This is a genomic window from Streptomyces sp. NBC_00663, assembly GCF_036226885.1.
GTDB lineage: Bacteria > Actinomycetota > Actinomycetes > Streptomycetales > Streptomycetaceae > Streptomyces.
On sequence record NZ_CP109027.1, the window covers coordinates 4,448,076 to 4,904,554 of the forward strand.

Genomic DNA, 456,479 nt, shown 5'->3' on the forward strand with positions numbered 1-456,479 from the left:
GAGTTGGCGGCGGGCCAGCAGCGCTCCGAAGCTGTCGGCGCCCCAGTGCTCGCGTGAGAAGTCCACCAGCTCCTCGGCCGCCGTGACGGCCCGTTCCACGTCACCTGTCGCGAGCCTCACGGCCACGAGCTCCCACATGAAATCCGCCGTCGTCATCACGTGCTCGGCCTGGAGCTTGTCGCGGGCGAGGGCCAGATACCTCTCGATGGCTTCGACGGCGCCCGCGCCATGGCTCTCCGGGGCGGCCTCGGCCAGCATCCGGTACCGCTTCAGGAGCGGCCTCATGGCGTTCAGCAGGACCGGATGTTCCGGTCCCAGTACCCGCTCGACGTGCTTCAGATGGTCCGCGAGCCGGTGGAGGCCCGTCTCCAGGTCGGGACCGTCCAGCCTGATGCCGATGAGCCGACCGCGGGCGTCGATGGTCTCTGTGTGGTCGGCGCCCAGCGTCGCCTCGCACTCCGCCAGCACCTCCTCGTACAGCGCGATGGCCCTGTCCCGTCGTCCGCTCGCCTCACAGGCGGCGGCAAGAGCCCTGCGCAGGTTCAGATAGCGGGTGTCGTCAGGGCCGTACGTACGAGCCGCGAGGGCCACCGCCCGCTCGACGAGAGCCAGGCTGCGTTCGTGGGCGGTGGCGACCCCCAGCAGCGTCCCGGCCATGCCCAGCACCGTCGGGAGGATGTCGTCGTCGCAGTCCTCGCCCACGTGCGCCGCCAGCGCTTCGGCGTGCTCGGCGTACCGTCGCCCCGAGGCCACCCCGCCCCCCTCCCCGGGCGGACGGGACATCGCGTCGCCGAGCAGCGCCACGGCCATCCGCCGGGCCTCCGCGACCGTCCGCTCGCTCGCCTCCCGGGCCCGCTCGTCCGGGGTCCGCGCGACCGCCTGCACCAGCCGGTGCACGGAGACCGTGCCGCCGTGCAGCCTGATCATGCTGTGCGCCGCCAGCCGCCGCAGCACGTCCGCAAGGGTGAGGGGGTCGGCCAGCGGGGCCAGCAGGTCGCGTGGGACACCGTCGGAGCCGTACCAGGCGATGATCCGCAGAAACACCTCCGCCAGCGGGGTGTCCGCCAGCCGGTCGATGGTCATCCGCCAGACACGGGCGACGGTCCGCTCGGCGTCGCCGCCCTCCGCGGTGGCCGCGTGCAGGCGCGCCGGGTAGGTGGCGAGCCATTCCCGGTACGCGCGCGGCGTGACGGCCGCCTCCCGGCAGTACGCGGCGGCCTGGTCGACGGCCAGCGGCAGAAAGCCCAGTTCGGCGCAGAGCTCCTCCACGCCGACGTCGGGGCCGTCGTAGATCTGGGTGAACAGCCGGACCGCCTCGGCGGGTTCGAGGACGTCGAGGTCCATCGACTCCGCGGTGCCGCGCCAACTCGCGGCGCCGCAGCGGCTGGTGATCAGAAAGCGGCCGTTCGGGGTGCGGTCCAGCAGCCAGGTGACGTCCGCCGGATCCATGACGTTGTCCAGCACGAGCAGCCAGCCCTCACTGCCGGCCAGCCACTGCAACGTGGCCTCCCGCAGGGCCTCTTCCGGCACCGTGCCGACCAGTGCCGGATACAGCGCCCGGGCCAGCGCCGCGAGCCCGGTGTCAAGGTCGGCGCGGGTCTCGGCGGTGATCCACCACACCGGGTTGAAGTCCGCCGCCCGTCGCCCGGCCCAGTGCGCCGCCAGCGTCGACTTGCCGATGCCGCCCAGGCCGTGGACGGCGTGCACCACGACGCCGCCGGTGCGTAGGAACGCCTCGTCCAGGCGGGCCAGTTCGGGCTCCCGGCCGACGAACAGGCTTCCCGCCCGGTCCGGCAGGTTCAGCGTGCGCGGCACGCGGGCCGGCAGCGACACCGCGTCCGGCGGTACGGTCACCGCCTTCTCGACGTGCTGGTACGGCCCGATGTGCTGCGTCCCGACCGCACCCGCGCCGGTCACGGCCACCCCGATGTCACGGCCCGCAGCGACCGCTTCGTCTCCTGAGGCGGCCACCTCGGGCCGGTGCTCGAACACGCCGCTCATGGGTCACATGATGACGTCCAGGGCGGGCGATCGTCAGGAAACCGACCAGAGTTGAGGTGCGGCCGGCCGGGCGGTCACTTCGCCGGACGCATCCCCAGCGGTCCCGCGATCTCCTCCACCATCACCGCGCCCGCCTCGAACTCCAGCGTCTCGTCGCCCATCGCCGCCTGGTCGGTGTCGAGTCCGTCCAGTTCCTCCAGGGGCTGGTTCAGGCGGACGTGCGCCAGGACCGAGTGGAGGGCGCGCAGTGTCGCGGACGCCGTCGTGCCCCAGTTGGAGAAGTAGGAGAACTGCCACCACCACAGCGCCTCGGAGGTGCGGCCCGCGCGGTAGTGGGCCATGCCGTGGCGGAGGTCGGTGATGACGTCGGTGAGGTCGTCGGAGATCCGGGCCGGGACCGGTGACTTGCGCGGCTCGTAGGGGTCGAAGACCTCCGAGTACACGTCGATCGGGTCCAGGAGGCGGGCCAGGTTCTCGCGGAGATCGTCCACGTCGGCGTCCGGGCCTGTGTCGGGCTCGTACCGCTCGTCCGGCACGATGTCCTCGTGCGCGCCCAGGCGGCCGCCCGCCAGCAGGAGCTGGGAGACCTCCAGGAGGAGGAAGGGGACGGCCGAGTCGGGCTCGTCGCCCTTCGCCACCTCGGCCACCGCCACCAGGAAGCTCTCGATCTGGTCGGCGATCTGGACGGCGAAGTCGTCGGGGTTCTGGGCAGTCGCGTGCAGTGTGGCGTCAGACATCTAGGAGTCGTCTCCCCTCGAAGGCGCGGCCGAGGGTCACCTCGTCCGCGTATTCCAGGTCGCCACCCACCGGGAGGCCGCTGGCCAGGCGGGTGACCTTGAGGCCCATGGGCTTGATCATGCGGGCGAGGTAGGTGGCGGTGGCCTCGCCCTCCAGGTTGGGGTCCGTGGCCAGGATCAGTTCCGTGACCGTCCCGTCGGCCAACCTGGCGAGAAGTTCTCGTATACGCAGGTCGTCCGGTCCGACGCCCTCGATCGGGCTGATCGCGCCGCCCAGGACGTGGTACTTGCCCCGGAACTCCCGGGTGCGCTCGATCGCCACCACGTCCTTCGGCTCCTCCACCACACAGATGACGGTGGGGTCGCGGCGGGGGTCACGGCAGATGCCGCACAGCTCCTCCTGTGCCACGTTGCCGCAGGTCGCGCAGAAGCGGACCTTCGCCTTGACCTCCATCAGCGCCTGCGCGAGCCGCCGCACGTCCGTCGGTTCCGCCTGGAGGATGTGGAAGGCGATCCGCTGCGCGCTCTTGGGACCGACGCCGGGCAGCCGCCCCAGTTCGTCGATGAGGTCCTGGACCACGCCTTCGTACAACGGACTGCCGTCCTTCCTGGGGTTCCTTAACGTACGTACGGTAGTTGGCGGACCGCCTCCTTAGAAAGGCGGGCCCGTCCTGGAAAGGCGGGCCCGTCCTAGAAGGGCAGGCCCGGGATGCCGCCGCCCAGGCCCTGGGCCAGCGGGCCCAGCTTCTGCTGCTGGAGCGTCTGGGCGTTCTCGTTGGCCGCCTGCACGGCCGCCACGATCAGGTCGGCGAGGGTCTCGGTGTCGTCCGGGTCCACGGCCTTCGGGTCGATCTTGAGGGCGCGCAGCTCACCGGAGCCGGTGACCGTCGCCTTGACCAGGCCGCCGCCGGCCTGGCCGTCGACCTCGGTCCGCGCCAGCTCCTCCTGCGCGTTCGCCAGATCCTGCTGCATCTTCTGGGCCTGCTGGAGCAGCTGCTGCATATTGGGCTGGCCACCACCGGGGATCACGATCAGCTCCCGCTCTTAGGTCTGTGTCTTGTCCTCTGTCATGAGCCTACGTGCTCCACGCAGCCATCGCCCCAGCACTCTTTCGAGTGAGATGACGTCGAGTCCTATACCTGATCAAGCCCCACTTCCGGGCGGAAAAGAGGTGAAAGCCATCCCTTCGCCACCCATTGGGAGGTAGGAAAGGTCCGGCACGTCGGCATCATGCGTCACACGTGCATTACGCAGCGTGATCGGTCGTGGTCATGGAGGGAGTCCGGGTGGGTCAGCCGGAGATGCAGCCCGAGGGTCCGCCTCAGGACGGTCGGGGCGAGGGGGCGGCCGGACTGCGGCCGGGCGATCTGACGGGACGCTCCTTCCCGCTCGGCGACTGGGGCGAGCCCGCGCTGCGGCTGGACGAGCTGTACCGGTGGGTGGAGCGCGGGGCGCTCGACACCGCCGCCTGGTACCTCATCGACCGGGTGTGGAAGCGGCGCGGGGCGCGGGCACTGCGGGCCGGGGCCGCGACGGGGGCGGTGGCCGGGGCGGCGCTGCCGCTCCTCGACCTCACCGGGGTCGTCGGCGGGGGCGCGCCCTGGGGGTATCTGGCGCTGCTGCTCGCCGGCGCGTGCATGGCCGTCGACCGGTTCTTCGGGGTGACGTCCGGGTGGATAAGGGATGTGGCCACCGCGCAGGCAGTGCAGCGGCGGCTTCAGGTGCTCCAGTTCGACTGGGCCGCGGAGAGTGTGCGGGAGGTGCTCGGTCCCACGGAGGGGACGGCCGGGGAGGCCGCCGAGCGGTGTCTGGGGGTGCTGCGGCGTTTCTCGGAGGACGTGACCGAGCTGGTGCGGGTGGAGACGGCCGACTGGATGGTGGAGTTCCGGACCGGGCCGGCGCCGCTCGGGATCCAGTCGGCGGTGGCGGCCGTACCGCGGCAGGACGGGGGCGGGGGGCAGGGGCGGTTTCCATTGCCGCCGGGGAACGGGGCTCGGCCGAATATGCCCCGGCAGCGGCCGCCGGAACCCAGGTGACGGGGTTGTCGGTGATTCGGGTGCGGGTGCGTGGGGGCTGAGCGCGCAGTTCCCCGCGCCCCTGGGACGTTTCAGCGAACGGCGCTCACAATGGCCCCGTGGAGGATCCTGGGGCGGGACTCGGCGGCTTTCGGCGGTACACCTGGTGGGCCGTGCCCGGGACTGTGGTGGGTGTGCTCGTCGTGGCCTATGGGAGCTGGGCGCTCGACGGTGATGTGCCCCTGTCGGCTCGGGTTTCGGTCGTGCCCGCCCTCTTCGTGGCGGCGACCGCCGCCGGTGTGCTGCTCAGTCGGTGGCTCGCTGCTTCCTCCGACGACCGGGCGTCCGCCGGGTGGCTGGTGGCCGCGGGCCTCTGCGCACCGATGCCGCTCCGGTGGGTCAACTCCCCCACACCGACGACCACTTGCTCGGTATGGCCGTACGCGAGGCCACCACCAACGTCCTGCGGCACAGCCGGGCCCGGCACGCCGAGGTCGAGTGCCGTGTCGCCGACGGACACGTACTGCTCCGGGTCGGCAACGACGGTGCCGGGACTGCGCCGTCGGCATCCGGCGACGGAACGGGACTCGCGGGTCTCGGCGAGAGACTGCGGCGCGGACTTCGGGTTACTGCTTGGTGTACGCCAGCTTCTCCCCGTTGCTCGTGTTCACTCGCTCCAGGGTGCCGTCCGTGCGCAGGATGATCTCGGTGGCCGCGCCCGGGGTGCAGGAGGAGGCGGGCTGGCCCACGGACACCGTGGACGGGCCGATCTCCAACGGGCCGTCGCTGCCCGGCGCTTCGGTGAGGGCGGCCCGGAAGACACAGTGGTAGTCGGGGCCGTCGGCGACGAGGGAGAGGACGGTGTCACCCACCTCGCCTTCCTGGATGGTGAGTTGGCGGGTGTGCTGCCCCTCGGCGTTGTCGATGGTCGCGGTCCAGGTCCCGAGGTATCCGGCGGGGACCGTGCCGTCGGCCGGGGCGGAGGTGGTGGCCGACGGGGAGGGTGAGGGGGCGTCGGTGGTCGGGCCGGGTGTGGTGGGCGCGGTCGCCGTGGGCGTACCGCCGTCGCCTCCGCCCTTGTCGTCCGCGTCGCCGCCGTTGCTCATCAGCGCGTAGACCGAGCCGCCGGCGCCGAGCGCGACGACCAGCGCGACGGCGACGAGCGCGATGGTGGAGCGGCCGTTGCGACGCGGGGGTTCCTGCTGGGGGTGCGGTCGCGGCGGGTAAGGGGTGGCGGCGGGACCGTACGGCGGGGTCGCACCCGGGCCGTAGGGCGGGGTCGCACCGGGGGTGCCGGGGGCGCCGCTGTACGGGTTGTACGGCGCCGGAGCTCCGGGCGTCCAGGGCTGCTGCGGGTGGCCGTAGGCGGGCGTGGGTGCGGGCGCCTGCGGGTGGTGCTGGGGCTGCTGGGGGTAGCCGTAGGCGGGGTGGGCGGGCGGCGGGGTCTGCGCGTGGCCCGCATGGCTCGCGTAACCCGCAGGGGTGGCCGGGGACGGAGGAGCCACGTCCCCCTGCTGCCCGACGACCGTCGGCAGATGATTCAGCGGGCGCGCCCCCGACTGACCGGGCTGCCCCGGCGAGGGCGGCGCGGAGGCGTCCTCGCCGGCGGCCGGAGCGTGCTCCAAAGGCACCTCACCGGTCGCACCCTCCCCGCTCTCCGGGTCCTCCGTGTCCAGCAACTGCACGGCATGCCGCCCGAGTTGGGCCACCAGCGCGCTCGGCAGCCACGGGTCGCGGGAGCGTCCGCCGGACACCGTGTCCTCGGCGCCGGTGCGGTCGAGGACCTGGTCCAGGCTGGGCCGGGCGGCCGGGTCCTTCCTCAGACAGTCCCGTACGAGATCGGCGAGGCCCTCCGGCACCCCCTCCAGGTCGGGTTCCTCCTGGGCGATCCGGAACATCAGGGCGTGCACCCCGCTGCCCCCGGCACCGAAGGGAAGCGTGCCGGTGGCGGCGTACGCGAGCACGGAGCCGAGGCAGAAGACGTCGCACGCGGGCGTGATCCGGTCGCCCCGCACCTGCTCGGGCGCCATGAAGCCGGGCGAGCCGACCAGTGCGCCGGTCCTGGTCAGGCCGCCGTCGGTCACCGTCTCCAGGGCCCGCGCGATGCCGAAGTCGATGACCCGCGGCCCGTCGATGGTCACCAGCACGTTGGAGGGCTTCAGGTCCCGGTGGATGATCCCGGCGGCGTGGATGTCCTTCAGCGCGTGGGCGAGCCCGGCGGCGAGGATCCTCACCGACCGCTCGGGCAGCGCGCCGTGATCATGACCGACGACCTGCTGGAGGCTGGGCCCGGCGACGTACCCGGTGGCGAGCCAGGGCACGGCGGCCTCGGTGTCGGCGTCGAGGACGGGCGCGGTCCAGTGTCCGCCGACCTGCCGGGCGGCCTGCACCTCCTGCCGGAACCGGCCCCGGAACTCCTCCTGCTGGGCCAGCTCCTCGCGCACCAGCTTCACGGCGACGGTACGCCCCCGGTCCGACCGGGCGAGGTACACCTGCCCCATGCCCCCGGCCCCGAGCCGCGCCAGCAGCCGATATGCCCCGATCCGGTGCGGATCCCCGGCCCCCAGCTTCTCCATCGCAGGCCCTCCCCCGACGTCCCCCGTTGTGCGCCTGTGCAACAGCCCCACGATAGTGCGGGGGCGGGGGGAGGCGAGCGGACCGGGTTCGACGGTTCCGTAACGCCGGGCCCGCGCCGAACAGGCCCCAAGCCCGACAACCTGTCGCGGAAACCCCCTGTCCACAGACAGGACGCCGATACCGCTTCCGCATCGCGGACATTTACGCTCGATCGCATGACCCCTCAGCCCAACCCCGAGGTCGGCGCCGCCGTGAAGGCCGCGGACCGTGCTCATGTGTTCCACTCCTGGTCCGCGCAGGAGCTCATCGACCCGCTCGCCGTCGCCGGCGCGGAGGGGTCGTACTTCTGGGACTACGACGGCAAGCGGTACCTGGACTTCACCAGTGGCCTCGTCTACACCAACATCGGCTACCAGCACCCGAAGGTCGTCGCCGCGATCCAGGAACAGGCCGCAACCCTGTCCACGTTCGCGCCCGCCTTCGCGATCGAGGCCCGCTCGGAGGCGGCCCGGCTGATCGCCGAACGGACGCCCGGCGACCTGGACAAGATCTTCTTCACCAACGGCGGGGCGGACGCCGTGGAGCACGCGGTGCGGATGGCCCGGCTGCACACCGGGCGGACCAAGGTGCTCTCCGCGTACCGCTCGTACCACGGCGGCACCCAGCAGGCGATCAACCTCACCGGTGACCCGCGCCGCTGGGCCTCCGACAGCGCCTCCGCCGGTGTCGTGCACTTCTGGGCGCCCTACCTCTACCGCTCCCGTTTCTACGCGGAGACGGAGGAGCAGGAGTGCGCGCGAGCGCTGGAGCACCTGGAGACCACGATCGCCTTCGAGGGCCCGGCGACCGTCGCCGCGATCATCCTGGAGACGATCCCCGGCACGGCCGGGATCATGGTGCCGCCGCCCGGCTATCTCGCCGGGGTGCGCGAGATCTGCGACAAGTACGGGATCGTCTTCGTCCTGGACGAGGTCATGGCCGGGTTCGGGCGTACCGGTGAGTGGTTCGCGGCCGACCTGTTCGGCGTCGTACCGGACCTGATGACCTTCGCCAAGGGCGTGAACAGCGGATATGTGCCGCTCGGCGGTGTCGCCATCTCCGGCGCCATCGCGGAGACCTTCGGGAAGCGGCCGTACCCCGGCGGTCTGACGTACTCCGGGCACCCGCTGGCCTGTGCCGCCGCCGTCGCGACGATCAACGTCATGGCGGAGGAGGGTGTCGTCGAGAACGCCAGGAACCTGGGGGCGACCGTCGTCGAGCCCGCCCTGCGCGAGCTCGCCGAGCGGCACCCCTCCGTCGGCGAGGTGCGCGGCGTCGGCATGTTCTGGGCGCTGGACCTGGTGAAGAACAAGGAGACCCGCGAGCCGCTGGTGGCGTACAACGCGGCGGGCGAGGCGAACGCCCCGATGGCCGCGTTCGGCGCCGCCGCCAAGAAGCACGGCATCTGGCCGTTCATCAACATGAACCGCACCCATGTGGTGCCGCCGTGCAACGTGTCCGAGGCCGAGCTCAAGGAAGGCCTGTCCGCGCTGGACGCGGCGCTCTCCGTGGCGGACGAGTACACGGAGTAGCCGTTGGGGGCGGCGTTGTGACGCTCGCTACGCGGGTAAACACGGGAAACCCGAACGCGTAAGGTGGCGTGCTCGTAGACATGTACGTGCACGCCACCCGAACGCCCCCAGGGAGAGGCCCGACCATGCCCGGCAGCAGCGGCAACGGCGCCGTGACCCGCAACACCCTGCGGCAGCAGATCGCCGACGCGCTTCGCGACGAGGTGCTGGGCGGTCGGCTCCAGCCGGGGCAGGAGTTCACGGTCAAGGAGATCGCCGAGCAGTACGGGGTGTCCGCCACCCCGGTGCGCGAGGCGCTCGTCGATCTCGCCGCTCAAGGACTGCTGGAGGCCGACCAGCATCGCGGCTTCCGGGTCCACGAGTACTCGGTCGAGGACTACCGCGGCATCATCGAGGCCCGCAGCCTCGTCATCGACGGCATGTTCCAGGCCCTGGACCGCGGTCACAAGGGCTTTGTGAACGACCCCGACGGCACCCGCGTCCTCGCCGTCCTCACCGGGGTGCGGCGCCGGGGCGAGGAGGCGCAGCGGGCGGCCACGGCCGGTGACCTCACCGTGCTGATCGGCTATGACCTGCGGTTCTGGCGCGAGTTGAGCTCGATCTTCGGCAACCCCTACCTCGCCGACTTCCTGCACCGGCTGCGGGTGCAGTCCTGGGTGTGCGCGGTGCAGCATCTGCGCCGGCTGACCGATCTGCGCGGACAGCTGTGGGCCGACCACACCGAGCTGGTCGACGCCCTGGTCCGCCGTGACACCGCCGCCGCCCGGGAGATCGTAGGCGCTTACAACGCGCAGTCCCTCGCGGTCATCGAGCGCCTGGCCGGGGAATGAGCACCACCGAATGAGCGCTGCCCCCGGGGTGTGGGTATGGGACGTTCACGACTACTCTTCCCTGACCACTCCGCTACACGGAGCTATCCGAGGAGCTCTCTTTGGCCTGTGATCTGTGGCTGGTACCGCTCGTCGACGTGTTGTGCCACACGCCCGACAACCCGTTCGCCGAGGAACTCGCGCAGTACAACAAGGTGCTGGCCGAGGCCGGCCTGCCGCCGGTACCGGTGTACCAGTACATGCCGGGTCTGTCCGGCGAGGTCGCCCCGGTGGCCGGCTTCGACTATGACGCCCTGCACTTCCTGCGCCGCGCGTATCTGCTCCAGGTCTGCGGCCTGCCCGTCACCCCGGTCGACGAACTGGGCGGGGACTACGAGCAGTTGCTGGAGATGTTCGAGACGACCGCCCAGCAGTCGCACCTGGTCTGGCACTACGACCACGCGGGCGCGTACGTCCCCGTCGACTTCCCGCACCCGCTGGCCAACGACGAACTCCTCGCGGGCGGCGGCCCCTTGGGTTCCGCGCAGACCCTGCTGCGGGAGCTGCAACTGGTCGCCCCGTCGATCGGCATAGACCCGGCCAACCCTCCGGCGGCCCCGCAGCCGCCCCTGGGCCCCACGGAGTTGGAGGAGCCGGCGGTCCCCGCGCCGTACGATCCCAGCCCGTTCTCCCGTGAACGGCACGTCTGGCTGGGCCTGCACGCGGCGGCGACCCGGAGCCTGGCACAGGGCTCGATGATCATCTTCAGCTAGGCCTGTCCGGTGGCGGTCACCGCAGTTGGGACAATCCCTTCTGGAGGTCCTCGGCGTTCATGACCGGTGTCATGGTCAGCTCGGCGTCGAGGTCCATGAGGAAGGGCTCGCCCTTCGGCGGCATCTCGGAGCTGTCCTGCATGTCGAAGACCATGTAACAGGTGCGGACCCCGTGGTCGAGGGTGAAGTAGGCGGCCTCGGGCTTGATGTTCTCCATGGTCTCCTGCATCAGCTGGGGCAGCTTGCCGGTGCGGATCAGCTCGTTCGCCTTCTCGGTGTTCAGGGACGCCTTGAGCAGAACGCGCATCGCCCTCACCTTCTTCCGTCGGTGGACACGCGCATGTTTACAGCGTAGATGCGTACGCCCGATATGTCCCGTCCTCGCTGGGCCCCTACTCCTCCGGGAGACCCCGGGAAGCCTCCCGCGGTGCGACGCGCGCCGAGCCGTCCGGGAGCACGCTGAAGCCGTACCCGAAGGGAGATACGGCGATGATCCTGGTGACCGGTGCGACAGGACACCTGGGCGGCGAGCTCGTACGACGGCTGGCGGCGTCCGGCGAGCCCGTACGGGCCATGACGCGGCGCCCGGACGAGGCCCGCTTCCCGACAGGCGTGGAGCCGGTGTACGGCGACGCGGCCGACCCGGCGAGTCTGACGGCGGCGTTCACGGGCATCTCCGCGGCCTTCCTGATGTCGGCCCAGCCGGTGGGCACGGCCCCGGCCCCGACCCACGACCTGGCCCTGGCGGAGGCGGCGCGAGAGGCGGGCGTACGACGCCTGGTGAAACTGTCGGTGCTGGACGGCGGCGGCACGGGCGGCGACCGCGATCCGATCGTCCGCTGGCACGCGGCGGCGGAGGCCTCGGTCGTCGGCCGGTTCCCCGCCTGGACCCTCCTGCGCCCCGGCCGCTTCATGTCCAACGCCCTGCAATGGGCACCCCAGTTGCGGACCGGCGACGAGGTGGCGATCCCCTTCGCCGACCGCCCGGCGGCGAGCATCGACCCGGCGGACCTGGCGGAGATCGCGGCCCTGGCCCTGACGACCGACGAACACGCCGGTATGACCTACGAGTTGAGCGGCCCCGAGTCCCTCACCCCCACCGAGGAACTCTCACTGCTCGGCCGCGCCCTCTCCCGCGACCTGCGCGTCCGCCCCGTACCGCCCGAGGCGGCCCGCGCGGGCATGGAGCGCTACGGCTTCCCGCCCGACGTCGTCGACGCGATCCTGCACCACACCCTCGACGACGACCGGGGCACGGAGGTCCTCCCGACGGCGGCGAAGGTACTGGGCCGCCCGGCGCGGACGTTCGCGCAGTGGGCGGGGACGCATGCGGAGGCGTTCCGGCGATGATCGGGGCACTGTTTGTTGACTGCCGGCGCACCCGGAAGGCCCGACGGCGGCACGCCTTACGCGGTACGGAACGCCCGGCTGAAGTCGGCGGGTTGGGCGAAGCCCCAGCAGGCCGCGATGACATGCACCGACACATGGGCCAGGCGGACGTCGGCCAGGTCGCGACGGCAGCGCTCCAGCCGCTGCGCCTTGATCCAGACGGCCACGGTCAGTCCCTGCCGCTGGAAGAGCCGGTGCAGATAGCGGGTGGAGATGTGGGGCGCGGCGGCGACGTCGTCGGGGGTCAGCCGGCCGTCGCCGAGGTGCGGGAGGACGTACGCCTGGATGCGCGGCAGCAGCGGATCCGGGCGCCGCGCCTCCGGGTGCCGGGCCCCTGACGGCCCCACATCCAGTAACGCACCGGCGAGTTCGAGGACAGCCGGCCCCAGCCGCAGCGCGTCCACCGGCCGGTACGGCGTCGTGTCCCGCGCCTCCCCCGTCACCAGCCCGGCGAGCGGCGGGGCCAGGTGACCGCCCCCGCCGAACATCCGGTTGACGTCCCGTCCCGAAACCGCTGTCAGAACGGTCAGAACACGGGGGTTCCGGCCTGCGTCAGCTTCCAGTTCGTCGCCGCGAAGTCCGCCGGGTCCAGCGTTCCCTTCGCCGTCACGTAGTCGATCATCAGCTGGCGGATCTCGTTCGTGGAGCTGTACGCGATGTCGGCGGTCGCGATGTGCGGGTACCCCGAACCCCCGTTGGCCCGGTAGTTGTTGACGGCGACGACGAAGACCTGGTCGTCGGCGACGGCCGTACCGCCGTAGGTCAGGTTCTTGATCCTTGACCCCTCCGCCGCGGCGATGTCGATCTCGTAGGAGACCCCCGCGGCCGTGTCGTACATGTAGTCCCAGAAGCTGTTGGCGTTGGTGAGCGTGGCGGTGTCCACGGCCGTGCCGGCCGGGACCTGGTGGTAGTACTTCGCCGCGTACTCCAGGTAGTCCCTGAGCTGGGCGCCGGTGAGCTTCTTGCCGTACAGGGTGTTGTCGTAGATGTAGAGCCCGGCGATGTCCTTGATGGTGACGCTGCCGGCCGGGATGTCGGCGGTGCGGGAGAAGGGCGCGGCGACGGAGATGAGCGGCAGCGCGGCGTCGGACGTCGACAGGCCCGCCTTCACCGTGTCCATCTGCACCTGGTGGATGAAGTCCATGATCGGGACGTCCTTCCAGCAGGAGTCCGCGGCGGACAGATCCTGCGTGCACGTGCCCACGGCCGTGTTGACGTACTTGACCACGAGTTCGTGGTCGGCCTCCAGCAGCTTCTTGATCTCCGGGTCCTCGTCGACGCCCTTCGGGTCGAGGGTCTGCGCGGTCTTCTTGGTGACCTTCCAACGCCCGTGCTGCAACTCGACCTCGAAGTCGAAGACGCTGAGCCGGTAGCCCCAGCAGTACGGTTCGGAAAGGAGCACCTCCTCACCCGTCTCCGCGTTCTTCACGGTGTACGACGGGACCTCGACATGCGTGTGGCCGACCAGGATCGCGTCGATGCCGGGGACCTGCTCGGCGACGAGGTTGGAGGCGTTCTCGACGTACGGGAGCGCGTCGCCGTACGAGGTCGACCCGTCGAGACCGGAGTGGTCGGTCAGGAAGACCACGTCACAGCCCAGCGCCCGCAGCCTCGGCACATACTTCTTCGCCTGCTCGACCAGCCCCGGGAAGACCATCTTCCCGCTCACGTTGTCCTTGTCCCACAGGGCGATCCCGGGGTTGGTGAGCCCGAGGATGCCGACCTTGATGTCCGGCGCGCCCGGCACACAGATCCGCTTCACGGTGTACGGCGGGAAGGCGGGCCTCAGCGTCTTGGCGTCCAGCGCGTTGGCGCCGAGGAGGGGGAAGCGACACTGCTCCTCGAACTTCCTCAGCACCTCGATGCCGTAGTTGAACTCGTGGTTGCCGAGGGCGGCGGCGTCGTAGCGCATGTGGTTCATGGCGACGGCCATCGGATGCTTCGGCGCGCCCTTGTCGGTGATGGGCTGCACGCGCGCGAAGTAGTAGGCCAGCGAGGTGCCCTGGATGATGTCACCGGCGTCGACGAGCAGGACCCGGTGCTCGCCCTTGGCCGCGCGCTGCTGCTTGATGAGCGTGGCGACCCGGGCGACCCCGACGGAGTTCCCCTTGGCGTCGCTGTAGGCGGCGTCCTTGTAGTAATCCCAGTCGAAGACGTGACTGTGCAGGTCGGTGGTGCCGAGGACGGAGAACGACCAGGTCTTGGGGGCCTTCCCGCCGGGTCGGTGTTCGGCGGCCTGGGCCTCACCGGTGGCGAGCGTTCCGGCGACGGCGACGGCCGCGCCGGTGACGGCCGACTTCTGCACGAACTCACGGCGGTTCATGGGCGGGACGGGCATGGAGGACTCCTGGGACGGGGAGAGGGAGGAGGGGACAACTACCCGCGTAGATAGTTGCCTTCCGCCACTTCCCGACGGAACCAGGAAAAGGCCATGGGCCGGTCAAGGAAATCCTTGACCGGCCCACGACCGAAGGTACGTCCTACAGGAACGAGTTGATCTCGATCGTCTCGTCCCGGCCCGGACCCACGCCGATCGCGGAGATCGGGGCGCCCGACATCTCCTCCAGCGCCTTGACGTAGTTCTGCGCGTTCTTCGGCAGGTCGGAGAAGGACTTCGCCTTGGTGATGTCCTCGGACCAGCCGGGCAGGGTCTCGTAGACCGGCTTCGCGTGGTGGAAGTCGGTCTGCGAGTACGGCAGCTCCTCGACGCGCTTGCCGTCGATCTCGTAGGCGACACAGACCGGGATCTGCTCCCAGCCGGTGAGGACGTCGAGCTTGGTGAGGAAGAAGTCCGTGAGGCCGTTCACGCGGGTCGCGTAGCGGGCGATCACCGCGTCGAACCAGCCGCAGCGCCGGTCACGACCGGTGGTGACACCCCGCTCGCCACCGATCCTGCGCAGCGCCTCGCCGTCCTCGTCGAACAGCTCGGTCGGGAACGGGCCCGAGCCGACACGGGTCGTGTACGCCTTCAGGATGCCGATGACCCGGCTGATCTTCGTCGGGCCGACACCGGCACCGGTGCAGGCACCGCCGGCCGTCGGGTTCGACGAGGTCACGAAGGGGTACGTGCCGTGGTCGATGTCGAGGAGCGTGCCCTGGCCGCCCTCGAAGAGGACGACCTTGTCGGCCTCCAGCGCCTGGTTCAGGACCAGGACCGTGTCCGAGACGTACGGCTTCAGCCGGTCCGCGTAGGACAGCAGCTCCTCGACGACCTGGCCGACCTCGATGGCCCGCCGGTTGAAGACCTTGGTCAGCAGCTGGTTCTTGCCGTCGAGCGCCGCCTCGACCTTCTGGGTGAGGATCGACTCGTCGTACAGGTCCTGGATCCGGATCCCGACACGGTTGATCTTGTCGGCATACGTCGGGCCGATGCCGCGCCCGGTCGTGCCGATCTTCCGCTTCCCGAGGAAGCGTTCCGTCACCTTGTCGACACTCACGTTGTACGAGGTGATGAGGTGGGCATTACCGCTGATCAGGAGCTTGGACGTGTCGACGCCTCGCTCGTTCAGCCCGTTCAGCTCGGAGAACAGGACCGACGGGTCGATGACGACGCCGTTGCCGATGACCGGAGTGCAATCCGGGGACAGGATTCCGGAAGGGAGCAGGTGCAGGGCATACTTCTGGTCGCCCACGACTACCGTGTGGCCGGCGTTGTTGCCGCCCTGGTAGCGCACCACATAGTCAACGGATCCGCCTAGCAGGTCCGTCGCCTTTCCCTTGCCTTCGTCACCCCACTGAGCACCGAGCAGCACAAGTGCGGGCACGCGCGTACACCCCTTCCGGGCGGGGCATGTCCAAGGTCAGGGGCGTACGCGGCACGGCCTTGTGCCTCGTACACCGGCGACCTTCTTCGGCCACCGTCGGCCGTGGTCGGCCGCGAACCCGTCGGACCCGGATGCCCCGGAATAGACGAAGCCCCTGGCGCAATAGCGCAAGGGGCTCTTGCACAAAGATGCTACCCGAGGAAGCGAGGCAGGACCGAGGTGGCGACTTCAGCGACTTCCGATCAGCTGCTGGTGGTCATCGATCCGGTCGCCCGGAGGACCGACGGCGAGTCCGTCCGCATCGCGAAAGACGTGCTCAGCGCGGGTGCGACCACCAAGGTCTGCATGCCGGAGGGGCCCGAGGAATTCGCCCGGGCGCTGGCCCGCAGGGGCTCGCGGCGGCCGGTGGTGGTCGGCGACGACCGGGCGCTGGTGCGCGCGGTGTCCCTGTTGCACCGGCAGCGGGAGCTGGCCGGATGTGCACTGTCCTTCGTGCCGGTGGGCGGTGCGCTCTCGGTCGCCCGCTCGCTCGGCGTGCCGACCGGCACGGTGGCTGCCGCGCGGACCGTCCTGGACGGGGTGGAACGCCGCCTGGACCTGCTTGTCGACGACAGCGACGGGGTGGTGCTGGGCGCGCTGCGGATCCCGCCGCTGTACGGGCCTACGGCACCGCAGGAGGTGACCTCGGTGGGCACCCGGCCCTGGCTGCGGACCTGCCAGTCCCTTGTCCGCACCCTGGTCCCGGCCCGCCCCGCCCGCGAGCCCGCGCCGCCCGCGCCCGGCCCCTCCCGGCTCCGGGTGGAGGTGGACGGGGTGACCCTGGTCGACCTGGGCCAGCCGGTGGAGGCGGTCTCGGTGACCCCGGGCGCCTCGGGCTTCGCCGAGGTCGAGGTGCGGCCGGTGTCGGTGGGCGCGGAGGCCTCTCCCCTACGGGTCAGCGGCCGCACGGTGACGGTCACCGGCACGGACTTCCGCTACCGCGCCGACGCGGGCGTGGCGGGCCCGGTACGGCGCCGTACCTGGACGGTGTGGGAGGGGGCACTGGGCCTGACGCTGCCGGGGCGGTGACAGCAGTGGCACATGGGGTGGTTGTTACCGTGCCGGTCCGTCGATCGCACCCGGGAGGACCGCGGGCCATGAGCCAGTACTTCGACATAGGTCACCAGACCCTGTGGAACCCCTCCAACGGGGCCGCCCGCCTGTTCCTGCGCCATGTCCGGCTGTACGAGGAGGAGCTGGGCGTGCCCTCCGGGTTCGGGCCCATGGAGAACGACGAGTGCAAGATCGACCCGGCCGTCTTCGAGACGTACGTCAACGCCGTCCTCGACCTCCACGACCGCACCCGGCACTCGATCATCGACGCGCTCTCCGAGGGCTTCGTCGCCACCGTGCTGGTGCTCGCCGAGCGGGCCGGCATCGAGGTACGGCGCCCCGTGGTCACCGACCGGCTCACGGGTCGGACCGACGTCCAGGTGCCGCTGCCCGACGCCCAGGACCGGATCGAACGCCTGCGCGAACGGGCGGATCTCCTGCGGCGCGGGATGCCCGTCTAGGGCCCTTCTGATGGATCTCCGTGCCGCGGAGCTCCATCAGAAGGGCCCTGGGGCTGTCCGGCTCAGGCCGGCAGCGCGTCCGACTCGTCCTTCAGTGCCACCCCGGTCGCGCCCAGCTCCCGGGCCCGCCCCATCAGCGCCGTCAGCTTCGCCGCCGCGCCCTCGTACGACAGGCCCAGTGGCGGTCTGATGTTGGACAGGCAGTTGCGGTCGGCGTCCGTCGTCACCCCCGGCACCGGGCGGCACGTCAGATACGCGCCCAGCGAGTCCGCCGCCGACATGCCGGGGCGTTCGCCGATCAGGACGACCACCATCGCCGCGCCCATGGCCGCCGCCACCTCGTCCCCCAGCGCCACCCGCGCCTGCTCGGCCAGCACCACGGGGGCGATCCGCCAGTCGGGAAGCCGGCCTGCCGTCTCCGCCACCACCGCCGCCGCGTGTTCGTGCACCGCCCGGCTGGACAGCCCGTCCGCGACGACGAACACCACGTCCCACTCCCCCACCGGAAGATGCGCCCGGTCGGTCGCGTCCAGCCGGCGTCCCAGATCGGGGCGTTGGAGATACGTCAGCCGGTCACCGGCCGCGCTGCGGACCCGTACCGTCGCCAGCCCCGGCAGCCCCGCCGCCACCGTGTCCGGCTCGAACGGCGAGTGCACCGCGTCCCGGGCGGCGGCATGCGCGGCCTGGAGTTCCAGCCGGTGCCGGGTGGGCAGCCCCGTCCCGGCCCGGCCGAGGCCGATGCGGGCCTGCGTACGGCGACGCAGGGATGTCCACAACTCGCCCTCGCTCAGCGTCGGTCGGTTCATGCCGCGAGCTCCCTTCCGGCGATCTCCGTCAGCGGGTGGGCGCCGACCTCGCGGATGCCGCCGCGCTCGTCCAGCAGTCCGGCCGACGCGAGCCACGCCTCGAACTCCGGTGCCGGGCGCAGGCCGAGGACCTCGCGCAGGTACAACGCGTCGTGGTACGAGGCGGATTGGTAGTTGAGCATGATGTCGTCGCCGCCCGGCGTGCAGATCACGAAGGACGCCCCGGCCACGCCGAGCATGGTCAGCATGGTCGCGATGTCGTCGTCATCGGCGTCCGCGTGGTTGGTGTAGCAGATGTCCAGGCCCATGGGCAGGCCGAGCAGCTTGCCGCAGAAGTGGTCCTCCAGGGCGGCGCGGAGGATCTGGCGGCCGTCGTAGAGGTACTCCGGGCCGATGAAGCCCACGACCGTGTTCACGAGCAAGGGCTGGTATCTCCGCGCCACCGCGTAGGCCCTCGCCTCCACCGTCTGCTGGTCCACCCCGTGGTGCGCGCCGGCCGACAGGGCGCTGCCCTGCCCGGTCTCGAAGTACATGACGTTCCGTCCGACCGTGCCGCGCTCCAGTTCGAGGGCCGCCTCGTACGCCTCGTCGAGCAGCCCGAGCGTGACGCCGAAGGAGGCGTTCGCGGCCTGTGTACCGGCGATCGACTGGAAGACCAGGTCGACGGGGGCGCCGCGTTCCATCAGGTCCACGCTCGTCGTGACATGGCACAGCACGCAGGACTGGGTGGGGATGCCGTACCGCTGGATGACCCCGTCGAGGAGGTCCAGCAGGTCCCGTACCGCCTTCGGGCTGTCCGTCGCCGGGTTGATGCCGATGACCGCGTCGCCGGAGCCGAGCAGCAGCCCGTCCAGCAGGGCCGCCGCGACTCCCGCCGGGTCGTCGGTGGGGTGGTTGGGCTGGAGGCGGGTGGCCAGGCGCCCCGGCAGGCCGATCGTGGAGCGGAAGGCGGTGACGACCTGGATCCTCCGCGCCACCGCCACGAGATCCGCGTTCCCCATGAGCTTCGAGACGGCCGCGGCCATCTCGGGCGTGAGCCCGGCGGCCACGGCGGCCAGAGCCGGACCGTCCGCCGCCAGCAGCCACTCCCTGAACTCCCCCACCGTCATCCCCGCCACCGGCGCGAAGGCCGCCGCGTCATGCGTGTCCAGGATCAGCCGGGTGACGTCGTCGCTCTCGTACGGGATCAGCGGCTCGGTCAGAAAGGCCGTCAGCGGCACGTCCGCCAACGCCCAGCGCGCCGCGACCCGTTGGCGCTCCGACTCGGCGGCGAGCCCGGCGAGCCGGTCACCGGAACGTTCCGGGCTCGCGGCGGCCAGCAGCCGGGCGAGGGACGCGAAGCGGTGGCGCTCGCCGCCGAGGGTGGACGTGTAGACGCTCATGGCGGCGACCGTACGAGCCGCGTGTTGCGAGCAGATTGCCGCAGATTTCCTCGGACTTCTAAAGGTCTGGTTGACAAACATTTAACGCCCCGAGACCCTTGCCCGACTCATTCCGCCGACAGAGTCCAGCCCGGTACAACAGCACGTCAGCAGGAGAGGGGCCAGCCCGATGGCAGTGGAAGAGGGAGTCGCCCCAGCGGCGAGAACAGACGAGACAGGCACGGTTCACCGGCTGAAGCCCAACGCCATCGGCCTGCTGGGCGTGGTCTTCATGGCCGTCGCGACCGCCGCGCCGATCACCGCGATGACCGGCAACGTGCCCTTCATGGTGTCCGCCGGCAACGGCATCGGCGCCCCGGCGAGCTACCTCGTCGCAATGGTCGTACTGGCAATCTTTTCCGTCGGCTTCACCTCGATGGCGAAGCACATCACCTCCACCGGCGCCTTCTACGGCTTCATCTCCTACGGCCTCGGACGCACCGTGGGCCTCGCCTCCGGACTGCTCGCCACGTTCGCCTACGTCGTCTTCGAGCCGGCCCTGATCGGCATCTTCTCGACCTTCGCGACGGAGACGCTGAAGGACCAGACGGGTACCGACGTGCCCTGGTGGGCGTTCGCGGTGCTGATGCTGGCGATCAACGCGACCGGCACCTGGTTCGGCATCTCGGTCGCCGAGAAGCTGCTGGTCGTACTCCTGGCCACCGAGGTCACGATCCTCGCCGCGATGGCGATCTCCGTCGCCTTCCACGGCGGCGGCCCGGACGGCTTCAGCATCGACCCCGTGAACCCGGTCAACGCCTTCAAGGGCACCTCGGCCGGCCTCGGACTCTTCTTCGCCTTCTGGTCGTGGGTCGGCTTCGAGTCGACGGCGATGTACGGCGAGGAGTCCCGCAACCCGAAGAAGATCATCCCCAAGGCGACGATGATCTCGGTCCTCGGCGTCGGTGTCTTCTACGTCTTCGTCTCCTGGATGGCGATCACGGGCACCGGAGAGTCGAAGGCGGTGGAGGTCGCCACGGCCAACCCCCTACAGCTCTTCTTCGGCCCCACCGAGCAGTACGTCGGCCACTGGGCGGTCGTCGTCATGCAGTGGCTGATGATCACCGGCTCGCTGGCCTGCGGCATGGCCTTCCACAACTGCGCCGCCCGCTACATGTACGCGCTCGGCCGCGAGGGCGTCCTGCCGTCCCTGAAGAACACCGTCGGCCGCACCCATGACCGGCACGGCTCCCCGCACATCGCGGGCCTGGTCCAGACGATCGTGACCGCCCTGCTCCTGCTGGCGTTCGCCGCGGCGGGCAAGGACCCGTACGCCGGTACGTACGTCCTGCTCGCGATCCTCGGCACCATGGCGATCCTGGTCGTGCAGGCGGTCTGCTCCTTCGCGGTGCTGGCCTACTTCCGGCGCCACCACCCCGAGAGCCGGCACTGGTTCCGCACCTTCACCGCCCCGCTGGTCGGCGGTGTGGCGATGCTCGCGGTGGTGGCGCTGCTGGTCTCCAACATGGGCGCGGCGGCCGGCACGGAGTCCGGCTCACTGGTGCTGAAGGCGACACCGTGGCTGGTGGCGTTGGTGGCGGCGACGGGGATCGGGTACGCGCAGTATCTGAAGCGCCGGGACCCGGCTAGGTATCAGCTTCTCGGCCGGACGGTCCTGGAGGAGACCAGGGAAAGGTGACCAGGCGAAGGTGACCAGGAAAAGGTGACCGCCTACGGGTCGCCGAAGAGCCGGGCTACGGGGCGCCGAAGAGCCGGGCGCGGTGGGTCTGCCACCGTTCCATCATCTCGGCCACGTCCTTCTCGATGAACTCGAAGAACGCGAGGGTCTCGGCCAGTCTGTGGCCCGCCGGAGTCTCGGCGCCCAGGCTGGCCACGCCTTCGCGCAGGGCGTCCTCCCAGCGCCTGATGATCGCCTCGCGGTTGGTGAGCGCCTGGTACCACTGGTCGGAGTGGACCCGGTACCGCTCCCGCCGCGAGCCGGGCTCCCGCTCGCGCGACAGCATGTGCACCTGCGACAGATAGCGCACCGCCCCGGACACGGCCGCCGGACTGATCCGGAGCTGCTCGCTCAGCTGGGCCGAGGTGAGGGCCCCGCTGTCGGAGGAGAGCAGCGCGGAGAACACCCGGGCCGGCATCCGCGGCAGCCCCGCCTCGACGAGCTGCGCCGCGAAGCGCTCCACGAACCGGGAGACCGCCTCCGGGTCCCGCCCCACCGCGTCCATCATGGTCACCACCCTAACCGGGGGTTTATACGCTTCCTTAACTTCACAAATTTCTGAAAGAAGCGTACGTTCAAAAACATGGCGAAGGCAATCAGCGTCTCGGGGCTCCACAAGGCGTTCGGCAGGACGCACGCACTCGACGGACTCGACCTGGATGTCGAGGTCGGCGAGGTGCACGGCTTCCTCGGCCCGAACGGCGCCGGCAAGTCCACCACCATCCGCGTCCTGCTCGGCCTCCTGCGCGCCGACTCCGGCGCCGCCCAGGTCCTGGGCCGCGACCCCTGGGCGGACGCGGTCGAGGTGCACCGCCGGATCGCCTACGTCCCCGGCGACGTGACGCTGTGGCGCAACCTGTCCGGCGGCGAGGTCATCGACCTGATGGGCCGCCTCCGCGGCGGCCTCGACACCGAGCGGCGCGCCGACCTGATCGACCGCTTCGAACTCGACCCCACGAAGAAGGGCCGCACCTACTCCAAGGGCAACCGGCAGAAGGTCGCCCTCGTCGCCGCGTTCGCCTCGGACGTCGACCTGCTGATCCTGGACGAACCGACCTCGGGCCTGGACCCCCTGATGGAGGAGGTCTTCCAGCGCTGCGTCGAGGAGGAGCGCGACCGCGGCCGTACGGTCCTCCTGTCCTCCCACATCCTCAGCGAGGTCGAGGAGTTGTGCGACCGCGTCAGCATCATCCGCAACGGCCGTACGGTCGAGACGGGTTCGCTCGCCGACCTGCGCCACCTGACCCGCACCAGCGTCGCGGCCGAACTGGCCGGCGCCCCCAACGGGTTGGCGTCGCTCCCTGGCGTCCATGACCTCGACATCCAGGGCAACCGGGTCCGCCTCCAGGTCGACACGGACAAACTCGACGCCGTGCTGCGGCAGTTGAGCGCGTCCGGGGTGCGCTCGCTGACCTCCACACCGCCCACGCTGGAGGAGCTGTTCCTGCGCCACTACCAGGAGGCCGCCTCGTGATGACCTCGCTGGCGGGCACGGGCGTACTCCTCCGCTTCTCTCTGCGCCGCGACCGGCTGCTGATCCCCGTCTGGGTCGCGGTGAACGCGCTGATGGTCCTCTCCATGCCGAGCAGCATCAAGTCGCTGTACGGCACGGCCGCCGAACGCGCCGACCTGGTCCACCAGGTGGAGACCAACGCGTCCTTCCGTGCCCTGATCGGCCCGGTCTTCGACACCTCGACCGGCGCGCTGGCGGCCTGGCGCGTGGGGGTCTACGCGGGACTGCTGGCAGCCGTCATGAGCCTCCTGGTCGTCGTACGGCACACCCGGGACGAGGAGGAGAGCGGGCGCCAGGAGCTGGTGGCGTCCGGGACGGTGGGCCGCCGGGCGGCACTGACGGCGGCGCTGCTGGCGGCGGGCGTCGCGAACGCGGTCCTCGCGCTGCTGGTGACGGCGGGCCTGGCCGGCCAGGGGGCCGTGGGCGCCCTGGCACTCGGCCTCGGGGTGGCCGCGGTCGGCATGCTCTTCGCCACGATGGCGGCGATCGTCGCCCAGCTCACCGAGAGCGCACGGCTGGCACGGGGCCTGACGTCGGGGGTGCTCGGCGTGGCATTCGTGCTGCGTGCGGCGGGCGACTCGGCGTCGGACGACGGCAGTTCGGTCCTGACCTGGCTCTCCCCGCTGGGCTGGCTGGAGAACCTGCGCCCGTACGCCGATGAACGCTGGTGGGTGCTGGGCCTGTTCGCGGCGGCCGTGCTGCTCCAGGCGGGGCTGGCCTACGAGTTGGCGGGCCGCAGGGACGTCGGCATGAGCTTCTTCCCGACCCGCCCGGGCCCGGCGACAGGACGGCTCGGCACGGCGGCGGCACTGGCCTGGCGGTTGCAGCGGGGCAGCGTCTACGGCTGGAGCGTCGCCTTCTTCGTCGTAGGCGTGATCTACGGCGGTCTGACGGACGGCGTGGCGGACCTGGTCGGCGACAACGAGAACGCGCGCGAGATCTTCGAGCGCATGGGCGGCCAGAACGGCCTGGAGGACGCGTTCCTGGCGTCGATGGTCGGGATGATGGGCCTGATCGCGGCGCTGTACGTCGTACAGAGTGTGCTGCGCCTGCACGGCGAGGAGACGTCGGGGCGCGCGGAGCCGGTGCTGGCGAACGCGGTCGGACGTTTGCGCTGGGCCGCCGGCCACCTGGCGATCGCCTTCGGCGGCGCGGTCCTGCTGATGCTGCTCACCGGTCTCGGCTTCGCCGTGGGCTACGGCAAGGAGGTCGGGCCCATCCTCGGGGCGTGCCTGGTGCAGGTGGCCGCGGTGTGGGTGATCGGCGGACTGGCGGTCGCGCTGTACGGGCTGCTGCCGCGGGCGGCGATGGCGGCATGGGGTGTCGCCGGGGCCGTACTGCTCATCGGCTGGGTGGGCCCGGCCCTGGACGCGCCACAGGCGGTGCTCGACCTGTCCCCGTTCGGACATCTGCCGAAGTTGCCGGGCGGGGAGATGAGTTGGGGTCCGGTGCTGGTCCTGCTCGGGCTGGCGGTGGTGTGGGTGGCCGGGGGGCTGGCGGGGTTGCGGCGGCGGGACATGGCGAGCTGACCGGGGGCGCGGGGAACCTCTTCGCCGCCCGCTCGCGTCCGTCCTGAGCATGGGACAACGTGCGCAGGCCGCGGCCGGTTGCCTGACCGCGGCCGTCGGCGCCGGTGTGGGACTGGCGGTGTGGGCCGTCGACGTCCGCTCCCGGCTCTGGCGGTTCGAGCAGAGCCCGGACTGGAGTGTGCTCTATGCCGAGTTGCCGCTCGCGGTCCTCGGCGGAACCGCCGCCGCGCTTGTGGTCTGGGCTCTGGCCCGGCGGATCGGACGGTGACGGAGATTCCCCGCACGCTGCGACCATCCGGTGGCCGAGCGAGTCTTCCCCCTTGCTGCTCGTCGCGGACCGGGGAGCCGCGTCGCAGGGAGGGATGCCAGATGGCACGCCCGAGGGCAGAACGCGGTACTCCGGAGGGCGAGAGACAGCGGCGGACCCGCCGGGCCATGCTGTCCGGCGGTTTCACGGCCGTCTGCCTCGGGGGTGGGATCGTCGCCACTCAGGACTTCGGCTCCGCCCCTTGGTGGCTCGTCGTGCCGCTGACCGCCCTGTCCGGCGCCTTCGCCGGCTGGGCGGGGGCGCCGACGGGTCGTGAGACGGGTCAGCCCAACTCCACCCGGAGCCCCTCCAGCCCCCTGATGACGAAGTTCGGCTTCCGCCCGGGCTCGGTGGCCAGGGTGAGCGTGGGGGCCTTTCGCAGCAGGGCCGTCATGGAGGCGGCCAGCTCGATACGGGCCAGGGGGGCGCCGATGCAGTAGTGGATGCCGGCGCTGAAGGAGATGTGGGGGTTGTCGGCGCGGGTGAGGTCGAGGCGCTCGGGGTGGGGGAAGACGGCCGGGTCATGGTTGGCGGAGCCGAAGAGCATCGCGATCTCCGCGCCCCTCGGGATGGTGGTGCCGTCGATCTCGATGTCGTCCAGGACCCAGCGTTCGAAGAGCTGGAGCGGGGTGTCGTAGCGCATCAGTTCTTCGACGGCCGTGGGGACGAGGGAGTGATCGGCGCGGAGCCTTTCCAACTCCCCCGGGTTGCGGAACAGCGCGTACCAGCCGTTGACGGTGGCGTTGACCGTCGCCTCATGCCCGGCGTTGAGCAGCAGCACGCAGGTCGAGATCATCTCCTGCTCGGTGAGCCGGTCCCCCTCGTCGTGGGCGGCGATGAGACCGGAGATGAGGTCGTCGCCGGGTCGCGTGCGGCGCTCGGCGATGAGTTCGCGCAGGTAGTCGGAGAACTCGACGGAGGCCTGTACGGCTTTCCGCGCCACGTCCTCCGGTGGGTTCAGCTCGTACATCCCGCAGATGTCGGCTGACCAGGGCCGCAGCGGCGCCCGGTCGGCCTCCGGGATGCCCAGCATCTCCGCGATGACGGCGACGGGCAGCGGCTCGGCGACATCGCTGAGCAGATCGCCTCCGCCCTTCTCCACGAGCTGCTCCACCAGCTCCCCGGCGAGCTGATCGACATACGGCTTGAGCCGCTCGACGGTACGCGGAGTGAACGCCTTCGACACCAGGCGGCGGATCCGGGTGTGGTCCGGCGGCTCCAGATCCAGCATCCCGTGGTCGTTGAGCGTGTGGAACGGCTCGTGCTCGGCGGGAGGCGGGGTGCGGTGGAAGTCCTCGTGCGAGAACCGGTGCTGATACGTCCGCCCCAGCCGCCGCTCCCGCAGCAGCGCCGACACATCGGCGTGGTGCGGGACGAGCCACTGGTCGGTGGGCTCGTAGTAGTGCACGCGGCCCTTGGCACGCAGGTCGGCGTAGGAGGGATAGGGGTCGGCGAGAAAGTCCGGGTCCCACGGGTCGAAGGCTGCCATGACCGGACGCTAGCCCGACCCTCCCCCTCCTGACCAGGGGTGTCAGACCCAGACCGGGACGTGTTCCGCGGAGTAGCGGGCACCGAAACCGCCGTGGGGGAGGATCTCGGCGATCGCTTCGAGGTCGGCGTCGGTCAGGGTGAGGTCCGCGGCGCCCGCGTTCTCCTCGATGCGCCGCACGCTGCGGGTACCGGGGATGGGCACGATGTGCTCGCCGCGGGTGAGGAGCCAGGCCAGGGCCAGCTGGGAGACGGTGGCGCCCTTGGCCGCGGCGAGAGCGGCGAGGCGCTCGACGGCCTCCACGTTCTTCTCGAAGTTGCCGGGCTGCCAGCGCGGGTCGCCCCGGCGCATGTCGCTCGCGTCGTACTCACCGGCGGGCTTGGCCGTCCCGGTGATGAAGCCGCGGCCGAGCGGGGAGTAGGCGACGAAACCGATGCCGAGTTCATCGAGGACCGGGAAGAGCCGCTCGACGTCCCGCTCGAAGAGGCTGTACTCGGTCTGGAGCACCGACACCGGCTGTACGGCGTGGGCGCGGCGGATGGTCTGCGGCCCCGCCTCGCTGAGCCCGAAGTACTTCACCTTGCCCGCGTCGATCAGCTCCTTGACCGTCCCGGCGACCTCCTCGATCGGTACGTCCGGGTCGACGCGGTGCTGGTAGAAGACGTCGATCTGGTCGACGCCCAGGTAGCGCAGGCTGTTGTCGGCGACCTTGCGGATGTTGTCGGGGCGGCTGTTCAGGCCGAAGCCCTTCGACAGGTCGGACAGGTCGAAGCCGAACTTCGTGGCCAGCACGACCTCGTCCCGGAAGCCCTTGACCGCCTTGCCGACCAGGGTCTCGTTGGAGCCCGTGCCCCAGCCGTAGAGCTCGGCGGTGTCGATGAAGGTGACGCCCAGCTCGTGGGCGCGCTGGATGGCCGCGACACCTTCCTTCTCGTCGCCGGGCCCGTAGGCCATGGTCAGGCCCATCGAGCCGTAACCGAGCGCCGAGACGGTGAGGCCCTGGCTGCCGAGTGTCCGCTGCTGCATGGCGTACTCCTGCCCATCAAGTAAAACCAAAACGTTTGCTTTGACCGAGTGTATGCCCGGAGGGCGCCCCTAGCCAAACAGAACGTTTTGGCTGGGTAACCTCAGAACATGACCTCTTCGTCGACCGCGGACTCGACCCGCGACCGCATCGTCACCGCGGCGCGGGCCGAGTTCGCCCGGTACGGGATCGCCGGCGCCCGCATCACCCGTATCGCCAAGGCCGCGAAGACCAGCACGGAACGGCTCTACGCGTACTTCCGCAGCAAGGAAGAGCTCTACGCCTTCATCGCCCAACGGGAGATGGCCGCGGTCTCCGAGGCGACCCGCCTGGACCCGACCAACCTGCCCGAGTACGCCGGCCGCGTGCACGACTACTTCATCCGGCACCCCGACCGCTACCGGCTCATGAGCTGGGGCCGGCTGGAACTGGCCGGCGCCACCGCCGACCCCGTGACCAGGGAGACCATCCGCCGCAAGACCGAGCAGCTCCGCAAGGCACAGGAGGCGGGCCGGCTGGACCCCTCCTGGGAGCCCATCGACATCCTCGTCTTCCTCAACCAGATCGCCATGGCCTGGGCGGGCCAGCTCGACCTGGTGGACGCGGTGGCGGACCAGATCCACGACCCGTCCCTGACGGCCCGCAGGGCGGCGGTGGTGAGGGCGGTGGAACGCCTGTTCCCGGCGACGGGGGCATAGCCGGCCAGGCCGCTGTGTGGGTCACGGCTGGCCGAAGTCCGGCAGCGTGACCGTGCCGTCCTCGGCGAGGGGGAAGCCGGGGTTGTGGGCGATCTCCCAGGCGTGGCCGTCGGGATCGGTGAAAGCGGAGGAGTAGAAGCCGATCTCATTGAGGGCGGCGGGCTTGGTGACGGTGCCTCCGGCCCGCGCCGCCGCGGCGAGCAGCGCGTCGACCTCGGCCGCGGACCGCACGTTGTGCGCGAGGACGATGCCGCCGAAGGCGGGGGGTTCCTTGCCGGCCTCCAGACCGCAGTCCGCGGCGAGCTTCTCCCGGCCCCAGAGGACCAGTCCGAGACCGCCGGCCTGGAAGAAGACGGTCTCCTGGACCTCCTGGCCCCGCCAGCCGAGGACTTCGTAGAAGGCTTTGCTGCGGGCCAGGTCGGAGACGCCGAGGGTGATCAGGGTGACTCGCTGTTCCATGGGGCGGCTTCTTCCGCTGGTCCGAGTCGGAGCAGATCAGCGGACCACGTCGAAGACGTTCTTCTGCAGGCCGTTGGCGTACGCCTCGTGCTCGACCAGCTTCAGCTGCTGCTTGTCCTTGTCCGTGGTGGAGAAGAGGCGCTTTCCGGCGCCGAGGAGGACCGGGAAGACCAGGAGGTGGTAGCGGTCGATGAGGTCGGCGTCAGCGAGGGCCCGGTTCAGGGTGGCGCTGCCGTGGATGATGATCGGGCCGCCCTCCGTCTTCTTCAGCTCGGCGACCTCGTCGAGGGAGCGCAGGATCGTCGTGTCGCCCCAGTTCGAGACCAGGTCGCCCTCGGTGAGGGTCGTCGAGACCACGTACTTCGGCATCACCTTGTAGTCCGCGAACTCCTCCATGCCGGGCCACACCGGGCTGAACGCCTCGTAGCTGGTCCGGCCCAGCATCATCGCGCTCGCCTCCTTCTGCTCACGGCCCTTGATCTCGAACGCCTCGGGGAGGAACTCGATGTCCTTGAAGGTCCAGCCGGCGTTCCGGTAACCCGGCTCGCCGCCCGGGGCCTCCACGACGCCGTCGAGCGAGATGAACGCGGTGCTGATGAGGGTGCGCATGGTGGTTCCTCCGTGTCTCGTATCCGTCTGTGATCTATGACCGTCGAGAATGGAGAAACTCATCGGCCCACGTCTCCCCCTTTTTACGCGGCCCCCTACCCCGGCGTCACCAACCGCGCCTCGTACGCGAACACCGCCGCCTGCGTCCGGTCCCGCAGCCCCAGTTTCACCAGGACCCGGCTGACGTGCGTCTTGATCGTCGACTCCGCCACCACCAGCCTCCCCGCTATCTCCGCGTTCGACAGGCCCTGCGCGATGAGGACCAGGACCTCCGTCTCGCGTTCGGTGAGGTCGCCGTAGGCCGCGTGGGCGGAGGGCATCAGACGGGGGGCGTCGGAGAGTTTCGAGAACTCCGTGATCAGGCGTTTGGTCACGGAGGGCGCCAGCAGGGCCTCCCCCGAGGCCACCACCCGGACCCCGTCGGCCAGTTGGCGGGCCGAGGCGTCCTTCAGGAGGAAGCCCGAGGCTCCTGCCTTCAGGGCTTGGTACACGTACTCGTCGAGGTCGAAGGTGGTCAGGACGAGGACCTTCGCCGTGCCGTCCGCCGCCACGATCTCGCGCGTCGCCTCGATGCCGTTCAGCTCCGGCATCCGGATGTCCATCAGGACCACGTCCGGGCTCAGCTCACGGACCTTCGCCACCGCCTCACGGCCGTTGACCGCCTCGCCGACGACCTCGATGTCCGGCATCGCGTTGAGGAGCACCGAGAAGCCCTCGCGCACCATCATCTGGTCGTCCGCGATCATCACGCGGATCGTCATGCGTCACCCTCGCTCGCACGCGGCACCGGCAGATACACCGCCACCTCGTAGCCTCCCTCGTCCGTCGCGCCCGCCGTCATCTCGCCGTCCAGCATCGAGACCCGCTCCCGCATCCCCGTGACCCCATGGCCGGCGCCGGGCGACGGCTTCAGCAGGGCCCCCGCCGGTGCCGGGCCGTTGACTATCCGCAGGCCCAGGCCGCCCAGGACGTAACCGATCTCCACCTGCGCGGTGGCGCCCGGCGCGTGGCGCAGGGTGTTGCTCAGCGCCTCCTGGACTATGCGGTACGCCGACAGCTCCACCCCCTGCGGCAGCTCACGCACCGCGCCCGTCACCGTCTTCTGCACGGACAGACCCGTGTCCCGCACATTGGCCAGCAGCCCGTCGAGGTCGGCGAGCGTGGGCTGCGGGGCGTCCGGGGCCTCGTAGTCCTCGGCGCGCACCACGCCCAGCACCCGGCGCAGTTCGGTGAGCGCCGCCACCGCGTTCTCACGGATCGTCGCGAAGGCGCGCTCCAGCTCCGGCGGCGGGTTCTCCACCCGGTAGGGGGCCGCCTCGGCCTGGATGGCGACGACCGACATGTGGTGCGCCACCACGTCGTGCAGCTCGCGGGCGATCGTCGAACGCTCCTCCAGCAAGGTGCGCTTGGAGCGCTCGTGCGCCGTGACGGTCTGCTGGGCGGTCACCTCCTGGCGGGCCTCGCGGCGGGTGTGCCAGACGGCGACGACGAGCAGGACCAGCGCGGAGAGGACCAGCATGGGGGCGGTGTCGTCGCTGTAGTAGTAGCTGGGCCCGAGGATCACGTCCGCCACGAAGCCGTAAGCCGCGGTGACGGCCCACATGTACGCCGCCGTACGCGGCTTGGTGCGTATCGCCACGACCGTCAGCACGGTGAGATGGCAGGCGAAGCTCGCGGGCAGCCAGGGATAGCCGTCCATGTAGCTGCCGAAGACCTGGCTGACCGGGGTGGCCGCCATCGACAGCCAGAATGCCGCGATCGGCCGGAGCATGGTCAGCAGGATCGGGAGCACGGCGAGCGGAACGAGCACCACGGCCGTATCGCTGCTGTCGACCGCGGCCATCAGCAGCGTGATCACGGCCGCCGCGGAGACCACGGCATGGGGTGTCCAGGTCGCGTACTCCCGCAGGGGGCCGGGCAGCCGCCGGGTCAGCGGGCCGTCGACCCGCATCCGGGGCAGCGGGCGGTAGGCGAAGGCGTCGTGGAACAGGTCCTGCCGGAGCCCGCGCAGGGCGTTCGCGGCGAGCCGGTACTCCGGGCTGCGCGGCTTGGCCCCGTCCGCCGCCGGCGGTGTCTGCATGTGGGTCGTCTCGGTCACATACAGAACCGTAGGCCGAGGCCCGGGTCGCGGTCGTCACCAGTGAGAGGGGTCCTTCGGCATCCGTCTCAGGTACTACGGGTCCCGCCCGGGCCACGGGGCCACCGCCCTCGACGGCCCACCCGGTTCAATAGCCGGACGGCCGCACCAGCCCCGACTCGTAGGCGAACACCGCCGCCTGCGTGCGGTCCCGCAGCCCCAGTTTCACCAGGATGCGGCCCACATGCGTCTTCACCGTCTGCTCGGCCACCACCAGCCGCTGCGCGATCTCCGCGTTCGACAGACCCTGCGCGATCAGCGAGAGCACCTCCGTCTCCCGCTCGGTCAGATCACCGACCCGTTCCTTCAGCGGGGCCCGGGGGCGGTTGTCGAGGCGGGAGAACTCGGTGATCAGGCGCCGGGTGATGCCGGGCGCGAGCAGCGCGTCGCCGGCCGCCACCACCCGCACCGCCTCGGCGAGCTGGTCGGCGGAGGCGTCCTTCAGCAGAAAGCCCGAGGCGCCCGCACGCAGCGCCTCGTACACGTACTCGTCGAGATCGAAGGTCGTCAGCACCAGCACTCTGATCTGCGGTGTCGCCTCGGTGATACGGCGGGTGGCCTCGATCCCGCCGAGCTCCGGCATCCGGATGTCCATCAGCACGACGTCCGGGGCCAGCTCGGCGACCCTCGCCACCGCGTCCAGACCGTCGACCGCCTGCCCCACCACGTCGATGTCCGGCTGGGTGTTGAGCAGCACGGTGAAGCCCTGCCGGACCATCTGCTGGTCGTCGGCGATCAGTACACGGATGGGGCCGCTGGGGCTGCTCGTCATACGGAGCCGTCCTTGGAGTCGGGGGCGGTGTCGGAGGGAGTGGAAGCGGAGCCCGAGGAGGCGGGGGCCCCGGCCCACGGAGGTGACGTCGGCAGGTACGCGGCCACCTCGAAGCCGCCGTCGGGCGCCGGTCCGGCGCGCAGGGTGCCGCCGAGCATCGCCGCCCGCTCCCGCATGCCGAGCAGACCGTGCCCGGCGCCGTGGGAGAGCGGGGCCGGGCGGGTGGGCGGCGAGTTGGTGACCCGCACGTCCACGCCGTGCCGGTGGTGGACGAGCCGGACCGTGGCCGTCGCGCCGGGCGCGTGGCGCAGGACATTGCTCAGCGCCTCCTGCACGATCCGGTACGCCGACAACTCCACGCCCGGTGGCCGCGGCAGCCGCTCGCCCGCCACATCGACCCGGACGGTCAGTCCGGCCGCCCGGGTGTTCTCCACCAGTGCGTCGAGCCGGTCGAGAGTGGGCTGCGGAGTGTGCGGGGCGGCGCCGGTACCGGTGCCGGTGCCGCCGCCAGGGCCGTCGGCCGGGTCCGCGGTGTCGGCGTGTTCCGAACGCAACACCCCGAGCACGCGGCGCAGTTCGGTCAACGCCTCCAGCGCGTTCTCCCGGATGCCCTCCAGGTTCTCCTTGAGCTCGTCGGACGGGTTCTCCACCAAGTGCGGGGCGACCTGGGCCTGTATGGAGATCACGGACATGTGGTGGGCCACCACGTCGTGCAGCTCGCGGGCGATACGGCTGCGCTCCTCCAACAGCGTGCGCCTGGCCCGCTCCTCGGCGGTGAGGGAGGTCTGCTCGACGAGCTGTGCCTTGGCCTCGCGACGGCCGCGCAGGGCCGCGCCGAGGAGCACGACGATCCCGGAGAGGACGACCGCGATCACACCGGTGGGCGTGTAGTCCGGGCCGCCCCACAGCCCTTGCAGGACGTAGGTGACGAGCGCGGTCAGCGCCAGCGCCTCCACGGCGGCCCGGGTGCGGACGCGCAGGGAGAGCAGCAGGAGCACGAGCAGGTGGGCGATGATCCCGGCCGCCGTCCAGGGCCAGGTGAAGCCCCCCGCCGGCCCGCCGAGCTTGCCGTGCACGGCCAGGGCTCCCACCACGGTGGCCACCATGGACAGCCACCACCCCGCGACCGGCCGCCACATCGCCAGCACCACCGCGCCGCCCTGGGCGAGCCCGATGAGGAACGCCCAGGAGGACCGCAGCGATCCTTGGTCCCCGAGCTGGGCGACGGCGCCGAGCGTGACGCCGAACGCGGCCAGGCACAGCAGCCCGTGCGGCAGCCAGCGCATCCAGACCGACGGCGGCAGCGGATCCACGCGGACCGTCCACAGGTCGTCGCGCAGTGCGCGCAGCCAGCGCAGCGCCCAGCCTCTGGCCATGTGCTGGATCCCCGTTTCCGTCACGCGCCCCACCCTAGACACGCTCCACCTCCCCGGACCTCGTCCTTTCGGCCGGCCGATGCCTCAGGACGACCCGTGAGGCCACGTCCCGGCGACCGCCCTGCTCGTAGCAGCGGAACGCCGTCCAGCAGACGGCGAGGGCCAGGGCGAACACCGGTAGCCAGGCCAGGCGGGCCGCCACCCAGCCGAGGCCGTCGGGGACGGTGTGCAGGCCCGGGAGGTGGCCGGCGAGGAGGCCCATGGCCGTGGTCGCCATCAGTGCCGTCTGATGCCAGAGGAAGACTGTCATCGCGGAGAGGTTCACCAGGGCGACCGCCGCCCAGACCAGAGGGCGGCGCATCGCCCCGCGCAGCCGGTCGCGCAGCAGCAGCGCCAGACCGCACTGGGCCAGGCCGAAGGTGACCGCGGCCAGCGTCGGCGGGTTCAGGTTGGACACCGCGGCGCCGGGGACGCCGACCATCGACGCCGGATAGCCGGCCCACGCGACGAGTGCCGCCGTCGCCACCGCACCGCCCGTCAGCAGGATCCAGCCCGCCCGCCGACGCTCCAGCTCACCGCGCGTCCAAGCCGAGCCCAGCGTGTACGGCACGAGCCAGCCCGCGGCCACGTTGACCCAGCCGAGCCAGTCCGGGCCGCCGAGGCCGAAGCGGATCAGGTCGACATGGAGGACGACGGCGAGCGGCCACAGCGGGCTCAGGCGGGTCAGCAGCGGGGTGGCCGCCGTCAGCGCGGCGAACACCATGAGGAACCACATGGGCGACAACGCCAGCTTGACCAGCGTGCGGACCGTGCCGAACTCCGCGCCCGTCAGGAGCAGTCCGGCCGCCGCCACCGTCCACAGGGTGAGGACGGCCGCGACCGGTTTGAACAGCCGGGACAGGCGCGCGGCCAGCCATGCGCCGTACGTCGTCCCGCGGGCCCGCGCGGAGGTGTAGCTCCGCGTCGCCACATGACCGCCCACCAGGAAGAACACGGCGAGGGTCTGGAACGCCCAGGAGATCGGGGCCAGCCACGGCATGTGCTGCAACGGGCTCGCGGTGTGCAGAGCACCGCCGTCCGCCACGAGGGCGGTCACCAGCCAGTGGCCGAGGACCACGCCGAGGGTGGCGAAGGCCCGCAGGGCGTCCACGGCCCTGTCCCGGTCGGCGGGCGTCGCCGCGTCCAGGCGGGCGGCGCCCTCACGTATGCGCTCTCGGGCTGAACGCGGGGCCGAATGCGAGGTCGGATGCGGGGTCGGATGCGGGGTCGGTTCACGCATGGGTGACCTCCGAGGTCCTGCCCAGGACGATCCGGGCCAGGTTCGTCAGGGAGACCGAGCCGGGGTCGAAGTAGCCGCTGTGGCCGCCGTCGCCCGCCGCGAAGCGGCTCGCGCCGAAGGACGGGGACATGGGGTCGGTGCCGAAGCCGACGGTCGTACCGAACAGGTCCGTCTTGATGTGCGGTACCTCCGCCACCCAGTCGTCGGTGCCGCGGCCGGCCCAGACGCGGGCGCGGGTGTGCAGGGCCGTGGCGGTGTCCTCGCCGGTGCCGGGGCTGCCGAGCAGCACGAGGTCGGTCGCGTCCAGGTGGGATGCGGCGCGGGCGCAGACGACCGAGCCGTAGGAGTGGCAGAGGAGGGAGACGGTCGGGGTCGGGCCGACGATGCCTCGGAGTTGGCGTATGAACTGCCGTAGGTGCGGGGCAGCTTGGTCCGCCCTGCCGGTGGTGGTGACCGTCGTACTGATGGTGTCCGGCGTCTTGTAGCCGAGCCAGGCGATGACCGCTGTGCGGGGCTCTGTGTGGTTCAGCTCGCGTCGGAGGGCGGTCGCGTCGGCGCGGAAGCGGGCGTAGGTGTCGAGGGAGGTGTCGGAGCCGGGGACCAGGACGGCGATGTGGTCGGCGTGCGCCAAGTCGCCGAAGACCTCGGTGGCTTGGCCTTCGCCTCGGCCGTCGAAGTGGAGGAGGTCGCGGGTGGGGGTGGCCAGGGCCCGGTCGGCCGTGGCTCGGTGTGTGTCGCCGTGGGCGGCTGCCATGCGGGAGGCTTCGGCGGCGTTTTCTCTGTTCGCCGCGTAGGCCTTGTCCAGGGTGGCCGCAGTCAGGTGGGGCAGCGTGGCTGGGGCCGGAGCCGGTATCTCCGGGCGGGCTGCGGCGGAGAGGGGGAGTACTACCGCGGTGGTGATGAGGGTGGCGAGGGTGGCTCGGCGCCATGTGTGGGTGCGGCGGGGTGGGGGTTCGGGCTGGGGCGTTTCGCTTGCCCGCGCTGGCGGGGTGCCGCCTGCGCCCACCCGTGCCGCCCCAGCGGCACGACTGCCCGCAGGCTGCGCTGACATACGGTGGATCGAAAACCCCATGTCCGTCTCCCCCTCCCAGTCCGCCCGTCCATCGGGCCTGTCTGAGTGGGAAATTACGGATCCGGACGCCTCGTCCGCGTCCCGCCGGGGAGCTCACATCCGCCGTAGCTCTCAGGTATTACGGGTATGAAAGGGGCCCGCCCTCAAAGCCCCTCACCACACCCTCAACCGCCCCGCACCACGCCCCCCAACCGCTGCCGTCACCACACCCCAACCGCCCCTCACCAAGCCAACTGCGCAAGCTCCTCCACCACCACCGCACACGCGTCCGCCGCCGGATCGATCAGCGGGAAATGGCCCACGTCCTCCAGCAACGTCACCCCCACCACCTCCCCCGCCTTCGCCGCCGCGTCCGCGTACGCGTCGGCGACCGCCTGCGGCACCACGTCGTCCGTACGCCCCTGCACCAGCGTCGTCGCGATCCCCGTCGGCAGCAGCAACGCAGGGTCGGCGTACGACTGCCGGGACGCGAAGTGCTCCTCGCCGCCCAGGAGTTGCAGTGCCGCGCCCCCGCACACCCCCAGCTTCTCCGCCACCGCGAAGTCGGCGATGGGGGCCAGCGCCACCACACCCCGCAGTGGTGGGGGCCGGTCCACGCGCCAGCCGGAATCAGCCGGCAGCATGTGCCGGGCCGCGGCCCACAGCGCCAGGTGCCCGCCCGCCGAGTGCCCGGTGACCACCGTGCGGCGCGGGTCGGCCTGCGGAAGAGCCGCTCGTACCAGCGCCGGCAACGCGTCCATCGCCGCCGCCACGTCGTCGAAGGTGTCCGGCCAACGCCCGGCGACCGGCCCGCCGGACGCGTCCTGCCCCGGCAGCAGCGCCCCCCGCCGGTACTCCACGTTGGCCACGGCGAAGCCCCGCCGCGCCAGAAAGTCCGCGAACGGCGTGATGTGCCGTCGGTCGTACGGCGCCCGCCACGCACCCCCGTGCAGGACGACCACCAGCGGAGTGAGAGCACCCGCCGGGATCTCACCCTTCGGAGCGTAGAAGTCGATCACCTGGTCGGGGTGGTCGCCGTACGCGGAACTGACGTCGGGGTCGACGGGCGGGTGGGAGAACGCCGACTCCTCCTCGGCGGCGGCCCGGGCTGCTGCGGAGTCGTCGGGCATGCTCCAACCTCTCAGCGTTGAAACGCAATTGGATGAGAATTCGCGAGAAACTTCGACTGCTGGCGGGGACGGTATCAGGCCCGTGACGTGCGCGGACACAGGGATGTCACGCTCGGTGAGGGTTAAACGGTTCTGCTGTTTCGTTACGCTGGGCCCGTCGGAGCCCGCGTCGAAGCCCGTCTCGTACGACAGTCCCCCACAACCGTCCCCATGGAGGCCGATATGTCCGCCGAACCCGGCACCGTACGTCCCGGAGGGCGTACCGCCCGTGTCCGCGCGGCCGTGCTCCAGGCGGCCGGTGACGTCCTCGCCGAGCACGGTTTCGCGCATCTCGACCTGGCCGACGTGGCCCGCCGCGCCGAGGTCGGCAAGACCACCGTCTACCGGCGCTGGGGCTCGGTGACCGGTCTGGTCGCCGACCTCCTCGCCGACATGGCCGAGCAGTCGCTGCCGCGCGAGGAGACCGGCACCGTGCTGGGCGACCTCCGCGCCAACGCCCGCCTCGTGCAGCGCACCCTCGCCGATCCCCGCCAAGGCGCCCTGTTCCGCGCGGTGATCGCCGCGGCCACCTGCGACGAACGCACGGCGGACGCCCTGCGACGGTTCTACGACATCCGGGTCGCCGAGTGGGCCCCCTGCGTCCAACAGGGCGTCGAACGCGGGGAGTTGCCACGGGGGACGGACGCCGAGGAGGTCGTACGAGCCGTGTCGGCACCGCTCTACTACGCCCTGCTCACCACCGGAACGCCCCCGACCCCCGCCGCCGCGGACCGTGCGGCACAGGCCGCCCACGCGGCCGCGACAGCCGGGGCCTACACACAGGGCTAACCCCCCAGCACCGCCCCCAACACCCGAGCAGCCCGCTCCACATCCGCGAACCCGACGTACAACGGCGTGAATCCGAACCGCAGCACGTCCGGGTGCCGGAAGTCGCCGACCACGCCCCGCGCGATCAGCTCCTTCATGACCTCCCCGGCGTCGTCGCACCGCAACGCGACCTGGCTGCCGCGCTCCGCGTGGGCCACCGGCGTCACCGACTCCACGCGTCCCGCGGGCACGTACGCGGCCACGCACTCCAGGAAGAAGTCGGTCAGGGCAAGGGACTTGGCCCGTACCGCCTCGATGGAGACACCGTCCCAGACCTCAAGTGCCGCCTCCAGGGCCAGCATCGACAGGATGTCCGGCGTACCGACGCGACCGCGCACGGCACCCGCCGCCGGTGCGTACGCGGGCCGCATGCCGAAGGGCTCCGCGTGCGAGTTCCAGCCGGGCAGCGGGGAGTCGAAACGGTCCTGAAGGCCGGACCGCACATACAGGTACGCCGGTGAACCCGGGCCGCCGTTCAGGTACTTGTAGGTGCAGCCGACCGCCAGGTCGACCCCGTGCTCGTCCAGCCCGACCGGCAGCGCGCCCGCGCTGTGGCACAGGTCCCAGACCGCCACCGCGCCCGCCGCGTGCACGGCGGCGGTCAGCGACGGCAGATCGTGCAGCCGGCCCGTGCGGTAGTCGACGTGGTTCAGCAGCACGGCCGCCGTGCGGTCGCCCAGTACTCCGGGCACCTCCGCCGGTGTCACCGGGATCAGCGTGCACCCGGTCATCCGCGCCGCCGACTCGGCGATGTACCCGTCCGTGGGGAAGGTCGTCGCGTCGACGACGATCTCGTCCCGGCCCGCGGAAGGCCCGCCGGTCATTCGTACCGCGCCCACAACTGCCTTGAAGACATTGACACTTGTCGAGTCGCCGACCACGATCTGCCCGGCCGCCGCGCCCACCAGCGGAGCGATCCGGTCGCCGATCCGCTCGGGCGCCGTCCACCAGCCGCTCTCGTCCCAGGACCGGATCCGCAGCTCGCCCCACTGGCGTCGTACGACATCCTCCACGCGCCCCGGGACGGCGGCCGGGAGCGCGCCGAGCGAGTTGCCGTCCAGGTAGACGACCTCGTCGAGCACGAACTTCCCGCGCACACCCGCCAGTTCGTCACCGGCGTCCAGTTTCCCGGCCCTCGTCGCGAACTCAGACATGCGACCGCGCCGTCCACAGCTCGGGGAACACGTTCTTCTGCGCCCGCTTCTCCAGCCACGCCACCCCGGCGGAGCCGCCCGTGCCCGCCTTGGCGCCCATCGCACGCCGGGTGGCCACCAGATGGTCGTTGCGCCAGCGCCACACCAGCTCGGCGACGTCCGTCAACGCCTCGCCCAACCGGGCGAGTTCAGCGCTGCCGTCCCCGGAGTAGAGGGCGGTCCAGACGGCCTCCACCTCCGCCGACGGCTCGTACCGCAGCGACACGTCACGCTCCAGCACGGCGGCCGGGATCGCGTGCCCGCGGCGCGCCAGCAGCCGCAGCACCTCGTCGTACAGGCTCGGCTCGTGCAGCGCCTTCTCCAGCTCGGCGTGCACGCGCGGGGCGCCCCGGTGCGGCACGAGCATGGACGCCGACTTCTCGCCGAGCAGGAACTCCATCCGCCGGTACATCGCCGACTGGAAGCCGGATCCCTCGCCCAGAGCGGCCCGGTACGAGTTGAACTGGGCCGGGGTGAGCTGGCCGAGCGGCCGCCAGGAGGCGTTCAGCGCCTCCAGTTCCCGTACGGAACGCTTCAGCGCGTCGACCGCGACGGGCACGTCGTCGGAGCGCAGCGCCCGGGCCGCGGTCTCCCACTCATGGACGATGACCGTGAACCACAGCTCCATCACCTGGGTCGTGACCAGGAAGACCATCTCTCCGGGATCGTCGGAGAGGGTGTGCTGGAGGTGGGTGAGCACGTCCGCCTTGACGTAGTCCTCGTACGGCGTCGTGCCTTCGAAGTCGAGATGCGGGGTCTCGGGCTCCTGCGTTTCGTGAGCCTCGTGGGACATCGCTGTCTCCTGTTGTGTACTCCGGGTAGCGGTCCGCCCCTGCCGTTACCGACACGGGGGCCCCGGTCCCCACCCGAATCCTCAGCCGTCACCCCCGAGGTGCGCAAGGCCCGACTGGATCACAGCCGGGCCCGCACCGGACAGAAGGCCTAGCCCAGCGTCTGTGCCGCCGTCGGCGAGGAGTCCTTCAGGAACTGCGAGCAGCGCTCGTACTCCTCCTGCTCACCGATCGACCCGGCGGCGCGGGCGAGGGCGTGCAGGGCGCGCAGGAAGCCGCGGTTGGGCTCGTGCTCCCAGGGGACCGGGCCGTGGCCCTTCCAGCCGCTGCGGCGCAGCGCGTCCAGGCCGCGGTGGTAGCCCGTACGGGCGTAGGCGTACGACTCCACGACGCTGCCCCGCTCGAAGGCCTCGTCGGCCAGCTGGGCCCAGGCCAGCGAGGAGGTGGGGTACTTCGCGGCGACGTCCGCGGGGGCCGTGCCGTTGGCCAGGAGCTCGCGGGGCTCCGGGTCGTCGGGGAGGTGGGTCGGGGGCGGGCCCCCGAGGAGGTTCTCGTGAATCGACATGAGGACAGTCTCTCTCGCCGGTTGTCTGCGGGCGCATTGTGGCTGGTCGCGCTCACGCGGCGGAGCCGCATATCGACGCAGCCCCGCGCCCCTGAAAGCCAAAAGCCCTCAGCCCAGCCGCCCCTTGGACCGCTCGCCTTCCAAGGGAGGCGCGGTGATCGAACCGTGTGTGATGCACTCCGGCCTTCTGCAATCCGGCGGCAGTGCCCGCACCGTCGTGAAGGCGACCGCCGCTCCCACGATCAGCACCCCCGCGCAGACCACCATCGCCCGCCCGAACGCGTCGTCGAAGGCGGCCGGTGTGCGGTACGCCTCCTCGCCCATCCCGGCGATCAGCGGGAGCGCGGCGACCGCGATGAGGCCGGCCGCGCGGGCCGCCGCGTTGTTGATGCCGCTGGCCAGGCCCGCCCGGGCCACGTCCACGGAGGCGAGGACGGTCGCGGTGAGCGGGGCGACCAGGGTGACCATGCCGAGGCCGAGTACCAGCAGGGCGGGCAGGACGTCGGCGAAGTAGTTCGCGTCCGGCCCGACCCTCAGCATCAGCAGCATCCCGAGCGCGCACAGCAGGGGCCCGACCGTGAGCGGGATGCGCGGGCCGATGCGGGCCGCCAGCTCGCCGGACCGGGCGGAGAACAGCAGCATCAACGCGGTCGTCGGCAGCAGGGCCGTACCGGCGCCGAGGGCCGAGTAACCGGCGACGACCTGGAGCTGGAGCGCGGCCAGGAAGAAGAAGCCGCCGAAGGCCGCGTAGACGCAGAGGGTGACCAGGTTGACGGCGGTGAACTGTCTCGACGCGAAGATCCCGAGCGGCATCATCGGGTCGGGACGCCGCTTCTCGACGTACACGAAGGCGACTCCGGCGAGCACGCCGAGCACCGCCGTGATCCAGTCCTCCTCGATCAGCGCGTACGTCACCAGCGCCAGCGCGAGCGCGCCCAGCAGGGCGCCCAGGACGTCGAAGCCGGTGTGCTTGCGGCCGTCGCCGGACTCGGGGACGTGCCGTACGGCGATCGGGGCGCACAGCAGCGCGACCGGGACGTTCAGCAGGAACACCCAGCGCCAGCCGGGCCCGTCCACCAGCCAGCCGCCCAGGAACGGCCCCACGGCCGCCCCGATGCCGCCGAAGCCGGACCACAGGCCGACCGCCCGCCCCCGGTCGTCGGGGTGGAAGGAGGCCTGGATGAGGGCCAGGGACCCGGGCGTGAGGAGCGCGCCGCCCACGCCTTGCAGCGCCCGCGCCCCGATGAGCACGCCGGCGTTCGGGGCGAGCCCGCACAGCAGGGAGGCCGCGGCGAACCACACCACACCTACGACGAAGATCTTCCGCCGCCCGTACCGGTCCCCCAGCGAGCCGCCGAGCAGGATCAGCCCGGCCAGCGTCAGCATGTACGCGTTGATCGTCCACTGGAGCGCGGCGAGGTCGGCGTCGAGATCCCGGCCGATCCGGGGAAGCGCCACGTTGACGACGGTCGAGTCCAGCATCGCCATGCTGGAGCCGAGCACGGTGGTGAGCAGGATCCACTTGCCCTGCGGTGAGGCCAGCCGGACATCGGGCATGACCCCAGTAAACAGCCCGCCCCGGCCAAACAGTGAGCCCGGCGCCGAAGCACCGGGCCCACCAGGTACTACGGGGGTTACTTGATCTTCGTACCCGTCGAACGCAGGTCGGCACAGGCCTGCGTCACGCGCGCGGCCATGCTGCCCTCGGCGAGCTTGCCCCAGGTGCGCGGGTCGTAGGTCTTCTTGTTGCCGACCTCGCCGTCGATCTTCAGGACGCCGTCGTAGTTCTGGAACATGTGGGCCGCCACCGGACGCGTGAACGCGTACTGGGTGTCGGTGTCGATGTTCATCTTGACGACGCCGTTGTCCAGCGCGGTCGCGATCTCCTCGGCGGTGGAGCCGGAGCCGCCGTGGAAGACGAAGTCGAACGGGGAGGTCTTGCCGTACTTGGCACCGACACCCTCGTTGAGGTCCTTCAGCAGCTCGGGGCGGAGGACGACGTTGCCCGGCTTGTAGACGCCGTGCACGTTGCCGAAGGACGCGGCCAGCAGGTAGCGGCCCTTCTCACCGAGGCCGAGGGCCTCGGCCGTGCGGATGGCGTCGTCAACCGTGGTGTAGAGGGAGTCGTTGATCTCGTGCGAGACACCGTCCTCCTCGCCGCCGGTCGGGGTGATCTCGACCTCAAGGATGATCTTCGCGGCGGCGGCGCGGGCCAGCAGCTCCTGCGCGATCGCCAGGTTGTCGGCGAGGGTCTCGGCCGAGCCGTCCCACATGTGCGACTGGAAGAGCGGGTTCTCGCCGCGGGCGACGCGCTCCTCGGAGACCGCGATCAGAGGACGTACGTACCCGTCGAGCTTGTCCTTGGGGCAGTGGTCCGTGTGCAGCGCGACGGTGATGTCGTACTTCTTGGCGACGATGTGCGCGAACTCGGCCAGGGCGACGGCGCCGGTGACCATGTCCTTGTTGTGCTGACCGCCCAGGAACTCGGCGCCACCGGTCGAGATCTGGATGATGCCGTCACTCTCGGCCTCGGCGAAGCCGCGCAGTGCCGCGTGCAGGGTCTGCGTCGAGGTGACGTTGATGGCCGGGTAGGCGAACTTGCCTGCCTTCGCCCGGTCGAGCATCTCGTTGTAGACCTCGGGGGTTGCGATGGGCATCTGTCCGCTCCTTGGAGTGTGCGGGTTGGCGTACTACGTGCTTACGGCCCTGACCTAGACCTTGGTGTGGGGGTTGCGACGTCGTCGTCGGGCCCCATCTTTCCAGACGAACCGGGATGCTCCGAGCGGCTGGAAGCCCTGGTTGTCAGGCCTCTTCAGTCCAGGCCCAACTCGTCCTTGGAGAAGGCGAAGCGGTACGGCACCCCGGCACCCTGTTCGATCTTCTCGGCGGCGCCGGTGGCCCGGTCGACGATCGTGGCGACGGCGACGACCTCGGCCCCCGCCTCCCGCACGGCCTCCACGGCGGTCAGCGGAGACCCGCCGGTGGTGGAGGTGTCCTCCACGACGATGACGCGTCGGCCCGCGATGTCCGGGCCCTCGACGCGCCGCTGCATACCGTGCGCCTTGGCGGCCTTGCGGACGACGAAGGCGTCGAGCCGCTGCCCCCGCGCGGCGGCGGCGTGCAGCATCGCGGCGGCGACCGGGTCGGCGCCCATCGTCAGCCCGCCGACCGCGTCGAACTCCAGGTCGGCGGTCAGGTCGAGCAGCACCTGCCCGACCAGCGGGGCCGCCTCCCCGTCCAGGGTGACGCGTCGCAGGTCGACGTAGTAGTCCGCCTCCAGACCCGACGACAGGGTCACCTTGCCGTGCACCACGGCCTTGTCCTTGATCTGTTGCAGCAGCGCGCCGCGTACGTCCGTCATGCCGCCCAGCTTAGAGGCGCCGCCAGCTCCAGACGGTCGAGGCTTCCAGCGGCTCCAGGGGCGTGACCAGGCGAGGGAGGGTGTTCAGCCCGTTGGGCGGCCCGGTCTGCGGCTCCACGCACACGGCCTCGGCCTGCTCGTCGTAGACCACGACCCACTCCTCGCGGGAGGCGACCTTCAGCTCCAGCTGCCCCGGCCAGGTCAGTGTCACATCGACACCGCCGGGCATGCCGAAGCAGTCGTCCCAGGGCCCGGGCCGCGGATCGACGCGCCGCCCGGTGGGCAGATGGTCGTCCCCGCGCTCCTCCTGCCATCCGGCCTCGAAGGCCACCCGCACGTCCTCGCCGCCGAGGCTGCGGTGGAACCACGGGTGCCAGCCGATCTGGGCCGGGAAGGAGGTGTCGTACGTCTCCACGGACATGGTCAGCGTGACGGAGTCGGGCGTCAGGGCGACGGCCTGGGTGACGCGGCCGGAATAGGGCCACGGCTCGACCAGGTCGTACGTGATGACGGCCTCGTCGGCCGAGGTGCGCGCGACGCGCCAGGCGCCGTCGCGGGTGGTGCCGTGGATGGCGTGCGGCGGGGAGTTCAGCGGCAGCTGGTGCAGGGTGGCACCGTTGCGGAACTGTCCGTCCCTGATCCGCCCGCACCAGGGCACCATCGGGAAGCAGCCGAATCGGTCGCCCTGCCGCAGCAGTTCGACCCCGTCGACGCGCAGCCCGCCGATCCGTCCGCCGTTGTCCGGCAGTACGGTCACCTCCGCGTCACCCGCGGTCAGCGTGATGGGTTCGTTACTCACGGGACGACCCTACTGGGGCGATCAAGAGGGCGATCGCGCCACCACCCCGGCGGCCCGTCAGCGCCGCTTGCGCAGCACCCGCCCCACCACGATCGCCGACGCCAGCACCACCGCCGCGGCGGGCGCGGCCCATCGCAGCGCCGGGTTCGGGGCGATGGTCTGCGGCGCGGGGACGGGCGCGTACCGGCCACGCGGCGGCGCGTGATCGACCTCCTCCGCACTCCGCCCGATCATCGTCCGCCGGGCGTGCGCGGCTTCGGCGGGGAGGTCGCGGGGGGCGGTGAAGTCCTGGTCGGGGGTGGGGACTTCGGAGGGGGTGGGAACTTCGGAGGGGGCGGGGGGCTCAGGCTCTTCCGAGGTTTCCGCCGCTTCCGAGGTTTCCGGCACTTCCGAGGCTTCCGACGCCTCGGGGGCTTCGGGACGCTCGGGGGCTTCGGGACGCTCGGGGGCTTCCGGTGATTCGGGCGCCACGGGAGCCTCGGGCACTTCAGTCGCCTCAGCGACTTCAGGGACCTCAGCGGCGGCCTCGGGCGCCCGTCCCTGTGCCGCGTTCCCCAGGTTCTCCGCGAAACGGTTCAGCAACCGCCCCACAGCCGAGGTCACCGCGTCCCCCGGCAGCTCCGCGATCCGCCCGTCCGCCGAGGCGGTCCCCGTGAAGGTGAGGGTCGAGCCCTTCTCGGCGCCGGCGAGCCGCAGCACCAGCGCGAGCTTCACCGCACCGGTGCCACGCGCCTCGACCGCGTCGCCTTCGAGGCCGTACGTCCCGTCGTCCCGTACGGAGATCCGGGCGGACCCCCGATAGGTGATGGTGTGACCCCCGACGCGTACTTTCAGCCGCCCGGTGACGGGCTCGGCGCCGGCGTCCTGTTGGAGCCCGGGAACGGCCCGGGCGACCCGTAGGGGATCGGCCAGCGCCTCCCTGAGCCGCTCGGCCGGAACCGGAACGAACACCTCATGCTCCATGGTCCGCGAGCCTACCCAGAGGACCGCCGAGTGCACCCCCGTTGGTCGAAAGTGACCGCGCGTCGGAGGACACCCGCTCCTCGGCGGTCCCGTCAGTACCGCGGATGCACCAACGTCGACACCGCCGGCCCGGCCCCCCGCGTCCGCATCCGCTCCGCCGCCCTTCCGTCGGCTTCCAGGTCCTTCTGGGTCAGGGTCTTCAGTGGCGGCTCATGAGGGTCGAGGCGCAGGGATGGGTGGTGGTTCGCGGCGGCGAGGACGAAGCCCCAGTCGCGAGGGGCGCGGCTGGCGGCCGTCGTGCGGTCGGGGCCGGCCGCGAAGCCCTCGTCACGGCCGCCGACACAGTAGGGGGCGGTGTGCAGGCCCGCCGCGCGGACGGTCGCCTCGACCGTCCAGAAGACGCGGGGCCGGGAGGAGACCGGACCGGCGTGCACCACCAGGCGTCCGTCGGGGGCGAGGGCGCGGTGGGCGAGGCCGTAGAACTCCTGGGAGTAGAGCTTGGTGCTGGCGGTGATGCCCGGGTCGGGCAGATCGGCGATCACCACGTCGTACGCCGCCGGCCGCACCCCGCGCAGCCAGCCGAAGGCGTCGCCGGTGGTGACATGGAGGCGCGGGTCGGCGTACGCGTGGTCGTTGAGGGCGGCGAGGGCGGGGTCGGTGCGGGCCAGCCGGACCACTCCGGCGTCGAGTTCGACGACGTCGACCCGGCGTACGTCGGGGTGGCGCAGCACCTCACGGGCCGCGAGTCCGTCGCCGCCGCCGAGGATGAGCACGCGCGTGTGCGGGCCGTTCATCGCGGGGTGGACGAGCGCCTCGTGGTAGCTGCGTTCGTCGCGGCCGCTGACGCGGAGGCGGCCGTCGAGGAAGAGGTCGAGGGGGCGGCCGTCGGTGCCGCCGGTGAGGACGACCTCCTGGACGTCGGTCTGGAGGGCCACCCGGACGTCGTCGCCGTAGACCGCGTGGCGCGCGGCGCGCTCGAAGTCGTCGACGAGGACGGCGGCCGCGGCGAGGATGCCGAGCACGGCGAGGTTGGCGATCACCAGCAGCCAGCGGGCCCGGCGGGTGAGGTCGCGGCGGAACAGGCCGAGGACGAGGGCGCCGCCGACGATCGCGTTGACGGTGCCGGTGATCAGGGCGCCGGTCAGCTGGCCGAGCAGGGGGAGGAGAAGGAACGGGAAGGCGAGGCCGCCGACCAGGCCGCCGACGTAGTCCGCCGCGAAGAGGTCGGCGACCGCGCCGCCCGCGTCCTGGCGGCGGATGCGCTGGATCAGCTCCATCAGCAGGGGGACCTCGGCGCCGATGAGGAGACCGATCGCGAGGGAGAACGCGACGAGGAGGCAGCGCGGTCCGTGGGCCCACAGGCCGCCCCAGTCGCCGGTCCAGGCGAAGACGGCGTACAGCGCCATCGCGCTGCACCCGCCGACGAGGGCGAGCGCGGCCTCGATCGCGCCGAAGCCGGCCGCGGCGCGCCACCGCAGCCGCTTGGCGAGGAGCGAGCCGACACCCATCGCGAAGACCATCACGGACAGCACGACGGAGGCCTGGGTGACCGAGTCGCCGATCAAGTACGAGGCGAGGGCGACCAGTTCGAGTTCGTACACCAGTCCGCAGGCGGCGCAGACGAAGACACCCGCGAGGACGAGGAACCGCCCGACCGCCGGCCGCACCGGAAGCCGCACGGGACCGGCCCAGGGCGGCGGTGTGCCGGGTGGGGCGGGCGCGTGCGGTTCGATCACGTTGCGACGGTACGTCACTGAAACGGGACGCTTCGTCACCCACACGTGTGGAACTCACGCGCGGAGCGCCGACAGGGGTTTGCGCGGCCGACGGGGCGACTCAACCACTAGAGCGCGGCGGGGACCTTGACCCCGACCCGGGTCCGGGTGGCGACCAACTGGCCGTCCTGCGGGTACGCGTGCCAGGTCCGCCACAGGACCTGCCCCTCGTGATGCTGGGCGAGGAGGGCCGTGAACGCGTGCGGGCTGCCGGGGAAGACGCCCACGAGGCCGTGCGGATGGTCGGAGACCAGGGCCAGCAACTCCTGGGCGCGGCCCGCGAACTGGCCCGGGGACAGGACCTCCACCCGGGCCGCGAACTCGTACTCCCAGTCGCCGACCCGCTTGGCGACGCCGAGGGGCAGGGGTGTGCTGCTGCCCGGGATGCACGCCACCGTCTCCGAACAGGTGCCCCGCTCCTCCTCCAGGAGCACTTGGTGGGACGCGCCGAGGAGTCTCAACTGGAGCTTTGTCCCGGTCAGTTCCAGGTCGAGCGTGGCCAGCGCCGGAAGCGGCTCGCGTCCCAGGGCCCAGGCGAGGTCGGCCGCGCGCGTGTCGGTGTAGGAGGTGTTCAGGGTCGTGAGCATGGATCGGCTCCGCAAGCACGCAAAGAAAGGGCGGTGTGGGGGGGCGCCGGCGCACCCGGGTCGACACCGGCGGGGATTCGGCCCGGTCGGCCCGGTCGGGAGGTCACAGCTGAAGTGTCCGGAGGACGGCCGAGGGCCCGCGTTGGTGATTTAGAGGGAATCATGAACTGTGGCGCCGCCACAGCGTTTTTACCCAACTTCGTGGCGTTTCCATCCCTCAGAGGGCCCCACAGTTCAACTGTTCAACTACGGCGCACGCCGGGCCCGCCAGGGCGCACGCCGGGGCACCCGCGCGCCGGGCGCGAAAAGCCGGGCCCCACCCCCGTGCGGGCCCGGCTCGTCCGGATGCGATGCGGATGCCGTACGGAGCTCAGCAGCCCCGTATCAGCCACTTCGGGTCAGCCGCCTCCGCCACCGCATCCGCCCCCACCGCCTCCTCCGCAGGACGACCCGCCGCCACACGACGAGCCGCCACTGTCCCCGCCTCCCCCTCCGTCCGCCCAGCTGTTGCCGCTGGTGTCGCCACCGCCGCCGGCGCTGCCGAAGCGGTAGGTCCGCCGGCCCGCCGTGCGGTTCCGGCGCACGGACCATCTGATCAACCACAGGATCAGGGCCCAGTACAGGGCCACCAGGATGATGACGAGCGCTGTGATCACGGCGTCACCCTCCTTCCGTCCCCCCGAGGCCCCGGCTCAGCTGCCGCCGCCGCAACCGCCGCCGCCCCCGCAGGACGACCCGCCGCCACACGACGAGCCACCCCCGCACGACGACGAGGAGGAACCACAGGACGACGACGAGGACGAGCCGCACGACGAACCGCCGCCGCTGCTGCTGGACCCCCCGTCGGCCCACCAGCTGCTGCCACTGCCGCTGCCGCCGCGCCGACCCGCCCGCACCCCGTGTGAGCTGCCACTGCTGGCCCTCGCGATGACCAGGACCACGAACCCGATGAACACCACTGCCAGGATGATGCCGAGAACCATGACGTCACCCTCCTTCCGTGTCCCCCGAGACGACCCCCCGTGGGCGCCTCGGGTCTTGCGTGGGAGGGAGATGCCCCGGCGTCTCATCAGCCAAAGCAGAGTTGAGCGAATCCAGAGCTTGGGCGCAGGATGACGGGCATGACCTCCACCGCACGCCCGCACCTCAACCGCCGGCTCGCCGAGTTCGGGACGACGATCTTCGCCGAGATGTCGGCCCTGGCCGTGCAGACCGGCTCGATCAATCTCGGCCAGGGTTTCCCCGACACGGACGGCCCCGAGGAGATCCGGGAGGCGGCCGTGCGGGCGCTGCGCGACGGGCGCGGCAACCAGTACCCGCCGGGTCCCGGCGTCCCCGAGCTGCGCACCGCGATCGCCGCGCACCAGCAACGGCGGTACGAACTGTCGTACGACCCCGATACAGAGGTCCTGGTCACGGCGGGCGCCACCGAGGCGATCGCCGCCGCGCTCCTCGCCCTCCTCGAACCCGGCGACGAGGTCATCGCCTTCGAGCCGTACTACGACTCCTACGCGGCCTGCATCGCCATGGCGGGCGGCACCCGCGTCCCGGTCACCCTGCGCCCGGACGGCGACAGCTTCCGCCTCGACCTCGACGAGCTGCGCGCGGCGGTGACGGACAAGACCCGCCTCCTGCTGATCAACACACCCCACAACCCCACCGGCACGGTCCTCACCCACGAGGAGCTCACCGCGATCGCCGAGCTGGCGGTCGAGCGGGACCTCCTGGTCGTCACCGACGAGGTGTACGAGCACCTGGTCTTCGACGCCGCCGAGCACATCCCGCTCGCGACCTTCCCCGGCATGCGCGACCGTACGGTCACGATCGGCTCGGCCGGCAAGACCTTCTCCTTCACCGGCTGGAAGGTCGGCTGGGTGACCGGTTCGCCGTCGCTGGTCAGCGCGGTGCGGTCGGCGAAGCAGTTCCTGACGTATGTGGCCTCGGGCCCCTTCCAGTACGCCGTCGCCGAGGCGCTCGCGCTGCCGGACAGCTATTTCGAGGCGTTCCGCGCGGACATGCGTACCAAGCGTGATCTGCTCGCGAACGGGCTGGCGGAGGCCGGCTTCGGGGTGTTCCGGACCGCCGGCACCTACTTCATCACCACCGACATCCGCCCCCTGGGAGAGACCGACGGCTTCGCCTTCTGCCGCTCGCTGCCGGAACGCGCCGGTGTCGTCGCCATCCCCAACGCGGTCTTCTACGACCACCGGGAGGCGGGCGCCCCCTTCGTACGGTTCGCGTTCTGCAAGCAGACGGGGGTACTGGAGGAGGCGGCGAAGCGGCTGAAGGCGCTGGCGGGCTGACGCGGGCCCGGCGACCAGACACCGGGCGCATGATGCTCGCTTATGCCTGAGTTCTTATGCAATGTGCTGATGTGACCCATGTCAGCACGCTCGCGCCGCCCTCCGTCACACAGCCCGGCACCGCCGAACGCACCAGGTCGCGCCACCCCCTGGCGGTGGCGCTCGGCCTGTTCGCCCTCGCGCGGCTCACCGGTCTGGCCGTGCTCGCCGCGACCGCCTGGGCCACCGGCCACCATCCGCTCACCCTGCTCGGCCGGTCCTGGGACTCCCGCTGGTACCTGGGCATCGCCACGCACGGATACGGCCACACCCTCCACATCCGCCCCGGCGTCGTCTACAGCGACCTCGCCTTCTTCCCCCTCTACCCGGCGCTGGTGCGCGCCGTGACCGAGGTCAGCCCGCTGGGCGGCGGCGCGGCGGGCCTGCTGGTCTCCTGGACGGCGGCCGTGGCGGCGGCCTGCGGCATCTACGCGATCGGCGCCCGCCTGCACGGGCGGGCGGTGGGCACCGCGCTCGTACTCCTCTGGGCCCTGCTGCCGCATTCGGTCGTGCTGTCGATGGCGTACACGGAACCCGTCCTGACCGCGTTCGCCGCCTGGTCGCTGTACGCCGTGCTCACCCGCCGCTGGCTGTGGGCGGGCGCGCTGGCCGCGTTCGCGGGGCTCGCCCGGCCGAACGGTTTCGCGGTGGCGGCGGCGGTGCTGGCGACGGCGGCGTACGAGATCTTCCGGACCCTGCGGCGGCGCGGAAAAGTTACCCACAGCCTGTGGACGGGCGCGGCGATCGCCCCGCTCGGCTGGCTGGCGTACGTCGTCTGGGTCGGCCACCGCACGGGCGACCTGCTGGGCGGCTACTTCGCGGTGCAGCGCGGCTGGGGCTCCAGCTTCGACCTCGGCCGCGGCTCCCTCCGCTTCGCCCGCCACCTGGTCCTCCACGGCGACCGCCTGGTCTTCCCGATGACGCTGCTGATCGTCGCCGCGGCGGCCCTCCTCTACGCCCTGCTCCTCCTGGACCGCCCCCCGCTCCCGCTGGCCGTCTACACCGCCGTACTCCTGCTGATCACCCTCGGCGGCTCCGGCTTCTTCGGGTCCAAGCCCCGCTTTCTGCTCCCCGCGTTCCCGCTGCTGCTCCCGCTCGCCCAAGCCCTCGTCCGCACGGCGAGAGCCCGGCCCTGGCACGCGGTCGTGGTGACCGGTGCCCTGGCCGGGCTCTCGTTCGCCTACGGGGCGTATCTGGTCGTGCTCGCGGATACGCCGCTGTAGAAGACGTTCAGGTCCTACTCGTCGCCGTCGGCGTCACCCTCGGGCTGCTCGGCGTCGTTGACCTCCCGCTCCAGGCCGAGCTGCTCCACGAGCCACTTGTCGAACTCGATCGCGGCCCGCACCCAGCTGACCGTCGACGACACGAAGTGCTCCAGGGCCACCCCGGTGCCGATCAGCATCTGCGCCTCACCGATGAGGCGGACGGTGCCGTCGTCGTGGGTGTGCGTGTAGACCTTCGGCCACAGGGTGCGCCGGTTCCAGTCGTCGATGGACTCGAGCAGCTGCGGCTTCTCGTCGATCTTGTGGGGCCGGTCGTAGAACGTCCGGACGGAGAAGACCTGCTGGTCCCCCTCACCCCGGAACATGAAATACGTACGGAACTGCTCCCACGGCGCCGCGAGGTCACCCTCTTCGTCAACGACGTACTTCAGCTCCATCTGCTCCAGGAGCTGCTTCACGAGGTCCTGATCCGGGACGACGGGGCCCGCCGGTCCTTGGGGCTGCGGCTCGGGCTGGCCCCCGAAGTTCGGAATCGAGGACGGGTCGATGCTCACCGTGTTTTTCCCTTCGTACGGATTCCGCCATCCTCCCCCATGCGGGGAGGGGGGTGGCAACCCCCGGCGGGGCCTGTCAGCCGTGGGCTGACTTGATCCCACCGCCGGGAGTCCGGGTACCCCCGATCAGAGCGTCTTGCCCGTGGTCGGGCCGACGATCAGGCCGTCTTCGAAGGTGTCGACGCGGATCGTGTCGCCGTCCTTGATCTCGCCCGCCAGGATCTCCTTGGCGAGGCGGTCGCCGATGGCGGTCTGGACCAGGCGGCGCAGGGGGCGGGCGCCGTAGGCCGGGTCGTTGCCCTCGTGGGCGAGCCAGGCCAGGGCCTCGTCGGTGATCTCCAGGGTGAGGCGGCGTTCGGCCAGACGGGCCGCGAGACGGTTGATCTGGAGGCGGGCGATCCGGCTCAGCTCGTCCTTCGACAGGGCCGAGAAGACGACCAGGTCGTCGAGGCGGTTGAGGAACTCCGGCTTGAAGGCGGTGCGGACCACCTCCAGGACCTGTTCCTTCTTCTCCTGCTCGGTGGTGATCGGGTCGACCAGGAACTGACTGCCCAGGTTGGAGGTCAGGACGAGGATCGTGTTGCGGAAGTCGACCGTGCGGCCCTGGCCGTCGGTGAGACGTCCGTCGTCCAGGACCTGGAGCAGGATGTCGAAGACCTCCGGGTGGGCCTTCTCGACCTCGTCCAGCAGCACCACGCTGTACGGGCGCCTGCGGACGGCCTCGGTCAGCTGGCCGCCCTCCTCGTAGCCGATGTAGCCGGGGGGCGCGCCGACCAGGCGGGCGACGCTGTGCTTCTCGCCGTACTCCGACATGTCGATGCGGATCATGGCGCGTTCGTCGTCGAAGAGGAAGTCGGCCAGAGCCTTGGCCAGTTCGGTCTTGCCCACGCCCGTGGGGCCGAGGAAGAGGAAGGAGCCGGTGGGGCGGTCGGGGTCGGCGATGCCGGCGCGGGTGCGGCGTACGGCGTCCGAGACGGCCTGGACCGCCTCGGTCTGGCCGATCAGCCTGCGGCCCAACTCCTCCTCCATGCGCAGGAGTTTCTGGGTCTCGCCCTCCAGGAGGCGGCCGGCCGGGATGCCGGTCCAGGCGGCGACGACGTCGGCGATGTCGTCGGAGCCGACCTCCTCCTTGACCATGGTGTCCTTGGCGGCCTCCTCCTCGGCCTGGGAGGCTTCCGCCAAGTCCCGTTCCAGGGTGGGGATCTCGCCGTAGAGCAGCTTGCTGGCGGTGTCGAAGTCGCCGTCGCGCTGGGCGCGTTCGGCCTGGCCGCGCAACTCGTCGAGTTTTTCCTTGAGTTCGCCGACGCGGTTGAGGGACTGCTTCTCCTTCTCCCAGCGGGCGGTCAGACCGCGCAGCTCCTCCTCCTTGTCGGCGAGGTCGCGGCGCAGCTTCTCCAGGCGTTCACGGGAGGCCGGGTCGGTCTCCTTCTCCAGGGCCAGCTCCTCCATCTTCAACCGGTCGACGGAGCGCTGGAGTTCGTCGATCTCGACGGGGGAGGAGTCGATCTCCATGCGGAGCCGGGAGGCGGACTCGTCGACGAGGTCGATGGCCTTGTCGGGGAGGAAGCGGGAGGTGATGTAGCGGTCGGAGAGGGTGGCGGCGGCTACCAGCGCGCTGTCAGCGATCTGGACCTTGTGGTGGGCCTCGTACCGGCCCTTGAGTCCGCGCAGGATGGCGATGGTGTCCTCGACGGTCGGCTCGGCGACCAGCACCTGCTGGAAGCGGCGTTCCAGCGCCGGGTCCTTCTCGATCCGCTCACGGTACTCGTCGAGGGTGGTGGCGCCGACCATGCGCAGCTCACCGCGCGCGAGCATCGGCTTGAGCATGTTGCCCGCGTCCATGGCGGAGTCGCCGCCGGCGCCGGCGCCCACGACGGTGTGCAGCTCGTCGATGAAGGTGATGATCTGGCCGTCGGAGTCCTTGATCTCGGCGAGGACGGTCTTGAGCCGCTCCTCGAACTCGCCGCGGTACTTCGCGCCGGCGACCATGGCGCCGAGGTCGAGGGCGACGAGCCGCTTGTTCTTCAGCGACTCGGGCACGTCGCCCTTGACGATCCGCTGGGCGAGCCCCTCGACGACGGCGGTCTTGCCGACGCCGGGCTCACCGATGAGGACGGGGTTGTTCTTGGTGCGGCGGGACAGCACCTGCACCACCCGGCGGATCTCCTGGTCCCGTCCGATGACGGGGTCGAGCTTCCCCTCGCGGGCGGCGGCCGTGAAGTCGGTGCCGAACTTCTCGAGAGCCTTGTAGGAACCCTCGGGATCGGGCGTGGTCACCCTTCTCCCTCCCCTCGCCTTCTGGAAGGCGTCCTGCAACTTCCTGGCGTCGGCCCCCTGGGAGGAGAGTACGTCCCCGGCCTGGCCGCCCTTGGCGGCGGTGCCGATGAGGAGGTGCTCCGTGGAGAGGTACTCGTCACCGAGGTCCTTGGCGCGGGCGGCGGCGTCGCTGACGACGGCGAGCAGCTCGCGGTTGGGCTGCGGGGGCGCGACGGTGGAGCCGGTCACGCTGGGCAGACCGGCGAGGATCTTCTCCGCTCCGGCACGCACGGCGGCGAGGTCTGCCTCGACGGCGGCCAGCAGATCGACGATGTTCTCGTTGTCCTCCCCCTGGAGCAGGGCGAGCAGCAGATGGGCAGGGGTGAGGTCCGCGTGTCCCTCGGCGGCGGCGCGCTTCTCGGCCGCGTTGATCGCGTCCCGGCTCCGGTTGGTCAGCTCGGCGTCCACGTTCTTGTGCTCCTCCTCGGTGTCGATGACTCGAGTGTCGATCACTCGGGTGTCGGTGACTCTCCTTGGACTGACTCAGCCAACGTACACAAAGTTGAGTCTATTCCACTCAAGGTGCGGTCCGGGAGGGGGTCGGGGACCGGGTTCCCCGCCTGTCGGGGTTAAGTTCCGGGACATGGCGACGTACACGCTGGACCCCGGCGCACCGGACCCGCTCTACCTCAGCTTCTGGCGGGAGCGGCATCTGTGCACCCTGACGACCCTGCGCCCGGACGGCAGCCCGCATGTGGTGCCGGTCGGAGTGACCTACGACCCCGAGGCCCGGCTCGCCCGGGTGATCACGAACAAGACGAGCGCGAAGGTGGGCCATGTGCTGGCGGCCGGCCCGGACGGGGCGCGGGTGGCGGTGTGCCAGGTGGCCGGGCGGCGCTGGGCGACGCTGGAGGGGCGGGCGCACGTCCGGACCGAACCCGGGCGGGTGGCGGAGGCGGAGCGGCGGTACGCGGAGCGCTATGAGCGGGTGCCGTCGCCGAATCCGTCGCGCGTGGTGATCGAGATCGAAGTGACGCGGGCGCTGGGGCGCGGTTGAGCGGCCGTATGTTTCTGCCGTGACTGATGATTTTCAGCCACGGCCGGAAGAAGCGGGAAACGGCGGATACCCGGAAATGTCCCCGAAAACACAGCGGCGTCACCGTGTTCAGGTCACGGTGACGCCGCTGCGGGGGGAAGCACCTGAGCGATCTGTTACGACGGGGGAATCGCGTCAGGCACTGCGGGGGGTGGCTGAGATGGTCCGTTGGGTGGGGGTTTCGGAATCCACCAGCCGATGGTCTCGTTGGTCGAGGTTCACAAAGATCATTCCGTACCGGATGGCACACCGCACAGGCTGCGGCGCCCCCCGAGGCCGCCGCAGACACCGGTACGCCCGCACGTCCTCGTCGTCGTCGCGGGTGACGACGACCGGCTCGCCGAAGACGGTCACCATCAGTGAGTCACCGGAGTGGGGGATCGCGGTGACCAGGTCGATGAAGTGCCATCCGGAGCGATAGGCCGTGGCCATTTCACGACGGAAGGAGCGGTCGTCGGGTGGCGTGGTCATGATTTCGCCTACCAGCCCACGTCCTGCGCGCCGTTGGCGTCCGCCACGACGATCCAACCGACGTCCGGGGAGGAGGCACGGATGTCCCAACCGACGTCACCCGGCGCACTCGCCGCCGCGCTGCTGTCGGCACTCCAACCGACGTCGCCGAGAGGACCGGCCGCACCCAAGGCCAGCGTCAGAGCAACGACGGCAGCGGCAAGCACCGAGCGAAGCATTCTCTTATTCATGGTCGGCTTCGTCCTCACTTGATGGCTTCCTCTCCCCCGCGAAACAAGACGATGGCTTATTCAGGCACGTCAATGCCACACAAGAGATGCATCATGTTCCTGCACGTTCAGGACCCTGGGGGGTGGAGATTTGCCAATAAACCGCACAAAACCGACACATCCTCACGGCATCACTGACCTATGCCCCGAAGGATCGCGCCTCTACGCAAGCGCACTCAGCTCCGGACGCATCTCCCGCGGGGAGGTGGAACCGGCGCCGTGTCTGCTCGAATTCGCGCTGCTCCACCCCGACCCGGACGACCCCGGTTGGCTGCGCCCCGTGCCGCCCTCCGTCGTGCTCGCGCAGCAACTCCAGCCGCTCGAGCGCGAGATCCAGGACCGCCGGCGGATCACCCTCGACCTCACCGACACCTTCCAGCCGTTCCTCGCGATCAGTGCCCAGAAGCCCGCGACCACCCATGCCATCACGGTCCTGGAGGGTATCGACCGCATCCACTCCGCGCTCGACGTGGCGATAGCCGAGGCCCGCACCGAGGTCCTGACGGTCCAGCCCGGCGGCAGTCGGCCGGAACACATCCTGAGCCAGGCCCTGAAGCGCAGCAAGCCGCTGATCGAGCGCGGCATCGCCATGCGCACCCTGTACCAGCACACGGTCCGGCACAGCCAGAGCACCTTCGCGTACATGGACAAGATGGCCGGCGCCAAGGTCGAGATACGCACCCTGGAAGAGCTCATCGAGCGGCTCATCATCTGCGACTCGACGGTCGCGTTCATCCCCGCCCAGGACGACCGGCAGGTCGCCCTGGAACTGCGCCACCCCGGCCTGGTCCAGTACCTCATCAAGGTCTTCGAGCAGCTGTGGCAGCGGGCGACACCGCTCCTGGAGGAGGTGCCGTACGAGGCGACCCCCGAGGGCATCTCCGGAGTGCAGCGCACCATCGCCAAGCTGCTCATCGACGGCCATGTCGACGAGGCCATCGCCCGCCGGCTCGGTATGAACGTCCGGACCTGCCGGGCTCACATCGCCAAGCTGGCGGCGGCCCTCGGCAGCGGCAGCCGGGCCCAGCTCGGCTTTCTCATCGCCGAGTCCGGGATCCTCAAACAGGAGGAGACAGAGCAGTGAGTGCGGCGCCGCATCCGGCGCACGTCGCGGGAACCCTGTGCGCCGCAGGAACCGAGGTGTACGAGCAGGCGCTGCGCGAGGGGCACGTACGCGGCGCCGACGCCGAGCGGGCCCCCTGTCTGCTGGAGTTCGGGCTGCTGCACGCCGCTGTGACGGACCCGGACCGGCTGGAGCCGGTCGCCCCGGCCGTCGCCCTCCACCGGCTGCTGCGCAGCTCCGAGGAGCGGATCGCGGACGAGCGCCGACGCGAGGAACAGCTGGCGGAGCTGTTCGAGCCGCTGATGCGGATCGACGGGCCCCGGACCGCGACCGATCCGTCGGCGGTCAGCATCCTCACCGGCTTCGCCCAGATCAACCAGGCCATCTCCGACGCCATGGCCGAGGCCTCGGTGGAGCTCCTCGCCATCCAGCCCTACAACGGCAACACGGCCGCGACCCGGCTGGCCGCCGCCCTGGACCGGGACCAGGCCCTGCTCGACCGCGGTGGCCGTATCCGGGCCCTCTACCAGCACACCCTGCGCCACTCCCCCGCCGTCATCGCCCGCTACGAGCGGCTGCGCGGGGACGCCGAGGCCCGTTCGCTCGACGAGGTCACCGACCGGCTCATCATCGTGGACCGGACCGTCGCCTTCATCCCGGCCAGCACGGACCGCACGCTCGCCCTGGAGATCCGCGTCCCGGCCATGGTCGACTACTTCGCGACCACGTTCGACCGCCTCTGGCGCCTGGCCACCCCCATGCACCCCCAGGCGGTCCAGCAGCCCACCCTCAACGGCGTCACCCCCCGCCAGCGCGCCATAGCCGCCCTCCTCATCGAGGGCCACACCGACGCCGTCATCGCCGACCGCCTCGGCCTCAACATCCGCACCGCCCGTGAGCACATCGCCAAGCTCGCCGCGACCCTCGGCAGTGAGAGCCGGGCTCAGCTCGGGTATCTCATCGGACGGTCCGGGATTCTTGATCAGGGATCGTGATGCCCATCGCGCGGGGCGGACCGTCCAGGCCCACCTGCGCGATACGGACGCCGAGTTGGGTGCGGCTGGCGGCGCCCAGGGTCTCCGACAGTCGGGCGATGTGGGCCCGGCAGGTGCGGACGCTTATGCCGAGCCGTTCCGCGATCACCGCGTCCTGGTGGCCCTCCGCCAGCAGCGTCGCGATGGACTGTTCGCGGTGGGAGATGCCCTCGATGCCGGTGTCGGGGAGCGGGGCGGTCAACGGGATCGCCAGGCGCCACAGGCGTTCGAAGACCGTGGCCAGGAAGCCCACCAGCGCCGGGTGCCGCAGTTCGAGCGCCAGGGTGCGGTCCGCGTTGGCCGGGATGAAGGCCACCGTGCGGTCGAAGAGGATCAGGCGGTCGATGACCTCGTCCAGGGTGCGGGCCTCCACCGCCTCGCCCATCAGCTCCAGGTAGTTGAGGAGGCCCTGGCCGTGGCGTGCCACGTGCGTGTACAGGTCGCGCATGCGCACGCCCCGGCCCCGTAGCGCCAGTGCCCGGTGCAGACCCTCCGTCAGTTCGTGTTCGGGGCGGATACCGCCCGGCTGGACCGTCAGCACCTCCGTGGTGCACGCCTGCGTCGCCTCGTCCATCGCCGCCTGGATGCGGGACAGACCGTCCAGGACGCGCAGCGCCGTTCCCTCCGCGCCGCCCGCGCCCAGGTGCGGGCCCAGCCCGGCGTACCACTCGAAGGCCGCCACCGCCGAGCCCATCCGCCGCTGGCTCGCGCTCACCTCGTCGTAGACCCCGCGCAGCAGCCGGGTCATGACCTCCTGCGGGGACGTCGGGACCAGCCAGTCCATGTCGTCCGGGTCGGGGTGGAGGAGCGCCAGTTCCAGCAGGCACGGCACCGGCTCCGCGTCCTCGCGCGGCACCCGGCCCCGCCGTACGGCCCGGGAATACACGCGATCCCCGGCCTCGCACAGTCGGTCAGCACCGTGTGGATGCCCGTCCGTCGCGTGCCCGGCCATCGCCCAGCCCACCCCCGCATCCAGCCTCTTGTGCCCGGCATGCGCGCGCTCGTGACACGGACACACCCCTACGGGTCCGCAACTATGCGCGGACCCGACCTGCTCCGCAACACGGCTCGGCCCGGTGTGACCGAGGGAAACCACTGATTTACCCCACTATCGTCGTGCCTCCGCCCGCCGCCTTGCAACAAGCTGATGGTCCCCCTCCGTACCCGCCCCGCACCCACCGGAATCCGTTTCTCCGCGTGAGCTGCCCGAAATCCACCGGTGATCACCGCGTTACGCAGCGCATCTAACGTCCCCTCATGGCGGACATATTTGACGCGTACGCGCTGGCCGACGCGTGGGACGAGATGTTTGTGCGGCCGGGTGAGGTCAGGACCGCCTATGAGCCGGTCCTGTCGGCACTTCAGCCGATCGAGCCGAGTGAACTGCGCTTCCGGGCCGACCAGATGGCGCGGGCGTTCACCGACCGGGGCGTGACCTACGCCTTCGCGGGCGAGGAGCGGCCGTGGCCGCTGGACCTCGTACCGAGGATTCTCGACGCGCTGGAGTGGGATCTCATCCAGCGCGGCGTGGGACAGCGCGTACGGGCCCTGGAGGCCTACCTCGCCGACGCCTACGGGCACTGCCGGGCCTTCGAGGACGGCGTCGTGCCCTGGCGGCTGCTGCTCAACTCCCCCCACTTCCACCGCGTCGCCCACGGGGTGGAACCTCCGGGCGGCGTCCGTATCCACGTCGCCGGCATCGACCTCGTACGGGACGAAGCCGGGGACTTCCGGGTCCTGGAGGACAACGTCCGCGTCCCCAGCGGCGTCTCGTACGTCATCGAGAACCGGCGGGCCATGACCCGGATCTTCCCCTCCCTCTTCGCCGAGCAGCACGTCCTGCCGGTCGACGGGTACGCGCAAAGACTCCTCGCCGCGCTGCGCAAGGCCGCGCCGGACGGGACCGAGGACCCGCGGGTCGTCGTCCTCACCCCCGGTCCCAGCAACGCCGCCTACTTCGAACACGCCCTGCTGGCCCGGCTGATGGGCGTGCAGCTGGTCGAGGGGCACGACCTGGTGTGCCGGGCCAACCGGGTGTGGATGCGGACCACGCGCGGCGAGATGCCGGTGCATGTCGTATACCGGCGGCTCGACGACGACTTCCTCGACCCGCTCCACTTCCGGCCCGACTCGGTCATCGGCTGCCCGGGCATCATGAGCGCCGCGACGGCCGGAAACGTCACCCTCGCCAACGCCGTCGGCAACGGCATCGCCGACGACAAACTGCTCTACACCTACGTCCCGGACCTCATCCGCTACTACCTCTCCGAGGAGCCGGTCCTCCCCAACGTGGAGTCCTTCCGGCCCGACGAACCCGGTCAACTCGACGCCGTCCTCGACCAGATCGACCAGCTCGTCATCAAGCCGGTGGACGGGGCGGGCGGGCAGGGCATCGTCATCGGTCCGAAAGCCGACGCCAGAACGCTGGAACGGACCAGACGGGCCGTCGCCGCCGACCCCCGTGGCTTCATCGCCCAGCGGCCCGTCGCCCTGTCCACCTCCCCCACCCTCGCCGGCGAGCGGATGGCACCGCGCCACATCGACCTCAGACCCTTCGCCGTCAACGACGGCAACGATGTCTGGGTCCTGCCCGGCGGCCTCACCCGCGTCGCCCTCCAGGAGGGCAACCTGATCGTCAACTCCAGCCAGGGCGGCGGCTCCAAGGACACCTGGGTACTCGCCGAAGGGCCGGCCGAGGAGCCGGAGGCGCCGGCCCCGGACCGCCGGCCCGCCGTCGCACCCCGCCAGCTCGGTCCCGACGGCAACCCCACCTTCGTGGAGGAAGGGGCGCAGCAGCAGTGAACGACGTGATCCTCTCCCGGATAGCCGAGGCGCTGACCTGGACCGGCCGCTATGTCGAGCGGGCCGACACCACCGGGCGCATCCTCGACGCCTACCTCCACCGGATGCTGGAGGACCCCTGGCGCGACGAGGACGCGGCCTGCCGGTCGCTGTACGCGATCCTCGGCGTCGACGCGGGCCCCGAACGCGTCGACATGCAGCAGGTCCTCGACCAGCTCGCCTTCGACTCCCGCTCCACCTGCTCCATCGAGGGCGCGCTCGGGGCCGCCCGGCTCAACGCGCGCAGCGCCCGCGAGGCCGTCTCCTCCGAGATGTGGGAGTGCCTCAACTCCACCTGGCACGCCCTCGCCGACCAGCGCCGCGCGGCCCGCCGTACCGGCCCCTACGGCTATCTGGAGCTCGTACGGGCCCGTGCCGCGCTGTTCTTCGGACTCGCCGACTCCACCATGAGCCGCGACGACAGCTGGCGTTTCGTGGTGCTCGGGCGGAGCCTGGAGCGGGTGGACATGACCGTACGGCTGCTGTCGGTACGGGTGTTGGACGCCGCGCACGCGCCGGACTGGACGACGCTGCTGAGCGCGTCCGGCGCCGACGAGGCGTACGCGCGCGTGCACAGCGGCTTCGGAGACAGTGCGCGGGTGGCCGAATTCCTGCTCCTGGACCGGGACTTCCCGCGCTCGGCGCTGCACGCGCTGACCACGGCGGAGGAATGCCTCAGCGCCCTCGGCCGCCCCCGCCAGGACCCGGCCCGGCGCCCCATCGGCCGGCTGCGCACCCGCCTCGAATACCTCGACTCGCCCGCCCTACCCGATCAACTTCCCGCCCTGCTCGGGGACTTGCAGCAGGCCTGCATGGCCTCGGCGGAGGCGGTGGCGGAGCGGTTCTTCCCGTACCAGGGGCCCGTGATCTGGGCCCAGGAAGGAGCCTGACGTGGCTCGTCGACTCCGCATCAAGCACATCACACAGGTGTCGTACGCCCAGCCCGCGGCCTCCTCCCACAACGAGGTCCGCATGACCCCGCTGACCCTGCCCGGCCAGACCACCCTGGACGCCCGGGTCACCGTCAGCCCGGCGACCGCGACCTGGTCGTACTGGGACTACTGGGGCACCCAGGTCACCGGCTTCGACCTCCTCGACCCGCACGCCGACCTCACCATCACGGCCTCCAGCCTGGTCGAGACGGCCCCGCCGGAGCCGCTGCCCGAGCCACCGGCCTGGTCGGAACTGGCGGAACGTACGACGAGTTCACGCCTGTTGGAGTTCGCGGGCCCGACAGCCCGTACGACCGTCCCGGCGAAGCTCCTCAAGAAGGCCCGGAAGGCCGCCGCCGGCCTCGACCCGCACGGGACGGCCGTCGCGGTCTCCGCCCTGGTCGCCGACCGGGTCACCTATCTCCCCGGCGTCACCGGGGTGAACACCTCGGCCACCGAGGCCTGGGAGCAGGGCGCGGGCGTCTGCCAGGACATCGCCCACGTCACCATCGCCCTGCTGCGGGGGCTCGGGCTGCCGACCCGGTACGTCTCCGGCTACCTCCACCCCGAGCGGGAGGCGGAGCTGCACCGGCCGGTCGCGGGCCAGAGCCACGCCTGGGTCGAGTACTGGGCGGGCGACTGGTGCGGCTACGACCCCACCAACCGCACCCGCCCCGACGAGTCGCACGTCGTGGTCGGGCGGGGGCGCGACTACGACGACGTCACCCCGCACAAGGGCATCTACCGAGGCGTACCCGGCGGGCCCCCGGAGGTGACGGTGGAGTTCACCCGGGTGGCGTGAGCCCCGTAGGGGAGGGAACCCTGACCCCCTCCCCTACGCCGGCGCGAACGCGAAGAACCCGTCCTCCGTGGTGAGATACCCGTACCCGCTCGCCGCGTCCACCGCCGGAATGCTCCCCTCCGGCAGGTCCTTCGCCAGCACCTTCCGGGTCTGGGTGTCCACGGCGAGCGTCTTGTGCGTGCTGACCCCGTCGAACGTCTCGCCGTACAGCACCTCGCCGTTGCCGGAGAAGCGGACCGGGTCCAGCGCGGTCTCGCCGTCCTCCTGGGCCCACAGCCGGGTGCCGTCGGCGGTCTTCCACACGCTCGTGCCCTCGAAGCCGGTCTCGAACTCGCCCTTGTCCTCGGCGGCCAGCTCGCCGTCGGCGGACCAGACGACGTACTCGGGGCCCTCGTAGGAGGCGGTGAGGGCGCCGCTCGCCAGGTCGTACCAGGCGTAGACCTGAGTGGTGGGGCTCAGGCCGACGCTCTTCTTCCAGGCGACGAGGGCCTTGCCGTCGCTGACCCGGACGACCCGGATCGTACGGTCCTCCGGCTGCCCCTCGTCGTCCAGGACGACGCCCTTGGGGACCTCCGCGTCCGCCGACGACCAGGCCTGCTTGCCGGTGGCGAGGTCGTTGAGGGTGACGTCGGAGGGGTCGTAGTCGTACTTGCCCGCGGCCTCGAAGCCCGGGTAGTAGCCGTCCGTGATCACCGGGGCGTAGGTCTGGTCGCCGCTCGCGACGCCCGTCTCCGGGTCGAAGGCGCACTCGGCGTCGTCGTCGCCGTTGCACGGGATCGTGCGGACGGCACCGGCGCCGATCGGGGCCAGACGGACGCCGCCGTCGTCGGCCGACACCACGTAACCGCCGACCACATGCCCGAAGGCGTAGCCGGACGTCTCGCCCAGCTTCTTGCCGGCGGTGGAGTAGAACGTCGCCGAGGTGGTCGTCTCCTCCTGGGTCAGACCGTCGGACTCCTTCGTCGCGGAGGTGCCGACGGCGACCGCCGGGGCGCCGTCCTTCCAGGTGACGCCCTCGACCGACTCGGCGGTCACGGGGAGCGTCCTGCGCACCGCGCCCGTCCTGGCGTCGCGGAACTCCAGGGTCAGCTTCTCCGGCTCGTCGGAGGCGTACAGGACGGTGTTGACGTCGGCGGGCTCGCCGTCCACCGAGGCGTCGGTGAGATAGGCCCCGCTCGCGTCCCGGGCGAACAGCAGGACCCCGCCGAGGTCGAGGACGCCGGGCGCGGTGCCGCCGGTGTCGAGGCTCCAGGCGGCCTGAGCGCCGTACCCGGGGAGCGCCGCTCCCTTGTACGCCGGCCCCTTCGCGGCGGGCTTCGCGGCTGCGGTGGCGGTGCCGCCGGTTGCCTTCGGGTCGTCGTCACCGCCGCCGCAGCCGGTCAGCAGTGCCATGGACACAGCCGTGGTCAGCAGGTACTTCCGCGCCACCATGTACGTCCCCCGTGTGATTCCCTGTGATCGAGACATGACAGCGGGCGATCCTAGACCAGTTCTTGATCTTGCGTTTACCGGGACCGGACTCCGAGCGGGTCACTGGCCAAATGGCCCCGGAACGTTCACTTCTCCCGGTCGGCGGCGCACAATCGCCCCTATGCCGACAGCGCGCCCGACCAGGCTCATCGCACTGTCCCTGACCGCCCTGCTCCTCACCGCCGGCTGCGGTGGCGACGGCGACGATCCCGGTACCGGCGCGGCCCGGAAGCCCCACAAGGACGGCCATCTCACCTTCACCCTGCTGTCCCTGCGCTGCGGGGTGACAGGGGTGACGGGGTCCCACGCGGACGCCCCGCCGGAGGGACAGTTCTGCGCCGCACGGCTACGGGTGGAGAACAACGACCCGAACTACCACACCTACGAGTCGGCCCGGCAGCGCATCGCGGGCGTCACCGGGGACCGGGCCAGGCCCGACTCCTTCGCGATGGCGGTGCGCCGCCAGTCGGAGACGGTACGGCTGGGCGGCCACACCCTCATGGAGGTCGAACTCTGGTACGACGTCCCGAAGGGTGCGAAGGTCACCGGTCTGAAGGTGTCCGGCGACAACGACCCGACCAGCTTCACCAGCACCAAGCCCGTCGGGCGGGCGCCGGACGGGGTGTTCCTCCCCATGACGCCCGCCGGGCCGACCGTCAGTTCAACTTGATCGCGGCGCAGGCCGAGGCGATCTTGGCGGTGCAGATCTGCTTGACGGTGTAGATGCCGTCGGCGACGACCGTGCGCTTGATGTTGGACTGCGTCAGCGCGGACACCGACACCAGCTGGGCCGGGATCTCCTTGTCGGTGGGGCTGTCGACGCGGTCCTGGGTGAGGGAGTCGAACAGGATGCCCTTGCCCTGGACCTTCGCCACGGCCATCTCGGCGGCGGCCTCGGCCTCCAGCGGGTAGGACTTGTAGACGCTCATGTACTGCTCGCCGGTGACGATGCGCTGCACGGCGTCCAGTTCGGCGTCCTGGCCGGTGATGGGCGGCAGGTCGGTCATGCCCGCCTCCTCCATCGCCTCGATGGCGGCGCCGGCCATGGCGTCGTTGGCGGAGTACACGGCGGCGATGTTGTCCTTGCCGATCGCGGAGATCGCGGCGGCCATGTCCTTCTTCGCGGTGGCCGGCTTCCAGCCGTCGACGTCGTACTTCTCGGAGATCGTCACCTTGCCGTTGAGCTCGGAGAGCGCGCCCGCCTTGAACTGCCCGGCGTTCGGGTCGGAGGGCGAGCCGTTGAGCATCACGATCTTGTCGGAGGTGTCGAGGCCCGAGCCCAACGACTCGATGAGCGTGCGGCCCTGCACCTCGCCGACGAGTTCGTTGTCGAAGGAGACGTACGCGTCGATGGGGCCCTCGGCGAGCCGGTCGTAGGCGATGACCGGGATACCGGCGGCCTTGGCCTTCTTCACCATCGGGGCGATGGCGTGCGAGTCCACGGCGTCCAGCAGGATGACGTCGACCTTGTCGTCGATCATCTTCTGCATCTGGGTCGCCTGCTTCTTGGCGTCCGCCTCGCCGTTGGCGTAGACGGTCTGGCCCAACTTCTTCGTGAGCTCAGAGACCTTCTTCTGAATGATCGGGTAGTCGAAGTTCTCGTAGCGCGTGTTGGTCGTCTCCGGCATCAGCACGCCGACGGTGACGTCGTTGCCCTTGGTCGGACTCGCGTCCGCACTGTCCCCCGACACTCCCAGGGCCCCGCAGGCGGTCAGCGACAGGGCCATCGAGGACGCGGCCATGCAAAGGGCGATACGACGCATTGCGGTGCTCACTTCTGGTGCCTTCCGGACGCGGGCGCAGCATTGCGACCCAGATGACTGAAAAGCCAACGCGGCGACGCCCCCCAGCGTCAAGCAGAACCACTTAACGAGTGCGCAACGCCACTCTCCGTCTGTCTTGTGAAGACATCACGCAACCGCCTCCAAACGCCCTTTACGGACCCTCCATTCAAGCGGAGCCCCGGGGGAGGCGAAGATCCGTACAACCAACTCCATTCCTCGCGAGTCGTGATCAAGACAGCTGCTGTCGGCCGTTCCCCATCCGTTCAGAGGATCGAATGAACCCAGCCAGACGTACGACGATCACGTCCGTCGCCGTGCTCGCCGTCACCGGTGGTCTGCTCACCACGACCACGGCCCCCGCGTCCGCCGCCACGACCTGTGCGTCCCCGGTCTTCAAGCGCCAGTTCTTCGCGAACACCGCCTTCTCCGGCACCCCGAGGAAGACCGACTGCGACACCACCGTCGAGCAGAGCTGGGCCGGCGCCCCCGCCTCCGGTCTGCCGTCCGACAACTTCGGTGTGCGGTGGTCCGTGACAAGGGACTTCGGCTCCGGCGGCCCGTTCGCCCTCGCCGCCTCCGGGCTCGACGGGATACGGGTCTACGTCGACGGCACCCGCAAGGTCGACCTGTGGAAGAACACGTCCACGACCGTCTCCAAGACCGTCAACGTCACCGTCCCCTCCGGCAAGCACACCCTCCGCGTCGACTACGTCAACTGGACCGGCGCCGCCAAGGTGAAGTTCGCGTACACGCCCCGTACGTCCGCCACGGTCGACAAGGTCAAGCCCCTTGTCCCGACGGGCACTTCGCTCACGTACGACTCCGCGACCGGCAAGGCCAAGCTTGCCTGGGCGAAGAACAAGGAGATGGACCTCGCCGGGTACAAGGTCTACCGGCGGCTCAAGGGCACGTCCTTCGGCAGTAGCCCGCTCGCGACGACCACCGCCACCTCGTACAGCGACACCCCGCCGGCGACCGGCGCGACGTACTACTACGAGGTCCGCGCGTACGACAGGGCGGGCAACGTCTCCGCCGGCACCGCCGATCAGCCGGTCGGCACCCCCGACCGCACCGCCCCCGACGCGCCCACCGGGCTGTACGCGAAGGTGGGTCCGGGAGCGGTGACGCTGGCCTGGGACACCAACGGTGTCACGGACACGTACCGCGTGTACCGGGCGACCGCGCCAGGGGGGCCGTTCACGCGGATCGCCGACGGGCTCGACAGCGCCTGGTACCGGGACACCGGGGCCGATCTGACCGGGCGGCTGTACTACCGCGTCACCGCGGTGGACCCGGTCGCCAACGAGTCCGCGCCGTCCGCCGTGGCCGACACCGGCGAGCCTGACACCGCCCCGCCCGCCCAGGTCACCGATGTGACGGTGGAGGGCACCACGGCGGGCAACGCGGTGCGCTGGCAGGCCTCGTCCGACGACCGCCACGTCAACCACTACGAGGTGTGGGCCGCGCCCGACGGCGCGTGGGACCCCGACGGACCGGAGACCGTCTTCGGCCTCTCGTTCAACGACCTGCGCGCGGAGGCCGGAGTCCCGCTCACCTACCGCGTCCAGGCCGTCGACGACTACGGCAACCTCGCCCCCGTCTCCGCCCCGGTCACCGCGACCCGCCCGGCCCCGGGCGCCGTGGCGGCCCCGACCGGCGTCCAGGGCACGCCCCTCGACAGCGCCACCGAGCTCACCTGGGCCTCCGTCACCGACGCCAAGGGCTACCGGGTCTACCGGCGCACCGACCGGAACGCCGCCTGGACCCGGCTCGGGGACCGCCCCACCACCGCGCCGCGTTACTCCGACACCGAGGCGCTGGCCGTCGCCGACGACTACTACGTCGTCGCCCTCGACGCCGAGGGCCGTGAGTCCGCGCCGTCCGAGTCCGTCCAGGTGTGGCGGGAGACCCCGGCCACGCCGACGGCTCCCGTCGCGCCGACGATCACGCTGTCCGCCCCGTACAAGGAGTGCACGGCCAACGACTGCGCGCCGCACGGCGGCACCGGTGTTCCGCTCACGGTGACGCTGCACCACGACCGGCTGCTGTCCGGGTACACGTACCGCTTCTACGGCACCTCCGACACCGGGTACATGACCATCGAGGATTCGACGGTCACCTGGACTCCGCCCGCGCCGGGCTTCTATGTCTTCGAGGTGCGCGCGATCGACTACTACGGCCGCAGCGGCTCGTTCGCCAAGGTCACCTTCATGGTCGGATGAGGCGCGTGCCCGGCCTCCAGCAACCGCTGAGTCCATGAGAAGGGGCCCGGAGGGTGAACCTCCGGGCCCCTTCTCATGGATGTGTTCAGTCCTTGGCCTTCTTCGGCCGCCACACCACCAGCGCGCTGGTCTGCTGCACTTCCTGGTACGGCACCAGGTCGCGTCGGTACGACGCGTGCACCGCCGCCTCCCGCTGGCGCATCGTGGCGGCGGCGCCCTCCAGGGCCGCCTCCATCTCCGCGACGCGGGACTGGAGGGCCGCGACCTGGTTCTCCAGTTCGATGATGCGCTTGATGCCGGCCAGGTTGATGCCCTCGTCCTGCGACAACTGCTGGACGGTACGCAGCAGTTCGATGTCACGGGCCGAGTAGCGGCGGCCCCGGCCGGCGGTGCGGTCCGGGGAGACCAGGCCGAGGCGGTCGTACTGGCGAAGGGTCTGCGGGTGCAGGCCGGAGAGCTGGGCCGCCACCGAGATGACGTAGACCGGGGTCTCCTCGGTCAGTTCGTACGGATTGCGTCGACGGCCGGTCCCATCCATGGCTCTCTCATGCTCCCTTCGCGGCCTGGAACAGCTCCGCCCGCGGATCCTCGTCCGCGGTCGCCTCGCGATACGCCTCCAGCGCTTCACGAGCCTTCCCCGTCACGTCCTTGGGGACACTCACCTCGACGGTGACCAGGAGATCGCCGCGGGTGCCGTCCTTGCGGACCGCGCCCTTGCCGCGGGCGCGCATGGTGCGGCCGTTGGGCGTGCCGGGCGGCAGCTTCAGCGTGACGGGCGGGCCGCCCAGGGTGGGAACCCGGACCTCGCCGCCGAGGGCCGCCTCCGCGAACGTCACCGGGACGGTGACCGTGAGGTTGTCCTCCTTGCGGCCGAAGACCGGGTGCGCGTCCACGTGGACGGTGACGTACAGGTCGCCCGCGGGGCCGCCTCGTTCACCCGGCGCTCCCTTGCCGCGCAGGCGGATGCGCTGGCTGTCCGTCACCCCGGCGGGGATGCGGACCTGCATGGTGCGCGAGGACTTGGCGCGACCGCTGCCCTTGCAGTCCATGCAGGGGTGCTCGGCGATGAGACCGCGGCCCTTGCAGTCGGGGCAGGGGTCGGTGAGCGAGAAGCCGCCGCCCGAACCCCGCGCCACCTGGCCGGTGCCGACGCAGGTCGGGCACACGCGCGGTGTGCCGTTCTTGTCGCCGGTGCCCGAACACGCCTTGCAGGGGGACTGCGAGGACATCCGCAGCGGGACCGTGGCCCCCTCGATGGCCTCGGTGAAGCTCAGCGTGACCTCGGTGTCGATGTCCTGTCCGCGCCGCGGCTGCACCCGGGTGGTGCCCCCGGTGCCGCCGCGGTTGAACAGGCCGCCGAACACGTCGCCGATCCCGCCGCCGAAGCCGCCGGAACCCTGGCCGCCGCCCTGGGCGCCGCCTCCGAAGAGGTCGCCCAGGTCGAAGTTGAAGGAGCCGCCGCCCGCGCCCGGCCCCGGGCGGAAGCCGCCGTTGCCGAAGAGGGCGCGGGCCTCGTCGTACTCCTTGCGCTTCTTGGGGTCACCGAGGATGTCGTTCGCCTCGGAGATCTCCTTGAAGCGCTCCTCCGCCTTGACGTTGCCCTTGTTGGCGTCCGGGTGGAACTCGCGGGCGAGCTTCCGGTACGCCTTCTTGATCTCGGCCTCGGTGGCGTCCTTGGGGACGCCGAGGACCTTGTAGTAGTCCTTCTCGATGAAGTCCTTGGTGCTCATCCCCGACGTCCCTCCTTCCGGTCAGAGACCGTGACCTCAGCCCTCTTCAGAGCTGGTGTCCTTGTCCTCGGCGGCCTCGGAGGAGCCCTCCTCGGCCTTGACGGTCTGCGCGCCCGGCTGCGGTTCGGCGACGGCCACCCGCGCGGGGCGGATGGTGCGCTCGCCGATGCGATACCCCGGCTGGAGGATCGCCACGCAGGTCGTCTCGGTGACGTCCGGCGCGTAACTGTGCATCAGGGCCTCGTGGATCGTCGGGTCGAAGGGCTCGCCCTCCTTGCCGAACTGCTGGAGACCCATCTTCGCCGCGACGGTCTCCAGCGACTCACCGACGGACTTGAATCCGCCGACGAACTCGCCGTGGTCCCGGGCGCGGCCGATGTCGTCGAGCACGGGCAGGAGTTCGGTCAGGAGGTTCGCGATGGCGATCTCCTTGACCGTGATCCGGTCCCGCTCCACGCGGCGGCGGTAGTTCTGGAACTCGGCCTGGAGCCGCTGGAGGTCCGCGGTGCGCTCTTCGAGCGCCTTGCGGGACTGGTCCAGCTGGGCGGTCAGACCGGCGATCTGTGCGGTTGCGTCCCCGGCCGGGGCCGCCCCCTCGCCGTTCGACGAGGGTGCGGCCTTCGACTCGGCGTCGTCGGGGGTGGCGCCGGAGGGGACGTCGGGCTTCTCCTCGAAGCCCGGGGTCTCCTCCGTCACGCGGCACCGTCCTTACGGTCCTCGTCGACGATCTCGGCGTCGACGACGTCGTCGTCGGCCTTCGGGGTCTCGGCACCGGCGTCGGCGCCGCCCGCGGCCTGCGCGGCGCCCGCGTCCGCGTACATGGCCTGGCCGACCTTCTGCGAGACCGCGGCGACCTTCTCGGTGGCGGTGCGGATCTCGGCGGTGTCCTCGCCCTTGAGCGCGGCCTTCAGCTCCTCGACGGCGGCCTCGACCTCGGTCTTGACCTCGCCGGGGACCTTGTCCTCGTTGTCCTTGAGGAACTTCTCCGTCTGGTAGACGAGCTGCTCGCCCTGGTTGCGGGTCTCGGCGGCCTCGCGGCGGGCGTGGTCCTCCTCCGCGTACTTCTCGGCCTCCTGGCGCATCCGGTCGACCTCGTCCTTCGGCAGCGAGGAGCCGCCGGTGACGGTCATCTTCTGCTCCTTGCCCGTGCCGAGGTCCTTCGCGGTCACGTGCATGATGCCGTTGGCGTCGATGTCGAAGGCGACCTCGATCTGCGGGACACCGCGCGGGGCCGGCGGCAGACCGGTCAGCTCGAACATCCCGAGCTTCTTGTTGTACGCCGCGATCTCGCGCTCGCCCTGGTAGACCTGGATCTGCACGGACGGCTGGTTGTCCTCGGCCGTCGTGAAGATCTCGGACCGCTTGGTCGGGATCGTGGTGTTGCGCTCGATCAGCTTGGTCATGATGCCGCCCTTGGTCTCGATACCGAGGGACAGCGGGGTCACGTCGAGGAGCAGGACGTCCTTGACCTCACCCTTGAGGACACCGGCCTGGAGGGCGGCGCCGATGGCGACGACCTCGTCCGGGTTGACGCCCTTGTTGGCCTCGTTGCCACCGGTCAGCTCCTTGACGAGCTCGGCGACGGCGGGCATACGGGTGGAGCCACCGACGAGGACGACGTGGTCGATCTCGTTGATGGAGATGCCGGCGTCCTTGATGACGTTGTGGAACGGCGTCTTGCAGCGCTCCAGCAGGTCGGCCGTCAGCTGCTGGAACTGAGCGCGCGTGAGCTTCTCGTCGAGGTGCAGGGGACCCTCGGCGGACGCGGTGATGTAGGGCAGGTTGATCGAGGTCTCGGTGGACGAGGACAGCTCGATCTTCGCCTTCTCGGCGGCCTCGCGCAGACGCTGGAGCGCCATCTTGTCCTTGGCGAGGTCCACGCCGTGACCGGACTTGAACTGCTGCACCAGGTAGTCGACGACGCGCTGGTCCCAGTCGTCACCACCGAGGTGGTTGTCACCGTTGGTGGCCTTCACCTCGACGACGCCGTCGCCGATCTCCAGGAGGGACACGTCGAAGGTGCCGCCACCGAGGTCGAAGACGAGGATCGTCTGGTCGTCCTTGTCGAGGCCGTACGCGAGCGCGGCCGCGGTGGGCTCGTTGACGATACGGAGGACGTTGAGACCGGCGATCTCACCGGCTTCCTTCGTCGCCTGACGCTCGGAGTCGTTGAAGTACGCCGGGACGGTGATGACCGCGTCGGTCACCTTCTCGCCCAGGTACGCCTCGGCGTCCCGCTTCAGCTTCTGGAGGATGAACGCCGAGATCTGCTGCGGGTTGAAGGGCTTCCCGTCCAGCTCGATCTTCCAGTCGGTGCCCATGTGGCGCTTCACCGAACGGATGGTCCGGTCCACGTTGGTCACCGCCTGGCGCTTGGCGACCTCGCCGACCAGCACTTCGCCGTTCTTCGCGAAGGCGACGACGGACGGCGTGGTCCTGGCACCCTCGGCGTTGGTGATGACGGTGGGCTCGCCGCCTTCGAGAACGCTGACGACGGAGTTAGTCGTGCCCAGGTCGATGCCGACCGCACGTGCCATGGTTGATTCCTCCAGCTGACTTGAGTGGAACGGACTCAAGTGTGCATGACGCACGCGATTGGTGCAACAGACCTGAGTCTGTGACGCTCAACTCTTATCCGTTCCTTACGCGCAAGGACGCTCTGACCTGCGGCGATGCCTGCGCCGGCACCGGTCGAGAAGCGCCTGAGGGCTTCACCCGCAGCAGCGCGAGTACGACGACCAGGGCGCCCGCGGCCACCCACAGCGCCCCCGTCGCCCCGACCCACCCGAGGTGCTCCAGCACCCCGACGAGCACCCCGGCGAAGGCCCCGAGCCCGAGCAGCACCACCGTCCCCTGCGGGGTCAGCCCCAGCCTGCGCAGCCGGTGCGCGAGATGGTCCGGGCCGCGCCGGCCGGCCAGCCGACGGGCGACGACGACCAGAAGGACGTCGGCGACGGCCACCGCGTTGAGCGCGAACAGCACCCCCGCGCTGGAGCCCGCCTCGTGCCCGGCGCGCGCCACCACACCGGCCGCCGCGAGCACGAACCCGGCGAACAGCGCCCCGCCCGAACCGAGCCCCACGCGCGCGGGCGGCCAGTTGTGCATGAGGAACCCGGTCAGCGCGGCGGCCAGCACGCTCAGCAGCACCGCGAGCCCGTCCATCACCTCGGCCGCCGCACAGGCCCCCACCCCGAAGGCGGCGACGACCCCGACGGTCCCGGCGAGCCCGTCGGCGTGGTCGAGTGCCCGGAACCCGAGGGCGACACACGCGATCCAGCCCACGGCGAGCGCCCCGCCGAGGATGCCGGTCTCCTCGTACGGCACCACGCAGGCCGCCGCCACGGCCGTACCGACGAAGAGCACGCGCGCGCGGACCCGCCACAGGTCGGCGGCGAGCCCGAGGGCGGCGACGGCGGCGGCGGCGAAGAGCAGCTCGCCGCCGCCCGGGGGCGCGACGCCGGTCCGCTCCCCGGTGACGACGACCGCGCAGGTCGCGAGCGTCACGGCCACGCCCCCGGACAGCGGCACCTTGCGCTGCTGTCGGCGCCGGTCGATCAGACCGAGGCGCAGGGCGGGGGCGCGCAGCAGTGCGGTGAGTACCGCGGTCAGCAGCAGGGCGGTGGTGGCGGCAGCGATCCCATAGAGCACGAGTCTTAAAGTAGTCACGAATGTACCAATTTGGTACGAATAACACGTTCTGATTGCCACACGCTTTGCCGCCCGCTCTTAAGGCAACCCTCAGCGACACAGATCACCGCAGTGCTGGCTACAGTGCGAACGAGGATGCGGGTACCCTCAAGAGGACTGCATAAGTTACCGCTTAGTAATCTCGCCCCGCCCAGGCCCGAGGAGCCCCCGACATGCAACTCGCAGCGATCATCGTGTCGCTGGTCCTGACCGTGGTCGGCGCCGCACTCTTCGCACGCGTCATCGCGCAGTTCGTCCGCTTCTTCATGCTCGGACAGCCACTGCCGGCCGGTGCCCGGACCGACAACCCGTACCAGCGCAGCGTGACCCTGGTGAAGGAGTTCCTGGGCCACACCCGGATGAACCGCTGGGGCGTCGTGGGCGTCGCCCACTGGTTCGTGGCGATCGGCTTCCTGACCCTGATCCCGGTGCTCGGCCAGGCCCTCGGCCAGCTCTTCCAGGCCGACTTCCAGCTGCCGATCATCGGCGGCTTCCTGCCCTGGGAGATGTACGTCGAGTTCATCACCGTGATGACGGGCCTCGGCATCGCCACGCTCATCGTCATCCGGCTGCTGAACCTGCCCTCGCGCCCCGGCCGCAAGTCCCGTTTCGCGGGCTCCAAGGCCTGGCAGGCGTACTTCGTCGAGTACGTCATCCTGACCATCGGCATCGTGATCTACGTGCTGCGCGGCCTGGAGGGCTCGCTGCACCACGTCGACCACTACGAGGCCGCGTACTTCGCCTCGTACCCGCTGGTCGCCGCCCTGCGCGACCTCGACGTCTCCACCCTCCAGAACCTGACCTACCTGTTCGCGGGCATCAAGGTCAGCGTCTCCTTCATCTGGATGATCGTCGTCTCGGTCAACGCCAACATGAGCGTGGCCTGGCACCGCTTCCTCGCCTTCCCGAACATCTGGTTCAAGCGCGAGGGCGACGGCGGTACCGCGCTCGGCGCCCTTCAGCCGATGACCTCCGGCGGCAAGCCGATCGACTTCACCGACCCCGGTGACGACGACGTCTTCGGCATCTCCCAGGTCGAGCAGTTCTCCTGGAAGGGCCTGCTGGACTTCTCCACCTGCACCGAGTGCGGTCGCTGCCAGTCGCAGTGCCCCGCCTGGAACACCGGCAAGCCGCTCTCCCCCAAGCTCCTCATCATGGCGCTGCGCGACCACTCGCACGCCAAGGCGCCCTACCTGCTCGCGGGTGGCGGCAAGTCCATGGAGGGCGAGGAGAAGGCGTCCGAGGAGCAGCTCGCGGGCGTTCCCGCCGCCGCCCTCGCCGAGGCCGAGCGGCCCCTCATCGGCACCGCCGAGGAGAACGGCGTCATCGACCCGGACGTCCTGTGGTCCTGCACCACCTGCGGCGCCTGTGTCGAGCAGTGCCCGGTCGACATCGAGCACGTCGACCACATCGTCGACATGCGCCGCTACCAGGTGATGATCGAGTCCGCGTTCCCGTCCGAGGCGGGCACGATGCTCAAGAACCTGGAGAAGAAGGGCAACCCCTGGGGCCTGGCCAAGAAGCAGCGCCTGGAGTGGACGAAGGAAGTCGACTTCGAGGTGCCGGTCGTCGGCAAGGACATCGAGGACCTCTCCGAGGTCGAGTACCTGTACTGGGTCGGCTGCGCCGGCGCCCTGGAGGACCGCGCCAAGAAGACCACCAAGGCCTTCGCGGAGCTCCTGCACATGGCGGGCGTCAAGTTCGCCATCATGGGCGGCGACGAGAAGTGCACCGGTGACTCCGCCCGCCGTCTCGGCAACGAGCCCCTGTTCCAGGAGCTCGGCATGGAGAACGTGGCCTCGCTGAACATGGCGTTCGGCGAGGACGACGAAGACCCGGAGACGAAGAAGCCGAAGTCGGCGAAGAAGATCGTCGCCACCTGCCCGCACTGCCTCAACACGCTCGGCAACGAGTACCCGCAGCTCGGCGGCGACTACGAGGTCATCCACCACACCCAGCTGCTCCAGCACCTCATCGACGAGGGCAAGCTGCTGCCGGTGACCCCGGTCGACGGCCTCATCACCTACCACGACCCCTGCTACCTGGGCCGTCACAACAAGATCTACACGCCGCCGCGCGAGATCATGACGGCCGTCCCGGGCCTGCGTCAGCAGGAGATGCACCGCCACAAGGAGCGCGGCTTCTGCTGTGGCGCCGGTGGCGCGCGGATGTGGATGGAGGAGCGGATCGGCAAGCGCATCAACAACGAGCGCGTCGACGAGGCCCTCTCTCTCAACCCGGACATCGTCTCCACCGCCTGCCCGTTCTGCCTGGTCATGCTCACGGACTCCGTGAACGGCAAGAAGAACGAGGGCAAGGCCAAGGAGTCCATCACCGTCGTCGACGTGGCCCAGCTGCTGCTGGAGTCGGTCAAGACCCCGGTGGACCCCGAGGACGCCGCGGAGACCGAGAGCGAGCCGGAGCCCGAGCCGGTCAAGTAGCAGTAGTCGGTACGGCCGTACGACGCCCCCTGTCCGAGCTTTCGGCAGGGGGCGTCGCCGTGTCGTCCCGCGCATGCCGGCGCGTCCCGCAGACGACGAAGGTGACGCTGATCAGCAGCGCCCAGGAGACCCACTTGCCGATCGCGACCGGCTGCCAGCCGTCCAGCTGGTCCGGATAGGTCCAGGCGCCGAGATACGTCGCCACGTTCTCCGCCACCCACAGGAAGAAGCCGATCAGCGTGAAGGACAGCGCGAGCGGCATCCGGTGGCGGTGGGCGCCGATCGTGTAGTGCACCCAGGTGCCGGTGGTGGCCGCCAGCAGCAGCGCGGCGAGCGGCCAGCGCAGGTCGGGGATCCAGTGATGGGTGAGGAAGTTGGCGTAGAGCAGGACGGCGAGCGCGGCGGTGGCGCGGGGCCGGTAGCCGGTCAGGGACAGCCGCATCAGCCGCCAGGAACGGCAGACATAGCTGCCGACCGCCGCGTACATGAAGCCGCCGTACAGCGGCACCCCGGCGAGCTTGGCCAGGCCCGGCTCGGGATAGCTCCATGAGCCGACGTGCACCTTCACCACCTCGAAGGCGAGCCCCAGCACATGGCAGAACGCCACGACCGCCACCTCCCGCCGCGTCTCCCACCCCAGCAGGAAGCCCACGCCGGTGAGCAGGACGCCGTACGCGAGCAGCAGGTCGTAGCGGGCGACCGGCAGCGGCGGGAGCAGCGTCGAGGCCGCCATACCGCCGAACAGGGCGACGGCGAAGGCGCAGGAGCGGGCCTGGAGCCAGGTGAAGCGGGCGAGTTGGCACAGGAGATGCATGGTGCTGTAGATCGCCTGCGGGGCGCGGACGGTTGCAGCGGCGGCGCGTTCTACATGGGCAGCGAGTGCAGCCGTGCGGGGCCTGCCGGCCATACGGCGCCGTCGGCGAGCGGCGTCCACATCGTGCGCAGCGGATGGTCGACGACGATCCCGCCCGGCTGCTCGACCCGCATCCCGTGCGCCGACTCCCGCCAGCCCAGCCGCCGGTACAGCGGCACCCGGTCGGGCAGGCAGAACAGCAGCCCGAACTCCGCGCCGGTGCCCCGGGCGTGGGCGACGGCGGCGTCCACGACCAGCCGCGCCAGCCCGTGCCCCCGCAGGTCCGGCGCGACGACCACCCCGCCGAGCCCCGCCACCGGGAAGCGTTCCTCCCCGACCGACACCGTGCCGTCCACCAGCCCGGCGTGGGCCACCAGCCGTCCCTCGTGCCGGACGCCGAAGTGCACGTCCTTGTCCCGCGACCGCACCCCGAACGCGGCGACCTCGAAGGGGTCGTCGAGGCCGCCGGTGATCTCGTCGAGGTCGGCCTTCGTGTACTGGGGGAGCCTGGTCACCGCGTATGCCATGGAGATCATCGTCGCATCGGGGGTACGGGACAGACCTACGGGGTGGAACACAGCCCCCTCAGCCACTCCGCGCACGCCTCCTGCCCCGCCGGAAGGCTCGCGCCCGGGAAGAGGCGGGTCCAGGCGCGGGTCGGGGCGAGGGCGCCCAGGCGGGTCGCGAGGGTCAGGGCGCGGCGCAGTTCGGACGTCGCGGGGCCGTCTTCCGTCCAGGGTTCCAGGTACGCGTCACGCAGCCTGGGGAGGACCTCGGGCCCGTACCGTTCGCGGACTCGGCGGGCCGGGACGGTGAAGCTGCAAAAGGGGTGGGAGACATGGGCGTCGCCCCAGTCGAAGAAGGTGAAGCGGCCGGGGGCGGGGCGCAAGAGCTGACCGTCGTGCAGGTCGCAGTGGTCGAGGGAGTCGGGGACACCGGTGGCGGCGAGTTCCGCGCACCAGTCGAGGAGGCGGGGGCGGAGGGCGTGCAGACGGGTCCGGTCCGCCTTCTCCAGCGCGGTGTTCTCCGACAGGGCGGTGTCGAAGATGCCGGGGAGAGCGGCAGCGCGCGCGTCCGGTACGCCGAGCCGGTCCATCTCGGCGACGTACGGGATCAGCGCCCGCTGCATCCGCGCGTACTGCCGCAGCGCCTCCTCCCAGGCGCTCACGTCGCTGTCGCCGCGCTCCAGCACGTCCCGGAAGAGATCACCGCCGTGGGGCAGCAGCGACCAGCCACGTCCGGCGTCGACGGCGAGCGGCTCCAGCACATGCTCCGGCACCCAGCCGGCCAGCGCGGCGGTGAGCGCGCCCTCGAAGGCGCTGCCGGGCGGGTTGGCCTTGAACCAGATGTCGTCGCACCGGACACCGGCCCCGTCCCGCACCTCGATGCGCACCAGCACCGACCACGGCCGCAGCCGCACACTCCAGCGCCCCGCCGGCCGCAGTCCGTGCGCCGTGAGCCCCGCCTCAGCCCAGCCGAGCGCGGCCTCCCGCCACTCCCCCTGCTCCCAGGGGGTCACGGTGTCCTGGTAGTTCCCACGGTCCACGACCGTCGCCGTCCTGTCTCGCACCGGCCCATCCGAACATCCACGGCGCCCCTTCCACCAGCGGTTTCCGTAGGAGAAGATCACCGGGACCGTGGACATGCGTGAGTGGGGGAAAACATGGGGCTCGTCGTGCTGCTGGGCATCCTGGCGTTCGTGATCTTCGGGTGCGTGTGTGTGGTGTGGGCCGCGCGCGGCGGACCGCGATGGGTGCGGGGAGTGGCCTGGGTGACGACCGGGCTGGGTGAGGTCGTGATGGCCCTGGCGAAGAGCAGCAAGGGGAGCCGCCGCTCCAACTCCAGTAGTGACGATGGCGACTGAACCGACCCCTTAACCCCGCCGTCGAACACGTGCATCATTGCCAGGTCGTTGTCGATGATGCTGACGAGGTGAGCGGTGCGCGTGCGAAGAGCCGGGACGGGGACGGCGGTTCTGTGCGGTGTACTGCTGGCCGTCTCCTGCGGCCCCGAGCAGCACGCCGACAGCGGCGACGCCACGAGCGGTGCCCCGGTGCGGGCCAACAGCGCGCCCGCCCTGCTGCCGGTGCCGCGCGGTGACGGCAGCGAGGTCGCGGACGACTTCAACGGCGACGGCCACCGCGACCTGGTCCTGAACGACCTCGTCAAGGCGGAGAGCCACACCGACGACCCCGGCATCGGCATCGTCTACGGCAGCGCGCGCGGACTGCGGGCGGGGGCCCGGCAGTTGGTGAGCGCGAAGAAGCAGGGGGTGGCCACCAAGGGCCAACTCCCCGCCGTCTTCGACGCGGAGGCCGGCTGTGACCTCGACAAGGACGGGTTCACCGACCTCGTGGTCTCCACCGACCCGCCCTTCGACGGTCAGGGGCAGCCCCCGGTCCCGTTGCAGATCCTGTTCGGCTCGCCTTCCGGGCTGACCGGCAAGGCCGTCAAGCTCGCCGTCCCCGCCAAGGCCCGCGCGGGCAACGACTGGGCGGACCAGCCCGTGTGCGGGGACTTCGACGGCAACGGCACCGAGGACCTCGTCCTGCACGCCTCCGGCGGCCAACTCACCTACCTACAGGGCCCGTTCACCAGGAAGGGCGCCCCGCGCAAGGCCGGTGCGCCGGTCCGGTCACCGGGACAGGTACCGGTCGGCCCCGCCGCCGACGTCAACCTCGACGGATACGACGACCTGGTCGTCCGTACCGCCGAGGGCACCGCCACCTCCGCCGTCGTCCTCGGCGGCCCCACCGGCCCGACCCGCACCGGCGCCACCCTCCCCACCGGCGTCGACGTCGCCCTCGGCCGCTTCGGCAAGGGCAGGGCGTGGGACGCGGCGGTCGGCGCGATGGGCGGCACCGCCCTGCGCTACGACCTGCCCACCGCCGTACGCGGCACCCTCGCCTCCCCCGGCTCGATGCTCGACGCCGCCGACTTCGACGGGGACGGACTGAGCGAACTGGTCTCCAGCGGCTCGCGGGTGAAGGTCTTCAGGGGCGGGACGAAGGGGCTGTCCGCGGCGGCCATGGTCACCGTCGAGCCGGACGCCGTCGGCACCACCCGGGTCGTCGGCATCGGTGACTTCGACGGCGACGGGCGGGCGGACCTCGCGCTGCGGACCTACCGGGGCGAGACGAAGGACAGCGTCACCGTGTACTCCGGGGCGAAGAAGGGGCTGGTGGCGGCGGAGCCGACGGTGACCTTCTCGACGGCGGCGTTCCTCGGCTCCTGACGGCACGCATCACCCGCCTCACCTCGCACAAATATTTACCGAACTCACGTACAACCCTTGCCTACCGGCAGAGGTCTCCTGATCGCCGACCGCGCTGTGTACCCGAGGTGAGCGGAGAAGAGCTCCCGGAGAACGCGCGCGGTCCGCCCCCATCGACTGCGGGCGCCCCGCCAGGCGCCCCCCGCATGCCGCAGGAGAACCCGCGTGCACCAGCGTCATCTGCGACTCGCCCTCGCCACGGCCACCGCCGCCGCGCTGACGGGCGGTCTGCTGACGTTCTCGGCCATGACCGCGACGGCCGCCGACTCCACCACCGTCCCGCAGGCCGACTTCAACAACGACGGGATCGGCGATGTGGCCTTCTCGGCCGACGGCGCCTACGTCAGCGGCAAGAAGAACGCCGGCCAGCTCGTCGTCCTCTACGGCACCGCCGCCGGAGTGTCGTCCGCGAAGCGCTCCGTCATCAGCCAGAACACCACCGGCACCCCGGGCACGGCGGAGACGGGCGACGGCTTCGGCGTCGACAGCGCGTACGCCGACTTCAACGGCGACGGCTACGACGACATCGCCGTCGGCTCCCCCGGCGAGGACGTCGGCGACGACACCGACGGCGGCACCGTGGCCGTCCTGTGGGGCTCGGCGTCCGGCATCACCGGCAAGGGCGTCACCCTCTCCGACCCGGCTCCCGGCAAGCACGACCGCTGGGGCAAGACCCTCGCCGCCGGCGACTTCGACGGCGACGGCAAGGCCGACCTGGCCGTCGGCAGCACCGGCGCCGCGGTCCACGTCTTCAAGGACGGCATCTCCAGCAGCGGCACGACGGGTGGTCAGTACACCGTCACACCGCCGATCGAGAGCGGCACCGGTGCCGGTGCGCTGCACCTGACCGCGGGGGACGTGAGCGGCGACGGCCGCACGGACCTCGTCGTCGACGGCTACGAGGGTGAGTCCGGCCAGGGCTGGAACTACAACTACTACTTCCCCGGAGCCTCCGGGGGCCTGTCCAACAGCGGCATCAAAGACCTCAAGTCGGGCATCGTCAGCGGGATCGGCGACATCAACCACGACGGCTACGGCGACATCGTGACCGGCGCCTCCTGGAACGGCGAACCGAACTCCGCCACCGGCGGCAAGATCTGGATCACCTATGGCTCGGCGGACGGCCCCGGCACCGTCAAGGGCATCACCCAGAACACCGGCAGCGTCCCCGGCACCTCCGAGGAGAACGACTACTTCGGCTGGGACCTCGACCTCGGCGACATCAACGGCGACGGCTTCCAGGACCTCGTCGTCGGTGCGCCCGGTGAGAACATCGGCGGCATCACCGACACGGGCATGGTCACCGTCCTCTACGGCGCGGCCTCCGGCCTCAACACCTCCTCCGGCGCCCAGTCCTTCGCCCAGTCCACCGCGGGCGTCCCCGGCGAGGACGAGAAGAACGACGCGTTCGGCGCCGACGCCAAGCTCGACGACATCACCGGCGACGGCAAGGCGGACCTGCTCGTGGGGTCGTACGAGAACGACGGCAACGGCGCGGTCCTCTACCTGCCCTCCACCGGCACGAAGATCACCACGACCGGCTCCCGCACCGTCTCCCCGAGCGCGACCGGCGTCTCCACGACGGGCGTCCCGGCGTTCGGCGCCAACTTCGCCGACTGACACTCGGCACCTCCCTCGCACTTCATCTGCCGACCCTCACAGGGAGCACTCCATGCGCAGAAGCACCGCGGCGGCCCTGACCGCCACCCTCCTGGCGACGGGCCTCACCCCGCTGTTCCTCGCCGCCCCGGCCTCCGCCGCCGTCGCCAAGCACTACGACGACTTCAACGGCGACGGCTACCGCGACCTGGCGTACAGCCACTACTACAGCGGTATCTCCGGCGACGACGGCTGGACCGGCGGCGCCGTCAACATCGTCTACGGCAAGGCGAGCGGCCTCGACACCTCGCACACCCAGGTCGTCCACCAGGACAGCCCCGGCATCCCCGGCACCGGCGAGGAGGACGACTACTTCGGCGAGTCGATCACCAGCGCCGACCTCAACAAGGACGGCTACGCCGACCTGATCGTCGGCAACGACAGCGAGCACGTGGGCAGCGCGGAGTACCGCGGGACGGTCACCATCGTCTGGGGCTCCCGCACGGGCCTGTCCGGCGGCACCAGCCTCGCCCCGAGGTCGGGCGCGAACGGCTCCCAGTCCCACTTCGGCAGCGCGCTCGCCACCGGCGACTTCAACGGCGACGGCTCGCCCGACCTCGCGGTCGTCGGCGGCAGCGAGGCGTGGCTGTACCGGGGCCCGTTCACCAAGTCCGGCACGACGGGCAGCGTCAGCAAGATCGACAAGGTGGACCAGGGCTGGTACTCGTACGGCCTCGCTGCCGGCAAGGTCAACGGTGACGGCAAGACCGACCTGGTCGTCCTCGGTACGCAGTTCATCGACAACAAGCCGGCGAACCGCATCTGGTACCTCAAGGGCGCCTCGTCCGGCCTGACGTCGGGCGCCTCCAAGACGTACGCCAGTGAGCCGTGGAGCGCCACGATCGGCGACTTCGACAAGAACGGGTACGGCGACATCGCGGTCGGCCTGCCGGACAACAACGACGGCAAGGGCATCGTCAGCGTCTGGCGCGGCACGTCCTCGGGGCCGAGCGGCTCGATGACGTACAACCAGGCCTCCTCCGGCGTCTCCGGCAGCCCCGAGGCGGGCGACAACTTCGGCTACTCCGTGTCGGCCGGCGACACCAACGGCGACGGCTACGCGGACCTCGCGGTCGGTGTGCCGTTCGAGGACGTGGACGGCAAGGAGGACCAGGGCGGCGTCACCGTGTTCCGCGGCGGCTCGGGCGGCCTCACCGGCACCCGCTCCACCTGGATCCCGCAGACGGTCATCGGCCCGGCCGACTCCTACGCCTCCTTCGGCTCCCCGGTCCGCCTGCGCGACCTCAACCGCGACGGCAAGGCCGACCTGACGGTGGGCGCCAACGGTGACGCCCTGTTCCTGCCCGGCACCAGCACCACGCCGACCACGACGGGCTCCTTCCACCTGCCGGACTTCGGCGGCGGCTTCCTCGACTGACCTCTTCCTCTGCTGTTCAGGAGAACCCGATGCGTCACCTCAGAACCACCCTCGCGACCGCCGTCGCGGCCGGCCTCACCGGTGGTCTGCTCACCCTCACGGCCGCCACCACCGCCGCCGCGGCCCCTTCCGGCCTCGCCGGCGACTTCAACGGCGACGGCTACCGCGACGTGGCCATCGCCGCGCCCATCGCCAAGGTGAGCGGCAAGACCGGCGCGGGCTACGTCGCCGTCGTCTACGGCACCAAGAGCGGCCTCGACACCAGCAAGCGCCAGATCATCAGCCAGGCCACGGACGGCATCCCGGGCACCCCGGAGGCGTCCGACTACTTCGGCGACCGCCTCACCTCGGGCGACTTCGACGGCGACGGCTACACCGACCTCGTCGTCGGCGTGCACGGCGAGCGCATCGGCTCCACCGACTCCTACGGCGCGCTGACCGTGCTGTGGGGCGGCGCGACCGGCATCAAGTCCGGCACCGACATCGCCTCGCCGCTGCCGGAGTACCGCAACGAGCTGGGCTGGGTCCTGGCCGCCGGTGACTTCGACGGCGACGGCCACACCGACCTGGCCGCCGGCAACAACTCCACACCGGCCCTGAACATCTTCAAGGGCCCCATCTCCCGTGCGGGCAAGGCGAGTTCCCTCGTCGGCGTCGACACCGTCGACCAGACGACGATCTACCCCGACGGCCTGATCGCGGGCGAGGTCAACGGCGACGGCAGGACGGACCTGCTGGTCATGGGCCAGGAGGAGACCAGCACCGGCGACTACCGCACCCGCAGCGTCCTCTACACCGGCGACGCCACCACCACCGTCAAGGCCGGCAAGAAGCTCGCGGGCGGCTACGCGGGCGTCATCGCCGACGTCGACAAGGACGGCTACGGCGACATCGTCACCGGCAACTTCATGGAGAAGTCCTCGACCGAGCCGAACGGCGGCCTGGGCGGCGCGGTGACGGTGACGTACGGCGCGGCCACGGGCGTCTCGTCCCGCACCCCGGTGAAGTTCACCCAGGACTCGGCGGGCGTTCCGGGCACGGCCGAGAAGAACGACTTCTTCGGCTGGAGCCTGTCCGCCGGTGACGTCAACGGCGACGGTTACGCCGACATCGCGGTCGGCGCCGAGCAGGAGACCATCGGCTCGGCGAAGAACGCGGGCACGGTCACGATCCTGCGCGGCTCGTCCGCGGGCCTGACCGGCACCGGCGCCAAGTCCTTCTCCCAGAACACCACGAACGTCCCCGGCACGGCCGAGTCCTACGACCACTTCGGCTACGCGGTCCAGCTCACGGACATCGACAACAACGGCCGCACCGAACTGGTCGCCTCCGCCTCCGGCGAGAACACGAGCGACGGCGCGGTCTGGTTCCTCAAGTCCACGACGTCCGGCATCACCGCCACGGGCTCGAAGTCCTTCAGCGGCACCACGCTGGGCGGCCCGTCGGGCGACGCCTACTTCGGCGACGTCCTGGAGGGCTGAGGGATGCGCATCAGAACGGCGACGACCATCGCCGCCCTCCTCACAGCGGGCCTGTCCCTCGCGTCCCCCGCCTCGGCGGCACCGGCGAAGTACGCGGACGACTTCAACGGGGACGGGTACCGCGACTACGCGTCCTCCTGGGGTGAGGGCAACGAGGGCGGCGGCGTCCTCATCACCTTCGGCACCGCGACCGGCCCGGGCACCAAGACCCAGGTCGTCAGCCAGTCCAGCGCCGGCGTGCCCGGCACCGACGAGGCGGACGACGGCTTCGGCACCGTCCGCGCCGCCGCCGACTTCAACGCCGACGGCTACGGCGACCTCGCGGTCGGCGCACCCGGCGAGGACATCGACGGCCGCAGGAGCCAAGGCGCGGTCACCGTCCTGTGGGGCAGCGCGAGCGGCCTGTCGGGCGGCACGAACGTCCCGGCGAAGGCCAGGACCTCGTCGGCAGCCATGGGCTCGGACCTGGCCGTCGGCGACTTCAACGGCGACGGCAAGAAGGACCTGACGGTCGTCGCGGCCGGCAAGGCCTACGTCTACCGCGGCGCGATCAACCGCTCCGGTGTGCACGGCACGGTCTCCACCCTCGACAAGTCCTCGTCGTCCTTCCACGCGACCGCGGTGATCGCGGGCAGCGTGAACGGCGACGGCAAGACCGACCTCGTGGTGATCGGTGACGGCGTCAACACCGAGGAGATCTGGTCGGAGGCCTGGTTCGTCAAGGGCGGCACCACCCTCTCCTCCGGCAGGACCCTGCGCCTGGAGTCCCAGCCGGGCGGCGGAGGCACCGCGTACCGCGGCGGCGACGGCGTCATCGCCGACTTCGACAAGGACGGCTACGGCGACATCGCCGTCGGCACCTCCCTGTACGCCGGTCGCAAGGGCCGGGTCACCCTCTGGTACGGCTCCTCCTCCGGCCCCGGCACGTCCGCCCGCATCACCCAGAACACCAGCGGTGTCTCGGGCACGGCGGAGGCGAACGACCTCTTCGGCGACAGCGTCTCGGCCGGTGACGTGAACGGCGACGGCTACAAGGACCTCGCCGTCGGCGCGTACGGCGAGACGATCGACGGCAAGGAGTACGCGGGCGTCGTCCACGTCCTGTACGGCCGCGCGTCCGGTCTGACCGGCACGGGCTCCCAGGTGTTCACCCGCAACTCGGCGGGAATTCCGGGCGCGTTGGAGGCGGACGACTGCTTCGGCGCTCTGGTCCGCCTGCGCGACACCGACCGCGACGGCCACGCGGACCTGTTCGTGTCGGCCCAGGTGGGCGCGCTGCGGCTGCCGGGTACCTCGTCGGGAGTGACGACGACGGGCATCACATCGGTCCCCGCGGACGGGCTGATCAGCGGAATGCTTCAGTAACCGTCCTGTGCGCGGAATCCCGGAACCCTTCAGGGATTCCCCGTAAGGGATGTCACAGCTCGGCCGCAAAGCCGGGCCCGAACCCTCGGGCCCGGCACGTCACTCTCCGGGAGCAGGTACGTTCGAAGGCGTGGCTGGATTCAGGATCGGACGCGGCCGGGACAACGGCGCTCCTCATACGCGACCGCAACAACCTCCGTACGGGCAGCAGGCCCCGCAGGGACCGTCGTACGGCGGCTACCCCGCGCCGCCGCAGCCGTACCCGGGGCAGCAGCAGGGGTACGGCGGCGGTCACCAGGGCGGTGGCTACGACGAGCCGGAGTACTTCGGCGACGGCGGCGGCTACGGCCACCAGGGCGGCCAGGGGGGTCATGGCGGCCAAGGTGGCCAGGGCCACGACCCGTACGCGGCGAACAACCCCGGTCACACCCAGGCCTTCTCCGTCGGGGAGGACCCGTACAACCAGGGCGGTACCTACCGCGCCGGCTCCACGCCCCCCGCGGGCCCCGTCGGCCCCCGCCTGCACTGGAAGCCGCTGCTGAGGGGCATCCTCACGGCCCCCAACCAGACCTTCCTCCAGATGCGCGACTACACGATGTGGGCCCCCGCCCTCATCGTGACCTTCCTCTACGGCCTCCTGGCCGTCTTCGGCTTCGACGGCGCCCGCGAGGAGGCGATCAACGCCACCCTCTCCAACGCGGTCCCGATCGTCCTGACGACGGCGGTCGCGATGGTCCTGTCGTCCTTCGTCCTGGGCGTGGTCACCCACACCCTGGCCCGCCAGCTCGGCGGCGACGGCGCCTGGCAGCCCACGGTCGGCCTCTCCATGCTGATCATGTCCCTGACGGACGCACCCCGCCTGGTCTTCGCCATGTTCTTCGGCGGCGACGCGACCTTCGTCCAGGCCCTCGGCTGGGCCACCTGGGTGGCGGCCGGCGCCCTCCTGACCCTGATGGTCTCCAAGTCCCACGACCTGCCGTGGCCGAAGGCGCTGGGCGCGTCCGCGATCCAGCTGATCGCCCTGCTGTCGATCGTGAAGCTGGGGACGTTCTAGGCATCCAGGCGGGCCGTCACCGCCTCGAAGACCTCGGTGTACGCCGAGTCGCGATGCAGGTCGACGGTCAGGGTGTTCATGTCCCGCAGAGTGTCGGCCAGCCTCGGAAGCCGGGCCCGGATCTCCGTGTAGAGGTCCATGTCGTCCCGGAATCCCTGGAGGTTGGCCGACGACACGGTCTTGAGCGCCTCGTCCAGCTCGCTCGTCCGCTGCTCCCAGTACCGGACGTACCGAAGGCGGTCCACCGGCTCGTGGATCCGGGCATCGGGAAGCACCACGGGGAACACCCGGTCACGGAACTCACCGCGCGCGGCGACCTGCAACAGCTCGAACAGGCAGTTCGGTGACTTCAGATACGCGTCACTGATCACGAGGATCACACACTTGCCCTGGCCGATCCGCTTCATGAATGCACCGATGGACGCCTTGTAACCGGCGTCCCGCCGGTCCCGCACCATGGTGAGGCCACGCTCCTGGAAGGCGCGGTCCAGCTCGTCGGCCAGGGCGTTGCTGTCCTCGCTCCAGGAGTACGACAGGTAGACGTCCGCGCTCTCCTCGGCCGACAGCTGCAACAGTCTCTCGGCCGTGGTGTCCACGAGCGCCATGCGAAGACCCCCGCGCAGCCCCTCGAACGCCGGGTGGTTGAACGGGATCGCGTAGAGCGTCAGCACCAGGTCGAAGAGGTTCACGACATACGCGAGGTCGTTCCGGAAGTCGCCGGGGACCAGTCCCCGCAACACGGCCGGACATGCCTCCTCCGCAAAGCCGACCCGCATCAGCGGGACGACCCGGGGCCATGGGGACCCGGCCGGAACCCGCCGCGCACGTAGCAGCCCGGCATCGACAGCCAGCGGTCCCTCCGGCCGGGCGAGGGTCCTGCCGTACTCCGACGTCACGACCGCGAGGACGACGTCGTCCTCCCGTACGTCCTCGGCGTCCTCCACCACCAGCACACCGGCCTTCCGCAGGTCGCGGGTGAGCAGCGCCACCCAGTCCGCCTCCTCGGGCAGATGGCTGACGTAGCACCGGGGCGCCGCACGATCCGCGCGGAAGCTCTTCACCCGCACCAGGCGTGTCTCGTACGCGCTGCGCACACGTGCGACCGCCCGCTCCTTGCCCACGATCCGGTTGTCCTCGGCCCCGAGCGCGACCGGCCCCTCGATCTCCGGCAGGGCGATGCGCTCCCCGCACCGGGAGCAGAACATCGTCCGCAGCTCCTCGCGCAGGGAGCCGATCACCACCGTACGGTCCTGCTTGTGCCCGTTGCCGCAGGCCACCGGCGGGAACGGGGACACCGTCACGCCGTGGCGCTCGTACAGAAAGCCTTCGAGGAGCCCCTGGAAGGCCCGTCTCCCGTACGACGGCACCGCCTCGCTGTAGTGCAGCACGAGCTCGATCTCGCCCTCCCGCTCCTGGAGGAGCCGGAGCCCGCAGATCTCGCCGCGGCCCATCTCGAACTGGGCCTGGTTCTGCCAGTGGTTGACCCGGACGAACCGCCGGGTGTGGCCGAGCAGGACCACGAGCGCGGGATAGACGTTCTCCACCCGGCCCCGGACGACGTAGGTCATGTCGTCGACCGTCTCCACGGTGTCGAACAGCGGCCGCTTGTACTTGATCAGCCCGGGGAAGATCAGCAGGATCTCCGCGCCGAGCGTCTCCCGGAAGCAGAGGTTGTGCTCCAGGAAGCGCACCACGGCGGCGTCGAGAAGGACCTGACGCTCGTCCGGCGACAGCGCGTCGACCTCGGGGAACCGGTGCTCTCCCGCCAGCAGCGCGGCCTCGCTGACGGCGCCGAGCTCCTGCGGGTGCTTGTCCGCCTGGAGAAAGATCGAGGAGGCCAGGTCGACCAGCAGTTCGGGGGCGAGCAGGATCGCCCGCGCGCCGGACGACGTCCGCAGCACGCACACATAGCCGTGGTTCTCCAGGTGGCCGACAGCCGTCATCATCTCGGCGTCGGTGAACTCCCAGTCGGGGTCGGTGGCCTCCAACCGGCGCCGGAGATCGGCCGGCAGCACCAGGACCTCCCCGCGCTCCGGCAGTTCCTTCAGCGTCAGGACGAACTCCTTGATGCGCTTGAAGGTGACGGTGGTGACCGTGGTGGTCATCCGCTCCCACGGGATCTGCCCCCGCACCAGTTCCATCAGCCCGCCGACTCCGTCGCCGGTCGCCGCGCTGGTACTGACGTACCCGCCGCTGATCCCCTGCTGCTGGCAGAACTGTTCCAACTCCGCCCGGGAACAGGCCGAGTCACCCCGGTCCACCCGTGCCCCGACCAGCACGGCGGGAGGCAGCTGCCGTCCTCCGGACAGCTGCTGGAGCCAGAACCGCACGCCCTTCAGCGGCTCCTGCCGGTTGGTGGGGTCGAAGAGGACGAGTGCGACGTCGACGTTGTCGAGGAAGATCGCGTGCACGGGCCGGTAGATGTGCTGTCCGGCGAGATCCCACAGCACGGCCTCGCAGTCCGTCCCGTCCGCGCGCCGTGTCCGCATGGCGTCCACGGCCCAGAACTGCTGCCCGTGGGTGGAGGCATGCTCCCGGAACTCGTCGTGCGCCAGCCGCCACCCGAGCCCGGTCTTCCCGACCCCGGAGTCGCCGACGAGGACCACCTTCGCCGTCATGTAGCGGACGGATTCGACGGGGGCGGCCCGGCCCAGGAGGACATCGGGGTCGTAGTCCCAGAGAGCCACGCCCGTCTGGCGGGACTGGACAGCGATACGGGGGAGGTAGGGGTGGAAGGCGAGGGCGGGTGCGGAACGCCAGTGGTCGTCCTCGCGCTGGGGGTTGTCTGTCTGGACGCCGATGCTGGTGCGCAGGACTGCGTCGCTGGGGCGGAGGAGCGAACCGTCCTCGCCGGGACCGGGAAGGTGGACTTCGGTGATCGGCAGCCGCACCGTGTCCTCGGGGAGCGTCAGCACCGCGACCGTCGTCCAGTCGTCGGTGCGCCACAGCCGTATCGTGCCGTCCGCCGAGGCCGTCCCCAGGAGCGTCCCGTCGGCCGAGAACCCCACGTCCGAGATGCTGTCGGTGTGCCCTTCCAGATGTACGGGGCCCTTATCCACAGCACTCTCATGGATGGGCAGGCAGGTGACCTGGCCCCCACTGGTACCCGCGACGAGCACCTCGCCGTCAGGGGACCAGGCGAGGCAGGTCACGATGTCCGACTGACCCCAGTCTTCCCACTTCCAGGCCCCGTCGATCCAGACATCGCTGTTCCACACCCTGACGACCCCGTCCGCCGAACCGGTCGCCAGCCGACGATCGTCCGGCGACCAGGCGAGGCAGTTCACATACCCGCCGCCCGTGCGGAGGATGTGCAGCGGCCCCCGGCTGCGGATGTCCCAGACCACGGCATTGGCGTCCTGCCCACCGGAGGCGAACAAGTCGGCGGAGTGCGACCAGGCGACCTGGCCGACCCAGCGCCCGTGCTGCTTCAGACGCAAGGGCCGGCTGGGTCTGTCGAGCCGCCACACGCGGACCTCGTCGAACCCACAGGCCCCGGCGACCCGCGACCCGTCCGGCGACCAGGACACCCGGTTGACGAAACCGCCGCCGGCGTTGCGGAACGTCGCGACCTCCACGACGTTCTCGGCACTCTCAGTACTCTCGACATCAAGGATGCGCACATGGCTCGGCCCGCTCGGCACGGCGAGCCGGCGTCCGTCCGGCGACCAGGCGACGTACCGGCCGCAGTCCTCCGCCACCGCCCGCCCCAGCCCGTGGCGGAGCCGCACACCGGCGCTGGACGATTCCCCGTACTCCCCCATGGCTCCCCCGCCCGCCCGGCCTTTCCCGCCCCTCGACGAGGGTAGTGCCGCGCAGGTCAGGCGTCAGGCGGTCGGACGGCTCGCGACAGAGCGGACGCAGGCATACGATCGCGGGCCGACGGAAGATCAACATGTGCTCGGCTCATCACAATTCCGCACAAGACCGCGCTTTTGTGCCGACGGCCACAGCGGGCACGGCGAAGGAAGGCGCATACTGAGCCATGACAAAGCCTGCGGCATCGAAGCGTCATCTGCCTACCAGCCCCTTCCGGGCCCCGGTCACACCGGCCACCAAGCACTTCGCGGAGGGCGACCGGGTCAGCCATGACATGTACGGCCTCGGACGGGTGATCGGCGTCGAGGACGGCATCGCGGCGCTCGTGGACTTCGGCTCGACACAGATGCGGATCCTGAGCCCGTACAGCAAGATGACCAAGCTGTAGTAGTGCTGTGCCCGATCGCGGCACACCGGGCCCCGTCCGGGGCCTGTAACGAAAGGCAGACTTCTCATCGAAGCAACGTCGCTGTTCTCCGCCGTGGAAGGGCAACCCCGCCGTTCGACGGCACCCTCGCCGCCTCCGACGACGAGCCCCTTCCAGGCGCCGGACTTCGGAGCGGACGAGCTCTCCTGGTCCGAGTCCGAGGACACGGAGGAGCCCGCCGCCGCCCCCACCCCGGCGCCGGCGGCCAGGCGTAAGGCGCGGCCCAGGGCCGCGTAGCGGTCGTCGTGAAGCGTGAATCCCCATGATCCGCAGCAAATGAGCCCCTCGATGACCATCGAGGGGCTCGTTCCGGTTAAGTTCCGCCGGCTGTTTCCAACTGCCGGCGAAGATCAGCGGCTCAGACGGCTTCCTTGTTCTCCTTGGGCGCCTCGCCCGACCTGCCGACCGGAGGCAGCACGCTCCAGGGTTCGTTGACCTGATGAGTAACGTCACCGAAAGTGAGACTCACAGCAGGTCGGAGGGATGAGACCGTGCCGACGATCACTGCCACAGGTCCGCCCCCTCAGACCCGCTCGGGTTCATGGTCAAGAGGTCTTCATGCAGTCCCGACAGGACGCGCCCAGTCGGGGCGCCGTCCTCTCCCGACTCCATGACGACCCAGCCGGCATCGATGCCCGACACGTTCACATCGCCGCCGGAGTCGAGCTCGTCGAGCGTCGAGAACACCGCTTCATAAGCAACGGCTCGTACCAGGCGGACGAGATCCTCTTTGTCCGCTCCAGCGGCAAGGAGTCGCTGAGCGGCAGGAAGCTGATCGAGCGCGCCTGGATCAGCCCAACCGTCGATGGGGTTACGCCACAGGCTCCGCAACAGTACGAACCGCGCAAGATGCGGAAGGTCTTCGCTGATCTCCGACTTGGCCCAGCCCTCGGCATCATCCGCGTCGAGCGCCTCGAACTGGCTGCGCAGGGACTGTGCCGCTGCCCTCTGGCTCGCGTCCAGACCGTTCAGCCAAGCCTGCCACTCGGATGGGGTTTCGCTCATCGCGACAGCATGCCCCACCACTGCCCATGACGTGTCCCTCGCACGGGTTGGTCTGAACACAGAGGAGGCCCGGCACGAGGCCGGGCCTTCCTTCAGTCAGTGCAGCTAGGTCAGCGCCACACGGGCTCGATCAAACTCGGATCGAACTTCCGCCGCCCCTTGCCAGCGGGGTGGATCAATACGGCCGAGAGGCTGTGCAAGATCAGCGCCTGCTGCCGCTCGATCGGGAGTGAATGGAAGTCCTCCCCGATGTCCGCACTCAGGGATTCGGCTTGCTGCCGCGCCTTGTTGAACCGACCGCGCTCCAGCTTCAGCTCATCCCGACGCCGCTCAAGATCCGGCAGCAGCAGAAGTAGCGTCGACACGGTGATCTTCTGTGCCTTCGCGGCCTGAGTCAGCTCAGCAAGGTCGGCCTCGACGGAGGCCAGCTCGGCTGCTCGCGGCCACTGTTCAGCCGGGGCGACGGTGCTAGCGGCAGCCCTCTCCCGCTGCTCGGCGAGGACCAGACTGATGATGAACTCGTCGACGGGCTCACCGACCCGCCCCACCTTGCCGCACCCGCCATTCACCACAGAGCACTGGTAGGTGAACTTGGCTGCTTTGGAGCCCGGTTTCCACAGCCTGTTGGCCTGTCCCCGGATCTTGGTGTGACACAGCGCGCACCGCGCGATGCCGGACAGCAGGTACTTCCGGGCAAGCATGCGCCCGGGGTCTTTCTGCTTGCGCTCGGCTACGACGACGCATACCGCTTCCCACTCCTCGACGGTGTTGATCGTCTCCCATTCACCGATGACCGGTCGGTTGGAGTCGTCGAGGAGGAGCTCTCCTCGGTGGGTGCGATATCCGCACAGCCGCGGGTTGGTCAGCATGTGCTCCAGGTGATGATGCGCAAGCCGCTTGGTCCCCGCGCGAGGATGACCCAATCCCCGCTTCTGCCATTCGGTACGGATGGTGCCGATCCGTACGCCGGCCAGCAGCTGTTGCTGAGCCTCGCGAACGTGGGCAGCAGCCTCGGGATCGACCTTGACTCCACCCTTCAGCCACCCGTATGGCGCGGGCCCGCCGCTCGGCTTGCCCAGTCGCGCCAGCTCAAGGTGCTTGCGCTGAATCCTTCGCGACGCATCGTGGGACGACTTGTTGGCGAAGGCCACCATGACGCGGGCCATGGTGCGACCGTCCGCAGTCCCGAGGTTCAGGTCGTTGGTGACAGTGGCGAACAGACGCCGCTTGGGTTCCTCATACAACTCGATCAGCCGCTCAAGGTCCCTCGGCTGACGGGCCAGCCGATCGAGGTCGTACGCAACGACTCCATCGATCAGCCCGGCCGCCAGGTCGCTCAACATCAACTCGAACTCGGGCCGCCGGACGTTCCTCTTCACCGGGTGGTGGTGCATGACAGCGACGGCGGCCACACGGTCACCGCGGAACTGTTCACCGACGCCCGGATGGGAGGGCACCCGTGCTGACGACGACCGGACCCCGACACGGCTTCTGGTGCGAGTGCTGGACCCAGGACCTCACCGAGGAGGGGCGGCCAGCGCTGGTGGCGTCCTTCGACGCCTACTCGGCTCCCGAGGCGGACAGATGTGTGGCAGTCACGCTCCGCACGATCTCCCCCGCGCTGGATTCTGACGCATCGGACGTGGCCTGGGCGTGGCTCTCCCAGGGCCGCATCGCAACCCGGCAAGCCCTCTTACGCTCCGAGCCCTGCACGGTCACCATCACCCAGGACCAGACCCACATCACCTGGACGATCCGACCAGCGATCTTCCTACCACTCGCCCACCGCCAAGGCACCGAACTCCCAGCCTGCGCACACGACTTCAAGCCCCACACGCCCGTGTCGAGTCTCAGTTGATGGTTGACGGGTTGGCGTCGGGTGATGCCCCGCCGCTCCAACTCGTGCACCAGGCGGCGCGGACCCCAGCCGGGATGCCGGCGCCGCAGCTCACACACCACCGCCTCCACCTCCCCGGCAATCCGGTGCGGACACGAAGCCGGACGGTGCGACCGGTCCGCGAGACCCGGCAGGCCCGACTGCTCGTACTTGCGCACCCAGGCATGCACCGACTGCCTGGACACCCCATACCGGGCCGCGACTTGAGTGACAGCAACCCCCGCGGCAACCTCCATCACCGCGTGATACCGCTGCTCGACCACGCTCAACTCCACCAGCACGGCCCCGGCCCTCCCCATGCGCCCAATCCAGGCGCACAGCCAAACCGAGGCAAGCGGTGTCAAGCATCAGGTGAGGCCACAACGTCAAGCATCAACCGAGACAAGACAAGCCCCATACGCCCGACTGAGTTACAACTTTCTCTACTAGTTCAAGGCGGCTCGCTCCGCTCCCCGCGCGCGGCACGGCCCCCGGCCGGGCCTGCGCTCCTGTCTCCGCCCCGCTCCAGCCCGGCCGGCGCCCGTGCCGCGCTCAAAGCATGCAACCGCCTGATGCCAGAGAAGAGCTACGTCGTGGCTGGGGCGGTCGGCTCCACGGCTTTACGGAGCCACTTTGGCGCGAGCCTCGAAGATCATGGCCCCAACGTCGTGCTTTACCGGGCAGGTCCACAGACTGCCCGACGCGCCGGAAGCTTACGGGGCCATGATCACTCGCGCCAAAGCAGCGCCACCCCAAAGCCGCTCCGCCAACCTCTACGTAGAAGCCCAGGGATTCATCGCGGCAGAAGCAATCCAGCCCAGGTAGACTCACCTATTTCCTTGCAAGAAGTCCAGTGAAATGGCCCTGACTCGCGTAACCAGACTGTCCTGCGACGCACGAGCGAGATAACTTCTCATCCTATCCGCGAGTTCGCGATCTTCAGGTAGACCATACCGCTGGATTCCTCGCAGTGCCCCGAATGGGACCGCGACTCCATCTGCCGCCAGGCAGTCGCCAATAGCATTCACAGCATGACTGGCTGAATCACCTGTGAGATTGGCAAAGTAGGCCAGTACCTCGGCTGCCTCTGCTCTTGGCAAAGCGGAGCGGTCACTAAGTAGGGTGAGCACGAATCCAAAAGTGAGATCAGATCCCAAGACCTCAGCCAACACGGGTGTTGACCTTGCCGCCTCTACGCGCTGGAGCACCTCTACATCGCGGACGAGTCGGATGAACTCCGCAAGAGCCTCCGACGTGCTAATCCCTTTAGATTTGGCCAGAAACCTCAAGCGCGGCCCCGAAGCCCCTGATGACGCGACAGGAAACATTCCACTGATCTGAGGTGATTTCAGCGCAGTCGGATCCTGCGATAGTTCCATGCGCACCGATTCTGGAACATTTTCAAACTTACGTGCCAAGAATCCTAGAATGGGATCTTTCTTGTGCGACGGGACTTTTCGATGCCTCAACAGGGCCGAGACCTCTGACCAAACAGCCATACTCGGGAAATCAACAGAAATTATGGCTGCGATTAGCCCTTCGTTTACACCACCGAAGGAATAAGCCCCGTGCGAAGCCTCCTCCATTGTCTTTGAGATCGCCCGCTTACAAACGTCCAGCACGACCACGGCGCGCTTGACAAGAGGGTCCGAAAAGCCAATCTGATGAAGGTCGGTGAGCGTAGCTACCTGACCCAAATCTGGCTCGCGACTGAGAGAAGCCTCGAAGAGCTCCAGTGCCCTGCGGTTGCCCTGCTTAGCGAGTTCGTATAGGACGGCATCCCGCACCTCGCCAATTTCAGCACTTACATTTTCCGATAGATAATCAATCCAGGAATTTCGCTCATCTGGACTAACTTGGCGCCAATCGAGTCGCGACAGGACGCGTAGCATACTATGGGCCGTAATTGGCTCGCCGTCAGACAGCCTCTCTCGAAGAGCAGCTGAAAGGGAGTCCCTATCAGAAATTTCAGAGGAAAGCGCAGCAATAGCATTCCACATCGGCTCTCGCGTGGAAAACCATCCCCCACCTACTGTCGTTTGGTAGGCAGGAAATTGGTGCGTCAAAATGCTACTGCAGGCAGAATCGGCTTCGCCCTGTGTGAGGAGAGGAGCTCCTGCCCTGATGACCTCGAATCCAGCCTTGGAGGGAGAGCCGGCGAGGCGACCGAGTGCCAGCACGATTTCCTTCTTCAGAACTCGAAGAGGACCTTCCTCGCGCATGAGCCGAATAGCCTGCTCGTACGCTTTTGAACTGCCACTAGTCCGAAGCAAGCGTACTCCCTGCTCTTTGAGCCAGAGCGTAGTATCCCGGTCTTCTCCCTCTCTCAGCAGCCATTCGCGACCGAGGATTTCGGACGCCGCGAGGGTGTCAACCCAGTCGCCACTTAGTTGCGAGCACAGCCAAAGGGCGTGTAGATCACGAGAGACAACATTTTCTCGCCCAATAGTCTGCGGGCGGGAAAAATAGGCACGATCTCGAACCTCTCTCTCGAAAAATTCCTTAATGTATGTTGATGTTACTCCCGCAAGGAGTTGATCCCTCAAACTACGATTTGGTGTTTGATCTGGCTGAATTTTTGCGAAGCCTGGCTCGGTCACCTCGACCATGGAATCGAGGAGTGCAGAGTTGCGCGAAGCAGCTGCGCGGAGCAGGGCCTCAACTCGACGGAAGACGTCAGACACATTTGAGACTTTAATCTCCTGAGCCGCTTTCGCGCAGTACTCAGGAAAATCCGTGGTCTCGTCAAGCAATTCCAGGGCTCGCGCACAGGACTCTCTTGCTGCGGCGTACTCTCCCAGTTCTGCCTCACGAAGTCCCTGCTGCACATGCAATGCCACTGATGTAAGCACGGGCAGTGACAGGTTTTCCTCATTCAGATATTTAGAGACGCCGGAAGCCTCCTCGCTGCGATCCATGTCCGCATAGGAAATGGCCAAGAAAAGCCCAGAGACTCCCCTAATTTCCGCTGGCGCCACGGCATCATGGACCAGCCGACTCAGGCGTTCCATCCCGACGGCTTCTGTGGGGTGCATCATTGATTGGGCAGCAGCCCGAACCAGCTCCCATTCCGGGGAGGAATCCTGGTCTTCAATTGGGAACAATCCTGGCTGTTCTCCATCACTCGGGTCATTTAGTCGTTCATAGTCCTGGAATCGCCCCAGCACTACGAGGGCCAATGCCTCCATGGCTCCCAGTGAGGAACCACGCCCCACGACAGGAGCCACTTCCTTCGGGGAGAGCGCAGCTAGTGTCCAACCAAGCATCTTAGTTCCCACCCGCCCAGATTTCCTTTGAATCACTCGCGCCTTCGAGCCAGTCAGTCTTTGGCCCCGCCTTTAGCAAAATTCGACTGACTTCCTCTTGTAGCTTTGATGGCTCGTATACGAATGTCTCGACCTCGGCCCTATCTCCAGCGGCAAGAATCTCCATCTTGCTTTCATTCGAAATTTCTCGCTGCGACAGAACGTAGACTTTCTTTTCTGCTTCAACTGCAGCTCGAAATAGATGAAGGCAATGGAATGAGCGGGCAAGGTCGTCTGAAATGATGATCGAGATGCGTGACTTCTGAACCACCTCGGAAATTGCAGGTCTACCATACTCTCTATTTGCTGGCTTTGCACTGTTGTCTACCCGAAGGCTGAAAAATGGTGCAGCTCTGTCGGTTGATTGAACGAAGTCCACTGCGCGGGCAATTGCGCTAGCCAGATCGTCCGACGGGTCGTCTGCAGTCCATGCGAAAGCCCAGCGCTGTTCCACATTCCTATCCGGCGAAAACGGAAGTTCGGGATCCGAATCTGGCGTCGTTGGCGTTGTCAGCAAAGACACGAGGTCCCGGCAAATATCCAGCACGTGTTTTTTGACTGTCTTATATACCAGCGCCTCCTTGTTCTCCGGCTGGATGATAGTGAAATGGTCACCTGGCATTGATCCCGTGTCCAGAAAAAGACCCATAGCCGAAGTAGGGCGCACGATATTGTCAGTTTGTCCAAAATAAGCAGTAATCGGAATTCTGCATTCGTTGGGCGCGCAGGTAATGGACCGGACGACGCTATGGATCACCTTCCTTTGTGCCTCTGCAATAGAATCATTGAGGGTTCCGAGTTCCTTGGCTTGTGAATGTCTGAAGAGGAAGAAGATCCATCTGCGCGCCAGTAGGAAAAGTTCGGAACCTGAGTTAGGACATGCAAACATCACGGCCTTCTTGATCCTGTTAAGATCCAGGCCGCGTCCGTCATTGAGCATTCTTTGCAGATAACGTTGAAGTACTAGGCCACCCTGACTATGGCTGATTAGAATCAGTGCATCGTAATCGTCACACTCAATCTCCAAATAACTCTTCAAGCTATCGGCGATATCATTGAGATTTGGAATGCGACGCAGTGGATTTATTTTGAACTTAGGCGAGTCGTACGGGAAGCGCTTAAAGTCAATCTGAACCTCGCTGCGGTGGATATCACGGTCGCTTTCGAGGAGACGCTGAAGATTTTCCCATGTCTTAGGTCCGGAAAATAGTCCGTGCAGAAATACGACTGCGACTTTCCGCTCCGCCACCTCAACGCTCCGTGGTCTGCAGGTTTAAAGGGAACCCGCAGACAACTGTGCAGGCCCCTCATAGGCTAGCGCTGTTGGGGCTTCGGAACCCCGTGGTTCAACGTATAAGGCCATGGCTGTCGCCGTTCGTACGCGCTTCCTCTCCCTCACGAGGCATGGGGGATCGAAGGGACAACCGCGTCACGCCTGCTCACTGCCTCGCACCGAGTCCTCGTTCCCGCACCACTAGCGCATCAGATTGGACGGGGAGCAGGAGGGAATCAGGGGGACGCGACCTAGCCCAACGAGGACACGGCCCTGCGGTTCGTCCAAGTCAACGTGCTGGCTAACTCTACGGATTCGGAGCTTCCCAGCTCAGTGCTCCGCGTCGCTGGGCCCGGGGCTGCCCGCGTAGTACTCACCGTCGTCGCCGACGAGGTTCGCCGTCAGTTCTGCTGCCAGATCTGCCAAGGCCATCCTGTCGACGTCAGGGGCATGTGCTCCAGAGAGGGTCACCTGTCCTGCGTCCCAGTGGAAGCAGACAGCGCCACCTCCCGGGCTGATCCAGGTGAACAAGGGCTGCCGACCGATGTGGGCCAGGTCGAGGTACCCGTCTTCTCGGAGGGCCCGGCGCGTACGAGCGAAGGTGATCCACTCGACGAACGCGATCGGGTGCTCCTCGGTGTCCATCGCGTCCGCTGTCCTGGTGATGTGGAGTTCGTATCCCATGGCGGGGATCATTCACCAGGGCTCTGACAGAACTGCCGTCCGCTGGCGTCCGTCTCACTTTCCGTCTCATTCAGCTTGGTTCAACGGCGTTCATCCGAGACTCAAAGCTGTCCCGTGGCGGACGCCCTGCGAACCGCCATGCGATCACACCAGAGGGCGGGGGAGAGTGGTGGGTGGCGATACGTCGATGGGCTAGTCGAAACCCGGCGCTCGCCCTCCGATGGCATCACTGGCCGCCCGCATGAACTGTCCGCGGGCTGAATGACGCTCCGCCTCCAACGCGGACTGCTCATCAGCAGCTAGCTGGAAAAGTCGCTGATCACTGCCGTGGTTAGCGAAAGCGATCTCGTTGGTCACAGTGGACACCTCCTCGCAAGCAGTCCAGAGCCCGTGGGCAGCTCGTGCAACTTCGTCGGGCCCCTCAAGTATTACGTTGGCACAAGCCTCTCGAAGGTCGAGAATCGCAGCGTCTGTCTCTAGGACGATCGGGTCTACAGGAACTTCAGAGTCAGGGCCAGGTCTGATCTTCCACAGCTCTTGGATTTTCCTGTCCGCCTCGTGGTACTTCCTCAGCACATCGAGATAGGCCTCGCGGCGAGCCTCTCGGTGCATGATCTTTCGCTGCTCACTACGCTCGGCCTCTTTGTCGCGGAACTCTTGGCGTCCTCGAAGCAGGTTGAATCCGCCCGTGAGCGCGACGCCGAGCAACGCGCCACCAGCACCGATGGCAGCTCCCCAACGATCAACCATATCCGCAGCTCAGATCGCTTCCCTCGACGGAGTGATCGGCTCCCCCGACTTACGTACTACAGGCAGCACGCTCCACGGAAAGTTGATCCAGTCGTCGGTCCGCTTCCACACGTACTCACACTTCACCAGCGACTGCGACTTCTCGTAGATCACGGCGCTGCGCACCTCGGCGACGGCGTCGAGGCAGAAGTCCCGGACCAGCTTGAGCGTCTTGCCGGTGTCGGCGACGTCGTCGGTGATCAGGACCTTCTTGGAGGAGAAGTCGATGGCGTTGGGGACGGGGGCGAGCATGACCGGCATGTCCAGCGTCGTCCCCACCCCCGTATAGAACTCGACGTTGACCAGATGGATGTTCTTGCAGTCGAGCGCGTACGCCAGCCCGCCCGCGACGAACACCCCGCCCCGGGCGATGGAGAGCACGATGTCCGGCTCGTACCCGTCGTCGGCGATGGTCTGCGCGAGGTCACGGACAGCGGTGCCGAACGCCTCGTAGGTCAGGTTCTCCCGCACACTCGCGCCGCCCTCGCTCATACCTGGGTCCGGTGGAAGTTGAGGAAGGAACGGGAGGCGGTGGGCCCGCGCTGCCCCTGGTACCGGGAGCCGTACCGCTCACTGCCGTACGGGAACTCGGCCGGCGAGGACAGCCGGAACATGCACAGCTGGCCGATCTTCATGCCGGGCCACAGCTTGATCGGGAGGGTGGCGAGGTTGGACAGCTCAAGGGTGACGTGGCCGCTGAACCCCGGGTCGATGAACCCGGCGGTGGAGTGCGTGACGAGCCCGAGCCGCCCGAGCGAGGACTTGCCCTCCAGGCGCGAGGCGAGGTCGTCGGGGAGGGAGATGACCTCGTACGTGCTGGCGAGCACGAACTCCCCGGGGTGGAGGATGAACGGCTCGTCGCCCTCCGGCTCCACCAGCCGCGTCAGATCGGCCTGCTCGACGGAGGGGTCGATGTGCGGGTACCGGTGGTTCTCGAACACCCGGAAGAAGCGGTCCAGCCGCACGTCGACGCTCGACGGCTGCACCATGGATTCGTCGTAGGGATCGATCCGCACGCGCCCGGCATCGATCTCGGCCCGGATGTCCTTGTCTGAGAGAAGCACGTCCCGAGGATACGCAAGGCGCGCGGACCGATTTGCATCGGAGGCCGCGCGCCGGTGTGACTGCGTACTGCCACTTCTACTGTCGCTGCTTCTCCAAGGCCACCGGTACGACACTACGGAGCCGAGCGCACCGTGGGCATCGGACCAGCCGACCGGGGCCGAGCCGCTCGGCCTGCTGCATCGGGAACGAAGCGGTGCTGAACACGTGCCCATCGGCACAGCGGACGACGGTGCGTTCCATCAAGTCCTGTAGTCCCTTCCCCAAGAGCCCCGTCCGACTGCTGCTCGCCGGACGACAAATGCCACATTACGGGATGGAAGGAACGACTCTCCAGGCGGCACTCCGGCCACTCCCGGACCCTCTCCCACCCCTCCACCGTACGCCCCAACTCCGGTCCCCCGCAGCCCTGTCACACCCCCTTAACGCACACAGACCCCATGGCTTCAGCGCCGGGGGTCTGACATGGGGTACAGTGACGAGGCGTTACGACACCGGCCTCAACCGGCGTCTTACGCGGGTGTAGTTTAATGGTAGAACATCAGCTTCCCAAGCTGAGAGCGCGAGTTCGATTCTCGTCACCCGCTCCATGATTAAGGCCCAGGTCATCGACCCGGGTCTTTTTGTTGTCTGCGGGGATCTGCGGTCGCGTGCCGGATTCGTGCCGGATGCTTGATCGTCGGGGTCGTGGGCCTGCGGCTCTGGCACGAGCACTGCTTCCTGCGCTTGCTTCCGCGCCCTGCGTACGGTCGCGTCGAGACCGGTTGCAACTTCCTGCTGTCGGTGACGATGTGCGATTCGATGAGGCCCGGGCGCCCGGTGACCAGGATCTACATGTCCCGACCGTACGGCCGTGTTCGCGGCCGTGGGTCGTTCGGCGCGGGTACGTCAGGGGTTCGTACGCCTCGGGGTCGTGCCCTGCCGTCTCCGGTGCTCGCCGTGTCCTCTCCCCTTCGGAAGGTCGCCGCCGTCAGCAGTGCGAAGGCCAGGGCGAAGCCGAGCATGGTGAGGACGCCCCGTGGCCAGAAGATGTGACTGTCGACGAACGACCAGCAGGAGGCGAGCAGCACCACGGCACCCGGCAGCACCCGGGCCCCGTGCCGCCGGTACAGCACCGCGCATGTCGCGAGACCGGCCGTGGCCAGGGCGTAGACCCCCGCCCGGCCCAGTTCGTCGCCGGTGGCGAACAGCCGCCCGGCTGCCCCGTGCACTCCGTGGTCGACCACCGTGCCCGCCGAGATCCCCGCGACGGCGTCGAGCCCGGAGTAGTACGCCGCGTAGACAAGGCATCCGGCCCAGGCGAGCAGCGTCAGGGCTCCCTCGGCGTCGCGGCGCGGCCTGCCCCACAACGGGACCACCAGACCGAGCGCCAGGAAGGGGAACACCGGCAGCAGAACGACGTGCAGCCCGGCCCAGTCACCCGCCGTCGCCGCCGTCAGATGCCGGGGATGGACCAGACCGGCGACAGCCAGCAGCAGGGGGGCCGCCGTCACCAGCGCCGTCGTACGCAGAGCACGCAAGGAACGCATCCCGTCACCGTAGGAGGCCGCACCGGCTCCGCCGTGGCACTGCGCGGGACGCGTAAGACATCCGTAACACCGGCGCGGCCGACTGCTTACGAGAGTCTGACGCGGCCCCCGTTCCCCACCCGCCTCACTGCCACCACGACGACCCTCGTCCTGTCCACGACCTCCACGCGGACGCATGGGCACGACGAGGAATGAAGGAGTGGCACATGAACATGTACGGCGAGCGCAATGAGCACCGTCCAAGTCCCAAGGCCGGGGGACGGCGCGGTCACCGGGCACGGTCCAGGACGCGGCGCATCATGATCGGCGGAGCCGCCCTCGCCACCGTCGCGGCCGGCACCGTGGCCGTGTCCTTGGCCTCGGCCGGCCAGTACGGGGCGTCCGGAGCGGGAGCCGATGGTGCCGTCTTCGTGCAGGGCAACGAACTGAACGGCAACACCATCCACGTCTTCGCACGGGACGGCCAGGGCAAGCTGAAACCCGCGGGCAGTTACGCGACGGGCGGCAGGGGCGGCGACCAGGTCGACGCCCCCACGGACTCCCTCGCCTCCCAGGGGTCCCTCGTCCACGACGACGCCTCCGGGATGCTGCTGGCGGTCAACGCGGGCAGCGGCACACTGACCGCCTTTCGTGCCGACGGAACGAAGCTTGGCCGTCGTCAGATAGTGGACACCGGCGGCGACTTCCCGTCCAGCGTCGCGGTGCGCGGCAAAATCGCGTACGTCATGAACGCGGGCGGCAAGGGCAGCGTCCAGGGCTTCCGGATCACCACGAAGGGGCTCATGCCGATACGGGGGTCTTTCCGCTCCCTCGGCTTGGCCAACGAGGCCGTACCTCGGTTCGACACCTCGCCCGGCGAGGTCGAGATCACCCCGGACAGCCGCAACCTGGTGATCACCACCAAGGGAAACAACACCATCGAGGTCTTCCCGCTGAAGAGGAACGGCCTGCCGGCCGCCGCCGAGCCGGTCGTCAACAAGTCTGCCGGCAACGTGCCGTTCGCGATCAGCTTCGACAGGTCCGGCGGGAGGATGCTGGTCGCCGAGGCCGAGAGGTCAACGGTGACCACCTACCAGGTCCGGCCGAACGGCAAGCTGAAGACCCTTCAGAAGCCGCTTGCGAACGGCCAGGAGGTGCTGTGCTGGTTGGAACGCGCGGGCGACCACTTCTACGGCGGCAACACCGGCAACTCCACCGTCACCGGGTACCGCATGGACAAGCACGGACGGCTCGCCCTGACCAACGAGGTCGGCCTCGCCACCCCGCCCTCCTCGAAATCGCAGGGTGTCATCGACATCGCCGTGACCAAGGACGCGAAGTTCGTCTACGTCCAGAACGCCACCTCCGGAACGGTCGACGGCTTCCGCGTCGAGAAGAACGGATCCCTCACCAAGGTCACCACCACCGAGGGGCTGCCCGCGTTCGCCGAGTCCGGCATGGAAGGCATCGCCGCGATGTGACACCCGAGGCGAACGAAGCGTCGAGAGCACATCCACCGAACGGAGACCCAGTGGACGGCCGCCCTGCCGAGATTCGGTGGGGCACTCTCCGGTGGTGCCCAGGAACTTCGGCCTCGCCACGGCCTGGCTGTTCGGGTTGAAGTCCGCGTATGCGATCCGGTAGACACGACAACAACCCACTCACCTGCCTGAGTTGCGCCTTTCTCCACTGGTTCGGGGCCCGCACGCGGTGCTACCGCGGTGATTTAGCTGTCAATCAGGAGTGTTGAGTCACAAGTGGACACGGCACTCGCCTCTGGCTAGGCTCGATTAACGGATGCCATACCTGAAGTAGCCGTTGCAGCGCAAGGTCGTTGGCATCGAAAGAGTGACCCTACGGGATCGGATCATCAAGGATAATCAGCGTCATTCAGTGTGATGCACTGCCGATCCCACATGCATGAATCATGGGTCAACTACAGCCCTCAGCGGCAGGCACGCGGGTCCGCTTGACGGTGCACGTCGAAAATTCGCGGTTCACCGCTATGCCCTGCGTTTTACGCAGTGAGGCCTCTCAGCAAAGCCGTCTGACTGAAATCAGGGGCAGGAGTCTGACATGCGGAACCTCAGCCACATCAGAAGAAATGCACTCAGTTCCGTCGCGGTGGCGGCCTCGCTGACGCTCGCCGCATCCGTGGCAGCAATCGGCACGGCACACGCCGCTGTGAAGGTCACTATCACCGGAACGGTGAGCTGTGCCAAATTCGATGATTCGACACCGAAGATAGTGACAATAACCCCCAAGAAGGGGACTGTCGGCTCGGACGAAACGCCCAGCGAGGAGCAGGTCGAGCAGTACACGATCAAGCTCACAGGAATTCCGAACAGCGGCACGACCGTCACCGCCAAGGTTGTCTGCGAAGACGATGAAGGCGACACGAATACGTACAAGGTCAAGGATGTCCCGATCAAGAAGCCCGCGAACGGCGGCCCTGTGAACCTCAACCTTCCGGCATAGGTCCTGCCCGTCCCGTGCCAAACATGACGGATCTCAGGCCGCCTGGCCCCCGCCGTCACCCATGGTGGTTCCCCTGGCGGCCGCGTCCATGAGCTGTCCGGCCTCCGCCTGCGCCGTATCGGGGGCGATCACCAGCAGATCCCATCGGCCGTGGCCGGGCGTGAGCAGGCAGACGGTCGGTGGGGCCTGCGGATGATTGGTCAGGTGGAGGCGTACGACCTGGTTGGCGACGAGCATTCGTCCAGGGAACGGTGACCACCCAGCACCGTTCACGGTGACGCTGCCGATCTGCCCCCAGGTCGGCGGCAGTCCGGCCAGCAGCTTGGGGAGCTCGGACGTCAGGTCGTACGAGTGGGGCCACCAGGCTCCGTCGATGAGCCGGGGCATCCGGCCGTACGACGGCTGGGCCGCCAGGCTCAGACGGACGGCTGTCGGCGAGGCGGGCGGGGGCGGGGGCGGCGGGACTGGGGACATGAGAACTCCCTGGTGGCGGCAGTGGGGCTGCGCAGCGGGCTGCGGGGCCTCGCCTCGGTCCGAACAGTGCGGCCGGGATCAGGGGCTGCGCCTCTTCGGCGGTCGTGGGGCGGGGCAGCACGAACAGACGGTCGGTCGGTCGGTCGGTCGGACAGACGGTGGACGGACGGAGACGCGAAGGGATGCGGGCCCTCAGTCGGTCTCGTCCGCGTGGGCCTGGTCGGCCGATGGCCTGCTGGTGTTGAGCCAGGAGCGGAGCGGGTCCGCGGTGTGCGGGTCGCCGGTGTGTGCCGTGTCCAGCGTCAGGTGCAGCCGGGTCCCGGTCCCCGGGTGGCTCGCGGGGTAGCTTCGCTGCTCGCCGCCGGTGAACAGGGTGCGGAGCGCGTCCGCGACGAGCCTGGCCGCTTCCGGGTCCTCGGCGACGATGCGGACCTCCACCCTGCTCCGCGCGGTCGGTCCGCCCGGCTCGGTGGGGTGCGTGGCTTCGGATGTCGTACGGGGTGCCATGGCGGGACCTGCCCCGGACCTCAGCGGCCCGTGTCGCGGTGCGGCCGAGGACGAGACCGGTCCGAACACCGGTGTACGACGTGCCCGCGGCCCCTCCACCGTACTCCCCGCCGAGGACCTGCTCAGAGGCCGTACGACGCCACGGCCGCCATCAGGTACTCGGCGTCCGCCGCCGCCAGCTCCGGCGGTACGACCAGCAGGTCCCGTCCGCCCTGGTCCGCGTCGAGCAGACACACCGTGTACCGGCGCCGCCAGAGGGACTGCCTGCGCAGTCGTACGACGTGGTGGCCGACGAGGATCCGGCCCGGCGACTCCGCCCACATCTGCGTGCTCACGGTGACGCCGACGATCTTTCCCCAGTCCGGGGGCAAGGCGCCGATCAGCGGCGGGAGTTCGGTCAGCAGATTGCGGCAGCGGGGCCACCATGCCCCGTCGACGTGCAACGACACCGCGGCGCGCGGCGCCAGCCGCAGCCGGGCCGCGGGCAGGGAGGGCGGGGGCTGGAGGACGGCGGCCATCGAGGCGCTCCTGTCTGGGGCGGCGACCGGTGGACGCCGCCCGGGTGTCCGCGGCGGACCACGGGACGAGAGGACGGCCCGGCGTACGACATGCCCTCGGCTTCCCACCGTAACTCCGCCTACTGGGAAAGGATCCGCCGCCGACGTGCACATCTCCGGGCGGCGTCGGAGGGCTCTCTCTTCAGTTCCGTGCGGGCTGAATGGCCTTGCGGAGACGGGAGTTGAGGTGGACGGGTGCGTGGTGCTGACCGGTCGGCGTCAAGGGCTGAGGACCAGGGCCAGGCGCAGGGCGGGCGGGTTCGCTCCGGAGCCGCCCGGGACGCCCCGCCAGCCCCAGGAACGCAGGGCCTGAAGCATCCGGGTGTCCCCTCGGCACACGAGCGTGACGCCGAGGGCCGCGCCGTGGTCGTGCAGCAGCCTCTGTTGTAGGCGCCGGGCCAGGTTCCAGTCGCGGCCCTGGTACTGCCGGCTCACCTCGGGCGGGACGACGATCTCGGGGATGGCGAAGAGGCGGCCCGCGGCCGCGAGAGGGAACAGGCCCGTCGGCAGGTACGCACCGAGCCCCTCCCCCTGGCACCCCGCGCCCCGCACGGGAAATCCGTAGGCCAGTCCCGTCGGGTCGGTGTTCCCGGCGAGCAGCAGGGCGAAGCCGGGCCGCCGTTCGGCGGCCGCCAGGCGCCGCAGGAAGCGGGCACGAGACGCCTCGCCCCCGTCCGAGCTGTGCGCGTACACCTCGCCCAGTTCCTGTATGCGGTCGGCGATCTGACATCGGGTCAGCGGGCGCAGTACCGCCCCTGCCCAGGGTGACGCGCCCCGTTCCCTGCTCGGCGGCTCCGGCATGTGCGCGGCCATGACGCGAATCCCTGCTCCGGGGGCGGACGCGACCGTCCCGGCATCGTCGCTCGCCGGGACGGCGCCGGCGACGGAGCCGGCGCACGCGAGTTCCTCGGCCCTTCCACCGTACTCCGGGCCGGACGGCCTTCCGGGCGCCGTCGCTTCCCGGGCTGGGAGGTCGATGTCTTCCGTTGTTTCATCCAGTGATGCGAGTTCGATCCCCGTGGCCCGAGGGCGGGATGATGGCCGCTATGCGTATCCGCATCGACGCCGTCGACCTGCCCGGCCCCGGCGACCCCGCCCGCGGCAACCTTTACGTCGCCGTCCAACGCCGCGACCGTCCTGCCGAAGTCCTCGCGCCACAGCCCGGCGACGGACCGTCCGCGACCTGGACCCTGGAGTGCACCGCGAGCGCCTCGCCGACCGGCACCGAGGTCAAAGGCCCCTATGTACAGGACCGTCTGGGCCGGCGGTTCATCTATCTGTCGTGGGGCACGGTCGACGAGTCGGGCACCTTCACGATGTTCCGCCGCGCCAAGCTCATGCTCGACGTCATCCCCGCCGACGTACTCGCCGCGGCCGCCCGCGACGGGCTGCTGATCGGACACCTCGGTCTGACCGACGCACAGGGCGGGCCCCTGTGCGCACGCGTCGAGCCCCCTCACATCACCTGGACCGCCGCACGGGCCGGCTAGGGCGGACTTCGTCGGCGCGGAGGAATATCTACATCCGCGAAGTAAGAAATAGGCACGGCACCCGGCGAGTATTCCTCGACCGCCGACCCGAGCAGAATTACTGACCGAACAGAGTCGCTCGCACCATGCTAACGTCGTAGTCAGTTGCAGGTGTGGTTGCCAGAAGGTTCATTTCCCGACGGTCCAATCAGCACGGCGACGCGGAATTCGCACAGGGCGAATTCCGGGCTTCGTCTCCGAAGGAGAAATGACATGGCTACTGGCACCGTGAAGTGGTTCAACGCGGAAAAGGGCTTCGGCTTCATCGAGCAGGACGGCGGCGGCGCCGACGTCTTCGCCCACTACTCGAACATCGCCGCCCAGGGCTTCCGTGAGCTGCTGGAAGGCCAGAAGGTGTCGTTCGACATCGCGCAGGGCCAGAAGGGCCCGACCGCCGAGAACATCGTTCCCGCCTGACACCGGCAGCAACGCATACTTCGCAGCTGGGGCCCGCACCTTTGGGGTGCGGGCCCCAGCTCGCTGCATTTCAGAGCGCGTTGACGATCAACTCGACGCCCGTCGTTTCAGGCTCGTTCTCGCGATTCTCTGCGCCTTTCATATCGCTGCGGAAATTCCTTGGTACGTGCCTACGCTCCACATCGAGGAAGGTTCCGCTTGAACCGCGCACGCACCGCCCGCACAGCCCGCACCTACGACCGCTCCTGGGATTCTGCCGCCGAGCGCTCGAACGCTCCCCGGCGTACCAGGAACCACGGACGCCGCCCGGCCGCACCCCAGGGCGAGTTCGCGCTGCCGGTGACGATCACGCCCGCGCTGCCCGCCGTCGAGTCGTTCGCCGACCTCGCCCTGCCGGGACCGCTGCTGGCCACGCTCGGCCGCGAGGGCATGACCGTGCCGTTCCCCATCCAGGGGGCGACCCTGCCGAACTCCCTCGCCGGACGTGATGTGCTCGGCCGCGGCCGTACCGGCTCGGGCAAGACCCTGGCCTTCGGCCTCGCCGTGCTGGCCCGTACAGCGGGTCGGCGCGCGGAGCCACGGCGGCCGCTCGCCCTGGTCCTGGTCCCCACCCGCGAACTCGCCCAGCAGGTGACCGACGCGCTCACCCCGTACGCCCGCTCCGTGCGGCTGCGGCTGACGACCGTGGTCGGCGGGATGTCCATCGGCAGGCAGGCCGGTGCGCTGCGGGCCGGTGCGGAGGTCGTCGTCGCGACGCCGGGACGGCTCAAGGACCTCATCGGCCGGGGCGACTGCCGGCTGGACGACGTCGCCGTCACCGTCCTCGACGAGGCCGACCAGATGGCCGATATGGGCTTCATGCCGCAGGTCACCGCCCTGCTCGACCAGGTGCGCCCCGAAGGGCAGCGGATGCTCTTCTCCGCCACCCTGGACCGCAACGTCGACCTGCTCGTCCGCCGATACCTGAGCGACCCGGTGGTCCACTCCGTCGATCCCTCCGCGGGAGCGGTCACCACGATGGAGCACCACGTGTTCCATGTGCACGAGGCGGACAAGGACCGGACGACCACCGAGATCGCGGCACGGGACGGCCGGGTGATCATGTTCCTGGACACCAAGCACGCCGTGGACCGGCTCACCGAGCGCCTGCTGAGGAGCGGCGTCCGCGCCACGTCCCTGCACGGCGGCAAGTCCCAGCCGCAGCGCACGCGGACCCTCGCCCAGTTCAAGAGCGGACATGTGACGGTCCTGGTGGCGACCAACGTCGCGGCGCGCGGGATCCACGTCGACCACCTCGACCTGGTCGTCAACGTCGATCCGCCCACCGACCACAAGGACTACCTGCACCGCGGCGGCCGTACCGCCCGTGCCGGGGAGTCCGGCAGCGTCGTCACCCTGGTGACTCCCGGGCAGCGTCGCGGCATGAGCCGGCTGATGGCCGCGGCCGGCATCACCCCCCACATCACCCCGGTACGTTCGGGTGAGGCGGAACTGAGCCGCATCACCGGGGCCCAGGCCCCGTCCGGTGTCCCGGTCGTCATCACCGCGCCCCCCGCGGAGCGTCCCCGCCGCGCCGCGTCCTCCGGGGCCCCCTCGTCCCGGAGCCGCCGCGACCGCCCCGCCCAGGGACGCGCCGGCGGACGCGCCGGGCGGCGCAGGGAGCAGCGGCCCGCCTTGGACCCGGCCGCGTAGCGGAGTCGGCCAAAGCCCACCCCTCTCTCACCCCTTTTCTGGAGGCAGCTTTGACACCGGTCCAGACGCAGCGACAACCGGCGGTTCGCTCCACGACGAGCGCGGTCAACGACATGAACGGGGCCGGACCCCGGGTCCGGGACGACATGACCGTCGAGGTCGCCCTGTCCCTCATGACCGGCGCCCGTGTCGAGTACCTCCTGCTGTGCGACGGGGACGACCAGTGCACGGGCTCGATCACCCGGGCCGAACTCGCCGTTCACCGCGGCAGTTCCAGGTACACGGACCGGCTCCGTCTACGGGACGTCCTCACCCTCTCCCGCTGATCCGCCTCACTCCGGTCAGCCCGTTTCTCCTTCTCTCTGTGAGGGCCTCATGCGCTGTGTCATCGCCCGGTATCCCTTCGATCTGAGCAAGAGCGGAGTGCTGGCCTCGATGAAGGGCGTCACGCCCGAGATCGTCACGGGTGAGTCCGTGACCATCGGCCGCCGCCGCTACCCCGTCAAGCAGGTGGGCGAGGTCGTCACCCGACAGGACCGCCGCGATTTCACCGGCGGCGAGGTCGTCCGGGCCATGGCCCGTCTCGGCTTCACCTGCCATGCCCACCCCGACGCCACGCCGGTGCGGGTAGCCGCTCCGCTCGCCGCTTCGTCGGTCGCCGCTTCGCTCGCCGCCTCGTCGGCACTGCTGGGCGGCGCCCATCTGGACGAATGAGGACGGGAAGAATGAGGACGGGCGGCTGAACCGCCCGTCGGATTCACATGAGGGCCCTGCCGACCCATGTCGGCAGGGCCCTCACGGCTGTTCACGGCGACTTCGATACCCATCGTCGCAGGTCACAGGATATGTGCTCCCTCAGACAGGTGAAATCTACTCTTGCCAGAGTAGACATTGGGCTCTGTCGCGGTTAGCCTTTTCTTCGTCAACACAGGTCGAACGAGACCCGCCAGACACGAACTGGCGGGTCGCAGTACCCGAAGTTCGTAGACGCAGTGCATGTCAGGTTCAAGAGAAGGACGGAGGACGCAGACGCCATCAGGATCGCCCGGCCCGGGACGCACTCGGCCGGGTACCGCAAGACCCCGGATTGGAAGGTGGTCCCCGGTCACGCAGCCGCGATCCCCGCACCCCCCTTTCTGTAGGGCTGGTAGCGGAAACAGAAGGTCGGCAGAGCAGTAGGGCCGACGGATGGTGTTGAATTTCCTTCGGGGCCCTGGTGCCGTACGGCGCCAGGGCCCCTCGACGCGTTGCACAACGAGGTGACATGACAGCAGACAACCCCCTCAGTGATCGTCTGGACGACGATGACTACCCCGCGTACACCATGGGGCGGGCCGCCGAGATGCTCGGCGCCACCCCGGCTTTCCTCCGAGCTCTCGGTGAGGCTCGTCTGATCACTCCGCTGCGCTCGGAGGGCGGGCACCGCCGGTACTCCCGCTACCAACTGCGGATCGCCGCGCGCGCCCGCGAGCTCGTCGACCGGGGCACCCCGATCGAGGCCGCGTGCCGCATCGTCATCCTTGAGGACCAGCTTGAGGAAGCTCAGCGCATCAACGCCGAGTACCGCCGGCATGCCGAGCAGGAAGCGCCCGACGCCTCCTCTCGCGCTTCCGGCTGATCACGCGCTCAGCGATCAGCCGCCACTTCGGCTGTTACCAGCCGGCGGCGTCGCTCAGCTCCTGCTGCCAGTACGTGACCTTGATCGAGTCGTCGATGTAGGTGCCCTTGGCGGGCAGCGACGGGTGGGCGGCGGTGCCGACGCTCTCGCTCATGGAGCGGCCGTAGAAGTAGACGGCCAGGGACTTCGCGGTGCGGCCGTTCGAGGCGCTGCCATCGCCGGCGGACAGGCTGATGGCCGCGTATCCGGACTGGCCGGGCTCCAGCGTGACGACGGCCTGCGGCTGCGAGTCCTCGATGACCGGCGGCTCGGACTGGGCGTCGGCGAACTGGACGCTCGGGTAGCCGTAGAGGAAGCAGGTCTTGCTGCCGGTGTTGGTCACCGTGAGCAGCATGTGGTTCACGGGGCGGCTCATCGAGGTCGCGACCGTCTTGGTGTTGGACCCCTCGCAGGTGACCGGCGTGCCGGACGAGCCCGAGGAGCCCGACGTGTTGGGTGCCTTCGACGCGGAGGCGTTGGACCCGGTGGAGGACTTCCCGCCGGAGGAGCCCGTAGAACCCGTGGATCCCGTGGAACCCGTAGAACCTGCGGAGCCTGTGGAGCCCGTCGACGCCGCGGTCGGTGAGGGGCTCGTGGAGGTGGTCGCCGCCGCACCCTCGTCTTGGGCGCCCGATCCGTCGTTGCACGCGGTCAGGGAGAGCGCGGCGAGAACGGTGGTCGCGGCTGCGGCTGCGAGACGGGTGCGGGGGGTACGGACGTTGGACATGTAGCTGAGCCCCTTCGGTGTTCGGGTGTCGGTGGTGATCCGATGACCGAAGCCTGTGGGGTGATCCGTCCCGACCACCACGCCCAGCGGAGTTTTCGGGACGCTGGAACGCTGGAACACCCTCTGACCTGGGAGAACACGGCTGCCCTGGAAGGGCGGACGGGACGCGGGGACCGGCACCCGGCCGGTCCCCGGCGGGGCGGACGGGGTCAGCGGACGTCCACGTAGCCCCAGTCCGCGCGGGAGAGCTTGCCCGTGACGGTGAGGGTCTTGCCCTTGGCGATCGGCTCCGGGCAGGTCGACGTGGTCCGTGTCGCCGGTGGCCGGCCAGGTGCCGTAAGCACGGCGTCGGGGCTGTCGTACCCACCCGCTTGCCGCCTTTGAACGTGCCCACGGTCTTGACGGCTGCGGGTCGGGGCCGCGAACGGTCTCGTGAGGGGGCGGCCCGAGGCATGGCCACAGACTTTCGCATTCAGGTGAATCGCGCCAGGAAGATCACTTTCGGCGACCTACTATCCCGTTTCGTGACACATGGGCAGCCGCGGAGAGCGGCCGACGTAGTCGTCCTCGGCGCCGGGCCGGCCGGGCTTGTGCTCGGCAATCTTCTTCAGGACAGCGGGATCGACTGCGTCGTTCTGGAGCGGGCCGGGCGCGCGCACGTGCAGGCGCGGGCGCGGGCCGGGTTCCTGGCCGCGCACACCGTACGGATCCTGGAGCGGCACGGGCTGGCCGAGGGGCTGCTCCGGTACGGGCGGGCCCACAGCACGTGTGAGTTCCGCACCGAGGACGGGCGGTTCCGGCTGGACTACGGCGGGCTCGGGCTCGGGGAGCGGCACACCGTCTATCCCCAGCAGCTGCTGGTCGGCGATCTGCTGACGCGGTTCCTGGCCGTCGGCGGGCGGGTCGAGTTCGGTACCGAGGCGGTCGCCGTCCTCGACGCCGACACTGGTCGGCCCTCGGTGACCGTGCGGGAGGCGGACGGCCGGCCCAGCCGGTGGCAGGCACGGTATGTCGCCGGGTGCGACGGGCGGCACGGTGCGGCTCGGCGGTCGCTGCCGACCGGTTCCGTACGCCGGTACGGCGGCGATCACGGTGTGACCTGGCTGGGACTGCTCGCCGAGGCGCCGCCCAGCGTGGACGCCGTCGGATACGCGGCGCACGAGCGCGGGTTCGCCGGGCACATGGCGCGGACCAGCGACATCACCCGCTACTACGTGCAGTGCGAGCGCGGCACCCCGGCCGACGCCTGGTCCGAGGGGCTGTGCGCGAGCTTCGCGCGGTACGGGGCCACGCCGGACGGCGGTGGGTACAACCCGCACGAGAACGGCACGGTCCTCTACTTCGGCGTGCCCGTCGAGGCGAAGGTGGCCTGTCGGAGGGTGGAGTTGTACGTTCCCGGCGACCATCGGGACGTGCTGGCCGACCATCTCGACGAGTATCGCCTCCGGCAACCCGCGGAAACGCTCCTTCGGTTGCTGACCGGGGCGTGGACCACGCAGGCGCTGGCCACGTTCGCCCAGCTGCGGGTCGCCGACGCGATGGACGGCGAACACGGTGTCGGTGTCGAGGAGTTGGCGCGGCGGGTCGGCGCGCGGCCGGGGAACCTGGCGACGCTGTTGCGGTATCTGGTGATGGTGGGGGTGGTGGCGGAGGGGCATGACGGTTTCCGGCTCACCGCTTCGGGCGCTCTGCTGCGGGCGGATGTCCCGGATTCGATGCGGGCGCTGGCGCTGATGTACGGCGGGCCGTTCTACCGGTCCTTCGGGGAGCTCGGGCACACCGTGCGCACGGGGGAGGTCGCCTTCGAGCACCTCTTCGGCGAGAACCACTTCGACCACTTCGCCCGTGACCCCCGTCTCGCGGAGCTCTTCGACCAGTCCATGGCCGCCGGATCCGCCATGTTCGACCCGGTCCCCGCCCACCCGGTGCTCACCGCGGCGGCCGAGGCGCCCGGCGGGGCCACGGTGGTCGATGTCGCGGGCGGCAACGGGGAGTTGCTCAGGCGTATCCTCGCCGCGCACCCGCGCCTGAACGGGCTCCTGCTGGAGCGCCCGCACGCCGTGGAGGCGGCCCGGCGCCGCCTCCACGAAACCGGTCTCGCCGCTCGATGCGCCTTCCTCGCCGGTGACTTCGCGGACGTACCGGCGGGCGGTGACGTGTACGTCCTGTCGCGCGTCCTGCACGACTGGGACGACGAGCGCTGCGCCGGGATCCTGCGGCACTGCGCCCGTGCGATGCCGGACCACGCCGATCTGCTGGTCGTCGAACGCGTGCTGCCCCGCGACGGTTCGGTGTCCCTGGCCACCGCCTGGGACCTGCACATGATGTGCAACGTCGGCGGGCGGGAACGCCATGCCGACCACTACGCCCGCCTGTTCGCGGACGCGGGCCTCAGCCTGGTGGGCCTCGCCCCGCTGCCGCTGGACGGCAGTGTGCTGCACGTGAGGAAGGCTCGGTAGCGCCGCGGTTGTCCGTGAACTCCCCCGGAATTGTCCGTGATCGGTAACGGACGGAGCCCGGGACCGCGGTTCCTCGTCCTGCCATGCGAAGGTCGGCGAGGAACTGCGGGAGAGTGGGGCGGACATGGCGCGGCACGGTGCTGGGCGGGGCTGGTACGGCAAGGTCATCGGGGCGGCGCTCGGCGTGACGGTGCTGGCCACCGGCGCCTCGATGTGGACCGCGCAGGCCGGTGCCGTGGACTCGTCGCCGAAGGCGGGCGCGTCCGCCAAGCCGGCCGCCGTGAAGCCGGTGGACGTGACCATCGTGCACGCCTCCGACAAGGGGGCGCGCGGCGTCAACATCACCATCGACGACGGACCCGACCCCGTGTGGACCCCGCAGGTCCTCGACGTGCTCGCCGAGTACGGGGTCAAGGCCACGTTCTGCATGGTGGGGACGCAGGCGCAGGCCCACCCGGAGCTGGTGAAGCAGGTCGTCGCGGCCGGGCACCGGCTGTGCGACCACTCGGTGTCGCACGACACCACCATGGACAAGAAGTCCGAGGCCTACCAGTCCCAGCAGATACTCGACGCCGAACGCATGATCACCGAGGCGTCGGGCGGTGTACGCCCTCTGTACTACCGGGCCCCCGGCGGCGCCTTCACCCCGTACAGCCGCAAGCTCGCCGCCTCCCACGGCATGCGCCCCCTCGGCTGGAACGTGGACACCAAGGACTTCGAGCGCCCGGGCACCGCCGCCATCGTCACCACCGTCCAGCAGGAGATCCCCAACGGTCCCACCCTCCTCTTCCACGACGCCGGCGGCGACCGCTCCCAGACGGTGGAGGCCCTGCGCCAGGTCCTGCCCTGGCTGAAGGAGCAGGGGTACAGCTTCGGGTTCCCGGTGCGCTGAACCCCTTACGGAGTCATGACGTCCCCGCGCGCTCCCAAGGTGGCGAGGCGGTCCGGCCCTAGCGTGGCCTCATGCGTGTACTGGTCACCGGCGGTGCCGGGTTCATCGGGTCCCAGGTCGTCGAGGCGCTGGGCGGGCGCGGGCATGAGGCCGTCGTGTACGACGTCCGGTCCGATCCGCGGGAGGACGTGCGGGACCCCGAAGCCGTCCGGCGGGCGCTGCGCGGCATCGACGCCGTCTGTCATCAGGCGGCCATGGTCGGGCTCGGCAACGGGGTCGCCGACGCCGCCGAGTACGTGGCGCACAACGACCTCGGTACCGCCGTGCTGGTCGCCGCCATGGCGGAGGCGGGGGTGCGGCGGCTGGTGCTGGCCGGGTCGATGGTCGTGTACGGGGAGGGGCGGTACGCGTGTGCGCGGGACGGCGTCGTGCGCCCGGGGCCGCGGGCCGTCGAGGATCTCGACGCGGGGCGGTTCGAGCCGGTCTGCCCGGTGTGCGGGGCGGAGCTCTCCCCCGGTCTGATCGGTGAGGACGCGCCCGTCGATCCGCGGAACGTGTACGCCACCACCAAGCTCGCCCAGGAGCATCTGGCCGCCGCCTGGGCCCGGTGCACGGGTGGGTCGGCACTCGCCCTGCGGTATCACAACGTGTACGGGCCGGGGATGCCGCGCGATACGCCGTACGCCGGCGTCGCCTCCTTCTTCCGGTCCGCGCTCGCCCGGGGTGAGGCGCCCCGGGTGTTCGAGGACGGGCGGCAGCGGCGGGACTTCGTGCATGTGCGGGACGTGGCCGCGGCCAACGCCTTGGCGCTGGAGGCGGGTTCGGGTTCCGGGGCGCTCACCGCGTACAACGTCGGCAGCGGTGAGCCGCACACCGTCGGGGAGATGGCCCGGGCGCTCGCCGACGCCTACGGCGGGCCCGCGCCGGTCGTCACCGGGGAGTACCGGCTGGGGGACGTACGGCACATCACCGCCGACTCGGCGCGGCTGCGGGCCGAGCTGGGGTGGAAGGCCGAGGTCGGGTTCGCGGACGGGATGACGGAGTTCGCGCGGGCCGGAATGCGCGGCGGGCAATCCGAGGGCGGGGCGGGCGCCGTATAAGAGGGGGTCACGAGGCCGGTGGTGCTGCCCGTTTCAGGAAGCGGCAGCGGGCAGCACCACCTCGAAGCGGCAGCCACCCGGGATGTTGTGTACGCTCGCCCGCCCCTGGTGGGCTTCCACGATCCCCCGGACGATGGCGAGGCCCAGGCCCGCGCCCGCCGGAGGGGTACGGGCGTGGCTGCCGCGCCAGCCGGTGTCGAAGACGCGGGGCAGGTCCTCCTCGGGGATGCCCCCGCAGCCGTCCGTGACGGACAGCACGACCGCCCCGCCGGCGCCGCGCTCGGCGGCCACCGCCACCGTTCCGTCGGCCGGGGTCCGGCGGATGGCGTTGACCAGCAGATTGCCGAGGACCCGGCTCATCTCCTTGCCGTCCACCTCCACCGGCACCGGCTCGACCCGGCCGCCCACCAGTCGTACGCCCAGCTCCCGGGCGAGCGGATCGGCGCCCGCGAGCGCGTCGCCGACCAGGTCGTAGAGGGAGATACGGGTGTACGACAGCGGGAGTGTGCCCGCGTGGATGCGGGAGAGCTCGAAGAGGTCGCCGACCATGTCGTTGAGGCGTTCGACCTCGGTGCGGATCTGGCGGAGGTAGCGGGCGGGGTCGGCGGCGACGCCGTCCTCCAGCGCCTCCGACATGGCGCGCAGTCCGGCCAGCGGGGTGCGCAGGTCGTGCGAGATCCAGGCGACCAGTTCACGCCGAGAGGTCTCCAACGCTCGCTCCCGCTCCCTGGATTCGGCGAGCTTGGCGCTGGTGGCCGCCAACTCACGGCTCAGCGACTCGAGTTCGGCGGTGGCGGGGACCGCGGGGGCGGCGAAATTGCCGCCGTCTCCGAACGAGCGCGCGGCCACGGTGAGTTCGCGACTGCGCGCGACGACCCAGCGGCCCAGCAGCAGCGCCGTGGCCAGCGACACCACGGCCGCCATCGCCACGACCGTGGTGACGACGGTGAGATCGTGCGGGGACAGGAACATCGCCCAGGCGACGGCGAGGGTGCCGGCCAGCATGGCGACCACGCCGACGGCGGCGACGACCGCCATGGACGCGGTCAGCGAGCGGCGCCGGACGACACGGAGCACGGCCGCTCCGGCGAGGCCCGTGGCGGCGGCGCCGACGAAGGCGTACACGGCGATGAGGAGGGTGTCACGCATGCTCACTCACCCCCTGGTTCGAAGCGGTAGCCCACGCCCCACACCGTCTGGATGAGACGGGGCCGGGCCGGATCGTCCTCGACCTTGCCGCGCAGCCGGCGGACATGGACGGTGACGGTCGACAGGTCGCCGAAGTCCCAGCCCCACACCTCACGCATCAGGTCCTCCCGGCTGAACGCCCGCCCCGGATGCCGGAGGAAGTAGGAGAGCAGGTCGAACTCGCGGAGCGTGAGGGCCAGTTCGGTGCCGTCCTTGACCGCCCGGCGGGCCTCCGGGTCCAGGTTCAGACCGGCCGCGCCCAGCCGCTGTCCGCCGCCGGCCGGTCTGCTGCGGCGCAGTACCGACTCCACCCGCAGGACCAGCTCGCGGGGGCTGAAGGGCTTGGTGACGTAGTCGTCGGCGCCGACCTCCAGGCCCAGGATGCGATCGTCCTCGTCACCCCGGGCGGTGAGCATGATGACCGGCACCGGCCCGTGGCCGCGCATCCGGCGGCACACCTCCAGGCCGTCCATGCCGGGCAGCATCAGGTCCAGGACGACCAGGTCGGGCCAGTGGGCGGCGGCACGGGTCAGGGCCGTGGGCCCGTCGTCGGCCCGGTCGACCACATATCCCGCGCGGTCCAGATACCCGGCGACGACTTCGGCGACGGTCGGATCGTCGTCGACGACGAGGATCCGGGAGGGGCCACCGTCCACATTCGGCTGCTGCATGCCTCCAGCCTGGCACCGGGCACCCTCCGATGCCGTACCCGAGCGGCCCCGGGTGGCCGATGTCCGCGTTTCGTAAGGAGCGGGAGTCCGATATGCCTGATTCTCGTTCGTAGGGTGAAACCGTGACGACGACACCTTCCGACGTCGACGTGGTGCTCCCCTGCCTGAACGAGGCCGAGGCCCTGCCCTGGGTGCTGGGCCGGATTCCGGCGGGCTGGCGCGCCCTCGTCGTCGACAACGGTTCCACCGACGGCTCCGCCGACCTCGCCCGCAGACTCGGCGCGACCGTCGTGCGGGAACCGCGCCGCGGCTTCGGCGCCGCCTGCCACGCCGGGCTGACCGCCGCCACCGCCGAGGTGGTCTGCTTCTGCGACTGCGACGCCTCCCTCGACCCCGGGCTCCTGATCCCCTTCGTCCGCGAAGTCCTGGACGGCGAGGCCGACTTGGTGCTCGGCCGGCGCCGCCCGCAGGCCCGGGGCGCCTGGCCCCCGCACGCCCGCGCCGGCAACCTCGCCCTCGCCCGCATGCTGCGCCGCCGCACCGGACTGCGCCTGCACGACCTGGGCCCGCTCCGCGCCGCCCGCCGCGAGCCCCTGCTCGCCCTCGGCCTCAGCGACCGGCGCAGCGGCTACCCCCTCCAGATGGTGGTCCGCGCGGCCGACGCCGGCTGGCGGATCACCGAGCACGACGTCCCCTACCTGCCCCGCACCGGCGCCTCGAAGGTGACCGGCACCTGGCGCGGAACCTGGCAGGCGGTACGGGACATGAGCCGCGTCCTGGCCGAACCGCCGACCGTAGGGAGGGCCGTACGGTGACCACGCTCCTCGTCATCGCCAAGGAACCGGTGCCGGGCCGGGTGAAGACCCGGCTCACCCCGCCCTTCACGCCCGAGGAGGCGGCGGCCCTGGCGGAGGCGTCCCTCACGGACACCCTGCGCACGGTCGCGTCGACCCCGGCCACCCGCAGGCTGCTGGTCCTCGCCGGGGAGCCCGGCCCCTGGCTGCCGCCCGGCTTCGACGTCGCACGACAGTGCGCGGGCGGCCTCGACGAACGGCTCGCCGACGCCTTCGCCCACTGCACCGGCCCGGCGCTGCTGATCGGCATGGACACTCCGCAGGTGACGCCGGAGCTGCTGACCGTGGACTTCGCGGACTGCGACGCGTACTTCGGCCCGGCCGAGGACGGGGGGTTCTGGGCACTGGGGCTCGCCGACCCCGATCCGGGACTGCTGCGGGGGGTGCCCATGTCGACGCCGGTGACGGGGGCGGTGCAGCGGGAGCGGCTGGTGGCGGCGGGGCTCCGGGTACGGGACCTGCCGCGGCTGCGGGACGTGGACACGGCGGCTGATGCGGAGGCGGTGGCGCGACTGGCGCCCGACGGCAGGTTCGCGGCGCGGCTGGCCCGGTATGCGGCACCGACACCGGGGAGCTCGTCGACGGACGCCCACCGCAACCCGCTCAGGGGCGCGGGGAACCGCGCGACCAGCCCCCACCGACCCGCGGCCAACCGATGACCAGCCCACCCACCGCCCCTGCCTGGGCCACCGCCGACCCCTACACCACAGCCCTCCGCACCGGCCGCGGCCCGCTCTTCCTCCGCCGCACCGACGGCTGGCTCCTCCCCCTGGAAGTGGAACGCTGGTGCGCCCGGGCCGACGCGGTCGACCGCGTCGTCCTGGACCACTGCGAGGGCACTGTCCTGGACGTCGGCTGCGGCCCGGGACGGCTGGTGGCCGAACTGGCCACCCGAGCCCTCCCCTCCCTGGGGATCGACGTCAGCGAGGCCGCCGTGGCCCACACCATCCGCCTCGGCGGCCAGGCCCTGCGCCGCTCGGTCTTCGAGCCGCTGCCCGGCGAGGGCCGCTGGGGCACCGTCCTGCTGATGGACGGCAACGTCGGCATCGGCGGCGATCCGCACGCCCTCCTCGACCGGACAGCCCAACTCCTCCGCCCCGGCGGTCTGTTGATCGCCGAGACGGCACCCGTGGACATCGACGAACGCGTCCATGTCCACCTCACCGACGCCCGCACCACCACCGGCGCCCCCTTCCCCTGGGCGCGCCTCGGCACCCCGGCGCTGCTGCGGTACGCACGCGGCTGGCTGAGGGAAGATCAGTGGTCGGCCGACGGGCGCACCTTCGTCGCCCTGCGGACCCGCAGGGCCAGCAGCAGCGCCGAGCCGCCGAACAGCACGGCCGTGATCAGCAGCCAGCGCCCCAGGAAGCCGTCCGGCGACAGTCCGGTGGCGGACCGGTAGCGCCGGTCCACCATCCCGCTGATCAGCGGGAACCACACGAGCAGCAGCAGGCAGGACAAGGCCGCCGGTACGCGCACGTACATCACCCACTCCCGGCGGCCGGCCGCCCCCAGCCCCCGCACGAGCGCCCGGTCCGCGACCGCGTACAGCGGCAGCAGCACCAGGTCGTGCAGCAGCGCCGCGCCCACCAGCCACAGCGCCACCCCGAACCAGTCGTCGGCGAGCAGCTGCACACCGGCGTAGGCGGCGAGCGCGAACGAGCAGGCGAGCAGAAGGAGTTGGAGGGGGCTTCCGACAACGATCCGCGGTCGGCGCATCACAGGTCTCCGAAGGTCAGCCGGGCCACCCACTTGGTGTTCAGCACACCCGGTGCCGCGGGCACGATGACACGGGCCGGGTGGCCGTGGTCGGGGGACAGTTCCTCGCCGTTGACGTAGAGAGCGAGGAGGGAGCGCGGGTCGGCGACCTGGTTGGCGCGCAGGGCCGCGCGACGGAAGGCGCCGTGGCGCTGAAGCGACTCCACGAACACGTCCGGCGGATCATCGCGGTCGTAGCCCACCAAAGCCGCCAGGTCGCGCAGCCGCACCCCCCGCCACCACTGGTCCGAGGTCGACCAGCCCTCCACGCAGGCGATGGGCAACGCGGCGCTGTGCAGCGGGAGTCGGAGAAGGTCGGCGCGGCTCAGCCGAACCGTTCCCGTACGTCCCGTCACGACGAGGCGCCACGCCTGCGCACTGGTCTCGGCCGCGTCGATCCCGGCGTACGCGGCCGTCTTGTTGATCTGGAAGCCGTTCGGTCCGCTGCCGGGGTCACGGCCGTGCGGGGCCAGGAGGGCGGTACGCCGCAGCGGGCCGCCGAGGTTCTGCCCGACGGTCGTGACGAGGAGCAGCAGCGAGCCGCCCCCGACGAACCACAGCGCACCCCGCCGGGAGACGGTCGGCGCGGCGGGACGCGGGCTGACGAGGTCGCTGTCCGGTTCCGTCCTCAGGTGCCGCAAGGCCCGTAGCGCCGTGGGGAGTTTGAGCAGGGCGTGCGCGACGAAGGCGGCGAAGAAGACCCACGCGCCGTAGAAGTGCAGGGGGTAGAAGGAACCGGGGAAGACGTAGTCGAGCTGGACGTTGAGGACGCCGGTCACGAACTCGAAGAGCCCGCCCCCGACCAGGAGCAGCAGCGAGATCCGCTCGGCCGCGTGGGCGAGGGAGCGGGCCGGCGGCAGGGTGAACAGCCGGGGCACGACCGACCACAGCTTGGCCAGCAGCACAGGGATGAGTGTGACGCCGAGTGTCACATGCACGCCCTGGTTCAGCCGGTACAGCCAGTGCGGGTCGGTCGGCCAGGAGAAGAGATAGAAACCGAGGAGGCCCTTGTCCGGGGTCTTGTCGTTCACCGGGGACAGGTCCGGGTTGTAGGCGGCGTACGAGAGCAGTCCCGTCACGAACAGCACGGTGATGCCGACGAGCAGGACGAGGCCCAGCACCGAGGTGAACCAGGGGCCGCGCAGGGGGCTGCGCCAGAAACCAGGGGTGGACGGAAGCCGCGGATCGTCTCGCATGGGCCGACCGTAGGCCCGGACCACCCCAAGAAGGGGTGCGCGACCCATGACGAAACGCTGACGTCCGGCCTGGGAGACGCCTCACCGGCCGCCACCCGGCCTAGCGTTCCCGGCGTGACCCGTTCCCTCCGCCGTGATCTGTACGCCGCCGGGGCCGCGGCCCTGCTGGTGACGGCCGCCGTCCTGGTCGGCCGCCCCCGCACCAGCACCCTGCTCGTCGGCTGGCCCCCGCTGCTCGCCTCCTGGGACCCGCACATCGGCCCCGGCACCCCGGCGGCCGTCCTCCTCGCGGCCGCGACCGTCGCCTACGGTCCCGCCCTCGCCGCCCGTCTGCGCTGGCGGGCCCTGCTGCCCCTGGCGTGGGCCACGGCCCTGGCGTGGATCCTGTCCCTCGCCCTGATCGACGGCTGGCACCGGGGCATCGCCCGCCGCCTGACCACCCGCTACGAGTATCTCCAGGTCATCGACCGCTTCGACGACATCCATGGCACCCTGCGCACCTTCACCGACCACATCCTCCTCACCTCCCCCGACCACTGGCCCGCCCACATCGCGGGCCACCCGCCCGCCGCCACCCTCACCTTCGTCCTCCTCGACCGGCTGGGGCTGCGGGGCGGCGGCTGGGCCGGGATGTTGTGCATCGTCGTCGGCGCGACGGCATGCGTGGCGGTACTCGTCACGATCCGCGCCCTGGCCGACGAGACGCTCGCCCGCCGCGCGGCCCCCTTCCTGGTCCTGGCCCCGGCGGCGGTGTGGATGGGCACCTCGGCGGACGCGTACTTCGCGGCGGTCGCGGCCTGGGCGGTGGCTCTGCTGGCGCTGGCGGTGACGCGGGGTTCGATGGGGTGCGCGGGCGCCTCCGGCCTCCTCTTCGGCCTGACCTGCTATCTCTCCTACGGCCTCACACTCGTCGCCCTGATCGCGGCGACGGTCCTCGCCCTCGGCCACCCCGGCATCCGGGCCCGGCCCGCTCTCCTCCTCCCCCTGCTCGCCGGACTGGCCGTCGTCCCGACCGTGTTCACGCTCGCCGGGTTCGACTGGTGGGAGGCGTACCGCCTGCTCGTCACCCGCTACCGCCAGGGCGCGGGCGGTGTCCGCCCCTACGGCTACTGGGTGTGGGCCAACCTGGCCTGCACGGTCCTGATCACCGGCCTGGCGACGGCGGCGGGCCTGCGCCGGACCGGTGCGGTGCTGCTACGACGGGAGGGCGGCGCCCACTCCAAAACGGCGACGCGTCTCGCGCTCCTCGTGACCGCCGCCCTCGCCGCCCTGCTCATCGCCGACCTGTCCGGCATGAGCAAGGCGGAGACGGAACGCATCTGGCTGCCGTTCGCGGTGTGGCTGCTGCCGGCGTGCGCGTTCCTCACCCGGCCACGTGCGTGGCTGCTCGCGCAGGCGGTACTGGCCCTGCTCCTCAACCACCTGCTGCGCACCGGATGGTGACGGCGGGGCTGATCAGTGGTCGGTCTCCAGGTGGAGCTTGAGGAGGTCCACGCCGTAGTCGTTGCCGTTGGGGGTGCGGATGATGGTGTGGATGTGCTGCTGGGTGGGGGTGCCGTTGGGGCCGCCCGAGCTGGTGTCGCCGTCCTCGTGGTAGGCGAGCGGGGACTCGGCGTCGTACTCGATCAGGACGACCGGGGAGTGCACGCGGTAGTAGAACGCGGAGTCGTCCTCGGACTCGCCGATCCAGTAGAAGTACGTGTCGTCGAGGTGCTTCTCGATGTCCCGCAGCCAGACCCGGGAGTGCCCCTCGTCGATGGTGCCGGTGTAGACCTCGACGAGGTCCAGGAGCAGCTTCTGCTGCTTGCGGTTCAGGGCTGAGCCCTGGAGGCCCTTGTACGCCATGACCGCGTTGTCGTTGCCCGCGCCGGCGGTGAGGTTGGTGCCGGTCTTCGTCTCGGTGCCGGGGGCGGCGGTGGCGAGCTGGGTGTCGTCCAGGGCCCGCAGCAGCTTGAGTCCGGCGGCGGTCTCCTCCCGGAACAGGTGGTAGTCGACACCGTCGTACGTGATCTTCGTGGGCTCGGAGCCGCGGAAGGTCGGGGTGGCGACGACCTGGTCGCCGAGGACGAAGTAGTTGACGACGATGTGATGGCCCTCGAACTGGAAGCCCCAGGGGGCGGTCGCCGACGGGGTGCCCATGATCGTGAACCAGTAGGCGTCGAAGTTGAGCGCCTTGGTGGTGTCGCCGCCGGCCTCGCCGAGGTAGTGGTTGAGCTTGCGGATCTGGGTGGCGTTCTCCAGTCCGCGTGCGGACAGCGCCGCCTTCAGCAGCTTGATCGCCAGCTTGTACTGCTTGTCCGTCATATCGCGCAGGGCGAGACCGTCACGGTCGTTGGAGTCGACGTTCGTCCAGTCGAGCCACTGGTCGGCGTCGATGTCGAAGAGCGTGGCCGACTTCTGGTCGTCGGTGAGGGAGTTGACGAAGGCCGCGCCCGCCCGGACGACCGGGGTGGTGGAAACACCGGTGCGGTGGATCGCGTACAGGTCGTCGACGACCGTGCCGTCCGTGGTGACGCCGACGAAGTCGTCGTAGGCGATGGTCTGCCCGAAACCGCCCCCGCCTGCCGGCGGGCCGGACGGGGTGGCACTCGCCGTGGCGTCGGCCGCGGTGGCATCCGTCGTCTCGGCACCGGCCTGGGTGGCGGCGTAACCGCCCATGACGGCGACGGCGGAGACACCGCCGGCGAGGAGGGCCTTGTTCATGAACCAGCGGCGCGAGCGGTGCTGGGCGGGGGTGCGGGGCTTGTGTCCGTGCGATGAGTTGGCCATGCCCGTGACGATTTCGTCGACACTTAAAGCCAACGTGGCAGGGACCTGTGGATCGCCTGGGAGTGGCTTACCTCAGCGAGTCCACGAACGCGGTGAAGGTGGCGGGGGTGACGCGGAGATGGCCTCGGGCCGGGTCCTTGGAGTCGCGGATGGCGATGTGGGTGGTCAGGGGGGCCACTTCCAGACACTCACCGCTGGTGCCGCTGTACGACGACTTACGCCACGGTGCTCCGGTCAGGTCCTGGTTGGTGCCCATAGCGATCCTCCATGACGCGCCCGATCAGTTCCGCCGAGTCCTCCGGGGAGAGGGCGCAGGCTTGCAAGCGAGCGTAACCGACCGAACGCTCCCTGATCACTTGCGGATTGGCCGTCATATGGCCTTGGTCGTAGCCGTCGGCGTAGCAGAGGTCCGGGTCGCGATCGAAGCGCAGCAAAGTGAATGAGCCCATCAGCCCCGGGTGTTGCCCGATCGAGGACGGAAGCACCTGAATCTGCACCCAGGGGTTCTTCGCGAAGCCCACCAGGTACTCCAGTTGCCCTCGCATGACGGCTGGACCACCGACCTGCTGGTGCAGCACCGCCTCCGAGAGCACCACCCACAGCGGGGGCGGCGCTTCCCGGCTCAGAATGCGCTGCCGCTCAAGTCGGGCAGCCACCTGCTCGTCCACCTCGTCAGGGTGGCCCACGCTCAACAGCGCCCTCGCATATTCCTCTGTTTGCAACAGCCCGTAGACCACCTGGCACTGGAACGTGGAAATGTACGCCGCCTTCGCCTCCATCCCTGCGAACGGCTGGAACCAGCTCGGCAGTTGGCTCTGCAACACCAACCCCACCAGCCCCGAGAAGAACCCCTCCGTCCCCAGCGCCGCATCCACCCGCTCACTGAACTCCCGCGTCGGCACCTTCTGCGCGCACTCGATCTGGCCGACCAGCGACCCGGTGCAGAAGATGATCGACCCCAGCTCGCTCAAGGTCAGCCCCGCGCCCTCGCGTCGGCGGCGCAACTCGTAGCCGTAGTAGTCCAGCGGGGAGGCGCAGGGATCAAGGTCTCGGCGGACGTGCGCCACGGGCGGTCACCCCTCGTGTTCTCGACTCATAGCCGAGAGTAACCACCCAACTCCCCTCGGGTGACGGGAATCATGTAACCGGTCACACGCCGACCGTGGTCCCGGGGTGAAACCTCGCGGGCTTCTCGTGAAGGATCGGAGTACCGGCCGGTTCGACAACTCCCGCTGATCATGGTCCGGTTACGATCAAGGTCGCTGCATGACGACGCGCGCAGGGCGGTCACGCCCGAGGTACTCCCCCACCACCTCCTGTGCAGCGAGTGAACCGAACATGCGCCAAGAAAGGCTCACCATGCGCAAGCTGAAGCGCGCCACGTCCGCCGCGGTTGTCGTCGCCGCGCTCGCGGGCACCACGGCGATCGCGGTCGCGACCCCGGCCGCCGCCGCCGACTACAAGTGCACCACCAGCAAGAAGTCCGTCGACGACCCGTCGTACTCGGGTCCGTGGGCCGACAACTGGGACTTCACGGTGAAGGTCTGCGCGAAGCGCTCGGGCTCCACCGTCTACAGCTACGCCAAGATCAGCTGGGACGGTCCGGCGTACGGCCAGGTCGACGACTCCACGATCTTCGACTCGGCCTACTTCAAGGTCCAGATCAAGAAGTCGCAGTCCGGCACGGACCCGGTGAAGACGTCGAAGAACTTCTACGGCATCGAGGCCAAGCTGGAGGACAGCACCTCCAACGGCAACTACAACAACTCGTACACCACGGGCACGATCAGCTACAAGATCGGCTCCAGCAAGGGTCTGGGCGACGGCGAGCTGCACCTCGACTGGGACAGCGACGGCGGCGGCGACCAGAGGCACCTGTTCAGCGCCTCGCCGGTGGTCTGACCCGACCGACCAGACCGCCTGAACCACCCGCTGCCCGGTCCGTCGCCACAAAGACGGACCGGGCAGTTCGTCGTTCCCGCGGCCTTGACCCGCGCTCTCCCGGGGCATACGTTCCCGTTTCGGAAAACGGTTACTACCTGAATTCCGCCCTCGAAGGAGAGGTCCCTTCACGATGAGAGCTGCAAGCGGTACGGGGTCACCGTCCCGGCGGGGAGTACTGAAAGGCGCGGCGCTCACGGCCGGGGCTGCGATGGCGGGGCGGGGCGGCCCCGCACACGCCGCGGGCCCCCGCGCCTGCTCCACCACGGTCCGCATGGGCGGCAACGCCCTCACCCTGTCGGTGGTGGACGGGGCGCTGCGCTGGTCCGCGACGCGTGACGGCAGGGCGGTCGTGGACACCTCCGCGCTGGGCCTGGCCCTGGCCGACGGCACGGTGCTCGGCAGCGATGTCATCCTGCTCGACGAAGGCCGCGGCTCGGTCGTGCACCGCACCTGGTCCCCCGTGTACGGCCGCAACGCCACCGTCACCGACCACTACCAGGAACGCCGCTGGCATCTGCGGGACGCGGCGACGGGCATCCGCTTCGGCGTCCAGTTCCGCGCGTACAGGTCGGGGGTGGCCCTGCGGTACGTGCTGTTCGGCACCGGAACGGCCGTCATCGCGGATGAGTTGACCACCTTCACCTTCCCCGAGGGCACCACGGTCCACAGCGCCCGCGACGAGGACGCGTACGTCCCCGTGGCCCCCGGCGCGATCCCGGTCACCGGCACCGCGACCACCGACAACGGCCCCCTCACCGACCTCCCGCTGACGGCGACGCTCTCCGAGGGCCTCATCGCGTGCGTGTGCGAGTCGGCCCGCCTCAACTACCCGCGTCTGATGCTCAGTTCGGCCTCCGACCACCCCAACGCCCTCTCCGCCTTCCTCATGGAGCACACGGCCCGTGGCACCGGCGAGGTCGAGACGACCTCCACCGTCACCGCTCCCTTCGCCACGCCCTGGCGCGCGGTCGTGATCGGCTCCACCCACGCCGAACTCGTCGACAACGCCGACCTGGTCCTCAACCTGGCCCCGCCGAACGTCCTCCCCGACACGTCCTGGATCAAGCCGGGCAAGGTCTTCCGCTGCGAACTCACCACCGCCGCCGGTCTCGCGGGCGTCGACTTCGCGGTGGCCCGGGGCATCGATTACATCGAGTACGACGCGGGCTGGTACGGCCCCGAGTTCACCACGGTCGACGCGACGACCCCGATCGCCGCGATAGACATGCCCTCGGTCCTCTCGTACGCCACGAGCCAGGGCATCGGCGTGTTCCTCTACGTCAACCGCCTGGCCCTGACCGACGCGGACGCGCTCTTCTCCCTCTACAAGGGCTGGGGCGTCACGGGCATCAAGCTCGGCTTCATCAACGACGGCACCCAGTCGATGACCGACCGGATCACCGCGTGGGCCCGCACGGCCGCCGAGCACGAGCTGCTGATCGACATGCACGACGACGTACGCCCGTCCGGCCTTGAGCGGACGTACCCCAACTACCTGAGCCTGGAAGGCGTGCGCGGCAACGAGCAGTTCCCGACCGCCACGCACAACGTGACCCTGCCCTTCGCCCGCAACATCGGCGGCCCGCTCGACTACACCATCTGCTACGGCCAGTCCCGCAACAAGACGACCAACGCCCACCAGATGGCGATGGCGGCGGTGTACTACCAGCCCCTCAACTTCCTCTTCTGGTACGACAAGCCGTCGAAGTACGCGACCCCCGCGAACTGGCCGGGGCTGCCGTGGTTCAACGCGATTCCGACCACGTGGGACGAGAGCAGGGCGCTGGCCGGCTCGATCGGCGAGTACGTGGCGGTGGCCCGCCGCAACGGCTCCACCTGGTACCTGGGCGCGATGACCAACGAGACGGCGAGGACGCTTTCGCTGCCGCTGACGTTCCTGGCCGCCGACACGACGTACACGGCGACGATCTACGCGGACGGGACGGCCGGCACGAGTCCCTTCCGGACGCCGGTGGTGGTGAGCACGCTGCCGTCCGTCACGTCGGCGACCACACTGGAGGTGACCATGACCGAGGCGGGCGGCCAGGCCGTCATCCTCACGCCCAACTGACCACCCTCGTAGGTCCGGTGGGGTTGCGGGGCTTGCCGGAAGCCGTGCGCTACGGGAGCGGGCTCACGTGTTTGTGCCACACCTCCGTCGCCTCCTTCGCCGCTCCCGGTGCCGCCAGCAGCAACGGCTCGCCGTAGGACGGGAGTTCGGGGAGGGCGATCGCGCCCGCCTCCCGTGCGATCAGGAGGGCCGGGAGTCCGTCCACGTGGTGGAAGGAGCCGATCCCGGCCGCCGTTGCCCTGCCCGCCGCCACCTGCGCCAGGGAGAGGGCCGTGGAGCCCATCACGCGGACCGTGCAGTGGCGGTCGGCCAGGTCGGCGAGGAGGGGGTCCATGCCGGGCCAGTGGGCGTGGGCCGCCCACTCGGTGAGGAAGACATGGCCGGTGAGGGTGGTGTGGGAGGCGGCCTGGACCGGGGTCCCGTTGAGGCGGGCGCCCCGCCCCCTGATCGCGGTGAACGTCTCGTGCCGCCACGGGTCCGCGACCACCCCCAGCAGCGGGGTGCCGTCGGGGGCGGCGAGGCCCAGGGAGAGGGAGCACCAGCCGAGACCGTGGGCGTAGTTGGTGGTGCCGTCGACCGGGTCGATCACCCAGTGCGGGGCGTCGGGGGCGCCCTCGGTGACGCCGTACTCCTCGCCCACGATCCCGTGGTCCGGGAAGGCCGCGGTGAGCGCCTCGCGCAGGTGGGTCTCCACCGCTTCGTCGGTGTCGGTGACGATGTCGGCGGGGCCCTCCTTCTCCCGTACGGCGTCGGGACGGGGGCGGCGGATCAACTCGGCCGCCCAGGCCGCCAGTTCCGTCGCCACGGCCATCGCCCGGTCCAGGTCAACCTCCCGGTCCGGCTCCGGGTCACGCCACTCCCACACGGGTCCTCACCTCGCCTTTGCTCGCCGGCCCCCGGTCAGCTCTTCGCCGCCACCGGGACCACCGCCGTCAGGATCTCCTGTACCCGGTCCGCGATGTCCGCACGGTCGTTGAGAACCCAGGAGATGTGCTGGGCGCCGAAGAAGGCGGAGACCAGGACACGGGCGGTGGCCTCGGGGGAGGTGCCGGCGGGCAGCTGGCCCGTCTGCTGGGCCTGGCGGAGCCACCCGGTGAGGGACTCGGTGTAGCCGAGGTAGGGCATGGGCATCTCGGCGCCGATCAGGGAGCGCTCGATCTGGAGGCGGGCGCCGGCCTGGACCATCGTCTCGTCACGGAAGGCGCGCGCGGTGCGCTCCAGCAGCTCGGTCACCGCCTGGAGCGGGGAGAGGTCGGCCTCCTCCACCTCCTGCCCGATGACGCCGAGGCGGTGGTAGAACTCCTCGGCGCAGGCCTGGGCGAGGGCCTCCTTGTTGGCGTAGTGGAAGTAGACCGCGCCCTTGGTCACCCCGGCGAGCGCGGCCACGTCCTGCACGGTCACCGCCGGGAAGCCCTGGGTGGCGAAGGCCTCCGCCGCCGCGTCGAGCACCTGCCCGCGGGTGCGCACGGCCCGCTCCTGCTTGAGGCCCGTGTCCCGGTGCCGGGGGGCGGTGTCCCGGGCGGGCCGGGGCCTGGCTGCGCTGCGTTCCACGGCCATACTGTCCATCCTCTGGCGATCCTCTGGCGTTCCTTGAAATATACCTTCGGGAATGTATTGTAAGTGGCGGCTCGACCGGCGCCGGCCCTGTGCGGATGTTGTGCCGGTGTTGCTGTCTGCGTGAATACATTCACTGGGGGTTCAGACCATGCATCAGCCTGTCGTCACACCTGTCTCCACGCCCATACGCACCACGGCGGGCTCGACCGCCGTACGAGCGGAAGTCCAGGGTCCGCAGCTCCGCTGGCTCCAGCCGGTCCCGCGCCACATGGTGCACCGCGCCGCCATCGCCGAGGTCTTCCTCACCGACGCCGTCCGCACCGGCGAGCACTCCTTCCTGGTCGCCGCCCAGTGGCCGCGCGACCACGCGCTCTACTCGCCGGGCAGCGACGGCACCAGCGACCCGCTGCTCTTCATGGAGACGATCCGCCAGGCCCTGGTCTACCTCGCGCACGCCTACTACGAGGTGCCGCTCACCCATCGCTTCATCGGCTTCGGCTCGGAGTTCGAGATCACCGACCCGGCCGCCCTGCGCATCGGCGGCGAACCGGTCCCGGTGGTCCTGGAGGCGCGGTGGGTGTGGGTCGGCAACCGTCCGCCGAATCGATACGGCATGCGGCTCGAAGTCGTCCTCACCGTCGGCGGCCGCACCTGCGGGCGCGGCGCGCTGCACGTCGTCGCCGTGGACGACAAGCGGTACGCGATGCTGCGCGGCCGGGGCGCCAAGCCGCGCGGCGTCGCGGTGACCGGCCCGGCCCCGCGCCCGCTGGAGCGGGTGCACCCGGCGGCGGTGGGACGGCTGCGCGCCAAGGACAGCGTGCTGGTGCGCGAACGCACCGACGGCCCTTGGCAGTTGCTGGTCGACGTCGAGCACCCGATCTTCTTCGACCACCCCAGCGACCACGTCCCGCTCATGGTCACCCTGGAGGGCTTCCGCCAGCTCGCCCATCTGCTGCTGCACCCCGGCGACATGGCGCGGGGCGCCGGGCACACCCTGCTCGGCATGGAGTCCGACTGCCTCGCCTTCGGCGAACTCGACGCTCCCATCGACCTGGTGGTGCGCGAGCGCGCGCCGGAGACCGGGTCCGGCCGGACCCGGGTCACCCTGGACGCCGTACAGAACGGCACCGCGCTCGCCACCTGCCGCACCCTGTGGGGCACCCGGGCGGCGGACGGTGCCGCTCACGTGGATCACCGGGTGCCCGTTTCCTCTACCGCCTGAGAGCCGTCCACCGCGTCCCACAGCCCCCGCACCCGCTCGGCCAGTCCGCGCCGTTCCGGATCGGGGGCCGTGTAGTAGGCGCCCACCAGGATCACCACGGCGAGATCGGCCGGCGACTCGGCGGACAGCGACCTCAAGTCGGCCGGGAGCCGCGGGGGTTCGGCAGCCGACTGGGCCTCGTCCATCACCAGACGCAGCGCCGCGTTGAACCGTACGTCCGACTCCACGCGCTCGGCGAGGGCGCAGCACAGGGCGCGCAACCGCTCGTGCGCCGGGAGGTTCCCGTCCTTGTGCCGGGCGAGGAGCTCGTCGACGACCTCGTCGAGATGCCCGGTGAGCGCCCGTGCCAGCTGTTCCTTGGAGGCGAAGTGGGCGTACAGGGCGCCCTTGGTCAGCCCGGTGCGGGCCGCCACGTGCTGGAGGTTGGCGCGCGGATACCCGTGGCGGACGAACTCGGCCGCGGCGGCGTCGAGGACCAGTTCATGGGTGCGCAGTGAGCGCGCCTGTTTCGCCATCGCGTGTCCCTTCGGATGGTGGTCGGAGCAGAGGGAGAGCGGCCAGGGCTCTCGAACAATACCTTCTTGAACGCACTTTTTTTACCTGATACTGAAGGAGTAGTCGTATGTCCCTCGCGACCACCGCACTCGTCACCGCCGCCGCGCACGCCCAGGAGGCGGACAGCGGACGGCGGTTGGCGCCGGAGGTGGTGGCGGAGCTGACCGCCACCGGCCTGGCCCGGCACTTCGTGCCGCGCCGATGGGGCGGCAGGGAGGGGACGTTCACGGACCTGCTGCACGAGGCCGCCGCGGTCGGCGAGGCATGTACCTCGGCCGCCTGGGTCGCCATGCTGTGGGCCGTGCACGGGCGGTACGCCGCGCTGCTGCCCGAGGAAGGGCAGCAAAGGGTGTGGGGCGCCTCCCCGGACGTGCGGATATCGGCGGCGCTCATGCCGCCCGCCGGGCGGGCCGAACCGGCACCGGACGGCTGGCGGTTGACCGGCACCTGGGGGTGCGTCAGCGGCGTCGACAGCGCGGAGTGGATGCTCGCCGCCGCGCCGGGGGACGACGGGGAGACGCGGGTGTTCGCGGTGCCGGGCGCCTGCGTCGACGTACTCGACACCTGGGACGCCACTGGGCTGCGCGGCACCGGCAGCCACACCGCGGTCGTGCAGGACGCCTTTGTCCCGCACGAACTCACCTTTCCGTTCGCCGAGTTGATGCGTGGCGGCTCGGCTCCCGGGCTGCCCCGCTGCCATACCGCGCCCGCTCAGCTCGCCGGCGGTCTCCTGTTCTGCGCGCCGGCGCTGGGCGCGGCCCGCAGGGCGCTGGCGGTGTGGTCGGGGTGGGCGGCGGCCAAGGCGCCGGGCAGCGGGCGCCCGCCCCACGACAGCGCGGCGGTGCGCGAGACGCTCGCGGTGACCTCGGCCCACATCGACGCGGCGGGCCTGCTCCTCGAACGGGCCGCACGGCGCGCCGACTCCGACCCGGTCACCCCCGCCCTCGTCACCGGCAATCAGCGGGACGCGGCCGTCGCCGTCGGCCTCCTCGCCGACGTCGTGGACCGGCTCTTCCGCACCGGCGGCTCGCAGCTGCGCGCCGGTTCCGGCGAACTGACCCGCCTGTGGCGGGACGTCCACACGGTCGCCTCGCACGGAGTGCTCCGGCTGGAGCCGGTGGCCGCGGCCTACGCCTCCACCGCGCTCGGCGGGGCCACCGAGGAACGGGCCAGCACGGCCTCGCGCTCCGCGTAGAACCCGATCTTCCAGTCCAGGTACCGGAGCGTGGCGGTGAACGAGCCGGTCCGCGCGCGCAGCGACTCCCGGTGTGCTTCGAGCAGTTCACGGCGGGCGGCGATGGTCCGGTCGCCCGCCCGGTACAGCTCGACGTAGTGGTTCATGTCGGCCGGTGACATCCCGGTGCTGCGCAGATGGTTGAGGAACTCCAGCCAGCGCAGATGGATCGGACTGTAGGCGCGCACCCCGTACGGGTCCTCCTCGGCGCCCTCGATCAGCCCCTGCCGCTCGTACCAGCCGAGGGTGTCGGCGTCGAGCCCGCTGATGCGGACGACCTCCTCCAGGGAGTAGGTCTCGGCGTGGGTGGTGACGTAGGCGGTGGGGCGCTTGCGGTCGTAGGCCGCGTACTCGGTCGTGGTGTCGCTCACGGACATGGTGATCCTTCTCTGGGGAGGGTCGGGATGATCTTCAGTGGCGCCAGGACGCGGCGGTGCGGTGCGTGGTCAGGGCCGGGCGGTGCCAGGTGGGTGCGGCGGCGGTCCGGGCGGGCGCGGGCTCCTCCGCGGCAGACGTCCGCCGGGCCAGTTCCAGCAGTACGGCGGTGGCGGCGGCGAGCTCCTCGGGGGTCGGCGCGCCGCGCAGCACGCGGAGCACCGGCTCTTCGGCGGGCGCGCTCATACCGGCTGGTTCCCGTGTTTACGGGAGGGCAGGTCGGCGTGTTTGGTGCGGAGCATGGCGAGCGAGCGGACCAGCACGGCCCGGGTGTCACGAGGATCGATGACGTCGTCCACCAGCCCGCGCTCGGCGGCGTAATAGGGGTGCATGAGCTCGGACTTGTACTCCTTGATCCGCCGCTCGCGCACCGCCTCGGGATCGTCCGCGGCGGCGATCTCCCGCCGGAAGACGACGTTCGCGGCGCCCTCGGCCCCCATCACGGCGATCTCGTTCGTGGGCCAGGCGAGGGCGAGGTCGGCGCCGATGGACCGGGAGTCCATGACGATGTAGGCGCCGCCGTACGCCTTGCGCAGCACCAGCGAGATCCTCGGCACGGTGGCGTTGCAGTACGCGTACAGCAGCTTGGCCCCGTGCCGGATGATCCCGGCGTGCTCCTGGCCGACGCCCGGCAGGAACCCGGGGACGTCCACGAGCGTGACGAGCGGGATGTTGAAGGCGTCGCAGAACTGCACGAACCGCGCGCCCTTCTCCGAGGCGGCGATGTCCAACACCCCCGCGGTGGCGGCGGGTTGGTTGGCGACGACGCCGACGACATGCCCGTCGAGCCGGGCGAGGGCACACACCAGGTTGGCGGCCCAGGTGGGCTGCACCTCGAAGAAGTCGCCGTCGTCGACGATCTCCTCGATCACCCGGTGGATGTCGTACGCCTGGTTCGGCTCGGCCGGCACCAGGTCGAGCAGGGCCTCGCAGCGCCGCTCGGGGTCGTCCGACGGCGTCTCGTAGGGCGGGAGTTCGCGGTTGTTGGCCGGCAACAGGGACAGCAGATGCCGTACGTCCTGAAGGCAGCTCGCCTCGTCGTCGTAGGCCGCGGCGGCGACACCGGAGACATCGGCGTGCACGTCGGCACCGCCGAGGCCGTTCTGGCTGACCTTCTCGCCGGTGACGGTCTGGACGACGTCGGGGCCGGTGATGAACATCTGGGAGATGCCGCGGACCATGAAGACGAAGTCGGTGAGCGCGGGCGAGTAGGCGGCGCCGCCGGCGCAGGGCCCGAGCATCACGCTGATCTGCGGCAGGACACCGGAGGCGGCGACGTTGCGGGTGAAGATCCCGCCGTACCCGGCGAGCGCGCTGACCCCCTCCTGGATCCGGGCCCCCGCCCCGTCGTTGAGGCTGACCAGCGGCGCCCCGGCGGCCAGCGCGAGGTCCATCACCTTGTGGATCTTCGTGGCGTGGGCCTCGCCGAGGGCGCCGCCGAAGATACGGAAGTCATGGGCGTAGACGAACACGGTCCGGCCGTCCACGGTGCCCCAGCCGGTGACGACACCGTCGGTGTAGGGCCGCCGGGCCTCAAGACCGAACCCGGTGGCGCGGTGCCGCCGCAGCGCCTCGATCTCGGTGAACGACCCGGGATCCAGGAGCAGTTCGATGCGCTCACGGGCGGTGAGCTTGCCCCGCGCGTGCTGCTGGTCGCTCGCGCCGGGGGCGGGGCCCTCGTGCGCGAGCTCGCGTATGAGGGCGAGTTCGGCGAGGCGGGTGCGGGTGGTGTCGGGCGGGATGGTCGTCGTGTCCGGTGGGGGATGAGGAACGGTGCGTTCTTCCATGACGGTCATGGGTCCATCCTGCCTGTTTTAAATTCCTTCGTGAAGGTATTTTAACGGGGCTTTGCGAAGGAAGTGCGCGGGCGCACGGCCGGGACACGACGAAGACCCCGGCGCCGGGAGTGGAACCCGGGCCGGGGTCTTCGTGCGCTGGCCGGTGCGGTGGGCGGGGGGCGTCGGAACCGACCGGCCGTCCAGGGGTACGTCGGGTACCCCTAGGCCTTGGTGTTCTCGCTCGGCCTGTTGGTCAGGCGGGGCAGGAACAGGGCCGTGGCCGCCGCCGTCGCCAGCAGCATCACCACGCTGATCACAAAGCTGGTGTCCATGCCCTGCTGGAAGTGGGAGGTGTCCGCGATCAGCGCGCCGAACGCCGCCACCGCGATGCAACTGCCCACCTGCCGGAAGGTGTTGAGCACCGCAGCCGCCGTACCGGCCCGGTCGCCGTCGATGTTCTCCAGGATGGCCGCCGTGAGGGAGGGCACCGCGAGTCCGCCGCCGAGGCCGATCGGGACCAGGAGCAGCACGGGGATCCAGTACGAGGTGGAGGAGGTGACCGTCAGCATGAGCACCGAGCCCGCCGTCATCACCAGCTGGCCGATGGCCATCGGCACCCACGCACCCTTGCGGGCCGCGAGCTTGACGCCCGCCATGTTGACGATGGAAATTAGCGCGCACATCGGGATGAACATCGCGCCGGTGCTGACCGGGGAGGCGCCGCGCACCTGCTGGAAGTACATGCCGAGCAGGAAGATCGCGCCGTAGAAGACCGCGTTGATGGTGAAGCCGGCCGCGAGGCAGACGACGACCGTGCGGTTCTTGAAGATGCTCAGCGGCACCATCGGCTGCTCACGCCGCGACTGCGTCGTCACGAACACCGCGATCGCCACCGCGGCGAGCGCCAGGGTGCCCAGCACGTCCGCGCTCCCCCAGCCCGCACGCCCGCCCTCGATCACGGCGTACGTCAGACCGGCCAGGGACGCCACCACCGAGAGCTGCCCGAGCAGGTCCACCGGGGCCGCCCGGCGCGGCGAGGGGGCGATACGGGTCAGCAGGGCGAGCCCGAGGGCACCGACCGGGAGGTTCAGGTAGAACACCGCGCGCCAGCTCAGCCCGCTGGTGAGCATGCCGCCGATGACCGGCCCGACCGCCACGGCCACCGAACCGGCCGCCGTCCAGATCGCGATGGCCCGCGCCCGCTTGCCGGGGTCGGTGTAGGTCTGCCGGATCAGCGCGAGCGAGGCCGGCACCATCAGCGCCGCCGCACCGCCCTGCACCATGCGGGCGCCGATCAGCGTGCCGAGGTTCGGGGCGACACCGCAGGCCAGGGAGGCGACGGTGAAGGAGGCAAGCCCCCAGGCGTAGGCGCGGCTGGCACCGATCCGGTCCGAGAAGGTACCGGCCGACAGCATGAACGCCGCGAACATCAGCGTGTAGCCGTCCACGATCCACTGGAGGTCGGCCATCGTGCCGCCGAGGCTGTGGGAGATGGCCGGGAGGGCCACGTTGACGACCGAGCCGTCGAGGGAGATGACGAAGAAGGCGAGCAGGGCCGCCGCGAGGACGGTGGTGGTGGAGGAGGTCGAGGGGGAGGTGGGGGCGGACGGGTCCGCCGCCGGTCCGTCCGGGGTGCGGGGCCGGTCGGTCCGCGCGGGCCGGGTCAGGATGGCCATGGGAACTCTCCTTGTGAGAAAGGGGTGGAGGGGGGAGGGGCCCTCAGCCAGGGAGGGCCGGAGTGGGTTCGCTCAGGCGTCCACCGGCGCGGCGCGGCGACGGCTGAGTTCGGCGAACTCCGGGTTCGTGCCGAGCACTCCGCCCTCGCCCCAGCGGTTCTGCGGGATCTCCTGGATGAAGACGGTGATCTTGTCGAGGGGTGCCCCGATGACCCGGTGCACGGTCGCGGTGAGCTCCTCGATCAGCTCCTGGCACTTCTCGTCGGTCTGGTTCGGCCAGGTGGTCATGGAGAGGATGGGCATGACGAAGCTCCTTGTGGCGTACGGGGGTTGAGGGTCGAGCAGGAAGAGGGGCGCGGCGGCGGGCTACAGGCCGGCCGAGGGTCGGGCGAGGGTCGGGCGCGAAGGGGTGGCGCGGCGGCGGTTACAGGCCGGCCGAGGGTCGGGCGAGAAGCGGTGGCGCGGCGGCGGTTACAGGCCGGCCGAGGGTCGGGCGAGAAGCGGTGGCGCGGCGGCGGTTACAGGCCGGCCGAGGCTCCCCCGTCGAGGGTGAGGGCGGCGCCCGTGATGTGCCGGGCGGCGGGCGAGAGGAGAAAGGCCGCGAGGCGGGCCACGTCCTCCGGGTCGGCCAGTCTGCCGAGCGGGGTCTGTGCGGCGACCTGGGCCGTGACCTCGTCGGCGGTGGCGCCGGTGCGGTCGCCGATCGCCTTGGCGATCTCGTCCCACAGGGGGGTGCGGACGGCACCGGGGTCGAGGACGTTGACCCGGACGCCCGAGCGCCCGAGGTCCTTGGAGACGGCCTTGGCGAAGGCCGCGACGGCGGCGTTGACCGCGCTGTTGACCGGGAAGAGCGGGTCGGGATCCTTGCGGAAGACACCGCTGACCAGGACGACCGAGCCACCGTCGCCCTCGGCCAGCGGACCGGCGAGCGCCCGGGTGAGCCGTACGGCCCCCATCAGCTTGCCGTTGAACGTGGCCTGCCACATCGCGTCGTCGGCTTCGGCGAGCGGGGCGAGCGGGCCGTCGCCGGCGGTGTGCACCAGGCCGTCCACCCGGCCGAGCTCGGCGACCAGGACGGCGACCGTGGCGTCGACCGAGGCGGCGGAGTTGATGTCGGTCTCGTACGTCACGAGCCGCCCCGCGCCGCCCGTGCGGGCGTCGATCTCCTGCCGGGTCCGTTCCAGACGGGCCGCGTCCCGGCCGAGCAGGACGACGGTGGCGTCCGACCGGGCCAGCTCCTCGACCACGGCCGAGCCCATACCGCCGGTGGCGCCGCTGACGACGATGACGGGGGTGGCGGGGATGGCGGCGTTGGAGGCAGGGGAGGCAGGGGAGGCGTTCATGACTTCCTCAATTCCCGGGCTGCACACCCGGCTTGACGGTACGTCAGCTAGCAGCGGCGGGCCCGGTACGAGCGGGCCCTGCCTGGTGATGAAAAAGGTAGCCGGGTTGAGGAGTCTGCGCAACCATCTAGTTGGTTTTCCAGAACCAGCTAGCTGGTCAAACCCCGGCCGAACCGCCCCCGACCAGCGAAAAGGGAGCCCGGAAATCTCCGGACTCCCTCAGCCGATCAGGCTCCTGACGACCCTCAGACCGACCCCTGGAGCACGTTGTCGATGATCGAGTGGCCGTGTGCCACCACGCTTGCCCGCAGCAGCGCCCAGCCGCTCTCCGTGTCCCCGTCCGGGCCGAGCATCAGCCGGCGCTGCTGCGGCACGATGAACGGCCAGGACGCGATGCCGACCAGGGCGATGAGCACGCGGGCGGCGGTCGCGGGGTCGTCGACGCCGAGGGCGAGGCTGAGCGCGGCCGTCTTGTGGACGTAGTACGCCTCGCGCTCCTTCTCGTCCGGGATCGGCTTGTCCCGGTAGTGCAGACCCTCCCAGGCCAGCAGCCGCACCAGGTCGGACTGGCGGTGGTAGTCGAAGACCTCGCCCACATAGGAGCGCAGCCCCTCCTCCGTGACGGGGATGGGGACGGCCTCCGACATATGGGCGTAGACCTTGGTCATCACGGCCGCGAACAGGGCTTCCTTGTTGCCGAAGTAGGCATAGATGCGCTGCTTGTTGACGCCGGAGCGCTCGGCGATGCGGTCCACGCGCGCCCCCGCGAGCCCATGCTCGGAGAACTCCGCCTCGGCGGCTTCCAGAAGCTTGGCGCGGGTCGCCTGCGCCTTGGGTGTCTCAGCCATGGGAACAGCGTAGTCCACACCACAACCAACTGGATGGTTCAGAAAAACCAACTAGATGGTTGCACTCGCGCCGAGACTCCTCTACGGTCTTTCACATCGGCCCCGCCACCCCGGGAATCCCCAGGAGAACCGGTGCGGAAGCGGCGGCAGGCCCCGTACGTCCAGTGCGTCCAGCACATCAGCTGTCCCTGTTCGTCCGACGCTCCTCCCTCGTCAAGGAGAAACGCATGTCAGCCACAGCCTCCCTCCGGACCCTGCTGCTCGTCGGTGACCGTTTCGCCGGATTCGCCGTCCAGCAGGACGTCCTCACCGTCAGCCAGTTCATCGAGGAGATGCGCCTCGGGGTGTACTCCTGGGACAGTCGGCCGGTGCGGGTCCGCGCCGGTCAGGGCGTCACCGCCGAGGACGCGGACATGGTCCGTGACGCGGCCCTGCTGCTCGGCCTGGGCGACCGCCTCGACCTCGACTTCCGCCCGCCGGCCCTGGCCGGCCGCGGCGAGGCCCACAAACACCGAAGCAGCAACACCCTGATAGCCGACCTGAGGCGGGACGGGGCGGACCTCTTCTCCGCCGGCCTCCGGGTCCACAACGACAACGAACTGCTCATCGACCACCAGACCGGCGAGCACGTCCAGGGCATGGTGGCCGTCGAGGCGGCCCGGCAGATGTTCCTCGCGGTCAGCGAGCGCTACCACGCCGCCCGCTACCTGGACCGCTCGTACTACTACGTCATCGAGTCGATGAACACGTCCTTCGAGAACTTCCTCTTCCCGGTCGACGCCACGGTCGTCTACCACTCGCTGCGCGCCGAGCTCGACAACCCGGACCGGCTGTCCTTCGCCGCGGAGATCTCCCTCCACCAGGCCGACCGCCGCGCCTCCATCACCACCGTCACCTACACGGCCTTCGACGCCCCGGTCATCGAGGCCAAGGAGCACCGCCGGGGCCGGTCCGCCGTGGAGCACACGCTGCGCAACGCGCGGCAGACGATCACGCCGGCGGAGCCGGTGCTGGCCACCGTCTGAACCGGCGACAACCGGCGACACCGCTCGACCCCTCTCGCTCTGCCCCCACTTCACACCCCACTCAAGGAGACAGTCATGTCCGCTTCCGCCGCCCTCATCACCGCCACCGAGCTGTTCGCCAAGCCCGAGCAGATCGACGCCGTCGCCGAGGCATGGCAGGCCCACAACGACGCGTCCGGCTTCGACGGCCGCATCCTCTACCGCGGTCTGGAGAGCAACTCCGTCCTCGAACTCGCCCCGCTGCACCGCGGGTTCGAGCAGATGGAGGAGCTGCGCGCCGACTGGTGGAAGCTGTGGGAGGCCGTCGGCCCGCTGGGCGAGGGCGACTTCCGCCGCCAGTTCCTCCAGTTCGTCGAGGCGCCCAAGCCGGCCGCCGGCGCGCTGCCCGACACCCACTACGTGCAGATGCGGCACGTCGAGGTCGTGCCGCGGGTCTACCGGCAGTACCGCGCCTGGCGCGAGGAGACCATCTTCGACGTCGTGCGCACCACGGACGAGGTCAAGAGCTTCCAGGCCTTCCACTCGCTGGCCAGCACCGAGCCCGGCGTGATGTTCGTGTCCGGCTTCGACGCCGACCCGGCGACGTACATGGAGGCGTTCACCTCCCCCCGCTACCAGCAGATCGTCCGCGAGGCGGGCGACACCTACATCACCGGAGGCGACAACGGCCTGTACACCCGCATCTACGAGCGCGTCACCGCCTGACGCCGACTCCCCTTCCCGCCCCACGGCCGGCCGCTGAACTCCTGTGCACCCGCGCGGCGTTGCGCGGCCGGCCGTCCGTATCCGCGAAGGAACACCCGACATGACCATCGCACCCGAGGCACCCGCGGCCCCTGTGGCGCCCACGGCTCCGGCGCCCGCACCCACCGCCCCCGCCGCCCCCATGACCCGGACCTACGACCTGAGCGTCACCACCCAGGGCCCGCTCTACCCGCCGAGCGAGATCGTGGACGAGAACGGCGACTTCGTCGTCATCGGCCGCGTCAACCGGCCCGGCGCCGACGGCTCCACCGTCTCCGCGTGGGGCGGCGCGGTGGTCTCCCCGGACAGCCCCCTGCCCCCGCTCGGCCAGAACCTGCCGTACGACATCGTCCGCGAGCTCGACCTCACCGACCCGGCCGGTCCCGACGCCCAGGTCCAGCTGTTCACCCTGCCCCTGCCGCTGCCGTGCAACAACTATCCGATGCTGTTCGCCCCGGAGCAGCGCCCCGACGCGCATGACGTGCGCCGCCCGAGCTATCCGCTGCACGGGGCGCCCATCCCGGACCTGCGCGAGGAGGACGGCCCGAAGCTGCGTGAGCCGATCACGCTGGGCCAGTGGACCAAGGCGCGCGGCCAGTTGGAGGTGCATGTGCCGGCGCACGGGCGCAGCGCGGACTTCTCCTTCGCCTTCACCGGCCTGATCCCCGACAGCCTCTACACGGTCATGTCGCTGCGCGAGCACGACCTCGACCCGGCGGGCCCGACTCGCCCCGGCCCGCTCGGCGTGCCGAACGCGTTCATCAGCGACAGCAACGGCATGGCCCACTACCGGGCGACCCTCCCCAACCCCTTCCCGGCGCCGGGCACCCCCGGCTCTAACCGGGTGATCAACGTGGTCGTGCTGTGGATGAGCTACCAGCAGAACTACGGCGGTGCCATCGGCCACTTCGGTCTCGGCGGCGACATCCACGCGCAGCTGAAGCTCCAGGGCCCGAGCTTCGGGGAGTTCACGACCGAGCCCGCCAAGTGACGTCATCTTTCGCCGAGTCACGACACGAGGAGTACCCATGACCACCCACCCCATCGGCATCATCGCCACCGGCTCCTACCTCCCCGCCGCCGTCGCCCACAACGACGAGGTCGGCGAGGCGGCGGGCGTGACCGCCGAGTGGATCGAACGCAAGACCGGCATACGACGACGACACCGCGCCGCCCCGCACGAGGCCACGTCGGACCTGGCCGCCCAGGCTGCCCAACGCGCCCTGCTCCAGGCGGGTCTGACGCCGGACCAGATCGCGTACGTCGTCGTCGCCACCTCCACCCCGGACCACCCCCAGCCCGCCACCGCCGCCATCGTCACCGACCTCATCGGGGCGCGCCGGGCCGCCGCGTTCGACGTCAACTCGGTGTGCAGCGGCTTCATGTTCGCGCTGACCGCGGCGGACCGCATGCTGCGCGCCGAGCCGCGAACGGAGTCGGGGCAGGGGCCGTACGCCCTGGTCATCGGCGCGGACATCTACTCCCGCATCCTGGATCCGGCCGACCGCAAGACGGCCATCCTGTTCGGCGACGGCGCGGGGGCCGTCGTCCTCGGGCCCGTGCCGGCCGGAACCGGCCCGATCACCACCAGCCTGACGACCCGCGGCGACCAGCACCGGCTGATCAGCGTGCCGGCGGGCGGCAGCAGGCGGCCCGCGTCGGCGCGGTCGGTGGCGGAGGGCGCGCACTGGTTCACGATGGACGGGCGCGGGGTGCGCGGCTTCGTGCACGACAACCTGCCGGGCGCGATCCACGAGTTGCTGGCCAAGGCGGCCGTACCCGCCCGCTCCGTACGGCACTTCGTCCCCCACCAGGCCAACGGCGTGATGCTGGCGGAGGTGTGGCCCGCGCTCGGCCTGGACACGGCCCGGATGCACCTCGCGCTCGCCCACCACGGCAACACCGGCGCCGCGTCCGTCCCGATCACCCTGGACGTGGCCCATCGCCGCGGCCTGTTCACCGAGGGCGACCTGACGGTCCTGTCGGCCTTCGGTGGCGGTATGTCGGTCGGCTCGGCCCTGTTCCGCTGGGCCCCGACGGCCCACGCCCGCCCGACGAGGGAGCGCGCGGAGACGCGGGTGCCGCTGAGCGAGCCGGTGCTGGCGGGGGCAAGGTAGCGAAGGAACAGACCGACACAGGACGGCCGGACCCGCGACCAGCACCACGACGGAGAACCCCCACGCGTGCGCATGACACCGACAGCCATCAGGAGAACCCATGATCACCACCACCGCCCCCCATCCCCCGTCCCTCCCCCGCCTGCACGTCCTGGCCAACGGCACCCTGGCCTCGGTCCAGCGCGGCGGCAGCTGGTACCTGCTGAACACCGGGCCCGAGGCGCGGTGCCCCGTCCTCCACCTGGCGGGAGACGCCGACGACGCGGAGCTGGAGCCGCACATCTGCCGGAGCATCGACTGACCCGGCGGATGCGACACGGGGAGGGGCGGAGGCCACTACGGCCTCCGCCCCTCCCCGGTCCGTGTGCGCGCTCAGCTCAGCGGCAGCGCGCACTCCCCGGAGCAGCCCTCGGACTGCTCGTCGCGGCCCATGGACCAGCAGGCGAGCGCACACCCGGAGACGGCGACCGCGGCCCGGTCCGCACGCCGGGCGAGATAACCGCGTACGACGGGGTCGTCGCCGACACCACGCGGGTGGCCGACGCAGTCGAGGAGGGGGAAGTCGGAGGGATGGTCGCCGTACGCGAAGCAGTCGCGCGGGTTGACGCCCGGGTGCTCGGCGAGCAGCCGCAGGGCCGCCGCGCGCTTGCCCTCGCCGATCACGGGCTCGGGCAGCTCGCCGGTGTAACGGCCGTCGCGCACGACCGGCGAGGAGCACAGGACGTGCCGGGCGCCGACGTACTCGGCGACGGGGTCGAGGCAGGGCGCGAAGGAGCCGGAGACGAGCACGATGTCGGCGCCGGCGGCGCGGTGCCGGGCCAGTTCGGCCACGGTGGAGGCGATGAAGAACCCGGGCACGGAGGCGGCGAGCGAGAACCACTCGCGGCCCAGGTCGGCCATCTCCTCGGCGCTCTCGCCGGCGTAGGAGCGGTAGTAGGCCCGGTTGACGTCCTCGCGGGGGACCCCGGCGGCGGACCGCCCCTTGAGGTCGGCCTCGACGAGCCGGTACCGCAGCTCTCCCTCCTCCCCGTACCTCCGCACGAGCTGGAAACGCAGGAACTCGAACATGCTCTTGCAGTCGATGAGCGTCTCGTCGACGTCACAGAAGACGAGGTAGGCCGGCCGGTACGCCGTGTCGACCCGTGTCCCGCCGCTGCCTATACCCGCGACCACCGTCATTCCCAGCTCCTCCCGTTCAGAAAAATTCCTTCGCGAAGGTATCACTCACCGAGTGCCGTTGTCAGTGGCCCCGGTTAGCCTCCGAAGGAGATCGCACTCCTCCAGGGAGGTTTCGATGGCCGCGCGCCTCAACCCGTACCTCAGCTTCGACGGCACCACTCGACAGGCGATGGAGTTCTACAAGGAGGTGTTCGGCGGCACCCTCGCCCTGAACACCTACGGCTCCTTCGGCCAGGCGGACACACCCCTCGCCGACAAGATCATGCACGGCATGCTGGAAACCCCGTCCGGCCTCACCCTGATGGCCGCCGACGCCCACCCGGACATGCCGCTGACGATCGGCAACAACTACTCGATCAGCCTCAGCGGCGACGACGACACCGAACTCCGCGGCTACTGGGACAAGCTCTCGGCCGAGGGCACGGTGACGGTCCCCCTCGACAAGCAGATGTGGGGCGACGTCTTCGGGATGTGCACGGACCGGTTCGGGGTGCCGTGGATGGTGAACATCACCCAGGGGCAGGGTCAGGGGTGACCTGAGGGAGGCCAAGGCCCTGTCAGAGGGGGAGGCCGTCCCAGTGGCCGTACGGCACGGAAGTCGCGTCGGTCGAGGGTGAGGATCGCAGCGAGGACCGCGTCGGTGTCGCAGTCGGCGCCATGTTCACCGCTCCCCGGCTCATCCAGCGCCGGATGTTGGTCGAGTTCGGCCGGCAGCAACGAGGACATCACCGGCAGGCCGGCCGCCATGATCGCCTCGTTGGCCGCCGCGTGCTCCGGGTGGGCCGAGTCCAGGGCCGCCAGGAGACCCGACGTGTCTGCGATGACGGTGATCACGCGGCGGTGCCCGGATCGGTCCGGGTCTCCCGCAGAACCCCGTCGGCGACCACGTCCCGGACGTCTGTCTTGGGCGACGTACGGCCCTGTTCCCTCGAAGGTCCGCGAGAACAGGGGCTCGTCCCAGACGCGGTTGGCCGTTGCGGCGAGGTGGATGAACGATTGCGGTGCCAGGCCTACGCGACGGAGCCGCTCCGCCGTTCGATCATCACGACGTCCCGCCAGACCCCGTGGAGCTGCCCGAGGCGTTCGCGGGTGCCGATGACCCGGAAACCCGTCTTCCGGTGCAGGGCGAGGCTGCTGACGTTCTCCGGGAAGATGCCCGACTGAATGGTCCAGATGCCTGCCGCCTCGGTGGATTTGATCAGCGCGCCCAGCAGGGCCGCGCCGACGCCCCGGCCGCGGGCATCGGGGTGGACGTACACCGAGTGCTCCACGACTCCCGCGTACACGCACCTGTCCGACACCGGCACCGCGGCGACCCACCCGAGCACCGTGCCCGAGTCGTCCAGGGCGACATGCCGGTGGCCGGGCACCCGGGAGGCGTCGAAGTGCTCCCAGGTCGGTGCGGTCGTCTCGAAGGTGGCGTTGCCCTCGTCGATGCCGAGTTGATAGATCGTCAGGACCTCGTTCGCGTGCTCGGGCACCATCTCGGCGATACGGATCCCGCCGGCCCCGCTCACGGCTGGGCTCCCGGGGCGATCTCACCGATCAGGCCGCGGACGCGCTTCTCGATCTCGTCCCGGATCGGACGGACGGCGGCCACACCCTGACCGGCCGGGTCGGGGAGCTTCCAGTCGAGGTAGCGCTTGCCCGGGAAGACCGGGCAGGTGTCCCCGCATCCCATCGTGATGACGACGTCGGACGCCTGGACGGCCTCCACGGTGAGCACCTTGGGGACCTCGGCCGAGATGTCGATGCCCACCTCGGCCAAAGCCTCCACGACGGCGGGGTTGACGGTGTCGGCGGGAGCGGAGCCGGCGGACCGTACCTGGACTCGATCGCCTGCCAGCCGGGTGAGGAAGGCTGCGGCCATCTGCGAACGGCCCGCGTTGTGGACACAGACGAACAGGACGGACGGGCGCTCGGCGGGAGTGGTCATGGCGGATGTCTTTCTCGGGCGTGGCGGGACAGGGGCGGCGGGTCAGGGCGCGGCGGGTCAGGGCGCGGCTGGTCAGGGGGTGGCGGGAGCCGTGAGTTCGGGTTCGTCCGGGACGGGGGCGGGGACGGCGCCGGTCCGGTCGGGTGCGGGGTGGCCGAACACCGCGGCCACCAGACCGAGGCCGACCACGGCACCGGCGAACTGGGCCACGACGAACGCGCCGACCGAAGCGGGTGCGATACCGGCGAACGTGTCCGTGAAGGCCCGCCCCATGGTGACGGCCGGATTGGCGAACGAGGTGGAGGACGTGAACCAGTACGCCGCGCCGATATAGGAGGCCACGGCCACGGGGGCGAGCTGGGCGCGACCGGTACGGGTGAGGCCGAAGATGAGCAGGACGAGCCCGGCCGTCGCGACCAGCTCACCGAGCCAGAGGTGGCCGGCGGAGCGGTCATGGGTGGACCACTGCACCAACGGTCTGGCGAACATGGCGTCGGCCAGGACGGCTCCCCCAATGGCACCGGCTGTCTGGGCCGGGAGGTAGGCGGCCAGGTCCCGGGGCGTCAGTCCGCCGGAGGTGCGGCGGCCGGTGAACCACGCCACGAGCGTCACCACGGGGTTGAAGTGCGCGCCGGAGACCGGCCCGAACAACGCGATGAGTACGCCCAGGCCGAACACGGTGGCCAGGGAGTTGGCGAGCAGCTGGACACCGACATCGTCCGTCAGTTCGGTGGCCTGGATGCCGGAGCCGACCACCACCGTGACCAGGGCGGCCGACCCCACGGCCTCAGCGAGGGCCCGGCGGCCGAGTGATGCGCTCACGCGGTCCCCTCAGCCGTCCGTGCGGTCGCCAGGAACGCGGACAGCCCGTCCAGGGTGCCGGGAAGCACCCAGTAGTACACCCATGTGCCGCGACGCTCGCAGTCGATCAGGCCCGCCTGACGCAGCAACTTCAGATGATGCGAGATCGTCGGCTGCGAGAGGTCGAAGGCCGGGGTCAGGTCGCACACGCAGACCTCCCCGCCCGACCGTGAGGCGATCATCGACAGCAACCGCAGCCTGACCGGGTCGCCCAGCGCTTTGAAGACCTTCGCCAGGTCGGCCGCCTGCACATCGTCCAGAGGGGCGGTCACCAACCCGGGGCAGCAACCGGCGGACCCTTCGCCCTGGCCCAGCACCACAAGTTCTTGCTTCGACATTCTTCTATGTTGACGTTTCTCGATACAAGGCGCAAGCTTTGTATCGACAGACATCAATGCAAGCAGATCGGAGCCACGTCATGTCCCGTGCCCAGCTCGCCCTGCGCGTCAGCGACCTCGAAGCGTCAATCACCTTCTACTCGAAGCTGTTCGGCACCGAACCGGCCAAGCGGCGCGAGGGGTACGCCAACTTCGCCCTCACCGAGCCACCGCTCAAGCTGGTCCTGATCGAAGGTGAGCCCGGACAGGAGACAGGGCTCGATCACCTCGGCGTCGAGGTCGAGTCGACCGACCAGGTCAACGCGGCCACCACCCGGCTCAAGGACGCCGGCCTGGCCACCTTCGAGGAGAACGACACCTCCTGCTGCTACGCCCTCCAGGACAAGGTGTGGGTCCACGGCCCCGGCAAGGAGCCGTGGGAGGTGTACGTGGTCAAGGCCGACGCCGACACGCTCGGCAAGAGCGCCGACCCCAACGCCTCCGGCGACGGCTGCTGCACCAGCCAGGGCACCGAGGACGAGGCCCCGGCAGCCGCCGGGTGCGCCTGCGGCCAGTGACACGAACGGCCTGACAGCACGTCCGACAGGTCGCCGCCACCAGGCCGAGCGCGCGAGCGGGTGCGGAACCTACCCCAGCCCCCGCACCCGCCCCACCGCCTTCGCCAGGTACTCCCGGCTCCACGCCATATGACCGGTGTCGTCCGTGGCGCGGGGGCCGTCCTCGACGACGAGGATCAGGCCCAGGTAGAGCTGGTAGAGGGCGAGGCGGTGGTGGAGGGCGGGGGTGAAGTCGAGGGTGCCGCCGGCTGCCACGTAGCCGGCGACCACGTCACTGTCCGGACCCGCGTCGCCGCCGAACGCCAGGGAGATCAGTTCGGCCGCCGGGTCGCCCCAGAAGGCGCGTTCGTGGTCGATGAGGCCGGTGATACGAGGGGAAGGGCCGTCGGTGACGAAGACGTTGCCGGGCCACAGGTCGAAGTGGACCAGGCGGGGTTCGGTGATCTCGTCGAGGGCGTAGGCGCCCTCCGCCACCAGCTTCCTGATCGTGTCCGGCTCCTCGGGCAGGGCCGAGTTCCAGTGCGCCGCGTCCTCCAGCAGCGCCTCCACCATCAGCGTGAACGCCGTCCGCCAGTCCGGCGCCGACAGGCCCGACTCCGGTGCCGGGTAGCCGAACCGGCCGTCCTGCGCGGTGACGGTGTTGAAGCGGGCGGTGAGCGCGCCCAGTTCACGGCGCAGGGCGCCTGCGGCGGTGGAGGGGAGAGCCGTGGCCACCTTGTCCCACGGGGTGCCCTCCAGGACGGAGACCATGAGGAACTCGTCGTCCGCGTAGAGGAGTTCGGGGCCGGGGACTCGACGCTCCTTTGGGAGTTCGGCCAGCCGGCGGTACACCATCGCCTCCGTCGCCATGATGCCCCGCTCGTACCGCAGCACCGGCACCTCCGGCAGCGGCGCGAGCTTCACGATCGCGGGGCGGCCGTCGTCCAGGCGGACCCGGTAGGCCGTGTTGTAGCAGCCGTCGGTCAGTTCGGTCTCCACCCGGCAGCCCGTGCCGGCCGACGCCCGCAGCAGGGCGTCCAGCTCGGCCGGGGACAGGCGGCGCTTGGTCTGACTCTGCATGAGCACACACGCTTTCCACGAAGGCACGCTTTCGGACAGCGGAGGGGCCACCGTCTGGGAGCGCTCCCAAGATGCCGACCGGCCACCCCGACGTCAAGGGTGACCGAGCCGCGCATCCCAACTGCCTTTCCCGCTACGGCAGTTCCACCGTCACATGATCCGCCAGCGCCCGCAGGAAGTCCGCCGCGTCGAACATCTCCCCGGCCGACACCACCCCCGCCCGCACCTTCGTCCGCCCCGTGAGCAGCCGCTCCACCGCCTCCACCACCAGCGGCGCCGTCACCGCGTAGATGTCCCGGCCCCGCGCCACGGCCCGCCGCTCCTCGTCCCCCGACCGCACCACCACGTCCACCAGGAAGGTCTGGTCGGACCGCCGGTCCGCGCCCCCGTCCCCGACCGGCGCCGGAGTGTCCGGCGACGACAGGTCCCGGGCCGCCTCGACCGTCATGTACGTCCGCACCTCGGGAATCGCCAGATGGCTGGGGACGGTCACCACGTCGGCCATCGTGAACTCCCCGATGACCTCCCGCGCCCCCAGCGGCTCCGGAAACGTCCACTCCAGCACCGCGGCCGCGTCGTCCCGGTACTCCAGCCTCCCGCCGCTGAACCGCACCCGCCGCCCGTCCCGCCGACCCCGCGAGACCTCGCCCGCGATCCGTGTCCCCGGCGTCGGGTGCCAGCTGTTCAGGCCGTACGCGACATGCGCCTCGTCGGCCGCCGTCCACTCCCCCATCGCGGCCGTGGCCAGCAGGTCGCCGAGCCCGCCGTAGAAGGCCATCGCGGGCACGACCGGCACGCCCGCCGCACGGGCACGGTCCGCGAAGCCGGCGAACGTGTCGACATTGGCCTCGATCTCCGCCGCCACGTCCAGATACGGGATCCCGGCCCGCAGCGCCGCCTCGATCACCGGCGCGGCGGTCGTCGCGAACGGCCCCGCGCAGTTGATCACGGCCGCGGCCCCGGCCAGCGCACGGTCCAGCGAGACCGGGTCGTCGACCGACGCGGGCCGCGCCTCCACGTCGTACTCGACCGCTACGACCTTCAGTTTCTCCGCGTCGCGGCCGGAGAGGACGGGCACGAATCCGCGCGCCCTCAGTTCCGCGACGACGAAGCGTCCCGTGTGCCCGTACGCCCCGAACACCGCGACCGTCTGCCCCACGCCCGCTCCCATGACGTCCCCCAATTCCCGCAAGCCTCTTCGGCCGGCTGATCCGTTGACGACCATCCTGGACGGAACCCTCGCCCCACCGTGAGTGTCCGGAACGACATGCCCCATACAATTCCGGACATGGCCCCTACCGTCGCCCTCGCCGTCACCGACGGCATGCTGCACTTCGAACTGTCCCTGGCCTACGAGGTGTTCGGCGCCGTACCGGACGGGGTGAGCGTCCCCTGGTACGAGGTCACCGTCTGCGGCTCGGCCCCGGTCCAGGTCGGCCGGTTCCGGGTCGAGCCCGACCACGGGCTTGAGCGGCTGCGGGACGCCGACACCGTGATCGTGCCGGGCTGGGCGGACGTCGACGTGGATCCGCCGGCCGAGCTGGTCGACGCGGTGCGCGCGGCTCATGAGGCGGGGGCGCGGGTGGCGTCGCTGTGCACGGGCGCGTTCGTGCTGGCCGCCGCCGGACTGCTGGACGGCGGACGCGCGACCACGCACTGGGCGCACACCGACGAACTGGCCGCCCGCCATCCCGGGGTGGAGGTCGACCCGGACGTCCTCTACGTCGACAACGGCAGCGTCCTGACCTCCGCCGGGAAGGCCGCGGCGATGGACCTGTGCCTGCATCTCGTACGACTCGACCACGGATCGTCGGTCGCCAACGCCGCCGCCCGCCGACTGGTCGTACCCCCGCACCGGGCCGGCGGACAGGCGCAGTTCGTCGCCGCGCCGGTCCCCGCCCGCGACGACCATCCGCTCGCCGCGCTGCTGCCCTGGGTGATCGAACGCCTCGGCGAGCCGCTGACGGTGGAGGACCTGGCCCGCCGGGCGGGGATGAGCTCACGCCATCTCACCCGCCACTTCCGGGCCGCGACCGGCACCACCCCGCTCCAGTGGCTGCTCACCCAGCGCATCCGCCGCGCCCAGGAGCTGCTGGAGACCACCGACGACGGCGTCGACACGATCGCGACCGCCACGGGCATGGGCACCGCCACCACCCTGCGCCGCCACTTCCACCGCACGGTCGGCGTCCCGCCGGACACCTACCGCCGCACCTTCCGCGCCCGGCCCGCCGCGGCTCAGGAGCCCCCTGCGGCAACAATGGCCCTATGAGCATTGTGAAGATCAACGCACTCACTGTCCCGGCGGAACAGCGCGAGGTGCTGGAGAAGCGGTTCGCCGCCCGGGCCGGTTCCGTGGAAGGCTCGGACGGGTTCGAGTGGTTCGAGCTGCTGCGCCCGGTGGAGGGCACCGACACCTACCTCGTGTACACGCGCTGGCGCAGCGAGGAGGACTTCGAGAAGTGGCGGGCCCAGATGGCGCAGGCCTCGCACGGCGGCGGTGGCGCGACCGCGGAAGGCGGCGAGCGGCCCAAGCCCGCCGCGACCGGGGCGACGCTGTGGTCCTTCGAGGTGGTGCAGCAGGCGGCGCCGAAGGAGAGCTGACCCGTGACCGGCCACCCCGGCTGATGAGTTCGTGGTCACACTGATGAGTTCATGGTCATGAACGGCAATCACGTACACGTCTATTGACGCGTACACAGCAGGCCCTTACGGTCCGGAGAAAGCGCTTTCCCCTCTCTGGAAGAGGTGCGGCGCGACGTGGCGTGTTCCTTCACGTTCATTCACGCGAACGCGAACGCGACATGCCACGTTGCCACACCCAACCCGCAACAGAAAGGGCACGGCCCCCATGACCACACTCTCCGGCCCCCGTACGAGACGCATCACCGCCTCCATGGCCACCACCGTCGGCCTGCTCGCCGGCACCCTGGTCGCCCTCTCCGGCACCACGGCCAACGCCGCCACCACCCGCTACGAGGCCGAGACCTCGCCGGCCGTGTGCACCGGCGCCGTCGAGACCGAGTGGACCGGCTACTCCGGCTCCGGCTACTGCAACGGCACCAACGCGTCCGGCGCCTACAACCAGTTCACCGTCACCGCCTCCGCCGCGGGCACCGCGACCGTCAGCGTCCGCTTCGCCAACGGCACCACCACGGCCCGCGCCACGGACGTGGTCGTGAACGGCTCGACCTCCGCCTCGGCCTCCTTCGAGGGCACCGGCGCGTGGACGACCTGGGCGACGAAGACGTTCACCGTGCCGGTGAACGCGGGCAGCAACACCATCCGCCTCAACCCGACCAGCGCGGGCGGTCTGGCGAACATCGACTACATCGACGTGGAGACCTCGGGCACCACCACCCCGCCCTCCTCCAGCGCCCTGTACGTCTCGCCCACGGGTACGGACAGCGCGGCCGGCACGGCGAGCGCCCCGACCACCCTCACCTCCGCGATCAGCCGCATCACCTCCGGCGGCACGATCTACATGCGCGGCGGTACGTACAACTACTCCTCCACCGTGACGATCCCGGCCGGCAGCAACGGCACCTCCAGCGCCCGCACCCTGCTCTCCGCCTACCCGGGCGAGACGCCGGTCCTCAACTTCTCGGCCCAGAGCGAGAGTTCGTCGAACCGGGGCATCCAGCTCAACGCCAACTACTGGCGGCTCTACGGCCTCGTCGTCGAGCGCGCGGGCGACAACGGCATCTACGTCGGCGGCAGCAACAACGTCGTCGAGCGCACCGTGACCCGCTACAACCGTGACACCGGCCTCCAGTTGGGCCGCATCGCCTCCTCCACGCCGAGCAGCGAGTGGCCGTCCAACAACCTCATCCTCAGCGCCGAGTCGCACGACAACGCCGACTCCGACGGCGAGGACGCGGACGGCTTCGCGGCGAAGCTGACGACGGGCACGGGCAACGTCTTCCGGTACGCCGTCTCGCACAACAACATCGACGACGGCTGGGACCTGTACACCAAGACGGACACGGGCGCGATCGGCCCGGTGACCATCGAGTACTCGCTGTCGTACGGCAACGGAACCCTGAGTGACGGCTCGCAGGCCGGCAACGGCGACCGCAACGGCTACAAGCTCGGCGGCGACGACATCGCGGTCAACCACGTCGTCCAGCACAGCATCGCCTACGGCAACGGCCACCACGGGTTCACGTACAACAGCAACCCCGGCAAGATGACCATCACGAGCAACGTGTCCGTCGCCAACACGGAGCGCAACTTCAACTTCGAGACCGGTACGTCGGTCTTCCGCTCCAACACCTCCTGCAACAGCGGTGCGAACGACCGGTACGTCGGTGACGCCGACAGCTCCAACCAGTTCTGGTCCGGCACCAACGGCTCTCGCTGCTCCTCGTATTCGGGGGCCCTCGGCTGGTCGTTCGCCTCGAACGGCAGCCTGGTGGTGACGTTCGGCGGGGTGCAGGTCACCCTGTAGGCCGGTCGTCGGTACCCCGGGGCAGGAAGGTCAGGACGTAACTGACCTTCCTGCCCTAGATTTGCGCCGTGCGGCACGCCGGAGGGGGCACGGTGGACTACGACTACGACGTCTTCATCAGCTACAGCCATCGCGGGCATGTGCGGGACTGGGTCAAGAACCACTTCAGCCGCGAACTCCAGCTGTATCTCGAGGACTTGCTCCCCAGTGACCCCCGCATCTTCGTCGACTTCGAGATACCCGCGGGCTCGGCGTGGCCGGAACGGCTTGAGCAGGCGCTGCTGCGCAGTCGCTGCCTGGTGGCCATCTGGTCGCCGCCGTACTTCCGTTCGGAGTGGTGCATGGCGGAGTGGAAGAGCATGCAACGCCGGCAGGAGGCGCTGTCGGCGGCGAACGGCCAGGCGCCGACCCTCGTCTATCCGATCAACTTCATGGACGGCGACCACTTCCCCGAAGAGGCCCAGAAGATCCAGCAGTACAAGGAACTGACCAAGTACGGCTACGACGGCCCCCAGTTCCGGGACACCCCCGCCTACCTGGGCTTCCAGGACCGGATGCGCACGGTCGCCGAGGAGGTCGCGGCCTGTCTCGCCTGCGCTCCGGAATGGCAGGAGGGCTGGCCGATCGTCCGCCCGCCCGCCCACGCGGAGTCCTCGCAGAACTCCGTACCGAGGCTGTGATGACGATGACGACCATGTCCCAGGGCCGGATCGCGACGTTCTACTCCTACAAGGGCGGCGTGGGACGCAGCTTCCTGCTCTCCAACTCGGCCGTGCTGCTGGCTCAGTGGGGTTACCGGGTCCTGTGCATCGACTGGGACCTCGAAGCCCCCGGCCTGCACTACTACTTCCGCCCCTTCATGTCCGTGCCGCGAACCGGGCTGACGGACATGGTGCTGAGGGTGCGGGAGGGGGAGCACGTGGGTGCCCTCGGCCACGTCACGCAGGTCAACCTGCCCGGCGGAGCGACCCTCGACCTCATCCCCGCCGGGAGTGTCGGGGACGACTATGTCGCGAAGGTGCAGAGCATCGACTGGGACGCGCTGTACCGGGAGCGCGACTTCGGCAACGTGCTGGAGGAATGGCGGGAGCGCTGGATCGACTCGTACGACGTGATCTTCGTGGACAGCCGGACGGGGATCTCGGACTCCGGCGGCATCTGCACGTCCCAGTTGCCGCACATCCTGGCATTCGCCTTCACCGCGAACGAGCAGAACGTCGACGGTGTCCTGGACGTGGTCCGACGCGCGGCCATCGCCCGCAACGGACTCCCCTACGACCGCTCACGCCTCCTCACCCTGCCCCTGCTCTGCCGCTTCGACATGAGCGAGGAGTACGAGCGGGCGGCGGAATGGCGTGACCGGCTGCGCGGCGACCTGAAGCCCAGCTACGACGCCTGGGTCCCGGACGGGTCCCCCGCCGAGCGGGTCCTCGACAACTGCACGGTGCCCTACTCGGCGTACTGGTCCTTCGGCGAGGATCTCCCCGTCATCACCGAGGACTTCCGCAACCCCCAGCTGATCAGCCACAGCATCGCCTCGATCGCGGCGCTGATCGCCCGGAACCTGGAGGACGCGCGGCTGTTCACGGAGAGCCGGGACGCGTATGTGGACGCGGCGATCCGGACGGGGCGGCGCGGGGGCGACTACGAGTACGACTTCTTCGTCAGTGGTACGCCGAAGACGGACGGGGAGGCCAGGCGGCTCGTTGACCTGCTCGCGGCCGAAGGCCTGTCCACCTTCGGAAGCACCTCGGGCGGAGGACCGGATGCCGGCGCGCGGGAGACCCTCCGCGCGACCATCGACACCTGCCGCCACCTCATCCTGCTGGCCCGCGACTCCGTGGAATCCTGGCACCGTGACGAGCTGAACTACTTCCTCCGCCAGACCTTGGAGGAGCAGTCCGATCGCACCGTGTTTCCTGTCGTCGGCTCGCAGCGCGTCCTGCGCGACCTGCCGGCCCTCGTTCAGTCACTGCCGTCCTACGGCCTCGCCGAGGGCCAACTGGCTGACGTCGCCAGGGCGATCACAGCGCGGGTCCGCTCTGACGCCTCCCATGTTCGTTTCGACGCACCTTCTCCATCGGAGCGGGGTCGCGTATTCATCGGTCACGCGCCGGAGGATCGGGCGTGGGCGGAGTGGGTGGCCTGGAACGTGCGGGAGGCGGGCTACGAAGTCGACGAGGAGTGGCCCGGGCGGGCGGAAGACAGCCTCGTCACCACTCTGCTGGCCCTCCCTGATCAGTACCGGATTGTGCACCTGTTCGGCGAAGGTGAGCCATTCGACAACGAGTTGCCGGCGCTGCTCCAGGCGCCGGACAAGTTCGTGCCGGTGCGCGTCAAGGAGATCGAGCTGCCGACGGCATTGCAACGGCACGGGGTCACCGACCTGTTCGGAGTGACCGAGCAGGAGGCACGGGAGGCGCTGCTGCGGGCGGTCGCCAACCCGGGCGCCCCGCCGGTGGCTCCGCCCGCGTTCCCGGCGGCGGGCAGAGCGGAGCGACGGTTGCCGGCGATCCAGCCGAGCGTGTGGAACGTATCCGCGCGCAACGCCGGGTTCGTCGGGCGGGATGAGCTGCTGTCGGAGATCGGTGCCAGGCTGGCGGACCGGCCCGCCGCGGCACCGTTGGCACTGACCGGGCCGTGCGGGATCGGCAAGACGCAGTTGGCCGTCGAGTACGCGCACCGGTTCGGCGGCGAGTACGACGTGGTCTGGTACCTGGCGGGCAAGGACTGGGGCTACGACTTGGCCAGTCTCGCGGTCGCCCTCGGCAGCACGCCGCCCGACAATTCCATTAACGCGTCCGCGCTGGCTGTCAACCGGGAACTGCGCAGGCGGTCACGCTGGCTGTTGATCTTCGACGACTTCGAGAACCCGTCCGAGCTGACCAGCCATCTGCCCAGCGGCGAGGGCCATGTGCTGATCACCTCCCGCAATCCGCACTGGCATCAGGGAGCCGCGACACTCGATGTCCCCGTGCTGCCTCGCGCGGACGCGGTCACCCTGCTGACCTCCCGCAACCGCGACCTGGCCAAGCGGGACGCGATCCAACTCGCCGAGGCGTTGCACCGTCTGCCGCTCGCGCTGGTCCAAGCCGCGGAAACCCTTTATCTCTTCCCCCCGGACCAATACCTGCAACTGCTGGAACAACACGCCGCCGAAGCGCTCGACGACGACGGTCCACCCGACTATCCGGGCTCCCTGACCTCACAGCTGAGCAAGAGCATCAACAGGCTGGCGGAGCAGAATCCCCAAGCCGCCGCCGTGTTGCGAGCCTGCACTCTCCTCGCCCCCGCGCCCCTTCCGCTGAGCGCGCCCGCCCTGCGGTCCAGCCCGCGTGCCTTCCGGCAACTCCTGATGGCAGTCGAACGGGTCGGGCTGGCCCGGGTGTCCGGCGGCAGCATCCAGATGCCGGGACTGACCCAGGCCGTCCTGCGCGACCAGCTCACCCCCGAGCTGCACCTCCGGGCCGCCACCGATGCCAGCCATCTGTTGGCGGGCCTCGCCCAGGAAGATGACTCGGGCGCCCAGCACCTCCGGACCGATCTGCTGCCGCATCTCCTCGCCATCGCCCCGGGCGACCTCACCACGCGGGAGGCCCGGTACGCGGCGCTCCTGGGCTGCTGGTTCCTGACGGCCCAGGGCGATGCCCAGCAGGCGGTGAAGAGGCTGGAGAACCTGCACCTGGGCTGGGCCGTGGAGCTGGGCGAAGACGTCGAGGAAACCTTGGCGGCAGCCACCTACCGGGCCTACATCTACGCCCTCTTCAACGACCACGCGGAGGCGCAACGCCTGGACGAGGACGTCTACGACCGACAGCGGCGCCTGCTCGGCGTGGACCACACCGACACGCTGCGCACCGCCACCAACCTCGCCATCGACCTCGCGGCCCAGCGTCGCACGGCAGAAGCCGTCACGCTCGGGGAGCGCAACCTCGGTATCCAGCGCGGGGTGCTCGGCGACGACCACCCCGACACCCTGGTCACCGCCGGCAACCTCTCCATCGACCTCGCGACCCTGGGCCAGGACGAGCAGGCGGACACCCTCCGCCGTGACACCCTCGACCGCCAACGCCGAGTACTCGGCGACGACCATCCCGCCACCCGGAACACCGTCAACAGCCGCAAGTCGCGCCACGCTCCGCCCGGCGTCCCGGAACCGACTCGGTCCTGAGGCCGCCCACCCGTACAACTCGTTTGTACGGGTGCCCAATGGTGAACGTACGGGGATCAGTGGGGAGTTCTTACCCATGGGGACGACAACAGGGCCACGGTCGAAGCACGTGCGCCGGAACGCGTCGGCGATGCGGATGGTGGGCGCGCTGCTCGCCGTGTTCCGTACGGCGGCGGGATATACGCAGAGCTCGCTGGCGGACGCGTTCGCCCTCGGCGAGGAGACCATCGCGTCGATCGAGCAGGGCAGACGGCGCCTGAAGCCGGACCTCGCCGAGCAGTTGGACGACTTCCTGGGCACCAAGGGGGCGTTGACGGCGGCGCTGAAGCATCTGCCGGAGGTGGATCTCGTACCGCAGTGGGCGGAGGAGTATCTGGAGCGCGAGAGGGAGGCGATCGCGATCTCGTGGTACGAGAACCAGGTGCTGCCCGGTCTGCTCCAGACGGACGCGTACGCGGAGGCGGTGTTCCGCAGCCGCGTACCGGTCTATGACGAGGACGAGATCGCCCGGTTGGTGGCGGGCCGCGTCAAGCGACGGGAGATCCTGGAGGGCAACGAGGCGCCTTTCACCAGCTTCGTGGTCTGGGAACCAGCGGTAAGGGCCCCGCTGGGCGGCAAGGAGGTACACGCTGAGCAGGTGCGGCATCTGCGTGCGTGCTCGGAACTACCAAGCCTCATGCTCCAGATCCTGCCGCTGAACCGCACCAGCCACGCAGGGCTTGCGGGCCCGTTCGTGATGCTGGAGACGCCCGAGCACCAGCGCGTTGCCTACACGGAGACACAGCGCGGCAGCCAACTCATCGCAGACCAGGACGAGGTGGCGATCCTGAATCAGAAGTATGCGATGCTGCGGTCACAGGCCCTCACGCCCGAGGACACGAGGGATCTGCTGGACCGTCTGCTAGGAGAGCAATGATCGACACCGAACTTCAGTGGTTCAAGTCGAGCTACAGCAGCGATGAGGGCGGCGCATGCGTGGAGGTGGCCACCCAGCCGGCCATCGTCCACATCCGCGACTCCAAGACCCCGGCCGCCCCCCACCTCACCGTCACCCCCGCCGCCTGGGCCGCCTTCCTCACGCGGCAATAGCCTCGGCCGCCCGCAGCGTCACCTTCCTGCGGCGCACCGGATACATCACCGGCTTGGCCACGCCCCAGTACGCGCCCTTGCAGATGAACTCCTTGTAGCGGGCCGCCCCGCGTCCCGCCCAGGCGCGGTCCGTCACCGTGTCGTCGGCCTTGACCATCTGGATGAGGCCCTGCTTGCGGCCGAGGCTGATGCACTGGTGGAAGTAACGGATCGGCGCCTTGGGGACCTTGACGTCGGCGAGGCGGGCGGCGATCGCGTCGGCGGCCTGCCAGGCGGCCGGTGTGGCCGAGGCGCAGGACATGCGCAGCGGCTTGCCGCCGGGGCCCAGCGCGTACGCGGCGTCGCCGACGGCGTACACGTCGGGGTGCGAGACCGAGCGCATGGTGTCGTCCACGACGATCTGCCCCGTGCCGGTGACCTCCAGGGTCGTCGCGGCGGCGATGGGGTGGACCCCGAAGCCGGCGGTCCAGACGGTGGCGGTGGCAGGGATCGGGGCCGTGGTCGCCGTATGTACCGCTCCGTCCTCGACCGCGGTCACCGTCGTGTGGTCGTGGACGGTGATGTTCAGGTCCGCGGTGACCTTGCGGACGTGGGCGCGGCCCTTGGGGGACAGCCAGTCGCCGAGGCCGCCGCGGGCGATGAGGGTGACGTCCAGGTCGGGCCGCGTCTCGGCGAGTTCCGTGGCGAGTTCGAGGCCGGTGAGGCCGGCGCCGACGACGACCACGGGGGCACCGGCGGTCAGTTCGGTGAGGCGGCCGCGCAGGCGAAGGGCGCCGGGGCGGCTCGCGATCTGATGGGCGTGCTCGGTGACACCGGGGACGCCCTGGTCGGCCCAGCGGCTGCCGAGGGCGTAGACGAGGGTGTCGTACGGGAGGTGTTCCTCGGTCGTGCCGTCGACGGTGACCGTCTTGGCGTCCACGTCGACCGCGGTGACCCGGCCGATGCGGAGTTCGACGCCCGTGTCCTTGAACAGGTCCGCGAGCGGGCGGGGTGTGAGGTTCTGGCCGGTGGCCAGCTGGTGCATGCGGATGCGCTCGACGAAGTCGGGCTCGGCGTTGACGAGGGTGATCCGGACGTCGTCGCTACGCAGTCGGCGGGCGATGCGCCCGGCGGTGATCGCTCCGGCGTAGCCGGCTCCGAGGACGACGATGTGGTGCTTCATGGTTCGGGCTCCTGTCCGGTTCGGGTTCCTGTCCGGTTCGGGTTCGGGTTCGCACCTTGAACCGGACGGGGGCTCGATTCCTGACAGAGGGAGGATGTGATCTGCGTCACAGGCCTCCTAGGCTGTGCTCAGAACGCCAGGAACAGCGGCTTTCCGTGCTCGCCGGCCGCCCACTGCTCGGTCGCCCGCGCCAGCTTGTCCGGGTTGACCTGGTTGCGGACCGCGACGATGCCCTCGGCGGTGACCTCCAGGCACATGATCCCCACGACCCGGCCGTCCACGACCGCGACGGCGGCGGGCTCGCCGTTCGCCGTCCAGGCGTACATCTCGGCCCGGCCGCCCGCGTAGTCCCGCTTGACCTGGGCGGGCTTGAACAGGCCCCGCAGGAAGTTCGCGACCGACAGGGCGCCGGAGAACGGGGTGGCGCGGGCCGGGATCTTTCCGCCGCCGTCGCCGACGCTGAGCGCGTCGTCGGTGAGCAGTCGTACGAGGGAACTGGTGTCGCCGCTGGTCGCGGCGGCGAGGAACTCCTCGACGATCCGGCGGGCGGCGGCCTCGTCGGTCTCCGCGCGGGCCCTGCGCGCCTTGTCGTCGGCGACGTGCTTCTTGGCGCGGTGGTAGATCTGCTGGGTGGCGGACTCGGTGAGGTCGAGGATCTCGGCGATCTCGCGGTGCGGGTAGTCGAACGCCTCGCGCAGCACGTACACCGCGCGCTCGTTCGGCGAGAGCCGCTCCATCAGGGTGAGCACCGCGTACGACACCGACTCGCGCTGTTCGGCGGTGTCGGCGGGGCCGAGCATGGGGTCGCCGCCGAGGAGGGGCTCGGGGAGCCACTGGCCGACGTAGGTCTCACGGCGGGCGCGGGCGGAGGTCAGTTCGTTGAGGCAGAGGTTGGTGAGGACCTTGGTCAGCCAGGCCTCGGGCACCTCGATCCGCCCGGTGTCGGCGGCCTGCCACCGCAGGAACGTCTCCTGTACGGCGTCCTCGGCCTCCCCGACCGAGCCGAGCAGCCGGTAGGCCAGAGCCTCCAGGCGATACCTGGAGGCCTCGAAACGATCGACGTCCGTCACGCTCAGAGACATGACCCTGACCCTAAGGCGCTCTTGTTGATCAGGCCAGGGAGAGGCACCCGCCCCGCCCTACTCGAGCCCGATCGCCGCGCAGTCCGCCGCGTACTCCGCCGTGCAGATGTCCTTGACCGTGTAGACGCCGTCCTTGATCACCGTGGTCTTGATGTTCTCCTTGGTCAGGGCGACCACCGGGACCAGCATCGAGGGGATGTCGTCCTGGGTGGGGCTGTCCACGGTGTCCTGGGTGAGGGAGTCGAACATGATGTCCTGCTCCTGGATCTTGGCGACGGCGATCTCCGCGGCGTTGTTCGCCTCCTCCAGGAACGACTTGTAGACCGTCATGTACTGCTCGCCCGCGACGATCCGCTGCACCGCCGGCAGGTCGGCGTCCTGGCCGGTGACCGGCGGGAGCGTGGTCGCGCCCGCCTTCTTCAGCGCGTCGATCGCCGCGCCCGCCATGCCGTCGTTGGCCGAGTAGACCGCGGCGATGTTGTTCAGGCCGATCGCCGCGATGGCCTTCTCCATGTCCGCCTCGGCGACCTTGGGAAGCCACTCCTGGACGTCGTACGACTTGGCGATGGAGACCTTGTTCTGGAGCACGCCGAGCGCACCCTGCTTGAAGCGGGCCGTGTTGGGGTCGGCGGGTGAGCCGTTCAGCATGACGATCTTGCTGGTCTCGGCCTTGGCGCCGAGCGCCTCCATGAGGGCGCGGCCCTGGACCTCGCCGACCAGCTCGTTGTCGTGGGATATGTACGCGTCGACCGGACCCTCGGCGAGACGGTCGTAGGCGATGACATGGATCCCCGCCTCCTTCGCCTTCCGCACGTCCGGCGCGATCGCCTTGGCGTCGACCGCGTCCACCAGGATCGCGTCGACGCGCGCGGCGATCATCTGGTCGAACTGTGTGCTCTGCCGCTTCGCGCTCGCCTCGGCGTTGGCGTAGCGGACCTTCCCCTTGCCGTGGGTGAGGTCGGCGACGCGGGCCTTGATGAGGGGGTAGTCGAACTTCTCGAACCGCTTGGTCTCCTTGTCCGGCAGGAGCAGCCCCACCGTGAGGTCCTCCCGCTTCTTTGGGCGCTGCGTGCTGTCACCGCCCTCCGCGGCGTCGACGACCCCGCACGAGGTGAGGAGGAGCGCGCAGCCGACTGCCAGGGCGAGACGTGCGGCGGCGGTTCTGTGGGGGGTGGGAGCGTTCACTTCAAAAGGGCCTTCCGAGCGATGGCGCGGCAGGGCGGCCGGTTCACTTCACGGCAACACCAGCCCTGCGGGATCCGAGCCTCTCGCGCACCCGCACCGCTCACAGGAGTCCGGTACCGAATCTCCCCCACGCGTCACGCCTTGTTTCACAACTCCCGCCGGTCCCGCCCCGTCCCTCGGCCGTTCGGCCGAGGCCGCGGGCGTCGCCGCCGCCTACCGTGAGCCGTATGAAGTCCCCTTCCCTCCGGGGCGTGGGGCGAGGTGCCTGCGTCGGTGCGCTGCTCGCGCTGGCGGTCGTCGACGTGCTGTCCTCGGGCAGCTCGGGCTACGGCGTCCTGCGTCCGGCGCTCGTCCTCGCCGTCGGTCTGTCCGCCGTCCTGTGGCCGCCCGCGCGTCGCCCCGTCTGGCTCACCCCGCGGCTGCGCACCGCCGTGCCCGCCCTCGCCTCGCTCCTCTACACGGCGACGGCGTACGCCGCGCACCGCTCCGGCGCCTTCGGCCCGGGCGAGACCGCCGTGCTGCTGTGCCTGCTGTTCATCGCCGTACGGCACTGTCCGCCCCGCTGGGCCGTGGTGTGCGGGCTGCTGGACGCGGCGGCGCTGCTCACCACACCCGCCCGGTACTACGGCTCGCTCACCGAGGACGAGGCGCCGGGCTACCTCCTCGTCGGCGTGCTTCTCGCCGTGCTCGTCGCCTCGCTCGCCGCGTATCTGCGCTCCCTTGACTACCGCAGGACCGTCGCCGTCGCCGACACCCGCCGCGAGGAACGCCTCGCCATCGCCGCCGACCTGCACGACTTCGTCGCCCACCATGTGACCGGCATCCTCGTGCAGACCCAGATGGCCCGCATGATGGCCGCCACGCAGCCGCAGGACCTGGATCCGGTCCTGGCCGGTATCGAGGGCGCCGCGACCGAGGCGCTCGCCTCCATGCGCCGCACGGTCGGTGTGCTGCGGGACGCCACGGGCGGGGAGACGGACCACCGGCCCGTCGGCGACCTCGCCGGTATCACCGAGCTGACCTCACGCTTCGCGAACCCCGGTCAGACCGTCACCCTGCACTCCGACGTCCCGGCCGACCTGCCGCACGAGGTGCAGGCCGCGGCCTACCGGGTGGTGCAGGAGGCGCTGACGAACGTACGCCGGCACGCGGCCGACGCGACCCGGGTGGACGTACGGCTCGGTCTCGACGGCGGGCGGCTGATGGTGTCCGTGACCGACGACGGGCGCGGCGGCACCCAGCTCCCGGACGCCGCGCACGGCGGCGGCTTCGGGCTCGTCGGCCTGAAGGAGCGGGTCACCGCGCTGGGCGGTGAGCTGACGGCGGGACCTCGCGAAGGGCACGGCTGGGAGATCAGGGCGGCGTTCCCACCGCCCTGACCCCCTCAGTCCCGTGGCACCGTCAGGGCGCGTTGATCAGGTCGACCGGCGGGACCTGGACCGTACGGTGGCCCGGCGTACCGCCCAGGACGACCTTGCGCAGGGCGACGTTGTTCTTCAGGTTCGTCTCCTGGAGGCGCTTCTCCGGGTTGGCGATGACCTCGATGTAGTACGTGCCGTTCGGCAGGTCCGTCACGTCGAAGGACTGGCCGGGGCGGTACTGGGTGTAGGTGTCGCCGGAGCCGACGTCGAGGACCTCACGGACCGAGATGGAGTTCTGCTGACCGCAGGCCGTCGACAGATCGGTGTTGTACGGCTTGAAGTTGGCGTTCTTCACCGTGTAATCGACGGCGTCGGTGTTGGCGAGGCAGAACGCCTCCTTGCCGCTCTTGACGATGTCCTGCTTGTCCGCGCTCAGCAGCCGGTAGCTGGCGAAGTCGGTGAAGTGCCAGTGCTCGTGGCCGACGCGCGGGTCCCACTCCATGGTGCCGGTGGGCGTGTAGCCGATCTGCTTGCCCTTGGCGTCGTAGAAGTACTGGTACGCGTCCATCAGGTCGGCGCCCGGCTTGCGGAAGCCGTCGACGACCAGCGGCGCGGGGCCCGCGTTCCAGACGTTGGCGCTGAAGGCCAGGTAGTCCTTGCCCGCCACGTCGCCGTCCTCGCCGTCGGTGATGGCGATGTCCCAGGCGGGCAGCGAACGCAGGTCCGGCTTGGGCACGTTCGACGCCACGCCCGCCCGGCCGGTGGGCCGCTTGGCGTTGGGCCTGAGCGCGGGCGCGATCCGGGAGCCGTCGGTGTGGCCGGCGCCGTCGCCCAGGTGGTGGGCGAGGCCGCGGTCCTCCAGGGCGTGCGAGAGGGCGCCCGGGGTGGGCTCGTCGGCGCCGCGCGGGCCGTAGTGGTGGGCCATGGAGTGACCCGCCATGCCGCTCATGCCGCTCATGCCGCTCATGGAGTGACCGTCGTGCGTGGCGCTCATGCCGCGGCCCGCGCCGCCGCCCGAGCCGCCGTCCGAGATCTGGCGGACGGTCACCTTGATGGTCCGCCGGTCGTTCGGGATGCCGAAGGCGTCCCGGTACTTCTTGGCGACGGACACCTTGGCCGTGTACTCACCGGCCGGCAGGTCGACCGGCTTGTCGTAGTCGACGGTGGAGGAGTTGGCCGCCCAGCCCTTCTCGACACCCCACACCGAGCCCAGGGTGAACGGGTTGGTGGGGCAGCTCTCCGGGTAGTGCGAGGTCGCCGGGGCGTCCGGACGGAGCCGGCCCGAGGCGTTGTTCGGGCAGAACGTGCCCTTGGACTTGGACACCTCCTGGCCCTGCGCGTTCTTGATGGACACCTCCAGGAAGCCGGGCAGCCCGGAGAAGTCCTTCACCAGCCCCGCGGGCAGGGCCTTGCTCCCGATCTTCTTGCCCTTCGCGTCGCGCAGGATCTGCTGCGCGACCACCGGGTCCTTGTACGACTTGCGCTTCACCTGGAACTCCAGCGGCGCGTTGTCGACGGTGACATACGTCCCGAGGTCGAGGTAGACCCCGGATTCCCCCTCCCACCGGTCGAGCGTCACGGCGTTCGACGCGGCGATCAGCTTCAGCTTCGGCTTGCCGGGTGTGGCGGCCTGCGCCGCGCCTGCGCCGGGAGCGGCCCCGGCGCCGGTGACGACGACGGTGAGTGCGGCCGAGGCCGCGAGCGCCACGCGTCGGGCGCGGCTGCGTTGGTGCTGACTGGTCATCGGTTCCTCGTCTGCGAGTGCCATGGTCAGTGGCATCGGACTGGACAGCCCACCGGCCGGCCACTGGTACGGGCGCACCCCAACGCGCCCGGGCCGGGTCTGTGAGCAACCTGTGAGACTGGTAAATGGTGTGTCGAGGTTGCCTGTTGAACCAAGGTCACGCCGGAGTTCCTCCGAAGGAGGGACCTCCCTGGTACTCAAGGCGGACCTCGCCGGCAGTCCGGCACCTCACGCCCCGGTTACGTTTCGCTCAACCTCTGGTTGCGACGCGGTGAGCGGGCGACGATGGGTGCATGACGCTGGCCGAGCGCGCCCTGGAGCGCCTGCGAGTCTGGCCCGACCTCCGTACGGGGCAGGCCAGTTGCGGTACCGGAAGCGCCCTGCGCGCCGGCCGCAGCGAGATCGTGCACTTCCATTCCGCCCATGACGTGGACCTGCATCTCACCGACCGGGCGCTCGACCGCTTCTCCGCCGACCTCTCGGAGTCGACGGCCATCCGGCTGGTCCCGGGCTCCCGCTGGGTCACCGTCCACCTCGACTGCGACACGGACGTCGATCTGCTGATGAGCCTGGTCAGCATGGCCCTCAAGGCCCATCAGACGCCGCAGGCCGACACCGCGGACGGGTGCAACTTCCACCGGGTGACGGTCATCCCGTCGGCGCCCGCCAGGCCCGGTGGTGATCGAGGATCGTCTCCTCGAACGGGCGGTAGGTGACGCCGAGTTCCTCGCGGCTGCGGTGGTTGTCGACGCGGAAGCGGATGCCGAGGTGCTTGCGGATGTAGTCCTGGGACAGCCCGAAGGCGGGGCCCAGGATGCGGACCGGCCAGTGCGGCAGCCGGGTCCGGGGCAGCCGGAGGTCGCGGGGGCGGTGGGCGCGCAGGACGCGGGCCATGTCGTGGAAGGAACTCATCGTCTCCGCCGCGAGGATGTACCGGCCGTGCGCGTCGGGGTTCTCCGCCGCCGCGAGGTGCGCGTCGGCGACGTCCCGCACATCGACCGTGGTGAAGCTGAAGTCCGGGGCGCCGTAGAAGAAGTAGCCCTTGAACAGCTCCTCCAGGAGGAAGAGGCTGCCGGACTCGGAGGCGGGGGTGAGTGACGGGCCGAGGATCAGCCCGGGGTTGAGCGCCACCATCCGCCAGCGGTCCTGCGCCTGCGCCGCCTCCCAGGCAGCCTGTTCGGCGACCGTCTTGGCGTAGTGGTACGGGTTGTTCTCCACGGTGCTGGTGGTGTTGACGTACTCCTCCGTGAGGACCTGGTCCTTCATCGTCTCCAGTACGTCGATGTAGTCGCCGAAGATCGCGCCGACGGTGGAGGTGAACACCAGGCGGCGGACGGTCGTGGTGCGTTCGATCGACCCGATGACATTGCGGGTGCCGAGCAGCGCGGGCTCGACGACGTCCCGCCGGCCGTCCTTGATCTTCTCCGGCATGAGGAACGGGGAGGCGACGTGGAAGACGGTCGCGCAGCCCCGCGCCGCCTCGTCGAAGGAGCCCTCGACGAGCAGGTCGGCCGCGAACAGGTCGAGCCTGCCCGGGAACCGGTCCCGCAGCGCGAGCAGGGGCCTGGTCTTCGGTGAGACGGTGGTGGCGCGGACCGTGGTGCGGACCTGGTAGCCGCGCTCCAGGAGCCGCTTGACCAGATGACTGCCGACGAAGCCGCTGCCGCCGGTCACCAGGACCGGCGCCGCCGGTCTGTCCACATCGCCCACCCGCGCTCCTCGTACCGGTCAGAGGCCGTAACGGCTCTTCAGATGGCGCCAGAAGTCACGCAGCATCCACTTGTCGAAGTCCGTGATCTGCGTGGCCGATCCGGCGTTCATGAGGAAACAGCACTGGCCGGTCGGCGTCCAGTCGTAGAAGTCGTCCAGACCGAAGGTATGGCCGACCTCGTGGAGATAGATGTGGATGTTCTCCTGGGCCAGGGCGCCGGTGAAGTACTCCTGTCCGACGCGCTGTCCCCAGTCACCGCCGGCGCCGCCCTGGAAGCCCTTGGTCAGCCACAGGGACTGGTCGTAGTGGCGGGTGACTCCGCCGGGACACCTGGAGTAGTTGCCGTCCTGGTGGAAGAAGCGTCCGCAGTCGGGGGCGCACTGCGGGGCGCCCTCGCTGTCGAGGTTGCCGGCGTAGATGTCGACGGAGTTGTCCGTCCACTGGAGCGTGGAGCGGTTCTTCACCGCCCAGCCGACGATGTTGACCGGAACGCTCGTGTACGGCCAGGAGTTGGTGCCGGTGCCGTTGTCGAGCATGGCCGCCATCCACTTGCCCCACTGCTTCTTCAGGGCGGCGTGGACCTGGTCGCGCAGCGCGGTGCTGACGGGGGCGTCCGACTCCCAGCGGACGCAGTAGTTGATGCTGCCCTTGTTGGCCATGACCTGGTCCCAGCCGTAGTTCTTGAAGCCGTAGAGGTCGGGATAGGTCGACGAGACGTGGTTCCAGACCTCGTTGAGGGGCTGGACCAGGTTCGAGGGCGGGTTCCAGTTGTCCGCCGACTGTGCGGGGGCGGCCGTCGTGAAGGCCGCTGCGAGCACGGCGGTGAGGATGGCGAGCAGTCGTGCGATGCGGGTGCGCATGGAGGTGAACTCCCTTCGTGGGGTCGGGATTTCACCTCTCAGTCGGCGCCGGTCCGGGGCGGGTTGCCGCCCTGCCGTTCACATCGTTCACACCCGGCTTCGCAGGGGCACCGCCACCGCGTCGTACGTCGTCTCCGGTGTCGGGGTCGTCGTGAAGCGGGCGTTGACCAGGTAGAGCCGGTCGCCGAAGCGGGCCGCGGTGGTGGGGACGTCGAAGCGGGGGTCGGTGATCGTGGTGCGCAGGGTCGCCGTGGTCGCCGTCGCGTCGAGGTCCCAGACGCTGACGAGGTTGAGGCGGTTCTGGACGACGTACAGCCTGCGTCCGATGCGCCACAGACCGTCACCGTTGACGACGGAGTCCTGCCCGACCAGCGTGATCCTGGTGGCGTGCCCGGTCCTGGGGTCGACGCGGTAGAGCTCGCCGGGGGTGGACTTGACGACGATCAGGCCCCGGCCGTCCGGGGTGGGGACGACGCCGTTGGCGTTGTTGACGTCCGGGAGCTGGACCCAGTCGCCGGTGAGCGGGAGGGTGCGGACCTCGCCGGCCCGGCCGCGGGGGACGCCGTAGAGGGCGGCGGCGCGGGAGTCGGTGAACCAGGCGCGGTCGCCGAGGAGGGTGACGTCGTTGATGAAGTGGCCGGTGGCCTCGGAGAGTTGGAAGGTGCGGACGACTTCGCCGGTACGGGAGTCATGGACCCGGGCGACGCCGGTGTTGCCGGCGACGTACAGCAGACCGTCGCGGTCGATCTTCAGGCCGACGGCGATCTGGCCGGCGGCTCCGGCGTACAGGACCGTGCCCTCGCCGCTGCGCAGGTCGGCGCGGTAGAGGGCGCCGTTCGCGCGGGAGCCGAGGTAGGCGTAGGGCTCGGCGCCGATCGCGATGCCCTCGGGGAGCCAGCCGTTCGGCAGGGGGAACCGGGTGGGCCGGGCCGCCGCGCTCGCGGTGGCGGGAGCGGCCGTCACAGAGAGTGCGGCCAGCGCCACGGCGCCGCCCAGGACGGCTCTGCGGCTCGGATCATGGACCATGGTGGGGCCTCCAGGGAATCCAACTCCGTTTGCTGTTCCTTCAGTTGAGAACGGAGCGGACGAGGGGCGAGTTCCCTGAAGCGGGGGCGCGGATTCCGCCGGAGTGCAGGACTCCCTATTTCTGCCGTTTCGGTGATAATTGCGGTATGAGTACGGCAGCGTTCATAGAGGCGGCCGCGGGGAGCGATGTGCTCAACGTGATCGCCGCATTCGTCGGTGGCGCGGTCATCGCCGGGGCACTGATCTGGGCCGTACAGTTCGGCATGCGGGTCCGGGACCGGGAACTTCCCCGGCCGCGCCCCGAGGAACAGCCCAGTCTTCCCAGCACCGGCGCGATCCACGAGATCAGAGAGATGCGGGAACCGGACGAGCTCCCGCTCGCTGAGCAGGAACGGCTCATGCCGTACCAGCTCCATCACTCGGGCACGAGACGAGGAAAGGACCAGAACCGCAAACGCTGGCTACCGGGGTCCAGTGGTGGCTTCGGCAGCGGCGGTATCGGACACGTCTGACACCTGGAATCGGCACGACAGAACCGGCCTCCCCCCGCCACGCTGTGTGACGGGGGGAGGCCGGTTGGTGTCTCAGGCGGTGCGGCGCGGGGGAGCCTCGGGCGCCGTCGCGAGGGCCCAGATCACGAAGAAGTCCACGGCGATCATGATCCCGGACCAGACGGGCGAGTACGGCAGGAACAGGAAGTGCAGCACCATCGCCGCCGACGCCAGGAAGATGCCGGTCATCCGGGCCCACCAGGCACCCTTGAGGACGCCGTAGCCGACGCCCACCAGGACCGCGCCCAGGACCAGCATGATCCAGCCCCAGCCGGTCAGGCTGATCTTGTAGATGTAGTCGCCGATCCGGTCGTAGACGTCGTCCGCGGCCAGCGCCGAGATGCCCTGGAGGATCGCCAGCACACCGTTGACCAGCATCAGCACACCGGCGAAGACCAGCCCGCCGGTGGCCCACTCCCCGCCGGGGCGGCCGGGCGGCGGGGCGGGCTCGGCCTGCTGGTGGCCCTGGTCCCACACGGGCGGCGTGGTGGGAGTGCCGGGCGGTGTCGTGTGCGGCTGCTGGGTCATGTCCGTACCCCGTCTCTCGCGCGGGTCCGCGCGTCGGTGTCGGTGATGCTTCGACCATCCGCGCGAGAAGAGGGCGGCGCCCACGGGACGTGAGCCGTTCGGGTGACGGCCCGCATGCGACGGCGGGCGCGAGGACCTTCACTGAGGACATGACCGGTAACCGGACCCACCGCGCCCCGATCACGACCGTCGCGCTGCTCATCGCGCTGACGGCCCTGACCGCTCTGACGGGCTGCTCCGACGACGACACGCCCTCCTCGGTGGCGAGCAAGGCGGCGTCCGTCGCCTCCCAGGCCACCGAGGTGTTCGCGTCGGCCACGGCGGAGGCGGGGAAGAAGTTCGACGACGTCAAGAACGGCGTCGACGTCAAGGACGACGTGACCCTGGGCACCCCCGGCACCGGCTCCGACGGCCGCACCACGGTCGAGGTCACCGTCGCCAACACCGCCGACTCGCAGAAGTCCTTCCTGGTGCAGGTGAACTTCAGGGACGGCGACGGCGACCTGGCCGACGCCGTCGCGGTCACCGTGCGCGACGTACCGGCGGGCGGCTCGAAGAAGGCCACCGCCCGCGGCAACCGCGACCTGTCCGGCGATGTGAAGGCCGAGGTCGCGAGGGCTGTCCGCTACTGAGCACGCCCCCGAAGGCGGCTCAGGCCATCCAGAAGAACACCGCCGTCATCCGCTTCTCCTCCAGCGTCGCACCGCAGTAGCCGGTCGCGCTGTGCACGAGGTTGGCGTTGTAGAGCAGCAGCCGGTTGAAGCGATGCGGGACGCGTACGTCCTCCTCGAAGGCGTCGGGCGCCACGAACCGGGTGCCGAGCGCCTCGACGAGGTTGTTGTGCGGGGCCTGCACGACATTGCCGCCGAGCCGGCCGCCGGGCAGGGACTGGCGGTAGAAGCTGGTCCCGCAGTCCCTGGGGACGGCCGGGTTCAGATAGAGCACCGCCGCGTACCGGCACAGGGCGCGCGAGTCGGTGTGCGGGCGGGGCGTGCTCTCGCCCTCGCCGACGACCTGGACGCAGTTGTGGTTGAGGGTGCCGCCGCCGGGCGCCGACTGCACCCACAGCTCCTTGGCGCCGGTGGCCTGCCGCACCAGCCGCTCGACCCGGGCCAGCTCACCCGGCTCCAGGCCGGGCATGGCCCGCAGCCCCGGCCAGCTCTCCGGCCGGTGCGGGTAGCCCTCGACCCAGTCGTCCTTGGCGAGACACCGCTCCCGTACGGCGTGCGCGTCGGGCAGGACGTCGTCCAGGACCCAGTAGTCGCGGCCCTTGGTGGGCTTGCGGTACGGGAGAACGGGCAAGGTCTGGGAGGGGGGTGGGGGCATGCGCCGAATCTAGGGCCGGGCCGGTTCTCGACTCGCCCGCGATTGGGTCCGGAGTCTCCCGCGAACTGGTCAACCGACGGTCAACCGGTGTACGGAATACGGGAGATCAAGCACCGGATTGTCCGTATTCCGGAGCCCAAGACTCAGTAATGCGCCAGTAACGCCCGCTGCCTAAGGTCGTTTCCTCGGCCCTGTTCCGAACATTGGCCAGCAGCAGGGCAGGGTCATGCCCCTCGGGACGGGAGCCGCCGTATCCCTCCTGTGGGGGGTAGGGATACACCCGGGGGCCCCGTGCGCCGATGAGGTTGCTCTCCGAGCAAGTAATGCGGGGCCCCCACACCTCACTCCCGGCCGCGGAGCCGGCCGCGAATCCCGCCGGAACAGGAAGCCGGGCTAGAGTGCCGCCCTCATGAGCAGCGGAAATGCACCTCCAGCGGACGGCACCGGCCGGCGTACGGCGCCGCCCGGGCTGCGGCTGCACCTGCTCGGCGGCTTCCGTGCCGAACGCGAGGGCGGCGCCCCCGTGGCCGGCCGCTGGCCCCGGCCCAGCGCCCGCCGGCTCGTCGAACTGCTCGCCGTCTCCCCGGGCCGCACCCGGCACCGGGAGGAGATCATCGAGATGTGCTGGCCCGAAACGGCCGGCACCCCCGCCGCCCTCGGCAGCCTCCGTGTCGCCCTGCACGCCGCCCGCCGCGCCCTGGAACCCGAGCTGCCCCCGCGCGCCCCCTCCGCCTACCTGGTCTCCGAGGGCGCGCTGCTGCGACTGCCGACCGAGACGGTGTGGATCGACGCCGACCACGCCGAAAGCCTCGCCGAACAAGCCCTCCACGCCACCGATCACCCACCACCGGCCGGCCACGGGGGCACCACCACGGCCGAGCCCACACCGCACACCGAGGGCCCCGCCGCACGCCCACCTCAGGCCGGAACCACCGCCGCCCAGGCACCGCACGGCCGGAGCACCACCGAACGGGCACCACACGGCGGGCACACCACCGACCGCGCGCCACACGGCGGGCACACCACCCACCAGGCGCCACACGGCGGGCACACCACCCACCAGGCAGCGCACACCAAGAGCCGCGCCGACCAGGCACCCCACCCCAAGAGCCGCGCCCCACGCACACCGCACGCCGGGAGCACCGCCGAGTTGGCGCGTGCTCTGGAGGCGTTCAGGGGTGAGTTGCTGCCCGAGCACCGCTACACCCCCTGGGTGCAGGCCCGTCGTGAGCGTCTGGACGCGTTGCGCGACTCCGTGCGGCTCGCGCTCGCCGAGGCCTGTCTGGCCGACGGCCAGACCGAGCGGGCCGCGGCCGTCGCCCGTGCCGTGCTGGCCGACAGCGCGGCCGAGGAGCGCGCCCACCGGGTGCTCATCGGCGCCTGGCTCCGCCAGGGCATGCGCCGCCGTGCCCTCGCCCAGTACCACCAGTGCCGGCGCGCCCTGGACGCCGAGTGGGGCGTGCTGCCGGGACCCGAGACGGAGGCCCTGCACCGCGCGGCCCTGGGCACGGACACGCCCCCGGTACGACACCACCCGGCCCCCGTACGGCCCACGCCGCCGCCCGCGGTCCTGCGCTCCCTCTCGGAGGCGCCGTTCGTGGGCCGCCGGGCGGAGCTGGAACGGCTCCTGAACCCCGCCCGGCCCGCCCTGTCGGTGGTCGGGGGCGAGGCCGGCATCGGCAAGACACGGCTGGCCGCGGAGGCGGCACGGCGGGCGGCGGCGAACGGGGCGGCCGTGCTGTGGGGCGCGGGCCACGACGAGGGGCCGCAGGCGCCGTACGGGATGTTCGTGGAGGCCCTGGAGGGCTGGCTCGCCGGGCGCTCCACGACGGACCGGGCCAGGATCGCCGCGGAGTATCCCGAGCTGGCGGCGCTGCTGCCCTCGCTGGGGCAGGTCGGTCCGGGGCCGGGTCGGGTCGGTGGCCCGGAGTACGAGCGGGAACGTATCTTCTCGGCGGTCTCGGGGCTCCTGACGATCGCGGCGGACCCGGGGACCGTGGGCGGTGCCGGTGCCCTGGTCGTCCTGGACGACGTCCACGCGGCGGACCTGGCCTCACTGCGGTTGCTGGCCCGCCTGGCCCGTCGGACCCCGTCCCCCTCGGCGCCCCGGCTGCGGTTCCTGGCGACGTACCGGCCCGAGGACCTGCCGGAGACCGATCCGCGCCGGGCCCTGCTCGACACCCTGGTCCGGCAGGGCACGGCCCACCGGCTGCGACTGCGCCGGCTGGGCCGCGGGGAGTGTCTGACACTCGCGGCGGAGGTGATGCCGGCGGCGCCGGACACACAGGCGGCCCTGCACCGGGTGTGGGAACTGTCGCTGGGTCACCCCCTGTTCGCCCTGGAGCTGGCCAAGGCCCCCGCGCAGCCGCCGGCCGCGCACGAGGACCTCACCGCGCCGGAGGGCATCCGGCTCCTGGTCAACGCCCGGCTGTCCCGGTTGAGCCCCGCGGCTCGGCGGGTGATCGAGGTGGTGGCGGTGGCCTCGGGAGGGGTGGCGACACTGGCGGAGGTGGAGGAGCTGGCGCAGGTGACGCAGGTGGAGGAGCCCGCGGGTGCGGGAGCCCCGGCCCCCCTGACGGCCCCCGCCCGTGTCGTCGACGGTATCGAGGCCGCTCTCGCCGCCGCCGTGCTGGAGGAGCGGAGTGTGCCCGCCGACGGGGTCGCCGTTCCCGGGCTGGGGTTTCGGCACCCGTTGATACGGCTGGTGTGCCGGGAGGGGCTGTCGCGGGCGCGACGGCGTCAACTGCACGCCGCGTACGCCGAGTCACTGCTGCGTCGGCGGCCCGGTGCCGTGGACGCGGTGGCCGCGCATCTCGCGGGCGCCGACGATCCGCGGGCCGCCGACCATCTGCACCGGGCGGCCCGCCGGGCCGCGGCGGTCGGCGCCGACGACAGCGCCGACCACTACTACGGCGAACTGACCGCCCGTCTCGACGCGGTGGCCGTGGAGGCCGCCCGTATCCGCCTCGACCACGCGGCCGTACTGCGCCGCATGGCCCGCCACGAGGACGCCGTACGGGTTCTCCGCGAGGCCCTGACCGACCTGCACCGCCATGGCACCCCCGCCGAACAGGCCGCGGCGGCGGCCCGATTGGCGGAGTCCCTGGCCAAGACGGGCGCCCCACAAGAGGGTTTGCGCCTCCTGGACACCCACCGCCCGCCCCAGGACGCGCCCCCGCGGATCCACGCCGACCACCATCTGGCCCGGGGCCTCCTGTGCTTCGTGACCGGCGACTACGAAGGCTCCCTGACGGCAGCGCGCCAGGCGGAGAAGATGGCCGCGGGCGCCGGCGGCGAACCCGCCCCGCAGGGCGCCGACGGTGCACCCGAGGCGTCCCTCCTCGCCCGCGCCCTCGCCCAGCAGTCCACGTCGCTCGCCCTCACCGGCCGCCTCCCCCAGGCCCGTACCGCCGCCGACGCCGCCCTCCCGCACGCCGAGGCCCACGGCGACCCCCGCCTCCTCGCCGCCGTCCTGTCCATCCTGCGCGAGCACGCCCGCCGTTCCGGACGCCTGCACGAGGCCGTGGCGACGGGCCGCCGTGCCCTGGACCTCGCCGACCGCTGCGGCGACCCCGAGGCCGCCGCCTTCGAGCGTGCCAACCTCGCCGAAGTCCACCTGCTCCTCGGCGAGTTCACCGAGGCCGCCACCCTCGCCACGGAGGCGGTCGACGAGGCCCAGGCGCACGCCGGCTGGTGTCTGCCGTACGCCCTGACCGCCCTCGCCCGCGTCCAGCTGCGCGGCGGCCCCCGCCGTCCGGGCCTCCCCGGCACCAGGGAGCTGCTGACCCGCGCCGCGCACTGTCTGACCCGTCGCCCCGACCGTCAGGCCGAGTACGAAGTCCGTACCGCCCAGGCCGAGTTGGCCCTGCGCGACGTACGCCCCGACCGCGCCCTCGCCCTGCTGTCCGAGGTGTCCGGCACCGGCGTCCCCGTGCTCGCCGCCTGGGCCCACCTCACGGCCGGCGAACCGGTGCGCGCCGCCGAGGTCGCGGCGGCGGAGGCCGCGCGGGCCGCCGGTGCGGGCGAGGCGGTCACCGAGTGCGAGGCCCGTACCGCCCAGGCCGCGGCGCTCGCGCTCCTGGGCCGCACCGAGGAGGCCGCCGGCTGCGCGACCCGGGTCCGTGAGCTCGCCGAGACGCTGCCGTACCCGACGGTGCTGCGCCGGGTGGCCTACGCCAAGCCGTAGCACCGCCTGCCACCGGCCGCGCTCACCGCCGCTTGCCGACCACGACGTAGATCTGCTCGCTCACCGCGGCGACCCCGTTGTAGGACGCCGTCGCCTGGAGCCGTCCCGGGCCGGCCGGCAGCGCGGTGGACGGTACGCAGGACCAGGTGCCGTCCCGGCCCGCCGTCGCCGTGCACACCTCGGTCCCCAGGTCGGGGCCCTGTCCGGTCACCCCCGCGTCCTGCGTGTCCTCGTACCGGACGGTGACCTGCGCGCCCGGGTAGGCCGTGCCGCCCGTCCCAGGGCGCGCGCCGAGCGCGACACCCGATGCGGGCCGGGTCAGGGTCGGTTCGGGCAGGCCGACGGTGACCGCGCAGCTCCCCCGTTCCTTGCGGGTGCCGCGTTCGTCGGTGAGCCGTACCGCGCAGCCCTCCAGCCGGGTGCCGGGCACGGCGTCGGCGGGCACGGCCAGCACGAAGGGGAACGAACGGCCGTGCCAGGGACGGCCGTCGGCCGCGCCGGTCCAGGTGTACGACGCGCTGTCGCGGTCGGTGTCGACGGTGCCGCGGTAGCCGTGCGCCGCCAGGGGCGTGTCGGTCACCTCGGCGCCCTCGGGTGCGGTCAGGGTCAGCCGGGACCCGGCGCCGAGCCCGTCGCCCTCGTACCCGGCGATCTGCACGATGCCCGCCCGCCCGGGCAGGATCGTGACGTCGCCCCACAGTTCACGGCCGTGGGCGGCGGCGGGCGGGAGCGCGCCGAAGGCGGTGAGCGCGACCGCCGCGGCCGCCGGGGCGAGGGTGTTCCTGAACCTGCTCATGGTGTGCGGCTCCCTGTCGAGACGAGATCGGTCGGTCGGTGCCACCCCTGGCTGCGATTGTCGCGGGCCGTCGTCACCGGGAACGTGCGCTGTGCGGCCGTATGGCGGAAGCCGTCGCCTGATGGGGGCGCATCCCGTCATCGCCGTGGCCCCGGTCACAGCATGAACAACCGTGGCTCCTCGTCCGTACACAGGGTCGTACGACCCCCGACCGGACAGGAGCCATGGTGCGCTTTTCGCGGAACGCGACGGGAACGCTCTTCGTGGGCGGTGCGCTCAGCCTGACGATCGTCGCGCTCGCCTATCCCACGATGCTCGGATTCAACAAGGTGTCCACTGCGCAGGACCGTGTCATCGCGCAGACGCAGTGGGGGCCGTTGACCGAACAGGACCGGGACTTCGTGGTGAAGGTGCGGGCGGCGGGGCTGTGGGAGTACCCGCTGGGGAAGGTCGCCCTGGAGAAGGGCACGACCGCGGAGGTCAAGGAGGCCGGGCGGCACCTCATCGACGGGCACGCGGCCCTGGACGCCGCCTGCCGCAAGATCGCGCCGATGCTGAACGTCACCCTGCCGAACGTGGCGAGCCCGCAGCAGCAGGCCTTCGTGAACACCATCGAGACCAGCTCCGGCAAGCAGTTCGACTCGAACTTCGCCAACATCCTGCGCACCACCCACGGTTCGATCTTCAACACCATCGCGAAGATCCGTTCCACCACCAAGAACTCGCTGGTGCGCTCGCTGGCCGACATGGCCAACAACACGGTCCTGGACCACATCACGGTCATGGAGCGGACCGGCTTCGTCAACTTCGACCAGGCCCTCTTCCAGCAGACCACCCCGCCGAAGCTGCCCGACACCGACCTGACCCCGCCGGCCCCCCAGCCCGGCGCCCCCATGGTCGTCCTGAGCCCGCCGGCGAACCCGACGTCCACCCCGATCGCCATCCCGGGCGAGGCCGCGAACCCGGGCACGACCCCCAACCCGACGATCGGCTAGCCGGACCTCAGCCGAGCCAGACGGTGGTGTCCGGGGGCAGGAGCCCGTCCGGCAACGGGGCGCTGGTGACCAGTACCTCGCCCCGCGGCAGCTCGACCGGCGTGTCCGACAGGTTCGTCACACTGCGCCAGCCGCCGTGCCGGGCGAAGTCCAGCACCCCGGCCGGGCTGTCCTCGGCCCAGGTCAGCTCCTCCCCCTCCAGCAGCTTGCGGCGCAGCTTCAGGGCCGTGCGGTACAGCTCCAGGGTCGAGCCCTCGACGCCTTCCTGCGCCTCGACGGCGTAGGCCGCGAAGCTCTCCGGCTGCGGCAGCCAGGCGCCGCCCGCGCCGAAGCCGTACGACGGCCCGGTCCGCGTCCACGGCAGCGGCACCCGGCAGCCGTCGCGGCCCTTGCGGACCCGCCCGCTCTGCTCCCACACCGGGTCCTGGAGCACCTCGACGGGCAGCTCGGCGACCTCGGGCAGGCCGAGTTCCTCGCCCTGGTAGACGTACGACGACCCCGGCAGCGCCAGCATGAGCAGCGTCGCGGCCCGGGCCCGGCGCAGCCCTGCGGCGGTGTCGATGCCGGGGGCGTGGCCGCCGGACAGCAGCCAGGCGTTCTCGTCGGTGCCGGGCGGGAGCAGCAGGCGGGAGGCGTGGCGTACGACGTCGTGGTTGGAGAGCACCCAGGTGGCGGAGGCGCCGGCCTCGCGGGCGCCGGCGAGGGAGTCGGTGATGACCCGGCGCAGCGCGTCGGCGTCCCACGGTGTCTGGAGATACTCGAAGTTGAAGGCCTGGCCGAGTTCCTCGGGGCGGGCGTACAGCGCGCGCCGCTTCGCGCTCGGCACCCAGGCCTCGGCGACGGCCATGCGGGGCGGGCGGTAGGCGTCGAGGACGGTCCTCCAGTCGCGGTAGATCGCGTGGACCTCGTCGCGGTCGAAGAAGGGGTGGGTGCCGGGCGCGAACTCGGCGAGCGCGTCCTCGCCGCTGAGGGCGGGGGCGCCCAGGTCGCGCAGCGGCTCGGCGAGGTCCTTGGCGAGCGCGTGGGCGACGTCGACACGGAAGCCGTCCACGCCCCGGTCGGACCAGAAGCGCAGGGTGGTGCGGAAGTCGGCACGGACCTCGTCGTTGTCCCAGTCGAAGTCGGGCTGCTCGGGCGTGAACAGGTGCAGGTACCACTGCCCGTCGGGGACGCGTGTCCAGGCGCTGCCGCCGAAGACCGACTGCCAGTCGGTGGGCGGGAGTTCGCCGTGCGTGCCGCGTCCGTCGCGGAAGACGTACCGCGCGCGGGCGGCGGAGCCCGGCCCGGCGGCCAGGGCCTCCTGGAACCACACGTGCCGGTGCGAGCTGTGGTTGGGGACGAGGTCGACGATCACCTTGAGCCCGAGGCGGTGGGCCTCGGCGGCCAGCGCGTCGAAGTCGTCGAGGGTGCCCAGGCGCGGGTCGACGTCCCGGTAGTCGGCGACGTCGTAGCCGCCGTCGGCGAGCTCGGAGGGGTAGAACGGGCTCAGCCACAGGGCGTCGACGCCGAGGGCGGCGAGATGGGTGAGGCGCTGGGTGATGCCCTTCAGGTCCCCGAGGCCGTCACCGTCGGCGTCGGCGAAGCTGCGGGGGTAGATCTGGTAGATGACGGCCTGTCGCCACCAGTTGGGGTCCTTGGGGGAGAGGTCGGGGGTCACGCGCGACTCCTGGCTGGTCCGTGCGGGCGGAAAAGACGAACAAAGGGGAATGTGTCCACACCGGCGGAGGGGCGAACCTCAGCCATTGCCGGAGCCTCTCGTTCCCCGTGTGGCGAAATTGTGATGACGGTTGAACAGAGCTTGCATTCCCGCAGGTTGACAGTGTTCCGGGCCGAGATCCACGATGGCGGCACACTGTGGCGCATGTGACCTATGAGCCCAGTGTTTTCTGAGTTTTCTCAGTGCTCTTCTGCCACTCCACCCTGATGGGATCCGCATGTCCATAGCGAGACGTGTCACCGTGCGCCGCCTGCTGGGGACGGGCGCCGCGACGCTCGCCATCTGCGCCTTCACCGCCTCCGTCGCCTCCGCCACCGACTGCCCCGGCGGCAAGGGCTGGGACGACGGCGGCAGCTACAAGCCCGGCACGGGCGCCGGCACCGAGACCGGCACCGAGCTGTGCGAGTTCTCCCTCGACGGCAAGAACTTCTTCCCCTCCGTCAAGGTCGACGACCAGAACCTCAAGCCGACCGACGACGGCAAGGTCCACGTCACGGTCCGCACCGCGGGCAACGCGTCCACCTGCACGGCCTCGCTGGCCTCCTACCGCGCCCACGGTCCGACCTTCGCCACCTCCGGCGAGCAGGTCTTCCACGACTTCGACACCGTGACCGTCAAGGCCGGCCAGAGCGACACCCTCGACATCGCCATCCCCGACCAGGGCTGCTACGCCCAGATCGACCTCTACCGGGGCAACACGAAGTTCGACGGCAAGCTCGACGCCAACGACGGCTTCCAGCACGGCGACCTGCCCAAGGGCCCGGACCACCCGGTCATCAAGGACAAGCTGATCGCGGCCTGGAACGGCGGCACGAAGGACTGCACCGCCCAGCCGTCCCCGACGCCGACCCCGACGGCCTCGGAGTCCACCCCGGCCGAGGAGACCACCCCGCCGGCGTCCGAGTCCGAGACCCCCTCGGCCACGCCGTCGGAGACCCCCTCGGAGTCCGCCTCCGAGCCGGCCACGTCCGCCTCGGCGTCCACGACCGCCCCGGCCGCCACCCCGAACGGCGGCGGCGACGACCTCGCCGAGACCGGCGCCAGCAGCAACACCCCGATCATCGCCGGCGGCGCGGCGGCGCTGCTGCTGGGCGGCGGCGCGATCGTGATCGCCACGCGGCGCCGGAAGGCCACGCGCGCGTAAGCGGTACCTGAAACGGATGCCGGGTGGGCCAGGGGACGGCCCGCCCGGCTTTTTCCGTCACCGCGCCCGGCGCCGGAAAACCGTTCGCCGCTCACCCGGCCCCCCTGTTACGGTCCCCCCATGAAGCGCGCCAACCCGTCTTCCACGACGACGCCGGACATGGTCCCGGCGCGCTGACACCTGAGCTGACGCGAACCCCGGGGCGAGTGCCCCGGGGTTCTTGCTGTGCGGTGGCGCTCGTCTCCCGATGTGGAGGAGACCGCCATGAACGACATCAACGCCCGGCACGACCACCGCCGACTCGGCCGTGAGCTCGGCCTGTTCGACACCGACCCGCTGATGGGCGCCGGGCTCCCGTACTGGCTGCCGGACGGGGCCGTCGTACGGCACACCCTGGAGGAGTACGTACGGGAGGCCGAGCGGGAAGCGGGGTACCGGCACGTGTACTCACCCGTGCTCGGGAAACGGGAGCTGTACGAGATCTCGGGGCACTGGTCGCACTACAGCGAGGACATGTTCCCGCCCATGAGGCTGGGTGGCGAGGAGGTCGTGCTGCGGCCCAGCCTCTGCCCGCACCACGCCCTCATCTACCGGTCGCGATCCCACTCGTACCGCGAACTGCCGCTTCGCATCGCCGAGTTGGGCGGCATGTACCGCTCCGAGCTGTCCGGTGTGCTCGGCGGCCTCACCCGCGTCCGCGCCATCCAGCTCAACGACGCCCATGTCTTCTGCACCCTGGACCAGGCCGTCGAGGAGGCCCGCGCCGCCCTCGCCCTGATCCGCCGCGCCTACGCCGATCTCGGCATCCGCGCCGCCAAGTACCGGCTGTCCCTGCCGGGGGAGGGCGAGAAGTACGTGGCCGACCCGGAGCTGTGGCGGCGGGCCACCGCACTTCTCGAAGAGGTGCTGGAGGGGGTGGAGTACGAGGCCGTGGCGGGCGAGGCCGCCTTCTACGGGCCGAAGATCGACGTACAGATCGTCGACCCCGCCGGACGCGAGTCCACCCTCTCCACCGTCCAGATCGACTTCCACCAGCCCGAACGCTTCGACCTGCACTACATCGGCCCCGACGGCGCGAAGCACCGCCCGGTCATGGTGCACCGCAGCGTCATCGGCAGCGTGGAGCGTGCCGTCGCGCATCTCGTCGAGGAGCACGGCGGGGCGTTCCCGGTGTGGCTCGCGCCGGTGCAGCTGGTCGTGCTGCCGGTGGCGCGGGAGCAGTACGAGCAGGCGGAGAACGTCGTACGCCGGGCTCTCGACCTCGGGCTGCGGGCCGAGGTCGCCGGCCCCGAGCACGGCACCCTCGGCGCCCGCATCCGGGAGGCGCGGCTGGTGCCGTACGTCGCGGTGGTCGGGGCGCGGGAGGCCGACGGCGATCTGGCCGCCGTACGGCTCAGGGACGGGCGGCGGCCCGGGGCCGTGCCGGTGGCGGAACTCCTCGCGCAGGCCGGGGCCGTCGCCCGGGCTCGTGGCGCCGAACTGTGGGCCGCCGAGTAGGGCTCACCGGGCAGACGGGCCTGCGACGCCGGGATGATCCGCCGGGCAGGCCCTAAGGTCGGTGACACGACGGAAGGAGTCCCCGTGACCGCCCAGCCCATCCCCGTGATCAGGGACGGGCGGCGGCCCGGGGCCGTGCCGGTGGCGGAACTCCTCGCGCGGGCCGGGGCCGTCGCCCGGGCTCGTGGCGCCGAACTGTGGGCCGCCGAGTAGGGCCCACCGGGCAGACGGGCCCGCGACGCCGGGATGATCCGCCGGGCAGGCCCTAAGGTCGGTGACACGACGGAAGGAGTCCCCGTGACCGCCCAGCCCATCCCCGTGATCATCGACTGCGACACCGGGGTCGACGACGCGCTCGCCCTGCTGTTCGCCGTGCGCCACCCGGGTCTCGACGTGCGCGCGATCACCTGCGTGGCCGGGAACACCGACGTGGACGGGGTCGTCCGCAACACGCTGACCGTGCTGGAGACGGCCGGGGCCGGGGACATCCCGGTCGCGCGGGGCGCCGAGCGGCCGTTGATCGAGCCGGTGCGCACGGCCTCGCATGTGCACGGGCAGGACGGCATGGGCGACCTCGGCCTGCCCGCGCCGACCCGGCGCCCGGTCGACATCGACGCTGTCGCCCTGCTGCGGCGGGAGATCCTCGCCTCGCCACGGCCGGTGACCCTGATCCCCACCGCCCCGCTGACGAACATCGCGCTGCTGCTGCGGACCCACCCCGAGGTGACCCGCAACATCGAACGGATCGTGTTCATGGGCGGCGCGGTGGAGGTCGGCAACGCGACGCCGGTCGCCGAGTTCAACGTCTGGCACGACCCGGAGGCCGCCGCGATCCTGCTCACCGCCGGGGTGCCGATCACCATGTACGGCCTGGACGTCTTCCGGCAGGTCGTCGTGCCCGCCGCGGACGTCCAGCGGCTGCGCGGCAGTTCCGACCCCCGGCTGCGGCTGGCCGGCGAGCTGCTCGCCCACCGCGACCCGGCCACGTCCGGCGATCCCACGCCGACGGGCGGCCTCGGGGACGCGGGGGCGGTCTGCGCGGTCGCCGACCCCGGCGGCATCACCACCAGCCTCCTGCCCGTCGAGGTCTCCCTCGCCCCCGGCCCGACCCGCGGCCAGACCATCGTCGACCGCCGGCCGCGGCCCGGGGAGGCGGAGATCCACGAGGGCGAACGCCGACTGCCCAGGGTGGACGTCGCGTTGGAGGTCGACGTGGAGCGGTACGTGAAGCTGTGGCTGTCGGCGGTGGAGGGCGACTGAGCGCAGGCCGACAGCGAGATCCGCCGGAGAACGACTCCGGGGTGGGAGGCGCGTAACCCATACAGCCCGGACCAGTGGTGCCCTCCCACCCGCGATGCTCCCGTTGAGGCATGACCCGCCGCGCCCTCCTCGCCGTCGCCCTCGTCCTCCCCCTCACCACCACCGCCTGCTCGGCCATCACGACGGAGAAGGCCGCCCCGGCCACCTCCTCCGCCACCCCCTCCGGCTCCCCCACCAGGACCACCGCACCCCCCACCCCCGCGTCCGCGCCCGCCCTCACCCCCGCGCAGGCGCAGGCCGCGCTCATCACCGACATGGATCTGGGGGAGCCCTGGGCCCCCACCGAAGGCGCCGCGACCTGGCGGGACGGGCTGCTCAAGGCCACCACCAAGAAGCCCGACTGCCAGAAGCTGCTCGACGCCCTCTACTCCGAGCGGCTCTTCGGCGCGGGCGCCCATGTACGGGCCGCGACCGGGCTCGACGACACCTGGAACGACGCCCAGCTGCACCACCAGGTCGTCGCCGTACGGCCCGCCGACGCCGACCGGACGCTGGCCTGGCTGAGGACGCTGCCCAAGAAGTGCGGCACGTTCACCGCGAGGACCGGCACCGGCGTCGTGCAGAACGCGGCCGTCGCCGACGAACGGCTGCCGGGGATCGGGGACGCCCGGCAGGCGCTGCGGACCACGCTGACCAGCGTGAACGCGGACGGCGAGGAGACCACGCTCACCCTCGACGTGGCCGCCGTACGCATCGGCGACGACGCGCTGCTGCTCACCGACGGCGGCCTCGGCGACGTCTACGCCGAGGTCACCCAGGCGGTCGCCGAACTCGCCGCCAAGCGCCTGACGGACGTACGCAAGCAGGCCCGCGTGGAGGTGTGAACCGGCGGACGCGCGGCGGGGCGGCGCTCCCCGCGCCGGTCAGTTGCCGTCGAACCTCGTCCTGCGCGAGATCACGTCGCGCGCCACCTCCAGGGCGGTGCGGTTGTGTGCGAAGGCGTGCGCGCGCAGCCGGGCCAGCGCCTCGTCGGTGCTCACCCGCCGCTGCGCCATGATCATGCCGACGGCCTGGTAGACGTCGTCGTAGTCCGTGGCCAGACCGCTCAGCCAGCGTTCGTCCCCGTCGGGTCCGGCCTCCTCGCCTCGCGGCAGCGTCACGAGGGCCACCGTCATCACGCCGGCGACGATCTGCGCGGTCCGCAGATCGCGGTCGCCGAGTGCTCCGGGGGTGTCACGGTAGAGGTCCAGGGTGCCGACGCACACGGCGTCGTTGCCGAGCGGGAACGAGTAGACCGCCCGCACTCCGGCCGCCGTCGCCTGCTGGGCGAAGACCGGCCAGCGCAGCACGTCCCGGCCGGCGGTGAGGTCGGCGGCCAGCACCGGGGCACGGCTCCGGAAGGCGTGGAAGCAGGGTCCGTCACCGAGGGTCGCCTGCACCGCCGCGAGGTGGGACGCCTGTTCACTGCTCGCGCTCAGACCGACGGGCATGCCGTTGGAGCGCAGGGACACACTGGCGCCGATGACCGGGAGCAGCCTGACGGCGACGACGCACAGCCGCTGGGGGATCTCACCGGGCGCCGTGCCGCGCACCTCCTCGGCGATCACCTCGGCGGCGCGCGCACGATCCCGTTCCCGCTCCTCCCGTCCCGGGTCCTGCCCGGACAGCCTGGAGCCGCCTGCGGACGGGCCGGGGTCGTCGCCGGGGGCGCCGGAGCCGTCGTTCCTGGGTCGCACGGCCACCGCCTCCTTCGTCCGGCGCGACCATGGTCGTCCGTGAGCTCCCGGAGCGGACTCACCCGGAGCGGGCATCCGCGCTCATGGCGGTCCGTCTCCCGGGGCGCAGCCCGACTACCCCTCGTCCGAGGCGGGAAACCTGGGCGGGAACCCCTCCCGCCGCCCCGAACGGCGGCCACCGGCCGGGCATCGGTCATCGCGGCGTCCTGGAACCGGCACTCACGAAAGGGGCTTCACACGACGGGGTCGGGTCGCTACCGTCGGTCGTGGTGAGTCAGGAAGCGGCCGCCCACGAGGTCCATCCCGTGCCGGAGCCGCTCATGCGCCTGTCCGCGCCACTTCCGCACCTCCCCTACCGGGGCGGCCCTTCGCCGCCGGAACCGTAGAACGAGACCCGACAGACCCGACAGGCCTGTCCCCGTGCCCGCGACGCCGACCGGGGCGTCTCCCGCCGCTCCGCGCGGGACCGGGGATGTCGGGCGGGGACCGCGCAGGGGAGCCGCGCGTCCTCGCAAGGGGCGGCCACCCCCGCCACCGGGACGGTGGCCGCCCCTCACCTCACCGCTATCTCTTCTCGTACGGGTCCGCCGGCTCCCTCACGCGGACGACCGTCGCGGCGTCCAGCACCGGCGGCCACGCCGAGTCGGTGCCCAGCGTGCCCTTCGGGTGCCAGGTGCCGGTGACGGTGACCCAGGTGTCCGCGGGCAGCGCGTCGGCGCCTCGGATCTCGGCCTTGCTGGTGGTGGCGTCGGCGGCGCAGCAGGAGACGAGGAGCCGGGTGACGTACCAGGTGCCGTCGTCGCCGTGGGTGACGAACCCGGTCAGCCGCACCGTGCGGCCCTTCAGCGACCGCCCGCTGTCATAGATCGCCCGCGAAGCGAACTCGCCCACGGTCAGCTCCACCGGGTCCCCCGCGGGCAGCGCCGGGAAGGTCCCGACCCCCTGCGCGGCCCGCTGCGCGGCCTCGCGTTCGGCGCTGTAGGAGCCGAGGGCGGGCGGCGGGAAGAGAAGCAGGGCGAGCGCGGGGAGGGCGAGCAGCCACGCGGTACGGGGGCCGCGGTGCCCGTGCCCTTCCTCGCCCCCGTGTTCTTCTTCGCCCCCATGCCCTTCTTCGCCCCCATGCCCTTCTTCGTCCCCGTGTCCTTCTTCGCCCCCGTGCCCGGTTCGTCGTACGACGGCTGTCGCGACGCCCAGCAGGACCAGCGCCGCCCCGGAGACCACCAGGTACGGCCGCAGCCCCGCCTGCACATACCGCAGGTACAGCTCGCTGAACGCCGAGATCCGCAGGATCGCCGCCCCGACCAGGACCAGCAGCAGCGCGGGACCGTACCGCCCTCGCCTCACGCCAGCCACCACCCCACGAGCACGCTGCTCACGACGGCGACCACCCAGGTCACCGCGGAGAACCTGACCGCGAAGGCCCGCCCGAACGTGCCCGCCTGCAAGGCGATCAGCTTCAGGTCGACCATCGGGCCCACCACCATGAACGCGAGGCGCGCGGTCGGCGAGAAGCCGCTCAGCGAGGCCGCCACGAAGGCGTCCGCCTCGCTGCACACGCACAGGACGACCGCGAGAACGGCCAGCAGCAGCACCGACAGCCAGGCCGAGCCGGTGAACAGGTCGAGCACGGACCTCGGTACGGCGATGTTGAAGGTCGCCGCGGCTCCCGCGCCGAGCACGAGGAAACCGCCGGCGTGCAGGAAGTCGTGCCGCAACCCGGCGCCGAAGGCGCGCACGCCCTTGCCCGAGTGGGCGGCGGCCTTGGGCAGCCGCAGCCACTCCTCCCGCCCGAACCTGGCCCACAGCCAGCCCATCACCACGGCCGTCGCGAGCGAGGCGACGAGCCGGCCGAGGACCATCTCGGGCTGGGCGGGGAAGGCGAGGGAGGTGGCGACGAGCACCACGGGGTTGACGGCGGGCGCGGAGAGCAGGAAGGCGAGGGCGGCGGCCGGGGCGACCCCGCGGCGCATCAGGCTCCCCGCCACCGGCACGGACGCGCACTCGCACCCCGGCAGCACGACCCCCGCCGCGCCCGCGACCGGTACGGCGAGGGCCTGGTTGCGGGGCAGCAGCCGGGTGAACACCCGCTCCGGCACGAACGCCCCGATGGCCGCGGAGACGACCGTGCCCAGCAGCAGGAACGGCACCCCCTGCACGGTGATCGCGGTGAACACCGTCCACCAGGCGGCGACGGGCGGGGTGTAGAGGTCCAGGGCGAGGGTCGGGCCGAGGACGGAGGCGACGGTCGCGACGGCGATGAGCGCGGCCCCGCCGAGGACGGCGTACACGAGCGCCCGTACGGCCATCCGCAGCCCGTCGGCCACCGTCCTCTGGTTCTCCACACCCGCCCTCTCGTCCTCCGCGCAGGCTAACCGGTGGGTCCTGTGCGGGGGATCGGGACGGTCATAGAGGAGGCTGTGCGGGCGCCGGACCCAGGGTCGTGGTGCCCGGGGCGGTGCGGTGGCCGAGGCCGGTGCGGTAGGCGTCCAGGGCCGCTTCCACCCTCCCCTCGCGGCGGAGCAGGTCGCCCAGCAGGCGGCACAGGTCGGCCAGGTCGCCGGCGGCGCCCGCGCGTTCCAGCAGGCTCAGGGCGCGGACGTAGTGCTCCTCGGCGGTCTCCGGGTCGCGGGCGTCCTCGGCGATGATGCCGAGGAGTCGGTGCGCGGCGGCGGAGTGGACGGCGCCGCGTTCCGAGGACAGGTCGCCGAGGACGTCGTGGAGGAGGGCCGCGGCCTCGTCGGACTTGCCGCGGCGGTGCAGTACGTCGGCGAGCTCGACGGCGGCCTGGCTGGAGTAGAGGGCGGCGCGCTTGGCGGACAGCATGGTGAGCGCCTGTCTCAACTCGCTCTCCGCCCGCTCCAGTTCACCGTTCTGGGCGCAGACGTATCCGCGCATCCAGTGGCAGTTGGCCAGTTCCGTGCGGAGTTGGAGGCCGCGGTAGAGCTCGGCGGCCTTGGCGAGGGAGGCGTCGGCCTCGGCGACGCGGCCCTCGGCGATGAGGGTGCGGGCGACCGAGCGGTGCATCCGGGCGACCAGCGCCGGGTCGCCGGCCTGCGGGGCGAGGGCGAGGGCGAGTTCGGCGGCCTGGGCGGCGCGGGCGTGGGCGCCCATGTCCATGTACGGGCCGATGATGCTGGCGTACAGGAGCAGGAGCGCGTCGGGGTCGTGGAGTCCGCCGCGGTTGAGCTCGTCGAGGGTGGACTCCAGCAGGTAGACGGCGTACCGGAGTTCGCCGGCCAGGTAGTGCGCGAGGGCGCGGCCGCGCAGGGCGGGCACCCGGGCGGGCAGCGGGGCGTCGGCGAGGACCAGCTCGGCCCGCTCGAAGTACTGCCGCCCCTCAATGAGTTCACCGCTCTCCACGGCCGACTCGCCGAGCCCGATCAGGGCGTCGTACCGCGCCTCGGCGAGCTGGAGTTCCTCGGCCTCGGCGAGCAGCGCGGTGTAACTGCGGGCGGCTTCCTCGGTGTCGCCGGCGGCGAGGGTGCGCTGGGCCTCGATGAGCCGCAGCCGCAGATCGGTGACGAGGCGGGCGGGGCGGCCGGTGGCCAGCTCGTCGAAGGCGACGCCGAGCCGGTCGGCGAGATGGCGCAGGGCCTGGTCGGAGGGGCGCACCCGGCCCGACTCCAGGGTGGAGACGTAGGCGGCGGTGTAGGCAGGCTCGGCCAACTGGCGCTGGGTCAGCCCGCGTTCGACCCTGAGGTGCTGCACCCTGCGCCCGATGGTCTCCGGGTCGTCACGGTCGGACATGGGCCAACTCCCCCTGTGCCTCTTGCCGTTCGGCTCCGCCGGGCTCTAGGTTAAACGGCGTATTAAGCCTGCTTAATAGGCAGTACGTAAATAGGCGGGGGAATGCCGTAACCGCTGTCGTCACCGTCGTCACTGCGAGGTCGTCGTGCTCGAACGCACCAGCACCACCGAGCGTTACGCAAGGGGCGTCATAGCCGCCGTGGTCGCCGTGGCGGCCCTGGTCCTGGCGGCGAACGCGGGGCCGGCCAGAGCGTCGGAGGACCACCGGGCCGACCAGGTCGGCCAGGTCCAGCAGCTTCAGCGGGGTTAGGGCCTGTCCTGGCCGGCGGTCAGAGCTGGAACTCCGCCGGGTTCAGGTTCAGCGCCGTGCACGCCTCTCGCAGGACCATCTGCTCGGCCTGCGAGAAGTGGCCGTCGGCGCCCGCGATGACGATGCCTGTCTGGACGACCGCGCGCGCCTCGGCCGGCTTCTTGGCGGCCTTGGCGATGTCCTGGAGCGCCTCGGACCTGCCCTGCGCGAAGTTGCGGGTGAGCTGCTCCACATGCTTGTGGAAACGGGTGCGCAGCTGCTCCGGCGGGAAGTTCTGCAACACCTCGTTGCTCAGGATCATCGACTCCATCTGCTGCATCTCGGACGCGTCCACATGACCGTCCGCCGCCGCGACCAGCGCGCACATCGCCATGCTCGCGTCCCGGTAGGCGCCGCTCTTGAGCTCGGTCTTGATCGAGCCGAGCTGGTTCTTGAACAGACCGACCAGCTGGGCGCGCGAGCCGCCGCCGTGAGAGCCCCCACGCGAACCGCTGCCGTGGCCGCCGCCGTGTCCGCCGCCCTGCACCTGCTGCTGCAAGCCCTTGGCCTGGTCCTTGAGCCGGTCGAACAGTGCCATTGACGTCACCTCGGTACTCGTCTGAGTGATCTCATCCGCACAACGCCCCCGCTCCGGTAAAGGTTCCATCAAGCCGGTCAGCCGCGTGCGGCCGTCGGTGTGACCGGCAGCGCCAACGCGGCCGTCCTGACCCCGCTGGGGGCGAAGGCGGGCACCTTCCAGAAGAAGGTGCAAGAGCGGCTGGTGCGCCTACGTCTACACGCTCTACTTCGAGAAGGACCAGGCACAGAACGGCGTCGACGCCTTCGGGCACCGCAACGACTGGGAGTCCGTCGTGGTCTTCCAGAAGCAGGGCGAGGAGCGCCCCCGCTTCCTTTCCGGCACCCACGCCTTCCGCTTCGCCAAGTGGGGCGAGGTGCCGCGTGCCTGGGGCAACGGCACCTGGGACGAGCCCGCCCTGGTCGACATGAACATGATGGACGACACCCCGCGCAACGCCCTGTGGAACACCAACGCCAAGGGCCACAACTACTGGGGCAAGGCCAACTTCCCGCTGACCGGCAACCTCCAGGACAACATCAACAAGGCCCGCGAGGCCAACTCCCAGGCCAAGGGCGCCATCCCCGCGTTCTGACGCACGACCCCCTGGGACCGCGGCCGTCGACGCCCACTCCCCCCTCCGCGTCGGCGGCCGCTTCGTGCGCGCTAGGTTGCCCGCCATGACCGACCTCGGCCCCGTCCCCTGGCCCCCCGTCCCGATACGGACCGAACGGCTCGTCCTGCGCGAGCCCGAGGCCCGAGACCGTCCGGTGTTCGTCGAGCTGCTCGCCTCGGCGGACGTGCACACCTACCTGGGCGGACCCCGGCCCCGTGCCGAGCTGGAGCGCGAGCTGCCCCCGACACCCGAGCGGTGGCCCGGGAGCTTCGTCGTCGAGGCCGACGGGGCGATGATCGGCCAGGTTCTTCTCAGGAGAGCGCCGGGGCACGGTCGCCCAGCCGCCGCCGGGAAGGTCGACCTCGGTTACCTGCTCCTGCCGCGCGCGTGGGGGCACGGATATGCCGGCGAGGCGTGTGCGGCGGCGCTGGGCTGGCTCGACGGCGCGCTTCCCGGGGAATCCGTGGTGCTCCACACCCAGACCGCCAACGCCCGCTCGATGCGGCTGGCGGCCAAGCTGGGGTTCACGGAGGTGGAGCGGTTCGAGGCGTGGGACGCCGAGCAGTGGCTCGGCATGCGCTCCCCTGACGGGCCGTAGCGCCTCCCTCGGCATACGCTGCCCCGCATGACCTCCGCCGCCGCCCGCACCGTGCTGGATCTGACCGCCGATCTCGGCCTCCCCGGCCTGGAGGACCTCTACCGGGATCTGCACCGCCACCCCGAGCTGTCCCGGCAGGAGCACCGCACGGCCGGTCTGCTCGCCGAGCGGCTGAAGTCGGCCGGGTACGACACCGTCGAGGGCATCGGCGGCACCGGTGTCGCGGGCGTCCTGCGCAACGGGGACGGGCCCGTCGTCCTCCTGCGCGCCGACATGGACGCGCTGCCGGTGCGGGAGGAGACCGGGCTGCCGTACGCCTCGGAGACGGACGGCGTGATGCACGCGTGCGGGCACGATCTGCACGTGACCTGGCTGGCGGGCGCGGCCCGGGCGCTGGCCGCCGGGCGGGACGCCTGGAACGGGACCCTGATCGTCGTCGGGCAGCCCGCCGAGGAGACCGGCGGCGGGGCGGCGGCGATGGTCGCGGACGGGCTGTACGCGCGCGTGCCCCGCCCCGATGTGCTGCTCGGCCAGCACGCCGCCCCGGGCCCGGTGGGGCTCTACCCGCACGTTCCCGGGCTGATCCTGTCCGCCACGACCGACGTCGAGATCGTCGTGCACGGGCGGGGCGGGCACGGTTCGCGGCCGGAGACGACTGTCGACCCCGTGGTGACTGCCGCGTATCTCGTCACCCGGCTCCAGAGCGTCGTCAGCCGGGAGATCGCGCCGCGCGAGTCGGCCGTGCTGACCGTCGGCCGGATCGAGGCGGGCAGCGCGCCGAACATCATCCCGTCCACCGCCCGGATCTCCCTCAATCTGCGCACCCAGTCCGAGGCCGTCCGGGACCGGATGCTCGCCGCGATCCGCCGTATCGCCGAGGGCGAGTGCCATGCCGCGGGCTGCCCGCGCGAGCCGGAGGTGACGCTCGGCGGCTCCTTCCCGGCGACCGTCAACGACGCCGAGGCCGACCGGCGGGTGGCCGCCGTGCACCGCGAGGTCTTCGGCGACGGCACGGTCTTCGACCCGGGCCCGGCGATGGGCAGCGAGGACTTCTCCCTGCTGGCCGCGGACGGGCAGCCGTACGCCTACTGGTTCGTGACCACGACCCCCGCCGCGACCTGGGACGCGGCGCCCGGCGGCGACGACCTGTTCGCGAAGCTGGACGCGATCCCCAGCAACCACAGCCCGCACTTCGCGCCGGATCTGTCGGTGATCGGGCCGGGCGTGCGGGCCCTCCTCGCGGGCGCCCTGGCTTACATGTGACCCCTGTGGCGTCGTTGTCCGTGGCATGACTTACTCTTCGCTCACTCGCCACACGCGACGCACAGGTCCCGCACGTGACCGGCCGCGTGCGGCACCCACATTCGTTCCGGGGGGTTCGAAACCCAAGTGCGTATGCGCTCCCTCGCGGCCGCCACCACGCTGGCGGTCCTCTTCAGCTCGGCGGCCCTGACCGCCACTCCGGCGTTCGCCGACTCCGTCAAGCCCGTCTCGGCGATCGAGGACGCGACTGACACGGTCGTGGACGGCACCCACCAGCGGGTGTTCATCAGCGACCGGTCCACCGACCAGATCGCCGTCACCGACAACGCGGGCACCGTCATCACCACGCTCACCGGCCTGCCCCAGGTCCGTGACCTCACGCTCAGCCCGGACGACAGCACGCTGTACGCGGCGGTCTACGGCGCCGACAAGATCGTCGCGTTCGACACGGCGACGCTCACGCAGACCGCCGAGTACCCGACCGGCACCGGGACCATCCCGTCGCACGTCGCCTACGCCGACGGCAAGCTGTGGTTCGGCTACGGCGACCAGTGGGACTCCGGGCTCGGCGTGGTCGACCTGACCGCCGAGACGCCGACGGTCACCCTCGACCTCGCCGCGGGCCACGACTACGCCAGCCCGCCGGTGCTGCTCGCCGACCCGGACAACCCGGGCACCCTCGTCGCCCTCGACGCGGGCATCAGCTCCGGGCCGGTCATCGTCTACGACATCGCCTCCGGCACACCGGTGATCCGCGTCCAGGACGACAAGGGCGGCTTCCCGCACGACGCGGCCCTCACGCCGGACGGCCAGAACCTGATCACGGCCGGCAGCGGCCTCGTCGAGTACCGCCTCTCCGACCTGGCCACGGTGCGCACGTTCCCGATCGCGTCCCAGCCGGAGTCGGTCAGCGTGGCGCCGGACGGCACGGTCGCCGCCACCGTCCTCGACACGGACGACGTCGGTGACACCTACGTCTTCTCCACGGACGAGACCAAGCCGGCCAACGTGCGCAACCTGACCAGCGAATGGATGCCGCGCGGCCACCTCACCAACTGGACGGCCGACGGCAGCAAGCTGTTCGCCGTCACCGACACCTACTACACACCCCAGTTCCGGGTGATCGACGAGCCCCGCAAGTACGCGGCGACGCTCACCGTGAACGCCCCCGCCTCCGCGCCCCGGGCCAAGACCCTCACGGTGACCGGCACGCTCACCGCCAACCTGGCCCTGCCCGCCGGCACGCCCGTCACGGTCACCCGCACCGACCTGGAGTCGCCGAACGGCAAGTCGCTGGGCACCAAGTCCCTCGGCACGGGCGGCAAGTTCAGCTTCACGGACGTCCCGCCGGCCGGCGCCAAGGTGAAGTACACGGTGACGTACGCGGGCGACGCCACGCACACCGCGGCCACCGCCTCCGACACCGTGGACGTCTCGCGCGCCACGCCGACCCTGACGCTGAACAACGACGGCAAGGTCTACTCGTACGGCCAGGACGTGAAGTTCACCGCGCACCTCGGTACGACGTACAAGAACCGCACGGTGGAGATCTGGGCCAACCCCTACGGCGCGGACAAGCCCAACACGCTGGTGAAGACCGGCACCGTCAACTCCGACGGCAATCTGTCCGTGGTCGTGGACCTCAAGCGCAAGACCGAGCTGACCGCGAAGTTCGCGGGCGACGCCCGCTACGCGCCGAAGTCGACGCAGAGCACGGTCGGCGCCAAGGTGTCGATCTCCACGTCCGTCAGCGGCGCCTACAAGTCCAAGTACACGTGGAACCACACGTATTTGTTCTTCCGCCAGTCCAAGGACCCGGTCGTCACCGCGACGCTGCCGCCGTACGGGGGCCGCAAGCAGCTGCTCCAGGTCCAGTACTGGTCGGGCACCAGCTGGGTCACCACGTACCGCGAGTACTTCAAGCTGGACTCGGCCGGCAAGTCCGCCGTGCAGCTCACCGGCACCCCGCCGAAGGGCGTCCGCTTCCGGGTCCGCAACTCCTACGTCAGCGGCTCGGGCGACAGCGTGAACACCACGACGTACGGCTCCTGGAAGTACTTCACCTTCACGAGCTGAGCGTCTGAAGCTGACTGAGGTGCTTGTGCACATGGTCCAGGGCGCCCTCCCGGCGCCCTGGCACCCGGGCCCTCAACTCCGCCAGCGCGGGCCCCAGTTCACGGGCCCGCGCCGGGTCGTCGATACGGCCCCACTGGTGGTGGGCGCGGTCGGCGGCGGACTCCACGGCGGGCGCGTCCGGTGGCTGCCCGGCCCCGAGCCGGGTGGTCGCCACCGCCAGCCACGCCCGGCAGCTGCGCGCCGGGTCCCCGGCGAACATCGCGAGATCGGCCCGCACCTCACTCCAGTGCAGGGCTTCTTCGGAGGCGGGTCCGTGGGCCCGTACGGCGTTCAGCTCGTGGTGCGCGGCGAGCGCGTCGGCATCACCGTGGCGCCGGGCGGCGACGGCGGCCGAGATCAGGACGTGCGGATCGCCGGCGACGGGGCCCTGTGCGCTCAGGACGTGGCCGACGCTCTCCTGCGGGAGGCGGCTGAGCGCCTGCTGGTGCAACTGGTCGAGCGGCGGCCGGTGTCCGCTCCTCAGGATCGTCGCGACCGCCTTCATGTACGCGGGCGTGCCCAGGCTGCGCCGGGACGGCGGCGGTGCGATCCGCCCGTACACCGCGTTGTTGCGGCCGGTCTCCAGCGGGTTCGCCCGCAGCCACTCCCATGTCTCCGCGTCGGCGTGCAGATCGAGGACGAAGGCGGTCGCGCCGGCCGGGCGCAGCCGCAGTTCGTCCTTGAACCAGTGCCAGGGAAAGCCCGTGTAGCGGACCGTGGCCGGGGTGGTGCGGGCCAGCGCGAGATGGGGAAGGCGCTGGCGGCGGTCCAGTTGGAGCTGGCCGGTGACGAAGACGGTGAGCGGTCCCGGGGCCGCCGCGGCGGCGCGCAGCCGGGTCAGCACGGCCTGCGGCTCCAACGGGTCCGCCAGCTCCACCACGTTGGCGGTGTCCGCGCCGGACAGCACGGCGGGCGGCACGGCCGCGAGGACGGGCAGGACGGACGCGGCGTCCACCAGACACCCCTTGCCCGCCGGTGCGACGGCCAGCAGCAGCACGGTTCCGGGCATCGGTCCCTCCCCATCCCCCGTCGATCACGTACGGCAGCACCGTAACCGCTGCGGCTGCAAAGGTGGGCCTCAGGACTGCAAACGTCCCTTTCGGACGGTTCCGGTCCCACTGGTTCCGGGCAGCGATCTGCGGACCGCGAACACCGTGGTGTCGTCGGCGAGACGGCCACCGCTGTGCCGCAGCGTGCCGTCACGGACACGGGCGACCAGACGGTGGGGTTCGGCGGCCCGCGGATCGGCGGCGACGGCGGCAGCGACCTCGGCGGCGAGCGGGTAGAAGCGGCCCTCGGCGTCCCGGGCCTCGGTGACACCGTCGGTGGTGATCAGGAGGGTCTCGGCGGGGCCGAGGGGGACGCGCTGCACGGGCGGCGGCCCGTCGTCGGAGAGTTCACCGAGGCCGAGCGGGAGTCCGTGCCCGGCCGGCAGGTGCCGTACGCCGTCGGGGCCGACGACCAGCGGGGGCTCGTGGCCGAAGACGACTACGTCCACCACGTCCCGCTCGTCGTCGGGAAAGCCGATCAGGACGGCGGTGGCGAAGCGGTCGCCGTCGTCGCGGCCGAGGGCGGTGAGATGCCGGCCGTGGCGCAGGATGCGGATCTCCAGGCGCTCGGCCACCGTGCCGAGTTCCTCGTGGTACGCCGCCTCGCGGAAGGTGCCGAGCAGGGCCGCCGCCGCCTCCACCGCGCCGAGCCCCTTGCCCTGGACGTCGCCGACGAGGACACGGGTGCCGTGCGGGCCCTGCTGGACGTCGTAGAAGTCGCCGCCGACCCGGGCCTCGACGTCGGCGGCGAGATAGACGGCCGCGTGGTCGAGGCCGCCCCAGTCCGGTGGCAGGGGGCGCAGCACGGTGCGGCGGGTGGTGTCGGCGACGTCCCGCATGTGCAGCAGATGCCGCTCGCCGCGGACCCGGACCGCGCAGGCCAGAACGGCGAGGACGCCGCCGACGGCGACCAGGATGAAGTCGGGCAGGGAACTCTCGTACCGGCTGGGATAGGACGTGTCGGCGACGAAGTACGTCACGAGTGCCAGCACGGCGAAGACCGCGGTGCCCCACACCCCGCAGATCGCGGCGGCGATACCGGGCACCAGCACCACCCAGGAGATCATCCGGAACTCGCCGGCCGTGTTGAAGTCGATCGCCGCGATCGCGACGAGCATCAGCAGCGGCGGCACCCAGGCGACACTGCGCCCGCGGACGCGCAGCAGCTGGTGGCGGCGCGGGACGTCGTACTCCCGGGCGGGTCTGGGCACCCTGACGACCGGACCGCGCCGCCGCCCCCCGCCCATCGGCCTCAGCCCGTGCTTCATGCACTTCAGCGAAACATGGGGGGTGCGGGCCCGCATTCCGACTTGCCAGGCCCCTCTCCCAGGTGTGCTCTGGTAGGCGGGGGCGAGGAGAGAGAGGAGTCCTCTCATGGCTCATGCGGCACCCGCGTCCGGCGGCCCGGCCCGAATGGCCGGCGGTTCGCCCGATGTCTTCAGCCCACAGGTCCACCTGGCGGCGCGGTACGGGATTCCCGTCGTCCTGGGGCTCGTCTACGGCTACTGGGCCGCCGCCAACCGGCGCGGCGGCGGCGAGATCACCGGCTGGAACATCCTGTTCGGCTTTGTGACGGCGCTGGCGTTCATCGTGCTGTGCGTGGCGGTGGCGACGTTCGCCCCGCTGCTCAAGCGCGAGCTGCACTCGCTGGTGAAGTCCGCGTTCGCGGGCGCGGCGATCGGCTTCCTCTACAGCCAGACCGGCGAGAGCGTCCTTCGGTCCACGGCCCTCGGGGTCGCGGTCGCGGCGGGCGTCTTCGCGGTGTTCTTCTACCGCTACTACACGCACGAGGACGGCGAGGGGAACCGCATCCGCTGACGTCGTCGCGGACCGTCGAGGCACGACGGCAGAAGGGCCCGGCAGGCACTGCCGGGCCCTTCTGTCTCCCTCTCTCTCATCACCCGCCCGGATAACCGCCCGGGGCGACGGCCAAGGATCCGGTCACGCTCCAGCTGAATGAGCCGGAGAAGGTCCAGGAGCCGGAAGCCGTCATGTTCCAGGAGTCGTTCTCGTACGGGTCGTCCCAGTTGCTCCAGGAGCCGTCCTTCCACTGGGGACACGGATCGGCGCAGCTCGGCACCCCGCGTCCGCCGGTGTCGACGAACGCGGCGCTCGCCCATCCCTGGGCGCCGACGAGCCAGTACCAGTAAGGGTTGCCGTTCACCCGCTGCCCCTGGACCTTGCAGTCCACACGGTCCTGGCTCCAGGGTGAGAGCTGGGCGACGACGGGCGAATGTGTGGTGGGCGCGGCTCTCACGTTGAGGTCGACGCCGGAGACGATGGTGCCCCAGATCGGACCGCCGGATCCGCCGCCTCCGCCATGTCCGTCGGCGTAGGTCGGCGGGGTGGCGGCTGCGGCCGTGGTGCCCGCTGCCGCGGCGACGAGAGTGCCGCCGGTGAGCAGGGCCGCGGCCAGGGTCCGCAGGGCCGGAGTGGTGCGCATGGATCGGCCTCCTTCTCCCCAGAACCAGGAAACACCCGTTCGGGTGAACCCTCCACCGGAGAGCGGGAGGGCTTGGGAGAACTGGCTTCCGGCCCCGGGGAGTGCGCGGTACACCCGAATGCAGTGCCCCCGCTCGCGCCCGCGCCCGCCGGGCCCTTGCCTGGAAGGGTGCGTCCACGCCTTCGCAACGCCCTCTCGGCCGTGCTCATCGCCCTGGCCTGTCTGCTCGTGCCGTTCAGTGTGGTGTCGGCCTGGGCCGCGTACTGGGTGACCGTCGAGCTGGCCCAGGTCAGGCGTCAACTCACCGACGCCTATGTGCCGTTCGACCTCGCCGGTTTCTGGCTGCCCGTCAGCGCCCTGGTCCTCGCCGCCGTCGGCATCGCGGTCGCCGCCTGCCGTCGCCGCGCGGTGACGGCGACCTCGCTGGGCACGGCGCTCGGCGGCGCGCTGCTCGGCCTCGCGGTCGCCCTCGGCCGCCGGATGACCCTCGCCGACCTGCCCGACGCGGACCATCGCAGCGCCGCCGGTGTCATCTACGACGCCCTCACCGCCACCCTGCGCACGGTCTCCTGGCTGTTGGTCGCCCTCGGCCTCACGGCGGCCTGCGCGACCTGGCTCACCGCCCGCTACGCGCGACGCCGGCAAGTGTCCTCAGCGCCCGTCGCAGATCCGGTACCGCAGCCGACGCAAGCCCGAGCCTGACCGCGTCCGGCGTCCGGTGCGGGTCCACGGCGAACGCGGGCCCCGGTGTCACGGCGATCCCGTGCGCCGCCGCGGCGGCCGTGAAGGTGTCGGCCCGCCACGGCGCGGGCAGTTCCCACCAGGCGTAGAAGACCTGCGGATGGGCCCGTACGGCGAACCCGTCGAGTTCCTCGCCGACGATCCGCTGCCGCAGCGCCGCGTCCGCCCGCTTCGCCTCGACGAGCCGCTCCACCACCCCGGCCGCCATGACCCGCACGGCCGCCTCCAGCGCGAACCGGCCCGCACTCCACCCGCCGGACCGGATCGCGGCGGCGACCGCGTCGACCCGGTGCTCCGGTACGACGACGAACCCGACGGTGAGCCCCGGCGCGACCCGCTTGGACAGGCTGTCGACGACGTGGACGAGGGCGGGGGCGTGGGTGGCGAGCGGGTCGGGGGCGGCCGGGTGCAGGAAGGACCAGATGCGGTCCTCCACGACGGGCAGGCCCAACTCGCCGACGACATGAGCGAGTTGCCGCCGTCGCTCGTCGCTCATGGTCAGGGACGTCGGGTTGTGGAGGGTCGGCTGGAGGTAGAGGGCGGACAGCGGGGCCGTGCGGTGGACGGCGAGGACGGACTCGGGCAGCGGCCCGTCCGCGTCGGCGGACAGCGGCACCAGGACGATGCCGAGCCGGGCGGCGATCTCCTTGACCAGGGGGTAGGTGAGCGGCTCGACGCCGACCCGGCCGCCGGGCCGGACGAGGGAGGCGAGGGTGGCGGCGATGGCCTGGCGGGCGTTGCCGGTGAACAGCACGCGGCCGGGTTCGGGACGCCGGCCAATGGGCGCGAGGAGGGCCGCCGCGGCCTCCCGCGCGGGCGCGGTGCCGGTGGCGGCGGCCGGGAGCAGCGCCTCGGCGAGGACGTCGGGCCGCAGCAGGGGCGCGAGGAGCGGGGCGAGCAGCTCGGACTGCCCCTCCACGACCGGGTAGTTGAGCTCCATGTTCACCGGCGCGGCACTCGCCCGCTCGATGAGGGCACGGCCGGTGGGGTCGCTCGCGGCGGCCCGCACGAAGGTGCCGCGGCCGACCTCCCCCACGACCAGGCCCCGCCGTACGAGTTCGGCGTACACGCGTCCCGCCGTCGATCCGGCGATCCCGCGCCGCCGGGCGAACTGGCGTTGTGGCATGAGCCGTTGGCCGGGCTTGAGCCGCCCGGCGGTGATGTCGTCGGCCAGCCGGTCGGCGATGGCCCGATAGTCGTCCACTCTTCCCCCACTTGCACGTTCTGACGTACCACTCGCTGACGTGCCACTCACGATTGCACCGAGTGCAAAGATCTTATTGCACCGAGGGACGGGAGCGTCCTAGGGTCGGGATCATGACCGATCCCGCGCCTGTGGTGCTGATCCACGGCCACCCCTTCGACCACACCATGTGGGCCCCGCAGATCGAGGCGTTCTCCGGCGGGCGCCGGGTGATCGCCCCCGACCTGCGCGGCTACGGCACCTCCCCGGTCCTGCCGGGCGTGCGCGGCTTTCCCGACTTCGCGCGGGACATCGCGGCGCTGCTGGACACACTGCGCGTCCCGGCCGCGGTGCTGGCGGGCCTTTCGATGGGCGGCCAGATCGTCATGGACTTCCACCGTCAGTTCCCGGACCGGGTCCGCGGCCTGGTCCTCGCCGACACGTTCCCGGCACCCGAGACCCCCGACGGCGTCGAGGCCCGCAACGCGATGGCGGACCGGCTGCTGCGCGAGGGCATGCGCGGGTACGCCGACGAGGTGCTGGAGAAGATGGTGGCCCCGTACGCGACCGCGGAGGTGAAGGCCCATGTCCACCGCATGATGACGGCGACCTCCCCCGAGGGCGCCGCGGCGGCCCTGCGCGCCCGTGCCCTGCGGCCCGACTACCGCGACCTGCTGACCCGGGTGAAGGTCCCCGCACTGGTCGTGGTCGGCGCGGACGACGAGTACACCCCGGTGTCCGACGCGCGGGCGATGCACACGGCACTCCCCGACTCCGAGCTGCTGGTGATCTCCGGGGCGGCCCATATGCCGAACCTGGAGCGGCCGGAGGAGTTCAACGCGGCGCTGGGGGCGTTCCTGACACGGATCGACGGCCGATCGTAGTCTCGGGTTCGTGACGTACCAGTCCATCACGGGGGAAACCGATGTACGCGCTGTGCCGGAGAAGCGGGGAGGCAGACGGGCCGGGGTCTGGCTCGGCGGACTGCTGTTCGCCGCCGTGAGCGTGGTCGTCGGCTGCCGTACCGCCGACACGGACGCCCTCACCCCCGTGCCCCAGCTGCTGGCCTTTCTGCCGTGGCTGCTGGTGCCCACGGGGCTGGGACTGCTGCTCGCGCTGCTCGCGCGGTGGTGGGTGGGCCTGGTCTGGGGAGTGGCGCTGCTCGGCCTGCTGGCGTGGTTCATCGAGCCGTACGGGAAGACCGCCGAGCCCGACGGCAGGGTGCTCGCCTCGCTCAGTGTCCTCACCTCCAACGTCGAGTTCGGGCGTGGCACGGGCGCTCTGGTGGACGTCGTGCGCCGGGAGAAGCCGGACGTCGTGTTCGTCCAGGAGTGCGAGTACACCTGCGAGGCGGAGTTGAAGCGGACCCTCGGGGTCGCCTACCCGAACCGGCGAACCGTGCCGGGCGCGGGCTCCGACGGCTCGGAGATCCTCAGCCGCTACCCGCTCGCCGCGGCCGACCCGGTCCCGGGCACGATGGGGATGCCGGGAGCGGTGGCGGACGTGGACGGGCACGCCGTACGGCTCCAACTCGCCCATCCGATGCCACCGTTGCCGGGTCAGGTGGACGTGTGGAAGCGGGAGCTGGGATCGCTGCGGGAGTTCGCGGCACGGTACGCGGGCACACCGCTGCTGCTCGCCGGTGACTTCAACGCCTCGCAGGACCATGCCGCGTTCCGCCACATCCTCGACGCGGGTCTCCGCGATGCCGCGCGGCTGAACGGCCACCCTCGCACCCCCAGCTGGCCGGCCCGCACCTCCCCGACGCTGGGCGCGCAGATCGACCACGTCCTGGTGTCGGCGGACTTCTCCGCCACCCACGCCCGTTTCCTGGACCTGACCGACACCGACCACCGGGCGCTGCTGGTGGAGCTGGACCTGCACCAGGGCGGATGACGTGTAATAGGCCCATGTCCAGAGAGTTCCCCATCGGCCTCACCCCTCCCGACTGGCTGGTCAGGAACCTCCGGTCCCAGCCGGCCCCGGTCAACTGGGCGGCCGTGGCCCGCGCCTCGATCGCGATGACCCTGCCACTGGCCGTCGGCCTGGCCGTCGGCAAGGTGGAGTACGGCGCCCTGGCCTCCATGGGCGCCCTGTCCGGCGTCATCGGCGACACCGCGGACGCGTACCGCATGCGCATCCTCAACATCGCGATCCCCCAGCTGTTCGGGGCGGTGGGCGTGACGGTCGGCTCGCTGGTGTTCGGCCACGGATGGCTGGCGGTCGCGGTGGTCACGCTCGTGGCGCTGCTCTCGGGAATGATCTCGACGATCGGCGCGGTGGCGTCGGTGTCCGGCCTGCTGCTGCTCCTCAACTCCGTGGTCGGAGCGGGGCTGCCGATGCCGGGCCAGTGGTGGCTGGCGCCGCTGCTGATGACCGGCGGCGGCCTGCTGGTGCTGGTCCTGGCGCTGCTGGCCTGGCCGTTGCGCTCCGGAGTGCCGGAACGGTCGGCGGTGGCGGACACCTACCGCACGGTCGCGACACTGATGGCGGCCTGCGGCACGGAGGAGTACGACGAGGCCCGGCACGCCGTCACCCAGTCCCTGAACCAGTCGTACGACCTCATCCTGGCCCGCCGCACCCGCCACCACGGCCGAAGCCCCGACCTGACCCGGCTGCTGGCCCAGCTGAACGCGATCACGCCGGTGGTGGAGGCGGCTCCTGCGGCGCACGTCACCGGCGAACCCCTTCCCCCGGAGGTCACCGAGGCGGTGCACCACCTGGCGTCGGCCGTGGAAACGGGCTACCCGGGCCCGATAGCCCTCCACCTGCCCACGCCCACCTCGGAGACGACCCGCGCGGTGGACCACGCGCTGCGCCACGCGGCGGAGGTGGTCAGGACCCCGGACGTCGACCCCGCCGGCCTCGACGACCGGCTGGGCCGCCCGGCGGCGCTGCGCATCCGTGCGGCGCGGGCGACCCGCAACGTGGCGCTGTCGGCGGCGTCCTGGCGCTACGGCCTGCGCCTGGCCCTCTGCATCGGCGTGGCCCAGGTGCTGGTCTCGATCATCCCGGTGCCCCGCTCGTACTGGGTGGCGCTGACCATCACGTTCGTCCTGAAACCGGACTTCGGCTCGGTGTTCTCCCGTGCGCTGCTCCGCGCGCTCGGCACGGTGGCGGGCCTGGTGATCGCGGCGGCGGTCCTCTCGGAGGTGCCGAGGGGCTGGTGGGACATCCCGGTGATGCTGCTCCTGGCCCCCCTGATCCCCGCCCTCACCCCACGTGGCTACGGCTACCAGACAGCCGCGATCACCCCGGTGATCCTGCTCCTCTCGGACATCCTGAACCACCAGGGCACAGCCCTGCTCATGCCCCGCCTCCTGGACTCCCTGATGGGCTGCGGCATCGCCCTGGTCGCGGGTTACCTGCTCTGGCCGGAGAGCTGGCACACACGAGTCGGCGACCGCCTGGCCAAGGCGGTGGACGACACCGCGACCTACGTGGAGTCGGCGTTCGGCCACGACCCGAAAGACCCCCCGGCCAGAGCCCGCCTGCGCCGCGGCCTCTACCGCGACCTCTCGGTCATCCGCACGGAATTCCAACGCGCCCTGACCGAACCGCCACCCACGGGCCGCCGGGCGGCGGCGTGGTGGCCGCTGGTGGTGGCGGTGGAGCGCATCGTCGACGCGACGACAGCGGCCCGAGTCCGCACCAAGCACGGCGCCCCCTTGCCCTCCGAGGCCGAGGTCGGCCAAGTGGTCCTCCAACTCCGGGAGCTGGCAGAAGGAGTCCGAGAGGCAGAAACCCTCTACGCAGTCCGCACGGACCTCACAGGCCCAGCGGGAAGCGTCCTGGAACCCCTGCGCCAGGAGGTAGCGGCGGCTCGGGCCATTGCTTCACCGCGCTGACGGGACTGGGACAGCCCCCTGAATCAGCGGTGCGGCCGCCCTGTGCAGGAGGGCGGCCGCACCTGTGGGGGGTGGGGTCAGGTCAGCTGGTCTGCTTCTGTAGGGCCTTGTCCATCGCCGCCGCCAGGCCGTTGGCCCAGAGTTGGTTGACTCGGGAGCGTTCTGTGGTGTTCGGCTGGGCGTTGGTGCAGGACGTGCCCGGGCCGCCGCCGGACATGAGTTCGCTGCACGGGCCGGAGTAGTGGTCGGGGAGGCCGAGGACGTGGCCGGTTTCGTGGGCCGTCACGCGGGTGGAGTCGTACTGCTGGTTCTGGGCGTAGTCGAGGAAGATGTAGCCGCTGCCGTGGCCGTCCGTGGAGGCGTAGGAGCCTCTGGAGTCGTTGCCCTCGCGGTAGGTGAAGTCGGCCGAGGAGGCCGAGCCCGACTGGAGTTTCACGTTGGAGACCGCGCTGTTCCATATCTGGGTGCTGCGCGCTATCTGGGCGCTGAACGTCGGGGCACGGGAGGCGTCGTAGATCACGGTCACTGCTGCGGCGCTGGTCGGGTTCGCGGCCCGCTTCTCCGCCACGGACCGCAACACCGCCTGGAAGAAGGCTTCCGTGGTGTCCGTCGTCGTGGCCTTCGCCGTGTAGCCGGCCGTCGCCGGCGCCGCTGACGCCGACGGAACCGCCATGCCGAGTGCGGCCGTTGTGAGGACGGCGGCGAGGGCGTACGTGTGCTTGCGCATCGATGACTCCTTGGTGGGGGGTGAGTCGTCGATGTGAGTCTCGGGGCGCGTGCGACGGTTGGGATGATGGCAACCGGTGATAGGGCCGGGCTATCGGCAAGCTCTGGTGAAAGCTGTGACTCCGCTTTACGCTCCCTGGGCATGGAGCTCGAGGTGAGGCATCTCCGTGCGCTGTGCGCCATAGCCGACACCGGCAGTCTGCACCGGGCGGCGAGACAACTGGGCGTTGCCCAGCCCTCGTTGAGCACCCAGCTGAGACGGATCGAGCAGGAGCTGGGCGGGGCGCTGTTCCGGCGGGAGCGTAGTGGGTGCCGGCCCACGCCCCTCGGGCGGCTCGTGCTCAGTCGGGCCCGGCCGCTTGTCGCGGAGATGCGCTCGCTCGTCTCCGAGGCGCGGGCCGCCGCCGCCGGGGGGCCGCAGCTGCGGGTCGGCTCCACCGCCAGCCGCGCGCTCGCCGGGTGGCTGCGGCGGCTGCGGGCGCGCGGGCAGGAACCGACCCTGCACATGGACGTCTCGCCCAACGCCCTGCTGCGCATGGCCGCCGACGGGCAGCTGGACGTCGTGTTCGTGCATGAGGTGGAGGGCTCGCCGCTGCGGATCCCCGAAGGGCTGCGACTGCGGGTGCTGGTGGAGCGGGAGCCCCAGTTCGTGTCCCTGCCCGCCGACCATCCGGCCGTCGGGAAGCCCGTCGTCGGGCTCCCCGATCTGGCGCACGACCGGTGGATGATCGACCCGACCGTCGACGGCGAATGGGACGCCGTGCAGCGGATGTTCCGCGGGGCCGGTATCAACCCCCGTGTGCTGTACGGGGATTACCACACCGCCGCCGCCCTCGTGGCCACCGGCGAGGTCGTCACCGTGTGCCAGCCGTCCTGTCTGCCCCGCCCCGAGATGGCCGTACGACGCCTCGACGGCGACCCGCTCGGGGTGCGGCTGCTGCTCGCCGCCCGGACGGAGACGGACCTCGACGGGGTACATCCCGCGTTGGAGGAGGCGTACTGGGAGGCGGCGCGGGAGGCGCCCGCGTACCGGGAGTGGCTGGAACGGTCCGCTGTCCCCGTCCCGGCCACCCCGATGACCGGTTGACTCAGACGCCGATGTCCGCGCCGTCCTTGCGCCACACGGCGACGACCGCCGGGCGCACGATCTTGCCCGGGCCGTCGGGCCAGGTGCTGGCCGGGTTCTCCACCGTGGCGCCGGTGATCTCGCCCGGGTGCTGGACGGCGACCAGGACGCGGCGGTCCTGGATGACCGGGCCGCAGGTCTCCGCGCCGGTCGGCATGGTCAGGAACTGCTTCAGTTCACCGCGCCGGTCACCCTTGGTGGCGACGCCGAACAGGCCGTCGTGGGAGCCGAGTTGGTTGCCGTCGGTGGAGATCCAGAGGTTGCCGTACGGGTCGAAGGCCACGTTGTCCGGGCAGGAGATCGGGCTGACCCTGTCCTTCGGGAACCCGGCGAAGTAGGTGGCCGGGTCGGTCGGGTCGCCCGCGACCAGGAACAGGGACCAGGCGAACTTGTCGCTCTCCGGGCGGTTCCAGCGCTCGGTCAGCTCCAGGATGTGCCCGTGCTTGTTGGCGTTGCGCGGGTTGGCCTCGTCGGCCGCCGCGTAGCCGGTGAGACCGCGGTTGGTGTTGTTGGTGAGGGCGACATAGACCTTGCCGGAGACCGGGTTGGGCTGGATGTCCTCGGGGCGGTCCATCTTCGTGGCGCCGACCTTGTCACCGGCGAGGCGGGTGAAGACGAAGACCTCGTCGGCGGTCATGCCGTCCACGTGCGAGACGGCGCCCTTGGCGGTCGCGGTGGCCAGCGGGATCCACACGCCGCTGCCGTCGAACTCGCCGTCGGCCGGAAGCTTGCCGGTGCCGTCGATCTCGATGGCCGGGGAGTCGCCGGTGAGCTTGGCGACGTACAGCGTCCCCTCGTCGAGCAGCGAGAGATTGTGCTCGCGGACGGCCCGGCCGCTGCCCTTCTTCATCTTCTTGCTGCCGACGAACTTGTAGAAGTAGTCGAAGCGCTCGTCGTCGCCGGAGTAGACGACCGGGCGGCCGTCGGCGGTCAGCCGGACGGTCGCGGCCTCGTGCTTGAAGCGGCCGAGGGCCGTGTGCTTGCGCGGGGTGGACGTCGGGTCGTACGGGTCGAACTCGACGACGTAGCCGAAGCGGTGCACCTCGTTGGGCTCCTGGGCGACATCGAAGCGCTTGTCGAACCGCTCCCACTTGCGCTCGCTCGCCCCGGTGCCGATGCCGTACCGCTTGTCCGTGGCGCTGCTGCTGTTGGCGAAGTACTGGTTGAAGTTCTCCTCGCCGTGCAGCGTCGTACCCCAGGGGGTGGTGCCGCCGGAGCAGTTGTTGAGCGTGCCCAGCACCTTGGTGCCGGTCGGGTCGGCGGAGGTCTTCAGCAGGTCCGAACCGGCGGCGGGACCGGTGAGCCGGAACTCGGTGGTGGCGGTGACGCGCCGGTTGAGGGGATGCCGGGGCACGGCGGTGAGCTTCCCGCTCCTGCGGTCCTCCTCCACCACGACGGCCGACAGCCCGTGCGCGGCCCAGGCGACCTCGACCTGCTCACGGGTCGGGTTCGCGGCGTCGTACCCGCGGAACATCAGAACCTCGTCGGTGTACTCGTGGTTCGCGACGAGGAGCTGCTTGCCGTGGTCGAGCGGGAGCAGGGCGAGGAAGTCGTTGTTGTACCCGAACTGGCCCGCCTGCGCGGCGGCCGTCTGCTTCTCCGCATCGAAGGCGGGCGCGCCCCGCAGAATGGGCTCGCCCCAGCGGATGACGACGTTCTGCGCATAGCCGTCGGGGACGGTCACGGCGTCGGTGGTGTTGGGGGCGACGGGGGTGTAGCGCAGACCGCGGGCCGCCTTGCTGCCGCGACCCGGCTTGTACGAGGTGGCCGGCGCCGTGCCGGTCGCGGCGTGGGCCTGCGGGGCGGCGGCGACGGTCGCGCCGGCCGCGGCGGCCACGGTGACGACGGCGGCGGTCCGCATCATGGACCGGCGGCTGAGGGCGCCGGCGATGACATCACCGACGTACTCGTTGCCGCTGGTGTTGGGCACCTCGTGGAAACAGGCGTTGCCGCACCGGTAGAGGCAGGTCATGGCGGAACGGCCGCCCTGGTGTCCGTCGGACGACGGCGTACTGATCAACGGCAGCGGTATACGCACTTTGTCTTCCCCTTGCTTCCCCATGGGATCCCCTTGAATCCGCGCCTCGGACGCTAGGGGGGTGTGGGTGCGGGAGCGGGGACTGGTGATGAACGGGTGGTGAATCCGGGGTAGCGGAGTGGGAGTTGGGGATGGGTTGCGCAGTAAGACCGAATACGGGGCTTGACGGGAGCGGCCTCCGGTGCCCTCCCCTGCCCAAGATCGCCATCCGGGGCCGCTAACCTTACGTGTCCGTCCTGGCCAGGGATTTACGGGCATCAACTCATGCGAAGGGTTGCGCACATGGGCATTCTCACTCTCCTGCGGAATGCGTTCGGCCGGTCACGCAAGGGGCGTACCGCCGAGGCAGAGGGTGCGGAGGGGACGCAGCCGACCACTCCGACCGTGGTCCCGTCCCCGTCGCCCGAGCCGGTGCCGGAGCCGGTGCCGGAGCCTGCGGCGCCTGAGCCGGTGGCCAAGGCCTCGGTTCCGGAGCCGCGCACGCCGGCCGGCGATGACGAGCACGAGCTGGTCTCCGCCGCGTTCGACAAGGTGACCGTACCGAGGCCTGCGACGCCTGAGCCGGTGGAGTCACGGGAGCCTGAGGCGGTCACGGAGGAGAAGGCGACGGTCGCGGAGGAGCCCGAGGCCGTCGCAGCGGAGACGGCGGCTGAGCCGGTGGCTGAGGCCGAGGGCGAGCCGGTGGCTGAGGCCGTTGAGGACGAGGCCGAGGCGGTGGTCGAGGTCGCGGAGCCCGAGCCCGAGGCTGAGGCCGAGGTCGCGGCCGTGGCGGAGCCGGTGATCGAGGAGGCTGCCGAGGCCACGTCGGCTGCGGAGCCGGAGACCGCCGAAGAGGCCGTCGCCGGCGATGAGCCGGTCGCTGAGGAGACCACCCCGGAGCCGGTGATCGCCGCCGAGCCCACCGCCGAGGCCGAGCCCGTCGCCGAGCCCGTTGCGGAGACCCAGCCGGAGCCCGAGGCCGCCCCCGCCGACGAGCCCACGGCCGTCCAGGAGCCCGTCACGGAGGAGACGCCCGCCGCCGAGGAGCCGGAGCCGATCGCGGAGACCACCCCGGAGCCCGAGCCGGAGGCGGAGACGGCTACCGAGGCCACCTCCGAGCCGGACTCAGAGCCGGCGGCCGAGGTCACCGCCGAGCCGGAACCGGAGAGCAAGCCCGCCCCGGAGCCGGTGGCCGAATCCACCCCGGAGCCCGAGGCCCCCACCGAGCCCGAAGCGGCCCCCGCCTCCGAAGCGACCCCCACCCCCACCCCCGCCCCGATCGCCGCAGCCGCCGACGGTGAAGCCGCCCCGCAGGGGCCACTCGCAGTCGACGACGAAAGCGGCACGGGCGGTGCGGGTGGGAACGACTCGGACGCCGAAGGTGGAGCCGAGGCGGACGCGGCCTCCACCGCCCTCGCCAAGGCCGGCCTCAGCACCGCCCGCGCCCGGACCTACCTCGTCCTCGACCGCTCGGCGAGCATGCGCCCGTACTACAAGGACGGCTCCGCCCAGGCCCTCGCCGACCAGACGTTCGCCCTCGCCGCCCAGCTCTCGCCCGAGGACCCCTCCGTCCACGTCGTCTTCTTCTCCACCGAGGTCGACGGCACCACCGACCTCACCCCCGCCTCCCCCAAGGACGCGATCGACGAGGCGCACGCCGGCCTCGGCCGCATGGGCCGTACCAGCTACCACGCCGCCGTGGAAGCCGTACTGGCCCACTACGACAAGACGACCACCCCCGACGCGAACACCCCCGCCCTCGTCGTGTTCCAGACCGATGGCGCCCCGGACGCGAAGACCCCCGCCACCCAGGCCCTGACCGAGGCCGCCAAGAGCCACCCCTCGGTCTTCTTCTCCTTCGTCGCGTTCGGCGAGCACGAGAACAAGGCCTTCGACTACCTCCGCAAACTGAAGACCGGCAACACGGCCTTCTTCCACGCGGGCCCCACCCCCAAGGAGCTCACGGACGCGGAGCTCTACGACGGCGTACTGATCGACTGGCGCCCGTAACCCCACCCGGCAGGGACCACCACGGCCGCCCCTTTCCACGCCTCAATACGGAAAGCGGGCGGCCCACCCATGTCGGCTACGATTTCTTGGTTCGCAAGCAAGCCGAAAAGCACCACGAAATCCGACCTGGGAGCAGCCCCCGATGGCTCGACACCTCATCACCAGCGCCCTTCCGTACATCAACGGGATCAAGCACCTGGGCAACATGGTGGGGTCCATGCTCCCGGCGGACGTGTACTCCCGGTACCTCCGCCAGCGCGGCCACGACGTCCTCTACATCTGCGCCACCGACGAGCACGGCACCCCGGCCGAGCTGGCCGCGAAGGAGGCGGGGCTGAGCGTCGCCGAGTTCTGCGCCCAGGCGCACGACGCCCAGAAGGCGGTCTACGACGGCTTCGCGCTGGCCTTCGACTACTTCGGCCGCAGCTCCAGCGAGCAGAACGTAGAGATCACCCAGCACTTCGCCCGCCGCCTCAACGAGAACGGGTTCATCGAGGAGCGGGCGATCCGCCAGGTCTACTCGCCCACCGACGGCCGCTTCCTCCCGGACCGCTATGTCGAGGGCACCTGCCCCCACTGCGGCTACGACAAGGCCCGCGGCGACCAGTGCGAGAACTGCACCCGGGTGCTCGACCCCACCGACCTGATCAACCCGCGCTCCGCGATCTCCGGCTCCACCGACCTGGAGGTCCGCGAGACCAAGCACCTCTTCCTCCTCCAGTCGAAGCTCCAGCACGAGGTCGAGGAGTGGGTGTCCCGGCACGAGGCCGAGTGGCCGCAGCTGGCCTCCTCCATCGCCCGCAAGTGGCTGACCGAGGGCCTGCACGACCGTGCGATCACCCGTGACCTGGACTGGGGCGTCCCCGTCCCCGCCGACACCTGGCCGGAGCTGGCGGCCGAGGGCAAGGTCTTCTACGTCTGGTTCGACGCCCCGATCGAGTACATCGGCGCGACGAAGGAGTGGTCGGACCTGGACCAGGAGAACCGGGACTGGAAGTCGTGGTGGTACGAGGCGGACGACGCGGTTCGCTACACGGAATTCATGGCCAAGGACAACGTCCCCTTCCACACGGTCATGTTCCCGGCGACCGAACTCGGCGTCCGTGAGCCCTGGAAGAAGGTCGACTACGTCAAGGCCTTCAACTGGCTGACGTACTACGGGGGCAAGTTCTCCACCTCCCAGAAGCGGGGTGTCTTCACCGACCAGGCCCTGGAGATCCTCCCGGCCGACTACTGGCGCTACTTCCTCATCGCCAACGCCCCGGAGTCGGACGACTCGTCCTTCACCTGGGAGCACTTCACGGCAACCGTGAACAAGGACCTCGCCGACACCCTCGGCAACTTCGTCAACCGCGTTCTGTCCTTCTCCCGCAAGCGCTTCGGCGACGACGTCCCCGAGGGCGGCGCCCCGGGCGAGGCGGAGGCGAAGCTCGGCGAGGAGATCGCCCGCCTCCTCGCCGAGTACGAGACCCAGATGGAGGCCCTCCAGTTCCGCAAGGCCGCGGCGGCGCTGCGCGCCCTGTGGTCGGCCGGCAACTCCTACCTGGAGGAGAAGGCCCCCTGGCTGGAGATCAAGACCGACAAGGACGGCGCCGCGCTCACCCTGCGCACGGCGATGAACCTGATCCACCTCTACTCGGTGGTCTCGGAGCCCTTCATCCCGGCCACGTCCGCGGCCATGCGCCAGGCCTTCTCCCTCACCGACGACACCGCCACCTGGATCACCGAGGCCGAGGCCAAGTCCCTCACCGCGGTCCCGGCCGGCACCCCCTTCACCGTCCCCCCGGTCCTCTTCGCCAAGCTCACGGACGAGGACCTGGAGACGTACAAGGAGCGCTTCGGCGGCACGGCGGAGTAACTGAGGGGCGGGGGCGTGCTGAAGATCTTCCTGTGCCATTCCTCGGGTGACAAACCCGATGTTCGTCTACTGCGGGCAAGGCTGCAGTCCGAGGGGTTCGAGCCCTGGCTGGATGAGGAGGAGATCCTCCCCGGCCAGGACTGGGACAGAGAGATCCGCCGGGCCATTCAGGCGGCGGACCTGATCCTGGTGTGTCTCTCGAAGGACTCGGTGACCAAGGCCGGGTACGTGCAGAAGGAGATCAGGCTCGCCCTCGACGAGGCCGATTACCAGCCGGACGGGACCGTCTACGTCATACCCGCGCGCCTGGAGAACTGCGAGGTTCCCGAGCGGCTGCGGCGCTGGCAGTGGGTGGATCTGTTCGCCGACGACGGTTACGGCAGGCTGCTGCGGTCGTTGCGCAGCAGCGCCGGCCTGCCGGAACGGCGCGGGACGGCGCCGCCGACCGTGTCCGAGGTCCCCGCGCCGGGTGGCGGCTACGCCGGAGCGATCCGTGTCGACGGCTTCTACCAGCGCCCGGACACCGGCTCCACCAACTACCTCCGGTTCTATACCGACGGCACCGTGGTCAGCGTGTCGAGCACCGGCACCGCCGAACAGATCGCGGGATGGTTCACCCGCGAGCACCCGGGTCTGGGCCAGGGCCCGTGCGAGGTCAACGGGGACCAGATCGGGTTCACCACCACGGCCCCCTATGGACGTATCACCTATACCGGGACCATCGGAGCCACGGGTGAAGAGTTGCATCTACACAGCCACAGTCACATCAACGGCCACGAGTCCTACAGCGTGTACCGCTTCACGCACGTCCCCGGGGTCCACGGAGACTGACGACCGCAGCGAAAGGGCCCGGGACCACAAGTCCCAGGCCCTCGGTCTTACTTGAGGACGCCCGCACCCGCCGAGGACCCCAACGAGGTCGGCAGTTTGTTCACCGCAGCCCCCGACTCCAGCCCCGCCGTCAGCGTCGGCGTCCAGTTCACCGTCGTCTTCAGGTCCTTCGACGACGCGGCGTTGTAGGCGGCGACCAGGTCGGTCACCGTGCCGTTGACCAGGTTGCCCGAGCCCTTGATCGAGCCGGTGCCGTCGCCGCTCAGCAGCTTGGCGACCTTCACCGAGGTCGGCACCTTCCAGTAGTTGTTCTCCGCCACGACCTGGGCCTTCGCCCGCGAGTTGATGCTGTACTGCACCGCGTAGCCGTTCAGCGGCGAGACGTCGTAGTAGTTGTTGTAGATGTGGATCTGGCCGACCCGGGAGAGCGGGGCGCGCTGGACGATGCCCTTGTAGACGTTGTGGTGGAGGGTGACGCGCAGCTTGCCGGCCGGCTCGCTGTCGCTGCTGCCGATCAGGGTCGTCTTGTCGTGGTTGGAGAAGACGTTGCGGGAGATCGTCACCAGGTCCGAGCTCTTCGTGACGTCCAGCTCGCCGTCGTGGATCTGGTACTCGCGGCCGTAGTACTTGGGGTTCGCCGAGTCCAGGTGCGGGGTGTCGGTGAACGTGTTGTGGTCGGCCCAGACATGGGTCGCACCGCGCAGGGTCACCGCGTCGTAGTTGGAGTTCCAGTTGCCGTCGTCACCGTCGGTCGGGTCCCACTGCGGGAAGCAGTCCTCGGTGGCGGCGAAGGTGAGGTTGCGGACGATGACGTTGTCGACGTTCTGGATCTGGAGCATGGCGCCGGTCAGACCGGGGTTCGAGCCCGGGACGCCGACGATCGTCGTGTTCGCCGGGACCTTGAGGACGATGTTCTTCGCCTGCTTGGTCTGCGCGGCGGCGCGGGCCTTCTCCTGGGTGCCGGAGGGGAGCTTCGAGCGGCCGTACGTCGACGGGTCGTACGCCTTGAGGTACGAGGTCAGCGAGTAACCCGTGCCCGACGCGTAGTCGGCGCAGGACAGCTTCTTGCCGGTGTCGTCGGTGTTGGCGTCGATGGTGCCCTTGACCTTGATGATCCGCGGGGTGGTGTCCGTCGCCGAACCCAGCGCCTTCACGAGCTGGGCGCGGGTGGAGACGGTGAAGGTGTGGGCGGAGTCGGCCTTCGAGCCGCCGGTCGTGCCGGTGCCGGAGGACGCCCAGCCGTCCTTCGCGGCGAGCGTCTGGTGGTACAGGTCGGCGGCGGCAGTGGTGGTTCCGGCGTTCGCGTTCAGCACGACGACACCGGCGCCGACGCCCGCGGCAACGGCGGCGGCGGTGACGACGAGGGTGCGGCGCTTGCGCAGGGAACGGCGGTGGGAAGGAGCAACCACGGGTGAGTCCTTACGTACTTGGGGGGTACTTCCGACTGTTCTGTGGTCGTGGAGATCCAAAAGGTTGCCGTAAAACTTTGCGACGTTCGGTGATCAAGTTGTGGGCAGGGGGCGGAACTTGCCAGGAAACATACGTATGGTTTGCGCCATGGCAGTACCTGGGATCATCCCGATCGCCTACGAGCCGCACGGCCGTACCGAGGCCATCGGGCTTTACGCGGAGGGGCAGTTCCTGGGGTCGGTCACCTACGCCTTCCCCAAGGGCTTCCGGCCCGACGACGGCTGGGAGGAGCAGAAGCGCCTCTACTCCGTGCTGCACACCTTCGACGCCGAGGGCGGTTACCGCGACTCGGAGATCTGGTGTGCCGGGACCTGGGCCGAACAGCAGCGGGACGCCTCCGTGCTGGCGCGCGCCCGCGCCCATCTGGCGACCCGGCTGCGGAGCCTGCCCCGGCGGACCTACACCGACATCGCGATACGCCCCTTCGAACTCGTCCTGGACGGCGTGCTGTTCGGGCTCGTCACCGGGGAGGAGGACGGGGAGGGGTGGGCCGAGCTGTATCCCGACCGGCTGGGCTTCGGGGCGCCCTGGGACGGGAGTTACGACGCGTGACGATCACTGTTTCTTCACATGTTCTAGGCAGGGACCCCGGCGACGCGCTATACATGCCCGAAGATCACTAGTGGGGGGTTTCATCCATGGCGCTTTTCGGCAACGCGCACACCATCGACCCGGGCCAGGCGGCCTCGGACTTCGCCAAGCTGCTGGGCGCGGGTGAGGGCGTGCAGGCGGCGTACCAGCTGGTGCGCGACGTCATCATGTTCACCGACCGCCGGCTGATCCTGGTCGACAAGCAGGGCATCACCGGCAAGAAGGTCGAGTACCACTCCGTGCCGTACCGCAGCATCACGCACTTCGCGGTGGAGACGGCCGGCACCTTCGACCTCGACGCCGAGCTGAAGATCTGGGTCTCGGGCCAGTCGGTGCCGATCCAGAAGACGTTCACCAAGGGCGTCGACATCTACGAGGTGCAGGCGATCCTCACGCAGTACGTCGCGCGCTGACCTGCGGCCCACGCGTCCCGACGCCCCCGAAGCCTTCTTCGGGGGCGTCCGCATGTACCCGTGAGGTCGCGCCGGGGGCCCCGAGGCGACTTTAAGAAGTCTTGGTAATATCCGGCCACTTGTGCGAGGGCAGGGGCTCTCGCAGGGGAGGGAACCTCACGTGGGCAGACACGCCCTGAGACGGGGCGGTCTCGCCGCTGCCGTCTCCTCACTCGCGGTCGCCGTCGCGGCCGCATCCGTGGTCGTCCTGTCGGAGGGCGGCGATTCCGCGGAGGCGGCCGAGGCCGCCGGCACCACCACGGTCACCCTGACCGACCCCAGCAGCACCACACCGCGCACCGACCGCCCGTACGTCGACGGCGACACCGGCTTCCTGCACCGGCAGACCGGCCGGGACGGGCTGCTGTGGACCGACTTCGCGACCGGTGCGACGGTCACGGTCGCGAACGCCGACGGCGTCTACACACCGGGCACCGGCTGCACCGTCATCGGCTCGGAGTGCCGTACGGCCTGGTACGGCGTGGACGCCGACCTCGTCGCCCTGCCGGCCACGGCGAACGACGCGTACGCCACCCTCTGGGACCCGGCGACGGCCACCTCGAAGAAGGTCAGCTGGAACGGCTCGCTCCAGAACGGCCAGGGCTACTACCGGGCGCTGGCCGGGGACACGATCGTCACCACCAACTCCCTGATCGACCGGGTCGACGGCGAGTGGCGCACCCGCAAGGTCACCGGGGACGCGGTGAACATCCAGTCCGAGGGCGTCCTCGCGGCCGACGCCTCCGGGCTGCTCGTGCAGAACAGCACCTACGGCGCGCTCCACTACGTCGACCTCGCGTCGGCCGTGAGCACCCAGGCCTTCGAGAGCGGCACCAGCGACGCGACGTACCTGATGAGCGCGGACCGTGTCGGCTGGTACTACAACGGCACCGCCGAACTGCACCTGAAGTCCCGCACCGACCTCACCGCCGACGAGCAGGTCATCACGCTGCCCGCCCATCCCGGCGCCCTCGACGGCGACCCGGTCCTGGTCGGCGACTGGCTGCTGCTGCCGCTGTCCTCCAGCGCGCTCGGCGCCAAGCTGATCGCGGTGAACATCACCGACCCCACCCAGCAGCGGACGCTGCTGGAGAGCGCCGGCGCGTACACGCTGGCCGCCGGTGACGGCACCGCACTGGTCAGCGGCGGCACCGACGCCACCGACTGGTGGGTGCGGCGGGTGAGCCTGGCCGAGGACGGCACACCCGCACTGGCGAAGGTGTCCCAGGCCCCGGCGCTGGAGAACGCCAAGACCGGCATCGCGCTCAGCCGCGGCAGTCTGCGCGTCGCCGAGTCCGACCGCACGACGTCCGTGCGCGAGCTCTCCACCAACGGCTCCACCGCGCTGAAGGCGTACGACGCGACCGCCGACGCCTCCTACAACTCCATGGCCGTCTGCCCGTACGCCGACACCAGCTGCGCGGCGCTGTGGGGGAACGTCGACGGCGAGGACGTCTACCTCGACACCAACGGCGGCACCGACGAGGGCGAGAGCCTGGGCGACGACCGGCTGGTCGCGATCGGCGGCCACGAACTGGACTTCGGCGGCCGGGACGGCGCGATCGTGGACGTCTCCGACGGCTACGCCGTCTACAACTCCGGCGGTACGTCGCCGGTGCAGTACGTCGGCGAGTTCGGCCAGGGCGAGAGGCTGAGGCGGTCCGTGCGGGCCGCCGCCCTGAACGGCTCCACGCTGTGGAGCGCCACCACCACCGCCGGCAGGCTCACCTCGTACAGCATCCCGCTGGCGAAGACGCTCTCCACGGTGACCGTGCCGGGCCTGGCCTGCGTGCCAAGCGAGCTCCAGGCGGCGGGCCGCTGGGTGTACTGGGCGTGCGGCACGGACTCGGCGGGCGTGTACGACACGAAGGCCGGTACGACGACCGCGGTCACCCCCGGTGACGTGCTCCTCGGCGACGGCTTCACGGTCCGCCACGACCACGCCGCGGGCACCCTGGTCCTTACCGAGGCGGCCACCGGCACCACCCGCACGGTCGCCTCCGGCCTGCCCGACGACGGCCTTTCCGCGGACCGGCGCTACCGCTGGACGGTCGACGAGTACGCGGGCCTGGTGGCCTGGTTCGACGAGTACGAGCGCACCCATGTCGCCACCGCGGGCGTCACCCCGTCCGCGCTGACGGCCTTCGAGACGCAGGCGAGCAGCTATGTGGCCACCGGCACGAAGTTCGAGGGACGGTGGCTGCTGTCCCGCCCGGTGAGCTCCTGGTCCGTGACCTTCACCTCCGTCCAGAGCGGCGCGAAGGGCAAGGTCACCACCTCCGTCAAGGGCGCCGGGGCCAAGGCATGGGTGACAACGGACTGGTACGGCACCACGGTGACCGGGGACCGTTTCCCCAACGGCGCCTTCACCTGGACCCTGAAGGGGACCGCCCTCGGCACCTCGACGGAGGTCACGGCGGCCACCGGCAAGGGCTTCCTTCAGAACGGCGCGGCGGTCCGCCGCGACTTCGTCAGCCCCGACGGCCCCGACGGCCGCGGCGATCTGCTCACCCTCAACTCCTCCGGCGGCCTGACCTTCCAGTCCGGCACCGGCACCGGCACGTTCGGCGACAAGTACACGGGCACCGGCTGGGCCACCTCCGTCAAGGCGATCCCGTTCGGCGACCTGAGCGGCGACCGCTGCAACGACGTTCTGGTCCGCTACAGCTCCGGCGCCCTGCGTCTGTACAAGCCGGGCTGCGGCAAGGCGGTCAAGCCGTCGACGTCGTACACGACGCTGGCGAGCAGCGGCTGGACCCAGTACGACGTCCTGACCTCGCCCGGCGACATCAGCGGTGACGGCCGCCCGGACCTGATCGCCCGCAACTCCGCCACCGGCACGGTCTACCTCTACAAGGGCACCAGCACCGGCAAGCTGTCGTCGCGCGTGAAGCTCTACGACAACTGGAAGGGCTACAAGAAGATCGTCGGCGCCGGTGACCTCAACGGTGACGGCATCGGCGACCTCCTCGCCCAGGACAAGTCCAACATCCTCTACCGCTACGACGGCAAGGGCGACGGCACGTTCAAGTCCCGGGTGAAGCTGTTCTCCGACTGGGGCGGCTCGTACAACGTCGTGGTCGGCGTCGGGGACATCACCGACGACGGCAGGGCCGACATCGTGTCGCGCGACACCAGCGGCAACCTGTACCGCAACAGCGGTGACGGCAAGGGGTCGTTCGGGGCGCGGACGAAGATCGCGACCGGCTTCGGCGGGTACAGGTCGCTGTCCTAGCCGCTGTTCCGGAAGACGAATTACGGGTGAACAGCCGAAGGGGCCCGGAACCGTGTGGCGGTTCCGGGCCCCTTCTGTGTGGTGCCGGTGTGGACTAGGACCAGCCCGGGTCGGTGACCGTCGCGGTCGCCACGGTGGCCGTCTGCGCGTCGGCGCCGGAGTCGCTCGCACCGAGGACGGCGATCAGGGCGGCGGCGGTGACGGCGACGATCGTGGCGAGCATGCGGCGCATTTGGTTCCCCCAAGTAGTGGTGTTTTAGCGGGAGTTGGGCCGTTCCGGGCGGTTCGGCGTGACTCCATAGTGGGGTTCGAGTGATCCTCGAGTCGCGTGTTTTCCGTGGCACGAAACGATCTGGCACATGTGTGCCAGCGGGCGGTCCTGACGGCCCGACGCGTGAACACGGGATCTTCACACCTTCCAGGGGTGATCTTGGTGAACCGCCACGAGCATGATCACGTCATGCTGCTGACCTGCGCGTCCGCTCCCTGGACAGGCTTGTGGTGGGACCCCGTGGAGCGGCACAATCCCTCCGCATGACTTGACCCACGGAGTGGCCGCGCCGGGGCTGGGACGAGCCCGTTCCCCATGTGCCGCCAGCGTTGTCGGGACCCGCTGTCCCTCCGTGACACGAAGCTGGGGGGCTTGCGTGCTGGTTTCTCTCGGACTGACCGAGCAGTCCGACCGTCTGTATCGCGCCATTCTCAGACGGCCGGATCTGGCCGTCGCGGATGCCGCCAAGGAACTCGGCGTCCCCGAGGACGTGGTGCGCGAGGAGCTGGAGGAACTGACCCGCCTCTCCCTGCTCACCCCCGCCTGGCGCCGGGACGGCCGGCTGCGGGTGGTCGCCCCCAAGGCGGCCCTCGACTCGCTCCTCGCCCACCAGCAGGCCGAGATCGTCGAGCGGCAGCGCGCCCTCGCCGAGAGCCAGGCCGCCGCCGACGCGCTGCTGACCCAGTACGCCGAGCTGCACCCCGAGGAGCCCGAGCACGAGGCGGAACGATTCCTCGGGGTCGAGGCGGTCCGCGCCAAGATCACCGAGCTGACCGCCGACGTCCGTACGGAGATCATCAGCTTCCACCCCGGCGGCCCTCAGCCCGCGGCCCAGTTCGAGGCCAGCGAGCCGATCACCACCGCACTCCTCGACCGCGGCGTCACGGTCAAGGGCGTCTATCAGGACTCCATCCGCAACGACCAGGTCAGCGTCGAACACGCCCGCTGGCTCACCGAGCGCAGCGGCGAGCTGCGCACCGTCCCCGCCCTGCCGATGCGGATGATCATCCTGGACCGGCAGAAGGCCCTGGTGCCGATCGACCCGGACGACAGCTCCCTCGGCGCGGTCCTGCTGCGCGAGCCCGGCGCGGTGGCCGCGTTCTGCGCCCTCTTCGACGCCGTGTGGGACACCGCCACCCCGTTCGGCGAACCGGCCCGCCGCAGCCTCGACGACCCCGGCTCCCAGCCCCGCGAACTGCTCCGTCTGCTCGCCCAGGGCTACACCGACGAGGCCGCCGCCCGCCGCCTCGGCATCTCCCTGCGCAGCGAACGGCGCCTGATCTCCGAGCTGATGGAGAAACTGGACGCGCAGAGCCGCTTCCAGCTGGGCCAGCGAGCCGTCGAGAACGGGCTGTTGTAGGGGGACTTCAGCAGGCGCAGGCGATGCCGCTGACCGGTGCCGTCAGCGGGTCGATCGCCTGCTTGCGGACCCCGGCCGCGTCCTCGACCTCGAAGCCCTCACGGGACCAGTACTCGAAGCCGCCCAGCATCTCCTTGACCGGATGACCGAGGCCCGCGAAGGCGTACGCGGCACGGGTGGCCCCGTTGCACCCCGGCCCCCAGCAGTAGGTGACGACCATCGCCCCGGCCGGCACCAGCTCGGCGGCCCGCTCGGCGATGTCGTCGGTCGGCAGATGCACGGCCCCCGGGATGTGCCCCTGCTCCCACGCCTCCGTGCTGCGCGTGTCGATCAGCACGAACCCCTTCGCGCCGGACTCGATGTCGGCGTGCACGTCGGAGGCGTCGGCCTCGAAGGACAGCCGGCCGCGGAAGTGGGCGAGCGCCTCGGCGGGGTCAGCGGCGGGAACGCGCAGCACCTTCGAGGGGGCGGTGGTGGCGGTCGTGGTCATCGGTCTTCTCCTTGGGTCGGTTCATGAGGGTGTGTACGGCGGCACAGGCGACGACCGTGAGGATGGCCGCGGTCGCGGTGCCGGGAAGCAGCAGCAGGCCGGCGGCACTGACGCCGGTGAGATGCGCGAGGGTGAGGGTGCCGAGGGCGAGGGTGGCGGCACCGGCGGCGCCCTCCGCCTGCGGACGGCTGGTCAGTTCGTGCCAACGGGCGCCGGTGGCCTGGAGGTTGGTGCGGCAGTAGAGGGCGAGGACGAGGACGCTGAGCGCGGCGAGGGGGGCCAGGGGGAGGTCGGCGAGGGGAGCGGGCGGGCGCAGGAGCACGGCGTACAGGGCGGCGGCGCAGGTGACGCCGAGCAGGGTGCCGGCGAGGGCGGTGCGCTGCGGTGCCGGGCCCGCGGGCACGGCGCTCTCGATGCCGACCCAGCCGAACAGGAGCGGCAGGACCGCCCACCAGGAGGCGGTGGCGTCGGGGACGCCGCCCAGCGCCCACCAGCCGCCGGCCGCGGCCAGGACCGCCGCCAGCCGCAGCCGGCGTACCGGCGTGGACAGCGGGCGGGGCCGGTAGGTGGCCCACGTGGCGGCGGCCAGGAGGACCGCGACGGACCACAGGAAGGCGTCACCCCACAGCCGGGCCGCGAACCGTCCCGCGGTCAGCGCGACGGCGGCCTGTCCGGTGGCGAACCCGGCGAAGTACAGCCCGGTGACGACCCGCGCGGCCCGGAACCCCAGCCGGCGCCGCACGAAGGCGACGGCCCCGCCCTGCGCCGTGCCGCCGGCACCCGCGACGAGCAGACACCAGATGATCACCACGAGCGCGACCACCACGGCCCACCCGGCCGGCACGGGAGCGAGAGCGGCAGGCAACAGCAGGGCACCCGCGCCGAGGACGGCGACGAGAGCACGGCTCCCGGCGGCGGCGAGGGTACGCGCACCGGCCGGGGCGATCGTGTGGCCGCCCGTGCCAGGGGCCGCGGGCGGGGTGCGCAGACCCGCGTCGGTGGCCGTCGGGCTGCCCGCTCCCGGTGCGGCGCCCGCCGGGGCACCCGCCCCGGCCGCGGCGTTTCCGGCAGCCGACGTCCCGGCCGCCGCGCCCGGTCCGGCACCGGCCGCCCGCACCCCCGTACCCCCGCCCCTCATGACAGCTCGTGGAAGAACAGCGGGGCGGCGTCCGGGAGTTGGGTACCGGCGGGGACCAGGCGGCTGTCCATGGTCTCCCAGCGGGGCATCTGGGTCGTCATGTCCACCGGGACGCCGAGCTGTCCGGCGAGGTGGGCGGACCAGCCCGGCATCAGGGGGGCCGAGGTGACCGCGACCGCCGCGAGGAGTTCGAGGTGGGCGACGAGGCGGGCGGCGTACTCCTCGCGGGGGCCCGCGGCCCGGACCAGGGACAGCTGGCGCAGGTCGTCCACGGCGCGGTCGACGACCACGGCCAGTTCGGCGGCGGCCTTCTGCGGGGAGAAGGTCTCCGCGCCGAGCGCGGCGGCGATGCGGTCGGGCAGTTCGGCGCGGTCCTCGTCGAGGAAGGTCACGGACAGGGCCGTCTTGGGGACCGTCGACTGGAAGTCCTGCGAGAGCAGGTCCAGGACGGTGTCCGTCCAGCGCTCGATGCCGCCGGCGAGGACGGTGCTGACGGTGTCGGCGAACTCCTTCATGGAGAAGTTGTTCTGCTCGCGCTCGGGGCCGGTCAGCGCGAGGTGGAAGCGCAGCGCGTCGGCGTTGACGCGGCGCAGGAACTCGCCGCCCCAGATGGCGTGGCCGCGGCTGGTGGAGAACTTGTCGCCCTCCAGCCGGTAGAACTCGTTGATCACGACCTGGGAGGGCAGCGTCAGCGTGCCCTGGGCGAGCAGGAGGGCCGGCCACAGGACGGCGTGGGAGAAGGAGCAGTCGAAGCCGATGAAGTTGATGATCCTCGTGTCGGGGTTCGTCCACAGGCGCTCCCACTCGCCCTTGTCCCCATGTGCCTCCGAGAGGCGGGCGGTGGCGGCGGCGTAGCCGAAGATGCCGCTGAACCAGGTGTCGAGGATGTGGCCCTCCCAGCCCTCCAGCGGGACCGGGATGCCGTAGTCGGCCTCACGGGAGATCGGGGTGTCGGGGAGCGCCCGCTCGAACAGGCCCTCCAGGTAGGAGATCAGGCGCGGGCGCCATTCCGCCTTCGACTGGGCCTCGGCGTAGTAGGCCTGGAGCCGGTCGCGGTAGTCGTCGAGCGGGAAGACGATCCGGCGCAGGGTGGTCAGGCCCGGCTCCTGCCAGCAGGACGTGCACTTGGGGTTGGCGACGCCGGCCGGGTCCTGGGCGAGACCGCAGGCCTCGCAGTAGATGCCGTCGGAGGGGTCGGCGCAGAACTGGCACTCGCCGCGCACCTCGGCCTCGTACAGATAGCGGTCGCAGGGCTCGCAGCGGAAGACGGGCAGCTCCTCGACCTTCAGCGCGCCCGCATTCCACAGCTCCAGGAAGAAGCGCTGGACGAACTCGGTGTGCGTGGAGTCGGTCAGCGGCCGGGTGAACCAGTCGTGGTGCATGGCGCCCAGCGACAGCGTGTTCTCCATGCGGTCGCCGAACAGCTTCGCCGTCGGGTACGCGGTGGAGCCGATCTCGGCGGCGCGGCGCGGGACGTAGCAGGAGTGCTCGTCGGAGTAGCCGACGTAACGGACGTCGTTGCCGCGCTGACGGAGGTGCCGGCTGAGGATGTCGGCGCCGAGGAACGGGCCGGAGAGGTGGCCGAGGTGGAGGTCGCCGTTGGGGTTGGGCGGGGCGCTGGTGACGACGTACGAGGTCATGGTCTTCGAAGTCCTTAGAAACTCAGGAAGCGAGCTGGTCGAGGGCGGGAGCGGGCTCCGGGGCGGCTGCCTCGATGGCGCCGGTGTCGAGTGCCGGGAGCACCTCGCAGGTCGGGGCCACCACGCGGCTGTGCGGCGGGAGGTCGTCCAGGACGATGGCGTGGGCGCCGACGCGGGAGTCGGAGCCGACGGTGACCGGGCCCAGCACGCTGGCGCCGGTGCCGATGATCACGCGGTCGCCGACGACGGGGTGGCGGCGGGACCCGGCCGGGCGGCGCAGGTCCTTCCACCAGCCGACCGAGCCGAGCGTCACCTGGTGGTAGAGCATCACGTCGTCGCCGATGCGGACGGTCTCGCCGATGACGACGGCGGTGCCGTGGTCGACGAAGAAGCGGCGGCCGATCCGCGCCCCCGGGTGGATCTCGATGCCGCTCACCGCGCGGGCCAGCAGCGACAGGGCGCGGGCGGTGAAGCGGTGCCCGCGCTGCCAGAGGCGGTGCGCGACCCGGTACGTCCACAGGGCGTGGATGTGCGGGTAGAGCAGCACCTCGGCGCGGGAGGAGGCGGCGGGGTCCTTGGCGAGGACGGTGGCGATGTCCTCGGCGAGCAGCGCCCGCAGTCGCATCTTGGGCTCACATGTGGTCATACGGCGCCTCCGGTCTGACCGGCCGGCCCGCGAGGAACCGCTGCGGCCGGTAGGGCTCCAGGAGCTCCTGGACCGCCTTGCCGGGTACGGCACCGCCGTCGATGATCTCCCGCGCGGCGAGCTCCGCGACGGCGGGCGCCATCTTGAAGCCGCCGCCGCTGAAGCCGAGGGCGAGGTAGAGCCCGTCGGGCCCGGCGGCGCCCACGACCGGGCGCTTGTCCGGCGTGTAGCCGTCGAGGCCCGACCGTGTGCCGGCCAGCGGAGCCGTGGCGGCCTGCGGGACACGGACCGCGATCGCGTTGATCGCCGCCTCCAGCTCGGCCTGCGTCAGCGGCTCCACGTCCCGGCCCAGCTCGGTGTCCGGCTTGCTGGGCACGCCGAAGTAGAAGCGGTCCAGGCCGTCGGGCCGGAAGTAGGAGCCGGTGGTGTCGTCGATGCAGGTCGGCACCGAGGCCCGCGAGCCGCGCCGCCCCGCGCCCGGCAGCTCGGCCTGCGCGAGGCCGATCCGGCGGGCGGTCACCGGGATGTGCACGCCGAGGTACTCGGCGGGAGCGGACCCCCAGGCACCGCCCGCGAGCACCACCAGCGGGGCGTCGATACGCCCGATGGAGGTCAGCACCCCGGTGACGACACCGGCGTGCTCCAGGACCTTCATCGCCCGGATGCCCTCGGACGGGGAGACCCCGAGCCGGTAGGCGGCGGCCAGCAGCGCCCCCGAGGCCATCATCGGGTCGGCGTACCCGCCCTCGGGCTCGTAGGCGGCCAGCGCGATGCTCTCGGTGCTGAGCCCGGGATAGATCTCCTTCAGCTCGCCCGGGTCGACGATCTCGACCCGCCGGTGCCCGGCGGCGTCCGTCGTGGCGGCGGCGTTCTGCCTGAGGTCCTCGGCGTGGTTGTCGCCGACGATCATCACGAACCCGGTCCGCCGGTACCCGCAGTCCCCGCCGATCACGTCCGCCCACTGCTCGAAGACGGGCAGGGAGCGTGCGGCGAGCCGCGTGTCGGCGACGGACGTGTGGTGCAGCCGCAGCAGCCCGCCCGAACGGGACGTGGCGCCCTGGGCGTTGACCCGGCCCTGGTCGCACAGCACGATCCGGCCGAGCCCGGCCAGCGCGAGCTGGTGCGCGATGGCCGCGCCGATCACCCCGCCGCCGACGACCACGGCGTCGGCGTGCGCGTGCACGATGGGACTCATCAGACGGACACCCCTGCCACCACACGGGAGTTGACCGGGCCGGACGGGTCGTCGATCTCGAACACCGAGGCCCACTTGGCCCTTTCGCGGGCGACCGCCTCGGCGCCGCCCCACCAGATGGTGACGAACCGCAGCCGGGTCTCGCCGTCGTTGGTCAGGTCGTGGTCCTGGTACGGCGTGATGAACACCGTCTCCCCGGCCCGCACCCGGCGCGTCTCCGCACCGATGCGCATGACGCCGCTGCCCTCGGTGATGAAGAACATCTCGTTCTCGTCGTGGTTGTGGGCGGTGGACGTCTCGCCGGGCGCCACGTCCACCCAGGCGCCGCCCCAGAAGGGCTCCTCGACCGCGCCGGGCCAGGGGAAGATGCGCCGGCCGCTGACGTTGTACGGCTCCTCGAAGACCATGTCCTCCTCGTGCGCGGTGAACACGTGCATGTAGCTCTTCTTCTGCTGGCTCTGCTGCTCGCTCATGGGGTCCCCCCGTTCATACGGCGACGGGCTGGCGCAGTCGGCTGCGCAGGTCGCGGTGGATGGTGTCGGCCTTGGCGGCCATCTGGCTGAAGGAGGTGGCGGAGCCGATGCCGTGCCGCCACTCGGTGAGGCCGTCGAGGTAGAGACCCACCTCGCAGTCGTCGCCGGTCTCGGCGCGGTAGGCCCGGGTGACGTCCGGGCGGCCCTGCGCGTCCAGCTTCAAGTAGGGCTTGAACGCCTCCAGTTGGCGGGGGAAGGCGGGCTCGCGATACCCGGTGCAGACGATGACGGCATCGGTCTCGATGACGTTCCGCTCCCCGGTGAAGACCTCTTCCGTGTGGAGCTGGACCGTGTCCCCGCTCAGCGCGACCTCACGCACATCCGTCCGCCGGTGCATGTGCAGCCGCTGCCGCCCGGTGAGCCCGTCCTGGTAGACGGCCTGGTAGAGCCCGGTCGAGACATCCGGGTCGACGGCGGCGTAGTTGGTGGCCCGGGCCTGGTTCAGGGCCCGCTCGCGCTCCTCGTCGCCGAGTGCGTAGAAGTAGTCGGTCTCGTCGGGGAAGTACACCTCGTTGCTGAAGTGGCCCAGTTCGTACATCCGGAAGCCGGCGTGCCGGACCAGGGAGTGGATGTGGGCGCCGGGGTGCTGCCCGGCCAGATGCAGCACGATCTCACCGGCGGTCTGCCCGGCGCCGATGACGGCGACGCGGTCCAGGGAGCCGAGGGCGGCGAGCTTGGGCAGCAACTGGGAGGCGTGGAAGACGCGTTCACCGAGCGCGCCCTGGAACACTTCGGGGACGTAGGCCACATGCCCGGTGGCGAGGGCGATGTTCCGCCCCTCGACGGCGTGCACGGAACCGTCTCGAGGATCACGGGACACCACCCGGGCACTGCGCACCCGCCCGTCGTCGCCGACCACCGGCTCCACCGACAGCACCTCACGGTGGTAGTCGATCCGGCCGCGCACCTGCCCGGCCGCCCACTGCACGTAGTCCGACCACTCCAGGCGGCTCGGGTAGCCCCCCATCAGCGTGAACGGGTAGAAGCGGCCGGTCTGGTGCAGATAGCTCGGGAACCCGAAGCGGGAGCGCGGGTCGCGGGGCGTGGCGAAGTCGCGCAGGAAGTGGTGCTGGATGTCGGTGCCGGGCAGGACGAGGTTGGGCTGCCAGGCGGAGTCGCCGGCCTTCTCCAGGTAACGGGCGCTGAGCACACCCCCGTGGGCGTCGTCGTGGTCCTCGACGGCGGCGGCGAGCGCGATCCCGGAGGGCCCGAACCCGGCGACGACCAGGTCATGGACGTCGTATGCGCTCATCGGAGGGCCTCCTCGGCGGCGGTGAGGGCCTCGCGCAGGATGCGTCCGGCGATGTCGATCTCCTGCTCGGAGCAGTTCAGCGGCGGCAGCATGCGCACGACGCAGTCGTCACGGCCGCCGAGTTCGAGGATCAGCCCGCGGCTGACGGCCTCCCACTGCACCCGCTTGGCGAGCTTGCTGGCGGGCTGCCCGGTGACCGGGTCGTTGAGCTCGACACCGGTCATCAGCCCGAGCCCGCGCACGTCGGCGACGTACGAGCTCACGCCCCGCAGCCCCTGCAAATGCACCATCAACTGCTCGGCGCGCGCCCGGACGTTCTCCAGCACCCGGTCCCGGGCCACGACCTTGAGGGTGGCGACGGCGGCGGCGAAGGCGGGCTGGTTGCCGCGGAAGGTGCCGCTGTGGGCGCCCGGCGCCCAGGTGTCCAGCTTCTCGTCGTAGAGGATCACGGAGGCCGGCAGCCCCATGCCGCTGAGCGCCTTGGAGGCACACACCACATCGGGCTCGATGCCGTACTGCTCGAAGGCGAACCAGGTACCGGTACGCCCGCAGCCGCTCTGCACCTCGTCGACGATCATCGGAATGCCGAGCCGCTTGGTGACCTCACGCACCCGCCGCACGAACTCCACGTCGGCCGGGATGACGCCACCCTCGCCCTGCACCAGCTCCATGATCACAGCGGCGGGAAGCGTGATGCCGCCGTTGACGTCGGTGAGGGCGCGCTCCAGGAAGGTGGCGCAGTTGACCTCGCAGTTCTCCCGCTTCAGCCCCAGCGGGCAGCTGTGGCAGTTGGAGTACGGGAAGAAGTGCACGCCCGGCATCCGGCCGCGTACCGGCTCCTTCTGCTCGACGAGCCCGGTGACGCTCATCGCGGCCATGGTGGCCCCGTGGAACCCGCCCTGGAAGGTGATGATCTCCTCACGGCCGGTGGCGGTCTTGCACAGCTTCAGCGCGGCGTCCACGGCGTTGGCGCCGGTCGGCCCACAGAAGTGGATCTTTGTCCGTTCCCGCATCGGCGCCGGCAGCATCCCGATGGTCAGCTCGGTGAACTCGTCCTTGATCGGGGTGGGAAAGTCCAGCCCGTGCACGAACTCGTCAAGCTGACGGTGGGCTGCGGCAAGCGGCTCGGGGTGATTGTGCCCGAGCGACAGCACCCCGGCCCCGGAGAGAAAGTCGAGAAAGACGTTCCCGTCGAGGTCTTCTACATAGCTCCCCTTGCCGCGCCGGATGGCTATGGGAAGTTTTCGCGGATACGAGCGTGAGTTGGATTCACGCGCGGCCTGCCGGTCGAGCAGCTCGGCGCTGAGCGGGCCGGGGAGAGTGCCGGAGACGTAGGGCCCGGGGTACCCGGGGGAGGTAGGGGCGGCGTGGTCAATGGTTGCGGTCATGGAGGGAAGTGCCTTCCAAGGGGTAAGGGAAACGCCTGTCTTCAGGGGCGCGGGGAACTGCGCGACCAGCCACAACGGACCGGCACACGCACCTCAAGCCGCAGCCAGCACGGCGCTCCGGTCGTTACTCGAAAGCACCGCACTCAACGAATCCGTCAACGTCGCCGCCCGAAGCGACAGAAGGCTGAACGACCCGGCGTCACCAATCCCATGACTGGACTCGCACAGCCCGTTGAGGAACAGCGGAGGCGTACCGTCGACCACCGGCTTCAGGGCGTAATCGACACCCACCTCCAGCCGACCGTCAGCCTCCTTGCCAAACCGCTCAGCCAGCGCAGCCATCAGCGGCGGGCAAAGCTCCTCGTGCGCTCCCGGCCCCATGTTCCGGAACCCGGTGGCAAGCACGGCGAAGTCCACGGAGTCGGTCACCGTCTCCCCGGTGTTGCGCTCCAGGAAGTCGATGTTCACCCGCCCGTCCGCCTCGGCCACCGACACGGCCTCCAGGTTGCCGCGCACGAACAGCCGCTGGTCCCCGTCGAGTTCCTGCTCGTAGATCTCCAGGTACAGCTCCCGCAGCACGTCGATGTCGGCGGAGGAGTAGTTCGTCGGGTGCATGAACGCGTCGAGCGCCTTCTTGCCGTCCCGGGAGGCCCGGAAGTAGTAGTCGGTGAACTCGGGGAAGTACCCCTCCTCGCTGAACGGGCTGGTGTCCTTCTGCCGCAGTGAGTGCGACCGCGTATAGGTGGTCACCCGCGTCCGCGGGAACCGCCGCCCCAGATCCAGCGCCAGCTCCACCGCGCTCTGGCTGCCGCCGATGACCGCCACCGACGCCGGCTGCCCCTGCGCCGTCAGCGCGGCGAGCTTCGGCAGGTACTGCGTCAGATGGAACACCCGCTCACCACGGAGCGAGTCGTAAGGCGCCGGAATGTAGGGGGTCCGCCCCGGACCCATGACCAGCGTGCGACCGAGGTAGCGGCGGCCCGACATGGTCGTCACCTCGTACAGCCGCTCCCCGTTCTCCTCCACGACCTGAAGGCCCTCGGCCCGCTGGTTGCAGTCGACGACATGGGAGAAGAAGCCGGCCGCCCAGCGGATGTACCCGGCGTACTCCTTGCGCAGCGGGAACTCCGAGGGGAGGTTCAGATGGCGCAGCAGCCGGCCCTGCTCGTGCAGGTAGTTGAGGAAGCTGTAGCGGGAGCGCGGGTTGCGCAGGGTCACCAGGTCACGGCTGGGGTGGTTCTGGATGTCGGAGCCGTCCAGGAGCATGCCCGGCTGCCATTCCGGGCTCGGGCGGGCCTCCAGGAAGCGTGCGGTCAGCGGGGAGTTCCGCTCCTCCAGGGCGATGGCGAGGGCGAGGTTGGCGGGCCCGAAGCCGATGCCGAGGATGTCGTACACGGGAGTGGTGCTCATCGCTGGGTGCTCCTTGCGGTCACGGTCGTGAAGGTCGGGTTGCCGTCGAAGTCGATACGCAGGCCGCCGATGCGGTCGGCCGCGTACACGCGCTGGTCGGTGCGGTACCAGAGGGGGATGAGGGCGAGGTCGCGGATCGCGATCCGGTCGGCCCGCCGCCAGGCGTCGACGCGTTCGGCGGGGTCGGTGGCGGCGCGGGCGCGGGCCACCAGGGCGTCGAACTCGGCGTCCACGTACCGCCCTTCGTTGTCACCGTGGGCGGTGCCCTCGGCGTCGGGCGCGGTGCACGAGGAGTGCAGCAGCGGGAAGAGCATGTTGTCGGGGGTGGGGTAGTCGCAGGCCCACCCGGCCCGGCACAGACCTGCCGCCGCCACCGACGTACGGTGGTCGACGAGCCCGCGCGCGTCCGTGCGCAGCAACTCGACCTGCCAGCCGTGGACTTGCTCCAGCCCCTGGGCCAGGGCGATGACCCAGTCGTCGTGCCCGGCGCCGGTGTTGTAGGCGAGGTCGATCCGCGTACCGGGACCGAGACCCGCCCGCTGGGCCGCTTCCCGCGCCCGCTCCGGGTCGTACGCCGTCCAGTCCACGTCCCCCATCTCCGGGCGCGGGGTGTGCGCCTTGCCGAACCACGGCGACAGCAGCGAGTGCGCGGCGGTGCGGCTGCCGTGGAAGTACGTGTCGATGAGGCCCTGCCGGTCGATGGCGGCGGAGACCGCCCGGCGGGCGTCCACCGAGTCCATCGGCGCCTGGTGGCAGAAGGGGATAAGGTAGAAGAGCCCGGCGCCCTCCTGCTCCAGGTAACCGTCCCGCTGGGCCGCCTCCGCGGTCTTCGCCGGGGGGATCCTGGCGTAGTCGTAGGTGCCGTCGACGAACCGGGCGTACTCGTCGTCCAGGGCGGTGACCGGGTCGAGGATGTCGAAGTGGATCTCCTCGATCTCCGGCCGCGGACCGAACCACCGCGCGTTGCGCCGCAGCCGGATCGACTCGCCGTGCCGCCAGGGTCCGTCCATCACGAACGGGCCGTTGCCGACGGGGAGATCGTTGTACGACGGGTCCAGCGCGGCCGGCGTCCAGGACGGCACCGGGAAGAAGACCGGCTGGAGCGTCTTGAGGTCGAACTGGACGTCGGGCTCGGCGAGTTCGACGACCAGCGTGGCGTCGTCCACGGCCGTGAAGTCCCGTACGCCGGCCAGGTGGTAGGCGGTCTCGGTGTTGGCCTCGGGGTCCAGGGCGCGCCGCCAGCCGCGGACGAAGCTGTGCGCGGTGACCGGCTCGCCGTCGCTGAAGACGGTGTCGGTGCGCAGCCGGAACGTCCAGGTGGTGGCGGTCGGGTCGGACCCCCATTCCCGGGCCGTCGCCGGGATCAGCCCGCCGTCCTCGTCCAGGGCCAGCAGGCCCGTGAACAGCGCCTTGCAGACCTGGATCCCCTCGCCCTCCTGGGCCTTGTACGGGTCGATGGCGGTGGGCTCGGTGATGCCCGTGCGGAAGATCACGCGGCGCCCCTGACAGCCGGCGGCACGGCCACGGGCGGCACGATCACGACATCGAGCTGCTCGTCCAGCTCGGCGGCGATCCGCTCCACCCGGTCGACGTCCTCGACCCCGCGGTAGGGCGCCGCGACGGCCAGCGAGCCGGCGATCTCGTACCAGCCCTCGGGGGCGCGGCGCAGCCGGTCGCCGGGCTTGGAGGCGGGGATGTAGGAGCGGAAGTAGGGGGAGTGGTAGGCGTCGCCGGGGTTGTTGCGGACCAGCGTGCCGGTCCGGTAGGCGAACTTGATGCAGGTCGCGGCGCGCGGGGTGGCGGCCCTGCGGACCTCGCCGTCGAGCACGGCGGCCCGCTTGTCGGCGTCGTCACCGGCGAGCACGGCCTTCGCGTAGAGCCGTACCGCGTCGATGCCGTGCACCTCGCGCAGGTTGCGGTAGTTCTGGCCGCCGCTCATGCGGGTGGCGAACTCCACGACCCGGTACCGGCCTTGGGAGTCCTGCCGGAACTCGGCGTTGAACAGACAGTTCCTCACCCCGAGTCCGGCGACGATGCCCTCGGCGACCTCGACCAGCTCCGGCTCCTCCTCCGGGGTGCGGAAGGGCAGGGTGTAGAAGTCCTCCTCGAAGTAGGGGCCGGGCATCTGCATCTTGTTGGTGACGCCGACGAGGTGGAAGGCGCCGTCGACGACCACTCCGTCGAGGGTGACCTCCTTGCCGGGCAGGAACTCCTCGATGAGGGCGATCTCGGGGCCGTCGCTCGGGAAGTAGCCGCCCCACTCCTCGGCGAGCCGCGCCACGTCCGTCAGCGCCCGCTCCAGCTCGTCCCGGTCGCGGACCAGGCTCACGCCGATGCTCGCGGCGAGCGCGCTGGGCTTGACGATGAAGGGGTACGCGAAGTCCTCCGCCGCCTTCAGGCCCGTCTCCACGCCGGTCACACCGGCGAACTGCGGGGCGGGCAGGCCGTGTGCGGTGAGGAAGTTGCGCTGGAGCTGCTTGTCGCGGGAGATCGCGTCGGCCTCGGGGCGCGGCCAGGAGTGGCCGAGCAGCTGGTTGGCGCGGGAGGTGACGGCGATGTCGCTGTCGTAGAAGGTGATCGCCGTGTCGATGCCCAGCTTGCGGGCCTCCTCGGCGCAGAAGCGGGCCATCGACTCGCCCTCCAGCTCCTCCGGGATGGGCACCACGGAGGCGAAGCGGCCGTCGTCGGCGGCCTGCTTGACGCCGGTGGCCAGGTGGATCTCCAGACCCATCCGCTCCAGCGTCTCGATGTGCTCGCGGTGCCACGCGTAGGTGTTCCGCATGATCAGCAGGATCTTGTTGCTCATGCCGCGACCTTCTGCTCCAACTCGACGGTGACTACGGTGACTTGCTCCAGCAGCGCCTCGGCGGTGGCGATCGCCGCCGAGGTGTCCGGGCCGGTGGTGAGCACCTGGCCCGCGCGGTCCCAGTTGCCGCGCAGCTCGCCCAGGACGTCGCCGGGCTTGACGGTGGTCTCGACGTCGAGGACGTCGGCCAGGGCCTTGGCCTCCTCGGCGCCCTGCACCTCGACGACCGTGCCGGGGCGGGCGGACAGGAAGCGGGTGGCGGCGGAGCGCTCCGGCACCGGGCGGGTGTCCAGGGCCGGGATCAGCTCGAACTGCCAGGCCACGATCCACTCTTCGATGTCGATGCCGTAGGCGGCGTTCAGCAGGTCGAAGATGCGGTCGCCGCCCATGCGGTTGTGGCTCTCGATGATCTTCGGGCCGGTGGGGGTGAGCCGCAGCTCGGTGTGGGCGGCGCCGTCGGTGAGGCCGAGGGCGTCCAGGAAGCGGGCGACCGTGTCCTCGACGCTCCGCTCCTGCTCGGGGGTGAGCCGGGCCGGCAGGGCGTGCCCGAACTCGATGAACCCGTTCTCGCCGCCGGTCAGCTTCTCCGTGATCGCGAGGATCACGTGCCGGCCCGCGAAGGAGAAGGACTCCACGCTGAACTCCGGCCCGGAGATGTACTGCTCGACGAGGAAGCGCTCGATGTGGAAGAAGTTCCCCCACTGGAGGTCGGTGCGCGCCCGCAGCGCCTCCACCCCGGCCCACGCGGCGGCGGCCTGCTCGGGGCCGTCGATGCGCTCGACACCGAGGCTGGCGGTGGCGTCGGCCGGCTTGAGCACGAACGGGTAGCCGTGCTCGGCACCGAAGGCGACGAGGTCCTGCGCGCTCGTGACCTCGGCGGCGGCGACCGACAGGTCCCGCGTCTCCTCCGAGGAGGCCAGCAGATCGCGCATCGCCCGCTTGTCGTGCAGGAGTTCGGCGGTGCGCTCGGTGGTGCCGCCCAGGCCCAGGTGGTCGCTGATCCGCGCGGCCGGCACCAGACCGGGCTCGGTGATCGACACGACCCGGGTGAAGCCGTACGCGACATGCGCGGCCTCGATCAGCGGGCGGGTGGTCTCCCAGTCGGTGTAGTCGGCGATGATCACGGCCTCGGCGAGCCTGGCCGCCTCCGGCACGAAGTGGTCCTGGTGCTGGATCAGCACGAAGCGGATACCGAGGGCGGCCGCCTTGCGCAGCGTCTGGATCCGGCCGCCCACGACAAGAAGTGTGTGGTCACCGGTGGACCGCGAGGTCGTTGATTGCTGGGTCATGCCGAGAACTCTGTGCCATGAATTCGTGCGGGAAAATACTTTCCGGGTGGCACAAGAATGCCCGGCACAAAAGACGCAGCGGGCCTTCGGAAAAGGGTCGCTGGCACTTTCGTGCCACGCACTTTGGTGCCCGCCCGATCCCCTTCCCCGGCCGCCTCCCGGCCGGGAACATCGAGGTCATGCGGCCAATGTACGAGCCCCGCACACGGGCGTTCCTTCTCGTTCTCAGCACCACTGCGTTTCTGCTCACCCTCGTCGGCGCGGGCCTGAAGATCACCCTCCAGACCTATTTCGTGGCGGAGACCGACAGCTACGGCTACGCGACCGGCGCTCTCGATCAGCTGACCACGTTCTTCGCCGTCGTCATCGCGGCACTGTGCGGAGTGCTCGCCTCGGTGCTGGTGGCGGCGCGCCGCGTCCCCCAGCCCGCCGAGACCGCAGCCGACCTTTCCTCCTGAACAAGGCAGTTGGCGTCCGCCTGCTGACCGACCCCCAAGGCCCCCAAGGAGAGCCCCTCATGGCGGACACCGCCCCCCTGCACCGACGCCTGCGCCAACTGCCCCGCAGCGCCTGGGTGATCTTCGCGGGAATGTTCCTGATCAAGTTCGGGAACTTCCTCAACGTCTTCCTCGTGCTCTTCCTGGTCGCCCAGGGCTTCTCCGCCGCCCAGGCGGGCCTCGCGCTGGCCGTGGTCGGACTCGGCACGTTCGTCGGCAACATGATCGGCGGCACCGTCGCCGACAAGTTCGGCCGCCGCAGCGCCATCGCCGTGTCGATGTTCGGCTCGGCGGCGGCCACCGCCGCGGTGCCCTTCACCGACGGCCTCGTCACCACCACCGCCCTGGTCGGCCTGGTCGGCGTCTTCGCCCAGCTCTACCGCCCGGCGGCCGGCGCCCTGCTCGTCGACGTCGTCGAGGGCGAGCAGCGGGTGATGGCCTTCGCGGTGCTGCGCCTCGCCGTCAACGTCGGCATGGCGGTCGGCCCGCTCGTCGGCGGTCTGCTCAGCGCGGCCTCGTACACGTACCTGTTCTCGGGCGACGCCATGTTCTCCTTCGCCTTCGGCACCCTGGCCCTGCTGCTCCTGCCTGCCGGCCGGCCCCCGAAGGCGGCGGTCACGGTCGCCGAGGCGACCGGCAAGGGCGGCTACCGCGAGGTCTTCACCGACCGCCCCTACGTCCTGTTCCTGCTCTCGATGGTCGCCGCGACCTTCGTCTACGGCCAGGCCACCGCGACCCTCCCCCTGCACGTCACCGACGCCGGCCTGTCCAACACGGCCTACGGTCTCCTCCTCGGCCTCAACGCCCTGCTCTGCGTGGTCATCGAGCTGCCCCTGACCAAGCACACCGAGCGCCGCGACCCGCGCCGCGTCATCGCCCTCGGCCTGCTGCTGCTGGGCGCGGGCATGGGCCTGACCGGTGCCGTGAGCGCCGTGTGGCTGCTGGCGCTGACGGTCGTCGTCTGGACCGTCGCCGAGACCATCTACACGCCGATCGCCAACGCCTACCCGGCCGAGTTCTCCCCGGCCCACCTGCGTGGCCGCTACCAGGGCGCCGAGGGCCTCGCCCACACCCTCGGCGGCACCCTCGGCCCGGCCGTCGGCGGTCTGCTCTACGGCATCAACGCCCCGCTGCACTGGATGGTCTGCGCCGCCGTCGCCGCCCTCGGCGCGGTCCTGGTGCTGGGCGCCAAGCCCGGCGTACGGCAGACCGAGGCCCCGGCGGCCGAGACGCCGGAGCCCGTGCCCGCCGCGACCAACTGACTTCCTCCCCCACGTCACTTCACACCTGAGAGATCCTGATGACCATCGCCAGCACCGAAGTCCCCCGCATCGACATCCCCTCCGCCACCAAGGAGCCGGCCGCCTACGTCACCGCGCTCCTCGAAGTCGCCGCCGAGCGCGACCCGTTCGACGTCCTCGCCAAGACCCCGGTGTGGGCCGCGCGGCTCTTCGCCGACCTGCCGACCGAGCTCGCCGAGACCGTCCCGGAGGAGGGGGAGTGGCCGGCCGCGTTCACCGTCGGGCACCTCTTCGACGTCGACATCGTCTACGGCTTCCGCTGGCGCCTGGTCGCCACCGAGGACGCCCCGGTCTACCCCGGCTACGACGAGGAGAAGTGGGCCCCGCTGCCCCGCCTCCCCTTCCGCCAGATGCTCGACGCGTGGACCGGCCTGCGCGCCTCCAACGTGGCCCTGCTCGCCGCCCTCACCCCGGAGGACTGGCAGCGCACCGGCCACCACGGCGAGCAGGGCGGCGAGACCATGGAGGTCATGATCAAGAAGGTCGTCGGCCACGACATCGCCCACATCAACCAGATCTACCGCGCGATCCGCCTGGTCCGCGAGGCGGCGGGCCTGGACGTAGCGGAGCTGGACGCGACGTACCTGGCGCTGGGCCTGTAACAGCACGAAGGCGCCCGGGACTCGACCGTCCCGGGCGCCTTTCGCGTTCTGCCCGTGTCACATCGTGGTGTTGTCGTTCTCCGCGTCCGGGTCGACGCCCATCGTGAGGGAGCCGGTCACGCCCTTGGCGATGTTCTTCTTGTTGTACTTCAGCTTGAGGAGACCGCCCGTGGTGCCGCTGCCGTCGTAGATGGTGTCCTCGTCGAGCGTGGTCCGCTCCGCCGCGTTGGAGGCGTACGGCTCCACGGCCGCCGAGGCGAGCACCGACTCCTCGTCGAAGAAGAACTGGCCGGTGTGGCAGGTGTTGCCACCCTCGTAACCGGCGTCGGTCCACTCGCCGTTGACGTGCACCTTCACATGGATGTGCACCGTACGACCCCGGTACCAGCCCGGGAAGACGGTCCTGAAGGTGACGTGCCCGTGCTTGTCGGTCCGCCAGGTGCCGCGCAGATAGCGGGTGTCGTCGGTCGGCTCCTGATGGCCGCCACCACCGCCCGGGGGAGGGCCGGTGGGAACGTCGGTGGGCGTACCGGTCGGGGTCTCGGTCGGAGCCGGTCCGCCCCCGCCACCCCCGTTGCCCATCCCCTCGTACCCGGAGTACACGCCCACCGCGTCGCAGTGCCAGATGTCCACGGCCGCGTTGCGGATGGGCCGGCAGGTCTCGTTGTCGATCACCTTGAGCGCGAGGAGGAGGGGGATGCCCTCCTTGTCCTCGGTGACATCACGGCGGATCTTGTCCGCGTCGATGTAGTACGGCCCCTCGGTGGTCTCCGAGGTCAGCTTGTAGCAGGCATCGGCCTCGACCCGCTCCTCACCCGCGGACGCGTTGACGGCGAAGGCACCGCCCACCCCCACCGCGGTCACCGTCGCACCGCCGGCCGCCAGGACCGTGCGGCGCCTCAACTGCCCTCTGTCATCTGCTTTCTGAGTTCCCGTCATGCCCAGGGACGCTAGAGCTGGGAAATCCGGCGAGAACATCGGAATGCGCTGTGAATCGTGGTGCGCAAGGGAAAGGGCTCGAAACCGACGCCGGTTTCGAGCCCTCCTACCCCAACTGCCTTACTTGGGCTGCGGCTTGCGCACCGACAGGTGCAGCTCCTTCAGCCGCGCCTCCTCCAGCTCCGTCGGCGCGCCCATCATCAGGTCCTGGGCGTTGCCGTTGAGCGGGAAGGCGATGGTCTCGCGGATGTTGGGCTCGTCGGCCAGCAGCATCACGATGCGGTCGACACCGGGGGCGATACCGCCGTGCGGCGGGGCGCCGAAGCGGAACGCGCGCAGCATGCCGGCGAACTTCTCCTCGACCGTGTCCCGGTCGTAGCCCGCGATCTCGAAGGCCTTCAGCATGATCTCGGGCTCGTGGTTCCGGATCGCGCCGGAGGACAGCTCCACACCGTTGCAGACGATGTCGTACTGCCAGCCGAGGATGTCCAGCGGGTCCTGGGTCTCCAGGGCCTCAAGACCGCCCTGCGGCATCGAGAACGGGTTGTGCGAGAAGTCGATCGCGCCGGTGTCCTCGTCCTTCTCGTACATCGGGAAGTCGACGATCCAGCAGAACCGGAAGACGTTCTCCTCGAAGTGCCCGGCACGCTTGGCGGCCTCGACCCGCACCGCGCCCATGATCTTCGAAACCTCGTCGAACTCGCCCGCGCCGAAGAACACGGCGTGCCCGGCGGCCAGGGAGAGCCGCTTGGTCAGCTCGGCGACGTTCTCCTCGGTGAGGAACTTGGCGATCGGCCCGGACAGCGAACCGTCCTCGGCGACCCGCACCCAGGCCAGGCCCTTCGCGCCCTGCGAGACGGCGAAGTCGCCGAGCTGGTCGAAGAACTTCCGCGGCTGCGCGGAGACGTCCGGCACGGCCAGCGCACGCACATGCTTGCCGGCGAAGGCCTTGAACTCGCTCGCCTCGAAGACATCGGTGATGTCGACGAGCTCCAGCTGGGCCCGCAGGTCCGGCTTGTCGGAGCCGTACTTCAGCATCGCCTCACGGAACGGGATCCGCGGGAACGGCGAGGTCACATGACGCCCGTTGCCGAACTCCTCGAACAGCTCGGTCATGAGCTTCTCGATCGGCTGGAAGACGTCCTCCTGCTCGACGAAGCTCATCTCGACGTCGAGCTGGTAGAACTCGCCCGGCGAACGGTCCGCACGCGCGTCCTCGTCGCGGAAGCAGGGCGCGATCTGGAAGTAGCGGTCGAAGCCCGAGATCATCAGCAGCTGCTTGAACTGCTGCGGTGCCTGGGGGAGGGCGTAGAACTTGCCCGGGTTCAGCCGCGACGGCACCACGAAGTCACGCGCGCCCTCGGGAGAGGTGGCGGACAGGATCGGCGTCGCCATCTCGTTGAAGCCGAGGGCCACCATCTTGGAGCGGATCGAGGCGATCACCGACGAGCGCAGCATGATGTTCTTGTGCATCCGCTCGCGGCGCAGGTCCAGGAAGCGGTACTCAAGACGCCGCTCCTCGTTGACCCCGTCCTCGGCGTTGATCGTGAACGGCAGCGGGGCGGCGGCGCCGAGCAGCTCGACCTCGCTCACCTCGACCTCGATCTCACCGGTGGGCAGATCCGGGTTCACGTTCTCGGTTCCACGTGAAACAACGCGGCCGTCGATCCGGACCGTCGACTCCTTGGAGACCTTGTCCAGAGCCTCGTACGCGTCCGTGCCCGGCCGGGCGACGAGCTGCGTGATGCCGTAGTGATCGCGCAGATCGATGAAGAGGATGCCGCCCAGGTCGCGCCGATTGTGCAGCCAGCCACTCAGCCGGACGTCGGTGCCGACGTCAGAGGAGCGGAGCTCGCCGCAGGTGTGGGACCTGTACCGATGCATCGTCGTTCATCGTCCTTACAGTGTGGGCGTGTGCCGAGGGTCACTCCCCGACAGGAACGGGCCATGGTGCCCGGACCTCCCAAGGGTACCGGCCACCCCAAGATCGGCTCTCCACCCTTTCCGTCGTATGCATGCATGGGCCATCAGTGGCAGGGTGCGATCACCTCTTCTTACAGTGGGGCAATGCGCACTGGTGAGCCCCTGCCCGCCGTGGGGGAGGTACTCGCCGCCCTCGCAACCGGCCTGTGGCACTGGGACACCGCAACGGGCCTGGTCACCGTGGACGCCGAGGCCGCCCGGCTGCTCGGGCTGCGAGCCGAGGCGACCACCCTCACCGAGGTCCAGGCACGCGCCCGGATGCACCCCGTGGACTGGAACGAGATCACCGGCGTGATCCAGCTCGCCGTCGCCGAGGGCACCCTCGCCGAGGTCCGCATCCGGATCATGGACGAGCAGAACCGGGTGATCCGCGTCGTCCGCAGCCGCTCCAAGCCGTCCTACGACCCCGAGCGCCGCGCCTTCGTCCTCATCGGCGCGATGCAGGAGGTCACCGAGCCCTCGCCGACCACCGCGGCGGCCCGCAGCAGCACCGCGGTCACCGGCGACTGGCGCCGCTCCCGCGAGGCGTTCCTGCTGGACGCGGGCCGCGCCCTGGCCGAGGCCCGCTCGACGGAAGAGGTCCTGCGCGTCGCCGCCGGCCTCTCCATGCCCGGCTTCTCCCCCGACGGCCTCGCCGTCTTCGGCGTCGAGGGCGACCGGCTGAAGATCATCGGCCACCACGGCCAGCAGCCCGGCGACGAGGGCCCCTTCTCCCACATGTCCCTGGCGACGGACTACCCGGCGGCGGAAGTGGTCCGCACCGGCCGAGCCGTCTACCTGTCCACCCCCGAGCGCTACCGCGACCGCTACCCCGTCACCTGGCCGCTCGCCGCCCACTTCGGCCGCCAGTCCTGGGCGTTTCTGCCCCTGACCGTCGCCGGCCGCACGATGGGCGCCTGGATGGCGGCCTTCACCTACCCGGTGGCCTTCACCCCCGACGAACGCTCGGTCCTGACCACGGTCGCCCGCATGCTGGCCCAGGCCCTCTCCCGAGCCGAGGCCGCGGAATCCGCCCGCGAACTCACCGACGGCCTCCAGCGCTCCATGCTCCCCAAGCTGGGCCCCGAGATACCGGGCATGAGCGTCGCGGCCCGCTACGTCCCCACCGGCGGCGGCCTCCAGGTCGGCGGCGACTGGTACGACATGATCCCGCTCCCGAACGGCCGCCTGGCCCTCGTCATCGGCGACGTCCAGGGCCACGACGTCCGCGCGGCGGGCCTGATGGGCCAGCTCCGCATAGCCCTGCGCGCCTACGCCTCCGAGGGCCACCGCCCCGACGCGGTCCTCTCCCGCGCCTCCCGCTTCCTGCACGGCATGGCCTACGACGACGACCAGGACCCCGGCGACCTGCGCTTCGCGACCTGCCTCTACGCCGAGGTGGACCCCAAGACCGGCGCCCTCGACATCGCCCGCGCCGGCCACCCCGACCCGGCGATCCGCATGGCCGACGGCACGGTCATGGCCCGCCGCACCGACGGCGGCCTCCCCCTCGGCATCGACCCGGACGCCGACTACCCGACCACCCGGCTCACCCTCGAACCCGGCGAGACGATGATGGTCTGCACCGACGGCCTCCTGGAAACCGGCGGCCACGACCTCGACACCGGCTGGCAGCGGCTCCGCACCATCCTCGAGGCCCACCGGGGCGACGACCTGGAGGCACTCGCCGACGCCCTGGTCCAGGCGGTCCACGGCCCCTCCTCCCACCACACCCCGGGCCCGCTGGCCGACCGCCGCGAGGACGACATAGCGGTCCTGTTGCTGCACCGCGAGGGAGACGGCTGCGGCTGCGGCGACACCGTCCCCGCGCCCCAGGTCCGCCGCACGATGCTCTCGGTGGCCCAGGCGGAACCGGAGCGCGTGGCCGTGGCCCGCGAACAACTGCGCGACCTCCTCCACGACTGGCCCTCCCCGGACCAGATCGACTCCGCGGTCCTGCTCCTCTCCGAGATGCTGACCAACGTCCTCGTCCACACCGACGCCGACGCGCTCCTCCTCGCCGAGATCCACGGCGACGGCCCCGGCACCCGCCGGATGCGCGTCGAGGTCACCGACACCAGCGACGACCTCCCCCACAAACGCCGCCCCGGCGAACTCGCCTCCTCCGGCCGCGGCCTGATGCTCATCGAACTCCTCGCGGACACCTGGGGAGTGGACCCACGGGGCGAGGGCAAGAGCATCTGGTTCGAGCTCTACGAGTCGACGGCGGACGAGTCCTCCACTCCCTCATAACGCTCCCGCAACTCGTGCGCGACCCCGAACGCGGCGGCGGTGAGCGGCACCGCGAGCAGCATCCCGAGAACCCCGGCGACGGACGCCCCCGCCGTGATGGTGACCATGACGACGGCGGGATGCATCTGCACCGTACGGCTCTGGATGACGGGCTGGAGCACATGCCCTTCCAGCACCTGCACGGCAAGCACGACTCCCAGCGCCCACAGCGCGATGACGAACCCACGGTCGGCCAGCGCGACGAGCACCGCGACAGCCCCCGAGACGAAGGCACCGAGATAAGGGATGTAGGCCCCGACGAACACGAGCGCCCCCAGCCCGACGGCCCCCGGAACGTCCAGGATCAACAACCCGACGGTGATGCAGATGGCGTCGATGAGGGCGATCAGAGTGGTCCCCCGCATAAACCCTTCAACACTCTCGAAGGCCCGCCGGGCCATGGCCTCGACGAGATCACCCGACGAGGCGGGGACCAGCGCCCGCAACGCACCGGCGGCCCGATAGGAGTCCCGCAGGAAGAAGAAGACAAGAAAGAGCGCGAGAACAGCCATGGCAAGGGCCTCCCCCACCACACTCACCCCACTGATGACCCCGGAAGCGGCGGTCCCCCCGAACTTCCCGAGCAGGTCCTTGGAGTTGGACGCCAGATCGTCCAGCGAGGTCCCGGCAGCCCCGAAGTGATCCGCGATCCCCTGAGCCGCGTCCTTCAGCGAGGCGACGATCTGATCCCCGGTGTCGATGAGCGCGGCGACGATGATGTACACGGCCCCACCCACCACCCCCACCACGGCCACACAGGTGAGCCCGGCAGCGAGCGCCCGCCCGACCTTGACCTTGATGAGCCACCGATGCAACGGCCCGAGCAACGCGGTCCCGAGCAACGCCAACAACACCGGCACAACAGCGGTCCGCAACTCCGCACACAACCGAATCCCGACGTAGCCAACCCCGGCAACAAGAAGCGCCACGGCACACCAGGCGGCGATGCGGCGGATGGGGAGGGGGAGAAGCTGCATCCCTTCAGCGGACTACAGGCCGACCTCGACGAGACTCCGACACCAGCAGTATCGATGCTTCTCTCAGCCTTTCGGATGAACATCTTTGCTATATACGCGTGTTGCCCTGGAGGTCGGCCTGAATGCGGAGGCACCGAAATAGGACAGGCCCGAAGCCGCAATCCAAGGTTGCGGCTTCGGGCCTCGTCGTAAGTTACCGAGCTCCTCGCGCCTTTACAGGCCGCCCTCCGACATTCCATGCACCGCGGGTATGGTCCCCAGCCGGCCCTTCTGGAAGTCGTCGAACGCCTGCTGGAGTTCCTCACGGGTGTTCATGACGAACGGGCCGTAGTGGGCCATGGGCTCACGGATCGGCTGGCCGCCGAGGATGACGACCTCGAGGTCCGGGGTGTGGGAGTCCTGCTTCTCGTCCGCGCGGACCGTCAGGGACGAGCCCGTGCCGAAGACCGCGGTCTGGCCGAGGTGGACGGGGCGTCGCTCGGCACCCACCGCACCGCGCCCCGCCAGCACGTAGGCAAGGCCGTTGAAGTCCTCACGCCACGGCAGCGTGATCTCCGCGCCCGGCGCCAGCGTCGCGTGGATCATCGTGATCGGGGTGTGGGTGATACCGGGGCCCTGGTGGCCGTCCAGCTCACCGGCGATGACACGGAGCAGCGCGCCGCCGTCGGGTGTGGTCAGCAGCTGGACGTTGCCGCCGCGGATGTCCTGGTACCGCGGCGCCATCATCTTGTCCTTGGCCGGGAGGTTCACCCAGAGCTGGAGTCCGTGGAACAGCCCTCCGGACATGACCAGCGACTCCGGCGGTGCCTCGATGTGCAGGAGGCCCGAGCCGGCGGTCATCCATTGAGTGTCGCCGTTGGTGATGGTGCCGCCCCCACCCTGGCTGTCCTGGTGGTCGAAGATCCCGTCGATGATGTAGGTGACGGTCTCGAAGCCCCGGTGAGGATGCCAGGGAGTCCCCTTCGGTTCGCCGGCGCCGTAGTCCACCTCCCCCATCTGATCCATCATGATGAACGGATCCAGATGCCGGTAATTGATCCCGGCGAACGCACGGCGCACCGGGAAGCCCTCACCCTCGAAGCCGCTGGGTGCGGTCGTCACGGTGAGTACGGGACGGGCCACGGCGTCCGCCGGTGCGGCGACGCGGGGCAGTGTCAGCGGGTTCTCGACGGTCACTGCGGGCATGTCGGTACCTCCTTGGTGCGTCCAGTTTAGTTGAGCATTGAACTTCCTGCCACCCCTAACGGCAGAAGCCCGGAGGGCATTCCCTCCGGGCTCCGCCGCACGGGTGCGCCCCGTGTCAGTTGCTGAAGTACAGGTACTTCCAGGATCCGTACGTCGTCGAGTTCACCGTGTCACCGGACGAGCCGTTGACGTACACCGACCGCATCCGCGCCCGGATGCCCGACTCACCGGGTGCCCCGAGGGATATGGCCGACTTGCCGTTCGTGCCGAGCGGGAAGTACTCCGAGTCCGACGAGTACCAGGTGCCCTGGTAGTAGACCTGGAGGTCGAAGCGCTGCTGACGGCCCGGGTAGTAGGTCATCGTCGTGGTGAGCAGCGGGTCGGTGTTCTTGTGGAACCAGTAGTACGACGTCGAGCCGATCTTCGCCGTCTTGTAGTGCTTGGAGACGGCGGTGGAGATCTTGACCTTGGCGTAGGCCGTGGACTTGACCGTCTTCGGCTTGTAGCGGGCGTCGCCCGAGAAGACCGCGGTGACGGCGGTGTCCCGGGTCATGTCGACCCAGACGGAGAGGTTGCCGTCGGAGTTGACCTTGCCGGTCTTGATGAGCTTCTTGCCCTTGTCGCCGCCGAAGGGGTCGGCGTAGATCGACACCGAGCGGTTCTTGTACGTCGTACCCAGGTGCGCCGTGAACTTGACGTCCTTGCCGTACGAGTACAGCTTGCCGTTGTTGTTCAGGCTGAGCGAGGTCGAGGCGCGGGAGACGTCGACGGAGTCGGAGGCCTTCGCCGCGGTGTGCTCCGCGTCGCCCGCGTAGGCGACCTTGTACGTGACCTTGCCGCCGGCCGGCGGGGTGTCCGTGAAGGAGTAGGTGCCGTCGGACTTCACCGTCACGGCGGCCAGCGCCTTGCCGTTGGGGCTCTCCAGGTCGGTGCGGGTGACCGCGAGCTGCGTGCCCGCCGCGAACGGCACGTTCGCCGTGAGCTTGCCCTTGACCGTGAGCTTCTTGGCGCGGGGCGCGGTCGCGGGCGCGGTGACGGTGAGAGTCGGCACGCTGAGCGCCGGGCCCGTGAACGCCTTCAGGGTGTAGGTGTTGTCCGAGTTGCCGGCCAGGGCGAACACCCGGGAGGAGTCGGGGGCCCAGGTCACCTCGCCCATGCCGACGGTCCCGGCGTCGAAGCGGCGCACCGGCGTGGCGGAGCCCGCCTTGTAGACGTTCACGTGGCGGTCGTAGGCCTGGGCGATCAGGCCGGCCGGGGAGACGTCGGAGGACCAGCCGCTCTCGCTGAGGCCCGCGACCTCGGTGAAGGCGCCGTCGGTGTAGTTCAGCTTCCGGTAGCCGTTCCACAGCACCTGGGAGGCGCCGGGCATGAGGTCGACGTCCAGGGTCCAGCGATCGCTCTCCGTCCTGGCGACCACCTGCGGGGCGGTGCCGGAGACGTCGAGGAGGTTGATCGCGGCCGCGGCGGTGCTGTCGTGGAGGGCGAGGAGACCGGGTGAGGACGGGTCCGCGTCGAGGACGGCCGCGTCGTCGTACGGGGCGACGTCCTGCGGAAACTGTCCGAGGGTCACCGCGGCGGCAGCGTCGGTGGCGACGGGGTCGATGACGCCCAGGTTGCCGTGGAAGGAGCCGTTCTCGTCCGTCGTCCGGTACGAGAACCACAGGCGTCCGCCCGCGAAGCCGGCCTCGCGCGGGTCGACTCCGGTGCCGAGGTCGTAGCGGGTCCTGACCTCCAGGGTGGCCGCGTCGAGGGCCACGATCTCGTGGGTCGTGGGCAGGACGGCGTACAGGGTGAGACCGTCGTCCGAGAGTGCGAGGTCGCTGGGGCGGCCGAAGCCGTCGTTGAGGTCGACCAGGGTGCCGCTGTAGTCGGTGGCCAGGATCCGTCCGTTGTCCTGGTCCGCCACGAAGACGCGCCGCAGCGCGCCGTCCGCGATCAGGCCGACGGGCTGGGTGAGGACGGCCGACGCGGCCGAGGCGGAACCCGCCGCGGTGACGCTCAGGGCGACGGAGCCGAAGAGGACCGCGAGTGCCGTCGCGGTGGATGTGCTGCGCATGCGCACAGGTGTGAACCCCCACAAGAGATCCCGGGGTCGCCGGGAGACTGAGAGCGCCGCGCGGCACCCGGACGCTACGTGGCGTGCGGGGCGCGGCTGCCAAGGGGGAACTCTATGGCATGGCTGTGACAATCAGGTGAGGGTTTTCCTGCCGCCGGGCACCGGTCAGCCGTACATCCGCCGCATCGCGAACTCGACCATCTGCTCGACCGCCTTGGCGTCGAACACCATCCGGTGCTCGCCCTCCATGTCGAGGACGAAGCCGTATCCGGTCGGCAGGAGGTCGATCACCTCGGCGCCGGTGATCACGAAGTACTTGGACTCCTTGCCCGCGTACCGGCGCAGTTCCTTCAGCGAGGTGAACATCGGGATCACCGGCTGCTGGGTGTTGTGGAGGGCGAGGAAGCCGGGGTTGTCGCCGCGTGGGCAGTACACCTTCGACGTGGCGAAGACCTGCTGGAAGTCCTCGGCGGCGAGCTGTCCGGTGGTGAAGGCGCGCACCGCGTCCGCGAGGGACGGCGGGGACGGCTCGGGGTACAGCGGCGGCTGCTGGCCGTACCCGCCCGGCATCTGCTGCTGTGGCGTGGCGTACTGCTGCTGCGTACCCGCGCTCTGGTCGTAGCCGTACATGGGCGCAAGCGTACCGAGCGGGCGGGGTCCGGCGGACGGCTATGGGGCAGCCGCGGGTTTCCCGGAAACCGACAGCCACTCGACAGCCGCTGTCCCCTGGGGTTCGGGGGGCTCCGCTCGTAGCGTCGTCGCATGCGCCGACCTCAGCACGACGAGATCCATGAGCACGTCCATGAGCACGACAGAGGGCTCTCGTACGACCTCCCCGTCCTCGCCCGCCGCCGGATGATCCGGCTGATGGCGGGGGCGAGCCTGGTGCCGCTGGTCGGCTGCTCCGGGGAACACGATTCCGCCGGCTCGGCGTGCGCGACCATCCCGGAGGAGACCGCCGGTCCCTACCCCGGCGACGGTTCCAACGGTGTGAACGTCCTCAAGGAGAGCGGGGTCGTGCGCGGCGACATCCGGAAGAGCTTCGGTGACTCGGCGGGCGGCACCGCCGGGGGCGTGCCGCTGACCGTCACCCTCACCGTCGTGGACGCGGACTCCGGCTGCGGTACGCCGAAGAAGGGGGCCGCCGTGTATCTGTGGCACTGCGACCGTGAGGGCCGCTACTCCCTCTATACGGAGGGGGTCACGGACGAGAACTATCTGCGGGGTGTGCAGGAGACCGACGAGAAGGGCCAGGTCACCTTCACCAGCGTCTTCCCCGGCTGCTACCCGGGCCGCTGGCCGCACATCCACTTCGAGGTCTACGGGGGCCTCGCGGACGCGACCGCCGCGACCGACATCACCAGCACCTCGCAGCTGGCCTTCCCGAAGGACGTCTGCGACACGGTGTACGCCACCGAGGGCTACGCGGCGAGCGTGCGCAATCTCGCCAGCCTCTCCCTGGAGAGCGACAGCATCTTCCGTGACGGGTACGACCGGCAGCTCGCGTCGGTGAAGGGCGGTGTGGGCGCGGGATACACCGCCACTCTCACCCTTCCGGTGTGAACCGTCACAGATGGCCGGATCGGGGTTGCGACTTATTACCGACGGGTAGCATCATCGTATCGAAGCTACTTGTCGGTACGTGAACTAGCGCGAGGATCCAGTGCCTCGCCCGTCTCTCCAGGGAGCCGTCGCCATGGGGCACTACAAGTCGAATCTCCGCGACATCGAGTTCAACCTCTTCGAGGTGCTCGGCCGCGACAAGCTGTACGGCACGGGTCCCTTCGAGGAGATGGACGTCGAGACCGCGAAGAGCATCCTCGACGAGCTGACCCGGCTCGCGGAGAACGAGCTGGCGGAGTCCTTCGCGGACGCCGACCGCAACCCGCCGGTCTTCGACCCGGAGACCAACACCGCGCCGGTCCCCGCGTCCTTCAAGAAGAGCTACAAGGCCTTCATGGACTCCGAGTACTGGCGTCTGGGCCTGCCCGAGGGCATCGGCGGCACGGTCGCCCCGCCCTCGCTGATCTGGTCGTACGCGGAGCTGATCCTCGGCGCCAACCCGGCCGTGTGGATGTACTCCTCCGGCCCGGCGTTCGCCGGGATCCTCTACGACGAGGGCAACGACGTACAGAAGAAGATCGCCCAGATCGCCGTGGAGCGGACCTGGGGTTCGACCATGGTGCTCACCGAGCCTGACGCCGGTTCGGACGTCGGCGCCGGCCGCACCAAGGCCGTGCAGCAGGAGGACGGCTCCTGGCACATCGAGGGCGTCAAGCGCTTCATCACCTCCGGTGAGCACGACATGGAGGAGAACATCCTTCACTACGTGCTCGCGCGTCCCGAGGGTGCCGGTCCGGGCACCAAGGGCCTGTCCCTCTTCCTCGTCCCGAAGTACCTCTTCGACTTCGAGACCGGCGAGCTGGGCGAGCGCAACGGCGTCTACGCCACCAACGTCGAGCACAAGATGGGCCTGAAGGCCTCCAACACCTGCGAGATGACCTTCGGCGACCAGCACCCCGCCAAGGGCTGGCTGATCGGCGACAAGCACGACGGCATCCGCCAGATGTTCCGGATCATCGAGTTCGCCCGCATGATGGTCGGCACGAAGGCCATCTCGACGCTGTCGACCGGCTACCTGAACGCGCTGGAGTACGCCAAGGAGCGCGTCCAGGGTTCCGACCTCGCCGCCTTCGGTGACAAGGCCGCGCCCAAGGTCACCATCACGCACCACCCGGACGTGCGCCGCTCGCTGATGACGCAGAAGGCGTACGCGGAGGGCATGCGCGCGCTCGTCCTCTACACCGCCTCGATCCAGGACGCGATCGCCGTCAAGGAGGCCGCGGGCGAGGACACCAAGGCCGAGCACGCGCTGAACGACCTGCTGCTGCCGATCGTGAAGGGCTACGGCTCCGAGAAGGGCTACGAGCAGCTCGCCCAGTCGCTTCAGACCTTCGGCGGCTCCGGCTTCCTCCAGGAGTACCCGATCGAGCAGTACATCCGGGACGCCAAGATCGACACCCTGTACGAGGGCACGACCGCGATCCAGGGCCAGGACTTCTTCTTCCGGAAGATTGTCCGCAACCAGGGCGCGGCCCTGAACAGCCTCGCCGAGGACATCAAGAAGTTCCTGGCGCTCGGCACCGGCGGCGAGGAGCTCTCCGCCGCCCGTGAGCACCTCGCCAAGGCCGCCGTCGAGCTGGAGGCCATCGTCGGCCTGATGCTGACCGACCTCGCGGCCACCGAGCAGGACGTCAAGAACATCTACAAGGTCGGCCTCAACACGACCCGGCTGCTGCTCGCCTCCGGTGACGTGGTCGTCGGCTACCTGCTCCTCAAGGGCGCCGCGGTCGCGGCCGAGAAGCTGGAGACCGCCTCCGCGAAGGACAAGGCCTTCTACACAGGCAAGATCGCGGCGGCGAAGTTCTTCGCGGCCAACGTCCTGCCGGGTGTCACGGGTGCACGCAAGCTCGCCCAGGGCGTCGAGCTCGACCTGATGGAACTGGACGAGGCCGCGTTCTAGGACACATCAGCACAGCTCTCCCGAGGGCCCGCTTCCATCGCCGGGAGCGGGCCCTCGTACGTCGTCTAGGTGAACCTCTTCGTCGTTAAGGTGAACCCCATGAGCGAACCCCCCCGCTTCGACCGCGGCCACACCGACGACCTCATGTCCTTCCTGGCGGCCAGCCCCTCGCCGTACCACGCCGTGGCGAACGCCGCCGAGCGGCTGGAGAAGGCAGGGTTCAGGCAGGTCGCCGAGACGGACGCCTGGGAGGGGACGAGCGGCGGCAAGTACGTGCTGCGCGGTGGCGCGATCGTGGCCTGGTACGTCCCCGAGGGCGCCGAGGCGCACACGCCGTTCCGCGTCGTCGGCGCGCACACCGACTCCCCCAACCTGCGGGTCAAGCCGCTGCCCGACGCCGGGGCGCACGGCTGGCGGCAGGTGGCGGTGGAGATCTACGGCGGACCGCTGCTGAACTCCTGGCTCGACCGTGACCTGGGCCTGGCGGGCCGGCTGACCCTGCGGGACGGTTCGACGCGGCTGGTGAACGTGGGCCGGCCGCTGCTGCGGGTCCCGCAGCTCGCCATCCACCTGGACCGCTCGGTGTCGGCGGAGGGTCTCAAGCTCGACAAGCAGCGGCATCTACAGCCCATCTGGGGGCTCGGCGACGACGTCCGCGAGGGCGATCTGATCGCGTTCCTGGAGGAGGAGGAAGGGCTCGGCGCGGGCGAGGTGACCGGCTGGGACCTGATGGTCCACTCCGTCGAACCGCCCGCCTACCTGGGCCGTGACCAGGAGCTGGTGGCCGGTCCGCGCATGGACAACCTGCTGTCCGTGCACGCCGGGGTGGCCGCGCTGACCGCGGTCGCGGCCGGCCCGGACCTCGGCTACATCCCCGTACTCGCCGCCTTCGACCACGAGGAGAACGGCTCGCAGTCCGACACCGGTGCGGACGGGCCGCTGCTCGGCAGCGTGCTGGAGCGTTCGGTGTTCGCGCGCGGAGGGTCGTACGAGGACCGGGCCAGAGCGTTCGCGGGCACCATCTGCCTTTCCTCCGACACGGGCCACGCGGTCCACCCCAACTACGCCGAGCGCCACGACCCCACGCACCATCCGCGCGTCAACGGCGGCCCGATCCTCAAGGTCAACGTCAACAACCGGTACGCGACGGACGGTTCGGGGCGCGCGGTGTTCGCCGCCGCCTGTGAGAAGGCGGACGTGCCGTTCCAGTCCTTCGTCTCCAACAACTCCATGCCGTGCGGCACGACCATCGGCCCGATCACCGCGGCCCGGCACGGCATCAAGACGGTCGACATCGGGGTGGCCATCCTGTCGATGCACAGCGCGCGCGAGCTGTGCGGCGCGGACGACCCGCATCTGCTGGCCAACGCGCTGGTGGCGTTTCTGGAGGGATAGTTTCCGCACGCCTGGTTACCCGCCCCTGACGGAAACTTCATGCAGGGGAGGCGACACTCATGGGCCTCGGCGGATGCATCATCCTCATCGCCGCGGGAGCCATCCTCACGTTCGCGACCGACTGGGACATGCAGGGGGTCAACCTCGATCTGGTCGGGATCATCCTGATGATCGTCGGACTGATCGGGGTCAGCACCTTCAGCAGCATCGCGCGGCGCAGGCGGGTCGTGGTGCCGCCCACCACGCCGGTCATCGACGAAGAGGGGCGTCAGCGCAGGGATTTCTGACAGCTCGTCACCAATTGGACTCACAGGAAATATCCAGACAACCGTGAGCAGTCCGTTACACCGGACTGCTTGTCGGCTTGTATGGGTTTCGTGAAGACTTGTGAGGACTTGGAGGCCCGGGGGGTGAGTGGTACCGGGCCTCTTCCTCACAAGACTTCGCACCAGGGGGCCCGCCGTGCTCGACCTCGCGGCGCCCAGCGGTCGCCACGCGGCCCGCCGCGCCCACGCGGCCCCCGAGGAGCCGTCGACGCGCCCCCGGCTCGCCGTCCTGATCCCGGCGCACAACGAGGCCGACCGCATCGGCGCCGCCATCGACGGCCTGCGCGACCAGACCCGGCGGCCCGACCTCGTCGTCGTGGTCTGCGACAACTGCACCGACGACACCGCCGAGATCGCAGTCGCGCACGGCGCCCAGGTGTTCCACACCCAGGGCAACACCCACAAGAAGGCCGGCGCCCTCAACCAGGCCATCGCCTGGATGCTGCCCCACCTCGACGACCGTGACCTGCTGCTGGTCCAGGACGCCGACACCGTCCTCGACCCCTCGTTCGCCCAGACCGCCCTCGCCACCTTCAACCGCAAGGTCGGCGCCATCGGCGGGGTCTTCTACGGCGAGGAGGGCGGCGGACTCCTCGGTCTGCTCCAGCGCATGGAGTTCCACCGCTACGCCTGGGAACTGGAGCGCACCGGCGGCAAGGCCCAGGTGCTCACCGGCACCGGCACCATGTTCCGTGCCCGGGTGCTGCGCGAGGTGCGGGCGGCCCGCCGCGCCGGGGTGATCGGCGGCGGCAGCGGCTACTACAGCCTCGCCTCGCTCACCGAGGACGACGAGATGACCAAGGCCGTCAAGACCCTCGGCTACCGGGCCATGTCCCCGGCCGGCTGCGCGGTCACCACCGAGGTCATGCCGACGCTGGGCAAGCTCTGGCACCAGCGGCTGCGCTGGCAGCGCGGCGCCCTGGAGAACCTGCGCGACTACGGCTGGACCAAGGTCACCGCCCGCTACTTCGCCCAGCAGTTCCTGATGGGCTTCGGCGCGCTGTCGTTCCTCGTCTACCTCGTCTACATGGCCACGTTCACCACGCTGTACGGCTGGCCGGGCTTCTCCCCGTTCTGGACGGGGATCGGCCTGATCTTCGTCGTCGAGAAGACGGTCTCCGTACGGCGGGCCGGCCCGAGGGCCGTCCTGGTCGCGGCGCTGATGGTTCCGGAGATGCTCTACGACCTCTTCCAGCACGCCGTCTACTTCACCTCGCTGTGGGGCATGTTGCGCCGCAGCGAGGAGAAGTGGGTCGCCACATGATCCCCAACTAGGAGAAGCACGATGTACGGACGAGTGATCGGCGCGGGCACCACCGGTGCCGGAGGCGCCACCCTGGCCGCGACCGGCCTGTGGATGAACAGCATGGCCCTGGTCGTCACGGCCACCACCCTGGCGGCCGCGGGCGTGGCGCTGTACAAGCTGGCCCCGCGCCCGCGTCGCCGATAGTGGCCTTATCGGCCTACTGGTCGCTCTGGTCGGGGTCCATCCCGGCCAGCACCAGGGGCAGCCGGTCCGCCCCGCCCTCGACGAGGCGGACCGGAACTCCCCAGTCCTGCTGGTGGACATGGCAGGCGGGGTATTCGTTGGCCGGGTCGTCGTCGCAGGACGCGGCCATCGCGGAGACGTGCAACACGCCCTCCCCTACGGCCGGATCGAGGCGCAGGACGCGGGAGAGGTCGGTGCCCGCGCCCTCACCCACGCCGTCGAGCAGCAGCTCGGGCGGGGTCGATGAGACCAGCAGCCGGGTGGACGGCCCGTACCGGCTGTCGAGCTTCTGCCCGGCCGGCGCCTGGAAGACGACGTCCAACCGGAGCTCACCGGGGGCCACTTCGGTGGCCGCGCGCTGGGTGCGATGAGCGACGGAGGCCACCTTCACGGCCTCCTCCGGCAGCCGCAGCCGGGTCAGCCGGTGCCGGGCGGACTCCACGACCACGATGTCGTCACCGACGAGCACGGCGTCGCTGGGTTCGCGCAGATCGGTGGCGAGGGTGGTGACCTCGCCGGTCGCCGGGTCGAAGCGGCGCAGGGCGTGGTTGTAGGTGTCGCTGACGGCGACCGAGCCGTCGGGGAGCGCGGTGACGCCCAGCGGATGCTGGAAGAGGGCCTGTTCGGCGGCGCCGTCGCGGTGGCCGAAGTCGAAGAGGCCGGTTCCCACGGCGGTGTGGACGGTGCCGTCGAGGTCGACCCAGCGCAGGGCGGACGTCTCGGAGTCGGCGAGCCACAGCCGGTCCGGGGTGGCGGCGAGCCCGGAGGGCTGGGCGAACCAGGCCTCGGGAGCGGGCCCGTCGACCAGACCCTCGTTGGTGGTACCGGCGGCGACGGACACCGTGCCGCCGTCCGGGTCGTACGTCCACAGCTGGTGGACGCCGGCCATGGCGATCCACACCTTGCCGTTCCACCACGCCACGTCCCAGGGGGAGGACAGGTTCACCTCGCGGGCCGGGCCCGAGGTGGCGTCGCCCTGCATCCACTGATCGCCGGTGCCGGCGAGCGTCGTCGTCCGGCCCGACTCCGGGTCGTAGCGCCGCAGGGCGTGGTTCACCGTGTCGGCGACCACCACGGAGCCGTCCGGCAGCAGCGCCAGCCCCTGCGGCTCGTTGAAGGAGGCCGCGTCGGCGGAACCGTCCTCGAAGCCACGCCGCCCGGACCCGATCCGGCGCACGGCCTTCTCCCCGTCCGCCGCCAGCTCGACGAGCTGATGCCGGGTGGTGTCACTGACGAGGAAGTTCCCGGAGGGCAGCAACACCGCCTTCCCCGGGAACCGCAGCACGGTCGGCTCGGGCTCCGGCGCCACGTACGGCCCGTCCCCGCGCCGCAGCGTCCCCTTCGCCTCGTGCTCCGCCTCCAGCTCGGTCACCAGCCGCTCGATGGCGTGCACATGCCCCTCACCGGCGTGCTGCGCGACGACGTACCCCTCCGGGTCGATCACGACGAGCGTCGGCCAGGCCCGCACCGCGTACTGCTTCCAGGTGGCCAGCTCGGGATCGTCGAGCACCGGATGCTCCACCCCGTACCGCTCCACGGCGTCCACGACCGCCGCATGCTCGGCCTCGTGCACGAACTTCGGCGAGTGCACCCCGATGACGACGACGGTGTCGCGGTGCTTGTGCTCCAGGGCGCGGAGTTCGTCGAGGACATGGAGGCAGTTGATGCAACAGAACGTCCAGAAATCGAGAATGACGATGCGTCCCCGCAGGTCGGCGAGGCTGTACTGCTTCTCGCCGGTGTTCAGCCAGCCGCCCTTGCCGACCAGCTCGGGGGCCCGGACACGTACGCGGCGGGGTGCGGAGTCGCTCATGGATCAAGGGTGCCACCCGGCACCGACAGTCAGCTCAGCGCATGCCCGGTCGTCGCGTCCACATGGTCCGGTACCTCGTCGTGGCGGTCGCCGACCGTGAGGGTGCCGGTGGGTTCGAGGAGGAGGATGGCGGTGGGGGTGGGGGCGTAGGGCTTGTGTTCGATGCCGCGGGGGACGGTGAAGACCGAGCCCTTCGGGAGGGTCACCGTGCGTTCGCCCGTCGACTCCCGCAGGGAGATGTGCAGTTCGCCCTCCAGGACCAGGAAGAACTCGTCGGTGTGGTCGTGGACGTGCCAGACGTGGTCGCCCTCGACCTTGGCGATGCGGACGTCGTAGTCGTTGACGGCGGTGACGATGCGGGGGCTCCACTGCTCGGTGAAGGAGGCGAGGGCGGCGGAGAGCGCGATGGGTTCCATGAGGTCATCGTGCGGGGTGCCGCAGGCGGTTCACGAGTGCTAGGAATTGCGTATGCCGCAAGGATCCTCTCAGCCGCCTCAGCCGCCGCACCCGCGTGTCCCGCCCCCGCACCGGGTCGCCGTGATCGTCGACGAGGGCACCAACCCGTTCGAAGTCGGCGTCGCCACCGAGCTGTTCGGGCTGCCGCGGCCCGAGCTGGGGCGGCCCGGGCCGCTGTACGAGGTGACGCTGTGCACGCCCACGCGCGCGGTGGACATGAACCACGGCTTCTTCGCGATGACCGGCACGGCCGGTCTGGACGCCGTGGACGGCGCCGACACCCTCGTCGTCCCGGGCCGCCCCGACAACGTCGTACCGCGCAGCGCCGAGGTCCTGGACGCCGTCCGCCGCACCCACGCGCGCGGGGCACGCGTCATGAGCTTCTGCACGGGAAGCTTCGCCCTCGCCGAGGCCGGGCTGCTCGACGGGCGCCGGGCCACCACGCACTGGATGTGGGCCGAGACGTTCCGCGCCCTGCATCCGCGCGTACGCCTTGAGCCCGACGTGCTCTTCGTGGACGAGGGCGAGATCCTCACCGCCGCCGGCAGCGCCGCCGCTCTCGACCTCGGCCTGTACGTCATCCGGCGCGACCATGGCGCCGAGGTGGCCAACGCCGTGTCCCGGCGCCTCGTCTTCGCCGCCCACCGCGACGGCGGGCAACGCCAGTTCGTGGAGCGGCCGATCCCGGAGGTGGCCGACGAGTCGCTGGGGCCGCTGCTGGCGTGGGCGCAGGAGCGGTTGGGCGAGCCGCTGACCGTGGCAGGCCTCGCGGCCCGCGCGGCCGTCTCGCCCGCCACCCTGCACCGCCGGTTCCGGGCCCAGCTGGGGACGACGCCACTCGCCTGGCTGACCGGGGAACGGGTGGCGCTGGCCTGCCGGCTGATCGAGCGGGGCGAGGAACGGCTCGACGTGGTGGCCGCGCGGAGCGGACTCGGCACCGCCGCGAACCTCCGCGCGCGCGTGCGGCGCGAGACCGGCCTCAGCCCGTCGGCCTACCGGCGGCGTTTCGGACCGGCTGCCGGGGAACCGGTCATGGCATGAGATTCCTCGTACGCGACCGGCTGCTCGGCTTCGGCGACGACTACTGGATCGAGGACGACCAGGGCAACAAGGTCTTCCTCGTCGACGGCAAGGCCATGCGGCTGCGGGACACCTTCGAGCTGAAGGACACGCGCGGGCGCGTCCTCATCGACATCCGCCAGAAGATGTTCGCGCTGCGCGACACGATGGTGATCGAGCGGGACGGCGAGCCCCTGGCGCGCATCAAGCGCAAACGCCTGTCCCTGCTCCGCAACCACTACCGCGTGTCCCTCGCCGACGGCAGCACCGAACTCGACGTCAGCGGCAAGATCCTCGACCGGGAGTTCGCCATCGAGTACGACGACGAGCTCCTCGCCGTCGTCTCGCGCCGCTGGCTGCACGTCCGGGAGACGTACGGCGTGGACGTCGTGCGTGAGGACGCGGACCCGGCGCTGCTGATCGCGGTGGCGGTGTGCGTGATCCACCTGGCGGAGAAGGAACGCGAGGAGGACTGAGCGCAGGCTAGGAGGCCGGCCGGCGTGGGGTCTCCAGGCCCAGCATGCGGTCCTTGAGCGCGGGGAACTGCTCGCGGGTCGCCGCGACCTTCCCGGGGTCGAGCTCGACCGTGAGGATCTCCTCGCCGGCCCCCGCCTCCGCCAGCACCTCTCCCCAGGGGTCGACCACGATCGAGTGACCGGCCTGCGGAACTCCCGCGTGGGTCCCGGCCGTTCCACACGCGAGCACGAACGCCTGGTTCTCCACCGCCCGCGCCTGAGCCAGCAGCGTCCAGTGCCCCCGGCGGCGCTCAGGCCAGCCCGCGGGGACGACCAGGGTCTCGGCGCCGGCGTCGACGAGGCCGCGGAACAGTTCGGGGAAACGGAGGTCGTAGCAGGTGCCCAGACCGAGGGTGGTCTCGGGCAGACGGACCGTCACCAGCTCCTGGCCCGCGCCCATCAGCACGGCCTCGCCCTTGTCGAAGCCGAAGCGATGGATCTTGCGGTAGGCGGCGATCAGATCACCGGAGGCGGAGAAGACGAGAGAGGTGTTGTAGAGCGTCCCGTCGTCGGCGCGCTCGGGGATCGAGCCCGCGTGCAGCCACACGCCCGCGTCGCTCGCGGCCTTCGCCATCGCCTCGTGCGTCGGCCCGTCCAGCGGTTCCGCGTTGCTGTCGAACCCCTCGTAGGCGAAGGCGCCCGTGGTCCACAGCTCGGGGAGGACGACGAGATCGGCGCCCGCCTGTTCCCGTACCAGGGAGGCCACCCGCAGCCGACGTGACTCGACCGATTCGTCCTCGTTCACGTCGATCTGGATCAGAGAGGCGCGCACACTACCACCGTCCTGGCATTCGAGCCGTTCACACGGGCCTACGATCGTCACACGAAAGCACTGCCGGGGTGCCTCACAGCAGCGTAACTTAGCGTTCCAACACACCCGCTCAGTGCAGCCACCTCCCGCTGGCAACGCCGCCACCACCTGCCCGTGTACCGACCGCCGAGGGGTCCCGTTCCGTGAGTCTGCATCCCACCCTCCAGCCCTACGCCGACGCCTGGACCCACTCCATCGAAGCGATATCCGAGCTGGTGACCCCGCTCGTGGAAGGAGAGTGGAACCGGCGTACGCCGTGCCCGGGCTGGTCGGTCCGTGACGTGGTCTCCCATGTCATCGGTCTGGACTGCGAGATGCTCGGCGACCCGCGCCCGATCCACACGCTCCCGCGCGACCTGTACCACGTGACGAACGAACAGCAGCGGTACACGGAGATGCAGGTCGACGTCCGCCGTCATCACACGGCGCCGGAGATGACGTCCGAGCTGGAGTACGTGATCATCCGCCGCAACCGGCAGCTGCGCAACGAGTCGCGTGAGCCGGGCTCGAAGGTGCGCGGCCCCTACGGCAGCGAACTGACGCTCGAGGAGTCCATGCGTCGGCACGCCTTCGACGTCTGGGTCCATGAGCAGGATCTGCGCGCCGCCCTCGGCCGCCCGGGCAATCTGGACTCGCCCGGCGCGCACATCGCCCGGGACTACCTGCTCGCCGAGCTGCCCGCCGTGGTCGCGGAGAAGGCCGACGCCCCGCGCAGTTCGGCCGTCGTCATCGACGTCCACGGCCCCATCGAGTTCCTGCGCACGATCCGCGTCGACATCCAGGGCCGCGGCACCCTCGAAACGGCCCCCGCTCTCGGCCCCGCCGCCACCCTCACCCTCGACTGGGAGACCTACGTCCGTCTGGCCTGCGGCCGGGTGACCCTGGACGCGGTGGCGGACCGGGTGAAGGCCGAGGGCGAGCCGCAGCTGACGGCGGCGATACTGAGGAACTTCACGGTGACGCCGTAACGGCACCTCTTCAGCCGACCGGGTCGGCGGTGGGTGGGCAAAGGCCGGGGGGTCTGGGGGCGGAGCCCCCAGGGCCGCCCACACCGACGCGCCCCGCTCACGCGGGAACGTGCACTGTCTCCACCCGGCTCGCGACAAGCCGCTCCCGCTCCCTGCGGATCGCCCGCTTCCGCAGCCGCAGGATCTGGCTGACCCCCACCGCCTGAAGCACGAACACCACGGAGAACGCGATCCGGTAGTTGTCCCCCGTCGCGTCCAGCAGCACGCCCACCGCGAACAGTGTCGTCATCGAGGCGACGAACCCGCCCATGTTGGTGATCCCGGACGCCGTGCCCTGCCGCTCCGGCGGGTTCGCCGGGCGCGCGAAGTCGAAGCCCAGCATCGAGGCCGGCCCACAGGCTCCGAGCACCGCGCACAGCACCACCAGCAGCCACATCGGCGCGTGTGCGCCGGGGTAGGCCAAGGTCACCGCCCACACCAGCCCCGTCGCGCCCACGGTGCCGAGCGCCAACGGCAGCCGCGCCTCGTGGTGCCGGGCGACGACCTGGCCGTAGACGAGCCCGACGAGCATGTTGGACAGCACGACCAGGGTCAGCAGCTCGCCCGCGGTCGCCCGGGACAGCCCCTGTGCCTCGACGAGGAAGGGCAGGCCCCACAGCAGCAGGAACACCATCGCCGGGAACTGGGTCGTGAAGTGCACCCACAGCCCGAGACGGGTCCCCGGCTCCCGCCAGGACGCGGCGATCTGGCGTCGTACGTAGGCCGCGCCCTGGTGGGGAAGCGGCTCGGGCTCGTAGCCCTCGGGGTGGTCCTTGAGGAAGAGGAGCAGCAGCACCAGCACCACCACGCCCGCGAGCGCACTGCCCGCGAAGGCGGCCGTCCAGCCGACGCCGTGCAGCAGCCGGGCCAGCACGAGGGTGGAGACGAGGTTGCCGGCCATGCCCGCGAGGCCGGCGAGCTGGGCGACCATCGGGCCGCGCCGGGCGGGGAACCAGCGGCCGCCGAGCCGCAGCACACTGATGAACGTCATCGCGTCACCGCAGCCGAGCAGCGCGCGAGAGGCGAGGGCCATGCCGTACGAGGGGGAGAAGGCGAAGCCGAGCTGTCCCGCCGTGAAGAGCACGACCCCGATGGTCAGCACCTTCTTGGTGCCGAGCCGGTCGACAAGGAGGCCGACGGGTATCTGCATGCCCGCGTAGACCAGCAGCTGGAGGATGGAGAAGGTGGACAGCGCGGAGGCGTTCACCTGGAAGCGGTCGGCGGCGTCGAGGCCGGCCACCCCCAGCGACGTACGGAAGATGACGGCGACGAAGTAGACGGAGACGCCGATGCCCCAGACCGCCATGGCACGCCGGCCGCCGGGCGGATCGGCGGGCAGGGCCTGGGACCTCATCGGACCTCACCCCGCGCGAGGTGCGAGAACCACTCCACGTGCCCGTGGATCAGTCCGACGACCGCCTCCGCGTCGCCGGAGCGCAGCGCGTCGAGGATCTGCTCGTGCTCGGCGAGGGTCTTGGTGATGCGGTCGGGGTGGGCGTGCATGACCGCGACACCCATCCTCAGCTGCCGGTCGCGGAGCTGGTCGTAGAGGCGGGAGAGGATCTCGTTGCCGCCGCTGCGGACGATCTCGGCGTGGAAGCAGCGGTCGGTGACGGCGGCGCCGGCGAGATCCCCCGCGGCGGCCTGCTCCTTCTGCCGCGCGAGCAGCTCCTCCAGGCGCGCGATGAGCTGCGGGGACGCCGGTACGGCCTTCCGTGCGGCGTGTTCCTCGACCAGCTGGCGGGTCTCGACCACGTCCGCGATCTCCTGCGCGGAGACCGGCAGGACCAGTGCGCCCTTCTTCGGGTAGAGCTTGATCAGGCCTTCCACCTGCAACCGCAGCAGCGCCTCCCGCACCGGGGTCCGCGACACCCCGACGGCCTCGGCGAGCTCGCCCTCGGTGAGGAGCGTGCCCCCTTCGTAGCGGCGCTCCAGGACGCCCTGCTTGACGTGGTCGTAGACCCGGTCGGCGGCGGGCGGCTGCTTGGCGGAGGTGGGGCTGGGGGCGTCGGCGGGGGCGGTGGCGGCGGGCGGGGCGGAAGGCATGCGCACAGCATAGATACAACACGTACGCATAAGAGATCCGTTCCACCATGCGGACCGCGACATTCGCCCCAGCGGCCGCACAACCTTCTGTGCTACTTACGTGTCACACACATGCGGCCCCTTCATCTTTCCCCTCCAACTCGGCCGCATACCAGGCGAATTCGACGTATTCGGGGTATTTCAGTTGACAACCGCTACCAAGGGCCTCCGTGTCCGCAGAGCCGCAGCCGTCGCCCTCACGACCGGCGCGATGCTCGCCACCGGGGCTCTCACCGCGGCGCCGGCGCAGGCTGTGACCACGCCGACCATCACCGCCAAGGGCGGGTACCTGATGAACAGCGCCACGGGCAAGACCCTGTTCACCAAGTCCGCCGACACCAAGCGGCTCACCGCGTCCACGACCAAGGTCATGACGGCGAAGGTCGTGCTGTCGCAGTCGAACCTGAACCTGGACTCCAAGGTCACGATCAAGAAGGCGTACAGCGACTACATCGTCGCCAACGGCGCCTCGTCCGCGGGTCTGATCGTCGGTGACAAGGTCACCGTCCGTCAGCTCCTCTACGGGATGATGCTGAAGTCCGGCTGTGACGCCGCGATGGCGCTGGCCGACAAGTACGGCTCCGGCACCACGGTCGCCGCCCGCACCAAGAGCTTCATCGGCAAGATGAACACCATGGCCAAGAGCCTGGGCATGACGAACACGCACTTCGACTCGTTCGACGGCATCAGCAAGGGCTCCAACTACTCGACGCCGCGCGACCTGACGAAGGCCGCCCGCAGCGCGATGAAGAGCTCCACCTTCAAGACCGTCGTCAAGACCAAGTCGTACACGGCCAAGACGGTCACGAAGACCGGCTCCACGCGCACCATGGCGGCGTGGAAGAACACCAACACCCTGCTCGGCTGGAACGGCACGCTCGGCGTGAAGACCGGCTCCGGCACCGAGGCCAAGTACTGCCTCGTCTTCGCCGCCACGCTCAACGGCGAGTCGGTGATCGGCGCGGTCCTCACCGCGTCCTCCGAGGCCAACCGCACGGCGGACGTGAAGAAGCTCATCAACTACGGCTACGCGAAGATCAGCTGACGCGTAGACGTGAAGCAGTGAAGTGAGGGGGCCTGCGGCGGCGGGCCCCCTCACTCATTCACCGGACCGGCCAGAAGAACCGCCGCTTCTCTTTCGCCGTGGCCCCGATCCGCCCGTAGAACCGGATCGCCCCGTCGTTCCACACCGGCGTCTGCCACTGCACATGCCCGAGCCCGAGCCGCCGCGCCTCCTCGCGCACGGCGTCCATCAGCAACTCCCCGATGCCGAGCCCCCGATGCCCGTCCCGCAGGAACAGGCAGTCCATGTGGAGGTACTCGACCCCGTCCCAGGTGGACACCTCGGCGGAACAGGTGGCGTACCCGACGACGGGCCCACCCTCTCCCAACTCGGCGACCAGCCCGATCAGTCGAGGCTCGGGCTCCCCGAACAACAAGGGCTCCAGCCGCTCGGCCAGCCCCTCGGCGGGCGGATCGGCCTTCTCATAAACGGCATGCTCGGCGATGAGGGCGACAAGCTCCGGAAGATCACCGACGCGCGCCCGCCTGACGTTGGTCATCGGACCATGATGCCCGCTCGGCGAATCGTTCAGCCCAGCCAGTCATATCTACAGGGGCCCGCATCCGCAGGCTGACGATGCCGGACGGGGCGCACTGGTTCCCGGCGGTGGACGTCTGCAAGCAACTCGGGCACACCAACCCGCAGAAGGCACTCTCCGACCATGTGCCGGACGACCAGCGAGAGATTCTCGAGACCCTAACTGGAGGTTACGGTCTCAGCATTCCCGCAGGTAGGGAGTGGCGCCGAGACCTGAATGTCATCTCTCTCCAAGGTCTCATCCTCCTCGTCAACGCCTGCACCAAGCCGGCCTGCGCCCCCTTCAAACAGTGGGCGGCCGAGGTGATCGAGACCATCCAGCGAGAGGGTTCCTACACCCTCGAAGAGGCCGAGGTTCAACCCACCGAGCCGGGCGCCCCGATCGCGTACGCGATGCCGGAACAGGTCGCGGAAGCCATCGTCCGGCTGGAAGCGCACAACCTTCAGCTCGACGAGGAGCTCGCGAGCGCACAGCGTGAATCTCTGGCTCTGCAAAGGGAGATGCTGGAGATGCAGCGGGCCACGCTCACCGCGCAGCAGGCCATCGCCCAGGCCATGGACCGCATCGCGAACCGCCTCGACGTCCTCGCCGTCGACCGGCCGGCGCCCACCGCCGACCTCGCCGCGCACCCGACCACGGAAGCCGTACTCGCCGACTGGCGGCAGCGCCTCTCCGTGACGTCGGATGTCTGGTCCGTGGCTGTGGTGATCGCCCCCGTGCTGGTCGAGGAGGGTGAACTGCGACAGCCGCTCGCCTCCATCGCCGCCCGTACCGGACTCTCGGTGCACCCGCGTCAACGAATGCCTGCGCCTGCTGCGCAAGCACGCCTGCATCCACGCCCGGGGCGGCACCGAGGACGGAACGCCGGTCTACGTGCTCAAGCGTTCCTGACCGGCCCAGGAACGGATGAAGGGGCGGCCGCAATCCGAACTTGCGGCCGCCCCTTCGGTTTTCAACCTACCGTCTCAGCGGCTACGCCGGGTTGCCCGTGGAGATGTCGAACTGGATGTCCACGTCCTTCGGGTCGACGTCCGTGCCGGCCTTGGGGGATTGCCGGATCACGGTGCCCTGGCCCCAGGTGTTCTCGTCCACGGGGGTCTTGTCGTAGTGCCAGCCGGCAGCCTTCAGACAGGAGAGGACCGAGTCCCAGCTCTTGTAGGTGAAGTCCGGCACCTCGATCTTGTCCGGGTCGTTGTACGACTCCTGCGGGTCGGTGCACTCGCTCTTGTCGACCGTCCGGTTCGGGTCACCGGACCGGTACCCCGTCGGATGGGACGAGGCCGAGGTGCTCGCGCCGTCGCTGCCCTTGGCGTCGTCGTCCGAGCCGCCGTTCATCAGCAGGGCCGCGATGAGGCCGCCCACCGCGATGACGGACACGATGATCGAACCGAGGATCACCGGCTTGTTGTTCTTGCCGCCGCCCGTCGCGGGCGGGGCCTGCTGGGGCGTGATGTTGTACGGCGGCGGGGTGCTCTGCGCGTACGCGTTCGGCGCCGGCGTCTGGTAGCCGCCCTGCTGCGGGTAGCCGTACGCCGGGGACGGCGCGGGCGCCGGGGTCGGGGTGCCGTACGGGTTCGGGGTGGGGGCCGGCTGGTACGGGGTCTGGACGTTGTTCGTGGCCGGCGGGGGCGTCTGGCCGACCGGCGGGAAGACCGCGGAGCCGACACCCGCGCCGCTCGCGGTCTGGGCGCCCGGGACGATGCTCGGCGGTGCCGCCTGGAAGGAGGCCGCGACCCGCAGGCACTCGTCCCGCATGGCCTCGGCGCTGGGGAAGCGCTCGTTCGGGTTCTTCTTCAGCGCGCGGGCGATCAGCGCGTCCACGGCCGGCGGGAGCGCTCTGTTGATCGAGGAGGGGGCGACCGGCTCCTCCTGCACATGCGCGTACGCGATCGCCAGCGGCGAGTCCGCCTCGAACGGAAGGCGCCCGGTGACCAGTTGGAAGAGCATGATGCCGACCGAGTAGAGGTCGGAGCGGGCGTCGACCCCGCGGCCCAGGGCCTGCTCGGGGGAGAGGTACTGCGGGGTGCCGACCACCATGCCGGTCTGCGTCATCGACGTCACACCGGACTGCATGGCGCGCGCGATGCCGAAGTCCATGACCTTGACCACGCCGCGCTTGGTCATCATCACGTTGCCCGGCTTGATGTCGCGGTGGACCAGGCCCATCTCGTGGCTGATCTCCAGCGCCGCCAGCACGTCCGCGGTGATCTTCAGCGCCTTGTCGGCGGGCATCGCGCCGAACTGCCGTACGTCCTCGTCGAGCACCGAGCCCAGCGGGCGGCCCTCGACGTACTCCATGACGATGTAGGGCATCGTCATGCCGTCGAGGCTGTCCTCGCCGGTGTCGAAGACGGAGACGATGTTGGTGTGCGTGAGCTTGGCCACGGCCTGGGCCTCGCGGCGGAAACGCTCGCGGAAGGCCTGTTCCCGGCCCAGCTCGGTGTGCAGGGTCTTGATCGCGACAGGGCGGTCGAGCATGGTGTCGTGCGCCAGGTGCACCGAGGCCATGCCGCCTTCGCCGAGCAAGTCACGCAGCTGATAGCGGTTGTTGGCGAGTGCCCGCCCCGCGTACCGGCCGTGCGCGCCGTCCTGGCTCATCTTCCGCGTCCCCCATCGGCCATCAGGCGCCGGCCCGACTGTCGTTGATCGAATGGCTCATTCCCGGCCAAGTCTGCCCCACGGCACTGACAGGTCAAGCCGGGTGCCCGTTCCGTGACCGTACGCGAAAGAAGCGTCGCGGAAGCGTTACAGGGGGCGTACGGCCGGTACACAGAATTTGCACGACAGCGCGTGCTACCGCTTTTATGACCGGTCCGTCTCGGACCGGCCCCCGGGGTCTTCCCGGACCGGAGGCTTGCGCGGAGGCTGTAGCGTGGCCGACGGAGACCGTAACAACACCGCGCGCACCGCGGGCAGAAACGACGGCGAGGACTGATGGCACAGCAGCAGCGCGCTCAGGGCCCGTCCGACCCCGAGGCGACTGGCGGCGGGATGTCGGATGCGCCGGAGCTGTGGGGTAACGGCGGACTGGTGGGGGACGGCCGCTATCGGCTGACCCGCAGACTCGGCCGGGGCGGCATGGCCGAGGTGTTCGCGGCCGAGGACGTACGGCTGGGCCGCACCGTCGCGGTCAAGCTGCTCCGCGCCGACCTCGCCGAGGACCCCGTCTCCAAGGCCCGCTTCACGCGCGAGGCCCAGTCGGTGGCCGGTCTCAACCACCACGCGATCGTCGCCGTGTACGACTCCGGCGAGGACTATGTGAACGGCCAGGCCGTTCCGTACATCGTCATGGAGATCGTCGAGGGACGGACGATCCGCGATCTGCTGATCAACGCCGAGGCGCCCGGGCCCGAGCAGGCGCTGATCATCGTCTCCGGTGTCCTGGAGGCGCTCGCCTACTCGCACCAGCACGGCATCGTGCACCGCGACATCAAGCCGGCCAACGTCATCATCACGCACAACGGCGCGGTGAAGGTGATGGACTTCGGCATCGCCCGCGCCCTGCACGGCGCGCAGTCGACGATGACGCAGACCGGCATGGTCATGGGCACGCCCCAGTACCTGTCGCCGGAGCAGGCCCTCGGCAAGGCCGTCGACCACCGCTCCGACCTGTACGCCACGGGCTGCCTGCTCTACGAGCTCCTCGCGCTGCGGCCCCCGTTCACGGGTGAGACTCCGCTGTCGGTGGTCTACCAGCACGTGCAGGACATCCCGACCCCGCCCTCCGAGGTCTCCGACGCGACTCCGCCGGAGCTCGACGGCCTGGTCATGCGCTCGCTCGCCAAGGAGCCGGACGACCGGTTCCAGACGGCCGAGGAGATGCGCGGTCTCGTCCAGTACGGGCTCCAGATGCTGTACGAGCAGGGCGGCCACACCGGCACCTGGAACACCGGCCCGGTCGCGATGCACGACGGCCGCAACACTCCGTCCGCGGGCTTCGCGAGCACCACGGTCATGGGGCACCCGGACCCCGGCGCCTCCGGTACGACGCAGATCCCGCAGCAGATCCTGCCCCAGAGCTACGGCGGCGGGGACGACGGCGGCTTTGAGGGGCACGGCAACCGGGGCAGCGGCCGCGGCAAGCTGTGGATCCTCGCCGTGTTCGCGGTGATCGCCATCGCGGCGGGCGTCGCGCTGGCCCTGAACGGCGGCGGCGGAGACGGGGGCGGGGCCGGCACCACGCAGTCGCCGACCACCTCGCAGACCACCGACGACGAGACGGCCAGCGAGTCGCCGAGCGACGAGCCGACGGACGACCCCACCGACGAGCAGACCGACGACGGCACGGGCAACGGCGGCTCCTCCTGGACCCCGTCGTCGACGCCGTCGTACACGCCGTCGGCGACGCCTTCGGACACGGCGACGGAGCCGACGGACGAGCCGACGACCGAGGAGCCGACGGACGAGCCGACGGACACCGCCGAGCCGACCGACACGGCGGAGCCGACGGACACCAGCGGCGGCGACACGGGCAACCCCGACGGCACTTGAAGGCCGGGCCTGCCGACCGGCGGCCTCTGACCTGACCTCCACGCGCGCGTACGGACCGGAGACGGACCGTACGCGCGCGTGCTGTTTGCCGAGCTCGTGACCGCTCACCCCGCGAACGCGTCGCACACCGCCTCGTACTCCTGTGTCCACCACACCGCCAGCGCCGACGACGCCGGGAACTGGGGGTCCGCGCGGGTGTCGCCGCGCTCGTAGTGCCAGCGCAGCATCCAGAAGTCGTTGAGCCGCTCCCACCACACCCGGTGCACGGCCGCCGCCAGCTCCGAGGGCGCGGCCCCGGCCGCGCGCCGGTACGCGCGCGCGTACGCCCGTACCTTCGGCAGGTCGAGCGCCCCCGCGGGCCGTACGAAGAAGATCGCGGCGGCGCGTACGACCTCCTCCGCGCGGGGCTGCACGCCGAGCCGGTCCCAGTCGACGATCGCGGCGGGCGCGTCCCCTTTGTAGAGCAGGTTGAACGGGTGGAAGTCGCCGTGCACCCAGCCCGTGGCGGCCCCGCGCGGCGGCCTGCGGTGGGCGTGCCGCTCAAGGAGGGCGCGCCGTTCCAGGAGGCGGTGGCGGGCCAGCTCGTCGAAGGAGTCGGCGGGGCGGTGGCGGTGTACGCGAGTGAGCAGGTCGTCGATGACGGCGAAGGTGTCGCTGGGGTCGGCGCTCCGAACGGGGTGGGGGCTCGTGGCCGGACGCGTGCGCGCCTTGGGTGGCATGACGCGCTCCAGGGCGGCGTGCACGGCCCCCAGGAGGGCGCCCAGCCGTGCGCACTGCTCCGGGGTGAGCTGGCCGCCGTGGCGGTGGCGGCCCTCGACCCAGGGGTGCAGGGCGTAGGCGTGCCCGCCGACGACGGCGACCGTACGGCCGTCGCGGCCGGCCAGCGGTGGGGCCACGGGGACCCCGAGGTCGGCCAGGCGCTGGGTGGCGCGGTGCCGGCGTTCGATGGCGGCGGGGTCGGCGGTGTCGGGGTCGAAGTGGTGCTTGAGGAAGTAGCGGCCGCGGGTCGTGCGGAGCCGGTAGCCGCGGTTCAGCAGCCCTTGTTCGACGGGTTCGCAGGTGACGGCGGAGCCGGCGGCGTAACGGCTCAACAGGGCGCTCAGCGGGGGCGCGTGGGACACGGGGGGTGGTACACAAGGGCGCGGCACGCGCCAGATGCTAGGGCACCGAACGAGGCTGTGAGCTGGGCGTTGTCACAGACAGTCGCTTTCGGTCACGGCATGTGCGCGAAGTGACTTTCCAGGGCGCCGTCGGTGGAGTGCACGGTCCCGAACTGTGGCTCGACGCGCAGATAGACGGGCTCGTACGGCTCGCCGTCGACGACGCGGGGCGCCGGGCCGAACCGTTCGCGTTCGGCGGGCGTCGGCTCGTGCGCGGCGCACTCCCCGACGATCTGCACCGACCACAGCCCCTCCCCGGGCCGGGCGGTGCTCAGGTTGTCGGCTCCGTAGGCGACGACGTGCCCGATGCACGCCCGGTGGTAGCCGCAGCTCCTGGGCAGCCGCAGCAGCACCCGGCCGTCGGCCACGAGGTGGCGGGCGAAGGCGAGGAAGGGCAGGGCGCGCATGCTGGTGGCGACCCGGCCGTAGTCGGTGCGGGCGAGCAGGTCGACGGCGCGCTGTTCGTCGGAGGGCATGACACCAATGTCGGACGTGAGCGCCCCTCACGGGAGAGGTCTTTGGTCCTCAAAGAGCGTTGACGCCGGCAATGCCCTCAGCGCCGTTCCTGCTCCACCTGCATCCGTGTCACGTACGCCGCCGCCTGCGACCGCCGCTCCATGCCGAGTTTGGACAGCAGACTGGACACATAGTTCTTGATCGTCTTCTCGGCGAGGTGCAGCCGCTCGCCGATCGCGCGGTTGGTGAGGCCCTCGCCGATCAGATCGAGGATCCTGCGCTCCTGCTCGGTGAGGTGCGCGAGCCGGTCGTCGCTCTTGGCACTGCCGCCGTCCCGCAGCCGCTCCAGCACGCGCGCGGTGGCCACCGGGTCGAGCAGGGACCTGCCGGCCGCGACGTCCCGTACGGCGGAGAGCAGCTCGTTGCCCCGGATGGCCTTGAGGACGTATCCGGCGGCGCCCGCCATGATCGCGTCGAAGAGCGCCTCGTCGTCGGCGAACGACGTCAGCATCAGGCACTTGATGTCCTCGTCGCGCGACCGGATCTCCCGGCAGACCTCCACCCCGCTGCCGTCCGGCAGACGCACGTCCAGGACGGCGACGTCGGGCCGGGTGGCCGGGATCCGCACCAGCGCGTCGGCCGCCGTACCGGCCTCGCCGACCACCTCGATGTCGTCCTCGACGGAGAGCAGCTCATGGACACCCCGGCGGACCACTTCATGGTCGTCGAGCAGAAATACGGTGATTTTTCCGTCTTCACGCACGCGGCAAGTCAAACACAGAAAGTCTTCCGGTGACCTGGGTCGCCGGGATAACGTGCCGTTGCTCCGGCCTCCTGCAAGGCTGTGACCAGCAGCTGTTCCCGAATTCCGCGACCTAGTAGGAAATCCAAGCATCCACTTACTTGGAAATCCAAACAAAATCGCAGGTCAGAAGGGGTTTCACAGAAATGTGCAGCACTGGGTAACGTGCCTTTTGCAGGGCGCTCGCCGGGGCACCTTGTCACGCCTGATCCCGACCGGTCCGCACCCACCCCGTGCGTCCGCAGGGCCTCAGGTGAGCCGCACTGGCACCCGGCGAACCCGGATGCCGGACCGACGGAGGAGCACACGTGACCGTGGAGAGCACTGCCGCGCGCAAACCGCGACGCAGCGCCGGGACCAGGAAGTCCCCGAGCACCGAGCCCGAACTGGTTCAGCTGCTGACGCCCGAGGGCAAGCGCGTCAAGAACGCCGCGTACGACAAGTACGTCGCCGGTATCACCCCCGATGAGCTCCGCGGTCTGTACCGCGACATGGTGCTCACCCGCCGTTTCGACGCCGAGGCCACCTCCCTGCAACGCCAGGGCGAGCTGGGTCTGTGGGCCTCGCTGCTCGGCCAGGAGGCCGCCCAGATCGGCTCCGGGCGCGCCACCCGCGAGGACGACTACGTCTTCCCGACCTACCGCGAGCACGGCGTCGCCTGGTGCCGCGGTGTCCCGCCGGAGAACCTGCTGGGCATGTTCCGCGGCGTGAACAACGGCGGCTGGGACCCCAACAGCAACAACTTCCAGCTCTACACGATCGTCATCGGTTCCCAGACCCTGCACGCCACCGGCTATGCGATGGGCATCACCAAGGACGGCGCCGACAGCGCGGTCATCGCGTACTTCGGTGACGGCGCCTCCAGCCAGGGCGATGTGGCGGAGTCCTTCACGTTCTCCGCGGTCTACAACGCGCCGGTGGTGTTCTTCTGCCAGAACAACCAGTGGGCGATCTCCGAGCCCACCGAGAAGCAGACCCGCGTCCCGCTCTACCAGCGCGCGCAGGGCTTCGGCTTCCCGGGCGTACGGGTCGACGGCAACGACGTGCTGGCCTGCCTCGCGGTGACGAAGTGGGCGCTGGAGCGCGCCCGCAGCGGCGAGGGCCCCACCCTGGTCGAGGCGTTCACCTACCGGATGGGCGCCCACACCACCTCCGACGACCCGACCCGCTATCGCGGTGACGAGGAGCGTCAGGCCTGGGAGGCCAAGGACCCGATCCTGCGCCTTCGCCGGTATCTGGAGGCCTCAAACCACGCGGACGAGGGATTTTTCGCGGAACTGGAGGCGGAGAGCGAGGCGTTGGGCAAACGAGTGCGCGAAGCGGTCCGTGCCATGCCGGACCCGGACCGTTTCGCCATCTTCGAGCACGCGTATGCGGACGGGCATGCGCTGGTCGACGAGGAGCGCGCCCAGTTCGCCGCCTACCAGGCGTCGTTCACTGACGGAGAGGGGGCCTGACATGGCGACCGAGACTTCCACGAAGATGGCTCTGGCCAAGGCGATCAACGAATCGCTGCGCCGCGCCCTGGAGGCCGACCCCAAGGTCCTGGTCATGGGCGAGGACGTCGGCAAGCTCGGCGGCGTCTTCCGCGTGACGGACGGCCTTCAGAAGGACTTCGGCGAGAGCCGTGTCATCGACACCCCGCTCGCCGAGTCGGGCATCGTCGGCACCGCGATCGGCCTCGCGCTGCGCGGCTACCGCCCGGTGGTGGAGATCCAGTTCGACGGCTTCGTCTTCCCGGCCTACGACCAGATCGTCACCCAGCTCGCGAAGATGCACGCCCGCTCGCTGGGCAAGGTCAAGCTCCCCGTCGTCATCCGCATCCCCTACGGCGGCGGTATCGGCGCGGTCGAGCATCACTCGGAGTCGCCGGAGGCGCTCTTCGCGCACGTGGCGGGCCTGAAGATCGTCACCCCCTCCAACTCCTCCGACGCGTACTGGATGATGCAGCAGGCCATCCAGAGCGACGACCCGGTGATCTTCTTCGAGCCCAAGCGGCGCTACTGGGACAAGGGCGAGGTCAACACCGAGGCCATCCCGGGCCCGCTGCACAAGGCCCAGGTGGTCCGCGAGGGCACCGACCTGACGCTGGTGGCCTACGGCCCGATGGTGAAGACCTGCCTGGAGGTCGCGGACGCCGCGGCCGAGGAAGGCCGCAACCTGGAGGTCCTGGACCTGCGCTCGGTGTCCCCGCTGGACTTCGACGCGATCCAGGCCTCGGTGGAGAAGACCCGCCGTCTGGTCGTGGTCCACGAGGCGCCGGTGTTCTTCGGCTCGGGCGCGGAGATCGCCGCCCGTATCACGGAGCGCTGCTTCTACCACCTGGAGGCACCGGTGCTCCGGGTCGGCGGCTACCACGCCCCGTACCCGCCGGCCCGTATCGAAGAGGAGTACCTGCCGGGCCTGGACCGGGTACTCGACGCCGTCGACCGTGCCCTGGCGTACTGAGGAGAGGGTCGTGACGACGATGACTGAAGCGTCCGTACGCGAGTTCAAGATGCCCGACGTGGGCGAGGGACTCACCGAGGCCGAGATCCTCAAGTGGTACGTCCAGCCCGGTGACACGGTCACCGACGGCCAGGTGGTGTGCGAGGTCGAGACCGCCAAGGCGGCCGTCGAACTGCCCATCCCCTACGACGGTGTCGTCCGGGAACTCCACTTCCCCGAGGGCACCACGGTCGACGTGGGCACGTCGATCATCGCGGTGGACGTGTCGGGCGGGGCGGCCCCCGCCGAGGCACCGGCACCGACACCGGCAGCCGAGCCCGAGAAGAAGCCCGAGGGACGCCAGCCCGTCCTCGTCGGCTACGGCGTCGCCGCGTCCTCGACCAAGCGCCGCCCCCGCAAGGGCCCCCAGATCCCGGTCCAGGAGGCCTCGACGGCGATCCAGAGCGAGCTGAACGGCCACGGGGGCGCGGCGGCCGCCCAGGCTCCCCAGGTCGCCCAGGCTCCCCAAGCCGCTCAGGCCGCTCAGGCCGCTGTCCAGGAGCGCCCGCTGGCGAAGCCGCCGGTGCGCAAGCTGGCCAAGGACCTCGGCGTCGACCTGGCAACGGTCGTCCCGTCCGGCCCGGACGGCATCATCACGCGTGAGGACGTCCACGCGGCGGCGGCCCCGGCACCGGAGCCCGCGGCGACCGCGGCACCGGCGCCCGTCCAGGCTCCCGCGCCCGTGCCGACGTACGACACCACGCGCGAGACCCGGGTCCCGGTCAAGGGCGTGCGCAAGGCGACCGCGGCGGCGATGGTCGGCTCGGCGTTCACCGCGCCGCATGTCACGGAGTTCGTGACCGTCGACGTGACCCGGACCATGAAGCTGGTCGAGGAGCTCAAGCAGGACAAGGACCTCGCGGGTCTCCGGGTGAACCCGCTGCTGCTGATCGCCAAGGCCCTGCTGGTCGCGATCAAGCGCAACCCGCAGGTCAACGCGTCCTGGGACGAGGCCAACCAGGAGATCGTGCTCAAGCACTATGTGAACCTGGGCATCGCCGCGGCCACCCCGCGCGGCCTGATCGTCCCGAACATCAAGGACGCCCACACCAAGACGCTGCCGCAACTGGCGGAAGCACTCGGCGAGTTGGTGTCGACGGCCCGGGACGGCAAGACCTCCCCGGCCGCGATGCAGGGCGGCACGGTCACGATCACCAATGTCGGCGTCTTCGGCGTAGACACCGGCACGCCCATCCTCAACCCCGGCGAGTCCGCGATCCTCGCGGTCGGCGCGATCAAGCTCCAGCCGTGGGTCCACAAGGGCAAGGTGAAGCCGCGTCAGGTCACCACGCTGGCGCTCAGCTTCGACCACCGTCTGGTGGACGGGGAGCTGGGCTCCAAGGTGCTGGCGGACGTGGCCGCGATCCTGGAGCAGCCCAAGCGGCTGATCACCTGGGCGTGAGACATGAGTGAAGGGGGCCGGCGTCCGCGGACGCCGGCCCCCTTCTCGATGACTGTCTACTCGCCTGCTGTCTAGAGGTACGGCCCGCCGGAGCGTCCGCCCGGGTGCCCGTCCTCGCCGTCATGGCCCACGCCCGGGGGCAGCGCCCGGCGCATCTGCTCCAACTGGGCCCGCGCGGCCATCTGCTGGGCGAACAGCGTGGTCTGGATGCCGTGGAAGAGGCCCTCCAGCCAGCCGACCAACTGGGCCTGCGCGATCCGCAGTTCGGCGTCGCTCGGGGTCGCCCCGTCCGAGAAGGGCAGGGAGAGCCGCTCCAGCTCCTCGACCAGCTCCGGCGCCAGACCGTCCTCCAGCTCCTTGACGGAGCTGCGGTGGATCTCCTTCAGCCGGACCCGGCTCGCCTCGTCGAGAGGAGCCGCGCGCACCTCCTCCAGCAGCTGCTTGATCATGCTGCCGATCCGCATGACCTTGGCGGGCTGCTCCACCATCTCCGTCACCGGAAGCTCGCGGGAGTCCTCGTCCCCGGTGCCGCCAAGCGCCATCCCGTCCTGGCCCACGACCAGGATCTGCGGCTGTTCGGACGACCGTTCGTTCCTCGGCATCTCCATGCCGCCATTCTCTCGCACCCGTACACCTCATCACTGGGGTGCCCCCGGTGGAGGGTGATCCACCGTTTACGGTGCGGAGGATTCCGTCGGGGTGGACCCGGCGGCGGTACCCGTGATGCCGGAATCGCGGGGCGATGTGACGCTGGTGCTGTGACGCGATGGCTGCGCACCGTGCGCACTACGGGACTGGTGATCGCCCTGGGAACGGGTGGGGCGGTGCTGCTGCCGTACGACGCGATGGCGGCGGTGGCGGCGAGGAGCCCCGGGCCGACACCGGGGGTGCGCGCGTCGGACGGTGCCGCGCGCCCCGGGAGCCGCCCCGCCGACGACACCTTCGTACCCGAGGGGGCCGCCACCTTCGTACCCCACGGGGCCGCCACCCACCTACCGCATTCCCCTCGGGGAACGGTCACCCCCGCACCCTCCGCCGCATCACCGCGCCCCGGCCAGCAGGCGCCCGCCCCGGACCCCGAGCCGTCCCGGGCCGGGAGCCGCGCGGGTGAGGGGCGGGACCGGCCGGGACGGCGGGTGGAGGAGGACGAGGTGCGGGAGACGGACGCCGGGGCGGTGGAGGACGGTGGCCGGGAGAACGCGGGGGTCAGGGACGAAGGCGCGGGGGAGTCGGAGGAGTCGGAGGCAGGGGACACGGCCGACGGCGACGCCACCGCCGTACCGGAGGCGTCACAGCCGCCCGCTTCACCGGTACGGCAGCCCGCCGGACAGGCCGTCACCCAGGCCGAGCGTCCCGTGGAGCCCGTGCTGCGGATCCTGCCGCTCGGCAGCGGACTGGTCATGATCGGCCTGGGCCTGGCCCTCGCCCTGCTGGGCATGCGCCTGCGCCGCGGCTGACGCCCGCACGAGCCCTCTTCGCGGTCTACTCCGCGACCAGCAGCACCTTGCCCACGTGGCCGCTCTCCTCCACCACCCGGTGGGCCGCCGCCGCGTCGCTCATCGGGATCTGCCGGTCGACGACCGGGCGGACGTGGCCGCCGTCGAGGAGGGGCCAGACATGTTCGCGTACGGCCGCCACGATCGACGTCTTCTCGCTCAGCGGGCGGGCGCGCAACGAGGTCGCGCTGACGGCGGCCCGCTTGGAGAGGAGCATGGCGATGTTCAGCTCGCCCTTGATGCCGCCCTGCATGCCGATGATCGCGAGGCGGCCGTTGACCGCGAGGGCCCTGACGTTGCGGTCCAGGTACTTCGCGCCCATGTTGTCGAGGATGACATCGGCGCCCGCCCCGTCCGTGGCCTTCTTGATCTCCTCGACGAAGTCCTGCTCCTTGTAGTTGACCAGGATGTCCGCGCCCAGCTCGGCACAGCGGTCGAGCTTGGCCCGGGTACCCGCCGTCACGGCGACCTTCGCGCCGACGGCCTTCGCGAGCTGGATCGCCATCGTGCCGATGCCGCTGGAGCCGCCGTGCACGAGCAGGGTCTCGCCGGGGCGCAGGTGGGAGACCATGAAGACGTTCGACCAGACCGTGCAGGTCACCTCGGGCAGCGCGGCGGCCTCCCGCAGGTCGAGCCCCTTGGGCACGGGCAGCAGCTGACCGGCCGGGACGACGACCTTCTCGGCGTAGCCGCCGCCCGCCAGCAGCGCGCACACCTCGTCGCCGACGGTCCAGCCGGAGACGCCGGTGCCGATCGCGGCGACCCGGCCGGAGCACTCCAGGCCGGGGTAGGGGGAGGCGCCGGGCGGGGGGTCGTAGAAGCCCTGCCGTTGCAGGATGTCGGCCCGGTTGACGGCGCTGGCCACCACCTCGACCAGCACCTCGCCCTCGCCGGGCACCGGATCGGGGACCTCGCTCCAGACCAACGCCTCGGGCCCACCGGGTTCGGGAATCGTGATCGCTCGCATGGGGGCGACGCTACTCCTCGGTCTCCGGTCCCCCACCGATCGGCCTTTGGACGGGGCAGCATCGGCCTTTGGACGGGGCCGCCCGGAAATTCCTGTGCGTCACCGATGAGTTTGCGCGACGGTAAAGGTCTCCCCATGCGTAGCCCAAGCACGCGCACGCGACCCGCACGCGGAAGGACACCCCACCATGAGCCCCACCCCGAGCCGGAACACCTCCGGCCTGGCCATCGAGACCGCGGGACTGGTGAAGACGTTCGGCGAGACCCGGGCCGTGGACGGAGTCGACCTCGCCGTCCCGGCGGGCACGGTCTACGGCGTCCTCGGTCCGAACGGCGCCGGCAAGACGACCACCGTGAAGATGCTCGCCACCCTGCTGCGCCCCGACGGCGGCGAGGCCCATGTCTTCGGCCACGACGTCGTCCGCGAGGCCGACGAGGTGCGCGGCCGGGTGAGCCTCACCGGCCAGTACGCCTCCGTCGACGAGGATCTCACCGGCCTCGAGAACCTGATCCTGCTCGGCCGTCTCCTCGGGCACCACAAGAAGGCCGCGCGGGTGCGGGCCGGGCAGTTGCTGGAGGCCTTCGGTCTGACGGACGCGGCCGGAAAGCAGGTCAAGCACTACTCGGGCGGCATGCGGCGCCGGATCGACATCGCCGCGTCCATCCTGAACACCCCCGATCTGCTGTTCCTCGACGAGCCGACGACCGGGCTCGACCCGCGCAGCCGCAACCAGGTGTGGGACATCGTGCGCGCGGTCGTCGCCCAGGGCACCACCGTGCTGCTGACCACGCAGTATCTGGACGAGGCCGACCAGCTGGCATCGCGGATCGCCGTCATCGACCGCGGAAAGGTGATCGCCGAGGGGACCAAGGGCGAGCTGAAGGCGTCCGTGGGCGCCGGGTCCGTGCATCTGCGGCTGCGTGATCCGGCGCGGCGGCCGGAGGCGGAGCGGGTGCTGAGGCTCGCGCTCGACACGGACGTACAGCCGGAGCCGGACCCGGTGGCGCTCACGGCACGGCTGTCCGGGGCCAACGACTCCGCGGCGGAGCAGGCCTCCCGCGCGCTCGCCGAACTGGCCCGTGCCGGGATCACCGTCGACAACTTCTCGCTGGGCCAGCCCAGCCTGGACGAGGTGTTCCTCGCCCTCACCGGACACGACACCCACAAGGCCCCCGACGAGAAGGAAGAGGCGGCGGCATGAGCACCGCGACCACCACCGAAGCCAAGGACCTCGCCCCCGTCAGCGCCGAGTCGCTGGCCGCGCTGCTGGTCGCCGGGGAGCGGCCGCCGCGGCCCAGCGCGCTGTCCGCCTCCCTCACCTTCGGCTGGCGCGCGATCCTGAAGATCAAGCACGTCCCCGAGCAGCTCTTCGACGTGACCGCGTTCCCGATCATGATGGTGCTGATGTACACGTACCTGTTCGGGGGCGCCCTGGCCGGCTCCCCGAAGGAGTACATCCAGTTCCTGCTGCCGGGGATCCTGGTGATGTCGGTCGTGATGATCACGATGTACACGGGTGTGTCCGTGAACACCGACATCGAGAAGGGCGTCTTCGACCGGTTCCGGTCGCTGCCCATCTGGCGGCCGTCGACGATGGTCGGCTATCTGCTGGGCGACGCCCTGCGCTACACGATCGCCTCGATCGTGATGCTCGTCGTCGGCATGATCATCGGCTACCGCGCGGACGGCGGGGTCGGCGGTGTGCTCGCCGGGATCGCCCTGCTGGTCGCGTTTTCGTTCGCGTTCTCGTGGATCTGGACCATGTTCGGGCTGATGCTGCGCACCGAGAAGTCGGTGATGGGCGTCAGCATGATGGTGATCTTCCCGCTGACCTTCCTGTCCAACGTCTTCGTCGACCCGCGCACGATGCCCGGCTGGCTCCAGGCCTTCGTCAACAACAGCCCGATCACCCATCTGTCCTCGGCCGTGCGAGGGCTGATGGCGGGCGACTGGCCGGCCGACGAGATCGCCTGGTCACTGGGGTGGGCGGGCCTGTTCGTGGTCGTCTTCGGCCCGATCACCATGCGTCTCTACAACCGCAAATGATGTGTCTCAGTCCTGCGGCAGCGGCCGGACGTCGGGTGCCACCTGCGCACCCGGCGTCGCCCGCACGATGGTGATCAGCCGGTCGGTCAGCTCCAGCGTCCCGATGGCCGGATCGTCGTAGCCGAGCACCCGATGCCCTCGTACGACACTCACCACCAGGTCGGAGGTCTCCCGCGGGCCCATGCCCACCTCGGCCTTTATGACCGGCCGTTCGATGATGTCGAGGCCGCTGCCCTGCTGGACGAGGTCCTCCATCACCATGCCGGCCGCGGGGCTCAGCACGGACAGCCCGAGCAGCCGCCCGGCCGCGCTCGCACTGGTGATGACGGCGTCCGCGCCGGACTGCTTGAGCAGGGGCGCGTTCTCCTCCTCACGCACCGCGGCCACGATCTTGGCGCTCTTGTTGAGCTGCCGTGCGGTGAGGGTGACGAGGACCGCGGTGTCGTCCCGCTGCGTCGCGATGATGATCTTCCGTGCCTTGTGGACCTCGGCCCGCTTCAGCACATCGCTGCGCGTCGCGTCCCCGATGACCCCCGCGAAGCCCTCGGCGGTCGCGGCGTCGATCACCTTGGAGCTGGGGTCGACCACGACCACCTGCTCTTTCTTGAGCCCCGTCGCGCAGACGGTCTGGATCGCCGACCGCCCTTTGGTCCCGAATCCGACGACGACGGTGTGCTCACGCAAGGTGGACCTCCAGCGGTTGAGCCGCCATTCCTCCCGGGTGCGTTCGGTGAGGACTTCGAGCGTGGTGCCGACCAGGATGATCAGGAACAGCACGCGCAGGGGCGTGACGACAAAGATGTTGGTGAGCCGGGCGGCGTCGCTGACCGGGGTGATGTCGCCGTAGCCGGTGGTGGAGAGGGTGACGGTCGCGTAGTACCAGGCGTCGAGGAAGTCGACCGAGCCGTCGGAGGTGTCGTTGTAGCCGTCGTGGTCGAAATAGACGAGCAGCGCGGTCGCCGAGAGCACCAGCAGCGCCATGAGGACCCGCTTGGCAACCTGTCGGAACGGGTGCTCCACCACCTTCTTCGGGAGCTTCACCCGATGGGTCACGAGATGCTCGCCCGCCTGGCGGGCCATCGCGTCATGGCCCGGAAGTTTCACGTGAAACACACCCCGATCCCGGCGGACGCCCAGGGCAGGTCGAGAAGTTCCAGCTCCTGACCCGCCCGCGCACCACCGGGCGGTACGACGGCCAGGGCATCGGCCGCCGCGATACCGCGCAGCATGGCCGGACCGTTGTAGTGCAGCGGGACGGCGCTGTCACCGCGCAGGACGACGGGGATGAGCCGGGTGTCGTGCGGGTGGCCGTGGACCTCGTCCCGCAGAGGAAGCCCGTACGCCTCCGGGGCGGGGTGGGCGGCGAGCGTCCGCAGCAGCGGCTCGGCGAGGGTGAGCAGGCCGGACACGGCGGCGAGGGGGTTGCCGGGCAGGCCGACGAGGTGCTGGTTCTCCTTGATACGGGCCAGCAGCATCGGATGACCCGGGCGCACCTTGACGCCGTTGACGAGGAGTTCGGCGCCGATCCGCTGCAAGGTGGGGTGGACGTGGTCGACGGGGCCGGAGGCGGTGCCGCCGGTGGTGATGATGAGGTCGGCGTCGGAGCCGGTGATCGCCTTGTGCAGGGCGCCCGCGTCGTCGCCGAGTCGGCGTACGGCGATGACCTCGGCGCCGAGTGCGCGCAGCCAGGGCGGCAGCATCGGGCCGAGCGCGTCCCGGATGAGGCCTTCACGCGGCCGGCCCTCGGTGAGCAACTCGTCGCCCAGGACGAGGACTTCGACGCGGGGGCGGGGGACCGCGGTGAGGGTGTCGTATCCGGCGGCCGCGGCGAGCCCGAGGACGGCCGGGGTCACGAGGGTGCCCACGGGCAGGAGTTGGTCGCCGTCGCGGCACTCCTGGCCGCGCGGGCGGATGTCCTGGCCGTGCTTGGTGTCGTGGAGGGCGTGCAGCCGGCCCTGGTTGTCGGTACGGCCGTGCTCGCTGCGCAGGACCGCGGTGGTGTCCGGCGGGATACGGGCGCCGGTCGCGATCCGGACGGCCTCGCCGTCGCTGAGCCGCTGGGGCTCGGCATGCCCGGCCAGGACGCCCTCGTCCCGTACGTCCCACGGCCCCGGTCCGGCGACCGCCCAGCCGTCCATCGCCGAGGTGTCGAAGGAGGGCAGGTCGGTGAGGGCGGCGAGGGGGGCGGCCAGGGTGAGGCCGAGGGCGGCGTCGAGGGGCACGGAGACGGGGGTGCGGCGGGCGGTCCGACTGCCGGGGCGGGCGGCGCGGGCCGCTCGGGCGGCGATGGCGCGGGCCTCGGGCCAGGGGGTGGCGCGGTGGTGGGCGTCGGGCTTGCCGGGGGCGTCGCTCCGCGTCGGCCCGGTGGGCGGGGGCACTTGCTCGCCCGGGGTGCGGTCTGAGGTGCGGCCCGGAGTGGGCCCCGGGGTGCGGCCCGTGTCGCGGCTGTCGTTCACGAGGGCGAGCACCTCCTCGACGTCCAGGTCCTCGGCGTCGTCGGTCTCGGCGCCGGTCCGGGCGGAGCGGGCGGTCATCCGGCGTCCGTGCCGGAGGTGTCACCCGAGTCGGGGGCGCTCCGCTTGGCGTCGGCTGCGTCCTCGTCGGGCCAGGCGAGGGCGAGGGCAGTGGCCTTGCGGGCGGCCTCGGCGACCGCCTCGGGGCCTCCCCCGGCCTGCGCGGCGGCGTAGCCCACGAGGAAGGTGGTCAGCGGCGCCCCGGGCCTGGCCACGTTGTGGGCGGCGTCGCGGGCGAGGTCGAGCAGGACGCCGGTGTCGACGTCGAGATCGATGCCCAGCTCGTCCTTGACTGCGGAGATCCATTCATCCAGCACGGGTCCATGCTCCCTGATACGTGCCCTGGCGGCGGCGATGTCGTCCCAGGTGTCGCAGTCGAAGGACGCGACGGGGTCCGGGACACGGGTGAGGTGGAGTCCGGCGGTGAGCCGGCGCAGGGGCAGCCCGGTGAGGCCGTCGTGCGCTTTCGTGAGCGTGGTGAGCTCGCGGCGCAGTGCGGAGGCGCGGTAGGCGGCCACGAGGGGTTGGTCGCGGCCGTCGGCGTCGGTGAGCAGCGCTCCGTCGGTGCCGGCCGCGCGCAGGGCGCTCAGCAGGCGGCGGACGGTGTCCGCCGTGAGGAACGGCAGGTCGGCGGAGAGGACGACGACGTCCCGTGCCGTGGTGGGGTGCAGTCCGGCGCCGAGCGCGGCGAGCGGACCGCCGCCGGGTGGCTCCTCGCGGGCCCAGGTGACGGGCCGAGCGGTGGGCCTCGGGTCGGCGACGACGACGGTGGTGCGGGCGTCGGCGCAGGCGGCCAGCACCCGCTCCAGCAGCGCCCGTCCGCCCACGCGCACGCCGGGCTTGTCCGCGCCGCCGAGCCGCCGAGCGGCACCTCCGGCGAGCACGACGACGTCGTACACGAGATCGGCACCGGGGGCACCCACGGGCTCGTACGAGGTCACCCTCCGAGTATGCGGGCCGCAGCGATCACAGGGAACGCGCGGGGCTCCGCAATCACAGAGTGCGCGGGGGCACCACGGCACCCGGGGTGCGCGTGGGGCGCTCAGCGACGCGGGGTGGGTGTGGGGCGCCTCGGGGGCCGGGGTCGGTGTGGGGCGCCTCGGGGTCCTGGATGGGCGTACGTGACCCTTCACCTTGGGTTCGCGTGGGGGACCCCGGTCACAGTGTGCGCAGGAGCACCGCCGGTTGTTCGACGCAGTCCGCCACGTAGCGCAGGAAGCCGCCCGCCGTGCCGCCGTCGCAGACGCGGTGGTCGAAGGTGAGCGACAGCTGGACGACCTGGCGTACCGCCAGCTCTCCCTCGTGCACCCATGGCTTGGGGATGATGCGGCCGACGCCGAGCATGGCGGCCTCGGGGTGGTTGATGATCGGCGTGGAGCCGTCGACGCCGAAGACGCCGTAGTTGTTCAACGTGAAGGTCCCGCCGGTGAGTTCCCCGGGGGTGAGGCCTCCGGTGCGGGCGGCCTCGGTCAGCCGGGCGAACTCCGCGGCCAGCGACTCGGCGTCCCGCGCGTGCGCGTCCCGGACGACGGGCACGACGAGGCCGCGCTCGGTCTGGGCGGCGAAGCCGAGGTGCACCTGGTCGAGCTGGACGACCTCCCTGGCCGCCATGTCGACCGTGGAGTTGAGCTCGGGGTAGCGGGCGAGGGCCGCCGTGCAGATGCGGGCCAGCAGGGCGAGCAGGGAGATCTTCGCTCCCCCGGCGGCGTTCATCGCGGCACGCGCCCGCATGAGTTCGGTCGCGTCGGCGTCCACCCAGCAGGTGGCGTCGGGGATCTCACGCCGGCTGCGGGACAGCTTGTCGGCGACGGCACCGCGGATGCCCTTGAGGGGCGTGCGGATGCCTCCGGCGACGGGGGCGGTGAGGGTCGTCGGCGTGGGCGTCGGTTCCGCAGCGGGCGTCGATTCCGGGGTGCCGGTCGGCAGGGACGCGGGGGCGTGCGCCGTGGCCGTCGGCTGGGAGGCGGGGCGTCCCTGGGCCGTGGCCGCCCGCAGCGCGTACTCCACGTCGGCCCTCAGGATCAGCCCCTCGGGTCCTGACCCGGTCAACTCCCGCAGATCCAGGCCGTTCTCCCGGGCCAGCCTGCGCACCAGCGGCGAGATCACCGGGACCGGCCCCTCCACCGCTTCGGGAACCGCGGGGCGCCCGTTCGCCGCCTTGGGCGCCGCAGGCATCCGTACCCTTCTGCGCCGCGCCGGTGCCTCCGAAGTGCCGTATCCCACCAGCACGTTCCCCGAACCCTCGGTCTTCGCGCCCGTGTCCTCGGCGGGAGCGTCGGAGGCGGGCGCCCCCACCGCGACCGTGATCAGCGGCGCCCCGACGGGCAGTTCCGTGCCCTCCTCGCCGAAGCGGGCCGTGACGACACCGCCGTAGGGGCAGGGCACGTCGACCAGCGCCTTGGCGGTCTCGACCTCCACGACCGGCTGGTCGACGGCGACGACGTCACCGACCTCCACCAGCCAGCGGACGATCTCCGCCTCGGTGAGCCCCTCCCCGAGGTCGGGGAGCTTGAACTCCAACACCTGTGCCATCAGCTCTCGGCCTCCCACTGCAAACGTCCCACCGCGTCCAGGATCCGGTCCACGCCGGGCAGGTGGTGACGCTCCAGCATTGGCGGCGGGTAGGGGATGTCGAACCCGGCCACGCGCAGTACCGGCGCCTCCAGATGGTGGAAGCAGCGCTCCGTGACACGGGCCGCGATCTCCCCGCCCGGGCCGCCGAATCCGCCCGACTCGTGTACGACGACCGCGCGTCCGGTCCGCCGCACCGAGGCGCAGACCGTCTCGTCGTCGAACGGCACCAGGGAGCGCAGGTCGACGACTTCGAGGTCCCACCCCTCGGCCCGGGCCGCCTCGGCGGCTTCGAGGCAGACGGGTACGGACGGCCCGTACGTGATGAGCGTGGCGCTCCGGCCCGAGCGCCGCACCACCGCGCGGCCTATCGGTTCAACGCTCTGCGGCTCGTCGGGGTTCCAGGAGTCCTTCGACCAGTACAGGCGCTTGGGTTCGAGGAAGACGACCGGGTCGTCGGAGGCGATCGAGGCACGCAGCAGGCCGTAGGCGTCGGCGACCGTGGCGGGCGTGACGACATGGAGTCCCGGGGTCGCCAGGTAGTACGCCTCGGAGGAGTCGCTGTGGTGCTCGACGCCGCCGATGCCGCCGCCGTAGGGGACGCGGATGGTGATCGGGAGGGGCATCGCGCCGCGCGTGCGGTTGCGCATCCGGGCGACGTGGCTGATGAGCTGCTCGAACGCCGGGTAGGCGAACGCGTCGAACTGCATCTCCACGACCGGCCGGAGCCCGTACATCGCCATGCCGACGGCCGTGCCGAGGATGCCGGCCTCGGCGAGCGGGGTGTCGGTGCAGCGGTCCTCGCCGAACTCCTTGGCGAGGCCGTCGGTGACGCGGAAGACACCGCCGAGGGTGCCGACGTCCTCGCCCAGGACATGGACGGTGGGGTCGGCGGCCATCGCGTCGCGCATCGCGCGCGTGAGGGCCTGCGCCATGGTGGCGGGCTTCACCGCGACGGTGGTCATGGAGTCTCCCCCTCTGCTTCAAGCTCGGCCTGCAACTGGGCCCGCTGCTCGCGGAGTTGCTGGGTCTGCTCGGCGTAGACGTGGTCGAACAGGTCCATGGGGTCGAGCGCCGGGTCCTGGTTCATGCGCTCGCGCAGGTCGGCGGCCATGGTCTCGGCGGCATCGCGGGCGGCCTGTATGCCGGCGTCGTCGAGGAGCCCGCGCGTGGTCAGCTCCTGCTCCAGGAGCTTGATCGGGTCGTGGTCGCGCCAGGCGTCGACCTCCGCGTCACCGCGGTAGCGGGTCGCGTCGTCGGCGTTGGTGTGGGCCTCCACGCGGTACGTGATGGCCTCGACGAGAGTGGGTCCGCCGCCTTCGCGCGCGCGGCGTACGGCGTCGGCGAGGACCTCGTGCACGGCCGCCGCGTCGTTGCCGTCGACCAGCCGGCCGGGCATGCCGTAGCCGACGGCCTTGTGGGCCAGCGACGGGGCCGCGGTCTGCTTGGCGAGCGGGACGGAGATGGCGAAGCCGTTGTTCTGGACGAGGAAGACGACCGGCGCCTGCCAGACGGCGGCGAAGTTCAGCGCCTCGTGGAAGTCGCCCTCGCTGGTGCCGCCGTCGCCGACCATGGCGAGCGCGACCACGTCGTCGCCCTTGAGGCGGGCGGCGTGTGCGAGGCCCACGGCGTGCGGGAGCTGGGTGGCCAGCGGGGTGCACAGGGGCGCCACACGGTGCTCGCGCGGGTCGTAGCCGGTGTGCCAGTCGCCGCGCAGCAGCGTCAGAGCCTGCACGGGGTCCAGGCCCCGGGCGACGGCGGCGAGGGTGTCGCGGTAGCTGGGGAAGAGCCAGTCACGGTCTTCCAGGACCAGCGCGGCGGCGACCTCGCAGGCCTCCTGGCCGGTGCTGGAGGGGTAGACGGCGAGGCGGCCCTGCTTGGTGAGGGCGGTCGCCTGCGCGTTGTACCGACGACCGCGCACCAGCTCGGCGTAGAGGCGGCGCAGCAGGCCGGGGTCGGCCTTGCCCGCCGCCTCCGTGCCGAGCACGCGGTACGGCTCCGCGTCCGGCAGCAGCGGCGCGGGGTCGGTACGGGGCTGCCAGGCGGGCGGCGGTGATGGCCGGTACGCGCCCCGCTGCTCCATGACCGTCATGACGGCACCTCCTCGTGGGAGCGGCTTCAGACGCGTCACGGGTTGTGATGCGCCTCACCTACCGATTGTTCGGTCGTCGGCACATTTTGGCTACAGGCACCCTCAGGCTGTGGACAAACGGTTCTCCACAGCCTGCAATGAACGCAGTACGTCCATGGTAGGGAGGCGGGGGGACATGGCACCTGAACAAATGGCCGAAGGCCCGGAGGGCGGCACCCCCCTTCCGCCCCCACGCCCCCTCGACGCCATCGATCAGGACATCCTGCACATGCTCCAGGTCGACGGGCGCGCGTCGATAAGGTCCGTCGCCGAACGGGTCCATGTCTCCCGCGCCAACGCCTACGCGCGTATCAACCGCCTCATCGAGGACGGCGTCATCCGCGGTTTCGGCGCCCGCGTCGATCACGAACGCGCGGGCCAGGGCACGTCGGCGTACATCACCCTGAAGATCGTCCAGAACACCTGGCGCACGGTCAGCGAACAGCTCCGCCAACTCCCCGGCGCCTCCCACATCGCCCTGGTGGGCGGCGACTTCGACGTCCTGCTCCTGGTCCACACCCCAGACAACAGATCCCTGCGCGAACTGGTCCTCACCCGCCTCCAGGCCATCCCGGAGGTCCTCAGCACGCGCACCCTGCTGGTGTTCGAGGAGGAGGACCTGGAGCCGCAGGGCTGAGGCGCCCGGAGGCCGCGGCCCGGCGGTCAGGACGAGGGCGTCGCCGCGACGGCGAGCATCAGCCACAGCATCGGCAGCAGCGCGAACCCGAGGCCGGCCCCGGCGGCCATCATGCGTGTCGCCCGCAGGGCCCGGCGGTGCGGCAGGGCCCACGCGAACAGCAGGAGCGCGCCCGCCCAGTAGAGGACACCCCCGAAGGCGCCGGTCTCGTGATGGGACGCGAACCAGCGGTACTCCAGGACGAGGAACGGCAGGCCGAGCAGGGAGGCGACGAGCGGCGCCTTCCACCAGGTGGGGTGACGATGAGCGGTCCGGATCATGTGCCCCAGCTCATCAGCGGCGGGGCGGCCGGCGCATCGGCGGCCGTACTCATCCCGCACGCGCGCGTACTCAGACGGACCGCGCCACTCAGGCGCCCCGCCGCAGCCCCCCGAACACCAACCGCACCACCGCGTCCGCCACTTCCCGCTCGTTCATCCCCCGCCCGTCCGGGCGGTACCACTCCACGATGGAGTTGATCATTCCGAAGACGAGCCGGGTCGCGAGGCGTACCTCCACGTCGGCGCGTACATCGCCCTCCACGGCCGCCGCTTTGAGCAGTTCGGCGACGCGGTGGTCGAAGTCGCGGCGGCGCTCCAGGGCCCAGCGCTCGGTGCCGGTGTTGCCGCGCACGCGCAGCAGCAGGGTGACGTAGGGGAGTTCGGCGATGAGGACCTCGACCATGCGCCGGACCACGTACTCCAGGCGCTCGGCGGCGTTCCCCACGCGCGCGTGCTCCTCGTCGAGGATGCCGAAGAGCCCGTCGAGCGCCCGGCTGACGGCCCGCCGCAGCAGCTCCTCCTTGCCCGCCACATGGTGGTAGATCGAGGACTTGGAGATCCCGGCCGCCTTGGAGAGGTGCTCCATGGAGGTGCCGTCGTAGCCGCGCTCGTTGAAGACCCGCACCGCGACGGACAGCAGCGTCTCGGGGGTGTACGTGTCGCGCTTGGCGGTGGTCATGACGTACTGCCCTCCCTCTTGTCGGTGGCGTACGCGTGGCGGTACAGCGCGAGGGACGGGGCGTAGCGGCCGCTGGGGTCCCGCAGATGCAGGTCGTCGAGGAGGGCGTAGGCCCAGTTGCGGCCGAGCCTGCGGCTCCATTCGAAGGGGCCCAGCGGGTAGTTGACGCCCAGGCGCATCGCCGTGTCGATGTCCTCCTCCGTGGCCACGCCCTTGGCGACCGCGTCGTGCGCGAGGTCGACGATCCGGGCGACCGTGCGGGCGACGATCATGCCGGGGACGTCGCCGATGACGCTGACGTCCTTGCCGAGCGCCTGGAAGAGGCCGATGGCCTCGGCGAGGGTCTTCGGGGCGGTGTCCTGGGAGGCGGACAGGGCGATGCGGGTGGCGCGGCGGTAGTCGAGGGCGAGGTCGAAGTAGACGACGTCCCGGAACTCGACCGACGTCTGTCCGTCGGCGAGCGCCAGCTGGCCGCCGCTCGGCAGGACCAGCCGCGTGCCGTGGTCCTCCTCGTCCTCGCGGACCTGGATGCCCGCCTCACGGATCAGCGCGAGCAGTTCGGACGCGGGGCCCAGATCGCCCTCGGCGACGACGTACGCGGGCGCCTGCGCCGGTTCGGCGGTGTGCGGCTCGGCGGCCTCGGCGTCGGGGCCGTGGTCGTACCAGCCGTGCCCGCTCTTGCGGCCCAGGCGGCCCGACTCGACCAGTCGGCGCTGGGCGAGCGAGGGCGTGAAGCGGACGTCCTGGAAGAAGGACTGCCAGACCGAGTGGGTGACGGACTCGTTGACGTCCTGCCCGATGAGGTCGGTGAGCTCGAAGGCGCCCATCTTGAAGCCGCCCGACTCGCGCAGCACCGCGTCGATGGTGGCGGGGTCGGCGCCCTGGGCCTCGTAGACCGCGAAGGCCTCGGCGTAGTACGGCCGGGCGATGCGGTTGACGATGAAACCGGGGGTGTCGGCGCAGGCGACCGGCGTCTTGCCCCACGCGCGTGCCGTCTCGTACGCGCGCGTGGCCGATGTGACGTCGGTGGCGAACCCGGAGACGACCTCGACGAGCGGCAGCAGGGGGGCCGGGTTGAAGAAGTGCAGGCCCACGAGGCGGCCGGGGTTGCGCAGGGCGCCGCCGATGGCGGTGACCGACAGGGACGAGGTGTTGGTGGCGAGCAGACAGTCCTCGCCGACCACGTCCTCCAGGGCGCGGAACAGCTCCTGCTTGACGTCGAGCCGCTCCAGGACGGCCTCGACGACCAGGGAGCAGTCGGCGAGGTCCAAGAGCTCGGTCGCGGCCGTCAGACGCGCGCGTGCGGCATCGCGGTCGGCGGCGGTGAGGCGGTCCTTCTCGACGAGCCGGTCGAGGCGGGCGCCGATCGCGTCGGCCGCGTCCTGGGCGCGTCCGGGGACGGCGTCGTACAGCCGTACGAGGTGGCCGGCGACCAACGCGACCTGGGCGATGCCCTGGCCCATGGTGCCGGTGCCGACGACGGCCACGGGGCTGCTGAGGTCGAGTGCTGTCATGTGCGCGATCCTCCCGCACGGGGTTTTCCACAGATGCGGCGGACCCCCTTGTCCCGACCGATCGTTCGGTTACTCTAACTCTGACTGGCCGTTCCTGCCCATGGTTCCGACCATGGTTGTGCCCAGGTCATGAGCTCGACGAAGAGTTCTCCAGACGAGGAGTTGGTCCCGCATGGCCGCCGAACTGACCGCCCACGAGCTGATCGCCCAGCACCGGCCCACCCTCGACCAGGCGCTGGAGGCGATCCGCACGCGCGCGTACTGGTCCCCGCACCCGGAGCACCCGAAGGCCTACGGTGAGAACGGCAGTCTGGACGCGGCGGCGGGCAAGGCGGCCTTCGACGCCCTCCTCGGCACCCGCCTGGACCTCGGCCAGCCCGGCACGGACGACTGGGTGGGCGGCGAGGTCTCGCCGTACGGCCCGCAGCTGGGCGTCGAGTACCCGCACGCGGACGTGGACGTGCTGCTGCCCGCCATGAAGGCCGGGCAGAAGGCCTGGAGGGAGGCGGGCGCGGAGATCCGCGCGGTGGTCTGTCTGGAGATCCTCAAGCGCATCAGCGACCGGACGCACGAGTTCGCGCACGCGGTCATGCACACCTCCGGCCAGGCGTTCATGATGGCGTTCCAGGCGGGCGGCCCGCACGCGCAGGACCGCGGCCTGGAGGCGGTGGCGTACGCGTACGTGGAGCAGGTCCGCACCCCCGACACGGCGGAGTGGACCAAGCCCCAGGGCAAGCGCGACCCCCTCGCCCTGACCAAGCAGTTCACTCCGGTCCCGCGCGGGATCGCCCTGATGATCGGCTGCAACACCTTCCCGACGTGGAACGGCTACCCGGGCCTGTTCGCGTCCCTCGCCACCGGCAACGCGGTCCTGGTCAAGCCCCACCCGCGCGCGGTGCTGCCGCTCGCGCTCACGGTCCAGGTCGCGCGCGAGGTGCTGGCCGGCGCCGGCTTCGACCCGAACCTGGTGGCGCTGGCCGCCGAGCGGCCGGGCGAGGGCATCGCCAAGATCCTCGCCACCCGCCCGGAGATCCGGATCATCGACTACACCGGCTCGACGTCGTTCGGCGACTGGCTGGAGACCAACGCCCGCCAGGCGCAGGTCTACACGGAGAAGGCCGGCGTCAACACGGTGCTCGTCGACTCCACGGCGAACTACAAGGGCATGCTCTCCAACCTGGCGTTCTCGCTGTCCCTGTACAGCGGCCAGATGTGCACCACCCCGCAGAACTTCCTCATCCCGCGCGACGGCATCCGCACCGACGAGGGCCCCAAGACCTTCGACGAGGTCGCCGCCGACCTGGCCCGCTCGGTCGACGGCCTGCTCGGCGACGACGCCCGGGCGAACGCCCTGCTGGGCGCGATCGTCAACCCGGACGTCAAGGCGCGCCTGGAGGCCGCGGCCGGGCTCGGCGAGGTCGCCCTCGCCTCCCGGGAGATCACCAACCCGGAGTTCCCGGACGCGGTCGTGCGCACGCCGGTCGTCGTCAAGCTGGACGGCGCGCGGAAGTATTGGGAGAGGGCCGACGACGAGGCCGCCTACATGAGCGAGTGCTTCGGCCCGGTCTCCTTCGCCGTCGCGGTCGACTCGACGGCGGACGCGGTGGAGCTGCTGCGGCGCACGATCCGCGAGAAGGGCGCGATGACGGTCGGCGCGTACACGACCGACGACGAGGTCGAGCGTGCGGTCCAGGAGGTCTGCTTCGACGAGGCCGCGCAGCTGTCGCTGAACCTCACGGGCGGGGTGTACGTCAACCAGACGGCCGCGTTCTCCGACTTCCACGGCTCGGGCGGCAACCCGGCGGCCAACGCGGCCCTCACCGACGGCGCCTTCGTCGCGAACCGCTTCCGGGTCGTGGAAGTGCGCCGCGAGGCCTAGAAGTCAGCCGTGAGGCTCCAGTGGTACAGCGTCATCCCCACGCTCGTCGCGAGGTTGTAGCTGGAGACCTGGGGCCTCATGGGCAGCGCCACCAGATGGTCGCTGCGCGCGCGCAGCTCGGCGGAGAGCCCGCTGCGCTCCGAGCCGAACGCGAGGACGGCGTCGTCCGGGAGCTTCACGCCCCGGATGTCGTCGCCCTCCGGATCGAGGGCGAAGAGCGGCCCCGGGGGGAGTTCCTCGACCGTCACCCGCTCCACCGCCGTCGCGAAGTGCAGCCCCGCGCCCCCGCGCACCACTGTCGGATGCCAGGGGTCGAGCGTGCCCGTGGTGACCACACCGGTCGCCCCGAATCCCGCCGCCAGCCGGATCACGGCTCCCGCGTTGCCAAGGTTGCGCGGGTTGTCGAGGACGACCACGGGCGCGGGGCGGGGAAGGCGCGCCAGCGCCGCCAGGTTCGCCGCGCGGGACGGCCGTACCGCCAGGGCGGCCACGCCGGTCGGATGCGGGCGCGGCACGAGATTCTCGTACGCCCCCGGCGCCACCTCCGTCAGCAGCGCGTCCAGCGTCTCGCGCACATCGGCGGCCAGGTCGGCGGCGAGGGCGAGCGTGGCCGCACGGTCGGTGGTGACCGCCACCGGCACCTCGGCCCCGAAGCGCAGCGCGTGCTTGAGGGCGTGGAAGCCGTCGAGCAGGACGGCGGAGTCGGCGAGCCGGTGCCAGACGGCCACAGGGCCGACGGGGTCGGCGGGGTCGGTCATGCCGTGAAGCCTACGTGCGTCTCCTCGGCGCTCTCGGGGGCGCGTGGCTGCGGCAGCGTCGTACGGCCCCGCCCGGCCGTGAGGCGTGCACGCGCGCGGTCCGCCCAGCCGCCCAGCCGGCGCAGGAACGGTGTCGGCAGGAACACCGCGTCGGCGGCGATCATCGCGAGCGAGAAGAACGGCAGCCCGAGGACGACGGCGATCACGGCGTGCTCGGTCATCATGGCCGCCAGCAGGACGTTCTTGACCCGCCGGTTGAACAGCGTGAACGGGAAGGCGACCTGCACGGCGACGGTGCCGTACGTGATGAGCAGCACCATCGTGGAGCTGGAGGCCAGCGCGTCGGCGAGGCCGGGCCAGGGGGAGAAGTAGTCCAGGTGCAGCGGGTAGTAGACGGCGGTGCCGTCCTGCCAGCGGGAGCCCTGGATCTTGTACCAGCCCGCGGTGGCGTAGATCAGACAGGCCTCGGCCATGATCACGAGCAGGGCGCCGTTGTGCACGAGGTTGGTGACGACGTCCAGCAGGATGCGCGGCTGATCGGTCCGTGCCAGCCGTCCGACCGCCCACCACACGCCCAGCGACAGCCAGACCGCCCACAGCAGCGAGGGGACGAACAGGTCGCCCTCGAAGAGCCTGCCGGCGCCCGTCGCCGCGATCAGCACCAGCCCGAGCACCACCCACAGGACGGGACCGACCCGGTCCGGGAGGTGCTCCCCACGCGTGCGTGCCCGGCGCTCGTCCAGCGACCACACCTGGCCGCAGCGCGTGAACACCAGGTAGAGGCACATCAGGTGCAGGACGTTGTCGCCGCCGTCGCCCATGAAGATGCTGCGGTTCTGGAGCGAGAGCACGCCGACCATGAAGAGCACGGACATCGTGCGGGTGCGCCAGCCCACCAGCAGCAGGGCGCTGGAGAGCACGGCGAGGGCGTAGACGAGCTCGAACCAGACCCGCCCGTCGGACCACATCAGCGCGGTGAACGCGCCGTTGCCCGCGATCAGCTGCTCGGCGAGGTCCCAGCTCCAGGGGCCGTCGGGGCCGTACAGCTCACCGCGGTGGGGCAGTTCGCGCAGCAGGAAGAGCAGCCAGGTGGCGCTGAAGCCGATGCGGACCACGGCGGCCTGGTACGGGCCGAGGGCCGACTCGGTGACCCGGGCGATGGCCCGGGAGAGGGCCAGGGAGATCCGGTTCACCGGTCGCCTCCCACCTGGTCGGCCCGCGTGACCGACCACCAGGGAAGCTCGCGGTAGGCGGGCTTGTCGGAGACCTGTTCCTGGCTCCACTCGGGCGGCCGCACGTTCGTGGACACGGACCGGACCTGCACCCGCTCGACGCTCCCGCCGCGCCCCGCCGCGTCGTCCCGGTCAAGGCGCATCACCACGATCCGGCGCAGATACGTCTCCGACAGCGCGCCGCGCAGCCCGACGGGCCGGTTGTCGGCGCCGTGGGTGGCGGAGAAGAAGTCCCAAGCCCGGCGCAGCTCGTTCTGCTGGGTGTGGCTGGGCAGCAGATTGCCGTCGATGGCCCGGCCGTCCTCGGCGGACAGGTCGTACCAGCCGGTGGTCCGGACGGTGCCGTCGGCGGCCAGGATCTGGGCGCGCACCTGGACGGCGATGTTCTGCTGTAGCGGGTTCGGCGCGAACAGCTTCCAGTTCTGCTCGAACTCGGGGTAGATCCAGTCGTCGATCGCCCTGCCGTGCTGCTTGGTGACCGCGTTCGCGGGCGCGACGTGCAGGAACGTCATCCCCAGATGCACACAGACGGTGACCGCCACGATCGCGAGGGCCAGCGCGGCACCGATCTGGTAGCGGAGGGACAGCGCGGCGACGCCGGTCCGGGGGTCGGCGGGCGCGGGCGGGAGGTGCGGCAGCGGCGGAGGTGCCGGCTCGGCCGGCGGCACGGGGGCACGCGGCTCGTCGGCCCCCAGCGGGGCCTCCGAGCCTGTGTCGTACGCGTCCATTCCGCCCCGTTTCCCGATGTCCGGTCCCTGTCCGGGCCAACCGCGCCCACCGCACCGCACGGCACTCGCAGGCGAACGGTACTCAGGCCCGCCCGCCGGGCACAGAGGCTATCCACAGCGGTTGACACCTTACGGCGCCCGGCACACCATGGATGCGACGAACCGAACGATCGGTCGGGAGCGTGTTCCGGGCAGCGACCGGGGCCAAGGGGGCCACATGGCAACAGCAGCACAGGCGTACGACAGGCCGGACGCCGCCGGTCAGGACGGTTACGAGCGCGCCTTCGACGCCGCCGTGGCCGCCGACGAGCGCATCGAGCCGCGCGACTGGATGCCGGACGCCTACCGCGCGACACTGGTCCGCCAGATCGCCCAGCACGCCCACTCCGAGATCATCGGCATGCAGCCGGAGGCCAACTGGATCACGCGCGCGCCGAGCCTGCGCCGCAAGGCCATCCTGATGGCCAAGGTCCAGGACGAGGCCGGGCACGGCCTGTACCTCTACAGCGCCGCCGAGACCCTCGGCACCGGCCGTGACGAGCTGCTCGACAAGCTCCACTCCGGCCGCCAGAAGTACTCCTCGATCTTCAACTACCCGACCCTGACCTGGGCGGACGTCGGCGCGATCGGCTGGCTCGTGGACGGCGCCGCGATCACCAACCAGGTCCCCCTGTGCCGCTGCTCCTACGGCCCCTACGCGCGCGCGATGGTCCGCATCTGCAAGGAGGAGTCCTTCCACCAGCGCCAGGGCTACGAACTGCTGCTGGCCCTCAGCAAGGGCACCCCCGAGCAGCACGCGATGGCGCAGGACGCGGTGGACCGCTGGTGGTGGCCGTCGCTGATGATGTTCGGCCCGCCCGACGACGAGTCGGCGCACTCCGCGCAGTCGATGGCCTGGAAGATCAAGCGGCACTCCAACGACGAGCTGCGCCAGCGCTTCGTCGACATCTGCGTCCCGCAGGCGGAGTCCCTCGGCCTGACCCTCCCCGACCCGGACCTGAAGTGGAACGAGGAACGGGGACAGCACGACTTCGGCCCGATCGACTGGACCGAGTTCAAGAACGTCCTCAAGGGCAACGGCCCCTGCAACGAACAACGGATCACCCAGCGCAGGCGGGCCCACGAAGAGGGCGCCTGGGTGCGGGAGGCGGCGGCGGCCTACGCCGCCAAGCACGGCAACGGGACGGGAGAGCAGCAGGCATGACGAACACCGACTGGCCCCTGTGGGAGGTCTTCGTGCGCTCGCGCCGCGGCCTCTCGCACACCCACGCCGGCAGCCTGCACGCCCCGGACGCGGAACTCGCCCTGCGCAACGCCCGCGACCTGTACACCCGGCGCGGCGAGGGCGTCTCGATCTGGGTCGTCCCGTCGACCGCGATCACCGCGTCCTCCCCGGACGAGAAGGACCCCTTCTTCGAACCGGCCGCCGACAAGCCGTACCGCCATCCCACGTTCTACGAGATCCCGGACGGGGTGAAGCACCTGTGACCGCCGATGTGACCCTCGACGCGACCACCCGCACCGCCGCCCTGGCCCTCGGTGACGACGCGCTGATCCTCTCCCACCGCCTCGGCGAATGGGCCGGTCACGCGCCCGTGCTGGAGGAGGAGGTCGCCCTCGCCAACATCGCCCTGGACCTGCTCGGCCAGGCCCGCGTGCTGCTGTCGATGGTGGGCGACGAGGACGAACTGGCGTATCTGCGCGAGGAGCGCGCCTTCCGCAACCTCCAGCTGGTGGAGCAGCCGAACGGCGACTTCGCCCACACCATCGCCCGCCAGCTGTACTTCTCCACCTACCAGCACCTGATGTACGCCGAACTGGCCGCCGGAGAGGGCCCGTTCGCACCGCTCGCCGCGAAGGCCGTCAAGGAGGTCGCCTACCACCGCGACCACGCCGAGCAGTGGACGCTGCGGCTCGGCGACGGCACCGACGAGAGCCGGGAGCGGATGCTGCGGGCGTGCGACGCGCTGTGGCGGTTCACCGGCGAGATGTTCCAGCCTCTGGAGGGCCTCGACATCGACGGGACGGCCCTGGACGCGGCGTGGCTCGCCGCCGTGACGGCCGTCCTCGGCCGCGCCGGCCTGCCGGTCCCCGACGGACCGCGCACGGGCGCGTGGACGGCCGGTGCGGGCCGGCAGGGCCTGCACACCGAGTCCTTCGGACGGATGCTCGCCGAGATGCAGCATCTGCACCGCAGCCACCCGGGGGCGTCATGGTGACCGCGACCCCGCTGGAGGCGGAACTCCTGGAGATCGCCGGCGCTGTCCCCGACCCCGAACTGCCGGTGCTCACCCTCCAGGAGCTCGGCGTCGTCCGCGCGGTGCACGCTCACGACACCGACTCCGTCGAGGTCGAACTGACCCCGACCTACACCGGCTGCCCGGCCATCGAGGCGATGTCCCTCGACATAGAGCGGGCCCTGCGGGCCCACGGCGTCCAGGACGTCACCGTGCGCACGGTGCTCGCGCCCGCCTGGTCGACGGACGACATCACCCCCGAAGGCCGCCGCAAACTGGAGGAGTTCGGCATAGCTCCCCCGCGCGTACAGCGGACCGCGGGACCGGTCCCCCTGCCCCTTGGCGCCACCCGCACCCTCACCGCGCCGCCCGTCCACTGCCCGCACTGCGGCTGTGCCGACACCGAACTGCTCAGCCGCTTCTCCTCCACCGCGTGCAAGGCGCTGCGCCGCTGCCTCGCCTGCCGTGAACCGTTCGACCACTTCAAGGAGTTGTGATGGCCCGCTTCCACGCGCTCCCGGTGGCGGCGGTCGACCGGCTCACCGACGACTCCGTGGCCCTCACCTTCACCGTGCCGCCGGAACTCGCCGAGGAGTACCGCCACGCCGCGGGCCAGCACCTCGCCCTGCGGCGCCGGGCCGACGGCACGGAGATCCGCCGCACGTACTCGATCTGCTCCCCGGCCCCGGGCGACGAGGCTCCCCGTCAACTCCGGGTCGGTGTACGGCTGGTGGAGGGCGGCGCGTTCTCGACGTACGCGCTCAAGGAGATCAACGTCGGCGACGAGGTGGAGGTGATGACCCCGGCGGGCCGCTTCACGCTCGCCCCCGCGCCCGGTCTGTACGCCGCGATCGTCGGCGGCAGCGGCATCACGCCGGTGCTGTCGATCGTCTCGACGCTGCTCGCGCGTGAGCCGAAGGCCCGGTTCTGCCTGATCCGCAGCGACCGTACGGCGGCCTCGACGATGTTCCTGGACGAGGTCGCCGACCTGAAGGACCGCTACCCCGAGCGGTTCCAGCTGGTGACGGTGCTGTCCCGGGAGGAGCAGCAGGCCGGCCTGCCGTCCGGGCGGCTCGACCGGGAGCGGCTGACCGGACTGCTGCCCGCGCTGCTGCCGGTGGCCGACGTGGCGGGCTGGTTCCTGTGCGGGCCGTTCGGTCTGGTGCAGGGCGCGGAGCGGGCCCTGAAGGACCTCGGTGTCCCGCGCGCCCGCATCCACGAGGAGATCTTCCACGTCGACGCGGGCACCCCCACCGCGCCGACGGCTCCCACGCCCGCGCACAGCACGGTCACCGCCCGCCTCGACGGCCGCGGCGGCACCTGGCCCGTCCAGGACGGCGAGTCCCTCCTGGAGACGGTCCTGCGCAACCGCCCCGACGCCCCCTACGCCTGCAAGGGCGGGGTGTGCGGCACCTGCCGGGCCTTCCTCGTCGCCGGCGAGGTCCGCATGGACCGCAACTTCGCGCTGGAGCCGGAGGAGACGGAGGCCGGCTATGTGCTGGCCTGCCAGTCGCATCCGGCGACGGAGAAGGTGGAGCTGGACTTCGACCGGTAGCCGTCAGGCGGGCGGTGCCGCGCCGTTCCCTTCTTCTAGAACCTGTTCTATCTTGACGGACCGTCAGATCGGTGCCGCGGGATCAGCCGCGGCACCGACCGGCCGACCGTCGGGAGGACAGCAACCGTGGACTTCACCTTCACCGAGGAGCAGCAGGCGGCGGCCGAGGCGGCACGCGGGGTGTTCGCCGGGGTCGCACCGGACGCGGTCCCCAGCCCCGCGCTGGCCGTGGGCGCCGTCGCCGACACTTTCGACCGCGCCCTGTGGAAGAAGCTCGCGGACGCGGACCTGCTCAGCCTGCTGACGGCCACCGAGCACGGCGGGGCGGGCCTGGACGCCGTCGCCCTGTGCCTGGTGCTGAGCGAGTCGGCGAAGGTGCTGGCCCGGGTGCCGCTCCTGGAGAGCAGCGCCGCCCTGGCCGCCGTACAGGCTTATGGCACCGAGGAGTTGAAGTCCGCCCTGCTGGAGCGGGCGGGCCGCGGTGAGGTGGTCCTCACGGTCGCCGCGAGCGGCCGCACCGGCCACGACCCGGCCGAACTCGCCGTGACCGCACGCCAGAAGGGCGCCGAGTGGATCCTGGACGGACTCCAGACGGCGGTGCCGTGGGCGTACGACGCCGACCTCGTCGCCGTACCCGCGCACACCGCGTCCGGGCACACGGTGCTCGCGCTGGTGGCACCGGGAAGCGAAGGGGTGACGCTCGCCGAGCAGTTCTCCACGACGGGGGAGCGGCTGGGCGAACTGCACCTGGAGTCGGCGCGGATCACGGCACGGTACGTCCTCGACGCGGACGGCGCCTGGGAGTCGCTGCGCCAGCTACTGACCGTCGGCACCTGTGCGCTGGCGCTCGGGCTCGGTCGCCAGGTGCTCCGGATGACCGGCGAATACACCGGCAAGCGGGAGCAGTTCGGGTTCCCGGTCGCCACCTTCCAGGCGGTCGCCGTGCAGGCCGCCGACCGCTACATCGACCTGAAGGCCATGGAGGCCACCCTGTGGCAGGCCGCCTGGCGGCTCGGCTCCGGCACGCACGGGACGCTGCCCGTCTCCGGTGAGGTGGCCGTCGCCAAGATCTGGGCCGCGGACGGCGTACGACGGGTCGTGCAGACGGCACAGCATCTGCACGGCGGCTTCGGCGCCGACGTCGACTACCCGCTGCACCGCTACCACGCCTGGGCCAAGCACCTGGAGCTGTCCCTCGGCCCGGCCGCGGCCCACGAGGAAGCCCTCGGCGACCTGCTGGCGGCCCACCCGCTGGGCTGACGCGCCCTCGGGGGCCCGGGTCGGCTACAGGACGAAGGCGGGCGAGCCGTTGTCCGTCACCATCGGCCGACCCGCGCCTTCCCAGGCCAGCATGCCGCCGTCGATGTTCACCGCGTCGATGTCCTGCTGCACCAGATACTGCGTGACCTGCGCGGAACGGCCGCCGACGCGGCACATCACATAGGCGCGCCGCCCCTCGGCCACCGCCTCGGTGACCTCGCCGAACCGGGCCACGAAGCCGCTCATGGGAACGTGCAGCGCGCCCTCGACGTGCCCGGCGGCCCATTCATCGGCCTCACGGACGTCCAGAACGAGAGCGTCGGCCGGCACACCGGCGACGTCGACCGAGGGCAAAGCAGCTCCGAAACTCATGAGCCCGAGGCTACCTGAGGGCTCCCGTCCCCCAGCCGCCCCGCCCGTCACCGATGCCTGGCCACGCCGGGGCGCGCCGCCCACGACGGCTACTGCCCCCGCAGCTCCACCAGCTCGCGCTCCCGCTCGGCGACCTGCGTCAGCAGCTGCTCGGCGATCTCCTCCAGGAGCCGGTCGGGGTCGTCCGGGGCGAGGCGCAGCATCGCGCCGATCGCGCTCTCCTCCAGCTCCCGTGCGACGACGGTCAGCAGCTCCTTGCGCTGGGCGAGCCATTCGAGGCGAGCGTAGAGCTCCTCGCTCTCGGACGGCTGCTGCTCCGGCGGCTTGGGGCCGGCCGCCCACTCCTCGGCGAGTTCCCGCAGCAGTGGCTCGTCGCCCCGCCCGTAGGCGGCGTTGACGCGGGTGATGAACTCCTCGCGCCGCGCCCGCTCGGTCTCGTCCTGGGCCAGGTCGGGGTGGGCCTTGCGGGCCAGCTCGCGGTAGAGCTTGCGGGCCTCGTCGCTGGGCCGCACCCGCTGCGGGGGCCGCACCTGCTGGTCCGTGAGCATCGCCGCGGCCTCCGGGAACAGGCCGTCCCCGTCCATCCAGCCGTGGAACAGCTCCTCCACGGCCGGCATCGGCATCACCCGGGCGCGGGCCTCGTCCGCCTTGCGCCGGTCCTCGGGGTCACCGCTGCGGACGGCCCTGATCTCGGCGATCTCCGCGTCCAGCTCATCGAGCCGGGTGTACATCGGCCCGAGCTTCTGGTGGTGCAGCCGGGAGAAGTTCTCGACCTCGATCCGGAAGGTCTCCACCGCGATCTCGTACTCGATCAGCGCCTGCTCGGCGGCCCGCACGGCCCGCTCCAGCCGCTCCTCGGGCCGCGGCGCACCGTCCTCGGGCACCGCCCGCGTCCCGCCGGCGACACCACCCTGCTCAGCTTCCGGGGTCGTCACCCGACCAGCGTAGGCCACGGCCGCAGCGGCGCCCCCGCCACGGCGTACCTCAGCCCCCACGCCCACGCGGCACCGCGAACCCCGCACCGCGCACGTCAGCCCCCACGGGCCTCTCAGACGCCCATCTCCGCAGGGATCCGCCCCGCCCGCACCGCCGCCACCAGCTCCGCGTGGTCCGCCTCCGTGCGGTCGGCGTAGGCGACGGCGAACGTCGCCATCGCCTCGTCCAGCTCCTCGTTCTTGCCGCAGTACCCGGCGACGAGGCGCGGGTCGGCGCTGTGGGAGTGGGCGCGGGCCAGGAGCGCGCCGGTCATCCGGCCGTAGTCGTCTATCTGGTCGGCGGCGAGCGCGGCGGGGTCGACGCTGCCCTTGCGGTTGCGGAACTGCCGCACCTGGAAGGGGCGGCCCTCGACCGTCGTCCAGCCCAGCAGCATGTCGCTGACGACCTGCATGCGCTTCTGCCCGAGGACCACCCGGCGGCCCTCGTGCCCCTCCGCGGGCGCCTCGAAGCCGGCGGTCACCAGGTGCGGCAGCAGCGCCGAGGGGCGGGCCTCCTTCACTTGCAGGACCAGCGGTTCGCCACGGTGGTCGAGGAGCAGCACGACGTACGAGCGGGTGCCCACACTGCCCGTGCCGACGACGCGGAACGCCACGTCGTGCACCGCGTGCCGGGCCAGCAGCGGCAGACGGTCCTCGGAGAGGGTGTCCAGGTACTCCTCCAGGGCGCCGGCGACGGCCGCTGCCTCCGCGTCCGGCACCCGCCGCAGCACCGGCGCGGCATCGACGAAGCGGCGCCCGCCGCCCTCGGTCGGCTCGGTCGACTTCGCCGCGAACCGCCCGCTGGTGTTGGCGCGCGCCTTCTCCGAGACCCGTTCCAGAGTGCCGACCAGGTCGTGGGCGTCGCTGTGGGAGACCAGTTCCTCGTCCGCGATGGCGTTCCACGCGTCCAGCGCCGGGAGCTTGGCGAGCAGCCGCATGGTGCGGCGGTAGGAACCCACCGCGCCGTGCGCCGCCTGACGGCAGGTGTCCTCGTCGGCGCCCGCCTCCCGGCCCGCGAGCACCAGCGAGGCGGCGAGCCGCTTGAGGTCCCACTCCCAGGGGCCCGGCACCGTCTCGTCGAAGTCGTTGAGGTCGATGACGAGGTCGCCGCGCGCGTCCCCGTACAGCCCGAAGTTGGCCGCGTGGGCGTCGCCGCAGATCTGGGCGACGATCCGGGTCATGGGGGTGCGTGCCAGGTCGTACGCCATGAGGCCGGCGGAGCCGCGCAGGAAGGCGAAGGGCGTGGCCGCCATCCGTCCGACGCGGATCGGGGTGAGCTCGGGCAGGCGTCCGCGGCTGGACTCCTCGACCGCGCTCACCGCGTCGGGGCGGGAGCCGTCCACGTCGAGGGCGGCATGCGCGCCGCGCGGGATCCTGGCCCGCAGCGACTTGCCCTCCTCCTTGGGCGAGCCCTGCGCGGGCCAGGCGGCGAAGCCGCGCGCGGGCGGCAGCCTGCGCCCCGCCTCTGAGGAAACCTCCACAGCAGCTTCCGTACCGACCTCGGTCACAGCGACCGCCTCCCCCGCACACGCACGCGCCCGAACATCAACTCGTGCAGACCGTACAGCCGGTGGCCGAAACGCGTCAGACCCTGTGGACAACTCCACAGCTGTGGAAAACCCACCCGACTCCGGCTGCCCCTCAGCAACGGCCCCCGGCTCCCACGCCGCTCCGACCGCCGCTCAGCAACCGCCCCCCGGCTCCCACCCCACCAGATACCGCTTCGCCCACCGCCCCAGCTCCGCGAACGCAGGCTCCAGCGCCGCCCCCGCTTCCGTCAGCCGGTAGGACACCCGCAGCGGCGGCCCCTCGTCGACCTCGCGTACGACGAGTCCCGCGGCGGCGAGTTCGGTGAGGCGGTCGGACAGCATCCGTTCGCTGATGCCGGGGATCGCCCGGCGCAGATCGACGAAGTACGCCGGTCCCGGGGTGAGGACGGCCACGATCGGCCCGGTCCAGCGCTTTCCCAGGAGCTGGAAGACGCGGGTGATCCCGTCGTCGACCCGCCTGCACGCCTCGGTGCCGTGACTCCGCTCACCCGCCATGCCCCCAGGGTACTGCCCTCTTCGTAGGGAGATGAAAAAAAGTAAGTCCCTGTGTTATTCATAGTCGAGTACGAATTACTAGCCGCTTCCCCAGCGGTCACTCACCGCTGCCTCCCCCTGGAGACCCCATGGCCACGCTGCTCCACATCGACTCCTCCGTGTTCCCGCACGGCGCCTCCGCCTCCCGCACCGTCACGGACGCCTTCCGCCGGACCTGGGAGGAGCAGCACCCGGAGGGCACCGTGATCTACCGCGACCTCTCCGCCGACCCCGTGCCGCACATCACCGCCGACGCCCACACCGCCGGCTTCTCCGACCCGGCGTCGCACACCCCCGAGCAGGCCGCCGCCTTCGCCGCGCGCGTGCGACTGATCGAGGAGCTGGAGGGGGCGGACGCGGTGCTGATAGGCGCCCCGATGTACAACTACGCGATCCCCTCGACCCTGAAGGCCTGGCTGGACAACGTGATGCTGGTGGGCCGCACGTTCATGGCGGAGGACTCGAGGATCAAGGGCACCCCGGTCACCGTCGTGGCCAGCCGCGGCGGCTCCTACGCGCCCGGCACCCCGCGCGAGGACTACGAGTACGTACAGAACTACCTTCAGGCCGTCCTCGCCGACTCCCTCGCCCTGGACCTCGACTTCATCGTCCCGGAGCTGACCATGGCCCCGCAGAACCCGGCGATGACCGAACTGATCCCCCTCTACGAGACCTCCCGGGAGCGCGCCCTCCAGGACGCCGAGATCAAGGCGAAGGCCGTCGCCGAACGCCTGGCCGCCTAGGCTCACGTCGTGTGATTGTCCTCACCACGCGATCCGCACCGAGGAGAGCGGGATCGAGGACAACGGGACAACGAGAAAGCCCCCCAGGTCCGAGACCTGGGGGGCTTTCATCTGGTGCGCGAGGGGGGAGTTGAACCCCCACGCCCTTGCGGGCACTGGAACCTGAATCCAGCGCGTCTGCCTATTCCGCCACCCGCGCATTGGGTGTGTCCTCGGGCCCTGTTCCCTTGCGGGCCTGGCGCCTTCCGACACCCAGAACATTAGCACGCTGACAGAGGTGGATTCACATCCCTTTCCCCAGGGCAGCAGCCGACCAGGACCTTCACCGGACGGCACCGAACCCCCGCCCCTGCGGCTACGTATCAACGTCGACCGGTTCACGTATCAACCTCGTACCGGTCCCGTCCGTCTCACCAGGAGCCGGTCGGGGTCCACAGTCAGGTGCGGGACACTGGTCCACGGCCACCTCTACGATCCTTGACAAGGACAAGTCGGCCGCGGGAGTTCGAAGAGGAGCTCCACAGGGAACTTCGGAGGCGTCGACACCCGTCGACGGTGCCGACAGGGGGAACCAGCCGATTCACCGGCGCGTGGATACGATCAGTAAGCAGTACCAGGTGCAGTACCAGGTAAGGCAGTACCCGCTCTGCGGGGTGCAGGACGGCAGCAACTACGGAGGAGGTGCCCCATGGGAGTCCTGAAGAAGTTCGAGCAGCGTCTCGAAGGTCTGGTCAACGGCACCTTCGCCAAAGTGTTCAAGTCCGAGGTCCAGCCCGTGGAGATCGCCGGCGCGCTCCAGCGCGAGTGCGACAACAACGCGACGATCTGGAACCGCGACCGGACCGTCGTCCCCAACGACTTCATCGTGGAGCTGAGCACACCGGACTTCGAGCGGCTCAGCCCCTACTCCGGCCAGCTCGGCGACGAGCTCGCCGGCATGGTGCGCGACTACGCCAAGCAGCAGCGCTACACCTTCATGGGCCCGATCAAGGTCCACCTGGAGAAGGCCGACGACCTCGACACCGGCCTTTACCGGGTGCGCAGCCGTACGCTCGCCTCCTCCACCGACCAGCAGGCCCCCGGAACACCGGGAGCAGCCGCCGCACCGGCCGCCCGGCCCACGGCGCCGAGCGGCTACGGCTACCCGCAGTCCGCCGCGCCCGCCGGCGCCCCGCCCATGCCGGCCGCACCGCCCCCCGGCGGACGCCCCGGGGGCTACGGCTACCCGCAGCCCGCCCAGGCCCCGCGCTCCGGCGGACCCGTCGGTGCCCCGGCACCCGGCAGCCGCACCCGCCACTGGATCGAGATCAACGGCGCCCGCCACCAGATCTCCCGCGCGACACTCGTGCTGGGCCGCAGCACCGAGGCCGACGTGCGGATCGACGACCCCGGCGTCTCCCGCCGGCACTGCGAGATCCGAACCGGAACGCCCTCGACCGTCCAGGATCTCGGATCCACCAACGGCATCGTGGTGGACGGACAGCACACCACCCGCGCTACGCTCCGCGACGGCTCGCGGATCGTCGTGGGCAGCACCACCGTTATCTATAGGCAAGCCGAAGGGTGAAGCGGGGGCAATGTCAGAGCTGACCCTCACGGTCATGCGGCTGGGTTTCCTGGCCGTACTGTGGCTGTTCGTGATCGTGGCCGTGCAGGTCATCCGCAGCGACCTGTTCGGTACGCGCGTCACCCAGCGCGGCTCCCGGCGCGAGGCCAACCGGCCTCAGCAGGCCCAGCGCCAGCAGCAGGCGCCGCCGCAGCAGCGCCAGCAGAGCGCCGGCGGCCGACGGGGCCGTAACGCCCCCACCAAGCTGGTCGTGTCCGAGGGCATCCTCACCGGCACCACCGTCGCGCTCCAGGGCCAGACCATCACGCTCGGCCGGGCGCACGACAGCACCATCGTGCTGGACGACGACTACGCCTCCAGCCGCCACGCGCGGATCTACCCGGACCGGGACGGCCAGTGGATCGTCGAGGACCTCGGCTCCACCAACGGCACGTACCTGGACCGGAGCCGGCTGACGACCCCCACACCGATTCCGCTGGGCGCGCCGATCCGCATCGGCAAGACCGTCATCGAGCTGCGGAAGTAGTGCTACATCATGAATAGGCGCGAGCGGAGCGAGCACGCAGCGGCCCCCACCCCGGGCCCCGGCGCGCTCCCGACCGGAGGGTGGGCACCGTGCGGATGTATCCGGAGCCGACGGGCGAGGTGCGCATGAGTCTGTCACTGCGCTTCGCCGCCGGATCGCACAAAGGCATGATCCGGGAGGGCAACGAGGACTCCGGATACGCCGGACCCCGACTGCTCGCCATCGCCGACGGCATGGGCGGCGCCGCCGCCGGTGAGGTCGCCTCCTCCGAGGCCATCTCCACCATCGTCGCCCTCGACGACGACGTCCCCGGCTCCGACGTCCTCACCTCCCTCGGCATCGCCGTGCAGCGCGCCAACGACCAGCTGCGCTCCATGGTGGAGGAGGATCCGCAGCTGGAGGGCATGGGCACGACGCTCACCGCCCTGCTGTGGACCGGCCAGCGCCTCGGCCTCGTCCACGTCGGCGACTCCCGCGCCTACCTGCTGCGCGACGGCGTCCTCACCCAGATCACCCAGGACCACACCTGGGTGCAGCGCCTGGTCGACGAGGGCCGCATCACCGAGGAAGAGGCCACCACCCACCCGCAGCGCTCCCTGCTGATGCGCGCGCTGGGCAGCGGCGAGCACGTCGAGCCCGACCTCTCCATCCGCGAGGTCCGCGCCGGCGACCGCTATCTGATCTGCTCCGACGGCCTGTCCGGCGTCGTCTCCCACCAGACGCTGGAAGACACCCTCGCCAGCTACCAGGGCCCGCAGGAGACCGTGCAGGAGCTGATCCAGCTCGCCCTGCGCGGCGGCGGCCCCGACAACATCACCGTCATCGTCGCCGACGTCCTCGACCTCGACACCGGCGACACACTCGCGGGCCAGCTCTCCGACACCCCCGTCGTGGTCGGCGCCGTCGCCGAGAACCAGCTACAGCTGCACGACAACGGCATCATGCAGACCCCCGCCGGACGCGCCTCCGGGCTCGGCCGCCAAGTGCCCGGACAGGGCGGCGGGGGCGGCGAGTTCGGCCCGCCCGGCTCCGGCGACGTCACCGGTTTCATCTCCACCGACGGCTTCGGCGGCTACTCCGACGACGACTTCGTCAAGCCCCGCAAGGGCCGTAAGTGGCTCAAGAGATCCCTCTACATCGCACTCGCCCTCGGCGTCATCGGCGGCGGGCTCTACGGCGGCTACCGCTGGACCCAGACCCAGTACTACGTCGCCGCCAACGGCGACCACGTCGCCCTCTACCGCGGCATCAGCCAGGACCTCGCCTGGGTCTCGCTGTCGAAGGTGGAGAAGGACTACCCGAAGATCGAACTCAAGTACTTGCAGCCGTACCAGCAGGAGCTCGTCGAGAACACCATCGCGGAAGGCGGTCTGAAGACCGCTCAGAAGAAAATCGACGAACTCTCCGTGCAGGCATCCGCGTGCCGCAAGGTGGCCGAGGCGCAGGCGACCGAGAGCGAGAAGAACTCCAAGACCGGTGAGGGCGAGGCCGGCGGGACCACGGGAACCACCCGCTCCTCCCTGACGTCCAAGGCGTCGCCCAGTCCGTCCACCTCGACCTCACCGTCCCCGAACGCGTCCGCAACCCCGACCGCGCCCACTCCCAGCCCCGGCCCCACGCTCTCCGACGAGGAGAAGCAGGTCGCCGGCAAGTGCGGTACGTGAGAGGCCCCGTCACACGATGAGCAGTACCACCAACTCGCCGACGCACCACACGTCCACGATCGGCTCGATCGGCACGCCGAGCCGGCGCAACACCGAGCTCGCACTGCTGGTGTTCGCCGTCGTCATCCCGGTGTTCGCCTACGCCAACGTAGGCCTCGCCATCAACGACGAACTCCCCGCCGGTCTCCTGGGCTACGGCCTCGGCCTCGGCCTGCTCGCGGGCGTCGGCCATCTCGTCGTACGCAAGTTCGCGCCGTATGCCGATCCGCTGCTGCTGCCACTGGCTACGCTGCTGAACGGCATCGGGCTTGTCGTCATCTGGCGACTGGACCAGTCCAAGCGACTCCAGGCGAGCAGGGACTTCGTCGAGTCGGCACCGCGCCAGCTGCTGTACTCGGCGATGGGCATGGCCCTGCTGGTGGCCGTACTGATCTTCCTCAAGGACCACCGAGTCCTGCAGCGGTACACCTACATCTCCATGGCCGGAGCCATGCTCCTGCTCGTGATGCCGCTGATCCCCGGTCTCAGCGCGCCCACCTACGGCGCCAAGATCTGGATCAAGATCCCCGGCCTCGGCACGCTCCAGCCCGGTGAGTTCGCGAAGATCGCCCTGGCCGTGTTCTTCGCCGGCTATCTCATGGTCAAGAGAGACGCCCTGGCCCTGGCCAGCCGTCGCTTCATGGGCCTGTACCTGCCGCGCGGGCGCGACCTCGGTCCGATCCTCGTGGTCTGGGTGATGTCGATCCTCATCCTGGTCTTCGAGACCGACCTCGGCACATCCCTGCTGTTCTTCGGGATGTTCATCATCATGCTGTACGTCGCCACCGAGCGGACCAGCTGGATCGTGTTCGGTCTGCTCATGTCCGCGGTCGGCGCGGTCGGCGTGGCCAGCTTCGAACCGCACATCCAGACCCGTGTACAGGCCTGGCTCGACCCGATGCACGAGTTCGAGCTCTCCCGCGCCGGTGTCCAGGACGGCATCATCCACTCCGAACAGGCCATGCAGGCCCTGTGGGCCTTCGGCTCCGGCGGCACCCTCGGCACGGGTCTCGGACAGGGCAACTCCGACCTGATCGGCTTCGCCGCCAACTCCGACTTCATCCTCGCCACGTTCGGCGAGGAACTCGGCCTGGCCGGCGTCATGGCGATCCTGCTGATCTACGGGCTGATCGTCGAACGCGGCGTGCGCACCGCCCTCGCCGCCCGCGACCCCTTCGGCAAGCTGCTCGCCGTCGGCCTGTCCGGCGCCTTCGCGCTCCAGGTCTTCGTCGTCGCCGGCGGTGTCATGGGTCTCATCCCGCTGACCGGTATGACGCTGCCGTTCGTGGCCTACGGCGGTTCGTCGGTCATCGCCAACTGGGCCCTGATCGGCATCCTGATCCGCATCAGCGACACCGCGCGCCGCCCGGCCCCGGCCCCCGCCCCCAGCCCCGACGCCGAGATGACCCAGGTGGTCCGCCCGTCATGAACAAGCCCCTGCGCCGGATCGCCCTCTTCTGCGGCTTCCTCGTCCTGGCCCTGCTCGTCCGCGACAACTGGCTCCAGTACGTGAAGGCCGACGACCTGCGGACCGACACCGACAACCGCCGCGTCGCCATCGAGCGGTACGCCACCCCGCGCGGCGACATCATCGTCGACGGCAAGGCCATCACCGGGCACAAGGAAACGACCACCGGCGACTTCAAGTACAAGCGCACCTACAAGAACGGCGCCATGTGGGCGCCCGTCACCGGGTTCGTCTCCCAGGCCTACGGCGCCAACCAGCTCGAGTACATCGAGGACGGCATCCTCACCGGCAACGACGACCGGCTCTTCTTCCGCAACACCCTCGACATGATCACGGGCAAGCCGAAGGAGGGCGGCAACGTCGTCACCACCCTCAACGCCGCCGCCCAGAAGGCCGCCTACGAGGGTCTCGCCAAGCGCGGCAAGGGCGCGGTCGTCGCCCTGGAGCCGTCCACCGGCAAGATCCTGGCGCTGGCCTCCTACCCGTCGTACGACCCCGGGACGATCGCCGGCGGCGGCGACTCCGACGCGGCGGCCTGGAAGAAGCTCGACAAGAAGAACAACCCCGACGACCCGATGCTCAACCGGGCCCTGCGCGAGGTCTACCCGCCCGGCTCGACCTTCAAGGTCGTCACCGCGGCGGCGGCCCTGGAGAACGGTCTGTACGGCGACGCCGACGAGAAGACCGACTCCCCGCTGCCCTGGGTCATGACCGGCACCCGCACCGAGCTGAAGAACGAGGGCAACATCCCCTGCAAGAACGCCACCATGCGCGTCGCCCTGCAGTGGTCCTGCAACACCGTCTTCGGCAAGATCGGCGCCGACCTCGGCAACGACAAGATGCTGGACGAGGCCAAGAAGTTCGGCTTCGACGAGGAGCAGTTCACCCCGGTCCGCTCCAGCGCCTCCGTCTTCTCCGACGACATGGAGCCCTCGCAGGTCGCCCTGTCCTCCATCGGCCAGTACAACACCGCCGCCACCCCGCTTCAGATGGCCATGGTCGCCTCCGCGGTCGCCAACGACGGCAAGCTCATGAAGCCGTACATGGTCGACGAGCTCCAGGCCCCGAACCTGGACACCATCGCGAAGAACGACCCGGCCGAGCTCAGCCAACCGCTGTCGCCGGAGAACGCGCAGGTCCTCCAGTCGATGATGGAGACCGTGGTCCAGAAGGGCACCGGCACCACCGCCCAGATCGGCAACGGCGTCACCGTCGGCGGCAAGACCGGCACCGCCCAGCACGGTGAGAACAACAGCAAGAACCCGTACGCCTGGTTCATCTCGTACGCGAAGCTCAGCGACGGCAGCAAGCCGGTCGCCGTGGCCGTGGTCGTCGAGGACGAGAGCGCGGTCCGCGAGAACATCTCCGGCAGCGGCCTCGCGGCACCGATCGCGAAGAGCGTGATGGAGGCGGTCATCAACTCCAAGAAGTGACCCCCATCACGTCCCCTTCACATCGGTGCACGTTGCGATACCGGTCCTGTATCGGGTGACGGGCTTGGCCAGGTCACACAAAGCCAGCCGGGTACGGTAGGCCCGGACGGCAGCCTCCGACCGCACACCAGTGCCGGTCGGGACCGACGGAGAGGGCTGGTAGGTAGCTATGGAAGAGCCGCGTCGCCTCGGCGGCCGGTACGAGCTGGGCCAGGTGCTCGGCCGTGGTGGCATGGCGGAGGTCTACCTCGCGCATGACACCCGGCTCGGCCGCACCGTGGCGGTGAAGACGCTGCGCGCGGACCTCGCACGCGACCCGTCCTTCCAGGCCCGGTTCCGCCGGGAGGCCCAGTCGGCCGCCTCGCTCAACCATCCCGCGATCGTCGCGGTCTACGACACGGGCGAGGACTACATCGACGGGGTCTCGATCCCGTACATCGTCATGGAGTACGTCGACGGCTCCACGCTGCGCGAACTCCTGCACTCCGGCCGCAAGCTGCTGCCGGAGCGCGCGATGGAGATGACGATCGGCATCCTTCAGGCCCTGGAGTACTCCCACCGCAACCAGATCGTCCACCGTGACATCAAGCCGGCCAACGTCATGCTGACGCGCAACGGCCAGGTCAAGGTCATGGACTTCGGCATCGCCCGCGCCATGGGCGACTCCGGCATGACGATGACCCAGACGTCCGCGGTGATCGGCACGGCGCAGTACCTGTCGCCGGAGCAGGCGAAGGGCGAGCAGGTCGACCAGCGTTCGGACCTCTACTCGACAGGCTGCCTCCTCTACGAACTCCTGACGGTCCGCCCCCCGTTCGTGGGCGACTCCCCGGTGGCCGTGGCCTACCAGCACGTCCGTGAGGAAGCACAGCCCCCGTCGGTCTTCGACCCCGAGATCACGCCCGAGATGGACGCGATCGTGCTGAAGGCCCTGGTCAAGGACCCGAACTACCGCTACCAGTCCGCCGACGAGATGCGCACCGACATCGAGGCGTGCCTGGACGGCCAGCCGGTCGCGGCCACGGCGGCGATGGGCTCGGTCGGCTACGGCGGCTACCCCGACGACCAGCCGACGACCGCACTCCGCTCGACGGACGCCGGCGCCACGTCGATGCTCCCGCCGATGAACCCGGACGACCCGAACTACGGCGGCTACGACGACCGCCCCGACCGCCGCCGCCAGAAGAAGAACAACACCTCCACAATCCTGCTGGTCGTGGCGGCTGTCCTGGTCCTGATCGGCGCGATCCTGATCGGGAAGTGGGCGTTCAGCGGCAACAACGCCGCCGACGACAAGGTGGCGGTGCCGACCTTCGTGGGCGAGAAGCTGGACACCGCCAAGAACATGGCCACGAACAGCGACCTGAAGCTGAATCCCACCGAGAAGACGTGTGAGGACCAGCCCAAGGGCAAGATCTGCTCGCAGGACCCCGAGCCGGGCACCGACGTGGACAAGCAGTCCACCATCAACGTGGTGGTCTCTACGGGCGCCCCGAAGGTGACCGTGCCGAGCGTGATCGGCGACCAGTACGAGGACGCCAAGACGAGGCTCGAGGGTGACGAATTCGGGCTCGTGGTCAAGAAGAAGGAGAAGGAGTCCACGGAGGAAACCGGCTCCGTCCTCGACCAGACCCCGGTCTTCGGCAAGGAAGTCGAAAAGGGCACGGAGATCACTCTCACCGTCGCCGTCGAGGTCCAGAAGTCCACGGTGCCGGATGTCGCGGGCAAGACCTGTGACGAGGCCAAGGCCCTGATGACGTCGAGCAACCTCACCGGCAACTGCGTCACCGACACGGAGACCGACGACGCCAACCTGGTCAACAAGGTCATCAGCACCGACCCCGGCATCGGCAACTCGGTCGACAAGGGCTCCACGGTGACGATCCACCTCGGCAAGGCCAAGGAGAACCAGCAGGTTCAGGTTCCCCAGGACATCGCGGGCAAGAAGCTGAACGAGGTCACGAAGACCCTCCAGAACCTGGGCCTCCAGGTACAGGTCCAGGGCTCCCAGGACGGCAACGCCACGGTCGTCACCTCCAACCCGACCCCGGGCAGCACCGTCAACAAGGGCGACACCATCACCCTGTTCACCACCGACCAGGGCGGCGGCGGCAACGACGGAGGCACCAACATCTTCGGCGGCACGACCGGATAGGCGGCCCGCACGGAGGACTGACGCCGACTTACGGCAACGAGTGAGCCCCGGTTCCCTGATTCTCAGGGGCCGGGGCTCACTCGCGCTCGTGTCCTTACATAGAGCCGTCCTCAGCGTCGCCATGCTCCTCCGCGACAGCGACGTCGCACGTCAGGTGCGCACGTACCTCCTCGACACGGAGTACCTGGCCCGCACCCAGCCTGTGGATAACAACACCGACGCGAACTGATCGCGCTGCGCACCGGAGTCCAGCGCATCGAGCGACGGCTTCATCAGCACCACGACCGGCTGAAGCGACTCGAGGGCGTGCGGGATGGCTGCCAACGTCGTCGTGCAAGGCGGTCACGGAGACAGAGGGGTCGACATCATCGGGATCACGGCCGACGGACGACGCATGGTGGTCCAGTGCAAACGGTGCGCCCCCTACCTCACCATCGCCAGCCCGGACATCCTTCGCTCAGTCAGCGCAGCTCCTTGGGCAACGTCCGCTCCCCGTCCACCTTCTGCACCCGCACCAGCTCCCCCCACACCACATACCGGTACCGGGACGTGTACACCGGCGTGCAAGTGGTCAGCGTGATGTACTTGCCGGCCTTCTTCTTGCCGGACTCCTTCGGGATGGCGCCCAGGACCTTCACGTTGTACTTCGACGTCTCCGGAAGGATCGCGTACGCCTTGTAGACGTACCACTTGTCCTTCGTCTCGAAGACGATCGGGTCGCCCTTCTCGATCTTGTCGATGTTGTGGAACTTGGCGCCGTGGCCGTCCCGGTGGGCGGCGAGGGTGAAGTTGCCGTCCTTGTCGGTCGAGGGGAGCGTGGCCTTGATCGGGTCCGTGTAGTAGCCCGCCACACCGTCGTTGAGGATCTTCGTCGACGTGCCCTTCTCGACCAGGACCTCGCCGTTCTTCATCGCCGGGACGTGCAGGAAGCCGATGCCGGCGCCGGTGTCCAGGGCTCCCGGCCCCGTGTTCTGGGCCCAGTTGTCGCGGACCTTGTCGGCCTGTTTGTCGGCCGCGCGGTCGGCGATGACGTTCGTCCACCAGAGGGAGTACACGACGAACAGACCCAGGACCAGGCCCGCGGTGATGAGGAGTTCACCGAAGACACTGATCGCCATCGCGATCGGGCCCATGCCGCGGCGCCGACGCGCAGCGGAAGGGGGCGTGTCGGTGTGCTCCTGGTGGTCGGTGGTGGCTGCCACTTGGTCATCTGCCCTTAATTGACGAGCGCATCCGGCTTGCCCTTGCTGCGCGGCCGTTCCTCGACCATCTTGCCCCAGACGATCAACCGGTACTTGCTGGTGAACTCCGGCGTGCAGGTGGTGAGCGTGATGTAGCGACCCGGCGCCGTGAAACCCGACTGCGGCGGCACCGGGTTCAGCACACTCGTGTTGCTCGGCGACGTCACCGGAAGCGACGACGTCATCTTGTACACGAAGTAGTCGTCCTGGGTCTCCACGACGATCTCATCGCCCTTGGTGAGACGGTTGATGTACCGGAACGGCTCGCCGTGCGTGTTCCGGTGCCCCGCCAGCCCGAAGTTGCCGCTCTTCGCGCTCGGCATCGCCGTCTTCAACGCGCCCTCGGAGTAGTGACCCACCATGCCCCGGTCGAGCACCTTCTTGTTGCTGACGCCCTCCGCTATCGGCACCACCACATCCAGCTTGGGAATGTGGAGGAGGGCGAAACCCTGCCCGGCCTCGAACTCGCCCGGCGCCCGCTGCCCGCTCTCCCACTCCTCCTGGAGGTTGCTCGCCTCCTTGCCGGCCTGCGCATGCGCCCGGACGTTCGTCCACCACAACTGGTACGTGACGAACAGCAGCATCAGCACGCCGGTGGTGATGAACACCTCACCGATCGCCCGGCTCGCGAGCACCCCAGGACTGGGCTTGCGGGCCTTCGCCCTGCGGCGGGCCTCGACACGGGAGAGGGGGGACGCGGAGTCCTCCGGCTCTTCCTCCGGCGCCGTCGGCTCCGCCCGTCTGCCCCCATGACGCCCGCCACGCCGCTTGGCGGCCTTTCTCCGGGCCGCACGACCACCGGTGGGGGTTCCGGTGGCTGCTGATGCGGACGAGACGCCAGAGGGCGACGTAGCCTCATCTATTCGCTCCGGCAGGTCGGAGAGCCTGAGTGCCACCGTCTCGTCATCGAGGGGCGGCACATAAGACTCGTAGGACTCGTACGGCTGCTGCTCCCCGTACGAGGCCTCCGACTCGCGCTCGGGGCGCAGTGCGGTCACGCCGTGGCCCTGCCCACCACCGGGGCCAGCCCCGCAGATCGCGCCACCGCACCCTGGTCGCCGCACTCCACCAGCCAGTTGGCCAGCATCTGGTGACCGTGCTCGGTGAGCACCGACTCGGGATGGAACTGAACGCCCTCGACCGGCAGTTCACGGTGCCTCAGGCCCATGATGATGCCGTCGTGGGTCCGGGCGGTCACTTCCAGTTCGGCCGGGACCGTCTCCGGCTCGGCGGCGAGCGAGTGATAGCGGGTCGCGGTGAAGGGCGTCGGCAGCCCGGCGAACACACCCTTGCCCTCGTGCTCCACCAACGACGTCTTGCCGTGCAGCAGCTCAGGCGCCCGGTCCACGACACCGCCGTACGCCACCTGCATCGACTGCATGCCCAGGCAGACACCGAACACCGGCACCCCGGTCGCCGCACAGTGGCGGACCATCTCGATGCAGACCCCCGCCTCCTCCGGCGTACCCGGGCCCGGCGAGAGCAGCACACCGTCGAAACCGTCCTGGGCGTGCGCCGTCGACACCTCGTCGTTGCGCAGCACCTCGCACTCGGCGCCCAGCTGGTACAGGTACTGCACCAGGTTGAAGACGAAGCTGTCGTAGTTGTCGACGACGAGAATCCGCGCACTCACTGGTTGTCCACCGTCACATCGTTGAAGGGCAGCAGCGGCTCCGCCCACGGGAAGACGTACTGGAAGAGGACGTAGACCACAGCAAGCGCCAGCACGAGTGAGAGCAACGCCTTCACCCACGCGTTCCCCGGCAGATGCCGCCAGATCCAGCCGTACATGCCGTCCCTTCCGTCGCACCACGGCACCAGACTCACGCCGTACCGCACCAGACTAACGGCGCAGGGCCGGTGGTTTCCCTGCCTCCACAGGCTGTGTGGAGTCCAGATGCGCCCACACGATCAGGCGGTGGCTGTGACCCCACTCCGGATCGCACGTGGTCAGGGTGAGATAGCGGCCCGACCGCTCGTACCCCGACTTACGTGGCACAGGATCGATCACCTCAACGTCCGTGGGAACGGTTTTGTAGGGCCCTTTGTCGATCCGATACGTGAACCAGGTCGTCCCGTCCGTCAGCACCACCGCATCCCCGCGCCGCAGCTTCGGGAAGTCCTTGAACGGGTCGCCGTACGTACGCCGATGCCCCGCCACAGAGAAGTTGCCCTCCCCACCCAGCTGCGCGGTGCGCGCGTAGTGACCGAGGCCCTTCTTCAGCGTGCCGACGCCGGTGCCCTCCAGCACCGGCTTGTTCCACGTGAAACCAAGACGCGGGATGTACATGATCGCGAAGGGTTTGTCCTTCTTGTACGGCGCCGGAGCGGACGGAGTCGCGGAGGCCTCGGCACCCCCGGTGCTCCTCGGCTGCTCCACCTGCCCCTTCGACCACTCCTCCTGGAGCTGGTCGATCTGCTCGCCCATGACGTCGTCGGCCTTCACGCCGGTCCAGAACAGCACGTAGACCACGAAGAGGACTATGACCGCGCCGATGGTGATGCAGAGTTCGCTGAGGGTCCTGATGACAAGACGTACACGCACCGGCGGCTCCCGGAGAGACCTACTCCACAGGCTTGGCGTACTGCAGATCCACTGTGCCCGAGTAGCCGGGCAGAGTCACCGTGCCGTCGTCCTCGACTTTCCATCCGAGGCCGTAGACGTTGACGTAGACCATGTAGTTCTGGATCGCCTTGCTGGCCGCCAGCGACTGCCTCAGCTTCTCCGGGTCCCCGACCGCCGTGATCTTGTACGGCGGTGAGTAGACCCGGCCCTGAAGGATGAGCGTGTTGCCCACGCAGCGAACAGCGCTGGTGGAGATCAGCCGCTGATCCATGACCTTGATGCCCTGGGCCCCGCCCTGCCACAGCGCGTTCACCACGGCCTGGAGGTCCTGCTGGTGGATGACCAGGTAGTCGGGCTGCGGCTCGGGGTAGCCGGGGAGCTTCGCCGTCGCGTCCGGCGGAGCGTCGTTGAGGGTGACGCTGACCGCCTCGCCCTTCAGCTTCTGAGTGCCCGCCTTCTTCTCCAGCGCCGACAACTTCTCGTCCTCGGCCCGCGTGGAACCGTCGTCCCGCTCGGCCAGCGCCTCCACATCGTCCCGCAGGGCACCGTTGGACTCGTCGAGCTGTCCGTTCTTGTGGCTGCGCTCCAGGATCAGGTCGGAAAGCTTCAGCAGCGAGGCATCCGTGCGGATATTGGTGCCCTTGGCCGTATTGAAGCTGGTGAAGAAAATGAGGCCGGCGAGCGCGAAGACGGCCACCGTGAGCAGCCGGACGGGCCGGAAACGTCGGCCGCGGACAGGGGTGGATTCCATCCCCTGGGGGTTGGCAGAATTGCTCAACGTACCCTTATCTCCTTCGGCGCCGCGGAAGCACTACGCTAACGGACGCCCGGGGGAGCACTCAGTGTCCCCTTGTACGCTGCCCCGAGCCCGACCCAGCTACCTGCGCGGCCACGCAGCGCATCGACAGGAGAGACCCTCGTGCCGAAGTCACGTATCCGCAAGAAGGCCGATTACACGCCGCCGCCGGCGAAGCAGGCGACCAGCATCAAGCTGAACAGCCGCGCCTGGGTCGCGCCCGTCATGCTGGCCCTGTTCGTCATCGGGCTGGCCTGGATCGTCGTCTTCTATGTGACGGACGGCTCGCTGCCCATCGACGCGCTGGACAACTGGAACATCGTGGTGGGCTTCGGCTTCATCGCCGCCGGATTCGGCGTCTCCACCCAGTGGAAGTAGCTCTCCCCAGGGCTATTCACTGAGTTATCCACAGATCGCTGAAGTATCCACAGGCTACCTGGGGACAATAGAACGACGATCTGTGGATAACTCACAGAGGGTTGACGCCGGTACGACTGCCACACCGGCCTCCGCAAGCCTGTTCGCCCTCTGTTCGCCCCCTGCCTGACCTGCGAAAACACGGGTCAGCGACAGGGGGCACAGTTGTTCGCGCACGCTATGCACAAGATTCGCAACCCGCTGTGGACAACCGGGCTTCTCGCGCTCAGATGAGCTGCGTGGTGCGCACCAGCGTCATGACGACGACCACGACGAGGACCAGCGCGCAGGTGCCGTACTGGACGAGGGCGCGGCGCTCGCGCGGGGCGTGGACCATGGCGTAGCCGATGACGACGCCGCCGACGAGGCCGCCGATGTGGGCCTGCCAGGAGATGTTCGACCAGCCGAAGGTGAAGATCAGGTTGATCACGAGCAGGGCGATGATCGGCCGCATGTCGTACTGGAGCCTGCGCATGAGGACGGCTGTGGCGCCGAAGAGGCCGAAGATGGCGCCGGATGCCCCGAGGGTGGCGGTGGTCGGGGAGGCCAGCAGGTAGGCCAGGGCGCTGCCGCAGAGGCCCGAGACCAGGTAGAGCGTGAGGTAGCGGGCTCGGCCGAGGGCCGCTTCGAGGGGGGCGCCGAGGAACCACAGGCTGAGCATGTTGAAGCCGATGTGCCAGATCTCCTGGTGGGTGAACATCGAGGTCACCAGGCGGTACCACTGGCCGTCCGCGACGCCCTCGGTGGGCGTGAAGGGTGCCGGTGGCCAGGCGCCGATCAGGACGAGGTCGCTGAGGAGCGACGACGACACCTGAACGGCGATGAACACGGCGAGGTTGATACCGACGAGGATCTTGGTGACGAGCCGTGGGTCGGAGGTGACCGTGCCGCCGGCGAGTGTGCGGGGTGTTGCCGCGTCGGGGGCGTGGCCGGTGCCGGAGCCGCCGCGGACGCAGTCGGGGCACTGGAAGCCGACGGAGGCGCTGACCATGCATTCCGGGCAGATCGGGCGTTCGCAGCGGGTGCAGCGGATGCCGGTCTCGCGGTCGGGGTGGCGGTAGCAGCCGGGCAGGCCCTGTTCCTGCTGTGGGCTGCCTGGCGCCTGGTCCATGAGGTCGTCCCCTACGTCGTCGTATGCAATGAAACCGCCCCGCCCCTCCTTACGGATGAGCGGGGCGTTTGGTTCCCGGTGTCAGCTCTGGCGGGTCTCCACGACGACCGACTCGATGACGACGTCGTTCACGGGACGGTCGGTGCGCGGGTTGGTCTGGGTGTCTGCGATGGCGTCGACGACCTTCTGGCTGGCCGGGTCGGTGACCTCGCCGAAGATGGTGTGCTTGCGGTTGAGCCAGGTCGTGGTGCCGACGGTGACGAAGAACTGCGAGCCGTTGGTGCCGGGGCCGGCGTTGGCCATGGCCAGGAGGTAGGGCTTGTGGAACGAGAGGTCGGGGTGGAACTCGTCCTCGAACTGATAGCCGGGGCCGCCGGTGCCGTTGCCCAGCGGGTCACCGCCCTGGATCATGAATCCGCTGATCACCCGGTGGAAGACTGTGCCGTCGTAGAGCCTGTTGGTGGACTTCTCGCCGGTGGCGGGGTGGGTCCATTCCCGCTCGCCCTGGGCGAGTTCGACGAAGTTGCGGACCGTTTTGGGGGCGTGGTTCGGCAGCAGCCGGATTTCGATGTCGCCTTGGTTGGTCTTCAGGGTGGCGTAGAGCTGCTCAGCCACGGTCTGCCTTCCGTTGTCCTCGTGTGACGTCCCGATCCTCGCACGGTCAGGGCTGTTCGGCGCCCGTCGGCTCGGTGGAGGTCCCGTTCAGGCGTCGTGGGCGGAAAATGGGACGAGTCGCCTCGTGCCGGGCGCGCTCCTCGGCGATCCGTGGCATTGTCGACGGCAAGCTCCCGTTGCCCCGTATGCCCGCCCTCACATGCCTCTCCGTCGGTTGGCATGCATGATCCGTAAAAGGGTGGAAAGTCGAATTACCGTACGCCACCGAGGAGGAGGATTCCCGTGACCCGCATCGACAGCGTGCGCGCCGCGACCGGCTCGGCAAAGGACAGCGTGCTGCACGCCGCGGAAGTGGTGGCGCCCTACGCCGACACAGCCAAGGACAGGGCCGCGCACTACGCACAGGAGGCGCGCGTACGGATCGCGCCGAGGGTGTCGCAGGCGGCCGAGCAGGCCCGTGTTCAGTACGACGTGCATCTCGCGCCGCGGCTGGAGCAGGCCCGTACGCATGTACCGCCGAAGGTCGACCAGGCTGCTCATGAGGCCGCCGAGCGCACCCGGAAGGCGGCCCGGCAGGCCGCCGACTATTCACGTCCGAGGATCGAGCAGGCCGTGGCAGCGGCCGGTCCGGTGAGGGACGAGGCTGCTTCACGCAGTGTGGCCGCGTTGGCCGCGCTGCGCGGGCAGGTATCGCCGAAGGAGATCGAGAAGCTGACGCGCAAGCACGCGCGGCGGGCCAGGGTTGGCCGTCTCGCGAAGGCGTTGGCGGTCGCGGGGCTGCTCGCGGGCGGTGCCTTCGCTGCCTGGAAGTGGTGGGACAAGCAGGCCAACCCGGACTGGCTGGTGGAGCCGCCGGCCGCGACCGAGGTGCCCGAGTCGAATCGGCTGACCTCGGTGGACGGCAGTGGTCAGTCTGTTCTCGACCCTGAGGTGCAGGCCAAGGAGGCCGAGGAGGAGGCTGCGCACCGCGACGACGGGCGGTGACGTCCGGCGAGGTGCGCGGCCGGTGACGTCCGGCTCTCTGAGTGTCGCTGTGGGGCGGGAGGCCTGAACGGGCTTCTCGCCCCACAGCGATGTTTCACGTGAAACGTCGGCCGAAGAGGCCTCCGGCCGACTCCGGGTCCGGGGCGCTCCCGGGTGCGGCGAGCTGGAGGCCGTACCAGAGGACTGCCTGGTTCGAGGTGATGACCGGGACGCCGAGTTCCTGTTCCAGGGGGACGACTGCACCCTGGGAGGGGAAGCCGCTGCCGGGTACCAGGACGCTGTCGGGGCGTGGGGCGTCCGGGTCATGGAAGGCCTTGACGACCTGCTGGTGGACCTCGGTGGGGTCGATCGTCCAGTGGGCGCCCTCGTCGAAGGCGTTGTAGCGGGCGGTGCCGTCCCACTCCGGGCCCAGCTGGAACTGGACGAGGCGGGTCTCCTCAATGCCGACCTCGCCGAGGTAGGCCTCGGTGGCCCGGAAGGTGGGCTCGGTGAACCAGGGCGGCATGACGAGCAGGGGGCGGCGTATGCCGGTCGCCTGGAGGGCGGCGGTGATGGCGGTGGCCGCCGTGTAGACACGGACGCCGTGGGCGTGGGCGCCGGCCGCCTCGATGAACTCGGTGTCGAAGGCGGGTCCGCCGAAGAAGCTGCTCGATCCGAAGCAGAGCGCGATGCTGTGCGCGCCCAGCCGGCCCAGCTGGTCCAGGCCCCGGACGACGTCGGGGGCGTGGGCGAGGGCGCCGGCCGGGCTGCCGACGTACTCGGTATCCGCGGGGCGCGGGCATTCGAAGCGGGCGGTGTGGATCGAGACGTCGTCGGGGGCCGTGCGCCAGATCTCGGTCTCGGGCACGGGGTCGTTGTGGATGACGAGGATGCCGAGGCGGGCGGCGGCGGTCATCAGAGGTCACCTGCCGGGGCGGGGGTGGCGGTCGGGAGGGCTTCCGCGTGCTCCGCGCCAGCTCCCGCCGTGTCGGCTTCTGTTGTCGCCGCGAAGCCGATCCACGCGATCACCGCGCCGGCCAGGGCGACGCCGCCGGCCAGCAGGAACGCCGTGCGGAAGGCTCCGTCGCCGGGGTCGGTGCCGAGGACGAGGACCAGGGCCGCGACTCCGAAGGCGCCGCCCGCGTACTGGGTGGTCGTCATCAGGGCACCGGCGACGCCCTGGTTGCGGTCGTCCACGTCACGGGTGCCGCCGACGAACATCGAGGTGTAGATCATGCCGTGGCCGAGTCCGCTGACCACCAGGCCGGGCAGTAGCGCGGCGAGGTAGCTGTGGTGGGTGGCGGAGGCGCCCAGCAGGGCGAGGCCGAGCGCGCCGACGGTGAACGCCAGTGCCAGGGAGCGGCGTACGCCGAGGGGGCCGACGATCTTTCCGGCGATCATGTTGCCGAAGGTGATGCATGCGGCGAGCGGCAGGAAGGCGATGCCCGCGGCGAGCGGGGCGTAGTCGCGGCCGTCCTGGAGGAGCAGGGTGACCAGGTAGAACTCGACGCCCGCGACGCTCGCCATGTAGAGCGCGGAGGAGCACATGCCCATGACGAGGCTGCGGGTGCGTCGCAGTACGGGGTCGACCAGGGGCTGGGTGCTGACGCGCTCGCGTCCGGCGAACAGCGCCAGCAGGAGGGCTCCGGCGAGGAAGCTGCCCAGGGTCAGCGGGTCGGTCCAGCCGGCGTCGGCGGCGAGGGTGAGGCCGAAGACAGAGACGAGGACCATGCCGGTGCACAGCACGGCGTTGAGGACGTTGAGCGTGGTGGTGCGGCCGTGCTCGGACTTGCCCGGCAGGAACTTGGGGGCGGCGAGCACGCACAGCACGGCGAAGGGCAGGTTCACGAAGAACGTCCAGCGCCAGGAGAGGCTGGTCAGCAGGCCGCCGATGACGACACCGGCGGCGAGGCCGCTGGCGCCGACCGTGCCCCAGACGGCGAGCGCCCGGGTGCGTTCCTTGCCGGCCTGGAACGTGGTGTTCACCAGGGCGAGGATCGAGGGCTGGAGGCAGGCCGCGGCGATGCCCTGGAGGGCGCGGGTGATCAGCAGCAGCGCGGCGTTGGCGGCGAGGCCGCCCAGCAGTGAGGCGACGCCGAAGAGGACCAGCGCGGCCATGAACAGCTTGCGCGCGCCGAGCCGGTCGCCGAGCCTGCCGCCGACGATCAGGAAGCCGGCGAAGAACACGGAGTAGGCGCTGACGACCCACTGCTTGGCGGTGCCGGACAGGTCCAGGTCGGCGCTGATGTCGGGCAGGGCGACGAAGATGACGGAGAAGTCGAGCGCGATGAGGAACTGGGCCGCGGAGAGGGTGATGAGCCCGCCGAGGAGTCCGCGGGACGCCGCCGGCGTGGGGGGTGTGGTGGGTAGGGGCATGGTGGGGTGACCGCCTGGTTCTGTAGTCGTGCCGTCTGGTGTGCTGTCAGCGGCGTCGTCTGTCGTGCCGTCAGAGGTGCGGAGCCTGGGCGGCTCGTGCGGGGGCGAGTGCGGGGGTGAGTGCCTGGGCCAGCTCCTCGACCGTGTCGGCCACGGGCCCGGCGCCCGCTTCGGTCAGTTGCCGTCGCGTGGCGACGCCGTAGGTGACGCCGATCGCGGGGATGCCGGCCGCGGCGGCCATCCGCATGTCGTCGACGGCGTCGCCGACGACCACGCATCGGCCGGGTGCCACGTCGACGGAGCGGGCCGCGAGCAGGGCCAGGTCGGGGTGGGGTTTGCCGCGCGGGGCCATGCCGTGGCAGACGACGGCGTCGAACGCGTCGAGGAGGCCGGCGGGTTCGAGGAGTTCGAGCGCGCTGGCCCGGATCTTGCTGGTGCAGATCGCGGTCCTGCGGCCCTCGGCCCGTAGCCGGGCCAGGAGTTCGGGTATGCCGGGGAAGACCAGGTCGGCGGCCTTGGGGACGACCTCCTCGCGGAACAGTTCCCGGAACAGGGCGACGGCCGCGGTCACGTCGGGGTGTTCCTCGGGGAGCCCGGTGAGTTCGGCGAAGACGGCTCCGAGCGGCTTGCCGACGGTGGCGCGGATCCGGTCCGCGGGGACGTCGGGGCGGCCGGTCCGCTCCAGTACCCGGGCGAGGACTCCGGCGATGGCGCCGGGGGTGTCGAGCAGGGTGCCGTCGAGGTCGAAGAGGACGGCGTCGGGGGCGTCGAGGCCCGAGGCGGCGGCGTCAGAGGTGTCGAGGCCAGAGGCGGCGGCGTCGGGGGCGTCGTACGTCGTCATGCGCCCGCACCCGCCCCAGCTCGGGCCGCTGCCCTGGTCCCTGCCCCTGCCCCTGCCTCTGCCTCTGCGCTGGCCCCTGCCCCGGCGCCTGTCGGCTCGGTTAGTTCGAGGGCGAACTGGGTGGCGAACTGGCCGGCGAGGCTCGCGGTGGACAGCAGGACTGCGCGGTTGGCGGCGGAGGTGCGGCCCGCGGTCGCCCGGGAGATCGCCTTGAGGAGGTACGGGGTGATGGCGGGGCCGCTGACACCTGCCGCCTTGGCCTCGGCGGTGGCGTCGGCGAGGGCGGCCTCGATGTCGGCGGAGGGGATGCCGTCCGCCTCGTGGATCGGGTGCGTGATCACGGGCGAGGTGGCGTTGCCGGCCCGCCAGTGGGCGAGGACGACGGCGGCGATCTCGCGCAGGTCGTCCAGGCGGTGGGGGTTGGGGATGCCGCTGCTGACGCTCAGATAGGCGGGGAAGTCGTCGCAGCGGTAGCCGAGGACGGGGATGCCGGCCGTCTCCAGCCACTCCAGGGTCCACGCCGGGTGCAGCATCGACTTGGCGCCCGCGCAGACCACGGCCACCTTGCTGCGGGTGAACTGCACGAGGTCGGCGGAGATGTCGAAGGTATCGGGGGCGTCGCGGTGCACCCCGCCGATGCCGGCCACGGCGAACACCCGGATGCCGGCCAGCTCCGCCGCGACCAGGGAGGAGGAGACGGTGGTGGCGCCGGAGCCGCCGCGGGCCAGGGTGATGCCCATGTCCCGGGTGCTGACCTTGGGCACGGCCGGGTCGGCGGCGAAGAGTTCGAGCTGTTCCTTGGTCATGCCGACGCGTATCCGGCCGTCGAGCAGGGCGACCCGGGCGGGGACGGCGCCCTCCGCGCGGACGGCGGCGTCGATGTCGAGGGCCAGGTCGAGGTTGGCCGGGTAGGGCAGGCCGTGCGGGATGGCCGAGGACTCCAGGGCGACGACCGGGCGGCCCTCGTGCAGGGCCTCGCGGACCTCCTCGTCGATGTCCAGGAGGGTGGGGTCGGCGGCGAGGGCGGTGGCGGTGACAGTCATGTGTGGGCTCCTCAGCTGTTCGGGGTGGGCGACGAGGCGGCGGGGACGTCGGCTTCGAGGGTGAGCGAGCCGCCGGAGACCGTGCCGGTGCCGGTGCCGTCCAGGAACCGGGGGTGCGCGCCGCGCATGGACGCCATCACGAACTCGTAGGGCAGGTCGTCGAAGGCGCCGTGGTCCTTGAGGAACTCCATGGCGGCGCCGCTGCCGTGCGGGTGGTAGAGGCTGTCGGTGCGCCCGTCGAACTCCAGGGGCTGCATGCCGTACAGCTTGCAAAGCACCTTGTTGAAGACGGGGGTGGCCTTCACCCAGCGGCCGTCGAGGTGAATCTGGGTGAGGCCGTGGAAGAAGACGTCGCCGCCGATGTGCTCGATGAGGCGGGGCGAGGCGAGGTGGTTGCGGACGTCGCCGTACACCAGCTTCGAGGGGATGCCGAGGGCGCGTACGGAGGCGGCGAACAGAGCCGACTTGTGCAGGCAGAAGCCTGACTTGGCGGTGGCGGTGCTGGAGGCCTTGAGGCCCTCGCGGGACAGGTCGGCGCCGTACACCTCGTAGTGGACGGTGTCGCGGACCGCGTAGTACAGCTTCACGGCGTTCTCGCGGCGGTCGGCGCAGCGGTCGTCGATGACGTCGTCGATGAAGGTCTGGACGGCGTCGGACTCGTAGTCGAGGAACTGCGTGGGGGCGGTGAGGCTGTGGGTCACGTCGGTGGTGGTCATGGCTCGTTCCCTGGTCGGAGGAACTGGTCGGAGGAGATCGTCGGAGGAGATCGTCACAGGGCCTGGTCAGAGGCCGAGGAGGCTCGCGATCCGGGTGCGCTGGATCTCGCTGGTGCCGGAGTAGATGGTCCCGGCGACGGAGTCGCGCAGTCCGCGTTCGACGCCGTGCGCGGTGAGCACCCCGCGGCCGCCGTGGATGCGGACCGCGTCGAGGGCGTTCTGCACGTTCGCCTCCGATACGACGGTCTTGGTGGCGGCGAGGTCGAGGGCGGCGTCCTTGCGCGCTTCCACCTTCGCGCCGGTGTCGCGCAGCCATTTGCGGGCGGTCTCGGTCCGGATCTTCATGGTGGCGATCTTGTGGGAGATGGCCTGGTACTTCCCGATGGATTGGCCGAACTGTGTGCGGTCCTTGGCGAATCGGACCGTCTCCTCCAGTCGGCGGGTCATCTCGCCGAGCGTGATGGAGAAGGCGAACAGGACCTCGCGCTTCATGACGTGGTCCAGGACGAGGAACCCGGCGCCCTCCCCGCCGACCCGCTGGGCGACCGGCACCCGCAGCTCCTCGAAGGCGAGGGTGCCGATCGGGCTGGTGCGCAGCCCGATCTTGTCCATGGCCGGCCCGACCACCAGGCCGGGCGTCCCGGCCTCGACGAGGAGGCAGGTCAGGCCGAACGGGCCGGGGGCGCCGGTGCGGACGTAGAGGAGGAAGACGTCGGCGACGGGAGCGTTGGTGATGAACATCTTCCCGCCGCTGACGACGTAGTGGTCGCCGTCGCGGACGGCGGTGGTGGAGATGTTCATCGCGTCGGAGCCGCCGGACTCCTCGGTGATGGCGTGGGCGGTGATCAGATCGCCGGAGACGATCTTCGGGAGGTAGCGCTCCTTGAGGTCGTCGTCCCCGAACCGCTGGAGCGGTGTGCCCACGGACACGATCTGGGTGGAGGCGGAGAAGGACAGGCCGGAGTCGTGCGAGACGCGGCCCAGTCCTTCCAGGGCCCGCATGGTGTCGGTCAGGGAGCGGCCGTGGCCGCCGTACGAGGGGGCGAAGGGGGTGCGCAGAAGGCCGGAGTCCTGGACGGCCGACCACTTGTCCCGGGGGAACTCGGCCCTGCTGTCGAGTCCGTCGAGATCGGCGTTGAGGCGGTCGGCCCAGGGGGCCATCAGATGGAGGAGGTCGGAGGGGGGTGGCTGGTCGGACATGGCTGCTCCTTGAACCGTCGGGCCCGTCAGTACTGGGAGAAGCCGTCCTCGGACAGGGTGTGCCGTTCGTTGCCGACGATCGGCGGGTTGAAGACCGAGACCAGGTGCAGGTCCTCGTAGTCGGAGGCTATGAGGTAGTGCGGGTCGTGCTCGTTCAGGACGTAGATCGTGCCCGGCATGATCTTGTGCCGGGTGCCGTCCTTCTCCATGACCTCGCCGGAGCCCGCGACGCAGTAGCAGGCCTCCAGGTGCTTGCGGTACTGGAGCGCGCTCGTGGTGCCCTGGCGGACCAGGGTCACGGCGAAGGCGAAGCCCATCCGGTCGGCCTCGACGAGCAGCCGGTGGCTGGTGCCGTTGCCCCACTCGACGGGGGCGACTTCGTCGACGGTGCGCGTGAACACAGGGGTCTCCTTGGTTGTTGAGGGGGGTGGTGGTGGGGTGGTGGTGAGGCTGGTGTGGCGGGGTCGGTCAGGCGGCCGGGGCGGGCTCGGCGTGACGGACGATCAGCTCGGTGATCGCGGCGATGCTCCGGAAGTGCTCCGGCCTGATCTCCAGGTCGTCCACCGGCACCTGATAGGCGGTCACGATGTGGGACACCAGCCGGACCAGGCCGAGGCTGTCGATGACGCCGGCGGCGATGAGGTCGAAGTCGTCGGTGAGGTCGGAGGCGTCCTCGCCGGCCAGGTACTCGGCGGCGATGTGGGCGCGCAGCTCATCGGCTGTGGCGTGGGGGGCGTGCAGCGGCTGGGCACCCGTGGCGTGGGGGGTCTGGGCGGTTGTCATGCGGTCGCGGTCTCCTTCATACGGTCGTCTCTGATCCGGTTGCGGTCCGGCTTGCCCGTGCTGGTGCGGGGCAGCGGCTGGTCGGTGATGTGGACGGAGGACGGGATGGCGTGCCGGGGCAGCCGGGCGCCCACGTGGCTGCGCAGGCCGAGGCCGGTCAGCGCGGCGGCGGGACGCCGGGTCACCCGGGCGTGCAGACGGGCCCCCGCCTGGTCGTCGGGCAGGGCGACGACGACCGCCTCGCTCACGTCGGGGTGGGTGGTGATGACGGCCTCCACCTCCTGGAGGTTGGTGCGGATTCCGCGCACCTTGACCTGCCAGTCGGCGCGTCCTTCGAGGTGGACGAGGCCGTCCGCGGCGCGGGTGACGATGTCGCCGGTGCGGTAGTAGGTGTGGCCGTCGAACTCGGCGAACGCCCGCTCGTTCAGGGCGGTCCGGAGGTAGCCGTCGGTCTGGAAGGGCGTGGAGACGACGAGTTCGCCGGTGCCGGGGCCGTCCAGCGGGGTTCCGTCGGGCGCGAGCACGAGAGCGCGGACGCCCGGGAGGGGCCGGCCGATCGGCATCCGCTCCTGCTGACCGGGGGCGCGGGGGACCTCGTACACGAACGAGTCGTTGGTCTCGGTGCAGCCGAACACGTTGTGGAACCGCGCCTCGGGGCAGGCCGCGAACGCCTTGGGCAGCAGGTCGGCGGGCATGGCCTCGCCGGTGAGGACGGCCTGCCGGACGGTGGGTTGGGAGGGACCCTGCGCGAGCAGCCGGTGCAGCATGGGGACGCCCTGGACGAAGGTGACGTGCCGCCCGCTCACCAGGTCGGCGAGGCGTGCGGCGTCGGCTGCCTGCTCCTTGCCGACGAGGACGACCTCGGCGCCGAGCCGCAGGAAGGTCCATACGTCCAGCAGGGCCAGGTCGAAGTTGAGGGGCGCGTAGGAGAGGGCGACGTCGTCGGCGGTGAGGCCGAAGGCGTGGGTCGCCCAGTCGGCGAAGGCGGTGAAGCCGTCGACGGGGATCGGCACGATCTTCGGGGTTCCGGTGGAGCCGGAGGTGGTGAGCAGCAGTCGGGTGCGGGCCGGGTCGGGGATCGCGAACCCGGTCGCCTCGGTCTCGTCGCGCGGTAACGGCTCGGCGGACAGCGTGCTCTGCTCGTCCACGGCGAGCAGGTGGGAGGCGCGGGCCTGCCGGCTCAGCCGGGCCAGCGCCTCGGCGCCGAGGTCGGGTGAGGGGACCAGGGCGACCAGGCCCCGGCGGAACACCGCCAGCAGCAGGGCGACGGTCTCCGGCGACTTGTGCGCCGGGACGCAGACGGTGGCGCCGGGCGCGAGGTCCAGCCGGTCCAACTGGTCGGCGAACGTCGAGGTCAGGGCGTCGAGCCGACGGTAGGTGACGCTGCGGTGGCAGCAGGACAGGGCCACGCGGTCGGCACGTTTCTCACGGTGGGCGCCGACGGCGTCGGCGAGGTGTGGTGACGGCATGAACGGCCCCCGGACGGTAGGGAAGGGAACCCGGCGCGATCCGGTCGCCCGCTGTCGGGGCCCGGTGCCGAGCGCTGATCATGACCATCACTGTGTGGAGCGGGCCGGGGGTGTCACAAGCACGGTCCGCGATCCTCATCAGGTCCGCAGGAATCCGTCAGGTTGCCCTTCGGTGAGGGGCGGTTGGTCCGGCGGATGGTGGTCGGACCACCTCTCGAAGTCCGTGCCGAGCCCTTACGTCCGTGGTTCGACGGCCCGGGGTGGTGGTCCGGTCACCATCCGCCGGGCCGACGGGGTTCCCTCGGCACCTCCTCCGGGTGCCGGGCCGCTCGGCAGGGTGGGAGGCGTCAGAAGTCAGCGCGTGAGAGGCAGGCGTCACCGTGACCAGAGCCGTCTTCAGCGAAGCCGTCCTCGGCGAGGCCGACTTCAGCGAGACCGTCGTCAGCAAGGCCGACTTCAGCGAGACCGTCGTCAGCAAGGCCGACTTCGGCGAGACCGTCTTCGGCGAACCCGTCGTCAGCGAGGCCGTCTTCGGCGAAGCTCTCCTCGGCAAACCCATCGCCGGCGAAGCCGTCCTCGACGGGCCCGGGGCGGACCTCGGCTGGGCCGACTTCCACCAGTCGGCGGACGTCGTCGCGGAGCTGTCCGCCACGCTGTTCCCGCGGGTGCTGCGCCGCAAGGACCAGCGATGGTGGGCCGAGCAGTACGTACGCGGGCTGCTCGCCGCGGACGGCCGCAAGTCGGTGCGCCGGATCGCCGCCGCGGTCGGCGGCGGGGCGGCCGAGCAGAGCCTGCACCATCTCATCGCCGCCTCCACCTGGGACTGGTCGCCGATGCGCGCGGAGCTGGCCCGACGCCTTCAGGACGCCGTCGCCCCGTCCGCCTGGGTGGTTCAGCCGATGGCCATTCCCAAGGTCGGTGAGCACTCGGTGGGCGTCGGTCGGCAGTTCGTGCCGCGCGCCGGCCGGCCGGACAGCGGACAGCAGGCGTTCGGTCTGTGGTTCGCCTCGGAGCGGACGAGCGCGCCGGTCAACTGGCGGCTGCATCTGCCCGGCGGCTGGATCCGCGACGCGGAACGGCGCCGGCGGGCGGAGATCCCCGAGGGCGCGGGCGAGGAGAGCCTGGAGGAGTGCGCGGCCTCGGTCCTGAGGTCCACGCTCAAGTGGGGGCTGCCGCGCCGGCCGGTGGTCCTCGGCGCGGCGGGCCCGGACCTCGGCGCGACGATACGGCGCTACCGGGAGGCCGGCGTCCCGCTGCTGGTACGGGTCCCCGGTGGCACCGCGCTGGCCGTGGCCGAGCCGTCGCTGCCCGGGTTCGGCGCGGGGCTCTTGGCGGCGCAGCGGATCGCCGACTCGGTCCGGGCCCTGCGCCGCCCCGTCCAGTGGGCCGATCCACTGGGCGGCCCGACGACCGTACGGAGTTCGCTGGTCGTGGGCGTCCCGGTGACGCTGCCGGACGGCGGGCGGCCGGGGCTGCTGCTCGGCGAGTGGGCCGACCCGCGCCGGCCACCGACGGAGTTCTGGCTGACCGACCTGGACCGCCTGCCGGTCCCGGCGCTGCTGAGACTCGCCAAGCTGGCCCGCCGCGTGGCCCGGGACTGCGCCACGACCGGCGAACAGGTCGGGCTGCGGGACTTCGTCGGCCGCTCCTTCAAGGGCTGGCACCGCCACACCACCCTGGCCTCCGTCGCCTACGCCGCCCACACCCTGGCCGACGACCGGGACACCGCCGACGGCTTCAACACCTCCGGCACCGTCACGGCACGCAGCGCGTGAGAGCGGCCGTACGCCCTACTGCCCGCCCCCGGCCCCGCCTCCGCCTCCGCTTCCGCCTCCCAGCAGATGCCGTGTGCGATGCAGCCGCAGCGCCAGCTGCACCTCCAACGCCTGTGCGGGCTCCTGCCAGTGAGGGCCGAGCAGGTCGGTGATCCGCTCCAGCCGGCGGGAGACGGTGTTCGGGTGGACGTGCAGCAGTTCCGCCGCCCGCGTGGGGCTGCTGCCGGAGGTGAAGTACGACTCCAGGGTCCGCAGCAGCTCGGTCGACTGCTGGTGGTCGTACTCGAGTACGGGCCCGATCGCCGTCCCGACGAACCTCTCGACGTCCTGCTTCTCCGACAACAGCAGTCCCAGGAACCCGAGTTCCCTGGGCGAGGCCGTACCGCCCGTGCCCTCCAGGACGGTGAGGGCGTCCAGGCAACGGCGGGCCTCCTGGTGGACGCGCCTGACGTCGTCCGGCGCGATGGTCGGCCCGGCCGCGCCGCCGGTCACCGGATGCCCGAGCACGACGGAGAGTTCCCGCTGTACGGCCTTGGCGGCACCGGACGGATCGTCACCGGGCAGCAGCAGGACGATGTGGCCGCCGTCGACGTACTTGAGCCCCGAGAGCCGGTGCGCGCACGCCGAGGCCCAGGCGTTGGCCCGGCTCTGCGAACCGCCCTCCGGCCGGACCACCACGACCACGTGCGGCTCGGCGAGGTCGACCCCGAGGCGGCGCCCCCGGGACGCGAGCTGGGCGGGCGGGAGTTGGGAGACATGGAGCAGGTCGTGCAGCAGCTCGTCCCTGACCTGGCCCTCGGCCACCGCCGAACTGCGCTGCATCAGCAGCTGCACCGCGACGGCCTGCGCGACCAGGCCCAGCAGTTGCTCCTGCGCCTCGGACGGAGGCCGCGCGCCGTGCAGCAGCAGGGTGCCGAGGCTCTCCGTGCCGCCGGTGACCGGGCAGGCGCAGAGCATGCCGCCGGTGCCGTCGTCGCAGCGTACGGGGCCGTCGGCGGCCTGCGCGTCCAGGCACAGACGGTCGACGGGGGAACCGTCCACGCGGGTGTCCCTGCCGTTGTCTATGCGGGTAGATTCGAGGCCCGACAAAAAGTCCGGGAAGCCTTCTGTACACGCGAGATCCTTGCCGACCGTGCCCCGCACCAGCACCGCGCCGCCGAGTTCGGCGGACGCCCGCTCCAGCAGGGCGGGCAGTTCGCTGCCGCCGAGGGCCAGGTCGATCAGGCTCCGGTGGATGCTGTGCAGCCGGCGCACGGTCGCGGAGGAGTCCTTGGCCTGCGAGACGTCGCCCGTCAGCTCCGCGACCTCGGTCCGGGTCCGCTCCAGCAGCCGGGTCCGCTCGATGGCGACGGCCGCGAGGTCGGCGAGTGAGGCCATCAGCGAGATCTCGTTGGGCAGGAAGTGCCGGATGTTGCGGTCGGCGACGTAGAGCACGCCGAGCGTGGAGTTCTCGTGGCGCAGCGGGACGGCCATGATGGCCCGCAGCCCCTCGGACCGGACCACGTGGTCGATGGTCTCGTTGTGGACGAAGCTCTCGTCGTGCAGGTAGTCCGGGGTCCAGAACGGGGCGGATCGTTTCTGTGCGTGTGCTCCGACCCCGCCGGCCAGCGGCACGTCGAACCCGACGGTGATGGCGGAGGCGTGGCCGTCCGCGGCCCGGACGCGGGAGATCCCGTCGTCGCCGTGCAGGCTCACCCAGGACATGTCCAGGCCCATCAGCAGCCGGGCCCGCCGGGTGATCACGGCCAGCAGGGTGTCGAGGCTGTACGGGTGGGTCAGGTCGCGTGCGGTGTCGACGAGCGCCGACAGTCCGGCCTCGCGCTGCTGACGCCGCGCGAAGAGCTGTCTGACCTCCAGCGAACGGTCCTTGGCCGCGGTCAGCTTGGCCAGTTCGTCCGCGGCGACGCCGGCCGCGGCCGCCTGCCGCAGCAGTTCCTCGAAGCGCTCGGCGGGCGCCTCCCCGGCCAGCAGGTCGAGCATGGCCAGCACATACGCGTCCAGCACGCCCCCACCGGTCTGCAACCCGCGGCCCTCCCCCAGAGCATGGACCAGATCGTTCCGGAAAACCTAGTTCAGGTTTTTACCGAGGGTCAACCAGTTCTTGACCGGGTCGCATCAAAAGTGCAGGTCATCGGCTTTGACGGTGATGTGATCACCTAACCGACGGGTTCGTACTGTTGCCGGAGCACCTTCCGCCCCCTCCACCCCGGCCGTCACGCTCGGCAGCACAGGCAACGCACAGTGCGACGCCGCCGACCGACCGGAACGGGTGGGGACTCATGCCGTACACACCGCGGGTGCAGGACTACGAGCGCTCTCTGGAACGCAGCCGACAGTCCCTCAACCGGGCCGACCGTCCCGACCTGTTCACCCTCGCCGGCCGGCAATGGGACCTGCTGGACGAGGTGTTCGCCCCGGTGTACTCGCCGTCGACGGGCATCGCCCTGGACTTCCTGGGGCTCACCGAGCCCGTTGCCGAGGAGATGCGGCGAGGGTCGTTCCTGGAGATCGGCTGCGGTACGGGCGTCATCGCGGTGGTCGCGGCACTGGCCGGCCACGGTCCGGTCGTCGCCTCGGACATCAACGCCCGCGCGGTGGAGAACACGGCCGTCAACGCCCGCCGCCACGGCACGACGGACCGGCTCCGGGCCGTGCACGGCGACCTGTTCGCCGGCCTCGGCGCCGACGAACGCTTCGACACCGTCTTCTGGAGCTCGAACTACGTCCTCGGGCCCGACCACTACGAGTACCGCTCCGCCCACGAACGCGCCTACGTCGACGCCGGCTACCGCACCCACCGCCGCTATCTGCACCAGGCCCCGCTGCGCACCACACCCGGCGGGCGGGCCCTGCTCCACTTCAGCAGCCGGGGCGACCACCCCCGCCTGACCCGCATCGCCGAGGAGACCGGCCGTGAACTGCGGGTGCTGGAGAGCTGCCGGGTCCGGGAGGGGGAGTACGGCAACGAGATCGTCGAACACCTGCTCCTGGAGATCGTGCCGGCCGGCTGACCGGAGCGGATGACGCCGGCCAGTTGAGCGGAACCAACCGGAACCCACGGATCCGACCTGCGGAGAGACCGGATTTCCATGCGCACCCTGCTCGTCGACAACCACGACTCGTTCACCTACAACCTCGTCCACCAGCTCGCGCGCGTCACCGGCGCCGAGCCGACGGTCGTCCGCAACGACGACCCGCACTGGCACCCGGCGAAGCTGGCGGACTTCGACGCCGTCGTCATCTCGCCCGGCCCCGGAACCCCGCGGCGCCCCGCCGACCTCGGCATCTGCCGGCAGATCATCGAGCGGACCGAACTGCCGCTGCTCGGCGTCTGTCTGGGCCACCAGGGCATCGGGCTGCTGAACGGGGCGAGCGTCGACCGCGCCCCGGAGCCCCGGCACGGCCGCACCTCGCCGGTGCTGCACGAGGGCGACGGACTGTTCGCGGGCCTGCCCTCACCGTTCGAGGCGGTGCGCTACCACTCCCTCGCCGTGACCCGCCTCCCCGACCTCCTGGAGGTCACCGCGTGGACGCCGGACGGCGTGGTCATGGGCCTGCGCCACCGGGAACGGCCGCTGTGGGGCGTCCAGTTCCACCCCGAGTCGATCAGCTCGCAGTACGGCGACGAACTGCTGGCCAACTTCCACCGGCTGGCGCGGACCGGCGAGGGCCGCCACCGCGCGACGGTCACGCTCCAGGCCCCGGCGCCGCCCCCTCGTACCCCCACCCGCTCCCTGCGCGCGCTCACCGCCGAGGTCCCCACCCGCTCCCTGCGCGTCCTCACCGCCCAAGTCCCCACCCCCTGCGACGACGAGACGCTCCACGACCGCCTCTTCCGCGCCGCCGACCACGCGTTCTGGCTGGACAGCAGCCGCCGCGACGGCCAGGGACGCTTCTCCGTCATGGGCGACGCCTCCGGCCCGCTGGCCCGGGTGGCGAGGGCCGACGTGGCCACCAACACCGTGACCGTGCGGTCGGCGACGGCCGAGGAAACCGTGGAAGGCCCGTTCCTGGAGTGGCTCGACCGGGACCTGGCCTCCCTGGACGTCGAAGTACCGCCGCTCCCCTGCGACTTCGCCCTCGGCTGGACCGGCTTCCTCGGCTACGGCCTCAAGGCGGAGTGCGGCGCCCCGCCCGGCCCTCACGCGGAGGAACCCGACGCCGTCATGGTCTTCGCCGACCGGGCCCTCGTCCTCGACCACGACACGGGTACGACCCACCTCCTGGCCCTCGCCGAGAACAACGCCACGGACTCCGCCCGCGCCTGGCTCGACGCCACCGCCCGCCGCCTCACCGCCCTCACCGGCGCCCTCCCGGACCCGGTGCCCGAACCCCCCGCGCCTTTCGAGGAGTTGCGGCTGCGCCACGACCGCGACGCCTACCTCCGGCTCATCGACGAGTGCCAGGAGGAGATCGCCGCGGGGGAGAGCTACGAAATCTGCCTCACGAACATGGCCGAAGCCCAACTACCCGAAGGGCACGGCGCCTTCGACGCCTGGCAGGCGTACCGCTTCCTGCGGCGCACCAGTCCGGCCCCCTTCGGCGCCCTGCTGCGCTTCGGTGAGCTGTCGGTGCTCTCCACCTCCCCCGAACGGTTCCTGCGGGTCTGCGCCGACGGGGTCGTGGAGTCCAAGCCCATCAAGGGCACCCGCCCGCGCGGCGCCACCCCCGAGGAGGACGCCGCCCTCGTCGCCGACCTGCGCACCCATGAGAAGGACCGCGCCGAGAACCTGATGATCGTCGACCTGGTCCGCAACGACCTGGGCCGCTGCGCCGAGACCGGCAGCGTACGGGCCGACCCGGTGTTCGCCGTCGAGAGCTACGCCACCGTCCACCAGCTCGTCAGCACCGTGACCGCCCGGCTGCGCCCCGACAGCAGCCCCGTGCGCTGTCTGCGCGCGGCCTTCCCACCGGGATCGATGACCGGCGCTCCCAAGCTGCGCACCATGGAGATCATCGACCGCCTGGAGAACGGCCCGCGCGGCATCTACTCCGGCGCCCTCGGCTATCTGTCCCTGTCCGGCGCCGCGGACTACAGCGTCGTCATCCGCACCGCCGTGGTGACTCCGGGACGGCTGCGGTACGGCGTCGGCGGCGCGATCGTGGCCCTGTCCGACCCGGCGGCCGAGTTCGAGGAGACGGTCGTCAAATCGGCTCCGCTGCTAGCGCTGGCCGGCACCGGCTTCGCCGACCTCCGGCTCGGGCACGCGCTGCCGGGAGCCGCCCGCTGACACCACGGGCCCGGCTCCCCAGAGGGACCGGGCCCGCAGCAGTTCCTCTCCTACGACGTCGAGGTCGACGTCCCTCTCGGCGAGACAGCGCAGCTCGCGCAGGGACTGCTCATGACAGCCCAGCAGCGTGTCGCCCTCCAGCGCCCGCCCGCGCGCCGCCGCCTCCACCGTCCGCGCCGTCATCACATGCCCGGTGTTCCAGCTGACCAGGGACGGCACCTGCTCGGCCCGCGTCCCCGACCACAGCAGCATCGGCGGACGGGCCCCGCGGGCCCGCAGCCGCTGCCAGCGCGCACCGGCCAGCGCCGTCTCGCGCGCGCGGTACAGCAGCCGGGCGGTGGCCAGGGCCGCCGTGCCGCGCAGCCCGCTCGCCGCGGCGCCGGGCAGCCGGTCCAGGCGCGCGTCCACCTCGTCCTCCAGCGCCCCCAGCTCACAGGAGGCGGCCGTGCCCAGGGCCGCCAGGTCGACGCCGCGTTCCCGGGCGCGCTCCAGCCCGGTCCACTGGGCGTCGAGGACGGCACGGTACTGACGTACCGAGAAGACCAGGGTGGACTCGACGCCGATCCCCTCGGCGAGACAGTCGGCGACGGTGTCGATCCCGGCCGACGTCGCCGGGACGCTCACCAGCAGATTCGGCCGGTCCACCCCGCTGTGCAGCACCCGGGCCGCCGCCACCCACGCCTCCGGGTCGTCGGCACCGTCGAAGGCGGCCGCGGCGACCGACACGAAGCCGTCCCGGGCCCGCACCGCCTCACAGGCCGCCCGGACCGCTCCCAACGGCGTCCCGGACGCCATCCGAACACCGCGGAACCCGCACCGCACGGCGTCGAGCACCGCCGGCCGCTCCCCCGGACACGCCTCCCACCACGGCGCGACCCCTTCGGCGACGAGCTCCTCGATGAGCTCCCTAGCTTCAGCCGTCATCACCCCTCAACGCTAGGGGGATTGGCTGGAACACGTCACTGGTGTTGTCCAGACGTTGTCAGGTCTCCGCGGACTCTGTCAGGTGCGCGCACGAAAGCGGACAGAAAAACCCCCTGACCGCGTTCCCGCAGGTCAGGGGGTTCATCGTCGTGGAGCCTAGGGGAGTCGAACCCCTGACATCTGCCATGCAAAGACAGCGCTCTACCAACTGAGCTAAGGCCCCGGAAAAGGAGCGTCCGTCCGGAGGAGTCACACCACCGGCCGGCGCCGCAGACCAGAGTACCGGGTCGCCCGGGGTATCTCGCAAAAAGATTGGGGGTCCCGATGGATGACCACTCTCCGTAAGATGCTCGGCGTGGTTCGCTACAGCGAACCACGGTATTTGGGGAAGCGATGGGGAGACGCAATGGACGCCGCACAGCAGGAAGCCACCGCAAGAGCGCGGGAACTGCAGCGGAACTGGTACGGGGAGCCGCTGGGGGCGCTCTTCCGTAAGCTCATAGACGATCTTGGCCTCAACCAGGCGCGTCTCGCGGGGGTACTGGGACTGTCGGCACCGATGCTGTCGCAGCTCATGAGCGGACAGCGGGCGAAGATCGGCAACCCGGCCGTGGTGCAGCGGGTGCAGCTGCTCCAGGATCTGGCGCGGCAGGTCGCGGACGGCAGCGTCAGCGCCGCCGAGGCGACCGAGCGGATGGACGAGATCAAGAAGTCGCAGGGGGGCTCGGTGCTCAGCAACGCCACGACGACCACGAACAGTTCGGGAGCACCGACGGTCAAGCGGGTCGTCCGCGAGATCCAGTCGCTGCTCCGCTCCGTCGCGGCCGCCGGCGACATCATCGACGCCGCCGACACCCTCGCCCCGACCCACCCGGAACTGGCAGAGTTCCTCCGGGTCTACGGCGCGGGACGCACGTCGGACGCCGTCACGCACTACCAGTCCCACCAGAGCTGACGCGGTGAGGCGCGAGGGGGTCGCGCCTCACCACAGAAGGACCGGAGAACGACACGCGGGGGCGTGTCCTTCCACCGGACCCCATCGCACGGGCTCTCATCTCCCGGGCGTGAGGGGTGCACGGGGGGGACATGAAGAGGACATGAGGGGTGTCACTCATCTCTGAGGGATACGACGGGAGTCGTATCCCTCGCGGTGGGGGAAGCAAGGGGGGAGACCGAAGGGGGAGGAGCGACGCACAGCCATGGGTGAGGTCTTCGCCGGCCGGTACGAACTCGTCGACCCGATCGGACGCGGTGGCGTCGGCGCCGTCTGGCGCGCCTGGGACCACCGGCGCCGGCGCTATGTCGCCGCCAAGGTGCTCCAGCAGAGCGACGCGCACTCCCTGCTGCGGTTCGTCCGTGAACAGGCGCTGCGGATCGACCACCCCCATGTGCTCGCGCCCGCCAGCTGGGCCGCCGACGACGACAAGGTCCTGTTCACGATGGACCTGGTCGGCGGCGGCTCCCTGGTCCACCTGGTCGGCGACTACGGCCCGCTGCCCCCGTCCTTCGTCTGCACGCTTGTCGACCAGCTGCTGTCCGGGCTGGCCGCGGTGCACGCGGAGGACGTCGTCCACCGGGACGTCAAGCCCGCCAACCTGCTGCTGGAAGCCACCGGCACGGGCCGCCCCCGGCTGCGGCTGTCCGACTTCGGCATCGCGATGCGGCTGGGCGAACCCCGCCTGACGGAGACCAACCTCGTGGTGGGGACGCCGGGATACATCTCGCCCGAGCAGATGATGGGCTCCGAACCGGACTTCCCCGCCGACCTGTTCGCCGTAGGACTGGTCGCGCTGTATCTCCTGGAAGGCGCGCGGCCCGACTCCAAGGCGCTCGTGCAGTACTTCGCGGCGCACGGCACACCGAGTGCGCCCAAGGGCATCCCCGAACCTCTGTGGCAGGTCGTGGCGACCCTGCTCCAGCCGGATCCGCAGGCGCGGTTCCGGACGGCCACGGGGGCGCGCAAGGCGCTCGCCTCGGCCGTGGAGCTGCTGCCCGAGCCCGGCCCCGACGACGAGCTGATCGAGATCTTCGACCAACTGGGCCCACTGCCACCGGGGTTCGGCCCCGAGGGCCCGCTCAAACAGGCGCCCGGTGTGGAGACGGGGCACCGCACTTCTGACCTCACACCACCCCGCCCTCAGCACCCTCCCGCCATGGACCCGTCGGTATCCACCGGGGCGCCGGCACAAGGCCAGGCACCGGGTCGAGGACAGGGACCGGGCCAGGGACAGGGCCGAGGACAGGGACCGGGCCAGGGACAAGGTCAGGGACAGCACGGCGTACCACAGCAGCCCGCGCACCCGGCCCCGTTCGCCCCCCACGACCCCACCCACGTCCTGTTCTCCCCCCGCCCCCGTACCCACCCGGCACCGCCTCTGGCACCGCCCGTGACCCCTACGCCGACGCCAACGCTGCCGCGTCAGCGCGCTGATGCCTCTACTGCTTCGTACACCGCTCAGGTCCCGCAGGTTCCCCCTCCGGCCCAGGAAACTTCCCGCCGCCGCGGCTCCCGGGCACGACGCCGACCCGGCCCCCCGGCCAAGGTGGTGTTCCCCCTCCTGCTCCTCGCGCTGATCTGCTACGCCGTGGGCTTCTGGGCGCTGACCCGCATCTGAGCCCCGCCCCACGCACTGGCCCGGCACCGCGCAACGGCCGTCAGAGCACCACGGCCGTCACAGCTCCACAGCCGTCACGGCACCACAACCGGCACTAGAACCGGCACTAGAACCGGCACCACAACCGACCCACCTCACGGCCCCGCACCCCTACCAGGCGCCCCCGGCCCGCCGCCGAGCCACCGCCGTCCACACCCCGAGCGCCGCCAACACCAAGGTCCCGCCCCCGAGCCCGGCCGCGGCAACCACAGTCATCACGGCGTCGTTCCCGTCGTTCCCCGCGACCCCGTCACCGCCCTCACCGCCCCCGGCAGCACCCCGCCCCGGTCCCGCCGCCGCCTCGAAGGGCCCCGGAGGCTCGAACCGCCCGTCGTACGTGGGCCCCGCCTCGGCCGTGCCCTCCACCCGCACACGCAACGTCACCTCGTACGGCCCGGTGCCGTACTCCTCGCCCATCCCCTCGGCGAGATGAAGGGCCAGGTAGTACGTGCCGGCGAACCGCGTGCCGCTCACCGAGCCGAGGGAGGCATAGCGGTTGGCGTAGTCGACGGGCGGCAGCGAGCCGAGGGACGCCGACTTCTGGCTGCCGCTGTAGCCGAGGTTCACGTCGTCGACGGGACCGCGCGCGGGGTTGTACAGCGCCATGTTCAGGGCGCCGCCCATGTAACCGCCGCGACGCGTGCTGCCCAGTTCGGCGGTGGCACCGATCCGTTGCCCCCAGCCGACCGGTACCGCGTAGAAGAGGGTCTGCCCGGGGGAGATGTCGACGCTCCAGACCCCCTGCTCCACCGCCGCGGCCGCGCCGAAGCCCGACCCTCCGGAGCGGGGAACGGCAGGCCCCGTAAGGGGATCGAGGGAACCGGAATCAGAGCTTCCCGAGCTCCCCGAGCTCCCCGTGCTCCCCGTGCTCCCCGTCGGAGTGGTCCCGACCGCCTTCTCCAGACGCGGCTCCAGGAACGGCGCCAGCTCCAGGTCCCAGTCGTCCGGCGTCGAGCTCGTCCCGGCGATGCGGTGGACGACCACGTAGTACCGGCCCTCACCCTGACACGACGTACGCCGTGCCGCGGTCTCGCGCGACCCCCACGCCACGACCGGCCGCGGGCTGCGGCTCGGCCCGACGTAGGCGCTCTCGACGGAGCAGCTACGGCTGTCGGCGTCCCGCACGGTCACCCTGATGCCGTCGGTCGCGGTCACCAGCGTGCCCGCGCGCGGGACGGCGGTGACGGAGACGTACGCGTTCGAGGTCGCGTCGAGGTCGAGGCGGTAGGAGACGTCGCTGTCCGCCGGAAGGGAGCTCTTGTAGGTCCTGCCGGGGACGAGGAGCTGGGCGTCGGCCGTGGTCGACGCACCGGTGACCGGCTGGTCGTCGGAGGCGAAGCCATAGGCACCTGACGTTCCGTCCGCCAGCGCGGGCTGCCCCGTCAGGGTGACGACCGCCAAGGCCACCCCCACGAGTGCCGGGCGCACAACGGTCCACGGCCGAGAACGCCACCGCACCGTACGCCGCCCCACCGCCACCCGCCACCCCACCTCGTCGCCGGACCGTGGCCCATCCTGCCCAGCCGGGGCGAGGCTCACCCCCGTATTCCGCGCGCCGTGTCCCGAAGGCAACGCAAAACCCCGACCGCAACGGCGGCCGGGGTCTGTTCAGAACCGGAAGTCTCAGACCGAATGTCTCAGAGCCGGATGTCAGACACTCACGAACCCGTGGGCACGGAGTCAGTCGCCTCCGTCCACAGATCCTGCTCGGCGCGATCCGCCTGGATCTGGCGGTACACGAGGAGCCCGCCGATGGCGGCCAGTGCGACCAGGAGAAGCTTCTTCACCGTGCGACCTCGTCTTTCTTTGACGTAGGGGACCTCTGGCGCCCGACTATACACACCGACCGATACCGATCGGTGACCTGCGTCAGCCCCTCAACTTCCGCCCTCCACAGCGCAGTAGAAGCGGATGACGCCGCTCCGATCGGAGGGTGATCACACCTCCACACGCGGTGACTTTTGACCCCTCTCCTCCCCTCTCCTCCGGTTTTCTGGCCCCTTGCACCCATCCGGGTGGTGTTCATCTGAACATCGACGCGCCATGGGCGTCGGTCCGTGCTTTCGCGGCCCTCATACACATCATGAGGAAAGTACGCAAATCGCCCAACCCGAAAGTAGAGGGGCCATGGACCGCAACAAGGCCATGAAGCTGTGGACCGCCATCGTCACCGCCTTCCTGGCGCTGTGCACGACGCTCGGACTCGTCACCACGACCGCCGCCGCGGCCGTACCCCAGACCGACACGACCCGCAGCAGCACCGAGCAGCGGACCACGACCGAGGAGCCGGCCCCGTGGGCATGGGCCTGGTCCCTGGCCCATGCCAGGTCCCTGCCCCCCACGATGAAGCAGCGCATCCGCGCCGAGGCCCACGGCAAGACGCCGAGCTGCCGCCACCGCGAGCCGTCGGACACGGAGTCGACCGACGAGACGACCGCCTGCGAAGAGACGGCCCCCACCCCCTGAAGCAGCAAGCCCAAGAAGAACCTGAAGCAGCGAGCCCGCGCAGAATTGAAGCAGCGAGCCGCGAAGCACCTGAAGCAGCAAGCACATGAAGCAGCCGCAAGCCCCCCGACGACGTACGCCCGCCCCGAAGACCAGGAATCTCAGAGCTGCTCCACAGCTGGGAAGAATGGCACTGGGTGATCCAGGAGGACGGCAGAACCGACGCCGCCGCCCCCTAGAACCTCGACCACTGGATAGACCTACGACTTCCGCGCCCCGGTCCACCCCGCCATCCTCTGCGTACGCCGCGAGCTGTTGTTGTCGCTCGGCGACTGGATGGCAGATCAGACCTGGTCGAGCGCGAAGCCCGTATGTCTGTCACAAGCCCGTGTGTCTGTCATAGAGGAACGAGCGCGCGCACTCGCCGCCTTCCGATGGCGTACGACCCCGGGTTCAGCGCCCTCCCTCAGGACCGGCGAACCAACGGGCCACCGTGCGCAGAGTCGCCTCGTCGAGCCGGTCGACCAGGGCCTGTACGGCGGCCACGTCGTCCGGAGTGAGGTCGTACCGCCCCGCCTTGCTCAGCCCTGCCATCAGGACCTGATGCCGACGGTCGCGCATGCGCTCTGCGAGCTTGTCCGGCGCCCCGACCGCGGCGGCGGCAGGCTCATCAAGAACCTCCGGAACAGCAGGCGCGCAGCAGGCGCGAGGGAAGCCTCGGCGGCGGCGGACTGCCAGCCTCCGCCCTCCCCGGGCCCCCAGACCTCGACCGTCACCTCTTCGCCCCGCGCCCGCATGGTCTGGCTCATCTCGCCCACGGCGTACAGCACGGGCACTTGTTCACCCCTAGGGAAGCGGTACGGCACGGGACCATAATTGACACCTCGTCAGATATCCAGGCCCGCTGCCCGCGCCCGGCACCCGCCGACGAGGAGGGGCACATGCCAGAACTCCGCGACGAGCCGCAGGCCTCCACGGAACCCCTGCAGAGACCCTCAGAAGAAGCCACGCCGAGCGCGCCCGCAGCGCCTACGCCCGCGCCGAGGCCGCCTGCGGGCACGCGGGCATCGGCCCGGGCGCCGTCGAGCTCGTACCGAAGAGCCCGGCCGGCCGCGCCGCCCACTCCCTGCGCCTGCCCGCCCAGTCACTGAGCGCCCTCGCCACCTCCGTCCCCGACCCGGCAGCGGACGCCCGCTGCGCCCGCAACATCGCCGCCGCGACGGCACTGGCGGCACAGACCCACGACGAGAACACGGCACAGCCCCATGGCGAGAACGACGACCACTCACGGGCCGTCTCCCGCGAAGCCTCCCGCGCGGCCTTCCATACGGCGGTGAACGCGTCCCAAGCCGCGGCGGGCTGGATTCAGCCCCGTCCGCGCTAGCCGCGAACGCGAACCCCGTCGTCCGGCACCGGTCCCTCCCCTCGTGGGGACCGGTGCCGAACTGTGGGGGGGGCGCGTCGGCCCGCACCAGGGCGGCGAGGGCCGGGCAAAGGCCGGAACAAGACAGTCCGGATGCGGCCGGTGATTACTCCGGCGGAAGCTCAGGCGACGCACAGTCAACTGCGCTGTCGTGGCTTGATCCTGCCCCTTGGTGCCGTCGCCGGGGAGGTTCCGGACCTGAGGGATCGACTTTTCCGCAGGTCAGCCCTATAGAGTGAGTTTTCCGGTCCGGACGTCCAGCAGCGAGGGAAGTAAGGGGTGGGGGCCTTGAGTTCCGACTCAGGGGCACGCACGGCCTTCGCGGAACGCCTCGCACTGCTGTACCGGGAAGCCGGCAATCCGCCGCTCAAGAGCGTGTCCGAGGCGGTCGTACGCCTCCAGCGGATCGACGAACGGGGGCGTCCCGTACAGGTCTCCGCGCAGCGGATCAGCGACTGGCGCCGGGCCAGGAACGTCCCCGCACAGTTCACCGCCCTCGCGGCCGTCCTGCACATCCTCATACCCCAGGCGCGCCGCGCCCAGCCCACCCCGGCCTCCACCGGCCTCTACGACCTCGTCCACTGGCAGCGCCTGTGGGAGCAGGCGATCACCGGCTCCGCCGACGAGGAACGCCCGCCGGCCGAGACCCCGCCCCCGTCCGCGGCCGGTGTCTGCCCCTACCGGGGCCTCGCCTCGTACCGCCGTGAGGACGCCCGCTGGTTCTTCGGCCGGGAACGCAGCACCGACGCCCTCCTCACCCAGCTCCTCGCCGCGGAGCGGACCGGGGGACTGGTCATGCTCGTGGGCGCCTCGGGAGCCGGGAAGTCCTCCCTGCTCAACGCCGGTCTGGTACCCGCGCTGACCGAGGGGGGCCGGGAGGTGGTCCAGTTCGTGCCGGGCGCCGACCCGCTCGCGGAGCTGACCCGTCGTATCCCCGCACTCGCCGCCGTACCGGATCCCGCAGAACCCGACTTCGCCCGGACCGTGCGAGCCTCCGTCACCGCGTGGGCGGGCGGCGGCGCCCGGCCGGTCCTGATCGTCGACCAGTTCGAGGAGACGTTCACCCTCTGTGCCGACGAGACGGGCCGCCGTACGTTCGTCCAACTGCTGCACGCCGCGTCCGCACCCGGCGACAGCCCGAATAATCCGGATGATCCGAACGATCCGGGTGATCTGGGCGATCCGGCCCCGGTGCTGGTCGTTCTCGGGGTCCGCGCCGACTTCTACGAGCAGTGCCTCTCCTATCCCGAGCTGGCCGACGCGCTCCAGCACCGGCACATGGTGCTCGGGCCGCTGACCGGCACGGAGCTGCGCGAGGCCGTCGCCGCCCCGGCGAAGGCCGTGGGGCTTGAGCTGGAGCCGGGGCTCGCGGAGCTGATCGTGCGGGAGGTGAGCGCGGACGGGCCGCGCGGGGAGCACGACGCGGGAGTGCTGCCGCTGCTCTCCCACGCGCTGCTGTCCACCTGGCAGCGCCGCAAGTCGGGGCGGCTGACGCTGGCCGGGTACCGGGCCGCGGGCGGTATCCAGGGCGCGGTGGCGGCGACGGCGGAGCGGGCCTGGTCGGGCCTGGACCCGGCGGCCCGTACCGCCGCGCGGCTGCTCCTGCTGCGCCTGGTCCGGCTCAGCGAGGACACCCAGGCCACCCGTCGGCGCGGCACGCGGCGTCAGCTGGCGGCGGAGTCGGCTGATCCGGACAAGACCGAGGAGTCCCTCGAGGCACTGGTCCGGGCGCGGCTGGTGACGCTGGACGCGGAGACCGTGGAGATCACCCACGAGGCGCTGCTGCACGCCTGGCCTCGGCTGCGCGACTGGATCGACGAGGACCGCAACGGCAATCTGCTGCGCCAGCGCCTGGAGGAGGACGGCAGATCCTGGGAGGACTCCGAGCGGGACTCCGCGCTCCTCTACCGCGGCTCACGCCTCGAACAGGCCCATACCTGGGCGAAGTCGGCCGGCGACACCTTCCTGACCCGCAACGCGATGGAGTTCCTGGCGGCCTCGGTACGGCTGCGCAGGCGCACGGTGTGGATCAGCCGGGCTGCGATCTCGGCGCTGCTCGCTCTGACCCTGGTGGCCGTCTGTGCGGCGGTGATCGCGTGGAAGCAGCGGGACGACGCCGTCTTCGAACAGGTCGTCGCCGAGGCGGACCGCTTCCAGGACACCGACCCCTCGCTCTCCGCCCAGCTCGCCCTGGTGGCGCACCGGCTGCGCGGCGGCGACGAGGGCGCCCGCAGCCGACTGCTGTCCACGGCGAACGCCCCGCTGGCCACCCCGCTGCTCGGCCACACCGGCGCCGTCTACCTCACCTCGTTCAGCCCGGACGGCCGCACCCTGGCCACCGCCAGCTACGACCGCACCGTCCGCCTGTGGGACGTCTCCGACCCCGGGCGCCCCAAGCCGCTCGGCCACCCCCTGACCGGGCACACCAGCTGGGTCAGCAGCGCGGTCTTCAGCCCGGACGGCCACACCCTGGCCAGCGCCTCGGACGACGGAACGATCCGCCTGTGGGACGTACGCCGGCCGAGCCGCCCGCGTTCCCTCGGCACGCCCCTGACCGGCCACGACGGCACGATCTACCTGGTCGCGTTCAGTCCCGACGGCCGCACGCTGGCCTCCGCCGGCGACGACCACACCGTGCGCCTGTGGGACATGACGGACCCGGCCCGCCCCGCACCGCTCGGCAAGCCGCTGGCCGGCTCCACCGCGGCCGTGCGGTCCGTGGCGTTCAGCCCCGACGGGCGGACCCTGGCGGCCGGGGGCGACGACGACGCGATCCGGCTGTGGAACGTGACCGACCGGCGCGCTCCCGAGCCGCTCGCCAAGCCGCTGACCGGGCACAACGGCCTCATCCACTCCGTGGCGTTCAGCCCGGACGGCCGCACCCTCGCCAGCGGCAGCACGGACGACACCGTACGGCTGTGGGACGTGGCCGACCCGCGGCGTCCCGGCCCGCTGGGCACCCCGCTGACCGGGCACACCGGTCCCGTCTGGTCGGTGGCGTTCAGCCCCGACGGCAAGCGCCTCGCCGCCGCCAGCGCGGACAGCACGGCGAGCCTGTGGAACGTCGCCAACCCCGCCTCCCCGTCCCAGATCGGGGAGCCACTGTCCGGCGCGAGCGGGGAGATGTACGCCCTCGGCTTCAGCCCCGACGGCCGCACCCTCGCCACCGGCAACGGCGACAACAAGGTCCGCCTGTGGTCGATCCCCACCTCCGACATGACCGGCAGGCTCGGCGCGTTCCGCCCCGACGGCCGCGTCCTCGCCACCGCCGCCCGCGACGAGTTCGTCCGCCTGTGGAGCGTCGCCGACCCCGGCCGGCCCACGCTGCTGTCCAGGCCCTTCCGGCCGGGGGAGGGCGACGTCCGCGCGCTGGCCTTCGCCCCCGGCGGCCGCACCCTGGCGGTCCTGACAGGCAGTCACGCGGTACAGCTGTGGAACGTCTCCGACCCCGGCCACCCGGTCCCCTACGGCAGTCCGGTCCTCCTCCAGACCCGTTTCCCGGGGCCGGAGGCACTGGCGTTCAGCCCGGACGGCCGTCTCCTGGCGACCGCCCACGACGACCGCACGGTCCAGCTGTGGGACGTCGCCGACCCCGCCCACCTCACCCGCCTCGGCACCCCGCTGACCGGCCACAAGGGATACGTCAACTCCCTTCTCTTCAGCCCCGACGGCCATACGCTGGCCAGCGGCAGCGCCGACGACACCGTCCGCCTGTGGAACGTCACCGACCCCGGCGACGCGACCCCGCTCGGCAAGCCGCTCACCGGCCACTCCGGCCCCATCGACGCCCTCGCCTACAGCCCCGACGGCCGTACGCTGGCCAGCGCCGGCGACGACGACACGGTCCGCCTGTGGAACATCACCGACCCCGGCAACGCGACCCCGCTCGGCGAACCACTCACCGGTCACACCGAGGCGATCGTGTCCCTGACCTTCAGCCCGGACGGCGACACCCTGGCGAGCGGCGGCAACGACAACACGATCCGCGCCTGGGACGTCAGCGACCCCGCGCTCACCACTCCCATCGGCCAGGCGATGAGCCCCAACGGCCGGACCGGCAGCTTCCTGTCCTTCAGCCCGCGCGGTGACATGCTCGGCGTCTCCAGCGGCATCGACACCGTCCGCCTGTGGAACCTCGACACCGACACGGCGGTCCGTCACATCTGCGCGGCCACCCACGGCGTCCTGACCCCCGGCAAATGGCACGAGTACCTGCCTCGTCTGCCGTATGAGCCCCCATGCGACGCCTGACGTTGTTAGCCTTGGCCATAGCCCGGTCGCTGGTGCATCCCCCGTCGCCAGCGACCGGGCGTTTCTCCGTCCAGAACCTGGCCATACGAAAAAACCCCAGTCATATCGACTGGGGTTCCTCGTTCTGTGGGGCTAACAGGATTTGAACCTGTGGCCTCATCCTTATCAGGGATGCGCTCTAACCAACTGAGCTATAGCCCCGCCGCGCTCTGCGGTGTGTGTCCCGCGCGCTGACTCCTGAAGATTAGCGCACGACCGGGGCAGTCCCAAAATCGATAGTCGGGGCCGGTCACTCGTCCTCGGCGAGCGTCAGCTCGACGCCGCCGACGAAGCCCGCGGAGAGGTTGTAGATGAAGGCGCCGAGCGTCGCGAGGGCCGTCGCGAGGACGACGTCGATGACCGCGATGATCGACGTGAACAGCAGGACGTTCGGCAGCGACAGGAAGGACTGTAGGTCGAAGCCGTTGGACTCGTTCGAGCCGGTCGCCTCCGAGATGGTGCCGCCGACCGTCGAGAAGACGCCCATCGCGTCCATGACCATCCACAGCACGGCGGCCGCGACGATCGTGCAGATGCCGAGCGCGATGGAGAGCAGGAAGCTGACCTTCATCACCGACCACGGGTCGGCCTTCGCCACCCGCAGCCGCGCCTTGCGGGTGCGCGGCGTGGTGCGCGCCCCGGTGCGCGGCCGGCGTACGGCACCGGTGGCGGCGGCCTGCGCCGGGTAGGCCTGCGGCGGGTGGTAGGGCCCCGCGGCCTGCTCCGGCCGGCGTTCGCCCGGCAGCGGCGACGGCGCCGGCTGCTGGGCCGACGGCTGGGGCTGGCCGCCCGGAGCGGCCGCGCCCCCGCCCGCCGCGTACTGCTGGGTCTGCGGACCTCGGTCCGTCACAGTTCCCCCCTGGGATCCATGCGAGTCGGGCGAGGGAGAGTCCTTCGCGGGCGACTTGATCGCTTTGAGCTGGGTCGTGTGCGAATCTGTCGCCCGCCCGTCCGTGGTGCGCGCGTCGGTCGTACGCGCGGCGGAGCCACGACCGCCGTCGTCCGTGTCCGTACCGGAAGGGGTACTGGACGGTCCGGCGCCCGTGGCTCCGCTCACGTGACTCACTCCTCGTGCTACTCGGCCGAGGGCGCCTCGCCCTCGTCCGTGCCGGTGGTCGCGGCACCCTCGACGGTCTCGTCGACGGCGTCGTCGCCGTCGACCTCCTCCGCCTCGCGTCCCGCCTCGGCGTTACGTGCGATACCGACGACGGCATCGCGCTTGCCCAGGTTGATCAGTTGGACGCCCATGGTGTCACGGCCCGTCTCCCTGACCTCGTTGACTCGCGTACGAATCACACCGCCGCCCAGTGTGATGGCGAGGATCTCGTCGGTCTCCTCGACCACCAGCGCGCCGACGAGGGAACCCCGGTCCTCCACGATCTTGGCGGCCTTGATGCCGAGGCCGCCGCGACCCTGGACGCGGTACTCGTCGACGGCGGTCCGCTTCGCGTACCCACCGTCTGTGGCAGTGAACACGAACGTACCGGGTCGAACAACATTCATCGAGAGCAGCTCGTCTCCCTCACGGAAACTCATGCCCTTGACACCCGAGGTCGCGCGGCCCATGGGACGGAGTGCTTCGTCCGTGGCCGTGAACCTGATCGACTGCGCCTTCTTGCTGATCAGAAGCAGATCATCCTCGGCCGAAACGAGTTCGGCTCCGATCAGTTCGTCGTCAGAACCGTCGTCCGTTTCCCTGAGGTTGATCGCGATGACACCTCCGGAACGCGGCGAATCGTAATCCTTCAGAGCCGTCTTCTTCACCAGACCGCCCTTGGTGGCCAGGATCAGATACGGCGCCACCTCGTAGTTGCGGATGGCGAGGATCTCGGCGATCGCCTCGTCCGGCTGGAAGGCCAGCAGGTTCGCGACATGCTGGCCCCGCGCGTCCCGCCCGGCGTCGGGCAGCTCGTACGCCTTCGCCCGGTAGACACGGCCCTTGTTGGTGAAGAACAGCAGCCAGTGGTGGGTGGTGGACACGAAGAAGTGGTCGACGATGTCGTCTTCCTTGAGCTTCGTGCCGCGCACGCCCTTGCCGCCGCGCTTCTGGGCGCGGTAGTCGACGGTCTTGGTGCGCTTGACGTAACCGCCGCGCGAGACCGTGACGACGATGTCCTCTTCCGCGATCAGGTCCTCGATGGACATGTCGCCGTCGTAGGGCACCAGCATGGTCTTGCGGTCGTCGCCGAACTTCTCGACGATCGCGGCGAGTTCCGCGCTGACGATGCCGCGCTGGCGGACCGGCGAGGCCAGGATCTCGTTGTACTCGGCGATCTTCGCCTGGAGTTCGTCGTGCTCCTGGATGATCTTCTGGCGCTCCAGGGCGGCCAGCCGGCGCAGCTGCATCTCGAGGATGGCGTTGGCCTGGATCTCGTCGATCTCCAGGAGCTGCATCAGGCCCGTGCGCGCGATGTCGACCGTGTCGCTCGCCCGGATCAGTGCGATGACCTCGTCGATGGCGTCCAGGGCCTTGAGCAGACCGCGCAGGATGTGCGCCCGCTCCTCGGCCTTGCGCAGCCGGAACTTCGTCCGGCGGACGATGACCTCGATCTGGTGCGTCACCCAGTGGCGGATGAACGCGTCCAGCGAGAGGGTGCGCGGCACACCGTCGACCAGGGCCAGCATGTTGGCGCTGAAGTTCGACTGAAGGTCCGTGTGCTTGTACAGGTTGTTCAGTACGACCTTGGCGACCCCGTCCCGCTTCAGGACGATGACCAGACGCTGGCCGGTGCGCGAGCTGGACTCGTCGCGGACGTCCGCGATACCGCCGACCTTGCCGTCCTTCACCAGGTCGGCGATCTTCTGCGCGAGGTTGTCCGGGTTGGTCTGGTACGGCAGCTGCGTGACCACCAGGCACTGGCGGTTCTGGATCTCCTCGACCTCGACGACCGCCCGCATGGTGATCGAGCCACGGCCCGTGCGGTACGCCTCCTCGATGCCCTTGCGGCCGACGACCAGCGCGCCGGTCGGGAAGTCCGGGCCCTTGATGCGCTCGATGAGGGCGTCCAGGAGCTCCTCGTGCGAGGCCTCCGGGTTCTCCAGGTACCACTGGGCACCGGCCGCGACCTCGCGCAGGTTGTGCGGCGGGATGTTGGTGGCCATACCGACCGCGATACCGGCCGAGCCGTTGATCAGCAGGTTCGGGAAGCGGGCCGGCAGGACGGTCGGCTCCTGGGAGCGGCCGTCGTAGTTGTCCGTGAAGTCGACGGTCTCCTCGTCGATGTCACGGACCATCTCCATCGACAGCGGCGCCATCTTGCACTCGGTGTAGCGCATGGCGGCCGCCGGGTCGTTGCCCGGGGAGCCGAAGTTGCCGTTGGAGTCCACGAGCGGCATGCGCATCGACCAGGGCTGGGCGAGGCGGACCAGGGCGTCGTAGATGGAGGAGTCGCCGTGGGGGTGGTAGTTGCCCATGACGTCGCCGACCACGCGCGCGCACTTGTAGAAGCCGCGCTCGGGGCGGTAGCCGCCGTCGTACATCGCGTACAGCACGCGGCGGTGGACGGGCTTGAGACCGTCCCGGACGTCCGGCAGGGCACGCGCCACGATGACGGACATCGCGTAGTCGAGGTACGAGCGCTGCATCTCCGTCTCGAGCCCGACGGGCTCGACACGCTGGGCGATGATGCCGCCCTCTTCAGGGGTGACAGGAGTGTTCTCGTCGGCCATTGCTGGTGAAGATCCTTCCTGGTGCGGTCAGCTGAGACCGACTCAGATGTCGAGGAAGCGGACGTCCTTGGCGTTGCGCTGGATGAACGCGCGGCGGGCCTCGACGTCCTCGCCCATGAGGACCGAGAACAGGTCGTCGGCCTGGGCGGCGTCGTCGAGGGTGACCTGACCGAGGACGCGGTGCTCCTGGTCCATGGTCGTCACGCGCAGCTCCTCGGCGTTCATCTCGCCGAGACCCTTGAAGCGCTGGATCGAGTCCTCACGGACCCGCTTGCCGCGCTGGCGGCCCATTTCGAGGAGCGCGTCGCGCTCGCGGTCCGAGTACGCGTACTCGATGTCGTCCCGGCCCCACTTGAGCTTGTAGAGCGGCGGACGGGAGAGATACACGTGCCCGGCCTCGACCAGCGGCCGCATGAAGCGGAACAGGAAGGTCAGCAGCAGGGTGGAGATGTGCTGACCGTCGACGTCGGCGTCCGCCATCAGGATGATCTTGTGATAGCGGAGCTTCTCGATGTCGAAGTCCTCGTGCACACCCGTGCCGAAGGCCGAGATCAGCGCCTGGATCTCCTGGTTCTGAAGGATCTTGTCGATCCGCGCCTTCTCGACGTTGAGGATCTTGCCCCGGATCGGGAGGATCGCCTGGTACTGCGGGTTACGGCCGGACTTGGCCGAACCGCCGGCGGAGTCACCCTCGACGATGAAGATCTCGCACTTCGTCGGGTCGTTGGACTGGCAGTCGCTCAGCTTGCCCGGCAGCGACGCCGACTCCAGCAGACCCTTACGACGCGTCAGGTCACGGGCCTTGCGGGCCGCCACGCGCGCGGTGGCCGCCTGGATGCCCTTGCGGATGATGTCCGCGGCCTCGACCGGGTTGCGGTCCAGCCAGTCGTTGAGGTGCTCGTAGACAGCCTTCTGCACGAAGGTCTTCGCCTCCGTGTTGCCCAGCTTGGTCTTCGTCTGGCCCTCGAACTGCGGCTCGCTCAGCTTGATCGAGATGATCGCCGTCAGACCCTCGCGGATGTCGTCACCCGTGAGGTTGTCGTCCTTCTCACGGAGCAGCTTCTTGTCGCGCGCGTACTTGTTGATCAGGTTCGTCAGCGCCGCGCGGAAGCCCTCTTCGTGCGTACCGCCCTCATGCGTGTGGATGATGTTGGCGAACGAGTACACGCCCTCGGTGTAGCCGCTGTTCCACTGCATCGCGACCTCGAGCGAGAGGCTGCGCTCCTTGTCCTCGGCCTCGAGGTCGATGATGGAGGGGTGGACCGGCTCTCCCTTGCGGGAGTTGAGGTACTTCACGAAGTCGACGATGCCGCCCTCGTAGTGGTACGAGACGGTCTTGACCTCGTGCTTCTCGTCCTCGCCCGCCTCGTCCGCACCGGCGGTGGCCTTCGCCGACTCACGCTCGTCGGTGAGGTTGATGCGCAGGCCCTTGTTGAGGAACGCCATCTCCTGGAAACGCCGCGACAGCGTCTCGAAGGAGTACACCGTGGTCTCGAAGATGTCCGGGTCGGCCCAGAAGGTGACCGTGGTGCCGGTCTCCTGGGTCGCTTCGTGCTGCTCCAGGGGCGCGGTCGGGGCGCCGCCCTTGTACTCCTGCGTCCAGCGGTAGCCGTCGGTCTTGATGTCGACGGCCAGCTTGGTGGAAAGCGCGTTCACGACGGACACGCCGACGCCGTGCAGACCACCGGAGACGGCGTACCCGCCGCCGCCGAACTTGCCGCCCGCGTGCAGCACGGTGAGCACGACCTCGACGGCCGGCTTCTTCTCGACCGGGTGGATGCCCACCGGGATGCCACGGCCGTTGTCGACGACCCGTACACCGCCGTCGGCCAGGATCGTCACGTCGATGGTGTCCGCGTGACCGGCCAGCGCCTCGTCGACCGAGTTGTCGACGACCTCCTGCACCAGGTGGTGCAGGCCGCGCTCGCCCGTCGAGCCGATGTACATACCGGGTCGCTTGCGAACCGCGTCCAGACCCTCGAGGACGGTGATGGCGCTGGCGTCGTACGAGGCGGTGACCTCGCCGTGCGCGCCGGCGGCGGTGGACGGGATGTTCTCGTTGGGGTTGCCGGAATCGGCCACGAAGCGCCCTTTCTGGCACAGCACGAGCCAAGCTCTTCGGCGGGTTGCCGGAGCGGCTGCGGCATGTTGCGTTGGTAAGCCTTGATCAGCGTTGCTCAGCTTGTCCCGGACGGTCCCCACGAGTGGGGCGGGATTAGCTTCCAGTCTACCGGTAGCGCCGACAGTGATGGGGGTTTGCCGGTACCTGAGTCCTCATGTGCCGCCCTGAATCCTCCTCTCCCGGGTCCCCATATACGGAGCGGGGCTCCAAGAGGCTCACGCAGGCGCTCAGCGCTTCGGACTGTCAACCCTTGGCTACTTGGGAGTCAGGTCGCAATTCGCGACCGCATGCGGCCGTACGACACGACGGCCGCCGAAGGTCCCGAAGGACCGCCGACGGCCGCCGATGTGATGTCTGTCACCCACAGGTTTGCGGGTCATCCATAGGTGTCACCAGGCCCCGTGCTGCCCGGGGCACGCAGGGGGCCGTAGCGCCGCGGGGGACCCCCGGGACCCTGCACCTTGATGATCCGCACCGCGCCGTGCCCCAGATCCTCGTTCAACCGGGCCACCAGCGTCGGCGCGAGCAACCGCAGATTCGTCGCCCACGCCGTCGAGTCACAACGCACGACCAGCACCCGCTCGTCCTCGTCGTACCGTTCCGGCTCACAGTGCTTGGCCACGTCCTCGCCGACGATCTCCGGCCAGCGCCCCATCACCCCACCGACCGCCGCCGGCGCCTCCCAACCCCGCTCACTGATCAGCCGGTTGATCGCCGACCCCAGCGCCATCGGGTCACGCCCGTCAGCGCGCGCGCCGGAGCGCAGACCACCCCGCCGCGCCTGCTTCTTCTGCTGCGCCGCGTCCCCCCGCGCGCGTGCCTGCTCCTTGGCCGCGCGCAGCGCCACGCGCGCGAGGTCGACACCGGAGGGTTCAGGCGCCTTCTGGGGAGTGGGCTCCTCAGGACTGCCGCTCATACGCGCTCCACCACCCCGCCGGACACCGAGTACCGCGCCCCGGCCAGCAGATGCGGTACGTCGTCGTCGACCGCCGCCGTCACCAGCACCTGCTCCCCGGGCGCCACCAGCTCCGCCAGCCGCTCCCGCCGCCGGGTGTCCAGCTCGGCGAACACATCGTCGAGGATCAGCACCGGCTCATTGCCCTCCGCACGCAGCAGGTCGTACGACGCGAGCCGCAGCGCCAGCGCGTACGACCAGGACTCCCCGTGCGAGGCGTACCCCTTGGCGGGCAGCTGACCGAGTTTGAGAAGCAGATCGTCCCTATGGGGACCGACCAGGGTCACACCCCGCTCGATCTCCTGCTTACGGGCCTCCGCGAGCGCCGCCATCAGCTGCTCGTGCAGATTCTCGCGCGTGTGCGCCTCGCCGGGCGCCGACGGCTTGTACTCCAGAGCGATCGGGCCACCGCCCGGCGCCAGCTGCTCGTACGCCTTGTCGGCCAGCGGCTGGATCGCGGCGATCAGATCGAGCCGCTGGGCGAGCAGCTCGGCACCCACGCGCGCGAGGTGCTGGTCCCACACGTCGAGGGTGGACAGATCCATGGACCGGCCGCCGTGCCGACGCGCGAGCGCGGCCGACTTCAGCAGGGTGTTGCGCTGCTTGAGCACCCGCTCGTAGTCGGAGCGCACGCCCGCCATGCGCGGGGAGCGGGCGGTGATCAGCTCGTCGAGGAAGCGGCGCCGCTCCCCGGGGTCGCCCTTGACCAGGGCGAGGTCCTCGGGAGCGAAGAGGACGGTCCTGACGATGCCGAGCACATCACGCGGTCTGACCTGCGAGGACCTGTTGATACGGGCCCGGTTCGCCTTGCCCGGGTTCAGCTCCAGCTCGACCAGCTGCTGCCGCTCGCCCTGCCGCACCTGTGCCCGGACGATCGCACGGTCGGCGCCCATACGGACCAGGGGGGCGTCGGAGGAGACGCGGTGGCTGCCGAGGGTGGCGAGATAGCCGACCGCCTCGACCAGGTTCGTCTTGCCCTGCCCGTTGGGGCCGACGAAGGCGGTGACGCCCGGGTCGAGCGGAACTTCGACCCGGGCGTACGAGCGGAAGTCGGCCAGCGACAGATGCGTGACGTGCATGGTCGGGCGCCGACCTCCCCCGGCTTGTGGACCGCTGGGCGGCCCTGTGGCTTACTTCTTCTCGACCGCGTGGCCGCCGAACTGGTTGCGCAGCGCCGCGATCATCTTCATCTGCGGCGAGTCGTCCTGACGGGACGCGAACCGCGCGAACAGGGACGCGGTGATCGCCGGCAGCGGCACCGCGTTGTCGATGGCGGCCTCCACGGTCCACCGGCCCTCGCCGGAGTCCTGTGCGTAGCCGCGCAGCTTGTCCAGGTGCTCGTCCTCGTCGAGGGCGTTGACGGCCAGGTCGAGCAGCCAGGAACGGATGACCGTGCCCTCCTGCCAGGACCGGAACACCTCGCGTACGTCGGTGACGGAGTCGACCTTCTCCAGGAGCTCCCAGCCCTCGGCGTAGGCCTGCATCATCGCGTACTCGATGCCGTTGTGGACCATCTTCGCGAAGTGCCCGGCGCCCACCTTGCCGGCGTGCACCGCGCCGAAGTCGCCCTCGGGCTTGAGCGCGTCGAAGACCGGCCGCACCTTGGCGACGTTCTCCGCGTCGCCGCCGTACATCAGCGCGTAGCCGTTCTCCAGGCCCCACACACCGCCGGAGACACCGCAGTCGACGAAGCCGATGCCCTTGGCCGCGAGCTCCTCGGCGTGCTTCTCGTCGTCTGTCCAGCGGGAGTTGCCGCCGTCCACGACGACGTCACCCGGCTCCAGGAGCTCGGCCAGCTCGTCGACCGTCGACTGGGTGGCGGCACCGGCCGGGACCATCACCCACACGACCCGCGGGCCCTTCAACTTGCCCACAAGCTCTTCCAGGCTGTGGACATCGGCGAGGTCCGGGTTGCGGTCGAATCCGATGACGGTGTGGCCTGCGCGGCGGATCCGCTCGCGCATGTTGCCGCCCATCTTGCCGAGGCCGACGAGACCGAGCTCCATCAGTTGTTCCTTAGGTTGCTGTGGCGTGTGTGGCACCTTCGTACCTACGTCCGAGCCTAAACCCGGACGCTCACGCACACCTGTGGGCATACGCGCTCATACGTACGCCCCCACCTGCGGACTTTCCCCAGACCCTGAGCTCGTCGTCCACGGCCTGGGGACAACTCCGGCCGTCCAGCCGCTCAGCCGCTGAGTCGCACCGGCATGATCAGGTACTTGTAGGCCTCGTCCGCCTCCGCGTCCAGAGCCGGCTTGCCGCTGAGCAGCGCGGGCTTCGTGGACGTCGTGAAGGACAGCTGGGCGACCGGGGAGTCGATCGCGCTCAGGCCGTCCAGCAGGAAGGTCGGGTTGAAGGCGATCGACACGTCGTCGCCCTCCAGGTTGGCGTCGACGCGCTCCACAGCCTGTGCGTCGTCGCTGGAACCGGCCTCCAGGATCAGCACGCCCTGCTCGAAGCTCAGCCGCACCGGGGTGTTGCGCTCGGCGACCAGCGCCACGCGCTTGACGGCCTCCACGAAGGGGGCGGTCTCGATCACGGCGACGGAGTTGAACTCGGTCGGGAACAGCGAGCGGTACTTCGGGAGGTCGCCCTCCAGCAGACGGGTCGTCGTACGACGGCCCGCGCCCTCGAAACCGATCAGGCCCTCGCCGGCGCCCGAGCCGGAGAGCGCCAGGGTGACGCTGTCGCCACTCGTGAGCGCCTTGGCGGTGTCCAGGAGCGTCTTGGCGGGCACCAGGGCCACCGCGGACGCCTCGGGGTTCTCCGGCTTCCACAGGAACTCACGGACCGCGAAGCGGTAGCGGTCGGTGGAGGCCAGCGTGACGGTGTCGCCCTCGATCTCGATGCGCACACCGGTCAGCACGGGCAGCGTGTCGTCGCGGCCGGCCGCGATGGCGACCTGGGAGGCGGCGGAGGCGAAGACCTCACCGGGGACGGTGCCGGTCGCGGTAGGCATCTGCGGCAGCGCCGGGTACTCCTCCACAGGCAGGGTGTGGAGGGTGAACCGGGAGGAGCCGCAGACCACGGTCGCCCGTACACCGTCTGTGGAAATCTCGACCGGGCGGTTGGGCAGGGCGCGGCAGATGTCGGCGAGCAGCCGGCCGGAGACCAGGACCGTGCCCTCCTCCTCGACCTCGGCCTCGACGCTGACCCGCGCGGAGACCTCGTAGTCGAAGCTGGACAGGCTCAGCTGGCCGTCGTCGGCCTTCAGCAGCAGGCCGGCGAGGACAGGCGCCGGCGGACGGGCCGGGAGGCTGCGTGCCGCCCAGGCCACTGCCTCCGCGAGTACGTCGCGTTCCACCCGGATCTTCACTGTTGCCGCCTCCTGCTGTTGCCGGCGCTTCGCTCTGCCTGGCCTCGTCGTCTGTCTCGGTGTCGTCGGCCCCAGTGCGGGGAAGGACACCGGGGAACAGTCTGACGCACCCCACTGACAGTAGGTGCCTCTCGGGGTCAAGTCGTGACGAGGGGCAGTCGGGAGCCGGACAGCGAGTTGTGCACAGGACCCACTTCGAAACGGATTCCCAGCTCTCTCTAGTTGGGAGTAGTAGTAGGGGCTGTGGATACGGTGGATAACTCCGTTTTCCCAGGTCAGACCGGAAATTTTGTCCACGGGCCCTGTGGGCGAAGACGGTGGACAACTCGGGGTCTCTGTGGAGAACAGAAAGTTCTGCACACCCCATGCACAGCCTGAGGTGAGTTCTCCCCAGCTGCGTCCCCAGCTTTACCCACGTTTCCCACACCCCAACCCGGCACCTTCGTGTGACCGCTTTCACTCGACCCGGTGAGCTGCCGCGTCGCGTTGCCGAACAGTGGACAGGCATGTGGAGAAGCTGGGGATCGCTGGGGACAACCTGGCTCAGCCTGTGGGTTGCCGGTGGACAACTTGATGCACAGCCTGTGGATCTTTTCGTCGTCCACAGTCTGTGGAGATCGCTCGTCCACGAATCCACAACCACTTGACCTGGCCTGATGGTCTTTCACCAGGCGCCCTGTGGACGGCGATCTGGACAACTTGGCAGTCCCCAGGATGTGGACGGCAGAAAGTCGGCGAATCTGTGGAGGGAGGCCGTAACCCGGCGGTTAATCGAACAGCGGGCTACGAGGACATGACGGCGGACGCGGCGCTGGAGCAGCGCTGGAGGAGCGCTGGAGCGACGGTGGGGCGACGGCCGGCATGACGAAGGGCGCCCCGGGACCGTGTCCCCGGGCGCCCTGGACGCCGTGAGTACGCCTGTGTCAGCCGTTCTTGATGCGGTTGGTCAGCTCGGTGACCTGGTTGTAGATGGAGCGCCGCTCGGCCATCAGATTGCGGATCTTGCGGTCCGCGTGCATGACGGTCGTGTGGTCACGGCCGCCGAACAGGGCACCGATCTTCGGCAGGGAGAGGTCGGTGAGCTCGCGGCACAGGTACATGGCGATCTGCCGGGCGGTCACCAGCGCGCGCCCGCGCGAGGTGCCGCACAGGTCCTCGACGGTCAGGCCGAAGTAGTCCGCCGTGGCGCCCATGATCGCCGTCGAGGTGATCTCGGGAGCCGAGTCCTCGCCGCCGGGGATCAGGTCCTTGAGGACGATCTCCGTCAGGCCCAGGTCCACCGGCTGCCGGTTGAGCGACGCGAACGCCGTCACCCGGATCAGCGCGCCCTCCAGCTCACGGATGTTCCGTGAGATCCGGGAGGCGATGAACTCCAGCACCTCCGGCGGGGCGTTGAGCTGCTCCTGGACCGCCTTCTTGCGCAGGATCGCGATCCGGGTCTCCAGCTCGGGCGGCTGGACGTCGGTGATCAGACCCCACTCGAAACGGTTCCGCAGCCGGTCCTCCAGTGTCACCAGCTGCTTGGGCGGCCGGTCGCTGGAGAGCACGATCTGCTTGTTCGCGTTGTGGAGCGTGTTGAAGGTGTGGAAGAACTCCTCCTGCGTCGACTCCTTGTCCGCGAGGAACTGGATGTCGTCGACGAGCAGGATGTCCATCTCCCGGTACCGCTTGCGGAAGCTGTCGCCCTTGCCGTCGCGGATGGAGTTGATGAACTCGTTGGTGAACTCCTCCGAGCTCACATAACGCACGCGCGTGCCGGGGTACAGGCTCCGCGCGTAGTGCCCGATCGCGTGCAGCAGGTGCGTCTTGCCGAGCCCCGACTCCCCGTAGATGAACAGGGGGTTGTACGCCTTCGCGGGCGCCTCGGCGACGGCCACCGCGGCCGCGTGCGCGAAGCGGTTGGAGGCGCCGATGACGAAGGTGTCGAAGAGGTACTTCGGGTTCAGGCGTGCGGTGGGCTCACCGGGGCCGCTCGCCGGCGCGGGCTTCGCGGCCGACGGGCCGGGAGCGCCACCGGCCGAGGGCAGTGCGGAGCCACCGTGTCCCCCGCGGTGCGCGTGCCCGCCGGCGGAGGGCGGCTCGGGCAGGTCGCGGCGCGGGCCGGGCTGGTCGTAGTCGTCGCGGCGCGGGCCGGGCTTGTCGTAGTCGTCCCGCCGGGGCTGGTCGTAGTCCGCGCGCTGCTGCTCGTAGTCGGGGCGCTGGCCGTCGTAGGGCGGGCGGTCCATCGGCTGCGGGCGGTAGTCCTGGGGCGGTGAGGCGTACGCGTCCTTGGGGTACGGCTCCTGGGGGTACGACTCCTGCGCGGACGGTGTCGCGTACGGGTCGCGCTCGGGGAAGCCGAGGCGCGGCTGCTGCCAGCTGTACTCGTCCTGCTGCGGCCGGGGCCAGGCGCCGGGTTCGGGGCGCTGGTACTCGCCGGGGTAGGCGGGGCGGGCCGTGGGCAGCTGGTCGCCGGGGCCACCGGGGAGCTGCTCGGGGCGGCCCGGCTGGCGGTCGTCGGCGCGGTGGCGGCCGTAGCCCTCGTACTGATGGTCGTACGGGTTGCCGTCGTACTTGCCGCCCTGGCCGCCTTGGCCGTCGTACTGGCCGGCGGGGAGCTCGGGCTCCTCGTAGCGCGACTGGGGGCGGGGCGGTTGGGGCGCCGGTGGGGCCGGGGGCTCGCCGGCGGAGTCGTCGACGGTGATCGCGATGCGGATCGGGCGGCCGCACTCGCGGCTCAGGGTCTCGCTGACGATCGGGGCGAGGCGGCCTTCGAGCACGCCCTTCGCAAACTCGTTCGGTACGGCGAGCAGGGCGGTGTCCGCGACCAGCGCGAGCGGCTGGCAGCGGCGGATCCAGTGCTCGTCCTTGACCTCCACGCCCTGCCCGCGGCCCTCGCCGAGGAGCTGCTCCAGTACTCGTGGCCACACTGCGGCAAGATCGGCAGGTACGTCAGCCACAGGGCACGCTCTCTCACAGGTCCCACGAACGTGTGATGGTGGGACGGGTCGGGATCTACACCGCGGGGCGCGGGGGACAAAGGAACGAATCGGAGTTCAGCCAAGGTAGTCAGGGCGACGGGTGCGGTTCAAGTTGTTGTCCCCAGCCTGTGGATAGTGTCTCCCGGTGACCGCTGGTTTGACCGGATGGCGTAGCCGCGCGTACCGTAACCAGGTCGAGTTGTCGATGGCTGCTGCCGCCTGCCTCCGATGGGCACAGATCGCGTCAGGTGATCGGGAAGCGGTGCACTCGGGCGTAAGCGAGAGCTACTCGTGGGCGCACGGTGACAGCCAGGACGGCACCCGCCACCACCGATTTGATTTCTGGAGCCCCCGAGTGAGCAAGCGCACCTTCCAGCCGAACAACCGTCGTCGTGCCAAGACCCACGGCTTCCGCCTGCGGATGCGTACCCGTGCCGGTCGCGCGATTCTCGCGAACCGTCGTGGCAAGGGTCGCGCCAGCCTGTCCGCCTGATCCTGATCAGGTCATGACGTCGTGCTGCCTACCGAGCATCGGCTGAGGCGGCGCGAGGACTTCGCGACCGCAGTACGACGAGGGCGCCGGGCAGGCCGCCCGTCCCTCGTCGTTCATCTTCGTAGCGGTGCAACGGACCCGCACGCGCCTGGGGAGAGCGCTCCCCCGACGCGTGCGGGTTTCGTCGTGAGCAAAGCCGTGGGCGGAGCGGTGGTGCGCAACAAGGTGAAGCGCAGGCTTCGCCATCTGATGCGCGACCGGGTCGACCTGCTGCCCCCCGGTAGCCTGGTAGTCGTACGAGCGCTGCCCGGTGCGGGTGACGCCGACCATGCACAACTGGCCCGAGACCTGGACGCCGCCATCGAACGGCTACTGGGAGGGGGCGCGCGATGAAGTACCCGCTGCTGGCTCTGATCAAGCTGTACCAGTGGACGATCAGTCCGCTGCTGGGGCCTGTGTGCAAGTACTACCCGTCGTGTTCCCGCTACGGCTTCACGGCCATCGACCGGCACGGTGCGATCAAGGGCACTGCGCTCACCGCCTGGCGCATCCTGCGCTGCAATCCGTGGTCGCTGGGAGGCGTGGACCATGTCCCGCCACGCAAGCGTCCGCGGTGGCACGAAATGCTGCGTGACGCCTGGCGTACACGCAGGGGCGGGCACTCCGCCGCCGAAACGGCCACCGAGGGGAATCCCTCTTCGATCACTGAAGAGAATCCTCCTTCGAGCCCGGCCGCAGAGACTCCGTCCCATGCCCAAGGAGCATGATTAGTGGACACGATTGCCAGCCTGTTCAGCTTCATCACGACACCCGTCTCCTGGGTCATCGTCCAGTTCCACAAGGTGTACGGCGCCATCTTCGGCCCTGACACCGGCTGGGCCTGGGGCCTGTCGATCGTGTCTCTGGTGATCCTGATCCGTATCTGCCTGATCCCGCTCTTCGTGAAGCAGATCAAGTCGACGCGGGCCATGCAGACGCTCCAGCCTGAGATGAAGAAGATCCAGGAGCGCTACAAGAACGACAAACAGCGTCAGTCCGAAGAGATGATGAAGCTGTACAAGGAGACGGGCACCAACCCGCTCTCCTCGTGCCTTCCCATCCTGGCGCAGTCGCCGTTCTTCTTCGCGCTGTACCACGTGCTCAACGGCATCGCGACGGGCGACCAGATCGGCGTCATCAACGAGTCGCTGCTCGCCAGCGCCCGTAAGGCGCACATCGTCGGTGCCCCGCTCGCCGCGAAGTTCACCGACAGCCAGTCGACGGTGGAGGCGCTCGGCGCCACCCTCATGGACGTCCGGGTCGTCACCGCGATCATGATCGTCATGATGTCGGCGTCGCAGTTCTTCACGCAGCGCCAGCTGATGACCAAGAACGTCGACACCACGGTGAAGACGCCGTTCATGCAGCAGCAGAAGATGCTGATGTACGTCTTCCCGGTCATGTTCGCCGTCTTCGGCATCAACTTCCCGGTCGGTGTCCTCGTCTACTGGCTGACCACCAACGTGTGGACCATGGGCCAGCAGATGTATGTCATCCGCAACAACCCGACCCCGGGTTCCAAGGCGCAGGCCGCCTACCTGGAGCGGCTGACCAAGCACGTCACGCACCACGGCAAGGTCCGGCGCCGCAGCGAGAAGACCATCGTCAAGGCGATCGTCGCCAAGGGCCGTGACCGCAACGAGTTCGAGCGCAAGTTCATCAACTCCCTGAGCAAGGCGGGTCTCGCCGCGCAGGCCGACGGCGTTGTGATCAAGAGCGAGAGCCAGGCCGCCGCCCAGGCCGAGGACGGTACGCCGACCACGGGCGGTACCGGTACGCCGAAGCGCCAGCAGCCCAAGCGGCAGAGCAAGTCCCAGCGGCAGTCGGGTGGCGCCACCGCCGGTGCGGCGAAGCCGGCTGATGAGCATGTCTCGCTCAGCAAGTCCGACGACGAGCCCGAAGACGCCAAGCCCGCCGCCCCCGCCAAGAAGGCCGCGCAGAAGCAGCAGCCCGGCGCCGGTACCCGCAGCAAGGCCCAGTCCGGACAGCGCAAGGGCCCGCAGCGGCCCAAGTCCCCGTCCAAGAAGTAAGAAGGAGTCCAACCCGTGACGGAAGGCACCACCTCCGCCGCTGCCGAGGGTGCAGACACCCTGACCCGCCTGGAGCAGGAGGGCGAGATCGCGGCGGACTACCTCGAGGGTCTGCTGGACATCGCCGACCTCGACGGCGACATCGACATGGACGTCGAGGCCGACCGCGCCGCTGTCTCGATCATCAGCGACGCGGGCAGCCGCGATCTGCAGAAGCTGGTCGGCCGTGAGGGCGAGGTGCTGGAGGCTCTTCAGGAACTCACGCGCCTGGCCGTGCACCGGGAGACCGGTGACCGCAGCCGTCTGATGCTGGACATCGCCGGGTACCGCGCCAAGAAGCGTGCCGAGCTCTCCGAGCTGGGCGCCAAGGCCGCCGCCGAGGTCAAGAGCAGCGGTGAGCCCATGAAGCTCAATCCGATGACGCCGTTCGAGCGCAAGGTCGTCCACGACGCCGTGAAGACCGCCGGCCTGCGCAGCGAGTCCGAGGGCGAGGAGCCGCAGCGCTTCGTCGTCGTGCTGCCCGCCTGATCGGTCCGTACGTTCCTCCGGCCCCGTCTGCCCGGCAGGCGGGGCCGAACTTTGTCAGCCTGTTAGTTCTGGTGGTTGTGGTGATCGGCGCCGCGTGCGCCCATCGCGGTACGGAAGGACGGTCCCCGTGACGGAGGCAGCGGAGCTCCCCCCTGCGCCCGAGCAGGCGCGCACGGTGTTTGGTGATCGCTACGCGGACGCGGTCCGGTACGCGGAGCTGCTCGCTGAGGCGGGCGTGCAGCGTGGCCTGATCGGCCCGCGTGAGGTGCCCCGGCTGTGGGAACGGCACCTGTTGAACTGTGCGGTGCTCTCGGAGGTCGTCCCCGAGGGCGTGACCGTGTGCGACGTGGGCTCGGGTGCTGGTCTGCCGGGCATTCCCCTGGCGCTGGTCCGGCCCGACCTGAAGATCACGCTCCTGGAGCCCCTGCTGCGGCGTACGACCTTCCTGACCGAGGTCGTGGAACTGCTCGGCCTGGACCATGTGACGGTCATGCGGGGCCGTGCCGAGGAGGTCATGGGCAAGCTGCCGCCGGTGCATGTGGTGACGGCACGGGCCGTGGCCCCGCTGGACCGCCTGGCCGCCTGGGGGATCCCGTTGCTCCGTCCGTACGGCGAGATGCTGGCCCTCAAGGGCGACACCGCCGAGGAGGAGCTCAAGGCGTCGTCCACGGCACTCAGCAAGCTCGGTGCGGTGGAGACGTCTGTCCTCCAGGTGGGTGAGGGAGTCGTGGATCCCCTGTCCACGGTCGTCCGGGTCGAGGTCGGGGAGAGCCCCGGCGGGGTGCGCTTCGCGGCCAAGCGGGCGAAGGCGGCCCGTACGGGGCGTGCGCGCCGTCGTCGCGGATAGGTGACGAACGTCTCGCCGCTGATCCGTCCTGACGACGAGACGTACTCCACACAAGCTGCCAAACCTACGCACGTCGGAGTGTCGCGCCATTTCGGCTCCGGCTGCTGTGCATCGTGTTTCACGTGAAACGTCGCTCACTGCTGCACGGCATCATCAGCCGTGGTCGCGCCGCGGCCGAACCTCGCGAACGCAAGCCTCTAGGTTCTCTTGGAGAAGGCCGCTCGGATGACCCTCCGTCCCCATCGAGGGGCACGGAGTTGTCCACAGAGGTGGATTTCTCCACAGAACACCAGGCCTCACTGGTTCACGACCCCGAAGACATGGGAGGCTCTGTTCATTGCGAGCCTGAAGTCGAGGAGAGTGAATCCTTGCGGTCCGACGCCAACATCGCGGGACCGATGACCGATCCGGTCCCCGGTCCCCGAACCGAGTCGATCGGGGACGATGTTTCACGTGAAACACCGCCCCCGATGGACGACACTCCCATCGGTCGTGCTGCCCAACAGGCGGTAGAGGCACTGGGGCGCGCCGGTGAGGGCCTGCCACGGCCTGAACAGACCCGCGTCATCGTCGTCGCCAACCAGAAGGGTGGCGTGGGCAAGACGACGACAACGGTCAACCTCGCTGCTTCGCTGGCTGTGCACGGAGGCCGGGTCCTGGTGATCGACCTCGACCCACAGGGCAACGCCTCCACTGCCCTGGGTATCGACCACCACGCCGAAGTGCCCTCCATCTATGACGTGTTGATCGACAGCAGGCCGCTGGCCGAAGTCGTCCAGCCGGTCCCGGATGTCGAGGGGCTCTTCTGCGCCCCCGCCACAATCGATCTCGCCGGTGCGGAGATCGAGCTGGTGTCCCTGGTGGCACGTGAGAGCCGGCTACAGCGGGCGATCGAGGCGTACGAGCACCCGCTGGACTACATCCTCATCGACTGCCCGCCCTCGCTCGGTCTGCTGACGGTCAATGCCCTGGTAGCCGGTGCCGAGGTCCTCATCCCGATCCAGTGCGAGTACTACGCGCTGGAGGGGCTGGGCCAGCTGCTCCGCAACGTCGACCTGGTACGGGGACACCTCAACCCCCACCTGCATGTCTCGACGATCCTGCTCACCATGTACGACGGCCGGACGCGGCTCGCGTCCCAGGTCGCGGACGAGGTGCGCACTCACTTCGGTGACGAGGTGCTGCGGACCAGCATTCCCCGCTCGGTCCGTATTTCCGAGGCGCCGAGTTATGGGCAGACGGTGCTGACCTACGATCCAGGATCGAGCGGTGCCCTCTCCTATCTTGAGGCGGCACGAGAAATCGCGCTGAAGGGCGTGGGCGTCGCCTACGACCCGACGCAGGTCCATATCGGCACTCAGAGCAACCCGAGCATGGTGGAGGGCATTCAGTGAGCGAGCGACGGAGGGGTTTGGGCCGTGGGCTCGGCGCACTGATCCCTGCTGCCCCGACGGAGAAGACGCCGACTCCGGCCGCGATGGGAGGCGCTGGTTCGGCGTCCCCGTCGGCCGTGCCGGTGCTGACGAGCGACCGTGGGGTGGCCGCGGCGAAGGTGGCCACACTGCCGCCTGTTTCACATGAAACGGAGGAGCCGTCGCTGAACGGTGCCATGGAGACGTTCCCGTCTCCGGTCGGTGCCCACTTCGCCGAGCTTCCCCTCGACTCCATCACGCCGAACCCGCGCCAGCCGCGTGAGGTCTTCGACGAGGACGCCCTGCAAGAACTGGTCACCTCCATCAAGGAGGTCGGCCTCCTCCAGCCGGTCGTCGTACGACAGGTGGGCCCCGCGCGCTACGAGCTCATCATGGGCGAGCGGCGCTGGCGGGCCAGCCGCGAGGCCGGCCTGGACGCGATCCCTGCGATCGTCCGGGCCACGGACGACGACAAGCTTCTGCTGGACGCCCTCCTGGAGAACCTGCACCGGGCACAGCTGAATCCGCTGGAAGAGGCCGCCGCCTACGACCAGTTGCTGAAGGACTTCAACTGCACCCACGACCAGCTGGCGGACCGCATCGGCCGGTCCCGCCCGCAGGTCTCCAACACCCTGCGTCTGCTGAAGCTCTCTCCGGCCGTTCAGCGCCGGGTGGCCGCCGGGGTCCTCTCCGCGGGGCACGCGCGGGCGCTGCTCTCGGTCGAGGACTCCGAGGAGCAGGACCGCCTCGCCCACCGGATCGTGGCCGAGGGACTCTCGGTGCGTGCCGTCGAGGAGATCGTGACCCTGATGGGCTCGCGTCCGCAGACGGCTCAGCGCGCCAAGGGCCCGCGAGCCGGCACTCGGGTCTCCCCGGCGCTGAGCGATCTGGCAGGGCGTCTCTCGGACCGCTTCGAGACGCGTGTGAAGGTCGACCTGGGCCAGAAGAAGGGCAAGATCACGGTCGAGTTCGCCTCGATGGAGGACCTTGAGCGGATCCTCGGCTCGCTCGCCCCGGGCGAGGGACCGGTCCTTCAGAAGAGCCTTCTGGACGGGGACTCCGAGGACACGGAGGACTGATCGTCCCGCTTGCACAGCGGGCTGTGTCCGGTCTCCTCCGGACACAGCCCGCTCTTTGCTTTCATGCGGTGTCGATGGCATCACATCGTGGATACGATGCGTTCGGTACGGCGCATCCACCCGGCAGCACCTCTCAGGGGAGGAAGGTGTCATGCGAACGGTGAGCCGCAGCGGACTGGTGAGCGCGGGTCTGGGACTGGGCGCGGTCGGCGGCTTCGTCGGCAGTCTGCTCCGCGAACGGAGCGCACTGACAGCCGCCCGCGATGCCGCGGGCGAGGGAAGCGAGGAACAGCCTTCATGGGGCGACGGCTCGTACCGCTCACGCTGGACAACCTTCAGGACATTCCCCAGCGCTGTCGCTCGTGTGTCTTCTGGGAGTTGGACCCCGTCAGCGGTGAGGCCGCGGTAAGAGCGGGCACGGCCGCCCTGGAGAAGGAGTCCTGGATCTCCGCGGTCCTGCTGGACTGGGGCTCGTGTGGCCGGGTCGTCTATGTCGACGAGGTACCGGTGGGCTATGTGCTCTACGCCCCTCCGGCTTACGTCCCCCGCTCGACGGCGTTTCCCACGAGCCCTGTCTCACCGGACGCGGTGCAGTTGATGACGGCGTTCATCATGCCCGGGTACCAGGGGCAGGGGCTGGGCCGGGTGATGGTGCAGACGGTGGCCAAGGATCTGCTGCGTCGGGGCTTCAAGGCCATCGAGGCCTTCGGGGACGCCCGTTGGAAGGAACCGGCCTGTGTGCTGCCCGCCGACCATCTCCTGGCGGTGGGTTTCAAGACGGTCCGTCCTCATCCCCTGCATCCGCGTCTGCGGCTGGAGTTGCGCACCACGCTCTCCTGGAAGGAAGACGTGGAGATGGCGTTGGACCGGCTTCTGGGCGCGGTACAGAAGGAACCTGCCCTGCGCCCCCTCTAACGACAATGGGCCAGCCCTTCCGGGCTGGCCCATTCGTGTTTCACGTGAAACATCACTCGGCGATGAAGTCCTCGAGGTCGCGCACGATCGCGGCCTTCGGCTTGGCGCCGACGATGGTCTTGGCGACCTCGCCACCGTGGTAGACGTTCAGGGTCGGGATGGACATGACGCCGTACTTGGCGGCGGTACCCGGGTTCTCGTCGATGTTGAGCTTCACGATCTCGATCTTGTCGCCGTACTCGGCGGCAATGGCTTCGAGGGACGGAGCGATCTGGCGGCACGGACCGCACCAGGCAGCCCAGAAGTCCACCAGGACGGGCTTGTCGCTCTTGAGGACGTCCTGCTCGAAGGAGTCGTCGGTCACGTTCTTCAGGGTGCCGGCCACGGCGGGCTCCTTAATTCTTGTGCGTGGGGTGGTGGGTGGGTGGAGAGGGGTCAGACAGAGGTCTTCTCGGGCTCGGCCTGCTCCTCGTCCGCGAGGGCGGCGAGGAAACGCTCGGCGTCGAGAGCGGAGGAACAGCCGGTGCCGGCCGCCGTGATCGCCTGGCGGTAGGTGTGGTCGACCACGTCACCCGCGGCGAAGACGCCGGTGATGTTCGTCCGCGTGGAGGGCGCGGCGACCTTCAGGTAGCCCTCCTCGTCGAGGTCGAGCTGGCCCTTGAAGAGCTCGGTGCGCGGGTCGTGGCCGATCGCGATGAACAGGCCGGTCACCGCCAGGTCGGAGAGCTCGCCGGTCTTGAGGTTGCGCAGCTTCAGCCCGGAGAGCTTCTGGTCACCCTGGACCTCGGCGACCTCGCTGTCCCACACGAACTTGATCTTCGGATCGGCGAAGGCGCGCTCCTGCATGGCCTTGGAGGCGCGCAGGGTGTCGCGACGGTGGACAATCGTTACGGACTTGGCGAAGCGCGAGAGGAAGGTGGCCTCCTCCATCGCGGTGTCACCGCCACCGATCACGGCGATGTCCTGGTCCTTGAAGAAGAAGCCATCACACGTGGCGCACCACGAGACACCGCGGCCGGAGAGAGCGTCCTCGTTCGGCAGGCCGAGCTTGCGGTGCTGCGAGCCGGTGGTGACGATGACGGCCTTCGCCTTGTGGACCGTGCCCGCCGTGTCCGTGACGGTCTTGATCTCACCCGTGAGGTCGACGCTGACGATGTCGTCCGGGATGAGCTCGGCGCCGAATCGCTCGGCCTGGCCGCGCATGTTGTCCATGAGCTCGGGGCCCATGATGCCGTCCTGGAAGCCCGGGAAGTTCTCCACCTCGGTGGTGTTCATCAGCGCACCACCCGCGGTGACGGCGCCCTCGAACACCAGCGGCTTCAGCGACGCGCGCGCGGTGTAGAGCGCTGCCGTGTAGCCGGCAGGCCCGGAGCCGATGATGATCACGTTTCGGACGTCGCTCACGGCTTGTTTCCTCGTCTCTGGACTGCGTCAGTACGACCGGTGGGAGCCCCTCTCAGAACTCTCACCCCACCCAACGGATCCTACGGGGCGCGCATTCCCGGTGTGTCCGGGCACACGGAGAGGCGGCACCGTACGGGATACCACGCAGGAGGGAGACGAAGCGTCAGTGCGCTGAACGCGCGTAGGAGTGCGTCATCAGAACCTTCGCGGAGGAGGACGGGTCCTTCTCGCAGCCGGCGTCGACCACGTAGGCGTCGACCCGGCTGCTGTCCTTCGCGTTGAGCATCAACACAAGGTAGGCCGCATCGCCGTCGTAGGTGCCCTTCTCCGCTGCCAGCGCTTCGTCGTCCCGACCGATGCCTTGCAGAACGCAGGAGGGGACCTGGGGCACGGGCTGGTTCTTGATGTGGTTCTCGGGGACGGTGTTCGCACCCAGGCTGCGCGGTGCACGGGATCCCTCGCCGGAACCCTGCGCCAGCAGTTCGGAGACCTGGGTCTCCACCTTCTTGCCGGAGAAGGCGTCGGCCTGTGTGGTCGGGTCGGAGGGCTTGCCGTCGTTGAAGGACGACAGCAGCACCGAGCCGAGCCCGAGGGCGGCGACGGTGAAGACGGTTCCCAGGACGGCGATCTTGCGACGCCCGCCACGGGAACGGCCCTTGCGACCCGGGCCGGTGGTAGCGGCTCGGGCGTGGCCGGTAGGACGGTCCGCCGACACCGATGTTTCACGTGAAACATGCGCATCGGCGAGTGCGGGGGCTTCGACGGACTCAGGCGCTGTCGCGTTGAGGAGAGCCTCCGCGGCGAGAGCGGCGTCGATTCGGCCCGCGATCTCGTCCGGCATGCGCGGCGGGCCCGGCAGCGAGCCGAGCAGCCCCCTGATCTCCTCCAGAGAGGCGTGGACGTCCGCGCAGAGCTCACACGCGTCCAGATGCCGTCGTACATCCGCGCTGCGGGTGGGTGTGAGCAGACCTTCGGTGAGGTCGGAGATCTCCGCGACGTCCGGGTGCCCGGTCGTGTCTGTCGTGGATGTCACGCTCGCCCACCTCCGCCCTTCACAGCAGCTGAATCGCCTGGACCTGTCTCACGGGGACCTGGGTCAGGGGATCCCGCTGCCGGTGGGACGGATGTCCCGTGCACCCGGTTCCGTCCTCCGCCCGATTCTCTGCGGTCACCGGTGTTTTCCGGCCGCAGATGGGTGAGGAGGGGAAGGAGTCTGGCCCGGCCGCGGGCGCAGCGGCTCTTCACCGTGCCGGTCGGCACGTCGAGCATGCGGGCGGCTTCGGCGACCGGATATCCCTGCATGTCCACCAGGACGAGAGCGGCCCGCTGATCGGGCGGCAGCGTACCGAGAGCCTCCAGGAGCTGGCGGTGCAGATCATTGCGCTCCGCCGGTGCCGAAGCCTCCTCGTGGGGCTCCAGGAGCTGCTCCAGGCGCTCGGTGTCGTCGACCGGGGAGGTCTTGCGGGAGGCCGCCTTGCGGGCCCGGTCGAGGCAGGCGTTCACCGTGATGCGGTGCAGCCAGGTCGTGACCGCCGACTGGCCGCGGAAGGTGTGGGCGGCGCGGTAGGCGGAGACCAGGGCGTCCTGGACGGCGTCAGCGGCCTCCTCGCGGTCCCCGAGGGTGCGCAGGGCCACGGCCCAGAGCCGGTCGCGATGACGCCGCACGAGCTCGCCGAACGCGTCGGGATCGCCGTCCACATGACGGGCGAGGAGGTCCTGATCGCTTGCGTCGCCGTATGCGGTGCCATCTGCCATCGGACCCCCTCCCCTGGGATGTGGTGCGCTCAGCCCTTGAACGTCACGTCGGTGATCGCCTGCTTGTAACCGGCGCCGCTGTATCCATCCGTCTGTGCGTACGGCACAGCCGTGATCCACAACAGCACGTACTGCGTCTTGGCCGACTTCGACGCCTTCAACGTAAGAGAGTTGCCGCTCGTGGTGGCGGTTCCGATCTCCGTCATTCCGTCGACGCCGGACGAGGGGGACAGCGAGTCGGTGGCGTAGAGCTTCACGGTCGTGTTGTTGCCGGCGTACCGGAGCCCTATCGAGGCGGCCGAGATCTTCTGAGGCGAGCCGAGGTCGTACACGATGCCCACACCCGGCTTGTACGGGGCGAGCGTCGGGCCGGCGTTGTAGCGCTTGGTCCGCCAGTAGGTGGAGCTGTCGCCGTCATACGTCAGCTTCACGTCCTCCGGAGCCTGTGCGTCGCCGCTGGCGACGTACTCCTGGGAGCCCGCGATGCTGAGCGTCTTGGCCGGCTTGGTCTTGTCGCCGCTCTTGTCGTTGTCGTCCGTCGTCTGTGTCTGGTTGGTGTCGTCGGACTTGTTGTGCTGCTCCATGAGGGCGTCCGCCAACTGCCAGCTGCCCAGGCCCAGAGCGGCGATGAGGAGCGCCGACACGGCCCACTTGAGGGCCTTGCCGGTGCGGCTCTGCAACGGAGGCGGAGGAGACGGCAGCGGTTGGGTGACGCCGGGATGCGGCGCCGGACGGCCGTACGTGCCCTGCTGGTACGTCGTGCGCTGGTACTCGGGCGGCGCGGTGAACGCCGGCTCCGGCGGGCGGATGCGGGGCATCTCGCCGATCGCCTTCACCAACTCCTCCGGCGTGGTGCACGGCGACTCGTGGCGGGAAGCGGTCGCGCCGTCGTTGACGAGCGCGCGCATCGACAGCTCGGACAGCCCGCGGTGAACGCCGGCCCGCACCTGGTCGGGCGGGATCAGCCCGATGTCCTTGGGCAGCCCGGACAGGCCGTAAGCGTCGTTCTCGTACGGCCAACGCTGGGTCAGGCCCGCGTACAGCAGCGCGCCGATCGCCTCGGTGTCCGTGCGCTGCGGGGTCTCGGACGTGATGCCACGCAGCGCGGCATTCACGGCGAGGCCGCGGATGCGCCACTGTCCGCTGGAGGTCCGCAGGACCGCGTTCGGGTTCAGGCGCAGATGCGCGAGGCCCTCGCGGTGGGCGGCGGCCATGGCGGAGGCGACCTGACTGACCATCTGGTACGCGTCGTGCGGCTCCAGCGGCCCGGGGGCCAGGAGCGCGGTCAACTCGGTGGCGTCGGGCAGCCATTCGTGGACGACGTAGACGAGGTCGTTCTCCTCGACGGCGTCCAGGACCTGGACGAAGCGCGGGTCACCGAGCAGCGCGGAGGAACGGGCCGCTGCCAGGACGGAGCGGGCCCGTGAGTGGTCCGCCGGCAGGATGTGGACACCTACGGCGCGACGGAGCTTCTCGTCGACCGCTCGCCAACTGCTGAAGCCGTCCAGCCGGGTGACACATTCCTCGAGCCGGTAGCGTCTGGCGAGCTTGTGGCCGCTGTGCAGCTCGGGCGGTGAGGCCTTCCCGGGACCCTCGGTCCCGCCACTCCCCTGTGCCTCTTCGTTGTCCGTGTCCCGCTCCCGGTTTGTGGCCACCCCGTCGGCCGTGGACTGGTCCGCCTGTGCGGTCAGCGGCTCGTCGCCGCTGTTGTCTGCCACGTCGACGGCAGCCGTACTCCGTTCCGCCACCGTCGTTCCTGCCTCCCCATTCCTTGCGCGCCGACCGACATCCGTGCGCGCCGTCCGACGCCGAAACCAATTGTGCCCACAGTCCGCCGCTATGCACGACACACAGTGGCGGACGATGGTTGTGCGCGTACCCCCTTATCAGCGCCCCAGCCGTCCGCGCACCATGCCGACCAGGGAGTTCAGCTCCTCGATACGCATCTTGCGGGCGGCCAGGAAGAAGATCCCGAGCAGGACCGCGCCGCCGACGATCAGGGCGGCGAAGGAGCCGATGACGCCCTGGCCCAGAGCATGCGCGATGCCGTAGCAGGCCGCGCCGCTGAGGATCGCGGCCGGTACCGAGGCGATGCAGAGCCTGGCGTAGGTCCGCATGACGCGGGCGCCGTCCAGGTCGCCGCCCAGGCGCTTGCGCAGGCGGCTCCAGGCGACGCCTACGCCGACGGCGTAGGCGAGGCCGTACGAGGCGGCCATGCCGACCACGGCCCAGCGGGCCGGGATCAGGAAGTAGCAGACGGCGGAGGCGGCGGCGTTGACGGCCGCCACGATGACCGTGTTGTAGAAGGGGGTCCGAGTGTCCTCGTAGGCGTAGAACGCGCGCAGAACGACGTACTGCACGGAGAACGGGATCAGGCCGAGACCGAAGGCCATCAGCATGAAGCCCATGTTCGTGGCCTGGTCGGCGCCAGAAGAGCCGAAGATCAGGGTGCACATCGGGATGCCGAGGGCGACGAACCCGAAGGCGATGGGCACGATCGCGACGGCCGTGGTGCGCAGGCCCTGGGAGATGTCGTCGCGAACGGCACCGCTGTCGTCCTCTGCGGCCGAGCGGGAGATGCGGGGCAGCAGGGCGGCCATCAGGGAGACCGTGATGATGGCCTGCGGCAGGCCCCAGATCAGCTGGGCGTTGGCGTAAGCGGCGAAACCGGTGCCCTTGACGCCGGAGTCGAAGCCGGCGGCGGTGGACAGCTGGGTGACCACGAGTGCGCCCGCCTGGTTGGCGAGGACGAAAAGGATCGTCCACTTGGCGAGCATCGCGGCCTTGCCGAGACCGTGGCCCTTCCAGTCGAAACGGAGCCGCAGGCGGAATCCGGTCTCGCGCAGGTAAGGGATCATCGCCAGGGACTGGACGATCAGGCCGAGCAGAACACCGACGCCGAGGAGCCGCTGGCCCTCCGGCGGGATGTTCGTGACCTCCATCCCGGAGCGCTCCGAGGTGCCGTAGACCCACAGGAACGTGCCGAGCGTCACGATGATGACGATGTTGTTCAGGACCGGGGTCCACATCATCGCGCCGAAGCGGCCGCGGGCGTTGAGGATCTGGCCCATCACCACGTGGACGCCCATGAAGAAGATCGAGGGCAGGAAGTAACGGGTGAAGGTGACGGCGACCTCGTTGGCGGCCGGGTCGTTGGCGACCTTCGCGGACAGCGCGCGGACCAGGAGTGGGGCCGCGAACATCGCGAGGGCGGTGAGTGCGGCGAGCGCGACCATCACCACGGTCAACAGACGGTTCGCGTACGCCTCGCCGCCGTCCTCGTCGTCCTTCATCGCTCGCACCAGCTGCGGCACGAAGACGGAGTTGAGGCCGCCGCCGACGGTCAGGATGTAGATCATCGTCGGCAGCTGGTAGGCGACCTGGAAGGAGTCGCCGAGAAGGCCGAGGCCCAGCGCGGAGACGATCATCGCGGAGCGCACGAACCCGGTGAGCCGCGACACCATCGTGCCCGCCGCCATCACCGCACTGGACTTCAGCAGCCCCCCGGCCTTTCCGCCCTTCTTGGCGGCAGCCGCAGCTGCCGGAGTCGGCGAGGCCGGAGGGGGCACGGGTGCGGTGCCCAGGTTCATGGTGCGGTCCGCGGACGGCGGCATGGGGGGCTCGGCACCCGGTACCGGCGCCGGGGACGGAGCCGGAACCGACGGGGGCTGGTACGGCTGCTGGCCGCCGCCCTGCTGCTGGTCGCGGAAGAGATGCGCGAAGGCGTCCGGCTCGTGGCGCTCCTCGGCGGAGTGCGTGACGAGGTCGTCCACACCCACGTACTGCGTGCTGCGCGGGTCGTCGCCGTACGGCAGGTACTGGGTCGCCCCGTCCGGCTCGGGCGCCGGAGTCTGCGCCCACACATGCGGGTCGGGGGCGTACGGAGACTGCTGGGGCTGGGCGTACAGCGGCTGCTGCGGCTGGTACGTGCCCGGGGGCGGCGGGGGGTGCGCGGCGCGGTCGTAGAGCGCCTCGGCGACCGGGTCCTGGGCGGAGAGGTCCTGCGCCCGGTAGGGGTCCTGGTCGTAGGCGTCCTGGAGGTACATGTCCGCGGGGGGCTGCGGCGGTACCTGGCCGTGCTCGGGCGGCGGGCCCTCGGGGTGGCCCGAGCCGCCCGCGGCCTGGCCGCGGTCACCGTCGTACGGCGCGTTCATGGTTACCCCACCTCATCGTCCCGGGCCCACCGGCCACGACATCCTCAACGGTCCACTCTCTCACCCGTGCCGGACGGGTCGGTGCTTTCCGCTGCGGTGTCCGGTGTCAGGTCACTCGGCTGCTGCGGCTCGTCTGCCCCGGGCCGCGGGCCGGACTCCTCAGGGAGACGGTCTTCGGGGCCTTCGGGGTTCTCCGGGCCGTCCGTCGGCTCGTCGGCCGCGTCGGGATCCTCGGATCCGCCGTCGTCGGCCTCCCGCTCGGCGGCCCGCTTGCGCTGCTTGTACATCCGGAAGCCGGCCAGGACGAGGAGGAGGAAGCCGCCGCCGATGACCAGCATCACGGTGGCCGTGAACTCGGTGACCCTCACCTTGAACCGGACCGGGTCGCCGTACGCCTGGCCGTCCTCGGTGAACAGCTGGGCGACGACCTCCGCCTGGCCGTTGGCCTGGGCCGAGGTGGTGAACTTCACCGTCTGGCTGTGCCCGCCGTTGACGGTGACCTGCTGTTCCTCGTAGTCGCCGTCGCCGATCTTCAGGCGGGTCGGGCTCGTGGAGGTGAGCCGCAGGACGAGGTGGTCGACGCCCTGCACCAGGTTGTTCTGCACGGTCACGGGGATCGTGGCGCTGCGCCCGGAGAGCTTGACCTCGGACTTGTCGATCAGCTTGACCTGGTTGGTCAGGTTGTCGAGGTAGTTCCGCACACCGTCGCGGTAGCTCTGCGCCTCGGCGGCCCGGCCGCGCCACGACGTCGACATCTCACGGTTCATGGCCCGCCCGAAGGGGGTCACCACGCGGGACTGGTCGGTGAGGATCACCTTGAACCGGTCGAGCTTGTCCTGTACGGCCGCGATCTGCTCGAAGGCGGGCTTGGACAGCTCCTGCTTGCGCAGCTTGGCGGGGTAGGCGGAGGTCGACGGGACCTTGGTGGTCGCGCTCGCGTCCGGCTTCGAGGCGGCCGCCGACGTCAGGTCCTGGGCCTGCGTCCAGTTGCCGCCCTGGAGGGCGGCCACCGCCGCGGCCATCGCCTGCGCCTGGCTCGTCGTCGGCGTGCGCTGCGGGGCGACGACGATGCTGCGCTGCTTGTCCACCTGCTGGTTCAGCGCCAGGCTCGAGGCGAGGAACTTCTGCACGGCGAGGGTGGAGGCGGAGGCCGAGGTGAGGTCTCCCTGGAACGCCGTGGACAGCCGCGCGTCGGCGACCACCGCGGTCGTGCCGCCACCGATGGGGCGGGCCGCGGAGGGCGTGTACGGCAGGCCGGCGGTCTCCTCCAGGCTGTCGCTGCGCGCGATCACCTTGTCGGCGCCCGCGGAGGTGGCGACCTTGACGATGGAGGGGTCGACTGCGCCGTTCACGGGCCAGGCGAAGTCGGTCTCCGGCGTCACATGGAGCACTGTCTGCACAGTGGTGGCCGCGACGTCGGTGGCTTCCTTGAGGTGGCTCAGGGAGCCGGTGACGCCCGTGCCGTTGTGGGCGAGGGAGGCGAGGTCGGGGTCGGCGAAGGGAAGCGCGACGACCTCCTTGTCCGCCACCGCGTCCTGAAGCTCGGCCAGCCACTGCTTGGCGACCGCCTGGTGCGTGCCCGCCACGGTGGTGTTGCCCGACTCGACGCGATAGGTGCCGGTCATGGCGTCGACGGAGGCCAGCAGGTCCGGGTCGATCACCCAGGTGACGTCCAGGGACTTGCCCAGCGAGAGCATCTGCTCCAGCCGGCCGCCCGCCGAGATCTCCTTGGCCAGGTCGTCGTTGAGGAAGACCGGCGTCTGCTCTTCGTTCGACCCGGTCTCCGCCGTCATGTGGGCGGTGGAGATCAGCGGCCACAGGACCGCCGTCTTCGTCCGGGTGTCGGCGTCCTCGGGCTGCCAGGGCAGATACGTCCGCTGGATGCCGAGGACCTGCTGCCACTGCTGTGCGGAGGTCTCACCGGTCAGGGAGACGCCGAACTGGTAGACGCCGTCCGAGCCGAGGTCCAGTTCGTCGACCGGGACGGAGATGCTGAAGGTCTGGGCGACGCCGGGTGCCAGCTTGGAGAACTTCTCGACGTACTTGCCGCCGACGACGGTGCCGTCGAGGCCAGGCTGGAAGTCGGTGCGCTGGGCGACGCCGTCGACGTCCGAGCGGGTGCTGAGCTCGGGGCCGACTCGCAGGTCCACCTGGGCGTCCGTGACCGTCTGCTTGCTGTCGTTGGTCACGGTGCCGGACACGGTCACCGTGTCCCCGTCCGTGGGGACGCCGGGCGTGAGCGTGTTGATGTCCACGGACACGGTGCCGGAGCCCGACGCGGCGTTCGCGGGCCCGGCGGCGGGCAGCTGGAGCAGTCCGGCCAGCAGAGGCGCTCCGGCGAGCAGTGCTCCCGTGCGCCGCAGCCACCGGCGGGCAGGTGAGGGACTCATCCCCTGGAAGTCTGCCGCCTCGGCCACGCGCTCGCCCGTCCCTCGTCGTCAGTGGTCGTCAGTGGTCGTCGCAATGTGCGTCCACGCATGGTAACGATGCGCGCTGAGGGGAAGTGCCGCGGACTGCTCCACAAGATCGGCGGACAGGGCCGGACCGTCCTGTATGTGTACGTATAAAGGGGAGCGAATCCGCATGGCTGACGGGCGGCCCTTGCCCGCAGTCCTGCGTACGGGTCTGTGCAGATTTAATGGAGGCGCTCTCGGTCGCCGGGGCCACGTACCCTTTTCTGTTGTGCCGAACGCCAACGAAGACAAGCCCAGCGCCCTGAGCCAGGTGCAGCACCGCGCGGTCAGTGAACTGCTGCGGGTCGCCCCTGTCGCCGACGACCTTGCCCGCCGTTTCCAGGAGGCCGGGTTCTGCCTCGCCCTGGTCGGCGGCTCGGTCCGGGACGCGCTGCTGGGCCGGCTCGGCAACGACCTGGACTTCACGACCGATGCCCGCCCTCAGGACGTACTGAAGATCGTGCGCCCGTGGGCGGACTCGGTGTGGGAGGTCGGGATCGCCTTCGGCACGGTGGGCGCGCAGAAGGACGGCTACCAGATCGAGGTGACGACCTACCGGTCGGAGGCGTACGACCGGACCTCGCGCAAGCCTGAGGTGTCGTACGGCGACTCCATCGAGGAGGACCTCGTCCGGCGGGACTTCACCGTGAACGCGATGGCCGTCGCGCTGCCGGAGAAGGAGTTCATCGACCCGCACGGCGGCCGCGACGATCTCGCGAAGCGAGTGCTGCGTACTCCTGGCACGCCCGAGGAGTCCTTCTCCGATGATCCGCTGCGGATGATGCGGGCGGCGCGGTTCGCGGCGCAGCTCGACTTCGAGGTGGCGCCGGAGGTCGTCACCGCGATGAAGGACATGTCCGGGCGGATCGAGATCGTCTCGGCCGAGCGGGTCCGGGACGAGCTGAACAAGCTGATCCTGTCCGCGAACCCGCGCAAGGGGCTGACCCTGCTGGTCGACACGGGCCTCGCGGACCACGTCCTGCCCGAGCTGCCGGCCCTGCGCCTGGAGAGCGACGAGCACCACCGCCACAAGGACGTGTACGACCACACACTGATCGTCCTGGAGCAGGCGATGGCCCTGGAGGAGTCCGGCCCTGACCTGGTCCTCCGTCTCTCCGCCCTCCTGCACGACATCGGAAAGCCCCGCACGCGTCGCTTCGAGAAGGACGGCCGGGTCTCGTTCCACCACCACGAGGTGGTCGGCGCGAAGATGACCAAGAAGCGCATGACGGCCTTGAAGTACTCCAACGACCTGGTGAAGGACGTCTCGCGACTGGTCGAACTCCACCTGCGTTTCCACGGATACGGCACGGGCGAGTGGACGGACTCCGCGGTCCGCCGTTACGTCCGCGACGCAGGCCCGCTCCTCGACCGCCTCCACAAGCTGACCCGCTCTGACTGCACGACCCGTAACAAGCGCAAGGCGACGGCGCTTTCGCGTGCGTACGACGGTCTGGAGGGGCGCATCGCTCAACTCCAGGAACAGGAGGAGCTGGACGCCATCCGCCCGGACCTGGACGGCAATCAGATCATGGCGATCCTCGGCATCACCCCCGGCCCGGCCATCGGCCGCGCATACAAGCACCTGCTGGAACTGCGCCTGGAGAACGGCCCGATGGGCGAGGAGGCTGCGGCCGAGGCGCTCAAGGAGTGGTGGGCGGAGCAGGGCTGAGCTGTGAAGCGGGGTCATGTTTCACGTGAAACATGACCCCTGGAAAGCATCGAGGGGCGACGTTTCACGTGAAACGTCGCCCCTCGTGGTGTCTGCGGTGCCGCAGGAGCTACTACTTGTCCTTCAGGCAGAGCAGGAAGTCGGTGCCGTCACCGGACTCGGTGTAGGTGTACTGGAAGTCCTTGGCCTCAGCCGCGCACTTGGTCTCGCCAAGAGTGCCGCTGAACGTGCCCTCGATCTTGGCCAGCACCTCGTACTGGGCCTTCGAGGAGCCGCAGTCGACGACCTCGAGGTCCGGGTCGTTGTCGTTGGTGCTGCCTCGGTGCATGCAGTCGCCGACCGCCGCGGTGTTGGCGTCGTCACGGCTGGAGATGTAGCCGCCGATGGCGATACCGGCGACGGCCACGACGATGACTATGTTCTTGATCGTCTTGAAGCTGAGCTTTCGCTTGGGCTGCTCCGGCGGGACCGGCGCGTAGGGGACGCCGCCCTGCTGGGGGAAGCCCGGCTGCTGGCCCTGGGCGTAGGGGTTGCCGTCCTGGGGCGGGTACGGGGCCTGGGCCTGGGGCTGGCCGTAGGGCTGCTGGCCCTGGGCGAACGGGTTCTGGCCCTGGGGCGGCGGAGTTGACACTTGGGGGTCCCCCTAGAACATGGGTGAGTGACGCGCAATGCGGCGCGAGTAAGACGCACGTAAGTTACCGGCACCCACTGACAGCCTTGTACCCGAGGGGGACTCTGTGGCATTGATGTGACACTTACTGACGCTCAAAGCGGGCCATAGTCACCGCAACTGCCCCGTAGATAACGGCCACTGTTATCACCAACACCACAGAGCGTCCGTCCGGCGGCAGCATCAGGGCGGCGACGGCGGCAGCTCCCACGAAAGCGATGTTGAACAGCACGTCGTAGACGGAGAAGATCCGGCCCCGGAAGCCGTCGTCGACCGAGGACTGCACGAGCGTGTCCGTCGCGATCTTCGCGCCCTGCGTGGTCAGGCCCAGCACGAAGGACGCCACGAGCATCGGCGCGACGGCGAAAGGGAGGCCCAGGGCGGGCTCCAGGACCGCTGCGGCCGCCGCGCACACGACGATCCAGCGGCCGGGTCCAAGACGTCCCGCCGCCCACGGTGTCGCCACGGCCGCGACGAAGAAGCCCGCGCCCGAGATGCCCAACGCCAGCCCCAGCAGGGCGAGTCCGTCGTCGGTCGTCGAGGAGAACTCGTACCGGCACAGCATCAGCAGCATGACCAGCAGGGCGCCGTAGCAGAAGCGCATCAGCGTCATCGCGGCGAGCGCCCAGGCGGCCTCCCGGCGCGGCGTTCCGGTGAGATGGCGGACGCCCGCCGCGAGGTCACGGGCGGTGCCGGAGAGGGCCGCCGTGAGACCGGGGTGCGCCATCGCGCGGTCGGGGCCCAGCAGTTCCTTGGGGATACGCAGTGACGCCAGCGCGGCGCACAGGTACAGGAGCGCGCCCAGGAGGACCACGGCCGCGTCGGAGTCCGCCACCAACAGCCGTACGACGAAGGCGAGACCGCCGCCCGCGGTCGCCGCGAGCGTGCCGGCGGTCGGGGAGAGGGAGTTGGCCACGACCAGTCGTTCGTCGTCGACCACGCGGGGCAGCGCGGCGGAAAGTCCGGACAGGACGAAGCGGTTGACGGCGGTGACGCACAGGGCGGAGGCGTAGAAGAGCCAGTCCGGGGCCTGGCTGACCATGAGGACGGCGGTCGCCGAGGCCATCGCCGCGCGCACGAGGTTGCCGTAGAGGAAGACCTGGCGGCGGCGCCAGCGGTCCAGCAGGACGCCGGCGAAGGGGCCCACGAGGGAGTAAGGGAGCAGGAGTACGGCCATCGCGGAGGCGATGGCGGCGGCCGAGGTCTGTTTCTCCGGGGAGAAGACGACGTACGCGGCGAGCGCGACCTGGAAGACGCCGTCGGCGCCCTGGGAGAGCAGGCGTACGGAGAGCAGACGTCTGAAGCCCTGGAAGCGCAGCAGGACGCGCAGGTCACGGACGACGGCCATGGGGCACAGCCTCACATACGGGAAGGGTCCCCGGGCGGTACAACCCGGGGACCCTCGACACAGCCCTGGCAGGAGCGTTTTGACTGAGCCTCGGCGCGCGAGCGCCGGATCGAGCTAGCGCTCGACTTCACCCTTGATGAACTTCTCGACGTTGGCGAAGGCCTCGTCGTCGAAGTACTGGACCGGCGGGGACTTCATGAAGTACGACGACGCCGACAGGATCGGGCCGCCGATGCCGCGGTCCTTGGCGATCTTCGCGGCGCGCAGGGCGTCGATGATGACACCCGCGGAGTTCGGGGAGTCCCAGACCTCGAGCTTGTACTCCAGGTTCAGCGGGACGTCACCGAAGGCACGGCCCTCGAGGCGGACGTAGGCCCACTTGCGGTCGTCGAGCCAGGCCACGTAATCCGAGGGACCGATGTGGACGTTCTTCTCGCCCAGGTCGCGGTCGGGGATCTGCGAGGTGACGGCCTGCGTCTTCGAGATCTTCTTGGACTCGAGGCGGTCGCGCTCCAGCATGTTCTTGAAGTCCATGTTGCCGCCGACGTTGAGCTGCATGGTGCGCTCAAGACGGACACCGCGGTCCTCGAACAGCTTCGCCATCACACGGTGCGTGATGGTGGCGCCGACCTGCGACTTGATGTCGTCGCCGACGATCGGGACGCCCGCCTCGGTGAACTTGTCCGCCCACTCCTTGGTGCCGGCGATGAAGACCGGGAGGGCGTTGACGAAGGCGACCTTGGCGTCGATGGCGCACTGGGCGTAGAACTTCGCCGCGTCCTCGGAGCCGACGGGCAGGTAGCAGACGAGAACGTCGACCTGCTTGTCCTTGAGGATCTGGACGACGTCGACCGGGGCCTCGGCGGACTCCTCGATGGTCTCGCGGTAGTACTTGCCGAGACCGTCGTGGGTGTGGCCGCGCTGGACCGTGACGCCCTTGTTCGGGACGTCGCAGATCTTGATGGTGTTGTTCTCGCTGGCACCGATGGCGTCCGAGAGGTCGAGGCCGACCTTCTTCGCGTCGACGTCGAAGGCGGCGACGAACTCGACGTCACCGACGTGGTAGTCGCCGAACTGGACGTGCATGAGGCCGGGGACCTTGGTCGCCGGGTCGGCGTCCTTGTAGTACTCGACTCCCTGGACCAGCGACGCGGCGCAGTTGCCCACGCCAACGATGGCTACGCGGACCGAACCCATTCCGGTTGCTCCCTGTGTGTATGAGTGAGGCCCTGACTGGGCGCTCACGTGGCGGTGTCGTCGGGCAGATCGGTCCGGGGGGTGTCCCCGGGCCGTGGCAGGTTGCCCGTCGCTCCAGTGGTGTTGTTCTGCTGAGAGGACTGAGCGGGCCCCCCGGTGGAACCACGTAGGTCCCGTCCGGCCCGCTCGCTCTCGATGAGCTCGTTCAGCCAGCGCACTTCGCGCTCCACGGACTCCATTCCGTGGCGCTGGAGCTCAAGCGTGTAGTCGTCGAGGCGCTCCCGGGTGCGCGCGAACGACACGCGCATCTTGTCCAGGCGCTCCTCCAGCCGGCTGCGGCGGCCCTCCAGCACCCGCACGCGCACATCGCGCGACGTCTGTCCGAAGAAGGCGAAACGCGCGGCGAAGTGCTCGTCCTCGTACGCGTCGGGGCCGGTCTGGGAGAGCAGTTCCTCGAAGTGCTCCTTACCTTCCGCCGTCAACCGATAGACGATCTTGGCGCGACGCCCTGCGAGTGGTGCGGCGAGGGCGTCCTCAGGAGCGTTCCCCGGCTCCTCGATCAACCAGCCGTTGGCGACCAGCGTCTTGAGGCAGGGGTAGAGCGTGCCGTAGCTGAACGCACGGAACACACCCAGTGACGTATTGAGTCGTTTGCGCAGCTCGTAGCCGTGCATCGGGGACTCGCGGAGCAGACCGAGTACGGCGAACTCGAGGATCCCGGCACGCCGGCTCATGGTCGCCTCCTCTCGGTCTTCGGCTCGCTTATGTCGCTCTGATGTATCGACTCGATACATCACGACGATAGAACGGCCTTCCGCATGCGACAAGTGCGGAGACGGTGAACGGGATCACATCACCGATTCGTTGCAGGCAAGTTGCCTGATTTGGGGTGAACTTCGGGGCTAGGCGGGTTTTGACGGTGCGTAGTCTGTGCGGCATGCACACCACCGGGAACCGAGTGACGCCTGGGGGCGTCGTCGTCCTCGGTGCAGTACGGGTGAATGCGAAAGCGACCACATCCGTACTTCGGGGGGACCGGAAACCAGCAGCCGCCGTTTCCAGGCGCGCAAAGGTGCGCCTGCCCGAGGAGTAGTCGTTCGATGAGCGAGCACCGTCGCAAACCGCCGCAGCCGCAGGGAGGCGGACGTGCCGCGGCCCGACGCGGCCAGTCCGGCTCGTCCTCCGGCCGCCGTGCGGCACCGCGTGGCGCCACCGGATCTCCTTCCGACGCGTACGGGTCGGGTTCACACGAGTCGGGAGCAGAGGAGCGGCCGTACGGCGGCCGCGCCGACGCCCGCCGCGCGGCACAGAGAAACGGGGGCAGCCGGCGCAGAGCGCCCGAACCCACGGGCCGCGGCGCACGCCGCGGCTCCACCGGCCCTGGACGCGGCCGAGCCACCGCCTCCACCAAGAACCGGTTCATCGACTACCCGCGCGCCGGCAAGTACGGCTGGCAGCGCTGGGTGCCCTCCTGGAGACTCGTCTCCGGGCTCAGCCTCGCCTTCTTCGGCAGCCTGGTCGCCATCGCGGGCATCGGCTACGCCATGGTCGGCATCCCCGACGAGAACGCCGCGGCCAAGTCCGAGAACAACGTCTACTACTGGGCCGACGGCAGCCAGATGGTCGCCACCGGCAGCGGCGCGAACCGGCAGAACGTCGACATCGCGAAGATCCCCAAGGCCATGCAGTGGGCCGTGATCTCCGCGGAGAACAAGAGCTTCTACAGCGACTCCGGCGTCGACCCCATGGGCATCGCCCGGGCGCTCGCCAACATGGCGCGCGGCGGTGACACCCAGGGTGGTTCGACCATCACCCAGCAGTATGTGAAGAACACCTACCTGAGCCAGGAACAGACCGTCTCCCGCAAGTTCAAGGAGATGTTCATCTCCATAAAGGTGGGGACGAAGCTCACGAAGGACGACATCCTTCAGGGCTACCTGAACACCTCGTACTACGGTCGCGGTGCCTACGGCATCCAGGCCGCCGCGCAGACCTACTACGGCGAGGACGCCGAGGACCTCTCGGTGTCCCAGTGCGCCTTCCTGGCCGCGCTGCTCAAAGGCCCGACGTACTACGACCCGATCGACAACACGAGCATCGACCCGTCGGCCACCAAGGAGAAGAACCTCAAGCGTTCACAGGAACGCTGGAGCTGGATCCTTGAGCAGATGCACGACGACAAGCGCATCACGGACACCGAGTACGCGACGGCCGTGAAGAAGTACCCCATGCCCCAGGGCCTCAAGGCGACCAAGGGCATGACCGGCCAGATCAGCTACCTCGTCGACACGGCCAAGAAATACGTGCTGTCCCACTCGAAGATCTCGCGGGCCGACTTCGACAAGGGTGGGTACCAGATCTACACGACGTTCGAGAAGAGCAAGGTCAACGCGCTCTCGACGGCCGTCAAGAAGATCGAGAAGGAGAACATCGACCCGGACAAGCGCGAGAAGGACAAGCACGTCCAGTTCGGTGCGGCGTCGGTGCGGCCCAACGACGGTGCGATCGTCGCGATCTACGGTGGCGCGGGCTACGAGAACGACCACTTCAACAACAACGCGGACACCTCGGGTGTGCCCGTCGGTTCGACGTGGAAGCCGTTCGTCCTCGCGGCGGCCATGGAGTACGGGACGTACAAGGACCCGGATGTCGGTGTCTCGCCGCTGAGCAAGTACAACGGCAACGACCATCTGAAGGTCCGGAAGCCGGACGGCTCCTACTACCTGCGCAAGGACAACTCGACCTTCTATCAGGAGAACGAGAGCGACTATCCCTGGGGCTACATCAGTCTGCGCAAGGCGATGGAGCAGTCCATCAACACGCCGTTCGTGCAGCTCGGTGTGGATGTGGGGCTGGACAACGTCGCGAGTGTGGCGGAGAAGTCCGGCATTCTGAAGAGCACGTTCGCCGACATCAACCCGTCCTTCGCCCTCGGTACGTCCACCCCCAGCGCCATCCGCATGGCTGACGCCTACGCCACCTTCGCCGCGTCCGGCAAGCACGCGGACCCGTACTCGGTGACCGAGGTCAAGCACAACGGACAGCCGGAGCAGGGCTTCGACAAGCCGAAGGTCACCCTGGCGATGCCCGAGAACGTGGCGAACAACGTCACGGACACCCTCGAGAACGTGATCAAGAACGGTACGGGTAAGAACGCGCTGGCCCTGGGCCGTACGGCGGCCGGCAAGACCGGTACCACCGACAGCAACAAGTCGGCCTGGTTCGTCGGTTACACCCAGCAGCTCTCCACGTCGGTCGCGATGTTCCGAGAGGACCCGAAGAAGGGCAAGCTGCTGTCCATGAACGGCACGGCGGGTGTGGAGTCCATCCACGGTGGTGACATCCCGACGTCGATCTGGACCGAGTACATGAAGGCCGCTCTCAAGAACGACAGCGACACCGGCTTCCCGGACGCCGAGAAGATCGGTGAGATCCAGGACGAGGTGGGCGCACCGTCTCCGACGCCGTCCGTGACCGCGACGCCGAGCGAGACGGCCAGCCCGACGCCGAGCCCCACGCCCACGCCGACCCTGACCTCCCCCTCGCCCTCGCCGAGCGAGTCCTGCAAGTTCAGCTGGCAGTGCTCGGAGACGGGCGGTACGGACACCGGCGGCACGGACGGAGGCGTGACCTCCACACCGACAGCCACGGAGACAGACACCACCAGAGGCAACGGCAATGGAGGCATCTTCGGAGGATCGTCCGGTTAGCCTCCCTATCGCCCGCCGAGGGTGTTTCACGTGAAACATGGGCCGTCGCACCCACCAGGTGCGGCGGCCCTCGGCGTATTCCTAGGCAGGTACGGCAGGATGTGCCCCATGCCCAGTGCAGAATCCACGCAAGCGAGCGTGCACGAGCAGGACCCGGTGCAGCCGACCAGGGACGACGAGATCGCCGCGAGCGGCAGTGAGCTGATCGGTGGTCCCATCGGGCGGCGCGCCCTGCTCGGGACGTCCTGGTGGACTCCCGTGCGGGTCATCGCGCTTGTGGCGATCGGCATGTTCGCCCTCGGTCTGATCCAGAAGGCACCCTGCTACAACGGCGGCTGGTTCTTCGGCGCCAGCTCGCAGTACACGCACGCCTGCTACTCGGACATCCCGCACCTCTACGCGGGGCGCGGCTTCTCCGACGGGCTGGTGCCGTACTTCGACAAGCTCAACGGCGACATGGAGTACCTCGAATACCCGGTGCTGACCGGTGTGTTCATGGAAGTGGCAGCTTGGCTCACACCGGGCAGCGGCAGCATCCAGGACCAGGAACAGTGGTACTGGATGGTCAACGCCGGGATGCTGATGGCCTGCGCCGCCATCATCGCCGTCTGCGTGACCCGTACACACGCCCGGCGCCCCTGGGACGGTCTGCTGGTCGCCCTGGCCCCCGCCTTCGCGCTGACCGCCACCATCAACTGGGACCTCCTGGCGGTCTCCCTGACGGCCGCCGCGATGCTGATGTGGTCCCGGGGCCGTGCGCTCGCGTTCGGCGTCCTGCTGGGCCTCGCCACGGCCGCCAAGCTCTATCCCGTCTTCCTGCTCGGCCCGCTGTTCGTGCTGTGCTGGCGCGCCGGCAAGTGGCGGGACTTCGGGAAGGCGTTGGGCGGCGCCGCGGTCTCCTGGCTCGTCGTGAACCTTCCGGTGATGCTGCTCGCCTGGGACGGCTGGGCGAAGTTCTACGAGTTCAGCCAGGAGCGAGGCGTCGACTTCGGTTCCTTCTGGCTGATCCTGGCGCAGAACTCGTCCGACCCGCTGAGCACCGACACGGTCAACACCCTCGCCACGCTGCTGGTCCTGCTGTGCTGCGTCGGCATCGCCGCGCTCACGCTGACCGCCCCGCGTCGGCCGCGCTTCGCCCAGCTGGCCTTCCTGATCGTCGCGGCGTTCATCCTCACCAACAAGGTCTACTCGCCGCAGTACGTCCTGTGGCTGGTGCCGCTGGCCGTGCTGGCCCGGCCCAAGTGGCGGGACTTCCTCATCTGGCAGGCGTGCGAGGTGGCGTACTTCCTGGGCATCTGGATGTATCTCGCGTACACGACCAGCGCGGACGCCCACAAGGGTCTGCCCCAGGAGGGCTACCACTGGGCCATCGGCCTGCATCTGCTCGGGACGCTGTACCTGTGTGCCGTGGTCGTCCGTGACATCTGGATGCCGGAGCGGGACGTGGTGCGTAGGGCCGGTGACGACGATCCCTCGGGAGGCGTGCTCGACGGTGCGGAGGACGTGTTCGTCCTGGGCCCCGCGGCTCATCCCCCGCGGCACGCCGCCCACTTCGGCGGGCCGCAGGTGGAGTGGGGCGACTCGGCGGCTCCCGCGGACCGTTGGGGCGATCAGGCCGCCCCCTCGGACCGTTCGCTCTGAGCGAACAAGGCGTAGGCAGCCACACGAAAGGCCGTACACGGGAGGCCCGTGTACGGCCTTTCGGCTGTCTGCGTACGGCTCTTCAGCCGGTCCGTACGACGCTCAGCGGTCGACGATCCGGTCGAACTGCGTGGTGGTGTGCCGGAGATGGGCCACCAGCTCCTCGCCGACCTTCGGCTCGGGGGCGTCGGAGGGCACGAACAGGATCGACACCTGCATGTGCGGCGGCTCCGCGAACCAGCGCTGCTTGCCGCCCCAGACGAACGGAGAAAGGTTCCGGTTCACCGTGGCGAGGCCCGCGCGGGCGACGCCCTTGGCGCGCGGCATGACGCCGTGCAGCGCCTTGGGGGCCTCCAGGCCCACCCCGTGCGACGTACCGCCCGCCACGACGACCAGGAAGCCGTCCGAGGCCGCCTTCTGCTGCCGGTAGCCGAAGCGGTCGCCCTTGGCCACGCGCGTGACGTCCAGGACGGCCCCGCGGTACTCGGTGGCCTCATGGTCCCCCAGCCACAGCCGCGTGCCGATCCGCGCGCGGAAGCGGGTCTGCGGGAACTGCTGCTGGAGCCGGGCGAGGTCCTCGGCCTTGAGGTGGCTGACGAACATCGTGTGCAGCGGCAGGCGCGCCGCGCGCAGCCGGTCCATCCAGCCGATGACCTCCTCGACGGCGTCCGAGCCGTCGGTGCGGTCCAGCGGCAGATGGATGGCGAAGCCCTCCAGGCGGACGTTCTCTATGGCGGAGTGCAGTTGCGGCAGATCCTGCTCGCTGATGCCGTGCCGCTTCATCGAGGACATCACCTCGATGACCACCCGGGCGCCCACGAGGCCGTAGACCCCGTCGATCGACGACACCGAGCGGATGACGCGGTCGGGCAGGGGCACGGGCTCCTCACCGCGCCGGTACGGCGTCAGCACCAGCAGGTCACCGCCGAACCAGTCCTTGATGCGCGCGGCCTCGTACGTCGTGCCGACGGCGAGGACGTCCGAGCCGAGCCGGGTCGCCTCCTCGGCCAGGCGCTCGTGTCCGAAGCCGTAGCCGTTGCCCTTGCAGACCGGGACGAGCCCTGGGAACTGGTCCTGCACGTGCTTGTGGTGCGCACGCCAGCGCGCGGTGTCGACGTAGAGCGTGAGCGCCATGGCCGGACCTGGAACCTTTCTCGTGGCTGCGGTGTATCAGAGGTGTGGAAGCAAATTGTGCTGTCTCAGCGGCGCGACATGTAGATGTCGAGCGCCTTGTGGAGCAGCTTGTTGAGCGGGAAGTCCCACTCGCCGAGGTACTCGGCGGCCTGACCGCCGGTGCCGACCTTGAACTGGATCAGGCCGAAGAGGTGGTCGGTCTCGTCCAGCGAGTCGGAGATGCCGCGCAGGTCGTAGACGGTCGCGCCGAGCGCGTAGGCGTCGCGCAGCATCCGCCACTGCATCGCGTTCGAGGGCCGGACCTCACGGCCGATGTTGTCGGAGGCGCCGTAGGAGTACCAGACGTGCCCGCCCACGATCAACATCGTCGCCGCCGACAGGTTCACGCCGTTGTGGCGGGCGAAGTACAGCCGCATCCGGTTGGGGTCCTCGGTGTTGAGGGCCGTCCACATGCGCTGGAAGTACGACAGCGGGCGGGGCCGGAAGTGGTCGCGCACGGCCGTGATCTCGTACAGCCGCTGCCACTCCTCAAGGTCGTGGTAGCCGCCCTGGACGACCTCGACGCCAGCCTTCTCGGCCTTCTTGATGTTGCGGCGCCACAGCTGGTTGAAGTTCTTGTGGACCTCTTCCAGGGAGCGGTTCGCCAGCGGCACCTGGTAGACGTAACGCGGCTGGACGTCACCGAAGCCCGCGCCGCCGTCCTCGCCCTGCTGCCAGCCCATACGACGGAGCTTGTCGGCGACCTCGAAGGCGCGTGGCTCGATGAAGTCGGCCTCGATGTCCCGCAGTCTCTTCACGTCGGGGTTCTGGATGCCCGCCTTGATGGAAGTGGCCTCCCAGCGCCGGATGATCACCGGCGGGCCCATCTTCACGGAGAAGGCGCCCTGGTGCTTGAGGTGGGCCAGCATCGGTTCCAGCCAGTCGGTCAGATTCGGCGCGAACCAGTTGATGACCGGGCCCTCGGGCAGATAGGCCAGGTAGCGCTTGATCTTGGGCAGCTGGCGGTAGAGGACCAAGCCCGCGCCGACCATGTCGCCGGTCTTGTCGTCGAACCAGCCGAGGCTCTCCGAGCGCCACTCCGCCTTGACGTCTGCCCAGGCCGGAACCTGCATGTGGCTCGCCGCCGGCAGGCTCTGGATGTACGCCAGATGCTGCTCGCGGCTGATCGTCCTCAGGGTCAGGCTCATTCGGGGCGCTCCTCGGGCTGGTGTGTCCCCATGGGTACAGGGGCTCCGGCTCTCGCGCCGAAGCCTACTGCGCCTAGCGAGCGCCCCGACTGGGCGTACGGAACCTGCGCCCCGGCTCGAGGGCCGCCGAGGTGTTCCGTGGTGCTTCTGGGTGATGTGGAGAGGACGGTGTCCCTGGCGTCAGCTGATCCAGCCGCCGAAGAGGCCTCCGTGGGCCATGCCGAGGAAGAAGCCGACGGCCGAGGCGCCGAGACCGAGGATCAGTCCGAAGCGCTCACGGGTCGTCTCCGAGATCCACTGGCCGTACGCGCCGGTGCAGATCCCCACCAGGCCCGCCCAGGAGCTGAGCAGGTGCAGGTTGTGGAACATCGCCGTGACGAAAGCCAGGATCCCCAGCACCAGGGTCACCGCGAGCAGCGAGTCCTGGAGAGGGTGGGGTTTTCCGTCCGTGGCGAAAAGGCCTCCGACGGCGGTGTTGGGTCGCATTGCCTGTGCCATAGGGCACCTCCTGCGGAAGGCGGCGCATCGTAGCGCCATACACACCCGATGTGTACAGATTGTCGGTCCTGGCGGCCGGATTTCAACCGGAAGCCGGTGTGCGGGTAGTCTGTACCGTCTGCACTGGTGTCTGCCCATGTCACGACCAGGACTACCGCGAGGAAATCCTGATTGTCAGTGGCGGCCGATACCGTTGCGTACGCATCACGACCCTCCTGCCACGGAACGACCGTGGCCGCTGAGTCCAAAGGAGGTGGGTTCCACATGCGTCACTACGAGGTGATGGTCATCCTCGACCCCGATCTGGAGGAGCGCGCTGTCGCTCCCCTGATCGAGAACTTCCTCTCCGTCGTCCGTGAGGGCAACGGAAAGGTCGAGAAGGTCGACACCTGGGGCCGTCGTCGTCTCTCGTACGAGATCAAGAAGAAGCCCGAGGGCATCTACTCGGTCATCGACCTGCAGGCCGAGCCTGCGGTCGTCAAGGAGCTCGACCGCCAGATGAACCTGAACGAGTCGGTCCTCCGGACCAAGGTCCTCCGCCCCGAGACCCACTGAGCTCTCCCGCTCAGCTGATCTCGGGATTCGAGTAGCAGCAACCAAGCAGCCAGAGCAGCAAACCCGCCGAGAGGTACCCCCATGGCAGGCGAGACCGTCATCACGGTCGTCGGCAATCTTGTCGACGACCCCGAGCTGCGCTTCACCCCCTCCGGTGCGGCGGTCGCGAAGTTCCGTGTCGCGTCCACCCCCCGCACCTTCGACCGTCAGACGAACGAGTGGAAGGACGGCGAGAGCCTGTTCCTGACCTGCTCGGTCTGGCGTCAGGCGGCGGAGAACGTCGCGGAGTCGCTCCAGCGAGGCATGCGCGTCATCGTGCAGGGCCGGCTGAAGCAGCGGTCCTACGAGGACCGTGAGGGCGTCAAGCGCACGGTCTACGAGCTGGACGTCGAGGAAGTCGGCGCCAGCCTGAAGAACGCCACGGCCAAGGTCACCAAGACAGCCGGCGGTGCCGGCCGAGGTGGCCAGGGTGGTTACGGCGGCGGTGGCGGCCAGGCCGGCGGCGGCTGGGGTGGAAACTCCGGCGGCGGCCAGCAGGGCGGCGGCGGTGCTCCCGCCGACGACCCGTGGGCCACCGGCGCTCCCGCCGGTGGCAACCAGGGCGGCGGCGGTGGCGGCGGCTGGGGTGGAAACTCCGGCGGCGGCCAGCAGGGCGGCGGCTACTCGGACGAGCCCCCCTTCTAAGGGCTCGTATCCCCACTTCTTGATCACACAGGAGAAACACCATGGCGAAGCCGCCTGTGCGCAAGCCTAAGAAAAAGGTCTGCGCTTTCTGCAAGGACAAGGTCACGTACGTGGACTACAAGGACACGAACATGCTGCGGAAGTTCATTTCCGACCGCGGCAAGATCCGTGCCCGCCGCGTGACCGGCAACTGCACGCAGCACCAGCGTGACGTCGCCACGGCCGTCAAGAACAGCCGTGAGATGGCGCTGCTGCCCTACACGTCCACCGCGCGCTAAGGGAAGGGTGACCGAATAATGAAGATCATCCTCACCCACGAGGTCTCTGGCCTCGGTGCCGCCGGCGACGTCGTTGACGTCAAGGACGGTTACGCTCGCAACTACCTGATCCCGCGGAAGTTCGCTATCCGCTGGACCAAGGGTGGCGAGAAGGACGTCGAGCAGATCCGTCGTGCTCGCAAGATCCACGAGATCCAGACCATCGAGCAGGCCAACCAGGTCAAGGGCCAGCTGGAGGCCGTCAAGGTCCGTCTGGCCGTGCGCTCCGGCGACGCCGGTCGTCTCTTCGGTTCCGTCACCCCGGCCGACATCGCCTCGGCGATCAAGGCTTCCGGTGGCCCCGAGGTCGACAAGCGCCGCATCGAGCTCGGTTCGCCGATCAAGACGCTGGGCGCTCACGAGACGTCCGTGCGTCTGCACCCCGAGGTTGCCGCCAAGGTCAGCATCGAGGTCGTCGCGGCCTGACCGCTGCGCTCGGTTTGAGCAGTTGTGAGAGGGGCCGTACCCATTGGGGTACGGCCCCTCTTGCTTGCCCGAGTCGGGCGGCTTGGAGTCTCTTGGTGTTTCACGTGAAACGTCCCGGACCGACATGTTTCACGTGAAACGGAACGCCGCGGGCTGACGTGTTTCACGTGAAACGAGCCAGCGGTGAGCGACGTTTCATGTGAAACGTCAGCGGGTCGCGCCCGTGACGATCCAGCGCCCCGACCGTGCGCGCAGCCACAGGGTCAGCATGCGAACGGCCATCATCAGCGTCATGGCTCCCCACAGAGCGGTCAGGCCGCCACCGAGCATCGGTACGAGCAGGGCCACGGGCGTGAAGACCGCCAGGGTCAGCACCATCGCCCAGGCCAGGTATGGCCCGTCGCCCGCGCCCATCAGTACGCCGTCCAGGACGAAGACGATTCCGCAGATCGGCTGGGAGAGCGCCACGACGAGCAACGCGGGCAGCGCGGCATCCTTCACCACGGAGTCACTGGTGAACAGGGGCAGAAACACGGGCCGAGTCATAACCACCAGCAGGCCGAGCACCACGCCGACCGCGATCCCCCACTGCACCATGCGGCGGCATGCCTCACGTGCCCCCTGGGCGTCGCCCGCACCGAGATAGCGGCCGATGATGGCCTGCCCCGCGATGGCGATGGCGTCCAGGGCGAAGGCGAGGAGGCTCCACAGGGACAGGATGATCTGGTGCGCCGCGATGTCCGCGTCGCCGAGACGGGCCGCGACCGCGGTGGCGATCATCAGGATGGTCCGGAGCGACAGGGTGCGGACGAGCAGAGGGACGCCGGCCTGGGCTGAGGCTCGGATGCCGGCCGTGTCGGGACGCAGAGAGGCGCCGTGGGCTCGGGCTCCGCGTACGACCACCGCGAGGTAGACGGTCGCCATGCCGCACTGGGCGATGACGGTGCCCCAGGCGGAGCCGGCGATGCCGAGGTCGGCGCCGTAGACGAGGCCTACGTTCAGGGCCGCGTTGGCGACGAAGCCGCCGATGGCGACGTAGAGGGGGGTCTTGGTGTCCTGGAGACCCCGCAGGACACCGGTCGCGGCTAGAACGATGAGCATGGCCGGGATGCCGAGGGAGGAGATCCGGAGATACGTGGTCGCGTAGGGAGCGGCCGTGTCCGAGGCGCCGAAGAGCTCCACCAGGGCGGGCGCCATGGGAAGGACGACGGCGACGACCGCGGCGCCGAGCAGGAGCGCCAGCCAGATGCCGTCCATGCCCTGTCGGATGGCGGACTGGAGATCACCGGCGCCGACGCGCCGGGCGACAGCCGCTGTGGTGGCGTAGGCGAGGAAGACGAACACGCTGACGGCGGTCACGAGGAGGGCCGAGGCGACTCCCAGCCCCGCGAGTTGTGCGGTTCCGAGATGGCCCACGATCGCGCTGTCCACCATGACGAAGAGGGGCTCGGCGACGAGCGCGCCGAAGGCCGGGACGGCCAGTGCGACGATCTCTCGGTCGTGCTGTCGTCGGGCGGCGCGCGAGGTCGCGGGAGCGTGTGTCATGAGCACCAATCTAATCGTCCACAGGTAATAGATGCAATTGATTAGTGACCCTTACTTGGTCTCGTGTGTGGCACGCTTGCGCGGCTCGTTCGATCTGATCTTGGTCCGACTGGGGAAGTTTTTCTTCTGCACAGCCGGTGGACGGGAAGTATGCAGGTCAGGGCGGGTCTCTCGAAAGAAGGGCGAGCTTGTTCACAGGGCTGTCCACCGGGTCGTGCACAGGTTTTGCGGAGTTCTCCACAGCATCCGGGCCGTCGTCCACATGGCCTGTGGATAACCAGATTGGCTGACGGTGCCGACGGGCCTACGGTGGTCCGGCGCCCGCTCCATCTGTCGGCTGGGAAACCATCACAAAACCGACGCGCCACAAACGGAGCTGGGCCTCTTATTTGTCAGTGCCGTGCCGTAGAAAGAGAGGCACGGCGAGGTCCGCTCGGCGGACGGGAGGAGGTGGCTCGGTGAGCATTTCCGAGCCCTTGGACGATCCGTGGGCCGACAGCGGTCCCAGTGATCGTCTGCCTGCCTCGCGCCGACGCGGCGACGGGGGACGGGGCCGCGACGACCAGCACGACCGCGGCCGGGAGAACGGCGAATGGGACGGCGGGGGCACCTCGTTCGAGCGGGTGCCGCCGCAGGATCTCGACGCGGAGCAGTCCGTGCTCGGCGGCATGCTCCTGTCCAAGGACGCCATCGCCGACGTCGTCGAGGTCATCAAGGGCCATGACTTCTACAAGCCGGCCCACGAGACGATCTTCCAGGCCATCCTCGACATCTACGCCAAGGGTGAGCCGGCCGACCCCATCACGATCGCCGCCGAGCTGACCAAGCGCGGCGAGATCAACAAGGTCGGCGGCGCATCGTATCTGCACACCCTCGTCCAGACGGTTCCGACGGCGGCGAACGCCGAGTACTACGCGGAGATCGTCCATGAGCGGGCCGTGCTGCGTCGGCTGGTCGAAGCCGGTACACGCATCACCCAGATGGGATACGCGGCCGACGACGACGTCGACGAGATCGTCAACCGTGCCCAGGCCGAGATCTACGCGGTCACCGAGCAGCGCACCAGCGAGGACTACCTCCCGCTCGGCGACATCATGGAGGGCGCGCTCGACGAGATCGAGGCGATCGGCTCCCGCACCGGCGAGATGACCGGTGTGCCCACAGGCTTCACTGACCTCGACTCCCTCACCAACGGTCTGCACCCGGGCCAGATGATCGTCATCGCGGCCCGACCCGCCATGGGTAAGTCCACACTCGCGCTGGACTTCGCGCGGGCGGCGTCGATCAAGAACAACCTGCCGAGCGTCATCTTCTCCCTCGAAATGGGGCGCAACGAGATCGCGATGCGTCTGCTGTCGGCCGAGGCGCGCGTGGCCCTGCACCACATGAGGTCCGGCACCATGACGGACGAGGACTGGACACGCCTGGCCCGTCGGATGCCCGAGGTCTCGGCCGCGCCGCTCTACATCGACGACTCCCCGAACCTGTCGATGATGGAGATCCGCGCGAAGTGCCGTCGGCTCAAGCAGCGCAACGACATCAAGCTCGTGATCATCGACTACCTCCAGCTGATGCAGTCCGGCAAGCGGTCCGAGAGCCGTCAGCAGGAGGTCTCGGACATGTCCCGTAACCTCAAGCTCCTCGCCAAGGAGCTCGAGGTCCCGGTGATCGCGCTCTCGCAGCTCAACCGTGGCCCCGAGCAGCGCACCGACAAGAAGCCGCAGGTCTCCGACCTGCGTGAGTCCGGCTCCATCGAGCAGGACGCCGACATGGTGATCCTGCTGCACCGCGAGGACGCCTACGAGAAGGAGTCGCCGCGCGCCGGCGAGGCGGACATCATCGTCGGCAAGCACCGTAACGGCCCGACGGCGACGATCACGGTCGCCTTCCAGGGCCACTACTCCCGCTTCGTGGACATGGCTCAGACCTGAGCCGTCCGACCCGCGCCAAATCAGCTCGACGCCCCGGCACTCGCCGGGGTGGACTGGGGTCATGACGACATCCCAGGAAGAGCTGCTCCCCGGCACGCGCCGCGCACTGCTGCACCGCATCGCCGTGGCCCAGGCCGAAGGGCGGACACCGTCGCTGGTCGCGGCGGTCGTGCGGGGCGGCCGGGCCGTCTGGCACGGCTCACGGACCTCGGTGGACGGACACGGCCCGGACGAGAACGTGCAGTACCGGATCGGCTCGATCACCAAGACCTTCACCGCCGTTCTCGTGCTGCGACTGCGTGACGAGGGCGTGCTCGACCTCGGTGACCCGCTGGAGAAGCATGTGCCGGGGACCGGCGCGGGGGAGGCGACCATCGCCGAACTGCTCGCGCACACGGCCGGGTTGGCGGCCGAGTCACCGGGGCCGTGGTGGGAGCGGACCCCGGGCGCCCTGCGTCCTGAGCTGTCGGACGTCCTGGGCGAGCAGCCCTTCCTGCATCCGGCCGGCCGCCGCCATCATTATTCGAACCCCGGTTACGCCCTGCTGGGTGCCCTGGTGGAGAAGCTGCGCGGGGCCCCGTGGGAGGAGGTGCTGCGGCGTGAGGTGCTCGAACCCCTGGGCCTGGACCGTACGAGCGCTCAGCCCCGGGCGCCGCACGCAGGCGGCTGGGCCGTGCATCCCTGGGCCGATGTGATGCTGCCGGAACCCACCGAGGACCTGGGGAGGATGGCTGCGGCGGGCCAACTCTGGTCCACGACCGGTGACTTGGCGAAATTCGCGGCCTTCCTGACGAACGGGGACGACCGGGTGCTGAGCGCGGAGACGGTGCGGGAGATGCACACGCCTGCCGCGCCGCCCGAGGTCGCCGATGTAGTGGACGGTGCCGCCTACGGCCTCGGGTTGCAGGTCCAGCACCGGGACGGCCGACTGCTTGTGGGGCACTCCGGTTCCCTGCCGGGGTTCCTGGCGAACCTCACGATCAGCGTGGCGGACGATGTCGCGGCGGTGGTGCTGACCAACTGCACCTCCGGCCCGATGCTGTCCTCCGTGGGCGCCGACCTCGTCCGGATCGTCGCCGAGGCCGAGCCGCGCATTCCCGACCCGTGGCGACCGCTTCCCGAAGTCGACGCCGACGTACTGGAGTTGGCCGGGCAGTGGTACTGGGGCACGCATGCCTTCGCCCTGCGACTCACCGTCGAGGGAGGAGTCTCCATGGGGCCGTTGTCCGGCGGTGGCCGCCGTTCACGCTTCCGCGCCAACGGCGACGGCACCTGGACGGGGCTGGAGGGTTACTACGCCGGAGAGCTTCTACGGGCCGTACGGCGGCCGGACGGCAGCGTGAGCCACCTGGACCTGGGGTCGTTCGTGTTCACGCGTGAGCCGTACGACGAGGGGGCTCCTGTGCCGGGCGGGGTGGACCCGGAGGGCTGGCGCGGGATCGGCTAGCGGGTGTGGTGGATCGTGGGGCGCCCTGTTTCACGTGAAACAGGGCGCTTCGCCTTGCGAGGGCCTCTGCGGAAGGCGTGTCAGATTGCCCTGCCGGGGACTCAGAGAGGCAGCTTGAAGCCCAGATGCGAGGCCTCGAAACCCAGTCGTTCGTAGAAGCGGTGGGCGTCGGTACGGGTGACGTCGGAGGTCAGCTGTACCAACTGGCAGTTCTGGCGCCGGGATTCGTCGATCGCCCACTCGATGAGCTGGGTGCCCAGACCGCCGCCGCGCTCGTCGGCGTGCACACGGACGCCTTCGATGATCGATCTGGTGGCACCGCGTCGGGACAGGCCGGGGATGACCGTGAGCTGGAGGGTGCCGACGACGCGGCCCTCGCGCACGGCGACCATCAGGTGCTGGTGGGGGTCGGCGCTGAGCCGCTCCAGTGCCGTCAGATACGGGGCGAGGTCGTCCGGTGACTCACGCTGGGCACCCAGCGGATCGTCGGCGAGCATCGCGACGATCGCAGCGACATCGTCGGAGTCGGCGGCACGTATTTCAAGATCTCCCATGCCGTCAGCCTATGCGGGCACCTTCAGCGACTCGACGACCTTGACCAGGGGTGCCAGCTCGGGGTTCCTGGCCGCTTCGTCGAGCGCCTCGCGCAGCGCGGAGTCGTTGGTCGGCCGCGCCTCCTCCAGCAGGGCAAGGCCTGCCGGCGTGACGTTGGTGTAGATGCCGCGGCGGTCGGTGGGGCACAGGTAGCGGGTCAGCAGACCGCGGTCCTCCAGCCGGGTGACGAGTCGTGTGGTGGCGCTCTGGCTCAGGACGACCGCGTCGGCGACCTGCTTCATCTGGAGGTGGCCTCCGTCGCCGTCGTGCTGACGGCTGAGGACGTCGAGCAGGGAGTACTCGCGCACGCTGAGGTCGTGCCGCGCCTGGAGGGCCCGCTCGATGTGGGCCTCGATCCTCCCGTGCAGCAGGGAGAGGGCGCACCAGCCCTGGGCGAGGGCGGTGAGTGCGGGGTCCGTCGCTGTCATTGGCGCTTCCTTCGTCCCGGAACGGCTGAAACCAGGATAGGGCAGGCCCGCAATAGCCTGCGCTTGCAATTAACAAGCGTCTGCAAGTATTGTCATCAACTGTAAAGCGCTCATGCAATCAACTGGGAAGGTGCAGATCTCCATGCCTCTCGCGCTTCTAGCCCTCGCGATCGGGGCCTTCGGCATCGGAACCACCGAGTTCGTGATCATGGGCTTGCTGCCCGAGGTCGCGGGAGACTTCGGTGTCTCCATCCCCACGGCGGGCTTCCTGGTGACGGGCTACGCGCTCGGTGTCATGTTCGGCGCCCCGCTCATGACGGTGCTCGGCACCAAGGTCTCCCGCAAGCGCATGCTGATGGCGCTCATGGGCCTGTTCATCGTCGGCAACCTGCTCTCCGCCCTCGCCCCCGCGTTCGGCGTCATGCTGATCGGCCGGATCGTCGCCTCGCTCGCCCACGGAGCCTTCTTCGGCATCGGGTCGGTCGTCGCGGCCGATCTGGTCGCCCCGGACAAGAAGGCCGGCGCCATCGCGATGATGTTCACCGGCCTGACGGTCGCCAACGTCGTCGGTGTGCCGCTGGGCACCCTCGTAGGACAGACCGCCGGCTGGCGGGTCACCTTCGCCGTCGTCGCCGCGCTCGGCGTCGTCGGCCTGCTCGGCATCGCCAAGCTGGTCCCCGACCTGCCCAAGCCTGAAGGCGTGCACCTGCGCCACGAACTGGCCGCCTTCAAGAACACCCAGGTCCTGCTCGCCATGGCGATGACCGTGCTCGGCTTCGGCGGTGTCTTCGCGGCGATCACCTACATCGCGCCGATGATGACCCACGTCACCGGGTTCGCCGACGGCTCCGTCACCTGGCTGCTCGTCCTCTTCGGCCTCGGCATGGTCGGCGGCAACCTGGTCGGAGGCAAGTACGCGGACCGCGCCCTGATGCCCATGCTGTACGTCTCCCTGGGCGCCCTCGCGATCGTCCTCGCGCTCTTCACGTTCACCGCGCACAACAAGGTGCTCGCGGCCGTCACGATCGCGCTCATCGGCGCCCTCGGCTTCGCCACCGTCCCGCCGCTCCAGAAGCGCGTCCTCGACCAGGCGCACGGCGCCCCGACGCTCGCCTCGGCCGTGAACATCGGCGCCTTCAACCTCGGCAACGCGCTCTCCGCCTGGCTCGGCGGCCTCGTCATCAGCGCCGGCCTCGGCTACACCGCTCCCAACTGGGTGGGCGCGGCCCTCGCCGCGGGCGCCCTGGGCCTCGCCGTCCTTTCAGCGGCCCTGGAACGCAGGGACAGCGGGCCCAGCGCGGTAGTCGCCGGAGCCGGAGCTGGAACCGGATCTGGAGCCCGAACGGGATCTGGAGCGGCAGCCGTGCCCGCCGAGCAGAGGCCCGTCGCCCACCACTGAGGCTGCGCCCGCCGCCGACCGGGCGGGCCGTACGGACATCGCGCCGGTCCCCGTCACTCCTCGGGGACCGGCGGGTCCGTATGTCGGCTCAGCCCGTCGCGGCGGTCATGGTCACCCCGCCGCCACCGTCACCGGCGCGAACCGGCGGCTCCAGTCGCCCGGCAGCTCCGGGATGCCGTATGTCATGACCGCGTTGAAGGCGACGGACGCCAGGCCATGCTCCTTCGCCCAGGCCAGCAGTTCTTCGTGCCGTACGTCGATGTCGGTGCGCAGCGGGCGGTCCGTGTGGGCGGCGAGGGAGGCGATGAGCGCCTTGGCCGTCTCCGTGTCCTGGGCCACGAGCGGGCCCACGACGTGGGTGTCCATGTTGGGCCACGCGGCCGCGTAGCCGATGATCCGGCCGTTCTCCTCCGCGACCCGCAGCTGGTCGGCGAAGGCGGGCAGGCGCGTGACGATGTGTGTGCGGTCGGCGCCGAACACCGCTTCGTCGAGCCGGAGGATGGCGGAGAGATCCCCACCCGTGGCCGTCCGCGTCGTGACGGTGGGCCGGTAGCCGTCGGCCCTGAAGTGACCTCGCACCATCTCCGCCCGGCCGGTGGTCTTGAAGCCGAGTTCCTCGTAGAGGGGGCGGCCGTTGGGTGTCGCGTGCAGGGTGAGTGGGATGGTGCCCATCGCCGCGAGCACATGGCGCATCAACCGGCGGCCGATCCCCTTCCGGGCGTGGCGTTCGGCGACCAGGACCATGCCGATGGCTCCCAGCTCCGGGCGCTCCTGCGGCCCGTACGTGGTGACGACGCAGGCGCTGACGAGTCCGCCCTCGGGGTCGTCGATGCCGTATCCCGTTCCGGAGGCGAGGAGGTAGCCCCACTTGTGCTCCTCGCGCGGCCACCCCCGGTCCTCGGACAAGTCGGCGCAGGCAGCGAGATCGCGATGCGTCAGACGGCGGATGGGCAGAGAAGCGGGGGAAGGTGTCGACACGCAGGTCAGGCTGTCTGACGGGCACCCCTGCCGTCCACCTGTTTCCGCGGAGAAGTACGAGCTTTTGGTCATGCCGTAGCCGTCCGCACAGCCCGACGACAGCTGGTCGTTGTTTCACGTGAAACATGGGCGAGCCGCAGGATTCCGGCGTCCTCGGCGAGGTACCGAAAGCCGGCCCGGCTAGCCTCGGGTTCCATGGCCAGACTTCATCTCTTCGATCTCGACGGCACGTTGTTGCACGGAACGTCCGCCCCTGTCGAGATATCCCGGCAACTCGGCCTGGAAGCCGAGGCCGTGGCCCTCGATCAGGCGATCTCGTCGGGTCTCATCGAGCCACCCGAGTATGCGACGCGGGTGCGCACCCTGTGGGTGGATCTCACGGACGCCCATGTGACGGCCGCATTCGAGGGGGCGCCGTGGCTGGCCCGTATTCGTGAGGTCTGGGGGGAGATCCGAAGCAACGGCGACTACTGCGCGGTGGTGTCGCTCTCGCCGTCCTTCTTCGTGGAGCGGCTCATCGACTGGGGTGCGCATGCGGCGTACGGGTCGCGCTTTCCCGCCGTGCCGTTCAACGAGCCCGTGGATCCGGCCGGTGTACTCAGCGCGGCGGCGAAGGTCGTGATTGCCGATCGGTTGTGCAAGGAGTTCGGGGTCACTCGGGCCGATTGCGTCGCTTATGGAGACTCGTCGTCGGACAGGGACCTCTTCGGTGTGGTTCCGGTCTCCGTCGCAGTCAATGCCGACAGCCATCTGGCCGGTCTCGCGACCCACTCCTACGCGGGGAAGGATCTGTGGGGAGCCTATGAATTGGCGTGTCGCTCCTGGTAATTGAGCGAATTCATGGTGAGCGCCCTTGGCTCATTCATGGCGGACCCAGGGGGGACTTGTGTGCGGAGCGGCGCCCGGTAGGGTCGACTCCGGTTCTCGTCCGGCGAGGAGCGTGTTCTGTGTGCACCTCCCCGCGTCGGGCCGCGAACGAGGCAACGCAGCCTAATGGGACGGAGAGATCGAAGACCCGCGTTTTCGGTTATGCGGCCGGGCATCCGTGCGCGATGGGATGCTGCGGTGAGAGCACTGCGGCCAATGTCGCACTCTCTCCTTACTTGTCCGTATGGGGCGTGAATACGGGTTGAATATGGCCGCATCGGCCGCGGCCATCGACGGAGAAAGCAAGCCGTCCGCGGGGGAAGCAGGCACATTCCGATCGGGGAAGTGCGCAGACCGACCGAAAGATGTTCGAGGCGAGGCACACCATGGACGCTCCGACCACCACGTCGGCCGACAACGGCACTTCCGGCGGCGGGAGCGGCTGGTTCACGCCGCACCAGCAGCCGGCGACGCCGCCGGGCGGTGAGCAGGAAGCCGCCGAGGGCAACCGACTGGCGGCACTGCGCCCGGTCGGCAGGACCACACCCGGTCACGACGAGCACACGGCGGCACCAGAGTCGGGGCAGCCTCGCCGGCCCGCACCCCCCGCCCCGCACTCAACCGCCCCTCACCAGCCCGCACCCTTCGCCCCGTACGCACCCCCACCCACTCCACAGGCGCCCCCGATATCCGCCTCCGCGGCACCGGCGACACCCCCTCCCGCCGAACAGCGCGTGCCCCCTCAGCGGACCGCCCCCGCGAGGGCCCAGGAGGCTTCGCCGGACGCGGTTCTCATCCGCCGGACCATGGCGGAAGTCGGCCCGGTGGCCGACAAGGTCACCTCGTACTTCTACGCCCTGCTCTTCGTCCGCCACCCCGAGTTGCGCTCGCTCTTCCCCGCGGCGATGGACACTCAGCGGGACCGGCTGCTCAAGGCGCTGCTCACCGCCGCGGAACACATCGACAACACCCCCGTCCTCGTGGACTACCTCCAGAACCTCGGCCGCGGTCACCGTAAGTACGGCACCCGTCCCGAGCACTACCCGGCCGTCGGCGAGTGCCTCATCGGCGCTCTGAGCAAGTACGCCGAGCACGTCTGGGGGCCGGAGTTCGAGGCGGCGTGGGTCCGGACGTACACGACGATCTCGCAGGTGATGATCGACGCGGCGGCCGCGGACGAACTGAGGGCGCCCGCCTGGTGGTACGCGGAGGTCGTCGCGCACGACCTGAGGACACCGGACGTCGCCGTCGTCACCGTCCGGCCGGACCAGCCCTATCCCTTCCTCGCCGGGCAGTACACGAGCCTGGAGACGCCCTGGTGGCCGCGGATCTGGCGGCACTACTCCTTCGCCTCGGCACCCCGCTCCGACGGCCTGCTGTCGTTCCATGTGAAGGCCGTCCCCGCGGGCTGGGTCTCAGGCGCCCTGGTGCATCGCGCCAGGCCCGGCGACATCCTCCGCCTCGGCCCGCCGGCCGGTTCCATGACCGTGGACCACACCACCGACAGCGGCCTGCTCTGCCTGGGCGGCGGTACCGGCATAGCGCCCATCAAGGCACTGGTCGAGGACGTGGCCGAGCGCGGCGAGCGCCGCCCGGTCGAGGTCTTCTACGGCGCCCGAACCGACATCGACCTGTACGACATCGACACGATGCTCCGCCTCCAGCAGACCCACCCCTGGCTCTCGGTCCGCGCGGTCATCGACCAGCAGGCGCGTCTCCAGCTCCCCGACGCGATCCGCAGGTACGGCCCCTGGAACGAGTTCGACGCCTATGTCTCGGGCCCACCCGGGATGATCCGCAGGGGTGTGGACGCGCTGAGGGACAGTGGCATCCCGTCCGAGCGCATCCGCCACGACTCGGTGGAGGAGCTCGTCGTCATCGGCGACTGAGCACCCGGATCCGCCTCATCCCAGGTCGGGCGCGTGCATGGCACGTACGCCCTCGATGTTCCCGTCCAGGTAGTGCCGCAGCGACAGCGGTACGAGGTGGACGGAGGCGATCCCGACCCGGGTGAACGGCACCCGCACGATCTCGTACTCGCCGATGGGCTCGTCCACCTCGGGGCCATGCCGCAGGGAGGGGTCCATGGACTCCAGGCGGCAGACGAAGAAGTGCTGGACCTTCACCCCGGTCGCGCCACCGTCGTCGCCGATGTGCTCGACGGTGTCGACGAAGCAGGGCACCACGTCGGTGATCTTGGCGCCGAGTTCCTCGTACACCTCGCGGTGCAGCGCGTCGACGACGGTCGTGTCACTCGGCTCGACCCCGCCACCGGGGGTGAGCCAGTAGGGATCCACACCGGGCTTGGTGCGTTTGATCAGGATCAGGTCGTCGCCGTCCAGGAGAACGGCACGTGCGGTGCGCTTGACCACGGGTCGGACGGTCATGGGTGAAATGTGGCCCGCTTGGTTCCACGTGAAACATCGCAAGCGGTCATTGCCCGAGTGCACCGGGCGCCCGGTCGAGAACCGCAGGTCAGCCCCAGTCGTCGGCCGCCCGCAGCAGCCACTCGTGCGCCCGTGCCACATGCGGCATCGCCAGCGTGCCGGTGCGGACCACCAGGAAGTACGTCCGCAACGGCGGCACCGCGGGATGGTGCAGCGCGACCACGTCCCCTCGCTCCAGGGCTTCGGCGCACAGATAGCGGGGCAGCACCGCCAGCCCGGCACCCGCCGCGGCGCAGGCCAGTACGGCGCGCAGGTCGGGGACGATGACGGTGCCCGGAGCGGCCGGTCGGGAGTCGAAGACGGACGCCCAGTAACGGGAGACGAACGGCAGCGACTCATGCACCTCGACCACCGGAATGTTCTCCAGGGCCGGCGCGCCCTTGTGGCGCAGTGTCCCCGCGCCGATCTGCTCGGCCCGGAGCGGGGAGGCGACCAGGACGTGCACTTCGTCGCAGAGCGGAGTCGCGGTGAGCAGGGCACCGCGCGGACGGGCCGTACAGATGGCCAGATCATGATGTCCGGCGGCCAGCCCCTCCAGGGTCTCCTCGGCGTTTCCGAAGGAGGCGCGCAGTGCGAAGCCCTGGCCGTCCTCCCCGGTCAGCTCGGTGAGTGCGGGCAGGGCCCGTTCGGCGGTGAACTCGGGTGGCCCGGCCAGGTGCAGGGTGCGTAAGGACGACTCGTCGTCGAGCCCTGTCTCGGCGATCTCCACGAGGGCGTCGAGGTGCGGTGCGGCCTTGTGGGCGAGTTCGTCGCCGATGGTCGTCGGGGTCACGCCGCGGGCCTGCCGTAGGAACAGGGGGCGGCCCAACTGCCGTTCCAGGGTGCGGATCTGCGAGGTCACGGCGGGCTGCGAGAGGCCCAGCAACGCGGCGGCGCGGGTGAAGGAGCCGGCCCGGTGCACGGTCACGAAGGTCCGCAGCAAGGCCAGATCCATGCTCCGCCCTCCCCTTCCGTGCCTGTTCCAGCCCCCGGCCGGGCCCTAACTATAAATATGTCGATAGGTCTCTGTCGCTACTGTGATTGGACACTGACACAGAGTCAACTAGCCTTGTTCGCGCGGTTCTTCGCGCGCAGAACCGAGGACGGTCCGAGCCACGAGGGGGGAGGCTCGGACCGTCCGTTGTACGTAGCCCGACACCGACCGGTGGGTACGTGTAGCGGTCAGTCGGCCGACTCACGCAGCGCACGCAGCACATCCGCCACCAGGTCCTCCGTGTCCTCGGCGCCGGCCGAGAAGCGGACGAAGCCTTCCGGCACCGCGTCCCCGCCCCAGCGCCCCCGCCGTTCGGCCGTCGAGCGCACCCCGCCGAAGCTGGTCGCGTCGTCCACGAGCCGCAGCCCCTGAAGGAAACGCTCGGCACGCGCGCGCGTGGGCAGCGTGAAGGAGACCACGCACCCGAAGCGGCGCATCTGCCGCGAGGCGATCTCGTACGACGGGTCGTCCGGCAGCCCCGGATAGCGCACCCCGAGCTCCTCCGGCTGGTCGCGCAGCGCCTCGGCGACGGCCAGCGCGTTCGCGCTCTGCCGCTCGACCCGCAGCTGGAGCGTGGCGATCGACCGGTGCGCGAGCCAGGCCTCCATGGGGCCGGGGATCGCCCCGACGAGCTTGCGCCAGCGTCGTACGGCCGTCATCGCCTCGGCGTCGCGGGCGCTGACGTAGCCCAGGAGGACGTCTCCGTGCCCCGTGAGCTGCTTGGTGCCGCTCGCCACCGAGAAGTCGGCGCCGAGCTCCAGCGGGCGCTGGCCGAGCGGTGTGGCGAGCGTGTTGTCGACCGCGACGAGGGCACCACGCGCGTGTGCCGTGTCCACGAGCCGCCGGATGTCGCAGACGTCGAGCCCGGGGTTGGACGGCGTCTCGAGCCACAGCAGCCGCGCGCCCTCCAGCACGGCCAGTTGGGCGTCCTGGCCGGTCGGCGCGGTGCGTACTTGGATGCCGTACGCCCGCAGCTGTTCGTGGACCAGGGGCAGCGCCTGGTAGCCGTCGTCGGGCATGACGACCGTGTCCCCGGCGCGCAGTTGTGAGAAGAGCACCGACGAGATGGCGGCCATCCCGGAGGCGAACACGAGCGTCTGGACGTCGTCCCGCCCGGGCGCCTCCAACTCGCCGACGGCCCGCTCCAGCAGGGTCCAGGTGGGGTTCTCGTCGCGGCCGTAGGTGTACGGCCCGGCGACGTCGCCCGGCAGATGGAAGTGGGCGGCGAAGACCGGGCCGGGAAGGGTGGGCTCGTTCTTGACGGGCTCGGGGAGTCCGGCCCGCACCGCGCGCGTGCCCTCCCCGGTGGCCCCGGTCGATTCGCTCATGCCGCCTGTCCCTCCACGTGTTCACGGACCGCCACGAGCAGCCCCTCGCTCGCCGCCTCCACCATCTCCAGGCACTCCTCGAAGCCGTCCATGCCGCCGTAGTAAGGGTCCGGTACGTCGAGATCGTCGCCCGCCGACATGTCGTACGAGCGCAGCAGACGCACCTTCGCCGCGTCCTCCGGGGTGGGGGCGAGACGGCGCAGGGCCTTGAGGTGGCCGTGGTCGAGGGCGATCACGAGGTCGAGGCGGGCGAACCACGACGGCCGGAACTGACGGGCCGTGTGGGCGCTGTCGTACCCGTGGGCCTCAAGGACGGACACGGTGCGCGGATCGGCGCCGTCGCCCTCGTGCCAGCCGCCCGTGCCGGCGCTGTCGACCTCGACCCGGTCGTCGAGCCCGGCCTCCGCCGTGCGGGCACGGAAGACGGACTCGGCCATCGGTGAGCGGCAGATGTTGCCGGTGCAGACGAAGCAGACGCGGTAGGTCATCCCCGGGCTCAGTCCCCGTCGGGGAGGATGACGTTGAGCGCCCAGGACACGATCGAGATGATCAGGCCACCGAGGACGGCGGTCCAGAAGCCGTCGACGTGGAAGCTCAGGTCGAGCTTGTCCGCCAGCCACGAGGTCAGCAGCAGCATCAGCGCGTTGACGACCAGGGTGAACAGGCCGAGCGTGAGGATCAGCAGCGGGAGGCTGAACAGCTTCACGATCGGCTTGACCAGGAAGTTGACCACGCCGAAGATCAGCGCGACGAGGATCAGGGTCCCGATCTTCTTACCTGTGCTGTCACCGGTCAGGGTGATCTTGTCGAGCAGCCACACGGCGACCGCCAGGGCGCCCGCGTTGGCGATCGTCTTGACTAGGAAATTCTTCATGTGTCTGATCGTGGCAGAAGAGATCGGTTACCAGCAGTGGGACAGGGGCGGACAACGGCGATGAAGGCATTCCGGCTGGACGAACTGGAGGCGGAGCGCGCCGCCAATGACGGCGCTTACCTGCAGTTTCTGCGGGAACGGAACATGTCGGCGGGCCTGTACGCGCTGGACGCCGGCGAGCATGATCCACAGAAGCCGCACAACCAGGACGAGGTCTACTTCGTTGTGAGCGGCCGTGCCGCGATCACGGTGGGGATGGAGACGACCCAGGTGGCCCGTGGCAGCGTGGTGTACGTGCCAGCCGGTGTCGCCCACAAGTTCCACCACATCAGCGAGGACCTGAGGGTCCTGGTGGTGTTCTCTCCGCCGGAAAGCTGAGCCGCCGTCTCGGGGTTCCCTAGGGGTTCGATCAGGGGAGGACGAGGGGTGCGAGGCCCCCGCCCGGGCCCTTGCCCGTCCTAGCATCGAAGCAGGACAGCGGAATGATCCGGCGACAAGAGAAGCCGGGACGAGAGAGGGTAAGGGCGATGCGTGAGATCTTCGCGGGACTGCCGTGGTGGGTGAAGTGGATCGCGGTGCCCGTCATCGCCCTGGTCGTGTTCGGCGGGCTGATAGCCAGCGTGCTGCACTTCGTCGTCTGGCTGCTGTTCAAGGCACTGGTCTTCGTGGCCCTGGTCGGCGGGCTCATCTATGTCGTACGGAAGTTCACGTCGAGCTCCTCGTCGCGCAGCGACTGGTGAGGAGCGCACGGGGTATCGGTGATCGGTAACAGGAATCACCGGTTCCCTCGGGCGAGGGAAGTTTTGGGCGCAGGCCGTCTGTGAGCGGTGTCAGGCGGTTAAAGTCCGGAATTCGACGCGGGGACGATCCCCCGCGAGCGGCGTACACCCCCTCCCGTGTCCCCCCGCACGGGCAGCCCCCTCGTGCTTCGGGAGTGACCCTTGGCCACGGTTGACACCGCCCCCGCAGAGCTTCACGTACCCGTACAGACGGCGTCCCCGGCACGACCGGCGAGCTCCGAACGACAGGACGGAACGACGCCCCCGGACCAGCCGGATCAGCCGGATCAGTCCGAGCAAGCCCCCTCCGGGACCCTCATCGGGTCCGTGCAGCGCGCGATGCGCCTGCTGGAGTCCGTCGCCGGGCACGAGCACGGCGCCCCCGCCAAGCAACTGGCCCGCGAGACCGGCCTGGCCCTGCCGACGGCCTACCACCTGCTGCGCACGCTCGTCCACGAGGGCTATCTGCGCCGGGACAAGGGCCTGTTCTTCCTCGGTGGGGCGGCAGAGCGACTGAGCAGCAGCGGAGCCCAGCAGAAACGTCGCAGCACCGTCGTCGAGGCACTCGCGCACTGGCGGGACGTGATCGGCGTTCCCGTGTACTACGCCATGTACCGCGACGGTGAGATCGAGGTCATGTGCGTCTCCGACACCCCGGGCAATCCCGCGGTCGAGGAGTGGGCCGACTTCCGTGAGACCGGGCACGCGCACGCCATCGGTCAGTGCCTGCTCTCCCAACTCGATGAGAGCGCCCGCCGCGACCACCTTGAGCGCTACCCCGTTCAGGCCATCACCCCGTACACCGTGCGTGACAGCCATGTGCTGCTCCGGCGTCTGGACCGAATGGGGCGGATGGACCCGGTCTTCGAACAGCAGGAGTACGCGCTCGGGACGGTGTGCGCGGCGATTCCGATCACGGTCGGGCCGACCGCCGCTACGATGGCCATTTCTCTCCCTTCCCATCAGGCCGATCGACTGCTAGACGCCACGCGTCAACTACAGAGTGAGATCGGACAGCTCCTGGGGTCGCTCGCGATCTCTATCAGTATCTGAAAACTCACTCCTTGTGATCTCTCGTGTACGTTCAGCAAGATTCCTTCAGTGTCAAAAGGGTCATTCCCGGCCAGTCAACGGCAGATGACGGGGTAGGCGATGGACGAGTCCGTACAGGCAGAGGTCATGATGAGCTTTCTCGTCTCCGAGGAGCTCTCTTTCCGTATCCCGGTGGAGCTGCGCTACGAGACCTGTGATCCCTATGCGGTGCGGCTGACCTTCCATCTGCCCGGGGACGCGCCGGTGACCTGGGCCTTCGGGCGCGAGCTGCTGATCGACGGTGTGGGGCGGCCGAGCGGCGACGGGGATGTGCGGATCGCGCCGGCCGAGGCGGACACGCTCGGTGAGGTCTTGATCCGGCTTCAGGTCGGTGCCGACCAGGCGCTGTTCCGTTCGTCGACGGCGCCACTCATCGCCTTCCTCGACCGCACCGACAAGCTGGTGCCGCTGGGACAGGAAGGGGCGCTCGCGGACTTCGACACCCATCTGGACGAGGCGCTGGACCGCATCCTGGCGGAGGAACAGAGCGCCGGCTGAAGCGTGCCGCAGGGAGGGAGGCGGAACGCTTCAGCACAGGCGGGGAGATGAGCAGGAAGGCTTCTTCTGAGGAGATCCCTCTGCGGAGGCGGGGTTCCTTGTGCCGCGGTTTCCAGAGGCCTCGGGCTTCGGCGGCGGACTGCCGAAACGGCGTCAGCGCTTGCGCCGGCGACCACGTCCACCGCGTCCGGTGGCAGCCTGCGGAGTGTGGGTGTCCTGCGGACCGTACGCCCCCGCCCGGACCCCTGCGCCCGCTCCGACCGGAGTCGGCTCGACACCCATGGGAACCGCCGCGGAGCCCGGCCGGTCGGCCGAGACGACCAGCGCCGCGAGAGCGGTGGTGACCGGTACGGACGCCACCAGGCCGATCGAGCCGACCAGCGTGCGCACGATCTCCTCCGCGACCAGCTCGCTGTTGGCGACCGTTCCCACGCTGCTCTGCGCGATCGAGAAAAGCAGCAGCAGGGGGAGCGCGGCGCCCGCGTAGGCCAGAACGAGGGTGTTGACGACCGAGGCGATGTGGTCGCGGCCGATGCGGATGCCCGCGCGGTACAGCCCGCGCCAGCCCATCGAGGGGTTGGCCTCGTGCAGCTCCCAGACCGCCGAGGTCTGCGTCACCGTCACGTCGTCGAGGACACCGAGCGAGCCGATGATGACGCCGGCGAGCAGCAGACCGCTCATGTCGATCGACGGAAAAAGACCATGGATCAGACCGGTGTTGTCGTCCGTGTTGCCGGTCAGCGCTGCCCAGCCGATGAACAGCGAGCCGAGGATGCCGATCAGCAGCAGCGAGATCAGCGTGCCGAGCACCGCCACGGACGTTCTCGCCGACAGCCCGTGACACAGATACAGGGCGATCAGCATGATGGCACTCGCCCCGATCACGGCCACGACCAGCGGGTTCGAGCCCTGAAGGATCGCGGGCAGGATGAAGAAGTTCAGGATCAGGAAGCTGATCGCCAGCGCCACCAGGGCCATCAGGCCCCGCAACCGCCCCACGACCACGACGGCCAGCGCGAAGATGCCGGCGAGCAGGGCCATGGGGAGCCGGCGGTTCACGTCGGTGACCGAGTACTGCAAATCCTTGGGGGCGGAGGGCTCGTAGGCGACCACGACCTTCTCGCCCTCGTCCAGCTGACGTGACTGGTCCGGTTGCACGATCTCGGTGAACGTACGGCCCTTGTCCTTGCCGGTGTCGACACGGATGGTGGCCTTCTTGCAGGTGCCGTCGGCCTGTTGCTGGGCGGAGGAGCCCTCGGCGGTTGAGGTGTCGCCGGTCGGGGTCCCGCCCGAGGCGTTCACGGACTTGCAGCTCACCTCGTCGACCTTGGTGACCGTGGCCTGCTGGGTCTGCCGGTCGAATCCGACGCCGGTGCGCTCGTGCCCGGGGGCGCCCCCGGGCCACAGCACGGCGAGACCGACCAGGACGGCGGCGCCGAACGGGATGAGGATCGCCGCGATGACCTTGCGCAGGTGCTGGGAGACCGGGGCCGCCGGGCCGTGGCTGTGGCTGTGGCCGTGCGAGCTTCCGTGCCCACCGCTCCCTCCAGCGCCGCCAGCGTCACCGGCACCGGGGCCTGGGCTGGTGCCCGTTCCGTGTCTGCCATCGGCGTCATGGCCGCGATCGTGGCTACGGCCGTGGTCGTGGCCGTGCTGGTTGTGGTCGTGACCGTGGTGGTCGTGGTGGTCGCGATGGTCGTCGTGACCACCATCAGGTCCGGGACCGCGTCCGACCGGGCCACCCGTGCCGGGACCGCGTCCGACCGGGCCACCCGTGCCGGGACCGTGATCGCCCCGGCCGCCGGAGCCGGGACCCTGTCCGCTCCAGTCACCCGGTCCAGGCGTGTTCCAGCTGCCCGTACCAGGCCCGCTCCAGTCGTCCGGCCCGCGCTGAGGACCGTACCCGGAACCGTGCCCGGCCCTGCCGCCCGCACCCGCTCCCGCGTTTACGCCTCCGCTCCCGGGCCCGCGCCCGGCCCCGGTGCCAGGGGTTTCGCCTCTGCTGCCGGGGCCACGGGGTGGCTCGGGCGGGTACGGGGGCTGAGGTGTCGTGGTCACCGACCGATCATCGCAAGAACGGCAGGGGCCCTCTGTTCACCGCGCCCGAATTGACGCTAGCGTGGGGGCACCTTTGTACACGCGGGAGCTCGGAGCACCGGGCTGAGAGGGCGCTGACCTCCGTCCCAGCGATGTTTCACGTGGAACATCGTCACCACTGAGTGACGTTCCCCACGAAACGTCGGAGGACGGAAGCCGCTGCGTCGACCGCCGAACCTGTTACCGGGTAATGCCGGCGTAGGGAGTAGGTCTCATGACCATCAAGGACGCACGCACGCCTGCCTCCAGCCAGGACGAACAGCCCATTCAGGGCGAGGAGTCCACGGAGAGCGGGAAGTCCATCGGCTGGCACAAGGCGTACGTCGAGGGTTCGCGCCCCGATCTGCGGGTGCCGGTCCGACAGGTGCACCTCACCAACGGGCAGTCGGTCACGCTGTACGACACCTCGGGCCCGTACACCGATCCCGCGGCCGAGACCGATGTCCGCCGGGGCCTGGCCCCGCTGCGAGAGAACTGGATCATCGCCCGCGGCGACACCGAGGAGTACGCGGGCCGTCCCGTCCGTCCCGAGGACGACGGCATCAAGCACACCTCGCCGCGCGGCGGCAATCTGCGCAACCTCGACGCGGTCTTCCCGGGGCGGCCCCGACTCCCGCGCCGGAGCCGTGACGGCGCGGCGGTGACGCAGCTGGCGTATGCGCGCCGCGGCGAGATCACGCCCGAGATGGAGTACGTGGCCATCCGGGAGAACGTGGCGCCCGAGGTCGTACGGGAGGAGATCGCGGCGGGGCGCGCGGTGCTCCCGGCCAACGTCAACCACCCGGAGATCGAGCCGATGATCATCGGCAAGCGGTTCCTGGTGAAGGTCAACGCCAACATCGGCAACTCGGCGGTCACCTCTTCCATCGAGGAGGAGGTGGAGAAGATGACCTGGGCGACGCGTTGGGGCGCCGACACGGTCATGGACCTGTCCACCGGCCGCAACATCCACACCACTCGTGAGTGGGTGCTGCGCAACTCCCCCGTCCCCATCGGCACGGTGCCGCTCTATCAGGCGCTGGAGAAGGTCGACGGCCGTGCCGAGGAGCTGACCTGGGAGATCTACAAGGACACGGTCATCGAGCAGGCCGAGCAGGGGGTGGACTACATGACGGTCCACGCGGGTGTGCGGCTGCCGTACGTCCCGCTGACCGCCAACCGCAAGACGGGCATCGTCTCGCGTGGCGGCTCGATCATGGCGGCGTGGTGCCTGGCCCACCACAAGGAGAGCTTCCTCTACGAGAACTTCGAGGAGCTGTGCGAGATCCTGGCCGCGTACGACGTGACGTACTCGCTCGGTGACGGCCTCCGGCCCGGCTCGATCGCGGACGCCAACGACGAGGCGCAGTTCGCGGAGTTGAGGACGCTCGGGGAACTCAACACGATCGCCAAGCGTTTCAACGTTCAGACCATGATCGAGGGCCCCGGGCATGTCCCGATGCACAAGATCAAGGAGAACATCGACCTTCAGCAGGAGATCTGCGAGGAGGCTCCGTTCTATACGCTCGGCCCGCTGACCACGGACGTCGCCCCGGCGTACGACCACATCACCTCGGGCATAGGCGCCGCGATGATCGCGTGGTGGGGCACTGCGATGCTCTGCTACGTCACGCCCAAGGAGCACTTGGGCCTGCCCAACCGTGACGACGTGAAGACCGGCGTCATCACCTACAAGATCGCGGCCCATGCGGCGGACCTCGCCAAGGGACACCCTGGCGCACAGGAGTGGGACGACGCGTTGTCGGACGCCCGCTTCGAGTTCCGCTGGGAGGACCAGTTCAACCTGGCCCTCGACCCTGACACGGCCCGGGAGTTCCACGACGAGACCCTCCCGGCGGAGCCGGCCAAGACGGCCCACTTCTGCTCGATGTGCGGCCCGAAGTTCTGCTCGATGAAGATCAGCCAGAGCATCACAGAGCGGTTCGGTGGTGCGGCGGCCGAGGGGGCGTCGCCGGAGGAGATCGCTGAGGGGATGTTGCAGAAGTCGAAGGAGTTCGCGGCGAGCGGGAGCCGGGTGTACCTGCCGCTGGCGGACTGACGTCCGTTCATCGGCGCTGCTCCGGAGGGGGGTTTGGTGTCTTCGGGGCAGCGCCGTCGTGGGTTCGGGGATGAGGGGTGGGTGGAGTCTTGATCGTTCTCAAGGTGACGGATGAGGCGCAGTCGCTGGTGTGGGACGGCGATGATCTGGTCGATCTGGTGGGCGGGGGCCGCCGATGGGGTCCTGACGGCGTGGAGCAGCCTGCCTCGTTCGTCCATGGTTATCCCTTCGACCGGAGCGTCGTCTCCTCGTCCGGTCGCTACTCCGTCGTCTATGCCGAGCGTGGGACCAAGGCGCTGCTGTTCGATGGTGATCAGCTCGTCCGTGAGCTGAACCGGAGCTATTACCAGGCCGATGTCTTCGACTATCCGGTGGCGCTCGGCGCGTTGCAGGACGGCCGCGAGGTGCTGGTCCACTGCCCGGATGAATACAACGTCCTGGAGATCGAGGACGCGGAGTCGGGAGAGTGGCTCACCGATGGCGAACGGCAGCCCAAGGACGTCTTCCACTCGCGGCTGGCGGTGAGCCCGGGCGGGACTCACCTGCTGTCGGCGGGCTGGGTGTGGCATCCGTACGGCGTGGTCGAAGTCTTCGACCTGACCGGCGCGTTGACCGACCCCGCTCTGCTCGACGGCCGGGGCGTGCTGCCCGCGGACCCCGGCATCGCTGCGGAGGTCGCCTCGGCCTGCTGGCTTGATGACGATCGCCTGGCTGTGGCGACCGGAGGGGAGCCTCGCGACGGTGAGGAGACCCCTGACCTCGGCCCAGGGGAGTTGGGTGTGTGGTCGCTCTCCGCAGGGGGGTGGATCCATCGCAGCAAGGTCGATTTCTGCATCGGCACCCTGATCGCGCGGGGCGACACGGTCGTCTCGCTGTACGGCCACCCGCGGCTGATCGATGTCACGACCGGCGCGGTGGTGGCGGAATGGCCCACCGTGAAGGTGCCCCAGAGAGACGGCAGCTACGGGGTCACCCACATTCCGACGCCCGTCGCTGCTCTGCACCCGGACGGCACCCGCCTGGCCGTGGCCCAGCCGGACACCATCGCCGTCATCACTCTTCCGGAGTTCACGGCGGCCGGAAAGCGGGTGTATCCGCCGATCGCGGAGTGATCGTCGGGCGGCGGGGACAGGCGTATCCCTTACTCCTGCCCATGCCGCCGGCCGGGCATCCGACTTGCGCTCCCCCGAAGGCGGCTCGCCGCGGCGAGGGGCGCAAGCCGGGGGTTACTCCGGCTGGTGTTCCGGGCCGCCGAAGTCCGGGCTGGTGTAGTCCGGGCTGGTGAAGCTGGGGCGTGGGCCCGTGGAGCCGTCGTCCGGGCTGCTGAAGCCCGGACGGCCGTAGCCGAGGTTCGGCATCCGGCTGGGTGCCGGCGGTGTCGCGCGGTGCAGGGCGGCCGCGGTGCCGGGGTCGGCCAGAGCGTCCCGCAGGAAGGGCAGCACGCCCCGCTCCAGCAGGGCGTCGTGCCAGGCTTCCCTGGCGCGGGCGACCTCCCCGGTCAGCTCGGCGTACGGCCCGGTGTCGACGAGCGAGGGGCGGTTGCGCAGGGCGGTGAGGAGGAGCCCCACCGCGGCGACCAGGATGGCCACCGCGGTCATCGCACCGAAGACCCAGCCCGTCGTCAGCATCGTCCTGGCGAACGCCTGTTCGGGGTTGAGCATCTTCAGGATGTAGCCGACGAGCAGGAATATCGCCGCGGCGGTCCCGGCGAGGACGGGAGCGAGCACCGCGACGACGGCGACGGCGCCCGCCCCGGCGGTCTCGGCGACCTCTCCCATGGTGGCGGCGAGCCCCGCCGCACCCGAGCCGGACTCCGTGGAGCCGGTCTCGCGCACGGACGTCGGGGTGGACGGCGCCGGCTGGCGCAGTTCCTCGCGGACCTTCACATAGTGCTGGTACTCGGTCGCCGCGGCCGCCGTGATGATCGCGGTGGCGTTCAGCGCCATGGTGCGCAGCTGTTCGGGATTCAGCCGCTGTCCCACAGCGGCCAGTTCCGGGCGGTGTGGGGCGGAGCGCAGCGCCTCATCGAGGATCCGCTCGTAATCCTGGCGGTCCTCGCTCAGCAGGTGCTGCGGAACGCTGTTCATGTGCATCCCCCGATGCTCCGTAGGGCTTGGGGCTCGCATGACTGTGAGCCGTCGGGCAGAAACGGAGGGGAGCCTGCTACGGATAAGCCGATGGTAGAGCGGTGACGGCACAGGGTGACAGGGGGTTTCCAGAAATTGGGCCCTGGCCTGCGCCGTCTCGGCTCAGTCCGTCATGGGGGATCGTCTTCCCTGTGAACGTTCAGATACCCAGGGGAAGTTGCTGGACCAGCAGTTTTCCGGCCATGGTCACTCCGCCGTCCATCGCGATGGCCAGGCCGTCGGCGTAGACGTGCGGTCCCTCGACCACCGGACCGCCCCCGTCCTCGCCGTCCTCGGAGCCGACCTCGCCCAGCAGATAGGGAATCGGGCTGTGACCGTGAACGATGCGGGTGCCGCCGTACGTATCCAGCAGCGAACGGACGGCGTCCGCCCCTCCCTCGTCGCGGAAGGAGAAGCGCTTGGTGAACTTGCGGAACAGGTCCCACACCTCGTCCGCGTCGTTGCGCGTGAGGGTCTCGCGGACGGTGTCGTTGACCGCCTCGATCGAGTCGCCGTAGTCGAGATAGGCGGTGGTGTCCGAGTGGACCAGCAGATGACCGTCGACGGACTCCATGGCGTCGAGCCGGGCCATCCACTGGAGGTGGTGGTCCTGAAGACGGTCCATGTCGGTCTTCTGCCCGCCGTTGAGCAGCCAGGCCGCCTGGAAGGTGGCGGTGCCCGCGCCGGAGTTGACGGGGGTGTCGGCGAACCGCTTCGCGCCGAGCAGCAGCAGCTCGTGGTTGCCCATGAGGGCCTTGCAGTAGCCGCCGGCCGCGGCGGCCTCGGCGGACAGCCGCATCACGAGGTCGATGACGCCGATGCCGTCCGGGCCGCGGTCGGTGAAGTCGCCGAGGAACCACAGCCGGGCGGTGCCGGCGCACCAGTTGCCCGCGGCGTCGATGAGGCCCTTCTCCTGGAGGGCGGCCATCAGCTCGTCGAGATAGCCGTGCACATCGCCCACGACGTACAGCGCGCCCGCCCCGTTCACGGTCTGCGGGATCGCGGCCGGGTCGACGGTCACCTGGAGGGTGTCACCGCGGTTGACGACCGGCAGGTTCCGCTCGGTGGGGGTGTACCCCTCCGGGTAGCCCTCGGGGTACGCCTCCTCGTGGGGCGGCGCGACATCGCCGGGGTGTGTGCTGTGGCCGTACGGACCGGTCTCGTGGACGTACGCGGGCACCCGGAAGTCGCGCAACGTCGCCGTCCGCTCCGTTTCGGGTCCCTGACCGGCCCCCTGAGTCATCAGACCCCTCCACCATCGCGCCGCATCTGCACCGCTTCGGACTGCCTGGTCGCAGCGGCCCGCGGTGTCGTGGGCCCATCATAGGAATGCGGATCGCGCCATGTGATGACCCAGGGGTGGTGAATCAGCGCAAGAGTGCAGTTCACCGCGGCTTTCGCCCCGATTGGGCAGGGCTTCGGCCATCTGCTGACGGCCCTCCCGTCGCCTCTTTCCGTGCGGACGGGTCTCCGTCCGTCGCCCCCGGCGCCGCTTCCCGAACGGACGCCTCTCGGTCCGCCGCTCCCGTCGCCCCTCCCGTGCCGACAGCCCTCGGCCCGCCGCCCCACCCGGCCGGGCTCCGCTCCTCCCGGCCGGGCTTCGCTCCTCCCGGCCGGGCTTCGGCTGCTCGCTGTAGGCGTACTACTTCTCCTCAGGTGACCGGGGCGGGCTGACGGTCGTCCGGGGCGGGCGCCGCTGGGACGAGGTGCGCACGATCAGTTCGGTCGGTATCACCTGCTCGACCGGCTGGTCCGACTCCACCCCCTCGATGGCGTCGATGAGGAGCTGGACGACCGCTGTGCCGATCCGCCGGGGCTTCAGCGAGAGCGTCGTGATGGGCGGTTCGGTGCTGGCGTACACGGTGGACTCGCTGCAACAGACCAGAAGCAGGTCCTCCGGTACGCGCAGTCCGTAGCGGCGGGCGGCGGCCAGCAGGTCGGTGCCGTTCGGGTCGAACAGCCCGTAGACGGCGTCGGGCCGGTCGGGCCGGGCCAGCAGTCGGTCGGCGGCCACGGCGCCCGCACAGGGGTCGTGGGCCGGGTAGGCCTCGTACACCGGGTCCTGGCCGACGCGTTCGCACCAGCGCAGATACGCCGTGGTCGACAGATGGGTGTACGTGTCCGTCGTCGTCCCGGTCAGCAGGCCGATGCGGCGGGCGCCGGCGTCGGCCAGATGGTCGAGGATGCCGAGTACGGCGGCTTCGTGGTCGTTGTCGACCCACGCGGTCACCGGCAGCTCGCCGGCCGGACGGCCGTCGGAGACCACCGGGAGGCCCTGCCGGACCAGCTCGCTGACCACCGGGTCCTGGTCGGACGGATCGATGACGACCGTGCCGTCCAGGGCGACGTTCGACCACACGTCGTGGCGCGAGGTCGCCGGGAGGATGACGAGCGCGTAGCCGCGGGCGAGCGCGGCCGACGTGGCGGCCCGGGCCATCTCGGCGAAGTACGCGAACTCGGTGAAGGTGAAAGGTTCATCCCCGTACGTCGTCACGGTCAGGCCGATGAGTCCCGACTTGCCGGTACGGAGGGTTCGGGCCGCTGCCGACGGGCGATAGCCCAGCCGGTCGGCGACTTCACGGACATGGCGTCGGGTGGCGTCCGGGAGCCGGCCCTTTCCGTTGAGGGCATCGGAGACGGTCGTGATGGAGACTCCGGCGGCGGCGGCCACGTCTCTGATGCCCGCCCGGCCCGGTCGGCTTCCTCGACGTGAGGTTTCCGCGCGGCTCACCTGGTGCTTCCCTGCTGCTGTCATGGCGAGCCGATAGTAGGGCTCATGCGGTGGGGTAGTGCGGACGCATATGCACGCGTTGACAGGCACGTTTCTGCATGGTCATCACCCGTCAATTCCCTTCGAATGAAAGGGAGTTGAACGATCCAATGGCATTACGTGGCTTGTCGGCACGCATGAGCCTGCCAAGTTCTCGATGTTTCGAAGAGGTCTCAACTCACCTTCACGAGGGATGCGCGCCACGGCGCGCACTACCGGCGCATAGATATATGTGAGAGCGCCCTGCGATTCGTCTGCCTTCGGTCGGTGATGCCCCTGATGCCTGTGGGGCTGATGGGGTTTGCGGTCTCCTGCGTCTCACCTGTACGCACCGGGGCCGAATCCTCATAAGGTGTGGAGTATTGGAAGCCGGCGGCGTGGACGGGCCGCCGGTGGTCGCGAGGAGGACTGCGGTGAGCGAGACGAGCCCCAAGCTGCGCGCCGAGCTGGAGGGTATCCCCACCTACAAGCCGGGCAAGCCCGCCGCGGCCGACGGCCCGGTCGCCTACAAGCTGTCCTCCAACGAGAACCCCTATCCGCCGCTGCCCGGTGTGATGGAGAGCGTCACGGCCGCGGCCTCGTCCTTCAACCGCTACCCCGACATGGCCTGCACGGGCCTGATGAACGAGCTGTCGGAGCGCTTCGGCGTCCCGCTCACCCACCTCGCCACCGGCACCGGTTCGGTCGGCGTCGCCCAGCAGCTCATCCAGGCGACCTCGGGCCCGGGCGACGAGGTCATCTACGCCTGGCGGTCCTTCGAGGCGTACCCGATCATCACGCAGATCAGCGGCGCGACCTCGGTGAAGGTGCCGTTGACGCCGGGTGATGTGCACGACCTGGACGCGATGGCCGGCGCCATCACCGAGCGGACACGGCTGGTCTTCGTCTGCAACCCCAACAACCCGACCGGCACGGTAGTGAAGCGGGCGGAGCTGGAGCGGTTCCTCGACCGGGTGCCGAGCGATGTGCTCGTCGTCCTCGACGAGGCGTACCGCGAGTTCATCCGGGACCCCGAGGTGCCCGACGGCGTGGAGCTGTACCGCGACCGGCCGAACGTGTGCGTCCTGCGGACCTTCTCCAAGGCGTACGGCCTCGCCGGCCTCCGCATCGGATTCGCCATCGCCCATGAACCCGTGGCGGCGGCGCTGCGCAAGACCGCGGTGCCCTTCGGTGTCAGCCAGCTCGCGCAGGACGCGGCGATCGCCTCGCTGCGCGCGGAGGACGAACTGCTCGGCCGGGTGGGCTCTCTGGTGTGTGAGCGCAACCGGGTCGTCGAGGGGCTGCGCGCTCAGGGCTGGACGGTGCCCGAGACCCAGGCCAACTTCGTGTGGCTGCGGCTGGGGGAGCGCACGGTCGACTTCGCCGCGGCGTGCGACCGGCACGGTGTGGTGGTCCGTCCGTTCCCCGGCGAGGGTGTGCGGGTGACGATCGGGGAGGCCGAGGCGAACGACATCTTCCTGAAGGTGACGGAAGGGTTCCGTAAGGAGCTCTAGTTTTGTGGGGTGCTCAGGTTCGCCGGGGAGAGCCGGTCGTCCACGAAGCTCCAGTCCTCCATGAAGCCCTAGTCCTCCACGAGTTCGACGCGGACGGGGTCTCCGTTCCGTACGGAGGCCAGCAGGCCCGGGTCGCCGTCCAGACGGCCCAGAACATTGCACGGACTCGCGAGGCGGCACTCGTCGCCCCGCGAGATCGGCGTGGGCCCGTAGGGGAGCGCGAGGGCGTCGCCGTCGGTCCAGAAGGCCACCGTGCCCGGTTCCACGACCTGTTGGGCGTTGGTTTCACGTGGAACCGAGACGCCGGTGTCGAAGTAGACCTCCTGTCCCCAGGTGTGGGCGGTGGAGGCGAGCGGCAGCGCCTCGGTGAGGGCCTGTGCCGTCGGGGTGTCGTCGAGGGATGCGGTGAGGTGGCCCGAGGGCCATGAGAGTCGTATCTGCACGACATGAAATTCAACAAGATGTTGAAGTAGCTGCCAAGGGGTCGGGGCTGACGGCCGGGGTGACGCAGGAGACATGACCCCCCTGCCGTCCGTCGAAATTCAGTACGTCATACTGGGCTTGTGAATGTGAACGCGTTCACAAGCGTGTCCCGGTTGCTCCATTGATGCGTGTGACATAAGGGGCAAACTGCCGCTGTACCACGGCACGTAAGGAGACTGACGACGTGGACCTGGCTCTGGCGCCGGAGACACTGGCGCGATGGCAGTTCGGCATCACCACCGTCTACCACTTCCTCTTCGTCCCTCTGACGATCTCGCTCGCCGCCCTCACGGCCGGCTTGCAGACCGCCTGGGTGCGCACGGAGAAGGAGAAGTACCTCAGGGCGACGAAGTTCTGGGGCAAGCTCTTCCTGATCAACATCGCGATGGGTGTCGTCACCGGCATCGTGCAGGAGTTCCAGTTCGGCATGAACTGGTCCGACTACTCGCGCTTCGTCGGCGACATCTTCGGTGCGCCGCTCGCCTTCGAGGCCCTGATCGCCTTCTTCTTCGAGTCGACGTTCATCGGTCTGTGGATCTTCGGCTGGGACAAACTGCCGAAGAAGATCCACCTGGCCTGCATCTGGATGGTCTCGATCGGCACCATCCTGTCGGCGTACTTCATCCTCGCGGCCAACTCGTGGATGCAGCACCCGGTCGGCTACAAGATCAACGAGGCGAAGGGGAGGGCCGAACTCACCGACTTCTGGCTGGTGCTGACGCAGAACACCGCCCTCGCCCAGGCCTTCCACACCCTGTCCGCCGCGTTCCTGACCGGTGGCGCGTTCATGGTCGGCATCTCCGCCTTCCATCTGCTGCGCAAGAAGCACATCAGCGACATGAAGCCCTCGCTGCGGCTCGGCCTGGTCACCCTCATCGTCGGCGGCATGCTCACCGCGATCAGCGGTGACACCCTCGGCAAGATCATGTACGAGCAGCAGCCGATGAAGATGGCCGCGGCCGAGGCGCTGTGGGACGGCGAGCAGCCGGCTCCCTTCTCGATCTTCGCCGTCGGTGACGTCGACAAGGGCCACAACAGGGTCGCCATAGAGATCCCGGGGCTGCTGTCCTTCCTGGCCAAGGACGACTTCAGCTCGTACGTTCCCGGCATCAACGACGTCAACAAGGCCGAGCAGGAGAAGTACGGGCCCGGCGACTACCGGCCCAACATCCCCGTCGCCTACTGGGGCTTCCGCTGGATGATCGGCTTCGGCATGACGTCCTTCGCGATCGGCCTGCTCGGACTCTGGCTGACCCGCAAGAAGTTCATGCTGCCGCAAGCCCTGCGGGTGGCTGACGACGAGGTGCCGCATCTCGTGCTGCTGCCCCGGGGCACGAAGGCCCTCGGCCCGAAGCTCACCCAGTGGTACTGGCGTATCGCCGTGCTCACCATGGGCTTCCCGCTGATCGCCAACTCCTGGGGCTGGATCTTCACCGAGATGGGCCGTCAGCCGTGGGTCGTCTACGGCGTCCTTCAGACCCGCGACGCGGTCTCCCCCGGTGTCTCCCAGGGCGAGATCCTCACCTCGATGATCGTCTTCACCACGCTGTACGCCATCCTCGCCGTCGTCGAGGTCAAGCTGCTCGTGAAGTACGTCAAGGCCGGCCCGCCCGAGCTCACCGAGGCCGACCTCAACCCGCCCACGAAGATCGGCGGCGACACCCGTGACGCCGACAAGCCGATGGCCTTCTCGTACTAGGCCCAGGGAGATCGAGTCATGGAACTTCACGACGTCTGGTTCGTACTCATCGCCGTCCTGTGGACCGGCTACTTCTTCCTGGAGGGCTTTGACTTCGGGGTCGGCATCCTCACCAAACTGCTGGCCCGGAACCGGCCCGAGAAGCGGGTGCTGATCAACACCATCGGCCCCGTCTGGGACGGCAATGAGGTCTGGCTGCTCTCGGCGGGCGGCGCGACCTTCGCCGCCTTCCCCGAGTGGTACGCCACGCTCTTCTCCGGCTTCTATCTGCCGCTGCTGGTCATCCTGGTCTGCCTGATCGTCCGAGGTGTCGCCTTCGAGTACCGGGCGAAGCGGCCCGAGGAGAACTGGCAGCGCAACTGGGAGACCGCGATCTTCTGGACCTCGCTCCTCCCCGCGTTCCTGTGGGGCGTCGCCTTCGGCAACATCGTGCGGGGCGTGAAGATCGACAAGAACTTCGAGTACGTCGGCAATCTCTGGGACCTGCTCAACACCTACGCCCTCCTCGGCGGAGTGGTGACGCTCACGCTCTTCACCTTCCATGGGGCGGTGTTCACGGCGCTCAAGACCGTCGGGGACATTCGGGAGCGGGCACGGAAGCTGGCGCTCCAAGTCGGGCTCGTCACGGCCGTGTGCGCGCTGATCTTCCTGGTGTGGACGCAGATCGACGGTGGGGACGGCAAGAGCCTGGTCGCTCTCGTGGTCGCGGTGGCCGCGCTGGTCGCCGCGCTGGTGGCGATTCAGGCGGGGCGTGAGGGCTGGTCGTTCGCCCTCTCGGGGGTGACGATCGTGGCCGCCGTGGCCATGCTCTTCCTGACGCTGTTCCCGAACGTCATGCCGTCCAGCCTCAACGGGGACTGGAGCCTGACGGTCACCAACGCCTCATCGAGTCCGTACACCCTGAAGATCATGACCTGGTGTGCCGGTATCGCCACGCCGATCGTCCTGCTCTACCAGAGTTGGACCTACTGGGTGTTCCGCAAGCGCATCGGAACGCAGCACATCGCCGAAGCCGCGCACTGAGGTGTGTTTCACGTGAAACCAATCGATCCGCGTCTGCTCCGGTACGCCCGCGCCACTCGCCTGTTCATGGTGGCGGTCGTCGGCCTGGGCGTTGTCGGAGCAGCGCTGGTCATCGCGCAGGCGATGCTCCTGGCCGAAGTGGTGGTCGGCGCGTTCCAGCACGGCCTGTCGGTCGGTGAACTCCGCACTCCCCTGCTGCTGTTGGTGGCCGTCGCCTGCGGGCGCGCCCTGGTCTCCTGGCTCACCGAACTCGCCGCCCACCGGGCGAGCGCGGCGGTGAAGTCCGAGCTTCGGGGGAGGTTGCTGGAGCGGGCCGCGGCGCTCGGGCCGGGGTGGCTGAGCGGACAACGGACCGGCTCGCTGGTCGCACTCGCCACTCGGGGAATCGACGCCCTGGACGACTACTTCTCGCGCTATCTGCCGCAGTTGGGGCTGGCGGTGGTCGTGCCGGTGGCGGTGCTGGCGCGGGTCGTCACCGAGGACTGGGTCTCGGCCGCCATCATCGTGGGCACTCTCCCCCTCATCCCGATCTTCATGGTGCTGATCGGCTGGGCCACGCAGTCCCGGATGGACCGTCAGTGGCAGCTGCTGTCCCGGCTGTCCGGGCACTTCCTCGACGTGGTCGCCGGTCTGCCCACCCTGAAGGTGTTCGGCCGGGCCAAGGCACAGGCCGAGTCGATCAAGCGCATCACCGGCGAGTACCGGCAGGCGACCATGCGGACGCTGCGGATAGCCTTCATCTCCTCCTTCGCCCTGGAGCTGCTCGCCACCCTGTCGGTGGCCCTGGTCGCCGTGACGATCGGCATGCGGCTCGTGCATGGCGAGATGGACCTGTACATCGGCCTGGTCATCCTGGTGCTGGCGCCCGAGGCGTATCTGCCGTTGCGTCAGGTGGGGGCGCAGTACCACGCCGCGGCGGAGGGGCTGGCCGCCGCCGAGGAGATCTTCGAGGTGCTGGAGACGCCGGTGCCGGTGGCGGGTACGGCTGCGGTGTCGGCCGGCGCATCGGCGGGTGCCCTGGCCTTCGAGGGCGTCACCGTTCGCTACCCGGGACGGTCCGGCGACGCGGTCCATGACGTGTCCTTCGCCGTCGCGCCCGGGGAGACGGTCGCGCTGGTCGGGCCGAGCGGGGCGGGCAAGTCGACGCTGCTGAACGTACTGCTGGGATTCGTGGCGCCCGCCGAGGGGCGGGTGCTGGTCGGGGGCGTCGATCTCGCCGACGCGGATCTCGGCCGGTGGCGGTCGCAGGTGGCGTGGGTGCCACAGCGGCCGCACCTGTTCGCCGGGACGATCGCGGAGAACGTCCGGCTGGCGCGCCCCGAGGCCGACGACGCCGCCGTACGGGAGGCGCTGGCGGACGCGGGAGCCCTGGAGTTCGTCGACGAGCTGCCGCAGGGCGCTGACACCGTGCTCGGCGAGGACGGCGCCGGTCTGTCCGCCGGCCAGCGGCAACGGCTCGCGCTGGCTCGGGCGTTCCTCGCGGACCGGCCCGTGCTGCTGCTGGACGAGCCGACGGCTGCGCTCGACGGGGCCACCGAGGCCGAGGTCGTGGCGGCGGTGCGCAGACTCGCGGTCGGACGGACGGTGCTGCTCGTCGTGCACCGGCCGGCCTTGTTGGGAGTGGCGGACCGGGTGGTGCGGCTGGAGGAGCCCGTGCAGCCCGCCTCCGCGGAAGCCACGCAGGCCATGGCCGCGGACCTCACGCCGCCCACGTCGGCGGAGCCCGCGCCCTCCGCGCGGTCCGAGGCCGGGACCCCTGGCGGGGTCGAGAGCCATCAGGCCGAGGCGGACGTTTCTACGGCCGCCGACACCATGGTGGCCGAGGCGGCGGCACCGGCCGTGGGGAACCGCGGTGTCCTCGCCCGGGTCCGTGCCATGTCCGGCCCCCGGCGTGGTCGGCTGGCGCTGGCCCTGTTGCTCGGGAGCCTCGCGCTCGGCAGCGCCGTCGGGCTCATGGCGACCTCCGGGTGGCTGATCTCGCGGGCCTCGCAGCAGCCGCCCGTGCTCTATCTGATGGTGGCCGTGACGGCGACCCGGGCCTTCGGGATCGGGCGGGCCGTCTTCCGGTACGCCGAGCGGCTCGTGTCGCACGACGCCGTGCTGCGGATGCTGGCCGACACCCGGGTCGCCGTGTACCGGCGCCTGGAGCGGCTGGCGCCCGCCGGGCTGCGTCGGACCCGCAGGGGTGACCTGCTCTCACGGCTCGTCAGCGATGTCGACGCCCTCCAGGACTACTGGCTGCGCTGGCTGCTGCCCGTCGGCGCGGCGCTCACGGTCTCCGCGGCGACCGTCGGGTTCGCTGCCTGGCTGCTGCCCGAGGCCGCCGCGGTGCTCGCCGTAGGACTGCTGGCCGCAGGAGCCGGGGTGCCGCTGGTCACCGGTGCGGTGGCCCGGCGCGCGGAGCGGCGGCTGGCACCGGCGCGCGGTGTGCTGGCGACGCGGGTGACCGACCTGCTGACCGGGACCGCCGAACTGGCCGTCGCCGGCGCCCTGCCCACCCGTACCGCCGAGGCACGCGAGGCCGACGGAGTGCTGGCGCGGATCGCCTCGCGCTCCGCCACCGCCACCGCTCTCGGTGACGGGCTCACCGCGCTCTTCACCGGCCTCACCGTCGCCGCCACGGCCCTCGTGGGCGCCCGGGCGGTCGCCGACGGGCGGCTGAGCGGGGTGGCCATGGCCGTCGTCGTGCTCACCCCGCTGGCCGCCTTCGAGGCCGTCCTCGGCCTCCCGCTCGCCGTTCAGTACCGCCAGCGGGTGCGCAAGAGCGCGGAGCGGGTGTACGAGGTGCTGGACGCCCCGGAACCCGTACGGGAGCCGGAGCAGCCGTGCGAGGCGCCCGTCTCCCCGTTCCCGGTCGTCCTGAAGGGTCTGTCCGCGCGGTACGCCGGACAGGACCGGGACGCCCTCGCCGGGCTCGACCTCACCGTCACGGAAGGCCGCCGGATCGCCGTCGTGGGCCCCTCCGGCTCCGGCAAGACGACCCTCGCGCAGGTGCTGCTGCGGTTCCTGGACGCGGGGGCCGGCTCGTACACCCTGGGCGGGGTGAACGCCTACGCGCTGGACGGGGACGACGTACGGCGCCTCGTCGGGCTGTGCGCACAGGACGCGCACCTCTTCGACAGCTCACTGCGCGAGAACCTGCTGCTCGCCAGGAAGGACGCCACCGAGGCCGAACTGCGCGACGCCCTGCGGCGGGCCCGGCTGCTCGACTGGGCCGACGGGCTGCCCGACGGGCTGGACACGCTGGTCGGCGAGCACGGGGCACGGCTGTCCGGGGGGCAGCGGCAACGGCTGGCGCTGGCCCGTGCGCTGCTCGCCGACTTCCCCGTCCTCGTCCTCGACGAGCCCGCCGAACACCTCGACCTGCCCACCGCCGACGCGCTCACGGCCGACCTGCTGGCCGCCACCGAGGGCCGTACGACGCTGCTGATCACTCACCGGCTGGCCGGGCTGGAGGCGGTGGACGAGATCGTCGTCCTGGAGGAGGGGCGGGTCGTGCAGCGAGGCACCTACGCCGAGCTGGCCGCCGTGGAGGGGCCGCTGCGGCGGATGGTGGAGCGGGAGGCGGAGTCGGAGGCGCTGGTGCTCATGGCATGAGCCGTCGCCGAGCCACCCGTCCTCAAGGTGCCGACTTTCTGCATCAAAGGGGACTAATTACGCTCGGCTCATGTCCTCCGACGCCACGAGCCCCGGTCCCGATCCGCTGCCTTCCGCGCAGCGTTCCACGCTGTCGGCCGAGCTGACCGCGAGGGTGCCGCAGTTGCTGGAGGCCATGCGGTCCGTCGGCAGCGGACTCGAACTGCATTCCACGCTGGACCGGATCTGCGAGACCGCGGCAGAGCTGACGGACGCCCGTTACGCGGCCATCGGCGTCATCGACGAGGACGGGCGGGGCCTGGCCGACTTCGTCTTCCACGGCGTCGACGAGGCGACCGCCCGCCGTGTCGGACGCCTGCCGGACGGACACCGGGGGCTGCTCGGCGCGCTGATCCGGGACCCGGAGCCGGTACGGCTCGCGGATCTGACGACCGACCCGCGCTCCTGCGGCTTTCCGGAGCACCACCCGCGGATGCGCGGCTTCCTGGGCCTGCCGACCCGGGTGCAGGGGGAGATCTTCGGGAACCTGTATCTGGCGGAGAAGCGCGGCGGCGAGCCGTTCAACGACCACGACCTCCACATCGTCCGGGTGCTGGCCACGGAGGCCGGCATCGCGATCGGCAACGCCCGGCTGTACGAGGCGGCCAAGCAGCGCGAGCGCTGGATCGACGGTTCGGTCGCCGTCACCACCGCCCTGCTGTCGGGCGGCGACACCGACGACGCCCTCCAGGTCGTCGCCGAGCAGGCCCGCAGACTGTCGGGGTCGGCGGCCGGGATCGTGCTGCTGCCCGCCGACGAGGGCGGCCTGGAGATCGCCGCCGTGGCCGCGGACCAGCCGTCGGCGATGCTGGGCACCGTAGTCCCGCCCGAGAGCGGCATCGTCGCCGAACTCCTCGACGGACAGGCGGTGTTCCTGGAGGACGCGGCCGGTGACCCCCGCATGACCACCACGCTGGCGCACGGCTACGGGCCCACCATGATGGTGCCCCTGTGCAGCGACGGCCGGATCCTGGGCGCCCTCGTCACACCGCGGACGCGGGGGGAGCGGCTGTTCACGGAGACCGAGCGCACGCTGGCGATCCAGTTCGCCGCGCAGGCCGCGCTCGCGCTGGTGATGGCCGATGCGCAGCGCGACCGGGAACGGCTCGCGGTCTACGAGGACCGTGACCGCATCGCCCGTGACCTGCACGATCTCGTCATCCAACGGCTGTTCGCCACCGGGATGACGCTGGCGAGCGCACAGCGCGGTTCGCTCGTGCCCGAGGTGCGGGACGGCGTCGGCAACGCCGTCGACGAACTCGACGTCACCATCCAGGAGATCCGTACCGCGATCTTCGCGCTCCAGCAGGAGCCCGCCGAGGCGCCCTCGGGGCTGCGCACACGGGTGCTGCGGGAGATCAACACGGCCGCCGTGCCGCTCGGCTTCAAGCCCTCGCACCGCTTCGTCGGCCCGGTCGACGCCCTGGTCGGCGACCTCACCGGCAAGAACCTCATCGCGGCCCTGCGCGAGACCCTCTCCAACGCCTTCCGGCACGCCCGGGCGACACGCATCGATGTCGTCGTCGACGCCGGCGTGACCCTGCCGGACGGGCGCAAGGGCGTCCGCCTGACCGTCGCGGACGACGGCGTCGGCATCCCGGCGGGCGGCCGGCGCAGCGGCCTGAAGAATCTTGAGCGGCGTGCGGAGTCCCTCGGCGGCACCAGCCGGCACGGGCCGGGCATCGGGGAGGACGGGGGCGGTACGACGGTGGTGTGGGAGGCGCCGCTGGAGTAGGACCGTATGACGTCCCGTCATCTCGCATCCCCACGGCGTCCGTTCAGTCGTACGTCTGACCCGTCCGAGGTCCGCTGTCCCCCGGCCGTACGACTTGAACAGGACCGCCCGCGCGGGGTCGGGTCAGGATCGCTGGCATGCGACTGTCCCGCCGTCATCCGCTGCTCGTCCCGGCGCTGCTGTGCGCGCTCGCCGTGCTGGCGGCCCGTCCGACGACCGACACCACGGAGACGAAGGCGAGCGGGGACGGCGGCGCGGACCCGGGGATCAGTGCACAGGTGGCACGGCTGTACGAGGACGCGGCGCTGGCGACGCAGCAGTACGAGGCGGGGCGGTTGGAGGCGGAGGGACAGCGGGCGACGGCACAGCGGCTGGAGGGGCTGCTCGACCGGGAACGCCGGGACATCTCCGTCCTGCACGAGGACCTGGGCCGGATCGCGCGCGCCCAGTACCGCAATGGCGGCGACCTTCCGCTCACCGCGCAGATCATCCTCGCCGGCAGCCCGGAGCAGCTGATGCGTGGTCAGCAGGTCTTCTCCCAGACGAACCTGGCCGTGAACAACGCCATCGAGAAGAGCCGGCGGGCCGAGGCGAAGCTCGCGGCGGACGAGGCGAAGGCCGCGGCGGCGTGGCAGTCGCTGGAGAAGCGGAACGTCGAACTCGCCGGGCTGAAACAGGGCATCGAGCAGCAGCTCGAAGAGGCGCGCGGGCAGTTGCAGGGCCAGGCGGACGCGTCGGTCGCGGCGGGTGCGTGTCCGGGTGCCGTCCGGCTGGATCAGCCGACGGCGCAGTTCACGGCCCCCTGGGTCGCTCCCGTGGAGACGTACGAGCTGTCCGCGGGCTTCGGCAGCGGCGGCTCACGGTGGGCCGACCGGCACACCGGGCAGGACTTCGCGGTGCCGATCGGCACGCCCGTGCGGGCGGCCGGCGCGGGGCGTGTGGTGAAGGTGTCCTGCGGGGGCGCCTTCGGCATCGAGATCGTGATCGAGCACCCGGGCGGCTACTACACGCAGTACGCCCATCTCGCCGCCGTCACCGTCGACCAGGGCGACCGGGTGGCGCCGGGGCAGTGGATCGGCCAGTCCGGCACCACCGGCAACTCCACCGGCCCGCACCTGCACTTCGAGGTGCGGGTCACCCCTGAACTGGGCTCGGGCGTGGACCCGGTGCCGTGGCTGGCGGCGCGGGGCGTGCCCCTCGGCTAGGACAGGCTTTCGCGCTGGGCCACCAGCTGCTCGATGACGACCGCCACGCCGTCCTCGTTGTTGTCGACCGTCCGGCCGGAGGCCGCGGCGAGCACGTCGGGGTGCGCGTTGCCCATCGCGTACGACCGTCCCGCCCAGGTCAGCATCTCGACATCGTTGGGCATGTCGCCGAAGGCGACGACCTCCTCGTGCGAGATGCCGCGCTCGGCGCAGCACAGGGCGAGGGTGCTGGCCTTGGAGACGCCCGGGCCGCTGATCTCCAGCAGGGCGCTGGGGCTGGAGCGCGTGACGTTGGCGATGTCACCGATCGCGAGACGGGCCAGGGTGAGGAAGGCGTCCGGGTCGATCGTGGGGTGGAAGGCGAGGATCTTCAGGACCGGCTCGCCGGCGCCGGGCCCGTCCGCCGCCAGCAGCTTCTCGGCGGGCTGGAGCTCGTCCGGGATCTCCATGTGCAGCTTCGGATAGTCCGGCTCCTGGTGGAAGCCGTACGTCTGCTCCACCGCGTACACCGTGCCGGGCGCCGCGTCCCGCAGCAGGCGTACGGCGTCCAGCGCGTTCTGTCTGGCCAGTTCCCGCACCTTCACGAACCGGTGGGCGTCGGCGCCACCGTGCAGATCGACGACCGCGGCGCCGTTTCCGCAGATGGCGAGGCCGTGGCCGTGGACGTGGTCGCTGACGACGTTCATCCAGCGGGCGGGCCGGCCGGTGACGAAGAAGACCTCGATGCCCGCCTCCTCGGCGGCGGCGAGGGCCGCGACCGTCCGAGGGGAGACGGACTTGTCGTCGCGCAGCAGGGTGCCGTCGAGATCGGTGGCTATCAGGCGCGGCGGGACGGCGGCGGCCGGGGTCTCGGGCTGTCGAGTCGCTGAAGTCACCCGGCCATTCTCCCGCATATGCCTGCACGGTCGTGCAGGAGCCCGCACAGGTGAGTGATTACAGCCTCCCACCTGCCCCCTCACGCACCGTGGTCTCAGCGCAGCTGTGCCGGGGCCTCCATGGCGATCTGCTCGAAGACCTTCTCGTCGGCGGCGAAGTCCGAGTCGGGGATGGGCCAGTGGATCACGATCTCGGTGAAACCCAACTCCCGGTGCCGCCCCGCGAAGTCCACGAACGCGTCGAGCGACTCCAGCGGACGGGCGCGGTCCGGGGTGAATCCGGTGAGCAGGATCTTGTCGATTTCCTTCGTGTCCCGCCCGATTTCGGCACATGCGTCGGCCAGCTTCTCGACCTGTCCGCGAATGGCTTGAATCGACTGTTCAGGAGTGCCGTTCTCGTACAGCTTGGGGTCGCCGGTCGTCACCCACGCCTGCCCGTGGCGCGCGGCGAGCCGGAGCCCGCGCGGGCCGGTGGCGGCCACCGCGAAGGGCAGCCGGGGCCGCTGGACACAGCCCGGGATGTTGCGGGCCTCGTGCGCCGCGTAGAAGTCGCCCTCGTACGACACCGAGTCCTCGGTCAGCAGCCGGTCCAGCAGCGGCACGAACTCCGCGAACCGGTCGGCGCGCTCACGCGGCGTCCACGGTTCCTGGCCGAGTGCGGTGGCGTCGAAGCCGGTGCCGCCCGCGCCGACCCCGAGGGTGACGCGGCCGCCGGAGATGTCGTCCAGGGAGATCAGCTCCTTGGCGAGGGTCACCGGATGCCGGAAGTTCGGCGAGGTCACCAGCGTGCCCAGACGCAGTCGGTCGGTGACGGCCGCGGCGGCGGTCAGCGTCGGTACGGCACCGAACCACGGGCCGTCGCGGAAGGTCCGCCAGGACAGGTGGTCGTAGGTGTACGCGGTGTGGAAGCCGAGCTGCTCCGCCCGCTGCCATGCCGCACGGCCCCCTTCGGACCAGCGGCGGTACGGGAGGATCACGGTGCTCAGACGCAGACTCATGTTTCGAGCGTATGCGGCCGGACGGGTTTCACGTGAAACAGTGACCCACGGTCATGGTCCGACCGGGTTGCGTGGCCCGCGGTCAGCGTGCGCGGCCACTCAGCCAGGGGCTCAGGCCGACCAGGATGAACTCCTTGTGCACCCGGTCGCCCGGCAGCGGCACCATCAGGAAGTTGCCCGGCGGGAAGCGGCGCGTCTTGACCCAGGCGTGGCCTTCGTAGAGGGCGCGCAGGAAGGCGGGGACGTCGTCGCGGGCGATATCGGGGCATTCGACGCCGTCGACGGTGATCAGCGCGTCGTCATCCGCGTAGAGCCGCACATCCACCTGGGGTCGGCCGCCGAGCTCGACGTAGGCCTCGTGGGGCAGGGAGCCGTCGGGGTCCGCGGTGACGCCGACGCCCGCGGCCGTGCGGCGCGAGGTCTGGTCGGCGCCGATGTCATGGGTCACCTTGATCGCGAGGGCGTACTCGGCGGCGAGTGCGCGAAGGGCGGTGACGGCGGCCTCGGTGGTGGGGAGGTGGTCCATGGCGTCGATCATGCCGGGTCCGTCCGGGGCCACGCGGGGGAATTACGGGCCCCTCGGCGGTGGTGCGCGGCGCCGAGGGGTCAGTGCGGCTCGGGAAAGCGCAGATACCGCGGCGGTACGGCCTCGGTCAGCCAGACCCCGTTCGCGCTGACGTGGAAGACAAGGCCGTCGCGGTCCATGGCGCCGGCGTCCACCGAGAGGACCACGGGGCGGCCACGGCGGGCGCCCACCCGGGTCGCCGTCTCGCGGTCCGCCGAGAGGTGCACGGCATGCCGGTTCATGGGCCGCAGGCCCTCGGCGCGGATCGCGTCCAGGCTGCGGGCCACGGTGCCGTGGTAGAGGTACGGCGGTGGTGTCGTCGGGGACAGGCCGAGGTCGACGTCGATGCTGTGGCCCTGGCTGGCGCGGATGCGGGTGCCTTCGACGGCGAAGCGCTTCTTGTCATTGGCGGCCACCACGTGGTCCATCTCTTCCCGGGTGAAGCGGAACCCGTGCGCCGCCGCCGCGGCGATCAGCGTGTCGATCTCGACCCAGCCGCCCTCGTCGAGCGTGAGCCCGATGCGCTCCGGCTGATGGCGCAGATGCTTCGAGAGGTACTTCGACACCTTCACGGTGCGTCGTTCGTCCATGTCCATCAGCGTGACGGGCGAGACGTGAATCACGCGAATGATTTTGCCTCGGATGTTTGGTCCACAACCAACTATAGTTATCCACAGGCTAGTTGGCGCTTCTGTGGACAACTCACCGCCGTGTCAGCCCCCTTCGGCAAAATCGCTTGGGGGACCGCCCCTTGACGTGAGCGCGTCCAACGCCCGCGCCCGCACCTCCCGTTCAGCCGCCAACGCCACGAACTCCGCCACCCGCTCCGCGCCAACCAGCCCCTCCACGGCCCGCATTGTCTCCTCGGGCAAGGACACCGACCGTGCCGCGGAAGGCTGCGTCGGGCTCTGGCCCGTACTGAGGTGCTGCCTCAGATGCCGTACCGCCAACAACCGCATCGCCCGGGCGAGTTCCGCGTCTACCGTCTGCTGCGCGAGCGGCCTGAGCCGGCGTACCAGCGTGGCCGCCTCGGCCGCTTCCGCGTCGCTCGGACGGTGCGGTCCGTCGAGGTAGCGCGCGAAGACATGCTCGGTGGTGAACTCCAGGAAACGGGCGGCGATGTGCTCTACCCGAACCCTCAACTCCCTTAGGTGGCCAGCGATAGCGGACAGCGGAACCCCCGCGGCGTACAACTCGACGGCGACGGCTAGCTCTTGAGGGCTCGGTACGAGGAAGGAGTCCTCGTCGCCGGGCACCGGCTCCAGCACCCCGAGTTCCACGGCCTCGGCGACCGCGGCGACGTCCGGGCTGCCGCCGAACCGCTCGTCCAGCTCCGCGCGCGAGATCCGCCCCGCCTCCTCGTCGCTCCACGGCCCGTCCACCTCGGCGACCAGCCCGAGCACCCCGCCGAGCCCGCGCCCGGCGTCCCAGGCCTCCAGAAGCTCCTTGATGGAGGCCAGGGTGTAGCCGCGGTCAAGCAGGCCGGCGATCTGGTGGAGACGGGCGAGATGGACGTCCGAGTAGAGGTTGGCACGGCCGCGCCGCTCGGGGCGGGGGAGCAGGCCGCGGTCCTGGTAGGCGCGGATGGTGCGGACGGTTGCGCCGCTGAGGTGGGCGAGGTCCTCGATGCGGTACGCGGGACCGGCACTCACCGGACCGCCCCTGCCTTCGGTGCCCGGCGCGGAACAGCGGTCGGCATGCCGGGTGGCCGGCGTGACGGCGTGGGCGGCCAGCCGACGAAGCCCCCGCGAGAGACAACTCCCGGACTCACAGCGGTGGTTCCAGCCGCGCGATCGCCCGCAGCGCGCGCGGCGCGAGGCGGGACATGAGGCGGGCGCCGCGCGCCTCCGGTGTCACCGGCACGACCGCCTCGTTGCGCACGACCGCCCGCAGGATCGCGTCGGCGACCTTCTCCGGCGGGTAGTTCCGCAGCCCGTACAGCCGCGCCGCCCTCTTCTGGCGCCGCTTCTCCTCCACGCCGTCGACGCCGGCGAACCGGGCGGTCGAGGTGATGTTGGTGTTCACGAAGCCCGGGCAGATCGCGCTGACGCCGATGCCCTGACCGGCCAGTTCGGCGCGCAGGCACTCGCTGAGCATCAGCACCGCCGCCTTGGAGGTGCTGTAGGCGGGCAGCGCCTTGGAGGGCTGGTACGCCGCCGCCGACGCCGTGTTGACGATGTGGCCGCCCTGTCCACGCTCGGCCATCTGCTTCCCGAACAGCCGGCAACCATGGATGACGCCCCAGAGATTCACGTCGAGGACCTTCTTCCAGTCCTCCGGGGTGGTGTCGAAGAAGGACCCTGACAGGCCGATCCCGGCGTTGTTGACCAGGACGTCCACCACCCCGTACGCGGCGGCGACCCTGTCGGCGAGCTTCTCCATGGCCTGTTCGTCGGAGACGTCGACGGTCTCGGCCCAGGCCTCGGGCGCCCCCAGCAGGCGGGACATCTCGGCGGTACGGGCCGCGCCCTCCGGGTCCCGGTCGACGGCGATCACCCGCGCGCCGGACTCGGCGAACGCGTACGCCGTCGCCCGCCCGATGCCGCTGCCCGCGCCGGTGACCAGCACCAGCTGGCCGCCGAACCGGTCGGCGTACTTCCCGTCCGGCGCGGTGACCGTCCTGCCGCTCTCGTTGACCGTCACGAACTCTCCGATCCAGGACGCCAGTTGGTCGGGCCGGGACCGCGGTATCCAGTGCCGGGCCGGGAGGGTGCGCCGCGTCAACTGCGGGACCCACTCCTCCAGTTCGTCGTAGAGCCGCTCGGACAGGAACGCGTCGCCGAGCGGCGTGATGAGCTGCACGGGCGCGTGCGCGTAGGCGTCGGCGCGGGGGTGGCGCAGCCGGGCCCGTACGTTGTCCCGGTACAGCCAGGCTCCGTGCGCCGCGTCCGTGGGGAGGGACGAGGTGGGATAGCCGTCTCCGGGGACCCGTTCGAACCGCTCCAGGAGGCGCGGCCACACCTTGCCGAGCGGGCCGCGCCAGGCCAGTTCGGGCAGCACGGGCGTGTGCAGCGCGTACACGTACCAGGACTTGGCGCCCTGGCCGAGGAGCTGGCCGACGCGGCGCGGGGTGGGGCGCCTGAGGCGGGTGTTGATCCAGTGCCCGAAGTGGTCGAGGGACGGGCCGGACATCGAGGTGAACGACGCGATCCGGCCCTCGGTGCGGGCGACCGTGGCGAACTCCCAGGACTGCACCGAGCCCCAGTCGTGCCCGACCAGATGTACCGGCCGGTCCGGGCTGACCGCGTCGACCACGGCGAGGAAGTCGTCCGTGAGCTTCTCCAGGGTGAAGCCGCCCCGCAGCGGCCGCGGGGCGGTGGAGCGGCCGTGGCCCCGGACGTCGTAGAGCACGACGTGGAAGCGGTCGGCGAGACGGGCGGCGACCTGGGCCCACACCTCCTTGCTGTCCGGGTAGCCGTGCACGAGGACCACGGTCGGCTGTCCGGGCTCGCCGAGTTCGGCGACGCACAGCTCGACACCGCCGGTCCGCACCCGGCGCTCACGCGCGTTCTCCAGCTTGCTCACTTCGCCTCCGCCCAGGGCCGCGTCCCGCGCTCACGCGTGCCTTCGAGAACCAACCCGGTCACTTCGCCTCCGCCCAGCGCCGCACGTGCGGCAGGTCGTCGTCCAGCCAGAAGGCGCTCTCCTCGGGATCCTCGGAGTCGGTGACCACGAGGATCTCCTCGAACTTCGCGCCCGTGCCCCGGAATCCGAGGTGGGGTTCGACCGCCCACAGGCCCGGCTGCGGCGGGTGGTCGGAGAAGCGGTACGGCGACCAGAGCGGGGACCATCCCTCGCGGTGGCCGTGCAGGGCGTCGGCCGCGAGGCCCTTGAGGGACTGGGTGCCGAACCCGAGGACCTTCGGTGACCAACGGCGTTGCTTCACCCGGTCCACCTTGTGGGCGATCACCCCGAAGGGGTAGGCGCGGTGCCGGTTCGCGTAGCCCTGGCGGACCATGAGGCGGTCCACGTCCTCGTAGATCGCGCGCAGCGGGCGCCGCTCGCGCACCTCGCGCAGGATCAGCTCACGATGGACCTCCAGGTCGTCCATCAGCTTGTCCTGCACGGGGTTCGGGCCCAGGGAGCCCGAGTAGCCGATGTCCGCGGTGAAGCCGTCGTGGACCGGGGCCATGTCCAGGATGAACGGCATCCCGGGCTCCAGGCGCCGGTGGGTGGGGAAGAACTGGAGCGGGAGACGGAAGTTCACGAACGCCGTGCGGTCCCCGAACCAGGCGAAGGGGAGATGGAACCAGTCCCGCACCCCGCGCTCGCGCAGCCACTCGCGCTGCATCCGCGCCGCCTCGCGCTCGGTCACTCCGGGTTCCAGCCGTGCCGCCACGGCCTCGGCGCACTCGTACGCCAGCCGTTGCACTTTTCTGAATCCCCGCAGTTCCGCGGCCCGTTCGCCTGACACCGCCGTCGTCATGCCACCCCGTCCCGCCCAGTCCTCGCCGACTGCGCTACGTGCTCGTAACGTGACACCGCCGAATGTGACAGTCGTTAGAGGCTGCGTCAATAGGCGGGCTCGGGCCTGTGGAAAACTCCGACGCCGCCCGCCGACCCGGCCCTCCCGTAACTCTCAGGCATGGCATCCCCTACGGGCCCGTACATCTGGAGGCTGACCCGAAGACAGCTCTGCGGTGTGACGACCCGAGTGGTGCGGGTCACTACTGTCGACGACGTGACTGTGATCGCGACCGAAAGCCTGAGCAAGCGGTTCCCCCGGGTGACCGCGCTTGACCGGCTCTCCGTGGACGTCGGACCCGGTGTGACCGGACTCGTCGGAGCCAACGGAGCCGGCAAGTCCACACTGATCAAGATCCTGCTGGGTCTGTCCCCCGCCACCGAGGGCCGCGCCGAGGTGCTCGGCCTCGACGTCGCCACCAAGGGCGGCGCCATCCGCGAGCGCGTGGGGTACATGCCGGAGCACGACTGTCTGCCGCCCGACGTCTCGGCCACCGAGTTCGTCGTCCACATGGCGCGCATGTCCGGCCTGCCGCCCACCGCGGCCCGCGAGCGCACCGCGGACACCCTGCGCCATGTCGGGCTGTACGAGGAGCGCTACCGCCCCATCGGCGGCTACTCGACCGGCATGAAGCAGCGCGTGAAGCTCGCCCAGGCCCTCGTCCACGACCCGCAGCTGGTCTTCCTGGACGAGCCGACCAACGGCCTCGACCCGGTCGGCCGCGACGACATGCTCGCCCTCATCCGGCGCATCCACACCGACTTCGGCATCTCGGTCCTGGTCACCTCGCACCTGCTGGGCGAACTGGAACGCACCTGCGACCACGTGGTCGTCGTCGACGGCGGCAAGCTCCTGCGCTCCAGCTCCACCACCGACTTCACCCAGACCACCACCACCCTCGCGATCGAGGTCACCGACACCGACGAGCACCCGGACGGCACCCGCGCGGTGCGCGAGGCGCTCCACGCGCGCGGGGTGAGCGTCGAGGCGGGCAGCGGCCTGCCCGGCGCCGGCCACATCCTGCTGCTCACCGCACAGGGCGAGGAGACCTACGACGTCGTACGGGACGTCGTCGCCGACCTCGGCCTCGGCCTGGTCCGCATGGAGCAGCGCCGCCACCACATCTCGGAGGTCTTCCAGGACGACCAGGAGACCGAGGAACAGCAGCGGAAGGAGGCCGTCGGCCATGGCAGCTGAACACCCGGTCACCGCCCCCGCGGGCGACCAGACCCGCATCCACAACATCGGCTATCGCGCCTACGACGGCCCCCGGCTCGGCCGCTCCTACGCGACCCGCTCGCTCTACTCGCAGTCCCTGCGCGGCGCCTACGGCCTCGGCCGCTCGGTCAAGTCCAAGGTGCTGCCGATGCTGCTGTTCGCGGTGATCTGCGTTCCCGCGGCCATCATGGTCGCCGTCGCGGTCGCCACGAAGGCCAACGCCCTGCCGGTCGAATACACGCGCTACGCGATCATCATGCAGTCCGTGATCTGCCTGTACGTCGCCTCGCAGGCGCCCCAGTCCGTCTCGCGCGACCTGCGCTTCAAGACCGTTCCGCTGTACTTCTCGCGGCCCATCGAGACCGCCGACTACGTCCGCGCGAAGTACGCGGCGCTGGCCTCGGCGATGTTCATCCTGACCGCGGCTCCCCTCCTCGTCCTGTACGTGGGCGCGCTGCTGGCCAAGCTGGACTTCACCGACCAGACCAAGGGATTCGCGCAGGGGCTCGTCTCCGTGGCACTGCTCTCGCTGCTGTTCGCCGGCATCGGCCTGGTCATCGCGGCGGTCACCCCGCGCCGCGGCTTCGGCATCGCGGCCGTCATCGCCGTCTTCACCATCTCCTACGGCGCCGTCACCACCCTCCAGGCCATCGCCGACGCCCAGGGCAGCACTTCCGCCATCCCGTGGATGGGCCTCTTCTCGCCGGTCACCCTCATCGACGGCGTCCAGACCGCCTTCCTCGGCGCGACCCCCTCGCTGCCGGGCGGCCACGGCCCCTCGAACGGCCAGGGCGTGGTCTACGTCCTCATCACCCTCGGCCTGATCGCCGCGAGCTACGGCCTGATGATGCGCCGCTACAAGAAGGTGGGACTGTGACCACGCTCTCCATCGACCACGTCTCGCGCTGGTTCGGCAACGTGGTCGCCGTCAACGACGTCACCATGACGATCGGCCCCGGCGTCACCGGCCTCCTCGGCCCGAACGGCGCCGGAAAGTCCACCCTGATCAACATGATGGGCGGCTTCCTCGCCCCCTCCACCGGCACGGTCACCCTCGACGGGCAGCCGACCTGGCGCAACGAGGCCATCTACCGGCACATCGGCATCGTCCCCGAGCGCGAGGCGATGTACGACTTCCTCACCGGTCGCGAATTCGTCGTCGCCAACGCCGAGTTGCACGGCCTGGGCGCCAAGGCCGCCCAGCGGGCGCTGGCCACGGTCGAGATGGAGTACGCGCAGGACCGCAAGATCCAGACGTACTCCAAGGGCATGCGCCAGCGCGTGAAGATGGCGTCCGCCCTGGTCCACGACCCCTCGCTGCTCCTCCTCGACGAGCCCTTCAACGGCATGGACCCGCGCCAGCGCATGCAGCTCATGGACCTGCTGCGCCGCATGGGCGACGAGGGCCGCACGGTCCTGTTCTCCTCCCACATCCTCGAAGAGGTCGAGCAACTCGCCTGGCACATCGAGGTCGTGGTCGCGGGGAGGCACGCGGCCAGCGGCGACTTCCGCAAGATCCGCCGCCTGATGACCGACCGCCCGCACCGCTATCTGGTGCGCTCCAGTGACGACCGCGCCCTCGCGGCCGCGCTGATCGCCGACCCGTCCACGTCCGGTATCGAAGTCGACCTGGCGGAGGGCGCGTTGCGCGTCCAGGCCGTCGACTTCGGCCGTTTCACCGCCCTGTTGCCGAAGGTCGCCCGCGACCACGGCATCCGGCTGCTGACGGTCTCGCCGTCCGACGAGTCCCTCGAGTCCGTGTTCTCTTACCTGGTCGCGGCGTAGGAGGCCGAAGATGTACGACCCCACAGTCGCCCGACTCACCTACCGAGCCCTGCTCGGCCGCCGCAGGGCCCTCATCCTGGGCGCCCTGCCCCTGCTGCTGATCGTGATCTCCGTGATCGTGCGCGCCCTGGTCGGCGCCGACGACCAGACCGCGTCCGACCTGCTCGGCGGCCTCGCGCTGGCCACGATGGTGCCGATCATCGGCGTCATCGCCGGCACCGGCGCGATCGGCCCGGAGATCGACGACGGCTCGGTGGTGTATCTGCTGTCCAAGCCGATCAAGCGGCCCACGATCATCTTCACCAAGCTCATCGTCGCGATCGCCGTCACCATGGTCTTCTCGGCCCTGCCGACCCTCATCGCCGGCTTCATCCTCAACGGCAACGGCCAGCAGATCGCCGTCGCCTACACGGTCGCCGCGTTGGTCTCCTCCATCGCCTACGCCGCGCTCTTCCTGCTGCTGGGCACGGTGTCCCGGCACGCGGTCGTCTTCGGCCTCGTCTACGCCCTCGTCTGGGAGGCCCTGTTCGGCTCCCTGGTCTCCGGGGCGCGCACGCTCAGCGTCCAGCAGTGGTCGCTGGCCGTGGCCCACAAGGTCGCCGGCGGTGAGCTGGTCACCTCGGACGTGAGCCTGCCGACGGCGACGGTGCTGCTGGTCGTGGTGACGGTGCTGGCCACCTGGTACGCCGGTCAGAAGCTGCGCACGCTGAAGCTGGCGGGCGAGGAGTAGGCACCCCAGGGAGCGGGCGCCGCAGGGAGCGGACGCCCCAGGGAGCGGACGCCCCAGGGAGCGGGCGCCGCGAGGAGCAGACGCCGCGCTTATTGACGGAGGCTTCACCCCGGTCCCGGCACACTGTCGGGACCGGGACGCACTGCGAGGAGGAACGGGGATGGCGGACGCGCACCACGACGAGCGGGGCCGGTCCGGGGACGACACCTGGGACAGCCTCGTCCTGGACGAGGACTTCATACGCTCCGCGGACACCTCGGAGCCGTCCGCCCGCGCCCGCATGCTCGCCGCCCGCTGGCGCGACGAGGCCCCCGAGCCGCAGCCCTGGCGCTCCGACGAGCCGCCTGCGGGGTGGTTCTTCAGCAGGGGCCGCCGCAGATGGTGGCGCAAGTAGGGGAACAGACGGCCGATTAATTCGGTGGCGCCCAACTCGGCCTACCGGCACGATGGTTGTGTCCACGCGGCCGGACGACGACTCCGGCGCCACGTTCTGGGAGAGGAGCGGACGATGTCGATGCACGGCAGTACGTCCAGCTCCCGTCAGGGCAGCCCGCGGCGGGTTCCGGTGTAGTTACCCCACCGTCGGACCTGCCCCGCACAGGAGCTGCCCGGGGCGGCCGCTTCGAGCACGCGATGTCGCTCTCGCGTGGGCCGCCCACCCGGAGGATTGGCCGAGAGGCAAGGCACTGGCTTGCGCTGTGCTCAATGGAAAGCAAGTCACGGTCGGGGGACACCCCGCGCACGTTCGATCCGTGCATCCTCCGCAAGACCCGATCAGGTTCAGGCGCCATGGCGGAATCGGCGCGGCCAATGACGACGGTCGCCGTCCACCCCCACCCGGCCTCGCTGGAGCTCCACATGGAGCTCGGCGGACCGAAGTTCCGCGCCTTCCGCGAGCTCATCCGCCTTCAGCCGCTTCACCGACGGGCCCCGCTCCACCGACCTGCCCTAACCGAGCAACCGCTCCAGCACCACGGCGATCCCGTCCTCCTCGTTGGAGGAGGTCACCTCGTCGGCCACCGCCTTGAGTTCCTCATGGGCGTTGGCCATCGCCACGCCCCGAGCAGCCCAGCCGAACATCGGGATGTCGTTGGGCATGTCACCGAAGGCGATCGTGTCCGCGGCCTTCAGACCGAGCCGGCGTGCCGCCAGCGACAGTCCCGTCGCCTTCGACAGCCCCAGCGGCAGCAGCTCCACGATGCCCGCGCCCGCCATGGCGACGTTCACGAACCCGCCCGCCGCCTGCCGAGAGGCCTCCGCCAGCTCGTCGTCCGACAGCTCCGGATGCTGTATGTAGATCTTGTTCAGCGGCGCGCTCCACAGATCGGCCGGGTCCGTGAACGGGGTGGCGGGCAGCTCGCCGGTGAGCGCGTAGCCCTGCCCCACCAGCACCTCCCCGTCCAGCCCATCCCGGCTGGCGGCCAGATACAGCGGACCGACCTCCGCCTCGATCTTCGCGAGCGCGACCCCGGCCAGCTGCCGGTCCAGCGTCACGGACGTCAGCAGCCGGTGCGCGCCGGCGTCGTACACCTGCGCGCCCTGCCCGCACACCGCGAGGCCCTCGTAGCCGAGGTCGTCGAGGATGTGCCGGGTCCACGGGACCGCGCGGCCGGTCACCACGATGTGCGCGGCACCGGCCACTGTGGCCGCGGCGAGCGCGGCACGGGTGCGGTCCGAGACCGACTCGTCGGAGCGCAGGAGCGTCCCGTCGAGGTCGGTCGCGATCAGCCGGTAAGGGAATCCCCCGGCCGGGGTCGAAGGCGCGTCGCTCACTTGGAGACCGGCTCCAGAACCTCACGGCCGCCCAGGTACGGGCGCAGCATCGCGGGCACGTGGACGGAGCCGTCGGCCTGCTGGTGGTTCTCCAGGATCGCCACGATCGTGCGCGGTACGGCGCACAGCGTGCCGTTGAGCGTCGCCAGCGGCTGCACCTTCTTGCCGTCGCGCATGCGGACGGAGAGGCGGCGGGCCTGGAAGCTGTCGCAGTTGGAGGCCGAGGTCAGCTCGCGGTACTTGCCCTGGGTCGGGATCCACGCCTCGCAGTCGTACTTACGGGAGGCGGAGGCGCCCAGGTCGCCCGAGGCGACGTCGATGACCTGGAAGGGCAGCTCCAGGCCGGTCAGCCACTGCTTCTCCCAGTCCAGGAGCCGCTTGTGCTCGTTCTCGGCGTCCTCGGGGGCGACGTACGAGAACATCTCGACCTTGTCGAACTGGTGCACGCGGAAGATGCCGCGGGTGTCCTTGCCGTACGTGCCGGCCTCGCGGCGGAAGCACGGCGAGAAGCCGGCGTAGCGCATCGGCAGCTGGTCGGCCTCCAGGATCTCGTCCATGTGGTACGCGGCGAGCGGGACCTCGGAGGTGCCGACCAGGTAGTAGTCGTCCTTCTCCAGGTGGTACACGTTCTCCGCGGCCTGGCCGAGGAAGCCGGTGCCCTCCATGGCGCGCGGGCGGACCAGCGCGGGGGTGAGCATCGGGACGAAGCCGGCCTCGGTGGCCTGGGCGATCGCCGCGTTGACGAGGGCGAGCTCCAGGAGCGCGCCGACGCCGGTCAGGTAGTAGAAGCGCGAGCCGGAGACCTTCGCGCCGCGCTCGACGTCGATGGCGCCCAGCGCCTCGCCGAGCTCCAGGTGGTCCTTGGGCTCGAAGCCCTCGGCGCCGAAGTCGCGGATGGTGCCGTGCGTCTCCAGGACGACGAAGTCCTCCTCGCCGCCGACGGGCACGTCGGGGTGGACGAGGTTGCCGAGCTGGAGGGCGAGGCGCTTGGTCTCCTCGTCGGCCTCGTGCTGCTCGGCGTCGGCCGCCTTGACGTCGGCCTTGAGCTGCTCCGCCTTCTGGAGCAGCTCGGCGCGCTCCTCCGGAGTGGCCTTGGGAATGAGCTTGCCGAGCGACTTCTGCTCGGAGCGCAGCTCGTCGAAGCGGACGCCGGACGACCTGCGCCGCTCGTCGGCGGACAGGAGAGAGTCGACGAGCGCGACGTCCTCTCCACGGGCGCGCTGGGACGCGCGCACTCGGTCGGGGTCCTCACGGAGCAGGCGAAGGTCAATCACGCGCTCAAGGCTACCGGTGCCGGATGTGAGCCCACGACTCACTATTCCGAACTACGCCTTACGTACCGTTATGGGGGAATTGCCCTCTGTGTTCGCCCGTGTCAATAAAAGGTGTCTCACTCCCTGGAACGAAGCAGGTTCCGGGTGCCTGGTTGACTGGATTTCCTTGTGGGGAACGGGATTTGAGGGCGGCTCTGTCCACAGGAATCCACACCCCGAATGAGTTATCCACAGGCTGTGCGAAAGATCTGTGGACTTCGGAATTGATCATTCCGATCCGGGGGTGACGGGCGAAGAATTCCCGTTCCAAACCGTCTTCACGCCCACTTTCGAGTGGAAATGGGTCGCCCCAAAGGATTGATCGATGGAAACGGGTGGACGAAGGGTGACCTGTGGGGCTGTGGACGAAGTTGGGTGCTGTAGGGCGATTTGTCGACTAGGTAGTGGTTCCGTGTCGACTTGTCCCCAGGTCGAGATGGCACCCTGTGGATAACACCTGTGGATAACGAAAATATGCAGGTAAGAGCGGCTGGAAACCTGCTGGAAACCTACGAGACGCCTGCGGGACGTCGGTCAGAAACGCCCGTCCTGGCAGCGCGCCACCCAGTCCGATGCCGCCACGAACTCGTCGTCCGAGGTTCCGCGCAGCGGCGGGCGCACCCCGCCCTCGGTCGCGTCCGCACGCGGGTACGAGCCGAGGTACCGGATCTCCAGGCAGATCCGCTTGAGCCCCATGAGGGCCTCGGCGACCCTGCGGTCGGAGATGTGGCCCTCGGCGTCGATGCAGAAGCAGTAGTTGCCGATGCCGGCGCCGGTGGGCCGGGACTGGAGCAGCATCAGGTTGATGCCGCGGGTGGCGAACTCGCCGAGCAGGTCGCGCAGGCCGCCGGGGTGGTCGTCGCGCTGCCACAGCACGACGGAGGTCTTGTCGGCGCCGGTCGGTGCGGCGGGCCGGGCGGGTCGGCCGACCAGTACGAAGCGGGTCTGGGCGTTCTCGGCGTCGTGGATGCCGGTCTCCAGGGCCTCCAGGCCGTACAGGGCCGCGGCGAACTCTCCGGCGAAGGCGGCGTCGTACTGGCCCTCCTGGACCAGCCGGGCGGCGTCCGCGTTGGAGGCGGCGGACTCCCAGTGGGCGTCCGGGAGGTTCTTCTTCAGCCAGTTGCGGACCTGCGGCTGGGCCGCGGGGTGCGCGGAGACGGTCTTGATCTCCGAGAGCTTGGTGCCGGGCCGGACCAGCAGCGCGAAGGTGATCGACAGCAGCACCTCGCGGTAGATCATCAGCGGGGCGCCCGCGACCAGCTCGTCGAGGGTGGTGGTGATGCCGCCCTCGACGGAGTTCTCGATCGGCACGAACGCGGCCTCGGCCTCACCGGCCCGCACCGCGTCCAGCGCGGACTGCACGGACACGTACGGGATCAGCTCCCGCGTGGCCGCCTCCGGAAGCCTGCGCAGAGCGGCTTCGGTGAAGGTGCCCTCGGGACCGAGATACGCATAGCTCGCTGGCATGACCTCACCCTAATGGGCCTTGCGAACCCCGGGCACTCGTTCCACCACGGCCCCTCCGCTGAGTGAATCGCCGTGACGGAACGCGGCCCCGCGCGTTGGCGAGCCCCAGCCCCCCAGCCCCCCAGCCCCCCAGCCCCCCGCCGTCCGCTCACCCCTCCAGCAGCCCCTGCCCCACGTACTCCCCTTCCGCCGCCCCGCCCGGCACCGCGAACAGGCCGCTGGACTCGTGGCGGATGTACTTCGACAGCGCGTCGCCGCGGTCGAGCTTGCGCTGGACGGGGACGAAGCCGCGCAGCGGGTCGGCCTGCCAGCAGACGAAGAGCAGGCCCGCGTCCGGGGTGCCGTCCGTGGCGATGCCGTCGTGGAAGGACCAGGGGCGGCGGAGCATCGCCGCGCCCCCGTTCTGGTCGGGCCGGGTGATCCGGGCGTGGGCGTTGAGGGGGACCACCAGGTCGCCCTTGGCGTCGGTCTTCTCCAGGTCCATCGCGGTCGTCTCGGAGCCGCCGGTCAGCGGTGCCCCGTTCGCCTTGCGCCGCCCGATGACCTGCTCCTGCGCCTTCACCGTGAGCTGCTCCCAGTCGTCGAGGAGCATCCGGATACGGCGTACGACGGCGTAGGAGCCGTTCGCCATCCACGCGGGGTCGGTCGAGCCGGACGACGGGACGAAGATCCGCCGGTCGAAGTCCGATTCCGTCGGCTTCGGATTGCGGGTGCCGTCGATCTGGCCCATCAGGTTGCGTGCCGTCATGGTGTGGGCGGTGGCGCCCGGCGAGCGGTTGAAGCCGTTCATCTGCCAGCGGATCTTCGCCGCGCCGCCCGCGTCCTTCTGGATCGCGCGCAGGGCGTGGAAAGCGACCAGGGCGTCGTCGGCGCCGATCTGCACCCACAGGTCGCCGTTGCTGCGCGCCTTGTCGAGCTGGTCGGAGGAGAAGGCGGGCAGCGGGTCGAGGGCGACCGGCCGCTGTTTCTCCAGTCCGGTCCGCGCGAAGAAGCTGTGCCCGAAGCCGAAGGTGATGGTCAGCGCGGACGGGCCGGCGTCACGGGCGACATCCGTGTCGTCGGACGCCGTCGCCTCGCCCGCCATCAGCCGCCGGGCCGTCTCCGACCAGCGGCGCAGCAGTGCGGCCGCGCCCTTGCGGCCCGCGCCGGCCGCCAGGTCGAAGGCGACGAGGTGGCCGCGGGCCTGGAGGCCCTGGAGGATGCCGGGCTGATGTTTCCCGTGAAACATCACCTCCTCGGCGCCGAGTGAGGTGAGCGGGGTGGCCTCGGCGGGCCGTGCGGCGTACCCCACGGCTCCGCCGGCCGCGCCGAGCACGAGCCCGGTGGCACCGGTGGTGCCCAGCAGCCGGCGCCGCGAAAGGCCCTCCTTGGGGAGGGCGCTTTCCGAAACGCCGTCATTAACTGCCCTCTCGGCAGCCCGGGCCTCCGGGATGGACTGGTCAGCCATGGGTGGTTCAGCCGATCTGCGCGTTCTTGGAGACGGTGGTCTGGTCGATGTCGGAGGTCCGCACGGTCACGGCGACCTTCCAGTCGCCCGCCATGGGGAGCTGCACACCGCTGGCGGTCCAGTGGCCGGTGGTGATGCGGTCGGGGGTGACGGGCAGCGGTCCGATGTTCTTGGCCTCGAGGGTGAAGGAGACCTTCACTTCGGGCACGTCGAAGGCGCGGCCGTTGGGGCGCTCCACATAGACGTGCATCTCGTTGGCGCCGACCCGCGCGGGGTTGAGGTCGACCCGGGCGATGCCCTTGCCGTCCTCGCCTCCGGTGTCGAAGGGGATGTCCAGGGTGACCGCGGAGGACGTGTCCGCGGAGGACGACGAGGAGGAAGCGGACGAGGACGTGGCGGCCTTGGCCTCCTCCTCGGTGCGCCCGGGCTCGGTCTGGGTCAGCACGGTGGTGACGGCGAGCAGGACGACGGCGACGCCGGCCTCGGTGAGCACCGAGCGGCGCAGTCCGAACCGGTCGGGGTTGGCGTCCCGCTGCCGCTTGCGCCGGGCGGTGTCGACGGCGGCCCGCTGCCGGGCGAGCTGGGCGGCCCGCCCGGAGTCGGCACCGGCCGCGCCGGCACCGACGTGCTCCTTCTCCCGTACGAGAGCCTCCTGTACGGGGGCCTCCTGTACGGGAGCCTTCTGTACGTCAGCCCTTTCCGCGTCGGTCGTCTGTACGTCAGCCCCTTCCGCGTCCGCGTCCGCGTCCGTCTCTTCCGTCTCTTCGGTCTCCGCGGTCGCCACCGCCCCGGTGTTTGCGAGGCGTGCCGTCCAGCGCCGTGAGATCCAGGCGATACCGACGAGGAGCGCCACGAGCCCGATCTTGACGAGCAGCAGCTGACCGTACGTGGTGGCGGTGAAGGCGGACCAGGAGCCGAGCTGTCTCCACGACTGGTAGATGCCGGTCGCGACGAGTGTGACGACGGAGGTGAAGGCGAGGGTGGAGAAGCGGCGTACGGCGGAGCGTTCGATGGGAGTGTCCGCGCGGTACAGCGCCACGAGAAGGGCGCACAGGCCGCCCAGCCAGGCGGCGACGGCCAGCAGGTGGAGCACGTCGACGGGCATCGCGATGCCCGTCTGGAGGCCGGTGGAGGCGTGTTCGGCCATGGCCCAGCTCGCGGCGAGTCCGGCGGCGACCACGGTGCCGCCGATCGCGAGCCCGAAGGTCAGGTCGCGTTTCTCCTCGTCCTCGCGTTTGTCGTAGGCCCCGAAGAGCACGGCGATGAACAGCGCGGCCGCACTGAGCAGCAGCAGTCGGGAGACGAGCGCGGCGCCGGTCTTGGTCTGGAGGACCTGGCCGAGCAGGCTCAGGTCGAAGACGTCGCCGAAGGAGCCGGTGCCGGTGTAGGAGCCGCGCAGGAGCAGCAGCAGAAGGGTGGCCGCGGCGAGCGCGAGCCATCCGGAGACGACGAGTCGCTGTACGGCCCGTACGCCGGAGCCGCGCTGCCAGCAGGCGAGGACGAAGGCGGCGCCGCCGACCATGACGATGAAGCCGGCGTAGGAGACGTAGCGGCCGAACCCGTAGAGCCAGCCGACGACTCCGCCTCCGGCGGTCTGGTCGGAGACCGAGACGCTGGTCCGGGAGGGGGCGCCGATGGAGAAGGTGTAGGCCCCGGCGACGGGGTGGCTGTCCTCGGAGACGACCTGGTAGGTGACGGTGTATGTGCCGTCGGGCAGGCCGCTGTGCAGTTGGACGGCGTAGGTGGTGCCGCTGACGTTGGCCGGCTTGCCCTCGTCGACGCGTTTGCCCTTGGGGTCGAGGACCCGGAGCGAGCCGTCGGACATCGCGACCTTCTCGGAGAAGGTGAGCGAGACCTGGTCCGGGGCCTTGGCGACCACCGTCCCCTGCTGGGGGTCGCTGCCGGTCAGCGCGGCGTGCGCGGAGGCCGGTCCGGCGCCGGCGAAGAGCAGTCCGGTGGCCGCGAGGAGCAGCAGTACGAGGACCCGCACGCGGGGGGCGATGGTCTGCGTCAAGGTGGTCCCTCCCTCAGTGCCCGGTCTTGGGGGTGTACGTCGCGGACTTCACCGGCATCTCGACGGTGACCGGGTCGGAGTCGGCGAAGTGCAGTTCGACGGAGACGGTCTGGCCCTGCTTCGGCTGGTGCTTCAGCTTCTCGAACATGAGATGGGTGCCGCCGCTTTTGAACACGAGTTGACCGTGGGCGGGTACGTCGAGGCGGTCGGCCTGCTGCATGGCGGAGTCGACGGTCTCGTGCATGGTGACCTCGCCGAGGTCGCTGGTCACGGACGTCAGTTCGGCCTTCGTACCGCCCTTGTTGGTGACGGTCAGGAAGCCGGCGGCCATCGTGTCGGAGACCGGCTGCGGCATGTAGGCGCCGGCGACGGACAGTTGGGCCTTGCCGTCGTCGGAGGAGGCGGAGGAGCCGGAGGAGCCGCAGCCGGTGAGCAGCAGGATCCCGGTCAGGCCGGCGCCGAGGAGGGCCGTCCGCCTCACGGGGTCTCTCCCTTGACGAGCTTGGGGAGGTCCTTGATGTAGTCGTCGACGGTGGCTTCCTCGGTGTAGAGGACGTATCCGCCGTCGGTCTTCGGGGAGAAGGCGACGACCTGGGTGCCGTGGGTCGAGACGATCTTGCCGTTCTTGTCCTTGTGCGGTGCCTCGATGGTGATGCCGAGGGTGCGGGCGCCGGCCTGGATGGTGGCGAAGTCGCCGGTGAGGCCGACGACCTGGGAGTCGATGCCCTTGAGCCACTTACCGAGGGCCTTCGGGGTGTCCCGGTCGGGGTCGGTGGTGACGAAGACGATCCGCAGCTCGTCCTGCTGGGCCTTGGGCAGCTTGCTCTTGGCGACGGCGATGTTGCTCATCGTCGTGGGGCAGACGTCGGGGCAGTTGGTGTAGCCGAAGTAGATCAGCGTGGGGCGGCCCTTGGTCTGCTCGCGGAGGTCGTACTTCTTGCCGTCGGTGTCGGTGAGGACGAGGTCCGGCTTCTCGAAGGGCTTGTCGAGGACGATGGCGGCCTTCGCGGCGGCGGAGTCCTCGGAGACCACGGAGACGGGTGAGCCGGTGTCGTCACCGCTGCCGCAGGCGGTCAGGGTCAGGGAGGCGGCGGCGAGCAGCGCGGCCGCGGCGAACGTCTTCTTGCGCATAGAGAAATGTCCCAGATGTGAGGGCTCCGGCGTGCACCGGGGGCGGTACGGGCGGTGGTGCCACCCCCGGTGCGACGCGCGGACGGTCGGACTCAGGCGTCGGTGCCCGGGCTGGTGCGGCGGCGGCCGGCGAGCACGCCGTAGGCGACGCCCAGGGCGCCGACGACGATGCCGACGACGCCGAGGACGCGGGCGGTGGTGTCACTGCTGTCGGCGGGAGCGGCGGTGTCGGCGGCGGTGCTCTCGGCCGACTTGGCGTCGTCGGAGGTCTCCTCGGCGTCCGTCGAGCCGTGGGAGTGGCCGTCCTCGGTGGCCTCGGACAGCGTCAGGACGGGCGCCGGGTTCTCCGGCTCCTCCTGGCCGTTCTGCTGGACCTCGATCCAGCGGACGACCTCCTTGTTGGAGTACGTCTGGATCGCCTTGAAGGTCAGGTCGTCGGCGTCCTCGGGGAGGGCGCCGACGGAGACCGGGAACTTCTGGAAGAAGCCCGGCTGGACGCCCTTGCCGGTGGCGGTCCAGGTGATCTTGGAGACGGCCTGGTCGATCTTCTCGCCGTGCATCTCGATGGGCTTGTCGAGCGTGGCCTTGGTGACCTTGACGTCCCAGCCGTCGATCGGCTCCGGCATGGCGGAGGCGAGCGGGTGGTCGGTGGGGAAGGTGACCTCGAGCTTGGTGGTCGAGGCCTTGTCGCGCTCGTTCGGCACCTTGAAGTCGATGACCGCGTAGCCGCCCTTGGCCGCGGTGCCCTCGGGCTGCACGCTGACGTGGGCGAACGCGGGGGAGGACAGGACGACGACGGCCGAGGCGGTGAGGGCGCCGACGGCGGCGACACGAGAGGTCTTCATGAAAGGGGGCACTCCACTTCGAGAGGTGATTCCGGTGATGAAGAGGGGTACGCGCGCGTGGAGGTGCCGTCGGGTGTCGGACACGGGCACGCGTACGTGGGCCGCACGACGGCGGCCTCCCCTTCCCGGGAAGTGGCGCGCGTCGTGTCAGGCGGCGAGGACGAGAGCGTCGGCGGCCGGTGGGCCGCGCCTGATCACCGTGTGCTGGAGTGCGGTGGTGCGGGGGTTGGACGGCGCGAGCAGTGCGGTGCGCGGCAGTGCGGGGCCGGTCAGCGGTGCGCCGGGGAGCCCGGCCCGCAGGGCGCGCACGAGGGCGAGCGCCCCGCGCAGGGACCGTACGAGTGCCCCTTCGGCGATGCCGTGCGCCGACAGTTCGGTCAGTCGCAGCAGGGCCAGGTCGCCGTGGCGCAGCAGCCAGCCGGCGGCCAGGGCGGCGAGGACGTGTCCGAGCAGCATCGGCAGGGACGGCAGCAGCGAGACGGAGGAACCGTCCGAGGTGGCGCCCCCGGACATGTTCATGTGCGTGTGCATGGCCGGATGAAGGCGGGCCTCGGTCAGGATCCGGGCCGCCTGGGCGGGGCTGATCACCGCCGCGGTGGTCCCGCAGACCAGCCGCGCGGCCTGCTCGACCAGCGAGGCGTCGCTCACGGTGGTCATGGAGGCCATCGACGACTGGGTGGCGGTGGTGTGCTGTCCGAGGCCGAACAGCGCGTGCAGCACGACCTGTCCGGTCGTGAGCAGTGCGGCGATGCCCGGCAGCGACCGGGTGCGTCCGGCGAGCGGTGCCACGACCGCGACCACCCCGAGGAAGCCCGCGCCCAGGGTCCACAGCGGAACCGTGGCGCAGGAGGCGAGCGTGTGCCCGCCCGCGGCCAGCACGACGCAGACCGCGGCGAACACCGCGGCCCGCAGGACCCGGAGTCCGGTTCCGGTGCGCGCCGTAGGGGGGTGGGGGGCAGTCATGGCGGGCTCATCATCGCACTGGCCTTACGGCGGCCATACGGCAGGTCCACAAGATGACGTACGAGGCCTACGACCGGAAGATCACGTTCTGCGGCGAACCGGCCTCACATACCCCATTCAACGCCCCCTACGCATCCCCCATATGGGCGGCGTCACGTCAACAGTGTGCTTACACCCGGGCAAGGGCGGCAATAGGTAACGGTATGTCGAGCCGCGGCCGGGAGGCTGGAGCATGAGCATCTGGTGGTCACTCCATCTGCGGCGCGAGGCTGCGAGCGTTCCGCTCGCCCGGCGGCTGCTGCTCGGCACCATGGAGACCGCGGGCGTCGACCCCGACATCTCCTACGACCTCTCCGTCGCGCTCAGCGAGGCCTGTGCGAACGCCGTCGAGCACGGCGGGGACACCGGGCACGGCGGCACCTCGGAGGCGTACCGCGTCACGGCCTATCTGGACGGCGAGAAGTGCCGGATCGAGGTCGCCGACTCCGGCCCCGGTTTCACCCGCACCTCCCCGGCGGCGCGCCGCGTGCCCAGCGAGGCGGAGAACGGCCGCGGGCTGTGTCTGATCCAGGAACTCGCCGACCACGTCCACATCGGCAACAAGCCGGGCCGGGGCGGCGCGGTGGTGAGCTTCGACAAGATCCTCAAGTGGAAGAAGGACGCTCCGCTCATGGCGGTGTAGGGCCGCTTCCCCCAGCTTCCCCCAGCGCGCGCCACGCGGTTCAACGCGGTTCGCGCGTGCGGAGTTTCCGCTTCCTCAGCATTCACAGGCAGCTCTCAGCGCCTTCCGATCCCGCTGACGGACACCGTCCCTAACTTCCTGATCATGACGGGAAACCACAAGGACAAGACGATCACCCGGCGGCGCGCCATCGCCGTGACGGGCGGCACGATCGCGGCGGGCGGCCTCGCCGTCGCCGGCTACCAGTCGGCCTCCGCCGACACCGGGACCAGCGCCGACGCGACCGCCACCGCGTCGGCCACGAGCACCGGCGGCGAGTGCATGACGCTCATGACGAGCGTCACCGAAGGCCCCTACTACCTCGACGGCGCCCTGGTGCGGAAGGACATCACCGAGGGCAAGAGCGGCGTCCCGCTCACCCTGCGCCTGACCGTCGTCGACGCCACCGACGGCTGCACCCCGGTCCCCGGCGCGGCCGTGGAGATCTGGCACTGCGACGCCTGGGGCTACTACTCCGGCTACACCACCGCCAACCCCGGTGGCTCGGCCCCCGCCGAGAGCGAGGACGGCTCGACCGCCGACGACGCCACCTACCTGCGCGGTTACCAGATCGCCAACGGCAACGGGGTGGTCAGGTTCGAGACGATCTTCCCGGGTTGGTACACCCCGCGCACCTGCCACATCCACGTCAAGGTCCACACCGGCGGCGAGAAGGAGGACGGTACCTACGAGGGCGGCAAGGTCAACTACACCGGCCAGTTCTTCTTCGACGACGACATCGCCCAGGAGATCTTCACCCTGGAGCCGTACTCGAAGCACTCCGGCAGCTACACCACCCTCGACAACGACATGGTGTACGACGGCGGCGGCGCCTCCAGCGGCCTGCTGACCCTGAAGGCCGTGCACAAGAAGGACCCGTCCAAGGGCTACAAGGGCTTCCTCACCCTCGGCATCGACCCCGACGCCGAGAGCACCGGCGCGGGCAGCGGCGGCGGAGGCGGCGGCACGCCCCCGAGCGGCGCGCCGACCGGCGAACCCCCGTCCGACGCTCCGTCCGAAAGTGCCACTGCCTCGGCCTCGGCGTCCTCGTAAGGTACGGCCATGAGCAGCCGCGAGGACGAAGCGCTGGCGCATGCCGCCGTCACCGCGCTGACCGGGCAGCTGGCCCTGGCTCCCAAGCCCGGGCTGCCCGATCCGCGCGACCTGGACGCACGGACCACCCGCCTGGACCACAGCGCCCTGCGCTGGTCGGCGAAGGCGCTCGTACCCGGCCTCGCGGCCATGGCCGCCGCCGCCCGCCGCACCGGCGAGCCGACTCCCGGGCTCCGCGGCGAACTCGGCGCGATCGGCCGCTGCACCGAGCACTCGGTGGGCCTCGCGGGCGGCGGCCACCGGGGCGCCCTGTGGGCTCTCGGCCTGCTGGTCGCCGCGGCCGCCCTGAACCCCGGGGGGAGGGGCTGGGACGTCGCCGCGACCGCCAAGGGCATCGCCCGGCACCCCGACAAACGGGCCCCGCGGCGTCCGTCACGCGGATCGTCGGTGTCGGCGAAGTACGGTGCCGCCGGGGCGCGTGGTGAGGCCCGCGCCGGATTCCCGCACGTACGGCGGGCGTTGGACGCGCTGGCCGCCGCCCGCACAGCGGGTGCCACGGAGGCGCAGGCCCGCCTGGACGCCCTGCTCACCGTGATGTCCACCCTCCAGGACACCGAACTCCTCTACACCGCCGGTCCACTTGGCCTGCGCCACGTCCAGGCCGGCGCCCGCGGCGTCCTGGAAGCGGGCGGCACGTCCACGGCGGCGGGCGCGACGGCCCTCGCCGCCTTCGACGAGGACCTGCACACGCGCGCGTGGAGCCCGCGCGGCAGCGCGGGGCTGCTGGCGGGTGCGCTGTTCCTGGACTCCCTTCCGGTACGCGCCGGTTCACCGGCCAGGGCGGCCTGACGCCGACCGGCCGCCCGGACCCGCTCCGGGCGGCTGTCTGTTCACGGGCCTTGGCTGCGGGCGGACGTCTGTGCGGCTGTCTGTTCACGGGCCTTGGCTGCGGGCGGACTTCCGTGCGGCGTCAGTTCACGAGCACCGGCTGCGGGCCCGCCTCCGGCTGGGCGACGGCGACCTTGCGGCGTACCGCCGGGCCCATGGCGTACGACGCCACGAGCGTCGCCCCTCCCAGCAGCAGCCACCCGGCCGTGCCCCACCCGAGCAGCAGCGTCGTCAGCACGAGCGGGCCCAGCGTCCTCGCCACCGTCACGCCGGTGCCGAAGAAGCCCTGGTACTCGCCGACCCGGTTGGCCGGCGCCAGCTCGAAGGACAGCTGCCAGGACCCGGCGGACTGCCCCATCTCCGCGATCACCTGAAGCACCGCCCCGGCGACCAGCGCCCCGGCGGCCACCCACGCCGAGCCGCCCGCCGACAGCGCGAACACCGCGCACGCGGCCAGCATCACCCACCCCGACCGCCGCACCGCGCGCGTGGCCGGCACGAGCCCCGTGACCCCGCGCGCCATGCGCACCTGGAACAGCATCACGGCCCCGGTGTTCAGCACGAACAGCACGGAGACCAGCCAGGCCGGCGCGTCGGTCCGCTCCGCGATCCACAGCGGCAGCGCGAGGCTGAGCAGCGGCATCCGCAGCAGCAGGACGGTGTTGAGGAGCGTGACGACGACATAGCGCCGGTCGCGCACGACGGTCAGGCCGTGACGTTTCCGTGTACCGGCACGAGGCGGCGGCACCCGCGCCGGCGAAGGCAGCCGCAGCAGCACCCCCGCACACACCACGAAGCTCAGCACGTCCACCGCGAACACCCCGAGATACGCCGCCCGCGTCCCGGCCTGCAACGCCAGCCCGCCCAGCCCCGCACCCACCGCCAGACCGGCGTTGAACGCCGACTGAAGGTGCGCCAGCAGCCCGGTCCGCTCCCCGGCGGGCACCAGCCCCGCCAGCAGCGTCTGCCGGGCCGCCGCCAACCCCGACTGCGCGGCGGCGTAGACACACGCGGCCAGGACGAACGGCACGAACCCGCGTACGAACAGAAACGCCGCCACCGCGCCCCCGGCCACCACCGCCAGCAGTACCGCCGTCCCACGCGCCCCGTGCCGGTCCGCCAGCCGCCCCAGCGGCACCCCCGCCACCGCGCCGAGGGCCCACGCGAGGGTCAGCCCGAGCCCCACGCGCGCGGGGTCGAGGCCGACGACGTACGTGAAGTAGAGCGCCGACGTCACGAGGAAGGCACCGTCACCGACGGCGTTGGTCAACTGGGCGAGGGCGAGGACGCGTTGCGGCCCCCGGGGCGGGACGAGCGAGTTCGTCATACGACCGACGTTAGAAGCCGACTGGACCGACGAACAGGACCAATCACCGCCCCTCTCCCTGACCCAATCGGTCCCCACCGTGGCCCCCGTCAGCCGTCTCCCTGGCCCGATCCGTCCTCGCCATGGCCCCTCAGTCCGCTTCCCCGTAGTCCGCTCCCCCGTCCCCTCCGTCGAGGACCCGCCCCAGTACCTCCAGCGCCTCCGGATAGGCCCGCTCCCGAGGCGTTCCGTACCCCACGACCAGCCCCTGCGCCCGCCCGTCTGCGTCGTCCGGCGTGTGCCAGTGGTCGCCCAGCCGTCCCACCGCGAGCCCCGCCGCCTCGGCCCGCGCAAGCGTCTCCTTCTCGTCGGCGACCTCCACCAGCGCATGCAGCCCGGCCGCGATCCCGCGCACCGCCCGCCCCCTCCCCAGCCGGTGCACCAACTGGTCCCGGCGCCGCCGGTACCGCAGCCGGCAGGCCCGCACATGACGGTCGTAGGCATGGCTGTCGATGAGCTCGGCGAGCGCCAACTGCCCGATGGTCTCGGTGTGGTGATCGCTGTGCAGTTTGGCGTCGGCGACCGCGTCGACCAGGTGCGGCGGCAGCACCATCCACCCGAGCCGCAGCGCGGGCCCCAGGGTCTTCGACGCCGTGCCCAGATAGACCACGTGCCCGGGCGCCATGCCCTGGAGCGCCCCGACGGGCTGCCGGTCGTACCGGAACTCCCCGTCGTAGTCGTCCTCGACGATCAGCCCGCCCCGCGCGCGTGCCCAGTCGGTGACCGCCCGCCGCCGCGAGGGATCGAGCGTCACCCCGGTCGGATACTGGTGCGCCGGCGTCAGCACGACCGCCCGCGCGTCCCCCAACTCCCCCGCACAGGCACCCTTCTCGTCCACCCGCACCGGTACGACCCGACCGCCACCCCTGCGCACCACCTCCCGGTGGAAGGCCAGCCCGGGATCCTCCATGGCGATCTCGCCGCCGTCCAGCACGCGCGTGAGAAGCGCGAGCCCCTGCACGTACCCCGAGGTGATCACGATCCGCTCCGGCGGCGCGACGACCCCGCGCGCCCGCCCCAGATACCCCGACAACGCGGTCCGCAGCTCGATCCGCCCGCGCGGATCGCCGTAGTCGTACGCCAGAGAGGGCGCCGTGGCGATCGCCCGCCGCAACGCCCGCAACCAGGCCGCCGCGGGAAAGGCCCCGACATCCGGACTCCCCGGCCGCAGATCGAACCGAGGCGCACGCGCGCGTGAGGCGACGGACGGCACCTCGGCAGGGACAGCGGGCAGCGAGGCCACCTGCGTACCGGCCCCTTGCCGAGCGGTCAGATACCCCTCGGCGACAAGCTGGTCATAGGCCGCTTTGACAGTCCCCCGGGAAACCCCCAGCTCCTCAGCAAGCCGCCGAGTAGCAGGCAACCGAGCCCCAGGGGCGAGCCGCCCCACACGCACGGCATCCCGAAGAGCCCGCTCCAGGCCGGACCGCCGCCCTTCAGCAGCGATCAGCTCAACATGCAGGTCCACTGCAACCCCCTGGTCTTTTAGGGGCGCGGGGAACTGCGCGACCAGCCCCCACAGACCCGCAGCCCGCAAAGAGGGCCGGGCACCCCACTGGTACCCGGCCCTCATCAAAACGTCAGCCCTTCAGCGAAGCCATCCAGCTCTCGACCTCGTCGGACCGCCGAGGCAGCCCATCAGACATGTTCCGGTTGCCTTCCGGGGTCACCAGAATGTCGTCCTCGATCCGCACCCCGATACCCCGGTACTCCTCGGGCACGGTCAGATCGTCGGCCTGGAAGTACAGCCCGGGCTCGACGGTCAGGACCATCCCCGGCTCCAGGGTGCCGTCGACATACGACTCCACGCGCGCGGCGGCGCAGTCGTGGACGTCCATGCCGAGCATGTGCCCGGTCCCGTGCAGCGTCCAGCGCCGCTGGAGGCCGAGTTCCAGCACCCGCTCGACGGGCCCCTCGACAAGCCCCCACTCGACGAGCCGCTCGGTCAGCACCCGCTGCGCGGCGTCATGGAAGTCCCGGTACTTGGCGCCCGGCTGCACGGCCGCGATACCGGCCTCCTGGGCGTCGTACACGGCGTCGTAGATCTTCTTCTGGATCTCGCTGAAGCGGCCGTTGATCGGCAGCGTGCGCGTGACGTCGGCGGTGTAGTACGTGTGCGTCTCGACGCCCGCGTCCAGCAGCAGCAGATCACCGGAGCGCACCGGCCCGTCGTTGCGCACCCAGTGCAGGGTGCAGGCGTGCGGACCGGCGGCGCAGATGGAGCCGTAGCCGATGTCGTTGCCCTCGACGCGCGCGCGGAGGAAGAAGGTGCCCTCGATGTAGCGCTCGCTCGTCGCCTCGGCCTTGTCGAGGACCTTCACGACGTCCTCGAAGCCGCGCGCGGTCGAGTCGACGGCCTTTTGCAGCTCACCGATCTCGAAGTCGTCCTTGACCAGCCGCGCCTCCGAGAGGAAGACCCGCAGCTCCTCGTCCCGCTCGGCGGTGACCTTGTCGGTCAGCGCGGCCTCGATGCCGGCGTCGAAGCCCCGTACGACCCGCACCGGGCCGGTAGCCTCGCGCAGCGCGTCGGGCAGTTCGCGGACGTCGGAGGCGGGGATGCCGTACAGCTTCTCCGCCTCGGTCAGGGAGTGCCGGCGGCCCACCCACAGCTCGCCCTGGCCGGAGAGCCAGAACTCGCCGTTCTCGCGGTCGGACCGCGGCAGCAGGTAGATCGTCGCCTTGTGACCGTCTCCGGCCGGCTCCAGGACGAGGACGCCGTCCTCGGTCTGGTTTCCGGTGAGGTACGCGTACTCCACGGAGGCCCGGAAGGCGTACTCGGTGTCGTTGGAGCGCGTCTTCAGGTTGCCGGCGGGGATCACCAGCCGCTCGCCCGGGAAACGCGCGGAGAGCGCCGCACGGCGGGCCGCGGTCTCGGCGGCCTGGGCGATCGGCTCCAGGTCGTGCAGCTCGGTGTCGGCCCAGCCGGACTTCATGTTCTCGGCGAGCTCGTCGGAGACGCCCGGGTACAGGCCGTTCTTCCGCTGCTTGATGGGCTCTTCCGACTCAGTCTCCGGGGTCTCCGGGGTGAGCTCGTCGGCCACGGTCATCCTCCTCGATACGGCACTGGACCTTCTCCATCGTACGGTCGTACGGAAGGGGGCCCAGGGCCGGAAGGCCTGTTACACGCCGCTGTCCGGCGTTACACGGGGCGCTACTCGAAACGGGCGGCGAGCAGCACGACGTCCTCGTCGGAGTCCGCCCCGTCCAGCCCGTCCGGCAGCACGGTGCGCAGCACGTGATCGGTGATCGCGTCCGGGTCGTGCCGCAGCGCCTTGGGTACTCCGGCGGCGGCCGCGTGCAGCCGGGCGAAGGCGCGGTCGGTGGCGTCGCCGGTGCGGTGCAGCAGCCCGTCGGTGTAGAGCAGAACCGTCTCTCCGGGTTCGGCCACCAGCTCCACGCTCGGCGCCTCCCAGCAGGCGAGCATGCCGAGCGGCGCCGACACGGACGTCTCCACGAACTCCGTGCGCCGCGCACCGACCAGCAGCGGCGGGCAGTGCCCGGCACCGG

The 456,479-nt window shown here is 70.4% G+C and carries 419 protein-coding genes, 5 tRNA genes and 4 pseudogenes (2 of these 428 cut by a window edge); 186 read left to right on the forward strand and 242 right to left on the reverse strand.

Annotated elements, in window-relative coordinates; genetic code table 11:
- The 4 genes from OG866_RS20240 to OG866_RS20255 all read right to left on the reverse strand — a co-directional run.
- A protein-coding gene (locus tag OG866_RS20240; protein WP_329336602.1) for a tetratricopeptide repeat protein crosses the window boundary here: on the reverse strand, positions 1-2,001 show its 5' portion. Its footprint begins 141 nt before the window's first position; only the first 2,001 of its 2,142 coding nucleotides appear in the window; it begins with the start codon at positions 1,999-2,001; its stop codon lies beyond the left edge, outside the window.
- Between the two features lie 74 nt (positions 2,002-2,075).
- Positions 2,076-2,738, reverse strand: coding sequence for a DUF5063 domain-containing protein (locus tag OG866_RS20245; protein ID WP_329336604.1), 663 nt, complete (start codon positions 2,736-2,738; stop codon positions 2,076-2,078).
- Complete coding sequence (gene recR / locus OG866_RS20250; protein WP_329336605.1) at positions 2,731-3,330, reverse strand: recombination mediator RecR; 600 nt, start codon at positions 3,328-3,330, stop codon at positions 2,731-2,733. The genes OG866_RS20245 and recR overlap by 8 nt, the downstream gene beginning before the upstream one ends.
- Before the next feature lie 98 nt (positions 3,331-3,428).
- Entirely contained in the window at positions 3,429-3,767 is a 339-nt protein-coding gene (locus OG866_RS20255; protein ID WP_266824224.1) for a YbaB/EbfC family nucleoid-associated protein, read from the reverse strand.
- Positions 3,768-4,024: 257 nt separating this feature from the next.
- Between OG866_RS20255 and OG866_RS20260 the strand changes: the two genes are divergently transcribed.
- The gene (locus tag OG866_RS20260) at positions 4,025-4,774 is read left to right on the forward strand and encodes an SLATT domain-containing protein (protein WP_329336606.1); all 750 of its coding nucleotides are present in this window, start codon (positions 4,025-4,027) and stop codon (positions 4,772-4,774) included.
- A 605-nt stretch (positions 4,775-5,379) separates the two neighbouring features.
- On the opposite strand, the gene OG866_RS20265 is transcribed toward OG866_RS20260, so the two are convergent.
- Positions 5,380-7,329 carry a serine/threonine protein kinase gene (locus OG866_RS20265; protein WP_329336608.1) on the reverse strand — a complete coding sequence of 650 codons (1,950 nt, stop codon included), beginning with the start codon at positions 7,327-7,329 and terminating at the stop codon, positions 5,380-5,382.
- Positions 7,330-7,545: 216 nt separating this feature from the next.
- Here OG866_RS20265 and OG866_RS20270 point away from each other — a divergent pair, with 216 nt between their 5' ends.
- The 3 genes from OG866_RS20270 (at position 7,546) to OG866_RS20280 (ending at position 10,483) form a co-directional block, all read left to right on the forward strand.
- Entirely contained in the window at positions 7,546-8,901 is a 1,356-nt protein-coding gene (locus tag OG866_RS20270) for an aspartate aminotransferase family protein (RefSeq protein ID WP_329336610.1), read from the forward strand.
- Between the two features lie 125 nt (positions 8,902-9,026).
- Positions 9,027-9,731 carry a GntR family transcriptional regulator gene (locus OG866_RS20275; protein WP_329336612.1) on the forward strand — a complete coding sequence of 235 codons (705 nt, stop codon included), beginning with the start codon at positions 9,027-9,029 and terminating at the stop codon, positions 9,729-9,731.
- Between the two features lie 101 nt (positions 9,732-9,832).
- Entirely contained in the window at positions 9,833-10,483 is a 651-nt protein-coding gene (locus OG866_RS20280) for a hypothetical protein (RefSeq protein ID WP_329336613.1), read from the forward strand.
- A gap of 16 nt (positions 10,484-10,499) precedes the next feature.
- On the opposite strand, the gene OG866_RS20285 is transcribed toward OG866_RS20280, so the two are convergent.
- Positions 10,500-10,790: a hypothetical protein gene (locus OG866_RS20285; RefSeq protein ID WP_329336615.1), complete on the reverse strand. Its 291-nt coding sequence runs from the start codon at positions 10,788-10,790 to the stop codon at positions 10,500-10,502.
- 182 nt (positions 10,791-10,972) lie between these two features.
- On the opposite strand from OG866_RS20285, the gene OG866_RS20290 reads away from it, so the two are divergent.
- Positions 10,973-11,833 carry an NAD(P)H-binding protein gene (locus OG866_RS20290; RefSeq protein WP_329336616.1) on the forward strand — a complete coding sequence of 287 codons (861 nt, stop codon included), beginning with the start codon at positions 10,973-10,975 and terminating at the stop codon, positions 11,831-11,833.
- A gap of 56 nt (positions 11,834-11,889) precedes the next feature.
- Here OG866_RS20290 and OG866_RS20295 read toward each other — a convergent pair whose 3' ends face one another.
- From OG866_RS20295 to OG866_RS20305, 3 genes are all read right to left on the reverse strand, one after another.
- Positions 11,890-12,360, reverse strand: coding sequence for a helix-turn-helix domain-containing protein (locus OG866_RS20295; protein ID WP_329336618.1), 471 nt, complete (start codon positions 12,358-12,360; stop codon positions 11,890-11,892).
- A 38-nt stretch (positions 12,361-12,398) separates the two neighbouring features.
- Positions 12,399-14,210 carry a bifunctional metallophosphatase/5'-nucleotidase gene (locus OG866_RS20300; protein WP_329336619.1) on the reverse strand — a complete coding sequence of 604 codons (1,812 nt, stop codon included), beginning with the start codon at positions 14,208-14,210 and terminating at the stop codon, positions 12,399-12,401.
- Between the two features lie 142 nt (positions 14,211-14,352).
- Entirely contained in the window at positions 14,353-15,636 is a 1,284-nt protein-coding gene (locus tag OG866_RS20305) for an adenylosuccinate synthase (RefSeq protein ID WP_329336620.1), read from the reverse strand.
- Positions 15,637-15,855: 219 nt separating this feature from the next.
- Here OG866_RS20305 and OG866_RS20310 point away from each other — a divergent pair, with 219 nt between their 5' ends.
- Together OG866_RS20310 and OG866_RS20315 are read left to right on the forward strand one after the other, a co-directional pair.
- Positions 15,856-16,704, forward strand: coding sequence for a diacylglycerol kinase (locus OG866_RS20310; protein ID WP_329336622.1), 849 nt, complete (start codon positions 15,856-15,858; stop codon positions 16,702-16,704).
- A gap of 68 nt (positions 16,705-16,772) precedes the next feature.
- Positions 16,773-17,189, forward strand: coding sequence for a DUF6086 family protein (locus OG866_RS20315; RefSeq protein ID WP_329336624.1), 417 nt, complete (start codon positions 16,773-16,775; stop codon positions 17,187-17,189).
- Positions 17,190-17,251: 62 nt separating this feature from the next.
- Here the strand turns inward: OG866_RS20315 and eutC are convergent, their stop codons facing one another.
- Both eutC and OG866_RS20325 read right to left on the reverse strand, forming a co-directional pair.
- Entirely contained in the window at positions 17,252-17,995 is a 744-nt protein-coding gene (gene eutC / locus OG866_RS20320; protein WP_329336626.1) for an ethanolamine ammonia-lyase subunit EutC, read from the reverse strand.
- Complete coding sequence (locus OG866_RS20325; protein ID WP_329336627.1) at positions 17,992-19,377, reverse strand: ethanolamine ammonia-lyase subunit EutB; 1,386 nt, start codon at positions 19,375-19,377, stop codon at positions 17,992-17,994. The genes eutC and OG866_RS20325 overlap by 4 nt, the downstream gene beginning before the upstream one ends.
- 169 nt (positions 19,378-19,546) lie before the next feature.
- Here OG866_RS20325 and OG866_RS20330 point away from each other — a divergent pair, with 169 nt between their 5' ends.
- Positions 19,547-21,055 (forward strand): APC family permease, encoded by a 1,509-nt coding sequence (locus tag OG866_RS20330; RefSeq protein WP_329336628.1) that lies wholly within the window; start codon positions 19,547-19,549, stop codon positions 21,053-21,055.
- A gap of 55 nt (positions 21,056-21,110) precedes the next feature.
- Here the strand turns inward: OG866_RS20330 and OG866_RS20335 are convergent, their stop codons facing one another.
- Positions 21,111-21,602 carry a GbsR/MarR family transcriptional regulator gene (locus tag OG866_RS20335; RefSeq protein ID WP_329336630.1) on the reverse strand — a complete coding sequence of 164 codons (492 nt, stop codon included), beginning with the start codon at positions 21,600-21,602 and terminating at the stop codon, positions 21,111-21,113.
- 75 nt (positions 21,603-21,677) lie between these two features.
- On the opposite strand from OG866_RS20335, the gene OG866_RS20340 reads away from it, so the two are divergent.
- From OG866_RS20340 to OG866_RS20350, 3 genes are read left to right on the forward strand one after another with little or no spacing between them, the layout of a single operon-like run.
- Positions 21,678-22,568 carry an ABC transporter ATP-binding protein gene (locus OG866_RS20340; protein WP_329336632.1) on the forward strand — a complete coding sequence of 297 codons (891 nt, stop codon included), beginning with the start codon at positions 21,678-21,680 and terminating at the stop codon, positions 22,566-22,568.
- Positions 22,568-24,136: an ABC transporter permease gene (locus OG866_RS20345; RefSeq protein WP_329336633.1), complete on the forward strand. Its 1,569-nt coding sequence runs from the start codon at positions 22,568-22,570 to the stop codon at positions 24,134-24,136. Before OG866_RS20340 ends, OG866_RS20345 begins: the two co-directional genes overlap by 1 nt.
- Positions 24,137-24,185: 49 nt before the next feature.
- Positions 24,186-24,404, forward strand: coding sequence for a hypothetical protein (locus tag OG866_RS20350; protein WP_329336634.1), 219 nt, complete (start codon positions 24,186-24,188; stop codon positions 24,402-24,404).
- Between the two features lie 322 nt (positions 24,405-24,726).
- On the opposite strand, the gene OG866_RS20355 is transcribed toward OG866_RS20350, so the two are convergent.
- Both OG866_RS20355 and OG866_RS20360 read right to left on the reverse strand, forming a co-directional pair.
- Positions 24,727-25,932, reverse strand: a complete 1,206-nt coding sequence (locus tag OG866_RS20355; RefSeq protein ID WP_329336635.1) for a cytochrome P450 — start codon at positions 25,930-25,932, stop codon at positions 24,727-24,729.
- Between the two features lie 42 nt (positions 25,933-25,974).
- The gene (locus OG866_RS20360; RefSeq protein WP_329336637.1) at positions 25,975-26,958 is read right to left on the reverse strand and encodes an aldo/keto reductase; all 984 of its coding nucleotides are present in this window, start codon (positions 26,956-26,958) and stop codon (positions 25,975-25,977) included.
- Positions 26,959-27,066: 108 nt separating this feature from the next.
- Here OG866_RS20360 and OG866_RS20365 point away from each other — a divergent pair, with 108 nt between their 5' ends.
- A complete protein-coding gene (locus tag OG866_RS20365; protein WP_329336638.1) occupies positions 27,067-27,654 on the forward strand; it encodes a TetR family transcriptional regulator in 588 nt (195 codons plus the stop codon).
- 21 nt (positions 27,655-27,675) lie between these two features.
- On the opposite strand, the gene OG866_RS20370 is transcribed toward OG866_RS20365, so the two are convergent.
- The 9 genes from OG866_RS20370 to OG866_RS20410 form a co-directional block, all read right to left on the reverse strand.
- Positions 27,676-28,113: a VOC family protein gene (locus tag OG866_RS20370; RefSeq protein ID WP_329336639.1), complete on the reverse strand. Its 438-nt coding sequence runs from the start codon at positions 28,111-28,113 to the stop codon at positions 27,676-27,678.
- Positions 28,114-28,149: 36 nt separating this feature from the next.
- Positions 28,150-28,722 (reverse strand): dihydrofolate reductase family protein, encoded by a 573-nt coding sequence (locus OG866_RS20375; protein WP_329336640.1) that lies wholly within the window; start codon positions 28,720-28,722, stop codon positions 28,150-28,152.
- Between the two features lie 95 nt (positions 28,723-28,817).
- Entirely contained in the window at positions 28,818-29,483 is a 666-nt protein-coding gene (locus OG866_RS20380; RefSeq protein WP_329336641.1) for a response regulator transcription factor, read from the reverse strand.
- Positions 29,480-30,820: a sensor histidine kinase gene (locus tag OG866_RS20385; protein ID WP_443063545.1), complete on the reverse strand. Its 1,341-nt coding sequence runs from the start codon at positions 30,818-30,820 to the stop codon at positions 29,480-29,482. Before OG866_RS20385 ends, OG866_RS20380 begins: the two co-directional genes overlap by 4 nt.
- 127 nt (positions 30,821-30,947) lie before the next feature.
- The gene (locus OG866_RS20390) at positions 30,948-31,631 is read right to left on the reverse strand and encodes a response regulator transcription factor (protein WP_329336642.1); all 684 of its coding nucleotides are present in this window, start codon (positions 31,629-31,631) and stop codon (positions 30,948-30,950) included.
- Positions 31,628-33,049, reverse strand: coding sequence for a sensor histidine kinase (locus tag OG866_RS20395; protein WP_443063546.1), 1,422 nt, complete (start codon positions 33,047-33,049; stop codon positions 31,628-31,630). Before OG866_RS20395 ends, OG866_RS20390 begins: the two co-directional genes overlap by 4 nt.
- Positions 33,042-34,286 carry an acyltransferase family protein gene (locus OG866_RS20400; RefSeq protein WP_443063547.1) on the reverse strand — a complete coding sequence of 415 codons (1,245 nt, stop codon included), beginning with the start codon at positions 34,284-34,286 and terminating at the stop codon, positions 33,042-33,044. Before OG866_RS20400 ends, OG866_RS20395 begins: the two co-directional genes overlap by 8 nt.
- Complete coding sequence (locus OG866_RS20405; RefSeq protein ID WP_443063548.1) at positions 34,279-35,337, reverse strand: alpha/beta hydrolase; 1,059 nt, start codon at positions 35,335-35,337, stop codon at positions 34,279-34,281. The genes OG866_RS20400 and OG866_RS20405 overlap by 8 nt, the downstream gene beginning before the upstream one ends.
- A 242-nt stretch (positions 35,338-35,579) precedes the next feature.
- Positions 35,580-36,467: an alpha/beta hydrolase gene (locus tag OG866_RS20410; RefSeq protein ID WP_329336643.1), complete on the reverse strand. Its 888-nt coding sequence runs from the start codon at positions 36,465-36,467 to the stop codon at positions 35,580-35,582.
- A 222-nt stretch (positions 36,468-36,689) separates the two neighbouring features.
- On the opposite strand from OG866_RS20410, the gene OG866_RS20415 reads away from it, so the two are divergent.
- On the forward strand, positions 36,690-37,295 hold the full coding sequence (locus OG866_RS20415) for a TetR/AcrR family transcriptional regulator (RefSeq protein ID WP_329336645.1): 606 nt from the start codon (positions 36,690-36,692) through the stop codon (positions 37,293-37,295).
- Here OG866_RS20415 and kynU read toward each other — a convergent pair.
- From kynU to OG866_RS20475, 12 genes are all read right to left on the reverse strand, one after another.
- A complete protein-coding gene (gene kynU / locus OG866_RS20420; protein WP_329336647.1) occupies positions 37,292-38,488 on the reverse strand; it encodes a kynureninase in 1,197 nt (398 codons plus the stop codon). The genes OG866_RS20415 and kynU overlap by 4 nt on opposite strands.
- Positions 38,481-39,320 (reverse strand): tryptophan 2,3-dioxygenase family protein, encoded by an 840-nt coding sequence (locus OG866_RS20425; RefSeq protein ID WP_329336648.1) that lies wholly within the window; start codon positions 39,318-39,320, stop codon positions 38,481-38,483. The genes kynU and OG866_RS20425 overlap by 8 nt, the downstream gene beginning before the upstream one ends.
- Positions 39,321-39,469: 149 nt before the next feature.
- On the reverse strand, positions 39,470-39,883 hold the full coding sequence (locus OG866_RS20430) for a DUF3151 domain-containing protein (RefSeq protein ID WP_329336649.1): 414 nt from the start codon (positions 39,881-39,883) through the stop codon (positions 39,470-39,472).
- Between the two features lie 108 nt (positions 39,884-39,991).
- Positions 39,992-41,440: an MFS transporter gene (locus tag OG866_RS20435; protein ID WP_329336650.1), complete on the reverse strand. Its 1,449-nt coding sequence runs from the start codon at positions 41,438-41,440 to the stop codon at positions 39,992-39,994.
- 77 nt (positions 41,441-41,517) lie between these two features.
- On the reverse strand, positions 41,518-42,540 hold the full coding sequence (gene fbaA / locus OG866_RS20440) for a class II fructose-bisphosphate aldolase (protein ID WP_329336652.1): 1,023 nt from the start codon (positions 42,538-42,540) through the stop codon (positions 41,518-41,520).
- Positions 42,541-42,695: 155 nt separating this feature from the next.
- Positions 42,696-43,244: an orotate phosphoribosyltransferase gene (pyrE, locus tag OG866_RS20445; protein ID WP_329336653.1), complete on the reverse strand. Its 549-nt coding sequence runs from the start codon at positions 43,242-43,244 to the stop codon at positions 42,696-42,698.
- A gap of 10 nt (positions 43,245-43,254) precedes the next feature.
- Positions 43,255-44,043, reverse strand: coding sequence for an aldose epimerase family protein (locus OG866_RS20450; protein ID WP_329336654.1), 789 nt, complete (start codon positions 44,041-44,043; stop codon positions 43,255-43,257).
- 57 nt (positions 44,044-44,100) lie between these two features.
- Positions 44,101-45,006: an SRPBCC domain-containing protein gene (locus OG866_RS20455; RefSeq protein ID WP_329336655.1), complete on the reverse strand. Its 906-nt coding sequence runs from the start codon at positions 45,004-45,006 to the stop codon at positions 44,101-44,103.
- 92 nt (positions 45,007-45,098) lie between these two features.
- The gene (locus OG866_RS20460; RefSeq protein ID WP_329336656.1) at positions 45,099-46,742 is read right to left on the reverse strand and encodes a polyamine aminopropyltransferase; all 1,644 of its coding nucleotides are present in this window, start codon (positions 46,740-46,742) and stop codon (positions 45,099-45,101) included.
- 107 nt (positions 46,743-46,849) lie between these two features.
- Positions 46,850-47,368, reverse strand: coding sequence for a DUF2617 family protein (locus OG866_RS20465; protein ID WP_329336657.1), 519 nt, complete (start codon positions 47,366-47,368; stop codon positions 46,850-46,852).
- 398 nt (positions 47,369-47,766) lie between these two features.
- A complete protein-coding gene (locus tag OG866_RS20470) occupies positions 47,767-48,024 on the reverse strand; it encodes a hypothetical protein (protein ID WP_329336658.1) in 258 nt (85 codons plus the stop codon).
- 4 nt (positions 48,025-48,028) lie between these two features.
- On the reverse strand, positions 48,029-48,220 hold the full coding sequence (locus OG866_RS20475) for a hypothetical protein (RefSeq protein WP_329336659.1): 192 nt from the start codon (positions 48,218-48,220) through the stop codon (positions 48,029-48,031).
- A gap of 260 nt (positions 48,221-48,480) precedes the next feature.
- Between OG866_RS20475 and OG866_RS20480 the strand changes: the two genes are divergently transcribed.
- On the forward strand, positions 48,481-49,671 hold the full coding sequence (locus tag OG866_RS20480) for a pyridoxal phosphate-dependent aminotransferase (RefSeq protein WP_329336660.1): 1,191 nt from the start codon (positions 48,481-48,483) through the stop codon (positions 49,669-49,671).
- Between the two features lie 71 nt (positions 49,672-49,742).
- A complete protein-coding gene (locus tag OG866_RS20485; protein ID WP_329336661.1) occupies positions 49,743-50,933 on the forward strand; it encodes a hypothetical protein in 1,191 nt (396 codons plus the stop codon).
- 14 nt (positions 50,934-50,947) lie between these two features.
- On the opposite strand, the gene OG866_RS20490 is transcribed toward OG866_RS20485, so the two are convergent.
- Both OG866_RS20490 and clpB read right to left on the reverse strand, forming a co-directional pair.
- Positions 50,948-51,487, reverse strand: coding sequence for a YbjN domain-containing protein (locus OG866_RS20490; protein ID WP_329336662.1), 540 nt, complete (start codon positions 51,485-51,487; stop codon positions 50,948-50,950).
- Positions 51,488-51,613: 126 nt separating this feature from the next.
- Positions 51,614-54,211 (reverse strand): ATP-dependent chaperone ClpB, encoded by a 2,598-nt coding sequence (gene clpB / locus OG866_RS20495; RefSeq protein ID WP_329344214.1) that lies wholly within the window; start codon positions 54,209-54,211, stop codon positions 51,614-51,616.
- A gap of 175 nt (positions 54,212-54,386) precedes the next feature.
- On the opposite strand from clpB, the gene OG866_RS20500 reads away from it, so the two are divergent.
- The gene (locus tag OG866_RS20500) at positions 54,387-54,800 is read left to right on the forward strand and encodes a pyridoxamine 5'-phosphate oxidase family protein (protein WP_329336664.1); all 414 of its coding nucleotides are present in this window, start codon (positions 54,387-54,389) and stop codon (positions 54,798-54,800) included.
- A gap of 174 nt (positions 54,801-54,974) precedes the next feature.
- On the opposite strand, the gene OG866_RS20505 is transcribed toward OG866_RS20500, so the two are convergent.
- Complete coding sequence (locus tag OG866_RS20505; protein WP_329336666.1) at positions 54,975-55,310, reverse strand: hypothetical protein; 336 nt, start codon at positions 55,308-55,310, stop codon at positions 54,975-54,977.
- An 8-nt stretch (positions 55,311-55,318) separates the two neighbouring features.
- The gene (locus tag OG866_RS20510) at positions 55,319-55,540 is read right to left on the reverse strand and encodes a hypothetical protein (protein WP_329336668.1); all 222 of its coding nucleotides are present in this window, start codon (positions 55,538-55,540) and stop codon (positions 55,319-55,321) included.
- Between the two features lie 130 nt (positions 55,541-55,670).
- Between OG866_RS20510 and OG866_RS20515 the strand changes: the two genes are divergently transcribed.
- Both OG866_RS20515 and OG866_RS20520 read left to right on the forward strand, forming a co-directional pair.
- Positions 55,671-56,663 carry a helix-turn-helix transcriptional regulator gene (locus tag OG866_RS20515; RefSeq protein WP_329336670.1) on the forward strand — a complete coding sequence of 331 codons (993 nt, stop codon included), beginning with the start codon at positions 55,671-55,673 and terminating at the stop codon, positions 56,661-56,663.
- The gene (locus OG866_RS20520) at positions 56,660-57,637 is read left to right on the forward strand and encodes a helix-turn-helix transcriptional regulator (RefSeq protein WP_329336671.1); all 978 of its coding nucleotides are present in this window, start codon (positions 56,660-56,662) and stop codon (positions 57,635-57,637) included. The genes OG866_RS20515 and OG866_RS20520 overlap by 4 nt, the downstream gene beginning before the upstream one ends.
- Here OG866_RS20520 and OG866_RS20525 read toward each other — a convergent pair.
- Positions 57,600-58,628 carry a helix-turn-helix transcriptional regulator gene (locus OG866_RS20525; RefSeq protein WP_329336673.1) on the reverse strand — a complete coding sequence of 343 codons (1,029 nt, stop codon included), beginning with the start codon at positions 58,626-58,628 and terminating at the stop codon, positions 57,600-57,602. The two genes, OG866_RS20520 and OG866_RS20525, sit on opposite strands and share 38 nt — an antisense overlap.
- 305 nt (positions 58,629-58,933) lie before the next feature.
- Here OG866_RS20525 and OG866_RS20530 point away from each other — a divergent pair, with 305 nt between their 5' ends.
- The 3 genes from OG866_RS20530 to OG866_RS20540 are packed head-to-tail and all read left to right on the forward strand — an operon-like array spanning position 58,934 to position 62,251.
- Positions 58,934-60,478 carry a circularly permuted type 2 ATP-grasp protein gene (locus tag OG866_RS20530; protein ID WP_329336675.1) on the forward strand — a complete coding sequence of 515 codons (1,545 nt, stop codon included), beginning with the start codon at positions 58,934-58,936 and terminating at the stop codon, positions 60,476-60,478.
- Positions 60,475-61,407: an alpha-E domain-containing protein gene (locus OG866_RS20535; RefSeq protein ID WP_329336676.1), complete on the forward strand. Its 933-nt coding sequence runs from the start codon at positions 60,475-60,477 to the stop codon at positions 61,405-61,407. The genes OG866_RS20530 and OG866_RS20535 overlap by 4 nt, the downstream gene beginning before the upstream one ends.
- Position 61,408: 1 nt before the next feature.
- Complete coding sequence (locus tag OG866_RS20540; protein WP_329336678.1) at positions 61,409-62,251, forward strand: transglutaminase family protein; 843 nt, start codon at positions 61,409-61,411, stop codon at positions 62,249-62,251.
- A gap of 33 nt (positions 62,252-62,284) precedes the next feature.
- Here the strand turns inward: OG866_RS20540 and OG866_RS20545 are convergent, their stop codons facing one another.
- Positions 62,285-63,718 (reverse strand): hypothetical protein, encoded by a 1,434-nt coding sequence (locus tag OG866_RS20545; RefSeq protein ID WP_329336679.1) that lies wholly within the window; start codon positions 63,716-63,718, stop codon positions 62,285-62,287.
- Between the two features lie 124 nt (positions 63,719-63,842).
- Here OG866_RS20545 and OG866_RS20550 point away from each other — a divergent pair, with 124 nt between their 5' ends.
- On the forward strand, positions 63,843-64,391 hold the full coding sequence (locus tag OG866_RS20550) for a DUF4352 domain-containing protein (RefSeq protein ID WP_329336680.1): 549 nt from the start codon (positions 63,843-63,845) through the stop codon (positions 64,389-64,391).
- On the opposite strand, the gene OG866_RS20555 is transcribed toward OG866_RS20550, so the two are convergent.
- Entirely contained in the window at positions 64,378-65,463 is a 1,086-nt protein-coding gene (locus tag OG866_RS20555; RefSeq protein ID WP_329336681.1) for a sugar ABC transporter substrate-binding protein, read from the reverse strand. The genes OG866_RS20550 and OG866_RS20555 overlap by 14 nt on opposite strands.
- A 317-nt stretch (positions 65,464-65,780) precedes the next feature.
- On the opposite strand from OG866_RS20555, the gene OG866_RS20560 reads away from it, so the two are divergent.
- A complete protein-coding gene (locus tag OG866_RS20560; RefSeq protein ID WP_329336682.1) occupies positions 65,781-67,727 on the forward strand; it encodes a fibronectin type III domain-containing protein in 1,947 nt (648 codons plus the stop codon).
- Positions 67,728-67,812: 85 nt separating this feature from the next.
- On the opposite strand, the gene OG866_RS20565 is transcribed toward OG866_RS20560, so the two are convergent.
- The 5 genes from OG866_RS20565 to OG866_RS20585 form a co-directional block, all read right to left on the reverse strand.
- Positions 67,813-68,265 (reverse strand): heat shock protein transcriptional repressor HspR, encoded by a 453-nt coding sequence (locus tag OG866_RS20565; RefSeq protein WP_329336683.1) that lies wholly within the window; start codon positions 68,263-68,265, stop codon positions 67,813-67,815.
- A 7-nt stretch (positions 68,266-68,272) separates the two neighbouring features.
- A complete protein-coding gene (gene dnaJ / locus OG866_RS20570; RefSeq protein WP_329336684.1) occupies positions 68,273-69,457 on the reverse strand; it encodes a molecular chaperone DnaJ in 1,185 nt (394 codons plus the stop codon).
- 36 nt (positions 69,458-69,493) lie between these two features.
- A complete protein-coding gene (grpE, locus tag OG866_RS20575) occupies positions 69,494-70,153 on the reverse strand; it encodes a nucleotide exchange factor GrpE (RefSeq protein ID WP_329336686.1) in 660 nt (219 codons plus the stop codon).
- Positions 70,150-71,994: a molecular chaperone DnaK gene (gene dnaK / locus OG866_RS20580; protein ID WP_329336688.1), complete on the reverse strand. Its 1,845-nt coding sequence runs from the start codon at positions 71,992-71,994 to the stop codon at positions 70,150-70,152. The genes grpE and dnaK overlap by 4 nt, the downstream gene beginning before the upstream one ends.
- Positions 71,995-72,088: 94 nt before the next feature.
- On the reverse strand, positions 72,089-73,105 hold the full coding sequence (locus OG866_RS20585; RefSeq protein WP_329336690.1) for an MraY family glycosyltransferase: 1,017 nt from the start codon (positions 73,103-73,105) through the stop codon (positions 72,089-72,091).
- A gap of 212 nt (positions 73,106-73,317) precedes the next feature.
- Here OG866_RS20585 and OG866_RS20590 point away from each other — a divergent pair, with 212 nt between their 5' ends.
- The gene (locus OG866_RS20590; RefSeq protein WP_329336692.1) at positions 73,318-75,585 is read left to right on the forward strand and encodes a (Fe-S)-binding protein; all 2,268 of its coding nucleotides are present in this window, start codon (positions 73,318-73,320) and stop codon (positions 75,583-75,585) included.
- Here OG866_RS20590 and OG866_RS20595 read toward each other — a convergent pair.
- Genes OG866_RS20595 through OG866_RS20605 form a run of 3 tightly spaced genes read right to left on the reverse strand, consistent with a single transcriptional unit; the run spans position 75,578 to position 78,008 of the window.
- Positions 75,578-76,399 (reverse strand): DUF817 domain-containing protein, encoded by an 822-nt coding sequence (locus OG866_RS20595; protein WP_329336694.1) that lies wholly within the window; start codon positions 76,397-76,399, stop codon positions 75,578-75,580. The genes OG866_RS20590 and OG866_RS20595 overlap by 8 nt on opposite strands.
- Positions 76,400-76,449: 50 nt before the next feature.
- Complete coding sequence (locus tag OG866_RS20600) at positions 76,450-76,965, reverse strand: GNAT family N-acetyltransferase (RefSeq protein ID WP_329336697.1); 516 nt, start codon at positions 76,963-76,965, stop codon at positions 76,450-76,452.
- Positions 76,966-77,000: 35 nt separating this feature from the next.
- Positions 77,001-78,008, reverse strand: coding sequence for an aminoglycoside phosphotransferase family protein (locus OG866_RS20605; protein ID WP_329336699.1), 1,008 nt, complete (start codon positions 78,006-78,008; stop codon positions 77,001-77,003).
- 93 nt (positions 78,009-78,101) lie between these two features.
- On the opposite strand from OG866_RS20605, the gene OG866_RS20610 reads away from it, so the two are divergent.
- From OG866_RS20610 to OG866_RS20640, 7 genes are all read left to right on the forward strand, one after another.
- Positions 78,102-78,302, forward strand: coding sequence for a hypothetical protein (locus tag OG866_RS20610; protein ID WP_329336701.1), 201 nt, complete (start codon positions 78,102-78,104; stop codon positions 78,300-78,302).
- Between the two features lie 75 nt (positions 78,303-78,377).
- Complete coding sequence (locus OG866_RS20615) at positions 78,378-79,673, forward strand: FG-GAP repeat domain-containing protein (protein WP_329336703.1); 1,296 nt, start codon at positions 78,378-78,380, stop codon at positions 79,671-79,673.
- Between the two features lie 204 nt (positions 79,674-79,877).
- The gene (locus OG866_RS20620) at positions 79,878-81,332 is read left to right on the forward strand and encodes a VCBS repeat-containing protein (protein WP_329336705.1); all 1,455 of its coding nucleotides are present in this window, start codon (positions 79,878-79,880) and stop codon (positions 81,330-81,332) included.
- 52 nt (positions 81,333-81,384) lie between these two features.
- Entirely contained in the window at positions 81,385-82,749 is a 1,365-nt protein-coding gene (locus OG866_RS20625; RefSeq protein WP_329336706.1) for an FG-GAP and VCBS repeat-containing protein, read from the forward strand.
- A 29-nt stretch (positions 82,750-82,778) separates the two neighbouring features.
- On the forward strand, positions 82,779-84,230 hold the full coding sequence (locus tag OG866_RS20630; RefSeq protein ID WP_329336708.1) for an FG-GAP-like repeat-containing protein: 1,452 nt from the start codon (positions 82,779-82,781) through the stop codon (positions 84,228-84,230).
- A gap of 3 nt (positions 84,231-84,233) precedes the next feature.
- Positions 84,234-85,595: an FG-GAP-like repeat-containing protein gene (locus OG866_RS20635; RefSeq protein WP_329336709.1), complete on the forward strand. Its 1,362-nt coding sequence runs from the start codon at positions 84,234-84,236 to the stop codon at positions 85,593-85,595.
- Between the two features lie 49 nt (positions 85,596-85,644).
- The gene (locus OG866_RS20640) at positions 85,645-86,649 is read left to right on the forward strand and encodes a Yip1 family protein (RefSeq protein ID WP_329336710.1); all 1,005 of its coding nucleotides are present in this window, start codon (positions 85,645-85,647) and stop codon (positions 86,647-86,649) included.
- Here OG866_RS20640 and OG866_RS20645 read toward each other — a convergent pair.
- Complete coding sequence (locus tag OG866_RS20645; protein ID WP_329336712.1) at positions 86,646-90,413, reverse strand: TIR domain-containing protein; 3,768 nt, start codon at positions 90,411-90,413, stop codon at positions 86,646-86,648. The two genes, OG866_RS20640 and OG866_RS20645, sit on opposite strands and share 4 nt — an antisense overlap.
- Before the next feature lie 221 nt (positions 90,414-90,634).
- Between OG866_RS20645 and OG866_RS20650 the strand changes: the two genes are divergently transcribed.
- Complete coding sequence (locus OG866_RS20650; RefSeq protein WP_329336713.1) at positions 90,635-90,856, forward strand: hypothetical protein; 222 nt, start codon at positions 90,635-90,637, stop codon at positions 90,854-90,856.
- Positions 90,857-91,396: 540 nt separating this feature from the next.
- Here the strand turns inward: OG866_RS20650 and OG866_RS20655 are convergent.
- Positions 91,397-91,900 carry a hypothetical protein gene (locus OG866_RS20655; protein WP_329336715.1) on the reverse strand — a complete coding sequence of 168 codons (504 nt, stop codon included), beginning with the start codon at positions 91,898-91,900 and terminating at the stop codon, positions 91,397-91,399.
- Positions 91,901-92,010: 110 nt separating this feature from the next.
- A complete protein-coding gene (locus tag OG866_RS20660) occupies positions 92,011-93,312 on the reverse strand; it encodes a recombinase family protein (protein ID WP_329336716.1) in 1,302 nt (433 codons plus the stop codon).
- Here OG866_RS20660 and OG866_RS20665 point away from each other — a divergent pair.
- Both OG866_RS20665 and OG866_RS20670 read left to right on the forward strand, forming a co-directional pair.
- Positions 93,274-93,366 (forward strand): annotated as a pseudogene (locus OG866_RS20665) (ATP-binding protein); the annotation flags it as partial. The gene OG866_RS20660 and the pseudogene OG866_RS20665 overlap by 39 nt on opposite strands.
- Complete coding sequence (locus OG866_RS20670; RefSeq protein WP_329344216.1) at positions 93,363-93,758, forward strand: hypothetical protein; 396 nt, start codon at positions 93,363-93,365, stop codon at positions 93,756-93,758. The pseudogene OG866_RS20665 and the gene OG866_RS20670, both read left to right, overlap by 4 nt.
- 23 nt (positions 93,759-93,781) lie before the next feature.
- Here the strand turns inward: OG866_RS20670 and OG866_RS20675 are convergent.
- The 7 genes and pseudogenes from OG866_RS20675 to dcd form a co-directional block, all read right to left on the reverse strand.
- Positions 93,782-94,066: pseudogene (locus OG866_RS20675) on the reverse strand (helix-turn-helix domain-containing protein); the annotation flags it as partial.
- Between the two features lie 537 nt (positions 94,067-94,603).
- Positions 94,604-96,964 carry a hypothetical protein gene (locus OG866_RS20680; protein ID WP_329336718.1) on the reverse strand — a complete coding sequence of 787 codons (2,361 nt, stop codon included), beginning with the start codon at positions 96,962-96,964 and terminating at the stop codon, positions 94,604-94,606.
- A gap of 79 nt (positions 96,965-97,043) precedes the next feature.
- The gene (locus OG866_RS20685; protein ID WP_329336720.1) at positions 97,044-98,330 is read right to left on the reverse strand and encodes an esterase/lipase family protein; all 1,287 of its coding nucleotides are present in this window, start codon (positions 98,328-98,330) and stop codon (positions 97,044-97,046) included.
- A gap of 354 nt (positions 98,331-98,684) precedes the next feature.
- Positions 98,685-99,038: a hypothetical protein gene (locus OG866_RS20690; RefSeq protein WP_329336722.1), complete on the reverse strand. Its 354-nt coding sequence runs from the start codon at positions 99,036-99,038 to the stop codon at positions 98,685-98,687.
- A 192-nt stretch (positions 99,039-99,230) separates the two neighbouring features.
- Positions 99,231-99,788, reverse strand: coding sequence for a hypothetical protein (locus OG866_RS20695; protein ID WP_329336724.1), 558 nt, complete (start codon positions 99,786-99,788; stop codon positions 99,231-99,233).
- 9 nt (positions 99,789-99,797) lie between these two features.
- A complete protein-coding gene (locus OG866_RS20700) occupies positions 99,798-100,319 on the reverse strand; it encodes a phosphoribosyltransferase (RefSeq protein ID WP_329336725.1) in 522 nt (173 codons plus the stop codon).
- Complete coding sequence (gene dcd / locus OG866_RS20705) at positions 100,316-100,891, reverse strand: dCTP deaminase (RefSeq protein WP_060906645.1); 576 nt, start codon at positions 100,889-100,891, stop codon at positions 100,316-100,318. Before dcd ends, OG866_RS20700 begins: the two co-directional genes overlap by 4 nt.
- Before the next feature lie 514 nt (positions 100,892-101,405).
- On the opposite strand from dcd, the gene OG866_RS20710 reads away from it, so the two are divergent.
- Positions 101,406-101,479 (forward strand) — tRNA-Gly (locus OG866_RS20710).
- Positions 101,480-101,719: 240 nt separating this feature from the next.
- Here OG866_RS20710 and OG866_RS20715 read toward each other — a convergent pair.
- Positions 101,720-102,418: a hypothetical protein gene (locus OG866_RS20715; protein ID WP_329336728.1), complete on the reverse strand. Its 699-nt coding sequence runs from the start codon at positions 102,416-102,418 to the stop codon at positions 101,720-101,722.
- A 206-nt stretch (positions 102,419-102,624) separates the two neighbouring features.
- Between OG866_RS20715 and OG866_RS20720 the strand changes: the two genes are divergently transcribed.
- Positions 102,625-103,878: a lactonase family protein gene (locus OG866_RS20720; RefSeq protein WP_329336730.1), complete on the forward strand. Its 1,254-nt coding sequence runs from the start codon at positions 102,625-102,627 to the stop codon at positions 103,876-103,878.
- A gap of 595 nt (positions 103,879-104,473) precedes the next feature.
- Entirely contained in the window at positions 104,474-104,875 is a 402-nt protein-coding gene (locus tag OG866_RS20725) for a hypothetical protein (RefSeq protein WP_329336732.1), read from the forward strand.
- A 33-nt stretch (positions 104,876-104,908) separates the two neighbouring features.
- Here the strand turns inward: OG866_RS20725 and OG866_RS20730 are convergent, their stop codons facing one another.
- The 4 genes from OG866_RS20730 to OG866_RS20745 form a co-directional block, all read right to left on the reverse strand.
- Positions 104,909-105,349, reverse strand: coding sequence for a DUF5994 family protein (locus OG866_RS20730; protein ID WP_329336734.1), 441 nt, complete (start codon positions 105,347-105,349; stop codon positions 104,909-104,911).
- 192 nt (positions 105,350-105,541) lie between these two features.
- On the reverse strand, positions 105,542-105,856 hold the full coding sequence (locus tag OG866_RS20735) for a hypothetical protein (protein WP_329336736.1): 315 nt from the start codon (positions 105,854-105,856) through the stop codon (positions 105,542-105,544).
- A 122-nt stretch (positions 105,857-105,978) separates the two neighbouring features.
- Positions 105,979-106,374, reverse strand: a complete 396-nt coding sequence (locus OG866_RS20740; protein WP_329336738.1) for a DUF5994 family protein — start codon at positions 106,372-106,374, stop codon at positions 105,979-105,981.
- 258 nt (positions 106,375-106,632) lie between these two features.
- On the reverse strand, positions 106,633-107,226 hold the full coding sequence (locus OG866_RS20745; RefSeq protein WP_329336740.1) for a hypothetical protein: 594 nt from the start codon (positions 107,224-107,226) through the stop codon (positions 106,633-106,635).
- Positions 107,227-107,459: 233 nt separating this feature from the next.
- On the opposite strand from OG866_RS20745, the gene OG866_RS20750 reads away from it, so the two are divergent.
- From OG866_RS20750 to OG866_RS20775, 6 genes are all read left to right on the forward strand, one after another.
- Positions 107,460-107,903 carry a DUF5990 family protein gene (locus OG866_RS20750; protein WP_329336742.1) on the forward strand — a complete coding sequence of 148 codons (444 nt, stop codon included), beginning with the start codon at positions 107,460-107,462 and terminating at the stop codon, positions 107,901-107,903.
- 252 nt (positions 107,904-108,155) lie between these two features.
- Complete coding sequence (locus OG866_RS20755) at positions 108,156-108,359, forward strand: cold-shock protein (protein WP_004986771.1); 204 nt, start codon at positions 108,156-108,158, stop codon at positions 108,357-108,359.
- Positions 108,360-108,557: 198 nt separating this feature from the next.
- Positions 108,558-110,051, forward strand: a complete 1,494-nt coding sequence (locus tag OG866_RS20760; RefSeq protein ID WP_329336743.1) for a DEAD/DEAH box helicase — start codon at positions 108,558-108,560, stop codon at positions 110,049-110,051.
- A gap of 113 nt (positions 110,052-110,164) precedes the next feature.
- Positions 110,165-110,377, forward strand: coding sequence for a CBS domain-containing protein (locus OG866_RS20765; RefSeq protein ID WP_329336744.1), 213 nt, complete (start codon positions 110,165-110,167; stop codon positions 110,375-110,377).
- Between the two features lie 49 nt (positions 110,378-110,426).
- Positions 110,427-110,765, forward strand: coding sequence for an SCO5918 family protein (locus tag OG866_RS20770; RefSeq protein WP_329336746.1), 339 nt, complete (start codon positions 110,427-110,429; stop codon positions 110,763-110,765).
- Positions 110,766-111,315: 550 nt separating this feature from the next.
- On the forward strand, positions 111,316-111,669 hold the full coding sequence (locus OG866_RS20775; RefSeq protein ID WP_329336747.1) for a MerR family transcriptional regulator: 354 nt from the start codon (positions 111,316-111,318) through the stop codon (positions 111,667-111,669).
- 34 nt (positions 111,670-111,703) lie between these two features.
- Here the strand turns inward: OG866_RS20775 and OG866_RS45250 are convergent, their stop codons facing one another.
- On the reverse strand, positions 111,704-112,435 hold the full coding sequence (locus OG866_RS45250; RefSeq protein WP_443063549.1) for a DUF4232 domain-containing protein: 732 nt from the start codon (positions 112,433-112,435) through the stop codon (positions 111,704-111,706).
- A gap of 209 nt (positions 112,436-112,644) precedes the next feature.
- Entirely contained in the window at positions 112,645-112,779 is a 135-nt protein-coding gene (locus OG866_RS20790) for a hypothetical protein (RefSeq protein ID WP_329336749.1), read from the reverse strand.
- Positions 112,780-112,959: 180 nt separating this feature from the next.
- Here OG866_RS20790 and OG866_RS20795 point away from each other — a divergent pair, with 180 nt between their 5' ends.
- From OG866_RS20795 to OG866_RS20805, 3 genes are all read left to right on the forward strand, one after another.
- On the forward strand, positions 112,960-114,894 hold the full coding sequence (locus OG866_RS20795) for a methyltransferase (protein WP_329336750.1): 1,935 nt from the start codon (positions 112,960-112,962) through the stop codon (positions 114,892-114,894).
- Between the two features lie 124 nt (positions 114,895-115,018).
- Positions 115,019-115,786: a polysaccharide deacetylase family protein gene (locus tag OG866_RS20800; protein ID WP_329336751.1), complete on the forward strand. Its 768-nt coding sequence runs from the start codon at positions 115,019-115,021 to the stop codon at positions 115,784-115,786.
- 71 nt (positions 115,787-115,857) lie between these two features.
- Positions 115,858-116,886, forward strand: coding sequence for an NAD-dependent epimerase/dehydratase family protein (locus OG866_RS20805; RefSeq protein ID WP_329336753.1), 1,029 nt, complete (start codon positions 115,858-115,860; stop codon positions 116,884-116,886).
- A gap of 33 nt (positions 116,887-116,919) precedes the next feature.
- On the opposite strand, the gene OG866_RS20810 is transcribed toward OG866_RS20805, so the two are convergent.
- Positions 116,920-118,035: a sensor histidine kinase gene (locus OG866_RS20810; RefSeq protein ID WP_329336754.1), complete on the reverse strand. Its 1,116-nt coding sequence runs from the start codon at positions 118,033-118,035 to the stop codon at positions 116,920-116,922.
- 2 nt (positions 118,036-118,037) lie between these two features.
- On the reverse strand, positions 118,038-118,745 hold the full coding sequence (locus OG866_RS20815) for a response regulator transcription factor (RefSeq protein ID WP_329336755.1): 708 nt from the start codon (positions 118,743-118,745) through the stop codon (positions 118,038-118,040).
- 122 nt (positions 118,746-118,867) lie between these two features.
- On the opposite strand from OG866_RS20815, the gene OG866_RS20820 reads away from it, so the two are divergent.
- Genes OG866_RS20820 through OG866_RS20830 form a run of 3 tightly spaced genes read left to right on the forward strand, consistent with a single transcriptional unit; the run spans position 118,868 to position 121,001 of the window.
- A complete protein-coding gene (locus OG866_RS20820; protein ID WP_329336757.1) occupies positions 118,868-119,560 on the forward strand; it encodes a glycosyltransferase family 2 protein in 693 nt (230 codons plus the stop codon).
- Entirely contained in the window at positions 119,557-120,258 is a 702-nt protein-coding gene (locus OG866_RS20825) for a TIGR04282 family arsenosugar biosynthesis glycosyltransferase (RefSeq protein WP_329336759.1), read from the forward strand. Before OG866_RS20820 ends, OG866_RS20825 begins: the two co-directional genes overlap by 4 nt.
- Entirely contained in the window at positions 120,255-121,001 is a 747-nt protein-coding gene (locus OG866_RS20830; RefSeq protein WP_329336761.1) for a class I SAM-dependent methyltransferase, read from the forward strand. The genes OG866_RS20825 and OG866_RS20830 overlap by 4 nt, the downstream gene beginning before the upstream one ends.
- A 316-nt stretch (positions 121,002-121,317) precedes the next feature.
- On the opposite strand, the gene OG866_RS20835 is transcribed toward OG866_RS20830, so the two are convergent.
- Positions 121,318-122,553, reverse strand: a complete 1,236-nt coding sequence (locus OG866_RS20835; protein WP_329336763.1) for a molybdopterin-dependent oxidoreductase — start codon at positions 122,551-122,553, stop codon at positions 121,318-121,320.
- Positions 122,554-122,667: 114 nt separating this feature from the next.
- Between OG866_RS20835 and OG866_RS20840 the strand changes: the two genes are divergently transcribed.
- On the forward strand, positions 122,668-123,996 hold the full coding sequence (locus tag OG866_RS20840) for a hypothetical protein (RefSeq protein ID WP_329336765.1): 1,329 nt from the start codon (positions 122,668-122,670) through the stop codon (positions 123,994-123,996).
- A 12-nt stretch (positions 123,997-124,008) separates the two neighbouring features.
- Here OG866_RS20840 and OG866_RS20845 read toward each other — a convergent pair whose 3' ends face one another.
- The 3 genes from OG866_RS20845 to OG866_RS20855 all read right to left on the reverse strand — a co-directional run bounded on the left by OG866_RS20845 (position 124,009) and on the right by OG866_RS20855 (position 126,389).
- On the reverse strand, positions 124,009-125,322 hold the full coding sequence (locus tag OG866_RS20845) for a DUF3500 domain-containing protein (protein ID WP_329336767.1): 1,314 nt from the start codon (positions 125,320-125,322) through the stop codon (positions 124,009-124,011).
- 67 nt (positions 125,323-125,389) lie between these two features.
- A complete protein-coding gene (locus tag OG866_RS20850) occupies positions 125,390-125,578 on the reverse strand; it encodes a DUF397 domain-containing protein (RefSeq protein ID WP_329336768.1) in 189 nt (62 codons plus the stop codon).
- A complete protein-coding gene (locus tag OG866_RS20855; protein ID WP_329336769.1) occupies positions 125,538-126,389 on the reverse strand; it encodes a helix-turn-helix domain-containing protein in 852 nt (283 codons plus the stop codon). The genes OG866_RS20850 and OG866_RS20855 overlap by 41 nt, the downstream gene beginning before the upstream one ends.
- 292 nt (positions 126,390-126,681) lie before the next feature.
- Between OG866_RS20855 and OG866_RS20860 the strand changes: the two genes are divergently transcribed.
- Positions 126,682-127,224, forward strand: a complete 543-nt coding sequence (locus OG866_RS20860; RefSeq protein WP_329336771.1) for a hypothetical protein — start codon at positions 126,682-126,684, stop codon at positions 127,222-127,224.
- Positions 127,225-127,396: 172 nt separating this feature from the next.
- Positions 127,397-129,337 (forward strand): glycoside hydrolase family 97 protein, encoded by a 1,941-nt coding sequence (locus OG866_RS20865; RefSeq protein ID WP_329336773.1) that lies wholly within the window; start codon positions 127,397-127,399, stop codon positions 129,335-129,337.
- Between the two features lie 49 nt (positions 129,338-129,386).
- On the opposite strand, the gene OG866_RS20870 is transcribed toward OG866_RS20865, so the two are convergent.
- Both OG866_RS20870 and OG866_RS20875 read right to left on the reverse strand, forming a co-directional pair.
- The gene (locus tag OG866_RS20870; RefSeq protein WP_329344220.1) at positions 129,387-130,148 is read right to left on the reverse strand and encodes an inositol monophosphatase family protein; all 762 of its coding nucleotides are present in this window, start codon (positions 130,146-130,148) and stop codon (positions 129,387-129,389) included.
- 89 nt (positions 130,149-130,237) lie between these two features.
- Entirely contained in the window at positions 130,238-130,894 is a 657-nt protein-coding gene (locus tag OG866_RS20875; RefSeq protein WP_329344221.1) for a ScbR family autoregulator-binding transcription factor, read from the reverse strand.
- A gap of 148 nt (positions 130,895-131,042) precedes the next feature.
- Between OG866_RS20875 and OG866_RS20880 the strand changes: the two genes are divergently transcribed.
- Entirely contained in the window at positions 131,043-132,116 is a 1,074-nt protein-coding gene (locus tag OG866_RS20880) for a ScbA/BarX family gamma-butyrolactone biosynthesis protein (protein ID WP_329336775.1), read from the forward strand.
- Here the strand turns inward: OG866_RS20880 and OG866_RS20885 are convergent.
- The gene (locus tag OG866_RS20885; RefSeq protein ID WP_329336777.1) at positions 132,086-132,631 is read right to left on the reverse strand and encodes a helix-turn-helix domain-containing protein; all 546 of its coding nucleotides are present in this window, start codon (positions 132,629-132,631) and stop codon (positions 132,086-132,088) included. The genes OG866_RS20880 and OG866_RS20885 overlap by 31 nt on opposite strands.
- Positions 132,632-132,738: 107 nt before the next feature.
- Between OG866_RS20885 and OG866_RS20890 the strand changes: the two genes are divergently transcribed.
- On the forward strand, positions 132,739-133,866 hold the full coding sequence (locus tag OG866_RS20890) for an acyl-CoA dehydrogenase family protein (RefSeq protein ID WP_329336778.1): 1,128 nt from the start codon (positions 132,739-132,741) through the stop codon (positions 133,864-133,866).
- Here the strand turns inward: OG866_RS20890 and OG866_RS20895 are convergent.
- From OG866_RS20895 to OG866_RS20925, 7 genes are all read right to left on the reverse strand, one after another.
- Positions 133,800-134,276, reverse strand: a complete 477-nt coding sequence (locus OG866_RS20895; RefSeq protein ID WP_329336780.1) for a MerR family transcriptional regulator — start codon at positions 134,274-134,276, stop codon at positions 133,800-133,802. The two genes, OG866_RS20890 and OG866_RS20895, sit on opposite strands and share 67 nt — an antisense overlap.
- Before the next feature lie 40 nt (positions 134,277-134,316).
- Positions 134,317-134,526 carry an acyl-CoA carboxylase subunit epsilon gene (locus OG866_RS20900; RefSeq protein WP_329336782.1) on the reverse strand — a complete coding sequence of 70 codons (210 nt, stop codon included), beginning with the start codon at positions 134,524-134,526 and terminating at the stop codon, positions 134,317-134,319.
- Positions 134,523-136,136 carry an acyl-CoA carboxylase subunit beta gene (locus OG866_RS20905; protein ID WP_329336784.1) on the reverse strand — a complete coding sequence of 538 codons (1,614 nt, stop codon included), beginning with the start codon at positions 136,134-136,136 and terminating at the stop codon, positions 134,523-134,525. The genes OG866_RS20900 and OG866_RS20905 overlap by 4 nt, the downstream gene beginning before the upstream one ends.
- A 203-nt stretch (positions 136,137-136,339) precedes the next feature.
- Positions 136,340-137,794 carry an MFS transporter gene (locus OG866_RS20910; protein ID WP_329336786.1) on the reverse strand — a complete coding sequence of 485 codons (1,455 nt, stop codon included), beginning with the start codon at positions 137,792-137,794 and terminating at the stop codon, positions 136,340-136,342.
- Between the two features lie 72 nt (positions 137,795-137,866).
- Complete coding sequence (locus OG866_RS20915; RefSeq protein ID WP_329336787.1) at positions 137,867-138,097, reverse strand: tautomerase family protein; 231 nt, start codon at positions 138,095-138,097, stop codon at positions 137,867-137,869.
- Between the two features lie 215 nt (positions 138,098-138,312).
- The gene (locus OG866_RS20920; protein WP_329336789.1) at positions 138,313-139,137 is read right to left on the reverse strand and encodes an SDR family NAD(P)-dependent oxidoreductase; all 825 of its coding nucleotides are present in this window, start codon (positions 139,135-139,137) and stop codon (positions 138,313-138,315) included.
- A 245-nt stretch (positions 139,138-139,382) separates the two neighbouring features.
- Positions 139,383-139,985 carry a TetR/AcrR family transcriptional regulator gene (locus tag OG866_RS20925; protein ID WP_329336791.1) on the reverse strand — a complete coding sequence of 201 codons (603 nt, stop codon included), beginning with the start codon at positions 139,983-139,985 and terminating at the stop codon, positions 139,383-139,385.
- Between the two features lie 227 nt (positions 139,986-140,212).
- On the opposite strand from OG866_RS20925, the gene OG866_RS20930 reads away from it, so the two are divergent.
- From OG866_RS20930 to OG866_RS20950, 5 genes are all read left to right on the forward strand, one after another.
- On the forward strand, positions 140,213-141,010 hold the full coding sequence (locus OG866_RS20930) for an AfsA-related hotdog domain-containing protein (protein ID WP_329336793.1): 798 nt from the start codon (positions 140,213-140,215) through the stop codon (positions 141,008-141,010).
- A 75-nt stretch (positions 141,011-141,085) separates the two neighbouring features.
- Positions 141,086-141,715, forward strand: coding sequence for a hypothetical protein (locus OG866_RS20935; protein WP_329336794.1), 630 nt, complete (start codon positions 141,086-141,088; stop codon positions 141,713-141,715).
- 100 nt (positions 141,716-141,815) lie between these two features.
- Positions 141,816-142,745: a hypothetical protein gene (locus OG866_RS20940; protein ID WP_329336796.1), complete on the forward strand. Its 930-nt coding sequence runs from the start codon at positions 141,816-141,818 to the stop codon at positions 142,743-142,745.
- A 37-nt stretch (positions 142,746-142,782) separates the two neighbouring features.
- Positions 142,783-143,871: a 3-oxoacyl-ACP synthase III family protein gene (locus OG866_RS20945; protein ID WP_329336798.1), complete on the forward strand. Its 1,089-nt coding sequence runs from the start codon at positions 142,783-142,785 to the stop codon at positions 143,869-143,871.
- Positions 143,872-143,971: 100 nt separating this feature from the next.
- Positions 143,972-144,172 carry a hypothetical protein gene (locus OG866_RS20950; protein WP_329336799.1) on the forward strand — a complete coding sequence of 67 codons (201 nt, stop codon included), beginning with the start codon at positions 143,972-143,974 and terminating at the stop codon, positions 144,170-144,172.
- A 71-nt stretch (positions 144,173-144,243) separates the two neighbouring features.
- On the opposite strand, the gene OG866_RS20955 is transcribed toward OG866_RS20950, so the two are convergent.
- Positions 144,244-145,050 carry an HAD family hydrolase gene (locus OG866_RS20955; RefSeq protein WP_329336800.1) on the reverse strand — a complete coding sequence of 269 codons (807 nt, stop codon included), beginning with the start codon at positions 145,048-145,050 and terminating at the stop codon, positions 144,244-144,246.
- A 115-nt stretch (positions 145,051-145,165) separates the two neighbouring features.
- Between OG866_RS20955 and OG866_RS20960 the strand changes: the two genes are divergently transcribed.
- Entirely contained in the window at positions 145,166-145,585 is a 420-nt protein-coding gene (locus tag OG866_RS20960) for a VOC family protein (protein WP_329336801.1), read from the forward strand.
- Here OG866_RS20960 and OG866_RS20965 read toward each other — a convergent pair.
- The 5 genes from OG866_RS20965 to OG866_RS20985 all read right to left on the reverse strand — a co-directional run bounded on the left by OG866_RS20965 (position 145,576) and on the right by OG866_RS20985 (position 148,185).
- A complete protein-coding gene (locus tag OG866_RS20965) occupies positions 145,576-145,884 on the reverse strand; it encodes a hypothetical protein (protein WP_329336803.1) in 309 nt (102 codons plus the stop codon). The genes OG866_RS20960 and OG866_RS20965 overlap by 10 nt on opposite strands.
- A 176-nt stretch (positions 145,885-146,060) precedes the next feature.
- Positions 146,061-146,534, reverse strand: a complete 474-nt coding sequence (locus OG866_RS20970) for a GNAT family N-acetyltransferase (RefSeq protein WP_329344223.1) — start codon at positions 146,532-146,534, stop codon at positions 146,061-146,063.
- Positions 146,535-146,563: 29 nt separating this feature from the next.
- Complete coding sequence (locus OG866_RS20975) at positions 146,564-146,986, reverse strand: arsenate reductase ArsC (protein ID WP_329336804.1); 423 nt, start codon at positions 146,984-146,986, stop codon at positions 146,564-146,566.
- Between the two features lie 72 nt (positions 146,987-147,058).
- Positions 147,059-147,808 (reverse strand): MIP/aquaporin family protein, encoded by a 750-nt coding sequence (locus OG866_RS20980; RefSeq protein WP_329336806.1) that lies wholly within the window; start codon positions 147,806-147,808, stop codon positions 147,059-147,061.
- Entirely contained in the window at positions 147,805-148,185 is a 381-nt protein-coding gene (locus OG866_RS20985) for an ArsR/SmtB family transcription factor (RefSeq protein ID WP_329336808.1), read from the reverse strand. The genes OG866_RS20980 and OG866_RS20985 overlap by 4 nt, the downstream gene beginning before the upstream one ends.
- An 80-nt stretch (positions 148,186-148,265) precedes the next feature.
- Between OG866_RS20985 and OG866_RS20990 the strand changes: the two genes are divergently transcribed.
- On the forward strand, positions 148,266-148,742 hold the full coding sequence (locus OG866_RS20990; protein WP_329336810.1) for an ArsI/CadI family heavy metal resistance metalloenzyme: 477 nt from the start codon (positions 148,266-148,268) through the stop codon (positions 148,740-148,742).
- Positions 148,743-148,811: 69 nt separating this feature from the next.
- Here the strand turns inward: OG866_RS20990 and OG866_RS20995 are convergent, their stop codons facing one another.
- Complete coding sequence (locus tag OG866_RS20995; RefSeq protein ID WP_329336811.1) at positions 148,812-149,801, reverse strand: phosphotransferase family protein; 990 nt, start codon at positions 149,799-149,801, stop codon at positions 148,812-148,814.
- Between the two features lie 133 nt (positions 149,802-149,934).
- A complete protein-coding gene (locus OG866_RS21000) occupies positions 149,935-150,972 on the reverse strand; it encodes a saccharopine dehydrogenase family protein (RefSeq protein WP_329336812.1) in 1,038 nt (345 codons plus the stop codon).
- Positions 150,973-151,089: 117 nt separating this feature from the next.
- On the opposite strand from OG866_RS21000, the gene OG866_RS21005 reads away from it, so the two are divergent.
- The 7 genes from OG866_RS21005 to OG866_RS21035 all read left to right on the forward strand — a co-directional run bounded on the left by OG866_RS21005 (position 151,090) and on the right by OG866_RS21035 (position 159,511).
- Positions 151,090-152,073, forward strand: coding sequence for a helix-turn-helix domain-containing protein (locus tag OG866_RS21005; protein ID WP_329336814.1), 984 nt, complete (start codon positions 151,090-151,092; stop codon positions 152,071-152,073).
- Positions 152,070-152,405 carry an antibiotic biosynthesis monooxygenase family protein gene (locus tag OG866_RS21010; RefSeq protein ID WP_329336817.1) on the forward strand — a complete coding sequence of 112 codons (336 nt, stop codon included), beginning with the start codon at positions 152,070-152,072 and terminating at the stop codon, positions 152,403-152,405. Before OG866_RS21005 ends, OG866_RS21010 begins: the two co-directional genes overlap by 4 nt.
- Positions 152,406-152,697: 292 nt before the next feature.
- Positions 152,698-154,251, forward strand: coding sequence for a carbohydrate-binding protein (locus tag OG866_RS21015; RefSeq protein ID WP_443063652.1), 1,554 nt, complete (start codon positions 152,698-152,700; stop codon positions 154,249-154,251).
- Positions 154,252-154,319: 68 nt separating this feature from the next.
- A complete protein-coding gene (locus OG866_RS21020; RefSeq protein WP_329336820.1) occupies positions 154,320-154,931 on the forward strand; it encodes a toll/interleukin-1 receptor domain-containing protein in 612 nt (203 codons plus the stop codon).
- Positions 154,931-158,422 (forward strand): FxSxx-COOH system tetratricopeptide repeat protein, encoded by a 3,492-nt coding sequence (fxsT, locus tag OG866_RS21025; RefSeq protein ID WP_329336822.1) that lies wholly within the window; start codon positions 154,931-154,933, stop codon positions 158,420-158,422. Before OG866_RS21020 ends, fxsT begins: the two co-directional genes overlap by 1 nt.
- A 76-nt stretch (positions 158,423-158,498) precedes the next feature.
- Positions 158,499-159,338 carry a helix-turn-helix domain-containing protein gene (locus OG866_RS21030; protein ID WP_329336823.1) on the forward strand — a complete coding sequence of 280 codons (840 nt, stop codon included), beginning with the start codon at positions 158,499-158,501 and terminating at the stop codon, positions 159,336-159,338.
- On the forward strand, positions 159,335-159,511 hold the full coding sequence (locus tag OG866_RS21035) for a DUF397 domain-containing protein (protein ID WP_329336825.1): 177 nt from the start codon (positions 159,335-159,337) through the stop codon (positions 159,509-159,511). Before OG866_RS21030 ends, OG866_RS21035 begins: the two co-directional genes overlap by 4 nt.
- Here the strand turns inward: OG866_RS21035 and OG866_RS21040 are convergent.
- The 3 genes from OG866_RS21040 to OG866_RS21050 all read right to left on the reverse strand — a co-directional run bounded on the left by OG866_RS21040 (position 159,498) and on the right by OG866_RS21050 (position 162,940).
- On the reverse strand, positions 159,498-160,673 hold the full coding sequence (locus tag OG866_RS21040) for an NAD(P)/FAD-dependent oxidoreductase (RefSeq protein WP_329336827.1): 1,176 nt from the start codon (positions 160,671-160,673) through the stop codon (positions 159,498-159,500). The two genes, OG866_RS21035 and OG866_RS21040, sit on opposite strands and share 14 nt — an antisense overlap.
- Before the next feature lie 128 nt (positions 160,674-160,801).
- Positions 160,802-161,755: an RNA polymerase sigma factor SigJ gene (gene sigJ / locus OG866_RS21045; RefSeq protein WP_329336829.1), complete on the reverse strand. Its 954-nt coding sequence runs from the start codon at positions 161,753-161,755 to the stop codon at positions 160,802-160,804.
- A gap of 57 nt (positions 161,756-161,812) precedes the next feature.
- Positions 161,813-162,940, reverse strand: coding sequence for a sugar ABC transporter substrate-binding protein (locus OG866_RS21050; protein ID WP_329336831.1), 1,128 nt, complete (start codon positions 162,938-162,940; stop codon positions 161,813-161,815).
- A gap of 227 nt (positions 162,941-163,167) precedes the next feature.
- Between OG866_RS21050 and OG866_RS21055 the strand changes: the two genes are divergently transcribed.
- Complete coding sequence (locus OG866_RS21055; protein WP_329336832.1) at positions 163,168-164,319, forward strand: sensor histidine kinase; 1,152 nt, start codon at positions 163,168-163,170, stop codon at positions 164,317-164,319.
- Between the two features lie 22 nt (positions 164,320-164,341).
- Here OG866_RS21055 and OG866_RS21060 read toward each other — a convergent pair whose 3' ends face one another.
- A complete protein-coding gene (locus OG866_RS21060) occupies positions 164,342-166,069 on the reverse strand; it encodes a lysyl oxidase family protein (protein ID WP_329336834.1) in 1,728 nt (575 codons plus the stop codon).
- 269 nt (positions 166,070-166,338) lie between these two features.
- Between OG866_RS21060 and OG866_RS21065 the strand changes: the two genes are divergently transcribed.
- Positions 166,339-166,761, forward strand: a complete 423-nt coding sequence (locus OG866_RS21065) for a luciferase domain-containing protein (protein ID WP_329336836.1) — start codon at positions 166,339-166,341, stop codon at positions 166,759-166,761.
- Here OG866_RS21065 and OG866_RS21070 read toward each other — a convergent pair.
- The 3 genes from OG866_RS21070 to OG866_RS21080 form a co-directional block, all read right to left on the reverse strand.
- Complete coding sequence (locus OG866_RS21070; protein ID WP_329336838.1) at positions 166,694-167,755, reverse strand: NAD-dependent epimerase/dehydratase family protein; 1,062 nt, start codon at positions 167,753-167,755, stop codon at positions 166,694-166,696. The genes OG866_RS21065 and OG866_RS21070 overlap by 68 nt on opposite strands.
- 18 nt (positions 167,756-167,773) lie before the next feature.
- Positions 167,774-168,616 (reverse strand): hypothetical protein, encoded by an 843-nt coding sequence (locus OG866_RS21075; RefSeq protein ID WP_329336840.1) that lies wholly within the window; start codon positions 168,614-168,616, stop codon positions 167,774-167,776.
- Between the two features lie 87 nt (positions 168,617-168,703).
- Positions 168,704-169,642: an SMP-30/gluconolactonase/LRE family protein gene (locus OG866_RS21080; protein ID WP_329336842.1), complete on the reverse strand. Its 939-nt coding sequence runs from the start codon at positions 169,640-169,642 to the stop codon at positions 168,704-168,706.
- 146 nt (positions 169,643-169,788) lie between these two features.
- On the opposite strand from OG866_RS21080, the gene OG866_RS21085 reads away from it, so the two are divergent.
- Entirely contained in the window at positions 169,789-170,154 is a 366-nt protein-coding gene (locus OG866_RS21085; RefSeq protein ID WP_329336844.1) for a DUF6479 family protein, read from the forward strand.
- 72 nt (positions 170,155-170,226) lie between these two features.
- Here OG866_RS21085 and OG866_RS21090 read toward each other — a convergent pair whose 3' ends face one another.
- Positions 170,227-170,721, reverse strand: coding sequence for a DUF7144 family membrane protein (locus OG866_RS21090; RefSeq protein ID WP_329336846.1), 495 nt, complete (start codon positions 170,719-170,721; stop codon positions 170,227-170,229).
- Positions 170,722-170,870: 149 nt separating this feature from the next.
- On the opposite strand from OG866_RS21090, the gene OG866_RS21095 reads away from it, so the two are divergent.
- The gene (locus OG866_RS21095; RefSeq protein WP_329336849.1) at positions 170,871-171,353 is read left to right on the forward strand and encodes a hypothetical protein; all 483 of its coding nucleotides are present in this window, start codon (positions 170,871-170,873) and stop codon (positions 171,351-171,353) included.
- Between the two features lie 19 nt (positions 171,354-171,372).
- Here OG866_RS21095 and OG866_RS21100 read toward each other — a convergent pair whose 3' ends face one another.
- Complete coding sequence (locus OG866_RS21100) at positions 171,373-172,047, reverse strand: DUF6445 family protein (RefSeq protein WP_329336851.1); 675 nt, start codon at positions 172,045-172,047, stop codon at positions 171,373-171,375.
- Between the two features lie 409 nt (positions 172,048-172,456).
- Here OG866_RS21100 and OG866_RS21105 point away from each other — a divergent pair, with 409 nt between their 5' ends.
- The gene (locus OG866_RS21105; protein WP_329336852.1) at positions 172,457-176,233 is read left to right on the forward strand and encodes an AAA family ATPase; all 3,777 of its coding nucleotides are present in this window, start codon (positions 172,457-172,459) and stop codon (positions 176,231-176,233) included.
- A gap of 22 nt (positions 176,234-176,255) precedes the next feature.
- On the opposite strand, the gene OG866_RS21110 is transcribed toward OG866_RS21105, so the two are convergent.
- Positions 176,256-177,029 carry a carboxypeptidase regulatory-like domain-containing protein gene (locus OG866_RS21110; protein ID WP_329336855.1) on the reverse strand — a complete coding sequence of 258 codons (774 nt, stop codon included), beginning with the start codon at positions 177,027-177,029 and terminating at the stop codon, positions 176,256-176,258.
- 224 nt (positions 177,030-177,253) lie between these two features.
- Here OG866_RS21110 and OG866_RS21115 point away from each other — a divergent pair, with 224 nt between their 5' ends.
- Positions 177,254-178,024, forward strand: coding sequence for a DUF4142 domain-containing protein (locus OG866_RS21115; protein ID WP_329336856.1), 771 nt, complete (start codon positions 177,254-177,256; stop codon positions 178,022-178,024).
- Positions 178,025-178,031: 7 nt separating this feature from the next.
- Here OG866_RS21115 and OG866_RS21120 read toward each other — a convergent pair whose 3' ends face one another.
- Entirely contained in the window at positions 178,032-179,681 is a 1,650-nt protein-coding gene (locus OG866_RS21120) for a glycoside hydrolase family 13 protein (RefSeq protein ID WP_329336858.1), read from the reverse strand.
- A gap of 277 nt (positions 179,682-179,958) precedes the next feature.
- Between OG866_RS21120 and OG866_RS21125 the strand changes: the two genes are divergently transcribed.
- The 5 genes from OG866_RS21125 (at position 179,959) to OG866_RS21145 (ending at position 184,526) form a co-directional block, all read left to right on the forward strand.
- Positions 179,959-180,885 carry an LAETG motif-containing sortase-dependent surface protein gene (locus tag OG866_RS21125; RefSeq protein WP_329336859.1) on the forward strand — a complete coding sequence of 309 codons (927 nt, stop codon included), beginning with the start codon at positions 179,959-179,961 and terminating at the stop codon, positions 180,883-180,885.
- A gap of 264 nt (positions 180,886-181,149) precedes the next feature.
- On the forward strand, positions 181,150-182,382 hold the full coding sequence (gene thrS / locus OG866_RS21130; protein ID WP_329336861.1) for a threonine--tRNA ligase: 1,233 nt from the start codon (positions 181,150-181,152) through the stop codon (positions 182,380-182,382).
- Positions 182,383-182,466: 84 nt separating this feature from the next.
- Positions 182,467-182,595 (forward strand): hypothetical protein, encoded by a 129-nt coding sequence (locus tag OG866_RS21135; protein ID WP_329336863.1) that lies wholly within the window; start codon positions 182,467-182,469, stop codon positions 182,593-182,595.
- Positions 182,596-182,679: 84 nt separating this feature from the next.
- Positions 182,680-183,642, forward strand: coding sequence for a nucleoside hydrolase (locus tag OG866_RS21140; RefSeq protein ID WP_329336865.1), 963 nt, complete (start codon positions 182,680-182,682; stop codon positions 183,640-183,642).
- Between the two features lie 110 nt (positions 183,643-183,752).
- A complete protein-coding gene (locus OG866_RS21145) occupies positions 183,753-184,526 on the forward strand; it encodes a hypothetical protein (protein ID WP_329336867.1) in 774 nt (257 codons plus the stop codon).
- 39 nt (positions 184,527-184,565) lie between these two features.
- Here the strand turns inward: OG866_RS21145 and OG866_RS21150 are convergent, their stop codons facing one another.
- The 4 genes from OG866_RS21150 to OG866_RS21165 all read right to left on the reverse strand — a co-directional run bounded on the left by OG866_RS21150 (position 184,566) and on the right by OG866_RS21165 (position 189,125).
- Complete coding sequence (locus OG866_RS21150; RefSeq protein ID WP_329336868.1) at positions 184,566-185,384, reverse strand: GAF and ANTAR domain-containing protein; 819 nt, start codon at positions 185,382-185,384, stop codon at positions 184,566-184,568.
- Positions 185,385-185,942: 558 nt separating this feature from the next.
- A complete protein-coding gene (locus tag OG866_RS21155; protein WP_329336869.1) occupies positions 185,943-186,722 on the reverse strand; it encodes a TIGR03943 family putative permease subunit in 780 nt (259 codons plus the stop codon).
- Positions 186,719-187,684, reverse strand: a complete 966-nt coding sequence (locus OG866_RS21160) for a permease (RefSeq protein WP_329344225.1) — start codon at positions 187,682-187,684, stop codon at positions 186,719-186,721. The genes OG866_RS21155 and OG866_RS21160 overlap by 4 nt, the downstream gene beginning before the upstream one ends.
- Positions 187,685-187,781: 97 nt before the next feature.
- On the reverse strand, positions 187,782-189,125 hold the full coding sequence (locus OG866_RS21165; protein ID WP_329336872.1) for a helix-turn-helix domain-containing protein: 1,344 nt from the start codon (positions 189,123-189,125) through the stop codon (positions 187,782-187,784).
- Between the two features lie 145 nt (positions 189,126-189,270).
- On the opposite strand from OG866_RS21165, the gene OG866_RS21170 reads away from it, so the two are divergent.
- Entirely contained in the window at positions 189,271-189,435 is a 165-nt protein-coding gene (locus OG866_RS21170) for a hypothetical protein (RefSeq protein WP_329336874.1), read from the forward strand.
- Between the two features lie 19 nt (positions 189,436-189,454).
- Here the strand turns inward: OG866_RS21170 and OG866_RS21175 are convergent, their stop codons facing one another.
- Positions 189,455-190,012 carry a tellurite resistance TerB family protein gene (locus tag OG866_RS21175; RefSeq protein ID WP_329336877.1) on the reverse strand — a complete coding sequence of 186 codons (558 nt, stop codon included), beginning with the start codon at positions 190,010-190,012 and terminating at the stop codon, positions 189,455-189,457.
- Between the two features lie 169 nt (positions 190,013-190,181).
- Here OG866_RS21175 and OG866_RS21180 point away from each other — a divergent pair.
- From OG866_RS21180 to OG866_RS21195, 4 genes and pseudogenes are all read left to right on the forward strand, one after another.
- Positions 190,182-190,586, forward strand: a pseudogene (locus tag OG866_RS21180) (NPP1 family protein); the annotation flags it as partial.
- Between the two features lie 85 nt (positions 190,587-190,671).
- Complete coding sequence (locus tag OG866_RS21185; RefSeq protein WP_329336879.1) at positions 190,672-191,205, forward strand: GNAT family N-acetyltransferase; 534 nt, start codon at positions 190,672-190,674, stop codon at positions 191,203-191,205.
- Between the two features lie 27 nt (positions 191,206-191,232).
- Positions 191,233-192,468 carry an amidohydrolase gene (locus tag OG866_RS21190; RefSeq protein WP_329336880.1) on the forward strand — a complete coding sequence of 412 codons (1,236 nt, stop codon included), beginning with the start codon at positions 191,233-191,235 and terminating at the stop codon, positions 192,466-192,468.
- Between the two features lie 132 nt (positions 192,469-192,600).
- Positions 192,601-194,544 (forward strand): Ig-like domain repeat protein, encoded by a 1,944-nt coding sequence (locus OG866_RS21195; protein WP_329336882.1) that lies wholly within the window; start codon positions 192,601-192,603, stop codon positions 194,542-194,544.
- On the opposite strand, the gene OG866_RS21200 is transcribed toward OG866_RS21195, so the two are convergent.
- Positions 194,534-195,592, reverse strand: coding sequence for a hypothetical protein (locus OG866_RS21200; RefSeq protein WP_329336883.1), 1,059 nt, complete (start codon positions 195,590-195,592; stop codon positions 194,534-194,536). The two genes, OG866_RS21195 and OG866_RS21200, sit on opposite strands and share 11 nt — an antisense overlap.
- Positions 195,593-195,661: 69 nt before the next feature.
- Entirely contained in the window at positions 195,662-196,900 is a 1,239-nt protein-coding gene (locus OG866_RS21205; protein WP_329336884.1) for a PP2C family protein-serine/threonine phosphatase, read from the reverse strand.
- A gap of 106 nt (positions 196,901-197,006) precedes the next feature.
- Between OG866_RS21205 and OG866_RS21210 the strand changes: the two genes are divergently transcribed.
- The gene (locus OG866_RS21210) at positions 197,007-197,450 is read left to right on the forward strand and encodes a hypothetical protein (RefSeq protein WP_329336886.1); all 444 of its coding nucleotides are present in this window, start codon (positions 197,007-197,009) and stop codon (positions 197,448-197,450) included.
- A 79-nt stretch (positions 197,451-197,529) separates the two neighbouring features.
- Here OG866_RS21210 and OG866_RS21215 read toward each other — a convergent pair whose 3' ends face one another.
- Positions 197,530-198,075, reverse strand: a complete 546-nt coding sequence (locus tag OG866_RS21215; protein ID WP_329336887.1) for an SH3 domain-containing protein — start codon at positions 198,073-198,075, stop codon at positions 197,530-197,532.
- A gap of 168 nt (positions 198,076-198,243) precedes the next feature.
- On the opposite strand from OG866_RS21215, the gene OG866_RS21220 reads away from it, so the two are divergent.
- Positions 198,244-198,777, forward strand: a complete 534-nt coding sequence (locus OG866_RS21220) for a hypothetical protein (protein ID WP_329336889.1) — start codon at positions 198,244-198,246, stop codon at positions 198,775-198,777.
- Here the strand turns inward: OG866_RS21220 and OG866_RS21225 are convergent.
- Positions 198,692-200,020, reverse strand: coding sequence for an aminotransferase-like domain-containing protein (locus tag OG866_RS21225; protein WP_329336891.1), 1,329 nt, complete (start codon positions 200,018-200,020; stop codon positions 198,692-198,694). The genes OG866_RS21220 and OG866_RS21225 overlap by 86 nt on opposite strands.
- 113 nt (positions 200,021-200,133) lie before the next feature.
- Between OG866_RS21225 and OG866_RS21230 the strand changes: the two genes are divergently transcribed.
- Genes OG866_RS21230 through OG866_RS21240 form a run of 3 tightly spaced genes read left to right on the forward strand, consistent with a single transcriptional unit; the run spans position 200,134 to position 203,847 of the window.
- The gene (locus tag OG866_RS21230) at positions 200,134-200,883 is read left to right on the forward strand and encodes an alpha/beta fold hydrolase (protein ID WP_329336893.1); all 750 of its coding nucleotides are present in this window, start codon (positions 200,134-200,136) and stop codon (positions 200,881-200,883) included.
- Positions 200,884-200,908: 25 nt separating this feature from the next.
- A complete protein-coding gene (locus OG866_RS21235) occupies positions 200,909-201,895 on the forward strand; it encodes an endonuclease/exonuclease/phosphatase family protein (protein WP_443063653.1) in 987 nt (328 codons plus the stop codon).
- Between the two features lie 14 nt (positions 201,896-201,909).
- Positions 201,910-203,847: an FUSC family protein gene (locus tag OG866_RS21240; protein WP_329336895.1), complete on the forward strand. Its 1,938-nt coding sequence runs from the start codon at positions 201,910-201,912 to the stop codon at positions 203,845-203,847.
- An 82-nt stretch (positions 203,848-203,929) separates the two neighbouring features.
- Here the strand turns inward: OG866_RS21240 and snpA are convergent, their stop codons facing one another.
- On the reverse strand, positions 203,930-204,574 hold the full coding sequence (gene snpA, locus OG866_RS21245) for a snapalysin (protein ID WP_329336896.1): 645 nt from the start codon (positions 204,572-204,574) through the stop codon (positions 203,930-203,932).
- A gap of 141 nt (positions 204,575-204,715) precedes the next feature.
- Here snpA and OG866_RS21250 point away from each other — a divergent pair, with 141 nt between their 5' ends.
- Positions 204,716-205,660, forward strand: coding sequence for a LysR family transcriptional regulator (locus tag OG866_RS21250; protein WP_329336897.1), 945 nt, complete (start codon positions 204,716-204,718; stop codon positions 205,658-205,660).
- Between the two features lies 1 nt (position 205,661).
- On the opposite strand, the gene OG866_RS21255 is transcribed toward OG866_RS21250, so the two are convergent.
- Positions 205,662-207,737 (reverse strand): PhoX family protein, encoded by a 2,076-nt coding sequence (locus OG866_RS21255; protein WP_329336899.1) that lies wholly within the window; start codon positions 207,735-207,737, stop codon positions 205,662-205,664.
- A gap of 282 nt (positions 207,738-208,019) precedes the next feature.
- Here OG866_RS21255 and OG866_RS21260 point away from each other — a divergent pair, with 282 nt between their 5' ends.
- From OG866_RS21260 to OG866_RS21270, 3 genes are all read left to right on the forward strand, one after another.
- Complete coding sequence (locus OG866_RS21260) at positions 208,020-209,726, forward strand: VWA domain-containing protein (protein ID WP_329336901.1); 1,707 nt, start codon at positions 208,020-208,022, stop codon at positions 209,724-209,726.
- Between the two features lie 142 nt (positions 209,727-209,868).
- Entirely contained in the window at positions 209,869-211,584 is a 1,716-nt protein-coding gene (metG, locus tag OG866_RS21265) for a methionine--tRNA ligase (protein WP_329336902.1), read from the forward strand.
- A 15-nt stretch (positions 211,585-211,599) separates the two neighbouring features.
- Positions 211,600-212,415, forward strand: a complete 816-nt coding sequence (locus OG866_RS21270; protein ID WP_329336903.1) for a toll/interleukin-1 receptor domain-containing protein — start codon at positions 211,600-211,602, stop codon at positions 212,413-212,415.
- Positions 212,416-212,462: 47 nt separating this feature from the next.
- Here the strand turns inward: OG866_RS21270 and OG866_RS21275 are convergent, their stop codons facing one another.
- Positions 212,463-213,824 carry a pectate lyase family protein gene (locus OG866_RS21275; protein ID WP_329336905.1) on the reverse strand — a complete coding sequence of 454 codons (1,362 nt, stop codon included), beginning with the start codon at positions 213,822-213,824 and terminating at the stop codon, positions 212,463-212,465.
- 148 nt (positions 213,825-213,972) lie between these two features.
- Here OG866_RS21275 and OG866_RS21280 point away from each other — a divergent pair, with 148 nt between their 5' ends.
- The 3 genes from OG866_RS21280 (at position 213,973) to OG866_RS21290 (ending at position 218,163) form a co-directional block, all read left to right on the forward strand.
- Positions 213,973-214,437 carry a hypothetical protein gene (locus OG866_RS21280; protein ID WP_329336906.1) on the forward strand — a complete coding sequence of 155 codons (465 nt, stop codon included), beginning with the start codon at positions 213,973-213,975 and terminating at the stop codon, positions 214,435-214,437.
- 86 nt (positions 214,438-214,523) lie between these two features.
- Positions 214,524-214,889 (forward strand): PH domain-containing protein, encoded by a 366-nt coding sequence (locus OG866_RS21285; protein WP_329336908.1) that lies wholly within the window; start codon positions 214,524-214,526, stop codon positions 214,887-214,889.
- A 160-nt stretch (positions 214,890-215,049) separates the two neighbouring features.
- Positions 215,050-218,163 (forward strand): FG-GAP repeat domain-containing protein, encoded by a 3,114-nt coding sequence (locus tag OG866_RS21290; RefSeq protein WP_329336909.1) that lies wholly within the window; start codon positions 215,050-215,052, stop codon positions 218,161-218,163.
- Between the two features lie 94 nt (positions 218,164-218,257).
- Here the strand turns inward: OG866_RS21290 and OG866_RS21295 are convergent, their stop codons facing one another.
- Complete coding sequence (locus tag OG866_RS21295; protein ID WP_329336911.1) at positions 218,258-218,395, reverse strand: hypothetical protein; 138 nt, start codon at positions 218,393-218,395, stop codon at positions 218,258-218,260.
- Between the two features lie 415 nt (positions 218,396-218,810).
- Here OG866_RS21295 and OG866_RS21300 point away from each other — a divergent pair, with 415 nt between their 5' ends.
- A complete protein-coding gene (locus OG866_RS21300; protein ID WP_329336913.1) occupies positions 218,811-219,794 on the forward strand; it encodes a helix-turn-helix transcriptional regulator in 984 nt (327 codons plus the stop codon).
- Between the two features lie 7 nt (positions 219,795-219,801).
- Here OG866_RS21300 and OG866_RS21305 read toward each other — a convergent pair whose 3' ends face one another.
- From OG866_RS21305 to OG866_RS21360, 12 genes are all read right to left on the reverse strand, one after another.
- Positions 219,802-220,284 carry a rhodanese-like domain-containing protein gene (locus OG866_RS21305; RefSeq protein ID WP_329336914.1) on the reverse strand — a complete coding sequence of 161 codons (483 nt, stop codon included), beginning with the start codon at positions 220,282-220,284 and terminating at the stop codon, positions 219,802-219,804.
- The gene (locus OG866_RS21310; RefSeq protein ID WP_329336915.1) at positions 220,229-221,422 is read right to left on the reverse strand and encodes a hypothetical protein; all 1,194 of its coding nucleotides are present in this window, start codon (positions 221,420-221,422) and stop codon (positions 220,229-220,231) included. The genes OG866_RS21305 and OG866_RS21310 overlap by 56 nt, the downstream gene beginning before the upstream one ends.
- Entirely contained in the window at positions 221,419-223,062 is a 1,644-nt protein-coding gene (locus tag OG866_RS21315; protein ID WP_329336916.1) for a methionine--tRNA ligase, read from the reverse strand. The genes OG866_RS21310 and OG866_RS21315 overlap by 4 nt, the downstream gene beginning before the upstream one ends.
- A gap of 22 nt (positions 223,063-223,084) precedes the next feature.
- On the reverse strand, positions 223,085-223,708 hold the full coding sequence (gene epsC / locus OG866_RS21320) for a serine O-acetyltransferase EpsC (protein ID WP_329336917.1): 624 nt from the start codon (positions 223,706-223,708) through the stop codon (positions 223,085-223,087).
- Entirely contained in the window at positions 223,695-224,903 is a 1,209-nt protein-coding gene (locus OG866_RS21325; protein ID WP_329336918.1) for an NAD(P)/FAD-dependent oxidoreductase, read from the reverse strand. Before OG866_RS21325 ends, epsC begins: the two co-directional genes overlap by 14 nt.
- Positions 224,903-225,376: a cupin domain-containing protein gene (locus OG866_RS21330; RefSeq protein ID WP_329336919.1), complete on the reverse strand. Its 474-nt coding sequence runs from the start codon at positions 225,374-225,376 to the stop codon at positions 224,903-224,905. Before OG866_RS21330 ends, OG866_RS21325 begins: the two co-directional genes overlap by 1 nt.
- A 13-nt stretch (positions 225,377-225,389) precedes the next feature.
- The gene (locus OG866_RS21335; protein WP_329336920.1) at positions 225,390-226,688 is read right to left on the reverse strand and encodes a SidA/IucD/PvdA family monooxygenase; all 1,299 of its coding nucleotides are present in this window, start codon (positions 226,686-226,688) and stop codon (positions 225,390-225,392) included.
- Positions 226,685-228,076 (reverse strand): diaminobutyrate--2-oxoglutarate transaminase family protein, encoded by a 1,392-nt coding sequence (locus OG866_RS21340; RefSeq protein ID WP_329336921.1) that lies wholly within the window; start codon positions 228,074-228,076, stop codon positions 226,685-226,687. The genes OG866_RS21335 and OG866_RS21340 overlap by 4 nt, the downstream gene beginning before the upstream one ends.
- A gap of 93 nt (positions 228,077-228,169) precedes the next feature.
- Complete coding sequence (locus OG866_RS21345; RefSeq protein WP_329336922.1) at positions 228,170-229,486, reverse strand: lysine N(6)-hydroxylase/L-ornithine N(5)-oxygenase family protein; 1,317 nt, start codon at positions 229,484-229,486, stop codon at positions 228,170-228,172.
- Positions 229,483-230,979 carry an ABC transporter substrate-binding protein gene (locus OG866_RS21350; protein WP_329336923.1) on the reverse strand — a complete coding sequence of 499 codons (1,497 nt, stop codon included), beginning with the start codon at positions 230,977-230,979 and terminating at the stop codon, positions 229,483-229,485. The genes OG866_RS21345 and OG866_RS21350 overlap by 4 nt, the downstream gene beginning before the upstream one ends.
- Entirely contained in the window at positions 230,976-232,292 is a 1,317-nt protein-coding gene (locus OG866_RS21355; protein WP_329336924.1) for an ATP-grasp domain-containing protein, read from the reverse strand. The genes OG866_RS21350 and OG866_RS21355 overlap by 4 nt, the downstream gene beginning before the upstream one ends.
- A complete protein-coding gene (locus OG866_RS21360) occupies positions 232,289-233,581 on the reverse strand; it encodes an ATP-grasp domain-containing protein (protein WP_329336926.1) in 1,293 nt (430 codons plus the stop codon). The genes OG866_RS21355 and OG866_RS21360 overlap by 4 nt, the downstream gene beginning before the upstream one ends.
- Positions 233,582-233,760: 179 nt before the next feature.
- Here OG866_RS21360 and OG866_RS21365 point away from each other — a divergent pair, with 179 nt between their 5' ends.
- Genes OG866_RS21365 through OG866_RS21375 form a run of 3 tightly spaced genes read left to right on the forward strand, consistent with a single transcriptional unit; the run spans position 233,761 to position 235,981 of the window.
- Entirely contained in the window at positions 233,761-234,039 is a 279-nt protein-coding gene (locus tag OG866_RS21365; RefSeq protein ID WP_329336927.1) for a hypothetical protein, read from the forward strand.
- A gap of 59 nt (positions 234,040-234,098) precedes the next feature.
- Complete coding sequence (locus tag OG866_RS21370; RefSeq protein WP_329336928.1) at positions 234,099-235,340, forward strand: MDR family MFS transporter; 1,242 nt, start codon at positions 234,099-234,101, stop codon at positions 235,338-235,340.
- Positions 235,341-235,378: 38 nt separating this feature from the next.
- Positions 235,379-235,981, forward strand: coding sequence for a DinB family protein (locus OG866_RS21375; RefSeq protein ID WP_329336929.1), 603 nt, complete (start codon positions 235,379-235,381; stop codon positions 235,979-235,981).
- 57 nt (positions 235,982-236,038) lie between these two features.
- Here the strand turns inward: OG866_RS21375 and OG866_RS21380 are convergent, their stop codons facing one another.
- Both OG866_RS21380 and aspS read right to left on the reverse strand, forming a co-directional pair.
- Complete coding sequence (locus OG866_RS21380; protein ID WP_329336930.1) at positions 236,039-236,920, reverse strand: intradiol ring-cleavage dioxygenase; 882 nt, start codon at positions 236,918-236,920, stop codon at positions 236,039-236,041.
- Positions 236,921-237,040: 120 nt separating this feature from the next.
- Positions 237,041-238,804 carry an aspartate--tRNA ligase gene (aspS, locus tag OG866_RS21385; protein ID WP_329336932.1) on the reverse strand — a complete coding sequence of 588 codons (1,764 nt, stop codon included), beginning with the start codon at positions 238,802-238,804 and terminating at the stop codon, positions 237,041-237,043.
- 183 nt (positions 238,805-238,987) lie between these two features.
- Between aspS and OG866_RS21390 the strand changes: the two genes are divergently transcribed.
- The gene (locus OG866_RS21390; protein WP_329336934.1) at positions 238,988-241,135 is read left to right on the forward strand and encodes a SpoIIE family protein phosphatase; all 2,148 of its coding nucleotides are present in this window, start codon (positions 238,988-238,990) and stop codon (positions 241,133-241,135) included.
- Here OG866_RS21390 and OG866_RS21395 read toward each other — a convergent pair.
- From OG866_RS21395 to OG866_RS21410, 4 genes are all read right to left on the reverse strand, one after another.
- Positions 241,096-242,151 (reverse strand): AI-2E family transporter, encoded by a 1,056-nt coding sequence (locus OG866_RS21395; protein WP_329336936.1) that lies wholly within the window; start codon positions 242,149-242,151, stop codon positions 241,096-241,098. The two genes, OG866_RS21390 and OG866_RS21395, sit on opposite strands and share 40 nt — an antisense overlap.
- A 213-nt stretch (positions 242,152-242,364) precedes the next feature.
- Positions 242,365-243,336 (reverse strand): pirin family protein, encoded by a 972-nt coding sequence (locus OG866_RS21400; protein ID WP_329336938.1) that lies wholly within the window; start codon positions 243,334-243,336, stop codon positions 242,365-242,367.
- Between the two features lie 115 nt (positions 243,337-243,451).
- Positions 243,452-245,392, reverse strand: coding sequence for a YncE family protein (locus tag OG866_RS21405; RefSeq protein WP_329336939.1), 1,941 nt, complete (start codon positions 245,390-245,392; stop codon positions 243,452-243,454).
- 165 nt (positions 245,393-245,557) lie between these two features.
- A complete protein-coding gene (locus OG866_RS21410; protein ID WP_059194285.1) occupies positions 245,558-246,022 on the reverse strand; it encodes an SseB family protein in 465 nt (154 codons plus the stop codon).
- 132 nt (positions 246,023-246,154) lie between these two features.
- Here OG866_RS21410 and OG866_RS21415 point away from each other — a divergent pair, with 132 nt between their 5' ends.
- From OG866_RS21415 to OG866_RS21440, 6 genes are all read left to right on the forward strand, one after another.
- On the forward strand, positions 246,155-246,955 hold the full coding sequence (locus OG866_RS21415; protein ID WP_329336940.1) for an intradiol ring-cleavage dioxygenase: 801 nt from the start codon (positions 246,155-246,157) through the stop codon (positions 246,953-246,955).
- A 133-nt stretch (positions 246,956-247,088) separates the two neighbouring features.
- Positions 247,089-248,915: an acyl-CoA dehydrogenase gene (locus tag OG866_RS21420; protein ID WP_329336941.1), complete on the forward strand. Its 1,827-nt coding sequence runs from the start codon at positions 247,089-247,091 to the stop codon at positions 248,913-248,915.
- 99 nt (positions 248,916-249,014) lie between these two features.
- The gene (locus OG866_RS21425; RefSeq protein ID WP_329336942.1) at positions 249,015-250,310 is read left to right on the forward strand and encodes a M18 family aminopeptidase; all 1,296 of its coding nucleotides are present in this window, start codon (positions 249,015-249,017) and stop codon (positions 250,308-250,310) included.
- 59 nt (positions 250,311-250,369) lie between these two features.
- Positions 250,370-250,597 (forward strand): DUF6458 family protein, encoded by a 228-nt coding sequence (locus OG866_RS21430; protein WP_329336944.1) that lies wholly within the window; start codon positions 250,370-250,372, stop codon positions 250,595-250,597.
- A 175-nt stretch (positions 250,598-250,772) separates the two neighbouring features.
- The gene (locus OG866_RS21435; protein WP_329336945.1) at positions 250,773-251,900 is read left to right on the forward strand and encodes a glycosyltransferase; all 1,128 of its coding nucleotides are present in this window, start codon (positions 250,773-250,775) and stop codon (positions 251,898-251,900) included.
- 21 nt (positions 251,901-251,921) lie between these two features.
- Positions 251,922-252,086 (forward strand): hypothetical protein, encoded by a 165-nt coding sequence (locus OG866_RS21440; protein ID WP_165951232.1) that lies wholly within the window; start codon positions 251,922-251,924, stop codon positions 252,084-252,086.
- Positions 252,087-252,099: 13 nt separating this feature from the next.
- On the opposite strand, the gene OG866_RS21445 is transcribed toward OG866_RS21440, so the two are convergent.
- Together OG866_RS21445 and OG866_RS21450 are read right to left on the reverse strand one after the other, a co-directional pair.
- Positions 252,100-253,938 carry a thioredoxin-like domain-containing protein gene (locus tag OG866_RS21445; protein ID WP_329336947.1) on the reverse strand — a complete coding sequence of 613 codons (1,839 nt, stop codon included), beginning with the start codon at positions 253,936-253,938 and terminating at the stop codon, positions 252,100-252,102.
- Positions 253,939-253,967: 29 nt separating this feature from the next.
- Entirely contained in the window at positions 253,968-254,354 is a 387-nt protein-coding gene (locus tag OG866_RS21450) for a cupin domain-containing protein (protein ID WP_329336948.1), read from the reverse strand.
- A gap of 52 nt (positions 254,355-254,406) precedes the next feature.
- Between OG866_RS21450 and OG866_RS21455 the strand changes: the two genes are divergently transcribed.
- A complete protein-coding gene (locus OG866_RS21455; RefSeq protein ID WP_329336949.1) occupies positions 254,407-255,435 on the forward strand; it encodes a GlxA family transcriptional regulator in 1,029 nt (342 codons plus the stop codon).
- Positions 255,432-255,929 carry an LURP-one-related/scramblase family protein gene (locus OG866_RS21460; RefSeq protein ID WP_329336950.1) on the forward strand — a complete coding sequence of 166 codons (498 nt, stop codon included), beginning with the start codon at positions 255,432-255,434 and terminating at the stop codon, positions 255,927-255,929. Before OG866_RS21455 ends, OG866_RS21460 begins: the two co-directional genes overlap by 4 nt.
- A gap of 7 nt (positions 255,930-255,936) precedes the next feature.
- On the opposite strand, the gene OG866_RS21465 is transcribed toward OG866_RS21460, so the two are convergent.
- Positions 255,937-256,740 (reverse strand): carbon-nitrogen family hydrolase, encoded by an 804-nt coding sequence (locus OG866_RS21465; RefSeq protein WP_329336952.1) that lies wholly within the window; start codon positions 256,738-256,740, stop codon positions 255,937-255,939.
- A 182-nt stretch (positions 256,741-256,922) separates the two neighbouring features.
- Between OG866_RS21465 and OG866_RS21470 the strand changes: the two genes are divergently transcribed.
- Entirely contained in the window at positions 256,923-257,747 is an 825-nt protein-coding gene (locus OG866_RS21470) for a maleylpyruvate isomerase family mycothiol-dependent enzyme (protein WP_329336953.1), read from the forward strand.
- A gap of 97 nt (positions 257,748-257,844) precedes the next feature.
- On the opposite strand, the gene OG866_RS21475 is transcribed toward OG866_RS21470, so the two are convergent.
- Both OG866_RS21475 and OG866_RS21480 read right to left on the reverse strand, forming a co-directional pair.
- A complete protein-coding gene (locus tag OG866_RS21475; RefSeq protein WP_329336954.1) occupies positions 257,845-259,140 on the reverse strand; it encodes an MFS transporter in 1,296 nt (431 codons plus the stop codon).
- Positions 259,137-259,832: a GntR family transcriptional regulator gene (locus OG866_RS21480; protein ID WP_329336956.1), complete on the reverse strand. Its 696-nt coding sequence runs from the start codon at positions 259,830-259,832 to the stop codon at positions 259,137-259,139. Before OG866_RS21480 ends, OG866_RS21475 begins: the two co-directional genes overlap by 4 nt.
- A 184-nt stretch (positions 259,833-260,016) precedes the next feature.
- On the opposite strand from OG866_RS21480, the gene OG866_RS21485 reads away from it, so the two are divergent.
- Positions 260,017-260,916, forward strand: coding sequence for a D-alanyl-D-alanine carboxypeptidase family protein (locus OG866_RS21485; protein ID WP_329336957.1), 900 nt, complete (start codon positions 260,017-260,019; stop codon positions 260,914-260,916).
- Positions 260,917-260,974: 58 nt separating this feature from the next.
- On the opposite strand, the gene OG866_RS21490 is transcribed toward OG866_RS21485, so the two are convergent.
- Positions 260,975-261,433 (reverse strand): GNAT family N-acetyltransferase, encoded by a 459-nt coding sequence (locus OG866_RS21490; protein WP_329336959.1) that lies wholly within the window; start codon positions 261,431-261,433, stop codon positions 260,975-260,977.
- A 77-nt stretch (positions 261,434-261,510) separates the two neighbouring features.
- Here OG866_RS21490 and OG866_RS21495 point away from each other — a divergent pair.
- Positions 261,511-262,363, forward strand: a pseudogene (locus OG866_RS21495) (BRO family protein).
- An 81-nt stretch (positions 262,364-262,444) separates the two neighbouring features.
- Here OG866_RS21495 and OG866_RS21500 read toward each other — a convergent pair.
- Entirely contained in the window at positions 262,445-264,070 is a 1,626-nt protein-coding gene (locus OG866_RS21500) for a protein kinase domain-containing protein (RefSeq protein WP_329336960.1), read from the reverse strand.
- Positions 264,071-264,406: 336 nt separating this feature from the next.
- Between OG866_RS21500 and OG866_RS21505 the strand changes: the two genes are divergently transcribed.
- On the forward strand, positions 264,407-265,963 hold the full coding sequence (locus OG866_RS21505; protein ID WP_329336961.1) for a protein kinase domain-containing protein: 1,557 nt from the start codon (positions 264,407-264,409) through the stop codon (positions 265,961-265,963).
- A 104-nt stretch (positions 265,964-266,067) separates the two neighbouring features.
- Here OG866_RS21505 and OG866_RS21510 read toward each other — a convergent pair whose 3' ends face one another.
- From OG866_RS21510 to OG866_RS21520, 3 genes are all read right to left on the reverse strand, one after another.
- Complete coding sequence (locus OG866_RS21510) at positions 266,068-267,084, reverse strand: phosphotransferase (RefSeq protein WP_329336963.1); 1,017 nt, start codon at positions 267,082-267,084, stop codon at positions 266,068-266,070.
- Between the two features lie 92 nt (positions 267,085-267,176).
- Positions 267,177-267,599: a pyridoxamine 5'-phosphate oxidase family protein gene (locus OG866_RS21515; RefSeq protein ID WP_329336964.1), complete on the reverse strand. Its 423-nt coding sequence runs from the start codon at positions 267,597-267,599 to the stop codon at positions 267,177-267,179.
- A gap of 77 nt (positions 267,600-267,676) precedes the next feature.
- Positions 267,677-268,342: a response regulator transcription factor gene (locus OG866_RS21520; RefSeq protein ID WP_329336966.1), complete on the reverse strand. Its 666-nt coding sequence runs from the start codon at positions 268,340-268,342 to the stop codon at positions 267,677-267,679.
- Positions 268,343-268,689: 347 nt separating this feature from the next.
- Between OG866_RS21520 and pdhA (OG866_RS21525) the strand changes: the two genes are divergently transcribed.
- The 3 genes from pdhA (OG866_RS21525) to OG866_RS21535 are packed head-to-tail and all read left to right on the forward strand — an operon-like array spanning position 268,690 to position 272,270.
- The gene (pdhA, locus tag OG866_RS21525) at positions 268,690-269,838 is read left to right on the forward strand and encodes a pyruvate dehydrogenase (acetyl-transferring) E1 component subunit alpha (protein ID WP_329336968.1); all 1,149 of its coding nucleotides are present in this window, start codon (positions 268,690-268,692) and stop codon (positions 269,836-269,838) included.
- Between the two features lies 1 nt (position 269,839).
- Positions 269,840-270,829, forward strand: a complete 990-nt coding sequence (locus OG866_RS21530) for an alpha-ketoacid dehydrogenase subunit beta (protein ID WP_329336971.1) — start codon at positions 269,840-269,842, stop codon at positions 270,827-270,829.
- A 10-nt stretch (positions 270,830-270,839) separates the two neighbouring features.
- Positions 270,840-272,270 carry a dihydrolipoamide acetyltransferase family protein gene (locus tag OG866_RS21535; RefSeq protein ID WP_329336972.1) on the forward strand — a complete coding sequence of 477 codons (1,431 nt, stop codon included), beginning with the start codon at positions 270,840-270,842 and terminating at the stop codon, positions 272,268-272,270.
- A 71-nt stretch (positions 272,271-272,341) separates the two neighbouring features.
- Here OG866_RS21535 and OG866_RS21540 read toward each other — a convergent pair whose 3' ends face one another.
- Positions 272,342-272,878: a bacterial proteasome activator family protein gene (locus tag OG866_RS21540; RefSeq protein ID WP_289920924.1), complete on the reverse strand. Its 537-nt coding sequence runs from the start codon at positions 272,876-272,878 to the stop codon at positions 272,342-272,344.
- Positions 272,879-273,028: 150 nt separating this feature from the next.
- On the opposite strand from OG866_RS21540, the gene OG866_RS21545 reads away from it, so the two are divergent.
- The gene (locus tag OG866_RS21545) at positions 273,029-273,727 is read left to right on the forward strand and encodes a hypothetical protein (RefSeq protein ID WP_329336976.1); all 699 of its coding nucleotides are present in this window, start codon (positions 273,029-273,031) and stop codon (positions 273,725-273,727) included.
- Between the two features lie 25 nt (positions 273,728-273,752).
- Here the strand turns inward: OG866_RS21545 and OG866_RS21550 are convergent, their stop codons facing one another.
- Positions 273,753-274,733, reverse strand: coding sequence for an NAD(P)H-quinone oxidoreductase (locus OG866_RS21550; RefSeq protein WP_329336978.1), 981 nt, complete (start codon positions 274,731-274,733; stop codon positions 273,753-273,755).
- A 187-nt stretch (positions 274,734-274,920) separates the two neighbouring features.
- Between OG866_RS21550 and OG866_RS21555 the strand changes: the two genes are divergently transcribed.
- Complete coding sequence (locus OG866_RS21555; protein ID WP_329336980.1) at positions 274,921-275,934, forward strand: ATP-binding cassette domain-containing protein; 1,014 nt, start codon at positions 274,921-274,923, stop codon at positions 275,932-275,934.
- On the forward strand, positions 275,931-276,779 hold the full coding sequence (locus OG866_RS21560) for an ABC transporter permease (RefSeq protein ID WP_329336983.1): 849 nt from the start codon (positions 275,931-275,933) through the stop codon (positions 276,777-276,779). Before OG866_RS21555 ends, OG866_RS21560 begins: the two co-directional genes overlap by 4 nt.
- A 6-nt stretch (positions 276,780-276,785) precedes the next feature.
- On the opposite strand, the gene OG866_RS21565 is transcribed toward OG866_RS21560, so the two are convergent.
- From OG866_RS21565 to pdhA (OG866_RS21590), 6 genes are all read right to left on the reverse strand, one after another.
- Positions 276,786-277,883, reverse strand: a complete 1,098-nt coding sequence (locus OG866_RS21565; RefSeq protein ID WP_329336985.1) for a potassium channel family protein — start codon at positions 277,881-277,883, stop codon at positions 276,786-276,788.
- Positions 277,880-279,313, reverse strand: coding sequence for a molybdopterin molybdotransferase MoeA (locus tag OG866_RS21570; protein WP_329336987.1), 1,434 nt, complete (start codon positions 279,311-279,313; stop codon positions 277,880-277,882). Before OG866_RS21570 ends, OG866_RS21565 begins: the two co-directional genes overlap by 4 nt.
- Positions 279,310-280,233, reverse strand: coding sequence for an NTP transferase domain-containing protein (locus OG866_RS21575; RefSeq protein ID WP_329336988.1), 924 nt, complete (start codon positions 280,231-280,233; stop codon positions 279,310-279,312). The genes OG866_RS21570 and OG866_RS21575 overlap by 4 nt, the downstream gene beginning before the upstream one ends.
- 217 nt (positions 280,234-280,450) lie before the next feature.
- Positions 280,451-281,824 (reverse strand): dihydrolipoamide acetyltransferase family protein, encoded by a 1,374-nt coding sequence (locus tag OG866_RS21580; protein ID WP_329336990.1) that lies wholly within the window; start codon positions 281,822-281,824, stop codon positions 280,451-280,453.
- Positions 281,824-282,828 carry an alpha-ketoacid dehydrogenase subunit beta gene (locus OG866_RS21585; protein WP_329336991.1) on the reverse strand — a complete coding sequence of 335 codons (1,005 nt, stop codon included), beginning with the start codon at positions 282,826-282,828 and terminating at the stop codon, positions 281,824-281,826. The genes OG866_RS21580 and OG866_RS21585 overlap by 1 nt, the downstream gene beginning before the upstream one ends.
- On the reverse strand, positions 282,825-283,955 hold the full coding sequence (pdhA, locus tag OG866_RS21590) for a pyruvate dehydrogenase (acetyl-transferring) E1 component subunit alpha (protein ID WP_329336992.1): 1,131 nt from the start codon (positions 283,953-283,955) through the stop codon (positions 282,825-282,827). Before pdhA (OG866_RS21590) ends, OG866_RS21585 begins: the two co-directional genes overlap by 4 nt.
- A gap of 190 nt (positions 283,956-284,145) precedes the next feature.
- Here pdhA (OG866_RS21590) and OG866_RS21595 point away from each other — a divergent pair, with 190 nt between their 5' ends.
- Positions 284,146-284,631, forward strand: a complete 486-nt coding sequence (locus tag OG866_RS21595) for an Lrp/AsnC family transcriptional regulator (RefSeq protein WP_329344228.1) — start codon at positions 284,146-284,148, stop codon at positions 284,629-284,631.
- A gap of 26 nt (positions 284,632-284,657) precedes the next feature.
- Here OG866_RS21595 and OG866_RS21600 read toward each other — a convergent pair whose 3' ends face one another.
- The 3 genes from OG866_RS21600 to OG866_RS21610 all read right to left on the reverse strand — a co-directional run bounded on the left by OG866_RS21600 (position 284,658) and on the right by OG866_RS21610 (position 287,144).
- On the reverse strand, positions 284,658-284,951 hold the full coding sequence (locus OG866_RS21600; RefSeq protein ID WP_329336993.1) for a hypothetical protein: 294 nt from the start codon (positions 284,949-284,951) through the stop codon (positions 284,658-284,660).
- Positions 284,952-285,039: 88 nt separating this feature from the next.
- A complete protein-coding gene (locus tag OG866_RS21605) occupies positions 285,040-285,630 on the reverse strand; it encodes a TetR/AcrR family transcriptional regulator (protein WP_329336994.1) in 591 nt (196 codons plus the stop codon).
- Entirely contained in the window at positions 285,627-287,144 is a 1,518-nt protein-coding gene (locus OG866_RS21610; RefSeq protein ID WP_329336995.1) for a 3-hydroxyacyl-CoA dehydrogenase, read from the reverse strand. The genes OG866_RS21605 and OG866_RS21610 overlap by 4 nt, the downstream gene beginning before the upstream one ends.
- Before the next feature lie 172 nt (positions 287,145-287,316).
- Between OG866_RS21610 and paaN the strand changes: the two genes are divergently transcribed.
- The gene (gene paaN, locus OG866_RS21615) at positions 287,317-289,023 is read left to right on the forward strand and encodes a phenylacetic acid degradation protein PaaN (protein WP_329336997.1); all 1,707 of its coding nucleotides are present in this window, start codon (positions 287,317-287,319) and stop codon (positions 289,021-289,023) included.
- Here the strand turns inward: paaN and OG866_RS21620 are convergent.
- The 3 genes from OG866_RS21620 to OG866_RS21630 are packed head-to-tail and all read right to left on the reverse strand — an operon-like array spanning position 289,020 to position 291,741.
- Positions 289,020-289,781 (reverse strand): TrmH family RNA methyltransferase, encoded by a 762-nt coding sequence (locus tag OG866_RS21620; protein WP_329336999.1) that lies wholly within the window; start codon positions 289,779-289,781, stop codon positions 289,020-289,022. The two genes, paaN and OG866_RS21620, sit on opposite strands and share 4 nt — an antisense overlap.
- Positions 289,778-290,974 carry an HTTM domain-containing protein gene (locus OG866_RS21625; protein WP_329337000.1) on the reverse strand — a complete coding sequence of 399 codons (1,197 nt, stop codon included), beginning with the start codon at positions 290,972-290,974 and terminating at the stop codon, positions 289,778-289,780. The genes OG866_RS21620 and OG866_RS21625 overlap by 4 nt, the downstream gene beginning before the upstream one ends.
- Positions 290,971-291,741 carry a DUF5819 family protein gene (locus tag OG866_RS21630; RefSeq protein WP_329337002.1) on the reverse strand — a complete coding sequence of 257 codons (771 nt, stop codon included), beginning with the start codon at positions 291,739-291,741 and terminating at the stop codon, positions 290,971-290,973. Before OG866_RS21630 ends, OG866_RS21625 begins: the two co-directional genes overlap by 4 nt.
- 217 nt (positions 291,742-291,958) lie before the next feature.
- Between OG866_RS21630 and paaA the strand changes: the two genes are divergently transcribed.
- The 6 genes from paaA to OG866_RS21660 all read left to right on the forward strand — a co-directional run bounded on the left by paaA (position 291,959) and on the right by OG866_RS21660 (position 296,793).
- The gene (paaA, locus tag OG866_RS21635) at positions 291,959-292,945 is read left to right on the forward strand and encodes a 1,2-phenylacetyl-CoA epoxidase subunit PaaA (protein WP_329337003.1); all 987 of its coding nucleotides are present in this window, start codon (positions 291,959-291,961) and stop codon (positions 292,943-292,945) included.
- On the forward strand, positions 292,942-293,229 hold the full coding sequence (paaB, locus tag OG866_RS21640; protein WP_329337005.1) for a 1,2-phenylacetyl-CoA epoxidase subunit PaaB: 288 nt from the start codon (positions 292,942-292,944) through the stop codon (positions 293,227-293,229). The genes paaA and paaB overlap by 4 nt, the downstream gene beginning before the upstream one ends.
- The gene (paaC, locus tag OG866_RS21645) at positions 293,226-293,960 is read left to right on the forward strand and encodes a 1,2-phenylacetyl-CoA epoxidase subunit PaaC (protein WP_329337007.1); all 735 of its coding nucleotides are present in this window, start codon (positions 293,226-293,228) and stop codon (positions 293,958-293,960) included. The genes paaB and paaC overlap by 4 nt, the downstream gene beginning before the upstream one ends.
- Positions 293,954-294,475 carry a 1,2-phenylacetyl-CoA epoxidase subunit PaaD gene (paaD, locus tag OG866_RS21650; RefSeq protein ID WP_329337009.1) on the forward strand — a complete coding sequence of 174 codons (522 nt, stop codon included), beginning with the start codon at positions 293,954-293,956 and terminating at the stop codon, positions 294,473-294,475. Before paaC ends, paaD begins: the two co-directional genes overlap by 7 nt.
- Complete coding sequence (locus OG866_RS21655) at positions 294,475-295,533, forward strand: 2Fe-2S iron-sulfur cluster-binding protein (RefSeq protein ID WP_329337010.1); 1,059 nt, start codon at positions 294,475-294,477, stop codon at positions 295,531-295,533. The genes paaD and OG866_RS21655 overlap by 1 nt, the downstream gene beginning before the upstream one ends.
- Positions 295,534-295,659: 126 nt before the next feature.
- Positions 295,660-296,793 carry an acyl-CoA dehydrogenase family protein gene (locus tag OG866_RS21660; protein WP_329337011.1) on the forward strand — a complete coding sequence of 378 codons (1,134 nt, stop codon included), beginning with the start codon at positions 295,660-295,662 and terminating at the stop codon, positions 296,791-296,793.
- 24 nt (positions 296,794-296,817) lie between these two features.
- Here OG866_RS21660 and OG866_RS21665 read toward each other — a convergent pair whose 3' ends face one another.
- The 4 genes from OG866_RS21665 to OG866_RS21680 all read right to left on the reverse strand — a co-directional run bounded on the left by OG866_RS21665 (position 296,818) and on the right by OG866_RS21680 (position 300,184).
- On the reverse strand, positions 296,818-297,165 hold the full coding sequence (locus OG866_RS21665; RefSeq protein WP_329337013.1) for a rhodanese-like domain-containing protein: 348 nt from the start codon (positions 297,163-297,165) through the stop codon (positions 296,818-296,820).
- Between the two features lie 89 nt (positions 297,166-297,254).
- Positions 297,255-298,100 carry a J domain-containing protein gene (locus OG866_RS21670; RefSeq protein WP_443063550.1) on the reverse strand — a complete coding sequence of 282 codons (846 nt, stop codon included), beginning with the start codon at positions 298,098-298,100 and terminating at the stop codon, positions 297,255-297,257.
- A 113-nt stretch (positions 298,101-298,213) separates the two neighbouring features.
- Complete coding sequence (locus tag OG866_RS21675; protein ID WP_329337014.1) at positions 298,214-299,620, reverse strand: DUF2252 domain-containing protein; 1,407 nt, start codon at positions 299,618-299,620, stop codon at positions 298,214-298,216.
- 201 nt (positions 299,621-299,821) lie between these two features.
- Positions 299,822-300,184, reverse strand: coding sequence for a winged helix-turn-helix transcriptional regulator (locus OG866_RS21680; RefSeq protein ID WP_329337016.1), 363 nt, complete (start codon positions 300,182-300,184; stop codon positions 299,822-299,824).
- A 128-nt stretch (positions 300,185-300,312) separates the two neighbouring features.
- Here OG866_RS21680 and OG866_RS21685 point away from each other — a divergent pair, with 128 nt between their 5' ends.
- Positions 300,313-300,966 carry an FMN-dependent NADH-azoreductase gene (locus OG866_RS21685; protein ID WP_329337017.1) on the forward strand — a complete coding sequence of 218 codons (654 nt, stop codon included), beginning with the start codon at positions 300,313-300,315 and terminating at the stop codon, positions 300,964-300,966.
- 112 nt (positions 300,967-301,078) lie between these two features.
- Here the strand turns inward: OG866_RS21685 and OG866_RS21690 are convergent.
- A tRNA-Leu gene (locus tag OG866_RS21690) sits at positions 301,079-301,165 on the reverse strand.
- A 489-nt stretch (positions 301,166-301,654) separates the two neighbouring features.
- On the opposite strand from OG866_RS21690, the gene OG866_RS21695 reads away from it, so the two are divergent.
- From OG866_RS21695 to OG866_RS45255, 7 genes are all read left to right on the forward strand, one after another.
- A complete protein-coding gene (locus OG866_RS21695; RefSeq protein WP_329337018.1) occupies positions 301,655-302,533 on the forward strand; it encodes a DUF3662 and FHA domain-containing protein in 879 nt (292 codons plus the stop codon).
- 10 nt (positions 302,534-302,543) lie between these two features.
- Positions 302,544-303,059 (forward strand): FHA domain-containing protein FhaB/FipA, encoded by a 516-nt coding sequence (locus tag OG866_RS21700; protein WP_329337019.1) that lies wholly within the window; start codon positions 302,544-302,546, stop codon positions 303,057-303,059.
- Between the two features lie 95 nt (positions 303,060-303,154).
- On the forward strand, positions 303,155-304,723 hold the full coding sequence (locus OG866_RS21705) for a Stp1/IreP family PP2C-type Ser/Thr phosphatase (RefSeq protein WP_329344233.1): 1,569 nt from the start codon (positions 303,155-303,157) through the stop codon (positions 304,721-304,723).
- A gap of 16 nt (positions 304,724-304,739) precedes the next feature.
- Entirely contained in the window at positions 304,740-306,191 is a 1,452-nt protein-coding gene (locus tag OG866_RS21710; RefSeq protein ID WP_329337020.1) for an FtsW/RodA/SpoVE family cell cycle protein, read from the forward strand.
- The gene (locus OG866_RS21715) at positions 306,188-307,663 is read left to right on the forward strand and encodes a peptidoglycan D,D-transpeptidase FtsI family protein (protein ID WP_329337021.1); all 1,476 of its coding nucleotides are present in this window, start codon (positions 306,188-306,190) and stop codon (positions 307,661-307,663) included. Before OG866_RS21710 ends, OG866_RS21715 begins: the two co-directional genes overlap by 4 nt.
- A gap of 169 nt (positions 307,664-307,832) precedes the next feature.
- Positions 307,833-309,818, forward strand: coding sequence for a Stk1 family PASTA domain-containing Ser/Thr kinase (pknB, locus tag OG866_RS21720; protein WP_329337022.1), 1,986 nt, complete (start codon positions 307,833-307,835; stop codon positions 309,816-309,818).
- Between the two features lie 88 nt (positions 309,819-309,906).
- Positions 309,907-310,047 carry a hypothetical protein gene (locus tag OG866_RS45255; RefSeq protein WP_443063551.1) on the forward strand — a complete coding sequence of 47 codons (141 nt, stop codon included), beginning with the start codon at positions 309,907-309,909 and terminating at the stop codon, positions 310,045-310,047.
- Positions 310,048-310,279: 232 nt separating this feature from the next.
- Here OG866_RS45255 and OG866_RS21730 read toward each other — a convergent pair whose 3' ends face one another.
- The 6 genes from OG866_RS21730 to OG866_RS21755 are packed head-to-tail and all read right to left on the reverse strand — an operon-like array spanning position 310,280 to position 314,403.
- Complete coding sequence (locus tag OG866_RS21730) at positions 310,280-311,020, reverse strand: class E sortase (RefSeq protein ID WP_329337023.1); 741 nt, start codon at positions 311,018-311,020, stop codon at positions 310,280-310,282.
- Between the two features lie 14 nt (positions 311,021-311,034).
- Positions 311,035-312,057 carry a class E sortase gene (locus tag OG866_RS21735; protein WP_329337026.1) on the reverse strand — a complete coding sequence of 341 codons (1,023 nt, stop codon included), beginning with the start codon at positions 312,055-312,057 and terminating at the stop codon, positions 311,035-311,037.
- On the reverse strand, positions 312,054-312,692 hold the full coding sequence (locus OG866_RS21740; protein WP_329337028.1) for an aminodeoxychorismate/anthranilate synthase component II: 639 nt from the start codon (positions 312,690-312,692) through the stop codon (positions 312,054-312,056). Before OG866_RS21740 ends, OG866_RS21735 begins: the two co-directional genes overlap by 4 nt.
- Positions 312,689-312,886, reverse strand: a complete 198-nt coding sequence (locus OG866_RS21745) for a hypothetical protein (protein ID WP_165951216.1) — start codon at positions 312,884-312,886, stop codon at positions 312,689-312,691. Before OG866_RS21745 ends, OG866_RS21740 begins: the two co-directional genes overlap by 4 nt.
- A gap of 16 nt (positions 312,887-312,902) precedes the next feature.
- Positions 312,903-313,604 carry a class E sortase gene (locus OG866_RS21750; RefSeq protein WP_329337029.1) on the reverse strand — a complete coding sequence of 234 codons (702 nt, stop codon included), beginning with the start codon at positions 313,602-313,604 and terminating at the stop codon, positions 312,903-312,905.
- 19 nt (positions 313,605-313,623) lie between these two features.
- Positions 313,624-314,403: a DUF881 domain-containing protein gene (locus tag OG866_RS21755; RefSeq protein ID WP_329337032.1), complete on the reverse strand. Its 780-nt coding sequence runs from the start codon at positions 314,401-314,403 to the stop codon at positions 313,624-313,626.
- Between the two features lie 141 nt (positions 314,404-314,544).
- Between OG866_RS21755 and crgA the strand changes: the two genes are divergently transcribed.
- Entirely contained in the window at positions 314,545-314,799 is a 255-nt protein-coding gene (gene crgA, locus OG866_RS21760; protein ID WP_059194346.1) for a cell division protein CrgA, read from the forward strand.
- A 265-nt stretch (positions 314,800-315,064) separates the two neighbouring features.
- On the opposite strand, the gene OG866_RS21765 is transcribed toward crgA, so the two are convergent.
- Both OG866_RS21765 and OG866_RS21770 read right to left on the reverse strand, forming a co-directional pair.
- Complete coding sequence (locus OG866_RS21765; protein WP_329337034.1) at positions 315,065-315,949, reverse strand: rhomboid family intramembrane serine protease; 885 nt, start codon at positions 315,947-315,949, stop codon at positions 315,065-315,067.
- An 81-nt stretch (positions 315,950-316,030) separates the two neighbouring features.
- Positions 316,031-316,564 (reverse strand): peptidylprolyl isomerase, encoded by a 534-nt coding sequence (locus OG866_RS21770; protein ID WP_329337036.1) that lies wholly within the window; start codon positions 316,562-316,564, stop codon positions 316,031-316,033.
- 282 nt (positions 316,565-316,846) lie between these two features.
- On the opposite strand from OG866_RS21770, the gene OG866_RS21775 reads away from it, so the two are divergent.
- Positions 316,847-317,548, forward strand: coding sequence for a DUF5324 family protein (locus OG866_RS21775; protein WP_329337037.1), 702 nt, complete (start codon positions 316,847-316,849; stop codon positions 317,546-317,548).
- Positions 317,549-317,642: 94 nt separating this feature from the next.
- On the opposite strand, the gene OG866_RS21780 is transcribed toward OG866_RS21775, so the two are convergent.
- The 9 genes from OG866_RS21780 to OG866_RS21820 all read right to left on the reverse strand — a co-directional run bounded on the left by OG866_RS21780 (position 317,643) and on the right by OG866_RS21820 (position 325,955).
- Positions 317,643-318,443 carry a hypothetical protein gene (locus OG866_RS21780; RefSeq protein ID WP_329337038.1) on the reverse strand — a complete coding sequence of 267 codons (801 nt, stop codon included), beginning with the start codon at positions 318,441-318,443 and terminating at the stop codon, positions 317,643-317,645.
- On the reverse strand, positions 318,443-319,903 hold the full coding sequence (locus OG866_RS21785) for an MFS transporter (RefSeq protein WP_329337040.1): 1,461 nt from the start codon (positions 319,901-319,903) through the stop codon (positions 318,443-318,445). The genes OG866_RS21780 and OG866_RS21785 overlap by 1 nt, the downstream gene beginning before the upstream one ends.
- A 70-nt stretch (positions 319,904-319,973) precedes the next feature.
- Complete coding sequence (locus tag OG866_RS21790; RefSeq protein WP_329337041.1) at positions 319,974-320,744, reverse strand: HAD family hydrolase; 771 nt, start codon at positions 320,742-320,744, stop codon at positions 319,974-319,976.
- Entirely contained in the window at positions 320,741-321,787 is a 1,047-nt protein-coding gene (locus OG866_RS21795; RefSeq protein WP_329337043.1) for a pseudouridine-5'-phosphate glycosidase, read from the reverse strand. Before OG866_RS21795 ends, OG866_RS21790 begins: the two co-directional genes overlap by 4 nt.
- A gap of 11 nt (positions 321,788-321,798) precedes the next feature.
- Positions 321,799-322,503 (reverse strand): transglutaminase-like domain-containing protein, encoded by a 705-nt coding sequence (locus OG866_RS21800; RefSeq protein ID WP_329337045.1) that lies wholly within the window; start codon positions 322,501-322,503, stop codon positions 321,799-321,801.
- Positions 322,504-322,569: 66 nt separating this feature from the next.
- The gene (locus tag OG866_RS21805) at positions 322,570-323,703 is read right to left on the reverse strand and encodes an acyl-CoA dehydrogenase family protein (RefSeq protein ID WP_329337047.1); all 1,134 of its coding nucleotides are present in this window, start codon (positions 323,701-323,703) and stop codon (positions 322,570-322,572) included.
- Positions 323,704-323,729: 26 nt separating this feature from the next.
- The gene (locus tag OG866_RS21810) at positions 323,730-324,104 is read right to left on the reverse strand and encodes an ectoine synthase (RefSeq protein ID WP_329337049.1); all 375 of its coding nucleotides are present in this window, start codon (positions 324,102-324,104) and stop codon (positions 323,730-323,732) included.
- Between the two features lie 67 nt (positions 324,105-324,171).
- A complete protein-coding gene (locus OG866_RS21815; protein WP_329337051.1) occupies positions 324,172-324,486 on the reverse strand; it encodes an acyl carrier protein in 315 nt (104 codons plus the stop codon).
- Positions 324,483-325,955, reverse strand: a complete 1,473-nt coding sequence (locus tag OG866_RS21820) for an AMP-binding protein (RefSeq protein ID WP_329337053.1) — start codon at positions 325,953-325,955, stop codon at positions 324,483-324,485. The genes OG866_RS21815 and OG866_RS21820 overlap by 4 nt, the downstream gene beginning before the upstream one ends.
- A 380-nt stretch (positions 325,956-326,335) precedes the next feature.
- On the opposite strand from OG866_RS21820, the gene OG866_RS21825 reads away from it, so the two are divergent.
- Positions 326,336-327,730, forward strand: coding sequence for an IS701 family transposase (locus OG866_RS21825; RefSeq protein ID WP_329337055.1), 1,395 nt, complete (start codon positions 326,336-326,338; stop codon positions 327,728-327,730).
- Between the two features lie 15 nt (positions 327,731-327,745).
- Here the strand turns inward: OG866_RS21825 and OG866_RS21830 are convergent, their stop codons facing one another.
- Complete coding sequence (locus tag OG866_RS21830) at positions 327,746-329,752, reverse strand: helix-turn-helix domain-containing protein (protein WP_329337057.1); 2,007 nt, start codon at positions 329,750-329,752, stop codon at positions 327,746-327,748.
- A gap of 257 nt (positions 329,753-330,009) precedes the next feature.
- On the opposite strand from OG866_RS21830, the gene OG866_RS21835 reads away from it, so the two are divergent.
- Positions 330,010-330,741 (forward strand): methyltransferase domain-containing protein, encoded by a 732-nt coding sequence (locus tag OG866_RS21835; RefSeq protein WP_329337059.1) that lies wholly within the window; start codon positions 330,010-330,012, stop codon positions 330,739-330,741.
- 78 nt (positions 330,742-330,819) lie between these two features.
- Positions 330,820-332,961, forward strand: coding sequence for an aminodeoxychorismate synthase component I (gene pabB / locus OG866_RS21840; RefSeq protein WP_329337061.1), 2,142 nt, complete (start codon positions 330,820-330,822; stop codon positions 332,959-332,961).
- On the opposite strand, the gene OG866_RS21845 is transcribed toward pabB, so the two are convergent.
- Together OG866_RS21845 and OG866_RS21850 are read right to left on the reverse strand one after the other, a co-directional pair.
- Positions 332,893-333,885, reverse strand: a complete 993-nt coding sequence (locus OG866_RS21845) for a transaldolase family protein (RefSeq protein WP_329337062.1) — start codon at positions 333,883-333,885, stop codon at positions 332,893-332,895. The two genes, pabB and OG866_RS21845, sit on opposite strands and share 69 nt — an antisense overlap.
- 150 nt (positions 333,886-334,035) lie before the next feature.
- Positions 334,036-334,108: transfer RNA gene (locus OG866_RS21850), tRNA-Ala, on the reverse strand.
- 183 nt (positions 334,109-334,291) lie between these two features.
- Between OG866_RS21850 and OG866_RS21855 the strand changes: the two genes are divergently transcribed.
- A complete protein-coding gene (locus OG866_RS21855; protein WP_329337064.1) occupies positions 334,292-334,840 on the forward strand; it encodes a helix-turn-helix domain-containing protein in 549 nt (182 codons plus the stop codon).
- Between the two features lie 244 nt (positions 334,841-335,084).
- Positions 335,085-336,500: a serine/threonine-protein kinase gene (locus OG866_RS21860; protein WP_329337066.1), complete on the forward strand. Its 1,416-nt coding sequence runs from the start codon at positions 335,085-335,087 to the stop codon at positions 336,498-336,500.
- 150 nt (positions 336,501-336,650) lie between these two features.
- Here OG866_RS21860 and OG866_RS21865 read toward each other — a convergent pair whose 3' ends face one another.
- Positions 336,651-337,946 (reverse strand): hypothetical protein, encoded by a 1,296-nt coding sequence (locus OG866_RS21865; protein WP_329337067.1) that lies wholly within the window; start codon positions 337,944-337,946, stop codon positions 336,651-336,653.
- 251 nt (positions 337,947-338,197) lie between these two features.
- Positions 338,198-338,326, reverse strand: coding sequence for a DLW-39 family protein (locus tag OG866_RS21870; protein ID WP_003999697.1), 129 nt, complete (start codon positions 338,324-338,326; stop codon positions 338,198-338,200).
- 340 nt (positions 338,327-338,666) lie between these two features.
- Here OG866_RS21870 and OG866_RS21875 point away from each other — a divergent pair, with 340 nt between their 5' ends.
- Positions 338,667-339,005, forward strand: a complete 339-nt coding sequence (locus OG866_RS21875) for a DUF6344 domain-containing protein (RefSeq protein WP_329337068.1) — start codon at positions 338,667-338,669, stop codon at positions 339,003-339,005.
- Positions 339,006-339,437: 432 nt separating this feature from the next.
- On the opposite strand, the gene OG866_RS21880 is transcribed toward OG866_RS21875, so the two are convergent.
- Positions 339,438-339,605, reverse strand: coding sequence for a hypothetical protein (locus OG866_RS21880; protein ID WP_329337070.1), 168 nt, complete (start codon positions 339,603-339,605; stop codon positions 339,438-339,440).
- Between the two features lie 1,081 nt (positions 339,606-340,686).
- On the opposite strand from OG866_RS21880, the gene OG866_RS21885 reads away from it, so the two are divergent.
- Positions 340,687-344,658, forward strand: a complete 3,972-nt coding sequence (locus OG866_RS21885; protein WP_329337073.1) for an nSTAND1 domain-containing NTPase — start codon at positions 340,687-340,689, stop codon at positions 344,656-344,658.
- Between the two features lie 127 nt (positions 344,659-344,785).
- Here the strand turns inward: OG866_RS21885 and OG866_RS21890 are convergent.
- The 9 genes from OG866_RS21890 to dnaA form a co-directional block, all read right to left on the reverse strand.
- Positions 344,786-344,859, reverse strand: a tRNA-Ile gene (locus OG866_RS21890).
- Positions 344,860-344,947: 88 nt separating this feature from the next.
- Complete coding sequence (locus OG866_RS21895; protein WP_329337074.1) at positions 344,948-345,754, reverse strand: DUF3566 domain-containing protein; 807 nt, start codon at positions 345,752-345,754, stop codon at positions 344,948-344,950.
- A 17-nt stretch (positions 345,755-345,771) separates the two neighbouring features.
- Positions 345,772-348,366 (reverse strand): DNA gyrase subunit A, encoded by a 2,595-nt coding sequence (gyrA, locus tag OG866_RS21900; protein ID WP_329337076.1) that lies wholly within the window; start codon positions 348,364-348,366, stop codon positions 345,772-345,774.
- Positions 348,367-348,408: 42 nt separating this feature from the next.
- A complete protein-coding gene (gyrB, locus tag OG866_RS21905) occupies positions 348,409-350,472 on the reverse strand; it encodes a DNA topoisomerase (ATP-hydrolyzing) subunit B (RefSeq protein ID WP_329337078.1) in 2,064 nt (687 codons plus the stop codon).
- 392 nt (positions 350,473-350,864) lie between these two features.
- Positions 350,865-351,404 carry a DUF721 domain-containing protein gene (locus OG866_RS21910; protein WP_329337079.1) on the reverse strand — a complete coding sequence of 180 codons (540 nt, stop codon included), beginning with the start codon at positions 351,402-351,404 and terminating at the stop codon, positions 350,865-350,867.
- Complete coding sequence (gene recF, locus OG866_RS21915) at positions 351,401-352,522, reverse strand: DNA replication/repair protein RecF (RefSeq protein ID WP_329337080.1); 1,122 nt, start codon at positions 352,520-352,522, stop codon at positions 351,401-351,403. The genes OG866_RS21910 and recF overlap by 4 nt, the downstream gene beginning before the upstream one ends.
- 51 nt (positions 352,523-352,573) lie before the next feature.
- Positions 352,574-353,449: a phosphogluconate dehydrogenase (NAD(+)-dependent, decarboxylating) gene (gene gnd / locus OG866_RS21920; RefSeq protein WP_329337081.1), complete on the reverse strand. Its 876-nt coding sequence runs from the start codon at positions 353,447-353,449 to the stop codon at positions 352,574-352,576.
- Between the two features lie 182 nt (positions 353,450-353,631).
- Positions 353,632-354,762: a DNA polymerase III subunit beta gene (gene dnaN, locus OG866_RS21925; protein ID WP_329337083.1), complete on the reverse strand. Its 1,131-nt coding sequence runs from the start codon at positions 354,760-354,762 to the stop codon at positions 353,632-353,634.
- A gap of 923 nt (positions 354,763-355,685) precedes the next feature.
- Positions 355,686-357,701, reverse strand: coding sequence for a chromosomal replication initiator protein DnaA (gene dnaA / locus OG866_RS21930; RefSeq protein ID WP_329337085.1), 2,016 nt, complete (start codon positions 357,699-357,701; stop codon positions 355,686-355,688).
- 376 nt (positions 357,702-358,077) lie between these two features.
- Here dnaA and rpmH point away from each other — a divergent pair, with 376 nt between their 5' ends.
- From rpmH to OG866_RS21975, 9 genes are all read left to right on the forward strand, one after another.
- Positions 358,078-358,215 (forward strand): 50S ribosomal protein L34, encoded by a 138-nt coding sequence (gene rpmH / locus OG866_RS21935; RefSeq protein WP_006381191.1) that lies wholly within the window; start codon positions 358,078-358,080, stop codon positions 358,213-358,215.
- A 21-nt stretch (positions 358,216-358,236) separates the two neighbouring features.
- Positions 358,237-358,608 (forward strand): ribonuclease P protein component, encoded by a 372-nt coding sequence (gene rnpA / locus OG866_RS21940; RefSeq protein ID WP_329337087.1) that lies wholly within the window; start codon positions 358,237-358,239, stop codon positions 358,606-358,608.
- Entirely contained in the window at positions 358,605-358,982 is a 378-nt protein-coding gene (yidD, locus tag OG866_RS21945; RefSeq protein ID WP_329337089.1) for a membrane protein insertion efficiency factor YidD, read from the forward strand. The genes rnpA and yidD overlap by 4 nt, the downstream gene beginning before the upstream one ends.
- A gap of 3 nt (positions 358,983-358,985) precedes the next feature.
- Entirely contained in the window at positions 358,986-360,284 is a 1,299-nt protein-coding gene (gene yidC / locus OG866_RS21950; protein WP_329337090.1) for a membrane protein insertase YidC, read from the forward strand.
- Between the two features lie 15 nt (positions 360,285-360,299).
- The gene (locus OG866_RS21955; protein ID WP_329337092.1) at positions 360,300-360,812 is read left to right on the forward strand and encodes a Jag family protein; all 513 of its coding nucleotides are present in this window, start codon (positions 360,300-360,302) and stop codon (positions 360,810-360,812) included.
- Positions 360,813-360,939: 127 nt separating this feature from the next.
- Positions 360,940-361,659 carry a 16S rRNA (guanine(527)-N(7))-methyltransferase RsmG gene (gene rsmG / locus OG866_RS21960; RefSeq protein WP_329337094.1) on the forward strand — a complete coding sequence of 240 codons (720 nt, stop codon included), beginning with the start codon at positions 360,940-360,942 and terminating at the stop codon, positions 361,657-361,659.
- Positions 361,660-361,979: 320 nt separating this feature from the next.
- On the forward strand, positions 361,980-363,053 hold the full coding sequence (locus OG866_RS21965) for an AAA family ATPase (RefSeq protein WP_329344235.1): 1,074 nt from the start codon (positions 361,980-361,982) through the stop codon (positions 363,051-363,053).
- Entirely contained in the window at positions 363,050-364,150 is a 1,101-nt protein-coding gene (locus OG866_RS21970) for a ParB/RepB/Spo0J family partition protein (RefSeq protein ID WP_329337095.1), read from the forward strand. Before OG866_RS21965 ends, OG866_RS21970 begins: the two co-directional genes overlap by 4 nt.
- A 297-nt stretch (positions 364,151-364,447) precedes the next feature.
- On the forward strand, positions 364,448-365,065 hold the full coding sequence (locus OG866_RS21975; protein ID WP_329337097.1) for a GNAT family N-acetyltransferase: 618 nt from the start codon (positions 364,448-364,450) through the stop codon (positions 365,063-365,065).
- A 52-nt stretch (positions 365,066-365,117) separates the two neighbouring features.
- On the opposite strand, the gene trxA is transcribed toward OG866_RS21975, so the two are convergent.
- The 7 genes from trxA to OG866_RS22010 form a co-directional block, all read right to left on the reverse strand.
- On the reverse strand, positions 365,118-365,450 hold the full coding sequence (gene trxA / locus OG866_RS21980; RefSeq protein WP_329337099.1) for a thioredoxin: 333 nt from the start codon (positions 365,448-365,450) through the stop codon (positions 365,118-365,120).
- Positions 365,451-365,500: 50 nt separating this feature from the next.
- Positions 365,501-366,469 (reverse strand): thioredoxin-disulfide reductase, encoded by a 969-nt coding sequence (trxB, locus tag OG866_RS21985; protein WP_329337101.1) that lies wholly within the window; start codon positions 366,467-366,469, stop codon positions 365,501-365,503.
- 163 nt (positions 366,470-366,632) lie between these two features.
- Positions 366,633-367,502 carry an anti-sigma factor family protein gene (locus OG866_RS21990; RefSeq protein WP_329337103.1) on the reverse strand — a complete coding sequence of 290 codons (870 nt, stop codon included), beginning with the start codon at positions 367,500-367,502 and terminating at the stop codon, positions 366,633-366,635.
- On the reverse strand, positions 367,499-368,224 hold the full coding sequence (gene sigM, locus OG866_RS21995; RefSeq protein WP_329337105.1) for an RNA polymerase sigma factor SigM: 726 nt from the start codon (positions 368,222-368,224) through the stop codon (positions 367,499-367,501). The genes OG866_RS21990 and sigM overlap by 4 nt, the downstream gene beginning before the upstream one ends.
- A 29-nt stretch (positions 368,225-368,253) precedes the next feature.
- Positions 368,254-369,972, reverse strand: a complete 1,719-nt coding sequence (locus OG866_RS22000) for a protein kinase family protein (protein WP_329337107.1) — start codon at positions 369,970-369,972, stop codon at positions 368,254-368,256.
- 138 nt (positions 369,973-370,110) lie between these two features.
- Positions 370,111-372,378, reverse strand: coding sequence for a murein biosynthesis integral membrane protein MurJ (gene murJ, locus OG866_RS22005; RefSeq protein ID WP_329337109.1), 2,268 nt, complete (start codon positions 372,376-372,378; stop codon positions 370,111-370,113).
- 44 nt (positions 372,379-372,422) lie between these two features.
- On the reverse strand, positions 372,423-374,795 hold the full coding sequence (locus OG866_RS22010; protein WP_329337111.1) for a DUF6049 family protein: 2,373 nt from the start codon (positions 374,793-374,795) through the stop codon (positions 372,423-372,425).
- A gap of 265 nt (positions 374,796-375,060) precedes the next feature.
- Between OG866_RS22010 and OG866_RS22015 the strand changes: the two genes are divergently transcribed.
- On the forward strand, positions 375,061-376,503 hold the full coding sequence (locus tag OG866_RS22015) for a CCA tRNA nucleotidyltransferase (protein ID WP_329337113.1): 1,443 nt from the start codon (positions 375,061-375,063) through the stop codon (positions 376,501-376,503).
- 112 nt (positions 376,504-376,615) lie between these two features.
- On the opposite strand, the gene OG866_RS22020 is transcribed toward OG866_RS22015, so the two are convergent.
- The 4 genes from OG866_RS22020 to OG866_RS22035 form a co-directional block, all read right to left on the reverse strand.
- Positions 376,616-377,134 (reverse strand): LppU/SCO3897 family protein, encoded by a 519-nt coding sequence (locus OG866_RS22020; protein ID WP_329337115.1) that lies wholly within the window; start codon positions 377,132-377,134, stop codon positions 376,616-376,618.
- 124 nt (positions 377,135-377,258) lie between these two features.
- Entirely contained in the window at positions 377,259-378,521 is a 1,263-nt protein-coding gene (locus tag OG866_RS22025) for an MFS transporter (protein WP_329337117.1), read from the reverse strand.
- A gap of 114 nt (positions 378,522-378,635) precedes the next feature.
- On the reverse strand, positions 378,636-379,718 hold the full coding sequence (locus OG866_RS22030) for an inositol-3-phosphate synthase (RefSeq protein WP_329337119.1): 1,083 nt from the start codon (positions 379,716-379,718) through the stop codon (positions 378,636-378,638).
- 44 nt (positions 379,719-379,762) lie between these two features.
- The gene (locus OG866_RS22035; protein ID WP_329337121.1) at positions 379,763-380,452 is read right to left on the reverse strand and encodes a PadR family transcriptional regulator; all 690 of its coding nucleotides are present in this window, start codon (positions 380,450-380,452) and stop codon (positions 379,763-379,765) included.
- A gap of 366 nt (positions 380,453-380,818) precedes the next feature.
- Between OG866_RS22035 and OG866_RS22040 the strand changes: the two genes are divergently transcribed.
- Positions 380,819-383,428: a transglycosylase domain-containing protein gene (locus OG866_RS22040; RefSeq protein ID WP_329337123.1), complete on the forward strand. Its 2,610-nt coding sequence runs from the start codon at positions 380,819-380,821 to the stop codon at positions 383,426-383,428.
- Between the two features lie 108 nt (positions 383,429-383,536).
- Positions 383,537-385,069, forward strand: coding sequence for a glycosyltransferase family 87 protein (locus OG866_RS22045; RefSeq protein WP_329337125.1), 1,533 nt, complete (start codon positions 383,537-383,539; stop codon positions 385,067-385,069).
- A 102-nt stretch (positions 385,070-385,171) separates the two neighbouring features.
- On the opposite strand, the gene OG866_RS22050 is transcribed toward OG866_RS22045, so the two are convergent.
- From OG866_RS22050 to OG866_RS22060, 3 genes are all read right to left on the reverse strand, one after another.
- A complete protein-coding gene (locus OG866_RS22050; RefSeq protein WP_329337127.1) occupies positions 385,172-386,203 on the reverse strand; it encodes an alanine racemase in 1,032 nt (343 codons plus the stop codon).
- Positions 386,204-386,268: 65 nt separating this feature from the next.
- A complete protein-coding gene (gene femX / locus OG866_RS22055) occupies positions 386,269-387,390 on the reverse strand; it encodes a peptidoglycan bridge formation glycyltransferase FemX (protein WP_329337129.1) in 1,122 nt (373 codons plus the stop codon).
- Between the two features lie 180 nt (positions 387,391-387,570).
- Positions 387,571-387,888, reverse strand: coding sequence for a hypothetical protein (locus tag OG866_RS22060; protein WP_329337130.1), 318 nt, complete (start codon positions 387,886-387,888; stop codon positions 387,571-387,573).
- Between the two features lie 264 nt (positions 387,889-388,152).
- Here OG866_RS22060 and rpsF point away from each other — a divergent pair, with 264 nt between their 5' ends.
- From rpsF to rplI, 4 genes are all read left to right on the forward strand, one after another.
- The gene (gene rpsF, locus OG866_RS22065) at positions 388,153-388,443 is read left to right on the forward strand and encodes a 30S ribosomal protein S6 (protein ID WP_005482942.1); all 291 of its coding nucleotides are present in this window, start codon (positions 388,153-388,155) and stop codon (positions 388,441-388,443) included.
- Between the two features lie 81 nt (positions 388,444-388,524).
- Positions 388,525-389,127 carry a single-stranded DNA-binding protein gene (locus tag OG866_RS22070; RefSeq protein WP_329337131.1) on the forward strand — a complete coding sequence of 201 codons (603 nt, stop codon included), beginning with the start codon at positions 388,525-388,527 and terminating at the stop codon, positions 389,125-389,127.
- 41 nt (positions 389,128-389,168) lie between these two features.
- Entirely contained in the window at positions 389,169-389,405 is a 237-nt protein-coding gene (gene rpsR, locus OG866_RS22075) for a 30S ribosomal protein S18 (protein ID WP_003949403.1), read from the forward strand.
- Positions 389,406-389,423: 18 nt separating this feature from the next.
- A complete protein-coding gene (gene rplI, locus OG866_RS22080; RefSeq protein WP_329337132.1) occupies positions 389,424-389,870 on the forward strand; it encodes a 50S ribosomal protein L9 in 447 nt (148 codons plus the stop codon).
- Positions 389,871-390,077: 207 nt separating this feature from the next.
- Here the strand turns inward: rplI and OG866_RS22085 are convergent, their stop codons facing one another.
- Positions 390,078-391,415, reverse strand: coding sequence for an MATE family efflux transporter (locus OG866_RS22085; RefSeq protein ID WP_329337135.1), 1,338 nt, complete (start codon positions 391,413-391,415; stop codon positions 390,078-390,080).
- A 458-nt stretch (positions 391,416-391,873) separates the two neighbouring features.
- Between OG866_RS22085 and dnaB the strand changes: the two genes are divergently transcribed.
- Positions 391,874-393,346 carry a replicative DNA helicase gene (gene dnaB, locus OG866_RS22090; protein ID WP_329337137.1) on the forward strand — a complete coding sequence of 491 codons (1,473 nt, stop codon included), beginning with the start codon at positions 391,874-391,876 and terminating at the stop codon, positions 393,344-393,346.
- A 61-nt stretch (positions 393,347-393,407) separates the two neighbouring features.
- Entirely contained in the window at positions 393,408-394,793 is a 1,386-nt protein-coding gene (locus tag OG866_RS22095; protein ID WP_329337138.1) for a serine hydrolase domain-containing protein, read from the forward strand.
- Between the two features lie 101 nt (positions 394,794-394,894).
- Here the strand turns inward: OG866_RS22095 and OG866_RS22100 are convergent, their stop codons facing one another.
- Positions 394,895-395,347 carry a GNAT family N-acetyltransferase gene (locus OG866_RS22100; protein ID WP_329337140.1) on the reverse strand — a complete coding sequence of 151 codons (453 nt, stop codon included), beginning with the start codon at positions 395,345-395,347 and terminating at the stop codon, positions 394,895-394,897.
- A 9-nt stretch (positions 395,348-395,356) separates the two neighbouring features.
- On the reverse strand, positions 395,357-395,815 hold the full coding sequence (locus OG866_RS22105; RefSeq protein WP_329337141.1) for a MarR family winged helix-turn-helix transcriptional regulator: 459 nt from the start codon (positions 395,813-395,815) through the stop codon (positions 395,357-395,359).
- Between the two features lie 142 nt (positions 395,816-395,957).
- On the opposite strand from OG866_RS22105, the gene OG866_RS22110 reads away from it, so the two are divergent.
- On the forward strand, positions 395,958-397,214 hold the full coding sequence (locus OG866_RS22110; RefSeq protein ID WP_329337142.1) for an MFS transporter: 1,257 nt from the start codon (positions 395,958-395,960) through the stop codon (positions 397,212-397,214).
- A 111-nt stretch (positions 397,215-397,325) separates the two neighbouring features.
- On the opposite strand, the gene OG866_RS22115 is transcribed toward OG866_RS22110, so the two are convergent.
- The gene (locus tag OG866_RS22115; protein WP_329337145.1) at positions 397,326-398,192 is read right to left on the reverse strand and encodes a GNAT family N-acetyltransferase; all 867 of its coding nucleotides are present in this window, start codon (positions 398,190-398,192) and stop codon (positions 397,326-397,328) included.
- A gap of 195 nt (positions 398,193-398,387) precedes the next feature.
- Here OG866_RS22115 and OG866_RS22120 point away from each other — a divergent pair, with 195 nt between their 5' ends.
- Positions 398,388-399,020 (forward strand): HAD family hydrolase, encoded by a 633-nt coding sequence (locus OG866_RS22120; RefSeq protein ID WP_329337146.1) that lies wholly within the window; start codon positions 398,388-398,390, stop codon positions 399,018-399,020.
- Between the two features lie 425 nt (positions 399,021-399,445).
- Positions 399,446-400,948, forward strand: a complete 1,503-nt coding sequence (locus OG866_RS22125) for a globin domain-containing protein (RefSeq protein WP_329337147.1) — start codon at positions 399,446-399,448, stop codon at positions 400,946-400,948.
- 15 nt (positions 400,949-400,963) lie between these two features.
- On the opposite strand, the gene OG866_RS22130 is transcribed toward OG866_RS22125, so the two are convergent.
- The 5 genes from OG866_RS22130 to OG866_RS22150 form a co-directional block, all read right to left on the reverse strand.
- A complete protein-coding gene (locus OG866_RS22130; protein WP_329337148.1) occupies positions 400,964-401,446 on the reverse strand; it encodes an NUDIX hydrolase in 483 nt (160 codons plus the stop codon).
- Between the two features lie 88 nt (positions 401,447-401,534).
- Positions 401,535-402,440 (reverse strand): LysR family transcriptional regulator, encoded by a 906-nt coding sequence (locus OG866_RS22135; RefSeq protein WP_329337149.1) that lies wholly within the window; start codon positions 402,438-402,440, stop codon positions 401,535-401,537.
- Positions 402,441-402,667: 227 nt separating this feature from the next.
- On the reverse strand, positions 402,668-403,807 hold the full coding sequence (locus OG866_RS22140) for a cystathionine gamma-lyase (protein ID WP_329337150.1): 1,140 nt from the start codon (positions 403,805-403,807) through the stop codon (positions 402,668-402,670).
- On the reverse strand, positions 403,804-404,295 hold the full coding sequence (locus tag OG866_RS22145) for a low molecular weight protein-tyrosine-phosphatase (RefSeq protein ID WP_329337151.1): 492 nt from the start codon (positions 404,293-404,295) through the stop codon (positions 403,804-403,806). Before OG866_RS22145 ends, OG866_RS22140 begins: the two co-directional genes overlap by 4 nt.
- Before the next feature lie 8 nt (positions 404,296-404,303).
- Positions 404,304-404,681 (reverse strand): phage holin family protein, encoded by a 378-nt coding sequence (locus OG866_RS22150; RefSeq protein ID WP_329337153.1) that lies wholly within the window; start codon positions 404,679-404,681, stop codon positions 404,304-404,306.
- 60 nt (positions 404,682-404,741) lie between these two features.
- Between OG866_RS22150 and OG866_RS22155 the strand changes: the two genes are divergently transcribed.
- The 4 genes from OG866_RS22155 to OG866_RS22170 all read left to right on the forward strand — a co-directional run bounded on the left by OG866_RS22155 (position 404,742) and on the right by OG866_RS22170 (position 407,050).
- Positions 404,742-405,059: a cupin domain-containing protein gene (locus tag OG866_RS22155; RefSeq protein WP_329337155.1), complete on the forward strand. Its 318-nt coding sequence runs from the start codon at positions 404,742-404,744 to the stop codon at positions 405,057-405,059.
- Positions 405,060-405,208: 149 nt separating this feature from the next.
- A complete protein-coding gene (locus OG866_RS22160) occupies positions 405,209-405,421 on the forward strand; it encodes a DUF5326 family protein (protein ID WP_329337157.1) in 213 nt (70 codons plus the stop codon).
- A 366-nt stretch (positions 405,422-405,787) separates the two neighbouring features.
- The gene (locus OG866_RS22165) at positions 405,788-406,513 is read left to right on the forward strand and encodes an IclR family transcriptional regulator (RefSeq protein WP_443063552.1); all 726 of its coding nucleotides are present in this window, start codon (positions 405,788-405,790) and stop codon (positions 406,511-406,513) included.
- 99 nt (positions 406,514-406,612) lie between these two features.
- Positions 406,613-407,050: an SsgA family sporulation/cell division regulator gene (locus tag OG866_RS22170; RefSeq protein WP_329337158.1), complete on the forward strand. Its 438-nt coding sequence runs from the start codon at positions 406,613-406,615 to the stop codon at positions 407,048-407,050.
- A gap of 153 nt (positions 407,051-407,203) precedes the next feature.
- Here the strand turns inward: OG866_RS22170 and OG866_RS22175 are convergent, their stop codons facing one another.
- The gene (locus OG866_RS22175; RefSeq protein ID WP_443063553.1) at positions 407,204-408,460 is read right to left on the reverse strand and encodes a YibE/F family protein; all 1,257 of its coding nucleotides are present in this window, start codon (positions 408,458-408,460) and stop codon (positions 407,204-407,206) included.
- A 901-nt stretch (positions 408,461-409,361) separates the two neighbouring features.
- Between OG866_RS22175 and thiC the strand changes: the two genes are divergently transcribed.
- A complete protein-coding gene (thiC, locus tag OG866_RS22180) occupies positions 409,362-411,185 on the forward strand; it encodes a phosphomethylpyrimidine synthase ThiC (protein ID WP_329337160.1) in 1,824 nt (607 codons plus the stop codon).
- Between the two features lie 104 nt (positions 411,186-411,289).
- A complete protein-coding gene (locus tag OG866_RS22185; protein WP_329337161.1) occupies positions 411,290-412,297 on the forward strand; it encodes a hypothetical protein in 1,008 nt (335 codons plus the stop codon).
- Positions 412,298-412,411: 114 nt separating this feature from the next.
- Here OG866_RS22185 and OG866_RS22190 read toward each other — a convergent pair whose 3' ends face one another.
- The 3 genes from OG866_RS22190 to OG866_RS22200 form a co-directional block, all read right to left on the reverse strand.
- A complete protein-coding gene (locus tag OG866_RS22190) occupies positions 412,412-413,278 on the reverse strand; it encodes a hypothetical protein (protein ID WP_329337163.1) in 867 nt (288 codons plus the stop codon).
- Positions 413,279-413,471: 193 nt separating this feature from the next.
- Positions 413,472-414,554 (reverse strand): metallophosphoesterase, encoded by a 1,083-nt coding sequence (locus tag OG866_RS22195; RefSeq protein ID WP_329337164.1) that lies wholly within the window; start codon positions 414,552-414,554, stop codon positions 413,472-413,474.
- 399 nt (positions 414,555-414,953) lie between these two features.
- Positions 414,954-416,066: a LacI family DNA-binding transcriptional regulator gene (locus OG866_RS22200; protein ID WP_329337166.1), complete on the reverse strand. Its 1,113-nt coding sequence runs from the start codon at positions 416,064-416,066 to the stop codon at positions 414,954-414,956.
- 428 nt (positions 416,067-416,494) lie between these two features.
- Between OG866_RS22200 and hisC the strand changes: the two genes are divergently transcribed.
- The gene (gene hisC / locus OG866_RS22205) at positions 416,495-417,574 is read left to right on the forward strand and encodes a histidinol-phosphate transaminase (protein WP_329337167.1); all 1,080 of its coding nucleotides are present in this window, start codon (positions 416,495-416,497) and stop codon (positions 417,572-417,574) included.
- 68 nt (positions 417,575-417,642) lie between these two features.
- On the opposite strand, the gene OG866_RS22210 is transcribed toward hisC, so the two are convergent.
- Positions 417,643-418,017 (reverse strand): cyclophilin-like fold protein, encoded by a 375-nt coding sequence (locus OG866_RS22210; RefSeq protein ID WP_329337170.1) that lies wholly within the window; start codon positions 418,015-418,017, stop codon positions 417,643-417,645.
- A gap of 224 nt (positions 418,018-418,241) precedes the next feature.
- On the opposite strand from OG866_RS22210, the gene OG866_RS22215 reads away from it, so the two are divergent.
- The 5 genes from OG866_RS22215 to OG866_RS22235 all read left to right on the forward strand — a co-directional run bounded on the left by OG866_RS22215 (position 418,242) and on the right by OG866_RS22235 (position 427,355).
- A complete protein-coding gene (locus OG866_RS22215; protein WP_329337171.1) occupies positions 418,242-419,756 on the forward strand; it encodes a cytochrome ubiquinol oxidase subunit I in 1,515 nt (504 codons plus the stop codon).
- A gap of 18 nt (positions 419,757-419,774) precedes the next feature.
- Positions 419,775-420,779, forward strand: coding sequence for a cytochrome d ubiquinol oxidase subunit II (gene cydB / locus OG866_RS22220; RefSeq protein WP_329337172.1), 1,005 nt, complete (start codon positions 419,775-419,777; stop codon positions 420,777-420,779).
- Positions 420,780-420,791: 12 nt separating this feature from the next.
- Positions 420,792-424,376 (forward strand): thiol reductant ABC exporter subunit CydD, encoded by a 3,585-nt coding sequence (gene cydD / locus OG866_RS22225; protein WP_329337174.1) that lies wholly within the window; start codon positions 420,792-420,794, stop codon positions 424,374-424,376.
- Between the two features lie 70 nt (positions 424,377-424,446).
- Entirely contained in the window at positions 424,447-426,150 is a 1,704-nt protein-coding gene (locus OG866_RS22230) for a sensor histidine kinase (protein ID WP_329337176.1), read from the forward strand.
- A 137-nt stretch (positions 426,151-426,287) separates the two neighbouring features.
- Positions 426,288-427,355, forward strand: a complete 1,068-nt coding sequence (locus tag OG866_RS22235; protein ID WP_329337178.1) for a M23 family metallopeptidase — start codon at positions 426,288-426,290, stop codon at positions 427,353-427,355.
- Here OG866_RS22235 and OG866_RS22240 read toward each other — a convergent pair.
- The 7 genes from OG866_RS22240 to OG866_RS22270 form a co-directional block, all read right to left on the reverse strand.
- The gene (locus tag OG866_RS22240; protein ID WP_329337179.1) at positions 427,352-428,248 is read right to left on the reverse strand and encodes a Cof-type HAD-IIB family hydrolase; all 897 of its coding nucleotides are present in this window, start codon (positions 428,246-428,248) and stop codon (positions 427,352-427,354) included. The genes OG866_RS22235 and OG866_RS22240 overlap by 4 nt on opposite strands.
- A 77-nt stretch (positions 428,249-428,325) precedes the next feature.
- On the reverse strand, positions 428,326-429,228 hold the full coding sequence (locus tag OG866_RS22245) for an LLM class flavin-dependent oxidoreductase (protein WP_329337180.1): 903 nt from the start codon (positions 429,226-429,228) through the stop codon (positions 428,326-428,328).
- 82 nt (positions 429,229-429,310) lie between these two features.
- On the reverse strand, positions 429,311-429,766 hold the full coding sequence (locus OG866_RS22250) for a hypothetical protein (RefSeq protein ID WP_329337181.1): 456 nt from the start codon (positions 429,764-429,766) through the stop codon (positions 429,311-429,313).
- Between the two features lie 68 nt (positions 429,767-429,834).
- Positions 429,835-430,383 carry an RNA 2'-phosphotransferase gene (locus OG866_RS22255; RefSeq protein WP_329344238.1) on the reverse strand — a complete coding sequence of 183 codons (549 nt, stop codon included), beginning with the start codon at positions 430,381-430,383 and terminating at the stop codon, positions 429,835-429,837.
- 123 nt (positions 430,384-430,506) lie between these two features.
- The gene (locus tag OG866_RS22260; RefSeq protein ID WP_329337182.1) at positions 430,507-431,445 is read right to left on the reverse strand and encodes a MerR family transcriptional regulator; all 939 of its coding nucleotides are present in this window, start codon (positions 431,443-431,445) and stop codon (positions 430,507-430,509) included.
- Between the two features lie 115 nt (positions 431,446-431,560).
- Entirely contained in the window at positions 431,561-433,318 is a 1,758-nt protein-coding gene (locus OG866_RS22265) for an SDR family oxidoreductase (RefSeq protein ID WP_329337184.1), read from the reverse strand.
- Between the two features lie 58 nt (positions 433,319-433,376).
- Positions 433,377-434,219, reverse strand: coding sequence for a M24 family metallopeptidase (locus OG866_RS22270; protein ID WP_329337185.1), 843 nt, complete (start codon positions 434,217-434,219; stop codon positions 433,377-433,379).
- 261 nt (positions 434,220-434,480) lie between these two features.
- On the opposite strand from OG866_RS22270, the gene OG866_RS22275 reads away from it, so the two are divergent.
- The 6 genes from OG866_RS22275 (at position 434,481) to OG866_RS22300 (ending at position 438,755) form a co-directional block, all read left to right on the forward strand.
- A complete protein-coding gene (locus OG866_RS22275; protein WP_329344239.1) occupies positions 434,481-435,455 on the forward strand; it encodes an ABC transporter ATP-binding protein in 975 nt (324 codons plus the stop codon).
- Positions 435,445-436,353: an ABC transporter permease subunit gene (locus OG866_RS22280; protein ID WP_329337186.1), complete on the forward strand. Its 909-nt coding sequence runs from the start codon at positions 435,445-435,447 to the stop codon at positions 436,351-436,353. The genes OG866_RS22275 and OG866_RS22280 overlap by 11 nt, the downstream gene beginning before the upstream one ends.
- Positions 436,350-437,261: an ABC transporter ATP-binding protein gene (locus OG866_RS22285; protein WP_329337187.1), complete on the forward strand. Its 912-nt coding sequence runs from the start codon at positions 436,350-436,352 to the stop codon at positions 437,259-437,261. The genes OG866_RS22280 and OG866_RS22285 overlap by 4 nt, the downstream gene beginning before the upstream one ends.
- 10 nt (positions 437,262-437,271) lie before the next feature.
- Positions 437,272-437,991 carry an ABC transporter permease gene (locus OG866_RS22290; protein ID WP_329337188.1) on the forward strand — a complete coding sequence of 240 codons (720 nt, stop codon included), beginning with the start codon at positions 437,272-437,274 and terminating at the stop codon, positions 437,989-437,991.
- A 160-nt stretch (positions 437,992-438,151) separates the two neighbouring features.
- Positions 438,152-438,385, forward strand: coding sequence for an SGM_3592 family protein (locus OG866_RS22295; RefSeq protein WP_329337189.1), 234 nt, complete (start codon positions 438,152-438,154; stop codon positions 438,383-438,385).
- 267 nt (positions 438,386-438,652) lie between these two features.
- Positions 438,653-438,755, forward strand: a tRNA-OTHER gene (locus OG866_RS22300).
- Between the two features lie 184 nt (positions 438,756-438,939).
- Here the strand turns inward: OG866_RS22300 and OG866_RS22305 are convergent.
- From OG866_RS22305 to OG866_RS22345, 9 genes are all read right to left on the reverse strand, one after another.
- Positions 438,940-439,764 (reverse strand): HAD family hydrolase, encoded by an 825-nt coding sequence (locus OG866_RS22305; protein WP_329337190.1) that lies wholly within the window; start codon positions 439,762-439,764, stop codon positions 438,940-438,942.
- A complete protein-coding gene (gene serS / locus OG866_RS22310) occupies positions 439,761-441,038 on the reverse strand; it encodes a serine--tRNA ligase (protein WP_329337192.1) in 1,278 nt (425 codons plus the stop codon). Before serS ends, OG866_RS22305 begins: the two co-directional genes overlap by 4 nt.
- Before the next feature lie 573 nt (positions 441,039-441,611).
- Positions 441,612-442,544 carry a prephenate dehydratase gene (gene pheA / locus OG866_RS22315; RefSeq protein WP_329337193.1) on the reverse strand — a complete coding sequence of 311 codons (933 nt, stop codon included), beginning with the start codon at positions 442,542-442,544 and terminating at the stop codon, positions 441,612-441,614.
- Positions 442,545-442,692: 148 nt separating this feature from the next.
- Positions 442,693-443,991, reverse strand: coding sequence for an iron uptake transporter deferrochelatase/peroxidase subunit (efeB, locus tag OG866_RS22320; RefSeq protein ID WP_329337194.1), 1,299 nt, complete (start codon positions 443,989-443,991; stop codon positions 442,693-442,695).
- A 7-nt stretch (positions 443,992-443,998) separates the two neighbouring features.
- Entirely contained in the window at positions 443,999-446,005 is a 2,007-nt protein-coding gene (locus OG866_RS22325) for a copper resistance CopC/CopD family protein (RefSeq protein ID WP_329337196.1), read from the reverse strand.
- A 13-nt stretch (positions 446,006-446,018) separates the two neighbouring features.
- Positions 446,019-446,486, reverse strand: a complete 468-nt coding sequence (locus tag OG866_RS22330) for a copper chaperone PCu(A)C (protein WP_329337198.1) — start codon at positions 446,484-446,486, stop codon at positions 446,019-446,021.
- Entirely contained in the window at positions 446,483-447,136 is a 654-nt protein-coding gene (locus OG866_RS22335) for an SCO family protein (RefSeq protein ID WP_329337200.1), read from the reverse strand. Before OG866_RS22335 ends, OG866_RS22330 begins: the two co-directional genes overlap by 4 nt.
- A gap of 92 nt (positions 447,137-447,228) precedes the next feature.
- Positions 447,229-447,981 carry a YcnI family copper-binding membrane protein gene (locus OG866_RS22340; protein WP_329337202.1) on the reverse strand — a complete coding sequence of 251 codons (753 nt, stop codon included), beginning with the start codon at positions 447,979-447,981 and terminating at the stop codon, positions 447,229-447,231.
- Between the two features lie 147 nt (positions 447,982-448,128).
- On the reverse strand, positions 448,129-448,944 hold the full coding sequence (locus tag OG866_RS22345) for a hypothetical protein (protein WP_329337204.1): 816 nt from the start codon (positions 448,942-448,944) through the stop codon (positions 448,129-448,131).
- 232 nt (positions 448,945-449,176) lie between these two features.
- Here OG866_RS22345 and OG866_RS22350 point away from each other — a divergent pair, with 232 nt between their 5' ends.
- From OG866_RS22350 to OG866_RS22360, 3 genes are all read left to right on the forward strand, one after another.
- Positions 449,177-449,626 (forward strand): ATP-binding protein, encoded by a 450-nt coding sequence (locus tag OG866_RS22350; RefSeq protein WP_329337206.1) that lies wholly within the window; start codon positions 449,177-449,179, stop codon positions 449,624-449,626.
- 144 nt (positions 449,627-449,770) lie between these two features.
- The gene (locus OG866_RS22355) at positions 449,771-450,718 is read left to right on the forward strand and encodes an intradiol ring-cleavage dioxygenase (protein ID WP_329337208.1); all 948 of its coding nucleotides are present in this window, start codon (positions 449,771-449,773) and stop codon (positions 450,716-450,718) included.
- A gap of 9 nt (positions 450,719-450,727) precedes the next feature.
- Positions 450,728-451,567, forward strand: a complete 840-nt coding sequence (locus tag OG866_RS22360) for a triphosphoribosyl-dephospho-CoA synthase (protein WP_329337210.1) — start codon at positions 450,728-450,730, stop codon at positions 451,565-451,567.
- A 121-nt stretch (positions 451,568-451,688) separates the two neighbouring features.
- Here OG866_RS22360 and OG866_RS22365 read toward each other — a convergent pair whose 3' ends face one another.
- The 4 genes from OG866_RS22365 to OG866_RS22380 all read right to left on the reverse strand — a co-directional run.
- Positions 451,689-452,933 (reverse strand): MFS transporter, encoded by a 1,245-nt coding sequence (locus OG866_RS22365; protein ID WP_329337212.1) that lies wholly within the window; start codon positions 452,931-452,933, stop codon positions 451,689-451,691.
- A 130-nt stretch (positions 452,934-453,063) separates the two neighbouring features.
- On the reverse strand, positions 453,064-454,440 hold the full coding sequence (pdxR, locus tag OG866_RS22370; RefSeq protein ID WP_329337214.1) for a MocR-like pyridoxine biosynthesis transcription factor PdxR: 1,377 nt from the start codon (positions 454,438-454,440) through the stop codon (positions 453,064-453,066).
- 112 nt (positions 454,441-454,552) lie between these two features.
- Positions 454,553-456,013, reverse strand: coding sequence for an aminopeptidase P family protein (locus OG866_RS22375; protein ID WP_329337216.1), 1,461 nt, complete (start codon positions 456,011-456,013; stop codon positions 454,553-454,555).
- Positions 456,014-456,123: 110 nt separating this feature from the next.
- Positions 456,124-456,479 carry the 3' portion of a PP2C family protein-serine/threonine phosphatase gene (locus tag OG866_RS22380; RefSeq protein WP_329337218.1) on the reverse strand. Its footprint extends 1,156 nt past the window's final position, so the window shows 356 of its 1,512 coding nt (coding positions 1,157-1,512); its start codon lies off the right edge, out of view — the gene reads right to left on this strand; its stop codon occupies positions 456,124-456,126.

Excerpts from the sequence above, each read along its gene's own strand:
- OG866_RS21490 (WP_329336959.1), bottom strand. The coding sequence starts at position 261,433 with ATGACCAACGTCAGGCGGGCGCGCGTCGGTGATCTTCCGGAGCTTGTC.
- OG866_RS20630 (WP_329336708.1), top strand. The coding sequence starts at position 82,779 with ATGCGTCACCTCAGAACCACCCTCGCGACCGCCGTCGCGGCCGGCCTC.
- OG866_RS20910 (WP_329336786.1), bottom strand. The coding sequence starts at position 137,794 with ATGGCCATCCTGACCCGGCCCGCGCGGACCGACCGGCCCCGCACCCCG.
- OG866_RS22245 (WP_329337180.1), bottom strand. The coding sequence starts at position 429,228 with ATGAGTCTGCGTCTGAGCACCGTGATCCTCCCGTACCGCCGCTGGTCC.
- pabB (WP_329337061.1), top strand. The coding sequence starts at position 330,820 with ATGCGCACCCTGCTCGTCGACAACCACGACTCGTTCACCTACAACCTC.
- OG866_RS20945 (WP_329336798.1), top strand. The coding sequence starts at position 142,783 with ATGACCACCCACCCCATCGGCATCATCGCCACCGGCTCCTACCTCCCC.
- rpsF (WP_005482942.1), top strand. The coding sequence starts at position 388,153 with ATGCGTCACTACGAGGTGATGGTCATCCTCGACCCCGATCTGGAGGAG.
- OG866_RS21790 (WP_329337041.1), bottom strand. The coding sequence starts at position 320,744 with ATGACGACGTACGACGCCCCCGACGCCGCCGCCTCTGGCCTCGACACC.
- OG866_RS21060 (WP_329336834.1), bottom strand. The coding sequence starts at position 166,069 with ATGGCACTCGCAGACGAGGAACCGATGACCAGTCAGCACCAACGCAGC.
- OG866_RS21705 (WP_329344233.1), top strand. The coding sequence starts at position 303,155 with ATGTATCCGGAGCCGACGGGCGAGGTGCGCATGAGTCTGTCACTGCGC.
- OG866_RS22050 (WP_329337127.1), bottom strand. The coding sequence starts at position 386,203 with ATGGCGCTCACGCTCTACGTCGACACCGCGCGCTGGCGTGCGCACCAC.
- OG866_RS22035 (WP_329337121.1), bottom strand. The coding sequence starts at position 380,452 with ATGAGCCGGCGTGCCGGGATCCTCGAGTTCGCCGTACTCGGTCTGCTC.
- OG866_RS20600 (WP_329336697.1), bottom strand. The coding sequence starts at position 76,965 with ATGGCATACGCGGTGACCAGGCTCCCCCAGTACACGAAGGCCGACCTC.
- OG866_RS22120 (WP_329337146.1), top strand. The coding sequence starts at position 398,388 with ATGGCCAGACTTCATCTCTTCGATCTCGACGGCACGTTGTTGCACGGA.
- OG866_RS22280 (WP_329337186.1), top strand. The coding sequence starts at position 435,445 with ATGGCAGCTGAACACCCGGTCACCGCCCCCGCGGGCGACCAGACCCGC.
- paaN (WP_329336997.1), top strand. The coding sequence starts at position 287,317 with ATGGCCGCCGAACTGACCGCCCACGAGCTGATCGCCCAGCACCGGCCC.
- OG866_RS21530 (WP_329336971.1), top strand. The coding sequence starts at position 269,840 with ATGGCGACCGAGACTTCCACGAAGATGGCTCTGGCCAAGGCGATCAAC.
- metG (WP_329336902.1), top strand. The coding sequence starts at position 209,869 with ATGGCTCGACACCTCATCACCAGCGCCCTTCCGTACATCAACGGGATC.
- OG866_RS21780 (WP_329337038.1), bottom strand. The coding sequence starts at position 318,443 with ATGACCGCCGCCGCCCGCCTCGGCATCCTCGTCATCCACAACGACCCC.
- OG866_RS20635 (WP_329336709.1), top strand. The coding sequence starts at position 84,234 with ATGCGCATCAGAACGGCGACGACCATCGCCGCCCTCCTCACAGCGGGC.
- OG866_RS22040 (WP_329337123.1), top strand. The coding sequence starts at position 380,819 with ATGAGCGAGCACCGTCGCAAACCGCCGCAGCCGCAGGGAGGCGGACGT.
- OG866_RS21210 (WP_329336886.1), top strand. The coding sequence starts at position 197,007 with ATGGCTCATGCGGCACCCGCGTCCGGCGGCCCGGCCCGAATGGCCGGC.
- OG866_RS20990 (WP_329336810.1), top strand. The coding sequence starts at position 148,266 with ATGTCCCGTGCCCAGCTCGCCCTGCGCGTCAGCGACCTCGAAGCGTCA.
- OG866_RS22295 (WP_329337189.1), top strand. The coding sequence starts at position 438,152 with ATGGCGGACGCGCACCACGACGAGCGGGGCCGGTCCGGGGACGACACC.
- OG866_RS21815 (WP_329337051.1), bottom strand. The coding sequence starts at position 324,486 with ATGACAACCGCCCAGACCCCCCACGCCACGGGTGCCCAGCCGCTGCAC.
- fxsT (WP_329336822.1), top strand. The coding sequence starts at position 154,931 with ATGACGATGACGACCATGTCCCAGGGCCGGATCGCGACGTTCTACTCC.
- OG866_RS21450 (WP_329336948.1), bottom strand. The coding sequence starts at position 254,354 with ATGGAACCCATCGCGCTCTCCGCCGCCCTCGCCTCCTTCACCGAGCAG.
- OG866_RS20890 (WP_329336778.1), top strand. The coding sequence starts at position 132,739 with ATGTCCCTCGCGACCACCGCACTCGTCACCGCCGCCGCGCACGCCCAG.
- OG866_RS22085 (WP_329337135.1), bottom strand. The coding sequence starts at position 391,415 with ATGACACACGCTCCCGCGACCTCGCGCGCCGCCCGACGACAGCACGAC.
- OG866_RS20610 (WP_329336701.1), top strand. The coding sequence starts at position 78,102 with ATGGGGCTCGTCGTGCTGCTGGGCATCCTGGCGTTCGTGATCTTCGGG.
- OG866_RS20800 (WP_329336751.1), top strand. The coding sequence starts at position 115,019 with ATGGCGCGGCACGGTGCTGGGCGGGGCTGGTACGGCAAGGTCATCGGG.
- efeB (WP_329337194.1), bottom strand. The coding sequence starts at position 443,991 with ATGGCTGACCAGTCCATCCCGGAGGCCCGGGCTGCCGAGAGGGCAGTT.
- OG866_RS22110 (WP_329337142.1), top strand. The coding sequence starts at position 395,958 with ATGCCTCTCGCGCTTCTAGCCCTCGCGATCGGGGCCTTCGGCATCGGA.
- OG866_RS22170 (WP_329337158.1), top strand. The coding sequence starts at position 406,613 with ATGGACGAGTCCGTACAGGCAGAGGTCATGATGAGCTTTCTCGTCTCC.
- OG866_RS21975 (WP_329337097.1), top strand. The coding sequence starts at position 364,448 with ATGGGGCGACGGCTCGTACCGCTCACGCTGGACAACCTTCAGGACATT.
- OG866_RS20745 (WP_329336740.1), bottom strand. The coding sequence starts at position 107,226 with ATGGCCGCGCACATGCCGGAGCCGCCGAGCAGGGAACGGGGCGCGTCA.
- OG866_RS20555 (WP_329336681.1), bottom strand. The coding sequence starts at position 65,463 with ATGGCCGCGTCCTCGATGGCCCTGTCGCTGACCGCCTGCGGGGCCCTG.
- OG866_RS21805 (WP_329337047.1), bottom strand. The coding sequence starts at position 323,703 with ATGTCCGACCAGCCACCCCCCTCCGACCTCCTCCATCTGATGGCCCCC.
- OG866_RS21425 (WP_329336942.1), top strand. The coding sequence starts at position 249,015 with ATGAGCGAACCCCCCCGCTTCGACCGCGGCCACACCGACGACCTCATG.
- OG866_RS21345 (WP_329336922.1), bottom strand. The coding sequence starts at position 229,486 with ATGAGCACCACTCCCGTGTACGACATCCTCGGCATCGGCTTCGGGCCC.
- OG866_RS21580 (WP_329336990.1), bottom strand. The coding sequence starts at position 281,824 with ATGGCACAGGTGTTGGAGTTCAAGCTCCCCGACCTCGGGGAGGGGCTC.
- OG866_RS21065 (WP_329336836.1), top strand. The coding sequence starts at position 166,339 with ATGACGCTGGCCGAGCGCGCCCTGGAGCGCCTGCGAGTCTGGCCCGAC.
- OG866_RS21175 (WP_329336877.1), bottom strand. The coding sequence starts at position 190,012 with ATGGCACTGTTCGACCGGCTCAAGGACCAGGCCAAGGGCTTGCAGCAG.
- OG866_RS21040 (WP_329336827.1), bottom strand. The coding sequence starts at position 160,673 with ATGAAGCACCACATCGTCGTCCTCGGAGCCGGCTACGCCGGAGCGATC.
- OG866_RS21475 (WP_329336954.1), bottom strand. The coding sequence starts at position 259,140 with ATGAGGTCCCAGGCCCTGCCCGCCGATCCGCCCGGCGGCCGGCGTGCC.
- paaB (WP_329337005.1), top strand. The coding sequence starts at position 292,942 with ATGACGAACACCGACTGGCCCCTGTGGGAGGTCTTCGTGCGCTCGCGC.
- OG866_RS20525 (WP_329336673.1), bottom strand. The coding sequence starts at position 58,628 with ATGGCCGGGCACGCGACGGACGGGCATCCACACGGTGCTGACCGACTG.
- OG866_RS22160 (WP_329337157.1), top strand. The coding sequence starts at position 405,209 with ATGCGTGAGATCTTCGCGGGACTGCCGTGGTGGGTGAAGTGGATCGCG.
- OG866_RS21550 (WP_329336978.1), bottom strand. The coding sequence starts at position 274,733 with ATGCGAGCGATCACGATTCCCGAACCCGGTGGGCCCGAGGCGTTGGTC.
- OG866_RS20435 (WP_329336650.1), bottom strand. The coding sequence starts at position 41,440 with ATGCCCGATGTCCGGCTGGCCTCACCGCAGGGCAAGTGGATCCTGCTC.
- OG866_RS20425 (WP_329336648.1), bottom strand. The coding sequence starts at position 39,320 with ATGTCCCACGAGGCTCACGAAACGCAGGAGCCCGAGACCCCGCATCTC.
- OG866_RS20530 (WP_329336675.1), top strand. The coding sequence starts at position 58,934 with ATGGCGGACATATTTGACGCGTACGCGCTGGCCGACGCGTGGGACGAG.
- OG866_RS22130 (WP_329337148.1), bottom strand. The coding sequence starts at position 401,446 with ATGACCGTCCGACCCGTGGTCAAGCGCACCGCACGTGCCGTTCTCCTG.
- OG866_RS21260 (WP_329336901.1), top strand. The coding sequence starts at position 208,020 with ATGGGCATTCTCACTCTCCTGCGGAATGCGTTCGGCCGGTCACGCAAG.
- OG866_RS20835 (WP_329336763.1), bottom strand. The coding sequence starts at position 122,553 with ATGCGAGACGATCCGCGGCTTCCGTCCACCCCTGGTTTCTGGCGCAGC.
- OG866_RS21445 (WP_329336947.1), bottom strand. The coding sequence starts at position 253,938 with ATGAGCGACTCCGCACCCCGCCGCGTACGTGTCCGGGCCCCCGAGCTG.
- OG866_RS20510 (WP_329336668.1), bottom strand. The coding sequence starts at position 55,540 with ATGAATAAGAGAATGCTTCGCTCGGTGCTTGCCGCTGCCGTCGTTGCT.
- OG866_RS21105 (WP_329336852.1), top strand. The coding sequence starts at position 172,457 with ATGAGCAGCGGAAATGCACCTCCAGCGGACGGCACCGGCCGGCGTACG.
- OG866_RS21430 (WP_329336944.1), top strand. The coding sequence starts at position 250,370 with ATGGGCCTCGGCGGATGCATCATCCTCATCGCCGCGGGAGCCATCCTC.
- thrS (WP_329336861.1), top strand. The coding sequence starts at position 181,150 with ATGAACGACATCAACGCCCGGCACGACCACCGCCGACTCGGCCGTGAG.
- OG866_RS22345 (WP_329337204.1), bottom strand. The coding sequence starts at position 448,944 with ATGACTGCCCCCCACCCCCCTACGGCGCGCACCGGAACCGGACTCCGG.
- OG866_RS21145 (WP_329336867.1), top strand. The coding sequence starts at position 183,753 with ATGACCCGCCGCGCCCTCCTCGCCGTCGCCCTCGTCCTCCCCCTCACC.
- OG866_RS21055 (WP_329336832.1), top strand. The coding sequence starts at position 163,168 with ATGAAGTCCCCTTCCCTCCGGGGCGTGGGGCGAGGTGCCTGCGTCGGT.
- OG866_RS22355 (WP_329337208.1), top strand. The coding sequence starts at position 449,771 with ATGACGGGAAACCACAAGGACAAGACGATCACCCGGCGGCGCGCCATC.
- OG866_RS21075 (WP_329336840.1), bottom strand. The coding sequence starts at position 168,616 with ATGCGCACCCGCATCGCACGACTGCTCGCCATCCTCACCGCCGTGCTC.
- OG866_RS21860 (WP_329337066.1), top strand. The coding sequence starts at position 335,085 with ATGGGTGAGGTCTTCGCCGGCCGGTACGAACTCGTCGACCCGATCGGA.
- pyrE (WP_329336653.1), bottom strand. The coding sequence starts at position 43,244 with ATGACGGACGTACGCGGCGCGCTGCTGCAACAGATCAAGGACAAGGCC.
- OG866_RS20865 (WP_329336773.1), top strand. The coding sequence starts at position 127,397 with ATGAGAGCTGCAAGCGGTACGGGGTCACCGTCCCGGCGGGGAGTACTG.
- OG866_RS21420 (WP_329336941.1), top strand. The coding sequence starts at position 247,089 with ATGGGGCACTACAAGTCGAATCTCCGCGACATCGAGTTCAACCTCTTC.
- OG866_RS21570 (WP_329336987.1), bottom strand. The coding sequence starts at position 279,313 with ATGACCGCCCGCTCCGCCCGGACCGGCGCCGAGACCGACGACGCCGAG.
- OG866_RS20940 (WP_329336796.1), top strand. The coding sequence starts at position 141,816 with ATGACCATCGCACCCGAGGCACCCGCGGCCCCTGTGGCGCCCACGGCT.
- OG866_RS20995 (WP_329336811.1), bottom strand. The coding sequence starts at position 149,801 with ATGCAGAGTCAGACCAAGCGCCGCCTGTCCCCGGCCGAGCTGGACGCC.
- OG866_RS22235 (WP_329337178.1), top strand. The coding sequence starts at position 426,288 with ATGCGACTGTCCCGCCGTCATCCGCTGCTCGTCCCGGCGCTGCTGTGC.
- OG866_RS21370 (WP_329336928.1), top strand. The coding sequence starts at position 234,099 with ATGGCGGACACCGCCCCCCTGCACCGACGCCTGCGCCAACTGCCCCGC.
- OG866_RS22335 (WP_329337200.1), bottom strand. The coding sequence starts at position 447,136 with ATGCGCAAGAAGACGTTCGCCGCGGCCGCGCTGCTCGCCGCCGCCTCC.
- gyrA (WP_329337076.1), bottom strand. The coding sequence starts at position 348,366 with ATGGCCGACGAGAACACTCCTGTCACCCCTGAAGAGGGCGGCATCATC.
- OG866_RS20455 (WP_329336655.1), bottom strand. The coding sequence starts at position 45,006 with ATGGAGCATGAGGTGTTCGTTCCGGTTCCGGCCGAGCGGCTCAGGGAG.
- OG866_RS22135 (WP_329337149.1), bottom strand. The coding sequence starts at position 402,440 with ATGGATCTGGCCTTGCTGCGGACCTTCGTGACCGTGCACCGGGCCGGC.
- OG866_RS20690 (WP_329336722.1), bottom strand. The coding sequence starts at position 99,038 with ATGGGATACGAACTCCACATCACCAGGACAGCGGACGCGATGGACACC.
- OG866_RS20325 (WP_329336627.1), bottom strand. The coding sequence starts at position 19,377 with ATGAGCGTCTACACGTCCACCCTCGGCGGCGAGCGCCACCGCTTCGCG.
- OG866_RS21375 (WP_329336929.1), top strand. The coding sequence starts at position 235,379 with ATGACCATCGCCAGCACCGAAGTCCCCCGCATCGACATCCCCTCCGCC.
- rplI (WP_329337132.1), top strand. The coding sequence starts at position 389,424 with ATGAAGATCATCCTCACCCACGAGGTCTCTGGCCTCGGTGCCGCCGGC.
- OG866_RS20370 (WP_329336639.1), bottom strand. The coding sequence starts at position 28,113 with ATGGAACAGCGAGTCACCCTGATCACCCTCGGCGTCTCCGACCTGGCC.
- OG866_RS22230 (WP_329337176.1), top strand. The coding sequence starts at position 424,447 with ATGTCCTCCGACGCCACGAGCCCCGGTCCCGATCCGCTGCCTTCCGCG.
- OG866_RS22140 (WP_329337150.1), bottom strand. The coding sequence starts at position 403,807 with ATGAGCGAATCGACCGGGGCCACCGGGGAGGGCACGCGCGCGGTGCGG.
- thiC (WP_329337160.1), top strand. The coding sequence starts at position 409,362 with ATGACCATCAAGGACGCACGCACGCCTGCCTCCAGCCAGGACGAACAG.
- OG866_RS21515 (WP_329336964.1), bottom strand. The coding sequence starts at position 267,599 with ATGCCCTCCGACGAACAGCGCGCCGTCGACCTGCTCGCCCGCACCGAC.
- OG866_RS20595 (WP_329336694.1), bottom strand. The coding sequence starts at position 76,399 with ATGCATCTCCTGTGCCAACTCGCCCGCTTCACCTGGCTCCAGGCCCGC.
- OG866_RS20885 (WP_329336777.1), bottom strand. The coding sequence starts at position 132,631 with ATGGCGAAACAGGCGCGCTCACTGCGCACCCATGAACTGGTCCTCGAC.
- OG866_RS20330 (WP_329336628.1), top strand. The coding sequence starts at position 19,547 with ATGGCAGTGGAAGAGGGAGTCGCCCCAGCGGCGAGAACAGACGAGACA.
- OG866_RS20265 (WP_329336608.1), bottom strand. The coding sequence starts at position 7,329 with ATGGAGAAGCTGGGGGCCGGGGATCCGCACCGGATCGGGGCATATCGG.
- OG866_RS21610 (WP_329336995.1), bottom strand. The coding sequence starts at position 287,144 with ATGACAGCACTCGACCTCAGCAGCCCCGTGGCCGTCGTCGGCACCGGC.
- OG866_RS21380 (WP_329336930.1), bottom strand. The coding sequence starts at position 236,920 with ATGACGGGAACTCAGAAAGCAGATGACAGAGGGCAGTTGAGGCGCCGC.
- OG866_RS22145 (WP_329337151.1), bottom strand. The coding sequence starts at position 404,295 with ATGACCTACCGCGTCTGCTTCGTCTGCACCGGCAACATCTGCCGCTCA.
- OG866_RS21205 (WP_329336884.1), bottom strand. The coding sequence starts at position 196,900 with ATGAAGCACGGGCTGAGGCCGATGGGCGGGGGGCGGCGGCGCGGTCCG.
- OG866_RS21595 (WP_329344228.1), top strand. The coding sequence starts at position 284,146 with ATGGCCGAAGGCCCGGAGGGCGGCACCCCCCTTCCGCCCCCACGCCCC.
- OG866_RS21400 (WP_329336938.1), bottom strand. The coding sequence starts at position 243,336 with ATGCCCGCAGTGACCGTCGAGAACCCGCTGACACTGCCCCGCGTCGCC.
- OG866_RS21230 (WP_329336893.1), top strand. The coding sequence starts at position 200,134 with ATGACCGATCCCGCGCCTGTGGTGCTGATCCACGGCCACCCCTTCGAC.
- pdhA (WP_329336992.1), bottom strand. The coding sequence starts at position 283,955 with ATGACGGTCATGGAGCAGCGGGGCGCGTACCGGCCATCACCGCCGCCC.
- OG866_RS20695 (WP_329336724.1), bottom strand. The coding sequence starts at position 99,788 with ATGGTTGATCGTTGGGGAGCTGCCATCGGTGCTGGTGGCGCGTTGCTC.
- OG866_RS20300 (WP_329336619.1), bottom strand. The coding sequence starts at position 14,210 with ATGCCCGTCCCGCCCATGAACCGCCGTGAGTTCGTGCAGAAGTCGGCC.
- OG866_RS20345 (WP_329336633.1), top strand. The coding sequence starts at position 22,568 with ATGACCTCGCTGGCGGGCACGGGCGTACTCCTCCGCTTCTCTCTGCGC.
- OG866_RS20860 (WP_329336771.1), top strand. The coding sequence starts at position 126,682 with ATGCGCAAGCTGAAGCGCGCCACGTCCGCCGCGGTTGTCGTCGCCGCG.
- fbaA (WP_329336652.1), bottom strand. The coding sequence starts at position 42,540 with ATGCCCATCGCAACCCCCGAGGTCTACAACGAGATGCTCGACCGGGCG.
- OG866_RS20715 (WP_329336728.1), bottom strand. The coding sequence starts at position 102,418 with ATGCGTTCCTTGCGTGCTCTGCGTACGACGGCGCTGGTGACGGCGGCC.
- OG866_RS20350 (WP_329336634.1), top strand. The coding sequence starts at position 24,186 with ATGGGACAACGTGCGCAGGCCGCGGCCGGTTGCCTGACCGCGGCCGTC.
- OG866_RS21505 (WP_329336961.1), top strand. The coding sequence starts at position 264,407 with ATGGCACAGCAGCAGCGCGCTCAGGGCCCGTCCGACCCCGAGGCGACT.
- OG866_RS20985 (WP_329336808.1), bottom strand. The coding sequence starts at position 148,185 with ATGTCGAAGCAAGAACTTGTGGTGCTGGGCCAGGGCGAAGGGTCCGCC.
- OG866_RS20590 (WP_329336692.1), top strand. The coding sequence starts at position 73,318 with ATGCAACTCGCAGCGATCATCGTGTCGCTGGTCCTGACCGTGGTCGGC.
- OG866_RS21410 (WP_059194285.1), bottom strand. The coding sequence starts at position 246,022 with ATGTACGGCTACGACCAGAGCGCGGGTACGCAGCAGCAGTACGCCACG.
- OG866_RS21125 (WP_329336859.1), top strand. The coding sequence starts at position 179,959 with ATGTCCATAGCGAGACGTGTCACCGTGCGCCGCCTGCTGGGGACGGGC.
- OG866_RS20415 (WP_329336645.1), top strand. The coding sequence starts at position 36,690 with ATGTCCGCCGAACCCGGCACCGTACGTCCCGGAGGGCGTACCGCCCGT.
- OG866_RS20410 (WP_329336643.1), bottom strand. The coding sequence starts at position 36,467 with ATGCCCGACGACTCCGCAGCAGCCCGGGCCGCCGCCGAGGAGGAGTCG.
- OG866_RS20900 (WP_329336782.1), bottom strand. The coding sequence starts at position 134,526 with ATGAGCGCGCCCGCCGAAGAGCCGGTGCTCCGCGTGCTGCGCGGCGCG.
- OG866_RS21005 (WP_329336814.1), top strand. The coding sequence starts at position 151,090 with ATGGCCCCTACCGTCGCCCTCGCCGTCACCGACGGCATGCTGCACTTC.
- OG866_RS22250 (WP_329337181.1), bottom strand. The coding sequence starts at position 429,766 with ATGATCGACGCCATGGACCACCTCCCCACCACCGAGGCCGCCGTCACC.
- OG866_RS21695 (WP_329337018.1), top strand. The coding sequence starts at position 301,655 with ATGGGAGTCCTGAAGAAGTTCGAGCAGCGTCTCGAAGGTCTGGTCAAC.
- OG866_RS20765 (WP_329336744.1), top strand. The coding sequence starts at position 110,165 with ATGAACGGGGCCGGACCCCGGGTCCGGGACGACATGACCGTCGAGGTC.
- OG866_RS21315 (WP_329336916.1), bottom strand. The coding sequence starts at position 223,062 with ATGACCTCGTACGTCGTCACCAGCGCCCCGCCCAACCCCAACGGCGAC.
- OG866_RS21875 (WP_329337068.1), top strand. The coding sequence starts at position 338,667 with ATGGACCGCAACAAGGCCATGAAGCTGTGGACCGCCATCGTCACCGCC.
- OG866_RS20550 (WP_329336680.1), top strand. The coding sequence starts at position 63,843 with ATGCCGACAGCGCGCCCGACCAGGCTCATCGCACTGTCCCTGACCGCC.
- OG866_RS21310 (WP_329336915.1), bottom strand. The coding sequence starts at position 221,422 with ATGAGGGGCGGGGGTACGGGGGTGCGGGCGGCCGGTGCCGGACCGGGC.
- OG866_RS20720 (WP_329336730.1), top strand. The coding sequence starts at position 102,625 with ATGAACATGTACGGCGAGCGCAATGAGCACCGTCCAAGTCCCAAGGCC.
- epsC (WP_329336917.1), bottom strand. The coding sequence starts at position 223,708 with ATGACCACATGTGAGCCCAAGATGCGACTGCGGGCGCTGCTCGCCGAG.
- sigM (WP_329337105.1), bottom strand. The coding sequence starts at position 368,224 with ATGGCAGATGGCACCGCATACGGCGACGCAAGCGATCAGGACCTCCTC.
- OG866_RS20700 (WP_329336725.1), bottom strand. The coding sequence starts at position 100,319 with ATGAGCGAGGGCGGCGCGAGTGTGCGGGAGAACCTGACCTACGAGGCG.
- OG866_RS20955 (WP_329336800.1), bottom strand. The coding sequence starts at position 145,050 with ATGACGGTGGTCGCGGGTATAGGCAGCGGCGGGACACGGGTCGACACG.
- OG866_RS22340 (WP_329337202.1), bottom strand. The coding sequence starts at position 447,981 with ATGAAGACCTCTCGTGTCGCCGCCGTCGGCGCCCTCACCGCCTCGGCC.
- OG866_RS20340 (WP_329336632.1), top strand. The coding sequence starts at position 21,678 with ATGGCGAAGGCAATCAGCGTCTCGGGGCTCCACAAGGCGTTCGGCAGG.
- OG866_RS21185 (WP_329336879.1), top strand. The coding sequence starts at position 190,672 with ATGACCGACCTCGGCCCCGTCCCCTGGCCCCCCGTCCCGATACGGACC.
- OG866_RS20975 (WP_329336804.1), bottom strand. The coding sequence starts at position 146,986 with ATGACCACTCCCGCCGAGCGCCCGTCCGTCCTGTTCGTCTGTGTCCAC.
- OG866_RS21285 (WP_329336908.1), top strand. The coding sequence starts at position 214,524 with ATGGCGCTTTTCGGCAACGCGCACACCATCGACCCGGGCCAGGCGGCC.
- OG866_RS20285 (WP_329336615.1), bottom strand. The coding sequence starts at position 10,790 with ATGCGCGTTCTGCTCAAGGCGTCCCTGAACACCGAGAAGGCGAACGAG.
- OG866_RS20970 (WP_329344223.1), bottom strand. The coding sequence starts at position 146,534 with ATGGTGCCCGAGCACGCGAACGAGGTCCTGACGATCTATCAACTCGGC.
- OG866_RS21665 (WP_329337013.1), bottom strand. The coding sequence starts at position 297,165 with ATGAGTTTCGGAGCTGCTTTGCCCTCGGTCGACGTCGCCGGTGTGCCG.
- OG866_RS22360 (WP_329337210.1), top strand. The coding sequence starts at position 450,728 with ATGAGCAGCCGCGAGGACGAAGCGCTGGCGCATGCCGCCGTCACCGCG.
- OG866_RS20845 (WP_329336767.1), bottom strand. The coding sequence starts at position 125,322 with ATGGCCAACTCATCGCACGGACACAAGCCCCGCACCCCCGCCCAGCAC.
- OG866_RS22200 (WP_329337166.1), bottom strand. The coding sequence starts at position 416,066 with ATGACAGCAGCAGGGAAGCACCAGGTGAGCCGCGCGGAAACCTCACGT.
- OG866_RS21365 (WP_329336927.1), top strand. The coding sequence starts at position 233,761 with ATGCGGCCAATGTACGAGCCCCGCACACGGGCGTTCCTTCTCGTTCTC.
- OG866_RS20480 (WP_329336660.1), top strand. The coding sequence starts at position 48,481 with ATGACGGGCATGACCTCCACCGCACGCCCGCACCTCAACCGCCGGCTC.
- OG866_RS20505 (WP_329336666.1), bottom strand. The coding sequence starts at position 55,310 with ATGACCACGCCACCCGACGACCGCTCCTTCCGTCGTGAAATGGCCACG.
- OG866_RS20725 (WP_329336732.1), top strand. The coding sequence starts at position 104,474 with ATGCGGAACCTCAGCCACATCAGAAGAAATGCACTCAGTTCCGTCGCG.
- OG866_RS21360 (WP_329336926.1), bottom strand. The coding sequence starts at position 233,581 with ATGACCCAGCAATCAACGACCTCGCGGTCCACCGGTGACCACACACTT.
- OG866_RS21795 (WP_329337043.1), bottom strand. The coding sequence starts at position 321,787 with ATGACTGTCACCGCCACCGCCCTCGCCGCCGACCCCACCCTCCTGGAC.
- OG866_RS20730 (WP_329336734.1), bottom strand. The coding sequence starts at position 105,349 with ATGTCCCCAGTCCCGCCGCCCCCGCCCCCGCCCGCCTCGCCGACAGCC.
- OG866_RS22045 (WP_329337125.1), top strand. The coding sequence starts at position 383,537 with ATGCCCAGTGCAGAATCCACGCAAGCGAGCGTGCACGAGCAGGACCCG.
- OG866_RS21165 (WP_329336872.1), bottom strand. The coding sequence starts at position 189,125 with ATGTCCGACCGTGACGACCCGGAGACCATCGGGCGCAGGGTGCAGCAC.
- OG866_RS21015 (WP_443063652.1), top strand. The coding sequence starts at position 152,698 with ATGGCCACCACCGTCGGCCTGCTCGCCGGCACCCTGGTCGCCCTCTCC.
- OG866_RS20275 (WP_329336612.1), top strand. The coding sequence starts at position 9,027 with ATGCCCGGCAGCAGCGGCAACGGCGCCGTGACCCGCAACACCCTGCGG.
- OG866_RS21395 (WP_329336936.1), bottom strand. The coding sequence starts at position 242,151 with ATGCAGCTTCTCCCCCTCCCCATCCGCCGCATCGCCGCCTGGTGTGCC.
- OG866_RS20960 (WP_329336801.1), top strand. The coding sequence starts at position 145,166 with ATGGCCGCGCGCCTCAACCCGTACCTCAGCTTCGACGGCACCACTCGA.
- OG866_RS20930 (WP_329336793.1), top strand. The coding sequence starts at position 140,213 with ATGTCAGCCACAGCCTCCCTCCGGACCCTGCTGCTCGTCGGTGACCGT.
- rpsR (WP_003949403.1), top strand. The coding sequence starts at position 389,169 with ATGGCGAAGCCGCCTGTGCGCAAGCCTAAGAAAAAGGTCTGCGCTTTC.
- OG866_RS20295 (WP_329336618.1), bottom strand. The coding sequence starts at position 12,360 with ATGTTCGGCGGGGGCGGTCACCTGGCCCCGCCGCTCGCCGGGCTGGTG.
- OG866_RS21115 (WP_329336856.1), top strand. The coding sequence starts at position 177,254 with ATGGTGCGCTTTTCGCGGAACGCGACGGGAACGCTCTTCGTGGGCGGT.
- OG866_RS21715 (WP_329337021.1), top strand. The coding sequence starts at position 306,188 with ATGAACAAGCCCCTGCGCCGGATCGCCCTCTTCTGCGGCTTCCTCGTC.
- OG866_RS20735 (WP_329336736.1), bottom strand. The coding sequence starts at position 105,856 with ATGGCACCCCGTACGACATCCGAAGCCACGCACCCCACCGAGCCGGGC.
- paaD (WP_329337009.1), top strand. The coding sequence starts at position 293,954 with ATGGTGACCGCGACCCCGCTGGAGGCGGAACTCCTGGAGATCGCCGGC.
- OG866_RS21330 (WP_329336919.1), bottom strand. The coding sequence starts at position 225,376 with ATGAGCGAGCAGCAGAGCCAGCAGAAGAAGAGCTACATGCACGTGTTC.
- OG866_RS20850 (WP_329336768.1), bottom strand. The coding sequence starts at position 125,578 with ATGGGCACCAACCAGGACCTGACCGGAGCACCGTGGCGTAAGTCGTCG.
- OG866_RS21390 (WP_329336934.1), top strand. The coding sequence starts at position 238,988 with ATGCGCACTGGTGAGCCCCTGCCCGCCGTGGGGGAGGTACTCGCCGCC.
- OG866_RS20750 (WP_329336742.1), top strand. The coding sequence starts at position 107,460 with ATGCGTATCCGCATCGACGCCGTCGACCTGCCCGGCCCCGGCGACCCC.
- OG866_RS20755 (WP_004986771.1), top strand. The coding sequence starts at position 108,156 with ATGGCTACTGGCACCGTGAAGTGGTTCAACGCGGAAAAGGGCTTCGGC.
- OG866_RS22125 (WP_329337147.1), top strand. The coding sequence starts at position 399,446 with ATGGACGCTCCGACCACCACGTCGGCCGACAACGGCACTTCCGGCGGC.
- eutC (WP_329336626.1), bottom strand. The coding sequence starts at position 17,995 with ATGAACCGACCGACGCTGAGCGAGGGCGAGTTGTGGACATCCCTGCGT.
- OG866_RS21455 (WP_329336949.1), top strand. The coding sequence starts at position 254,407 with ATGCCGCAAGGATCCTCTCAGCCGCCTCAGCCGCCGCACCCGCGTGTC.
- OG866_RS45250 (WP_443063549.1), bottom strand. The coding sequence starts at position 112,435 with ATGTCCAACGTCCGTACCCCCCGCACCCGTCTCGCAGCCGCAGCCGCG.
- OG866_RS21200 (WP_329336883.1), bottom strand. The coding sequence starts at position 195,592 with ATGCCCGGAACCGTGCTGCTGCTGGCCGTCGCACCGGCGGGCAAGGGG.
- OG866_RS21090 (WP_329336846.1), bottom strand. The coding sequence starts at position 170,721 with ATGACCCAGCAGCCGCACACGACACCGCCCGGCACTCCCACCACGCCG.
- OG866_RS20390 (WP_329336642.1), bottom strand. The coding sequence starts at position 31,631 with ATGACGAGCAGCCCCAGCGGCCCCATCCGTGTACTGATCGCCGACGAC.
- OG866_RS21585 (WP_329336991.1), bottom strand. The coding sequence starts at position 282,828 with ATGACCACCGTCGCGGTGAAGCCCGCCACCATGGCGCAGGCCCTCACG.
- kynU (WP_329336647.1), bottom strand. The coding sequence starts at position 38,488 with ATGTCTGAGTTCGCGACGAGGGCCGGGAAACTGGACGCCGGTGACGAA.
- OG866_RS21620 (WP_329336999.1), bottom strand. The coding sequence starts at position 289,781 with ATGACCGACCCCGCCGACCCCGTCGGCCCTGTGGCCGTCTGGCACCGG.
- OG866_RS20290 (WP_329336616.1), top strand. The coding sequence starts at position 10,973 with ATGATCCTGGTGACCGGTGCGACAGGACACCTGGGCGGCGAGCTCGTA.
- OG866_RS22195 (WP_329337164.1), bottom strand. The coding sequence starts at position 414,554 with ATGACTCAGGGGGCCGGTCAGGGACCCGAAACGGAGCGGACGGCGACG.
- OG866_RS20545 (WP_329336679.1), bottom strand. The coding sequence starts at position 63,718 with ATGTCTCGATCACAGGGAATCACACGGGGGACGTACATGGTGGCGCGG.
- OG866_RS22190 (WP_329337163.1), bottom strand. The coding sequence starts at position 413,278 with ATGCACATGAACAGCGTTCCGCAGCACCTGCTGAGCGAGGACCGCCAG.
- OG866_RS20335 (WP_329336630.1), bottom strand. The coding sequence starts at position 21,602 with ATGATGGACGCGGTGGGGCGGGACCCGGAGGCGGTCTCCCGGTTCGTG.
- OG866_RS21555 (WP_329336980.1), top strand. The coding sequence starts at position 274,921 with ATGAGCCCCACCCCGAGCCGGAACACCTCCGGCCTGGCCATCGAGACC.
- OG866_RS21195 (WP_329336882.1), top strand. The coding sequence starts at position 192,601 with ATGCGCTCCCTCGCGGCCGCCACCACGCTGGCGGTCCTCTTCAGCTCG.
- OG866_RS20365 (WP_329336638.1), top strand. The coding sequence starts at position 27,067 with ATGACCTCTTCGTCGACCGCGGACTCGACCCGCGACCGCATCGTCACC.
- OG866_RS20775 (WP_329336747.1), top strand. The coding sequence starts at position 111,316 with ATGACAGCAGACAACCCCCTCAGTGATCGTCTGGACGACGATGACTAC.
- OG866_RS20655 (WP_329336715.1), bottom strand. The coding sequence starts at position 91,900 with ATGAGCGAAACCCCATCCGAGTGGCAGGCTTGGCTGAACGGTCTGGAC.
- OG866_RS21190 (WP_329336880.1), top strand. The coding sequence starts at position 191,233 with ATGACCTCCGCCGCCGCCCGCACCGTGCTGGATCTGACCGCCGATCTC.
- OG866_RS22270 (WP_329337185.1), bottom strand. The coding sequence starts at position 434,219 with ATGACGACGGCGGTGTCAGGCGAACGGGCCGCGGAACTGCGGGGATTC.
- OG866_RS21855 (WP_329337064.1), top strand. The coding sequence starts at position 334,292 with ATGGACGCCGCACAGCAGGAAGCCACCGCAAGAGCGCGGGAACTGCAG.
- OG866_RS22350 (WP_329337206.1), top strand. The coding sequence starts at position 449,177 with ATGAGCATCTGGTGGTCACTCCATCTGCGGCGCGAGGCTGCGAGCGTT.
- OG866_RS20405 (WP_443063548.1), bottom strand. The coding sequence starts at position 35,337 with ATGTCAGCGCAGCCTGCGGGCAGTCGTGCCGCTGGGGCGGCACGGGTG.
- OG866_RS21035 (WP_329336825.1), top strand. The coding sequence starts at position 159,335 with ATGATCGACACCGAACTTCAGTGGTTCAAGTCGAGCTACAGCAGCGAT.
- murJ (WP_329337109.1), bottom strand. The coding sequence starts at position 372,378 with ATGAACGCGCCGTACGACGGTGACCGCGGCCAGGCCGCGGGCGGCTCG.
- OG866_RS20935 (WP_329336794.1), top strand. The coding sequence starts at position 141,086 with ATGTCCGCTTCCGCCGCCCTCATCACCGCCACCGAGCTGTTCGCCAAG.
- OG866_RS22240 (WP_329337179.1), bottom strand. The coding sequence starts at position 428,248 with ATGCGGGAGAATGGCCGGGTGACTTCAGCGACTCGACAGCCCGAGACC.
- OG866_RS20905 (WP_329336784.1), bottom strand. The coding sequence starts at position 136,136 with ATGACCGTCATGGAAGAACGCACCGTTCCTCATCCCCCACCGGACACG.
- OG866_RS20500 (WP_329336664.1), top strand. The coding sequence starts at position 54,387 with ATGGCGACGTACACGCTGGACCCCGGCGCACCGGACCCGCTCTACCTC.
- sigJ (WP_329336829.1), bottom strand. The coding sequence starts at position 161,755 with ATGTCTCTGAGCGTGACGGACGTCGATCGTTTCGAGGCCTCCAGGTAT.
- paaA (WP_329337003.1), top strand. The coding sequence starts at position 291,959 with ATGGCAACAGCAGCACAGGCGTACGACAGGCCGGACGCCGCCGGTCAG.
- snpA (WP_329336896.1), bottom strand. The coding sequence starts at position 204,574 with ATGCGCAAGCACACGTACGCCCTCGCCGCCGTCCTCACAACGGCCGCA.
- OG866_RS20830 (WP_329336761.1), top strand. The coding sequence starts at position 120,255 with ATGACCAGCCCACCCACCGCCCCTGCCTGGGCCACCGCCGACCCCTAC.
- OG866_RS21335 (WP_329336920.1), bottom strand. The coding sequence starts at position 226,688 with ATGAGCGCATACGACGTCCATGACCTGGTCGTCGCCGGGTTCGGGCCC.
- OG866_RS21500 (WP_329336960.1), bottom strand. The coding sequence starts at position 264,070 with ATGAGCCAGGACGGCGCGCACGGCCGGTACGCGGGGCGGGCACTCGCC.
- OG866_RS20680 (WP_329336718.1), bottom strand. The coding sequence starts at position 96,964 with ATGGAGGCATTGGCCCTCGTAGTGCTGGGGCGATTCCAGGACTATGAA.
- OG866_RS21295 (WP_329336911.1), bottom strand. The coding sequence starts at position 218,395 with ATGCGCCGCATGCTCGCCACGATCGTCGCCGTCACCGCCGCCGCCCTG.
- OG866_RS21080 (WP_329336842.1), bottom strand. The coding sequence starts at position 169,642 with ATGGTCCATGATCCGAGCCGCAGAGCCGTCCTGGGCGGCGCCGTGGCG.
- OG866_RS21835 (WP_329337059.1), top strand. The coding sequence starts at position 330,010 with ATGCCGTACACACCGCGGGTGCAGGACTACGAGCGCTCTCTGGAACGC.
- OG866_RS22150 (WP_329337153.1), bottom strand. The coding sequence starts at position 404,681 with ATGAAGAATTTCCTAGTCAAGACGATCGCCAACGCGGGCGCCCTGGCG.
- OG866_RS21405 (WP_329336939.1), bottom strand. The coding sequence starts at position 245,392 with ATGCGCAGCACATCCACCGCGACGGCACTCGCGGTCCTCTTCGGCTCC.
- yidD (WP_329337089.1), top strand. The coding sequence starts at position 358,605 with ATGAAGTACCCGCTGCTGGCTCTGATCAAGCTGTACCAGTGGACGATC.
- cydB (WP_329337172.1), top strand. The coding sequence starts at position 419,775 with ATGGAACTTCACGACGTCTGGTTCGTACTCATCGCCGTCCTGTGGACC.
- OG866_RS20805 (WP_329336753.1), top strand. The coding sequence starts at position 115,858 with ATGCGTGTACTGGTCACCGGCGGTGCCGGGTTCATCGGGTCCCAGGTC.
- OG866_RS21100 (WP_329336851.1), bottom strand. The coding sequence starts at position 172,047 with ATGCCCCCACCCCCCTCCCAGACCTTGCCCGTTCTCCCGTACCGCAAG.
- OG866_RS21600 (WP_329336993.1), bottom strand. The coding sequence starts at position 284,951 with ATGATCCGGACCGCTCATCGTCACCCCACCTGGTGGAAGGCGCCGCTC.
- OG866_RS21215 (WP_329336887.1), bottom strand. The coding sequence starts at position 198,075 with ATGCGCACCACTCCGGCCCTGCGGACCCTGGCCGCGGCCCTGCTCACC.
- OG866_RS20870 (WP_329344220.1), bottom strand. The coding sequence starts at position 130,148 with ATGGCCGTGGCGACGGAACTGGCGGCCTGGGCGGCCGAGTTGATCCGC.
- OG866_RS22025 (WP_329337117.1), bottom strand. The coding sequence starts at position 378,521 with ATGGCCGTCGTCCGTGACCTGCGCGTCCTGCTGCGCTTCCAGGGCTTC.
- OG866_RS20400 (WP_443063547.1), bottom strand. The coding sequence starts at position 34,286 with ATGCGTGAACCGACCCCGCATCCGACCCCGCATCCGACCTCGCATTCG.
- dnaK (WP_329336688.1), bottom strand. The coding sequence starts at position 71,994 with ATGGCACGTGCGGTCGGCATCGACCTGGGCACGACTAACTCCGTCGTC.
- pknB (WP_329337022.1), top strand. The coding sequence starts at position 307,833 with ATGGAAGAGCCGCGTCGCCTCGGCGGCCGGTACGAGCTGGGCCAGGTG.
- OG866_RS20430 (WP_329336649.1), bottom strand. The coding sequence starts at position 39,883 with ATGTCGATTCACGAGAACCTCCTCGGGGGCCCGCCCCCGACCCACCTC.
- aspS (WP_329336932.1), bottom strand. The coding sequence starts at position 238,804 with ATGCATCGGTACAGGTCCCACACCTGCGGCGAGCTCCGCTCCTCTGAC.
- OG866_RS21785 (WP_329337040.1), bottom strand. The coding sequence starts at position 319,903 with ATGCCCCTACCCACCACACCCCCCACGCCGGCGGCGTCCCGCGGACTC.
- OG866_RS20925 (WP_329336791.1), bottom strand. The coding sequence starts at position 139,985 with ATGGCTGAGACACCCAAGGCGCAGGCGACCCGCGCCAAGCTTCTGGAA.
- OG866_RS20880 (WP_329336775.1), top strand. The coding sequence starts at position 131,043 with ATGCATCAGCCTGTCGTCACACCTGTCTCCACGCCCATACGCACCACG.
- OG866_RS21250 (WP_329336897.1), top strand. The coding sequence starts at position 204,716 with ATGGAGCTCGAGGTGAGGCATCTCCGTGCGCTGTGCGCCATAGCCGAC.
- OG866_RS21340 (WP_329336921.1), bottom strand. The coding sequence starts at position 228,076 with ATGACCGCAACCATTGACCACGCCGCCCCTACCTCCCCCGGGTACCCC.
- dnaJ (WP_329336684.1), bottom strand. The coding sequence starts at position 69,457 with ATGAGCACCAAGGACTTCATCGAGAAGGACTACTACAAGGTCCTCGGC.
- OG866_RS20770 (WP_329336746.1), top strand. The coding sequence starts at position 110,427 with ATGCGCTGTGTCATCGCCCGGTATCCCTTCGATCTGAGCAAGAGCGGA.
- OG866_RS20375 (WP_329336640.1), bottom strand. The coding sequence starts at position 28,722 with ATGCGCACCCTCATCAGCACCGCGTTCATCTCGCTCGACGGCGTCGTG.
- OG866_RS21880 (WP_329337070.1), bottom strand. The coding sequence starts at position 339,605 with ATGCGCGACCGTCGGCATCAGGTCCTGATGGCAGGGCTGAGCAAGGCG.
- OG866_RS20625 (WP_329336706.1), top strand. The coding sequence starts at position 81,385 with ATGCGCAGAAGCACCGCGGCGGCCCTGACCGCCACCCTCCTGGCGACG.
- OG866_RS21240 (WP_329336895.1), top strand. The coding sequence starts at position 201,910 with ATGTCCAGAGAGTTCCCCATCGGCCTCACCCCTCCCGACTGGCTGGTC.
- OG866_RS20915 (WP_329336787.1), bottom strand. The coding sequence starts at position 138,097 with ATGCCCATCCTCTCCATGACCACCTGGCCGAACCAGACCGACGAGAAG.
- OG866_RS22070 (WP_329337131.1), top strand. The coding sequence starts at position 388,525 with ATGGCAGGCGAGACCGTCATCACGGTCGTCGGCAATCTTGTCGACGAC.
- pheA (WP_329337193.1), bottom strand. The coding sequence starts at position 442,544 with ATGCCAGCGAGCTATGCGTATCTCGGTCCCGAGGGCACCTTCACCGAA.
- OG866_RS20950 (WP_329336799.1), top strand. The coding sequence starts at position 143,972 with ATGATCACCACCACCGCCCCCCATCCCCCGTCCCTCCCCCGCCTGCAC.
- OG866_RS22030 (WP_329337119.1), bottom strand. The coding sequence starts at position 379,718 with ATGGGTTCGGTCCGCGTAGCCATCGTTGGCGTGGGCAACTGCGCCGCG.
- OG866_RS21460 (WP_329336950.1), top strand. The coding sequence starts at position 255,432 with ATGAGATTCCTCGTACGCGACCGGCTGCTCGGCTTCGGCGACGACTAC.
- OG866_RS21630 (WP_329337002.1), bottom strand. The coding sequence starts at position 291,741 with ATGGACGCGTACGACACAGGCTCGGAGGCCCCGCTGGGGGCCGACGAG.
- OG866_RS21110 (WP_329336855.1), bottom strand. The coding sequence starts at position 177,029 with ATGAGCAGGTTCAGGAACACCCTCGCCCCGGCGGCCGCGGCGGTCGCG.
- OG866_RS21910 (WP_329337079.1), bottom strand. The coding sequence starts at position 351,404 with ATGAGCGGCAGTCCTGAGGAGCCCACTCCCCAGAAGGCGCCTGAACCC.
- OG866_RS21680 (WP_329337016.1), bottom strand. The coding sequence starts at position 300,184 with ATGGCGGGTGAGCGGAGTCACGGCACCGAGGCGTGCAGGCGGGTCGAC.
- OG866_RS20740 (WP_329336738.1), bottom strand. The coding sequence starts at position 106,374 with ATGGCCGCCGTCCTCCAGCCCCCGCCCTCCCTGCCCGCGGCCCGGCTG.
- OG866_RS22105 (WP_329337141.1), bottom strand. The coding sequence starts at position 395,815 with ATGACAGCGACGGACCCCGCACTCACCGCCCTCGCCCAGGGCTGGTGC.
- OG866_RS21605 (WP_329336994.1), bottom strand. The coding sequence starts at position 285,630 with ATGACCACCGCCAAGCGCGACACGTACACCCCCGAGACGCTGCTGTCC.
- OG866_RS21355 (WP_329336924.1), bottom strand. The coding sequence starts at position 232,292 with ATGAGCAACAAGATCCTGCTGATCATGCGGAACACCTACGCGTGGCAC.
- OG866_RS21685 (WP_329337017.1), top strand. The coding sequence starts at position 300,313 with ATGGCCACGCTGCTCCACATCGACTCCTCCGTGTTCCCGCACGGCGCC.
- OG866_RS21480 (WP_329336956.1), bottom strand. The coding sequence starts at position 259,832 with ATGCCTTCCGCCCCGCCCGCCGCCACCGCCCCCGCCGACGCCCCCAGC.
- OG866_RS21710 (WP_329337020.1), top strand. The coding sequence starts at position 304,740 with ATGAGCAGTACCACCAACTCGCCGACGCACCACACGTCCACGATCGGC.
- OG866_RS21800 (WP_329337045.1), bottom strand. The coding sequence starts at position 322,503 with ATGACCACCACCGACGTGACCCACAGCCTCACCGCCCCCACGCAGTTC.
- OG866_RS20315 (WP_329336624.1), top strand. The coding sequence starts at position 16,773 with ATGAGCCAGTACTTCGACATAGGTCACCAGACCCTGTGGAACCCCTCC.
- OG866_RS21655 (WP_329337010.1), top strand. The coding sequence starts at position 294,475 with ATGGCCCGCTTCCACGCGCTCCCGGTGGCGGCGGTCGACCGGCTCACC.
- OG866_RS20565 (WP_329336683.1), bottom strand. The coding sequence starts at position 68,265 with ATGGATGGGACCGGCCGTCGACGCAATCCGTACGAACTGACCGAGGAG.
- OG866_RS21845 (WP_329337062.1), bottom strand. The coding sequence starts at position 333,885 with ATGACGGCTGAAGCTAGGGAGCTCATCGAGGAGCTCGTCGCCGAAGGG.
- OG866_RS21965 (WP_329344235.1), top strand. The coding sequence starts at position 361,980 with ATGGGAGGCTCTGTTCATTGCGAGCCTGAAGTCGAGGAGAGTGAATCC.
- OG866_RS21765 (WP_329337034.1), bottom strand. The coding sequence starts at position 315,949 with ATGGACCAGGCGCCAGGCAGCCCACAGCAGGAACAGGGCCTGCCCGGC.
- OG866_RS20245 (WP_329336604.1), bottom strand. The coding sequence starts at position 2,738 with ATGTCTGACGCCACACTGCACGCGACTGCCCAGAACCCCGACGACTTC.
- OG866_RS22155 (WP_329337155.1), top strand. The coding sequence starts at position 404,742 with ATGAAGGCATTCCGGCTGGACGAACTGGAGGCGGAGCGCGCCGCCAAT.
- OG866_RS21325 (WP_329336918.1), bottom strand. The coding sequence starts at position 224,903 with ATGAGTCCCATCGTGCACGCGCACGCCGACGCCGTGGTCGTCGGCGGC.
- OG866_RS21160 (WP_329344225.1), bottom strand. The coding sequence starts at position 187,684 with ATGGCCGTACGGGCGCTCGTGTACGCCGTCCTCGGCGGGGCCGCGCTC.
- OG866_RS21095 (WP_329336849.1), top strand. The coding sequence starts at position 170,871 with ATGACCGGTAACCGGACCCACCGCGCCCCGATCACGACCGTCGCGCTG.
- OG866_RS20360 (WP_329336637.1), bottom strand. The coding sequence starts at position 26,958 with ATGCAGCAGCGGACACTCGGCAGCCAGGGCCTCACCGTCTCGGCGCTC.
- OG866_RS20810 (WP_329336754.1), bottom strand. The coding sequence starts at position 118,035 with ATGCGTGACACCCTCCTCATCGCCGTGTACGCCTTCGTCGGCGCCGCC.
- OG866_RS20645 (WP_329336712.1), bottom strand. The coding sequence starts at position 90,413 with ATGGGGGAGTACGGGGAATCGTCCAGCGCCGGTGTGCGGCTCCGCCAC.
- OG866_RS20640 (WP_329336710.1), top strand. The coding sequence starts at position 85,645 with ATGTCACAGCTCGGCCGCAAAGCCGGGCCCGAACCCTCGGGCCCGGCA.
- OG866_RS21280 (WP_329336906.1), top strand. The coding sequence starts at position 213,973 with ATGGCAGTACCTGGGATCATCCCGATCGCCTACGAGCCGCACGGCCGT.
- OG866_RS21415 (WP_329336940.1), top strand. The coding sequence starts at position 246,155 with ATGCGCCGACCTCAGCACGACGAGATCCATGAGCACGTCCATGAGCAC.
- OG866_RS20465 (WP_329336657.1), bottom strand. The coding sequence starts at position 47,368 with ATGCTCACGACCCTGAACACCTCCTACACCGACACGCGCGCGGCCGAC.
- OG866_RS22095 (WP_329337138.1), top strand. The coding sequence starts at position 393,408 with ATGACGACATCCCAGGAAGAGCTGCTCCCCGGCACGCGCCGCGCACTG.
- OG866_RS21010 (WP_329336817.1), top strand. The coding sequence starts at position 152,070 with ATGAGCATTGTGAAGATCAACGCACTCACTGTCCCGGCGGAACAGCGC.
- OG866_RS22290 (WP_329337188.1), top strand. The coding sequence starts at position 437,272 with ATGTACGACCCCACAGTCGCCCGACTCACCTACCGAGCCCTGCTCGGC.
- recF (WP_329337080.1), bottom strand. The coding sequence starts at position 352,522 with ATGCACGTCACGCATCTGTCGCTGGCCGACTTCCGCTCGTACGCCCGG.
- OG866_RS21030 (WP_329336823.1), top strand. The coding sequence starts at position 158,499 with ATGGGGACGACAACAGGGCCACGGTCGAAGCACGTGCGCCGGAACGCG.
- OG866_RS20920 (WP_329336789.1), bottom strand. The coding sequence starts at position 139,137 with ATGAACGCCTCCCCTGCCTCCCCTGCCTCCAACGCCGCCATCCCCGCC.
- OG866_RS21560 (WP_329336983.1), top strand. The coding sequence starts at position 275,931 with ATGAGCACCGCGACCACCACCGAAGCCAAGGACCTCGCCCCCGTCAGC.
- OG866_RS21305 (WP_329336914.1), bottom strand. The coding sequence starts at position 220,284 with ATGACCACGACCGCCACCACCGCCCCCTCGAAGGTGCTGCGCGTTCCC.
- OG866_RS21700 (WP_329337019.1), top strand. The coding sequence starts at position 302,544 with ATGTCAGAGCTGACCCTCACGGTCATGCGGCTGGGTTTCCTGGCCGTA.
- OG866_RS20380 (WP_329336641.1), bottom strand. The coding sequence starts at position 29,483 with ATGACGATCCGCGTGATGATCGCGGACGACCAGATGATGGTGCGCGAG.
- OG866_RS22365 (WP_329337212.1), bottom strand. The coding sequence starts at position 452,933 with ATGACGAACTCGCTCGTCCCGCCCCGGGGGCCGCAACGCGTCCTCGCC.
- OG866_RS20355 (WP_329336635.1), bottom strand. The coding sequence starts at position 25,932 with ATGGCAGCCTTCGACCCGTGGGACCCGGACTTTCTCGCCGACCCCTAT.
- OG866_RS21000 (WP_329336812.1), bottom strand. The coding sequence starts at position 150,972 with ATGGGAGCGGGCGTGGGGCAGACGGTCGCGGTGTTCGGGGCGTACGGG.
- OG866_RS20815 (WP_329336755.1), bottom strand. The coding sequence starts at position 118,745 with ATGCAGCAGCCGAATGTGGACGGTGGCCCCTCCCGGATCCTCGTCGTC.
- OG866_RS22060 (WP_329337130.1), bottom strand. The coding sequence starts at position 387,888 with ATGGCACAGGCAATGCGACCCAACACCGCCGTCGGAGGCCTTTTCGCC.
- gnd (WP_329337081.1), bottom strand. The coding sequence starts at position 353,449 with ATGGAGCTCGGTCTCGTCGGCCTCGGCAAGATGGGCGGCAACATGCGC.
- OG866_RS21540 (WP_289920924.1), bottom strand. The coding sequence starts at position 272,878 with ATGGAGATGCCGAGGAACGAACGGTCGTCCGAACAGCCGCAGATCCTG.
- OG866_RS20650 (WP_329336713.1), top strand. The coding sequence starts at position 90,635 with ATGACAAAGCCTGCGGCATCGAAGCGTCATCTGCCTACCAGCCCCTTC.
- OG866_RS20270 (WP_329336610.1), top strand. The coding sequence starts at position 7,546 with ATGACCCCTCAGCCCAACCCCGAGGTCGGCGCCGCCGTGAAGGCCGCG.
- OG866_RS21440 (WP_165951232.1), top strand. The coding sequence starts at position 251,922 with ATGTACGGACGAGTGATCGGCGCGGGCACCACCGGTGCCGGAGGCGCC.
- OG866_RS21085 (WP_329336844.1), top strand. The coding sequence starts at position 169,789 with ATGAGTACGGCAGCGTTCATAGAGGCGGCCGCGGGGAGCGATGTGCTC.
- OG866_RS22255 (WP_329344238.1), bottom strand. The coding sequence starts at position 430,383 with ATGGACGAACGACGCACCGTGAAGGTGTCGAAGTACCTCTCGAAGCAT.
- OG866_RS21820 (WP_329337053.1), bottom strand. The coding sequence starts at position 325,955 with ATGCCGTCACCACACCTCGCCGACGCCGTCGGCGCCCACCGTGAGAAA.
- OG866_RS20560 (WP_329336682.1), top strand. The coding sequence starts at position 65,781 with ATGAACCCAGCCAGACGTACGACGATCACGTCCGTCGCCGTGCTCGCC.
- femX (WP_329337129.1), bottom strand. The coding sequence starts at position 387,390 with ATGAGCCTGACCCTGAGGACGATCAGCCGCGAGCAGCATCTGGCGTAC.
- OG866_RS20875 (WP_329344221.1), bottom strand. The coding sequence starts at position 130,894 with ATGGCCGTGGAACGCAGCGCAGCCAGGCCCCGGCCCGCCCGGGACACC.
- OG866_RS22100 (WP_329337140.1), bottom strand. The coding sequence starts at position 395,347 with ATGGGAGATCTTGAAATACGTGCCGCCGACTCCGACGATGTCGCTGCG.